319 protein-coding genes, 1 tRNA gene, 3 rRNA genes and 9 pseudogenes (1 of these 332 only partly in view) are annotated in these 381,878 nt (G+C 61.0%); 196 read left to right on the top strand and 136 right to left on the bottom strand.

Going from position 1 to position 381,878, the window contains the following annotated elements; translation table 11 throughout:
• Positions 1-798 precede the first annotated feature (798 nt).
• Genes rpmH through CAURIM_RS12720 form a run of 8 tightly spaced genes read left to right on the top strand, consistent with a single transcriptional unit; the run spans position 799 to position 5,735 of the window.
• A complete protein-coding gene (rpmH, locus tag CAURIM_RS12755) occupies positions 799-942 on the top strand; it encodes a 50S ribosomal protein L34 (protein ID WP_003847033.1) in 144 nt (47 codons plus the stop codon).
• Between the two features lie 3 nt (positions 943-945).
• The gene (rnpA, locus tag CAURIM_RS12750) at positions 946-1,314 is read left to right on the top strand and encodes a ribonuclease P protein component (protein WP_201828906.1); all 369 of its coding nucleotides are present in this window, start codon (positions 946-948) and stop codon (positions 1,312-1,314) included.
• Positions 1,302-1,580, top strand: a complete 279-nt coding sequence (yidD, locus tag CAURIM_RS12745) for a membrane protein insertion efficiency factor YidD (RefSeq protein WP_070444526.1) — start codon at positions 1,302-1,304, stop codon at positions 1,578-1,580. The genes rnpA and yidD overlap by 13 nt, the downstream gene beginning before the upstream one ends.
• A 9-nt stretch (positions 1,581-1,589) precedes the next feature.
• A complete protein-coding gene (gene yidC, locus CAURIM_RS12740) occupies positions 1,590-2,579 on the top strand; it encodes a membrane protein insertase YidC (protein WP_201828907.1) in 990 nt (329 codons plus the stop codon).
• A 23-nt stretch (positions 2,580-2,602) separates the two neighbouring features.
• Positions 2,603-3,232 carry a 16S rRNA (guanine(527)-N(7))-methyltransferase RsmG gene (gene rsmG, locus CAURIM_RS12735; RefSeq protein WP_070444530.1) on the top strand — a complete coding sequence of 210 codons (630 nt, stop codon included), beginning with the start codon at positions 2,603-2,605 and terminating at the stop codon, positions 3,230-3,232.
• Positions 3,233-3,242: 10 nt separating this feature from the next.
• Positions 3,243-4,091 carry a ParA family protein gene (locus CAURIM_RS12730; RefSeq protein ID WP_070711385.1) on the top strand — a complete coding sequence of 283 codons (849 nt, stop codon included), beginning with the start codon at positions 3,243-3,245 and terminating at the stop codon, positions 4,089-4,091.
• A 6-nt stretch (positions 4,092-4,097) separates the two neighbouring features.
• Positions 4,098-5,153, top strand: coding sequence for a ParB/RepB/Spo0J family partition protein (locus CAURIM_RS12725; RefSeq protein ID WP_070444535.1), 1,056 nt, complete (start codon positions 4,098-4,100; stop codon positions 5,151-5,153).
• A 6-nt stretch (positions 5,154-5,159) separates the two neighbouring features.
• A complete protein-coding gene (locus tag CAURIM_RS12720; protein WP_070444537.1) occupies positions 5,160-5,735 on the top strand; it encodes a hypothetical protein in 576 nt (191 codons plus the stop codon).
• Positions 5,736-5,761: 26 nt separating this feature from the next.
• Here CAURIM_RS12720 and CAURIM_RS12715 read toward each other — a convergent pair whose 3' ends face one another.
• From CAURIM_RS12715 to CAURIM_RS12690, 6 genes are all read right to left on the bottom strand, one after another.
• Entirely contained in the window at positions 5,762-6,946 is a 1,185-nt protein-coding gene (locus tag CAURIM_RS12715) for an N-acetylmuramoyl-L-alanine amidase (RefSeq protein ID WP_070444539.1), read from the bottom strand.
• A gap of 65 nt (positions 6,947-7,011) precedes the next feature.
• On the bottom strand, positions 7,012-7,335 hold the full coding sequence (gene trxA / locus CAURIM_RS12710) for a thioredoxin (RefSeq protein WP_070444541.1): 324 nt from the start codon (positions 7,333-7,335) through the stop codon (positions 7,012-7,014).
• A 7-nt stretch (positions 7,336-7,342) separates the two neighbouring features.
• A complete protein-coding gene (gene trxB, locus CAURIM_RS12705) occupies positions 7,343-8,269 on the bottom strand; it encodes a thioredoxin-disulfide reductase (protein ID WP_070444543.1) in 927 nt (308 codons plus the stop codon).
• Between the two features lie 54 nt (positions 8,270-8,323).
• The gene (locus CAURIM_RS12700) at positions 8,324-8,866 is read right to left on the bottom strand and encodes a sigma-70 family RNA polymerase sigma factor (protein ID WP_010188059.1); all 543 of its coding nucleotides are present in this window, start codon (positions 8,864-8,866) and stop codon (positions 8,324-8,326) included.
• Positions 8,867-9,032: 166 nt separating this feature from the next.
• Complete coding sequence (pepN, locus tag CAURIM_RS12695; protein WP_201828908.1) at positions 9,033-11,543, bottom strand: aminopeptidase N; 2,511 nt, start codon at positions 11,541-11,543, stop codon at positions 9,033-9,035.
• 162 nt (positions 11,544-11,705) lie between these two features.
• On the bottom strand, positions 11,706-12,239 hold the full coding sequence (locus CAURIM_RS12690; protein WP_201828909.1) for a YceI family protein: 534 nt from the start codon (positions 12,237-12,239) through the stop codon (positions 11,706-11,708).
• 151 nt (positions 12,240-12,390) lie between these two features.
• Here CAURIM_RS12690 and CAURIM_RS12950 point away from each other — a divergent pair.
• Together CAURIM_RS12950 and CAURIM_RS12680 are read left to right on the top strand one after the other, a co-directional pair.
• A pseudogene (locus CAURIM_RS12950) lies at positions 12,391-12,840 on the top strand (helix-turn-helix domain-containing protein); the annotation flags it as partial.
• Positions 12,841-12,859: 19 nt separating this feature from the next.
• Positions 12,860-14,079, top strand: a pseudogene (locus tag CAURIM_RS12680) (IS30 family transposase).
• A gap of 97 nt (positions 14,080-14,176) precedes the next feature.
• Here CAURIM_RS12680 and murJ read toward each other — a convergent pair.
• The 3 genes and pseudogenes from murJ to CAURIM_RS12665 all read right to left on the bottom strand — a co-directional run.
• Positions 14,177-17,419 (bottom strand): murein biosynthesis integral membrane protein MurJ, encoded by a 3,243-nt coding sequence (gene murJ / locus CAURIM_RS12675; RefSeq protein WP_070645158.1) that lies wholly within the window; start codon positions 17,417-17,419, stop codon positions 14,177-14,179.
• An 8-nt stretch (positions 17,420-17,427) separates the two neighbouring features.
• The gene (locus tag CAURIM_RS12670; protein ID WP_201828910.1) at positions 17,428-19,569 is read right to left on the bottom strand and encodes a hypothetical protein; all 2,142 of its coding nucleotides are present in this window, start codon (positions 19,567-19,569) and stop codon (positions 17,428-17,430) included.
• A pseudogene (locus CAURIM_RS12665) lies at positions 19,566-20,150 on the bottom strand (NUDIX hydrolase); the annotation flags it as partial. The pseudogene CAURIM_RS12665 and the gene CAURIM_RS12670, both read right to left, overlap by 4 nt.
• A 46-nt stretch (positions 20,151-20,196) precedes the next feature.
• Here CAURIM_RS12665 and CAURIM_RS12660 point away from each other — a divergent pair.
• From CAURIM_RS12660 to CAURIM_RS12645, 4 genes are read left to right on the top strand one after another with little or no spacing between them, the layout of a single operon-like run.
• Positions 20,197-21,630 carry a CCA tRNA nucleotidyltransferase gene (locus CAURIM_RS12660; RefSeq protein WP_201828912.1) on the top strand — a complete coding sequence of 478 codons (1,434 nt, stop codon included), beginning with the start codon at positions 20,197-20,199 and terminating at the stop codon, positions 21,628-21,630.
• Positions 21,631-21,632: 2 nt separating this feature from the next.
• Positions 21,633-22,232 (top strand): YqgE/AlgH family protein, encoded by a 600-nt coding sequence (locus CAURIM_RS12655; RefSeq protein ID WP_201828913.1) that lies wholly within the window; start codon positions 21,633-21,635, stop codon positions 22,230-22,232.
• Between the two features lie 35 nt (positions 22,233-22,267).
• Entirely contained in the window at positions 22,268-22,984 is a 717-nt protein-coding gene (locus CAURIM_RS12650; RefSeq protein WP_201828914.1) for an AzlC family ABC transporter permease, read from the top strand.
• Positions 22,969-23,301 (top strand): branched-chain amino acid transporter permease, encoded by a 333-nt coding sequence (locus tag CAURIM_RS12645; protein ID WP_070524917.1) that lies wholly within the window; start codon positions 22,969-22,971, stop codon positions 23,299-23,301. The genes CAURIM_RS12650 and CAURIM_RS12645 overlap by 16 nt, the downstream gene beginning before the upstream one ends.
• Here the strand turns inward: CAURIM_RS12645 and CAURIM_RS12640 are convergent.
• The 5 genes from CAURIM_RS12640 to CAURIM_RS12620 all read right to left on the bottom strand — a co-directional run bounded on the left by CAURIM_RS12640 (position 23,298) and on the right by CAURIM_RS12620 (position 25,981).
• Complete coding sequence (locus CAURIM_RS12640) at positions 23,298-23,606, bottom strand: hypothetical protein (RefSeq protein WP_070524915.1); 309 nt, start codon at positions 23,604-23,606, stop codon at positions 23,298-23,300. The two genes, CAURIM_RS12645 and CAURIM_RS12640, sit on opposite strands and share 4 nt — an antisense overlap.
• A gap of 6 nt (positions 23,607-23,612) precedes the next feature.
• Complete coding sequence (locus CAURIM_RS12635; protein WP_201828915.1) at positions 23,613-24,572, bottom strand: bile acid:sodium symporter family protein; 960 nt, start codon at positions 24,570-24,572, stop codon at positions 23,613-23,615.
• A gap of 75 nt (positions 24,573-24,647) precedes the next feature.
• Positions 24,648-25,019, bottom strand: coding sequence for a Rieske (2Fe-2S) protein (locus CAURIM_RS12630; RefSeq protein WP_144657826.1), 372 nt, complete (start codon positions 25,017-25,019; stop codon positions 24,648-24,650).
• Between the two features lie 51 nt (positions 25,020-25,070).
• The gene (locus tag CAURIM_RS12625; RefSeq protein WP_201828916.1) at positions 25,071-25,295 is read right to left on the bottom strand and encodes a hypothetical protein; all 225 of its coding nucleotides are present in this window, start codon (positions 25,293-25,295) and stop codon (positions 25,071-25,073) included.
• 221 nt (positions 25,296-25,516) lie between these two features.
• Entirely contained in the window at positions 25,517-25,981 is a 465-nt protein-coding gene (locus CAURIM_RS12620) for an SdpI family protein (protein WP_201828917.1), read from the bottom strand.
• A gap of 157 nt (positions 25,982-26,138) precedes the next feature.
• Here CAURIM_RS12620 and CAURIM_RS12615 point away from each other — a divergent pair, with 157 nt between their 5' ends.
• Positions 26,139-27,374, top strand: coding sequence for a dicarboxylate/amino acid:cation symporter (locus tag CAURIM_RS12615; protein ID WP_201828918.1), 1,236 nt, complete (start codon positions 26,139-26,141; stop codon positions 27,372-27,374).
• Between the two features lie 495 nt (positions 27,375-27,869).
• On the top strand, positions 27,870-28,934 hold the full coding sequence (locus CAURIM_RS12610) for an HNH endonuclease signature motif containing protein (protein WP_236659359.1): 1,065 nt from the start codon (positions 27,870-27,872) through the stop codon (positions 28,932-28,934).
• Between the two features lie 279 nt (positions 28,935-29,213).
• Here the strand turns inward: CAURIM_RS12610 and trpA are convergent, their stop codons facing one another.
• Genes trpA through CAURIM_RS12580 form a run of 6 tightly spaced genes read right to left on the bottom strand, consistent with a single transcriptional unit; the run spans position 29,214 to position 35,841 of the window.
• Positions 29,214-30,044 (bottom strand): tryptophan synthase subunit alpha, encoded by an 831-nt coding sequence (trpA, locus tag CAURIM_RS12605; RefSeq protein WP_201828919.1) that lies wholly within the window; start codon positions 30,042-30,044, stop codon positions 29,214-29,216.
• The gene (trpB, locus tag CAURIM_RS12600; RefSeq protein ID WP_201828920.1) at positions 30,044-31,258 is read right to left on the bottom strand and encodes a tryptophan synthase subunit beta; all 1,215 of its coding nucleotides are present in this window, start codon (positions 31,256-31,258) and stop codon (positions 30,044-30,046) included. The genes trpA and trpB overlap by 1 nt, the downstream gene beginning before the upstream one ends.
• 45 nt (positions 31,259-31,303) lie before the next feature.
• Entirely contained in the window at positions 31,304-32,686 is a 1,383-nt protein-coding gene (gene trpCF, locus CAURIM_RS12595; RefSeq protein WP_201828921.1) for a bifunctional indole-3-glycerol-phosphate synthase TrpC/phosphoribosylanthranilate isomerase TrpF, read from the bottom strand.
• Entirely contained in the window at positions 32,664-33,701 is a 1,038-nt protein-coding gene (trpD, locus tag CAURIM_RS12590) for an anthranilate phosphoribosyltransferase (RefSeq protein WP_201828922.1), read from the bottom strand. Before trpD ends, trpCF begins: the two co-directional genes overlap by 23 nt.
• Positions 33,701-34,345 carry an anthranilate synthase component II gene (locus CAURIM_RS12585; RefSeq protein ID WP_201828923.1) on the bottom strand — a complete coding sequence of 215 codons (645 nt, stop codon included), beginning with the start codon at positions 34,343-34,345 and terminating at the stop codon, positions 33,701-33,703. Before CAURIM_RS12585 ends, trpD begins: the two co-directional genes overlap by 1 nt.
• Positions 34,342-35,841 (bottom strand): anthranilate synthase component 1, encoded by a 1,500-nt coding sequence (locus tag CAURIM_RS12580; protein WP_201828924.1) that lies wholly within the window; start codon positions 35,839-35,841, stop codon positions 34,342-34,344. Before CAURIM_RS12580 ends, CAURIM_RS12585 begins: the two co-directional genes overlap by 4 nt.
• A 432-nt stretch (positions 35,842-36,273) precedes the next feature.
• Between CAURIM_RS12580 and CAURIM_RS12575 the strand changes: the two genes are divergently transcribed.
• Genes CAURIM_RS12575 through CAURIM_RS12565 form a run of 3 tightly spaced genes read left to right on the top strand, consistent with a single transcriptional unit; the run spans position 36,274 to position 38,903 of the window.
• Positions 36,274-37,257: an ABC transporter substrate-binding protein gene (locus CAURIM_RS12575; protein ID WP_201828925.1), complete on the top strand. Its 984-nt coding sequence runs from the start codon at positions 36,274-36,276 to the stop codon at positions 37,255-37,257.
• Positions 37,254-38,111, top strand: a complete 858-nt coding sequence (locus CAURIM_RS12570) for an ABC transporter permease (protein WP_201828926.1) — start codon at positions 37,254-37,256, stop codon at positions 38,109-38,111. The genes CAURIM_RS12575 and CAURIM_RS12570 overlap by 4 nt, the downstream gene beginning before the upstream one ends.
• A 3-nt stretch (positions 38,112-38,114) precedes the next feature.
• Positions 38,115-38,903: an ABC transporter ATP-binding protein gene (locus tag CAURIM_RS12565; RefSeq protein WP_201828927.1), complete on the top strand. Its 789-nt coding sequence runs from the start codon at positions 38,115-38,117 to the stop codon at positions 38,901-38,903.
• A gap of 149 nt (positions 38,904-39,052) precedes the next feature.
• Here the strand turns inward: CAURIM_RS12565 and CAURIM_RS12560 are convergent, their stop codons facing one another.
• The 3 genes from CAURIM_RS12560 to CAURIM_RS12550 form a co-directional block, all read right to left on the bottom strand.
• Positions 39,053-40,516 carry an integrase core domain-containing protein gene (locus CAURIM_RS12560; protein WP_201827648.1) on the bottom strand — a complete coding sequence of 488 codons (1,464 nt, stop codon included), beginning with the start codon at positions 40,514-40,516 and terminating at the stop codon, positions 39,053-39,055.
• A 220-nt stretch (positions 40,517-40,736) separates the two neighbouring features.
• The gene (locus CAURIM_RS12555) at positions 40,737-42,587 is read right to left on the bottom strand and encodes an FAD-binding monooxygenase (RefSeq protein WP_201828928.1); all 1,851 of its coding nucleotides are present in this window, start codon (positions 42,585-42,587) and stop codon (positions 40,737-40,739) included.
• 224 nt (positions 42,588-42,811) lie between these two features.
• Positions 42,812-44,176, bottom strand: coding sequence for an MFS transporter (locus CAURIM_RS12550; RefSeq protein ID WP_070524885.1), 1,365 nt, complete (start codon positions 44,174-44,176; stop codon positions 42,812-42,814).
• 124 nt (positions 44,177-44,300) lie between these two features.
• On the opposite strand from CAURIM_RS12550, the gene CAURIM_RS12545 reads away from it, so the two are divergent.
• From CAURIM_RS12545 to CAURIM_RS12505, 9 genes are all read left to right on the top strand, one after another.
• Positions 44,301-45,776 (top strand): fumarylacetoacetate hydrolase family protein, encoded by a 1,476-nt coding sequence (locus CAURIM_RS12545; protein WP_201828929.1) that lies wholly within the window; start codon positions 44,301-44,303, stop codon positions 45,774-45,776.
• Positions 45,773-46,435 carry a GntR family transcriptional regulator gene (locus CAURIM_RS12540; RefSeq protein WP_070524881.1) on the top strand — a complete coding sequence of 221 codons (663 nt, stop codon included), beginning with the start codon at positions 45,773-45,775 and terminating at the stop codon, positions 46,433-46,435. The genes CAURIM_RS12545 and CAURIM_RS12540 overlap by 4 nt, the downstream gene beginning before the upstream one ends.
• A 16-nt stretch (positions 46,436-46,451) precedes the next feature.
• Positions 46,452-47,966: a 5-carboxymethyl-2-hydroxymuconate semialdehyde dehydrogenase gene (gene hpaE, locus CAURIM_RS12535; RefSeq protein WP_070524879.1), complete on the top strand. Its 1,515-nt coding sequence runs from the start codon at positions 46,452-46,454 to the stop codon at positions 47,964-47,966.
• Between the two features lie 49 nt (positions 47,967-48,015).
• Positions 48,016-49,092 carry a 3,4-dihydroxyphenylacetate 2,3-dioxygenase gene (hpaD, locus tag CAURIM_RS12530; protein ID WP_070521828.1) on the top strand — a complete coding sequence of 359 codons (1,077 nt, stop codon included), beginning with the start codon at positions 48,016-48,018 and terminating at the stop codon, positions 49,090-49,092.
• A gap of 158 nt (positions 49,093-49,250) precedes the next feature.
• Positions 49,251-50,036, top strand: coding sequence for a 2-oxo-hept-4-ene-1,7-dioate hydratase (gene hpaH, locus CAURIM_RS12525; RefSeq protein ID WP_070524878.1), 786 nt, complete (start codon positions 49,251-49,253; stop codon positions 50,034-50,036).
• Positions 50,021-50,806: an HpcH/HpaI aldolase family protein gene (locus CAURIM_RS12520; protein ID WP_070524876.1), complete on the top strand. Its 786-nt coding sequence runs from the start codon at positions 50,021-50,023 to the stop codon at positions 50,804-50,806. The genes hpaH and CAURIM_RS12520 overlap by 16 nt, the downstream gene beginning before the upstream one ends.
• A 9-nt stretch (positions 50,807-50,815) precedes the next feature.
• A complete protein-coding gene (locus CAURIM_RS12515) occupies positions 50,816-52,303 on the top strand; it encodes an NAD-dependent succinate-semialdehyde dehydrogenase (protein WP_201828930.1) in 1,488 nt (495 codons plus the stop codon).
• A gap of 239 nt (positions 52,304-52,542) precedes the next feature.
• Positions 52,543-54,054, top strand: a complete 1,512-nt coding sequence (locus CAURIM_RS12510; RefSeq protein ID WP_201828931.1) for an APC family permease — start codon at positions 52,543-52,545, stop codon at positions 54,052-54,054.
• Positions 54,055-54,072: 18 nt separating this feature from the next.
• A complete protein-coding gene (locus tag CAURIM_RS12505; protein WP_201828932.1) occupies positions 54,073-55,404 on the top strand; it encodes an NAD(P)/FAD-dependent oxidoreductase in 1,332 nt (443 codons plus the stop codon).
• Here the strand turns inward: CAURIM_RS12505 and CAURIM_RS12500 are convergent.
• Positions 55,401-56,321, bottom strand: a complete 921-nt coding sequence (locus tag CAURIM_RS12500) for an AraC-like ligand-binding domain-containing protein (RefSeq protein WP_201828933.1) — start codon at positions 56,319-56,321, stop codon at positions 55,401-55,403. The two genes, CAURIM_RS12505 and CAURIM_RS12500, sit on opposite strands and share 4 nt — an antisense overlap.
• A gap of 151 nt (positions 56,322-56,472) precedes the next feature.
• On the opposite strand from CAURIM_RS12500, the gene CAURIM_RS12495 reads away from it, so the two are divergent.
• From CAURIM_RS12495 to CAURIM_RS12485, 3 genes are read left to right on the top strand one after another with little or no spacing between them, the layout of a single operon-like run.
• Positions 56,473-57,882 carry an aldehyde dehydrogenase family protein gene (locus tag CAURIM_RS12495; protein WP_201828934.1) on the top strand — a complete coding sequence of 470 codons (1,410 nt, stop codon included), beginning with the start codon at positions 56,473-56,475 and terminating at the stop codon, positions 57,880-57,882.
• A gap of 30 nt (positions 57,883-57,912) precedes the next feature.
• A complete protein-coding gene (locus tag CAURIM_RS12490) occupies positions 57,913-58,176 on the top strand; it encodes a hypothetical protein (protein ID WP_201828935.1) in 264 nt (87 codons plus the stop codon).
• Positions 58,173-58,955 carry a zeta toxin family protein gene (locus tag CAURIM_RS12485; protein WP_236659360.1) on the top strand — a complete coding sequence of 261 codons (783 nt, stop codon included), beginning with the start codon at positions 58,173-58,175 and terminating at the stop codon, positions 58,953-58,955. Before CAURIM_RS12490 ends, CAURIM_RS12485 begins: the two co-directional genes overlap by 4 nt.
• 152 nt (positions 58,956-59,107) lie before the next feature.
• Here CAURIM_RS12485 and CAURIM_RS12480 read toward each other — a convergent pair whose 3' ends face one another.
• Entirely contained in the window at positions 59,108-61,000 is a 1,893-nt protein-coding gene (locus tag CAURIM_RS12480) for a heavy metal translocating P-type ATPase (RefSeq protein WP_070510049.1), read from the bottom strand.
• Positions 60,997-61,356 (bottom strand): Cd(II)/Pb(II)-sensing metalloregulatory transcriptional regulator CmtR, encoded by a 360-nt coding sequence (gene cmtR, locus CAURIM_RS12475; RefSeq protein WP_070510053.1) that lies wholly within the window; start codon positions 61,354-61,356, stop codon positions 60,997-60,999. Before cmtR ends, CAURIM_RS12480 begins: the two co-directional genes overlap by 4 nt.
• Positions 61,357-61,846: 490 nt before the next feature.
• Here cmtR and CAURIM_RS12470 point away from each other — a divergent pair, with 490 nt between their 5' ends.
• The gene (locus CAURIM_RS12470; RefSeq protein ID WP_029158886.1) at positions 61,847-62,155 is read left to right on the top strand and encodes a HigA family addiction module antitoxin; all 309 of its coding nucleotides are present in this window, start codon (positions 61,847-61,849) and stop codon (positions 62,153-62,155) included.
• 54 nt (positions 62,156-62,209) lie between these two features.
• Here the strand turns inward: CAURIM_RS12470 and arfB are convergent.
• From arfB to CAURIM_RS12450, 4 genes and pseudogenes are all read right to left on the bottom strand, one after another.
• A pseudogene (arfB, locus tag CAURIM_RS12465) lies at positions 62,210-62,654 on the bottom strand (alternative ribosome rescue aminoacyl-tRNA hydrolase ArfB).
• Positions 62,655-62,685: 31 nt separating this feature from the next.
• Entirely contained in the window at positions 62,686-63,276 is a 591-nt protein-coding gene (locus tag CAURIM_RS12460; RefSeq protein WP_201828936.1) for a putative glycolipid-binding domain-containing protein, read from the bottom strand.
• Positions 63,204-63,659, bottom strand: coding sequence for a Fic family protein (locus tag CAURIM_RS12455; protein WP_236659361.1), 456 nt, complete (start codon positions 63,657-63,659; stop codon positions 63,204-63,206). Before CAURIM_RS12455 ends, CAURIM_RS12460 begins: the two co-directional genes overlap by 73 nt.
• Positions 63,659-63,991, bottom strand: coding sequence for a Fic/DOC family N-terminal domain-containing protein (locus CAURIM_RS12450; protein ID WP_005530810.1), 333 nt, complete (start codon positions 63,989-63,991; stop codon positions 63,659-63,661). The genes CAURIM_RS12455 and CAURIM_RS12450 overlap by 1 nt, the downstream gene beginning before the upstream one ends.
• 354 nt (positions 63,992-64,345) lie before the next feature.
• Here CAURIM_RS12450 and CAURIM_RS12445 point away from each other — a divergent pair, with 354 nt between their 5' ends.
• On the top strand, positions 64,346-65,905 hold the full coding sequence (locus tag CAURIM_RS12445; RefSeq protein WP_201828937.1) for an ATP-binding protein: 1,560 nt from the start codon (positions 64,346-64,348) through the stop codon (positions 65,903-65,905).
• Here CAURIM_RS12445 and CAURIM_RS12440 read toward each other — a convergent pair.
• Both CAURIM_RS12440 and CAURIM_RS12435 read right to left on the bottom strand, forming a co-directional pair.
• The gene (locus CAURIM_RS12440; protein ID WP_201828938.1) at positions 65,880-66,530 is read right to left on the bottom strand and encodes an MOSC domain-containing protein; all 651 of its coding nucleotides are present in this window, start codon (positions 66,528-66,530) and stop codon (positions 65,880-65,882) included. The genes CAURIM_RS12445 and CAURIM_RS12440 overlap by 26 nt on opposite strands.
• Before the next feature lie 29 nt (positions 66,531-66,559).
• On the bottom strand, positions 66,560-69,088 hold the full coding sequence (locus tag CAURIM_RS12435) for a hypothetical protein (protein WP_236659363.1): 2,529 nt from the start codon (positions 69,086-69,088) through the stop codon (positions 66,560-66,562).
• Positions 69,089-69,203: 115 nt separating this feature from the next.
• Here CAURIM_RS12435 and CAURIM_RS12940 point away from each other — a divergent pair, with 115 nt between their 5' ends.
• Positions 69,204-69,920 carry a helix-turn-helix domain-containing protein gene (locus CAURIM_RS12940; protein ID WP_201828940.1) on the top strand — a complete coding sequence of 239 codons (717 nt, stop codon included), beginning with the start codon at positions 69,204-69,206 and terminating at the stop codon, positions 69,918-69,920.
• Between the two features lie 57 nt (positions 69,921-69,977).
• Positions 69,978-70,658 (top strand): Fic family protein, encoded by a 681-nt coding sequence (locus tag CAURIM_RS12430; RefSeq protein WP_236659364.1) that lies wholly within the window; start codon positions 69,978-69,980, stop codon positions 70,656-70,658.
• Between the two features lie 432 nt (positions 70,659-71,090).
• On the opposite strand, the gene CAURIM_RS12425 is transcribed toward CAURIM_RS12430, so the two are convergent.
• A complete protein-coding gene (locus CAURIM_RS12425) occupies positions 71,091-71,699 on the bottom strand; it encodes a CueP family metal-binding protein (RefSeq protein WP_201828941.1) in 609 nt (202 codons plus the stop codon).
• A 153-nt stretch (positions 71,700-71,852) separates the two neighbouring features.
• Here CAURIM_RS12425 and CAURIM_RS12420 point away from each other — a divergent pair.
• The 8 genes and pseudogenes from CAURIM_RS12420 to leuS all read left to right on the top strand — a co-directional run.
• Positions 71,853-71,993: pseudogene (locus CAURIM_RS12420) on the top strand (PhnA domain-containing protein); the annotation flags it as partial.
• Between the two features lie 32 nt (positions 71,994-72,025).
• Complete coding sequence (locus CAURIM_RS12415; RefSeq protein WP_201828942.1) at positions 72,026-73,600, top strand: type I restriction-modification system subunit M; 1,575 nt, start codon at positions 72,026-72,028, stop codon at positions 73,598-73,600.
• A gap of 1 nt (position 73,601) precedes the next feature.
• On the top strand, positions 73,602-74,753 hold the full coding sequence (locus CAURIM_RS12410; RefSeq protein WP_201828943.1) for a restriction endonuclease subunit S: 1,152 nt from the start codon (positions 73,602-73,604) through the stop codon (positions 74,751-74,753).
• Positions 74,753-75,694 carry a restriction endonuclease gene (locus CAURIM_RS12405; RefSeq protein WP_201828944.1) on the top strand — a complete coding sequence of 314 codons (942 nt, stop codon included), beginning with the start codon at positions 74,753-74,755 and terminating at the stop codon, positions 75,692-75,694. Before CAURIM_RS12410 ends, CAURIM_RS12405 begins: the two co-directional genes overlap by 1 nt.
• A gap of 14 nt (positions 75,695-75,708) precedes the next feature.
• Entirely contained in the window at positions 75,709-77,148 is a 1,440-nt protein-coding gene (locus CAURIM_RS12400) for an ApeA N-terminal domain 1-containing protein (RefSeq protein WP_201828945.1), read from the top strand.
• 137 nt (positions 77,149-77,285) lie between these two features.
• Positions 77,286-77,762: an excisionase family DNA-binding protein gene (locus tag CAURIM_RS12395; protein WP_236659411.1), complete on the top strand. Its 477-nt coding sequence runs from the start codon at positions 77,286-77,288 to the stop codon at positions 77,760-77,762.
• A 619-nt stretch (positions 77,763-78,381) separates the two neighbouring features.
• Positions 78,382-81,966, top strand: a complete 3,585-nt coding sequence (locus CAURIM_RS12390) for a DEAD/DEAH box helicase family protein (protein WP_201828947.1) — start codon at positions 78,382-78,384, stop codon at positions 81,964-81,966.
• An 83-nt stretch (positions 81,967-82,049) separates the two neighbouring features.
• Positions 82,050-84,899 (top strand): leucine--tRNA ligase, encoded by a 2,850-nt coding sequence (gene leuS / locus CAURIM_RS12385; RefSeq protein ID WP_201828948.1) that lies wholly within the window; start codon positions 82,050-82,052, stop codon positions 84,897-84,899.
• 177 nt (positions 84,900-85,076) lie between these two features.
• Here the strand turns inward: leuS and CAURIM_RS12380 are convergent, their stop codons facing one another.
• The 4 genes from CAURIM_RS12380 to CAURIM_RS12365 all read right to left on the bottom strand — a co-directional run bounded on the left by CAURIM_RS12380 (position 85,077) and on the right by CAURIM_RS12365 (position 90,789).
• Complete coding sequence (locus CAURIM_RS12380; RefSeq protein WP_236659365.1) at positions 85,077-85,265, bottom strand: type I restriction-modification enzyme R subunit C-terminal domain-containing protein; 189 nt, start codon at positions 85,263-85,265, stop codon at positions 85,077-85,079.
• Between the two features lie 538 nt (positions 85,266-85,803).
• Positions 85,804-87,546: an RNA/DNA-binding domain-containing protein gene (locus tag CAURIM_RS12375; RefSeq protein ID WP_236659366.1), complete on the bottom strand. Its 1,743-nt coding sequence runs from the start codon at positions 87,544-87,546 to the stop codon at positions 85,804-85,806.
• Positions 87,547-87,777: 231 nt separating this feature from the next.
• Complete coding sequence (locus tag CAURIM_RS12370) at positions 87,778-89,061, bottom strand: hypothetical protein (protein WP_201828950.1); 1,284 nt, start codon at positions 89,059-89,061, stop codon at positions 87,778-87,780.
• Positions 89,062-89,088: 27 nt separating this feature from the next.
• Positions 89,089-90,789 carry an FAD-binding dehydrogenase gene (locus CAURIM_RS12365; protein ID WP_201828951.1) on the bottom strand — a complete coding sequence of 567 codons (1,701 nt, stop codon included), beginning with the start codon at positions 90,787-90,789 and terminating at the stop codon, positions 89,089-89,091.
• A gap of 344 nt (positions 90,790-91,133) precedes the next feature.
• Between CAURIM_RS12365 and CAURIM_RS12360 the strand changes: the two genes are divergently transcribed.
• Both CAURIM_RS12360 and metS read left to right on the top strand, forming a co-directional pair.
• Complete coding sequence (locus CAURIM_RS12360) at positions 91,134-92,753, top strand: sodium-dependent transporter (RefSeq protein ID WP_201828952.1); 1,620 nt, start codon at positions 91,134-91,136, stop codon at positions 92,751-92,753.
• A gap of 25 nt (positions 92,754-92,778) precedes the next feature.
• The gene (gene metS / locus CAURIM_RS12355; protein ID WP_070525148.1) at positions 92,779-92,943 is read left to right on the top strand and encodes a methionine/alanine import NSS transporter subunit MetS; all 165 of its coding nucleotides are present in this window, start codon (positions 92,779-92,781) and stop codon (positions 92,941-92,943) included.
• A gap of 30 nt (positions 92,944-92,973) precedes the next feature.
• Here the strand turns inward: metS and CAURIM_RS12350 are convergent, their stop codons facing one another.
• Entirely contained in the window at positions 92,974-93,939 is a 966-nt protein-coding gene (locus CAURIM_RS12350) for an MDR family oxidoreductase (protein ID WP_201828953.1), read from the bottom strand.
• 86 nt (positions 93,940-94,025) lie between these two features.
• Here CAURIM_RS12350 and CAURIM_RS12345 point away from each other — a divergent pair, with 86 nt between their 5' ends.
• Positions 94,026-94,598 (top strand): VanZ family protein, encoded by a 573-nt coding sequence (locus CAURIM_RS12345; RefSeq protein WP_201828954.1) that lies wholly within the window; start codon positions 94,026-94,028, stop codon positions 94,596-94,598.
• A 3-nt stretch (positions 94,599-94,601) separates the two neighbouring features.
• Here CAURIM_RS12345 and CAURIM_RS12340 read toward each other — a convergent pair whose 3' ends face one another.
• From CAURIM_RS12340 to CAURIM_RS12330, 3 genes are read right to left on the bottom strand one after another with little or no spacing between them, the layout of a single operon-like run.
• Positions 94,602-95,612 carry an NAD(P)-binding domain-containing protein gene (locus CAURIM_RS12340; RefSeq protein ID WP_201828955.1) on the bottom strand — a complete coding sequence of 337 codons (1,011 nt, stop codon included), beginning with the start codon at positions 95,610-95,612 and terminating at the stop codon, positions 94,602-94,604.
• On the bottom strand, positions 95,613-96,233 hold the full coding sequence (locus CAURIM_RS12335) for a response regulator (RefSeq protein ID WP_201828956.1): 621 nt from the start codon (positions 96,231-96,233) through the stop codon (positions 95,613-95,615). It abuts the gene before it with no gap.
• A complete protein-coding gene (locus CAURIM_RS12330) occupies positions 96,208-97,374 on the bottom strand; it encodes a histidine kinase (RefSeq protein WP_201828957.1) in 1,167 nt (388 codons plus the stop codon). The genes CAURIM_RS12335 and CAURIM_RS12330 overlap by 26 nt, the downstream gene beginning before the upstream one ends.
• Before the next feature lie 115 nt (positions 97,375-97,489).
• Here CAURIM_RS12330 and CAURIM_RS12325 point away from each other — a divergent pair, with 115 nt between their 5' ends.
• From CAURIM_RS12325 to CAURIM_RS12315, 3 genes are read left to right on the top strand one after another with little or no spacing between them, the layout of a single operon-like run.
• Positions 97,490-98,485, top strand: coding sequence for an ABC transporter permease (locus tag CAURIM_RS12325; RefSeq protein ID WP_201828958.1), 996 nt, complete (start codon positions 97,490-97,492; stop codon positions 98,483-98,485).
• On the top strand, positions 98,485-99,132 hold the full coding sequence (locus tag CAURIM_RS12320) for an ABC transporter ATP-binding protein (RefSeq protein WP_201828959.1): 648 nt from the start codon (positions 98,485-98,487) through the stop codon (positions 99,130-99,132). Before CAURIM_RS12325 ends, CAURIM_RS12320 begins: the two co-directional genes overlap by 1 nt.
• A gap of 53 nt (positions 99,133-99,185) precedes the next feature.
• On the top strand, positions 99,186-100,010 hold the full coding sequence (locus CAURIM_RS12315) for a YwaF family protein (protein ID WP_201828960.1): 825 nt from the start codon (positions 99,186-99,188) through the stop codon (positions 100,008-100,010).
• Between the two features lie 161 nt (positions 100,011-100,171).
• Here CAURIM_RS12315 and CAURIM_RS12310 read toward each other — a convergent pair whose 3' ends face one another.
• Both CAURIM_RS12310 and CAURIM_RS12305 read right to left on the bottom strand, forming a co-directional pair.
• Entirely contained in the window at positions 100,172-101,770 is a 1,599-nt protein-coding gene (locus CAURIM_RS12310; protein WP_201828961.1) for a bifunctional ADP-dependent NAD(P)H-hydrate dehydratase/NAD(P)H-hydrate epimerase, read from the bottom strand.
• Positions 101,771-101,780: 10 nt separating this feature from the next.
• Positions 101,781-102,596 (bottom strand): Fpg/Nei family DNA glycosylase, encoded by an 816-nt coding sequence (locus tag CAURIM_RS12305; RefSeq protein WP_201828962.1) that lies wholly within the window; start codon positions 102,594-102,596, stop codon positions 101,781-101,783.
• 77 nt (positions 102,597-102,673) lie between these two features.
• Here CAURIM_RS12305 and CAURIM_RS12300 point away from each other — a divergent pair, with 77 nt between their 5' ends.
• Positions 102,674-104,170 carry a DUF1846 domain-containing protein gene (locus tag CAURIM_RS12300; RefSeq protein ID WP_201828963.1) on the top strand — a complete coding sequence of 499 codons (1,497 nt, stop codon included), beginning with the start codon at positions 102,674-102,676 and terminating at the stop codon, positions 104,168-104,170.
• 53 nt (positions 104,171-104,223) lie between these two features.
• Entirely contained in the window at positions 104,224-105,153 is a 930-nt protein-coding gene (trhO, locus tag CAURIM_RS12295) for an oxygen-dependent tRNA uridine(34) hydroxylase TrhO (protein ID WP_201828964.1), read from the top strand.
• On the opposite strand, the gene CAURIM_RS12290 is transcribed toward trhO, so the two are convergent.
• From CAURIM_RS12290 to CAURIM_RS12280, 3 genes are all read right to left on the bottom strand, one after another.
• Positions 105,150-105,632: a hypothetical protein gene (locus CAURIM_RS12290; RefSeq protein ID WP_070525645.1), complete on the bottom strand. Its 483-nt coding sequence runs from the start codon at positions 105,630-105,632 to the stop codon at positions 105,150-105,152. The genes trhO and CAURIM_RS12290 overlap by 4 nt on opposite strands.
• Positions 105,633-105,643: 11 nt before the next feature.
• Positions 105,644-106,627 carry a universal stress protein gene (locus CAURIM_RS12285; RefSeq protein ID WP_070525643.1) on the bottom strand — a complete coding sequence of 328 codons (984 nt, stop codon included), beginning with the start codon at positions 106,625-106,627 and terminating at the stop codon, positions 105,644-105,646.
• Positions 106,628-106,710: 83 nt separating this feature from the next.
• On the bottom strand, positions 106,711-107,190 hold the full coding sequence (locus CAURIM_RS12280; RefSeq protein WP_201828965.1) for a MarR family winged helix-turn-helix transcriptional regulator: 480 nt from the start codon (positions 107,188-107,190) through the stop codon (positions 106,711-106,713).
• A 169-nt stretch (positions 107,191-107,359) separates the two neighbouring features.
• Between CAURIM_RS12280 and CAURIM_RS12275 the strand changes: the two genes are divergently transcribed.
• The 8 genes from CAURIM_RS12275 to dnaB all read left to right on the top strand — a co-directional run bounded on the left by CAURIM_RS12275 (position 107,360) and on the right by dnaB (position 115,257).
• Entirely contained in the window at positions 107,360-107,719 is a 360-nt protein-coding gene (locus CAURIM_RS12275) for a DUF5318 family protein (RefSeq protein WP_070525641.1), read from the top strand.
• A gap of 76 nt (positions 107,720-107,795) precedes the next feature.
• Positions 107,796-110,012: a transglycosylase domain-containing protein gene (locus CAURIM_RS12270; protein WP_201828966.1), complete on the top strand. Its 2,217-nt coding sequence runs from the start codon at positions 107,796-107,798 to the stop codon at positions 110,010-110,012.
• A gap of 63 nt (positions 110,013-110,075) precedes the next feature.
• Complete coding sequence (locus tag CAURIM_RS12265) at positions 110,076-111,431, top strand: glycosyltransferase family 87 protein (protein WP_201828967.1); 1,356 nt, start codon at positions 110,076-110,078, stop codon at positions 111,429-111,431.
• A complete protein-coding gene (locus tag CAURIM_RS12260) occupies positions 111,428-111,610 on the top strand; it encodes a hypothetical protein (RefSeq protein ID WP_010187901.1) in 183 nt (60 codons plus the stop codon). The genes CAURIM_RS12265 and CAURIM_RS12260 overlap by 4 nt, the downstream gene beginning before the upstream one ends.
• Before the next feature lie 147 nt (positions 111,611-111,757).
• The gene (gene rpsF, locus CAURIM_RS12255; RefSeq protein WP_010187899.1) at positions 111,758-112,048 is read left to right on the top strand and encodes a 30S ribosomal protein S6; all 291 of its coding nucleotides are present in this window, start codon (positions 111,758-111,760) and stop codon (positions 112,046-112,048) included.
• Positions 112,049-112,099: 51 nt separating this feature from the next.
• A complete protein-coding gene (locus CAURIM_RS12250) occupies positions 112,100-112,690 on the top strand; it encodes a single-stranded DNA-binding protein (protein WP_070525637.1) in 591 nt (196 codons plus the stop codon).
• A 46-nt stretch (positions 112,691-112,736) separates the two neighbouring features.
• Entirely contained in the window at positions 112,737-113,189 is a 453-nt protein-coding gene (rplI, locus tag CAURIM_RS12245) for a 50S ribosomal protein L9 (RefSeq protein WP_010187895.1), read from the top strand.
• A gap of 643 nt (positions 113,190-113,832) precedes the next feature.
• Positions 113,833-115,257 (top strand): replicative DNA helicase, encoded by a 1,425-nt coding sequence (gene dnaB / locus CAURIM_RS12240; protein ID WP_010187892.1) that lies wholly within the window; start codon positions 113,833-113,835, stop codon positions 115,255-115,257.
• A gap of 1 nt (position 115,258) precedes the next feature.
• Here the strand turns inward: dnaB and CAURIM_RS12235 are convergent, their stop codons facing one another.
• Genes CAURIM_RS12235 through CAURIM_RS12220 form a run of 4 tightly spaced genes read right to left on the bottom strand, consistent with a single transcriptional unit; the run spans position 115,259 to position 119,475 of the window.
• Positions 115,259-115,762, bottom strand: a complete 504-nt coding sequence (locus CAURIM_RS12235) for a VanZ family protein (protein ID WP_029158879.1) — start codon at positions 115,760-115,762, stop codon at positions 115,259-115,261.
• A complete protein-coding gene (locus CAURIM_RS12230; protein WP_010187889.1) occupies positions 115,752-117,086 on the bottom strand; it encodes an MFS transporter in 1,335 nt (444 codons plus the stop codon). Before CAURIM_RS12230 ends, CAURIM_RS12235 begins: the two co-directional genes overlap by 11 nt.
• Positions 117,087-117,097: 11 nt before the next feature.
• Positions 117,098-119,269: a heavy metal translocating P-type ATPase gene (locus CAURIM_RS12225; RefSeq protein WP_010187888.1), complete on the bottom strand. Its 2,172-nt coding sequence runs from the start codon at positions 119,267-119,269 to the stop codon at positions 117,098-117,100.
• Between the two features lie 5 nt (positions 119,270-119,274).
• Positions 119,275-119,475, bottom strand: coding sequence for a heavy-metal-associated domain-containing protein (locus tag CAURIM_RS12220; protein WP_010187886.1), 201 nt, complete (start codon positions 119,473-119,475; stop codon positions 119,275-119,277).
• A 147-nt stretch (positions 119,476-119,622) separates the two neighbouring features.
• Between CAURIM_RS12220 and trxA (CAURIM_RS12215) the strand changes: the two genes are divergently transcribed.
• Entirely contained in the window at positions 119,623-119,988 is a 366-nt protein-coding gene (trxA, locus tag CAURIM_RS12215; protein WP_070644737.1) for a thioredoxin, read from the top strand.
• A 157-nt stretch (positions 119,989-120,145) separates the two neighbouring features.
• Complete coding sequence (locus CAURIM_RS12210) at positions 120,146-120,961, top strand: PspA/IM30 family protein (protein ID WP_070444720.1); 816 nt, start codon at positions 120,146-120,148, stop codon at positions 120,959-120,961.
• Positions 120,962-121,068: 107 nt separating this feature from the next.
• On the opposite strand, the gene CAURIM_RS12205 is transcribed toward CAURIM_RS12210, so the two are convergent.
• Positions 121,069-122,286, bottom strand: coding sequence for an NYN domain-containing protein (locus tag CAURIM_RS12205; protein WP_070444722.1), 1,218 nt, complete (start codon positions 122,284-122,286; stop codon positions 121,069-121,071).
• A 225-nt stretch (positions 122,287-122,511) separates the two neighbouring features.
• On the opposite strand from CAURIM_RS12205, the gene CAURIM_RS12200 reads away from it, so the two are divergent.
• From CAURIM_RS12200 to rrf, 6 genes are all read left to right on the top strand, one after another.
• On the top strand, positions 122,512-122,886 hold the full coding sequence (locus tag CAURIM_RS12200; protein WP_070444724.1) for a GntR family transcriptional regulator: 375 nt from the start codon (positions 122,512-122,514) through the stop codon (positions 122,884-122,886).
• A complete protein-coding gene (locus CAURIM_RS12195) occupies positions 122,883-123,683 on the top strand; it encodes an ATP-binding cassette domain-containing protein (protein ID WP_070711336.1) in 801 nt (266 codons plus the stop codon). The genes CAURIM_RS12200 and CAURIM_RS12195 overlap by 4 nt, the downstream gene beginning before the upstream one ends.
• On the top strand, positions 123,680-124,669 hold the full coding sequence (locus CAURIM_RS12190) for a hypothetical protein (RefSeq protein ID WP_236659367.1): 990 nt from the start codon (positions 123,680-123,682) through the stop codon (positions 124,667-124,669). The genes CAURIM_RS12195 and CAURIM_RS12190 overlap by 4 nt, the downstream gene beginning before the upstream one ends.
• A gap of 583 nt (positions 124,670-125,252) precedes the next feature.
• Positions 125,253-126,769, top strand: a 16S ribosomal RNA gene (locus CAURIM_RS12185).
• Between the two features lie 445 nt (positions 126,770-127,214).
• Positions 127,215-130,291 (top strand): 23S ribosomal RNA (locus CAURIM_RS12180).
• A gap of 127 nt (positions 130,292-130,418) precedes the next feature.
• Positions 130,419-130,536 (top strand): 5S ribosomal RNA (gene rrf, locus CAURIM_RS12175).
• The 16S, 23S and 5S rRNA genes sit together here, the layout of an rRNA operon.
• 433 nt (positions 130,537-130,969) lie before the next feature.
• On the opposite strand, the gene CAURIM_RS12170 is transcribed toward rrf, so the two are convergent.
• Positions 130,970-132,022: a pseudouridine synthase gene (locus tag CAURIM_RS12170; RefSeq protein ID WP_083311465.1), complete on the bottom strand. Its 1,053-nt coding sequence runs from the start codon at positions 132,020-132,022 to the stop codon at positions 130,970-130,972.
• On the opposite strand from CAURIM_RS12170, the gene CAURIM_RS12165 reads away from it, so the two are divergent.
• From CAURIM_RS12165 to CAURIM_RS12150, 4 genes are all read left to right on the top strand, one after another.
• Complete coding sequence (locus tag CAURIM_RS12165; RefSeq protein WP_168160887.1) at positions 131,958-132,098, top strand: hypothetical protein; 141 nt, start codon at positions 131,958-131,960, stop codon at positions 132,096-132,098. The genes CAURIM_RS12170 and CAURIM_RS12165 overlap by 65 nt on opposite strands.
• A 46-nt stretch (positions 132,099-132,144) precedes the next feature.
• Complete coding sequence (locus CAURIM_RS12160) at positions 132,145-133,041, top strand: universal stress protein (RefSeq protein ID WP_070443215.1); 897 nt, start codon at positions 132,145-132,147, stop codon at positions 133,039-133,041.
• Between the two features lie 139 nt (positions 133,042-133,180).
• Positions 133,181-133,441 (top strand): GlsB/YeaQ/YmgE family stress response membrane protein, encoded by a 261-nt coding sequence (locus CAURIM_RS12155; protein ID WP_201828968.1) that lies wholly within the window; start codon positions 133,181-133,183, stop codon positions 133,439-133,441.
• Positions 133,442-133,509: 68 nt separating this feature from the next.
• Entirely contained in the window at positions 133,510-134,118 is a 609-nt protein-coding gene (locus tag CAURIM_RS12150) for a TetR/AcrR family transcriptional regulator (RefSeq protein ID WP_070443219.1), read from the top strand.
• Here CAURIM_RS12150 and yidC (CAURIM_RS12145) read toward each other — a convergent pair.
• Positions 134,075-135,061: a membrane protein insertase YidC gene (gene yidC, locus CAURIM_RS12145; protein ID WP_201828969.1), complete on the bottom strand. Its 987-nt coding sequence runs from the start codon at positions 135,059-135,061 to the stop codon at positions 134,075-134,077. The two genes, CAURIM_RS12150 and yidC (CAURIM_RS12145), sit on opposite strands and share 44 nt — an antisense overlap.
• A gap of 65 nt (positions 135,062-135,126) precedes the next feature.
• On the opposite strand from yidC (CAURIM_RS12145), the gene CAURIM_RS12140 reads away from it, so the two are divergent.
• Positions 135,127-135,885, top strand: a complete 759-nt coding sequence (locus CAURIM_RS12140; RefSeq protein ID WP_070443223.1) for a class E sortase — start codon at positions 135,127-135,129, stop codon at positions 135,883-135,885.
• On the top strand, positions 135,885-136,037 hold the full coding sequence (locus CAURIM_RS12135; RefSeq protein WP_010188461.1) for a hypothetical protein: 153 nt from the start codon (positions 135,885-135,887) through the stop codon (positions 136,035-136,037). Before CAURIM_RS12140 ends, CAURIM_RS12135 begins: the two co-directional genes overlap by 1 nt.
• A gap of 20 nt (positions 136,038-136,057) precedes the next feature.
• On the opposite strand, the gene CAURIM_RS12130 is transcribed toward CAURIM_RS12135, so the two are convergent.
• Entirely contained in the window at positions 136,058-136,612 is a 555-nt protein-coding gene (locus tag CAURIM_RS12130) for a DUF2020 domain-containing protein (protein ID WP_070443336.1), read from the bottom strand.
• Here CAURIM_RS12130 and CAURIM_RS12125 point away from each other — a divergent pair.
• Together CAURIM_RS12125 and CAURIM_RS12120 are read left to right on the top strand one after the other, a co-directional pair.
• Positions 136,611-137,783 carry a sensor histidine kinase gene (locus tag CAURIM_RS12125; RefSeq protein ID WP_201828970.1) on the top strand — a complete coding sequence of 391 codons (1,173 nt, stop codon included), beginning with the start codon at positions 136,611-136,613 and terminating at the stop codon, positions 137,781-137,783. The genes CAURIM_RS12130 and CAURIM_RS12125 overlap by 2 nt on opposite strands.
• Before the next feature lie 36 nt (positions 137,784-137,819).
• A complete protein-coding gene (locus CAURIM_RS12120) occupies positions 137,820-138,458 on the top strand; it encodes a LuxR C-terminal-related transcriptional regulator (protein ID WP_010188464.1) in 639 nt (212 codons plus the stop codon).
• Here the strand turns inward: CAURIM_RS12120 and CAURIM_RS12115 are convergent.
• Together CAURIM_RS12115 and CAURIM_RS12110 are read right to left on the bottom strand one after the other, a co-directional pair.
• Entirely contained in the window at positions 138,455-138,772 is a 318-nt protein-coding gene (locus CAURIM_RS12115) for a histone-like nucleoid-structuring protein Lsr2 (protein ID WP_070644472.1), read from the bottom strand. The two genes, CAURIM_RS12120 and CAURIM_RS12115, sit on opposite strands and share 4 nt — an antisense overlap.
• Before the next feature lie 102 nt (positions 138,773-138,874).
• Entirely contained in the window at positions 138,875-139,507 is a 633-nt protein-coding gene (locus tag CAURIM_RS12110) for a DUF6474 family protein (protein ID WP_070443229.1), read from the bottom strand.
• Between the two features lie 76 nt (positions 139,508-139,583).
• Here CAURIM_RS12110 and CAURIM_RS12105 point away from each other — a divergent pair, with 76 nt between their 5' ends.
• Complete coding sequence (locus tag CAURIM_RS12105) at positions 139,584-141,020, top strand: TM0106 family RecB-like putative nuclease (protein WP_201828971.1); 1,437 nt, start codon at positions 139,584-139,586, stop codon at positions 141,018-141,020.
• A gap of 125 nt (positions 141,021-141,145) precedes the next feature.
• Here CAURIM_RS12105 and CAURIM_RS12100 read toward each other — a convergent pair whose 3' ends face one another.
• Together CAURIM_RS12100 and CAURIM_RS12095 are read right to left on the bottom strand one after the other, a co-directional pair.
• On the bottom strand, positions 141,146-142,438 hold the full coding sequence (locus tag CAURIM_RS12100) for a copper oxidase (RefSeq protein ID WP_236659368.1): 1,293 nt from the start codon (positions 142,436-142,438) through the stop codon (positions 141,146-141,148).
• Between the two features lie 11 nt (positions 142,439-142,449).
• Complete coding sequence (locus CAURIM_RS12095) at positions 142,450-143,601, bottom strand: MFS transporter (RefSeq protein ID WP_201828972.1); 1,152 nt, start codon at positions 143,599-143,601, stop codon at positions 142,450-142,452.
• A gap of 70 nt (positions 143,602-143,671) precedes the next feature.
• Here CAURIM_RS12095 and CAURIM_RS12090 point away from each other — a divergent pair, with 70 nt between their 5' ends.
• Positions 143,672-144,544 (top strand): LysR substrate-binding domain-containing protein, encoded by an 873-nt coding sequence (locus CAURIM_RS12090; RefSeq protein ID WP_070644475.1) that lies wholly within the window; start codon positions 143,672-143,674, stop codon positions 144,542-144,544.
• Between the two features lie 316 nt (positions 144,545-144,860).
• On the opposite strand, the gene CAURIM_RS12085 is transcribed toward CAURIM_RS12090, so the two are convergent.
• Positions 144,861-145,463: a superoxide dismutase gene (locus tag CAURIM_RS12085; protein WP_046647628.1), complete on the bottom strand. Its 603-nt coding sequence runs from the start codon at positions 145,461-145,463 to the stop codon at positions 144,861-144,863.
• 163 nt (positions 145,464-145,626) lie between these two features.
• Here CAURIM_RS12085 and msrA point away from each other — a divergent pair, with 163 nt between their 5' ends.
• Positions 145,627-146,277, top strand: coding sequence for a peptide-methionine (S)-S-oxide reductase MsrA (gene msrA, locus CAURIM_RS12080; RefSeq protein ID WP_070711717.1), 651 nt, complete (start codon positions 145,627-145,629; stop codon positions 146,275-146,277).
• A gap of 24 nt (positions 146,278-146,301) precedes the next feature.
• On the opposite strand, the gene CAURIM_RS12075 is transcribed toward msrA, so the two are convergent.
• Positions 146,302-148,143 (bottom strand): alpha/beta-hydrolase family protein, encoded by a 1,842-nt coding sequence (locus CAURIM_RS12075; RefSeq protein ID WP_201828973.1) that lies wholly within the window; start codon positions 148,141-148,143, stop codon positions 146,302-146,304.
• A 140-nt stretch (positions 148,144-148,283) separates the two neighbouring features.
• On the opposite strand from CAURIM_RS12075, the gene CAURIM_RS12070 reads away from it, so the two are divergent.
• From CAURIM_RS12070 to CAURIM_RS12060, 3 genes are read left to right on the top strand one after another with little or no spacing between them, the layout of a single operon-like run.
• On the top strand, positions 148,284-149,231 hold the full coding sequence (locus tag CAURIM_RS12070; RefSeq protein WP_070443241.1) for an L-lactate dehydrogenase: 948 nt from the start codon (positions 148,284-148,286) through the stop codon (positions 149,229-149,231).
• A complete protein-coding gene (locus tag CAURIM_RS12065) occupies positions 149,231-149,935 on the top strand; it encodes a glycerophosphodiester phosphodiesterase family protein (protein WP_201828974.1) in 705 nt (234 codons plus the stop codon). The genes CAURIM_RS12070 and CAURIM_RS12065 overlap by 1 nt, the downstream gene beginning before the upstream one ends.
• Before the next feature lie 21 nt (positions 149,936-149,956).
• A complete protein-coding gene (locus CAURIM_RS12060) occupies positions 149,957-150,886 on the top strand; it encodes a DUF5926 family protein (RefSeq protein WP_070644477.1) in 930 nt (309 codons plus the stop codon).
• A 108-nt stretch (positions 150,887-150,994) separates the two neighbouring features.
• Here CAURIM_RS12060 and CAURIM_RS12055 read toward each other — a convergent pair whose 3' ends face one another.
• The 3 genes from CAURIM_RS12055 to CAURIM_RS12045 all read right to left on the bottom strand — a co-directional run bounded on the left by CAURIM_RS12055 (position 150,995) and on the right by CAURIM_RS12045 (position 154,331).
• Positions 150,995-152,398: an LCP family protein gene (locus tag CAURIM_RS12055; protein ID WP_201828975.1), complete on the bottom strand. Its 1,404-nt coding sequence runs from the start codon at positions 152,396-152,398 to the stop codon at positions 150,995-150,997.
• Positions 152,399-152,490: 92 nt separating this feature from the next.
• A complete protein-coding gene (locus CAURIM_RS12050; RefSeq protein WP_201828976.1) occupies positions 152,491-153,189 on the bottom strand; it encodes a CPBP family intramembrane glutamic endopeptidase in 699 nt (232 codons plus the stop codon).
• Entirely contained in the window at positions 153,186-154,331 is a 1,146-nt protein-coding gene (locus CAURIM_RS12045; protein ID WP_201828977.1) for an amidase, read from the bottom strand. Before CAURIM_RS12045 ends, CAURIM_RS12050 begins: the two co-directional genes overlap by 4 nt.
• A gap of 41 nt (positions 154,332-154,372) precedes the next feature.
• On the opposite strand from CAURIM_RS12045, the gene pheA reads away from it, so the two are divergent.
• Both pheA and CAURIM_RS12035 read left to right on the top strand, forming a co-directional pair.
• Complete coding sequence (gene pheA / locus CAURIM_RS12040) at positions 154,373-155,284, top strand: prephenate dehydratase (protein ID WP_070730805.1); 912 nt, start codon at positions 154,373-154,375, stop codon at positions 155,282-155,284.
• Positions 155,285-155,295: 11 nt separating this feature from the next.
• Positions 155,296-155,943: a histidine phosphatase family protein gene (locus tag CAURIM_RS12035; RefSeq protein ID WP_201828978.1), complete on the top strand. Its 648-nt coding sequence runs from the start codon at positions 155,296-155,298 to the stop codon at positions 155,941-155,943.
• Positions 155,944-155,996: 53 nt separating this feature from the next.
• Here the strand turns inward: CAURIM_RS12035 and CAURIM_RS12030 are convergent, their stop codons facing one another.
• From CAURIM_RS12030 to CAURIM_RS12020, 3 genes are all read right to left on the bottom strand, one after another.
• Complete coding sequence (locus CAURIM_RS12030; RefSeq protein WP_070443252.1) at positions 155,997-156,344, bottom strand: metallopeptidase family protein; 348 nt, start codon at positions 156,342-156,344, stop codon at positions 155,997-155,999.
• A 29-nt stretch (positions 156,345-156,373) separates the two neighbouring features.
• On the bottom strand, positions 156,374-157,489 hold the full coding sequence (locus tag CAURIM_RS12025; protein WP_201828979.1) for a septum formation family protein: 1,116 nt from the start codon (positions 157,487-157,489) through the stop codon (positions 156,374-156,376).
• A gap of 73 nt (positions 157,490-157,562) precedes the next feature.
• Positions 157,563-158,294 carry a GntR family transcriptional regulator gene (locus CAURIM_RS12020; protein ID WP_201828980.1) on the bottom strand — a complete coding sequence of 244 codons (732 nt, stop codon included), beginning with the start codon at positions 158,292-158,294 and terminating at the stop codon, positions 157,563-157,565.
• 66 nt (positions 158,295-158,360) lie between these two features.
• On the opposite strand from CAURIM_RS12020, the gene serS reads away from it, so the two are divergent.
• The 7 genes from serS to CAURIM_RS11985 all read left to right on the top strand — a co-directional run bounded on the left by serS (position 158,361) and on the right by CAURIM_RS11985 (position 168,213).
• Positions 158,361-159,623 carry a serine--tRNA ligase gene (serS, locus tag CAURIM_RS12015; protein WP_070644482.1) on the top strand — a complete coding sequence of 421 codons (1,263 nt, stop codon included), beginning with the start codon at positions 158,361-158,363 and terminating at the stop codon, positions 159,621-159,623.
• An 89-nt stretch (positions 159,624-159,712) separates the two neighbouring features.
• Positions 159,713-161,503, top strand: a complete 1,791-nt coding sequence (locus CAURIM_RS12010; RefSeq protein WP_201828981.1) for a lysophospholipid acyltransferase family protein — start codon at positions 159,713-159,715, stop codon at positions 161,501-161,503.
• 330 nt (positions 161,504-161,833) lie between these two features.
• The gene (locus tag CAURIM_RS12005; protein WP_070644484.1) at positions 161,834-163,558 is read left to right on the top strand and encodes a glycerol-3-phosphate dehydrogenase/oxidase; all 1,725 of its coding nucleotides are present in this window, start codon (positions 161,834-161,836) and stop codon (positions 163,556-163,558) included.
• 76 nt (positions 163,559-163,634) lie between these two features.
• Positions 163,635-164,372 carry an MIP/aquaporin family protein gene (locus tag CAURIM_RS12000; protein ID WP_070443264.1) on the top strand — a complete coding sequence of 246 codons (738 nt, stop codon included), beginning with the start codon at positions 163,635-163,637 and terminating at the stop codon, positions 164,370-164,372.
• 24 nt (positions 164,373-164,396) lie between these two features.
• On the top strand, positions 164,397-165,944 hold the full coding sequence (gene glpK, locus CAURIM_RS11995; RefSeq protein ID WP_070443266.1) for a glycerol kinase GlpK: 1,548 nt from the start codon (positions 164,397-164,399) through the stop codon (positions 165,942-165,944).
• 200 nt (positions 165,945-166,144) lie between these two features.
• Positions 166,145-166,990, top strand: coding sequence for a Cof-type HAD-IIB family hydrolase (locus CAURIM_RS11990; RefSeq protein WP_070443268.1), 846 nt, complete (start codon positions 166,145-166,147; stop codon positions 166,988-166,990).
• Positions 166,991-167,112: 122 nt separating this feature from the next.
• Positions 167,113-168,213, top strand: a complete 1,101-nt coding sequence (locus tag CAURIM_RS11985) for an HNH endonuclease signature motif containing protein (protein WP_070443270.1) — start codon at positions 167,113-167,115, stop codon at positions 168,211-168,213.
• A gap of 100 nt (positions 168,214-168,313) precedes the next feature.
• Here the strand turns inward: CAURIM_RS11985 and CAURIM_RS11980 are convergent, their stop codons facing one another.
• Positions 168,314-170,254 (bottom strand): N-acetylmuramoyl-L-alanine amidase, encoded by a 1,941-nt coding sequence (locus CAURIM_RS11980; RefSeq protein ID WP_070717554.1) that lies wholly within the window; start codon positions 170,252-170,254, stop codon positions 168,314-168,316.
• A gap of 170 nt (positions 170,255-170,424) precedes the next feature.
• On the opposite strand from CAURIM_RS11980, the gene glf reads away from it, so the two are divergent.
• The 16 genes and pseudogenes from glf (at position 170,425) to CAURIM_RS11900 (ending at position 193,453) form a co-directional block, all read left to right on the top strand.
• Entirely contained in the window at positions 170,425-171,621 is a 1,197-nt protein-coding gene (gene glf / locus CAURIM_RS11975; protein ID WP_201828982.1) for a UDP-galactopyranose mutase, read from the top strand.
• Between the two features lie 64 nt (positions 171,622-171,685).
• Positions 171,686-171,883 carry a hypothetical protein gene (locus tag CAURIM_RS11970; protein ID WP_070443276.1) on the top strand — a complete coding sequence of 66 codons (198 nt, stop codon included), beginning with the start codon at positions 171,686-171,688 and terminating at the stop codon, positions 171,881-171,883.
• An 89-nt stretch (positions 171,884-171,972) separates the two neighbouring features.
• Positions 171,973-172,581 (top strand): three-helix bundle dimerization domain-containing protein, encoded by a 609-nt coding sequence (locus CAURIM_RS11965; protein WP_201828983.1) that lies wholly within the window; start codon positions 171,973-171,975, stop codon positions 172,579-172,581.
• Between the two features lie 147 nt (positions 172,582-172,728).
• Positions 172,729-173,178: pseudogene (locus tag CAURIM_RS12935) on the top strand (helix-turn-helix domain-containing protein); the annotation flags it as partial.
• Between the two features lie 19 nt (positions 173,179-173,197).
• A pseudogene (locus tag CAURIM_RS11955) lies at positions 173,198-174,417 on the top strand (IS30 family transposase).
• Positions 174,418-174,688: 271 nt separating this feature from the next.
• Positions 174,689-176,641: a glycosyltransferase gene (locus CAURIM_RS11950; protein WP_201828984.1), complete on the top strand. Its 1,953-nt coding sequence runs from the start codon at positions 174,689-174,691 to the stop codon at positions 176,639-176,641.
• On the top strand, positions 176,631-177,158 hold the full coding sequence (locus CAURIM_RS11945) for a phosphatase PAP2 family protein (protein ID WP_070730794.1): 528 nt from the start codon (positions 176,631-176,633) through the stop codon (positions 177,156-177,158). The genes CAURIM_RS11950 and CAURIM_RS11945 overlap by 11 nt, the downstream gene beginning before the upstream one ends.
• Positions 177,155-178,162 (top strand): decaprenyl-phosphate phosphoribosyltransferase, encoded by a 1,008-nt coding sequence (locus CAURIM_RS11940; protein ID WP_201828985.1) that lies wholly within the window; start codon positions 177,155-177,157, stop codon positions 178,160-178,162. Before CAURIM_RS11945 ends, CAURIM_RS11940 begins: the two co-directional genes overlap by 4 nt.
• Before the next feature lie 48 nt (positions 178,163-178,210).
• Positions 178,211-179,956 carry an arabinofuranosyltransferase AftB family protein gene (locus CAURIM_RS11935; RefSeq protein ID WP_201828986.1) on the top strand — a complete coding sequence of 582 codons (1,746 nt, stop codon included), beginning with the start codon at positions 178,211-178,213 and terminating at the stop codon, positions 179,954-179,956.
• A 144-nt stretch (positions 179,957-180,100) separates the two neighbouring features.
• A complete protein-coding gene (locus CAURIM_RS11930; protein ID WP_201828987.1) occupies positions 180,101-181,132 on the top strand; it encodes an alpha/beta hydrolase in 1,032 nt (343 codons plus the stop codon).
• Between the two features lie 301 nt (positions 181,133-181,433).
• Positions 181,434-183,347 (top strand): alpha/beta hydrolase-fold protein, encoded by a 1,914-nt coding sequence (locus CAURIM_RS11925; RefSeq protein ID WP_371325727.1) that lies wholly within the window; start codon positions 181,434-181,436, stop codon positions 183,345-183,347.
• Between the two features lie 8 nt (positions 183,348-183,355).
• Complete coding sequence (locus CAURIM_RS11920; RefSeq protein ID WP_070443293.1) at positions 183,356-183,862, top strand: hypothetical protein; 507 nt, start codon at positions 183,356-183,358, stop codon at positions 183,860-183,862.
• A gap of 54 nt (positions 183,863-183,916) precedes the next feature.
• Positions 183,917-184,849: a cutinase family protein gene (locus tag CAURIM_RS11915; RefSeq protein ID WP_201828988.1), complete on the top strand. Its 933-nt coding sequence runs from the start codon at positions 183,917-183,919 to the stop codon at positions 184,847-184,849.
• Between the two features lie 138 nt (positions 184,850-184,987).
• Positions 184,988-186,847 carry a FadD32-like long-chain-fatty-acid--AMP ligase gene (locus CAURIM_RS11910; RefSeq protein ID WP_201828989.1) on the top strand — a complete coding sequence of 620 codons (1,860 nt, stop codon included), beginning with the start codon at positions 184,988-184,990 and terminating at the stop codon, positions 186,845-186,847.
• Between the two features lie 217 nt (positions 186,848-187,064).
• Positions 187,065-191,909, top strand: a complete 4,845-nt coding sequence (locus CAURIM_RS11905) for a type I polyketide synthase (protein WP_201828990.1) — start codon at positions 187,065-187,067, stop codon at positions 191,907-191,909.
• The gene (locus tag CAURIM_RS11900; RefSeq protein WP_284847604.1) at positions 191,906-193,453 is read left to right on the top strand and encodes an acyl-CoA carboxylase subunit beta; all 1,548 of its coding nucleotides are present in this window, start codon (positions 191,906-191,908) and stop codon (positions 193,451-193,453) included. Before CAURIM_RS11905 ends, CAURIM_RS11900 begins: the two co-directional genes overlap by 4 nt.
• Positions 193,454-193,750: 297 nt before the next feature.
• Here CAURIM_RS11900 and CAURIM_RS11895 read toward each other — a convergent pair whose 3' ends face one another.
• The 6 genes from CAURIM_RS11895 to trmB all read right to left on the bottom strand — a co-directional run bounded on the left by CAURIM_RS11895 (position 193,751) and on the right by trmB (position 200,110).
• A complete protein-coding gene (locus CAURIM_RS11895) occupies positions 193,751-194,656 on the bottom strand; it encodes an HNH endonuclease signature motif containing protein (protein WP_236659369.1) in 906 nt (301 codons plus the stop codon).
• Positions 194,657-194,960: 304 nt separating this feature from the next.
• Entirely contained in the window at positions 194,961-195,308 is a 348-nt protein-coding gene (locus tag CAURIM_RS11890; RefSeq protein WP_070443304.1) for a DUF3054 domain-containing protein, read from the bottom strand.
• On the bottom strand, positions 195,309-196,319 hold the full coding sequence (locus tag CAURIM_RS11885; RefSeq protein ID WP_070443306.1) for a lysylphosphatidylglycerol synthase transmembrane domain-containing protein: 1,011 nt from the start codon (positions 196,317-196,319) through the stop codon (positions 195,309-195,311). It lies immediately after the preceding gene.
• Positions 196,316-198,718, bottom strand: a complete 2,403-nt coding sequence (locus CAURIM_RS11880; RefSeq protein ID WP_201828991.1) for an MMPL family transporter — start codon at positions 198,716-198,718, stop codon at positions 196,316-196,318. Before CAURIM_RS11880 ends, CAURIM_RS11885 begins: the two co-directional genes overlap by 4 nt.
• Positions 198,719-198,725: 7 nt before the next feature.
• Positions 198,726-199,337 (bottom strand): NYN domain-containing protein, encoded by a 612-nt coding sequence (locus CAURIM_RS11875; RefSeq protein ID WP_201828992.1) that lies wholly within the window; start codon positions 199,335-199,337, stop codon positions 198,726-198,728.
• Positions 199,337-200,110: a tRNA (guanosine(46)-N7)-methyltransferase TrmB gene (gene trmB, locus CAURIM_RS11870; protein ID WP_201828993.1), complete on the bottom strand. Its 774-nt coding sequence runs from the start codon at positions 200,108-200,110 to the stop codon at positions 199,337-199,339. The genes CAURIM_RS11875 and trmB overlap by 1 nt, the downstream gene beginning before the upstream one ends.
• 357 nt (positions 200,111-200,467) lie before the next feature.
• Between trmB and CAURIM_RS11865 the strand changes: the two genes are divergently transcribed.
• Positions 200,468-202,288, top strand: a complete 1,821-nt coding sequence (locus CAURIM_RS11865) for a phosphoenolpyruvate carboxykinase (GTP) (RefSeq protein ID WP_201828994.1) — start codon at positions 200,468-200,470, stop codon at positions 202,286-202,288.
• Positions 202,289-202,344: 56 nt separating this feature from the next.
• Here CAURIM_RS11865 and CAURIM_RS11860 read toward each other — a convergent pair whose 3' ends face one another.
• Entirely contained in the window at positions 202,345-203,100 is a 756-nt protein-coding gene (locus CAURIM_RS11860; protein ID WP_201828995.1) for a class I SAM-dependent methyltransferase, read from the bottom strand.
• Between the two features lie 24 nt (positions 203,101-203,124).
• Between CAURIM_RS11860 and CAURIM_RS11855 the strand changes: the two genes are divergently transcribed.
• On the top strand, positions 203,125-204,216 hold the full coding sequence (locus tag CAURIM_RS11855) for a glycosyltransferase family 4 protein (RefSeq protein ID WP_201828996.1): 1,092 nt from the start codon (positions 203,125-203,127) through the stop codon (positions 204,214-204,216).
• Here the strand turns inward: CAURIM_RS11855 and CAURIM_RS11850 are convergent.
• Together CAURIM_RS11850 and CAURIM_RS11845 are read right to left on the bottom strand one after the other, a co-directional pair.
• The gene (locus CAURIM_RS11850; RefSeq protein WP_236659370.1) at positions 204,140-205,633 is read right to left on the bottom strand and encodes an MmpA family trehalose lipid delivery protein; all 1,494 of its coding nucleotides are present in this window, start codon (positions 205,631-205,633) and stop codon (positions 204,140-204,142) included. The two genes, CAURIM_RS11855 and CAURIM_RS11850, sit on opposite strands and share 77 nt — an antisense overlap.
• A 6-nt stretch (positions 205,634-205,639) precedes the next feature.
• On the bottom strand, positions 205,640-206,614 hold the full coding sequence (locus CAURIM_RS11845) for a PorA family protein (RefSeq protein ID WP_201828997.1): 975 nt from the start codon (positions 206,612-206,614) through the stop codon (positions 205,640-205,642).
• A gap of 53 nt (positions 206,615-206,667) precedes the next feature.
• Between CAURIM_RS11845 and CAURIM_RS11840 the strand changes: the two genes are divergently transcribed.
• Positions 206,668-207,849 (top strand): acyltransferase family protein, encoded by a 1,182-nt coding sequence (locus CAURIM_RS11840; RefSeq protein WP_201828998.1) that lies wholly within the window; start codon positions 206,668-206,670, stop codon positions 207,847-207,849.
• Between the two features lie 159 nt (positions 207,850-208,008).
• Here CAURIM_RS11840 and CAURIM_RS11835 read toward each other — a convergent pair whose 3' ends face one another.
• Genes CAURIM_RS11835 through CAURIM_RS11825 form a run of 3 tightly spaced genes read right to left on the bottom strand, consistent with a single transcriptional unit; the run spans position 208,009 to position 212,030 of the window.
• The gene (locus CAURIM_RS11835; RefSeq protein WP_201828999.1) at positions 208,009-211,296 is read right to left on the bottom strand and encodes an alpha-(1->3)-arabinofuranosyltransferase domain-containing protein; all 3,288 of its coding nucleotides are present in this window, start codon (positions 211,294-211,296) and stop codon (positions 208,009-208,011) included.
• Position 211,297: 1 nt separating this feature from the next.
• A complete protein-coding gene (locus CAURIM_RS11830; RefSeq protein ID WP_010188604.1) occupies positions 211,298-211,495 on the bottom strand; it encodes a DUF2613 domain-containing protein in 198 nt (65 codons plus the stop codon).
• Positions 211,496-211,526: 31 nt separating this feature from the next.
• Positions 211,527-212,030 (bottom strand): universal stress protein, encoded by a 504-nt coding sequence (locus CAURIM_RS11825; RefSeq protein ID WP_070517712.1) that lies wholly within the window; start codon positions 212,028-212,030, stop codon positions 211,527-211,529.
• A 58-nt stretch (positions 212,031-212,088) separates the two neighbouring features.
• Here CAURIM_RS11825 and CAURIM_RS11820 point away from each other — a divergent pair, with 58 nt between their 5' ends.
• From CAURIM_RS11820 to CAURIM_RS11810, 3 genes are read left to right on the top strand one after another with little or no spacing between them, the layout of a single operon-like run.
• Positions 212,089-213,150 carry a glycoside hydrolase family 3 protein gene (locus CAURIM_RS11820; RefSeq protein WP_201829000.1) on the top strand — a complete coding sequence of 354 codons (1,062 nt, stop codon included), beginning with the start codon at positions 212,089-212,091 and terminating at the stop codon, positions 213,148-213,150.
• A 34-nt stretch (positions 213,151-213,184) separates the two neighbouring features.
• Entirely contained in the window at positions 213,185-214,876 is a 1,692-nt protein-coding gene (locus CAURIM_RS11815; protein WP_201829001.1) for a VanW family protein, read from the top strand.
• A gap of 3 nt (positions 214,877-214,879) precedes the next feature.
• Entirely contained in the window at positions 214,880-216,664 is a 1,785-nt protein-coding gene (locus CAURIM_RS11810; RefSeq protein WP_201829002.1) for an ABC transporter ATP-binding protein, read from the top strand.
• A gap of 572 nt (positions 216,665-217,236) precedes the next feature.
• Here the strand turns inward: CAURIM_RS11810 and CAURIM_RS11805 are convergent.
• Positions 217,237-218,453, bottom strand: a protein-coding gene (locus CAURIM_RS11805) for an IS3 family transposase (protein ID WP_201827686.1) whose coding sequence is annotated in 2 segments (ribosomal slippage) — positions 217,237-218,192 and positions 218,192-218,453 — 1,218 coding nt in all. Because the reading frame shifts where the segments join, the coding sequence is not laid out codon by codon here.
• 62 nt (positions 218,454-218,515) lie between these two features.
• On the opposite strand from CAURIM_RS11805, the gene CAURIM_RS11800 reads away from it, so the two are divergent.
• The 5 genes from CAURIM_RS11800 to CAURIM_RS11780 all read left to right on the top strand — a co-directional run bounded on the left by CAURIM_RS11800 (position 218,516) and on the right by CAURIM_RS11780 (position 225,439).
• Positions 218,516-219,985, top strand: a complete 1,470-nt coding sequence (locus tag CAURIM_RS11800) for a SpaH/EbpB family LPXTG-anchored major pilin (RefSeq protein WP_201829003.1) — start codon at positions 218,516-218,518, stop codon at positions 219,983-219,985.
• A gap of 164 nt (positions 219,986-220,149) precedes the next feature.
• The gene (locus CAURIM_RS11795; RefSeq protein WP_201829004.1) at positions 220,150-221,088 is read left to right on the top strand and encodes a class C sortase; all 939 of its coding nucleotides are present in this window, start codon (positions 220,150-220,152) and stop codon (positions 221,086-221,088) included.
• A 4-nt stretch (positions 221,089-221,092) separates the two neighbouring features.
• Positions 221,093-221,935 (top strand): prealbumin-like fold domain-containing protein, encoded by an 843-nt coding sequence (locus CAURIM_RS11790; RefSeq protein WP_201829005.1) that lies wholly within the window; start codon positions 221,093-221,095, stop codon positions 221,933-221,935.
• Positions 221,935-224,316 (top strand): DUF6923 family protein, encoded by a 2,382-nt coding sequence (locus tag CAURIM_RS11785; RefSeq protein ID WP_290205439.1) that lies wholly within the window; start codon positions 221,935-221,937, stop codon positions 224,314-224,316. Before CAURIM_RS11790 ends, CAURIM_RS11785 begins: the two co-directional genes overlap by 1 nt.
• Positions 224,255-225,439 (top strand): prealbumin-like fold domain-containing protein, encoded by a 1,185-nt coding sequence (locus tag CAURIM_RS11780; protein ID WP_236659371.1) that lies wholly within the window; start codon positions 224,255-224,257, stop codon positions 225,437-225,439. The genes CAURIM_RS11785 and CAURIM_RS11780 overlap by 62 nt, the downstream gene beginning before the upstream one ends.
• Positions 225,440-225,524: 85 nt before the next feature.
• On the opposite strand, the gene CAURIM_RS11775 is transcribed toward CAURIM_RS11780, so the two are convergent.
• The 3 genes from CAURIM_RS11775 to CAURIM_RS11765 form a co-directional block, all read right to left on the bottom strand.
• Entirely contained in the window at positions 225,525-226,454 is a 930-nt protein-coding gene (locus tag CAURIM_RS11775) for a class C sortase (RefSeq protein ID WP_201829006.1), read from the bottom strand.
• A 107-nt stretch (positions 226,455-226,561) separates the two neighbouring features.
• On the bottom strand, positions 226,562-226,750 hold the full coding sequence (locus CAURIM_RS11770) for a hypothetical protein (RefSeq protein ID WP_070448130.1): 189 nt from the start codon (positions 226,748-226,750) through the stop codon (positions 226,562-226,564).
• A 47-nt stretch (positions 226,751-226,797) separates the two neighbouring features.
• Positions 226,798-226,871, bottom strand: a tRNA-Gly gene (locus CAURIM_RS11765).
• Positions 226,872-226,958: 87 nt separating this feature from the next.
• Between CAURIM_RS11765 and dcd the strand changes: the two genes are divergently transcribed.
• Positions 226,959-227,531: a dCTP deaminase gene (gene dcd / locus CAURIM_RS11760; RefSeq protein ID WP_201829007.1), complete on the top strand. Its 573-nt coding sequence runs from the start codon at positions 226,959-226,961 to the stop codon at positions 227,529-227,531.
• 53 nt (positions 227,532-227,584) lie between these two features.
• Positions 227,585-228,931 (top strand): UDP-glucose dehydrogenase family protein, encoded by a 1,347-nt coding sequence (locus CAURIM_RS11755; RefSeq protein ID WP_201829008.1) that lies wholly within the window; start codon positions 227,585-227,587, stop codon positions 228,929-228,931.
• Here CAURIM_RS11755 and CAURIM_RS11750 read toward each other — a convergent pair.
• On the bottom strand, positions 228,861-230,087 hold the full coding sequence (locus CAURIM_RS11750; protein ID WP_201829009.1) for a YibE/F family protein: 1,227 nt from the start codon (positions 230,085-230,087) through the stop codon (positions 228,861-228,863). The two genes, CAURIM_RS11755 and CAURIM_RS11750, sit on opposite strands and share 71 nt — an antisense overlap.
• Positions 230,088-230,208: 121 nt before the next feature.
• Between CAURIM_RS11750 and CAURIM_RS11745 the strand changes: the two genes are divergently transcribed.
• The gene (locus CAURIM_RS11745) at positions 230,209-231,582 is read left to right on the top strand and encodes an HNH endonuclease signature motif containing protein (RefSeq protein ID WP_201829010.1); all 1,374 of its coding nucleotides are present in this window, start codon (positions 230,209-230,211) and stop codon (positions 231,580-231,582) included.
• Between the two features lie 146 nt (positions 231,583-231,728).
• On the opposite strand, the gene CAURIM_RS11740 is transcribed toward CAURIM_RS11745, so the two are convergent.
• The 4 genes from CAURIM_RS11740 to CAURIM_RS11725 all read right to left on the bottom strand — a co-directional run bounded on the left by CAURIM_RS11740 (position 231,729) and on the right by CAURIM_RS11725 (position 237,742).
• The gene (locus CAURIM_RS11740) at positions 231,729-232,952 is read right to left on the bottom strand and encodes a pyridoxal phosphate-dependent aminotransferase (protein WP_070448124.1); all 1,224 of its coding nucleotides are present in this window, start codon (positions 232,950-232,952) and stop codon (positions 231,729-231,731) included.
• Positions 232,953-232,962: 10 nt separating this feature from the next.
• A complete protein-coding gene (locus tag CAURIM_RS11735; protein ID WP_236659372.1) occupies positions 232,963-233,574 on the bottom strand; it encodes a DUF1707 SHOCT-like domain-containing protein in 612 nt (203 codons plus the stop codon).
• 19 nt (positions 233,575-233,593) lie between these two features.
• Positions 233,594-234,823 (bottom strand): cation:proton antiporter, encoded by a 1,230-nt coding sequence (locus tag CAURIM_RS11730; RefSeq protein ID WP_070711639.1) that lies wholly within the window; start codon positions 234,821-234,823, stop codon positions 233,594-233,596.
• 69 nt (positions 234,824-234,892) lie between these two features.
• On the bottom strand, positions 234,893-237,742 hold the full coding sequence (locus CAURIM_RS11725; RefSeq protein ID WP_201829011.1) for a (Fe-S)-binding protein: 2,850 nt from the start codon (positions 237,740-237,742) through the stop codon (positions 234,893-234,895).
• Here CAURIM_RS11725 and CAURIM_RS11720 point away from each other — a divergent pair.
• From CAURIM_RS11720 to CAURIM_RS11710, 3 genes are read left to right on the top strand one after another with little or no spacing between them, the layout of a single operon-like run.
• On the top strand, positions 237,741-238,427 hold the full coding sequence (locus CAURIM_RS11720; RefSeq protein ID WP_236659373.1) for a DUF6230 family protein: 687 nt from the start codon (positions 237,741-237,743) through the stop codon (positions 238,425-238,427). The genes CAURIM_RS11725 and CAURIM_RS11720 overlap by 2 nt on opposite strands.
• Positions 238,417-238,881 carry a DUF6114 domain-containing protein gene (locus CAURIM_RS11715; protein WP_236659374.1) on the top strand — a complete coding sequence of 155 codons (465 nt, stop codon included), beginning with the start codon at positions 238,417-238,419 and terminating at the stop codon, positions 238,879-238,881. The genes CAURIM_RS11720 and CAURIM_RS11715 overlap by 11 nt, the downstream gene beginning before the upstream one ends.
• The gene (locus CAURIM_RS11710; protein ID WP_201829012.1) at positions 238,874-239,458 is read left to right on the top strand and encodes a hypothetical protein; all 585 of its coding nucleotides are present in this window, start codon (positions 238,874-238,876) and stop codon (positions 239,456-239,458) included. The genes CAURIM_RS11715 and CAURIM_RS11710 overlap by 8 nt, the downstream gene beginning before the upstream one ends.
• On the opposite strand, the gene CAURIM_RS11705 is transcribed toward CAURIM_RS11710, so the two are convergent.
• From CAURIM_RS11705 to CAURIM_RS11695, 3 genes are all read right to left on the bottom strand, one after another.
• A complete protein-coding gene (locus CAURIM_RS11705) occupies positions 239,455-241,404 on the bottom strand; it encodes an ABC transporter ATP-binding protein (protein ID WP_236659375.1) in 1,950 nt (649 codons plus the stop codon). The two genes, CAURIM_RS11710 and CAURIM_RS11705, sit on opposite strands and share 4 nt — an antisense overlap.
• A complete protein-coding gene (locus CAURIM_RS11700; RefSeq protein WP_201829013.1) occupies positions 241,405-243,123 on the bottom strand; it encodes an ABC transporter ATP-binding protein in 1,719 nt (572 codons plus the stop codon).
• 189 nt (positions 243,124-243,312) lie between these two features.
• Positions 243,313-243,729, bottom strand: a complete 417-nt coding sequence (locus CAURIM_RS11695) for a methylenetetrahydrofolate--tRNA-(uracil-5-)-methyltransferase (protein WP_070711632.1) — start codon at positions 243,727-243,729, stop codon at positions 243,313-243,315.
• Positions 243,730-243,891: 162 nt separating this feature from the next.
• Between CAURIM_RS11695 and CAURIM_RS11690 the strand changes: the two genes are divergently transcribed.
• The 3 genes from CAURIM_RS11690 to CAURIM_RS11680 are packed head-to-tail and all read left to right on the top strand — an operon-like array spanning position 243,892 to position 246,865.
• Entirely contained in the window at positions 243,892-244,674 is a 783-nt protein-coding gene (locus CAURIM_RS11690; protein ID WP_201829014.1) for a phosphoadenylyl-sulfate reductase, read from the top strand.
• A complete protein-coding gene (gene cysD / locus CAURIM_RS11685; protein WP_070717669.1) occupies positions 244,674-245,570 on the top strand; it encodes a sulfate adenylyltransferase subunit CysD in 897 nt (298 codons plus the stop codon). The genes CAURIM_RS11690 and cysD overlap by 1 nt, the downstream gene beginning before the upstream one ends.
• Positions 245,570-246,865 (top strand): sulfate adenylyltransferase subunit 1, encoded by a 1,296-nt coding sequence (locus CAURIM_RS11680; RefSeq protein ID WP_201829015.1) that lies wholly within the window; start codon positions 245,570-245,572, stop codon positions 246,863-246,865. The genes cysD and CAURIM_RS11680 overlap by 1 nt, the downstream gene beginning before the upstream one ends.
• A 43-nt stretch (positions 246,866-246,908) precedes the next feature.
• On the opposite strand, the gene CAURIM_RS11675 is transcribed toward CAURIM_RS11680, so the two are convergent.
• The gene (locus tag CAURIM_RS11675; protein ID WP_070448097.1) at positions 246,909-247,532 is read right to left on the bottom strand and encodes a hypothetical protein; all 624 of its coding nucleotides are present in this window, start codon (positions 247,530-247,532) and stop codon (positions 246,909-246,911) included.
• 35 nt (positions 247,533-247,567) lie between these two features.
• A complete protein-coding gene (locus CAURIM_RS11670; protein ID WP_070448094.1) occupies positions 247,568-248,452 on the bottom strand; it encodes a hypothetical protein in 885 nt (294 codons plus the stop codon).
• A 353-nt stretch (positions 248,453-248,805) separates the two neighbouring features.
• On the opposite strand from CAURIM_RS11670, the gene CAURIM_RS11665 reads away from it, so the two are divergent.
• The gene (locus tag CAURIM_RS11665; protein WP_236659376.1) at positions 248,806-249,786 is read left to right on the top strand and encodes a hypothetical protein; all 981 of its coding nucleotides are present in this window, start codon (positions 248,806-248,808) and stop codon (positions 249,784-249,786) included.
• On the opposite strand, the gene CAURIM_RS11660 is transcribed toward CAURIM_RS11665, so the two are convergent.
• Complete coding sequence (locus CAURIM_RS11660) at positions 249,783-250,400, bottom strand: LppP/LprE family lipoprotein (RefSeq protein WP_070596979.1); 618 nt, start codon at positions 250,398-250,400, stop codon at positions 249,783-249,785. The genes CAURIM_RS11665 and CAURIM_RS11660 overlap by 4 nt on opposite strands.
• A gap of 51 nt (positions 250,401-250,451) precedes the next feature.
• Positions 250,452-250,940 (bottom strand): LppP/LprE family lipoprotein, encoded by a 489-nt coding sequence (locus CAURIM_RS11655; protein WP_144657617.1) that lies wholly within the window; start codon positions 250,938-250,940, stop codon positions 250,452-250,454.
• 111 nt (positions 250,941-251,051) lie between these two features.
• On the opposite strand from CAURIM_RS11655, the gene CAURIM_RS11650 reads away from it, so the two are divergent.
• Positions 251,052-251,630 carry a nucleosidase gene (locus tag CAURIM_RS11650; RefSeq protein ID WP_201829017.1) on the top strand — a complete coding sequence of 193 codons (579 nt, stop codon included), beginning with the start codon at positions 251,052-251,054 and terminating at the stop codon, positions 251,628-251,630.
• 126 nt (positions 251,631-251,756) lie between these two features.
• Here CAURIM_RS11650 and CAURIM_RS11645 read toward each other — a convergent pair whose 3' ends face one another.
• The 3 genes from CAURIM_RS11645 to CAURIM_RS11635 all read right to left on the bottom strand — a co-directional run bounded on the left by CAURIM_RS11645 (position 251,757) and on the right by CAURIM_RS11635 (position 258,028).
• The gene (locus tag CAURIM_RS11645; RefSeq protein ID WP_201829018.1) at positions 251,757-253,031 is read right to left on the bottom strand and encodes an AI-2E family transporter; all 1,275 of its coding nucleotides are present in this window, start codon (positions 253,029-253,031) and stop codon (positions 251,757-251,759) included.
• A 35-nt stretch (positions 253,032-253,066) separates the two neighbouring features.
• Complete coding sequence (locus CAURIM_RS11640; protein ID WP_201829019.1) at positions 253,067-256,513, bottom strand: bifunctional proline dehydrogenase/L-glutamate gamma-semialdehyde dehydrogenase; 3,447 nt, start codon at positions 256,511-256,513, stop codon at positions 253,067-253,069.
• A 402-nt stretch (positions 256,514-256,915) separates the two neighbouring features.
• Positions 256,916-258,028, bottom strand: a complete 1,113-nt coding sequence (locus CAURIM_RS11635) for an ABC transporter substrate-binding protein (protein WP_070730722.1) — start codon at positions 258,026-258,028, stop codon at positions 256,916-256,918.
• Between the two features lie 128 nt (positions 258,029-258,156).
• Between CAURIM_RS11635 and CAURIM_RS11630 the strand changes: the two genes are divergently transcribed.
• The 8 genes from CAURIM_RS11630 (at position 258,157) to exaC (ending at position 267,321) form a co-directional block, all read left to right on the top strand.
• Positions 258,157-259,119: a FecCD family ABC transporter permease gene (locus CAURIM_RS11630; RefSeq protein ID WP_253587859.1), complete on the top strand. Its 963-nt coding sequence runs from the start codon at positions 258,157-258,159 to the stop codon at positions 259,117-259,119.
• Positions 259,116-260,123, top strand: a complete 1,008-nt coding sequence (locus CAURIM_RS11625) for a FecCD family ABC transporter permease (RefSeq protein WP_010188671.1) — start codon at positions 259,116-259,118, stop codon at positions 260,121-260,123. Before CAURIM_RS11630 ends, CAURIM_RS11625 begins: the two co-directional genes overlap by 4 nt.
• Before the next feature lie 2 nt (positions 260,124-260,125).
• On the top strand, positions 260,126-260,923 hold the full coding sequence (locus CAURIM_RS11620) for an ABC transporter ATP-binding protein (protein ID WP_070730720.1): 798 nt from the start codon (positions 260,126-260,128) through the stop codon (positions 260,921-260,923).
• Between the two features lie 229 nt (positions 260,924-261,152).
• Positions 261,153-262,997, top strand: coding sequence for a molecular chaperone DnaK (dnaK, locus tag CAURIM_RS11615; protein WP_070448082.1), 1,845 nt, complete (start codon positions 261,153-261,155; stop codon positions 262,995-262,997).
• A 3-nt stretch (positions 262,998-263,000) separates the two neighbouring features.
• Complete coding sequence (grpE, locus tag CAURIM_RS11610) at positions 263,001-263,690, top strand: nucleotide exchange factor GrpE (protein ID WP_201829022.1); 690 nt, start codon at positions 263,001-263,003, stop codon at positions 263,688-263,690.
• A 134-nt stretch (positions 263,691-263,824) separates the two neighbouring features.
• Positions 263,825-265,030 (top strand): molecular chaperone DnaJ, encoded by a 1,206-nt coding sequence (gene dnaJ, locus CAURIM_RS11605; RefSeq protein WP_070711614.1) that lies wholly within the window; start codon positions 263,825-263,827, stop codon positions 265,028-265,030.
• Between the two features lie 12 nt (positions 265,031-265,042).
• Positions 265,043-265,465, top strand: coding sequence for a heat shock protein transcriptional repressor HspR (locus tag CAURIM_RS11600; RefSeq protein ID WP_070448076.1), 423 nt, complete (start codon positions 265,043-265,045; stop codon positions 265,463-265,465).
• Between the two features lie 335 nt (positions 265,466-265,800).
• Complete coding sequence (exaC, locus tag CAURIM_RS11595; protein ID WP_201829024.1) at positions 265,801-267,321, top strand: acetaldehyde dehydrogenase ExaC; 1,521 nt, start codon at positions 265,801-265,803, stop codon at positions 267,319-267,321.
• Here the strand turns inward: exaC and CAURIM_RS11590 are convergent.
• Together CAURIM_RS11590 and CAURIM_RS11585 are read right to left on the bottom strand one after the other, a co-directional pair.
• Complete coding sequence (locus CAURIM_RS11590; protein WP_201829026.1) at positions 267,318-268,469, bottom strand: alpha/beta hydrolase; 1,152 nt, start codon at positions 268,467-268,469, stop codon at positions 267,318-267,320. The genes exaC and CAURIM_RS11590 overlap by 4 nt on opposite strands.
• On the bottom strand, positions 268,466-268,726 hold the full coding sequence (locus tag CAURIM_RS11585; RefSeq protein ID WP_070717696.1) for a hypothetical protein: 261 nt from the start codon (positions 268,724-268,726) through the stop codon (positions 268,466-268,468). Before CAURIM_RS11585 ends, CAURIM_RS11590 begins: the two co-directional genes overlap by 4 nt.
• A 102-nt stretch (positions 268,727-268,828) precedes the next feature.
• Between CAURIM_RS11585 and CAURIM_RS11580 the strand changes: the two genes are divergently transcribed.
• Complete coding sequence (locus tag CAURIM_RS11580) at positions 268,829-269,638, top strand: carbon-nitrogen hydrolase family protein (protein WP_201829028.1); 810 nt, start codon at positions 268,829-268,831, stop codon at positions 269,636-269,638.
• Between the two features lie 70 nt (positions 269,639-269,708).
• On the opposite strand, the gene CAURIM_RS11575 is transcribed toward CAURIM_RS11580, so the two are convergent.
• Entirely contained in the window at positions 269,709-270,908 is a 1,200-nt protein-coding gene (locus CAURIM_RS11575; protein WP_201829030.1) for an FAD-binding oxidoreductase, read from the bottom strand.
• 168 nt (positions 270,909-271,076) lie between these two features.
• Between CAURIM_RS11575 and CAURIM_RS11570 the strand changes: the two genes are divergently transcribed.
• The 14 genes from CAURIM_RS11570 to CAURIM_RS11505 all read left to right on the top strand — a co-directional run bounded on the left by CAURIM_RS11570 (position 271,077) and on the right by CAURIM_RS11505 (position 288,936).
• Positions 271,077-272,447: a sodium/glutamate symporter gene (locus tag CAURIM_RS11570; protein ID WP_010188682.1), complete on the top strand. Its 1,371-nt coding sequence runs from the start codon at positions 271,077-271,079 to the stop codon at positions 272,445-272,447.
• Positions 272,448-272,653: 206 nt separating this feature from the next.
• Positions 272,654-274,057 carry a TetR/AcrR family transcriptional regulator gene (locus CAURIM_RS11565; RefSeq protein WP_010188683.1) on the top strand — a complete coding sequence of 468 codons (1,404 nt, stop codon included), beginning with the start codon at positions 272,654-272,656 and terminating at the stop codon, positions 274,055-274,057.
• Between the two features lie 259 nt (positions 274,058-274,316).
• Positions 274,317-276,878, top strand: coding sequence for an ATP-dependent chaperone ClpB (gene clpB / locus CAURIM_RS11560; protein WP_201829032.1), 2,562 nt, complete (start codon positions 274,317-274,319; stop codon positions 276,876-276,878).
• A gap of 95 nt (positions 276,879-276,973) precedes the next feature.
• Entirely contained in the window at positions 276,974-277,825 is an 852-nt protein-coding gene (locus CAURIM_RS11555; RefSeq protein WP_010188686.1) for a sulfurtransferase, read from the top strand.
• Between the two features lie 64 nt (positions 277,826-277,889).
• Positions 277,890-279,101 (top strand): TtfA family protein, encoded by a 1,212-nt coding sequence (locus tag CAURIM_RS11550; RefSeq protein WP_201829034.1) that lies wholly within the window; start codon positions 277,890-277,892, stop codon positions 279,099-279,101.
• Positions 279,102-279,249: 148 nt separating this feature from the next.
• Complete coding sequence (gene pyrE / locus CAURIM_RS11545; protein ID WP_010188690.1) at positions 279,250-279,795, top strand: orotate phosphoribosyltransferase; 546 nt, start codon at positions 279,250-279,252, stop codon at positions 279,793-279,795.
• Complete coding sequence (locus CAURIM_RS11540) at positions 279,782-280,462, top strand: TrmH family RNA methyltransferase (RefSeq protein ID WP_371325751.1); 681 nt, start codon at positions 279,782-279,784, stop codon at positions 280,460-280,462. The genes pyrE and CAURIM_RS11540 overlap by 14 nt, the downstream gene beginning before the upstream one ends.
• Positions 280,463-280,525: 63 nt before the next feature.
• Positions 280,526-281,725 carry a glycoside hydrolase family 76 protein gene (locus tag CAURIM_RS11535; RefSeq protein ID WP_010188694.1) on the top strand — a complete coding sequence of 400 codons (1,200 nt, stop codon included), beginning with the start codon at positions 280,526-280,528 and terminating at the stop codon, positions 281,723-281,725.
• Between the two features lie 182 nt (positions 281,726-281,907).
• On the top strand, positions 281,908-282,942 hold the full coding sequence (gene fbaA, locus CAURIM_RS11530; protein WP_201829036.1) for a class II fructose-bisphosphate aldolase: 1,035 nt from the start codon (positions 281,908-281,910) through the stop codon (positions 282,940-282,942).
• Positions 282,943-283,231: 289 nt separating this feature from the next.
• On the top strand, positions 283,232-284,305 hold the full coding sequence (locus tag CAURIM_RS11525) for an AraC family transcriptional regulator (protein WP_236659377.1): 1,074 nt from the start codon (positions 283,232-283,234) through the stop codon (positions 284,303-284,305).
• Between the two features lie 169 nt (positions 284,306-284,474).
• A complete protein-coding gene (ttdA, locus tag CAURIM_RS11520) occupies positions 284,475-285,509 on the top strand; it encodes a L(+)-tartrate dehydratase subunit alpha (RefSeq protein ID WP_010188701.1) in 1,035 nt (344 codons plus the stop codon).
• Between the two features lie 30 nt (positions 285,510-285,539).
• Positions 285,540-286,181, top strand: a complete 642-nt coding sequence (ttdB, locus tag CAURIM_RS11515; RefSeq protein ID WP_102233503.1) for a L(+)-tartrate dehydratase subunit beta — start codon at positions 285,540-285,542, stop codon at positions 286,179-286,181.
• Positions 286,178-287,677 (top strand): DASS family sodium-coupled anion symporter, encoded by a 1,500-nt coding sequence (locus tag CAURIM_RS11510; RefSeq protein WP_010188705.1) that lies wholly within the window; start codon positions 286,178-286,180, stop codon positions 287,675-287,677. Before ttdB ends, CAURIM_RS11510 begins: the two co-directional genes overlap by 4 nt.
• 44 nt (positions 287,678-287,721) lie before the next feature.
• Positions 287,722-288,936 carry an FUSC family protein gene (locus CAURIM_RS11505; RefSeq protein ID WP_010188707.1) on the top strand — a complete coding sequence of 405 codons (1,215 nt, stop codon included), beginning with the start codon at positions 287,722-287,724 and terminating at the stop codon, positions 288,934-288,936.
• Positions 288,937-288,978: 42 nt separating this feature from the next.
• On the opposite strand, the gene CAURIM_RS11500 is transcribed toward CAURIM_RS11505, so the two are convergent.
• The 5 genes and pseudogenes from CAURIM_RS11500 to CAURIM_RS11480 all read right to left on the bottom strand — a co-directional run bounded on the left by CAURIM_RS11500 (position 288,979) and on the right by CAURIM_RS11480 (position 292,930).
• Positions 288,979-289,467, bottom strand: coding sequence for a hypothetical protein (locus CAURIM_RS11500; protein WP_236659378.1), 489 nt, complete (start codon positions 289,465-289,467; stop codon positions 288,979-288,981).
• Positions 289,448-290,667: pseudogene (locus tag CAURIM_RS11495) on the bottom strand (IS30 family transposase). Before CAURIM_RS11495 ends, CAURIM_RS11500 begins: the two are co-directional and overlap by 20 nt.
• A 19-nt stretch (positions 290,668-290,686) precedes the next feature.
• Positions 290,687-290,896, bottom strand: a pseudogene (locus CAURIM_RS11490) (helix-turn-helix domain-containing protein); the annotation flags it as partial.
• A gap of 240 nt (positions 290,897-291,136) precedes the next feature.
• The gene (locus CAURIM_RS11485) at positions 291,137-291,787 is read right to left on the bottom strand and encodes an Abi family protein (RefSeq protein ID WP_201829038.1); all 651 of its coding nucleotides are present in this window, start codon (positions 291,785-291,787) and stop codon (positions 291,137-291,139) included.
• Between the two features lie 222 nt (positions 291,788-292,009).
• Positions 292,010-292,930 (bottom strand): hypothetical protein, encoded by a 921-nt coding sequence (locus CAURIM_RS11480; RefSeq protein ID WP_201829040.1) that lies wholly within the window; start codon positions 292,928-292,930, stop codon positions 292,010-292,012.
• Between the two features lie 189 nt (positions 292,931-293,119).
• Between CAURIM_RS11480 and CAURIM_RS11475 the strand changes: the two genes are divergently transcribed.
• From CAURIM_RS11475 to CAURIM_RS11455, 5 genes are all read left to right on the top strand, one after another.
• Entirely contained in the window at positions 293,120-294,211 is a 1,092-nt protein-coding gene (locus tag CAURIM_RS11475; protein ID WP_010188712.1) for a hypothetical protein, read from the top strand.
• A gap of 149 nt (positions 294,212-294,360) precedes the next feature.
• Entirely contained in the window at positions 294,361-295,653 is a 1,293-nt protein-coding gene (locus CAURIM_RS11470) for an adenylosuccinate synthase (protein WP_010188714.1), read from the top strand.
• Between the two features lie 173 nt (positions 295,654-295,826).
• Entirely contained in the window at positions 295,827-297,173 is a 1,347-nt protein-coding gene (gene purT, locus CAURIM_RS11465) for a formate-dependent phosphoribosylglycinamide formyltransferase (RefSeq protein ID WP_010188716.1), read from the top strand.
• Between the two features lie 871 nt (positions 297,174-298,044).
• Positions 298,045-301,341 (top strand): VaFE repeat-containing surface-anchored protein, encoded by a 3,297-nt coding sequence (locus tag CAURIM_RS11460; RefSeq protein ID WP_290205365.1) that lies wholly within the window; start codon positions 298,045-298,047, stop codon positions 301,339-301,341.
• Positions 301,342-301,555: 214 nt separating this feature from the next.
• Positions 301,556-302,467: a class F sortase gene (locus CAURIM_RS11455; protein ID WP_010188735.1), complete on the top strand. Its 912-nt coding sequence runs from the start codon at positions 301,556-301,558 to the stop codon at positions 302,465-302,467.
• 35 nt (positions 302,468-302,502) lie between these two features.
• Here the strand turns inward: CAURIM_RS11455 and CAURIM_RS11450 are convergent, their stop codons facing one another.
• On the bottom strand, positions 302,503-303,330 hold the full coding sequence (locus tag CAURIM_RS11450) for a PRD domain-containing protein (protein ID WP_010188737.1): 828 nt from the start codon (positions 303,328-303,330) through the stop codon (positions 302,503-302,505).
• A 115-nt stretch (positions 303,331-303,445) separates the two neighbouring features.
• On the bottom strand, positions 303,446-305,554 hold the full coding sequence (locus tag CAURIM_RS11445) for a glucose PTS transporter subunit IIA (protein WP_201829042.1): 2,109 nt from the start codon (positions 305,552-305,554) through the stop codon (positions 303,446-303,448).
• 353 nt (positions 305,555-305,907) lie between these two features.
• Between CAURIM_RS11445 and pta the strand changes: the two genes are divergently transcribed.
• The gene (gene pta, locus CAURIM_RS11440; RefSeq protein ID WP_201829044.1) at positions 305,908-307,272 is read left to right on the top strand and encodes a phosphate acetyltransferase; all 1,365 of its coding nucleotides are present in this window, start codon (positions 305,908-305,910) and stop codon (positions 307,270-307,272) included.
• Complete coding sequence (locus CAURIM_RS11435; RefSeq protein ID WP_201829046.1) at positions 307,273-308,493, top strand: acetate kinase; 1,221 nt, start codon at positions 307,273-307,275, stop codon at positions 308,491-308,493. It begins immediately after the preceding gene.
• Here CAURIM_RS11435 and CAURIM_RS11430 read toward each other — a convergent pair.
• From CAURIM_RS11430 to CAURIM_RS11420, 3 genes are read right to left on the bottom strand one after another with little or no spacing between them, the layout of a single operon-like run.
• Positions 308,490-311,078 (bottom strand): tetratricopeptide repeat protein, encoded by a 2,589-nt coding sequence (locus CAURIM_RS11430; RefSeq protein WP_201829048.1) that lies wholly within the window; start codon positions 311,076-311,078, stop codon positions 308,490-308,492. The genes CAURIM_RS11435 and CAURIM_RS11430 overlap by 4 nt on opposite strands.
• Positions 311,078-312,169 (bottom strand): glutamate ABC transporter substrate-binding protein, encoded by a 1,092-nt coding sequence (locus tag CAURIM_RS11425; protein WP_201829050.1) that lies wholly within the window; start codon positions 312,167-312,169, stop codon positions 311,078-311,080. Before CAURIM_RS11425 ends, CAURIM_RS11430 begins: the two co-directional genes overlap by 1 nt.
• A complete protein-coding gene (locus CAURIM_RS11420) occupies positions 312,169-313,605 on the bottom strand; it encodes a GlnX family signal transduction membrane protein (protein ID WP_070645501.1) in 1,437 nt (478 codons plus the stop codon). Before CAURIM_RS11420 ends, CAURIM_RS11425 begins: the two co-directional genes overlap by 1 nt.
• Positions 313,606-313,689: 84 nt before the next feature.
• On the opposite strand from CAURIM_RS11420, the gene CAURIM_RS11415 reads away from it, so the two are divergent.
• From CAURIM_RS11415 to CAURIM_RS11400, 4 genes are read left to right on the top strand one after another with little or no spacing between them, the layout of a single operon-like run.
• On the top strand, positions 313,690-314,178 hold the full coding sequence (locus tag CAURIM_RS11415) for an NUDIX domain-containing protein (protein ID WP_201829052.1): 489 nt from the start codon (positions 313,690-313,692) through the stop codon (positions 314,176-314,178).
• 39 nt (positions 314,179-314,217) lie between these two features.
• A complete protein-coding gene (locus tag CAURIM_RS11410) occupies positions 314,218-315,156 on the top strand; it encodes an ABC transporter ATP-binding protein (protein ID WP_201829054.1) in 939 nt (312 codons plus the stop codon).
• Positions 315,156-315,920 carry an ABC-2 transporter permease family protein gene (locus CAURIM_RS11405; protein WP_201829056.1) on the top strand — a complete coding sequence of 255 codons (765 nt, stop codon included), beginning with the start codon at positions 315,156-315,158 and terminating at the stop codon, positions 315,918-315,920. The genes CAURIM_RS11410 and CAURIM_RS11405 overlap by 1 nt, the downstream gene beginning before the upstream one ends.
• Entirely contained in the window at positions 315,917-317,092 is a 1,176-nt protein-coding gene (locus CAURIM_RS11400) for a multidrug effflux MFS transporter (protein ID WP_201829058.1), read from the top strand. The genes CAURIM_RS11405 and CAURIM_RS11400 overlap by 4 nt, the downstream gene beginning before the upstream one ends.
• Before the next feature lie 342 nt (positions 317,093-317,434).
• Here CAURIM_RS11400 and cls read toward each other — a convergent pair whose 3' ends face one another.
• The 4 genes from cls to CAURIM_RS11380 are packed head-to-tail and all read right to left on the bottom strand — an operon-like array spanning position 317,435 to position 321,332.
• Positions 317,435-318,898 (bottom strand): cardiolipin synthase, encoded by a 1,464-nt coding sequence (gene cls, locus CAURIM_RS11395; RefSeq protein WP_070645508.1) that lies wholly within the window; start codon positions 318,896-318,898, stop codon positions 317,435-317,437.
• Between the two features lie 6 nt (positions 318,899-318,904).
• Positions 318,905-319,714 carry an exodeoxyribonuclease III gene (locus CAURIM_RS11390; RefSeq protein ID WP_201829060.1) on the bottom strand — a complete coding sequence of 270 codons (810 nt, stop codon included), beginning with the start codon at positions 319,712-319,714 and terminating at the stop codon, positions 318,905-318,907.
• Positions 319,715-319,719: 5 nt separating this feature from the next.
• Entirely contained in the window at positions 319,720-320,718 is a 999-nt protein-coding gene (locus CAURIM_RS11385; RefSeq protein WP_201829062.1) for an N-acetylglutamate synthase, CG3035 family, read from the bottom strand.
• Positions 320,718-321,332 carry a peptide deformylase gene (locus CAURIM_RS11380; protein WP_070711593.1) on the bottom strand — a complete coding sequence of 205 codons (615 nt, stop codon included), beginning with the start codon at positions 321,330-321,332 and terminating at the stop codon, positions 320,718-320,720. The genes CAURIM_RS11385 and CAURIM_RS11380 overlap by 1 nt, the downstream gene beginning before the upstream one ends.
• 16 nt (positions 321,333-321,348) lie before the next feature.
• Here CAURIM_RS11380 and CAURIM_RS11375 point away from each other — a divergent pair, with 16 nt between their 5' ends.
• Genes CAURIM_RS11375 through CAURIM_RS11365 form a run of 3 tightly spaced genes read left to right on the top strand, consistent with a single transcriptional unit; the run spans position 321,349 to position 323,588 of the window.
• Positions 321,349-321,603: a DUF3263 domain-containing protein gene (locus CAURIM_RS11375; protein ID WP_236659380.1), complete on the top strand. Its 255-nt coding sequence runs from the start codon at positions 321,349-321,351 to the stop codon at positions 321,601-321,603.
• Between the two features lie 26 nt (positions 321,604-321,629).
• Positions 321,630-322,394: a LytR C-terminal domain-containing protein gene (locus CAURIM_RS11370; protein ID WP_083311451.1), complete on the top strand. Its 765-nt coding sequence runs from the start codon at positions 321,630-321,632 to the stop codon at positions 322,392-322,394.
• 48 nt (positions 322,395-322,442) lie between these two features.
• Positions 322,443-323,588 carry a glutamate--cysteine ligase gene (locus tag CAURIM_RS11365; RefSeq protein WP_201829066.1) on the top strand — a complete coding sequence of 382 codons (1,146 nt, stop codon included), beginning with the start codon at positions 322,443-322,445 and terminating at the stop codon, positions 323,586-323,588.
• A 105-nt stretch (positions 323,589-323,693) separates the two neighbouring features.
• Here the strand turns inward: CAURIM_RS11365 and CAURIM_RS11360 are convergent, their stop codons facing one another.
• The 8 genes from CAURIM_RS11360 to CAURIM_RS11325 all read right to left on the bottom strand — a co-directional run bounded on the left by CAURIM_RS11360 (position 323,694) and on the right by CAURIM_RS11325 (position 332,971).
• On the bottom strand, positions 323,694-324,917 hold the full coding sequence (locus tag CAURIM_RS11360) for a glycosyltransferase 87 family protein (RefSeq protein ID WP_201829068.1): 1,224 nt from the start codon (positions 324,915-324,917) through the stop codon (positions 323,694-323,696).
• A gap of 88 nt (positions 324,918-325,005) precedes the next feature.
• Complete coding sequence (locus tag CAURIM_RS11355; RefSeq protein ID WP_070445814.1) at positions 325,006-325,386, bottom strand: monovalent cation/H(+) antiporter subunit G; 381 nt, start codon at positions 325,384-325,386, stop codon at positions 325,006-325,008.
• Positions 325,383-325,655, bottom strand: coding sequence for a monovalent cation/H+ antiporter complex subunit F (locus CAURIM_RS11350; protein ID WP_010188770.1), 273 nt, complete (start codon positions 325,653-325,655; stop codon positions 325,383-325,385). The genes CAURIM_RS11355 and CAURIM_RS11350 overlap by 4 nt, the downstream gene beginning before the upstream one ends.
• Positions 325,655-326,173 carry a Na+/H+ antiporter subunit E gene (locus CAURIM_RS11345; protein ID WP_070445817.1) on the bottom strand — a complete coding sequence of 173 codons (519 nt, stop codon included), beginning with the start codon at positions 326,171-326,173 and terminating at the stop codon, positions 325,655-325,657. Before CAURIM_RS11345 ends, CAURIM_RS11350 begins: the two co-directional genes overlap by 1 nt.
• A complete protein-coding gene (locus CAURIM_RS11340) occupies positions 326,170-327,966 on the bottom strand; it encodes a Na+/H+ antiporter subunit D (RefSeq protein WP_070730162.1) in 1,797 nt (598 codons plus the stop codon). The genes CAURIM_RS11345 and CAURIM_RS11340 overlap by 4 nt, the downstream gene beginning before the upstream one ends.
• Positions 327,959-328,459, bottom strand: a complete 501-nt coding sequence (locus CAURIM_RS11335; protein WP_070445823.1) for a Na(+)/H(+) antiporter subunit C — start codon at positions 328,457-328,459, stop codon at positions 327,959-327,961. The genes CAURIM_RS11340 and CAURIM_RS11335 overlap by 8 nt, the downstream gene beginning before the upstream one ends.
• Complete coding sequence (locus CAURIM_RS11330; protein WP_201829071.1) at positions 328,459-331,374, bottom strand: Na+/H+ antiporter subunit A; 2,916 nt, start codon at positions 331,372-331,374, stop codon at positions 328,459-328,461. Before CAURIM_RS11330 ends, CAURIM_RS11335 begins: the two co-directional genes overlap by 1 nt.
• 229 nt (positions 331,375-331,603) lie before the next feature.
• A complete protein-coding gene (locus tag CAURIM_RS11325; RefSeq protein WP_201829073.1) occupies positions 331,604-332,971 on the bottom strand; it encodes a dipeptidase in 1,368 nt (455 codons plus the stop codon).
• A gap of 96 nt (positions 332,972-333,067) precedes the next feature.
• Between CAURIM_RS11325 and CAURIM_RS11320 the strand changes: the two genes are divergently transcribed.
• The 4 genes from CAURIM_RS11320 to ppk2 all read left to right on the top strand — a co-directional run bounded on the left by CAURIM_RS11320 (position 333,068) and on the right by ppk2 (position 339,132).
• Positions 333,068-335,041 carry an OPT family oligopeptide transporter gene (locus CAURIM_RS11320; RefSeq protein ID WP_201829076.1) on the top strand — a complete coding sequence of 658 codons (1,974 nt, stop codon included), beginning with the start codon at positions 333,068-333,070 and terminating at the stop codon, positions 335,039-335,041.
• A gap of 307 nt (positions 335,042-335,348) precedes the next feature.
• A complete protein-coding gene (groL, locus tag CAURIM_RS11315) occupies positions 335,349-336,995 on the top strand; it encodes a chaperonin GroEL (RefSeq protein WP_070445838.1) in 1,647 nt (548 codons plus the stop codon).
• 495 nt (positions 336,996-337,490) lie between these two features.
• Complete coding sequence (locus CAURIM_RS11310; protein ID WP_070564148.1) at positions 337,491-337,673, top strand: PorH family porin; 183 nt, start codon at positions 337,491-337,493, stop codon at positions 337,671-337,673.
• Between the two features lie 559 nt (positions 337,674-338,232).
• Positions 338,233-339,132 (top strand): polyphosphate kinase 2, encoded by a 900-nt coding sequence (gene ppk2 / locus CAURIM_RS11305; protein ID WP_070711582.1) that lies wholly within the window; start codon positions 338,233-338,235, stop codon positions 339,130-339,132.
• Between the two features lie 82 nt (positions 339,133-339,214).
• On the opposite strand, the gene CAURIM_RS11300 is transcribed toward ppk2, so the two are convergent.
• The 3 genes from CAURIM_RS11300 to CAURIM_RS11290 are packed head-to-tail and all read right to left on the bottom strand — an operon-like array spanning position 339,215 to position 344,032.
• A complete protein-coding gene (locus tag CAURIM_RS11300) occupies positions 339,215-343,201 on the bottom strand; it encodes a Pls/PosA family non-ribosomal peptide synthetase (protein ID WP_408909953.1) in 3,987 nt (1,328 codons plus the stop codon).
• Positions 343,202-343,678 carry a MarR family winged helix-turn-helix transcriptional regulator gene (locus tag CAURIM_RS11295; RefSeq protein WP_070546251.1) on the bottom strand — a complete coding sequence of 159 codons (477 nt, stop codon included), beginning with the start codon at positions 343,676-343,678 and terminating at the stop codon, positions 343,202-343,204. It abuts the gene before it with no gap.
• Between the two features lie 54 nt (positions 343,679-343,732).
• Positions 343,733-344,032 carry a rhodanese-like domain-containing protein gene (locus CAURIM_RS11290; protein WP_201829078.1) on the bottom strand — a complete coding sequence of 100 codons (300 nt, stop codon included), beginning with the start codon at positions 344,030-344,032 and terminating at the stop codon, positions 343,733-343,735.
• Positions 344,033-344,123: 91 nt separating this feature from the next.
• Between CAURIM_RS11290 and CAURIM_RS11285 the strand changes: the two genes are divergently transcribed.
• Positions 344,124-344,936 carry an endonuclease domain-containing protein gene (locus CAURIM_RS11285; RefSeq protein WP_201829080.1) on the top strand — a complete coding sequence of 271 codons (813 nt, stop codon included), beginning with the start codon at positions 344,124-344,126 and terminating at the stop codon, positions 344,934-344,936.
• Between the two features lie 159 nt (positions 344,937-345,095).
• Here CAURIM_RS11285 and CAURIM_RS11280 read toward each other — a convergent pair whose 3' ends face one another.
• Both CAURIM_RS11280 and CAURIM_RS11275 read right to left on the bottom strand, forming a co-directional pair.
• The gene (locus CAURIM_RS11280; protein ID WP_070645531.1) at positions 345,096-345,752 is read right to left on the bottom strand and encodes a LuxR C-terminal-related transcriptional regulator; all 657 of its coding nucleotides are present in this window, start codon (positions 345,750-345,752) and stop codon (positions 345,096-345,098) included.
• A gap of 3 nt (positions 345,753-345,755) precedes the next feature.
• Positions 345,756-346,460, bottom strand: coding sequence for a sensor histidine kinase (locus CAURIM_RS11275; RefSeq protein WP_070718164.1), 705 nt, complete (start codon positions 346,458-346,460; stop codon positions 345,756-345,758).
• 98 nt (positions 346,461-346,558) lie between these two features.
• Between CAURIM_RS11275 and CAURIM_RS11270 the strand changes: the two genes are divergently transcribed.
• From CAURIM_RS11270 to CAURIM_RS11260, 3 genes are read left to right on the top strand one after another with little or no spacing between them, the layout of a single operon-like run.
• Positions 346,559-347,245 carry an ABC transporter ATP-binding protein gene (locus CAURIM_RS11270; RefSeq protein ID WP_070645535.1) on the top strand — a complete coding sequence of 229 codons (687 nt, stop codon included), beginning with the start codon at positions 346,559-346,561 and terminating at the stop codon, positions 347,243-347,245.
• Positions 347,242-348,642: an FtsX-like permease family protein gene (locus CAURIM_RS11265; protein ID WP_070445866.1), complete on the top strand. Its 1,401-nt coding sequence runs from the start codon at positions 347,242-347,244 to the stop codon at positions 348,640-348,642. Before CAURIM_RS11270 ends, CAURIM_RS11265 begins: the two co-directional genes overlap by 4 nt.
• Complete coding sequence (locus tag CAURIM_RS11260) at positions 348,639-349,568, top strand: S41 family peptidase (protein ID WP_070445869.1); 930 nt, start codon at positions 348,639-348,641, stop codon at positions 349,566-349,568. Before CAURIM_RS11265 ends, CAURIM_RS11260 begins: the two co-directional genes overlap by 4 nt.
• A gap of 78 nt (positions 349,569-349,646) precedes the next feature.
• On the opposite strand, the gene CAURIM_RS11255 is transcribed toward CAURIM_RS11260, so the two are convergent.
• Positions 349,647-350,204: a DUF559 domain-containing protein gene (locus CAURIM_RS11255; RefSeq protein ID WP_236659381.1), complete on the bottom strand. Its 558-nt coding sequence runs from the start codon at positions 350,202-350,204 to the stop codon at positions 349,647-349,649.
• 404 nt (positions 350,205-350,608) lie between these two features.
• On the bottom strand, positions 350,609-351,082 hold the full coding sequence (locus CAURIM_RS11250) for an inorganic diphosphatase (RefSeq protein WP_010188812.1): 474 nt from the start codon (positions 351,080-351,082) through the stop codon (positions 350,609-350,611).
• A 69-nt stretch (positions 351,083-351,151) separates the two neighbouring features.
• On the opposite strand from CAURIM_RS11250, the gene dacB reads away from it, so the two are divergent.
• The 13 genes from dacB to CAURIM_RS11185 are packed head-to-tail and all read left to right on the top strand — an operon-like array spanning position 351,152 to position 362,897.
• Positions 351,152-352,438 (top strand): D-alanyl-D-alanine carboxypeptidase/D-alanyl-D-alanine endopeptidase, encoded by a 1,287-nt coding sequence (gene dacB, locus CAURIM_RS11245; protein WP_201829082.1) that lies wholly within the window; start codon positions 351,152-351,154, stop codon positions 352,436-352,438.
• Positions 352,428-353,387 carry a tRNA lysidine(34) synthetase TilS gene (gene tilS, locus CAURIM_RS11240; protein ID WP_201829084.1) on the top strand — a complete coding sequence of 320 codons (960 nt, stop codon included), beginning with the start codon at positions 352,428-352,430 and terminating at the stop codon, positions 353,385-353,387. Before dacB ends, tilS begins: the two co-directional genes overlap by 11 nt.
• Positions 353,371-353,958, top strand: coding sequence for a hypoxanthine phosphoribosyltransferase (hpt, locus tag CAURIM_RS11235; protein WP_070645541.1), 588 nt, complete (start codon positions 353,371-353,373; stop codon positions 353,956-353,958). The genes tilS and hpt overlap by 17 nt, the downstream gene beginning before the upstream one ends.
• A 48-nt stretch (positions 353,959-354,006) precedes the next feature.
• A complete protein-coding gene (ftsH, locus tag CAURIM_RS11230; RefSeq protein WP_201829086.1) occupies positions 354,007-356,448 on the top strand; it encodes an ATP-dependent zinc metalloprotease FtsH in 2,442 nt (813 codons plus the stop codon).
• On the top strand, positions 356,438-357,028 hold the full coding sequence (gene folE, locus CAURIM_RS11225) for a GTP cyclohydrolase I FolE (protein ID WP_201829088.1): 591 nt from the start codon (positions 356,438-356,440) through the stop codon (positions 357,026-357,028). The genes ftsH and folE overlap by 11 nt, the downstream gene beginning before the upstream one ends.
• Before the next feature lie 5 nt (positions 357,029-357,033).
• Positions 357,034-357,963 (top strand): dihydropteroate synthase, encoded by a 930-nt coding sequence (gene folP / locus CAURIM_RS11220; protein WP_201829090.1) that lies wholly within the window; start codon positions 357,034-357,036, stop codon positions 357,961-357,963.
• 3 nt (positions 357,964-357,966) lie between these two features.
• The gene (gene folB, locus CAURIM_RS11215; RefSeq protein ID WP_070445894.1) at positions 357,967-358,338 is read left to right on the top strand and encodes a dihydroneopterin aldolase; all 372 of its coding nucleotides are present in this window, start codon (positions 357,967-357,969) and stop codon (positions 358,336-358,338) included.
• Positions 358,338-358,811 (top strand): 2-amino-4-hydroxy-6-hydroxymethyldihydropteridine diphosphokinase, encoded by a 474-nt coding sequence (gene folK, locus CAURIM_RS11210; protein WP_070711574.1) that lies wholly within the window; start codon positions 358,338-358,340, stop codon positions 358,809-358,811. The genes folB and folK overlap by 1 nt, the downstream gene beginning before the upstream one ends.
• On the top strand, positions 358,811-359,284 hold the full coding sequence (locus tag CAURIM_RS11205) for a DUF3180 domain-containing protein (protein WP_070445901.1): 474 nt from the start codon (positions 358,811-358,813) through the stop codon (positions 359,282-359,284). Before folK ends, CAURIM_RS11205 begins: the two co-directional genes overlap by 1 nt.
• Before the next feature lie 5 nt (positions 359,285-359,289).
• Positions 359,290-360,477 (top strand): DUF6779 domain-containing protein, encoded by a 1,188-nt coding sequence (locus CAURIM_RS11200; protein ID WP_201829092.1) that lies wholly within the window; start codon positions 359,290-359,292, stop codon positions 360,475-360,477.
• Positions 360,478-361,155, top strand: coding sequence for a 6PGD fold domain-containing protein (locus CAURIM_RS11195; protein ID WP_083276450.1), 678 nt, complete (start codon positions 360,478-360,480; stop codon positions 361,153-361,155).
• Positions 361,156-361,178: 23 nt separating this feature from the next.
• Positions 361,179-361,910: a pantoate--beta-alanine ligase gene (locus tag CAURIM_RS11190; RefSeq protein WP_201829495.1), complete on the top strand. Its 732-nt coding sequence runs from the start codon at positions 361,179-361,181 to the stop codon at positions 361,908-361,910.
• Between the two features lie 39 nt (positions 361,911-361,949).
• Positions 361,950-362,897, top strand: coding sequence for a 2-dehydropantoate 2-reductase (locus CAURIM_RS11185; RefSeq protein WP_201829094.1), 948 nt, complete (start codon positions 361,950-361,952; stop codon positions 362,895-362,897).
• Between the two features lie 48 nt (positions 362,898-362,945).
• On the opposite strand, the gene CAURIM_RS11180 is transcribed toward CAURIM_RS11185, so the two are convergent.
• Positions 362,946-365,045, bottom strand: coding sequence for a PhoX family protein (locus tag CAURIM_RS11180; RefSeq protein WP_070645551.1), 2,100 nt, complete (start codon positions 365,043-365,045; stop codon positions 362,946-362,948).
• Between the two features lie 187 nt (positions 365,046-365,232).
• On the opposite strand from CAURIM_RS11180, the gene lysS reads away from it, so the two are divergent.
• The 4 genes from lysS to CAURIM_RS11160 all read left to right on the top strand — a co-directional run bounded on the left by lysS (position 365,233) and on the right by CAURIM_RS11160 (position 370,480).
• On the top strand, positions 365,233-366,807 hold the full coding sequence (gene lysS, locus CAURIM_RS11175) for a lysine--tRNA ligase (protein ID WP_070730137.1): 1,575 nt from the start codon (positions 365,233-365,235) through the stop codon (positions 366,805-366,807).
• A gap of 99 nt (positions 366,808-366,906) precedes the next feature.
• Positions 366,907-367,941 (top strand): hypothetical protein, encoded by a 1,035-nt coding sequence (locus CAURIM_RS11170; RefSeq protein ID WP_201829096.1) that lies wholly within the window; start codon positions 366,907-366,909, stop codon positions 367,939-367,941.
• Positions 367,942-367,975: 34 nt separating this feature from the next.
• Positions 367,976-368,920, top strand: a complete 945-nt coding sequence (locus tag CAURIM_RS11165) for a hypothetical protein (RefSeq protein ID WP_070446070.1) — start codon at positions 367,976-367,978, stop codon at positions 368,918-368,920.
• A gap of 159 nt (positions 368,921-369,079) precedes the next feature.
• Positions 369,080-370,480, top strand: coding sequence for an MDR family MFS transporter (locus CAURIM_RS11160; protein WP_070445919.1), 1,401 nt, complete (start codon positions 369,080-369,082; stop codon positions 370,478-370,480).
• 35 nt (positions 370,481-370,515) lie between these two features.
• Here CAURIM_RS11160 and CAURIM_RS11155 read toward each other — a convergent pair whose 3' ends face one another.
• Positions 370,516-371,787 (bottom strand): serine/threonine protein kinase, encoded by a 1,272-nt coding sequence (locus CAURIM_RS11155; RefSeq protein ID WP_070445922.1) that lies wholly within the window; start codon positions 371,785-371,787, stop codon positions 370,516-370,518.
• A 256-nt stretch (positions 371,788-372,043) separates the two neighbouring features.
• Between CAURIM_RS11155 and CAURIM_RS11150 the strand changes: the two genes are divergently transcribed.
• The gene (locus CAURIM_RS11150) at positions 372,044-374,821 is read left to right on the top strand and encodes an ATP-dependent Clp protease ATP-binding subunit (protein ID WP_201829098.1); all 2,778 of its coding nucleotides are present in this window, start codon (positions 372,044-372,046) and stop codon (positions 374,819-374,821) included.
• 126 nt (positions 374,822-374,947) lie between these two features.
• Here CAURIM_RS11150 and CAURIM_RS11145 read toward each other — a convergent pair whose 3' ends face one another.
• The 3 genes from CAURIM_RS11145 to CAURIM_RS11135 form a co-directional block, all read right to left on the bottom strand.
• Positions 374,948-375,838, bottom strand: a complete 891-nt coding sequence (locus CAURIM_RS11145) for a cation diffusion facilitator family transporter (RefSeq protein ID WP_070645562.1) — start codon at positions 375,836-375,838, stop codon at positions 374,948-374,950.
• An 80-nt stretch (positions 375,839-375,918) separates the two neighbouring features.
• Positions 375,919-376,782 carry a hypothetical protein gene (locus CAURIM_RS11140; protein WP_201829100.1) on the bottom strand — a complete coding sequence of 288 codons (864 nt, stop codon included), beginning with the start codon at positions 376,780-376,782 and terminating at the stop codon, positions 375,919-375,921.
• On the bottom strand, positions 376,782-377,342 hold the full coding sequence (locus CAURIM_RS11135; protein WP_201829102.1) for a hypothetical protein: 561 nt from the start codon (positions 377,340-377,342) through the stop codon (positions 376,782-376,784). Before CAURIM_RS11135 ends, CAURIM_RS11140 begins: the two co-directional genes overlap by 1 nt.
• Before the next feature lie 133 nt (positions 377,343-377,475).
• Here CAURIM_RS11135 and CAURIM_RS11130 point away from each other — a divergent pair, with 133 nt between their 5' ends.
• The 3 genes from CAURIM_RS11130 (at position 377,476) to CAURIM_RS11120 (ending at position 379,969) form a co-directional block, all read left to right on the top strand.
• Positions 377,476-378,309, top strand: a complete 834-nt coding sequence (locus CAURIM_RS11130) for a DUF1266 domain-containing protein (protein WP_070445939.1) — start codon at positions 377,476-377,478, stop codon at positions 378,307-378,309.
• A gap of 173 nt (positions 378,310-378,482) precedes the next feature.
• Positions 378,483-378,653: a DUF4236 domain-containing protein gene (locus CAURIM_RS11125; RefSeq protein WP_010188861.1), complete on the top strand. Its 171-nt coding sequence runs from the start codon at positions 378,483-378,485 to the stop codon at positions 378,651-378,653.
• A complete protein-coding gene (locus CAURIM_RS11120; RefSeq protein ID WP_236659382.1) occupies positions 378,653-379,969 on the top strand; it encodes a threonine/serine exporter family protein in 1,317 nt (438 codons plus the stop codon). The genes CAURIM_RS11125 and CAURIM_RS11120 overlap by 1 nt, the downstream gene beginning before the upstream one ends.
• Here the strand turns inward: CAURIM_RS11120 and CAURIM_RS11115 are convergent.
• Complete coding sequence (locus CAURIM_RS11115) at positions 379,935-380,795, bottom strand: A/G-specific adenine glycosylase (RefSeq protein WP_201829104.1); 861 nt, start codon at positions 380,793-380,795, stop codon at positions 379,935-379,937. The genes CAURIM_RS11120 and CAURIM_RS11115 overlap by 35 nt on opposite strands.
• Before the next feature lie 41 nt (positions 380,796-380,836).
• Here CAURIM_RS11115 and CAURIM_RS11110 point away from each other — a divergent pair, with 41 nt between their 5' ends.
• The gene (locus CAURIM_RS11110; protein WP_201829106.1) at positions 380,837-381,460 is read left to right on the top strand and encodes a carbonic anhydrase; all 624 of its coding nucleotides are present in this window, start codon (positions 380,837-380,839) and stop codon (positions 381,458-381,460) included.
• Positions 381,461-381,567: 107 nt separating this feature from the next.
• A protein-coding gene (locus CAURIM_RS11105; RefSeq protein WP_070445957.1) for a hypothetical protein crosses the window boundary here: on the top strand, positions 381,568-381,878 show its 5' end (the start). Its footprint extends 430 nt past the window's final position; 311 of the gene's 741 nt are visible here — the first part of the coding sequence; its start codon is at positions 381,568-381,570; the stop codon falls past the right edge of the window.

The raw sequence follows: 381,878 nt of genomic DNA, 5'->3' as shown, positions 1-381,878 counted from the left end.
AACGCCTACCTTCTGTGTAGTTAGAGTTCACGCGGTGCTGCCGAAGAGGCGGCCACACCTATTTGATTCTGGGAAGAAGTGGCCTTGAGAACCAAATATTTACTGCGTGACTCTGGGTGAGAATCGGGGATGGACGGATGGATAAGAAAGAGATACGGAACGAGAAATCACAAGAAGTTTGTGATTTCCACCGGAGATTCCACACGATGTTTTAGCGCGTAACCTCGGTTTCCACAAAGTTATCCACAGGTGTGAATAGGTGGTTTATCCACAGCCTATCTCATGGCTGTGGATAACTATGAATTGGCTCCTTAACGCAGTTGACCTGCGCAAACAGCAAAAGTCTCAAGTTATGATTGAGAGTTATCCACATCCTGTGGGTGACTGTGGAATTAGATTCCTCAGTTGTACCGCGTTATAAGGGCGCTGTCTAACGCGCTTTTATGCGCGCTTGACACAGTGGCGCCTAGCGCGGTGGGTGGACGGCAGGAGGCGGCGCTTGCCGCGCAGCATGTGGGCAAAAAGTGGCGTTCTAGCTGCGGATAAAAACATCTTTGTAATTTCGGGGACACCCAGTGTGTCGATTTGTTTCGCGCACTATCTGTCACGTAACCTGTGATGGTCTATCGCAACAGTGCATGGTGCACATGTTGCATGTGGGAATGCCTCGCCACGCCTCACGGCGCTTAAAGTGCGAAGCCTTATCCCCACGTACACCATTCATCAGTGGATGTTTAAGCCCAGCGCCACCAGTGGCGCGAAGCTGTGCCATCCACCAACAACTTCAAGGAGTTAATCGTGGCAAAGGGTAAGCGTACCTTCCAGCCGAACAACCGTCGTCGTGCTCGCAAGCACGGCTTCCGTACCCGCATGAGCACCCGCGCCGGCCGCGCCATCGTCGCCGCTCGTCGCAAGAAGGGTCGCGCTAAGCTCACCGCTTAATTCATGCTTCCAGCCCAGCACAAGCTCACATCTCCGAGGCAATTTCGGAGGACCATCAAGGGCGGGCGCCGGGCGGGCACGCGCACTGTCGTCGTGCATTTGCGCTTTAATGACGGTGAAGACGCCATCGCGGCCACTGGGCCGCGGTTCGGTCTCATCGTGTCGAAGGCCGTCGGGAATGCCGTGGTTCGCCACCGCACCTCCCGACGGCTTCGTCATGTGTGCATGTCCTTCATGCGCGATGGTGTCAAAGGGACAATGCTGCCCGCCAACGTTGACATCGTTATCCGCGCCTTGCCCGCCAGCGGTGATGCCACCAGTGAGCGCCTTGAGCGTGATATCCGCAAAGCGCTACGCACATGGGATATCTGAACTCCCAAGGTGAGGAGATTCCCGAAGCCCGCGGCTTCGGAAGAGTCCTAGTTCACGGGGTGCGCTTCTACCAAAAGCACTTGTCAGGCCTTAAGATGGTCTCCACCTGTCGTTTTGAACCGACGTGCAGTGCCTATGCCCTCGAAGCCATTTCCATCCATGGAGCCTTCAAGGGGACGGGCATGGCGCTTGCCAGGTTATGCAAGTGCGGTCCCTGGCACCCGGGCGGGTTTGATCCGGTACCGACCAAACAACAACTGAGGTAAACAACTCTCGTGCTTAATTTCATCTATTGGCCAATTTCAGCCGTCTTGTGGTTCTGGCATTGGCTCTTGAGCTTCGTTCTTGATTCCGCATGGGGCGGAACCTGGATCATTGCCATCGTTCTTCTGACGTGGACGCTTAAGGCCATCATGGTCAAGCCGACCATCACGCAGCTGCGCTCCTCCCGCAAGATGCAGGAGATCCAGCCGCAAATCCAGGAACTGCGCACCAAGTACGCCAATGACCAGACCAAGGCGGCGCAGGAGATGCAGCGCATCTACAAGGAATCTGGCGTGCGCCCGGTGGCGGGCTGCTTGCCTATGTTCGCGCAGATCCCGATGTTCATTGGTCTGTTCCACGTGCTGCGCTCCTTCGACCGCACTGTTGCTGTCGCCGGTGGCATTGGCCACCCGGCGGGTGACGCCATGTCGGAGGAAATGAACGCCTCCATCGCCAACTACATCTTCGAACCCGCGCTGGTGAAGGAGTTCGTCGATGCCAAGATCTTCGGTGTGCCGCTGGTGGCCAACCTACGCCTGAACTCCGGTCTGGAGATCATTAAGGAAACCACCACCGCGCAGGCGGCCGTCATCATCGTGCCGCTCATTGCCATCATTGCGACGCTGACGCACTTCAACGCCCGCATGACGCTGAACCGTCAGGAGGCTCGCCGCGCCGCCGGCAAGACCGCTACCCCGCAGGGCCAGAATGCGGAGATGATGCAACAGCAGATGGCCATGATGAACAAGATGATGCTGTGGTTTATGCCGGCAATGCTGGTGTTCTCCGGTTTCATCTGGCCCATCGGCCTTCTCTTCTACATGTTGGCCAACACCGTGTGGACCTTTTTCCAGACCCGCATCGTCTACGCCAAGATGGACCGCGAGGAAGAAGAGGAGGCAGCCGCGAAGGCTGAGCTCAAGCGCACCTCTGCTCCGAAGCCGGGCGCACGCAAGAAGGATAATCGCTCCAAGAAGCAGCGCCGTAAGAACAATAACTAGAACTTAACCCAGGAGTTTTCACAGTGACTGAATCTGTGTCCGACACTGTGCCACTGGACCCGTCTGACGTCTTCGGATCGCGTCTGCCGCTCGCGCAGAAATACCACGATTCGCTGGCTACGGACGGGTCCACCCGTGGTTTTATAGGCCCCCGCGAGGTCCCGCGCCTCTGGGAGCGCCATCTCATCAACTGCGCCGTGGTCGCCGAAGTCATGCCGCAGGGCGCCACGCTTATCGACGTCGGCAGTGGCGCCGGCCTGCCCGGCATCCCGCTCGCGATCGCGCGCCCTGATCTGAAGATCACCCTCATCGAACCGTTGCTCAAACGCTCGACCTACCTCAACGAGGTCGTCGACCTACTGGGGCTGGATAACGTCACCGTCATTCGCGGCCGCGCCGAGGAGGGCCCGGTCAAAAAGGCCGTTAAGGGTGCCGACATCGTCACCTCCCGCGCCGTGGCCCCGCTGGGCAAACTGGCCAAGTGGTCCCTGCCGCTGGTGCGCAAGGGCGGGGAGATGATCGCGTTGAAGGGTTCCTCTGTCTACGAGGAACTGGAGCGCGACGCTGCGGATATCAAGCGCGCCGGTGGCGGAAAAGCCGAGGTCATGACCATCCACGGCACCACGATTATCCGTGTCCCGCGTGTGAACTAAAGTAGACGGCATGACTCATCCTCGTCTTATCACCATCGCGAACCAGAAAGGTGGCGTGGGTAAAACCACCTCCGCCGTCAACCTTGCCGCCGCGCTCGCTGAGGCCGGCAAGAAGGTCCTGGTGATCGACTTGGACCCGCAGGGCAATGCCTCCACCGCAGTAGGAGCGGAGCACACTTCCGGCACTAAATCCAGCTATGAGGTTTTGTTGGGGGACTGCAGCGCGGAGGATGCGATGCAGCACTCCCCCGACGATGAGAGCCTTTACTGCATCCCAGCCACCATCGACCTCGCCGGTGCAGAGATCGAAATGGTCTCCCTGGTTCGCCGCGAGTTCCGCCTCTATGACGCTCTGCACAACGGCTTCCTTGAGGAGCACGGCTTTGAGTACGTCTTTATCGACTGCCCACCTTCCCTAGGCCTGCTCACCATCAATGCGATGACGTGTGCAGAAGAAGTTATTATTCCCATCCAGTGTGAGTACTACGCCTTGGAGGGCGTGGGCCAGCTGCTGGGCAATATTTCCATGATTCGGGAGCACCTCAACGAGGACCTTCACATTTCCGGCGTGCTGCTGACTATGTTCGATGCCCGCACCAAGCTGGCTGAACAGGTGGCCAATGAGGTGCGCGAGCAATTCGGCGCCGTCGTTTTGGGCAACGTTATCCCGCGCTCCGTTCGCGTTTCGGAGGCACCGGGCTATGGTAAGACAGTTATCGCTTATGACCCGTCGTCGACGGGTGCTCGCGCCTACTCCGCCGCCGCGCGCGAGTTGGATAAGCGCGGAGACTACACACCGCACCCCACCACGGGTGCCATTGGCGTGAGCCCAGAGATTTTCGCGGAATTGGAAGGATAGGACACCGTGGCAGATAAGAAGGCAGAGCAGAAGCCGGAGCAGCGCCAGGGCGGCCTAGGCAAGGGCCTGGCCGCGCTCATTCCATCCGGCCCGGGTGCGCCCTCCCGTAAACCGCGCCTGGGGGATTCGGCGGCCGACATTATCCTTGGCGCTTCGACAGGCGGGGCTCACGGATCTGCGCCGAAAAAGGTGCAGGGAGCGCCCACCATCCAGCAGTCTTCTGGCTCGAAGAAGCGGCAGGCCAAGCCTTCGGTGATTGGTGCGACGTACCGCGAGATCTCCGTCGGGGATATCATGCCCAACCCGAAGCAGCCACGTACTGTCTTCGACGAGGATGAGCTGGCGGAGCTGGTCCACTCCATCAAGGAGTTTGGCCTGCTGCAACCGGTCGTTGTGCGCCCCGCTGAGGAGGGTGGCTTCGAGCTCATCATGGGTGAGCGCCGCTGGCGTGCCTCCTCCAAGGCGGGCCTGGCCACCATCCCGGCCATTGTGCGCGATACCAAGGATGATGACCTCCTGCGGGACGCGCTTTTGGAGAATATCCACCGCGTACAGCTCAACCCGCTGGAAGAGGCTCACGCCTACCAGCAGCTGCTGGAAGAATTCGGCGTGACCCAGAACGAGCTGGCTGATCGCATCGGCCGCTCCCGCCCTCAAGTCACCAACATGATCCGCTTGCTCAAGCTGCCGGTCAATGTGCAGAAGCGCGTTGCCGCTGGCACCTTGTCCGGTGGCCATGCCCGCGCGCTACTGGGCCTGCCGGATGCTGAAGCCATGGAGCTCATTGCCAACCGCATTGTGGCCGAGGGCCTGTCCGTGCGCGCTACGGAGGAAGCCGTCACCCTGTATAAGCGGGACGGTAAGCCGGCTGAGCCAACCAAGAAACCTGCCGCCCCGCAGCCGCAATTCTTTACTGATTCCGCTGAGCGCTTGGCCGATCGCTTCGACACCAAGGTCACCGTCACCATGGGCAAGCGCAAAGGCAAGATGGTCGTCGAATTCGGCGACCAGGAAGATTTCGAGCGTATTCTGGCCCTCATTGAGGGTAAGGAAAGCAGCTAGCTGACCATGCTCGTTCAGGCCGTCAAGGAAGGTGTTGCCATCAACCCCTTGGCGGCTCGATCCATCTTCTGGGAGCTGAAGACCACGGTCGCTGATCCTGTTTTCGAGAAGGAAGCATGGATCAGTGCCACGCTGCTGCGCTGTGGTGAGTGCGGTTTTACCGTGGGTGATGAGGCCACAGTGTTCTTTTGCCCGCCCGATCTTGCCCCCGGTGCCGCGAAGCTACCCACCTCCCCCGTCTCGGAGGACGCGGTGCTGGTGTCCTCGCTTTTCGTGAAATCGCACCGCGCGGCGAAGGGCCTGGAGGCGGTGCTTCTCGATGCCACCATCATGCACCTCACCTCCCGCGAAGCTAGCGCCGTTGAGGCCTTTGGTTACCGCGATGCTCGCGCCGCCGAGAATCTCCTGCGGGCTAAGCCCGGCCGTATTGGCCTACTACCGGTGGAAACGCTGGAATCCGCCGGTTTCAGGGTGGAGCGTGATCACCCCATTACCCCGCGCCTGCGACTCGAGCTGCCCCCAGCTTTCGATCTGCTGACGGCTGCCGCCGTGGAGGACCTCCTCGCCCGCGCCCTAGCCTAGATACAGGATGGTTCCCCCTAAGCTCGTTAGGAAGAGCGCTCCGCGCGCAGCAGCTCGTCGAAGCGGTAGGTGCCGGTGACGGCAGTGTCATCGTCAAGAAGGTACAGGCGCTTGACGGAGACGACGATGGCCTCGGCGATGTCATCGCGGCGATCTGGGTTGGCCAGAATAGTCACGTCCTTGGGGCTGGTTAGGTAGCCCAGCACGACCTGCACCACCGGCATCTGGGTCAGGCGCAGCAGTGCCCAGGTGCGGCCGTGGTTGCGGCAATTACCCAGTTCGGTACGGGCGACGATCTCACGTTGGATGAAGCCGGAGAGCGTTTCACCAATGAGCGAGGAGTTACCGGACTCAGAACCGAAGTAGAAGGTGGCTACGCCATTGGCCTTCTCTGTGGGGTACTCGTCGCAGGCGAGCGAAATGACCAAGTCAGCGCCAAAGGCATTGGCAATGTCGGCGCGATCATGAATAGAGGGATCATCGGTACGCGGGCGGGAGATGATGGTCTCCATGCCGGCGGCAATCATGCGGCCAGCAACTCGCTCGGCCAAATCCCAGAGGATCTCTTCCTCAGTGATGTCACCAAAGCGGCCCTTGACCGTACGGCCCTTGTTGAAACCGCCCAGGCTGGGATCGATGACAACGCGCTTGCCGGCCAATTGGGGCCCTGCGTTGCGGACGCGCTCGCGCTCTTGGATGTTGTGCGCTGATCCGCCGGTGATGCGCCGACCCAGTAGGTTGAGCGCGTTGATGGTCTCCGGGCCACAAATTCCGTCACTGCGCAGTCCAGAGTTCAATTGGTATTCCGCCAGCGCTGCATAGGTGCGGGCACCGAAATTGCCGTCGATGCGCTCCTGGTAGAAGCCGAGCTCCTGGAGCTGTTGCTGCAACTGGGAGACATCGTCGCCCACCTGCACGTTGCCAGGCTCATAGGCCAGCACGCGCGCACCCAAGGTGTAGGAGGCTTGGCGCAGTTCACGCAAAGTGAGTTCATCGATATCGCCGCTGGGCACAATGCCGCGTGATTGCTGGAAGGCCTTAAGTACTTCCGCTAGCTCGCTATCAAAGTGCTTATCGGCTTCGGAGTACTTTTGCTTCTTCCAGTCGGACAACGTCCCCTGGTAGTCAGTCATCAGGCCGAGGCGGGCAAGGGTTGCGCGTGCTTCGGCGACCCGAACGCTCTGGTCACCTACACGTAAAACGCGGTTCACACCTACCCCTTTCGTGATCAAGGAGGCGCACTACAGTGCGCCAACAACGAGTTAAAGAATACCAGTTAGAGCTGTTTCTTTACCTGCGCCACGATGTCGGCCTTGGAACGCAAGCCAACGAACTCATCGACCTTCTCGCCGTCCTTGAAAATCAGCACAGATGGGATGGACATGATCTGGAACATGGCACCCAAAGTGCGTTCTTCATCCACGTTGACCTTGACTACGGAGACGTCCTCACCGAGTTCTTCGGCGACCTCCTCAAGGATCGGGGACAGCTTCTTACACGGACCACACCATTCGGCCCAGAAGTCCACGACGACTGGCTTGCCTGCCTCTACGACGTCAGCGCGGAAGGAATCAGTAGTGACGTTTTTAATGTTGCTCATGTGATTACTAACGGTTCTCAGCCAGGAAATGTTCCGCATCAATGGCCGCGCGGCAGCCGGAGCCCGCAGCGGTGATGGCCTGCTGGTAGTGGTCATCCACCAAGTCACCACAGGCAAAGACACCTGGCAGCGAGGTCTTAGTGGAGGGCTGCTGTACCACCACGTAGCCAGCCTCATCGGTCTCTACCTGGCCGTTGAGGAAGCCGGAGCGCGGGTCGTGGCCAATGGCTACGAACATGGCGGTCAAATCCAGCTCGCTGGTCTCACCGGTCAGCACGTTCTTGACTTCGAGGGCACCGACCTTGCCGTCCTTCTCCAGGACGCGCTCGACGGTGGTGTTGGTCAGCCACTTGATCTTTGGGTTCTCCTTGGCGCGCTCCAGCATGATCTTGGAGGCGCGGAAGTTCTCCGAGCGGTGAATAATGGTGACGGTCTCGGCGAACTTGGTGAGGAAGGTGGCCTCTTCCATGGCGGAATCGCCACCGCCGACGACGGCGATGTTGTGGTCCTTGAAGAAGAAGCCATCGCAGGTGGCACACGCCGACACGCCGCGGCCGGTCAGCTCAGATTCGCCCGGAATACCCAGGTAGCGCGGAGCGGCACCGGTAGCGAGGATGACAGCGCGGGCTTCATAAACCTCGTCGCCCACGTGTAGCTTCTTCACCTCGCCTTCGAGCTCGATGGAATCTACAACTTCCATGCGAAGGTCGGCACCGAAGCGGATGGCTTGAGCGCGCATCTCTTCCATAAGCTCAGGGCCCATGATTCCCTTCTGGAAGCCTGGGTAGTTCTCGACCTCGGTGGTGTTCATGAGTTCGCCACCGTATTCAAAGCCCTCGAAGACGATGGGATTGAGTTCGGCGCGTGCTGCGTAGAGCGCTGCGGTGTAGCCGGCGGGGCCGGAGCCGACGATGGCGACATCGTGGATAGTCACTAAAAACTCCCTTGAAACGATTCTTTTTAAGTAAGACTCAGATTCTACTCGCCCTCAGTCTATCGCCGCACGCAACACTTGCCGAGCCCGGGCTCGGCGCGACTTCACCGTGCCCGGCGCAACACCCTGCACCTTGGCCACGGTATCGATGGGATAACCAGCCACGTCGGTGAGGTACAGCGCCTCGCGCTGGTCCTGGCGCAAGGTTTCCATCGCTTGGGCCACCGTGATGCGTTCCGCCAGGTTTTCGCTGGGGTTGTGCGCGAGCGCATAATTGCGGTCATCCTCAATGATCTCTGCATCGAGGGAGGCGTTTTCCCGGTTGGAGCGATGGTTGAGGAAGTCATAGCCGGAGTTCATTACCAGCCGGTGCAGCCACGTGCTCAGGGTGGCATCGTGCCGGTAGGAGGCCATGTTGCAGCTGGCCTTGAGCAGGGCCTCCTGCACAATGTCCTGCGCATCATCATCGTTGCGCGTATAGCGTCGCGCCATGGCGGTCAGGCGCGCGCGGTGCTTTTCGACGATTGCCGAAAAGGCCTTGGTATCTCCACCAATGAAGGCGTCGACGAGTTCACGATCGGTCGGCTGTGCTGACACTAAGAATCCCCCCGGAAACTTGAGCAATGACAAGTGGGTCAACACAGTCCCCGGCCGAAGCCGATGGTTTGTGATTGTCCCCCCGTTGATGTGGTTGCGAGTTTACGGGAAGATTCTGCTATCCGCTACGCGAAGCGTCTCACGTGCCGCGTTTAATGTGCCGTGCTTACTGCACGGCACGGGCACGGTACGCACGACGCAGTGCATCCTGGCATTCCAGCAGCACGCGGCGCAGCGCGCGCGGACGATCTTTGCTCAGGAATTCGCTGGTGGCGGCGTCGGCCATCGCGAGATCTGGGTAAAGACCGCGCACGAGGCGGTTGGCAATCTCGATGGGATGCTCCGTCCAGAGCTTCGCCAGAGAATCGAAATACTCCTGGGCAAAGGCTTCGGTGAGGTGGGCTGAGCGCGGTGCGTTGAACGCTGCGAGCAGGGAATCCACCTCCGCGTTGGAGTACGTGCCCGGCGTGCGCACGAGGTCAAAGACTTCGCGCTTGAGCTCGGCAGATGGGAAGGCGTGGGAGGCGCCTAGGTAGGCGGCGGCACCGGTGAGCGTGTTATCGCGCTCCTTCTCAGCCTCCAGCTCCTCGGTGCTGATGGCATCGCGGGCGGCCAAGGCGCGGAGGATGGCCCAGCGAATATCCGGGTCGAGGGCGAGGCCGTCGAGGGATCCGTCGTAAAGCGCACGCAGGCGCTGCGTGCCGGATTCCTCCGGGGTGGCCGCGAGCGCCTGAATGGCGGCTCGGGCGAAGGTGAGCTGCGCGTCGGAACCAGCCGGGGCGTCTTGCAGCACCTCCCACAGCCGCTCGGCATAATCGGAGCGAATCTCCTCGCCTTCTTCCTGGCTAACGAAGTGGTCGATGGCATAGCGGGCATTGGCAAAGGCCGTGGTCAGAAGCGTCGGGTTGGACTCCGCCGGAGCGTGCTTCAGCACGGTGTCGAGGTAGGAGCGCACCGGCCACTCGCCATCGCGGGTGAGGTTCCACAGGGAGGTCCAGATGACCGCTCGGGAGAGCTCATCCGGAACTTCAGACAAGCGCGCGCGAATGGTCTTCAAGGAGGTCTCATCGAAGCGGACCTTGGCGTAGGTGTGGTCGCCGTCGTTCAGCAGCAACAACGCCGGTGCCTGAAGCCCAGAAGCCTCGTCGAGGATAGTGCGCTCGCCCTCCAGATCGACGTCGAGGGTGGCGTACTTCTTCAGGGAGTTATCGAACAGCGCCACGTTGAGGCGGTGCGGGCGCGTGGTGTCCTCCGCCTCGACAGCGATAGCTAACTCGTGAATCCTATCGCCGTCCGCGTGTAACTCCGGGGTCAGCGTATCCGGGCCCCACGTGCGCAGCCAGGCTGTGGACCAAGCGTCGAGGTCGCGGTCGGTGTGCTTCTTCAGGGCCTTAAGGAGATCCTCGAAGGTGGCGGCAGCAAAGGCGTGCTCCTGGAAGTAGTCACGCGCGCCGGCATAGAAATTCTCCCGGCCCACGTAGTGCACCAGCTGCTTGAGCCCTGCAGCACCCTTGGCATACGTAATGCCGTCGAAGTTCTGACGCGCGGCATCCACGTCCGGGATCTCGGCCTTGATCGGGTGCGTGGTGGGCAGCTGATCCTGCAGGTAGGCCCAGTTCTTGCGCTGGCCGGCAAAGTTGACCCACGCCTCGGTGTACTCGGTGGCGTGCACCGAGGAATCCGCGCCCATGAACTCCGCGAAGGACTCCTTGAGCCACAGGTCATCCCACCACTGCGGGGTGACTAGGTCACCGAACCACATGTGCGACATCTCGTGCAGGATCGTATTCGTGCGCCCGGCATGCTGCGCGCGGGTGGCGGCGGAACGGAAGAGGTAATGCTCCGTAAAGGTTACGAGGCCGGGGTTCTCCATGGCACCCAGGTTGTACTCCGGAACGAAGATGGAATCATACTTGCCCCACGGGTAGGGATAGCCAAAGTTGTTGTGGAAGAAGTCCATGCCTTGTGCGGTGACCTGCAGGATTTCATCATCCAGGTACTCCGCCATGGAGGCGCGGGCGAAGGCGCGCAGTTCCACGCTGAGGGATCCATCGGGTGCGGTCCAGGTGCTGTGCTTTTCGACGTACGGCCCCGCCGAAAACGCCGTCAAGTACGTCGACAGCAGCGGGGTCGGGGCAAAGTGCGCTACTTCCCCACCCTCGGTCTTCTCGCGGCTGACCTCCGGTTGGTTACTGAGCAGCTGCCAGCCTTCCGGGCCGGTGAGGTGCACCTCGTAGCTGGCCTTGAGGTCCGGTTGGTCAAAGCAGGGGAAGATGCGGCGGGCATCAGATGGCTCGAGGTGCGAGTAGAGGTAGGTGGTGTCATCGGCTTGGTCGTGCATGCGGTGCAGGCCTTGGCCAGTGCGGGAGTAATAGGAGGAGCCGGTGATCTCCACGGTGAGCTCCTCCCCCACTGGAAGATTGCTCAGGTAAACCCGGCCGCCGTCGAAGGTGTTTTCCACCTCTTCGCCGTTGACGCGCACTGCGTGCACGGCCTTGCCCAAGTAATCCACGAAGGTCTCGGGCTCGGTGGTGGTGAAGCTCATGCGCGAGGTGACCTCGTAAGAGTCGGCGTCGGTGGGCGCACTCGTGACGTCGAGGTGCAGCTGGTAGGTGCTCAGACGCAGCGCAGCGCTGCGGGCAGAAGCTTCTGCATGGGTGAGGTTTGCGGTAGTCATGCGCTACATCTTAAACTCCGCTGCGGCGTGTATCACAGGCAAGTCGCTCAAAGTTGTTTCAAACAACGCAGTAACAAAAAGTTGTTGCCCGCAGTACCGAAATGGGCACTATGGGCAACAACTTAGAACTACTTCCTACGGCGAGGTTTCGCGCTTGATGGCTCACTCCTTGATGGCAGAAACCTCGAGCTCAATCTTGATGTACTCGGAGACCAGCACGCCGCCGGTCTTCAGCGGGGCGTTGAAGTCAATGCCGAAGTCGGTGCGGTTAATAGAGGTCTTGGCCTCGAAGCCCAGGCGGGTGTTACCGAAGGGATCCTCGGCCACGCCCGTCTCCTCTACCTTGAAGTCAACGGACTTGGTGGTGCCCTTGATGGTGAGGTCACCGGTGACCATGTCCTCGCCTGCCTCGTTCACGTCGAACTTGGTTGCGGTGAAGGTCATCTCCGGGAACTGCTCAACGTCGAAAAAGTCCTCGTTCTTCACGTGCGCATCGCGGTCGGCGTTGTTGGTATCGATGGACGCGGTCTTCACCGTGGCGGTAGCTGCGGACTCGTTAATGTTCTCTCCCACCTTCAGGGTGCCCTCGAACTCGGTGAAGTTGCCACGCACCTTGGTGATCATGGCGTGGCGGGCGACGAAGCCGATGGTGGTGTGTGCTGCGTCCAGTGTGTAGGTTCCTGCGGTGATAGTCATGGGTTCCTCGTTTCTTCTAGGTTTCTCTAGATTGTTGAGGTGACAACAATAATTATACGCTCCGTGTCTTGTCTGTAAAGGGAAGAAATCGCAAGAACAATAAAGCCCCAGACCTGGAACCCGAAACCTGCAGCGTGCTGTCAAGGGGTGAATGCGCCACTTCGACCGGGAGGTAGTTGTGACGCGTTGGACTCCGAAGGATGTTAAGGATGCTGCTGTTGAGCGAGTGGCTGCGGGCGAGGCAGTTAGCCTGGTCGCGCGTGATGTCGGTGTGGGCCCTGAAACTGTTTACGGATGGTTGAGGGTAAGAGGTGTCGAACCTCCTGGCAGGCGTGCGAGTCGTCTGCGTGATCCGTTTGTCCGTGAGGCCGTTGGGTTGGTGTGTGCAGGTATGTCGATCAATCAAGCAGCACAGACTGTTGGATTATCGACTGGCGTGCTTCACAGTAGGTTAAAGAAAGCTGGTGTAATCGAAGTACGGCCTAGACGCGCCCGCTTGTCACCTGATGAACGTGTCCAGGCCGTGGAGCGAGTGCTTGCTGGTGAGAGCTGTCAGACGGTGGCTGATGCGGTCGGTGTGCATCCTTCCACGGTGTATCAGTGGATAAGGAAGCAACGGTATGCGGAATTACGCCGGCAGCGACACCGTCGAACGCCTGATGAGGCGGTGGTGTCTATGCCAGATACCGGCAAGAAGCTGGGTAAAGATACTGTTATGCCAGCACCGATGAAAGCTCAAGCCATTGATGGATTTCCTAGCGGCGTATTCGACAAACACGCCTTAGTAGGGCGTGGTCGCAGGCTTACTGTTGAAGACCGTGTTGCTATTGAAGCGGGATGTCGTGTCGGTGATTCGGCACGTGCTATCGCACAGAAAATAAATAGGCACCACAGTGTCGTCGCCCGTGAAATCACCCGTAATGGTTGGAAGATTATCGATGAGGACGGCACAGAGCAGCTGCGGTATAACGCCCACAACGCTGCTGTTTCTACTGCTGGTCGGATGGTGCGGCCAAAACTACGCAAGCTCGATGAAAGCCCAACGCTTCGGGGTGTAGTGATCGATTGCCTTGCCCGCAGGTGGTCACCTGGGCGCATTAGTGCATGGCTTGAGCATGCTTTCAGCGATGATGAAAGCATGCGTATTTCCCACGAAGCGATCTACAGTGCCTTATACATTCAAGGTAAAGGCAGCCTGCGAGCCGAGCTTGAAGAAGTCATGAAGACTAAAGACGTACTTATCCGCGGCGGCGCAACACGCAAGAGTCGTGCCCGAAACGCTGGCGTGTTAACCGGTCGCCCTTGGATCAAAGGTGCTGAGATCACCCACCGCAACCCGGAAGCTGATGACAGGGCTATCCCCGGGCACTGGGAGGGCGACCTTGTCATTGGTAAAGGCGGCAAAAGCGCACTGATTACCCTAGTAGAGCGCACCAGCCGCTACACCCTGCTTGGACACCTCCCCGATGAGCACAGTTCACAAACCGTGGTCGCAACCTTGCAGGACATGGTCAAAGACCTCAACATCGAGCAGCTAAAAACCATCACATGGGACCAAGGGGCAGAAATGGCTGTCACAGCACAGGTCCAGATCAAAGACGGCTGCCAGGTGTTTTTCTGCGACCCGCACTCACCGTGGCAGAGACCAACCAACGAGAACACCAACGGCGAGATCAGGCGCCGGTTCTACAAAAAAGGCACCGACTTTGCCACCGTCACACCCGAACATGTCGCGTGGGTACAAAATGAGCTCAACGAAACACCCCGACAAATCCTCGGCGGCGCAACCCCACGTGAAATACTTAACGAACTATTCAAGCGTGGCGCATCCACCGCTTGATTCCGCCCAGGTGGGCGTCGTCAAGCGCGTGGTGCGTCTGAGTCAGCGAGCAGGGAGTTTCGGGATCGAGGTCTGGGGGAATGCGTGAGGTGGTGGGTTAGTTAGTCGGGATACCCACCAGGGTGGCCTCCTTCAGTGTGACGGAGCCGGACTTGGGCATGTCGGTGAAAACGATGAGGGCGCCGTCGAAGGCCACGGGCTTCTCCTTGAGCTCGATGTCCTGGCGTGCGCTCGTCAAGGTGCCGTGTGCGAGCTCGGTCAGCTTGCCGGAGTCAGGATCCGTGGGGTCAAAATCCTTGGTATTAACGCCATAGACCTCGTACTTGGCGCCCGTGGACTTGCTCTGCTGAAGCGGTAGCGCGCGGAGTTGCGTGGGCTTGTCAACGCTGAGCAGGAGTCCAGTGTCTGCCTTTTTCGTGGACCATGAACCAGATACTTCCTTGCCCTCCGGAACGGAGGTGGTCTTTACGTCTTTCAGGATCACCGGCGGCACGTTGGGGAAGGTCGTTTCCGTCGTGGATTCGCTCTTCGTCACCACGGGGGAAGTTTTCTCATTACCTACCTGGGAGAGAATCCACACGCTGAGTGCGGCCATCGCCACGACGAAGAGGGTAGCCAGCACACCGAGCACGATGATCCCGGAGCCAGAATAACCGCGGCCGCCGAAGCCCGGTGCAGGGCTCGGGTCCTCCTTGCGCGGGGTCTCCTCCACCGGTACCTGGAGGGTTTCCTCGCCGTCCTCGCCGTCGCCGGCGAAGACCGCCAAGCGGTGGGCGATGTCCTCGAGATCGGAGTCCTGGCCCTCTTCGGCGTCGGCAGCGATCTCCTGTAGCACCTCCGGTGTTGGGCTAGTGGAGTCCACCAGGAGAGAGATTGCGGAGGCCAACGCCGAGCGGTCAGTTTCCTCATCGTTGCTGTGCAGCACCGCGGGGAAGGCCAGCGTGGCAATACCTTCGGTAGAGATGCGGATGCGGTTGCGGTTTTCAATGCCCAGCACGAGGTCCGCCGCATGGGCCGCGGCTGTGGTGCGCACCAGCGGTACCAAGGCGTGGGCCACGGCGCGCGGATCGAGGTCCTCATCCTCCGACACTGTCTTCAACGAGGTGCCCTCTACCCAGTCCGCCACGACGAGGCAGCCCTGGCGGTAGGACAGGATATCGATGTTCTCCGCCACGGCATCCAGTTCCATCTCCGCTAGGCGGCGCGTGGCGCGGGAGACCTCGGCGGAGCGGCGGGCGGCCACGGCCGGGGTCGCCGGCGCCATCGGGGCTTCGCCTGTGGTGTCCACGAAGGTCAGCGACACCACGCGGCCGGTGGCCTGCTCGCGCGCCTTCCAGAAGCGGGTACCCGCGGCAGAGCCATAGTCTTTGAGGAGGCGGAAGCGGCCATCGGAGACCGGCGCACCCGGCACCAGGCGCGGACCACGGACGATACCGGCAGACATCGGCGGCGGCACCGGCGAAGAGTTGAAGGCGTCCACGCTGAAGATGGGCTGGAACTCCAGCTGCTCCGGGGCTTCGACCTCGATAGCTTCTGCATGCTCGATCTTGATGAAGCGGGACATGCCCGGAATGCGCTGCAGCTGGCGGCCCAGGTTGATGACTTCCGGCAGGCCCGAACGCGAGAGCACGATGCCGGTCACGATCACGAAGACCAGGCCCACGACGGCGAGCTTGAGCAGGTACACAAACGGCGGAACCTCGGCCGGGAGCACGAAGTTGATGCCGTAGTTGAAGGCGTAAGCAACGACTAGGCCAACGATGGAGGCCAGCACCGACCACACGGTGGTCGCGATAACCGCGCGGCCGCCCAGGCTACCCAGCTTGCGCTTGAGCAGGAAGCCGCCGATCACCGCGCCGGCCACGAAGCCGAAGCCGTTGGCAGTACCCAGCAGGATGACCACGCGCTCCGGGGAGTCCGCAACGTGTGGGGCCAACAGGGAGAGCACCACCTTGGTCAGCGTGATGCCGGCGATGATGAAGGTGGGTGTCCACGCTTCCTCGCGGGCGTAAAACACGCGCAGGTGCAGCAACACGAGGGCGTAGGGGATGAGGGTAAAGGCGGAGAAGCTCAGTGTGAGGCCGAGCAGCTCGGCCGCGTCGGCGTCGAAGGCTCCGTATTGGAAGAGGCCGCGGGCAATCGGGATACCGAAGCCCGTCATGAAGATGACGATCGGAATCAGGGCGATAAACGTCAGCTTCGTGCCGAGCGTGAGATCCCGAACCACGGCCTTGACGTCACCGTCCGCGGCGTTGCGGGACAGACGCGGCATAATTGCGGTGAGTAGCGTGACGCCGATGACGCCATAGGGCACCTGCAGAAGCAGCCAGGCCTGCTGGTAGGTAAAGGGCGCGCCTTCATCCGCATGCGCCGCCACGCGGGAGGTGATGACGTAACCCAACTGGGAAATCGCCACATAGGCCACAATTGCCATGGCCATCCCACCGAATTGCTTGAGGCGGTCATCCAGGCCCCACAGCGGCTTGAGGTTAATGCCTGCCTTCTTGAGATAAGGGAAGAGGATGAGGCATTGCACGACCACGCCCGCCGTGGTGCCTAGGGCTAGGAGCAGCACGTGCCTGTCCGTGATCGGCGAGGGTGCATCGGGATGCAGACTGCCCGGCACCAGCTGGTAGGCCACGAGCACCGAAATCGAGATGATGTTATTGACCACCGGTGCCCACGCGCCCGGCCCAAAAATATTCTTGGTGTTGAGCACCGCTTGGAAGAGCGCGAAGAGTCCGTAGAAGAAGATCTGTGGCAGCAGCAAGTAGGCAAAGGAGGTCGCCTGCACGGCATTGACCTCGCCGTCTTCCGGCAACATCATGCGCGTTAACTGCGGGGCAAAAATACAGGAAAGCACCGTGATCGTGGCCAACAGGGAGAAGGCCAGTGTGAAGAGGCGCCGGACAAAGTCCTCGCCGCGGTCGGCATCTTCCTTTTCCGCGCGCACCAGCACCGGAACCACGAGTGAGGTCAGCACCGCACCCAGCACAATCTCCGTGATGAGGTTGGGCAGCTGGTTCGCCGTGGTAAAGGCGGAGGAAATCGCCGGGCCAAGCGACGAGCCGATGAGCACGTTGCGAATGAATCCCGTGATGCGGGAAATCAACGTGGCGATAGCCATGGAACCGGTGGCGCGGACGACGGCGCCGTCGGAGTTCTTTTCGCCGCCGGACTCACTCGGGGCCGAGGCAGACTTGCCCTTCAGTCCCGAACGGTCCTCGAGTTCGTCGTCGACAGCAACGACGCCGCTCGGCGCGCGCTTTTCCGGGACCGGTGCCGGCGGCGAGGGCGTGACAATGCGTCGACGGGCACCAGACATAGGTTCATGTGTCATAGAGAAAACTATCCGTGAGACTTCTTTTTCTTCCGCTTACCCAGACGGAACAGGGCAGCTAGGACGAGGGCGAGCGCGGCGATCGCGCCGACTCCATAGACGCTAACGATACCGGCACGCGTCTGCACCGTGATGTCGATGGGATCCGAAATGAGGTGCTCAGATGGTGTTGCAAGCCACAGGCGCAGCGACGTCTGGTCAGCGTTGCTAGGCAGGTCAGCGGTCATGGACACGGTAATGGATCCCTTGGCCGGGATGTGAATCATGTTCTGCGTATTCAACGTGGCGCCGTCGGGGGCGTTATAAGCCAGGTGGGCGTCGACAGGCAGTGGCAGGCCGTTTTCCGCCACGATGAGCAGCGGCGATGACTCTGAGACGCGGGTATACACGTTGCCCGGTGGGATGAGGGATACGGAGGCGCGCAGCTCGCGAAGCATATCCGCGTTCTTCTCTAGGCGGGAGCGGCTTTGCTTCACCGAAGTCGGAAAGCCGTGCAGGCTGGAGCGGCCGGTCGCGCTGAGCGCCGTGAGCAGATCGTGGCGCAAAGGTGCCGTGAAGTCGTAGCGCGTCATGGCAATACCGGGGTCGTTGACCATGATGGACATCAACTCGTCGGTATAGCGCGCCTGCTGTGTTACCTGTGTGATCTCGGCGTCGTGAAAGGCTGAAGGGTCCGGGTAGGGGCTGCCGGGACTCCCACTGCCCTCCTCCACCTCTAGCGCGGTAACGGGGCGGGGTTCGAGGCGCCCAGAATCGAGGAGCCGCTGCGCTGCTTCCATCACCGCACGTGCGGCGGCAGGGTCCTGGTAATTCGGCAGCTTGGCCACGGTCTCCTCTTGTGCAGACGCCACGCTTATCGACGCCCCCGCCGTCAGTGCCCTCGCCTGTTCCGAATCGATCGAAAAGTCGTAGCGCAGCTCCGGGTTGGAGTACCCGGTGGTCTGCGGCTTCGATCCGGTTTGGGCCAAGAGTGCGCCGAGGGAGGCATCAAAGGTGGCGGCCTTGCCTACCCACTCGGAATTATCCGCCACCAACAGCGGAACGGACATCGCATGCTCGCTCGTCCCAGAGGCCGGCGCGGTGAGCTGCGTGCTGAGCGGGACGCCGAGGATGCGCTCGATGGTGTCTGTGCCTTGCTCTACGGCCTCGTGGGTGAGCCACTCATTGCCCACTTTGGCCACGGCATCGGTGTCTGCGTTGGCCCACGGCATGAGCATGCGGCAGTCGACCTGTTTGAGCTTCTGCAGCCATGCGGCGGCGTCCCGGGAACCCGCGCCGGGCGTGCCGCGATCGGAATCGGCGCTGTTAAACCAGGAATCACGCAGGCGAGTGGGGTGTTTGGCGGTAGAGGGGCGCGTCTCGTTGACGGTGTAGCCGGCGGACATGCGGTCGGCGGCGTCGACAAGCGCGGGGTCCAAAGCCATGCAGCCGGAACCGTGCAGATCATGCTGCAGGTAGGCGTCGAGCAGTTGATCGAGCCGCCCGCCCGGGGAGAGCTGTTCAGCCAGCTGCTCGCTTTCTAAGATGAGCTCCTCGCCACCGGTATCTCCCGGCACCACGTCTACCTCGGCGGTGACAGGATAGACCAGCGAAAAGGAATGCTCGCTCTCGTCTTCGGGAGCCGATTCTTCTCCTTGGAAATCCAGGATTGTCCGCTCCTCCGCGAAACTGGCCGCCTGGCCGTCGCGGGTGCCGGTGAGCGTGAACAGGAGCGGGTAGGCGCCAGGTTCCGTGATGGCCAGCGTGGAGTCTTTGCCCAATGCGGTGGGAACCTCCACGGTCAGCTCGCGGCTCTCCCCCGGTTCAAGCTTTCCCGCGCCGAGTGTCGCCCCATAATAAGGAAAGGATCCCGCAGCGAGCTCTTGGCGTGCCTGGGTGGTGGAGTTCACGGCAGTGCTGCGCCGGGAGGTTATCTGCAAATCATCAACGGCGCTCTCGGTTGGGTTATGGATGCGCAATTGTAGCTCGAGCGTCTCCCCTACCCGCGCCTCCGTTGCGCTAAGTAGGCTGAGCTCCAGCTCGTCGGGACCGCGGGAGCCGAGCCAATAGTGGGAGTCAGTAATCCCAGTGTCGGGAGTTTGTGCCTGGGCCACGGGGACGGTGCAGCCCACCGCCAGCGCCGCGATGGCCGCCGCTGCGCGCCACCTCACCGTGGGGTCGCCTTTCCTGCGGCAGCTTCCTTTCGCGCGAGATCCGGGAGGAGGTCGTGGGCAATGCGAGCCAGCTTGCGCTCGTCCGCATAGGCCAAGTGCTCGATGAGCTCGGAGACTGGGATCCAGGACACTTCTGTGACCTCCGGGTCTTCGTCATTCATGATGCCGTCCACAAAACGCAAAAGGTGGTGGTGCACTGTTTTGTGAATGCGCACCCCATCGGAGACGAACCAATAATCAATCATGCCGAGGTCCGCGAAGACCTTACCGTGGATTCCTGTTTCTTCCCAGACCTCGCGCTCAGCGGTGAGCTCTTTGGCTTCGCCATTTTCCACATGCCCCTTCGGCATGGACCACAGCAGGCGCCCGCGGCGGTCCAACCTGCCGATGAGCGCCACATAGATCTGGGACAAGTCCACGTTGCCGTTTTCGTCGACGGCTTCCGCCAATCCGGACACGACAAGTCCGCCGGCGGAGGTCTCATCCCGCGTGGTCATGCGGTTGGTGGACGTACGCTGGGGGCGTCCAGTGCGCTGGTTCCGGTGGCCCGCGCCCCGCCGGCGGCGGCGTTTGGACCCTGGCGTGTTCTTAGTCATCCCTGCTAATCGTAGTAGACTTCGATCCGTGAATTTTCAGGACACTCAGCTAATCGGCGTTCTTGCCCGCGCGGACGCTACCGTCAGCCGGCTCAGTGGCCTCTTAAGCGGCCTGGTGGAGCGCTTTGCGCTTCACGACGCCCCCCTCTACCTCGTCGGCGGCTCCGTCCGCGATGCCTTACTTGGCCGTTTGGGCAACGATCTCGACTTCACCACCCCGGCTCGGCCCGACGTGGTCTATTCCATTCTTGAAGAGTGGGCGGAGACTGTGTGGGATACCGGCATTGACTTCGGTACGGTCTCGGCGGCTTATAAGGGCCAGCAGATTGAGATTACGACTTTCCGTTCCGATAGTTATGACGGGCAGTCCCGCAACCCCGAGGTCATGTACGGCGATACCCTCGAGGGCGATCTCGTGCGCCGCGATTTCAAGGTCAACGCCATGGCCATCGAGCTGCGCCCGGACGGCACCCGTGAATTCCACGATCCGATGGGCGGACTCGCGGACCTAGCGAACCGCATCCTCGATACCCCGGATGCGCCGGAGATTTCTTTCCACGATGATCCCCTGCGCATGCTTCGTGCTGCGCGGTTTGCGGCGCAGTTGGAGTTTGACGTCGCCCAGCGCGTGCGCGGCGCCATGATCGACATGGCTGCTGAAATCCAGCGCATCACCGTAGAGCGCGTACAGGTGGAGCTCAATAAGCTCATCTGCGGTGTCGCGCCGTGGAAGGGCATTGACCTGCTCGTTGACTCCGGTATTGCGGATTATATTTTTCCGGAGATCCCGGCGTTGCGCATGGCCCCCGACGAGCACGCGCAGCACAAGGACGTGTACGCGCACTCGCTGACAGTACTGCGCCAGGCCATGGAGCAGGAAGAGGACGGCCCCGACCTGATTCTGCGGTGGGCGGCGCTGCTCCATGACATTGGCAAGCCGGATACCCGCGACACCACCGACGGCAAGGTCACCTTCCACCATCACGAGGTAGTGGGCGCGAAGCTCACCCGCAAGCGCCTGCGCAAGCTGAAGTTCCCCAAGGCTACGACCGAGGACATCGGCCAGCTGGTCTACCTGCACATGCGCTTCCACGGTTTCGGCGATGGCCAGTGGACCGATTCTGCTGTGCGCCGCTACGTCACCGATGCCGGTGATCTACTCCCGCGTCTGCACAAGCTTGTGCGCGCAGACTGCACTACCCGCAATGAGCGCAAGGCCCGCCGGCTCCAGCGTACCTACGATCAGTTGGAGGAACGCATCGCGGATATCGCCGCCAAGGAGGATCTCGCGCGCGTGCGCCCGGATCTCGACGGCAACGAGATTATGGAGATCCTCGGCCTTGAACCCGGCCCGGAGGTCGGCCAAGCCTGGTCCTACCTCAAGGAGCTGCGCCTGGAGGAAGGCCCCTTGGAGCGCGAGGTTGCTATTGCGAAGCTGCGCGAGTGGTGGAATTCTAGATAGGGATGTACGCAGACAGACTTTTCAACGCCCTCGAGCGCAATGATCCCGCCCCTGGCCAGCTCCTCGTGGCGGCTCCCGACACTCTCGCGCCCCACTACAACCGCTCGGTCATCCTCATCACCGAGCAGCATGCGGGGCGTACGTATGGCGTGGACCTGACTAAGCGCTCCGAGGTTGCTGTCTTCAACGTGATGCCGGAGTGGCTACCCGTTGTGGCTAAGCCGCAGGCTCTTTATATCGGTGGTCCGCACGACCAGCAGGCGGCCATTGGTGTGGCGTTGACCAAGCAGGGCGTCGACATCGAGAAGCAGCCTTCGTTGAGCCGCCTCGCCCCGCGCGTGGCACTCGTCGATCTGCGCGTGGGTCCGGATGCCGTCACCGAATTAGTGGAGGGCATGCGCCTTTTTGCCGGGCATTTCGAGTGGGGACCGGGCGAACTCGATGAGGAAATCGATCGCGGTGAGTGGTACGTGGCCCCCGCTCTGCCCCAAGACGTGGTCTCCTCCGGATCGACAGACACGTGGTCAGACGTCATGCGACGCCAAGCCATGCCTCTGCCGTTGTTTGCCACCTTCCCGCGCTATATCGATGAAGATAATTAGAGTTCCTCTCCACCCTCTGCGCTAACATCTCTGCCATGCGTGCGGAGATCATCAAGGCAATACGGACCTGCATGCCCATCGCCGTGGGGGTGGTGCCGCTGGGCCTCGCCTTCGGCGTGCTCATGGTTCAGACCGGTTTCGACTGGTGGTGGACCCCCATCTTTTCCATCGTTATTTACGCCGGCTCGATGGAATTCCTCGCCATTTCCATGGTGACCGGCGGCGTGACGCCGGCCGTTGCCGCACTGACGGGTTTCATGGTCAACTTCCGCCACATCTTCTATGGGTTGACCTTTCCACGCGATGAGATTCGGAATCGTTTCGGCCGCGCCTATTCCACGTACGCGCTGACCGACGAATCCTATGCCGTCCTCTCCGCCCTTCCCCGCGGTTCGCGCCCGAGCGGTGCATTTGTCTTCACCGTGCAGCTTTTCTGCCAGGTGCTGTGGGTTGTCTCGGGCATCATTGGTGCGCTGGCAGGCCAGGCTATTCCGCCCTCGGTGAAGGGGCTGGATTTCGCCCTCGTCGCCTTGTTCATCGTCCTGGCGATTGACTCCTTCCAGAACAACAAGGACTACTCGCTTCCCCTGTCCGCGGCGGTCCTGGGCGTCCTCGCGGGATTCCTTTTCCCCGATCAGTTACTCATGGTGGCGCTGAGTGCCTACTTCCTGCTCTTGGTGGTGCGCTACCTTTCCCCGCGTATCGATAGCGCGATGATTCTACGGAGGGAGCCGTCTTGCCAGTCGGAGTAACCCTAGGGAGCATCCTCGCAGTTTTGATTCCTGTGGGGGTAGTGACCGTTCTTTTGCGTTGGCTGCCTTTCGGATTCGTCAAAGCGCTTAAAGGAAGCCAGTTCATCAGCATGCTGGGGTTCACTATGCCCGTGGGTGTGATGACTGTTCTGGTGGTCTATACCTTGTTTAGTCAGACTCAAGACACGGGAAGCGTGGTGGCTCCCCTCGTCGGTGCAGCGGCTACTGCCGTGCTGCACCTCTGGCGCCGCAATTCCGGCTTGTCCATCTTTGGTGGAACGGCCGTGTACATGGTGTTGGTGAACTTGGTGCTTTAAAAGTCGCCGTACAGGGCGATGGCCTCTGTCCACAGGGAGTGGAACTGGAAGGCGTCGATAAGCTCAGCGTCGATGTCGGGGAACTTATCGTAGGTATCGGGGTGTGGCACTACTTGCTGGGGGATGTTGGCATCACCCACGGAGGCGGTCGGGGTTGCGGCGCCGACGATGGCGTCATTCGGCGCGAGCGCGATCATGCGCAGCATCGAGCAGGCTTCCCCGTTAATCTCCTCAAGTTCTGCGATATGGATGGCGGTGCCGACCTCTGGGACAGTCATGGTGGTGCGAACATAAAGCTTTTTCATGTGCTCTCACTCTACCCGCGAATAGCGAGCCGCCATAGACGCGCAGATCATCAATTGCACCTGGTGGTAGATCATGAGCGGGAGGATGAGAAGCCCCAAAGACGTGCCACCAGAGGCAAAGATGACCGAGGCCATGGGAAGGCCTGTGGCCAGGGATTTCTTCGAACCACAGAATTGGATAGCGATGATGTCTTCCCTGCTGAATCCCAACTTTTTACTCACGACCTTGGTCAACCACAGCATGAAGAAAACGAATGCGGTGGAGAACACAATCTGAAAAAGAATTTGCCATATGCTAATCGTCGCCCAGATCCCGTCGACCATTCCTTTCGAAAAGGCCGCATACACCACCATGGCAATGGAGCCACGGTCCACCACTTTCGTGGCCTTGCTCGCTGCGAGTTCTCCTACCCATTTTCTGGTGAGCTGGCCGAGCACGAAAGGTAGGAGCAAAAGGACAGAAACCTCAAGGAAAACTGAGCTATCGATATGGATGCCGTCTCCGGCGCCCATGAGTGCCATGACCAGCAATGGCGTAAGCAGAACTCCAGCGAGGTTTGATGCAGACGCAGAGACGATTGCTCCAGGAACATTTCCTCGGGCGATTGAGGTAAAGGCTACCGATGATTGCACCGTGGACGGTACGAGCGTGAGGTAGAGGATTCCCAAGTAAAGATCGTTTGGAATGAACGCGGTGAGTGGGCGGAGTGCGAGGCCGATGATTGGGTAGACCACGAAGGTAAACACCAGGATGGTGAGATGGAGCTTCCAGTGTTTGATACCGTTGATGGCTTCTCGCGTTGAGAGCCGCGCGCCGTAAAGAAAGAAGAGAAGGGCGATCGCGATATTCGTGAGGACATCGAAGCCGTCTGCAAAGCTTCCGCGTGCGGGAAAAACGATAGCGATTGCGACGGCGAAGAGGATGAGGATGATGAGGGGGTCGAGTCTTTTAAGGCGCTCAATCATAGAAGAGAGTCTAGACGCCCCTCACGGTTTCACGTGAAACATCTTTTCAAGCCCCTGCGTCCCTGGGGATAGCGTCTAGGCGGAGACCTTTTTGATTGTTCCACCGTTGTTTTCTACGCCGTACTCTGTAAGCGGTTTGGGACTGGGCCCGCCGGTAACTTCACCACTGCTGAGGTCAAAGCTGGAGTAGTGGCTAGTGCAGGTGGCAGTCATGCCCTCAATCTTCGTAATGAGGGAGCCCTGGTGTGGGCAGGTCTGGGAGTATGCCTTGAACTCCCCTTCAGTGGGTTGAGCGAAAATCACCTTGTCCACAATGATGGCTGAGCCGACGGGGATTTCCGTGGCAGCAATCTCCGCCGAGGGCTCCTTGCCGCAAGCAGCGAGGTAAGCCCCGGCAAAGGTTGTGGCGGTACCAAGCAGGAAGAGGCGGCGCGAACACGTAGTCATGTGGTTTACTCTATCTGATTCCCCGCCTTTGGTGGGGACCGTGTTGAATTGCTAGCTGAGATTGCCATCCCACACGGGCAGCTCTTCTTCCCTACTGCCGCTGAAATCGTAGGCGCCGTAGGTTGTGCCGACATCGCTATAGATGGTTCCAGCTACGTTGCGCACGCCGCGGCTATCGCCGGCGAACGCATAGGTCGCTCCCGCGCCAAGAATGGTGAAACTGAACGCAGCTGCAGCGATGATTTTAAGCGCGCGAATATTCTTCCTTTTGTTCATGGGATCCATGGTGCGCCGTCGATAGTGAACATTCACTGTGCCGCGCCATCCTTCCATTGAGTTGGTGCGTGGTTCCCAGCGCGGACACAGGATAATTAAAAAGGTCACGCCAACAGTAGAGTTTCCCACTGTTGGCGTGACCAAGTATTAATTTAGTTGTTACGAAATGAGGGAAACGTTCATACGCGTACCTATTACGTCACTGTGCCATAATGGCAGTGCTAGTCATTGTTCATGTTGTCGGCACGTTCCGCAGCTGCGCGGGCCGCGGAGACGTCGACTGTCGGCGCCTCTCCCCCGCACCCGCCATCGCCGCAGTTGCAGGAATCACCGCACCCCTCATCCTCCTTGTGTGCCTGGTCCCAGAGGTAGGCTGCGCGGGCACCCATGTTGGAACCGATGGAGAGCGCGAGGATCGCTACGACGAACGTGAGTGCAGGAATCAGCCACATCCATCCCTCGGCGCGCAGTGCGATGATGCCGCCGAATACTAAAGCGACGCCACCCAAGAACCAGAAGGGGCCTGCGATAGCGTGGGCGTTATCCCAGGCTTCTTTGGATTTGCGGATCTCTGCGAGGCGCAATCCGATGACGCTATTTCCAGGGAGCTTACGGAGTGTGGCGAGGCCGCCAACAGCAAGAAGTACCGCGGCCAAGATGAGGAAGATGATTCCGACTACGAGCATGCCCCTTAGTCTATCCCGCCCCCTAGCTAGCGAGAAAGCTGGTTCAAATTATTCGCATCCTGCTGTAATATACATTTCGTGTCGCTTGGTAGATATTAAAGCATTTATCATCGGGCGCGAACATCGACGTGGTATCAACCATAGAAAAGACTCAATCATGACATTCAAGAGTGTTCTCAACTCTCTGCTGTTCAAGATTATCGTTGCGATAGTTTTGGGCATCATCGTTAGCCAGTTTGCCCCAGAGTGGTTTGGCAGGGCTTTCGCCACATATAACGGCCTGTTCTCAAACTTCCTCGGCTTCTTCATCCCCATTCTTATTCTTGCCCTTGTGGCTCCGGCAATTGCCGGCCTCGGGCGGGGTGCCGGCAAGTGGCTGGGCATTACTGCGGGAATTGCCTATGGCTCAACCATCGTGGCGGGCCTTGTTGCGTATGGTCTGACCCAGGCCCTGTACCCCACTTTGCTGGCTGGGCAAACGCTCAATACCGAGGTATCCGACATCGATGCTGGTGCACTCGAGCCCTATTTCACTGTTGAGATGCCAGCACCATTTGAGGTGATGACGGCCCTACTTCTGTCCTTCTGCATTGGCGTGGCCATGACCACTGTGAAATCCGACAATCTCTATGCGATTACCAAGGAATTTGAAAACGTTGTTATCAAGGTGATCTGGGGCTTCGTTATCCCACTTCTGCCGATCTACATTTTCGGTATGTTCCTCTCGCTGGGCATGAACGGAAACATCGGCACGGTTCTGATCGCCTTCACGAAGGTACTTTTGCTCGCAGTTGTGATGACCTTGGTTTACCTTGTACTCCAATACGTCATTGCTGGTGCCATTGCAGGTAAGAATCCGTTCAGCGCTTTGAAGAACATGGCACCGGCCTACTTCACGGCGCTGGGTACATCCTCCTCGGCGGCTACGATTCCGGTTACCTTGGATGCCACTTTGAAGAATGGGATTTCCAAGCCTGTTGCTGGCTTCGTTATCCCCCTTTGCGCGACCATTCACCTCTCCGGTTCGATGATCAAGCTGACTCTATACGCCTTTGCGATTGTGTTCATGACTGACGGTATGGAAGCTGATTTGGGTAAGGCTCTCGGATTCATTCTTCTTCTTGGCATTATGATGATCGCTGCCCCTGGCGTTCCGGGTGGTGCTGTGATGGTCGCTGTGGGCCTGTTGCAGGCCAATATGGGCTTCGATGATTCGATGGTGGCATTGATGATTGCTGCCTACATTGCCATCGACTCTGTTGGTACTGCTGCGAACGTTACTGGCGACGGCGCTATTGCGATGATCGTTGACCGCTTCGCGCGGGACAAGATCGAAGGCTTGGAAGCTGAAGTTGACTCCTCTGCCGCCAACGAGGAGGCCGCCACAGCCTAAGTTTCACGTGAAACTCTGATAGCTTCCCTCTCCCCTAGCCCGCTTCACTTCGGTGGTCTATTTACCTAGACCAACCTTCTGGAACGCGGGCTCTGGGAGGGGGATTTTTGTTTGCCCGAATAGTTCCTTCGCTAGTTGCGCAATCGCCTTCCGCGACTGGGGACACCCTCGGTGGAAAGATTTTAGTTAACCCTTGCGGGCTCTCGTTCGAACAGCTATTCTATAGGTGGGCGTGGGGACGTCAGTGTTCGGCTAGTTTAGGGGGTGCAACTACCCATGGGAACCACAACAAACTCTTCAACGTCAATACCTACCGCGTACTTCTCTCACTCAAACCCGCACGATCCTGATTGCAAGGCGGGCCAACTGATGCGGAGAATAGAGTACGAGTTTTGGTCCAGTGTCCAACCACCGCTCGATGCAGACTCAGATACTGCCTTCATACGCATTGGGCAAAAGACAGGAAAGTCTCTTGCCCATGTGGCGCGGAATGTTATGGGACTCATTCGTCTCAATGAGTTGCCGAAGGTAAAGGCTTTGCAAGACGCTGAGTTCTTGCTTGACATGCAGGCCTTGGTCGCTATCGATCAAGTAATGGCAAAGCTCGGAAACCCTATTTCATCAGTTGTTGCCGAGATTGATAGTCAATTGGCGGCGTGGTTAACGCCGACTAAGCCGAACCAACTTTTCCCAAGCGCAGATAAGATCCGGCGCAAGGTGCGTGACATTGCGAAGGTCTTGGATGATTCAATCGCCTTCCGGGACAGGCGGAAGAAGAATCGCTACTCGCTTCTCACTCGCGGAGAGCGTGCCTCGATTGAACTTGAAGTAGACAGCAACGTCGGCATCGTCATCCACGAAACCATCAAGTTGGCCGCTAAAGAGCACGACGTCTCAATGGCGGATGCCTTGATCCTCCTCATTACGGGCAAAATTAAACCTGAGGTAGGAAAGGTGGTCGTGCATGAATACAAAGCCACGGATGTGGAAGGAGCCCCAGTTTACGTCCAAGGACATGGATGGGCCGGCGAAGGAGTCCCGGCGTCGAAGACAGTGGCGCGCGACTTTAGTGATGCTCCAGAACCGTGCAAGGGTTACCAGCCTTCAGATGTCACACGAAAGTATGTCGAGGGGCGCGACGGGACGTGTCGCGCCCCCGGCTGTAATCGTCCAGCATGGACTTGCCAATTGGACCATCGGATCAACTATTCCGATGGTGGCCAGACGCATGCATCCAATTTGGTTGCTCTTTGCCAGCACCACCACAACATGAAAACTGATGGGCGGGCCTTCTATATCCTAGACCCAGTTACCGGTGACGTTGTGTGGTTGTTTGAGGACGGAACCTGGGCGGTGACCGAGGCAACTGGCCCCCTGGCTCCGGCGTCAAAGGTGTGGGCGCGAACCATTGCGGAGGATGTCATTTCTCACCGTCGGAAGATGCACGAAGAAGCAAAAGCCTTGAAGGTGGAGCTGGACGGCGGTGAAATGGTCGAAATATTCGACAGGACGGACCCAGCAGATCGTTACTCGAGTGGGCACGAGGATATCCCCTTCTAGGGGTTTAGGGTCGGAAGTTGTTAGGAAACCACGGGGAATTGAGGAGGCATCTGGAGGGACATGGATTAGGCTCCACGGGTTGTTGCCTATTTCGACGCCGGTAGTCATCAGGTTAGCGCACGCGGACAGTGCGTAGTTTCACGTGAAACGGCCCCTTCCATCGCGATGCGCGGCGGCGGATGACGTGATGGAAGAGGCCGAGGTGAGTTGACTAGTCTGGGGCGCTCCTAGTCATGGTTGCCCGAAAAAGGCGTCCAGAAGGGTGCCTAGAAAGCTTGTTTAGGATTCCGCATGTTTGGTAGCGGCCTTCATCTTGGAGACAAAGTCGGTGACCGCAGCGGCGAGCCCGTCGGCGGGGCGGCCTTCTTCGTCGAGGTGGGCGTCGACAATCTTCGTTAAAGCGGAACCGGTGATTGCACCAGCTGCGCCGGCGGCGATTGCGTCGGCGACGTGCTGAGGCGTCGAGATACCGAACCCAAGAAGAATCGGCGCTCCACCGAAGCGCTTCACGTTATTCACCACTTCATCGAGCCCGCGGGTTTCCGACTCCTTCTCGGTGCCAGTGACGCCGTCGCGCGAGATAGCGTAGATATAGCCCTTGGAGTACTGAGCCACTCCCTGGAGAGTTTGTTCAGATGCTTGAGCCGGGGCGATAAAGATTGGGTCAATTCCGGCTTTTTCGGCGGCGGCGACGAAAGGTGCGCCTTCGCGAATGGGGACGTCGGGAAGCAAGATGCTATCGGCACCCGCTTCCTGGAACTCGGAGTAGAAGGTCTCTAGCCCGCGAGTGAAGGGAACGTTTCCGTAGATGAGCATGCCGATTGGTAGGTCGGGGAATTCGCTTCGGATGCGGCGGATTTGTTCGATCGCGGAGTCGACCGTCGCGCCGCCTGCAAGTGCGCGGATATGGGAGGCCTGAATGGTGGGGCCGTCGGCGACCGGATCGGAGAAGGGGACGCCGAGCTCGAGCGCGTCGGCACCACCGGCGACAGCGGCGCGAACAATGGCGAGGGCGGTGTCTGGGTTGGGATCGCTCAGCATGATGAAGGGGACAAATGCCCCTTCCTTGCGGGCGGCGAGGCTGGAGAAAAGTTTCTCGTAGCGGCTCATTACTTGTCCTCCGTGATCTTGAATTCGGGGTGCGCGTCGAGGGTGCGGCGAACGTGGTCGATGTCCTTGTCACCGCGGCCAGAAAGGGAAACGAGAATGGTGATGTCCTCATCTTTGCGCTTGAGTGCATAGGCAAGGGCATGCGAGGATTCGAGAGCTGGGATGATGCCCTCCCGGCGGCTGAGAATCTGGAAGGCTTCGAGTGCTTCGGCGTCGGTGATGCCGACATAAGTGGCTCGGCCGGTCTGTGCGAGGTGGGCGTGTTGTGGGCCTACACCCGGGTAATCGAGGCCGGCAGAAATAGAATAGGATTCCTCAACTTGCCCGTCAGCATTGCGCATGAGGTAGGAACGGGCACCGTGGAGGATGCCAATGGTGCCATTGTTGATCGTGGCGCCATGGTGGCCGGAGTCTAGGCCCTCTCCCCCAGGCTCAGCGCCGACGAGTTCGACAGATTCTTCGTCGATGAAGTCCGCGAACATACCAATGGCGTTGGATCCGCCGCCGACGCAGGCGACGACCACGTCCGGTAGTCCGCCCGTGCGCTCCAGCATTTGCGCCTTGGCTTCCTCGGAAATGACTTTGTGGAATTCGCGAACAATTGTCGGGAAGGGGTGGGGGCCGGCAGCGGTGCCGAGGAGGTAATGGGATTCGTGGAAGGTCGCGGTCCAATCACGCAGAGCTTCGTTGACGGCATCCTTGAGAGTTCCAGAACCGGAATCCACAGGAACAACCTTGGCGCCCATGAGTTCCATGCGGTAGACGTTGGGCTGCTGCCTCTCGACGTCCTTGGCGCCCATGTAGATCACGCAGTCGAGGTCAAGCAGAGCACAGGCGAGGGCGGTCGCCGTGCCATGCTGGCCGGCGCCGGTTTCGGCGATGATGCGGGTCTTCCCCATCCGCTTGGCCAGGAGCGCTTGGCCGATGACCTGGTTGGTCTTGTGGGCGCCACCGTGCACGAGGTCCTCACGCTTGAGGAAGATGCGTGCCTTTCCGCCTAGTTTGGTCGCTTCAGTGAGAGGCGTGGGGCGGCCCAAGTAGTCACGAAGGTAGCCGGCAAGCTCCTCGCGGAAGGCCGGATCGTTCTGGGCATCGACGAAAGCTTTCTCAAGTTGGTCGAGTGCCGGGATGAGGGATTCGGGGACAAATTGCCCGCCGAATTCACCGAAGTAGGCGGGAAGGAGGGTCTCCCTGGTGTCCTGAGTAGTAGTCATGATCGTCCTTGTGGGTGGGGTTGGTGGTAGGGCTCGGGTTAGGTATCAATACGTAAAGTGACGAATAGTGTGGAAGGCCCTCGCTATGAGTGCACTGTCTTTTTGACCATTCACTTCGACACCGGAGTTGAGATCCAGCCCGGCGGTACCGATGCGAAGAGCCTCCGCAAGGTTGTCTGGCTTGATTCCTCCGGCGAGAAGCGATTTTGCTTTGACTTCGTCGGGGACTGTTGTCCAGTCGAACGGGGTGCCAGTGCCGCCGGCGCCCGAGTCGAGGATGAGGTAATCGGCGGCGTCGGCAAGCGCAGAGGCAAGGGCGGGGCCGTGGGGCGCCGTCATGTCAATGGCGCGCCAGACCTCCCGCTCCCCTGCCACCGCCCGAACGGAGGAGATGAGTTCGAGCTCTGCCTCAGTGCTCCCCTGGTATGGCGCGTGGATTTGCAGGGCGGCAATACCGTCGAGGGCCAGTTCCTCCCAACCAGTGGTGCGGCGAGAGACCGCGACATAGCTGAGATCGGGTTCGTGAGCGATGATGTCCAGCGCGGTTTCACGTGAAACATTGCGCGGCGAAGCCTCTTCGAAGATGAGACCACCATAGACCGCACCGGCGGCACGAGCGGCCTGAGCAGCGGACCAGGAAGTGAGACCACAGACCTTGTTGTGGCCATAGACAAGCTCGCGGGCGGCGCGATCGATGTCAGGCGTGCCGGTGAGCTGGGAGCCAACGAGAAAGGCATTGGCGTGAGACCCCAGGCGGCGGACGGTCTGGTTGTCGCGGATACCGGACTCCGAGACGATGACCTTGCCGGAGGGTACATGGTGCGAGAGGCGCTCGGAGCGGGTGAGGTCGATGCTGAGGTCGTGGAGGTTGCGGTTGTTAATGCCGATCACGTCGATGCCAAAGGCGGTAGCGCGGGCGACCTCCTCCTCGGTGATCGCCTCGGTGAGGACATCAAGTCCCAGAGAATCCGCAAGCTGCTTGAGCTCTGCATAGGTGTCATCGTCGACGATGGACATCATGAGCAGAATCGCATCGGCGCCAAAATAGCGCGCGGCATAGACCTGAATGGGATCAACGATGAAGTCCTTGCACAAGACGGGCAGGTGCGTGGACAGGGCCACCGTCTGCAGGTGGTCGTAGTCGCCGCCGAAACGGTCCGGCTCGCACAGCACCGAAATGGCCGAAGCGTAGCGCGAATACACGCGCGCGATGGCCCCGGGCTCGTAGTGCTTACGAATGAGCCCCAGCGACGGGGAGGCGGACTTGCACTCCATGATGAAGCGGTTGGTGCCGTTGAGCGCATCATAGAAGGAGCGCTCGGAGCGCGGGAGGGCCGTGAGGTCCACGTGTGCGAGACGCTCACGGATGGCGGGAAGATGGGTGCGGCGCTTGGCGACGATCCCCTCAAGCACGGTCGGCAGAGCCATAGTTCGCCTCCTCGTGCTTCTTCAGCCATGCGGCCACGGTGCCATCCTTGATGAGCTGGTCGGCATGCGCGACGCCTTCATGGATGGAGTCGGTCGTGCCATTGAGGTAGAACATCGCGCCGGCGGTAGCGGCGATCGCGTCATGGTGGGCGGGCTTACCGGTGCCAGCGAAGACAGCGCGCAGCGCTGCGGCGTTCTCCTCACCGTTGCCGCCGACGAGGTCTGACAGTTCGTGGCGGGAAATGCCGAGTTCTTCGGGGGTGAGCTCGTAGTGGTTAATGGTGCCGTCGCGAAGCTCCCAGACCTGGGTTGTGCCGTGAACGGCAATCTCATCGGTGCCAGCGCCGTGGACGACGAGCGCGCGTGTGCGGTCGAGATCCTTGAAGACCTCAGCGATGAGCTGGCCCTGCTTAGGATTAGCGATGCCCATGATCTGGAACTCCGGGCGGCCGGGGCTCAGCAGTGGGCCCATGGTGTTGAAGAGAGTGGAGACGCCGAGACCTTTGCGCACCGGTTGCACGTGGGCAACCGCTGGGTTGTAGGCCGGCGCGAAGAGGAAGGTGAAGTTCGAGGCCTCGAGCTGGCGGACCGCGCGGTCCGGGTCGAGATCAAGCGGGATACCGAGGGCCTCGAGGACGTCGGCTGAGCCAGACTTGGAAGAGACAGAGCGGTTGCCGTGCTTGACCATCTTGACTCCGCCGGCGGAGGCGACGAGGGAGGCGCCGGTGGTGACGTTGATGGTGTTAGCGCCATCGCCGCCGGTTCCCGCGGTGTCCATGAGCCCCTCGCCGGTGACCGGGAAGGGGCGGCCGGCATTGAGGAAGGCGCGGGCCGCGCCGGCGACATCGGCGAAGGTCTCCCCGCGGGTGCGGATGTGGGTAAGGAGGGCGGCGATATGGATGTCGTCGTACTCCCCCACCGTCAGTGGGGTGAAAACCTCGATGGCCTGCTCGAGGGTTGGTTCGGTGATGTCGAGGAATTTCTGCAGCGTCTTCAGTGCTTGATTATTAGTCATTACTTGGCCCCTTCCATGGTGGGTTGAGAAGAAAGTTGTTTAATACAGCGTTCGATCATGATGGGCCCCGTCGGTGTTAGAACCGATTCCGGGTGAAATTGAAGGCCGAGTGCCATGCCGTCGAGAGTCTCTGCCGCCATGGTGACGGGTCCGATAGCGGTCTCGGTCTCGGCGAGGCTGCGCATCTGTGTGGGAATGTTCGCGCAGCCCAAGGAGTGGTAACGCGCAACGGGGACGAGGCGGCCGACGTAGTTCGGATTATCGGGCTCGGAATCGGTGGTCAGTCCCTTAAAGAGTGGGTGTTTCGCACCGGCGTCGGTCAGCGTCATGGGTACGGAAGACCCGTGGACTGGGCCGCAGGGCTCGACGGTGCCGCCGAAGTGATCGAGGAGCGCCTGGAAGCCGAGGCAGATGCCGAGGAGGGGGATGCGGCCGAGGGAGGCGTCGATAAGCTGCATCATCGATCCGGCGTCGCGGGGATGGCCCGGCCCCGGCGAGAGGATGATGATGTCGGGCTCGGCGGCGAGGACCTCCTCCACCGGCACGGTGTTTCGGAAGACGGTGGTGTTATAGCCGGCGAGAGAATCGACGAGGTTATAGACGAAGGAATCGTGGTTATCAATGAGGACGACGTGTGGGTTCATCGGATGACCTCCAGGGAAGCGTTGTGGGCCTGGGCGATGGCGCTGAGCACCGCGTAGGCCTTGTGGACCGTCTCATCGGCCTCGGACTGGGGGATGGAATCGCGGACGACGCCCGCGCCGGCCTGGACGACGGCCGTGCCATCCTTGACGTAGGCGGAGCGGATGACGATGCAGTTGTCCATGGAGCCATCGCCGCGCAGGTAGCCGATAGCGCCACCGAAGGAGCCGCGGCGAGTACCTTCGGTCTCGCGGATGAGCTCCATGGCGCGCAGCTTCGGAGCGCCGGTGAGCGTGCCCATGTTCATGCAGGCGCGGTAGGCGTCGAGGGCGTCGAAGTCCTCGTGCAGCGTGGCGACGACGCGGGAGACCAAGTGCATGACGCGCGAGTAGCGGTCGACTTGGAGCAGGTCAGCGACCTTTCTGGTGCCGGGGACAGCGACGCGGGCGAGGTCATTGCGCGCCAGGTCCACGAGCATGATGTGCTCCGAGACTTCCTTGGAGTCCGTGCGCATTTCCAGTTCATTGCGGATATCCAGCTCGTGGGTCGCACCGCGCGGCCGAGTGCCGGCAACCGGGTAGAGCTGTACCTGCCGGTCGCTGGCCGTGTACTTCAGGTTGGACTCAGGGGAAGCACCGAAAAGCTCGTGCTCTGCGCCGCGGACATAAAACATGTACGGCGAAGGGTTGGTCTCACGCAGCGTGCGGTAGGCGGCAAAAGCATCGGGGCACTCGAGGCTAAAGGCGCGCGAGGGCACGACTTGGTAAATGTCGCCAGCGTGGACGTTGCCCTGGAGGCGCTCGACGTGGCGGCGGAAAGCAGCGTCATCAATCGAGGCGTGGGCGCTGATGGTCTCGCGCGGCGCGGGAGCCTCTGGAGTAATAGGTTCGGTGGCGGCAGCGCGGTCGAGCTCCTCGTTGAGCGTGCGCTTGTCGACGCCCCACCCCTCAATCTTCGCCGTCTGCGTCAGGTGATCCACGGTGAGGACATGCTCGGCGACGAGAAACTCATAATCCGGGTATTCGTTGGGGCCTTCCGGGACCGGCGGGAGCACTTCGAAGGTGTCGACGTAGTCGAAGGCGAATCCCCCACCAAGGAAAGGAAGTGACTCGCCGGAATAGAGCTGGCTAAACTGCAGCGTGCGCAGGATATCGGCCGTGGATGTGGCACGGAGGCGGGCGCGCTCATCATGCTCGTCGGAGAGCCCGAAGCTGAAGGTGGCGCTGTTCTCATTGTTCTTCCCCATCTTGGAGCGGAAGTCCTGGCGGAGTTCGTCTAAGAGCAGGTGACCTGCTGGAGTTAAGGCCGTTGCGGTGACGTCTTGGCCGCGGCACACGACCTTGAGTGCTGCCTTGGTGATGGCGATGCAGGTGAGATTCTTCTTGGACTCGATATCCGCGGACTCTAAGAGCAAGGAATCTTGTGGAGCGGCGAGGGCATAAAAGAGCGCGCTGGCGTCGGGAGTGTACCCGACCTCGCGTTTGGCTGTATACGGCATACTGTGTCTTTCTTTAACGATTTTGTGTGCTGCCGCGAGCTTCGCAAGAGAGCAAAACGCCGAAAAGCCCGCAGCTGCGGGCCTTAAATATGGGAGAACAACGAGGCCCGCGGGTTACGCGCGCCACCACCAAAGGTTAAATGTGTTCTTCACATCACTGACTCTAACACCGATACCTTCTGCCGTACAGATAAAGGGCGTGTGGGTACCCCCGTGCCCGAAAGGTGGTACGCCTTAACCAGCGATAGAGTGAGATATGAAACATGCAGCTAAACGGTGTGATGTAGAACTCTAAAACTGTAGAACTATAGCTTTTGAGGGGCTAAGAATACCCCCGGCCGGGAAAAACATTCATAAAACTGCTGGTTAGAGGGATGGAAAAAGGATTAAATAGCGGTCACTACTGTCACTCTCGAGTAGATAAGGACCGATATGTTCTCTAAAACTTCCGCCGCTCTCTCAGCTATCGCCTTGAGCGCTGCTGCTCTCGTGGGATGCTCTTCGTCGTCGGAAAGCGCCAGCGGGGATTCCGGAGGTGGAGACTCCTACTCCATCGGAATTAATCAGCTGGTTCAGCACCCTTCCCTCGATGCCGCTGCAGAAGGATTCCAAGAAGCCTTCGAAGAGGCGGGCGTGGACGTGGAGTGGGATGTCCAGAACGCCAACGGTGAGCAGGGCACCGCGGTGTCCATCTCCCAGCAGATGGCGAACGCCAACCACGATCTCTACCTGGCCATCGCTACCCCAGCCGGTCAGGCAATGAGTAAGTCCATTAAGGACAAGCCTTTGCTGTTCACTGCAGTGACGGATCCCGTAGAAGCGGAACTCGTAGAGTCCTTGGACAAGCCGGGTAAGAATGTCACGGGTACTTCTGACGCCGCCCCCATTGAGGAACAGGTGGAGCTCGTTTCCCAGTTGGTCCCAGACGCTAAGTCCGTTGGCGTCGTCTACTCCTCCGCAGAGGTCAATTCCAAGGTGCAGGTGGAGCAGCTGACGGAGGCTGCCAAGCCGAAAGGAATTGAGGTGAAGTCGCAGACCGTAACTTCCGTGACGGAGATTCCCCAGGCCGTGGAGGCGCTGGGTGATGTCGATGCCATTTACATCCCGACCGATAACATGGTCGTCTCCGGCATCTCTTCGCTCATCAAGGTTGCGAATGACAAGACCATCCCGGTCATCGCTGCGGACTCCGGTGCCGTCGAAGGTGGTGCTGCAGCCACCATTGGAATCAACTACAAGGAGCTGGGCCGCCAGACTGGTGAGATGGCGCTGCGCATTCTTCAAGACGGCGCTGACCCGGCCGATACCCCGGTGGAAACCGCCTCCGAGTACACGTACGTGATCAATGAAGACGCAGTGAAGGCTCAGGGCGTTGAGGTGCCGCAGGAAATCCTAGACAAGGCTGAGACGCTGTGATTGGAGCACTTGAGCTTGGCCTCATCTATGCGGTGATGGCCGTGGGCGTCTACCTCACGTTCCGTGTGCTTGATTTCCCAGACCTGACGGTCGACGGCTCCTTCACCACCGGGGCGGCAACTGCCGGCGTGCTCATTACGAATGGGGTCAACCCCTTTGTGTCCTCGCTGGCTGGCTTCGCCACCGGATTCGTGGCTGGCTGCATCACCGGGCTTTTGCACACGAAGGGCCGCATCGATGGGCTGCTTGCTGGCATCCTCACGATGATCGGTCTGTGGTCCATCAACCTACGCATCATGGGCAGCGCTAACGTGCCACTGCTGACTCAGGATTCTGTATTCACCCCACTGGATGCCGTAATGGGAACCTGGGCTGGGGTGGGCCTGCTCGCAGTGGGATCGGTGGTGCTCTGCCTGCTCATTGTGTGGTTCCTGTCCACGGATTTGGGTCTCTCTCTGCGCGCCACCGGTGACAACCAACAGATGATCACCTCCTTTGGCGTGTCGACTGATTTCACCAAGATTCTGACCTTGGCCCTGTCCAATGGCCTGGTGGGTCTGTGCGGTGCGCTCATCGCGCAATACCAAGGTTTCGCTGATATCTCGATGGGCATTGGTCTCATTCTGGTGGGTCTGGCCTCCGTCATCCTTGGGCAGGCGGTACTCCCCCAGTCGCGCTTGTGGATGGCCGTCGTAGCGGTGGCAGTGGGATCTGTAATCTACCGACTCATCATCTTCGCCGCGCTGCAGGTGGGCCTCAACCCGAATGACATGAAGCTCATCACTGCGCTGTTGGTTATCGTCGCTCTCCTGGTGCCCCGCATGACGCGGGTACGTGGCAAAAGGAAGGCCTAAATCATGCTTAACGTAGACAAGATCTCAAAGACCTTCTTTCCGGGCACGGTGAATGAACGCCGCGCGCTTCGCGACGTCTCCCTGGAACTCGCCCCCGGCGATTTCGTTACCGTCATCGGGTCCAACGGTGCGGGCAAGTCGACGCTGCTGAACTCGATTGCAGGCCGTCTCATCCCGGATGCTGGAAAAATCACCATTGACGGCAACGATGTGACAAGCCAGCCGGAGCACAAGCGTGCGAGGAAGGTTGGGCGGGTCTTCCAGGACCCCATGGCGGGTACGGCACCGAACCTTACGATTGAGGAAAACCTTTCGCTCGCGTACCTGCGCGGGAAGAAGCGCGGACTCGGCCTGGGCCTCAACTCTGCGCGCCGGGCTGTTTTTGTGGAACAGCTGGAGTCGCTCGAGCTGGGCTTGGAGAAGCGCCTTGGAACGAAGGTGGGCTTGCTCTCCGGCGGTCAGCGCCAGGCGCTCTCGCTACTCATGGCGGGCTTTACCAACCCGAAGGTGATGCTCCTTGATGAGCACACGGCCGCGCTTGACCCGCAGCGTGCGGAGTTGGTGACCAGCTTGACGAAGCGCATCGTGGAGCAAGGTCAGCTCACCACGTTGATGGTGACGCACAATATGGCGCAGGCTCTGCAAGTGGGTAACCGGCTCATAATGATGCACGAGGGGCAGATCATCTACTCAGCCGACGCAGAGGAAAAGGCGAAGCTCACGGTGGAGGATCTCATGGCGGAGTTCGCGAAGATCAAGGGCGCGACTTTCGATAGGACCCTTTTGCAGTAGCGTTCCTTCGTGTTTGTTTCACGTGAAACCTAGGTGCTGCGTTTGGCAGTACCTAGGTTTCTTCTGTTATGTCCATAGGGTTTTTGGACATGGAGTCCGGTGTCTTTTTGGACACGGAGTCCATGGATGTCTTGGACACTTCTAGCGGTTTATGGTTGCGGCCTGCGTTTCGGCCGGGGTTTGGATAGTTTCGGGTTCATCCGCGGTGGTTGGCGGTGTTTCATTCCTTCAACGAGGTTGATGTTGATCTGACCACCTGGTGGTCTGTGGCTCAACGTGATCGGCAGTGGCACGCTGAAGAGGAATTCACCGTCATGGGCCGTGTAGAACTCCGCAACGTTTTCGGCTGTGACCGTGGAGTAGAGTCTGCGGTTTTTAAACCTCAGACCAATGTAGAGCCCGAAACCGCACACGCGTACAACGCCGTCTTTGCTTACGCAGAGCTGGTCTGGGATATCCCAATGGTTTGTTGAATTTGTCGTCGGCGCCGTTAGTGTGGGGGTATCGGTGGGAGGTATGCCTTGCAAAGCTGCCATGTCATCGATGCAGGCCTCGTGTGAAGTTGCCGCTTCCGCGGGGCCGTTTAGCATTTCGGATACAGCTTGTGGATTGTGCGCTTGGTTATAGGCGACTACGCGGGCCCAGACCTGCTCAGGATCGAGTGGATGTGTAGGTGATGGTGCCTTGGGGAAGGTATCGAAGGCCTGGCGTGGTGTGATGTGCATTTTGCCGACGAGCAGTGATTGGTGCCGTCGTCGTTCGTTGTAGACCTGGCGATATTCAGCCAGATATGTGTTGACCTCAGCAAGGCTGACTGGGTGGCGTGCATCGAGGAACTGGGTCAACGTGCGGTGAGAGCGTTCGTCTTTTCCCTGGGTTGTCGGGGCGAAACCAGCAATAGCAAGTACACCTTGGCTAGCGAGCCAAGTTTCAGTAGCAGAGAGAAAACCACGGTGATAGGTGGCGAACGCATCGCCATTGTCGGAAAGGATTTCTTGAGGTTTGCCGTAGGCGGCGAACGCTGCGGCCAGTACGGCGCGCGCATCAGTACCGTTTTCTGGCAGAGCGAACGCTGTGGTTCCGACATCGAATCTGCTGGCATCATCGATAATCTGGTAAATCGTGACATGTGTGTGGGCATGGTCAAAGAGGCGGTAGACCAGTCCATCGATTTGCCAGAGTTCACCGACGAGATCACGGGCGAAGCGCTTATAGGAACTGCGTGGCCGTTTGCGGGCATTGGCATCAACAAATCCCAGCTCATGAAGCCACGAGGCGATTGTAGAACGCGACGGCGTGGAATCTGGGCCCGAAGTGTCAAACAAGAAGTAGTAGATCGACCAAGGCCCATAATCCAAGCCTTGCTCCATCAACTCCTGCCTGGCGTGGACGACTGCGATTTTATCGGCCTCGTCAAATTTCTTAATCGGATTCTTCGGGGCAGTCGAATCAGGCACAATACCTGCGCGACCCTTCTGCGCTATCCGGCTTTTGATGTTGTGGTACGTCTGCCGCGAGATTCCTAATTCTTTGCAAAACTGTGTGACCGTCTTGCCGTCACGAACGGGATCGAAATCTGCGACCTTTCTACGCTTATGCAATGGAATAGCCATCCGGCTATTCCACCGCCGCAAACGTCCAAAAAGCCACTAGACATCCCGTCCAAAAACATCCTGGACTCCGTGTCCAAAAAGCCACTAGACATCACATACCTAGGTTTCTTCTTGCCTGTGGGGCACTAGCATTTCAGTGGGGCTCTAAGGGATGACACTAAAGAGGGCCCAGCGTGTGCTGGGCCCTCTTTAGTGTGAAGCTGCGGAAGCTTGACTGGATCTACTTGAGCTTGATGAGTGCGGAGGAGAAGTAGTCCTCAACCGCTGATGGCTCATCGAGAGGGAGAACAGCGCCTACGTACTGGTCCGGGCGAACGATGACGACGGCTCCCTCACGGGAAATGCCGCGGCCTTCGAAAATGTCTTTGTCCCCGGGGAGAGCGTTGAAGACGTTCTCCCAATTCGGGACATTGAACTTGCCGTTGCGGGGGCGGAAGAGCAGTGGGGCGTCAAGAATCTCGTAGTCGTGATGGTTGGTTTGCTGGTAGATGGCCTTCACGTCGAAGTAGGTATTCTCGTCAGCGCCCTCCGGGGTGAACTTGGCCAGGATGGGGCCAACCTTCTCTGCCCACTGGCTCAGCGTGGAGTCCTCGCCTGCCTTGGGGGCGTCGGCAAAAGCGTAGATACGGTAGCGGCCATCCGCGGTGTGCTGGTGGCCCAGGTGCTGAGGGTAGGCATCGCAGCGGCGCAGGACCTCGTAGGACTTGAAGCGCTTGCCCACTGGGAAGCCGGAAGCCAGTTCTTGGTGCTGGGTGGAGCCGACGATCAGGTTCTCCTCGTACTGAGTCATCATGCCGGCGGCGAACTCTTCCGCAGCAACGTAGTACTTCTCCACTGCCTCCGGATCGTCGAGTTCCTCGGTCGGGGTGGCCATGAGGGTGGACCACTCACGGTCAAAATTGATGAGGTTCTGGGCGGCCGGCTGGCGTTCGCCGTGGTAAGTGCTTAAGAGTTCCTTGGGAGCGCGGCCGTCGAGGACGTGACCCAGCTTCCAGCCGATGTTGAAGCCGTCCTGCATGGAGACGTTCATGCCCTGGCCAGCCTTGGCCGAGTGGGTGTGGCAGGCATCGCCGGTGAGGAAGACGCGCGGATTTTCATCGCTATCGTCGAAGGCGTCGACCAAGCGGTGGCCCACCTCGTAGACGGAGTGCCACGCCACCATCTTGACGTCGATGAAGTAGGGCGAGTAGATCTCATTGGCCTTCTCGATGATCTTCTCAAACGGCGTGTTGCGGACCTTGTGGTTGTCATCCTCCGGAACGACGCCGAGGTCTACGTACACGCGGCAGAGGTAGCCACCTTCACGCGGGATGTGCAGGATTGAGCCGGCCTGTGAGTGGATGGCGCACTTGGTGCGCCAGTCTGGGAAGTCGGTGTCAACGACAACGTCCATGACACCCCATGCGTGGTTGGCCTGGTCGCCCTTGAGCGAGCGGCCAATGGACTTGCGGACGCGCGACTTTGCACCATCGCAGCCGACGACGTACTTAGCGCGCACGTCGCGCGGGTTGCCGTCGACATCCTCGAGGTGCACCGTCACTGGGTACTCGCCCTCCCCTACCTCCAGGGAGACGAAGTTCCAGCCGTAGTCCGGGGTGATGCGGCCGGGGGCGCGGCGGGCATAGCGGGCAAAGTAGTCCAGCACGCGGGCCTGGTTGACGATGAGGTGGGGGAACTCAGAAATGCCCTGCTCGTCGTCTACTGGGCAGGCACCGCGGGCAATCTTGGAACGATCCTGAGGATCGGGGTTCCAGAAGGCCATCTCCGTGATCTCATAAGCTTCTTCCGTAATTTCCTTGGCAAAGCCAAAGGCCTGGAAGGTTTCCACCGAGCGGGACTGAATACCGTCGGCCTGACCCAGCTCAAGGCGGTGCGGACGGCGCTCGATAATCCGCGTATTGACGTCAGGGAACATTGCCAGCTGCGCCGCAGCGATCATGCCGGCCGGACCAGAGCCCACGATGAGAACGTCCATTTCATCTGGAAGTTCAGAAACGCGATCGATGCCGAATCCGGCGGGCTCGAGCACGCGGGGATCTTCCGAAACGTAGCCGTTGTGGTGGAACTGCACTGTGGACTCCTTAGTTAGCGGTTGTAGTGGACGAGAACAAAGGGGGTCGTGGGGGTAATGACCACTCCCCCATTGCTATGTGAGCTTCGCTCTTGGAGGTGGTGACTCAGTTCAAGGTGTCTGGAGGATGTGAGCTGGGTCGTATATGAGAATCATATATGATGCGCTCCCCTTGCACAATGAGTTGTTCGGAAAGGATGCGCATGCGTGGAGGGGGGCGTCGTCTAGCGCTGGCTGAAGATGAAGTGCCCCTGAGATTGCTCGACCTCGTGCTCTGCGCCGAGTGCGATTCCTTTGCGCTCACGCAGGATGAAGGTGCAGATGAAGCCGACAATCGAAGCGGAAACGAGGTAGCCCGATACCGCAAAGGTGGTACCCGTTGCCTCGACGAGCGAGGCGGCGATCATGGGGGCAAAGGCGCCGCCCAGGACCGAGCCGAGGGCATAGGTAATGGAGACGCCGGTGGCGCGAATGGAGGCCGGGAAGAGCTCAGCGTACATCGCAGACTGTGCGCCATAGGTGAGGCCCAGGCCGACAGTGAGGAAGAGGAGCGCACCGTAGAGCATCCCTAGGCTGCCCGTGTTGACCAGCGGGAAGAGAGCGGCGGCGCCAATGCCCTGCAGGATGAATCCGAGAAGATAGGTTTTCCGGCGGCCGATGTAGTCGGAGATGAATCCGGCGAACAATGTGGTCAGGGCCCACGCGAAGGCAGAAACGGTCACCGCGTTGAGGACGTCACCGCGGTCTAGCGCGACGGGGCCGTCGGGGTCCGTAGCGTAGCGCTGGATGTAGCCGCCCGTGGTCATGTAGCCAACTGTGCCGTTACCTGCGAAGACGAGCGCGGCTACCAGGACTAGCGGGGTGAAGTTCTTGAAGAGTTTGCCAATGGGGTTGGTGGCTTCTTCCTCTTCGCGCTCTGCAATCTCTTCGAAGACCGGGGACTCGTCGACGCCCATGCGGATGAGGTAGCCCACCAAGATGAGGACGAAGGAGAGCAGGAAAGGTACGCGCCAGCCCCAGCTCATGAAGGCGTCACCAGGCGCGATGGTGTTCATGATGGAGAGCACACCGGAAGAAAGCAACAGACCGGCAGGAACGCCGATCTGGGGGCCGGCGCCGTAGAGGCCGCGCTTGTCATTCGGTGCGTGTTCCACCGCCATGAGAACTGCGGAACCCCACTCGCCACCTGCGGAGATGCCCTGAATGATGCGCAGGGTGATGAGCAGGATGGGGGCCCAGATTCCGGCGGTTTCGTAGGTGGGCAGCACGCCAATGAGGGTGGTTGCGCCGCCCATGGCGAGGAGCGTGACCATGAGGACCACGCGGCGCCCGAAGCGGTCGGCGAAGTGTCCCGCCAGGAACGCGCCGACTGGGCGGAAGAGGAAGGACAAGCCAACGGTCAGGAAGGAAATGATGGTGGCTAGGCCACCCTCGAGAGGGCCGAACATGAGCTGGTTGAACACGAGTCCAGCCACTGCTGCATAGAGGAAGTAGTCGTACCACTCGATGGCGGTACCGATGGTTGTCGCGGCGACGACGCGGCGGCGTTCGGCCGTCGAAATTGTCGGCGTGACAGTTGTGTGCGACATAGTGAGATTCCTTTCGGCATGGGGTGTGCCATATACGGAAATGCGTGTGAGTTGAACCACTTGCGGTGGTGTTAGGGATAATATACGATCTGGGCAAGGATTTGTTCACAATTAAGGATTCTTCATGGCTGTACCTGAGTTCTTGCCGGTTAAACCGGGCAAAATGATCGCTGTCCATGTGGCCTTTGAGTCCCGCGCAGCGCAGCGCGGTCGCTGGCCCAAGACCCCGAGCTACTTCCTCAAGGCGACCAGCACGCTGGCCGAGTCGGGCGGGATCGTCGAACGCCCCCAAGGGACCGAGCTGCTGGCCTTCGAAGGCGAAATCGCACTCATCATTGGCACTCCGGCCCGCAACGTATCCCTCGAGGACGCGTGGAAGCACGTCGCCTACGTGACGGCTTCGAACGACATTGGCCTGTATGACTACAAGGTGCAGGACAAGGGCTCCAACACCCGTTCCAAGTCCCGCGATGGCTACACCCCCATTGGGCCGGAGCTTATCGACGCCCAGGGGATCGATCCCAAGGGCCTGCGCCTTCGCACGTGGGTCAATGGCGAGGTCGTACAGGAGGGAACCTCTTCCGATGAAGATCTCATCTTCCCGCTCGCCCAGTTCGTCGCGGACCTTTCCCAGCACATGACCCTGGAGACCGGTGACATCATCCTCACCGGTACCCCGGCCGGCTCCTCTGTCATTGAGCCTGGTGACGTCGTCGAGGTCGAGGTCGACGTGCCCGGGGGCGTGAGCTCCGGCAGGCTGAAGACTACCGTGAAGGAAGTCCCCGCCTCCTTTGATCCGCAGCTGGGCAACCTTCCCTACATGGACGATAAGCAGCGCGAGGATGCCTACGGAGACCGCGAATCCGCCGGGCTTCCCCCCAAGGGTGACGGTGGCCTCGACCCAGAGCTCAAGGCGGCCCTGGAGGAGGCCCCGACCGCCGGCTTGTCCGCTCAGCTGCGCAAGCGCGGCATCAACCAATCCGTAATCGAAGGCGTGTACCCGCAGGCCAAAGGAACCAAGATGGTGGGCGTTGCCCGCACGCTGCGCTTCGTGGCTGGCCGCGAGGACCTGTTCAAGTCCCACGGTGGCGGTCTCAACGAGCAGAAGAAGGTCTTCGACACGGTCAAGGAAGGCGAGGTCATCGTCATTGAGGCCCGCCAGGAATCCGGTTCCGGAACACTGGGTGACATTTTGGCTCTGCGCGCCAAGGTGCGCGGTGCCGCAGGCGTTGTCACCGATGGTGGCGTGCGTGACTACGAGGCTGTGAAGGAGATTGGCCTTCCCGTCTTCACCCAGGGCGCCCACCCCTGCGTTCTTGGACGCAAGCATGTCCCGTGGGATAGCGATATCGCAGTTTCTTGCGGCAACGCTACCGTCCTGCCGGGTGACATCATCGTCGGTGACGATGACGGCGTCGTGGTCATTCCACGCGATATTGCAGCCGAGGTCGCTGAAGGTGCGCTGGCCAAGGAACACGAGGACGAATGGGTTGCCTCCCAGGTGGAGACGGGCGCCAGCCTGGATGGCCTCTTCCCGCCCACCGGAGCGAACAAGGAAGCCTATATTGCTTTCCGCGACGGAAAGGCGGGTGGTCAATGACGGAACCCGCACTACCAGCTGGGGAAAGCAAGTCCCAACAGGCCTATAACTGGATAAGTGAAAAGATTCGTACTCGCGAGTATGAACCCGGGTACCGCCTCGTATTGGCAACAATCGCGGATGACTTGGGTGTCAGCGTGGTCCCCGTCCGCGAAGCCATTCGGCAACTAGAAGCGGAAGGCATGGTTACCTACGAACGAAACGTCGGCGCCAGCGTGACCACTCACAATCGCGAGGCCTATTACGAATCGATGGACATCGTGGCCACCGTGGAAGCAAACGCTACCGCCCAATCCGCCCCGCATCTTGACGCGGAGGATCTTGCCCGGGCACGGGAGATCAACCAGCGCATGCGGGAGCTCGATATCCACCACGATCCAGAGGAATTTACCCAGCTCAATAAGGAATTTCATAGCGTTCTCTTCTCCAAATGCCCGAACGAGAGGCTGAAGAACTTGGTGATGGACCAGTGGAAGCAACTGGAATATCACCGTGTCTCCACCTTTCGGTACGTGCCCGAGAGAGCCCAAGAGTCAACGCGCGAGCACGAGCAATTGGTCAGCCTCATCGAGGCTGGCGCGGAACCCGCCTACATAGAAAAAGTGGCCAGGCAACACCGCCTGACCACCCTCAGCACCTATCGCAAGACAAACGACTAAGGAGTCTCAAGCACCCATGGCTATCAACAACGATGCTGCTAAGCCCACCGATCTTCCCGAGAAGATTCTTCACTACATCAACGGCGAGTTTGTTCCGTCGATTGACGGCGATGAATTCGAGGTCCTGGATCCGGTAACGAATAAGACCTACATCAAGGCTGCTTCCGGCAAGCCGGCAGACATTGACAAGGCTGTCGCTGCCGCCAAGGAGGCCTTCGAGAACGGCCCGTGGTCCAAGGCCCTGCCGCGCGAGCGCGCACGCGTCCTCAACAAGATTGCGGACATTGTCGAAACCCGCGCAGACAAGCTTGCCGCGTGGGAGTCCTTCGACTCCGGCCTGCCCATCACCCAGGCCAACGGCCAAGCTAAGCGTGCTGCTGAGAACTTCCGCTTCTTCGCAGACCTGATCGTGGCGCAGGCTGACGACGCCTACAAGGTTCCGGGCCGCCAGATCAACTATGTCAACCGTAAGCCGATTGGTGTCGCGGGCCTGATTACCCCGTGGAACACCCCGTTCATGCTGGAGTCCTGGAAGCTTGCCCCGGCCATCGCCACCGGTAACTCCGTCGTCCTGAAGCCGGCCGAGTTCACTCCCCTCTCCGCACAGCTGTGGGCAGGAATCTTTGAGGAGGCTGGCCTGCCGAAGGGTGTCTTCAACCTGGTTAACGGCTTTGGTGAGGAAGGCTATGCAGGTGACCCGCTGGTCAAGCACCCGGATGTGCCGCTGATCTCCTTCACCGGCGAGTCCCGCACCGGCCAGATCATCTTTGGCAACGCAGCCCCGCACCTCAAGGGTCTGTCGATGGAGCTGGGCGGCAAGTCCCCCGCCATTGTGTTCAGCGATGCCGACCTGGAGACCGCGATTGATGCCTGCATCTTCGGCGTCTTCTCCCTCAACGGTGAGCGTTGCACCGCCGGCTCCCGCATCCTGGTTCAGCGCGATATCTACGACGAGTTCGTGGAGCGCTATGCCGCACAGGCCAAGCGCGTGAAGGTGGGCCTGCCTTCCGACCCCACCACCGAGGTCGGCGCTCTGGTCCACCCAGAGCACTACGAGAAGGTCACTTCCTACATCGAGATCGGCAAGCAGGAGGCCACACTGGCCGCCGGCGGCGAGCGCCCGGAGGGCTTCGAGGAAGGCAACTTTGTTCAGCCGACCGTCTTCGTTGACGTCAAGCCGGACGCCCGTATCTTCCAGGAAGAGATCTTTGGCCCTGTCGTTGCCATCACCCCGTTTGATACCGATGAGGAAGCACTCGAGCTGGCCAACAACACGAAGTACGGCCTTGCCGCCTATGTCTGGACCTCAGATCTGAAGCGCGCCCACAACTTCGCTCAAAACGTTGAGGCCGGCATGGTGTGGCTCAACTCCAACAACGTCCGCGACCTGCGCACCCCGTTCGGCGGCGTCAAGGCTTCCGGCCTGGGCCACGAGGGCGGCTACCGCTCGATCGACTTCTACACCGACCAGCAGGCCGTTCACATCAACCTGGACAAGGTGCATAACCCGGTCTTTGGCAAGCAGGACTAAGACGTCCACTCTCTACTCCCCCACCACTACTTCTATCTAAGGAGCCATCATGGCTGACATTCAGGCCCCCGACATTCTGCGTTGCGCCTACATGGAGATCATCGTTACTGATCTCGCTGCATCCCGAAAGTTCTACGTTGACACCCTCGGTCTCGTCGTCACCGAGGAAAACGAGAACGAAATCTACCTGCGCACCTACGAGGAGTTCATCCACCACAACCTCGTGCTGCGTCAGGGCCCCGTCGCTGCCGTCGCTGCATTCTCCTTCCGCGTCCGTTCCCCGGAGGACCTGGACCTCGCGGAGGAGTTCTACAAGGCACGCGGCTGCGAGGTGCGCCGCAACAAGGATGGCTTTGTCAAGGGCATCGGTGATTCCGTGCGTGTGCAGGATCCGCTGGGCTTCCCGTACGAGTTCTTCTATGAGGTAGAGCACGTCGAGCGTTTGGCCTGGGCATACGACGCCCATATCCCAGGAGCGCTGGTCCGACTCGATCACTTCAACCAGATCACCCCGGATGTTCCTTCCGCTGTGAAATACATGGAGGAGCTCGGCTTCCGCACCACCGAGGACATCCGCGATGAGGAGGGAACTGTTTACGCTGCATGGATGCGCCGCAAGCCGACGGTGCACGACACCGCAATGACCGGTGGTGATGGCCCGCGTATGCACCACATCGCATTTGCTACCCACGAGAAGCACAACATCATTGCGATTTGTGACAAGTTGGGTGCGCTGCGCGAATCCGACCGCATTGAGCGCGGCCCTGGCCGCCACGGTGTCTCCAACGCCTACTACCTCTACCTGCGTGATCCGGATGGACACCGCGTAGAGATCTACACCCAGGACTACTACACCGGCGACCCGGATAACCCGGTCGTGACCTGGGATGTTCACGATAACCAGCGTCGTGACTGGTGGGGAACCCCGGTTGTTCCTTCTTGGTACCGCGATGGCTCCACGGTCCTCGACTTGGATGGAAACCCGGTGCCGCTGGTTGCCCGCGAGGATGAGTCCGAGCTGGAGGCCACCATTGGCGCGGATGGCTTCTCCTACACCCGCAAGGAAGATGCGGAGGAGATGCCGGAGTGGAAGCAAGGTGAGTACAAGCTGGGACACCAGCTCTAAACGACTAAGTACTCAGGTTGATGAACGTGGCCCCGTGGCGTCGAGAAGCGAGCGCACATATCGCGGGGCCGCGTTGTCGTTTCACGTGAAACCTTCAGGTTCAACAAACCTCTTAAACAGAACAAACACGTTCTACAACACCTTAAGGAGCGAAGTACATGCTGGATGAGAAACAGCACATCGCTATCGCAGATGAACTGGCGCAAGCCGAAAAGGACCGCACGATGGTCCCGCTGCTGACTGCCCGTTTCCCAGAGATGAGCATCGAGGATTCCTATGCGGTGCAGCGCGAATGGGTGCGCCGTGGTACCGAAGACGGCCGTCGCCTCGTCGGTCGCAAGATTGGCCTGACCTCGAAGGTCATGCAGGAGGCCACGGGAATCACTGAGCCGGATTACGGCGCAATTTTTGAAGACCAGGTCTACGAGAACGGTTCCACCATCGAGCACGCACAGTTCTCTAACGTCCGCATCGAGGTCGAGCTGGCCTTCGTGCTCAAGGAAGAGCTGAAGGGACCGAATTGCAGCATTTTCGACGTGCTGCGCGCGACGGAGTACGTCGTCCCAGCGCTGGAGATCCTCTCCTCCCGAATCGAGATGGAGGGCCGCACGATCGTCGACACGATTTCGGATAATGCGGCGCTCGGCGCCATGGTTTATGGCGGCAATCCGGTAGACCCTGCGGATGTCGATCTGCGCTGGGTGTCCGCGCTGCTCTACCGCAACGAGTCCATCGAAGATACGGGTGTGGCGGCTGCCGTGCTCAACCACCCGGCCATGGGCGTGGCATGGCTTGCCAATAAGCTCCACGCGCACGGCGATAGCCTGGCCGCCGGTGACATCATCCTGGCCGGTTCCTTCACCAAGCCCATGTGGGTCGAACCGGGCGATACCGTCCACGCAGACTACGGAAAGTTGGGGTCCATCACATGCCGATTCCAGTAAAGTTGCCGCCCACCTTCGCGGACGTCCTCGAGAAGGCTGAGCAGCCGCTCGTTGGCGCATGGATTTGTTCTGGCTCGGAGGCCGCGGCGGAGATCATCGCCTCGGCTGGCTTTAGCTGGACGCTGATCGATGGTGAGCATTCGCCCTATGGCCTGGAAACCATTCTTTCCCTGCTGCGAGCCACCGATGCCTATGGTCTTACACGCGTGGTCCGCGTGCCCGTGAATAACACCGCGTTGATCAAGCAGTACCTAGACCTCGGCGTACAGAACCTGATGGTGCCCATGATTGATACTGCCAAGGAAGCTGAAGCGGCCGTGGCGGCTATGCACTACCCGCCCCGCGGTGTGCGTGGAGTCGGTTCGGCGCTGGCCCGCTCCTCGCGGTGGAACGGCGTGGAGAACTACCTTGCGAACGCTTCGGACACGGTGAGCCTCACGGTGCAGATTGAATCTGCGACCGCAGTGGAGAACGTCGAAGAGATCGTGGCTGTCGAAGGCGTGGACAACATCTTCGTCGGCCCCTCGGACCTAGCAGCCTCAATGGGGCTTTTGGGCCAGCAGGCCCATCCGGATGTACTCGCGGCGGTCAATCACACATTTGAAGTAGTCCGTGCTTCCGGAAAGAAGGTAGGCGTCAACGCTTTCAACCTTGAACAGGCCCAGAAATACATGGCTTCTGGCGCATCATTTGCGCTGGTTGGGGCGGATGTTCAACTTCTTTCGGGTGCGGCACGTCAACTGGCAGACAAATTCCATTTGGGAGGGTAAAAAAGAACCATGAGTGAAAACAACAAGGTCAATATTGACGAGCTGCTGGCCAAGGTTCCGACCGGCTTGCTGATTAACGGTGAGTGGGTAGACGCCTCCGATGGCTCCACCTTCGATGTAGAAAACCCGGCTACCGGTGAGGTTATCGCTACCCTCGCGTCCGCTACCTCTGAGGACGCGAAGAAGGCTATGGACGCTGCCTGTGCAGTACAGGATGAGTGGGCGCGCACGTCCACCCGTGAGCGTTCTAACCTGCTGCGCCGCGCTTTTGACCTGGTGCAGGAACGTAAGGACGAATTCGCTGCGCTGATGACTCTGGAGATGGGCAAGCCGCTGGCGGAATCTTATGGTGAGGTCACCTACGGCGCGGAGTACCTGCGCTGGTTCAGCGAGGAAGCCGTCCGCAACTACGGCCGCACCCTGCCGGCACCGGAGGGCACCCTGCGCATGGTCACCCGCCGCAAGCCGGTGGGCCCGTGCCTGCTTATCACCCCGTGGAACTTCCCGCTGGCTATGGCTACCCGCAAAATTGCCCCGGCCATTGCCGCTGGTTGCACCATGGTAGTGAAGCCGGCCAAGCTGACGCCGCTGACCACCCAGTACTTCGCACAGACCATGATTGATGCCGGCGTTCCGGCAGGCGTGGTTAACGTGGTGTCCGGTAAGTCTGCGTCTGCTATCTCTGAGCCGATCATGGCGGATTCTCGTCTGCGCAAGATCTCCTTCACTGGCTCTACCCCGGTGGGTAAGACCCTGCTCAAGGCTGCTGCTGACAACGTGCTGCGCACCTCGATGGAGCTGGGCGGCAATGCTCCGTTCATCGTCTTTGAGGACGCCGACATTGACCAGGCCGTCGAGGGTGCAATGGGCGCCAAGATGCGCAACATCGGTGAGGCCTGCACCGCCGCTAACCGCTTCATTGTCCACGAGTCCATCGCTGATGAGTTCGCAGAGAAGTTCGCCAAGCGCATCGGTGAGCTCAAGGTGGGTAACGGCCTCGATGAGGGCGTTACCTGCGGCCCGCTCGTGGAGAAGAAGGCGCTGGATAACATCACCGCGCTTGTCGACGATGCCGTGACCAAGGGCGCCAAGGCCATCGTTGGTGGCAAGCCGGGTGAGGGCAAGGGTTACTTCTACGCCCCGACCGTGCTGACGAACGTCTCCCGTGATGCCCGCGTGGCGCAGGAGGAGATCTTCGGCCCGATCGCTCCGATCCTGACCTTCTCCGATGAGAAGGAAGCAATTGAGATTGCTAACGACACGGAGTACGGCCTGGCCTCCTACGTGTTCACCGAGGATTCTGACCGCATGTGGCGCGTTGGTGACGGCCTCGAGTTCGGCCTCATGGGCTTCAACGCTGGTGTTATCTCCAACGCCGCTGCCCCGTTCGGTGGCGTGAAGCAGTCCGGCATGGGCCGCGAGGGCGGCGCCGAGGGCATCGACGAGTACACGTCGTTGCAGTACATCGCGATGCGTGACCCGTACGTGAATGCATAACTAGTGCATTAAATTCGCTGCTAATAATGCTGGCATCTCCTTTGAGGGAGGTGCCAGCATTATTTTTTGCGCATAGTATTCGCTCTGATGTGGTGTGACAGCACTCATAGACAAATCGTGATCACGCACAAACAACAATCACTCTGTGTGGTGCGACACAATTACTAACTACACACCGAGATGCGTTGGGCTCGCTCCAAGACATCTCGGGCCGACATAGTTAGTAAGGAGGAGTTGGCGTGGACACATCGACGCAGTCACCAGTGCTACCCGCTCGAAACGTACAGCCCGGGCACCGGGCTCCCAACGACCAAGAGGGCGGCCTGGGCGCCGGGCGCCTAGGGACAACGTCGCTAGTCTTTATGATTATTGCGGCGTCCGCCCCCCTTACTGTGCTCGCGGGAGGAGTACCGACAAACTTTGCGGTATCTGGATTATTGGGGGTCCCTTGGAGCTACTTAGTGCTCGGGATCATCCTCGTGTTCTTTGCAGTCGGGTACGGAATTATGAGTTCGAAGATTCAGAACTCAGGAGCCTTCTATGCCTATGTGTCTGAGGGGCTGGGCAACCGTCAAGGAATCGCAGCTGCGATTCTAGCGCTGGTTTCTTATAACATGATGCAGGTTGGTCTGTACGGAATCTTCGGTTTCTCCCTCGCCAATCTGATCAATGGTTGGTTCGGCACGAGCATTTCGTGGTGGATGGCGGCTTTGGTTGGCTGGGTCTTGGTAGCAGTCATGGGAGTCAGCAACGTCGACTTCTCGGCCAAGGTCTTGGGAGTTTTGGTAGCGCTTGAATTCCTCGTCGTTGCGGGTGTTTCTTCGTTGGCGCTAGGCGTTGCTCCCGAGGGAATCACCGCGGAGACGATGCGTCCAGGCCAATTCTTCACTAACGGCATTGGCGTGCTTCTCGCTTTCGGAATTGCAGCCTTCATGGGCTTTGAGTCCGGTGCGATCTACTCGGAAGAAGCGCGAGATCCGGAGCGGACAGTTCCGAAGGCCACGTATATCGCTGTTGGAACTATTGCTCTTTTCTACGCCTTTTCTGCGTGGGCGTTCGCTCAGGGCGTGGGGCCGTCCGTGATCATCGACAAGGCAACTGAGCTTGGTCCGGATTTGGTCTTCGTGTGGTTGGGCGACTATTCGGTATTCGCCGCAAACATCGCGAACTGCTTATTTGTAACCTCGCTTATTGCTGCTCTCGTGGCGTTCCATAACGCCGCAGCGCGATACTTTTTCTCCCTAGGGCGCTCACGCGTTCTTCCTAAGAAGTTCGCGACATCATCTGCTAAAGGCGCTCCTATAGCTGGGTCTCTTACACAGACTGCACTTGCAATCGTTGTAGTGGCTGGCTTCGCAGTGGCTGGAAATGGGAGTGAAATGGGCGAGCTGTTCCCAGTTCTTACTCTCTTTACGTGGCTCACTAACGCGGCGGCATTTGGCTTGGTCTTCCTGCTTGCGGTGGTCAGCGTGTCCATCATGGTTTGGCTGAACAAGGAAGAGAAAGGCTACAGCCTCTTTACAAGGGTTATGGCACCGCTCGTCTCGGCCTGCGGGCTGATGGCTGTCTTCGCACTGGTGCTGGTGAACTTCCCGCTCATGATCGGCGACACCGGCCCAGATGCCCTCGTGTGGATAATGCCGGGGATCATCATCGCATCCGGAATCCTTGGCCTTATCTGGGGCGAGTACTTGAAACATAAGAAGCCGCATATCTACGCAGGTCTTCAAGACAATCTTGACCAAATCTAAAACTTAAGGAAGGCAATCATGGAAAAGAAGCATGTAATCGTTGTCGGTGCGGGATTCGCAGGCCTAACGGCAGCGCGCGAGTTGCAAACCGCTGGAATTGACTATCACATCGTGGAAGCGCGTGACCGTATTGGCGGCCGTGCATGGACGGACGACAGGCTCGGACGTCCGTTGGAGATTGGCGCAACCTGGGTGCATTGGCATCAGCCGCATGTCTGGTCTGAAATCACTCGCTATGGTCAGGACATTATCGCTTCGCCCATTGTGGATACTGCTTACTGGTATGCCGGTGGTGAGCTGAAGTCTGGCACGGAGGCAGAAATGGATGCCAAGTTGGCACGACCAATGGAGAAGATCTTCGAGAATTCTCGCGAATTCTTCCCAGAACCGCACAAGCCGCTGCTTGTGCTGGATGAAAAATTCGGTGCATCCCAAGAGTTAAAGGATGCTTTCCTAGCTGCAGATCAGGCTGGAGTTCTCGATGCGTTGGAGGACGGTGACTTTACCCAGGAAGAAAAGGACCTCTGCAATGCGTATTGGTCGGCCGGGTACATCGGGTACCCAGAACAGGGCTCCTCTTTGATGGCCAAGCAGTGGGCAGCCTTGTGCGATCATCGTCTTTCCTTGGTGGATGAGCAAACGCTGCGATACAAGCTCGTCAATGGCATGCGGGGTATCTACGGCAACATTGCAAAAGATCTGACCGGAGAAATTCGTTTAAACACTGCGGTGACGGCGATTGAGCATGGAGAAGATTCAGCCACCGTTACATATGCGGACGGTACTTCCGAAACGGCAGACGCGGTGATTGTCACGGTTCCGGTCGGTGCGTTGGGGAACATTACGTTTACGCCAGGGCTGCCCGAGGGTGCGCAGAAGACTGTCGAGCAGAAGTGGAACTCAACTGGTTTCAAGGCGTGGATCAAGATCAAGGGGCACCACAATATTTTCGGCTACGCGCCTCAGCCGGCCGTTGTGTCTGTGCTGCGTTCGGAGTACTTCGAAGATGACGACACGACCATTTGTGTCGCCTTCGGCTCCGATCACGAGAAGATTGACTTAGAGAGCATTGAGGATGCGCAAAAGGTTGTCGATCAGTGGCGTCCAGACCTCGAAGTTGTTGGCGTTACCGGACATGACTGGGTTGCTGACGAGTACTCCGGCCAGGCCTGGGCCACGCTGCGTCGGGGCCAGTTCACCGAGGGATGGCACCATTTCCGTAGCTCCACTTCCTCGTTGCACTTCGCGGGGGCCGACTGGGCCTCCGGCTGGCGTGGAGTGGTTGTCGATGGAGCCATTGAAACCGGAATTTCCACTGCTCGCGAGGTCATCAACAAGCTGCGTGACTAACCGCTAGCTTCCGCACGGTACGCACTCGGTGACTTGTGGTACTCCGCCTTGAAGATGCGCGAGAGGTGCGAGGGATCGTACAGGCCATAGCGGGCGCTGATGTGGCTGATTGATTCCTCGGAGTGCCGCGGGTCCACGAGCTCCCTGCGGATGTGTTCTAGGCGTCGCGTTCTGATGTAGCTGCCGACGGAGAGGCCCTGTTCGGAGAACTTGGCGTGGAGGTGGCGCACCGACACGAAGAGTGCTTGGGCGATGGTGCTGGGGCCTAGGTCCGGGTCGCCCAGGTGCTTCTCGATGTAGGCGGTGGCCTGGTTGAACAGGAGCGTGCCCGCAGAAGGTTCCTCGGCCACGTCGGAAGCCAGGACTGATACCAGCATGGTCAGCGCCGAGCGGACCAGTGCCGTGGCGTGCGGGCCTTTGAGCAAGTCGAGGTTCTTAGCTAGTTGTTCAAAGAGAGGCACGGCCACCGCGCCGAGGCCATGTGAGCGCGAGATGGGGTTCGCAGTCAGGCGCTGGATCTGTGCGGGTGAAATGTCGAGGAAGCTCTGCGGGAAGTGAACAATGAGGGTGTTCTGCTCCTCCGGATAGCGCAAGGTGTAGGGGCGCTGGGTGACGTATAGCGCTAGGTCCCCTGGGCGGAGCTCGCAGGTTCGCCCGTCCTGGCTCATGGTTGAGGAGCCGGTGATCTGCAGGCTGAGCTTGCAAAACGGGGCCTCGTTAGTGGCTATCTTGGAGCGATTCACGGTGTGCGGGGAGGTGCACATATCGAAGAGGGATATATCCCCCACCTTCGTTGAACGCAGTGTGGCGTGAAAGGAAGCGGGGTCCTCGGTGTCCACGTCGAGTTGGCCAAAAGACTCGGATGACGCGGTGCGCCATGACGCGATATCGAATTGCTCAACGGCGGAAGCAGACATAATTGGAATCATATCGTGAGAGCTGGCACATTTTTGGACAAATTGTGTGCACTCAGAGTCAAGCCTACAGATGTGGTGCAGGTAACATCTTAGGCAAAAGTTTCTTTGGGCTTTGTTCGCGGGGCCCTCGACTGCTTCACAAGGAGATCTCATGACTCAGTTCGCCACCTACGCTGATCTGCTCAACGCCATCACGGACGAGAACGGACGCGACATCCTCAACCCAGCTACCGGAGAGGTCGTTGGCCGCGCCCCAGAGAACCCCGTTGAGGACCTCAACGCTGCAGTTGAGAACGCACGCGCAGCGCAGAAGGACTTTGCCAAGCTCAGCGACGAAGAGCGTTGCGAGCTGCTCACCAAGGCAGCCGCCGCCATCGACGCCAATGCAGAGGCACTCGTTGAGCTTCTCTCCCGTGAGCAGGGCAAGCCGCTCAACGGCCCGAACGCCCGCTTCGAGGTCGGTGCCTGCTCCGGCTGGTTGAATGCCACCGCCTCCTTCGAGCACCCGAACTACACGGCCGTCGATGATGACATCACCGCCACCGTCAACTACCGCCCGCTCGGCGTCGTCGGCGCCATCGGCCCGTGGAACTGGCCGATGATGATCACCATCTGGCAGATTGCGCCGGCGCTGCGTATGGGCAACGCGGTCGTCGTCAAGCCCTCCGAGTACACCCCGCTGTCCGTACTGGGCCTGCTTAAGGTCGTGAACTCCGTGCTGCCGGAGGGTGTTCTCCAGGTCGTCAGCGGTGCCGGTGAGGTTGGCGCGGCGCTGACCACCCACGAGGGCGTCGATAAGATCATGTTCACCGGTTCCACCGCCACCGGCAAGAAGATCGTGGAGGCCAGCGCCGATAACCTCACCCGCCTCACGCTGGAGCTCGGCGGCAATGACGCCGGTATCGTGCTGGATGACGCTGACCCGAAGGAGATCGCCGGCGACCTCTTCTGGGGCGCGTTCATCAACACCGGCCAGACCTGTGCGGCGATGAAGCGCGTGTATGTGCCGGAGTCGCTGTACGACGCCGTCTGCGAAGCCCTCGTCGAGGTAGCCAAGGCCTCCCCGATGGGCGTGGGCCTCGAGGAAGAGAACGTGCTCGGCCCGCTGCAGAATAAGCAGCAGTTCGACATCGTGGACAAGCTCGTCAACGCCGCCAAGGATTCCGGCGCCCGCGTACTGCTGGGTGGTGACCCGGACTACGACGCGCCGGGCTACTTCTACCCCACCACCCTGGTGGCGGACATCGACCCGGATAACCCGCTGGTCGTCGAGGAGCAGTTCGGTCCTGCGCTGCCGATTGTGAAGTACACGGACCTCGATTGGGCCATTGAGCAGGCCAACAAGCTCGACGTGGGTCTGGGCTCTTCCGTGTGGTCCTCCAACCGCGAGCGTGCACTGGAGGTTGCCGCACAGCTGGAGGCTGGCACCACCTGGATCAACAGTCACGGTGCTGTGGATCCGCGCGTGCCTTTCGGTGGCATCAAGTCCTCCGGCTACGGCGTGGAGTTCGGCACCGAGGGCCTCAAAGGCCTGGCCTACCCGCAGATCATCAACGGCTAGCTCCTGCATGGCGCTGCTATTCTTAGCGCCATGAGCACCGCCAAAGTCCCGGAGACCGAGTACGCAGCCTTCGACGCCATGAAGGAGGTTGCGTCCTCGCTGAAAGCCGCCTATTTCCGCCAACAGCTTGCGACCGACAGTGAGCTGGAGATTGAATATTGGACTGCACAAGAAGATTTTGTCCAGCGCACTGTGAGCGGTGTTGATAACACCGACCTTGATGAAATCCGTGCGGCAGCGGAGTTCTTTGCTCGCTTGCTCGATGAACTTGAAACCCGGGCAAAGGTGGCGTGACAGTGCTGAAGGCCGCGGATTTTCCGGTAGATGATGCTTTTAAACGCCGCGTCCTTGAGCGGCGTATTGCTTATCTTTTTCGTCAGCCATCCGCTGAGCCTGAGGTCATCTATGTAGCAGGACAACCAGCATCGGGAAAGTCTTCGGTGATTGAAATGCTCACGGGTGATCACGTCATTCTAGATTCGGATGAACTACGAAAGTATCACCCAGCCCTCGACGAGATCATGGAGCGCGACCCCCTGCGCATGGACGTGCTCACCAATGGGCCGGTGCCCTATTGGATGTCCTCGCTCATTGAATATGGCCGCCAGCATGGGCATTCGCTCATCATTGAGAACACGCTGTCTAACTCGGAATTCATCGCGGGTGAGATAGCCAAGTTTCGCTCCGCGGGTTTCCGCGTGAGGATCGTGGGCTTGGCGGTGGCGCAGGAGGTCTCCAGGCTGGGTGTCGTCCAGCGTTACCTGGAGGCGCAGCGCGTGAGTCGCTATCCGCGCTGGACAAATGAAGTTTCCCACACGTCGGGCTTTAAAGCCATCGTCCCAGGGCTTCAAGCGATTGCCCCGCTTGTCGACGACCTCGAGATCCGCAGCCGCGATGGCCGCACTTTGAGCGGCATCGAGGTTATTGAGGCTGAGCGCGCAACCTGGTTCGACTCCCCCGCTATTCGTGCTGACTGGCTGGCCCGCTTCGACAGCTGTGACATGGCTGGCCTTGAAGCGGAGAAGCTTACGCAGAACCTCGTGGCTGATGCAGAGCGTATCCGCAAACTTTAAGGCTGTGCCCGTGGAACTATTAGGTTCACCCACAGTTCCCGTGCCTGCACGCACCGAGAAGGACCAGGTGGTGAACTCGAATGACTCGCCTGGTCCAACGTGTGTGCGCTCGGCGCTTGGTTTAACCCTTATAAGACTTGCCGGTCACAGCCTCAGCGTTTCGCTCGTGCAGCCCGCAGGCCGTTCAAGATCACGATGACTTCGGCGACTTCGTGTACCAAGACGACGGCGGCCAGGCCCAGTACACCGCTGATCGCCAGTGGCATCAACACGATGATGATGGCCAGAGACAGCACGATGTTTTGGTTGATGATCCTGCTGCCTCGGCGGGCGTGCTGCAGCGCCTGCGGGATCAGCCGGAGGTCGTGGCCAGTGAAGGCGACGTCAGCGGACTCGATCGCGGCGTCAGAGCCGGTTGCTCCCATCGCAATGCCCACCGTTGCGCCCGCCAGTGCCGGCGCGTCGTTGATGCCGTCGCCGATCATCGCCGTCGGCGTCTTGGAGGAGAGTTCGGCGACGATGCTTGCCTTGTCCTCCGGTCGCAGCTCGGCGCGCACGTCGTCGATTCCGGCGATTTCAGCTAGCGCCCGGGCGGTGCGAGTGTTATCGCCGGTGAGCATGCTCACTTCTACGTCGTTGTCGTGCAGGGACTGCACGGCATCGGGCACCTCGGGCCGCAACTCGTCGCGCACCCCGATCGCCCCGGCGAGAGCGTCATCGACGGTGACTAGGACGCAGGTCTGGCCTTCGGACTCCATGCGCTCAACGTCCGCCTTCAGTGGCCCGGCGTCGATCCATCGGGGGCTGCCGACCAGCACCCGTCGGCCTTCGACGGTGCCGCCGATGCCTTGACCGGCTTCCTCGCTGATATCCAAGGCGGTGGGCGCTTCGGGCTCCGTTGCCACGATCGCCGCGGCGAGGGGGTGCGTCGATTGCTGCTCAACCGCCGCCGCGAAGGAAAGCACCTGCGCCCGATCGAATCCGTCTGCCGGGACCACTCCGGTAACCTCGGGCTGGTTGCGGGTAAGGGTTCCGGTTTTGTCTACCGCTAGGTGACGGATGCCGCCGAGTCGCTCGAACGCCGCGCCGGACTTGATGACTACTCCGAACTGGCTGGCCGCGCCGATCGCGGCCACGACCGTCAGCGGCACGGAGATTGCCAGCGCGCACGGCGACGCTGCGACCAGGACCACCAGCGCACGGGTGATCCAAGTCTCGGGGTCGCCCAACAGCGAGCCGATCACGCCGACCAGCACCGCCAGGATCATCACCCCGGGCACGAGAGGTCGGGCAATCCGGTCGGCGATCCGGGCGCGGTCACCCTTCTCCGCCTGCGCCTGCTCGACGAGGTCGACGAGTGTGGTCAGCGAGTTGTCCGTTCCAGCTGCGGTCGTCTCGACCTCCAGCACACCGGCGGAGTTGATCGCTCCCGCGGGTACCTCGTCGCCGGGCGCAACCTCCTCCGGAATGGATTCTCCGGTGATCGCTGAGGTGTCAAGGCTGGAGCGTCCGGACCGAATGATGCCGTCCGTGGCGATCCGCTCCCCGGGGCGTACGACCATTAGCTCGCCAACCTCAAGGTCCTTCGCAGTGATCTCGGCCGTCGTACCGTCGCGCAGCACGGTCGCGGTTTGCGGTACCAGCTTCAATAGTGCCCGCAGTCCGCCTTGGGCCCGGTCCATCGCCTTGTCTTCCAGCGCCTCGGCGATCGAGTACAGGAACGCCAGCGCCGCGGCCTCTCCGACGAAACCAAGGATCACCGCGCCGACCGCGCTGATCGTCATAAGCAAACCAATGCCGAGCTTGCGCTTCGTGACAAGGTTCCGGATCGCTCCAGGTGCGAACGTGTAAGCGCCTAACAGCAGGCCAAGCCAATACAGTACCGTTGCGGGCGTCTCCAAGTCGGACCAGTCCAGCGCCAGTCCTGTAATGAGGGCTACGCCGGAGAAGATCGGTAGCAGTAGCTCGGGGTCCTTCCACCATGGCCGATCGAGCTCTTCGATCTCCGTGGCGGGTTCGTGTTCGCATCCACATGCTGAACTCATGCGTCCGTTCCTTTCTCGCCGCAGCCGGGCACCGAGCACTCATTGTCGATGCAGGGGGCATTCTCGTCGACGGCCAGCGTCGCGTTGACCAGCGCTTCGAGCGCCGCCGCGAGGTGCGGATCGGCAATTTCGTAGCGGGTCTTACGGCCCTCCGGCTCAGCGACGACGATGCCGCAATCGCGTAGGCAGGACAGGTGGTTCGAGACGTTCGAGCGAGTCAGATCCAAGCTTTGCGAAATCTCGGCCGGGTAGCCCGGACCGTCGAGTAGGGTCATCAGGATTCGGGAACGCGTCGGATCAGCCATGGCCCGGCCGAGCCGGTTCATAACGTCGAGGCGTGAAGCAATAGTCAGCATGTGCTGAACAGTACAACGTGTGCTGAACTATTCAAAATGCACTGAACTGACGGTTACGCGAAGGTCCTGCGACCTGCAGGAATTAGTCGATGGGATAGCAGATGACTGGTCCTTTGTGGTTCGGCTGCCACCCAACGCGGGAGCGACGTGCGCGGCGAGGTTCTCCAGAATCTTCACGTTGACGTCCACGCCATCCCGCACAACCTTTACGTGTTTCCATGCGCCCATATGTTCTCTGTGTGCTGACGTAATTACAGTTTTCTGATTGTTGCAGGCTAACGAGAAAGTAACTTTGCAACTACATACCGTGGAGTTCAAATTTAACGCACAGCGTTATTGACGCTTCGCGTTATGGGGGATAAGGTGAAGCATGATCCAGTCGTTCGCTGACAAGGACACTGAGCGTCTGTGGAATCGAGAGCGGATTCCCCCGGGAAACCGGCTCGAGGCGTTGAAAGGTGATCGGCGGGGCCAGAGGAGGTTGAGATCGTTGACTACCACTGACAAGCTCCCTCCGGTTCACCCCGGTGAGATCCTCATGGAGGACTTCCTCAAAGGAATGGGGATCACCCAGCACAAGCTCGCCGTCTCCATCGGCGTTCCGCCCCGCCGGATCAACGAAATTGTTCACGGTAAGCGCGCTGTAACCGCTGACACGGCCCTTCGTCTAGCGAAGTTTTTCGAGATGAGCCCCCAGTTCTGGCTCGGGTTACAGGCTCAATATGACTTGGACGTGGCGGAAGACAAGATCCTCTCGGAAATCGAGCGGATTCAACCGGTCCAAGCTGTCTCAGCGTAGCGGTTACCCGAACCAGGTCCGTCAGCGTGAGGATATGCATGCGGATGGTTCGAACTAGGGAATTTGGGGCCGCCGTCGCGTGGACTTGAGTTCCGAGCGCCGCTTTTTCGCTTCGAGACGGCGTCGCACCGAGCTCCGCGTCGGCTTGGTCCTGCGCCGCGGGGGGAGGAGGCGGAGCGAGCGCCTCGCGCAAGAGGGCGGCCATGCGTTCGCGTGCCTCGGCGCGGTTGCGTACCTGCAATTGCTGGGTCGATGCGGTAACGGTAAGGACGGTGCCGTCTAGGCGGTGCTCGTGGTTGTGGAGGACGCGGCGACGCTGGGCGTCGGAAAGCGATGAGCACGTAGCGATATCGACGGAAAGCTGCACATTGCTGTCCGTAGTATTGACGCCTTGGCCGCCTGGTCCCGACGACTTCGCGAACCGCTCCGTCAGGTCGGCGGCGACGATGACCAGACCCCCGGGGATCCCTGGGCCAGGCGCGATGGTCAGGTCGTTCATACCGCCCAGCTTAGTTAGAGTTGTTTCCGGATCAGACCCGCCGTGCGAGATCAGGGTAGTGTACGACCACGCCGTCACCGTCGACCTCCAACTCGACGTCGACTCCCCGTGTTCCGCTTTTGTATCGGACAGTTTCAGCATCGACGGAGCTGTAGTACTGGTCTGATGCGATCACCTGGAGGGACGGTATATCAATCCAAGCCATGATCAGCTGCGTTTTCGGGACCTGAGTCTCAAGCAGCGTCAAGCGACGAATAGGCATTGTGTTGGTGAGAGGGCACAGACCGAGATCGCAATCGAGTGCGGCTTTCAGGTCGGCTGACTGGATGATACCGGGGGAGGGCAGATCTTCAGGCTGGGCGCCCTCTTCATTGGTTTCCGCCGACCACACGCCTTGCTCGGACCTAAACAGCTCGAGGCTTCGCCCCCATCCGTCGCCTTCAACGTTCACCGACACACGTTCGGTCACCCAGTTCTCCGCGGCGCGCAGCTCCCACGTGGCCTTGTATCCATCGCCGTATTGCACTCCGGAAGCGGTCAAACCGGCTCCTAAAAAATGAACTGCGGCCTCGTTCCGGATGAGGGGAGTCTCGACATGCTCCCACTTATACGTGCGCTCCATGGTGAGGATTTTACCACGCTTGATGGTGCGAAAAGGCAGGTAGCTTTCGATTTGGACCACGTATCGAGGACGAGGCTTACCGGCAGAATGGTGTATTCAGTAGGTCCGCGACGCAGAAGAATCCCATGAATGAGAGCACGGTCCACACGGCCGTTGCCATCTGCAAATGGGTGAATCGTTTTGAATTGAGCGTGAGCAATCGCGGCTTGGATAAGAGCACCGTGCGAAGCGCCATCGAGGTAAAGACATAAGTCGTCTACGAGGTCATGGACTAGACGTGGGGGCGCTGGGATGAACTCGGCCCCAAAGAGTGTGTGGTTACTTCCACCAATCCAGTTTTGAATAGTGCGGAGACCAGTGGGGATAGAGCCCTTCTCCCCCATCAACTCTCTTTGGAGCTTTTCAAGAAGGCCGATGGAGATGTTGGTTCGGTGGCAAAGCTCTTCTCAATGGAACACAGAACGGTGAGGTTACGCGCAACCTCTTCCGCGCTTTCCTTAAAGCCGCGGACTTCCTCCTTTTGGGCGAGTTCCGCGAGGACAACCTTGTCGACGTTGGGCGCAATACCTTCAATGCGTGAGGAAGAAATCGCCTCAGAACGCATGAGTAAGCGGGCCACAGATTCCAACTGGCCAGAAGCAGCATGACGGTTGAGATCCAAGATCTCTCGCTCGATACGTGCTGCCCGGCTGGTGAGCTCTGGGGAAAACTCCATGCCTTACTTACAAGATGGTCAGGGACATAGACCTAAAAAGGGCCTCCGGCCTTATTGCGCCGGGGAATGCCGGAGCCTGATTCGGGGATCCAGCTCTCGGTAACGTAGTGAGGCTTGTAGAGGCTATCCATTCGTCAGACAGCAAATGAGTGGTTGGATAACTCTTATCCAACCACTCATTGCGGTTTATGCGCTAGATAAAGCTTAAACATACGGGGTTTCAGGGCCATAATTTGGCCTCAATGAGAATGTCAATGACACCTCAATGGGAAGATCAATGAGAACTCTTGTCATTGAAGAGGAATGAAGTTAGCATTGAGCCGTCATTGTTAACATTGAGGGCGGGTATTCATCGTGAACAATTGGTCCGAGAATCAGCTGAGAGAGCTATTGGCTGAGCTTGAGTTGCGCGGCGGTGATTCAACAACAGTCGAGGTCAAAACCGCTCAAGGGGGCATTCCGGACTCTCTACCGCAGACATTGTGCGCGTTCGCAAACATGCCGAGTGGCGGCCTTATCATTCTCGGTGTCAATGAGAAGGAAGGATTCATTGTCACTGGCATTGAGAATCCTTCGGAGATGGAGGCTGCTCTGGCCTCGCAGGCGCGTCATGCCATCACCCCTCCAGTCACAGTGCATACCGACAGTGTGGCAATAGATGGCACGCATGTCGTGATTGCGGAGGTTACGGGTCTTCCGATTATTGATAAGCCTGCTATCTACAGGGGAGAAGCGTATCTTCGAATGGCTGATGGGGACTACCGTATGAGTGCCTCGGAGCTGCGCATGATGGACGTGGCAAAGCTGCATGCCGAAGAGGCAGTGTCCTATGACACGACGATTGTGGAAGGCACGAGCCTTGCAGACCTAGATAGCGACGTGGTGCAAGATTTCTTGGTTCAGGCGCGGAAAAAGAATCGGCGACTATCGGGACTTACTCAAGATGAGGACGTCTTACGGGCGCTAGCGGTGACGACCGCGACTGGAGAGCTGACGCTTGCTGGCCTGTATGCGCTGGGTTTCTATCCCCAAGGGCATTTTCCCTCCTTAGCAGTAACGGTGGCGCAAAGGCTACCAAATGGTTCGAAGCACGGGCGAGTGTTGGGGTTGGAGACCTTTGAGGGGCCCGTTCCGGTGCTGTTGAACTCGGTAATGGGATGGGTAAGGCAACGTTTAGCCGCCGTACGGCGATATCGAGAGGACGGATCAATGGTGGAAGTTCCTGAACTTCCCCTTCCGGCCATTCGAGAGGCCGTGGCTAATGCATTGGTGCACCGTGATCTTGGGCCAAATACGTTGGGTGCGGGTAAATTGATTGATGTCCGCCTATTACCGGACAAGATGGTTATCTCCAGTCCAGGAGGCCTACGGGATCTGACGGTTGAACAGCTCAAGTCGAGAGATCTGGCGCGCCAGGAGATTAACCAGCGGCTCTATAGACTGTGCCGATATCTCAAAGCAGACGATGGCTCTTTTGTTATTGAGGGCGAAGGCGGCGGCGTGCAGCTCATGCTGGATGCCGCGCGAGAGCAAGGACTACCGGAGCCTGACCTGATAGATTCTGGCGTGCAATTTACGGTGAAAATGTGGCGGCCGGACACTCGTGGAGAGGCCCGTATCTGGGAGCCACTACGCAAGGAGGAATCAGGCACCGGCCCGGAACGACGAGTGGATGCACCAGTGACCTTGGAACGCCTGGGTGTTAACGCCCCGCGCGTAGCGGAGGCGCTGCGTACGGCGGCACAACCGCTGTCTATCGGCGAAATAGAAACAGCCACAAACCTTACTCGAGCGCAGGTCCGATATGCGCTGAAGTCACTGGTGAAGGCACGATTCGTGCGTATGGATGGCACGCGCGGTTCACAAGCGACAACCTATGAATGGCTAGCTAACCGCGGGGCTGCAGACGCTTAACCAGCTGATCGTGGTGGACTGGGGCGAGGCAGCCGGCGTCGACGACGCGCCGGGCTAGCTCCTTGTCCCCCATCTTGGCGGCAAAGGCCATGCCCATGGTGATGTCATGGTCGGGGCGCCCAATAAGCGTGATCTCATCGCCAGGAGTGATGCGGCCAGGCTCGATGATGCGCAGGTAGGAACCGCAATCGCCGCGCTCCGTGAAGGACTTGAGCCAACCGGGCTCGTCCATCCAGCCGGAGAAGGTGGCACAGGGCGTGCGCGGGATAGACACTTCAAGCACGCACTCCCCCACCTGAATCTGCTGGTTGATCAGCATATTCGGCCAGGAAATCCCTTCGGTGGTGAGGTTCTCCCCGAAGTAGCCATCACGCAGCACGCGGTTGAGCGTGCCCTCCCAGTAATCGAGCTCCTCACGGGCCACGGCATACACGGCCTTCTCGGCGCCGCCGTGGTGGGCGTGATCCCCAATGGAATCCCCCACCACACCGGAGCCGTCACCATAATTGGGCCCGGGGATCTCCAGATCCAGGAAGGGGCGCGGCTGCTTATCGATGCCCGTGTACTCGTGCCGCCCATGCGGCTCGGGGCGGCGGACAGCGACGTTCGTGGAGATAACCTTCATGCTCACCTATTGTGGCACACCTCACGCGGTTATAGGTCGCGATTGTGGAAGAGCGCCTCCGCGGTCACGAGGTCGTAGAAGAAGAGGCGGGGGGCGAGGGGGAGGACGTCGGCAAGCATGGGCATGTCCTCCTTGAGCAACGGGCTTTCCATGATGATGTCGTTCGCCGCGGCGCGAGAGGCCAAGGCGAAGGCATAGGAGATGTAGGGCATCCACGCAGCGGCATTGAGCTCATCCGCCGTATTTCCGCTGGCAAAGGCGCCTAACGCGATAAGGGTGTGGCTGACGGACATGTCAACGCCCGCGTTCTGCACCAGCGAGGCCAGTGCCGTGGCGTCCTTGCGCAGGTGCTCGATGGTGCCCAGCGCATCGAGTGCGCCGTTGTTGGCAAAGCACTCGCGCAGCGCGGCGACGCGGCCGGCCTCCCCCATCAGATCATCGACGGGCGGCGTGGGGCTGTGAATGGTCGCAGCATTCAGCAGCATCGGGCGGGTTAGGCCATCGGCGCCGGATTCACGCACGGCGTTCAGCTCCGCGTTCTCGCTGGCGGAAGGATCGAGCAGGAGATCCAGGTAGCTATCGGCGCTCGACTCGGCGGTGGGCTCCAGCGGCGAGTGGAACAAGCGCGTGCGCGCGAGCGAGCGGGCCTGCTGGTTCACGCTAACGCCAGTGCGCGCCAGGGCGTGGAGCGCGTCCTCCGGTTGGGCGCGGAGGCGATCAATCGTGCTGTCGAACATCGCCTGCAGCTTTGGGTTCGGGCTGCGCTGCGAGAGCACGTGAAGCGCGCGGAAGGTGCCCCAGAGCTGCTCCGGGGTCCAGTCCTTCGAGGCGAGCGCCGCCGGCGAGCCTTCCGGTGTGACCACGATGGAGGCGCTGGAGGGGCGAGCGGGGGCGGCGAGGTTGGAGTCGGCGCGGAGCTCGCGGACATCGACAAGCAGCGAGCCCTGCTCAGCAAGGTCGCCGGGCAGCTCAAACCCCTCTTCGGTGGGCGTGAGTTGGGTAGGAGCCACCGTGGGCTCGGCCAATGGCCAGGCCCAGCCCACTAAATCTGCCTGCGGTTCTGCATTCTGCTCGATGATAATCTCATCACCGTTGAGCAGGCCGCGGCTGACGAAGGGGGACTTGCGGACGGTGGCTAGTGCTGCATAAATCAGGCTGGTGGACGCGGAAGCCTCGTACTCGACGATGCGCCGCTCCAAGCTACGGGCCTGGTGGGCCGCGCGCTCCTCCGCCGGAAGGGAGTCCAGGTAGTCCTCATAGGACAGCGTGGACCACATGAGGAAAAGCTCTGCCGTTGGCTGCTTGCGCACGGCGTTGGCCAGCGCGGCATTGGGGACGGCGAGGCTGGTGACCGCCTGTGTCGTCTTCGAGGTACGCGCCAGCTCCTTGATCTTCTGGCGGCCGTCGATGGTGACGAACTTCGCCAGCGGCAGCGGGCGGGGTGAGTGGACGGTGAACATGTCATCCTGATCGAGCTGCCCGGCAAAAATCACCGGCTTATCGGAGTGCTCAGTGGGTTCTAAGCCGATGCGCTTGACGCGGCTGAACAGGGCCTCGGGCCAGACATCGAATTCCAGCTCATAGCCAGCCTCACTGGCCACCACCTCGCGGCGTGAGACCTCGGTGTCCTCGAAGGTGCGCAGGCCCTTCTCCAACGCGATGGGCTTCTTCGGCGGGGAAGCCAACGTGTAGCTGAAGGCCGAGTGCGCGCCGAGAGCATCGATGATGCGGAAATCCATGCCTCGCGGACCGTCGTTGGTCGCGCGCATGTGAAGGCCCTCGGCGAGGGAGATGAAGCGGACGTCGACAAGCTCTTCGTTGTGCCAGAGAGACACCTTGTAGCGGCCCACCCATGGGTCTTCGTAGAGGTCACCCGGGAAAGGTTCGGCGATGCCCGCGTCGAAGGTCTGCTCCGAAATCTCCTCCTGCTCGCCGCCAAGGGGCGCGTAGGTGAGATCGATGCGCCACTCCCCTTCCGCGATGAGATGCACGCGCGGGGACTTGGTGAACACCGGCTCGTTGTCGAGGCCCCGGGCGTTGGGCAGGATGGCGACGTCAAAGTCCCACTCGAAATCGCCGTGCTTGGCGACGTCCACCGGTTCCCTCTGCGGCACCTCAACCCGATCCGGCAGCGGGCCTACTTCCCAGCCGGCCCAGATTCCGAGCGGCTTAGCGCCCTTGAGGGTGCCCTGCGGCGCGATGAGAGTCGTGCGGTCATAGACGATGAACGGTGCTTCATCAGTGATGCCGGTGAAGGTGAAGGTTTCGATGAGATCTTCTTCGTCATCGCGCAGGGTGACCTCGATACGGGTAAAAGGCCCAGGGATGCCGACTTCCAGCGGTTCTTCGGTGGCGAATTCGCGCACCGAATGGGGACGATCGATGAAATGGGACTTGACCACCCATCGTGGGTCCGTCAGGTCTGCTTCAGGGTAGGTAGCGGGCAGCTGAAGCATGAGGATGTTGCTTCCCCGGCGCAGTGAAATCCGGGGGCCCTGTTCGATGAAATCAGTGGTGACCAACGGCGTTGTGGGAAGTGAATAGATCTCCGCGCTCATTTTTTTCATCATAGGACACCGTGGGGTGCTGTTGCCATGTCGCTGGTAGAAGTATCGCCTGTCCTATACGTAGGACACCTGTCCTATCTATAGGACAGCTAGCTATAGTAGGGCCATGGACCCAGTACAACTCCTCAAGAAAAGCCCACTGAGCCTTAGTGAAGTGTCGCGGCGTTCGGGGGTCTCGCGAAATACGCTCAATCTGTGGTTGCGTGGGACAGCTCAACCGAGTTTGGCTGGCTTGGAGAAGGTAATGCGGGTGCTCGGATACGAGGTTTCCATATCTGTACAGCGCAGCAGTGATGCCGCGGCCGCGACAGCCGCCCGAGTGCTTTGTGGGGACGTCAAAAGCGAGGAACCGGACGTGAAAGCCTGGATTGACCGCTTCGTGCAGTGGGGTGATGCCCCGGCCGCCGGCGGCAGTTACCAGGCTCTCATGGAACGGGCCGCGTGGGCCTCTAATCCTTATGGCCGCCACGGGGCTTTCCACTTCTTGCCGTCGAATCCCATAACGATTGCTTCAGCGGTTGATGCGAGTGGGCAAACTTGGGCGATGTCGGGTGCTTTTGCAGCGCAACGAGTCGCGGGGCAGATCGCTGATGCAGGAGAACCTCAGTCAACGTTGATCTGGTGCACAAATCCAGCAAAGATAGTGCCTTCGTTGCCCACGCGGATTCGTGCGAGTGATGAGCCCGTAACCGGAGGGATCACCCTCGTGCCAGTGGCTGACGAAGAGCTAACGGGCGCAACAAAAGAGTCAGGGATACACTACGTGACACCGCACCAGCTTGCTATCGATGCGTGCGCAGAAAACTATGTGGGAGGGGCATAAGTGATGAGAAGAGCGACGAGCCGAGTGAGCTGGGAACACCATGAATGACCTCACATTGTGGAGTTGGGGACCGAGCGCGCGTTATTTCGACTAACCAAGCAACTTCCTGACTTGGTATGGAATGCCGCCGCGCTGGAAGGAAACACGTTTACCCTCCCGGAAGTCCGCACGTTGCTCGATGGCGTCACTGTGGGCGGAAAGGCACTTGCTGAACAGCAACAGATCTTGGATTTGTCAGAAGCGTTCAACCTGCTCCACGAGCTGGTCATCAACGAGAAGTATGCGGTGGATAAAGCCACCAGTGACGCGCTCCATGCTGTCCTAGCAAGGAACGAGGCTCTCGATGCCGGCCTTTTCCGTGGTGAAGGCCACGTGGAGGGAGATGGCGGTGGCGTGCGGCTCATGGACGGCGGGTTCATCTCCTTTGACCCTGCTGAAGAGTTGGGTGAAGCCCATGCTGATTTGCTGGCCTCCCTTCAAGGATGTGGAGACCCCGTCGAGCAAGCGTTGGCTTATTTCTGCTCTGCAACACGCAGCCAGTTCTATTTCGATGGAAATAAGCGGACCGCCAGGCTAGTGGCGTCCGGCCTCTTGCTGCGTCATGGATACAGCGCATTGAATATCCCCCACGCGCGGCGGCTGGAGTTCAACCTTGCCCTCGATGAGCTCTTCCGCGCGGACGACGCCACAACACTGATGGATTTCCTGTACGACTGTCTAGCGGAGTCCCCCCAGTAAGCGGAGAATACTCGAAGTGCGTGAACGGCAAAGGCCCTCCGCTTCGAAAGCGGAGGGCCTGCTTGGGCGCTGATTGTTCAGCGCGTCGCTTAGCGCGTGGCGCTTAGCGGAACATCCTCTGCAGAGCGGAGAAGTCAGCCTTGACCACGCCGACAGACTGCAGGAATGCGGCGATGGCGCCGAGCAGGGCAGCCACAACGCCTGCGCCCAAGAAGCCGGCGCCGACGGGGTGGCGTGGCTAAAAGGAACAGAGTTGACGACACCAGCGGACTTGTTGTGGTCAATTGCCTGCTCGGAGATTTCTTCAGGGAGTGGCCGTATGGGGACTTGCCCAGAACACTGTTGACGTCGGCAAGCACTGCGTGGACACCATAAAACGACAAACGGTGAACCCCAGGAGGTGGGATTCACCGTGGTGAGTGAATGGGCAGATTATGCCATCTGCAGCGTGGTCACGCAGGTACCGCCTTCGTCAGAGGTATCCAGGGGAACCTCGCCGGTCTTGCCGTCCTGCTCGATGGTGATGGTGCCCTTCTTGTCGGCCGGCAGCCAGTAGCCAATGAAGCCGTTGTCGAACGTCGTGGTGTCTTCGTTGACTAGCTCATTTCCTTCGTCATCCGTGATGGTGACGTGGATGTCTTCCTGGCTGAGCTCACCGGTGCAGGTGGTCAGGGAGTGGTTGAAGCAGTCGTGCGTACGGGAGAGGTACGGCGCAATAGAGAGGTAGAACTTGTCCTCCGGCAGCGGCAGGGAGGCCTGACCCTGTTCAGTAGCGAGGATGAGCTCGTTCGGGCGCACGGATGCGAGGAGATCGCTATTGCGCTCGTCCTTGGACTGGCGGTCCAGCTTGTCCACGATTTCCTGGCCATCCAACCCTTCGAGATCGAACTCGGCGAGGATCTCCTCGGCAGGCACCTGTTGGATGTCGGTGCCGGAAGCGGCGCTTTTCGAGGCTTCACTCGGTACGGGGCTGTCAGTAGAGCAAGAGGACAGGGTGATGGCTGCGGCGCAGGCGGCAGCAAGAGAAATGAGGCGTTTCATAAGTCTTCCGAATGGGTCCGATTGTGTTGACCCAAGCCTATACCCCACCGGGGTATCAATCAAAGAAGTGAGAGAAGGATCATCTTTTTGCGGCACGCGGGATAGACTGTTCCTTATGACTGATACTGCAGGCACAACGCTGCTGCCCTGACCATCGTGGACTCGGTGGGCAACGCGCTTGCCGACGGCGACACGGTCACCATCACCAAAACCCTCAAGGTCAAGGGCGCGCAGCAGCCGCTAAAGGCCGGCACGAAGGTGTGCGGCATCCGTCCCACCGCGGCCTCATCGCCAGCATGTCGGACTCAGCAGTTACGCTGAATTACATGATTACCGGCGCACTCAAAAATAATGTCGACCGCATCTGGGACACCTTCTGGTCTGGCGGCATTTCCAACCCTGTTTCCGTCATCGAGCAGTTCACCTACCTGCTCTTTATCAAGGACCTTGACGAGCGCCAGGTCCAGATTGATAAGCGCCGGGCGCTAGGAGATCCCACCGCGACGGAAGACATCTTTGACGCCAGCCAACAGGATCTGCGGTGGCGCAACCTCATTGAGGACCGTGACATCGCCCGCCGCAAGGCCACCATCATCAACAAAGTCTTCCCCTTCATCAAAGAGATGGGCGGCACGGGCTTCCAAGAACACATGGCCAACGCCTCCTTTGAGATCGAATCTGAGGCCACGCTCTCGCGTGTCATGGAGCTCATTGACCAGCTGCACTTCTCCAACAAGGACATGAAGGGCGACTTGTATGAGTACATGCTGGACAAGCTGTCCACCTCGGGTACGAACGGCCAGTTCCGCACGACCAGCCACATTATCGAGCTCCTCGTCGCGCTCATGGAGCCCACACCACAGCAGCGCATCATCGACCCAGCGTGTGGCACTGCCGGGTTCCTGGTGGCTGCCAATGATTGGATTGCCCACCATCACCGCGCAGACCTGTTTAACAAGGACACGCGCACAACGTTTACCAATGAGGGCCTGACAGGCTTCGACTTTGACAAAACCATGGTGCGCATCGCGGCGATGAACATGTTCATGCACGGCTTTGAAGAACCCAACATTTCTTACCGCGATTCGCTGCAACAGCTGCCCACAACGTTCGATGAGGCCTTTGACCTTGTCCTGGCCAACCCGCCTTTTGCGGGCAGCCTGGATAAGGATGCCGTCGATCCCAAGCTCAAGTCGGTGACGACGGCCAAGAAGACGGAGATTCTTTTTGTCCACCGCTTCCTGCAGCTACTCAAGCCGGGCGGTCGCGCTGCGGTGATTGTCCCTGAAGGTGTCCTCTTCGGCTCTACCAAGGCGCACAAAGCCCTTCGCAAAACCTTGGTTGAGGATCAGCGCCTTGATGCGGTCATCAAACTGCCCTCCGGCGCATTCAAGCCCTACTCGGGCGTGTCCACCGCCGTCCTGTGCTTTACCCGCACGGACTCCGGCGGCACTGATGAGGTGTGGTTCTATGACGTCACCGCGGATGGCTACTCACTGGATGACAAGCGCATTCCGCTTCTTGACGCCCCTCTGCTCGGCCCCTCCCCTGCCTCACACATCCAGGACCTTAGCGATCCCGCGCTTGCCGAAGACCCCACTCCCGTCACCCTCACTGAAGAACAGTTGAAGCACAACAACCTTCCGGACGTGGTGGCCCGCTGGCATTCCCGCACCACCGACGAGCGCGAGCGCGCCCGCACCGACTACTCCTTCACCGTGCCCAAAGAGGAGATCGCCCAAGCCGACTACGACCTCTCCATGAACCGCTACAAGGAGATCGTCCTCGAAGCACAAGAAACCCGCGACCCCATGGACATCATCGCCGAAATCGAAAAACTCGACCGCGACATCACCCAAGGCCTTGCCAACTTGAAGGCCATGCTCAGCGAAGGGAAATAAAATGGCTAGCACTGCAAAGCATGACTGGCCGATGGTGCGGTTGGGGGATGTGTGTCACATAGAGATGGGGCAGGCCCCAAAATCAGAGTTTACAAATGAAAGAGGAGAAGGGCTTCCCTTAATCGCTGGGGCTGGTGACTTCACTAGTACTGGTTTGTCAGCTAAGAAGTACACGAGTCGACCAACAAAAATCGCAGAGCCAGGGGACTTAGTTCTTTCGATTCGCGCCACTATTGGGCCTTTTAGGACTACTAATGCCCAGTGCGTACTTGGGCGTGGTGTAGCGGGATTGCGTGCTGAAAATGGGTTTGAAGCCAACTTCCTTCCTCATCTCCTCACCTTTTTGACGCCTGCTCTACAAGAGAAAGGTAAAGGCGCAACTTTTCTCCAGGTTTCCAAGAGAGACATATCAGAACTTGAATTTCGTCTCCCTCCCCTCGACGAGCAGCGCCGTATTGCGGCGATTTTGGGTCAAGTGGATAGCGCACTGGTTAGAGTTGATCAGTCCTTAGCAGGCTTGCTTCAACTCAAACAGGAATTGTTTACGGCCTCCTTTCTGGAAGATCAGCGCGAATCGATAACAGTTGGTGAGTATCTTGAATCCACTCAGTATGGAATAAGCGACAAGGCTAACGAGAACTTCGGCATTCCGATACTGAGAATGGGGAATGTTTCCTACAACGGTGAAATTGATCTTTCAGATTTAAAATACGTTGAGCTCGACATCAAAGATCGAGAGAAGTACTCGCTGAAGGCCGGTGATTTACTCTTCAACAGGACGAATAGCAAGGACTTGGTGGGGAAAACCGCTGTCGTCCCAGCGTTGGAGGAGGAATATACGTATGCAGGCTATCTAATCAGATGTCGAGTAAACGATAAAGCAGTTCCAGAATATATCTCCGGGTTCCTCAATTCGGTTCTTGGTAAGAAGATTCTGCGAAACACCGCAAAAGCAATTGTGGGAATGGCGAATATCAACGCCAACGAGTTGAAGAGGTTGCCAATTCCTAAAGCATCATTGGACGAACAACAAGAGTTCGCATCCTCAACTTCGAGAATCGACGACGTTGAATCTCAAATGAAGCGCCAGAGAAAGCTTCTGCAAGAACTACAAGAGTCCCTATCCATCCGCGCATTTCAAGGAGAACTCTAATGGCTGTCGAAAGATGGGAAGCCTACATGATCTCGGTGTTGGAAGCCCTTAATGCCAATGGTGATGAGCTCCGGCGTAGGGAGCTTATCGAGATAACTGCGTCTTATGCGGGCATTACTGATGAAGAGCGGCTTGAGACCATTGCGTCGGGCCAGTCGCGTTTTGAAAACCGAGTTGGGTGGGCGTTGACATTCCTTAAGAAAGCGAATGCCATTACTTCGCCGGCGCGTGCGCGCTTTCAAATTACAGACTTTGGCCGTGACTTGCTAGCGCGCTACCCGGAAGGGATGACGGAGAAGCAGCTGTTGGGAGAGATTGCGGGCACGGAAGCGGCACTAACGTGGCGGGGCCGGAATCCTCGGCGTAGGGCTGGGGACGAGGTGGGCATCGATCAGCAAAGTGTCCTTCCAGAGGCCGAAAGTGAGCTCGACCCGGTAGAACAGGTGGAAACTGGTGTATCTCGTAACAACGAATTCGTGGCTGGTGAGCTGCTTACTCGGTTACACGACAATGAGCCGGCGTTCTTTGAACAGGCAGTATTGGACCTGCTCATGGCCATGGGCTACGGCGGAACGCAGGGCAAGGCCACGCGTACGCAGCTATCCAATGACGGCGGCATCGACGGGATCATTGACCAGGATGCGCTGGGTCTTTCCCGGATTTACGTGCAGGCCAAGCGGTATGGACTGGACAAGAGCATTGGCCGTCCGGATATTCAGGCTTTTGTGGGCGCGCTGCAGGGCGCGCAGGCAGACCGTGGGGTGTTCCTGACTACGGCGAAGTTCTCAGCGAATGCGCAGGAGTATGCGGATGCGGTGTCGTCACGCGTCGTTTTAATCGACGGGGACAGGTTGGCGGAACTTATGATCCGCTACGGCGTGGGCGTACAGGTCAAGAGGACTGTGGCACTGGTCGAGGTGGATGAGGACTATTTTGAGTAGGTAGGGAAATAGACATGACTGAACCGAACAGTGAGGAAGCCGATATTTGGTCGGGTGTGTGGACGATTGGGCCTGACGCTGAGGAAATTCCAGGGGTGCTGAAATACGCCCCGCTTGAGGGGTTTGAGCTGCTTTTGCCTGGGGGTGCATTTCGGGAAATGTACGAACACAAAGGTTTCGGTGAATCCAAATTCACGCCAGGAGTTGAGGTAGCCATGATCGGTCCTGCTGACGGTCATTTCCCGGCAATTTGGGGCGTAGTTGAGGGACGCAAGGTGACCCTCTTTGATTTTGAGCTCAGCAGACAGGAAAATTTCGGATTCGAGTATCAAACGGCCTCCTATAAAGGCGACCTTCTGGCTTGGGGTGCTCATATACAAAGCAAGGAAGAGCTTTGTATCTGTGAAGCATCCCTCTCAGCGGACTACTTTCATCTGCTGGTTGAAGATGGTCTTCGTATTGAGGTGGATAGTGGGTATGGTGCCGAGGAAAAGCGTTATTTTACCGTAGAGGGTGAGTGGGACCCCAAGTCAACCGTTTTGGGAAAAGTTCAACTTAATGGCTCCGAGGCCTCGTTCAATGCAGTAATAAACGCCCCGAGACTCAAACAGTCAAGAAAGGAATACTTTGTAACCGCCACTAACTCGGTAGCTCTTCGTCACTCCTTCGCCCCCAAAACGAGCCTTCAGCGGGTGCTTGATATTAGTCGAGATCTGTCTAGGATTTTGACTTTAGCTCGAGGAAAAAATACCGAAATTTACACAATATCTTGCGATCTGGAAGGCGAAGGTAAGACAAGAGAGTCGGTCGAACTTATTCAATCGAGGAAGACGGAGGCGGAAGTTCAGTCGAGTGGACGGCTGAGCGCGGAATTCGCTTTTCGCCTCGGAGTAGACGAATTCTTAGCGGCTTGGAGCAAGTGGCTGGAGTTCTCCGCAGAAGGCTCACGTTTGATCGGTTTGCTTATCGAGCTGAAGACCGGCCAGTCGTTTTTAGAATCGAAAATCCTGCTTAGTGGTGTTCTTGCGGAGGCTTTCCATACGCAAGTTTTTGGTTCGTGCTTATCAGAAACCGAATCTAAATTTGAGACATTATTTCCTCAAGGCCAAGCTTATGAACTTAGGAAGGATAAAACCAAGCGGCCTACTTTCAAGCTTCGATTGCTCGACCTTTACATGCGGCTGCCAAAAGCGCTGAGAAATCACCTATTACCGGAAGGGCTCAGGCAGTGGCTGCGTTACCAAACAACAATGCGAAACAGTGTCGCGCACGATGCAGAAATAAAGGATGATGAATGGCAAGTTGCGTACGACGCACATACGTTGACTGTCGCCGTCGTTGAAGCACATGTGTGGCTTAAGTCAGAAGTCTCTCTATCGCGCCTGCTTAAGTATTCGAACGAAAAAGTGCGAAGCGCTGCGGCCAGGATGTCACGCTTGAAGCTTTCCAAATAATTCTGTTTTGAGGTCCCAGTGTAAAGATTAAGAAGAAGATTCCTTTCGAATATTTCGAATTGCTCTAAAATGGCCTTATGAATGAGGCACGGAATTACCGCCCCCACACGACCCTCCCACCGCAAGACCTAGGGGCCATGCTCGATGTGAGTAGGTTTCTGGAGACGTTGGAGGGGCCCGCTGCGCTCGTGGACTCCGACGGGCAGGCGGTGAATCTGCCCGAAGAGGCACTTGGAGTGTTGTCAGAAGCCGTTCGCGCGATGCAGCAGGGAAAGGCCGTTACTGTTGCGCCTGTGGATCAGTTGCTCACGACGCAGCAAGCAGCAGTTTTTCTGGGCATTAGTAGGCCGACTTTGGTGAAAAAGCTCGAAGATGGATCGATAGAGTTTGAGCGCACTACCGGTGGAAGGCATAGGAGAGTTCGGCTCGTTGACGTGCTGCAGTACCGGGATGAGCAGCGGGCTGAACGTCGTAAAGCGCTGCGAGAGCTCGTGTCTGGGGCGCAGCGGGCGGGCGCCTATGGTGCGGGTGCTGATGATGTAGATGCTGAAGATATTGCCTTGGCCCTCAAGCACGCACGCAAGGAGGCGGCAGAGAAAGCACGGCGTGGCTAGGATTTAGGCGCTTTTGGCTGCGTGCACGCTGATCCCGAGGGGCCGGGCAAGCCGTCATACGCGGTCTTCCCTATCCAGAAGCGAAACAACGTCGGTCTTAGAAGGTAGATAGTTTGTGGTGTCCGGCTGTGGAGTCGTAGTGGTTAGCGGGGAGTAAGGCTTTGGTGCGTGGCTCAAGATTCCGGCAGCTACTAGTTGCTGAACGCGGCTATCTGGGGATGAAATGGGAACTTTCCGAGCAATGGGTTGAGTCCGGTCAGTGTTGGCCACAGTCTCTCCGGTTATTGGTGAGCTTTGGAACAGCTCGCAATTGAACAACGGGATAGTGGTGATCTTAGTGGCGTGTGGGGAAAGAACAAGGGGGGAATCGGAGCGTTTGGCCAGGGAACGCAGTGATGGTGGTAGCTAGGCCTAGAGCGGTGACTTAGAATTACTGGAATCAAGACGTCCCCGATGTGAAATCTTGTCCCTGGAGAATTCTATGGTGACCACTACTCCCCCGACTCCCCCGACTGCCGGGCGCAACGGTGTGCCAGGTGGGCCTGCACGCAGCAACTTCAGCTTTGTACGTTACGTCTGGCCCACGGCGTATGAGGAGTGCCTGAAGGTAGAGCGGTTCGTGGACGCGGACCCCGTGATTTCCTGCTTCTATGCGCGCAAGGTGCTGGAGCGAGTGGTCAGCCATATCTGGGCGCTCCGGAAGTTGGGTGATACTCAGTACCGCAGCTTGGCGGAGATGACCCGAGACCGCGCCTTCACTAAGTGTGTAGACAATGAGACCATGCTGCGCAAGATGACTCTCTTGCGCAAGAGCGGCAACGACGCCGCGCACGCAGACGATATGGAAGGCAAACAAGCGCCGACCTCCCCGCAGAGGGCGCGGAACGCGGCGGCGCACCTCTATGACCTCATGGCCTGGGCGGTACGGCACCACTCGGCCAACCCGCAGGCCGCGCCGGGGCCGCAGGCGGCTTTTGACTACCGCCTGCTGGGCCAGACCGCAGATGATTCCTCGGGTATCCACGTTGCCGGCCGCTCCCAAGCGCAGACCGCCGCGTACCTCAAAAAGCTGGAGCAGAAAGATGAGGAGCTCCAGGAAAACCGGCTGCTGCTCAACGAAGCCCAAGAAGCAGCACGTCAAGCGGAGGAGAAGCGCCTTCGTGAGGCTGCCCAGTTCGAGCTCAAGCGGCGGAGCACGGAGATTAAGGCGAAGGCGGAGATCGCTGATGCCCAGGAGCAAGCCGAAACGGAGCGCGAAGCTGCACGGCAGGTGAAAGACGAACTTGCTGCCAAGATTGAGGCCCTCCAGGAGCAGTTGGCTGAGCAGCAAGCAGCCGCGGCAGAGCGCGCCGGGGTGGCAGCACCGTCGACTGCGCCATTGGCGATCAGCGAGGCCGAGACGCGCCGACAGCTCATTGACCCTATGCTCGAAGCAGCAGGGTTTAGTGATGATTCAATCACTCGAGAGCTCGAGTTACACGGTATGCCCAATCCCTCCGGCGTTGGCTACGCAGATTATGTCTTGTGGGATGATGACCGCACACCGTTGGCCGTCATCGAGGCGAAGAAGTCCATGGAATCCATGAGCGTGGGCTCCCAACAGGTGAAGCTGTACGCGGACTGCATCGAGCGCGAATACGGAATACGGCCTGTCATGTTGTGCACTAATGGTTATCACATCGACCTGATCGATGATGCGGCCAACCTTCCTGGTTCTGGTGCGGGCTATCCCGCCCGCGAGGTGGAGGGCTTCCCCACCGCGCAGCAATTGCGCCGCATGATTGGCCGGCGCACCATGCGCACCCTGTTGAGCGAGACGCCGGTAGACACGGACATTGCTGGCGGCGGCGCCCGTGCGTACCAACTCGAGGCCATCCGTGCGGTGACGGAGACGTTGGAGGCGCGGAGGCGTCGCCAAGCATTGTTGGTCATGGCGACGGGAACTGGTAAGACCCGCGTGGCCGTAGCCACCGCCAAGCTGCTGCGCCAGGCCGGCTGGGTGGGCAAGGTGCTGTTCTTGGCAGACCGCACTGCTTTGGTCAATCAGGCACATAAAGCCTTTGTGAGCATGTACGCGGAGTCCACACCCGTAAACCTCATCAAGAATCCTGAGCAGGTGGGTGATGTGTATGTCACCACCTACAACACGATGATGAATCTCATCGGGGATGACGGTGACAAGCCGGCGAGGTACGGGCCTTTCGACTTTGACCTCATCATCGTGGACGAGGCCCACCGCTCCGTGTACAACCGCTTCAAGCGGATCTTGGAGTACTTCGATGCCTACGTAGTGGGGCTGACGGCGACGCCGAAGAGCGAGATTGACCATGACACGTATGCACTCTTTGAGATGGAGGATAAGACTCCGTCCTTTGAGTACGGACTTGATGCGGCCGTGGCAGACGGTAACCTCGTGCCCTTCAAGACGGCTCGGCAGGACTCGCTGTTCCTGCGGCGGGGCATGGCCTATGACGAACTTTCCCCGGAGGAACAGCTGGCATGGGACACGTCCGACTGGGGTACCGACGAGGACGGCGGGCGCTTGGATCCGCCTGGTCAGGTTTCTTCGGCGGAGATTAACCGTTACCTGTTCAACAAGGACACCATACGCAAGGTGCTGAAAACCGTGGTGGAGAACGGGATCCGCGTGGGCGGTGACCAACTGGGCAAAACCATCATCTTCGCCCGGACTCAACGTCACGCGGAGCTCATCAAGCAAGTCTTTGACGCTACGTTCCCGGAGTATTCGCGTACTGGAGCCTCCGTGATTACCACGCACACGAAGTATGCGCAGTCGGCATTGGACGACTTCGCAGATCCGGACGGGGACGTCAACATCGCGATTTCGGTGGACATGCTTGACACCGGCGTCGATGTGCCCGAGGTGGTCAACCTTGTGTTCTTCAAACCCGTCTACTCCCCCACCAAGTTCTGGCAGATGGTGGGCCGAGGGACGCGATTGCGCCCGGACCTCTTCGGCCCGGGGATGGACAAGACGCACTTCCTCATCTTCGACTTCTGCGGCAACGTGGACGAGTTCTTTAAGGGTGAAGCCCGTGAATCGGTTATTGGCCGCCCACGGTCGCTGTCGGAAAAGCTCTTTGATGCCCGCGTGGGGTTGCTTGCTCAGTTGGATAAGCACGCTAAGGCCCCAGAGATGCGCGCCGAACTTGCTGACTCCCTTCACGCCTCGGCGGCGTCTATACCGCTAGGCCACATCATGGTCCGCCCCAGCGACAAGGAAACCTTGCTGCGATACCGCGAACGCTCTGCGTGGGATGAGCTAAGTGAGGAGAAAGCTGAGCAGCTGCGCCGCCACATTGCGCACTTGCCGCTGGACACGATGAAGGACTCTGAGACAGCTAAGCGCTTTGACCTAGTGATTTTAAAGCTCCAGGTGGGGCTGCTCGACCACAGCCCGGAGTTCGCGGCACTGCGCGAACGAGTCGAGAGGATGGCGAATGACCTCATGGTCGTGAGTTCCACCATCCCCATGGTGGCCGAACGGCGGTCCTTCCTCGAGCGCGCGCTCGATCCGGAGTGGTGGAATAACGTGACGGTCGAGGACCTCGAGACCATCCGCATCGGCATGCGTTCGCTCATTCAGTTCGTGCCCAAGGGAAAGCGCAACGCCGTCACCCTCGACATCCAAGATGAGATGGGTGAGCTCACGATTGATGACGAGATGCCGGCGCGGCTGCCCGGCACCGGTTCCTACCCCACCCAACTGGAGCAACGCCTGCGCGAATTGCTGCAGGAGCATGCCAACGACCTGGCGATGATCAAATTGCGCAGTGCACGGACGCTTAACGCAGAGGACGTCGCAGCGCTGGAGGCGATGGTAGCCCAGGCAGGCGGGGGAAGTGGGGGTTCCACGGAAAGCGTCGACAAGCTGCGTGAGCGCATGGGTGGGGACAGCATTCCTGCCTTCATCCGCCGCTTGGTGGGCCTTGACGAGGCGGCAGTCCGGGAGCAGTTTGCAGACCTGCTCAGTAATACGTCTTTCAATGCTGCCCAAATACGCTTTATTAAGATGCTGGTAGATGTGCTGGTTCACAACGGTGGTGTGGCCTACGAGGAGATCTTCCAGCCTCCCTTTGATGAAGAGGGTTCCGTCATCGACATTTTTCACAACAAAACCGACGTCATTGTGGATCTACGCAAGCGCCTTGAACGGATTGAAGCGACGGCGCAGGCTACCTAGTTACTACCATGCCTCAGAACAGGAATACGGTCCGGCTGGGTCTAACTGGGGAGATGTCCGTGCGGTGACTACACTGTCTAACCATGACTAACCCGAGCGATAACACCACCCACCGCTACACGCCGGAGCTCGCCGCGCAGATTGAAAGCGCCTGGCAGCAGTACTGGAAGGATAACGGCACGTTCAACGCGCCGAACCCAGTTGGCCCGCTCGCGGAGGACGGTAAGGAACTTCCCGCGGAGAAGATGAACATTCAGGACATGTTCCCCTACCCGTCTGGCGCGGGTCTGCACGTGGGCCACCCGCTGGGTTATATCGCCACGGATACTTATGCCCGCTTTAACCGCATGCTGGGCAAGAACGTCCTGCACACGCTGGGTTATGACGCCTTTGGCCTGCCAGCGGAGCAGTACGCCATCCAGACTGGTACGCACCCGCGCACCACCACGGAGGCGAATATCAACAATATGCGCCGCCAGCTGGGCATGCTGGGTCTGGGCCACGATCCGCGCCGCTCGGTGGCTTCGACTGACCCGGAGTTTTATAAGTGGACGCAGTGGATCTTCCTGCAGATTTATAACTCCTGGTTTGATGAGGAGCAGCAGAAGGCACGCCCGATTTCTGAGCTCATCAAGGAACTTGAGGTGGGCAAGCGCACCACCAAGGACGGCCGCTACTACGCGGATCTCAGCAAGGAAGAGCAGCGCCACGCGCTCGACGAGTTCCGCCTGGTGTACCTGTCCAACTCCACCGTGAACTGGTGCCCGGGCCTGGGCACGGTGCTGGCCAACGAGGAGGTCACCGCGGAGGGCAAGTCCGAGCGCGGTAACTTCCCGGTCTTCCGCAAGAACCTGCGCCAGTGGATGATGCGCATTACCGCTTACTCGGACCGCCTGCTCGATGACCTGGAGCTTCTGGATTGGCCGGAGAAGGTCAAGTCCATGCAGCGTAACTGGATTGGCCGCTCCCGTGGTGCAGAGGTCAGCTTCCACGCCGAGGGTTACAACATCGACGTCTTCACCACCCGCCCGGATACTCTCTTCGGTGCGGAGTACGTGGTGCTGGCCCCGGAGCACGAGCTTGTCGATGCCCTCCTCTCCCCCATCCCTTATGACGATGATGTGGATGAGCGCTGGACCTTCGGTCATGATGATCCGAAGGAGGCCGTGGAGGCCTACCGCGCGTCCATCGCCGCGAAGTCCGACCTGGAGCGCCAGGAGAACAAGGAAAAGACCGGTGTCTTCCTGGGTACCTATGCCACCAACCCGGTCAACGGCAAGCAGGTGCCGATCTTCATCGCAGACTACGTCCTGACCGGCTACGGCACCGGCGCCATCATGGCGGTCCCGGCGCACGATACGCGTGACTATGAGTTCGCCACGGTCTTTGGGCTGCCGATTACTGAAGTGGTTGCTGGCGGCGACATCACCAAGGAGGCGTACACGGAGTCCGGCAAGGCCGTAAACTCCGCCAACGATTCCCTGGACATCAACGGTATGTCCAAGGACGAGGCCATCGCCGCCATCATCCCGTGGCTGGAGGAACAAGGAGTAGGCCGCGAGAAGATCCAGTACAAGCTGCGTGACTGGCTGTTTGCCCGCCAGCGCTACTGGGGCGAGCCCTTCCCCATCGTCTACGACGAGGCCGGCCAGGCCTACCCGCTGCCGGAGTCGATGCTGCCCATTGAGCTGCCGGAGGTAGAAGACTACAAGCCGGTCTCCTTCGACCCGGATGATGCCGAGTCCTCCCCGCAGCCGCCGCTGGCCAAGGCCCGCGAATGGGTTGAGGTGGAGCTGGACCTGGGTCTTGGGGATGGCCCCAAGACGTACTACCGCGATACCAACGTCATGCCGCAGTGGGCAGGTTCTTCCTGGTACCAGCTGCGCTACATCGATCCGACGAACGATGAGATCTTCTGCGACTTGGAGAACGAGCGCTACTGGACGGGCCCGCGCCCAGAAGAGCACGGCGCCAACGACCCGGGTGGCGTTGACCTCTACGTCGGTGGCGTTGAGCACGCCGTGCTGCACCTGCTCTACGCTCGCTTCTGGCACAAGGTCCTTTTTGACCTAGGCTACGTGAGCTCCAAGGAGCCCTACCGCCGCCTGTACAACCAGGGCTACATCCAGGCCTATGCTTATACCGATTCCCGCGGCGTCTACGTCCCGGCCGCCGAGGTAGTAGAACGCGATGGCGCGTTCTACTACGGGGATGAAAAGGTCAACCAGGAGTACGGCAAGATGGGCAAGTCCCTGAAGAACGCCGTGGCCCCGGATGACATTTGCAACGAGTACGGCGCCGATACCCTGCGTGTGTACGAGATGTCAATGGGCCCGCTGGATACCTCCCGTCCATGGGCAACCAAGGACGTCGTCGGTGCGCAGCGCTTCCTGCAGCGCCTGTGGCGCTTGGCTATCGACGAGAACTCTGGTGAGCTGTCGACGACGGACGCGGAGCTTTCCGAGGATGACCTGAAGCACCTCAACCGCACCATCGCCGGCGTGCGCGATGACTACGAGAACCTGCGCCTGAACACCGTGGTGGCCAAGCTCATCGAGTACGTGAACTACCTGACCAAGGCCTACCCGAAGGGCGCTCCGCGCGCTGCCGTGGAGCCCTTGGCCCAGCTGGTCTCCCCTGTCGCCCCGCACATCGCGGAGGAGCTGTGGAAGCGCTTCGGCCACGAAGAGACCATCACCTACGAGTCCTTCCCGGAGTTCGAAGAAAAGTACCTCGTCGACGACGAGATTGAGGTTCCGGTGCAGATCAACGGCAAGGTCAAGGCACGCGTGATGGTGCCTGCCGACGCTGACCAAGCCACCGTCGTGGGTATTGCCAAGGAAGATGAGCGCATCGCTGAGCTGACGGCGGGCAAGAACGTGGTCAAGGAGATCTACGTGCCGGGCCGCATGGTCAACCTCGTTGTGAAGTAACTCGCCCCAAGAAAGCGCCGTTCCTGCAGTTACTCCGGCACCGCCTCTGAGGTGCCTCAGGAACGGCCTTAGGGGCACCTCATCCACGCTGTGTTCAATGCGCGCTCTAGGCGCTCCTTGATGTCATGGATGGTGGCCACGTTGCCGTCAAAGGCGTCGAAGGGGGAACTATAGTTGTCATAAGGTGCTCTCAAAGAGCTCCGCGACAGTGACGATTCCGTTGTGGACTAACCCGCCGATGATCTGGTTCATGAAGGCCAGCTGCACCGAGTTCAGGCGTGCGCCGTCCATCATGTCCGCAAACGCGGAACGCGCCGCGGATTCGTCCAACCCGATGATGGTGCGGACTAAGCGGGGAAGGCCCACGCCGAGCTGTTCCTCCAGGGGCGGGGGAGACCGCGACTAAATTCCCCAGCTCATCGGCTAAATCCATGACCGCGGCCTTGCGCGTGTCACGGTCCATGCCATTAGTAAAAGCTATCTTCTATTAAATAGCCATATGTAATTTTCGGGGCGGCGCGACTTTTAGGGTTTAAGGCGCAAATGACGGTACGTCCAATTCTGCAGGTGGAATTCATACTCATTCCTTCTTTCAAAATTGCTGGTTGTATACGGTTGGCGCTCCTTCTTTGAGTCCAAAACATGGACGTGCGCATTCCCTCGAGCGTGAATTTTCAAAAAACCCCTTGCCTGGTTCACCTTTCTTCGGTATCCATTTCCCAGGAAGTTGTTTTTCTGAGGCTTGAGTGTCGTGAAAAACAACTCTGAAACAACTTTGCCAACAACTGTGTCTAGTTTAGAGCTCCCCTTTGTTGTGAAAAAGCAGGTCAGACAGGTTGTTGCTGGTTGTTTGCAGTTGTTTCGAGGTTGTTGTGGGTTGTTTGTCGTTGTCTAAGGTTTTCGCCTACGGGGCGATCCAGCGGGTGTTTGGGCCGCGCTGTGGTCCGGCGGGGTCGATGATGGCGCGGCCGAGAGTGCGCAGGTGGCGCAGGATATTGGTGACTTCAGTTCGGCTGAGTCCAGTGTCTTCAGCAAGTTCGGAAGAACGTAAAGACTCACCGGACTTCAGGCGTTCCTCTATCCACTCCTGGACGCTGACAGTAGATAGATCCCCCGGGGATTCCTTGCCCATTGCCTTACGCGCGAAGTCGCTCAGCACCCATTCTTTGGCATCCCTTACCTTTGTCAACAGGTCCTTTTCCTCGAGGACCGCCACGAGTTCCTCCATTTCGATGTCGGAAGTTTGAGTCTTTTTCTTTATCTGGTCGGCGGTGATAAGCGGAGCTTCCCACAAGTGCTTCAGTGTGAGGAGGGTATTAAGGTTGCCGATGAGTTGGGATCCCTTGACGTCCGCCAGGCGCTGTAGGCATCGAACGAAATCGACATCTGGCTTTCCTGCGGACATGATGACCTCCACATCAGTGTCGGTGGCATCAACCTGTGGAATCTCACGACCAGTGGACAACATCGCGGCCCACATGCGGTCAAAACCGCGAGAAGACTCCTCCGCGAGGCCAAGCATGCGCATGCTTGCCATCAGACGCGGATTGCGAGGAATGGACTGGGTAGTGAGGAGACGATGGGGTTCCACGCCCACGGGCAGCGGCCCGGGTGAGAATATCTTCAGGGTCCGGGGTGATTGCTCAATGACGATGGGGCGGGAGAGCTGCCAATCGCGGTGAATAACCGCATTGGTGACGGCTTCATCCACGGCCTGCGACGGGAAGCGAGGAATGGCGAATTCTTGACCGTTATCCAGCTGGACGCGTTCGACCTCTTGGTCGCCGCGCTCAGCGATGAGGCGGCGGACTTGGGGGAGTGCCTGGATAAGCGGTGCAGAAATCTCAGTAACTTGCGGGTCGGCGCCCACCATCGGGCGCCACAGGTGGCGGATTATCACCTGGGGAACCTCTGGTGGGAGCAGGAGAATTTCGCCGGCACGCTTGAGCCGGCCAGCCTCGTCGATAAGTCCCAACTCGCGGAGGAGGCCCGTGGTCGTCTCGGGTGCGTGTACGCTTTCGCCCGAGCGGCTGCGCTTTACCTGGAGGAGTCGTCGCGCTTCGTTGAGTGACGCAAGATCGATGTCTTGTGTGGCCTTCTGGGACAGGGAGTTGGAAAAATCGGGGTTGGCGCGGACACGTGAAATAGCGCGACGTAGCTCTTCAGGAACGGGGGTGCAATCTGTTCCCACGCGGCGGGAAGCCTGCCCCTTCTTGCGTCGATAGAAGGACAGGGCTTCCGGGATGCGAACAAGAACAAGGCGGCAGCCGCGGTAGTCGAATTCGGTCGCTTCAACCCGCAGATTGGGCTCTGTTCCGTGGAAAACTTTCTTCTCGATCCTTCCCGGATCCATTGCCGTTCCCGAAAAACCTGCGGGACCGGGTGTTTTATCGGCGACACCGAGGACAATGTGCCCAGAACCGGTGTCGCCGTTAGCAAAGCACACGGACTCGTCGATAAGTTTTTCAATGATGTCGCCGTCCGGATTCCCGCTGCGGCGAGCGCCCACCTGGCGGGCGGCGGGGTCCTCTTTGAATTCGAGGACCTCTGATTCCACCGCGTCGGCCTTCGCCCCGGCCCAGATTGCATCCAGGGCATCGCGGACGTGGGCGGGGAGAAAATCAAGCTCGGGAACTGTTGAGTCCATGTTCTTATTGTACATTTCCCCAGGAAGTTGTTTTTCTGAGGCTTGAGTGTCGCGAAAAACAACTCTTAAACAACTTTGCCAACAACTGTGTCTGGTTTAGCGCTCCCATCGGTTGGAAAAGGGCAGTTCAAAAGGGTTGTTGCTGGTTTTTGTAGTTGTTTCGAGGTTGTTGTGAGTTGTTCGCGGTAGTTGTAGGCAGCGGCATGCGGCCTGGAGGGGGCTGAACCAGGGCTAATCCAGCTCTTGGTTCAGCTCCTGGCGGACGTTAGTGATGATCGCGCCGAGGAAGCCCTCGCACCCATCGGTGATGATGGGGAATGTGGAGTCATCTTCGATGACACCCAGCGTGAACAGCAGATCGCGGGTGATGGCGTGCGTGTAGTCGTATTCCGGATTGAACTCCCACTCACCGCGCAATAGGTGGACTAGTTCGAAGGAGAGCTGAGGAATGCCCTCCGGTTCGGCGTAGGCATAAGGGATGTTGTTCATGATGACCTGCGTTGCCCAGAGCGGATCGCTCATGGCCTTGCGGCCATATTTGGTGAGCTTGATCTGCGTCGTTGTGGTCTTGAGCCAATCCAGGTCCGTGAGGAATCCGCGCAGGTTCAGCAGCGGCTGGTGGTAGTCCTCGCGCTTGACCTCATCAAAGTCATTGGGGCTATTCAGTCCCTCCTTAAGGCGCGCGACAGCCGCCTGCTTGAGGTAGCCGGCCCCGGTCAGGCGTGGATATTCCTCGATGACCTCGAGGTATTCGCGTATACGCTGGCCTACGTGGTGAGCGGTGGCGTCGTCAAGCGCCGGCAGCTCATAGTCGGGGCGCAGCTCCGGGTAGGCCTCGTGGATATCCGCGCGCCATTGCTCCAGGATCTCCAGGGATGGCACCGGGATGTCCTCGAAGGGTGTGGAGCGGAAAGGATCGAGGGGGAGATCCCCAGGCAGCGCGGGCTTGGTGCCGCCCTCCAGGTTGGCGGCCTCCGTGCCCATGGTGGCCAGGCGCTGCGCCACGGCCGGCGGGAAGAACGTGGTGAGGCGTTGGTGTATTTGGTCCAGTGTGTAGTTGGGGAAGAGCTCGAAAATGCGCTCCATACTCTCCGTGGGCACGGCCATGTAGGCCATAGTCGCTTGGACATCGAGGACCACCTTGAACATCGCTTCGGCGCTGCCCAGCTCGCTCATCAGATCGGGGCCCTCACCGGCGATGAGGGCCGGAAGGCCCATGACGACGCGCGAGCTATCGGCCACGCTGATGCTGATATTCCATGCGCCGTCTGAGGGGTGGTAGTGCGCTACTTCCCGGAAAGTCTCGAAAAAGTCCTGGTCGATGATGCTGAGGACGTCGATTGGCGTGCCTTCCTCACCCACGAGGATTCCCGGATGAGAGGGCTCGAGGCCGAGTGCGGCGTGGACGATGATCATCATCTCGCCCACGGTGAGTTCCGTAGGGGCGGCGACGAAGCGGGACGTGGTGAAGAAGGGATTCTCCACGTCGATGCGAACGTTCCTAGCGAGGTTCATAGTGCCCGACAGTATTAGAAAACCGTGCTAATCGCGCGCTAAAGCTTCGCCCACGCGCTTACCGGAGTGGATGCAACCGCCCAGGAAGGTGCCTTCCAGCGCATTCTTGCCGTGCATGCCGCCGCCACCGAAACCGGAGGCCTCACCGCAGGCATAGAGGCCGGGGAGTACCGTGCCATCGGGATTGAGGCACTGGCCGTCCAGGTTGGTCTCCAATCCACCCAGCGTCTTGCGGGTCAGGAACTTCAGGCGCACTGCGATGAGCGGGCCCTTGGATTCATCGAGGATGCGGTGCGGGGGAGCCACGCGAATGAGCTTGTCGCCGAGGAAGCCGCGGGCCACGCGCAGGTAGTTGACTTGGGCGTCCTTGCTGAAGGGATTATCTAGTTGAGAATCGCGGTCTTCCAGGACTTTTCGAAGCTGGGCTACCTCAATGGTGGGGGAGCCCTCCGGCGAAATCTGGTTCATTCCGGCGACAAGATCCTCTAGGTTGTCTTCTACGACCCAGTCGATACCGTTGTCCATGAAGGCCTTGACGGCCACGTGCGTGCCGGGGCCTAGCTTGCCGGCGAGTTTCTTGAATTCCTTATCCGTCAGATCCGGATTCTGCTCCGAGCCGGAGAAGATGAATTCCTTGTCCACGATGGCCTTGTTGAGCACGAACCAGGAATAGCCGTGCCCGGTCTGGCCAATGTGGGCGAGCGCGGCCAGATTATCGGTGCCGGGGAAGAGGTTGGTGGGCAGGTGGTTGCCTTCGGCGTCGAGCCACAGTGCTGATGGGCCGGGGATGATACGAATGCCGTGGCCGGGCCAGATGGAGTTCCAGTTGGTCATGCCCTCGGTATAGGCCCACATGCGGTCGGTGTTGACTACTGAGGCACCGGCCTGCTGGGCGATGTCGATGCCGCGGCCGTCGACATGCGCGGGAACACCCGTGACCAGTTCCTTCGGGCATTCTCCCCAACGCTCAGTGGGCCACATCTTGCGTACCTTCTCCAGATTGCCGCCGATGCCGCCGGTGGCGATGACGACGGCGGAGCCGCGCAGCTCGAAGTGCTTGACCACGTCCCTCGAGCTCGCCTCACCGCGCGGCTGGCTGGTGGGGGAGAGGACGCTGCCGCGCACGCCGACGACGCGCGGGCTGCCAGCGTCGTCGTTCTCAACGACGAGCTCGTCCACGCGGTGGCGGAAATGGAACTCTACCTGGCTTTTTTCTTCTGCTTTAAGGAGTGGTTCGCGGAAGACGCGCACGACCTCTGGGCCCGTGCCCCAGGTGAGGTGGAAGCGCGGCACGGAGTTGCCGTGGCCGGAGGCATCCCCGGAGCCGCGCTCGGCCCAGCCGATGGTGGGGAGGACGTTGAGGCCCAAGGACTTGAGGTAGCCGCGCTTTTCATTGGCGGCGAAGCGCACGTATTCGCGGCCCCATTTCTCGCCCCAGTAGTCGTGCCGGTCATCCTCGGTCACCGGGTCATAGTCTGCGGAGTTGGCCCAGTCCCGCCAGGCCAACTCTTCGGAGTCCTTGACGCGCATCATGGATTGCTCGGGGGAGTCGACATAGAACAGCCCGCCGAGTGACCAGAAGGCCTGGCCACCGAGGTTATTGCGGTTTTCCTGTTCCAGGAAGATGACGTGCTTGCCGCCTTTGAGGGCCTCGTATCCGGCAACCATGCCGGCGAGGCCGCTGCCGACGATGATGACGGAGCCAGTGACCGAGTTAGTTTCTTTCATGACAGTAATGATAAAAGAAACTCGCCCCGATTGTGTGACTTGGCTCGCAATTCAGTGGCGCAACCTAGCCGCGGGCTCCCGCATGATTTCAGCTTTCATCGCTTAGCTTCCTCCCGGACCCCATCATCTCGGACAAGAGCTAGGCGTTGAGGGGTAGTGGTGGTTTTGGGGCCCTGGCCATGGGGTTTAGGCAGGGATAAAGATCTAGAAATAAAAACTCAAAACGGTACCTATAGGTCGGCAGGTAGGCTAAGATTCTGGCTAATACTCGTCGTACGCGGCCCGTATAAACAATTCTTACGGTCTTGCCGTGCGCGATATTTGCTCAAGAAGAAAGTTCTCTCATGACCACATCAACCCCGCACAAGACTCGCTCAACGCGCGATACCTTCAATACGCGCTTTGTCTTCCTCATGGCCGCCATCGGCTCCGCCGTTGGCCTGGGTAACATCTGGCGCTTCCCGTATGTTGCCTATGAGAACGGTGGCGGTGCCTTCCTCATCCCGTACATGGTTGCCCTGCTCACTGCCGGTATTCCCATCCTGTGGTTCGACCTGGCTATTGGTCACCGCTTCCGCGGTTCCGCGCCGCTGGCCTTCCGACGCATCAGCAGCCGCTGGGAGGGAATCGGCTGGTTCAAGGTCGGCGTGAACTTCTTCATCGCCATCTACTACGCCGCCATCATTGCCTGGGCGGCGCTCTACACCATCAAGTCTGTGACCCAGGCATGGGGCGATGATCCCGCGGAGTACTTCATGGGTGACTTCCTCCAAGCAGAGCCGGAGGCGACCTACTCAGGGCACATCGTCCCGTCCATCCTTGGCGTCATGATCCTCGTGTGGATCGTCTGCATCGCCACGTTGGCCACGAGCATCAATGAAGGCATCGGCAAACTGACGTCCATCTTCCTGCCTGTCCTGGCCGTCATGTTCATCATCTTGGTCATCCGTGCCTTCTTCCTCGACGGCGCCGCCGAGGGCCTCAACGCCTTCTTTACCCCGGACTGGTCCGTGCTGAGCAACCCGTCGGTGTGGATTGCCGCCTACGGACAAATCTTCTTCTCCCTGTCCATTGGCTTCGGCATCATGATTACCTACGCCTCTTATCTCAAGCCGCGCACCAACCTCACCAACACCGGCCTGGTTACGGCCTTTGCTAACTCTTCCTTCGAGGTGCTGGGCGGTATCGGCGTCTTCGCCACCCTGGGCTACATGGCCGCCCAACAGGGCGTGGCGGTGGATGAGGTGGCATCTTCCGGCATCGGCCTGGCCTTCATCGCTTTCCCGACGATCATCAACCTCATGCCGCTCGGCGGACTGTTCGGCGTCCTCTTCTTCGGCTCTCTCTTCCTGGCCGGCGTGACCTCTCTGATTTCCATCATGGAAGTCGTCGTCTCCGCCGTGGCAGATAAGTTCAACATTTCCCGCCGCGTTTCCGCCATCACCGTGGGCGGCACCATGGCTGTGGTGTCGTGTGTTCTCTTCTCCACGTCCTCGGGCTTGGTCACGCTGGACATCATGGATAAGTTCACCAACAACCTGGGTATCGTCTTCGGCTCCATCTGCGCCCTGGTGGTCGTCGGCTGGGTCACCGGCCGCCGCCGTGAGATTCAGCAGCACCTCAATGCGGTATCGCAGTTCAAGGTCGGTGGCTTCTGGCAGTTCCTGACCTTCATCGCCACCCCGCTGCTGCTGGTCTACTTCCTAGTCAACGAAATTCTCACCATCGCCCGCGAGGGCTATGAGGGCTACTCCTCCACCCAGATTGGCCTCTTTGGCTGGGCGGTGTTGGGAATCATCCTGCTTGCCAGCTTCCTCATGCCGCTGGTGGCCTTCCGCGGGAACAAGTACCTGGATGGCATGGAGACCTCGGACTACGGCGTCCCCGTAGGTGGGCGTCCAGCCGGCACCCCGAACCCGCTTGCCACGGGTACTACAGCCGCACCGAACACTGACGACAAGTAACGAGTATTAGGAAAGGTCAACGACAATGACTACAAGCGCAATCCTGCTCTTCATCCTCTTCGTCGTCGTCATCTGGGGCGGACTGGTGCTCTCCTCCATCTGGCTGGCCCGCAGCGACGATGACACCACGGGCGAGCTGGGCAACGCGCCCGGCACTGACGACGAATCCCTCTCCCACCGCGTGCACTAAACAGCGGGACGCGGTGCGCTCTGTGCCCGCTTAAATCTCAACCACCGTGCGCCCGTGGCGCGAGCCGGCGCGCAGCTCGGTGGCCGCGGTGGCGACGTCGGAAAGCGGCACCGTTGCCGTGATCGAGTTCAGCATGTTGAGGTCGAGGTGTTCGTCGAGAAGCTGCCAGGCAGCCTCGCGCACCGCGCGGGGCGCGTCGACCGAATTGCCGCCGGCCAGGACGATGCCGCGCAAAATGAACGGCAGCACCGAAGCGGGAAGATCCGGACCGGCTGCCATACCGGTGGCCGCGACCACACCACCCCAGCGCACCTGTGCCAACACGTTGGCCAGGACGGTGGAACCGGCGGTGTCAATGGCGCCGTCGTACAGCGCCTTCTGCAGCGGGCGGCCGGTCTCCGACAACGCCGCGCGATCCAGAACGTGATCCGCGCCGAGTGCGGTGAGATATTCAGACTGGGAATCCACGCGGCCGGTCACGGCGGTGACCTCGTAGCCAGCGGACTTGAGCAGCTGGACCGCGACGGAGCCCACGCCGCCAGTGGCGCCGGTGACCAAGATATGGCCCTGCGTGGTGCCGTGCGCGCGCAGCTGGTTCACGCAGATAGCGGCGGTGTAGCCGGCCGTGCCGATCGCGGCGGCATCGTGCGCGCTGAAGCGCTGGGGCACGGGGATGGTGGCCTCTGCATTGACGCGTTGGCGTGTGGTGTAGCCGCCGTGGCGGAATTCGCCCAAGCCATCGCCACAGGCGACCACAAGTTGGCCAGGGCTCAAGCGAGAATCGGAAGTCTCCGCCACGGTGCCCACCACGTCGATGCCGGGGACGAGGGGATCGATGCGCATGACACCCTTATCTCCCTCCAAGGCCATGGCGTCCTTGTAATTAAGGGAAGAAAACTGCACATCTACGACCGTGTCACCTTCCCCGAGCAGGGGCTGCTCTTGGAAGGAATGGGTTACTCCGGAATCCGCGCGGGTGACAATGAGTGTGCTCATGGGCACTATCGTACAGAGGATATGAAGCAGCGTTTTCTGGCTTTTGCTTCAGCCGGCTTCCAGAGAACATCGTTAGGGTGAAGCGCATGACTGGGATAAAAGCTCAACACCCGCGCAATAGGCTGCGGCCCGCGCCGGATCCGTATCGGCACCTGCGGCGTGATTCCTTCCTGGTCACGGCCCTGTCCTTGGTCGTCGTGATGTTGGCGACGGTGGGCAAGCCCTTCATGGATATCCCTGGCGTGGTTGATGGATCCGCGCATGCGGTGCGTCAGGTAAATACACAGCTCTTTGGCGGTTTTGAGAACGCCTCCGTGTGGTACGGTGCGTGGACAGATCTGATAGGAAACATCGCTCTCTTCATGCCTCTGGGGGCGGCGCTCTACGTAGTTGGACGCAACCTGTCGGGTATTAAATGGGGCCTGGGCGGGGCGATGCTCATCGGCCTCATGGTCAGCCTGTGCATAGAAAGCGCCCAATACATCTTTGCCCTGGGCTTTAGCGATGTCGATGACCTTCTCTACAACGCCGTGGGTTCGGTCCTCGGCGCCGTACTCATGGCGCGCTTGGGGCGCGAAGAGCAGACAAAGATCCTGCGCCGCCTGGGATTCCTCCTTGCGCTGGCAGCGGTGGTGCTCCTCGCTTTGGTGGTGCTGTAGTACTTAGCTGGGCGTACGCACGAGCTTGGCGACGTCCCCCGCCACCCGCCGCGCATAGGGTGAGACACCAGTAATCGTGGCCGAGCCCGGGCCCGTCCACGAGCCATAGCCCACGGGGAAGAAACCTTCCACCGTGGGCTTTCCTTCTGCCAGCAGCCCGGGGAAGGGGCGCAAGGCCGGCCGGAAGCCGGTGGCCCAGATGAGATCGCTAAAGCCTGCGCGGCCTAGCTCATCGAGCGAGGAGAACATGCTGGTGGCGCTCAGAATCCCACTATCGCGGGCCTTGAGCACGGGCGGGACCATGACGATATCCCCTAGTTCTGTTTCGGGTCCCGGGTCCGGCTCGCCCCGAAGCTTGGCCAGCATGCGCTGACGGTTGCGGCTAAAGAGCACGCGCCCGTCCACGTCATCCGGCATCCAGCGCGGCGGGTGCGCGGTAAACCACGTGGTGTCCACTCCGGCGAGGGCGAGCTCGGCGGCGATCTGCGCGCCGGAATTACCAGCACCGACAACGGCTACAGGATTGTTGTGGCCGCGCTCTACGAAAGGACCGCACCCCGGGTAGCTCGCCGTGTGCCATTGGCGCCCCTGAAATTCACCGGGGTAGAAGGGGATAAAGGGCGCGGACCATGTGCCCGTCGCGGCCACGACGGTGCGGGCACGGAACTCACCGTGGGTGGTGAGGAGGCGGAAGCGGGAGGCGTCGTCAAGCACGCGCTCCACCGCCACCCCGTGCCGGACCGGCAGGTCATAGCGCTGCTCATAGCGGGTGAGGTAGTCCACCACGTGGGACGCCGGCGGGAAACCCGGGTAGGTGGGCATGGGCCAGCCGGGCAGGGTGGAGGACTGGGCATCGCTAAAAAGAGTGAGTGAATCCCACACGTGCTGCCAAGCTCCGCCGGGGGAGGGGTTGGCGTCGAGGATGAGGAAGTCGAGCTTCTGGCGGCGCAGGTAGTAGCCGGTGGCCAGGCCGGATTGGCCGCCACCCACCACGATGCAATCGTAGGTATGCATCTATTGGATGAGCTTTCGCTCGCGGGCGGCGGAGACGGCTGCGGTGCGGGTTTCCACGCCGAGCTTCTGATAGACGTGGATGAGGTGGGTTTTGACCGTGGCCTCGGAGATGAAGAGCCGCTGGGCAATCTGCTTGTTGGAGGCCCCCGTGGACAACGCTTGCAGGATCTCCAGCTCGCGGGGAGACAGCGCGGTTTCCGGCTGCGCCAAGCGCTCCGCCAGGAGGTTCGTGACTTCAGGCGCCAAGGTCCGCTTGCCCGCGGCGGTGTCGAGCACCGCGGTGTGCAGCGTTTCTTCGGGGGCGTCCTTGAGCAGGTAGCCCAACGCGCCCGCCTCCACGGCGGCCAGAATATCCGCCTGCGTGTCATAGGTGGTCAGGATGAGCACCGGTGGCCCATCGAGCTCGCGAACGCGCCGGGTGGCGGCAATACCATCGACGTCCGGCATTTGGATATCGCAGACGACGACATCGATATGGGGGCCATCAGCATCCGCTAGCTTGTCGACGGCCGAGCCATCGGAGCCTTCCAACACCACCTCAATATCGGGGAAGGCGTTAAGAATCGCGCGCAGCCCGGCGCGGACCACGGGGTGATCATCGATGAGCATCACGTTGACCATTGCTGCTGCCTCCTGTTGGGATTCGCACCGCGAGCGCGGTGCCGGCGGGTGAAGATTCTACCTGGACGCTGCCACCGACGCTGCGAACACGCTGCTCCAGGCCGGTTAACCCGAAGCCGCGCGGGCCCTCGATGCCACGGCCGTCATCGACCACATCGAGGATGATTCCATCCTCGAAAGAGCCCAGAGTGACCACGGCCTTGTCGGCATCGGCGTGTTTCATGACATTGGTCAGCCCTTCCCGCGCGGCGCGCAAGATAACGTGGAAAAACTCGGCGGGGACGTCCGCACTGCCAGTGAGCTTGAGCCCGAAGCGGGTGCGCAGCCCCAGGCCCTTGGCTTGGGCTTGGAGCTCATCCACGAGGGAGCGCAGTTCCGCGTCGATGGAGGAGGCAGGGGCCGCGAGCTCCTTGACGAAGCGCCGGGCCTCAGCAAGGTTGTCCTGGGCCACCTTCTCAATGAGCGCGAGCTGCTCGGTCACGTCCTGTTGCGCGGAGGTGTTCTTGGCGGCGCGGCTGAGCAGGACGATGGAGGACAGCCCCTGCGCCACGGTGTCGTGGATTTCGCGGGAGAGCCGCTCCCGCTCCTCGAGGCGCCCGGCTTGGTGCTCGCTGGCGGCTAGTTCTTCCTGTGTCTCACGCAGCTGCTTGGCGACGGCCTCGTGGTGCGCCGCCTCCGCCTGCACTCGGCGGGCAGCGTGGTAGACGGCCACGGCGAAACAGGTGCCGATGAACGGGCCGATGGCCGCGGCCGCGGTCCAGAATTGCGGATGGATCCATGCGGGGACGAAGGCCGCGACGGCCCACAACACCACGCTGGCGACGATTCCCGGCCAGAAGGGAAGGGCATGGATAAAGACGAAGACCAGCGGAAACTCAAGCCACATGAAGTCTTGGGCGTGCACCATGAGCCCGATCCACAACAGACACAGGGCGGCGAGCCATAGCGTGGTGGGGACGGGGCGGGCGATAGTGCGGGAACCGAAGATGGCAAATCCCGTGTAGACCACTGCGAGTGCGATGGAGAGGCCGAGGGCGCGGGCGTCGAGACGGTCATCGGCCCACGCGCGGAGCACTCCGAAGACGAGGAGAAAGCCGAACATGGCGTGCAGTCCCACGGTCCACAGTTTGTTGCTCATCATCACGGCAATCCACCTTATCCTCTGGCTGGAGGAGGGCGAATCAACCAACTGGTTGAGTGGAGGTTCAACTGGCTACCCGATTACTTTCGGCGCCCGCACACGCAGGATAAATAGTATGTTCCTGGCATTGAGAGAGATAGTCACAGCCCGCGGTCGGTTCTTCCTGATCGGCGGCGTCGTGGCTCTGATTACGTTGTTGCTCGTTATGTTGTCCGGCCTGACCCAAGGCCTGTCCAAGCAAAACACCTCCGCGCTTGAGGCACTCGGGGAGCAGAATCCTTATGTGACCTTCTCGACGGAAGATCCCTCCTTCACCGAGTCGGAGATCTTCGCCGAGGACGTTCCCGCTTCTGGTATTCCGCTGGGCACCTCCCAAACCAAGCTGGAGGGCCACGGCGGCGTGGCGGTTATCGGTTTGCCCGCCGGCACCCAGATTCCTGGCTCCAGCACCGTGATTCCGGAGGAAGGCATGGTCTTGAGCCAATCCATCGATGAAGACATGAACGCGCCCTCCCGGGGCACCCTCGGCGGAGTGGACCTGGACGTGAACGCAGTGGTCGAGGATGAGTATTACTCTCACTCCCCGGTGGTGTGGGTCTCTACCGAAACCTGGCAGAAGGTCTCCCATTCCCCCGAAGACATGGTGGGTGTGGCCGTGCTGTCCCAGGAGCCGACCGACACTTCCGTGTCCATGAGCAAGGCCCTGTCCGGTCTTCCGGCTTATAGCTCGGAGCGCGGTTCCCTGCTGACCATGCAGGCCTTCCTCTATGGTATTTCCGCGCTGGTCACCATCGCTTTCCTGAGCATCTGGACCATCCAGCGCACTCGTGACCTGTCCATCCTGCGTGCCCTTGGGGCCAGCGTGAAGTACCTGCTCAAGGATGCTATTGCGCAGGCAGCCATCATCTTGGCGATTGGCGTTGGGACAGGCGCGCTCGTCGGCTGGCTGCTGGGCCTTGCCGCCCAGGGCACTGTGCCCTTCGAGGTCTCCGCTATGACCGTTATCGTCCCCGCATTGGGAATCTGGCTGCTCGGCATCGCCGGTGCCTTCCTGGCCACCCGCCGCGTTTCCAAGATCAATCCGCTCGACGCCCTAGGAGGCAACGCCTAATGACTACCACTGCTACTCCCGCCCTGTCCCTTCGCGACATCGTGGTGACCTACCCCGACGGCGACTCCCGCGTCACGGCATTGGATAATGTCAGCCTCGACGTCAAGCCGGGCGAGCTCACCGCCGTCATCGGCGAATCCGGCTCCGGCAAGTCCACCTTGCTCTCCGTAGCCGCCGGTCTCATCGAGCCGGACTCAGGATCCGTCGAGATGCACGGCACCCGCGGGCTCATCTTCCAGCAGGCCAACCTGCTAGCTGCCCTGACGGCGCGCGAGCAGCTGCTCATTATTGATCACATGGAAGGCCGCAAGCCGCGCCAGGATCGTGCCGATGAGCTGCTCAGCTTCGTGGGTTTGGAGGGCTTTGGCAACCGCCGCATGAACCAGCTCTCCGGTGGTCAGCGCCAGCGCGTCAACATTGCGCGTGCGCTCATGGGCCAGCCTTCCGTGCTGCTTGCGGATGAGCCGACCTCAGCTTTGGACTCCAAGCTCTCCCGCGAGATTGCTAAGCTGCTACGTGGTGTCACCGATGACTTCGATACTGCAACTCTGTTCATCACGCACGATCGCAGCCTGCTCGACTATGCCGACAACGTGGTCGAGGTCAAAGACGGCAAGCTCTCCGAATACTCCGGGCTAGCAGCATAGAAACACTCTCATCTCTCACGTGTTCATACAAAGGGGTAAATTAATACCCCGTTATGATTCGACCCCGCAAGCCCCGAGTAAGCCCAACTGACTACCCGCGCATGCAGCAGTGGACCGCGCTACATGCGCTCATGTTGAGCATCACCGTGGTGGCCTGCGGGGTCTTTATCGTCGCTGCCCGCAGAATCAAGGGAACCTCCCGCGAGACCTTCATCCGCCGGATGGTGGGCTGGGCCTTGCTGGTGGCGGGCACTGCGTGGACGGTCATCTCCCTGGACCCGAAGCAATTCGATATCCGCGAGTCTTTGCCTTTGCACCTGTGCGATGTGCTGCGCCCCATTTTGGCGCTGGGCCTTATCACCGGCAACGAGCACGCCCTGATCTTGACCTACTTCTGGGGCATCATCCTCAACCCGCAGGCCATTATCACCCCGGACGTCATCTACTACTTCTCCCCGCGTTGGCTGCGGTTTGGTACCTATTGGTTCTTCCACATCGTGGCCCTTGCTGTTCCGCTAGCGCTGACCTTTGGTTTGGGCTACCGGCCGACGTGGAAGGGCTATCGCTTCGCCGTGAAGGTCACCCCTGTATGGATGGCCACCGCCATGGCGGTCAATGCGAAGACCGACGGCAATTATGGCTTCCTTAACCACGCGCCGGGAAGCCCCTCTATCATCAACCTGCTGGGACCCTGGCCCGGCTACATCGCGGCAGAGACTCTCGCCGTCGCAGCAGCATGGGCCGGGATGACGTGGCCCTGGGAAAACACTTCGCTGCGCCGCGGCACGGTGGCGGTGGGGCCACGCGGGCTCATGCGCAAGTCCGTCGGTACCGCGTCCGGGATCCTGCGCCGCGCCACGGTACGTTTTCGTAAATAGTGGTCCGAGAATCGCGAAATTCGAAGGCTTCGTTGCGAAAACGTACCCACACAGTGGTGGCTAGGTACGGATCGATCAAATAAGGTCCCAGATCTTCGAATTTCTGGGGTGCTATTTGATCGAAACGTACCTTGCTGCGTAGCTAGCGCCGGGCCACGGAGCTAGCGCTTCGCGTTGAGGAGCCGCGCGATGGCTTGCGGGATGGCCGCAGCGATCTGGGACGCAGAACAGGGCGCGAAGCCCTCGGGGGTCTCGGCCGCGATGGCCGACGCATGCGCGTGGATGGCGCCGGCGTGGAGGACCTCGGTGATGGTTTGGGCGGCGGTAGCGGCCGCGGTTTCGGTGGAGGATTCGGCGAAGAGCTGGGCCATGACCGCGCCCAGAATGCCGGAGAGCACGTCCCCGGAGCCCGGGGTCGCGGCAAAAGAGTGACCGGCGTTGAAGGAATAGAGCGGCTGGCCCGGAGCGGTAACGCGAGTTAGGCGGCCCTTGAGCAGGATGATGCTGTCCAGCTCTTCGGCTAGCTCGTGGAGGGCGCGGCTCCAGCCGGTAGCCGCATCGGGCGCAGAGCCGAAGGCGGCCTCGTAGAGGCGGCTGAACTCGCCTTCATGCGGGGTGAGGATGGTCATCGGGTGCTCGGTGACTTTCTGGCGCAGGGAGGTATTGCGTGCCAGAAGGGTAAGGGCGTCGGCATCGATAACGGTAGGAAGCCCTTGCGCCAGGACCTTGCGCAGTTCGGTGGCGGCCGCTGCATCGGTTCCACGGCCGGGGCCCACGACCCAGGCCTGGGCCTGACCGGATGAGGCCACATTGGGATGGCAGACCAGCTCGGGCAGCAAAGAGGTGATTGAGTTATCGCCGATGAAGCGCACCATCGAGGGCGTGGCGCGCACCGCTGCGGTGGCACAGAGGATCCCCGCACCCGGGTAGGTATCGCTTCCGGCGGCCAGGGCAACGACGCCGCCGGAATACTTATCCGAGCGCGCGGCTGGCGTGGGATCAACGATGGGTCCGGTGCAGCCAACCGGCCAGGGGCGGGAAGCGCGCCCGCCAGGAAGATCGAGTTCGCCCGGCTGCCACGCAAAGGGCGTCGGAACGGTGGGCTCGTGGGCGATGAATGCCGCTGGTTCGTCCAGTTCAGCGAGGGTCTCGGCAAAGGAAGGCGCGTCGGGCAGGAAGAGATCGGAGACCACCACCTGCCCGCATTCGGGGGCGAGCGGGTGGCCGAGGCGCGGCGAGCCGAAGGTGACGGTGACATCGGCGTGGACGGCATCCGCGGCGCAGACTCCCGTGTCGGCATCGACGCCGGTGGGCATGTCGACGGCCAAGACTGCAGCCCCGGCAGACGTGGCGTGGCGGTAGAGCGAGAGCGCGGTGCCGCTCAAGCCCCGGGCGGAGCCGAGGCCGGCGATGGCGTCAATAACCAGCGCGCTGCCTGACGGCAGCGCGTCGGCAGAAAGGACCGCGCCACCGGCGGAACGGAACGCAGCGAGAGCCTCCTCGTGACAGCGCTCTGGAACCAGGGCATGGACCGTAACCCCGCGCGAGGCCAGCTCCGCCCCGGCAAAGAGCCCGTCTCCGCCGTTGCCGCCGGAACCGGCAAGAACGAGCACCGCGCCGGGGCGTGCCTCCAGCATCACCGACGCGGTTTCTGCCACCGCGGCTGCCGCCAGTTTCATGAGCTGATCCTCATGAGACTGCTGTCCCAGCAGTCGTTTCTCAGCGGCACGAACAGTAGCAACGGTATAAGCAGGGCGCATACCCCACACCCTAGCGCGCGGGTTGGCAGGTGGGGCACCAAAAGAGGTTACGGCCCTGCATGACCTGCTCCCGGATCTCGGTGCCGCACACGTGGCAGGGTTGCCCGGCGCGGCGGTAGACATAGACCTCGCCGCCGTGGTCATCCTTGCGCGGCTCGCGGCCCATGGCCTCCGGCGTATGGGCGGGGCGGACCGTATCGATGCGGCCGTGCTCGACGCCGTAGTCCATGAGATCGACCAGGTCAGACCAGATGGCATCGAACTCCGCTCGGTCGAGCTGGTTGCCGGGGATGAAGGGGGAAAGCTCTTGTCGGAAAAGAGCTTCTGCGCGGTAGATGTTGCCCACCCCGGCGAATAGGGCCTGGTCCATGAGCATCGCGCCGATGCTGCGCCGCGAGGCATGCACGCGGGCCCATAGGGCATCCGGGTCGGCATCCTCCCGGAGAGGATCCTGACCCACCTTCGCCACCTTGGCCTGGTATTCCTCCTCTGTGATGAGCGTGCAGAACTGCGGGCCGCGCAGGTTGGCGGCTGTTGTGCCGTTATCAATGCGCAGCCGGATCTGGCCCCACACATCAGCGGAAGGCTCAAAGCGCAGGGAACCGATGAGGCCCAAATGGATGTAAATCACGTGGCGCGGGCTGTCCGCATCGAAGTGGAGGAAGAGGTGCTTGCCAAAGGCTTCGGCGAGGGAGAGGGAAGAGGCGTCGACAAGCGCGGCCTCCGCAGCAAACCTGCCCTGGGGGCTGCTCACAGCCAGCGGCGCGCCGCGAAAGTCCGCATTGAGTGTCCGAGCAAGGCGGTGAATAACGTGTCCCTCAGGCATGTCAGGAAGTCTACGCGGGGGTTGTGCTGCTGTAGACTTTCCGGGTACTACCCGTTGAACGGAAGGGCCTAAATACTATGGGGCGCGCAATCGGTTTTGACCGTGAAAAATACATTGAACTGCAGTCGGAGCACATCAACGCTCGGCGCAAAGAAATTGGCGGGAAGCTTTATCTCGAAATGGGCGGGAAGCTTTTCGATGACATGCATGCCTCCCGCGTTCTGCCCGGTTTCACCCCGGATAACAAGATTGCGATGCTCGAGCGCATCAAGGATGACGTAGAAATCCTCGTCTGCATTAATGCCAAGGACATTGAGCGCCAAAAGATGCGCGGTGACTTAGGGATCCTCTATGAAGATGATGTGCTGCGGCTTGTCGACGTCTTCCGGGACCGCGGTTTCTTGGTCAATAACATTGTCATGACCCAGCTCGAGGACGGCAATAGCCAGGCCGAGGCTTTCATCGAGCGCCTCGAGCGCCTGGGGCTCACTGTGGCGCGCCACCGTGTCATCCCGGGTTACCCCGCCAACATCGACCTCATTGTCTCCGAGGATGGCCTGGGCAAGAACGACTATGTTCAGACCACCCGTGACCTCGTGGTGGTTACCGCGCCGGGGCCGGGCTCCGGCAAGCTGGCTACCGCGCTCTCACAGGTCTACCACGAGAATTTGCGCGGCGTACCAGCAGGCTATGCCAAGTTTGAGACCTTCCCCATCTGGAACCTGCCGCTCGATCACCCGGTGAACCTGGCCTATGAGGCCGCCACCGTGGACCTCAACGACGCCAACGTCATCGACCACTTCCACCTTTCCGCGCATGGCGAATCGACGGTGAACTACAACCGCGACGTCGAGGCCTTCCCGCTGCTGAAGTCTCTGCTGGAGCGCCTGACCGGCACCGTGCCCTACCAGTCCCCGACGGACATGGGTGTGAACATGGTGGGCTTCTGCATCACCGACGATGAGGTCTGCCGCGAGGCCTCCCAGCAGGAGATCATTCGCCGCTACTTCAAGACTTTGGTGGAAGAAGCCCGCAACGGTCTTGATTCCACGCAATCCGAGCGCGCCGCCGTAGTCATGGCGAAGGCCGGCATTAAGTCCACCGACCGTCCGGTTGTGCTCCCGGCACGTCAGAAGGCGGAGGAGACGCAAGGCCCGGCAGCCGCGCTGCAGCTTCACGACGCCACCATCATCACCGGCCGCACCTCCCCGTTGCTGGGTTGCTCAGCAGCCGCGCTGCTCAATGCGCTCAAGCACCTCGCTGGCATCGATGATGACCTGCATTTGTTGTCCCCGGAATCCATCGAGCCGATCCAGACGTTGAAGACCAAGCACTTGGGCTCGCAGAACCCGCGCCTGCACACCGACGAGGTGCTCATTGCGCTCTCTGTCTCCGCGGCTAAGGATGAGAACGCCCGCCGCGCGCTCGACGCACTGAAGGAACTCGAGGGCTGCGATGTCCACACCACCACCATCTTGGGTTCGGTGGATGAGGGCATCTTCCGCAACCTGGGCGTCCTGGTGACCTCCGATCCGGTCTTTGCCCGCAAGAGCGCGCTGTACCAGAAGCGCTAAGACTCCACCGAAAGATTGGGGATCTTGCCACTAGCAGGCCTAGACTTGCGGGCGTGACTATTGGCAAGATTCTCCTCTACTACTGCTTTACTCCCATCGAGGACCCCACCGCGATCATGCTGTGGCAGCGTAACCTCTGCGAGAAGCTCGGGCTGACAGGCCGCATCCTTATCTCGGAGCACGGAATCAACGGCACCGTGGGCGGTGACATGGATGCGTGTAAGCGCTACGTGCGCGAGACCCGCGAGTACCCAGGCTTCAAGAAGATGGAGTTCAAGTGGTCCGAGGGCAGCGCGGAGGACTTTCCGCGCCTGTCGGTCAAGGTCCGCGATGAAATCGTGGCCTTCGGCGCGCCGGGAGAGCTCAAGGTGGATGAGAACGGCGTCATCGGCGGCGGTCTCCACCTCAAGCCCGAAGAGGTCAACAAGCTGGTAGAAGAACGCGGCGAGGAGGTCGTCTTCTTCGACGGGCGCAATGCCATGGAGGCCGAAATCGGCAAATTCAAGAATGCCGTGGTGCCGGACGTGCGCACGACTCACGACTTCATCGCCGAACTCGAGTCCGGCAAGTATGACTGGATGAAGGATAAGCCCGTGGTCTCCTATTGCACGGGCGGCATCCGCTGCGAAATCCTCTCCGCGCTGATGAAGAACCGGGGCTTTAACGAGGTCTATCAGATTGACGGCGGCATTGTCCGCTACGGCGAAAAGTACGGCAACGATGGCCTGTGGGAAGGCTCGATGTATGTCTTTGACAAGCGCATGCACCACGAGTTTGGCCAGGGCCTAGAGGATCCAGGCTTTATTCAGCTCGGCCACTGCGTGCATTGTGGGAAGGGGACGAATACCTTCCACAATTGCATTAATGAGGACACCTGCCGCAAGCAGGTGCTCATCTGTGATGATTGCATCCAGCACGTAGAGACACAGCACTGTGGGCGCCCAGATTGCGCCGAGGTGGCTGCGTCCCAGGCACAGGCCTAGTTTTCGAGAACCGGGGCCAGCAGGATCTGGATATCGTTGATGCACCAGATCATGAAGTTGCCGGCCATGACCCAGAAGATGGCCATCCAGCCGCGCCAGCGCACGTAAGCCTTGAGTTTGCGCACCATAATGACTGCGCAGCCGATCATGCCAATGAAGGGGATGATCAGCGTCGTCGTGGCGAACACGGCGCGCTGGGTCCTCGTGCAGAGCCAAGCGGCGTATTCGGCTTGCAGGCAGTTGGTTGTGGTTCCAGCGACCTTGAAGATGCCCGCGAGGAGAAGCGCATAGAGCGCCGAACCGACGAGGATGAAAATCATAAACCACAGCGCTTGGCGCGAGGAACGGCGATTAGCCTCGGCGACGGTGAGGGGATCGGGTTCGTCGGCAAGCTCGTCAAAGCTGCGAGGCTCAGGGCGAGGCAGGTTGGTATAGTCCGCGTCGGACGTGAGATCGTTTTCGGGGTGCTCTGCTGCCATGGTTTGTCAGTCTAACGTGCTTCTTTATCGTAGGTGCTGGGGCAGACCAGTACTGGAACGCCCAGGTGGGGAAGCAGCTCGGTGGCGGTGCTGCCGATGAAGACGCGTTCGATGGGCCCCATGGGAGAGGAACCCAAGCAGAGCAGATCGCCCTTCTTCCACTTCAGTGAATCCACCGCGCCGGACCAACCATGGCCGCTGCCGATGGCCGTCGTGACCGAAAGCTCGGGGTAGGCATCCGCGATGAAATCGTGCGCCCGGTCCAACAGTGAGAGTGAGTGCTCGCGCCAATTGGGGGCATCGGAGGGAAAGGTCGGAGAGTATTCGAGGGGGACGTCGACAAGCCCCTTGGGGGAAAACGCCAGGATACGCAGGGGGATTCCGCCGCGCTGTGCAATGCATGCGGCATGCAGGAGGGCGGGGTCGTCGGCACTGCCCAAGTCGGTGAAGGCGAAATTGATGCGGGTGACGCCGTGCTTGGACAGCTTGATACCACGCGGGATGAGACCGACAGGGAGGGGCGAATAGTGCAGAAGCGCGTCAGCAGTAGAACCAGAGAAGAAACGGCCCTTCGGCGCGGATTGATTGGCCCCAAGGAGGATGACGCTCGCTTTGAAATCCTCAGCCGCCTGCTCCAAGAGCTGTGGGCGAGAAGGCCCTGCCAAGAGAACGGAGACGTTTTTATCGAGCTGGTCCTTATCCACCCCGGCTGCGTGCAAGGCCTGCTTGACGGCGCGTTCGCAGGTGGCGTGCTCCTTCTTGAACCACTTCTTGTAGGAACCGCTGAGCTTGCTGAGCGACGTCACGGTGAGGGGCTGCGAAATCGTTGAAACCACGCGAATCCGAACGGAGGTGGAACGCGCGAGCCACGCTGCAAACTCGATGGCCTCCGTGCCGGTGGAGCTAGGGCTCCACGACACGAGGACGCGGAGCGGAGGGAGCTGGTCGTCCGGGGAGCATGGCCCTTCCGCAGGGTGTGAAGAATTCTTAGCCATTCAATAAAAAGTTCGGGGTCGTTTTCTTCATTATCGACCCTTCATGCCGGAAAATAAAATCCGCTCTACCGGCACTTTTTGGTCTATTTCCCTTCCATGATTGGACGGTAGACATCAGCAAGCTTGGAGATGAGATTGACCAAAGTGTCTGCGTCCTTGATGTCCTCTGGGTCGAGCCAGCGCAGGATCTCAGCCAAAGCCGCCGCGCGTTGGCGGGAGACAATGGTCAGCTCCGATTCCCCAAGCTGGGTAAGGGCGACAAGTACGCCGCGGCGGTCTTTTTCATCGCGGTGCCGTTCCACGAATCCGTGGCGCTCCAATTGGTATAGCGCATTGGAGGCGGTAGGCATGCGGATGAGTTCTGCTTGCGCGATGGTGCTCACACGGGAGGGACCACGCATGCGCAGCTGGTTCATGATGGAGACCTGCGACGTTGTCAGGGACGTGCCCTCCGTGGTGCGCTGGAAGATGAGCATGAGCTTGTTGAGCGCCGGCTGGATCTGGCGGGCGACTTCCAGGGCATCCTCGTAGGGGACCGGGGATTCGATAGTTTCTTCACTCATGGAAAATAAGTGTAGCTAGAGATCGTGCGCTTCGGTAGTTAGTTATTTGAAAAATTAGGTTTTCTATCACGAAGTGCTTAGGAGCGCTCTAGATTGTTGGAGTCGCCGGCACTACACTGTCCGGCGTGAATTCTCCGTCTAAGCAGAGTCGGCAAAATCAAAGCCAACCGTGGCCTACCGTAATGAGGTCTCCTATGAATGGGAGCGCGCGCAACATCTGCGTGAACTTCGTGCGGGGAAGCTCGGGCGCGAAGAGGTCTGTGATGCCGATTTTCTCCTTCGTGCTGCGGCGAAGCATCACGGCGTCGACATGCACAAGCCGTGCCCGGTCTGCGGTGAGGACATGCGGCTGACTCGGTGGGTGTACGGAGATGCCTTGAAACGCCGAGCAGGCAGCGCGCGCAGCGAAGCAGAAATCGCAGAGATAGCCGCTGAGGGCATCGAATTCACCGTGCATTTCGTGGAAGTGTGTCCGGCGTGCCGCTGGAACCATCTGCTTCGAGCCGCCACGGTCTATGCTTTAGGGTAGTTTTGGCTTCCCAGTTCGCGCCGGTAAGCTGCATATATTTACAGTTTCTGTACAGGATTGATGAGGACACGGATCAGTGACCGAGAAGGAAACCTCTGGGCGAAAGTCCGGTAAAAGTAGGAAGAGCCCCTCGCGCAGCGCACGGCATTCGTCGAGCTCTAAACGCCGCTGGCCGTGGATCGTGCTCACTGTCTTATTTGTTTTGGTGGGCATCCCCGCCCTTCTCTTCGGCTTCGCGTATACGCAGTACGACGTCCCCGAGCCCGAGGAGCTGCAGCCGAGTCAGATTTCCACCATCGTCGCCGGCGATGGGGAAACGCAGTTGGCCAAACTGGTGCCGCCCGAGGGCAACCGGCGGCAGGTGACCCTAGACGAGATCCCGGATTATGTAGAGGGCTCCGTGCTGGCTGCCGAGGACCGCGAGTTCTGGACCAACTCCGGCTTTTCCTTCACTGGATTGGGCCGTGCTGTCTTGGGCAAGCTCACGGGCGATAGCACCGCCGGCGGTGGTTCCACGATCACCCAGCAGTACGTAAAGAACACGCTGGTGGGTGACGAATACTCCTACGTCCGCAAGATTCGTGAGCTCATCTACTCGGTGAAGATGACCAACGAGTGGTCCAAGGAAGAAATCCTCAACGCCTACCTCAATACGGTCTACTTCGGCCGTAATGCTTATGGCATCGAGGCTGCATCTAACGCCTACTTCAACAAGGACGCTAAGGATCTCACCGTGGAGGAAGGCGCTATGCTCGCCGGCCTCATCCAGTCCCCATCCGTGTTGGATCCGTGGGTGGATGAGGAACGCTCGCAGGCCCGTTGGAACTACGTCATGGATGGTCTCGTCGAGATGGGCGATCTGGATGCGACTGAGCGTTCCCAGATGGCCTTCCCGGAGACGCGCGACCCAAGCGAGTACTCTGCCTACACCGAGGCACCTGGTGCCTACGGGCACATCAAGAACCAAGTCACCGGCGAGTTGGCACGCGTGGGAATCACCGAGGACCAGCTAGCCACCGGTGGCCTCAAGGTGACCACCACCATTGACATGACCGTGCAAAACGCGTCAACCGACGCCGCCCACGAGCAGCTTGCCGTGCTGCAGGAGGACGCCCGTGCTGCAGCCGTGACCATCGACCCAGCTACGGGTGCTGTGCGCGGTTACTTTGGCGGCGATGACTCGAATGGTTGGGACTACGCCAACTCTCCGCTGCAGACCGGCTCGGTCTTTAAGATTATGGCGCTGGCTGCGGCCCTCCAGCAGGGCATTGATCTCAATACCTATTACTCCTCCGCTCCCTACCAACTGCCTGGTTCCCAGACCGTGACCAACGTTGGCGGCGGCTGCGGAAGCTGTTCCATCGCTGAGGCGCTGAAGAATTCTTATAACACCTCCTTCCTGCGCCTCCAGGATGACCTGGAAAACAAGATGCAAGACACCGCGGACATGGCGCACGCGTTGGGCGTCGCCCGCAGCCTGCCGGGGATTGAGAAGACCCTAACGGAGAACGGTGGCACGCCGTACGAAGGCGTGGTGTTGGGCCAGTACCAGTCCCGCCCGCTCGATATGGCAACCGCCATGGCTACCTTGACCAACCAAGGCGTGTGGCACCAGCCGCACTTCGTGCAAAAGGTAGAAAACGCCGCCGGCGAGGTCCTTTACGAGAATCCGACCGATGGCGGTGAGCGCCGTGTCTCCGCCAACGTGGCTAATAACGTTATTTCTGCGATGCAGCCGATTGCCGCATGGTCGAATGGCGCACTGGCTGGTGGACGCCCGTCGGCCTCCAAGACTGGTACCACCCAGCTGGGTGATACGGGCACCAACAAAGATGCCTGGATGGTTGGTTCCACGCCGCAGCTGGCTACAGCAGTGTGGGTAGGCACGGCTGATAACACCTCCGCAATCTTTAATCAGTGGGGCGGAATCATGTACGGCTCGGACGCACCGACGAAGATTTGGAAGTCCATTTTGGACACCTCTCTGGCTAACGTCGAGCAGCAGTCCTTCCCGCAGGCTTATCCGATTCACTATGGCGTCGGCAGCTGGGGCTCCGGGTATGTCTATGACCCGAGCCAGAGCACCACGTGGAACCAGGCGCCGGCAAGCCCGGAGAACGAGGGCGACGAGGAAGCGCCAGCCGAAGACGGCGAGCACCACGATGAGGGACAGGGGGAGACCCCAGACCAGCCAGCACAGCCTGAGCAACCGGCCCAACCCGCAGAGCCCGAGGTCCCTTCGCTCGATGACATTCTCAATGGAGATAGACTCGACCAATTACTTGGTCAATAGGAGTTTGATCGCCCGGTGAGCCATCACACTACTTCGCAGATCGTGTCTCTCTCATCCGAGTCTATGACCCACAACGCGGTCGACGCCCTGGGTGGGCCGACGGGACGCTTTGCTCGTTCGGCTTATTCCGGGTGGTGGACGCCCTTGCGCGTGGTTATCACGCTGGCGTGGACGTTTTTGGCGTTTGGGTTTTTAAGTAAGGCAACCTGTGCAGGTAGTCGCCGAGGCGAGGATGGCCTCATCAGCCTGAACTGGGATGGCAACCGCCAATATACGGCTTTTTGCTACAACGACATCGTCCCGCTCTATGGTGGGCGCGGACTCGATCAGCCGGGCTTCCCCTATGCCTATTCCTGGGTTGAGGGCGATCTCACCCGCTACATGGAGTACCCGGTACTGGCTGGCCTCTTTCAGGGCGCCGTCGGATGGCTGGCGCGCACCACCTATCCGGCCGTCGAGTGGCTTGGGATGGCAGATGTCAGCTGGTACTTCGGATTGACCGCGTTCATCATGTCCCTCGTGTGGGTCGGCACCGTGGTGATGGTCTTCCAGCTCACGGGCAACCGGGCATGGGACACCATCCTCATGGCGGCCAGCCCGCTCGTGGCTATTCACGCTTTTACGAACTGGGACATCCCGTCGGTGGCTTTCATGGTCGGCGCGCTTCTTGCAGTGACAAAGCGTAAGAACTGGCTCGCCGGCATCCTCATTGGCCTCGGCACGGCGTTTAAGCTGTGGCCCCTGTTTATCCTGGGCGCGTTTCTGGTGCTGGCCATCCGTCACAAGCGCTGGGCGCCTTTCTCCAAGATGGTCGTGGCAACCGCTGTGACGTGGCTCGTGGTGAACCTTCCCGTGGCGCTGGCCTACCCCGAAGCGTGGGGCGAGTTCTTCAGGCTCAATCAGGAACGTGGTGCGGAGTGGACCACGATCTATGCGCTGTTGAGCCGCGTGACGGGCGTGGGCTTTGAGGCGGAATTCCTCAACACCTTCTCCTTCGTGGCTTTCCTGGCGTGCTGCGCTGCCATCGCCATTATGGGACTCAAGACGCCGCGTGCGCCGCGGGTGGCTGAGATGATCTATCTCATCATCATGGCCTTCCTGATCTTCAACAAGGTGTGGTCACCGCAGTACTCACTGTGGCTCGTCGTACCGGCGCTCTTGGCCCTGCCACGTTGGCGCCTCATCTTTAGCTGGGCGCTTGCCGACGCCCTCCTCTGGCCCATCCTTACCTGGCACATGCTCGGGGCTGAGAACAAGGGCCTGCCGCACGAGATGCTGGATATCGCGGTGATTACCCGTGATGGCTTCATCATCGCCATCGGCGTGTTGATTATCCGTCAGATGTGGGGCAAGTCGGAAGATAAGGTCCGTGCTGCGCACGGCGGTAGAGACCCGTTGGCCGGTGATTTTGCGCGATGACTATGACGATCCTGGGCATCATCTCCATCACGCTGGGTTTTATCTGCGTGTTGAGCGCCTATTACCTGTTTCAACGCTCTCAAGACCGCACCTGGCCCATTGTGCTGGGGCTGCTGGCCCTCCTGTTTCTCACCGTGATTCCTGCTGGTTCGGCGATATTTGTCGCGGCGACCCACTAGATGCGGCCGAGGAGATAGGGGATTTCCTTTTCCGCCGGTCAGTGCGGTACTGTGTGAGGGTTGCTTGACGCAACAGACCCTCCTGCCATATCCGCAAAGGTGATATGGCCGATACCAATTACTAGACCATAGGAGGTGATGAGGTCCGTGCGTCACTACGAAGTCATGATCATTCTGGATCCTAATCAGGATGAGCGCACCGTAACCCCGTCCCTAGACAAGTTCCTCGAGGCAATCCGCAAGGATGGCGGCAAAGTCGAAAAGGTTGACGTGTGGGGCAAGCGCCGTCTTGCATACCCGATCAACAAGAAGGAAGAGGGCATCTACGCAGTCGTGGAGCTGGAGTGTGAATCCCACTCCGTTCTCGAGCTCGATCGCCGTCTGAACCTGAACGACTCCATTCTGCGTACCAAGGTTCTGCGCACCGACAGCAAATAGCGGATACTGGGTTTCGAGCAATCCACGTAACCGATATTAAGGAGTAAAGACATGGCTCAGGGAGATACCAACATCACGGTTGTCGGCAACATCGTTGCTGACCCGGAACTGCGCTTCACCCCGGCGGGTGCCGCAGTGGCGAATTTCCGTGTTGCCTCCACCCCGCGTCGCTATAATCAGCAGACTTCCCAGTGGGAGGATGGCGAGGCCATGTTCCTCACCTGCAACGTGTGGCGCCAAGCCGCAGAAAACGTTGCGGAGACCCTGACCAAGGGCATGCGCGTTATCGTTACTGGCCGTTTGCGCCAGCGCTCTTACCAGACTCGTGAGGGCGAGAACCGCACTGTTTTTGAGATTGAGGTCGATGAGGTCGGCCCGTCCCTGCGTTATGCATCCGCACAGGTTAACCGCAAGTCCGGCAACGGCGGCGGCAACTATGGCGGCGGCCAGCAGCAGGGTGGTGCTAACTACGGCGGTGGCAACCAAGGCGGTTTCTCCGGAAACCAGGGTGGTTTCTCCGGAAACCAGTCCCAGTCCTCTGCCCCGCAGCAGTCCCAGCAGTCGGCTCCGAGCAACGATCCGTGGAATTCGGCACCCCAAGCAGGAAGCTTTGGTGGTGCGGATGCAGAACCCCCGTTCTAAGACTGTCATGCAAGTATTCATTTAACTCAATTGAAAGGCAGGGATCATGAAGCTGATCCTCACCGCTGCCGTTGAGAACCTCGGCGCCCCCGGCGAAATTGTAGAGGTTAAGGACGGCTACGGACGTAACTACCTGCTTCCGCGCGGCCTGGCTATCGTTGCCACCCGCGGTGCTGAGAAGCAGATCGAGGGCATCAAGCGCGCCCAGGAAGCTCGCGCAATCCGCGACCTGGACCATGCACGCGAGATCCGTACCCAGCTGGAGGAGCTCAAGGACGTTAACGTCCCGGTGAAGACCTCCGAGTCCGGCAAGCTCTTCGGCTCCGTGTCCGCAGAGGACATCGTGAACGCCGTTGCCGCCGCTGGCGGCCCGAAGCTGGACAAGCGCATTGTTGTGCTTCCCAAGGGCCTGGTCAAGAAGACCGGCAACTACCAAGTCGAGCTGAAGCTGCACGCTGACGTTATCGGCAAGGTGAACTTCTCGGTCGTCGCTGCCTAAGAACTAAGGCGCACGACGGTCACCCTCCGTCCGCCCGCGTGTGAGGCGCGGCGCCGGTACGCAGGACGTGACCTTAAGACAACAGCAAGGCTTGAGGCCGTGCTCCTCCCACTATGTGAGGTGGTGAGAGGAAGCACGGCCTCAGGCCGTTTTGTGGGCTTTTGGGGATAGAGATTTGGGGAAAGACTCAAACTGTGGATAACTCGCACTATCTGTGGATAACTCGGTGGTGAGTTAACGGTGAATTTACTCACGGCGCACGGTGTTAACCCGCTGGTAGGGGCGATATTCAGTTGGGGGCCTACTTTTCCACCGGTTTTGTGCGGATTTTCACACTAGGAAAAACCTATCCTGACCAGTGGAAATAATCATCGCAGGTCACAGCGCTGCAAAGTTATCCACAGCCCTGACCTCTGTCTTTGCACACCGTGTCTTTGCTGACCTGGGAATTCCACAGGTCTCTGTGGATAACTATGGGAGTTATGCCCAAGGGGTAGTGTCTTGACCCTCAGCTAGACTGTTGTGTACAACGCGCGGTTGCCGCTCGGCACTGCATCGAAGCCTGGCCGTCCGGCGCGGAGAAGAGTGAGGATTTCAGGCACACGGCCAGGGTGGGATTAATGAACGGTGGGATTAATGAGCAATGACTAATGCCAGTTTTGATGATGACCAGGTTCCACCACCACCGGAGCCGGTAGAGGAGGAACCCCGCCGCTCCTACCGGCAGGAGGAGCCTAAGCGTTACGGCGAATTCCGTCAGCCGCCCGCGGACCGTGAGGCAGAACAAGGCGTCCTTGGTGCTATGCTCCTGAGCCCGAACACGGTCATGGAGGTCATTGAAGAGCTGGAGCCGGAGGATTTTTACTATCCTGCGCACACGCTCATCTACCAGGCCATGATTGACCTTTATGCCGCAGGCACCGACATTGATGCGGTGATTGTGGCGGCCCGACTCGATCGATATAACAACCTCGAGCGCGTTGGCGGTGCGCCCTACCTGCATACCCTGTTGGCCACGGTGCCAACCGCTGCCAACGCCCGCTATTACGCGGAGATTGTCGCGGAGAAGGCGGTGCTGCGCAAGCTGGTGGACGCTGGAACAAGAGTCGTCCAACTCGGCTTCCAAGGCTCCGAAGACATGGAGATTGAGTCCGTGCTGGACCGCGCCCAGCAGGAAGTTTTCGCTGTCGCGCAGAAGAAAACGACCGAGGATTACCGTGCGCTGAGTGATCTCATCGATCCCACCATTGATGAACTCGCCGCCCTGCAACAAAACGGCGTGGAGTCCGGCGTGCCCACCGGTTTCATCGACCTCGATAACCTGACCAATGGTCTGCGTGCCGGCCAGATGATCATCGTCGCCGCCCGCCCTGGCGTTGGTAAGTCCACGCTGGCCATGGACTTCATGCGCTCGGCATCACTGCAGCATAACAAGACCTCCGTGGTCTTCTCCCTGGAGATGTCTGCCTCAGAGATCGTCATGCGCCTGTTGTCTGCGGAGGCGGAAGTGAAGCTGTCGGATATGCGCGGTGGCCGCGTGTCCACGGAGGATTGGGCCAAGATCGATGACACCCTCAACCGCATCCAGGATGCGCCTCTGTTCATCGATGATTCCCCGAACCTCACCATGATGGAAATTCGCTCCAAGGCCCGCCGCCTCAAGCAGCAGCACGGTCTAGACCTCATTGTGCTGGACTATATGCAGCTGATGTCTTCAGGCAAAAAGGTGGAGTCCCGCCAGCAAGAGGTTTCGGAGTTCTCGCGCCAGCTCAAGCTGTTGGCCAAGGAGCTGGAAGTTCCGCTCATCGCGATTTCGCAGCTGAACCGTGGTCCAGAATCCCGTACCGATAAGAAGCCGCAGCTGGCGGATCTGCGTGAATCCGGCTCGCTTGAGCAGGACGCCGATATGGTTATGCTGCTCTACCGCCCAGACTCACAAGACCGCGATGATCCCCGCGCCGGTGAGGCGGATATCATCCTGGCCAAGCACCGTGGCGGCCCGATCGACACGGTGAAGGTGGCGCACCAGCTGCACTACTCCAAGTTCGTCAACATGGCGCACGGTTAAATTACAGGTCCACGACAGCGTTGGGGTCACCCAACCGTGGGCCGAGGATGACCAAGACCAAGAAGACCGCAGCCGCGGCGAGCGCCAGCCATCGCCACACCGGGAAGAAGCGCTCGCCACAAAGCCGGGCGAATGCCGCGCCGATGAGCACGCCGATCGTATTGAAGATGAGGTCATCAATATCAGTGCGTCCTAGCGTGAAGGCATACTGGACTGTTTCCAGTGCCAAACTCAGCGCGAATCCCCACGCGGCCGTTGCCTTGATTGATCGGCACATGCTGAAGACGAGCATGCCGAAAGGAATGAAAAAGGCGGTATTGCCCGCATACTCAAAAAGCGGGCCAAACCAGGTGCCTCCGGAGAACTCATCAAGTGGCACCAAACGCAGGTCACGAACTCGCTGGTTCTCCGGCTTCCAGAGGTAGCCAATCTGATAGAAGGGCTTAAGCGTGGTGAGCGCGGCCATGACCGCGATCCACGCGCCAAGGGCGACCCTATTGAGCAAGGGTCCTGCCCTTGAACTCTGGCAGTGTCAGTGCTGCTACAGCTGCGAGGCCGAAGGCTGCTGCGAACAGCGCGAAGAGCGAGCCCGTTCCTGCCACCGCGATGAGCGGCGGAACGATGAGCGGTGCCAGGATTGATGCGAGTCGGCCGAAGCCAGCTGCCGCACCGGTACCGCGCCCGCGCAGGGCGGTGGGGTAGAGCTCCGGGCCGATGGCGTACAGCGCACCCCACGCGCCAAGGTTGAAGAAGGAGAGCAGGCAACCGGCCAGGATGATCATGGCTTCAGTGTTAGCGAAACCAAAGAACCCGGCCGACAGGGCGGAACCCACGAGGAATATCGCTAGGGTCGAGCGGCGGCCCCAGACCTCGATGAGCCAGCCGGCTGCGGCGTAGCCGGGTAGCTGGGCGAGAGTGATAATCAGCGTGAAGCTGAAGGACTTCACCAGGGAGAAGCCATCCGCGACAAGCAGTGACGGAATCCAAATGAAGGCGCCGTAGTAGGAGAGGTTGACGCAGAACCAGATGGTCCACAGCGCCAGCGTGCGCCCGCGCAAGGACTTTGACCAAATGCTGGTGGCGGTGACATCTTCCTCGGAGTAGGTCGGTGCCGGGGTCGTGCGGTCAATGTCCGCCTCGTCTACCTCGGCCTCAAAGGAAGCGACGATTTCTTCTGCTTCCTCGTGGCGGCCCTTCGACTCTAGGAAGCGCACTGATTCAGGCAAGTGAAGGCGTACATAGAGAGCGTAGAGCGCGGGCACCATGCCGAGCGCTAGGGCCCAGCGCCAGCCGCTTTCCGACGCCCCCACCACGAACGTTCCAATTACCGCAGCGAGGATCCACCCCACCGCCCAGAAGGCCTCCAGCAGAACGACCATGCGCCCGCGCACCTTGAGCGGTGCGAACTCGGAAATCAGCGTGGAGGCCACCGGCAGCTCAGCGCCGAGGCCAAGTCCGATGAAGAAGCGCAGGATGATGAGGAGCGTGAGGCCCGTTGCCAGGGCAGAAGCGCCCGTGGCAAGGCCATAGACCAGCAGGGTCAGAGCAAAAATGTGGCGGCGGCCGAACTTATCGGCCAAGAGGCCGCCGAAGGTGGCGCCCAAGGCCATGCCGATGAAGCCCACGGACGCCAGCCAGGAGGATTGGGTCGGTGTGATCCCCCAGTGCACGGCCAAAGCGGCCATGATGAAGGAGATGAGGCCCACGTCCATGGCGTCGAGCGCCCAGCCGATGCCGGAGCCGAAGAGGAGACGTTTGTGTTTTCCAGTGACGGGAAGGCGGTCGAGCCTCTCCGTGCGTGAGATAGAGCGATGATCAAGACGATTCATGCAGGCTAAGCTTACTCCTCGGGGGTAAAGCTTTTCAGCCGCAGAGAATTGGTCACCACAAAGACTGAGCTCAGGGCCATTGCCAACCCCGCCAGTAGGGGGTTGAGCAGGCCAAACGCTGCCACAGGAAGAAGAATAATATTATAGGCGAAGGCCCAAAATAGGTTGCCCTTGATGATGCGCAGGGTGCTGCGCGCGAGTCGCACTGCCTCGGCAACGGAGCGCAGGTCGTTGTTCATCACCGTGATATCGGAAGCTTCGATGGCCACGTCTGCTCCCGCGCCCATCGCGATTCCGAGGTCCGCCTGCGCGAGCGCTGCGGCGTCGTTGACGCCATCGCCCACCATGGCCACAGTGCGCCCCTGCTCCTGCAGACGAGCAATAGTATCCACTTTGTCTGCGGGCATGACCTCCGCTGTCACGTTGGCATCATCAATGCCAACGGCTCGCGCCACTGCACGCGCCGCGCCGGCGTTATCCCCGGTGAGTAGGTGGGGTGTAAGTCCTAGCTTGTGCATTGCTGCGATGGCGGCGGCGGAGGATTCCTTGATGCGATCCTGCAGCTCGATGGAGCCTGCCAGGGTGTCATCGACGTAGACGCCGACTTGGGTCCCGGTGCCCTCATAGCCCGCAGGCGGCCGGCCGACTCGCACGTGCGCGCCCTCAATCGTTGCCTCGATGCCTTGGCCGGGAAGCTCGTGGAAGTCTTCGGCTGTGGGGAGCTCGCCGTCGTAAGCCGTGCGGATGGCGCGTGCGATGGGGTGCTCGGAGCCCTGCTCTGCGGCCGCGGCGAGACGAAGAACGTCCTGCTGCGTGTGCCCTGCCGTAGATTGGATTGCTCCCACCGACATCTGGCCTTCCGTGATGGTGCCCGTTTTATCTAGAACGATGGTGTCGATCTGGCGCGTCGATTCCAAAATCTCCGGGCCCTTGATGAGGATTCCCAGTTCGGCGCCGCGCCCGGTGCCCACGAGGATTGCGGTGGGCGTCGCCAAGCCCATGGCGCACGGACACGCGATGATGAGGACGGAGACGGCGGCCACGAAGGCTGGGGCGATACCACCGAACAACAGGTGTGCCACGAGGGCGAGGAGAGCGATGCCGATGACGATCGGGACAAAGACGGCGGCGATGCGGTCCGCGAGACGTTGTACAGGGGCCTTCGAGGTCTGGGCCGCAGTGACCAGCGCGCCCATCTGGGCCAAAACGGTGTCGGAGCCAACGCGGGTGGCGCGCACCTCAAGGCGCCCAGAGGCGTTGATGGTAGCGCCCGTCACCGTGCTGCCGGGTGAAACCTCAACCGGCATTGACTCGCCGGTGAGCAGGGATTCATCCACGGCGGAATGACCGCTGAGAACCACGCCATCGGTGGCGATCTTCTCGCCGGGACGGACCACAAAAACATCGCCTACGTGGAGCTCGCTGGCGGGAATGCGGGTTTCGGTGCCGTCGCGAAGCACGGTGGCTTCTTTAGCCCCCATAGTCAGCAGCGTGGTGAGCGCCTCGGAGGAGCGCCCCTTAGCTTTGAGCTCAAACCACCGTCCAAGCAGCAGGAAGGTGATAACCATGCCGACGGATTCGAGGTAGATGTGGTCCATCTGCGCGTCATTGGAGCGTAGCGTCATGTGCATGGTCATACCGGGCATTCCGGCATCGCCGAAAAAGAGCGCGTAGAGGGACCAACCGAAAGCGGCGGTAGTGCCCAGTGTGATGAGAGTATCCATCGTGGCAGCGCCATGCTTCAGATTGGCCCAGGTAGCGCGGTGGAAGGGTGCTCCGCCGATGACGTAGACGAGTGTCGTGAGCATCAAGCAGGCCCACTGCCAGTGCTGAAACTGCAGGGCCGGGACCATGGAAAGCAGCATCACTGGTAGGGAGAGTGCCGCAGAGAGCAGGGTGCGCTGAAGGATGTCGGAGGCTTCGCTCTCGCGAGCATCCTCCGCCGTGCTTGCTGGTTCCTCCCCCTCACCGTCCATGGTGAAGGCTCCGTAGCCCGCGCCTTCGACGACGTCGATGAGATCGGCGGGCGTCGTCGTTGCAGGGTCATAACTCACGGAGGCAGACTCCGTGGCGAAGTTGACCGTGGCTTCAACGTTGTCGAGTTTGTTGAGTTTGCGCTCGACGCGGGAGGAGCACGACGTACAGGTCATCCCAGTGATGCCGAGGGTGAGGCTGGTAGTCATGGTGTTTAGGCCAATTCGTAGCCGGCTTCGGCGACGGCAGCAGCAACTTGCTCATCGCTAAAACCCTCCCCGGTGACGGTGACTGCGCCGGTGGTGTGGTCGGCAGTAACGTCGGTTACGCCACTGATCTCTGAGATCTCTTCCTTGACGGAAAGCTCGCAGTGGCCACAGGTCATGCCGGTAACGGTGTAGGTTGTGGTGCTCATGGTGATGAATCCTTCTCTCTTCTTAACGGTTAATGCTACTGCCAAGAATATACCCCCCTGGGGTATACGCGCAAGGAATAATCGAGTCTTGTGTACCGTTGAGGGTTGATAGAACCGACAAAAATCCCCGAGACTGATAGGAACAACATGGCAACGATTGACATTACTGAGGACACGTTCCAGGAGACCATCTCTGCCGACGGCATCACGCTCGTCGATGCCTGGGCGGAATGGTGTGGCCCGTGCAAGCGCTTCGGCCCGGTCTTTGAGAAGGCATCTGAAGAGCACCCTGATGCTACGTTTGCCAAGCTGGATACTGAGGCCAACCAGGAGCTATCTGCGAAGCTGCAGATTCAGTCCATCCCTACCTTGATGGTTTTCCGCGATGGCATCCTGGTCTTCCGTGAGGCTGGCGCCCTGCCGCCGGCAGCCCTGGAGGATCTCATCGGCCAGGTTAAGGCCCTCGACATGGACGAAGTCCGCGCCCAGGTGGAGAGCCAGAAGGCGGAATAGTCCCGAAGACTTCTCCTTGGTGCGGAGGGCCAAGTACGCCCGCCGCGCGCGCTTTCCTGTGAGTATCGCTACACTCGCAGGAAAGCGTCTTTTTATATAGGCCACTAATAAGAGCTGCATTAAATACTGTTGCAGGAACCACTAAGGAGTGAGTGCGATGGCAAATCCATTTAGCAAAGGCTGGAAGTATGTGATGGCTTCTTTCGATCAGAAGATCGACGAGAACGCTGACCCCAAGGTCCAGATCCAGCAGGCCGTGGAAGGTGCGAAAGAGCAACATCGCCAGATTTCCGAACATGCGGCGGAGATTATTGGACGCAAAACCCAGCTGGAAATGCAGCTCAACCGCCTGGTGAAGTCCCAGAAGGACTACCAAGACCAGACCCGCCGGGCGCTGGAGCTGGCGGATGCTTCCGAGGATCCGCAGAAGGCCGCCGAGTACAACCAAGCGGCAGAGGTCGTGGCGAGCCAGCTGGTCGCCGTAGAGAATGAGTTGGCCAATCTGAAGTCCCAGCACGAGGCCGCCGCCCAAGCTGCCGAGCAGGCGAAGGCCCAGCAGCAGCAGTCGGAGGCCCGCCTTAAGGAGCAGCTCGCGCAGGTGGACCAGTTGCTGTCCCAGGCTGATCAGGCAGCGATGCAGGAGAAGAACGCTGAGGCCTTGGACTCTATGAACGAGCTCAAGCCCGATGATTCCACGCCAACGTTGGATTCGGTACGCGCCAAGATTGAGAAGCGCTACGCCGATGCCCTCGGCGCTCAGGAGCTGCACCAGGCAACTGGTGGCAGCCGGATTCAGGAGATTTCGGCCGCGGGTCACGATACGGCCGCCGCGTCCCGCTTGGACGAGATTCGCGCCGAGATGGCCAAGAATAAGGAGATCGAAGGTTCCCCCTTCGCTAGCGACCAAGCGCTTGAGACTGGCACCGAAGCTGGTGTTGGTTCCGAATCGGAGACCACCGAGGGCAAGCAGTAGCCACCGCGGACCACATCACCGCATAGAAAAGGGACCTTTGAGAGCGGGCCGCGTAGCGCGGCCTGGGAGTTTCAGCGCCTTATGCTCTCAAAGGTCTCTGTGGTGTTTTAGCTATCTTGCCGGCGGATATTGATGAGCACGCCGCGGATGCCCGAGTGGAAGCCATCGCGCAGGTTGACGCGCTGGGTTTCGGTGAGCGTGTACTCGTGCAGCGTTTCACAGGCGAACTGCAGCAGCGGGCGGTCGATTTCCGGTGGCAGCCCGCCGCCCGATAGCAGGTGAGCCTGGTCGCGTTGATCAGCGCTCGCAGCGTTGTCGAACCACCACGAGGCATATTGCTGTCCCACATCAAAGGGAGACTGGAACCCGGCGGAGCTCCACACTTCTTCAGGGAGCGGAACGTACTTCGAACGTAGCTTGCGGCGCGGTGCCATCATCGACGGCTTTGGCGCGGCCGGCTTGGGAGCAGGCTTCGAGGCTTCGGTGCCTGCTTCCGACTCTTTGTCGGCAGGCTCCTGAGCAGCGGTTCCAGGCTGGGAGGGCTCCTCGTCCTCGGCGGGGACGCTGGGTGCTGCTGACTCGGGGTGAGCGGCCGTGGCCGCCACATCTTGTGCCGCGGCAGAAGGAGTGGCCGGCCCGGGTTTCGGTGCGGAGGGGAAAGCAGCTTGTGCCTCGGTAGGTTCTTCGCATTCCGGAGCGAGCTCGCTAGCGGCATCGCTCACGTCCTCGCTGCCGTCCTCGGAATTCTGGGGTTCGCGGATGGTTGGCGGTAGCGGGCCTTCGAGAACCTCGAGCTCCATTGCATCGGCGAAGTCCTCGCGCGGATCAAGGATTGTGGTGGAATCACACGCATGGCGCAGAGCGGAGGACATTGAATCCCAGCCGAAGCCGTAGAGGTGCACGCGCACGCCGTTATTGACGGCTTCCTGCACTCCGGGGATCATGTCGGCGTCGCCGGAGACCAAAACAAAGTCCGTGACTTGGCCCTTCATAGCGGAGACGATCATGTCGGCGACAAGGCGGGTATCCACCGCTTTTTGGGTGCGGCGCTCGCCCCATTCGATGAGTTGGCCGGTACGCAGCTGCACGCCATCGCAGACGCGCAACGCTCGCTGGTAGCGGTGGGGCCCAGTATCCGGGATTCCGTCATACCAGTATTGGCGGTGAATACGGTTTCCAACCTGGTTCTCAATCATGGAACCAAGGGAGCTGACTACTTCGGGTAAATCAATCTCTAGCTGGGCTCGGGCACCCGTTTCCCATGAGTTATAGAAACTGGCGAGTAGATATGACGTGTCGACGAAGACAAGTGTTCGTTCAAGCATGGCTCCTAAATTCCGTTCTATTTCTTCTAAATAATTTTCTTAGGTCACTTCTGTGAGGTCTTCCAGCCTAAGGCCGGTGTGTTCCAGTGTGCCCCATTAGTCACAAAACGTCGATAACCTTGAGGGAATTCCCAGGTCAAAGTCAGGGCTCGATGCAGTCTTGCCAGGACTAAAGGATGGTTATATGGTTAGTTACATGAGTAACCAACCAGCTAAGGAGTCGGCATGGATAACTCCGCGCAGCCGCTCTTCCGTCAGATAGCTGTGCTCATTGAGGACGCCATTATCGAAGGCACCCTCACCGAAGGGGCACAGGCGCCGTCCACGAACGAGCTGGCCGCCTTCCATAGCATCAATCCCGCCACCGCCCGTAAAGGCCTTTCTCTTCTCGTGGATCTGGGGATCCTCGAAAAGCGCCGGGGCATCGGGATGTTTGTCACCTCAGGTGCAGCCGAAATGATTCGCGCGCGGCGTCGCCAAGAATTTGCAGCCGAGTACGCCGCGCCGCTGATCGACGAAGCCGTGCACCTGGGCTATACCCGCCAGCAGCTCCATGACCTCATTGATCTTGTCGCAGAAAGCCGAGGACTCTACTCATGATTTCCACCCCACACTTCACCTTCGGCGACGGCCTCACACATGGCCTCGTCGGCCCCAACGGTATTGGTAAGACCACGTTGCTACGCAAGATTGCCGGACAGCTGAATGCTTCCGGCATCAAGGTCGATGGCGACAAGCCCTATGACAATGAAAAGGTGCTCAACAAGGTTGTGCTTATGGGTATCGACAACCCCTTGCCCGAAGGCTGGAACGTGAAGAAAGTCTTCACCGTAGCCAGCCTGCGCTGGCCCACCTGGAACAAGGAGCGCGCCGAGGAATTGGTGGAGCGTTTCGAGCTCCCGATGAAGAACTACTCGGGGCTTTCCCGCGGGCAGAAGTCGGCGGCGAGCTTCATTGTCGCGGTGGCTTCGGGGGTGCCGTACATGCTTCTCGACGAACCCTATCTCGGCCTCGACGCTTCCAAGCGGGAAGTATTCTACGAAGTCTTACGCGAGGAGCATGGCCGCACCATCATTGTCTCCACCCACCACCTCAACGAGTTATCCGGTTTGCTCGATACCGTGGCTTTGATGGGGGAGAGCCCGATCTCCGGACCCATCGATGAGTTCATTGAGGGCGTCGTCCAACTCACCGGCTCTGCCGAAGCCCTCGATCGCGCGCTGGGGCGCCTGCAGCTTCCGGTCCTTGAGCGCGAAACCTCAGCCGTGGCAGACCGCGCGCTTGTCGACGCCCGCCCCAGCCACACCACCAACGTCTTCGACATGGCCCAGGAAATGGGTTTGCGTGCCAGCGAGGTATCCCTCGAACAGGCAGTGTTGGCATTGGGGGAGGCATGATGAAGATCTATAGACATATGGCGCTGAGCTGGAACAGCTTCTTTTTTGCCTTGTGGATTGTTGTCCTTCCGGTGCTGGGAATGGATCGCGGGCAAGGGTGGGCCATTGGTTACTCACTCTTTATGGTCCTTATGGTTTACCTTTCGCAGCCTGATTTCACGCGTTATCTGACCTTTGGGTTGAGCACCCGGGTGTGGAATGGGCACCGGCGAATCAATGCTTCCCTGACGCTTGTGCTCATTCTTGTTAGCGCGCCCTTCGCCTTTCCGTGGTGGACTCTCATCGCGCCAACGGCAGCGTGGATATTCTGCGTGGCCAAGCGCGTCGAGCCATCGCGCATGACCGCGAGCTCCCTCATCGTAGGCAGCGATGGTGATTCTTCGACGGGCTGGTTCTCAGCGTCCCCGGTCTCCCAAATTGTGTTGCGTCCCCAGGTTCGCGCGTGGATGTGGACTGCGATCGGTGTAGCCATCGCAATAGCGATAACCATCGTGGTGAGCAAGCTGTGGGATGCCGCCGTGGGCATCGTGGGTGTCATTGTTACGTTGATTGTCCTGCCGCTAGTTGCTGATTCAATCCGCAGCTCACTCAAAGATGCAGTGGCCTTTGGGCTGCCGCGCGGTGCCTGGGCTAAGGCCACTGTGCTGTGCACGGCAATCCCCGTGGTCCTATCGCTCGTGGCCGATCTGGTAGCGATGATGTGGACCGGCAATCCAGCGGGGTTCACCATCGTGTGTCTTGCTACAACGTCACTACTTTTAAGTTTCGCCATTACCGACAAACCGACGTGGCTTTACACAACTGCGCTAGCGGGAGCAATCGCCATACTGTTCATAGCGTGGCTTATCAATCCCAGCGTTGCGATGGGGTGGACGTTCACAGGGATGGCAATCATCTACGTTGTGTGGGTTGCCGCGTATCCCCGGATGGCTAAAAAGACCAACGTGTTTAGCCCGGGCCTCATGGGCTGGTTTGGGTCACGCTGAGCGCCAACCAATGTCGGCGTTAAACGGTTGTCTTTGTGCACTTCAAGAAGGGATAAAAACCTTCTTTGAAGTGCATATTTGTGTTTTTTCAAGGCCGTATGTAACTTTATATGAGTCAGCGCGACCGACAGCGCCCCACAGGAACAGAGGTTCTTGGAGAGAGGCGGTAGGAAAACAGGCCCTGACAACAAATATTTTCTTTACTCGCAGTACTGCGTTTCGCTTAAAGCGGGCCGTATGGCTGTGTGGTGACGATGTCTGAGAACTCAATAGTGTGCCAATGTACTTTTTTGTTGGTTGATTTTATTTGTTCTGGCCGTGTTGTGCCGTATGTGTGGCACGGTTGGTGTATGCCGGATGGCGCTTTTCCTTTTAGCGGCGTCATTGTAAATAACATAAGTTGTTTGGGCGTATTGTTTAAAATCTTCTGACTGGGCCAGCCTCCTTGTATATCCCCGTCGGGTTGGGGGTTGGTTTTTGGATTTTTTCTTTATGTAATTTTTGGATAGCCAGTCCGTGTGGTGTGTTTGCATCATGCGGTGTGGTTTGTCTGTTTGTCTAGGTTTGGGCTTTTCACGGCCTTTTTGTGGAGAGTTTGATCCTGGCTCAGGACGAACGCTGGCGGCGTGCTTAACACATGCAAGTCGAACGGAAAGGCCAGTGCTTGCACTGGTACTCGAGTGGCGAACGGGTGAGTAACACGTGGGTGATCTGCCTTGCACTCTGGGATAAGCTTGGGAAACTGGGTCTAATACCGGATATGAACTGCCTTTAGTGTGGTGGTTGGAAAGTTTTTTCGGTGCAAGATGAGCTCGCGGCCTATCAGCTTGTTGGTGGGGTAATGGCCTACCAAGGCGTCGACGGGTAGCCGGCCTGAGAGGGTGTACGGCCACATTGGGACTGAGATACGGCCCAGACTCCTACGGGAGGCAGCAGTGGGGAATATTGCACAATGGGCGGAAGCCTGATGCAGCGACGCCGCGTGGGGGATGACGGCCTTCGGGTTGTAAACTCCTTTCGACAGGGACGAAGCGCAAGTGACGGTACCTGTATAAGAAGCACCGGCTAACTACGTGCCAGCAGCCGCGGTAATACGTAGGGTGCGAGCGTTGTCCGGAATTACTGGGCGTAAAGAGCTCGTAGGTGGTTTGTCGCGTCGTCTGTGAAATTCCGGGGCTTAACTTCGGGCGTGCAGGCGATACGGGCATAACTTGAGTGCTGTAGGGGAGACTGGAATTCCTGGTGTAGCGGTGAAATGCGCAGATATCAGGAGGAACACCGATGGCGAAGGCAGGTCTCTGGGCAGTTACTGACGCTGAGGAGCGAAAGCATGGGTAGCAAACAGGATTAGATACCCTGGTAGTCCATGCCGTAAACGGTGGGCGCTAGGTGTAGGGGGCTTCCACGTCTTCTGTGCCGTAGCTAACGCATTAAGCGCCCCGCCTGGGGAGTACGGCCGCAAGGCTAAAACTCAAAGGAATTGACGGGGGCCCGCACAAGCGGCGGAGCATGTGGATTAATTCGATGCAACGCGAAGAACCTTACCTGGGCTTGACATACACCAGATTGCTGCAGAGATGTAGTGTCCCTTGTGGTTGGTGTACAGGTGGTGCATGGTTGTCGTCAGCTCGTGTCGTGAGATGTTGGGTTAAGTCCCGCAACGAGCGCAACCCTTGTCTTATGTTGCCAGCATTTGGTTGGGGACTCATGAGAGACTGCCGGGGTTAACTCGGAGGAAGGTGGGGATGACGTCAAATCATCATGCCCCTTATGTCCAGGGCTTCACACATGCTACAATGGTCGGTACAACGCGCAGCGACACTGTGAGGTGGAGCGAATCGCTGAAAGCCGGCCTTAGTTCGGATTGGGGTCTGCAACTCGACCCCATGAAGTCGGAGTCGCTAGTAATCGCAGATCAGCAATGCTGCGGTGAATACGTTCCCGGGCCTTGTACACACCGCCCGTCACGTCATGAAAGTTGGTAACACCCGAAGCCAGTGGCCTAAACTTGTTAGGGAGCTGTCGAAGGTGGGATCGGCGATTGGGACGAAGTCGTAACAAGGTACCCGTACCGGAAGGTGCGGGTGGATCACCTCCTTTCTAAGGAGCTTTATTTGTGGCACCAGTTGGTGTCTTTAAGCATGTGAGTGTTTTCATGTGCGTGGTGGTTGAGTGAACGATTGTTTTGCTGCCACCGTTTGTTTAATCGGGTGGAGATACATCTTAACCAGAATGGTTGACTAACATTTTTTAAAAGTACGTGGTGCATTGTTGGGTGTCTGGGGCATTGTTCCCTGGTTGTTTAACCCACATGAGCTTGATGGTCAGAGTGCTTAATGTTCTGGTTGTTGGGCTGGTGTGGGGTGTTGTGTGAGAACTGTATAGTGGACGCGAGCATTAAACCATATGCTTGCTGCTGATACGTGCTTTGTGCGTGTGTTGGTGGTGGGTTGTGGTTTGTGTGATTTCTTTGTTCTTTTGTGTTTTGTGTGTTCACACCAACACTGTCTTCTGCTGCTTTTGTGGTGGTTGCCTTGTTGGTTGTGTGTTCGTTATTTAGGGCGCATGGTGGATGCCTTGGCATGCTGAGCCGATGAAGGACGTGTAAGGCTGCGTTAAGCCTCGGGGAGTTGTCAATAAAGCGTTGATCCGAGGATGTCCGAATGGGGAAACCTGGCACCTGTTATGGGGTGTTACCCTTCAGTGAATTCATAGCTGTTGTGGGGGTTTACGCGGGGAAGTGAAACATCTCAGTACCCGTAGGAGAAGAAAATAAAATATGATTCTGCTAGTAGTGGCGAACGAACGTGGATGAGGCTAAACCGTGTGCATGTGATACTTGGTAGGGGTTGTGTGTGCGGTGTTGTGGGCCCCAATGGAAGCCAGCTACCACTGGTTTGCTTGTGTGTTGTTGTTAGGTGAAGTGGTGTGGAAACGCCTACCGTAGAGGGTGATAGTCCCGTAGTTGAAGGCTGCAATGCATGGGTTGTTGGGTTGCCCGAGTAGCAGCGGGCTCGTGGAATCTGCTGTGAATCTGCCGGGACCACCCGGTAAGCCTAAATACTCAGTGTGACCGATAGTGTATGAGTACCGTGAGGGAATGGTGAAAAGTACCCCGGGAGGGGAGTGAAATAGTTCCTGAAACCATGTGCTTACAATCCGTCAGAGCACTTTTTGTTGTGTGATGGCGTGCCTTTTGAAGAATGAGCCTGCGAGTCAGCGGCATGTCGCGAGGTTAACCCGTGTGGGGTAGCCGTAGGGAAACCGAATCCTAATGGGGTGTTTTGAGTGGCGTGTCCTGGACCCGAAGCGGGGTGATCTACCCATGGCCAGTGTGAAGCAGTAGTAAGATGCTGTGGAGGCGCGAACCCACGTAGGTTGAAAACTGCGGGGATGAGCTGTGGGTAGGGGTGAAAGGCCAATCAAACTCCGTGATAGCTGGTTCTCCCCGAAATGCATTTAGGTGCAGCGTCGCATGTAGCTTGGTGGAGGTAGAGCTACTGGTTGGTTGAGCGGGACTACAATCTTAGCAATGTCAGCCAAACTCCGAATGCCATCAATTGTGTTGTGCGGCAGTGAGACTGTGGGGGATAAGCTTCATAGTCGAGAGGGAAACAGCCCAGATCGCCGGTTAAGGCCCCTAAGGGTGTGCTAAGTGGAAAAGGATGTGGGATCGCGAAGACAGCCAGGAGGTTGGCTTAGAAGCAGCCATCCTTGAAAGAGTGCGTAATAGCTCACTGGTCGAGTGGTCCTGCGCCGACAATGTAGTGGGGCTCAAGCACACCGCCGAAGCCGCGGCAAACTTTTTTGTTTGGGTAGGGGAGCGTCGTGCATGTGTTGAAGCGTTACCGTAAGGAGGCGTGGAGTGTGTGCGAGTGAGAATGCAGGCATGAGTAACGAATTGGAAGGTGAGAATCCTTCCCGCCGGATGACTAAGGGTTCCTGGGTCAAGTTCGTCTTCCCAGGGTGAGTCGGGACCTAAGGCGAGGCCGACAGGCGTAGTCGATGGATAACCAGTTGATATTCTGGTACCCGTATATCCGCGCCCATGATAAAGCACTGATACTAACCACCGCGGATACGGATTGTGCACTCTTTGAGTGTGTGGTTTGTTGATGTCGTGGGGCCTGATGTGTGGTTCAAGTGATGGGGTGACACAGTGTAGTAGCCATGCCGCTTAGTGGATTGTTGGTGTAAGCGTGTGAGGTGGTGTGTAGGTAAATCCGCGCACCGTTAAACCTGAGGCGTGATGCGTAGCCCAAGTGTGGGTGAAGTTGGTGATCTAGTACTGTCGAGAAAAGCCTCTAGCGATGTGGATGTATGGCCCGTACCCTAAACCGACACAGGTGGTCAGGTTGAAAATACTAAGGCGTTCGGGTGAACTGTGGTTAAGGAACTCGGCAAAATGCCCCCGTAACTTCGGGAGAAGGGGGACCACACGACTTAAGCACTCTTTGCGAGTGTGGTGGGTTGTGGGGTCGCAGAGAATAGAGGGAAGCGACTGTTTATCAAAAACACAGGTCCATGCGAAGACGTGAAGTTGATGTATATGGACTGACGCCTGCCCGGTGCTGGAAGGTTAAGAGGACCGGTTAGTAGTCTTTTGGCTGCGAAGCTGAGAATTTAAGCCCCAGTAAACGGCGGTGGTAACTATAACCATCCTAAGGTAGCGAAATTCCTTGTCGGGTAAGTTCCGACCTGCACGAATGGCGTAACGACTTCTCTGCTGTCTCAACCACAGGCCCGGTGAAATTGCACTACGAGTAAAGATGCTCGTTACGCGCGGCAGGACGAAAAGACCCCGGGACCTTCACTATAGCTTGGTATTGGTGTTCGGTTCGGTTTGTGTAGGATAGGTGGGAGACTATGAAGCGGCCACGCTAGTGGTTGTGGAGTCGTTGTTGAAATACCACTCTGATCGGATTGGATGTCTAACCTTGGCCCATGATCTGGGTTGGGGACAGTGCCTGGTGGGTAGTTTAACTGGGGCGGTTGCCTCCCAAAATGTAACGGAGGCGCCCAAAGGTTCCCTCAGCCTGGTTGGCAATCAGGTGGTGAGTGTAAGTGCACAAGGGAGCTTGACTGTGAGACAGACATGTCGAACAGGGACGAAAGTCGGGACTAGTGATCCGGCACCTACTTGTGGATGTGGTGTCGCTCAACGGATAAAAGGTACCCCGGGGATAACAGGCTGATCTTCCCCAAGAGTCCATATCGACGGGATGGTTTGGCACCTCGATGTCGGCTCGTCGCATCCTGGGGCTGGAGTAGGTCCCAAGGGTTGGGCTGTTCGCCCATTAAAGCGGCACGCGAGCTGGGTTCAGAACGTCGTGAGACAGTTCGGTCTCTATCCGCCGCGCGCGTTGAAACTTGAAGAAGGCTGTCCCTAGTACGAGAGGACCGGGACGGACGTACCTCTAGTGTGCCAGTTGTTCCGCCAGGAGCATCGCTGGTTGGCTACGTACGGAAGGGATAACCGCTGAAAGCATCTAAGCGGGAAGCCTGTTTTAAGATGAGGTTTCGTATTTGAGGTCCCCCACAGACGATGGGGTTGATAGGCCAGACCTGGACGCACCGCAAGGTGTGAAGGCTACTGGTACTAATAGACCAAAACAAACACACACACTCCTTTTCGAGTGTGGAAACAACAAACACAACAAAGACACAATTATTCACACTGTCGCTTGCGTCCACTACACAGTATCTGACACAACACACCCAACCAGGCACAAAGATGCCTCGAGTGTTTGTCGGTGGCCTATAGCAGCAGGGAAACGCCCGGACCCATTCCGAACCCGGAAGCTAAGCCTGCTAACGCTGATGGTACTGCAACCGGGAGGTTGTGGGAGAGTAAGAAACCGCCGACACCAAACAAAACAACAACTCAATACACAACAAAGAGAGACCGTTGAAACACTACTGTTTCAACGGTCTCTCTCTTTTCGTTTTGCGGTGTTCACCGTCCCCCACAACCCGAAAGTGCAGACCCGAAAGTGCAGACCCGCTGGTCGCAGCCAAGTACAGGCCCGCGTCTGCTGATCAGTCACGCTGCAGGTATGTACTTCCACGTCTGCACTTGTAAAACACGCAACAACCAAGCCCAAGTAGCCAAGCACAGGCCCGGGCTCTTCCACCAAAACCCCGCCGAAAGCGGCCGAGCCGTCCTCAACAACAACGCTTACCCTGCCATCTAAGACACAACCCCACAACCCCGAAGTTGAGAACATCAAGCACCAAACTGCTTTCCAGGGTTCAGGCCATAGCCACTGTTCAGAGGCGATGTTATTTTCGTTTATCTATTTATGGATTTAATAGATGATAGGTCTGTAATGGTAATTGTGATGAGAATTCACGGTCGGCACCAGTTAAGGGGTCAACAAATGAAATGTGCGTTGCCGTCAAATGCATTGGTATCCGCATGTCTTCGGCCTCGGCAGGGTAAATGACCGGGTATATGGGGTCGCCAATAATGGGTGCTCCGGCTTGGAGCATATGGAGCCGTAATTGATGAGTCTTCCCGGTCTGTGGTTTGAGTGTGTACTTCGCTAGCTCAGGTAGTGCTCCGTGGATAGCTTCGTACGGGGCCTTATCTACTGGCTCCACGCCGGCGACTTCGGTGATGGCGTTGACTTCACCTTCGACGATGCGTCCTTGTAGTTCCCCCGGGGTCTTCTCCATGCGGGAGCGCCAGACGGTGCCGGGGGAGACGTCGGCAAGCGGCGCGATGGCTGCGTAGGTCTTGGTGACGCGGCGCTCGGCAAACAGCGTTTGGTAGGCGCCCCGTATGGAGCGGTCCTTGGTAAAGACGAGGATGCCGGAAGTGAGACGGTCGAGGCGGTGCGCGGGGGATAACTCGTTGTTTCCGGTTTTCCGACGCAGGCGCACGGTGGCAGTCTCCGTGATGTGGCGGGCGCGGGGCATGGTGGCCATGAAGGGTGGTTTGTCGACGACCAAAAGGCGTTCGTCTTCAAAGAGAATCGGTATTTCGTATGGGACGGGCGTTTCTGGTGCCGGCATGCGGTAGAAGTACACCACGGCGTTGGAAGCCAGGATGCTGTCGGGGCGTAGGGGTGAAGCGTCTTGGCGTACAACTTCGTTGGCATCGAAGCGTGCCTGTAGCGCGGCCTCGTTGTCTTCGGGGTGCCGGTGGCGCTGCGTGGTGATGAGGTTGTGTACGAAGTCCCACGCAGTGATTGGCCCGTCGGATACGCGAGCGTGAGTGGGGTTTAGTCCATCGCGGATAGGAAGTGGTGTTGCGCCACGCCTTTTTTGCGATATTCTTTGTCCCATGGATTTCAACTCTATTCTCGCACCCGTCATCGATTTCTTCTCTAATGGTATCGGTGCCGTCATTCGTGACATTGTCGTGGCCGCCTACAACATTCTCTTCCCTGCCAACGCAGATGCTGCGACCACCCCACAGGTCTAATAATAGGTATTAGACTGGAAGTGTAAGCACTTCGAAAGGAAAGGTCATGGCAAAGGAAGACATTGTCGTCGTAGCCGTCGATGGTTCGGAAGCGTCGAAGAACGCCGTCCGCTGGGCTGCCAACACTGCGGTGAAGCGGGGTATCCCACTGCGTATCGCATCGAGTTATACGATGCCGCAGTTCCTCTACGCCGAAGGCATGGTCCCGCCGAAGGAGCTTTTCGATGACCTCCAGGCGGAAACCTTGCAAAAGATTGAGGAGGCCCGCGCCGAGGCCCACAAGGTTGCCCCGGATCTGAAGATTGGCCACACCGTGGCTGAAGGTTCCCCGATCGATATGCTGTTGGAGATGTCTAAGGACGTCACCATGATTGTGATGGGCTCCCGCGGCATGGGCGGTCTTTCCGGAATGGTCATGGGTTCGGTTTCTGCCTCCGTGGTCTCCCATGCCTCCTGCCCGGTGGTCGTAGTCCGTGAGGATAACCACGTCACTGAGTCCACCAAGTACGGTCCTGTCGTCATCGGTGTCGATGGCTCCGAGGTCTCCCAGAAGGCAACTGATTACGCCTTCAAGGAAGCGGATGCCCGTGGCGCAGAGCTGATTGCTGTTCACACGTGGATGGATATGCAGGTTCAAGCTTCCCTGGCTGGCCTCTCGGCAGCCCAGGCGGAGTGGGCTGAGGTGGAGAAGGAGCAGGCAGAACTGCTGACCGAGCGCCTTGCAGAGTTCCAAGAGAAGTACCCGGATGTACAGGTGAAGAAGGTTATCGCTCGTGACCGTCCTGTCCGTGCGCTGACGGAAGCTTCCGAGGGCGCTCAGCTGCTCGTCGTGGGTTCCCACGGTCGAGGTGGCTTCAAGGGTATGCTGCTTGGTTCTACCTCCCGCGCGTTGCTGCAGTCCGCTCCCTGCCCGATGATGGTGGTACGTCCGGACTCCGAGTAACCTTCGCATAACTCCGCTATAACGATTCGGGCCCATTTATTGGATAAATGGTGGGCCCGGGTCGTTTTGATGTTTTAACGCGTACGGTGGGAAGTGCGTAAATAAAAGCTATTTACTGTTGAGAGAAGGAGTGAGTGACATGGGACTTGGTCTCGGTTTCTTTGGATCGATTGTTGTTGGCATCATTGCGGGTTGGCTCGCAGAGAAGATTATGAAGCGTGACCAGGGGCTGGTCACCAACCTCATCGTTGGTGTTATCGGCGGCCTCATTGGTGGCGGTTTGCTGGCGCTGTTTAATAAGGATGTCGGCGATAGCTGGTTCCTGATGATTATTACTGCGACCGTCGGTGCTTGCATCCTGCTGTGGATCGTGGGGGCCATTACGGGCCGCAAGAAATAATAATTCGCATACATACCGGTTTGTCTATATTGTATAGATGAACCGGTTTTGTCATGTGAGGAGAAGAAATGGCCGAAAAGAAGTCGCGCCGTAATCGCCCGAGCCCGCGTAGCCGACTACTCGAATCCGCCACGCGGCTCTTTACCACCGAAGGTATCCGCGTCATCGGAATTGACCGCATCTTGCGCGAGGCAGATGTGGCAAAGGCTTCGCTCTATTCTCTTTTCGGCTCCAAGGATGCCCTCGTTATCGCCTATGTCGAGGCCCTCGATGAGGAATACCGCGCAGATTGGCAAAAGCGCACCGAAGATGCCACTGACCCGGAGAACAAGATCCTGGCTTTCTTCGACAAGGCCATCGAAGAGCAGCCAGCCATGGAGTTTCGCGGCTCGCACTTCCTTAACGCAGCTGGCGAATACCCACGCCCAGAGACAGACGCCGAGCGGGGCATCGTGGCCGCCTGCGTGGAGCACCGAACGTGGATTCATTCCACCATCACGGCACTCCTTAACGCCAAGAATGGCTATCCCTCAGAGGAGCAGGCGAGCCAGATTCTTATCTTCCTTGATGGTGGTCTCGCCGGCGCCCGCCTGACCCGTGACGTCGCCCCGCTCGTCACCGCGAAGCAGTTGGCTATTCAGCTTCTGTCGGCGCCTCCGGCCGATTATTCGATTTAAGAATTTTGCGTGCCTCCGCCACAATCGCAGAGTGGCGTTTGCGGGCAGCAGCCAACTCCTCCTCGTACGCAGGGTTGTCCTTGAGGCGCTGTTTGGCGGCTTTCTTCTCTTTCTTCTTTTCCTTAGCCCGCCAGCGTCGAATGCTCTCCCGCCGCTGTTCGTGGACAGCTTCCGGTAAGGGATAGCGCTTGTGCAGGATGAATTCGTACGCCAAAGTCTGTAGCAAGGTGAAGAGGTAGGAGCAGCCCCAGTAGAAAATGATGGTCACGGGGATGGGACCGTTCCACGCTACCGCCCACAGCATCCAGGGAATGAGAAAGACCGTGAGCGCCATGAACCACAACAAGCGGCGCGGAATCTTCTGATCGAAAAGAGTGGTGAGGTAGCCGCGGTAGAGCGTGATAAGGGTGTTCAGCGAGGTGAACGCGAGTGCCGCCACGAGCATCGGCAGGATCAAGTCGTGATGCTCGCGGGCGAAGTCGGTGAGGGGGACGCCGAAGACGGTGGAGGCGCGGAAGGAGGAGACGTCGTCAAGCGTGAGCATTCCCACCGGTTCATTCGCCGAGCCCGAGACTCTAAGGACCACCTGGTAGAGACCGATGAAGGCTGGGAAGATGAGGAAAACCGGGAAACAACCCACCATGGGGTTGTGCTGGAAGCGTTCCTTAAGATCGCGCTGCTTGGTCAGGATAGTGACGGCATCATCGACAGAATCGGCCTGCTTGAGTCGTTCGTTGAGCTCGGTCATCTCCGGGCGCATGAGTGCGCCGATGCGGCCCTGCTTCACGGAAAGCCAATTCAGCGGAGCGATGATTCCCCGGACTGTGAGTACCAGGAAGACGATGGTGAGGATCCACGCCATCGAACCGTCCAGGAAAGAAGCAAATAGCAGGTGCCAGAGTTTCATGATTCCGGAGACCGGGTACATGAAGATGCTGATCATCGCCTACTCCTCTTCCTGCAGGGTGGTGGGGCACTTACACGTTACAGGGAGTCTAAGATGCTGGTATGCCTCACCCCACTGCACGCACTCGACCGACCGTAGGTACCGTCATCGGTGAGCTCATGCTGACGGCCGGCGTGCTGCTGCTGCTTTTCGCTTTCTATGAGTCCTATTGGACCAACATCAAGTCTGGCCAGATGCAGAACCAAGCCAATGAGACGCTGCAGGAAGAATGGCACAACCCGCGAGGAGGGGGCCACGCCCCGAAACTTGGTGAGGCCTTTGCGCGCCTCTACATACCGGCCTTTGGATCGGATTTCGCTTTTGCGGTTCTGGAAGGCACCAACGAGGATGATCTGTTGCGCGGACCAGGGCGCTACACGGAGACACAGATGCCCGGTGAGCCGGGAAATTTTGCCGTCGCCGGGCACCGCGTGGGCAAGGGCGCTCCCTTTAATGATCTGGGAAACCTGGATACCTGTGATGCCATCGTCATCGAAACCGAAACGGAGTGGATCACCTACCGTGTTTTGCCCATTGATGGTGTCCCGGGCGGCTGTTTCAGCCCAGAGCAGCAAGCCAAACCGGAGTACCATTCGGTGCAGGGCCGCCATATCACGCTGCCGGGCGATGTCAGTGTGCTCCACCCCGTCCCCGGTGCGGAGGGGGTTGAGCCCAGCGAATCCCTACTCACCCTCACCACGTGCCACCCGCAGTTTTCCAATGCGGAGCGCATGATCATTCACGCGATGGAGACTGACCGGGAGGCCAAAGCGCCCGGCACGGATGACAATGACCGCCCCGCCGTCTTGGAGGAGAACTAATGTATCGCGCACTCTGGAACTTGTTGCCCGGCCCCACCGCGGTGAAGGCGGTGCTGGCGCTGGCGCTGGCTGTGGGTGTTTTCTTCCTGCTCATGGAGGTTATTTTCCCTTGGGTGGCAGCGCAGATGCCCTATAACGACGTCGCCGTTTAGGCTTTTACACGCTTAGGTCTTTATAGACCTAAGCTCTTGATGGCTTCCTGGGCTATGAGCTGGGGCTTGAGGGTCTGCAGCTGGTTCGACCACACCACCACGGCGTGGTTGTCCTTCTGCACGGCAAAGACCGTGTGGTCCTCAAAGACGCCGCGCCCACCCGACCAGCCATCGAACTCGGCCAGCTCCGTGTCCTCTACCGGTGCGGCCCAATCCACGACGGCCCGGGCCTCCTCCACGCTGGGCATCTGCCGAACCAGGACGGTGGCCTGTGGATCCTCGGGGTAGGACCAGAACACGCAGGCGGGGGTGCTAAAGCGCTTGTCGACGCCCCACCGGGTCATCCTCTGCCCGTTGGTATCGGCCACCCATTGGGTATCCAGATAGGGGCAGTCTTCCCAGTCGCTGACTTCAGCTGTGGCGTCGATAGGTAGGCCATCGCCTGCGTCGGTGTGTGGCACCGAACTTGCGGCCGGGGTGCTGGGCGTGGGGTTGGATGCATCCGAGCATCCTGCGACGGCGAAGCCGATGCCGATCAGGCAGGCAGTAAGCGAGGGAAGTAGGCTGTGGCGCATGACGTCCACACTAGACCAGCGCTCGGTTGAATCGGATGCCCTGCGCAACGGTATCCACGTCCTGACGGCGACGCTGCTGGTGGTGGCAATTTTTACCACGGTACGCCTTCCCCTGTGGCAAGGTGTGTTGAACCTTTTGCTCTTGGTTTCTTTTGCCGTGGTGTACTTCGGGGGGTCGGCCTACTTAGAGACCCTGCCGCGCATCGCGCGTTATGGCTGGATAGTCATTCTCACGGTGTTGTGGCTAGCGGATATGGCGGTGGCGCCCGCGGCCATCTATCTCGTGTTTTCCCTGTATTTTGTGTACCTCTACGTACTGGAGATGATCCCCGGCATCATCTGCGTTATCGCGGCCACGGTGATGACCGTGCTGGTGCAGATACCGGGTGGGTTGTCCTTCGGCGGCATCATGGGCCCCGCGGTATCGGCCCTGGTGACAATCGCGATTACCTACGCCTTCCGGGCGCTGAGCCGTATGAACCAGGAATTGGTGAAGACCCGTTCGCAACTTGTGGAGTCTGAGCGCACGGCAGGCATGACGGCTGAGCGTCAGCGCATCGCCCACGAGATCCACGACACCCTGGCGCAGGGCCTGTCCTCCATCCAGATGCTGCTGCATGCCGCTGACCGAGACCTCGACCAAGAGGATATTCCCAAAGCACAAGAGCGCATTGAGCTCGCGCGGCGCACCGCAGCGGATAACCTCCATGAAGCGCGCGCCATGATTGCGGCACTTCAGCCGGCGGCACTCTCGGAAACTTCCCTGGGAGCTGCCATGACGCGGATGGCGGATAATTTCGTGGCAACCGGTGGGGTCGACGTGTCTGTGGACGTTGAGGGCGATACGCAGCAGTTGCCCATGAAGGTGGAAGCAGCACTGTTGCGGATTGCGCAGGGAGCGATGGGGAACGTCGTCAAGCACGCTCACGCCAGCAAGGCGCGGGTCACCGTGACCTATGCGCCGGATGAGGTGCGCGTGGACGTCGTGGACAATGGAGAGGGCTTTGATGTCGCGGCGGTGGAGAATAAGCCGGCGGGTTTGGGCCATATTGGTCTATCGGCGATGCGCAGGCGCGCAGAGGAGCTCGGCGGAGAAGTCGTGATTGAATCCACGCCAGGCAGCGGCACGGCGGTCTCAGTTAGTGTGCCCTTAGATAACGATGTAGATTAGGAAATTGTCCACACTGTACCAATGAGGAGGAAGCCCGTGATTAGGGTCTTGCTTGCCGACGACCACGAGATCGTACGCTTAGGTCTACGCTCGGTGCTCGAGGGAGCAGAGGATATCGAGGTCGTGGGCGAGGTAGCTACGGCCGAGGCCGCTGTTTCCGCGGCACAGGCGGGTGGCATCGACGTCCTCCTCATGGATTTGCGTTTCGGCGCGGGCATCGAAGGCACGCGCGTCATGGGTGGCGCGGAAGCAACCGCTGCTATCCGCTACTCCATGGAGAATCCCCCCAAGGTGCTCGTGGTGACCAACTATGACACCGATGCGGATATCCTCGGAGCCATCGAGGCCGGAGCGGTGGGCTACCTGCTGAAGGATGCGCCACCGGTGGAGTTGCTCGCGGCGGTACGTTCGGCGGCGGAAGGAGATTCCGCGCTCTCGCCCGTGGTGGCCGATAAGCTGATGACCCGCGTGCGTACCCCGCGCACCTCCCTTACCCCGCGTGAGCTTGAAGTATTGAAGCTGGTGGCGGCGGGTTCCTCCAACCGTGAGATCGGTGTGGAACTGATGCTGTCAGAGGCGACGGTGAAGTCTCACCTAGTCCACATCTACGACAAACTAGGCGTGCGCTCCCGCACCTCCGCCGTGGCTGCTGCCCGCGAGCAGGGCGTTCTTTAAAGATTGTTGGCGTTGCGGTACGCCAAAATCACCTCGTTGGGGATCTTGCCGCGCTCAGCTACCTGGTAGCCGTGCTTGGCGGCCCACGCGCGGACATCGGCTGGCTTATAGCGGCGGGTGTCCTTTTTAACGGGGTGGCGGGCCGCCTTGATGAAGGGGTCCAGCGCAGCGTGGAATTTGTCGGCGTTTTCTTGGGATACGTCGAGAAGATAGTCCTTACCGTCAACGCTGAAGCGGATGACGATCAGTTCTTCCTCACTGAGGGGCTTGTTATCGATATCATCAAAAAACTGAGTGATTTCGCGGCGGGCCATGAATCTCCATTCCGGCTGAACGATGTGGATACGCGACGAGTGTCCTCCCCGCTTGGGGGAGGGTAGTGCGGCTTGAAGGGTAGACGTCTGCGCGCTGAGAGGCTAAGCCCCCAGCTTGGCTTGGATTTCGTCGTTCAGCGAGTCGATCTCGCCGGAAATAGAGCGGTGCGCGCGCTGACGCTGCTGATCGGTCATGTACTCCGCATTGTCAATCGCGGAGTCAAGCTCGTTGAGGCGCTCCTTGACGTCGCGCTTGAAACCAGCGGGAAGCTGCGCGTCCTTGAGAGAGTTGCGGATACCCGCGGTGCGGGCCTTGAGCGGCGCGCCGTGGCCGGAGAAGGACGCCAGCTGTTCGGCGCTGACACCGGCTTTCTGCGCGCGCTTCTTTTCCACCTCGCGCTGGGCGGCAGTGATGCCGCGGTAGATCAAGGGCAAAAGAAGCGGTGCTGCGGTGCGCAGGGCACCGGCATAGCGCTTGACATTGTCCTTATTAAAACGGCCCTGCTTGATGCGTTCGAGTTCTTTCTTGGCCATTTTGTACTCGTGCTGGCGGCGCTTCTTTAAGCCCTTTTCCTCAGACTTAATAAGTGCCTTTTCTTGCTTGGCCAGCAGCTTCTGCTGGCGGTGCTTGGCCTTATCTGCAGCCTTGACCTCTGCCTTTGCACGGGTCTTAGCGGCCTTGATCTCAGCGCGGGCCTCACGGCGGGCCTTGCGGATTTTCTTCATAATGCCCATTGAAACGTCCTTTTATTAATCTATCTTTAGGGTCTCGCTACAACTCTAGCAAGGTGGTCTACTAAGCTCACCTGCTGTGAAGGATGTGCTCGTTGCCACGGATCTTGTGGGCTGCCGTTATCGCTTAGTGCAGCGCCGCGCGCATCCCGAGATCCCACGCACCGCAGTGAGCCAAGCCCGCGCGGAGCGCCACGCGGCCGCCATCGATGCTGCGCTCAGCCGCCTTCCCAAGAAGGGACCGGGGCGTTTCCGCCGGATTGACCTGGAGGGGGATGATTTCGAGCGGGCGCTTGCCACACTGGAAGCACTTGTTCATGGCTATACGCACATTACGAACGCTGTGTTTTCTACTTCCGAGTGGATGGTGCGCGTGGAGCTCCTAGTGCGGGATGGGGACAAATACAGTCCTGTCATCGTTTCTGATCACCGCGTGGCCCGCCCGCACGAGAGCTCGCGTACGCTGGTTGTGCCTACCCATCGTTTGGGGTTGAGTGAGCCGCTACCGGCAAAGTACAAGATTCGGCACCATGCCGTCGATGGCTACCGGTTGGCCTTGGCCGCGCGGGGCTTGGAAGAAGTAGGCCTGAATTCCGGCAGGGGCGCTGCGATTGGCCAGGATCGCAGCCAAGCTTTTGTTACGGATACCTCGCGTTTTGCCATCGATGAGGCGTTGGCGCAGCCACTACCAGCGGGCCCACGCCGCGTTAAAGAGTGCGCCTCCTGCCGCTTTTGGCCTTTGTGCCGGGAGGAGCTGGAAGCCCGCGATGACATCTCGCTCTTCCTGCCGGGCGACCGCGCGAAGCCCTATCGTGAGCGCGGTATCACGACAGTGCAGGGGCTTATCGACGCCTCCCTCGGCGCCCCTTCCGCCCTTGCCGCTGCCTGGCGTGAAGGCGTCCCACTGTTGCGCCGTGACCGGGTCAGCGCTCCCCGCGCGGATGTCGAGGTTGATGTGGATATGGAGGCCTACCTGGATCAGGGAGCCTACCTGTGGGGTGCGCTTCTGGACGGTGAATACCATTCCTTCGTGACGTGGGAACTGCTCGGTGGCCGCGCGGAAGCGGAGAATTTCGCTGAGTTCTGGGACTGGCTCATGCGGGTGCGCGCTGAGGCACATGAGGCAGGAAAGACCTTCGCAGCCTACTGCTACTCCGCCCATGGTGAGAACCATTGGATGCGCAGATCCGCCCAACGTTTTTCTAAGCCCAGTCTCCAGGAGGTGGAAGAGTTCATCTCCTCGGAAGAATGGGTGGATATGTTCGCCCACGTCAAGCGCAGTTTCGCTGGCACTGCGGGGCTGGGCCTGAAGACCGTGGCCCCCGTTGCGGGTTTCGAATGGCCGGAAGAGTTTGATGGTGAGGAATCCGTCAATGCCCGCCGCGCCGCCGTTGCCGGGGATGCCGCCGCGCGGGCGCAGATTCTGCGCTACAACGCGGGCGATGTGCGCGCTACCCACGCCGTCCGCGAGTGGATGACCGATGGCGCGCCGGGAGTGTCCCCCCTCGAGCCCTAGCTTCTCTCTGCCTTCCTGTTTGCAAGGCCCCAGACCTGAAACCCGCAACCTGCAGGTGGGCGTCGCCAAGCGCTTGCCGACGTCCCACCCCTCACCAGGAGGTTGCGGGATCGAGGTCTGGGGATCTACAGGATGAGGCTGAGTCCGCCGAGGATGATGAGCACTGCAAGGGCCACCCAGGCCTGGTCCCAATCCGTGGTGCTCGTCGGGGCTGGGCCTTCGGCCTTCTTGAACAGCACGGCTTTCTGGGCCTTGACCGCGCGGGCGGTGAGGATGGGGAAGACTGCCATGGAACCAAGGCAGAGCAGGGAGGCGGCAACCATGGTGAGGGAACTATCGGTGGCCAGCCACAGGGCGAGTCCGCCGTTAATGAAGACGGATCGCCCGAGCCCCCAGCGGTTGTATTCGCGCAGGCCAGCCCGCACCGCTGAGGGACCGCCGCCCATAGTGGTCGGCAGCATATAGCCCATGACGCCGATGAGCAGTTGGGCGCCAAAGCCCACGACGAGCGCGAGCATGGGAATCTTTGGCTCGCTGGAGAAGAAGTGCTGGGTGGTGTAATAGATCAGACCGCCGAGCAGCCAGAAAGAGGAAAAGAGCACGGAAAGTGCCGGGAAGCTAATGCGTCCACGCGGATCACGCACCACGGTGAGGGCGTTGACGAGCCAGCCCTGCAGGCTGAGCACCCAGCCCAGGCAGTAGAGGATGAGGCCTACCTGCGGAACATTCCAGATGCTGCCCACCACAGTGGCGGTGACGCCCAGGCCCAGCAGGGTGAAGCTTAAGCTCATGCGCGGATTGATTCCTTTGGTGCGCCAGATGGAGGGGAACAAGATGGTCAGTGAGCCGGCTGCCGCAAGGCCCACGAAGCCGCCAATATTGGCGGCCACGTGGGCGATGAGTAGGCGCGGATGGGAGGGATGCGTCGCGAGGAAAGCGCCCAGGGTGGCGCCCACGGCAAGAAAGAAGGCGGAGGCCACATAAGCAGCAACGACAGGGCGGAATCGTTTGGATTCCGCGCGGCGCCATAAGGCAAAGAGGGCCGCGCCGTGCCAAGCCACGGCAGTCGCAACAAGTGTGGCACCCACCTGCGTAAGTAGCCAGTGCCGTTCCCAGGCTTCGACGAGCATCTGACCTACGAGGGTGAAAACGACGCCTGAGTTCAGCAGATAAATGCGTGCGAGCTGCCGGGGGCGGGCAGAAAGAGGTACTTTGAGCTGCACGAACTTCTCGGTGAGATGTTGGGACCACACCACGATGCTGTTGCTGAGGATGCCGAGCGTGAAGAGGTGGATGAGGACCCAGCGGTAGTTCGGAATAAAGGTATGGGTCGCGCCCGCGATGAGGAAGACCATCATCCACAGGCTGACTGGGCGGGATGCCTTCCGGTGCCATGTACGCGGTGACCACTTATCCATAAAACACGATTTTATCCGGTTTTTCTCACGGCCCAACTCAGCGCCGCGATACCCGCTGCGAGGGCTGCGTAGACGGTGATGAAGCCGGTCCACGACAGGGAGTCAAAGAGCACGCCGGCCAGCGCGCCCAGGATAGAACTGCCCAGGTAGTAGAAGAAGACATAGAGGCTGGAGGCCTCCGCGCGGTCGTGGGTGGCAATGTGTCCGACCCAGCCCGAGGCAGTGGAGTGCGCCGCGAAGAAGCCGATGGTGAAGAGCACGATGCCCAGCAGGGTGGGGATCAGCGAACCCATGCACAGTGCGATGCCCACGGCAAAGAGCGCGCAGGAGAGCAGAAGCGTGTTGGCGTGGCCCACTTGGGTAACCAGCCGGCCAGCGCGCGCCGAGGACCAGGTTCCGGTGAGGTAGAAGAGGAAGACCAAGCCGGCCAAGCCCGGCGAGAGGTGGAAATGGTCGATGAGCCGAAAAGCCAAGAAGTTATAGAGGGACACGAAGGTGCCCATCGCCACGAAGGCCACGATGAATAAGGGGATCAGGCGGGTGTCCCGGGCGTGGCGGAAGATGGCGCGCAGCTCCGAGCGGAAGTGGATCTCCTTCGGGGTGAAATTCTGTTGGTAGGGCAGCAAGATCGCTGCGATGATGGCCAGGATGAGTGTGACCAGGCTGGAGCCTGCCAGGGCCCAGCGCCAGGACGTGAGCTCGAGAAGCCCAGTCGGGATGAGACGGCCGGTCAGCCCGCCGATGGTGGTGCCGGCGATGTACAAACCCATGGCGCGGGCAACGTAGGAACTTTCTAGCTCCTCCGAAATCCAGGCCATGGCGGTAGCAGGTGCGCCGGCGATGACGGCTCCCTGGAGCGCGCGGGTGGCGATGAGGATTTCCGGGTTGGGCGCTAGCGGAACAAGCATGCCGATGAGCGTGGCCGCGATGGTGGAGACGAGCAGTAGTTTTCCGCGTCCGATGTGCTCGGAGATGATGGACACGGGGATCACGCAGATAGCCAGTGCGCCGGTGGCTGCCGAAATGGTCATGGCGGCTTCCGTGGGGGACATGCCCATGTCCTCCACCAGGGTGGGCAGCATGGCTTGTGTGGGGTAGAGGCAAGAAAAAATTGCCAGGCCCACGAAGAGCATGGCAATGGTGGCGCGCCGCGTTCTGGTCATGCATCAAGCATGACCTAGCGTGGGTTATGTGTAAAATGTCTAAAAGTTACATAAAGCATGCGAGGTGTGCATGAATCTGGAGGATGTGCGCGGCGTCGTCGCCGTGGCCGACCATGGCCTCGTCGGCGCGGCTGCCGACGCCCTCGGGCTCTCCCAATCCGCGCTGACCCGCCGCGTGCAGCGCATCGAAGCCGAAGTGGGGGCCAGCCTGTTTGAGCGCAGCGGCCGGCGCCTGCGGCTTAATGCCCGCGGCCGGGCCTTCGTGGAACACGCGCGGCGGATGCTTTTGTCGGAAGCCGCTGCGCGCGATGCCGTGTCCCGACTTATGGATCCGGAGCGCGGTACCGTGCGCCTCGATTTCATGCATTCCCTGGGCACGTGGATGGTCCCGGAGCTACTCAAGGCTTATCGCGCTCAACACCCGCACGTGGATATTCGCCTGCACCAGGGGGCGGCCCGGGAGTTGGTGGACAGAGTAGCGGCCGGCGAGTCCGACTTAGCGCTGGTTGGTCCCCGACCTATAAACCCAGGCCCGCTGGGTTGGCACCAGCTCAAGCTGCAACGACTGGGGCTGGCGGTCCCGGAAGGGCATTGGGCGGCAGGAAAAGGCAATGTGCGCATGGAAGATTTTCGCGACGAGCCCTTCATCGGCATGCTGCCGGGTTATGGAACGCGCATGCTTCTGGATTCCCTGGCAGGCGAAGCCGGTTTTAGCCCCCGCCTGGTCTTCGAGTCGATGGAGCTGACCACCGTGGCCGGCCTCGTGGCCGCCGGACTGGGATCAGCGTTGCTGCCGCTTGATGACCCGTACCTGAAAGCCCGCAACCTCATTCCCTTAGAGCCGGAGGCCTACCGTGAGCTGGGTTTGGTGTGGCGCGAGGGCGATGATGCCCCGCCGGTGGAGCACTTCAAGGATTTCGTTGTGGCACGCACCGCTGACTAGCTATCGAACGGCAGCGCGGCCGCCAACGCGCGGAGCGCTTCAGGGCTGGAGACCTCGTGTGGCAGCCTGGCACTGGTGCTCCCAGGCGGCAGAGTGTCTTAACGGATAGGCCAACTGCCCAACATGACGAAGATCCCTCTCGGATCTGCAATGACGGCGCATAACTTTGGCGGATCGGGCAGTTGTGGTCTGGATATCGGGGTTGGGTGGTCCTCCGCAAAGCCTGTAGAGGGAGCCAAAACGCGAAACCGCGCTGAGCCTCAATGAAGAGGACCCAGCGCGGTCAGCTATGTGGCCTTAAATGAGGCCAGAGTGCTTACTTGGTGGCAGCAGCGTAACGCTCAGCAACGTCATCCCAGTTGAAGACGTTCCAGACAGCCTTGACGTAATCAGCCTTCACGTTCTTGTACTGGAGGTAGAAGGCGTGCTCCCACATATCCAGCATCAGCAGCGGGGTGAAGTTCACGGAGATGTTGCCCTGCTGATCGGTCAGCTGCTCAATAATCAGGCGGCCAGCAACATGGTCATAGCCCAGAACTGCCCAACCGGAGCCCTGCAGGCCGGTAGCAACAGCGGAGAAGTGAGCCTTGAACTTCTCGAAGGAACCGAAGTCGCGGTTAATAGCCTCAGCCAGCTCGCCGGTGGGCTCGCCGCCACCGTTCGGGGAGAGGTTCTTCCAGAAGATGGAGTGGTTGGTGTGGCCACCCAGGTTGAAGGCAAGGTTCTTGGACAGAGCGCGGATAGCGTCAGCGTTAGCCTCGCCGTTGCGCTGCTCCTCCAAGGCCTCGAGCGCAGCGTTAGCACCAGCAACGTAGCCAGCGTGGTGTTTGGAGTGGTGCAGCTCCATGATCTCGGCGGAGATGTGCGGCTCTAGAGCATCGTATGCGTAGTCGAGTTCCGGAAGTTCGTAAACAGCCATTTGTGTCATCCTTTCTTTGGGGTACGAGGCCCCATGGTAGGGATCAAATGAGAATTTGGCCACAATATTTTTTCTATGGTAGAGGCCATGAACAAAAACCTGGATTGTGGGCAGCGCAGCGGAGTATAAGGGGAGGACAGCACTAAGTGAAGGAGATCCCAGCATGTTTCTTTTCAAACCAGAACCCAAGCTGGTGGCAGCGGAGGACGCCCTTCCCGGGCGCGCCGAGCCCGTCTTGGATAACCCGCAGCCCCATGCGGTGCTAGGCACTCCGATTACTGGACCGTGGAAGGAAGGGCAGAAGTCCCTCATCATCGCCATCGGTTGTTTCTGGGGCGCGGAGAAGATGTTCTGGGAAACTGAGGGCGTGGAGTCCACGTCCGTGGGCTATGCGGGCGGCACCACGCCTAACCCGACCTACTACGAGGTCTGCCGCGGGCTGACCAACCACGCGGAGGCGGTGCAGATTACCTATGACCCGCAGCGCGTGAGCCTGCGAGACTTAGTGGTCAAGGCTCTGGAGGCCCACGATCCGACTCAGGGCTTCCGCCAGGGCAACGATGTCGGCACGCAGTACCGCTCGGCGTTCTACCCGGAGACCGAGGAGGAGCGCCAAGAGATCCAGCAGCTCGTGGATTCCTACGCAGGCAAGCTTGCCGACGCCGGCTTCGGCGCCACCACCACCGAAGTCACCCTCCTCAGTGAGACAGACTCGGGAGAGTATTACCTGGCCGAGGACGAACACCAGCAGTACCTGCACAAGGTGCCCAACGGCTACTGCCCGCACCACAGCACCGGCGTGAAGTGCGGCTAGTGAAGTGAGCGCACTGGCCGGCGGCTAGAGCTGTTTGCGCACATGCGTGCGGAAGTCGGAAGGTTTGTTGAGCTGGTCGCGCTCCACAAAGGCCCGCATGCGCTCAGCTAGCTCCGGAGTGAGCTGGGTGCGGGTTTGGGATCCGAGGACGGAATCCCAGTACCAGAAGGTTTCCTCGAAGTAGTTGTGCCCGTGGCCGCCCGGCACGTTGAGCGAGTTGATCTGGTCCAGTGCTACCTGCCAGAAGGTGATGAACGGATGCCAGCGCAGGTTGTTAAAAGTATCTGCGTACAAGGTCTGCGGGGTCGGCTCGTGGATCCAGTTGGGGCGGGCATAAATGAGCTTGCTATCCCACCACACGATGGCATCGGAGGCGTGTTGCCCCACCGCTACCCGCGGGCGCTCCCAGGGGCCATAGGGCTCGCCGAAGGCATCGTGCTCCATGTGGGCGGGGACTGCGGCGAAGCGGAGGTGCCGGCCGCCGTCGATAAGCGGCAAGCGCTCCAAGGAGCCGCGTTCGCGGTGCAGGCGGCGCATGAAACTGGTCATCCGGGGCGGCCCAGTGAATACCGCGCCATCGCACGCCGCGAGCAAATCTTCGACCGTCTCATAGTTTTCCACGATGGCATAGCAGCCCAGGGATTCGCCGCTTAAGTACAGCTTGGGGCGGTTATCCTCGGGCAAGAGCTCGAGGCGGGCGTGAACAGCGGCGATGAGCTCGCGCGCAAAAGTGCGGGAGAGGTTCTTATCCACCAGGTAGGAAAACATGGAAGGCAGGTAGTCGAATTGCAAGGCCACGGTGGCGCAATTGCCGCGCGTGAGGAATTCATAGCCACTGACCGAATAATTATTGATCCAGCCTGAGCCGGAGGGCATCTGCAGCACGATGGTGTCGCGGTGGAAGGCCCCCGTGCGGTCCATCTCCGCCACCGCGTGGCGGGCGGCGGCGTGCGGACCACGGCCGCGGATGAGGCCGATGTAAATGCGTATTGGTTCGCGCGCCCGGTCGAAGTGCATGACCTCTTTGATGTCTTGGGCGCGGGGGCCGCGGTCGAGAAAAACGCGGCCTTGTGAGCCGACAGCCGTCCACTGCTCGTGGGACCATGGGCTGCCCGAGCGTTCCGGCTCCCATGGCATGACAGATCCCGGATAGACGAGCTTGTTGAGGGCAAGGCCCTGGACAGTGGCTTTGCGGAGCAGCCGGCGCCAGACCATGCGGTCGCTGGCCACGGCCGCGGCGAAGCCCACCGCGCCGCCGGCTAGGGGCCAGGCAATCCACCGGGGCAGCCAACGCTGCACCTGGAGAGAAAGCTGAGTGACAGTAAGCTGAGCCGCCTCCCCTACGATGAGCAAGGCGCCGTAGCCTGCGGTGCCCACCATCATGCCTAGTGCGGCGGATTGCGGGCCGCGGTCATTGAGTTTGCCCACGAGGCGGGCCTGCTCTGTTTGGTTGCGCAGGGAGCGTATGCCCGCGATGAAGGTTCCGAGCCCCAGCAAGTAGTAGGAATAGCGCCGAGTGGTGGGGCCGACCCGATCCTGGGGGCGCCGGCCCGCGTGGCGTAGAGCGCGCTTCGCTGCGAAAGCCGCGGTGGTGGCGGCGAGATGTCCCGCGCCTTGGCCGATGGCCACGTTGGCAGCGGTAACCCACCACGGGCGTGGCAATAGCGACGGGGAGACGGCTGCCCAGGTCGCTACTTCGGCGCCGAAGAGCCCGGGCCACATATTTTGCGGCAGGCGCCGCCTGCCGGTCATGCGCATTCCAGGGGTGAGATCACTGATGAGCTCCAAGGAAAAGATGGCAGCCTGAAGTCCTGTGCGGGCGGTTTTGAGGGCGATGCGGCGCGCGAGTTGACGCATGCTGGCCATTGAACCAGCTTTGGGGCGAACGTGCAGTGATGCCACTAATCAGACCTAATCGGGCATAAAAATGTGAGATCGGACTACTTAACCTGTGAATTCGGGCGCATAACGAGCAAAACTCGGACATTAGGGGCACAATAGGAGTCATGGGAAATCATGTTGGAAACAAAGTAGTACTCATCGGCGCTGGCGACGTTGGAGTTGCTTACGCCTACGCTCTGGTCAACCAGGGCACTGTTGATCACCTGGCCATCATCGACATCGACGAAAAGAAGCTCGAGGGCAACGTCATGGACCTCAACCATGGCGTCGTCTGGGCCCCGTCCCGCACCCGCGTGACCAAGGGTACCTACGAAGACTGCAAGGACGCCTCCATGGTCGTCATCTGCGCCGGTGCCGCACAGAAGCCCGGCGAGACCCGCCTGCAGCTCGTGGACAAGAACGTCAAGATCATGAACTCCATCGTGGCGGACGTCATGAAGAATGACTTCGACGGCATCTTCCTGGTCGCCTCCAACCCGGTGGACCTGCTGACCTACGCAGTGTGGAAGGCCTCCGGCTTCCCGCACCAGCGCGTCATCGGCTCCGGCACCGTCCTGGACTCGGCCCGCTACCGCTACATGCTCTCTGAAATGGATGACGTGGCACCGACCTCCGTCCACGCCTACATCATCGGTGAGCACGGCGATTCCGAGCTGCCGGTCGTCTCCTCCGCCAACATCGCAGGTGTCTCCCTGTCCCACCGTTCTGAAAAGGACCCGGGCTACAACGAGCGCATCGAGAAGATCTTCGAGGACACCCGCGACGCTGCCTACCACATCATCGACGCTAAGGGCTCCACCTCCTACGGCATCGGCATGGCCCTGGCCCGCATCACCCGCGCGGTCATCCAGAACCAGGCCGTCGCTCTCCCGGTCTCTGCCTACCTGCAGGGCGAGTACGGCCACGAGGATGTCTTCATCGGCACCCCGGCCATCGTTGACCGCTCCGGCGTCAACCGCGTTATCGAGCTGGCCCTCGATGATCACGAGAAGGAGCGCTTTGAGAACTCCTTCAACACGCTCAACACCATCAAGGAAGAAATCTTCGGCTAGTGAAGATTGTCGCCCACAGGGGATACTCCGGGAAATATCCGGAGCTATCCCCTCTTGCCTTTGAGAAAGCGCTCGAGCTACCCATTCACGGTATCGAGTGCGATATCCGCCTGAGCAGCGACGGCAAGGTGGTGGTTCATCACGATCCCACACTGGACCGCACCACGAATGGCTCAGGCCGAGTGTCTCGGATGACCTGGGAGGAGCTGCGCCGCCTCAAGATTGGCGGCGGCCAGCGCATGCTGCTTCTCGACGAACTCCTCGACATGCTCGGGGATAAGAAGCACCACCTCTACATTGAGACCAAGCATCCCTCGGGGCAAGGCGACATCCTCGAAGAACAGATGGTGCTGCGGCTGCGCTACGCAGGGCTTCTCGACGACCCCCGGATCCACATGATTTCCTTTTCCCACCGGGCCATTCGTCGAATGGCAGCGCTTGCCCCGCACGTCGACCGCATCTACCTGCGCCGCGATTGGGAGCGCCATTTTAACCGCTCGGATATCCTGTTATCCCAGCCCACTGGCTTAGGCATGTCCCTGTTGCGCGGCAAGCTGCAGCCTGACGCGATCGGCGCGCACGGCTTGCCCACGTACATGTGGACCATCGATAAACCCGCGGACATGAAGTGGGCGTGGGCCAACGGGGTAGATATTCTCGCCACGAACCAGCCGGAAGTGGCCCTGCATGCCATTGAGCTGTAATGAACAGGTAAGTTGTTCAGTATGGCCAAGAAGAAAAAGAAGAACGAACAGCTGCCGGAGGGCATGTCCCGCCGCCAAGCTAAGCTCGCTGCCCGCGCCGCCGAGCGCGCTGCCCTGGAAAAGGACCCTCGCCCCTTTGGTGGGCTGGCCGCTGAGGCTAGCCTCGTCGCCCTGCAGGAATTTGTTCCTTCCGCAACGGCGAAGCTGTCCGTCAAGGGCTTCGACAAGGATGTCTACGTCGCCACCGTGCTGCCCGGTGCTACCGCGGCGCTCATCCGTGATGAGGAATCCGGTGGTGAGGCCTTCGTGGGCCTGCAGGTGCAGTCCCACACCCACAACCCGGGCCGCGACTTGGCTTTTGCTCTGAACTGGGTGAAGAACAACGCGCCGGGCTCCACCCTCGAGTCCACTGCTGCTGATGGTTCCCAGCCGGAGCTCAAGGAGCTGCTGGAGGAGGACGCCGAGCTGGAGATCAACGTCTACCAGGACTTCGCGTGGTGGATGCCGGAGGGCGCGCAGGTTCCTCCACAGATGGCGCAGGCTCTGCAGCGCGCCAATGATTCCGTCATCGAGTCCTACCAGGTGGGCCAGGAGGCCGAAGGCTTCGTCGGCACCGCTTTCTGGGCTAATGCCGGTGGCGGCAAGGCGCATATCCGATGGGTCCGCCCGTGCGATGACGAGAATGCTTTCCTCAATGCGCTTGCGCGCATTGCCGCTCGCGGTGAGCTCAACCTGGGCGAGAACACCAAGTTCGCCGGTGTCTTCCGCACGCATGGTCTCATCGCCCCGGTCTTTGACCTCGACCCTGAGGTTGCGCACGATTCTTACGAGTCCGAGCTGTCTCGTGTGAATAAGGCGCTGGAAGAGGAGATTTCCAACGACGCCAACCTCGATGCCGATGAGCGCAAGCAGCTGCAGAACATCAAGTCCCGTCAGGTGACGCTGCGCTAGTTCCTGGGTGCTTTAGCCCCAAAGCTTAGGTACATATCGATCAATTAAGGCTCCAAAACCTCAAGGCGGTTTTGGAGCCTTAATTGATCGAAACGACCGGTCGAAGCCTTAGCGCATGGAGTCCCAGAGCGCTTGGGCCTCAGCGTCATCCCAGAGGACGACATTGCCCACGACCGTGTCCTGGAAACCGCCGATGGGCACCGTCGTTGTCTCCACGCCTGAGGCCATCGACAGCGCCACGCGGGCAAGATGCCACACGTGGTCCTTCTCGTTGACGATGAAGGAATCCGTGGTGTGGTTGACCAGGGAGACGGCCTTGAAGGGGTTGCCAATGGTGGAGAAGGACGTTGCCTTATCCAGCAGCGCGGCGAAGAACTCGCGCTGGCGCTCGACGCGGTCCAAGTCACCCATCGCGGTAGCGCGGGTGCGCACGTAGCCAAGGGCATCTGGGCCGCGGAGCTTCTGGCAGCCCGCTTGAAGGTCGATGCCCGCGAGCGGATCGTTGATGGGCTCCTTGACGCAAATCTCCACGCCGCCCACGGAATCCACGACGTTTGCCAAGCCGCCCATGCCGATCTCCGCATAGTGATCGATGTGGAGGCCGGTGGCTTGTTCCACGGTGTGGGTCAGCAGCTGGGGCCCACCGTAGGTGAAGGCAGCATTGACCTTGTCCATGCCGAAGCCGGGCACGTCGACGTAGCTATCGCGTGGAATGGAGACCAGCTGGGCCTTTCCGGAGCTGGGGATGTGCAGAAGCATGATGGTATCGGTGCGGCCGACGCCTACATCGCCACCGGTACCTAGCTCCGCTTGTTGTTCCTCGGTGAGGCCCTGGCGGGAGTCCGAGCCCACCAACAGCCAGTTCGTCCCAGAGGTCGGCGCCACCTGTTCGGTGGGCAGGGCATCGATGCGGGTGAGGCGTGAATCCGTCCACAAGGTGAAGGCCACCATGAAGACGAGGGCGATGACGATGAGCCAGCCCAGGCAACCGAAAGCTTGCTTGACCGGGTTGACCTTCTTGCGGCGGCTATGTGGGCGTCCTGCGGCACGCCCGCGGGAGGGAGCCTGTGGGGAATAGCTGCGTGGCGGTGCGTCGGGACTTCGCCGGTATGCGCCGGCGGCAGGTTCCCGGGTGGCCGCGCTCTGGCGGGGCGCTGGGCGCGCGGGGGAGTGCTGGGCCATGTAGGCATCGACGTCGAAGCGGGTTTCCTCCGGCCGTGAGCGACGCGGGGTGGGACGCTGGGTGCGTGGGGAATTTTGAGACGGCGTGCTGCGCTGTGTGGATGGACGGCGGCGCACCGGACGGCCGTAGCGATCACGCAAGGGCTGCCCATCGGCACCAAGGACAAATTCGCCCGCGTCCTGGCCGGAGGCATGTGAGGCGTGCGGGCCAGCCGGGTCGTAGGGGCGGGAAGGCCTCGCAGAATCAGCGGAGCCCGCGCGGCGGGGAGTGCCGTGGGGCTCGCCAGCACGGCGAGCTTCGCGCTCGGGATCGCGTCCTTGGTAGGTCATGGGGAACACTGTACCGCGAAATCACTTGCGCCCCACCTATCCCACAGGGCGCGGTGGTGGTCTTTTCGGCGCGACGCTGTTCCGGGCACCGCTTAAGCGCCGAAGAGCAGTACGTAGCCCACGAAAGCGACGGCGTCGATCAGAAAGTGCGCGATGACCAGAGGCCATACCTTCCCGGTGCGGTGGAAATACCAGCCATAAAGCAGGCCCATCATGATATTGCCAAAGCCGGCGGAGACTCCCTGGTAGAGGTGGTAAGAACCGCGCAAGATAGAGGAGGCGGCCAGCGTTGCGGGTAAGGCCCACCCAGACTGCTTGAGCCTGGTCATGAACCAGTACACCACCACCAGTTCCTCCGCCCAGGCGTTGGCGAAGGATTTAATCAGCAGCACCGGGATCTCAATCCAGCTATCGAAGGCCCCCGGCACCACCTCCTTGGTCCAGCCGAAGTGCAACGCCACGTAATACAGCACCAACCCGGGAAGCCCAATAACCGCCGCCAACGCCGCGCCGTGCAGGCCGTCCCGCCACTGTGGGCGGGGCGGAAAAGAAATCAAATAAAGGGCAAGCGCTCCCCAGGCACACAGCACGGCGGCACTGCAGAGCTGGAAGGCAAAGTCCAGCAGCGAAGTCGCCGACTGCGAAGCGTTGATGGTGACCGACTGCTCGTTGAGCGGGGCCGGGTTGAGCAGAGAATCGGTCAGGCGTAGCACGGCGCGAACACCAGAGATTCCAAAAGTGATGGTGAGGACGATGAGGATTTCCGCGCGCAGGCGTGAGCGCGCGGTCATGGGTGAAGCACCTGGGCGAGGCCGAGAAGGGAGGACTCGTCAAGCGTGAGTGAGCCTAACTGCACGCCTACCGGCGGGTGATCGCGCACCGGCCAGGGCACAGAAATAGCGGGCAGCTGCGCCACGTTGAACAACGATCCCCACGGCGACCACCGCGTTTGCTCATCGAAGTTGGCCTGGTGCTCCCGTGCCAGGAAGTGCCCGCGCCGGGGTGGATCGAAGGCCAGCATGGGGCTCAAGATGGCGTCGACGTCCCACTCTTGTGCCAGCATTTCCGGTAGTTGGGCGGCGTGGGCGCGGGCCGCGGCGAATTCGGAGTCCGTGACGCGCCGGCCCTTCGCACGGATCCACTCCGCGTAACCCTCCGCGAAGTCAAGGCCAGCCAGCCGGCGACTAAAGATGTGCTGGAAGGCCTCAAAGGTGCGGGCGGCCTGGGGATAGGGGGAGATAGCCACGGTTTCGAAACCCGCGCCTTCAAAGGTAGCGGTGGCCTCTGCGACCGCGCGCAGCATGTGCGGGGCCACCTCAGCTTGAGCGAAGAGGGGATCCGTCAGCACGCCGATGCGGGCGCGCCGGGCACGCGGGTTAAGGCCATGCAGAGTTGCGGTATCGGCGATGCTGCGCGTGATGAACCCCTGCACCGAGAGATCCTCGCCGGCGGGTTTAAACCCGACGACACCGCAGGCGGCAGCCGGCACGCGAATGGAACCGCCACCGTCGGAGGCATGCGCAGCGCGCATGAGGCCCCGGGCCACCTGGACCGCCGCCCCGCCGGAGGAGCCGCCCGGGGTATGGCCCGGGTAGAGCGGATTATCCGGGTGCGGCAGGCCTACAGGTTCGGTGTCCACACGCAGGCCCAGCTCGGGTGCGGCGGATTTGCCGATGACGAGCGCGCCGGCGTCGATAAGCTCTTGCACGAAAGGAACGGTCTCCTCCGCCACGTAGGCGCGCTCGGCATGCCCGAGTGTGGTGGGCATGCCGGCGACGTCATTAAGGTCCTTGACCGAGAGAATCCAGCCGCTCAAGCGCCCGTGCGCCTGCGGCCGGCGCTCGAGGTCGAGGTACGTGAAGCCGTGCTCCGCAGGGCTCAGGCCAGATAGGTCTTCGCGCAGCTTGTCCAGAGTGAACTCGGTGCTCTCCATGGCGGCTCAGTTTAGTAGTTGTGTGAGATAAAGTTGCTGTCATGAGCACCACGATCGCATTCCTCGGGCCCGCTGGAACCTTTACGGAAGCGGCGATGCAGCATTTCGCCGCAGACTTTGCTTCCCCCGAGGGGATGCCGGTGAGCTCCCCGGCCGAGGCGCTGTCGGCGGTGCGTTCCGGTGCGGCGGATTATGCCTGCGTGGCTATCGAAAACTCCGTGGACGGGCCGGTTACTGCCACCTTTGACGCGCTTGCCGACGGCTCCCGGGTCCAGATCTACCGCGAGGTAGACCTGCCGGTGTCCTTCTCCATTCTGGTGCGCCCCGGCACTACCGCAGAGAATCTTCGCACCTTCTCTACGCATCCCGTGGCCTACCAGCAGGTGCGCGGTTGGTTGAAGCAGAACTTGCCGGACGTGGAGTATGTTCCGGCGGCGTCGAATGGTGCGGCGGCGCAGGCCGTGGCGCGCGGGGAGGTGGATGTCGCTGCCGCCCCTGCCCGCGCAGCGGAGGTCTTCGGACTGGATTCTATTGCGGAGAATGTGGCAGATGTCGCGGGGGCCACGACTCGTTTCGTCCTCGTGGGACCGGCCGGAAAGCCGACCGAGCGGACCGGCAACGACAGGACGTCCGTCATCTTCACCCTGCCCAACGAGCCGGGCTCCCTGGTAGGGGCCCTACAGGAATTCGCGCACCGCGGGGTGGACCTCTCCCGCATCGAATCCCGCCCGCTGCGCACCGTCTTCGGTAACTATCGCTTCCACGCCGATCTCATCGGACACATTGAGGACCAGCCGGTGGCGGAGGCTCTGCGGGCACTGTGGCTGCGGGCGGAGGACGTCGTGTTCGTTGGTTCCTGGCCTTCCGCCACGGCACTCGGGGAGGGCCCGCGGGATCTGGCGCGGCTGCAAGAAGCCGATGAATGGGTAGCGCAGGCGCGCACCGGCCAATAGTGTGGTGAAGCATGACCGGAAGAATCATCCTGCTGCGCCACGGCCAGACCTTTTCCAATATTGACCGCGTTATGGATACCCGGCCCCCAGGTGCCGAGCTCACCGAGCGCGGCCGCGGCCAAGCGGAAGATGTCGGCCGCGAGTTAGCTGAACTGTGCGCAGGGCGCCGTGTGCGCTTTGTGTGTTCCATTGCCTTGCGCGCTCAGCAGACCGCGATGCTGGCCGCCCGTACCTTCGGCGAGACCGCCGATGAGCGCAATGTTCCGGTGGACGTGCGTGTAGGCCTGCATGAGGTCTTTGCCGGTGATCATGAAATGAGCGGTAGTGAGGATACCCACCGCGAATACATGGTGGCACTGCGCGGCTGGCTCGACGGTGATGAGTCCGCCCGGATGCCTGGCGGTGAGAGCTACGTGGATGTGCTCGAGCGCTACCAACCGGTGTTGGAGGATCTCGCTGCGGAGCTGGAGGATGATGAAGACATCGTCGTCGTCAGCCACGGCGCCGCCATTCGCGTAGTGACGAGGCATGCCTGCGGCGTGGACCCCGATTTTGCTTATACTGGCTACATGCCGAACTGCCGCTTTACCCTCATGGAGCCGCAGGGCCAGCCTTTTGGCCAGTGGACGCTCAAGCGCTGGGCGGATACCGAAGTCTAACCCGCTGCGGCCGCGGTAGGTTTCGTTGTGGTCACGGTAGGTGCCTTGGGCGCCTACCCCCAGCCGAGCTCGTGGAGGCGCTCCTCCTCGAATCCGAAATAGTGCCCGACCTCGTGGAAGACGGTCACCATGACTTCGTGGGCGAGCTCTTCTTCCGAGTTGCTGATGGCCTGCAGAGGCTGCCGGTAAATGGAAATGGTATCCGGCAGGTAGCCGGTGTGTGAGGCGGTGCGCTGCGTGAGCATGACGCCCTCATAAAGCCCCAACAGTTCAGGGTTCTCCGGGTGCTCTTCCTCGACGAGGATGACCAGGTTGCGCATCTGATCAACGAAGCGATCCGGAATTTTATCGAGGGCCTCGCCGACCAGTTCCTCGAAGCGTTCCTCGCTGACCTCGTACATGTGATTTCTTCCTGTTTGATGACCGGAGCCTAGAGGGCCGGAGCCGCAGCTTCGGGGGTGGCGGGCGCGTCGTTCGCACCAGCTGGCTCGGCGTTCTCGCCGCCCGGCTGAGCATTCGGGTCACGCAATGGGTTGCGCTTCGGCTGCTCGGTCGGCGGGGCGCCGTTAATGCTCAGGGCCTCGCGTCCCCCTGTGGCAGAGCCGGTGATCTCGGAGAAGTGACCGTCCTTGATGTGGATCAGCGAGCAATTCACCGAACGGGATCCGCTCTCCCAGGTCTCGCGGCTCATCGCGCCCCAGAAAGGTTGCAGCGTGGACTGGTAGAGGTTCTCCTCGCCGCCCAGGTAATCCATGGCATTTTGGGTGCAGGTTTCGGAGAGGAACTTATCCATGTCCTCATCGCTGCGGTAGCCATTGGGGAACTTTTCGGCCAGGTTGATGACGGACACGGTCTCCATCTGGTGCGGTTCCTGGCAGGGCACAGTGCTGAGAGCCTGGTTCTCATCCACCTTGCGGCACTCGCCGGGCTTGGCGACGACCGCCTGGTCCACCTCGCTGACCTTGCCGGTGGATTCCTGCGGTACGCCGTTGGCGTCGGTAGTCTGCAGGCCACACAGCAAGGTACGGTCACCCTGATCCCAGGATGCGGCCGGGGGCAGGATGGAAGCAATGTCATAGCGCCCGTTGGGATCCCACTTGCCGTTGAGGTAGCTCACCGTGGGTGCTTCGCACAGCTCATCGCGCAGGGCGTTTTGGCGTGTGATATCGGGGCGCGTGGCGTTGGGGCCGAACTCGCTGGTGGGGTAGGCGCTGAGATCCTCGCGAGCCGAGACTTCGAAGCGGTGTGGTTTCTCGCAGCTGATCTGCTCAAAACCGGTGGCGGTGCCATCCGGGGCGATGTCCCAGGTCACGCATGCCCCAGCGGAGGCGGTGGTGAAGGGAGCAGCTTCACCGTCGGCGGTAGAAGGATCGGCGGCCTGACTGCCGTCGGCGCTGGAGCTAGCGGAGTCATTCCCGGCCGAATCGGTGCCGGTTGGCTCGCCGCTAAAGAGGCCGTAGGAGGCCATGAAGACGGCCGCGGCCACGGCTGCAACGAGGACGACGCGGATGGCGGAGGCGGAGCGCCATGCAGATGAAGTGCTCATAGAACTCCTCATACTACTCCCTTAGCGGCCCTGGCTTCTAGCCCGCCCAGCGCTGTTCGCCACCATGGAGCCGCTAAGTATGCGAGCGGGAGACGTGGGTCGTAAGGCGGTAGCGGTCAGTGCGGTAGACCGAGGAGCACCATTCAACCGGTCGGTCCCCCGAGCGGGCGAGGCGGGTGATGTGGAGAAGCGGGGTGTTCGGGGGGACGTCGAGAAGCTCGGCGATGTCGTCCTCCGCCGCCACCGCGGTGACTGTCTGCTCGGCTTCGGTGATGGGGACCTTGAAGGTGCTATCCAGAATCGCGTAGACGGAGTTATAGATGTCATTTTCTAGCAGCGTCGGCGCGAAGGCGGAGTTATACCAGCCATCGTCAATGGAATAAGGCTCGCCATCGCCCAAGCGCAGGCGCCGCAGGTGGGTGTGGGCCACGGTGGTTTCTGTGCCGAAAAACTCGCAGACCTCACTGGGGGCGGTGCTGCGCTCACCCAGCAGGATTCTCGAGGAAGCCTGTACTTTTTGGTAGCCCATCTCATCGGAAAAGGATGCCAAATGGAGCCGGGAGACGAGTGGGTTCGGAGCCACGAAGGTGCCCTTGCCTCGCACCCGCCGCAGGCGGCCTTCGGCCACTAAATCACCGATGGCGCGGCGTACGGTGATGCGGGAAACACCGTAGGTTTCTTCGAGAATGCGCTCGCCTGGGAGGATGTCACCGGGTTTGAGGGTGGTTCGGCAGAGCTCGGAGAGAATATCCCGCAGCTGAGCGTGCTTGGGCACGGGGCCGTCGGTAATAATGTGAGGTGCCATGTTATTCATGATAATGCGCTGGTTATGACCAGCGCAAAGGTATGGCCGTGCGCTAGACTATCCGGCGTGATTGATCTCAAGTTTCTTCGCGAAAATCCCGATGTCGTCCGCGCCTCCCAGGTAAACCGTGGGGAGGACCCCGCTTTGGTGGACCAGCTGCTTGCCGCCGATGAACAGCGCCGCGCGGCCATTGTGAAGGCAGACCAGCTGCGCTCGGAGCAGAAGGCCTTTGGCAAGAAGATTGGCCAGGCCTCCCCCGAGGAGCGCCCAGCGCTGCTGGAGGGCTCCAACGAGCTGAAGGAGAAGGTCAAGGCGGCCGGCGAGGAAGCGGCCGCGGCCGAGGCCAAGGTAACGGAGCTGCAGTATCAGCTTTCCAACGTGGTGGAGGGTGCTCCGGCGGGTGGCGAAGATGACTTCATCGTCCTCGAGGAGGTCGGTGAAAAGCCGCAGTTCGACTTCGAACCGAAGGATCACCTGGAGCTGGGTGAGACGCTGGGGCTTATCGACGTCAAGCGGGGCGCCAAAGTAGGCGGCGCACGTTTCTACTACCTCACTGGTGACGGCGCCTTCCTGCAACTGGGTATGTTGATGTTGGCTGCGCAGAAGGCGCGTGAGGCAGGCTTTAAGCTGATGATTCCGCCGGTGCTCGTGCGCCCGGACGTTATGCAGGGAACTGGCTTCTTGGGTCAGCACTCGGATGAGGTTTACTACCTGCCGGCAGATGACCTGTATCTGGTCGGCACTTCAGAGGTGGCTCTGGCCGGCTACCACAAGGAAGAGATCATCGACCTGTCCAAGGGGCCGCTGCAGTATGCAGGCTGGTCTTCCTGCTTCCGCCGCGAGGCAGGTTCGCACGGCAAGGACACCCGCGGCATCCTGCGCGTGCACCAGTTCGACAAGCTGGAGATGTTTGTCTACTGCAAGCCGGAAGACGCCGAGGAGATGCACCAGAAGCTCCTGAACATGGAAAAGGACATGCTGGCGGCGATGGAACTGCCCTACCGCACCATCGATATCGCGGGCGGAGACTTGGGCTCCTCTGCGGCGCGCAAGTTCGATAACGAGGCGTGGGTACCCACCCAGGGCACGTACCGCGAGCTCACCTCGACCTCGAATTGCACCACCTTCCAGGCGCGCCGCCTGTCCACGCGCTACCGCGATGAGAACGGCAAGACCCAGTACGCCGCCACGCTCAATGGCACCCTGGCTACCACCCGCTGGCTCGTGGCCATCCTGGAGAACCACCAGCAGGCAGATGGCTCCGTGGTGGTTCCGGAGGCCCTGCGCCCATTCGTGGGCAAGGACGTGCTGTACCCCGTAAACTCCTAGAAGAACGCGGTGCGCGGGGCTTCGCGCGCCGCCCTCTCTTGTCCCTCCTCGCTGCTCTCGACGGCGGGGTCTTAGCTGTTTGGAGCACCATGAGCGCTGTGACTAACTTCCTCTACCGGCAGATCACACACATCGGCCGCGGGGTGACTCTGGCCCAGGGGCTCAAGATGCGCTTGTCCGGGGAGGAGAATATCCCGGATAAGGGTGGGGCCGTCATCGTGTGCAACCACACGGGTTACATGGATTTCCTTTTCGGGGCCTTCTTGGCTTACCGCAAGCGCCGTTTGGTGCGCTACTTGGCTAAGGCCTCCATCTTCCAAGCGCCGGTGGCCGGGCAGCTTTTTCAGGTCATGGGGCATGTCCCGGTGGACCGTATCGATGGCGGGGCGTCGATTGTCAAAGGCATCGAACTAGCCAAGAGTGGGGAACTCGTGGGGATCTTCGCGGAGGGAACGATTTCCCGCAGCTTTGAAATTCGCAGCATGCGTAACGGTGCGGCGCGTATTGCGCATGGTGCGGGCGTTCCGATTATTCCGCAGGTTATCTTTGGCTCCCAGCGTATTTGGACGAAGGGGCAGAAGAAGCACTTGGGCCGCACGAAGACGCCGGTGCTGATTAAGGCTTTGGAGCCTTATTACACGACGGGCGATTTCGACGCGGATATCGCGGAGGTGCGCCGTCGGATGCAGGAGGCCCTGGAGGGCCTGTGGGCGGAGTATGAGACGGAGTTCGGACCGATGCCAGCCGGGGAGTTCTGGGTGCCCGCCCGCAAGGGTGGTGGGGCACCAACGCTGGAGGAGGCTGAGGCCCAGGACTCCGAGGTGGAGTCTGAGCGCTACCGCGTGCGCCGGCTGCGTGATGACCTGACTAACCTCAAGGACCGCGTCTCCGAGGCCACCGTGGAGCTCATGCGGGACCGGATGGCGCTGATGAAGCGGGATAACTCGGAAGAGGCAGAGGCAGTGCTTGGCGACGGCCCAAGCACCAACACCAATGGCAAGGAGAGCGCCGACGGCGCGGAACACATTGCTGATGCGGAAGGAAGCCCTGGCGTAGAGGCCGAAAGCTCAGCTACTGACAAAGGCAAAGAGCGCCCGCGTACTGCTCCAGAGACCCTGGAATGGATCAAGGAAAACCTTAACTCGGTGGTCGAGGAAGCGATGCGCGGCGTCGGGGAAGGCCGCGACAAGGTCACGGAAGTCATGGCGCAACTAAAGTCTGACGTCATGGAGGCTCAGGCCTCCATGACCGCGAGCAGCAAGGAAATTTTCGCCGGTTCCGTGGTGGAGCAGGGTCTACTTTCTGCGGCGACGCAATCGCGCATTATTGTCTCCCGCCTGCCGCACCGCGTGAAGGCTCAATACTCTGAGGTGCCGCGCGTGGTTGTGGCTGATCAGAGTGCGCTCAGCATGGAGAACGGGGAAATCTCGAGGCGGCTTCAGGAAGCGCTGACGCACTTGCACCCACAAGTGGAGGAGTTGGTGGTGCTCTCGCCGCAGGGAGAGGTGCTCGACGCTGCAGCCTTTGGCGACCTCCCCCAATCCTGTTGGCGGATCGCCTGTTCAGAAGGTGCTGACGGGGCACAGTTCAACGATGCTCCTGGGGGCGTAGTAGTCACGGCGTCCTCGCCCGCCGAGGGGCTGGCGGCTGTGGCGAAAAGGATCGGAGTCGAGCCTGCGGACCTTCTATTCTTTGCGAATGAGCCTGGTGATGAAACGTTTGCGGAGGGCGGGGAGGGCGTCGCCGTGCGCATGGTGGCGCTTGAGACTGCGCCCATTGAGGTGATTAAGGCTGCGCAGGCGGTGACGTATTCCACTGAGCGCTACGGAATGGCCGAGGTGCTGGAGGCCATGGCGCGCTTGCAGCAGGAGAAGAAATAAGTCTTGACACCCTGGACTTAAGAAGCATTCGCAACGCCCGTTAACACCCCCGGAAGGGGGTGTTATTTTATTTTGTCCACCTATGGAATGCCTTAAAAGATCCAGCTTACGGAAGCGGAACTTACGTGTGAGTAGCGTCTCCAGAGAGAAAATTGGGTGATCTATAGCATTGGCAGTGGGAGAAAACTTCTTCTTCATCCGCTATCCGAGCAATTAGCCGAGGAATCGGCACACTGGGTGCGTGGTGGATGAGCACAATATGCTGCGCATACCGTCAACGAGGGCAGGGCTTTCTGACGCCGTGCAGCGAGAGAGGAGACTCGGTCAACAATGACCACGACGAGTATTAACAGCTTCAACCCTGAGTATTTTGAAAAGACATGGAACGACTACTCCACCGAGGATTATGACGTCGTCATCATCGGCGGCGGCTCAGTAGGCGCTGGTGCTGCGGTGGATGCGGCCACCCGTGGCCTGAAGACAGCCGTGCTGGAGTCCCAAGACTTTGCGGCAGGAACGTCCTCGCGTTCCTCCAAGATGTTCCACGGTGGCCTGCGCTACCTGGCGATGTTTGACTTCCGCCTCGTTGCGGAGTCCCTCAAGGAGCGCGAGCTCAACATGTCTACCCTGGCCCCGCACCTGGTCAAGCCGCTGAAGTTCATCTTCCCCCTGACTCACCGCGGTTGGGAGCGCGTCATGATGTTCGGCGGCTTTACCCTCTATGACCTCATGGGTGGTGCCAAGAGCGTCCCGATGCAGAAGCACCTCACCCGCAAGGGCGTGCTCAAGGTCACCCCGGGCCTCAAGGAGGATGCCGTCGTCGGTGGCGTGCGCTACTACGACACGCTTGTCGACGACGCCCGCCACACCATGACCGTCCTGCGTACCGCCGCTGAGTATGGCGCAAGCGTGCGCACCGGCACTGAGGTTATCGGTTTCGAGAAGGACAACCGCGGCCGCATCACCGCCGCAAAGGTCCGTGACCTCGAGACCGGCCGCGAGACCACCGTGAAGGGCAAGGTCTTCATCAACGCCACGGGTGTCTGGAACGACAAGATTCAGGACATGGCCGGCGCGGAGGGTAAGTTCACCGTTCACGCCTCCAAGGGTGTGCACATCGTGGTTCCGAAGGATGCCCTCGATGCGGATGCCGCGCTGTGCTTCGTCACCGAAAAGTCCGTGCTCTTCGTCATCCCGTGGGGCGAGTACTGGATCATCGGTACCACCGACACCGATTGGGAGAAGGGCCTGTCCCTGCCGGACCCGGCTCCGACGAAGGCGGATATCGACTACATTCTGGACCAGGTCAACCAGCGCGTGCGCAACAAGATCACGCGCGAGGACATCGTTGGTGTCTACTCCGGTCTGCGCCCGCTGCTGTCCGGTAAGTCCGACTCCACCACCAACCTCTCCCGCAACCACGCCGTTGCCCGAGTAGCCCCGGGCCTCGTCTCCGTTGCTGGTGGTAAGTACACGACTTACCGCGTCATCGGTAAGGACGCGGTGGACCTGGCCGCTAAGGAACTGGGCTTCAAGGTGGCAGAATCCGTCACCGAGCGCACCCCGATCTTGGGCGCGGACGGCTACCATGCTCTGGCCAACCAGGTTCCGGCGCTTGCTCGCCGCTACAACCTCGACGAGAAGCGCATCGAGCACCTGCTTGGCCGCTACGGTTCGCTCATCAGCGAGGTGCTGGCTCCGGCCGCCGAAGATGCCTCCCTCCTTGAGCCGATTCCGGGCGCTGAGAGCTACATCTGGGCTGAGGCCCGCTACGCCGTCACCCACGAGGGTGCACTGCACATCGACGACATCGTGTCTCGCCGCCTGCGCGTAGCCATCGAATTCGCCGACCGAGGCGTTGCCGCTGCTCAGCCTATTGCTGAGTTCGTCGCGCCACTGCTGGGCTGGGACCAGAGCGACATTGAGCGCGAGGTTAGCCACTTCAAGCAGCACACCGAGGCGGAGCTTGCCGCCGAGGCTGCCCTCACCGACCGTGAGGCAAATGACATTCTCGAGCGCGCTGGCAGCGCACGAGCCACTAAGGAAGAAGCCTAAGCGTCACGGGGCCCAGCGAGGACGTTTGCTGTCTCTCGCTGGGCCTTTGTCCTAGGCAAAAGAGAAAGGACAAGTTATGACCGGAACTGATGCATTCCTGTGGGAGTTCCTTGGCACGGCAGTGCTGCTCCTGTTGGGTAACGGCGTCTGCGCCACTGTAAACCTCCGCACCTCCGCGGCGCGCGGTTCAGACTGGATCGTTATCGCAATGGGCTGGGGCCTCGGCGTCTACTTGGGTGCTAGCATCGCGGACCCCACTGGCGGTCACCTTAACCCGGCGGTGACCATCATGCTCGCTGTCAACGGCTCTCTTGAGTGGAGCCTTGTGCCTTATTACCTCCTGGGTCAGATCTTGGGCGCCATGCTCGGTGCTTTCCTGGCGTGGGCAACGTTTAAGCAGCTTTTCGATGCCAACAATGTCGACGAAGCCGGCAACGTCACCGGAGCCAACAAGAATACCGGCGGTATTTTCTTTACGAACCCGGCGCACCCGAATAACGGCTGGAACGCAGTGACAGAGTTCATCGCTACCACCGTGCTGCTTATGTTTATCGCCTTCGGTCCTGCCGGCGGCGAGCTCGGTCCGCTGAGCTACTTCGGCGTGGCCTTCGTCATCGTGTCTATCGGTCTGTCCCTCGGCACCCCCACCGGATATGCCATCAACCCGGTTCGTGACCTCGGCCCCCGCATCATGTACGCCTTTGTCCTCCCCATCAAAGACAAGGGCACTGGAAACTGGAGCTATGCCTGGGTTCCGGTCGTCGCGCCGACTCTCTCGGCCGTCGCCGTTGGCCTGCTATCCATAGCCCTTTAAAACACCCCCGACAAGGAGAAAGTTATGTCCACCAAGAGCTACGTTGCAGCGATTGACCAGGGTACGACCTCCACGCGTTGCATCATTTTCAACCACGACGGAGAGCAGGTGTCCGTCGGCCAGCTCGAGCACGAGCAGATTTTCCCAGAGAAGGGCTGGGTCGAGCATGACCCAGAGGAAATCTGGAGCAATACCCGCCGCGCGGTGGGTGAGGCCTTGGCCAACGGCGACATCAACGTTGAAGACATCGCCGCTTTGGGTATCACCAACCAGCGTGAGACCACCGTTGTGTGGGACAAGAACACCGGCAAGCCGGTCTACAACGCCATCGTGTGGCAGGACACCCGAACCACCGACATTTGTAAGGAACTCGCCGGCGACGACGGTGCGGACAAGTGGCGTCGTCGCACCGGCCTCATCATCAATTCCTACCCTGCCGGCCCGAAGGTGAAGTGGATCCTCGATAACGTGGAGGGCGCCCGCGAGCGCGCTGAGGCTGGCGAGCTGCTCTTCGGCACCATCGATACCTGGTTGCTGTGGAACCTCACCGGTGGCGCCGACGGCGACAACGGCCAAGAGGCCCTGCACGCGACCGATGTCACCAATGCCTCCCGTACCCTCCTCATGGACATCGAGAAGCTCGAGTGGGATGAGGAACTGTGCAAGGAGATGGGTATCCCGACCTCCATGCTCCCGGAGATCCGTCCGTCCCTGGGCGACTTCCGCACTGTCCGCGAGCGTGGCTCGCTGTCCGGTGTGCCGATTCGCGCCATCCTGGGTGACCAGCAGGCCGCCATGTTTGGCCAGGGCTGCTTCCGCCCGGGTTCTGCCAAGAACACTTACGGCACCGGTCTGTTCCTCCTGCTCAACACCGGTACCACGCCGAAGTTCTCCGATAACGGCCTGCTCACCACCGTGTGCTTCCAGCGCGAGGGCGAGCGCCCAGTCTATGCGCTCGAGGGTTCCGTCTCCATGGGTGGTTCCCTGGTGCAGTGGCTGCGCGATAACCTGCAACTTATCCCGAACTCCGCGTCCATTGAGAACCTGGCCCGCGAGGTCAAGGACAACGGCGGCGTCTACATCGTGCCGGCCTTCTCCGGCCTCTTCGCTCCGTACTGGCGCCCGGACGCTCGTGGTGTCATCGTGGGCTTGACCCGCTACGCCAACCGCAAGCACTTGGCCCGCGCGGTCCTGGAATCCACCGCGTACCAGACCCGTGACGTCGCTGACGCCATGGTTGCTGATTCCGGCGTGGAGATCACCGAGCTGCGCGTCGACGGCGGCATGACCATGAACGAGCTGCTCATGCAGTTCCAGGCGGACATGCTCGGCGTGGAGGTGCACCGCCCGAAGAACGTGGAGACTACCGCCACCGGTGCGGCCTTTGCCGCCGGCTTGGACTCGGGCTTCTGGGATGACCTCAGCGTGCTGGGCTCCCAGCAGGGAGACTTCAAGGTCTGGAAGCCACAGCGCGAGAAGGACGAGGTAGACGCTCTCTACCGCGACTGGAAGCGCGCCATCAAGCGTTCCCTGAACTGGGAAGACGTCGACGATGACGACGTTATCGCCTAAGAGCTAACCAGGAGTCGTTGCACGAAGACGCGGCCGTCACGAGCATTCTCGTTGCGGCCGCTTTCGTCGTTTTAGAAGTCGCCGAGTGCGGCTGGACGCAACGCGGTGGTGGAGCTCCTGCGTGACAGTCGGACGGTGTGGTGGCTGACCACGTTGCGGGCACGCCATTGAGCGTGTCGCCCTGACGTAGACTCGGGGCTATGGCCAGTGACGTATTTTCGGACCGCGCTCCGCGCCTCATCATTAGTGATATCGACGGCACCTTATTGGACCGGAACCACCGGGTGCCCAGGCGAAACCGCGAAGCAGTGGCCCGCGCGGTTGCAGCGGGCAGCGAGTTCGCGCTGGCAACTGGCCGGCCCTTCCGCTGGATCATGCCTGTGCTGGACCAGCTGACCGTGCGCCCAGTGTGCGTGACATCAAATGGCGCGGTGATTTATGACTCAGCGGAAGACCGCGTGCTCTCCGCCCACGGACTCTCGCCGGAGGCCCTCGCGGAAACCGTAGAGGTAGCCACCAAGGTACTCGAGCCCCATGGCGGCGTTGGCTTTGGTGCGGAACGTGCGGGCGGCTCGGTTTTGGATCCGGTTGAGGAACTCTTCGTGGTTGAGTCGCACTATTCGGAAAACGCGCTCTTCGAAGGCTTTGGGCTGGTTAGCGTGGGGGAGTTGGTGTCCCGGCCGGCGGTGAAGCTGTTGATTCGCAACACCGCATTCTCCGCGCCGGAGCTCTACAGCCTCATCGCTCCCCACATCGATTCCGAGCTTGCCCACGTGACTTACTCAATGTCCGAGGGCATCCTCGAGGTGGCGGCCCCCAACGTGACGAAGCAGCGCGGAATTAAGTGGTTGGCTGAGCACCACGGTATCGCCCGCGAAGACATCATCGCCTTTGGCGATATGCCCAACGATATCGAGATGCTCGAGTGGGCTGGGTGCGGTGTTGCCATGGAGAACGCACACCCGGATGTCGTGGCGGCCGCAGATACTGTGACGTTAGCGCACCACCAAGCAGGTGTGGCAAAGGTCCTTGAGCGTTGGTTCTAGCGCTGCTGTACCCCGCCGCGCTGTAGCCGTGAAACCCCGCGCTACCTGCTCTATTTGTGGCGGAACCTGAGAGTTTTTGCCTCCGGTTGCGGGGTGGGTGGTGGTGTTTTAGTCTTTGTCGCATGGGGGATTTGGAGACTTATTTCTCCTACCGCAGTTCGGGGTTGGAGCTTGTGGGGCTTGCGGTGGGCAGTGTGGATGATTTACGCGCGCGTGGTGCATCAAAGGCTGATGCTGCGGAGTTGGCTGGGTTGCATGGGGTGTATTTCGGGCCGACGCGTTTTACGGGCAAGCAGCGCCAAGCGCGTGCGGCTGCTGCTTCTCACAGGCATGATGTGGCGACGTTGAGTTTGATCGAGTCCTATACCGCCAAGGTGAAAAAAGAGTTGGATGCGTGGAATCTGCGTGTCCGCTTGGCGGGGACCCCAGCACACCGTATCCCGAAGGTGGCAAACGAACGGTTGAAGCAGTTGCGGCCGCGGCGGGTGCCGGAGGTCGGGGTGCGTCTGACGTATCGGAAGGTGGGGCCGCATTCGTTGACGATTACTGATTCAGCCTTGCGCATTAGTGAGATGCGCGGGACTTTGGAGTCGATTAATCGGGCTGATTTGTTGGATGCGGTAGGCCAGGTGTTCTTTGATAAGGCACACGGGGGCACTAAGCCTGCGGTGGCTACCAATGTGGTGGTGACCTTGGATGAGTTTGATCGGATTGTGCGAGGTGAGGGTGATGATATTGAGCTTGAACTCACCAATGGCGGGCGGATGACTGGCCGGGAGTTTGTCACTTATAAGTTTGCTGAGGTTGGGTATGTCACGTTGGTGCATCCGACGATTGGGCCGGTGTGGTTGCACAGGGTGCGGCGTTTGGCGGGGTTTGAGCAGCGGATTATGGCCAGTGCGGAGCATCCGACGTGTGCGCGTGAAGGGTGCAATAAGCCGGCTGACTATTGCCAGGTGCATCATTTGGTGCCGTGGAAAGCTGGTGGGACCACGGATCCACCGAATTTGACGATGTTGTGTGCCTATCACAATGGCATCAATGATGATGATCCGGATAAGCCGACTGGTGCTGGCTATGTCTTCCGGTTGCGGGGTGGGGTGGATTATGTGCCACCCTGGGCGGATCCGATTACGTCCCAGCCAGCGTACAAGGCAGCGCAAGCAGCATTGAAGCAGCAGGCTAACGGGGACTTATTCGACGCAGTACCGCCGGATACCTAAACCCCAATCCCAAACACACGCTGAAGCGGAAGCCACCAGGTGGCTCCCGCGACATCGGCGACCCCCCACAGAGCTGCACGCGCACACGGTGCGGCTGGGATTAGTCCGTGAAGACCTGAATCTGCTCAGTCTCCGGGTTGTAGACAATGGATCCGCCCTGGAACTGAACGCGGACTTCCTTGCCGAGGCCGGTGGGGACTTCGTCGGACGTCGGCAAGCCGAGCGTTGCCGAGTTGTTGCCGGAGGCCCATTCCTTTGCGATACGTCCCACCAGCGCGTGCGTACCGGTGTCTTCGGAACTGAGCACGATGCCGTTTTGGAAGAGCTGGTAGATGATGCCTGCCGACTCATCCGGACCGCCAACTGCCAGACCAAGTGCTGGGCCGAAGGTATTGAGAACTGCCGTCCACGTTTGCTTCAGGCCTTCGTTCTTGCTCAGGGCCAACACCTTGGTCACGATGCCCGGGATCTGCTCCAGCGGCAGCCCATTGACCGTCTTATCCGTGTCAATCTGCTGGTCCGAGCGGGCATACATGATGGCGAAGAGCGTGCCAGCCAGGCCGACTAGTGCGGTGATGGTGCTCATCGGGATTTCAGTATCGCCCAGCGAGGACGTTGCCTCCTGTGCCGGGGCAGCCGGTGCGGGAGCAGACGGCGCGTTTCCGTTCGGCGTGGAGCCAGAGGAGTCTGGGGTAGAGGTATTTCCGCTGCCCCAGTCTGTCGACGTCGAACCAGATGCGCCCGACTTAATGGCGAGGTACTTCTTGTGCGCTGCCTGGCGGATAGTCGGCCACTGGGCAATGGTGTATTTACCCGGGCAGGCAGTGAAATGAACGTCGCTGTGACCGAAAAGGCCATAAACCGGGGCAGAGGCGCCTGCTGGGTAGCGCGAACCACCGAAGCCTTCCGAGCGAAGGGAGACGCGGGAGGTCGGATCGACACCGGAAATGGCGCCCTTCCAGCCGGCGAGGTCGGTGACAGATTCCAAGAGGGCTTCCGTCGGCTGCGCAGTCTCGTAGTTGCCGATCATGGAGATACCCCACGTGTTCTTGTTAAAACCGCCGATGTGCGCACCCTGCACAGCTTTAGCGAGACCGCCGTAGCGGCCCTCGTAGATGGTGCCGTACTTATCCACCAGCGCGTTGTATCCGATATCGCACCATCCCAGGTTCTGCGCATGGTACTTGTACGCGGCGCGCACCTGCGCGGCTGCCTGCGCGCGGGTGTAGTTATTGGAGCCCGCGGTGTGGTGCAGCGCAATGGCCTCCACACCATCATCATAGGTGGGACTCGAGCAGCGGATGCTCTCATCCGCGCCCCAGCCGGCGCGCGAAACCACGCGCGGCATGCCATCGGTCTCAGCGGTTGGCTCGATGACCTCGCCCTCCTGGGCGTTGCCGTCCATGAAGACCGCCTCGAGGCCTTCCACGTCGCTATTGGCGGGAAGCTCTTCGGCCTCAGCGACGGGGGCGATGTCGCCGACGTTGAAGGAGGCGTCGTCAAGCGCGGCGTCCTCAACGGGGGTCTCGGTGAACTCTTCGTCCAGATTCGACCCGGTTACCAGATCCACATTGTTGATGGAGACCTGCACGTCGTTGGTATCGCCCACGAAGATGAGCTCGGTGCCGTTCGTGGCGTTCGGATCATCGTTGTTGTAGGACATTGAGTCCATGTCGTACCACTCGGACCAGGACCCGTCTGGCTGCTTGGCGCGGACGAAGGCAGCGACATCGCGCGCGCCCTTCCAAGTCACGGCAAAAGAGGAGAAGGTCTCATCGCGGTGGAATTGCTTGACCGCGCGCGGGCCTTCGCCCTCGCCCTGGCCGGCGATGGCCGGGTCATCCACCACGACCGTTTCGCCAGAACCGAAGGACTCGGAGGCCGAACTTACTTCGATGGGCCCGCTGCCCGCTTCCTGGGTGTGGATAAGGGTTTGGCCGCCCACGGCTGCGGCGGCGACCACAGCGATCGAGGTGACCGTGGCGATAATCGGCGTGGACCACGTCGATTTCGCGGGAACAAGACGACGTTTGAGGTGCACTGTTACTCCCTAGGATGGTGTGCGCCACAAGGTTAAAAGGAGCGCAAAAAGTTAACTAACGGGACAGATGTTACGTCAGGTGTTGGAGTGAAAGGGGGTGTGACACGCGAGTTTTCTCGCTTGGGTGTCACCCGCCGTTCTATGCGCGTTACTGCTTTAAGCTGATGCCCATGACTGCATATGACCTCATTGTTGTTGGATCTGGATTCTTTGGCCTCACCGTGGCCGAGCGCGCAGCCTCCCAGCTGGGCAAGAAGGTGCTCATCGTCGAGCGCCGCGAGCACCTGGGCGGCAACGCCTACTCGGAGGCCGAGCCGGAGACCGGCATCGAGGTCCACAAGTACGGCGCGCACCTTTTCCACACCTCGAACAAGCGCGTGTGGGACTACTGCAACCAGTTCACCGATTTCACCGACTACCAGCACCGCGTCTTTGCTATGCATGACGGCACGGCCTACCAGTTCCCGATGGGCCTGGGCCTGATTAACCAGTTCTTTGGCCGCTACTACTCCCCGGATGAGGCGCGCCAGCTCATCAAGGAGCAGGCCGGCGAGTTCGCCGTGGATGAGGCGAAGAACCTGGAGGAGAAAGCCATCGCGCTCATTGGCCGCCCGCTCTACGAGGCCTTCATCCGCGATTACACCGCCAAGCAGTGGCAGACCGACCCGAAGGAACTGCCCGCCGGCAACATCACCCGCCTGCCGGTGCGCTATACCTTCAACAACCGCTACTTCAACGACACCTACGAGGGCCTGCCCGTCGATGGCTACGCAGCCTGGCTGGAGAAGATGGCGGAGCATGAGCTTATCGACGTTCAGCTCAACACCGACTGGTTCGACGTCCGCGAGGAGGTGCGAGAGGCGTCGCCAAACGCGCCGGTGGTCTACACCGGCCCGCTGGACCGCTACTTCGACTTCGCTGAGGGCGAGCTGGGCTGGCGCACGCTGGACTTCGACATGGAGGTGCTGGAGACCGGTGACTTCCAGGGCACCCCGGTGATGAACTACAACGACGCGGACGTGGACTACACCCGTATCCACGAGTTCCGCCACTTCCACCCGGAGCGCGCCGATAAGTACCCCAAGGACAAGACAGTCATTATGAAGGAGTACTCGCGCTTCGCGGAGAAGGGCGATGAGCCGTACTACCCGATCAACACCCCGGAGGACCGCTCCAAGCTGGAGGCCTACCGCAAGCTCGCCGCCGCTGAGGCCCGCGAGAACCAGGTCCTCTTCGGCGGCCGCCTGGGTACCTACCAGTACCTGGATATGCACATGGCCATCGCGTCTGCGCTGAGCCTGTTCGATAACAAGCTGGCCCCGTTCTGGAACGAGGGCAAGGTGCTGGAGCAGGAACGCGGCCACTAGGCTGCTCCCGGTAGTGCAGTGTGGCGCGCTATGCTGAAACACCTCGATGGAAGGAGGTGACGGCATGGCGCAGCGCAAGAAGAAGCGCGCAGACCGCAGCATGTGGAAGATGTCCCCGGAGCGGCTCGAGGAACACCTCAAGCTGCGCAGTCGCGCAACGCGCATTCCCGATAAGAAGAAGGAACAATCCAAGAAGGCCTGCCGGAACACCCGGCGGGCCTTTGGCCGTTTATGGGGAGGTTTTGCCAGCGTGCGGAACTAGACCAAAGAAAATAAAACTTGTGGACTGGCCAACAATCACTTAAGGTTAACAGTAGGTTAACAATAGGCGAACAGAAAGTGGGTTTAGAGATGACTTCCCCGAACGCCCGCCGTTTCGATACCTTGCGCCACGACTTGCACGCAGATTATGGACACGAGTACACCGCGCAGGAGATTGACTCCTTCCTCGATGCCACCATTGAGCGTCACGAAGCTGGTGCGACTTTAGAAGAATTCATTCCCGTGATGGTGGAGCGTGAGGTGCGCGAGCACTTCGGCACCCACCGCATCCACGTGCGTTTCTCCGCGGGCACCGACCACGCCCTGGCACAGGCCGCCGTGGCGCTGACGAAGAAGTACGCTGGCGAGGCCCTGCTGGTCGACGCCGCCGTAGCCCACCCCGAAAACGACCCGGACTCCCACATGGCCCACGTGCTCCAAGAGCGCGGCATGGCGGAGCACCCGGACCGCTACGTCGAGGACCTGCGTCTGGTGACCATCCCGGATTACATCGTCTACTTGGGCCGCGAGATCCCGCGCGATGAAGCCGGCAAGGACGTCAAGATCTGGGACATCGCCACCGCAGAAACCGTGGAAGAGACCCGTGAGCTGGCCGATGACCTCGGCGCCCGTGTGCTCTACATGCTCAACCGCCTGGGGATCGAGCCCATCTCGGAGGATGCGCCGGTGACGGCCTAAACCCTGAGAGCTGTGATTTGCCACTTGTCGGGTCGAGCATTCCAGTGCCATAACCATTTCCCCAGACCTAGAACCCGAAACACGCAGGTCGGCGTCGTCAAGCACTGTGGCCTAGTTGACAGCACGCTGCGTGCTGTCAAGGGGTGAATGCGCCACTTCGACCGGGAGGTAGTTGTGACGCGTTGGACTCCGAAGGATGTTAAGGATGCTGCTGTTGAGCGAGTGGCTGCGGGCGAGGCAGTTAGCCTGGTCGCGCGTGATGTCGGTGTGGGCCCTGAAACTGTTTACGGATGGTTGAGGGTAAGAGGTGTCGAACCTCCTGGCAGGCGTGCGAGTCGTCTGCGTGATCCGTTTGTCCGTGAGGCCGTTGGGTTGGTGTGTGCAGGTATGTCGATCAATCAAGCAGCACAGACTGTTGGATTATCGACTGGCGTGCTTCACAGTAGGTTAAAGAAAGCTGGTGTAATCGAAGTACGGCCTAGACGCGCCCGCTTGTCACCTGATGAACGTGTCCAGGCCGTGGAGCGAGTGCTTGCTGGTGAGAGCTGTCAGACGGTGGCTGATGCGGTCGGTGTGCATCCTTCCACGGTGTATCAGTGGATAAGGAAGCAACGGTATGCGGAATTACGCCGGCAGCGACACCGTCGAACGCCTGATGAGGCGGTGGTGTCTATGCCAGATACCGGCAAGAAGCTGGGTAAAGATACTGTTATGCCAGCACCGATGAAAGCTCAAGCCATTGATGGATTTCCTAGCGGCGTATTCGACAAACACGCCTTAGTAGGGCGTGGTCGCAGGCTTACTGTTGAAGACCGTGTTGCTATTGAAGCGGGATGTCGTGTCGGTGATTCGGCACGTGCTATCGCACAGAAAATAAATAGGCACCACAGTGTCGTCGCCCGTGAAATCACCCGTAATGGTTGGAAGATTATCGATGAGGACGGCACAGAGCAGCTGCGGTATAACGCCCACAACGCTGCTGTTTCTACTGCTGGTCGGATGGTGCGGCCAAAACTACGCAAGCTCGATGAAAGCCCAACGCTTCGGGGTGTAGTGATCGATTGCCTTGCCCGCAGGTGGTCACCTGGGCGCATTAGTGCATGGCTTGAGCATGCTTTCAGCGATGATGAAAGCATGCGTATTTCCCACGAAGCGATCTACAGTGCCTTATACATTCAAGGTAAAGGCAGCCTGCGAGCCGAGCTTGAAGAAGTCATGAAGACTAAAGACGTACTTATCCGCGGCGGCGCAACACGCAAGAGTCGTGCCCGAAACGCTGGCGTGTTAACCGGTCGCCCTTGGATCAAAGGTGCTGAGATCACCCACCGCAACCCGGAAGCTGATGACAGGGCTATCCCCGGGCACTGGGAGGGCGACCTTGTCATTGGTAAAGGCGGCAAAAGCGCACTGATTACCCTAGTAGAGCGCACCAGCCGCTACACCCTGCTTGGACACCTCCCCGATGAGCACAGTTCACAAACCGTGGTCGCAACCTTGCAGGACATGGTCAAAGACCTCAACATCGAGCAGCTAAAAACCATCACATGGGACCAAGGGGCAGAAATGGCTGTCACAGCACAGGTCCAGATCAAAGACGGCTGCCAGGTGTTTTTCTGCGACCCGCACTCACCGTGGCAGAGACCAACCAACGAGAACACCAACGGCGAGATCAGGCGCCGGTTCTACAAAAAAGGCACCGACTTTGCCACCGTCACACCCGAACATGTCGCGTGGGTACAAAATGAGCTCAACGAAACACCCCGACAAATCCTCGGCGGCGCAACCCCACGTGAAATACTTAACGAACTATTCAAGCGTGGCGCATCCACCGCTTGATTCCGCCCTGGAGGTTTCGGGTTCCAAATCTGGGGATCTGGCGCACCAGGACGTAAAGGGTTCCACCAGCCTCTGGTGTGAAACCTTTCGCCAAGGCGCATCTTTCTTGCGCAAAGCTCGGCTGAAGTGGACGTTGCAGTAGATTAAGGCGCGCGGATGTGGACAAGGAGTCATATAAGAGCAGCCGCGTGGGAACTCAGCGCAGCAGCGCTTAAGCACTAATCTTGGTTTCTGAATACTGTCGAAATCTGTGTGGAGAACCGAAGATATCGTGACTGCCAACAATTCTGCTGCGTACGAACCCGTACAGCGCATCCTGCTGCCCAAGCGTGGCGAGCCGGTCGACGTCCGCATGCTCTACCTCATCGAGTCCGAGCAAAACCGCGAGCGCCTCAGCTGGAGTGGCCGCACTTCCGTGACCATCCCGGCCGGCGAAGAGGCCTCCTTCGAGACCTACTTCAATGCGTTCCCGGCCGCCTACTGGCGCCGTTGGTCCCAGCTGAAGTCCATCGTGCTCGTGATGGACGTCGAGGGCGAAGCCAACATCTCCCTGTACCGCTCTAAGCAGGATGGCCAGCGCATCGCCGTCGCCAACCACGTGGTGACCACCGGGCACCACGAGTTCGAGCTGCCCCTGAAGAACTTCGAGGACGGCGGCCTGCTGTGGTTCGATGCCTCCGCCGTTGAGGACACCGTGCTTGCCGACGCCTCCTGGTGCGCCCCGCACGCCCCGAACCCGCAGCTCCTGCCGGACGGCAGCGAGTACCCGGCGCAGGAGAAGCGTGTTGCCGTGGGCATTCCGACCTTCAACCGCCCCACCGACGCCGTCGCGGCGCTGCAGGCGCTGGCGGAGGACCCGGTGGTGGACGGCATCATCGACTACGTCCTTATGCCGGACCAGGGCAACCAGCACCCGGCGGACGAGCCGGGCTACGACGAAGCCGTTGCGCACTTCGGTGAGCGCTTCCGCGAGTTCCGCCAGGGCAACCTGGGCGGCTCGGGTGGCTACTCCCGCATCATGTTCGAGGCGCTGGAAAACACAGACTCGCCGTACATCCTCTACATGGATGATGACATTGCCATCGAGCCGGATTCCATCCTCCGCGCAGTCCAGGCGGCGCGTTATGCCGCCAAGCCCTTCATCGTGGGCGGGCAGATGCTCAACCTGCAGGAGCGCTCCCAGCTGCGTACCACCGGTGAGCGCGTGAACCGCGCCGACTTCATGTGGGGCGCGGCCGAGCACGCCGTCTACGACCACGACTTTGCCAAGTACCCGCTGCGCGCCATCGGTGATGCCCAGTCCCACCTCGACCCGAAGAAATATGACTCCCGCGCGCTGCACCGCCGCGTCGACGTGGAATATAACGGTTGGTGGATGTGCCTCTTCCCGCGTGTGGTCGCGGAGAGCATCGGGCAGCCGCTGCCGCTGTTCATCAAGTGGGATGACACCGAGTACTCCCTGCGCGCCGCCGCCCACGGTTTCCCCACGGTGACCTGGCCGGGCGCGGCCATCTGGCATATGGCATGGGCGGATAAGGACGATGCCATCGACTGGCAGGCCTACTTCCACCTGCGCAACCGCCTCATCGTGGCGGCCCTCTACCACGAGGGTGATGCGCGCGGGATTACCAAGTCCATCTTCAAGTCCACCCTCAAGCACACCATGTGCATGGAGTACTCCACCATGGCCATCCAGCTGGAGGCCATGAAGGACTTCCTGGCCGGCCCGGATCAGCTCTTCGACATCCTGGAGTCCTCGCTGCCGCGCATCGCCGCAATCCGTAAGGAATTCCCGGACGCCGTCATTATCGATTCGGCGGACCAACTACCCGCGCCCACCGGCGCGCCGGGCGTGCCGACCCGCAATGTCGGCGGCCGCCTGGGCAAGATCAAGAAGATCCCGTGGCTCATCAAGTCCGCCAAGCACCTGGTCACCAAGGAAGACCCGGCACACCATGAAGCGCCGCAGCTCAACCTCACCCCGGAGGAGGCCCGCTGGTTCACGCTCTCCCGCGTCGATTCCGCCACCGTCTCTACCGCGGGTGGCACCGGCGTGGCCTTCCGCAAGCGCGACCGCGAGCTGGCCCTCGAGCTGGTGAAGTCCACCCGCGGGCTGCTCAAGGAAATCGAGGATAACTTCGATGACCTGCGCGCCGAGTACCGCGCGGCCCTGCCGGCGCTGACCTCCCGCGAGTCCTGGCGAAAGGTCTTCGATGCCCAATAAGCTTTCTGTCGCCGAATCCCACGTCCTCGAAAAGATTCAGGACGCGGCCTTTGATGCGCCCGGTGTTCTGCCCACCGCGCGGGGTTTAAGCCACTTCGGCGAGCACGCCCTGGGCTGGCTGGCGCTCTCCGGCTTAGGTGTCGCCGTGAATTACCAGAATCCGGCGCGTCGCCGCCAGTGGCTAGCCGTCGGCGTGGGCGCTTTCACGGCGCACGCAGCCAGCGTTGTGATCAAGCGCATTGTGCGCCGCAAGCGCCCGGACTATGACTACGTCAAAGTCGGCGTGAAAACCCCGTCTAAGCTGTCTTTTCCGTCGTCCCACGCGACGTCGACAAGCGCGTTCCTCGTGGGTGCAGCGCACGTTCTAGGAACCCCGGCACCGCTCGTTGGTGTGCCGGTCATGATGGCCTCGCGTATGGTGCTCGGGGTACATTACCCATCCGATACGGCGATCGGTGCCCTGCTGGGAGCCGCCACCGCGGAAGCATGTCACCGCTATGAAAGGAAGACCGCATGAGCGAACGACCCAACCGCGTCGACGACGGCGAACAGAGAGTCTTCCACTCTGAGCCGCACACCTCCGGCATCGATACCGGCCGCAAGCGCAAGCCGCCGAAGAACCTCGCCGATGGCATGGTGAAGGCCCTGCGCCCCAAGCAGTGGGTCAAGAACGTTTTGGTCTTGGCGGCTCCTGCGGCTGCGGGCGCGGAGTCGCTGTTTCACACGCGCGTGCTTCTCGACGTCCTCCTCGCCTTCATCGTCTTCTGCATGGGCGCGTCCTCCATCTACCTCATCAACGATGCCCGCGATGTAGAGGCTGACCGCGCGCACCCGACGAAACGCTTCCGCCCAATCGCGGCCGGCGTGCTTCCGGTGGGCCTGGCCTATGTCATGGCGGCAGTGCTCATCATCGGTTCGATTGGCCTGTCCTTCCTGGCCACGGCGGGCCTGGAGCTCGCCATCGTCATGGCCATTTACATTGGCCTGCAGCTGGGCTACTGCTTCGGGTGGAAGCACATGCCGGTGATCGATATCGCCTTGGTGTCCTCCGGCTTCATGTTGCGTACCATGGCCGGCGGTGTGGCCGCGGGCATCGTGCTGTCGCAATGGTTCCTGCTGGTTGCCGCGTTCGGCTCCCTATTCATGGCCTCGGGCAAGCGCTACTCGGAGATCCTTCTAGCGCAGCGCACGGGCGCCAAGATCCGCAAATCCCTGGAGGGCTATACGCCTACCTACCTGCGCTTCGTGTGGACCCTAGCGGCCACCGCAGTTGTCATGTCCTACTCCCTGTGGGGATTCCAGCTCTCCAACGAGTCTGATGGCCCGGCCAGCGTGTGGTACCAAATCTCCATGGTGCCGTTTACCATCGCGATTCTGCGCTATGCCGCCGACGTGGACCGCGGCAACGGCGGTGCCCCGGACGAGATTGCCTTGGAGGACCGCGTCCTCCAGATCCTGGCCCTGCTGTGGCTGGCCTGCATCGCCATGGCTGTTTACATCATGCCGGTAATGGTGGGCTAGCCAGCGCCGATCGGGAACAGGGCAAGGCAAGTGCTAAACTCTCTCCTCATGCGAAAATCCGATACACGTACCGTGGCCGCGCTCAGCGCGTTGGCCTCGGTCATCGTGATCGGAGTTTTCTCGTTTTGGGGTGGCTTCGCCCGCCGCTGGATTTCCGACGACGGCCTGATCGTCCTGCGCACGGTGCGCAACCTTGAGGAAGGAAACGGCCCCGTCTTCAACATCGGCGAGCGCGTGGAGGCCAATACCTCCACGCTGTGGCAGTACCTCATCCTGCTCGTGCGCTGGCTGACGAACGCCCCGTTGGAATCCATCGCCGTCAACCTGGGCCTCCTACTGGCAGTCGCGGCGATGGTGCTGGGGGCGTGGGCCACGGCGCGGGCCTTCTACCGATCGGGCCAGTTTTCTGCACCACTCGTGGCTCCCGCCGGCGCGCTGGTCTACCTCGCACTGCCTCCGGCCCGTGATTTCTTCACCTCCGGGCTGGAATGGGGACTGTCCATCTTCTACCTCGCCGCCCTCTGGGCGCTGCTGCAGCACTGGGCGCAATCCCGCACGAATACTAGTGCTTATTGGCTCGCGCTGTGGGCTGGTTTGGCCTGGCTCGTGCGCCCGGAGTTCGCGCTTTACGGCGGCCTTGCCGGCCTCCTGCTTTTGGCAGCGCACCGCAACTGGAAAGCCTGGCTCTGCATCCTCGGCGCGGCCCTGCCCATCCCCGCGGGTTACCAGTTCTTCCGCATGGGCTATTACGGCCTATTGACGCCGCACACGGCGGTGGCAAAGTCGGCGTCGTCAAGCGCGTGGGACAGCGGCCTGAACTACCTGCAGGATTTTATAGGGCCTTATGCCCTGTACCTGCCCGTTCTCGTGCTGGCGGGTGCGGCGCTGTGGACCTTCCGCGCCCAGCTGCGCCCGGCAGCCCTGCGCAGTTCCACCACCGTGACCTACCTGATGGTCGGGGCCGCGGCGGTGCACGTGCTGTACGTGCTGCGCGTCGGCGGTGACTTCATGCATGGCCGCATGCTGCTGCTGCCGCTCTTCGCTGCGCTCCTCCCGGTTTTCGTGATGCCGCTAAAGGAGCTGGTGTCCGCGCTTGCAGCAGTCTTCTGTGCGGTGTGGGCTGTCGTCATCGTGCTGCGCGGGCACCCGATGGACTGGGAGGCTTATGAGCAACCGCTGTCTATCGTGGACGAACGTGATTTCTGGACTTATGCCACCAACCGTGAGGCGGGCTACCCGCCGCGCTCGGCCAAAGACTACCTGGGGATGAAGTTCATGCGCGGCTACGAAGAGGCCGGCGAGAAACTGGTGGACGGAGATGCCCTGGCCACGATCTATGTGGAAGATGAGGAGAAGGACCTTCTCAATTGGCTCACCGTTCCGCGCGAGCCGGGTATGGATGAGCCGCCGACGGTGTATCTGGTGAACTTGGGCATGACGTCGATGAACGCGCCGCTCAATGTCCGTGTTCTCGACACTATCGGCTTGGCCACCCCGCTGGCGGCGCGCATGCCCCGTGAGGAAGGCGGGCGCGTGGGCCACGACAAGCACCTCGACGTGGAGTGGCAGGCTGCGCAGACGGGCGCGGACATCGAGTACCTCCCGCCGTGGTATGACAAGGACAAGACCCGCCAGGCGCGCGCCGCCCTGGCAAGTCCAGAGGTGCAAGAGCTCATCGCTTCCTACAGCGAGCCCCTAACGCGGGAGCGCTTCCTCAAAAACCTGACCTTCTCACTGACCTCGGGCCGCACCCTCATGCTCTCCGATGAGCCCAGCGATTATCCTGTCCATTAGCTTGGTGTGAGCTGGGGAGCACCCCCATGGGTAGGCGAAAATTGTCAGCGTGCGTTACGCTACGAAAGATTCCTGTTATTGATCTGTAACTATCGCTGGCGTGTTGGCGATGTACTAGTGGCAGTAAAAACGTTAAGGAGAAACATGAGTTCACTAAGCTCCGGCCTGCGGACTCGGGTCCTCTCAGTGGTGGCAGCCATCGCTGTGGCTCTGGGCCTGGTCGTGACCGCGGGTACGCAAGAAGCATCCGCCGCTCACCGTGACTGGCTGCGTGGCGACGCCACCGGCGCCTGCGAATGGGATCGCGTCGGTTACTGGGTACAGCGCTGCGACGTGTGGTCCCAGGCCATGGGCCGCAACATCCCAGTGCAGATCCAGCCCGCTAAGAACGGCGGCAACGCGGGTCTCTACCTGCTCGATGGCTTGCGCGCCACCGATTTCACCAATGCGTGGATCCATGACGTCAACGCCGCGCGCACCTACGTGGACCACAACATCACCCTGGTGATGCCGGTGGGTGGCGCTGGCTCCTTCTACGCGGACTGGAACGGTCCGGCTACCTACGATCTGGTCAAGCCGGTTAACTACCAGTGGGAGACCTTCCTGACGCAGGAGCTTCCGGCCTACCTTGAGGGCAACTTCGGCGTGGCCCGCAACAATAACTCCGTTGCCGGCCTGTCCATGGGCGCTACCGCTGCTATTACCCTCGCGGGCAAGCACCCGGAGCAGTTCCGTCAGGCGCTGTCCTACTCCGGTTACCTCACCACGACCTTGCCGGGTGCCCAGACCTTCATGCGCCTGGCGCTTCTCGACGCCGGCGGTTTTAACATCAACGCCATGTACGGGTCCATCATCAACCCGAAGCGTTTCAGCAATGACCCCTTCAACCTGATCCCGGATTTGGCTGCGAACGGAACGGATGTCTACGTCTCCGCCGCCTCCGGCATCCCGGGGCCGCTGGATCAGCAGCGCTACCGTCCGGAACACATCGCGGCCGGCGTGGCGCTGGAGGGCTTTGCCAACGGCACCACCCGCCTGTGGGAGTTGAAGGCTCGTGCCATGGGTGTTCGCTTGCAGACGAATTACCCGGCCCAGGGCCTGCACAACTGGGAGCAGTTCGGCTACCAACTCGAGCGCTCCAAGCCGCAGGTGCTTAACGTTATGAACGCCTGGTAAGTACTTACTGTCTCGCCGCCGTGCTTAAGAGCACGGCGGCTTTTTCATTGGTTTGCTGGGCGTGTCCCCCTACCGAAAGTCTCAAGTTAAACTTAAACTTGAGAACACATTAGACCGCTCACCACGCGTGCGGCGGCGAGTTCCGCAGGAGGGGAACCTGCGGAGCCCGCTCGCGGCACCGCGTGCCCTCATCTCGATTTACCCCTACAAGGACTCTTCAATGCCGAACACTGCGTCAACTCAGCCCCGCCGGTCCGCCAAGGCGTCCGGCCTGCGTTCCCCGTCCGCAGCCCGCAAGGGCCTGACCATCGCCGCACTGCCCACCGCCGTGGCAGTGGGCTTTGCGCTGCTGCCAATCGCCAACGCGCAGTCGTCCAGCTCCTCCACCGAGGGCATTACTGATCTCCTAGGCAGCTCCAACCTTTCCGATTCCTTCGCTCCCTCTAATCCGCCGCAGCGCACCCCGGTAGATACCGAATACCCGGAGATTGAGGGCCTGCCGGAGGGCGTATCTGTTTCCCGCGTTGAGTACCTGACCAACCGCCACCTCATGGTCTACATCAAGTCCGCCGCCATGCCGGACAAGGAGCAGGTCGTACAGATTCAGCTCGCGCGTGACTGGTACTCCAGCCCGGACAAGACCTTCCCGGAGGTCTGGGCGCTGGACGGCCTGCGTGCCCGCGATGACGAGTCCGGCTGGACTATCGAGACCAACATCCTGTCCCAGTACGCCGACCGCAACGTCAACCTCATCATGCCGGTGGGCGGCGAGTCCTCCTTCTACTCTGACTGGCAGAAGGAGGACAACGGCACGCACTACATGTGGGAGACCTTCCTGATGCGGGAGCTTATCCCGATTCTGGAGAAGGGCTACCGTTCCAACGGCAAGCGCGCCGTCACCGGTATCTCCATGGGTGGTACCGCCGCCATGAACCTGGCCGAGCGGAACCCGTGGGCCTTCAAGTACGTTGGCTCCTTCTCGGGCTACCTCGATACCACCACCACGGGTATGCCGGAGGCTATTACCGCTGCCCAGGCTGATGCTGGCGGATTCACCTCCACCAACATGTGGGGTGACCTCTACTCCCAGGATTGGATTGACCACGATCCGAAGCTGGGCATCGAGAACCTCAAGGACATGAAGGTCTATGTCTCCGCTGGCAACGGCAAGGATGACTACGGCCAGCTTGGTTCGGTGGCCAAGGGCAAGGCCAACATGGCCGGCGTGGGTCTAGAGGCAATCTCCCGCATGTCCACCCAGACCTTCGTTGACTACGCCAAGCGCGCCGGTGTCGAGCCGGTCGTGAAGTTCCGCCCGACCGGCGTTCACAGCTGGGAGTACTGGCAGTTCGAGATGACCGAGGCCTGGCCTTACATCGCTGATTCCCTCGGCCTGGACAAGAGTGACCGCGGCGCTGACTGCACCCCGATCGGCGCTATTGCAGAGGCCACCAAGTCCGGCATTATCGGTGACTGCGTGAACAACGAGTATGACGTTGCCGATCGCGGCAAGGCCCAGGACTTCCAGGCCGGTACCGCTTACTGGTCCCCGGAGACCGGTGCCCACGCCGTCATTGGCCGCATTGGTGCGCGCTACTCCGAGCTCGGTGGCCCGACCTCTTGGCTGGGCTTCCCGAAGACCGGCGAGGAAAAGACCCCGGACGGCCGCGGCCGTTACGTCCACTTCGAGCACGGTTCCATCTACTGGACCCCGGAGACCGGCGCTTGGCCCATCTCGAAGGACCTCTTCGATGCCTGGGGCAAGAACGGCTTCGAGGGCGGCGACCTCAAGTACCCGGTGTCCGAGCCGCGCAAGGTTGGCGAGGGCGAGGTCCAGGACTTCGAGAACGGCGTGCTGACCCGCAACCCAGATGGCTCCACCCACATCGTGCACGGTGCCATCGGCGCGAAATACAAGGAGCTGAAGGCTGCCGAGTCCGAGCTGGGCTACCCGGTGGGCGAGGAGACGGCCGTCAACGGCGGCTTCTTCCAGGAATTCGAACACGGCAACATCTACTGGTCCATGGATTCCGGCGCGCACTACATCCTCAAGGGCAAGATCTTTGATGAGTGGGGCAAGCACGGCTGGGAGCAGGGTGAGTTTGGCTGGCCCACCAAGGACTACGCCTCCATTCCGGCAGGCGGACTGACTCAGTCCTTCCAGCACGGCGTCATCCGTGAGGTCATGGGCCAGGTCCAGGCGGATAAGAAGTAGGGACTGTCATGCGTCTTTTCTCTGCCCGACCCACCGCAGCAGCTGGTGCGGCGGTGCTGCTTGCGGCCGGCACCTTGCTGAGCGCTTGCGGTTCCGCCACCGTCGACGAGGGTGATGCCACCGAAACCTCCGTGGCTCCGCTGGAGCGCTCCTCGGTGGCGAGTGGTGAATCGTCGGCAAGCAAGGCATCCGAAAGCTCTGCATCCGCCTCGGCCGAGCGAACGCCAGGCGAGGAGCCGGAAGACCGTGGTGCGCGCGAGATCTCCGAAATCCCAACGCCCGCGCCCGCGCAAGGCCCGGACCAGGACTTCCTGGCTGCAGTGGCTGAGAAAGGTGTGAACATCGACGGCGTAGAAGACCAACTGGTGGGGGCTGCGCAAGCTTCCTGCCAGGGCGATGCCGTCACCGTGCCGGCTGTGGCCGGGCAGCTCATCGAGCAGGGTCGCACGGAACTCAGCCACGAGGACGTCGTCCAGCTCATCACCGAGCAGGGCAACAAGCTCTGCGCTCAGTAATGTGGCAGGGATTTTCCAGCCAATCCCGCGCCTTGTCAAGGTAGAAATTTCTTCATGCGTAAAACACTCACCGTCCTTGCCGTCGTTGTTCTCCTAGCCGTGATTGGCGGGGGAGCGGTCCACTTTCTCAATAGCAATGAGGAAGGAGAGCAAGGGAACCTGGCGGAGCCCGCCCCCTCCCAGGAGGAGGGGGACGCGAGCCCCGAGCAACCGGACTGGTGCCCGCGCGTGGAGTTTATCTCCGCTCCGGGAACGTGGGAATCCGCTGCGGACGATGATCCCATTAACCCAGGCGCGAACCCGAACTCCTTCATGCTGTCGATTACGAATCCTCTGAAGGAGGCCTACGTCCCCGAGGACGTCAAGGTGTGGACGCTGCCGTACACCGCGCAGTTTAAGAACATCAACGCGCAGCACGAGATGAGCTACGACGATTCCCGCAACGAGGGAACCTCGCGCCTCGAGGGCGAGTTGACCTACATGTACGAGACCTGCCCGAACACGAAATTCATCCTGAGCGGCTTTTCGCAGGGTGCGGTCATCGCGGGTGATGTGGCGGACCGGATTGGCGGCGGTAACGGTCCCGTGCCCGCAGAAAGCGTGGCGGGCGTAGCTCTCATTGCGGATGGGCGGCGCCAGGATGGCGTGGGCATTAACCCGGGCGCGCACGTCGGCGGTGTGGGCGCGGAGATTGCCCTGCAGCCGGTCTCGACGTTGATTCAGGGTATCGTCCCGGGTGCCACGATGCGCGGTGAGCGCGCCAATGGCTTCGGGGCGCTGGCGGACCGCACCTTCCAAATCTGTGCGCCGAATGACTCGATTTGTGATGCCCCGCTGGATGTCAGCAACGGGCTCGAACGCGCGCGTGATCTCATCGACGCCAACGGTGTTCATGCACTGTATGCCTACAATCCGGACGTCATCGAAGGCACCACGGCCAATCAGTGGGTCACGCAGTGGGCGAAGGACACCATCGACGCGCAGTAGTGCTTGGCGACGCCCCCGCACCCCACCTCCACCGCGTGCCATGTAACGCTCGGCACATCTCTTCTGATATTTTCAATGTCAAAAGTACGTGAAGTAGGGGTGCGTGCCCCTCTCAACCCTACGAAGGAGCTTTCCCACATGGACCTGAAAGCCTTGATCGGCCAGTTCTTCGACGAGAAGGGCAACATTGCCCTGCCGCCTCACCTGACGTTGGCGGGGCTCGCTGAACACGTCTATGCCGCGGAGCAGCAGGCGGGAATCCCGGATCGCCCGGTCATGCGCCAGTGGGTCTATACCGATAACCCGGAGGGCACCCCGCGCGATATCACCCGCTCCCAGGTCAATACCCGCATCAAGGCGGTAGCAGCACGCCTGCAGCAGGTAGGCAAGATGGGGGATCGTGTGGCGATCCTGGCGGGCAACTCTCCCGAGTACATCTTCGGTTTCCTCGGCGCGATGTACGCGGGCATGACGCCGCTTCCGCTCTACGATCCGAACGAGCCCGGCCACACCGATCACCTGCGGGCAGTCTTCGGCGATGCCAACCCGTCGATCGTGCTGACCAACAACATTTCAGCTGCGGCTAACCGAGCTTATTTCGCGGACCGCCCGGCGTCTGAGCGCCCGCGCATCATCTCCATCGACTCCCTGCCGGATTCCTTGGCGCAGAGCTGGGTGAACCCGCTGGAGACCGAGGAGGGCAAGGTGGCCCTGGCCGCGCTGCAGACCGCGCCGGTGGACCACCCGGCCTTCCTGCAGTACACCTCCGGCTCCACCCGCACCCCAGCGGGTGTGCTGCTGACCAATCGCAACATCATGACCAATGTGTTGCAGATCTTCACCGCGGTGCAGATCAAGATGCCGGCGCGCGTGGTGTCCTGGCTACCGATGCACCACGATATGGGCATCATCCTGGCAACCTTCGTGACCATCCTGGGCTTCAACTTGGAAATCATGACGCCGCGGGACTTCGTACAGCAGCCCAAGCGCTGGATTGACCAGCTCAAGCGCCAGCCCATCGATGAGCAGCTGCAGGGAACCTATGCCGTGGTTCCCAACTTCGCCCTCGAGCTCGCCGCGCGCTACGGCGCCCCGGCGGAAGGTGAGACGCTGGACTTCAGCAACGTCGATGGCATCGTGATCGGCTCGGAGCCGGTCACGGAGTCCGCGGTGAATTCCTTCTGGGAGACCTTCGGCAAGGAAGAGTACGGCTTGCGCCGCGATGCCCTGCGCCCCTCCTATGGCATGGCGGAGGCTTCGCTGATTGTGACCACCCCGCAGACATTGGAGCGCCCGATTATTTCCCACTTCGACCGCGAGCGTTTGGCCGACGGCGAGGCGGTCATCGTGGAGAAGTCCGCGGACTCCGTGGCTTATGCCTCCTGTGGTCAGAGCGTCGTAGCTCAGCACCTGACCATCGTGGACCCAGAGACCAAGGCCGAGTTGCCGGATGGCCGAGTGGGCGAAATCTGGCTCCACGGTGATAACCGCGCGGCCGGTTACCTGGACCGCGCGGAGGAAACCACCTCGACCTTCCACAACACGCTGGGGGAGCGCCTGAAAGAGGGCTCCCGCGTGCCGAACGCGCCGGAGGATAACAACTGGTTGGCCACCGGTGACCTGGCGGCAATCGTGGATAACCAGCTCTACATCACCGGTCGCCTCAAGGACCTCATCGTGGTGGCTGGTCGCAACCACTACCCGCAGGACATCGAAGGCACCGTGCAGGAGGCCTCGGGCCACGTGCGTGCGGATTCCATCGCGGCCTTCTCCGTGGAGGGTGGTAGCACCGAGGAACTCGTGCTGCTCATTGAGCGCGCCGACGGTGCCAACCCAACCGATGATGCCGCCGCGTCCGAAGCCATCCGCTCCGCAGTCTCCGCGCACCACGGCGTGACGCCGGCCGTCATCCAGTGGTTCAACGCTAATGAGATCAAGCGCACCTCCTCGGGCAAGATTGCCCGCCGCGTGGCGAAGAAGAGCTACCTCGCTTCCTAGGCCTTCCGAAACCACGCCTTTTCAACCCCCGTTTCCGCGCAACCGCGGAGCGGGGGTTGTCGCTGCCTGTGGGTATGTCGGTTATGAAACCCAAGTTAACAAAGTGGGATAATTGTCCGATAACCCCTATATACGCATCGATGTGCGCGCTTTTGTGCTGCGCAAAATCGACCGCACATTTAGTTAGTTTTAGTCCGCGTAAGAAAGCTAGAGATTTATGACCGTTGAAGAGCTTCGTGGCTGGCTGCGCACCTGGGTTGCGCAGACCACCGGCCTATCAGCTGAGGAAATCACGGACACCAAACCGTTGGAGAATTTCGGGCTGTCCTCGCGTGACGCAGTCGTCCTCTCCGGCGAGTTAGAAAACCTCCTCGGGATTAAGCTCGAGCCCACCGTGGCCTACGAGTACCCCACCATTGCGCAGCTGGCCGAGCGCCTTGTCAACGGCGCGGCCGGCACCTCGGCAGAAAGCGCGCCGCGTGAGGCTTCGCCGCGTTCTGCTTCCCTCGCGGGCGGGGATATCGCCGTCATCGGCTATGCCGGCCGTTTCCCGGGAGCCAAGAACGTCGACGAGTTCTGGACCATGCTCGTCGAGGGCCGCGCGGGCACCGGCCCGTTGCCCGTCGGGCGCTGGTCGGAGTACTCCTCCGACCCAATTACCAGCGAGAAGATGGAGCAGCAAAACACCGACGGCGGCTACATCGAGGACATCGCCTCCTTCGACGCCGAGTTCTTTGGCCTTTCCCCGCTGGAGGCAGCCAACATGGACCCGCAGCAGCGCATTCTCCTAGAGGTGGCGTGGGAAGCTCTCGAGGATGCCGGGGTGCCCGCCAACCAGCTGCGCGGCACCGCCACCGGTGTCTACATGGGCTCCACCAACAATGACTACGGCATGCTGATTACCGCCGACCCGGCGGAGATGCACCCTTATGCCATGACGGGTACGTCCTCAGCGATCGTGGCTAACCGCCTTTCCTACGCCTTCGATTTGCGCGGCCCTTCCCTCAACGTGGATACCGCGTGCTCGGCTTCCCTCGTCGCGGTCAACCAGGCGGTGAAGGATCTGCGCGTGGGTGCGGCCGATACGGCCCTCGCCGGCGGCGTGAACATCCTGGCCTCGCCGCACGCCTCCATCGGCTTTAGTGAGCTGGGGGTTACCTCCCCCACCAGCGCCATCCACGCCTTTTCCGATGATGCCGATGGCATCGTCCGCGCGGATGCGGCGGGCGTGCTCGTGCTCAAGCGCTTGGAGGACGCCGAGCGCGACGGCGACACCATACACGCCGTCATCAAGGGCTCCGCGGTCAACTCTGACGGCCACTCCAACGGCCTGACCGCCCCCAACCCAGACGCGCAGGTCGACGTCCTCGAGCGCGCCTACGCCGACGCCGGCATCCGCCCGCAGGACGTGGACTACGTCGAGGCCCACGGCACCGGCACCATTCTCGGTGACCCCATTGAAGCCACCGCGCTCGGCCGCGTGTTGGGCCCGGGCCGCCAGGCCGCCAACCCGACCCTGCTGGGCTCCGCCAAGACCAACATCGGCCACTCCGAGTCCGCCGCTGGCGTCGTGGGCCTCATCAAGGTCATCGAAGGCATGCGCCACGGCGTCATCCCACCAAACATCAATTACGTGGGCCCCAACCGCTATATCGATTTTGACGCCGAGCACCTCGAAGTGGTCGAGGATCCACGCGAGTGGCCTGAATACTCCGGCCAGAAAATCGCCGGTGTTTCCGGCTTTGGTTTCGGCGGCACCAATGCGCACGTCGTCCTTACGGATTACCGCGGGCTGACCCACCAGGATGCCCCGCAGGTCGCCATCGGCGAGGGCCAGCCAGTAGCCCTGCCGGTCTCCGGTTTGCTGCCATCCCGCCGCGCCGCGGCAGCGGCTCACCTGGCGGACTACATCGAAGCGGAGAACCCGAACCTGCTCTCCCTGGCCCGCACCCTCGCGCGCCGCAACCATGGGCGTTCGCGTGCGGTAGTAACGGCGTCGTCAAGCGAGGAAGCTGTCAAGCGCCTGCGTCAGGTCTCCGAGGGGACCGTCTCCGTCGGGATCGCCGCGGCGGATTCCCCGACGGTGCACGGACCTGTCTTCATGTACTCCGGTTTCGGCTCCCAGCATCGCAAGATGGCCAAGGACATGATTGAGGTCTCGTCGCTGTTCGCCGAGCGCTTGGAGGAGCTCGATGCCATCGTGCAGCGCGAATCCGGCTGGTCCATCCTGGAGCTGGTGCACGACGACGCCCAGACCTACAACACCGAAACCGCGCAGGTGGCCATCACCGCCATTCAGATTGCGCTGACGGACCTGCTCGCCACCTTCGGGGTGCACCCAGCTGGCGTTATCGGCATGTCCATGGGGGAAATCGGCGCGGCCTACGCTGCGGGCGGAATCACGGCGGCCGACGCCATGCTCATCGCCTGCCACCGCGCGCGCCTCATGGGCGAGGGCGAGGCTTCGCTGCCGGAGGACCAGCAGGGTGCCATGGCCGTCGTCGAGCTTTCCGCCGAGGAGATTGACGCCCTGCCGGGTTCCATCGAGCCTGCCGTGTACACCGGCCCGGGCATGACCACCGTGGGCGGCCCGCGTGAGGAGGTCCTCGCGCTGGTGGAGCGCCTCGAGGGCGAGGGCAAGTTCGCCCGCGCGCTCAATGTCAAGGGTGCTGGCCACACCTCCGCCGTTGACCCGCTCCTGGGTGAGCTCTATGCAGAAATCGCTGGCATCGAGACCCGCCCGCTGCACACGACGCTCTTCTCCTCCGTGGACCGCGGCAAGGTCTACCGCCCCGGTGCGGTGCTGCACGATGAGGACTACTGGATCCGCATGACCCGCAAGCCCGTCTACCTGCAGGAGGCGGCGGAAGCGGCGTTCGCGGCCGGCCACATGCAGATCGTGGAGATTTCCCCGAACCCGATTGCGCTGATGGGCCTGATGTCCACCGCTTTTGCCGCGGGCAAGGCGGATGCGCAGCTGCTCTACAGCCTGAAGCGCAAGGTGGAGCCCACCGAGTCACTTCTGGACCTGCTGGGCAAGCTCTACGTTGCTGGAACGCCGGTGGATTACACTAAGGTCTTTGGCTCCGGCGCGCTTGTCGACGCCCCCCATACCCACTTCCGCCGCCAACGTTTTTGGACCAATGCTCGTCCGTCTTCTGGTGTGTCCGGTCTGCCGGGTGCGCGCGTGAGCTTGCCGGAGGGCGCGGTGGCTTTCTCCACGAACGCCGACCAGGCGCCGAGCGCGCTGGCCATCCTGGAGGCTGCCGCCGAGGCCGTGACCCCGGGCGCCCATATCGCGGCGAGCGAGGAGCACCTCGACCTGCCCGCGAAGGGCGAGGTCACCACGATTGTCCGCCGCACGCTGGGTGGACTGTCGCTGGCGGTGCACTACGTGGACGGAGCAAGCACCAAGCTTGTTGCGGAGGGCTTTGCCTCGACTCTCAACCTTGCCGAACCCGCTGCGGCCCCGGAGCCGAGCCTGCCGCAGGCTGTGACCGCGCCGCAGTTCGCGGACCCCGACGTGGGCGCCGATGCCGTGCGCTGGGACCCGGCGACGGAGAGCGTGGAGGAGCGCTTGGCACTCATCGTGTCGGAGTCCATGGGCTACGACGTCTCCGATCTCCCGCGCGAGCTGCCGCTCATTGACCTGGGCCTGGATTCGCTCATGGGCATGCGCATCAAGAACCGCGTGGAGAATGACTTCCAGATTCCGCCGCTGCAGGTGCAGGCGCTTCGCGACGCCTCCCTCGCCGACGTCATCACCATGGTTGAAGAGGCCGTGTCCGAGCAGCCCGGTTCTGCCGCACAGGCACCGGCCGACGCGGCTGCTGAAGCTGGAACCGCGAGTACTGACGCACCTTCCGCGCTCACCGAGGCTGACCGCACCGGCGCGAACGACACCACCGTGAGCGCGAAGGGCGGCGCAGATAAGCCGAACGGCGAAAGCGGTGGCATGGACGAGAACCGCGAAGGCGTAGGCGTCGCACCGCGCGATGCCTCCGAGCGCATGGTCTTTGGTACCTGGGCCACCTTCACGGGCAAGGCCGCGGCCGGCGTGACCTCTGCGCTGCCGCAGGTCAGCGATGAGGTCGCCGCAAAGATTGCCGAGCGCCTCACCGAGCGCGCCGGCATCGAGGTCACCGCACAGCAGGTCCAGGAAGCCGAAGCCCTGGAGAATTTGGCAGACCTGGTCCGCGAGGGCCTGGAGACCGAGGTCGAAGGCAATATCCGCGTGCTGCGCGAGGCCGATGGCCCGGCCGTCTTCATGTTCCACCCGGCCGGCGGCACCACCGTGGTCTACCAGCCGCTGACCCGCCGCTTGCCTGCCGACGTCGCCGTCTACGGCGTGGAGCGCATCGAGGGCAGCCTGGAGGATCGCGCCGCCGCCTATATCGAGGACATCCTGCACTACGCGCGCGGGCGCAAGGTCGTGCTCGGCGGCTGGTCCTTCGGCGGAGCGCTAGCCTACGAGGTGGCCTACCAGCTGCAGGAGCGTCAAGCTCGCGGCGAGGATACTGCTGAGGTTGCCTTTATCGCTCTGCTGGATACCACCCAGCCGGCTAACCCAGCGCCGAAGACACTGGAGGAAACCAAGGCCCGCTGGGGGCGCTACGCCGCCTTCGCCAAGAAGACCTATGGCCTCGACTTCGAGCCGCCCTACGAGATGCTGGAGACCGTGGGCGAGGATGCACTCATGGCCATGCTCGCGGAATTCCTTAGCTCCACCGACGCCTCTGAGCACGGCCTGTCCGCCGGCGTGCTAGAGCACCAGCGCGCATCCTTCGTGGATAACCAGATTCTGGGCTCGCTGGATATGGGACGGTGGGCGTCGGTAAGCGCGCCCGTCATCCTCTTCCGCTCCGAGCGCATGCATGACGGCGCCATCGAGCTCGAGCCTGCCTATGCGGAGATTAACCCGGACGGTGGCTGGGGCGTTATCGTGAAGGATCTGGAGATTGTGCAGCTGCCGGGCGACCACCTGGCGGTTCCCGACGAGCCCGCAATCGGTATCGTGGGCAAGCACATGGAGGAATGGATCGAGGAGAAGATTCGGAAGTGACTAGCACCGCTGACAAGCTAGCGGACCTACGCGAGCGCCTCGAACGCGCCCAGGATCCCGGCAGTGAACGCTCCCGGGCGCGCCGCGACGAGGCTGGGCGTTCGACTCCGCGCCAACGCATCGCCGCGCTTCTCGACGAAGGCTCCTTCGTCGAAACCGGCGCCCTGGGCAAGACCCCCGGTGACCCGGATGCGATTTACTCCGACGGCGTGGTCACTGGTCACGGCCGCATCAATGGCCGCCCGGTGTGTATCTACGCGCACGATAAGACCGTGTATGGCGGTTCCGTGGGCGTGACCTTTGGTAAGAAGGTCACCGACATCATGGATTTGGCCATCAAGATTGGCTGCCCGGTTATCGGTATCCAGGATTCCGGTGGTGCGCGCATCCAGGACGCGGTGACGTCTCTGGCCATGTACTCCGAGATTGCCCGCCGCCAGCTGCCGCTATCTGGCCGTAGCCCGCAGATTTCCATCATGATGGGTAAGTCCGCTGGTGGTGCGGTGTATGCGCCGGTGACCACGGACTTCATCATCGCCGTCGATGGTGAGGCGGAAATGTACGTGACGGGCCCGAACGTGATCAAGGAGGTCACGGGCGAGGAAATTTCCTCCCACGACTTGGGCTCCGCGCGCCAGCAGGAGCTCAACGGCAACGTGTCTGTCGTGGTGCCCTCGGAGGATGAGGCCTTCGACCTAGTTCGTGACTTGCTGGATCATTTGCCTCTGACCTGCTTCGACGAATCCCCGGTCTTCGATGCGCCTTCTGATGAGGAGGTAGCCCAGGACACCGAGCTGGATTCCTTCATGCCGGATGATACGAACGCCGGCTACGACATGATGGACCTGCTCACGCAGCTTGGCGACGATGACGATCTCATCGAAATTCAGGAAAACTACGCCCCCAACGTCATCACTGCCTTTGGTCGCATTGATGGCAAGGCCGTGGGTTTTGTGGCCAATAACCCGATGCATTCAGCGGGTTGTATCGATGCGGATGCCGCCGATAAGGGCGCGCGCTTTATCCGTATTTGCGATGCCTACAACATCCCGCTGGTCTTTGTGGTGGATACGCCGGGTTACCTGCCGGGCGTGGACCAAGAGAAGGCGGGCTTGATTCACCGCGGCGCGAAGTTTGCGTTTGCCGTGGTGGAGGCCACCGTGCCGAAGGTCTCGCTCATCGTGCGCAAGGCTTATGGCGGCGCGTATGCCGTGATGGGCTCGAAGAACCTGACCGGTGATATCAACCTGGCGTGGCCGACGGCCCAGATTGCCGTGATGGGCTCGGCCGCCGCCGTGGTCATGATTGCGGGCAAGCAGCTCGAGGCCGCCGAGACCCCAGAGCAACGCGCGATGACGAAGAAGATGTTCATGGACTTCTACGACGAGACCATGACCGCACCCTATGTCGCCGCGGAGCGCGGATACCTCGATGGCATGATTAAGCCCTCCGAGTCGCGCTTGGCCCTGCGCCGCGCGCTGCGCCAGCTTGCCGATAAGCAAGAGAAGGACCTGCCCAAGAAGCACACCATCTCCCCGCTCTAGCGTCCTGGGGGTTAACTGCCTCGTGTTAGCTGCTCCCGGGATGCATGCTCACTGGGCGACCTAAGCCTCCGCCGCGCGCCCCAGGCACGGGGCGTAACGTTTGGGACCGTTTCGTACGATAGGCATAAAGTCTAGGAATTCAATCAAAGGAGAACCCCAATGCTTTCTAGCGCCCTTGACCTCGGTGGCGACATCATCAATCTCGTCATCATGCTGCTCAACCAGGCTGGCGTGAACGTTGGCGCCCTGAGCTCGAAGTAAGCCAGCGCTTCTAGCCCCTCCTTGTGGAGGGGCTTTTTAATCCCAGACCGGGCTGGGGATGGGGATTGGTGGAGCGCCGTCGGGAGGCAGCCATGCCATACGGCCCTCAACTCGGTCGATGCGCCCGCGATATGTGGGTCGGGCGGGGTCATCGTCATTGATGGCGTTGTGATATTTACATAGCGGCACGAGGTTGTCGAGGTTGGTCGGTCCGCCATCCTGCCAGCGCCTTATATGGTGCATCTGGCACTCCGCGGCTGGTCGTGTGCAGCCGAGCCAGGCGCACGTCGGATGCTCTGCACTGAGCAAAAGTCGCTGTTTATCGTTGGCAAAACGGCTCCCGTAATACAGATTCACCGGCCCCTCGACCGGGTGGAAGAGCGAGACAAAGCCTCGCTCGGCAAACTGCGTGCGGAGAAATTCAGCGCCGGTCATGGTGCCGCCGTCAGTTGCTTGCAGAATAATATCGTCGCCCTCACCGCGCACAATCTTGTCCAGCTGCTCTAGTCGCACAATCACGTGCGCATGCAAGGCTGGCTTCGGTGCGCCGCCGCCGGAAAAGACTTCGTGGACGGCCTTCAGCAGGTCGTCGGAGGTGGCCTTAAGTGTGCCCACCAGATTGGCAATCGCGCGCGGACGGTCCGTGATGATGAGTTTGTGCATGCCTCCCGCACTGCGTCGCACGCGGACGCCGGGGCTAGGCTCGGGTTTAAGTTCCGAGAGTCTTAGCTTCGCCACGCGCGCAATCTCGCCCTCGGGGGTCGAGCACAATTCCACTCGCAGATCCCAAGCTTGGCGTGAGTTTTTGACGCGTGCCACATGACGCTCAATCTGCAGCAGCGTATCCAGCGCATGGTCCGTCTCCCGCGCACGGCGCTGCTTGGCAGTGAAAGCAGTCTGGCCAAAATAAACGCGGTGAAGTCCTTCGAGCTGCCGCGCCATGCGTGGCGTCGCCCCCCAGCGCGAGCATCTCCTCGCGCGTGTGGCCTGCGCACAAGGACACGACGTGCATGCCGCGAGCGAGTGCCCCGAGTAAGTCCCCCAACTTCATGGCTCACACCCTAAACCGGCCTGAAGTGCCCCGCAACCGGAGCGCTAAACACCCAGTTCAAACGCCCAACCGTAAGGCGTGAATGCGCCACTTCGACCGGAAAGTAGTCGTGACGCGTTGGACTCCAGCGGATGCTCAAAATGAAAGCAGGTCCCCGGAGTCGTGTAGGGCGAATTGGCAGTTGAAGCACAAACCTTAGGCGCGGGAGCGGGACGCAAAGGCCGCGATGGCTCGCCAGCCAAAGAAGAATAGCGCGGACATCACGGTGGCCACGATGAGGAAGGACCAGTGCGGCAGGCGCCCGTTGACCAGCATCCACAAAGCCATGCCGCCGATGACGGCGCTCAGCCACACGACGGCGCCCTCCTTCCACAGGCCGCTTAACTTCGTGGCCATGATGATGACCCAGCCCACGAGCGCGCCCACGGTCCACGGCCAGAAGGCATCAACCCAGGAGCTAAAACTCAGGCCACCATGCGCCAGGCGGGCGAGGATGGCGAAGAGTACGAGAGCGAGGACGTCGATAAGCGGGGCAACGCGCATTTAGGATTCCTTCCGGTTCAACGCCGCGTAAGAAAAGCCATCGCGGGCGTAGTGGGCGAAGTAGATGACCCATCCAATGATAGTGATGAGCGCAAAGGAAATAAGCCGGTAGATGATGGCCGCAGAGGTGGCGTGCACCACGGTCAGGCCTGTCGCCACCAGAGGGGTGATGAGCGCGGCCTCCACCGTGCCCACACCACCCGGGGTGACCTGCGCGGACCCAGCCAGCTTCGCAGCCAGGAAGGCCAGGGCCACACCGGCTAGTGTGGTGTCGTCAGCACCGGCGCGCAGCCACGGGATCTCCCCGGTTACCGCCCACACGGAAGCCCATAGCGCGGCCATATCGGCCAGGCGGTGAACCAGCGACGCCCCGGCAACTACAACAAAGGGGCCGCGCGAAAGGTGGACCTCGCCCAGGTTGCGGACTTCTTGGATCGCGCGGTCCCGCTTCGGGCCGGGCCGCAGCTTGCGCAGCCAGCGCTCAAGGGTCACCGGGTGCGAGGTCAGCCAGAAGATGCCGCCGAGTGCCGCGAGCATGAGGGCGATGGTCGTGATCAGCGAACCCAAAGCCATATCTGCGTTGAGGAAAAACACCCCGCCCAGGCCAATGAGCGCGAGGAACATCGAGCTAATGATCGAGGACAAAAACAGGAAGTAGCTGCACAGCGCCACCGACGCGCCCCAGCGGCGCTGCACCTGGAAGGTGAGCAAAGCCGAAAAGGCAGGGCCCGCAGGCAGAGTCGTGGACCAGGCATTGGAGGCCAGCGTGATGGCGTAGGTCTCGCGCAGCGGCACCTCAACGCCGCCGGCACCGATGAGCCGCTTCATTACCTCCGCCATACCCGCGATGGACAGCAGCGCGAAGAACACCACCAGCACGACGGGGAAAGGTTCGGCGTGGCGCAGGCGGCGCAATCCCTCGGAGATGAAGTCCAGCTGGTCGCGGAAGAACCACGCCAGCGCGGCCAGAATCAGCAGGGAGATTATCCAGGTCAGCCAGTTCTTCTTCATCGACCATCCGTGGAATTGAGGCGCTTGACCAGCTCAGAGAAGGGGATGAGCTCCTCGTCAGTATCGGCACTGCGGTTCCCGCGTACGGCGGCTTCGTTCGCGGCGCTTGCCGACGCCCCCTCCACCTCGACCTGTTCAGCCGGAGTCACGGGGGAGTAGTGCGGTTCTGCCTGCTCGGTGGACCCAGTCGAAGAACGCGGATCGTCCCGCTCGCTAGTAACGGCGGGGGACGGCGCAGCCTGTTCAGTCGGTGTGGCCTCTTCGTTGTTCAGTACTGGGGCGGTGGGCGCCGGCTCGGCAGCCGGGGAGTTCTCGCCGCCGAGGCGATGGGTCAGGCGGGTGAGGAAGCGCGGGGCCCACCAGTTGTCCTCGCGTAGAAGGTGCATGACGGCGGGGACGAGGAGCATGCGGACGATGGTGGCGTCGATAAGCAGTGCAAAAATCATGCCGAAGGCGATGTATTTCATCATGACGATGTCGGAGAAGCCAAAGGCTCCCGCGACCACAATCATGATGAGCGCGGCCGCCGTGATGATGCCGCCGGTGTGCGCGGTACCCGCCGCGATGGCCTCGTCCGTGGAAGCGCCCCGGCGGCGGGCTTCTACCATGCGCGAGACCAGGAAGACCTCGTAGTCCGTGGACAAGCCAAAGACGATGGCGATGATGAGTACCAGAATCGGGCTCATGAGCGGGCCGGCGGTGAAGTTGAGCAGGCCGGAGCCGAGGCCATCGACGAACATGAGCGTCAGGATGCCCAGCGTGGCACCCAGGGAGAGCAGCGTCATGATGATGGCCTTCAGCGGCAGGATGAAGGAGCCGAAGACCAGCGCCATGAGGAGGAAGGTGGCCAGCACCACGTAGAGGGCCATCCAAGGGAGGGTCTCAAAGAGCGCGTCGAGGGACTCGACCTCCATGGCCGGGGTGCCGCCAACATAAAGCTCCACGCCTTCTGGTGCCTCGATGCTTTCGAGCTCGTGGACGATGCGCGCGTAGTCCTCGCGGTCTTGGATGCCGGCGCCGAGGACGGTGGTGCCGTCGACGGTCGCGGTCTTCGGGCCCATCGGCTCGGTAAGGCCCTGGATGGAGCGGGCTTGCATGACGACGTCGACAAGCTGCTCATTGGTCGCGTTCTTCACCACGAGCTTGACCGGCTCGGTGCGGAAGGAGGGAAATTGCTCGTTGAACTGGTCCTGCGCTACGCGCGCGTCCTGGTTGGGCGGCAGGTAGGTCTCATTGATGCCGCCGAATTTCACGCCCAGCACCGGCAAGGTCAGCGCGATGAGCAGCGCGCAGATGGCGGTGGTCATCACACCCGCGCGGCCCATGGCCCAGCGCGGCATCCGGTACCACCACGTGTCCTCGATGCGGCGCCCGCGCCGCGAGGTCTTGCGCACGGTCCACTTATCGATGTTGGGGCCCAGCATGCCAAATAGCGATGGCAGCACCGTCACCGACAGCAGAGCGGCCAGGCCGACGGCGGAGATGGAGCCGTAGGCCACGGATTTGAGGAAGGCCTGCGGGAAGAGGAAAAGCCCGGAGAGGGATACGGCCACCATGGCGGCGGAGAAGACCACGGTTTGGCCGGCAGTAGCGGTGGTGATCGCCACGGCCTCCTTGGTATCGCGTCCCTTGTCCAGCTCCTCACGGAAGCGGGAGACCATGAACAGGCCATAGTCGATGGCCAGGCCCAGTCCCAGCAGCGTGACGACGGCCTGCGCGAACACGTTGACCTGCTGGAAGCCAGCCAGGATGGAAAGAATGCCTAGTGAGCCCAGGATGGACAGCCCGCCCACGACGAGCGGCATGAACGCCGCCACGACGGAGCCGAAGACCACGAGGAGCAGCAGGCCGACGAGCGGCAGGGCGGCCTTCTCCGCGCGGGAGATGTCCTCGGCCATGCCCTCATCCAGCGCGTCGGCCACGGCGGTGGCACCCGCTACCTGCACAGGGACGTCGGCAGCGTGCAACGAATCCTCGATGGCGCGGAAGTCCTTGAGGGTCTGCTCGCCGTCGCCCTTCAGGCCGATGGCGGCGAAGGCCGTGGAGTGGTCCTGCGTGATGAGGTTCGGGTTGCGCTTATCAAAGTAGCTGGTGACAGAGTCAATCTGTTCCGGATGCTGAGCCTTGAGGTCATCCAGAAAGGCCTTGGCCTCGGTGGCGTGGGCATCGGGATCGTCGAAAAGCAGGATGACGTCGCCGGAATTATCGCGGCCGAAGGTCTCCAGCTCGATCTGTGCCGCGCTTGTCGACGCCGCCCCCGGGTCCTCCCAGCCCTCCTGACTCATGCGCTCTTCGAGGCGGGTGCCGAAGCCGAAGAAGAGGCCAAGGATGAGACCCACGATGATGAGCGGGATGACCTTGCGGTGGGCATAGGAAAAACGGCCCCAGGAATAAAACATGCGGCTCCTAACTGTGCTCGGGCGCGCGTTCCGGAAGCAGCGCGGACAGCGGGCGGAAAGGCTGCAGCCAGGCGCCATCTGGAGGCAGATTATCTAGGTTAACGCGCGGCAGCGGCTCGCGGAAGACGCCCTCGATGTCTTCGAGGTCGACGAATTCGATGTCGGGGTGGGTCAGCGCCCAGGAGGCGTGCTCATGGAAACCGAGCACGCAGGTGGGCAGACCGGAAGCAGAGAGCTGCTCCAGCAGGTGCTGGAAGTTCTGGCCATCAGCCGAGGCCACGATGACGCCGGAGAGGTTCTCGCGGTTGGCCTTGATGTATTCGACCATGTCGGGGTCGACATCATCGTCGTCGTGAAGCTTTGGCTTGGCGAAGACGGCGAAGCCGACGTTGCGGATAGCCTCGACCCAGGGGCGGATGACGTCGGCGCCGCCGGGAGTGACGTTGGTGAAGACGGCGGCTTCGGGGGTGGCGTCGTTGTCAAAGGCCAGCTCCACCAGCCAGCGGCCGATGGCATCAAAACGCGGGCGGTAGGCGGCGGTGGGGCGCCCGCCGAGGATGGCGCCGAGCCCCATATCCATGTTGGGCGCATCCCACACCAGAAGGTAGGTGCCGGCCATTACTTCTTCTCCCAGAGGTACTCGGTGATGACGTGTTCCTTATCCAGGCCCTTGCCCTCAAACTTGGTGATGACCTGGCGGTCCGTCAGGATGGGGCATTCCGGCCAGGGCCAGCCCTTGTAATCGAGGGAGGGCTCGACCTCTACGAGCTCGTCGATCCACTCGGCGTAGCCGGCGTGGTCGGTGGCCACATGAAGCACGCCGCCCTTCTTTAAGCGGGAGGCAAACAGGTTGAGCGTGCCGGATTGGATGATGCGGCGCTTGTGGTGGCGGGCCTTGGGCCACGGATCCGGGAAGAAGATACGGATGCCGTCGAGGGACTCGGGCGCGAACATGCGCATGAGAACCTCAATGCCATCGCCGCGGACCATGCGGATGTTCTCAATATCGTTGCGGACAATGGAGCCCAGCAGCTTGGCTAGGCCTGGCTTGTAAAGCTCGACGGCAACAATGTTGGTGTCCTTTTCCAACGGGGCCATCGCAGCAGTGGAGGTTCCGGTGCCGGAGCCGATTTCCACGATGGTCCTGGCGCCCTCGCGGTTGAACCAGGCGGGGATGTCGAGGGGTTCGTCGGCAAGCAGGCGTCCCAACTGAGGCCAGTGCTCCTCGAAGAGGGCATTCTGGTTGTCGGTGAGGGTGCCGCGACGGAAGGTCACGTTGCCGAGGCGTGGGTAGTCCAAATCATTGTTGAACTCGGCGTTGAAATCCGTCTGGAGGCCGCGGCCATGAGGCATCTGCGCGGCGGGATTCTGGGAGGAGTCTGCACTATTCATCAGTTGACATTGTTCCCTTAAGCAGGGGTGAGGGGCAACGTGCCGCGCCGTGGAGGGTGGAGGGTGCCTAGGCGGAGACAGATCAGGGCTCCGCGGGGGTAATAGGACGGGCGTACTGGATGAGTGATGCTTAGAAACAGAGCCCCCGTATGGGGGCGATTGGGGGCGGTGGGTGCCATATTTCACACTTCGCTGTCCTCGACATAGTCGGCATGAGCTGGGTGGATATAACCGGGGTGGCGGGCATTACACGTTCTGTTATCACCAGTATCCGTACTCTGGTTGGTGAAACGTCGATAGGGGAAACCTTCGGCGATATAAAGCACCCTGGCCACACCGACCACAGGAGAATGTGAGATGACCGCAACTATTAAGGGCCTTGTAGGTGAACTGCCCACGAAGAACGAGAAGCTTATTTCGTGGATCAGTGAGAGCGTCGAGCTCTTCCAGCCGGAAGAGGTCGTCTTCGTAGATGGCTCTCAGGAGGAGGCTGACCGTCTCGCCGCTGAGCTCGTGGAGAAGGGCACCCTGATTAAGCTCAACGAGGAGAAGCGCCCGAACTCCTACCTGGCGCGCTCGAACCCGTCGGATGTCGCGCGCGTGGAGTCCCGCACCTTCATCTGCACTGAGACTGAGGAGGACGCAGGCCCGACCAATAACTGGGCCCCGCCGGCAGCCATGAAGGAAGAGATGACCGAGGCCTTCCGCGGTTCCATGAAGGGCCGCACCATGTACGTGGTGCCTTTCTGCATGGGCCCCATCAGCGACCCGGACCCCAAGCTCGGCGTGCAGCTTACTGATTCCGCTTATGTTGTGCTCTCCATGCGCATCATGACCCGCATGGGTCAGCAGGCTCTGGATAAGATTGGTGAGAACGGCGATTTTGTCCACGCCCTGCACTCCGTTGGTGCTCCGCTGGAGCCGGGCCAAGAGGATGTCGCGTGGCCGTGCAATGACAAGAAGTACATCACGCAGTTCCCGGCAACCAAGGAAATTTGGTCCTACGGCTCCGGCTACGGCGGAAACGCCATCCTGGCTAAGAAGTGCTACGCGCTGCGCATCGCTTCCGTTATGGCGAAGGAAGAGGGCTGGATGGCAGAGCACATGCTCATCCTCAAGCTCACCAACCCGGAGGGCAAGAAGTACCACATCGCGGCCGCCTTCCCGTCTGCCTGCGGTAAGACCAACCTGGCCATGATCACCCCGACCATCCCGGGCTGGAAGGCTGAGGTCGTGGGCGATGACATCGCCTGGATGAAGCTGCGCGAGGACGGCCTGTACGCCGTCAACCCGGAGAACGGCTTCTTCGGTGTGGCGCCGGGCACCAACTACGACTCCAACCCGATTGCCATGAAGACGATGGAGCCGGGCAACACCCTGTTCACCAACGTCGCGCTGACCGACGACGGCGATGTCTGGTGGGAGGAAATGGGCGAGGCCCCGGAGCACCTCATCGATTGGCACGGCAACGATTGGACCCCGGCTTCCACCACCAAGGCGGCGCACCCGAACTCCCGCTACTGCGTGCCGATCACGCAGTGCCCGTCTGCCGCTCCGGAGTTTGATGACTGGAAGGGCGTCAAGATTGACGCCATCCTCTTCGGCGGCCGCCGCGCAGATACCGTTCCGCTGGTGACCCAGGCCTTCGACTGGAACCACGGCACCATGATCGGCGCCCTGCTCTCCTCTGGCCAGACCGCTGCCGCTGAGGGCAAGGTCGGCGCCCTGCGCCACGACCCGATGGCCATGCTGCCCTTCATGGGCTACAACGCCGGTGACTACCTGCAGCACTGGATCGATATGGGTGAAAAGGGCGGCGACCGCATGCCGGCCATCTTCCTGGTGAACTGGTTCCGCCGCGGTGAGGACCGCCGCTTCCTGTGGCCGGGCTTCGGCGAGAACTCCCGCGTTCTCAAGTGGATTGTGGACCGCATCGAGGGCAACGTCGACGCTGTTGAGACCGTCGTGGGCCACACCGCTCGCCCGGAGGATATCGACCTCACCGGCCTGGACTTCGACATCGAAGACGTCCGCGAGGCACTTGCCGTGAACCCGGCCGATTGGGCTGGCGACATGGAAGACAACAAGGAGTACCTGACCTTCCTGGGCTCCCGCGTTCCGTCTGAGGTGTGGGACCAGTTCAAGGCGCTCAAGCAGCGTGTTGAGTCTGCCAGCTAGTTTTGGCATCTAAAGAATGCTCCCCTGCGGGGGAGCATTCGGCGTTTTACGGGGGATTAAGCGCGTAGGACGAGGACCAGGTTGGAGGTGAGGAACTCGCGAAGCACCGGCACCTTGGTCACCCACCAGGCCCAGGCAGGGTGGTAGCGCGGAAAGGCTGCGAGGAGCTGCGAGCCTTGCGACGTCACGCCCCGCGCCCAGTCCAGACCTTCGCGTGCGGAAAGCGCGAAGAGCGAGGTGCCGAAGACGTTCTTCGGCGGGTGGCCGTGGCGGCGGATATAGCGGTCGCGGGCGAACTCGCCGCCCACGTAGTGCTCCCACAGGCCGGTCTCGTGCCCGCCGAAAGGTCCCAGCCACACCGTGTAGCTCAAGACCACCAGACCGCCGGGTTTGGTCACGCGCAGCATCTCCTCGCCCATGGCCCACGGGTGCGGGATGTGCTCGGCCACGTTGGAGGAATACGTGATGTCGAAAGTGTTATCCGCAAAAGGCAGGCACGTGCCATCGCCGCGCACTGCTTGGGCCACTGAGATGCCGGCGGCGGCTATCTCACCCACGTCCGGCTCCAGCCCCACATAACTGGCACCGCGCTGGGCAAAGGCGGAAGCGAAATAACCGGGGCCGCCCCCGACGTCGAGCACGCGCGCGCCGGTGAGGGACAAAGAATGATCGCGGGAGAGGGCGTCGACAAGCGCGGCGGTGTCCTCAGCCAGACCGCCATAAAAGATCGCGGGTGCTGTCTGCTCGAAGCGGAAGGAGCGCAGCAGCCGCCAGGAGCGGCGCAGGGTGGCCAAGGCGCGGGTGCGTTTCATAACCCACTAGGCTAAAGCATCGTCATGAAAATCCTTCTTTTATGTTGGCGCGATTCCACCCACCCGCAGGGTGGCGGTTCCGAGCGCTACCTTGAGCGCGTCGGCGAGTACCTCGCTGCCCAAGGCCACGAGGTGGTCTTCCGCACCGCGCGCCACATGAACGCCGCCAAGCGCGAGCGCCGCAACGGCGTGCTCTATTCGCGCGCTGGGGCCAAGTTCAGCGTGTACCCGCGCGCGTTGGTGGCGATGTTGTTCGGGCGCCGCGCTTTGCGCGGCGCTGACGTGGTGGTGGATACCCACAACGGCATTCCCTTCTTCGCGCGCCTGGCCACCCGGGCTCCCGTGGTGATCCTGACGCACCACTGCCACCGCGAGCAGTGGCCGGTGGCCGGGCCCGTCCTGGCGCGGCTGGGCTGGTTCCTGGAATCTCGCGTGGTCCCCGCGCTGTATCGCGAGAACACGTGGGTGACGGTCTCGGAAGCCTCGAAGCGCGATTTAGAGAAACTGGGGATTCACGGTGCGCGCATCATTGAGAACGGCCTTGATCCCCTGCCGCAGCACGTGCCCACCTTGGAGCGTGAGGCCGATATCCACCTGGTGACACTGTCGCGCCTAGTTCCGCACAAGCAGATCGAGCACGCCATGGACACCGTGGCGCGGATTCCGGGGGCGATTCTCGACGTCATCGGTTCCGGCTGGTGGGAATCCCAGCTGCGCGAGTACGCCCGGGCCCACGGGGTGGAAGACCGCGTGCGCTTCCGCGGTCAGGTCACTGAGGACTATAAACATGCGCTCCTCGCGCGCGCCGACGTGCACCTTATGCCCTCCCGCAAAGAAGGCTGGGGTTTGGCAGTCATGGAGGCGGCCCAACATGGGGTTCCCACGGTAGGTTATGCCTTCGGCCTGCAAGACAGCGTTATCGCCGGTGAGACTGGTGTGCTGGTGCAGCGCGAGGAGGAGTTCGCGCAGGCGGTGCGCACGCTTGTCGACGACCCCTCCCTCCGCCACCGTTTAGGCAACGCGGCGCGCGAGTTGGCGGCTACTTTTTCGTGGGAGAAAACCGGCGCGCGCTTCGAAGAGTTGCTAGAAGCGGAAGTGCGCACCAAGCGGCGCTAAGAACCCACGGGGCGGGTGTCGGTTGGGCGTTCGTGGTGACAACGATGCGGCCATCATCGACGACTGCGCCCACGCCGAGTTCCTCCAGCCGGTTGAGGTCGCGGTTGGTCCAGGCCCCGGCGGCCGCGAGGTAGCGCGGCGATGGCTCATCCACTGTCACACCGTCGACGGTGAGCTCGCCGGAGTCGAGCTTGTTCGCGGCCTTGGAGTAGGGGTCGAGGGCGATGCCGCCGTCGACTACGACCATGGCGGGGCGGTCGGCGAAGAAGGTCAGGCGGCCATCGAGCTCTTCGATGAGCTGGCGGTCGATGCCCGTCTCACGTGGCTTCAGCACGGCGAGCTCCCGCGGGGCATCGGGGGCTTGGAGTAGACAAGCGCACAGGGCGAGCGCGGCCGGAAGCTGGCACAGAGACGCGATGCCCGCCACGGCCAGCGGCAGGGCGAGCAGGGTGAGCTTGGAGGAATCGCGCAACAGGCCCGCGCCGGGAATGTGTTCTACGGCGAAGGCAGTAAGCCCGGGTGCTAGCGCGCCGAGGATAGCCAGGCCCATCCCAACCACCGCCAGGGTCGCTAGCGGGCGCAGCTCGCGCCGGGACAGGCGGGCAGCGCCCAAGACGGCGAGGGCGGCAACAGCAAGCCCCGCCACGGCGAAGCCATGTTCGCGGGACGCCGGCACCGCGGCGGCGTTCCAGATGCCACCGAAACCGAGCAGTGAGCCGACCATTCCCGCATAGGCCTCTGCGCGCGGGGCAAAGGCCGCGGCCTGGGCGGCGGGGTCGCCGTGGACCATGGACACGCCGGCCGCGAGGCTTGGAACCAACCACGGCAACCACAACAAGACTGAGCCGCCCGCGAAGAGCCACTTTCTTCGCCCTTCGCGCTCACAGGCAACCCCGATGAGGCCCCCGAAGAGCCCGCCGGTGGGCGTCAAGGACGCGGCCCACAGCGCCAGCCACGCCACGCGCGGGTGGCAGTTTAAGCACCCCCACGCGATCACGGGCGCCAGCCAGGCCGCGACCGCCAGCGACCACTGGCCCTGCAAGAGGCGCTCGATGACGAAAGGATTGGCCACCGCGCACGCCATCGCCGCAGCTGCTGCCCACGGGCTGAATTGTGGGCGCTGGCACGCCCATAGACCCGCCACCCACGCCGAAGCACTCGCCGCGCCGAGGATAAAAACCCTGGCCAGCCACGCCCCGCCGACCATCGCCAGCACCCCGTCCTGCGGAGCATTGCGTGCGGGCAGATCGCCGGCGCCGAAGGCAGAGGCGGTCAACGCCGGGTGCTCAAGCAGCACCATGTCACGCCACAGGAACTCGCCGGGCAGCACAAAGGGCCAGCACACGGCGATCACGAGTACTAAACCCCATGCGCCGAGGGCGGCGCGCATCGCAAGGGAGGCCCGGGACGTAGTCACGGGTGCCTATGCGCTCTGCGCCGAATGACGGCGCATAAACATCGCGGCCGCCACCGCCAACAACGCCACGCCGATGGCCTTGCCCAACCAGCCCACGAGGCTCAAGATCTTGACCGTGTCGATGACCCCGCGAACCGAGTCGAGGCGTTCGGTGCGGGTGGAGTCGGACCAGGAGAGGGGGACGTCGAGAAGCGCGCGTTCTTGTGTGTCATCGGCGTCGACCATGGCCTGGGCCTGGCGCACGTCGGTGGCCCAGAAGATGCGCGGGTGTTCCTCCTCGTTGACGATGGTGCCGGTCGTGGGCTCAACCCACACCGTGCGGCTCACCGCGTAGAAAGGCTCGAGGATGACGTGCGAATTCGGCTTGAGGTTGTAGCGCTCCAGGGACTCCGCGGAGTAAAAATCGCCCGCGGGGCCGGAGCGGTGGGCGTCGAAGGCGAAGACCTCCCCGAGCGAGACCGGCGCGACATCCTGGTGAAAGACGTAGGTGGGGATGCTGTCGAGTTTTTCATCGCGCAGGAAGTCGATGGGCTCCGTGTCCTGTGTCAGCGGATCGAAGAAAGGATAGGAGCGCTGCTCCGCGCCGGAAGGGAAGAAATAGCTGATGCCGTCGCGCTCCACTCGGTCTTCCACCTGCACGTCGAAGGCGGGCAGCTCGATGTGCTGAGTCGTATTCGGCCCCGCCACCGGGTAGGCGGATTCGCGGTTGAGCTGGGATTCCTCGGTGATGTGCGCGATGGTCTCGCCGTTTAAGGTGAGGTCAGTGGTGGACTGCGCGCGGGCCACGGAATCCTTCATCGCGGGGGCGGTGGTGGTGTGGCGGGTAAACGTGACTCCGTCGTGCTCCGCGTGGATCTCTAGGTTGAGGTCCCTGGGCAGGGGGCGGGACTGGTTGTTATACAGCGGCGGAAGGATGGACCCGAGTAGGAGGAACACCGCGGCGGCAATCGTCACCTGCGCTAGGCGGGAGCGAAGGAACACGTCAGCTCCGATCGGTCGAGGGATTCACTGCAGAAATAGTATCGTAGTGGGCCATGCGCTTTCTCCCTGAGCTCGAAGGCGTGCGTGCGCTGGCCGCGCTGGCGGTCGTGATCACGCACGTGTCCTTCCAGACGGCCACCGGCTGGGCCTGGGCTGAGCGCTTGGATTACGGGGTAGCGGTCTTCTTCGTGCTCAGCGGATTCTTGCTGTGGCGCCGGCGGCATGCGCACACGGCGGGGCAGTATCTTCTTTCCCGCGTGGCGCGTTTGGCACCGCTGTATGTCGTGTGCGTGGTGGCGGTACTCGCCTTGCTTCCCGACGCCTCCCCCCTAACCCTCCCGCAAGTCATCACTAACGTGACGGGCACGCAGCTCTATATTGCTGACGGCCTGGTTCCTGGGTTAACGCAATTGTGGTCGCTGTGCGTGGAGTTCGCTTTCTACGCGGTGTTGCCGTTGTTGGCGTGGGGGTTGGATAGGTTTTCTGCGCGTTTAAGGGTTGTGCTTCTTGCGGTTGCTGGCGTACTGAGTTTGTTCTGGGGCTTCCTGCCATTCGTAGCCGGTTATGAATCCGGGGATGTCAATACTCAGATTTGGCCGCCGGCGTATTTCTCGTGGTTCGCGGTGGGGATGCTGGCCGCGGAGGCGGAGGCCGCGCGGGTACGCCTGCGCGCCGGGCGGATTGTGCGTCCGGTCTGCTGGGTGGTGGCCGTGGGCTGCGTGTGGCTGGCGAGCCGCGAGTGGTTCGGACCGCAGGGGTTGGTGCATCCTGAGCCTGGCGAGTTTGCGCGCCGCATCGCGGTGGGTGCTGTGTGCGGGGCCTGCATCGTGGTGCCGGTAGCGCTGTCGCCGCGGGAAAGCTGGCTGGCCTCCGAGTGGATGCGGGCGCTGGGCCGCTGGTCTTATGGGGTTTTCATGTGGCATGTGGCGGTGCTGGCCATTGCCTTCCCGCTGTTGGGTGTGTCTGCCTTCTCCGGCTCAGTGTGGGATTTCGTGGTGGTGCTGGCTTTTACGGTGGTGGTCAGCTGTGTGCTGTCTGCCGCGACCTACGCGCTAGTCGAGGTCCCCGGCCGCGACCTCATCCGCTCTCTCGCCTTTACTCGCGGCCGCATCGCCGTCCCGCGTTCCCTGCCGCGCCGCGCCGCCGATTCTGCGAGCGCTTCCGGTTCCGGATCCCCTGCCAACGTCGCTGGTTCTACTAGTTCTACTGGTTCTACCGGTTCGGTGGGGCCGTAGACTGCACGTCACACATGGCATTTTCCAGAAGGCATTAGTCAAACGGTTTACTTGACCCCAAACAAACCTTTTGCTCCTTCACAGATGGTTCTCTTGCCCCCAAAGACGCCTTTTGACTAGTGCCTTCTGAGGGAAACCATCTGGGGCGGGGCTGGGTACCTAGGGCGTGCGGCGGGGTGGGAGGCAGGCGCACGTGAGAGCCGCGACGCACAGCAGTTGCACGAGCAGCGAATCGCCGGCGTAGCCCTCTGCGGGCCAGGGTGCGCGGGCGAGCATCGCGCCCGCGGCCAAGGTGAGCGCGCCCGCCAGGTAGTCGGGGCGCAGCGTGGTCCAGCGAGTGATGGCCCACGCCGCGGCAGCGGCGGCAACACCGGGAAGACCCGCGACGAGCGCCATCGTTGCCGCGATGAGTAGTGCCAGAAGGACACGCGCTGAGAGAGACGAGTGGGCAACATGGGCGGGGAAGGCCGTTTGGGAATCCGTGGAGGATGCCGGGAGGGCGGCATCGGCGACTGGGCCGGTTGCGGCTGAATCGTGTGCTGCGTAAGTCGCGGATGGGGCAGTGGCTTGGGAACGGGGACCGCGGGCCATGACGAGCAGGCACAGCGCGGTGGTCAGCGCGGCGAGCGCGCCGCCGAGGCCCAAGCCGACGCGATAGGCGCGGTCGGCAGCAAAAGACATGTGGAAGGTGCCACTGGCACCGGCGGGGACGAGGAAGGCCTGCGTGTCCGCATCGATGGAACGCGGTTCGAGGGCCAGCGGTTCCGAGCTAGTGGCCGGCGCTGAGTTTGGTGCTGAACCTGGTGTCGAGACCGCGGCTGTGTTGGGGGAGCGCAGCTCGCCGCGCAAGCCCTCGTTGAAAGCACGCCCGGTGATGAGAAGGCGGTCGTGGTCGGCAGGCTCGATGGGCTCGCCGGAGGCGAGCGGAGTATAGCCGGAGTTGGATGGGTCGGCTGCGACGGCTTCCTGGTTAGAAGAAGCGGCTGAGTCCGCAGAAGATGCGTGAGAGGAGGCGGGGAGGGGATCGGGCAGGGAAGACGCGGTATCGGTCAACGCTGCCCAGTCGCCGGTGGTGCGCAGGAGGTGCTGCCCGGCGGTCAGATCGAGGGTGGAGCCAGGCGGGAAAGCGTGGCCGTCGACAAGCACGGTCTTCTCGCCGGAGACCCGCACCGTCATATCGCGCGGGGCGGTGAAGGAGCGGATGAGGATGTGCTCGTTGTCCTGCTGGAAGAGGAACTGCTCGGCCTCCGGCGAGGTATCAGGCACGGTGACGAGGCGCCGCGGGGTGGGCTGGTCCACGATGGACGCCTCCGCAATTCCGGTGCGGCGCTGTGGCTCGATGCGGATGTTGGAGGCCTGCGCGCCGGGCACACGAATATCGCGGGCGCGGTAGGCCTCCATGGTGACCATGACCTTGGAATCGCCGTTGTGGATGGTCACCTCAGTCGTGCCGGTGGTCATCAACCGCAGCGTCGGCGAGGACCACGGAGACGTAGAATGCAGCTCCAACCAGCCAGAATCACCAGGCGCTGGCCACCAGGCGGAGGAGTTTTCGTCGTCGACGGCCGCCGTGAGAGAGCGCGCCGGGTTCGCGCCGCCGAAGGCGGAGGCATCTGCGGCAGACGATGACGCGGTGACGCGGCCATCGTGTTCCACCACTTGGGTCAGCGGGCCGGCAGAGGGGTAGTCGCGCAGGCGATTGTGCACCGTCGATGGGTCGCTCGAGGCCAGCGGCGCGGACACTGGGCCGGAAAGCGTGCCGTAGTTGCGGTCACGCAAGGTGGGCGTATCGGTGACGATATCGGCGTTGGCGGAGACGAGCTCGTGGGGGCCTTCCAGGAGCGCGAGCGATTCCCCACCGCCCGCCACACGCGGCGGATCCGCAGGTGTCACGTTCATGGAGAGGTCGCGGTCGAAGACGACGACATCGACCTCCCCGAAGGTGTGGACCTCGCCTGGAATATGGGCCGAAGAACCGGAAATCAGGTCGTGGCGCACCGCGACGGCCCCGATACCCAGGCGCTGCAAAACCACAGGTGCTGTAGCGGGATCGCGCTCAATCTGCGCCATGGCACCGTCCATGCCACGGATGGCCTCGGGCGGGATGAGGGGAACGGCGTCGCGGACGGCCCAGGGGACGTCGAGAAGCGGCTGTGCCGGCTCATCGCGCGTCCACCCCCAGTCCTGCCGCGCAAAGGACGCCGGCGGGTAGATGAGCACGCGGGTATCCAGCGAGTTCAAGAAATCGGTGGCCTCGTGCCAGTAGGCAGGGACCTCCTCGTAGGCGCCCTTCGGTAGCAGACGGCTCGCCCAGGCGGGGGCGGTCGCGCCTACCACCACGAGGCACACCAGAAGGCCCGCTGCTTCACGACGCCCCGGGGCCAACGTCCGCGGCAACCTCACCCGGGCAGCAATCGCGGCCACGCCGAGTACCAGTGGGATGCGCACCAGCGGGTCGAATTTATGCACGTTGCGCAGCGCGGCCAGCGGGCCATCGAGCGCGTCGAGGTACCACGCGGCATGCGTGCCTAATATGGCCACGCCCACGAGCAACATCGCAGGCCACAGGCGCGGCAGGCGGGCCAGGCCCATAAGACCCAGGGCGGCCACGGCCACGGTGACAAGCACGAAGACCGGCTCGGTGGCCAACTCATTGCCAGCGACGCGTTCGGTATCCACGAACGGCGCCCAACTGGTGGTGCCGCGCAGGATTTCCGCCAGGTTGAGCCAGCGCGTGGTCACGCCAGCAGATTCGATGAATTCCGTAAAGGGCGGGGCATAGCGGCCCAGGATGAGCAGCGGGGTAATCCACCACGCGGACACCGCAGCGCATCCGGCTAACCACACCAGGCCGGTCTTGCCCGCGCGCCGCCACAGCAGAATCACACCCGCCGGCAGGCAGGCCGCTAGCGTGGCCGTGGCGTTGACCGCGCCCATGCAGGCCACCGCCACCACCGAGGGCGCGGCGTCCCGCCAGCCCAACCGGCCCTGTCGCAGGAAGGGAAGCAGCACCCAGGGGGCGAGCATGACCGGCCAGGTCTCCGAGGAAATCGCGCCCAGCGTAGTCAGCGTGCGCGGGGAGAGCGCATAGAGCAGACTGCCCATCAGCGCGGCAAAGCTAGGGGCAGCGGGAAGCACCGTGCGGGCTAAGCGGAAGAAGCCCAGAAAGCCCACCGCCAGGACCAGGAACCACCAGGCACGCTGCGCTATCCAATCCGGAAGTGGATCCGCCAGCAGGAAAAACAAGCCCTGGGGGAAGAGGTAGCCATAGGCCTGGTTTTGCAGCTGTCCCAGCGTGAAGGTGTCGGTATAAGCATGCAGTGCGCCGGCCAGGAAACGCGCCGGGTTGGCCGCCAGATCGTGCTTGGTATCAGCGGCGGTCAGCCCCCACGGCTGCACCAGAACCACGAGGGCTAAAAAGAAAAGCCCCCCGATGCGTGCGCGCACGCTACTCGCGGGAGCCGTACTCCGGCCCGCCCATCACGGCATCAGAGGCCTTGACGGAATTATCGTTCGGCACGGCATCTGCCTGCGAGAATTGGGCAATGCCCAGGATGGTCACGACCCCCAACGCCACGCCGACGACAGCGCTGCCCAGGGCCGGGCCCAGGGTACGCTTGTTGAGGGAATCGCTGTCGAATGCCATGGCGCCAGATTCTAGCAGCTAAAAGCTGCCTTTAGGAGTCGCTTTCTTCCGCGTCGTCCTCATCATCGTTCTCCGGTGGCACGATGAAGACCGGCAGGCCCGCATTGCGCACGATGTACTCCGCCGTGGAATTAGTCCACAAGGAGCGGAAGCCGGTGAGCGCGCGGGTGCCGGTGACGATGACGTCGATGTCGAGTTCTTGGGCGGCGTCGACAATCGCGCTCTGAATCGTCGTCACGGATTCCACCAGGTGGGCATGGCCCCGCAGCCCCAAGGTCTCCGCCTTGGCGATTCCCTGGCGGCAGATGGCGAGGGCCTCCTCGTAGGCCGGATCATCTTCCACGCTCTCCGGCGAGACCGTGGACTGGTGCAGCCCGGTGCGGCTGACGGCGCGGGCGGCCTGGCGTGCGGACGGCTCCCACGCGGTGAGGATTTCGACGTCGGTGGGGCGCAGCAGCCGCGCGGCGTACTCGAGGGCGCGGTCGGCGCGGTCGGAGCCGTCATAGGCAATGAGCATGGTCTCTCCGTTATTCATGTGGCCATCCTAACAACCAGATGTTGCCCGCGTGGGTGCTTCAGGCACACTGGTGGGCATGAGAAAAGCAATGCCCGCCCTCCTGTTGAGTGCTAGCTGTGCGCTGAGCGCGTGCAGCGAGGAATCCGTGCTTTCCGACGCCCCGCCCAGCGAAACCAGCGCCGCGCCCACTAGTGCCGTATCGGAAGGCGCGGCACCGCAGGATGCCGCTCCGGAAGACGTCCGCGCCCGCGCCGCCGCCACACTCATGCCGCCGGCGCTGAACTACGAGGATGCCCGGGCGAAGCTCGAAGCCGGCGTGGGCGGGCTCTTTATCCCGAGCTGGGCAGATCCTGAGCTACTCAGCGATGGCCCGCGAGGAGTAAACGCTTTGCGCGAGGAGATGGGCCGTGACTTTGAAGTTTCCATCGATTTCGAGGGTGGGCGCGTGCAGCGTTTCTCCGAAATCTTGGGCGACTACCCCTCCCCGCAGGCCATGGCGGAGGGGCATAGCCCAGAAGAGGTCGAGGCCTTGGCCACAGAAATCGGGCACAGCCTGCGCGCACACGGCGTGACGGTGGACTTTGCACCAGTGCTCGACGTGGATGGGGGAGACCTCGAGGTCGTCGGTGATCGCGCCTTCTCCACCGATCCGGAGGCCGCCGGCGAGTATGGCGCGGCCTTTGCCCGCGGGCTGCAGGCCGCCGGTGTGAAGGCCGTGTTCAAGCACTTTCCTGGCCACGGGCGCGCCTCCGGGGACACGCACCTGGGTGAGGCCGTGACCCCGCCCCTGGAAGAACTATATGGCCATGAGTTCGTGCCCTTCCATACCGCCCTCCCACAAGCCCCGGAAGCAGCCCTCATGATCGGCCACCTCGTGGTGCCTGGGTTGGGGGACGAACCCGCCTCCCTCAACCCGCGGGCCTACCAGCTGGCCCGCGAGGAGCTGGGCTTCGAAGGCACGATTTACACCGATGACCTGGGTGGAATGGCCTCCATCTCGGAGAATTTCAGCGTGCCGGAGGCCGTGGCCGCGGCGCTGGCCGCCGGGGCCGATATGCCGCTGTGGTCCACCGACGAAGACATCAACGCGGTCATTGATGCGGCCGCGGAAGTCGTGGCCCAGCAGGAGGGCGACTAGTAAAAACTAGCTGGCAGACGTTAATCTCGTACACGTGAAAAAGGCAATCGGACACAGGCAGCAGCGGCGCAAAGGGCTTCACGTCACCCTTGGCGTGCTCGTCGGCCTGATACTCATCGCCGGCATCGCCTATGCGTGGGATGTGATGGCCAACCAGCACAAGGTTCCGCGCGCGACGTCGGTCGGCGGCGTGGACATCTCCCGCATGGAGCGCACCGCTGCGGTGGAGAAGCTGGAGCAGGAACTCGGGGACGTCGCGGCCCAGCCCGTGGATATCCGCGCCGGGGAGAAAAGCTCGCAGCTTATCCCTCAAGACTCCGGCCTAAGCCTGAATTATCAGAAGGCCGTCGATGGCATTCCCGACGCCTCCCTGAACCCCTTCTCGCGCTTGTACAGCTTTATCAAGCCCACCCAGGAAATCCCTGTCGCCGTGGACGTCGATGAAACGCAGCTCTCCGGAGAGCTTGAGCGCGTTGGCAACGATCTGAAGGTCGAACCGGAGGATGGAAACCTGGAGCTTATCGACGGCTCCCTCAAAGAGACCAAACCCAAGCTCGGCCAGGCGGTGGAAGAGGGAGAGTTGCACGAGGGCGTCGTTAAGCACTGGCTCGACCCCGAGGGCGTAGACGTCGAGCCGATGGTGGTGGAGCCACAGATTAATGATGCGGCGATTGAGGCCATGCGCACCGGGGATGCCGCCCGCGCGCTGGATAACCCACTCACCCTGAAAGGCGAGAACAACACCGCCGGTACGCTGCGCAAGCCGGAGATTTCCCAATTTGTCTCCATCGCTGCCGAAGACGGCGAGCTGCGCCTCAAGGTGGATAAAGACCGCGCGCGCGAGCTCTTCCAAGAGCGCATGCAAGGCTCCGAGGTGCCCGGCACCAACGCCAAGATTTCCTTCAGCGGAAATGACAAGCAGATCACGCCCTCGGTGGATGGCTCCATCATCGACTGGGAGAAAACCCTCGAGGGCTTCGAGGATCGCGTGAGCAGCGAGGATGACCGCGAGTGGGACGCCGATTATAAGCCGGACCCCGCGGACTTCACCACGGAGATGGCGGAGAAAGCCACCTTCGATGAGACCGTGTCCGAGTTCTCCACCGGCGGTTTCTCTGGGGCCTCCGGCACCAATATCCGGCTGGTGGCCCAGCAGGTCAACGGTGCTGTGGTCAACCCGGGTGAGACCTTCTCCCTTAACGGCTACACCGGCCCGCGCGGAACCGCGCAGGGCTATGTGGAATCCGGCATCATCATCGACGGCCACGCGGGTAAGGCCGTGGGCGGCGGCATCTCTCAGTTTGCCACCACCTTGTACAACGCCGCGTACTTCGCAGGCATGGAGGATACCGCGCACACCCCGCACTCCTATTACATTTCGCGCTACCCGGCTGGCCGCGAGGCCACCGTCTATGAAGGTGCGATTGACCTGCAGTTCAAGAACACTTCGAACCACCCGGTGCGCATTGAGACCGACTTTGGCAGTGAGATCACCGTGCGCTTCAAGGGCGTGAAGACAGTCGAGGTCGAGTCCATCAACAACGGCCGCTGGGCCAAGACCGAGCCACATCGGAAGTCCGTGAGCGAGGATTGTTCGCCCTCCTCCGGCGCGCCGGGCTTTACCACCTCCGATACCCGCGTGATTAAGGACCTGTCCGGCAAGGAAATCTCCCGGGAGACCACCACCACGGTGTATGACCCGCAGCCCATCGTTACTTGCGGCTAAGCCATGACCCGGCCGATGCACACCGCGGTGAAGGACCCGGCGGACGTCGATCAGCTGGCCCAGCACCCAGTGAAATTTGGCCGCGTCGCCGGCCTGTTTGCCCCGCACCGCGGCACGCTGCTGCTGGTGGTTGCGCTGATTATTGCCACCTCGGGGCTGACGGTGGTGCAGCCTTTCCTCGTGCGCCGCACCGTGGACGAGGCGATTCCTGAGCACGACACCACGCTGCTGTTGTGGCTCGTCGGCGGCATGCTGGCCATTACCGTGGTCTCCCAGGCCATTGGCGTCATCCAGTCCTTTTTATCCGCGCGGGTGGGGCACACCATCATGCACGATCTGCGCACGCAGGTCTTTGCCAACCTGCAGCGCCAATCGCTGCAGTTCTTTACCAATAACCGGGGCGGTGAGATTCAGTCGCGCCTGACCAATGACATCGCAGCGATGCGCGGCATGGTCACCACCACGGCGACGTCCGTGGCCAGCAACCTCACCATGACGGTGGCCACGCTGGTGGCGATGGTGGCGCTTTCGCCCACCCTCTCGCTGTTGTCCCTGGTGGTGCTGCCTCCCGCCGTGTGGCTCACCCGCCGCGCCGCCGTTCTGCGCCGCAGCCTCATGGAGAAAAACAGCCGCGCGCAGGCGACGTTGCAGCAGACCATTTCGGAGAATCTGTCCGTTTCCGGCATGCGTCTGGCGGCCACGTTGGGAGCGCAGGAACGCGTCTATGACGGGTTTGAGAAGACCTCCCGCTCCCTCATCCGCTTAGAGTTGGAGTCACAGCTGGCCGGGCGCTGGCGCATGGCGCTCACCCAAATCATTTTCGGGGTCATGCCGGCGCTGATTTACCTGGTTGCCGGCCTGCGCCCGGGGATTACGATTGGCACGCTCATCGCCTTTTCTACCCTGCAGACCCAGATATTCCGCCCCATTACTGGCCTGCTCAACGTGGGCGCGCAGTGGGTGGCGTCCATGGCGCTGTTTAGTCGCATCTTTGAGTACCTGGACCTGGAACCCAAACTGAAGGAAGCCACTGAGCCCGCCCAGCTTGCCGACGCCTCCCTCACCCTTAGCCACGTCTCCTACCGCTACCCCGGCACCGACACCGACGCGCTTTCCGACGTCTCCCTTTCCATCCCGGCCCACACCACCACGGCCCTGGTGGGGCATACCGGCTCCGGTAAATCCACGGTGGCCTCCCTTCTAGCGCGCTTGGCGGATCCGACCGAAGGCACCGTGCTCTTAGGCGGAGTCAACCTGCGTGACATTCCTGCCGAGCAACGCTCGGCGGTCATCGGCGTGGTCTCCCAGGAGACCTACCTGATTCACGGCACGGTGCGGGAGAACCTCCTCTTCGCGCAGCCGGATGCGAGGGAGGAAGAGATGTGGGCGGCCTTGCATGCCGCCCGCGTGGATGAGGTCATCGCCGCGCTTCCCGAGGGACTCGATACTCTCGTAGGCTCGCGTGGTTACCGCTTCTCCGGCGGTGAACAGCAGCGCCTCTCGCTCGCGCGCACGCTGCTGCGCCGGCCACAAGTGCTCATTCTGGATGAGGCTACCTCGGCCCTCGATAACGAAACCGAGCGCGCCATCCAGGAAGCAGTCCTTGGAGCGGACGCCACCCGCCTGGTCATTGCGCACCGCCTGTCCACCATCCGCGATGCAGAGCAGATCGTCGTCCTCGATGCCGGCCGCGTGGCCGAGCGCGGCACCCACACTGAGCTGCTGGCCCGCGACGGGGCTTACGCCGCGCTCCTTCGTGCCGTGTCCGCTTTGGGTGAAGATTCTTAATTGTTCGGGGCTTCCTGCCGTTATTTGGCGAATTTATGGTTTTCGGACGTCGCCGTGACAGGTGTGACACTCGACCTTCGCTCTAAGGGATGGCTGTTTCCTGTGTGACGGGTGTAAAGATTGGCTTAAAATACCCCGCGCTGGACGGTGTGGCGCGTTTCATAGAAGTGCACCTAAGCCTGGCAGGTTACTCGCAAAACTCATGTGACCTGCTATATTGACAGCTTCTCCAAGGTGAGGATGGCCGGATTCTGGGAATTTCTCGCAGACTGGTGTGAGAGGTTGTGGCGGCGATGCTTTCTTTATGCTTTCAGTATAGAATTCAGTTATGCAATCCACAGACTATCGTTAGCTGAGTCTTGGGCCCTGTGCAGCTACTTTTTTCGATAGAACGTTGGCCTAGGCGGGGTGAAAGACTCTAAATACTGAGTCGGATCATGGTGCGTGAACCGTGGGGAATGGATTGCACACAGCCAATGGGGCGCGGTGCCTCATTTCATAACTCGTGTAAAGGACCAGTTTCCGTTGGGGTTGCCCGCAAATCGTGGACACGTAGTGGAGCTACCTAGTGGTTAGGCAGCTATTTCTTTTCTGCTGTTGATTGCGCCGGTGTGGTTCTCGAAGTCGACGGGGCTGACCATTCCGAGTGCAGAGTGCCGGCGCCGACGGTTGTAGACGACTTCAATCCAGTAGGCAACGGCCTTGCGTGCAGCATCACGGGTAGGCCATCGCTTACGGTCGTAGAATTCAGTCTTTAGCGTCGACCAGAACGACTCAGCCATCGCGTTATCGAAGCACACACCAGTACGCCCCACAGACTGAGCAATGCCCAGTCTGCTGCAGACCTCCCAGAGCTTCTCACTGGTAAATTGCGTTCCGCGGTCAGCGTGAAACACCAGCCCATCAGGAACATCACCGCGCAGTGTATGCGCCATCCGCAGGGCCCGTTCGACCAGGTGTGTGTCTTGCACGCTATCCATAGCCCAGCCCAGCACTCTGCGGGAATGACCATCGCGGACCGCGCACAAGTACAACCAGCCCTCACCGGTGCGAAGGTAGGTAATATCTGACATCCACACTCGGTTGAGCTCACCAGTATCAAACATGCGCTTGACCAGGTCAGGAAGACTCGACTTACGCTTGGCTTGGATTGTAGTCACCGGGACAAAGGCACGCGGTGAAATCCCTTCAATGCCCATCATGCGCATCCGCTTCGCCACAGTCTTACGGTTAAGCGAAATGTGGTAGCGCTCGGCAAGCTCTGCGGTGATCCGCGGAGCACCATAAACCTCATCGGAGTCTTTCCAAATCTGATGAATCTTACGGTCAACATCATCGTAAAATGCTGCCCGATCATCCTTTCCGGATAGTCGTTTCTGCTGCACATGGGCCCATTTGTAGTATCCAGACCGAGATACTTTTAATAGTCGTGCCATGCGCTTGATGCTGTAGTTCGCCTTCTCCTGCTGCATTAGTTCGAACTTTTCTGCTCGCGTTGCCTCAAAGCGAAGAAGGCTGTCGCTTTTGACAAAAACTCGTTATCCATCTTGGCTTCCGCCAACTCACGGCGCAGACGAGCATTCTCAGCACGAAGATCAGCCTCACTCATCCCATCCGAGGCTCCTCGGCGTTCACGCTCGAGTTTGACCCACCGGCCTAAAAGCCCGGCGGAAACACCGATTTCCTTAGCCACATGGGCAATTGGGCGCTCTGACTCGATTACCAGGTTCGCGGCCTCACGCCGGTACTCCGGCGTGTACTTCTTGCGCTGTTGACTCACAATGAACATCCTCTCTTACGGACACAAGATCCGTACAAATAGGGTGTCCACTAAACGAGGGTAACCTCACCGTGAACAAGATCTCTCGTACCGCTCGTTCGGTTACCTTCGCTGCAATCGTTGGCCTCTCCCTGGGTATCTCCGCTCCGGGTGCACTGGCCCAGGAGAACGCTGGCACTGAGCAGGGTGCCGTGAACAAGGCAAACATCGACTTTGCCAAGAAGGGCTCCATCACCCTCTACAAGAAGAAGGGTGCTGAGTCGACGACGCCTGCTACCGGTAAGGAAATGCAAGATGTTCCGGGCGAGGCGCTTCAGGATGTGACCTACAAGATCACCAAGCTGGATTATGACCTGCAGAAGGGTGATTGGACCAAGTTCCCGCAGAACGCTGCCGATGCCAAGGGCCACGAGACCGATACAACTTTCGAGCAGACCACCGGTCCCGACGGCAAGGTGGCTTTCGAGAACTTGGATTTGGGCATCTACTTGGTTGAGGAGACCAAAGCCCCCGCCGGCATCGTTTCTGGTGCTCCGTTCATCGTGTCGGTGCCGATGGTCAATGAGGCTTCCGATGCGTGGAACTACGACGTCATCGCATACCCGAAGAACACGGAAACCAAGACCGAGAAGACTGTCAAGGATGCAGATAAGAACATCCAGGACGCGTACTCCTACACCATCAATGCGGATGCCCCGACTTGGGGCGAAGGTAAGAGCCTGACTGCTTTCCGTTTCGAGGATCAGCTGGATCAGCGCCTTGACTTCCAGAAAGTCACTGAGGTTAAGGCTGGTGAGACGGTTCTCACTGCGGGTGACTACACGGTCAATGACCCGAAGGCTAACGGCAACAAGCTTGTTGTAACCCTCACCGAGCAGGGCCTTGCCAAGGTCAAGTCCGGTGACAAGTTGTCTCTGACCTTCGAGGTTAAGCGCAATAAGGTTGGCGACACCACCGAGCTGAAGAACCAGGCTGACGTCATCTTCAACAACCCGAACACCGGCAACGAGGTTAAGAACAAGACCAACGAGGTCGTCACCTATCACGGCAAGCTGAAGGTCGTGAAGAAGGACGGTAAGGAAGCCGGTAAAGTCCTGGAAGGTGCTGAGTTCGAGCTCTACCGATGTGTTTCCGCGCAGGATAAGCTCGAGAACCCGCTGACGGTAAACGGCGCGAACAAGTGGACCACTGGTGAGGACGGCACCATCACTATCGATGGCTTGCATGTCACCGATTTTGCGGACAACGCACAGGTCACCGACGTGAAGAAGTTCTGTCTGAAGGAGACCAAGGCCCCGGCCGGCTATGCGCTGCCGGAGAAAAACGTTACTGAGATTGACTTCACCCGCGACAACATCGCGAAGACTGGTGAACTGAACGGTGACGACAAGATTACCCTCGTGTCTGAGATCGACAACATTAAGCAGGACACCCCGAATCTGCCGATGACCGGTGGCGCCGGTGTGGGCATCCTGGCCGCCATTGGCGCAGCGATTGTTGCTGCTGGTGCCTGGTTTGCTCGTCGTACCGCGCGTAACTAATAGCCGGGCGTAGTTCCGGTGGTGCAGACTGTCCATGATGGTCTGCACTGCGGGTCGGGTAACCAAAAGTAGGGCGCTCGATCCAGTAAGGGGACTGGACTAGATATAGACTTTGGTCCCCTTCTTTTTCTTTCGTTGTAATCCCGGTCGCGCTGTGCTAGCGCGTGGGGCATTATTTTGGGTGGTGCGGGTCGTTGACTTCGGTGGTAGGTCAAGAAACTGGCCGACGACACAGGCGCCGTGGAGGCCTCGTTCTTCCGGCGGTGGTAGTTGTCGTCGGGTTATTGGTGATGCTGTACCCAGTGGTCTCGACTGCATGGAACAACTGGAATGCCTCAAGAGTGGCGCAGGAATATGCGCGACTGGATAAAGAGACACCGGTGCAGGTTCAGGACTCCGTATGGGATGCTGCGCATGCGTACAACGAGGAACAGACCTCGGGTCCGATCTTGGATCCGTGGTTGAACCGTATCGGGGAAGACAATCCTGACTATGAGGCTTATCTGAAGCAGTTGGGCGAGAACGAAGCGATGGCTCGCCTCGTGTTTCCAGCGGTAGACGTTGATTTACCGGTGTTTCACGGCACCGCGGATAAGACGCTGCAGCGTGGACTAGGACATTTATATGGCTCTGACTTGCCGGTCGGCGGACCAGGAACTCATTCCGTCATTACGGGCCATACGGGTCTGGCAAATTCGACGATGTTTGATCACCTTGATTCGGCTTCCAAGGGAGATGTTTTCTACATCCAGGTTGCTGGCCACAAATTGAAATACGTCGTAGACGACATTCAAGTTGTGCTGCCGAGCGAGGTGGATGGTCTGCGACCAGTCGCTGATCAGGATTACGTCACGCTGATTACGTGTACCCCGTACGGGATCAACACACATCGCTTGTTGGTACGTGGCCATCAAGTTCCAATGGAGCCGGGGGAGGAGTCGGTATTTGATGACTCCCACGGCCCGGGTTGGCAATGGTGGATGTACGCGCTTTTGGCCGCGGTGATTGTCATTGCTTGTTGGTTGGTGTGGTGGCTGCGACGCCAGAAGTCGGCTACCGGAGCGCAAGAAATTATTAATAAGGAAAGTAGCGTGCGGGAGTAAGGCGATGAAGAGGTTGACAAATGCATGGTCGGCCCGAGTGGTTGCCGTCGGAGTAGCGTGTGCGGTTGCGTTCGCGGGGCCGGGCATGGTTGCTGCGCAAGCGGTGCAGGTTGTCGGGCAGCAGTCTACTGGCGCGGAACGCGCCGTAGATACGGATACGGTGACTGTGCGGCTTACGCAGGGCAATCCCGACGACGATGGGCAGGCACCTTCGGGAAAGATTCAGGGAGTCACGATACATCTGGCCCGGCTCGCCGGCCTAGATCCAAACAACGCTGACGATGCAGCGCGTGTGCAAAATGCGAATCTGGACGGGGTTCGTGAATGGCGTACCGACGTGCACGTGGATCAGGTCACCGATGCCAATGGAGAGGTGACCTTTGATGGTCTAGCGGATGGCTTCTACGTAGTGACGTCGTCGGCGCCGGATAACTCCTACCGAGAGATTAACCCATTTGTGGTAGTGGTTCCGTTCCACACTGTGGTGGACAATCCGAACCCAGTACCAGGAGTAATTGTGGCCAAGACTCACAAACCGGGTGAAACACCAACGCCGCCCACGACGCCGACTACTCCGCCGTCGCATCCGAATACGCCGCAAACAACTCCAAACTATCCACCAACTAAGCCGGGGAAGCCGCCACACCAACCCGAGACAACACCGCCGAGTACTCCAGGTGCCGGTAAAGCCTCCACTCCGGCAGCTCCGTCGAAGAACAGTGGCTCATTGGCGATGACCGGCGCACAGGTAATCGGTGTAGTAGCCGCAGCGTTGGCATTGATTGCCACTGGTTTCGTGATGATTGCCGTTAGCCGCAGGAAGAATTCAGAAAGCGAGGGACGCTAATGTCCTGGACAGATACTCACCCGGCCGAGCCGGTAGTGTACCGCTGGCGCGTCTTAGCGGCGTTCATTGCGGCGCTGGCCCTCATTTTTAGCGTTGCTGCACCGGCTGCTCTGCCCGGCATCATTGGTGCTGTCGCTGAAGCACAAACCACGGCCCTGCGCACCAAGCTCGATTCCGCAGACCAGCTGAGCCTGACTGCTGGCGACTCCGCAACGTTTGAAGGCCACGTTATTGATGCCGGAACCGTGGAGGACTTGGAGTTCACTGTTGAGACTGCAGGACTGGAGTTCGACGGCTCGGCCTACACACTGACTATCGACGGCGAAGAGATCCCCGTCCGCGAAGGAGACAACCTCGTTGTAAAATCAACCAGCTCTTCAGTAACTTTCCGAATCGCTGGCCTTTCTACTGACGTGCCAGCAGGAGCAGCTTTCTCATTGAAGACCCCGGCGGTCGCAGAGGATTCCGAAATGAGTGGGATGTCCGTCGATGCGCGTGGAGTAGCCGAGGAGACTACCAGCACGTCTTCAACGGAATCCAGCGAAACCTCAGAAGCTCCTTCGGAAGTGACTGAGCCGCTGGAAATTGCTGACGTAGACGAGGCTCCAGCTCGCCTGATGGCGGCACCGAACATTACCCCGTACGCTGCAGGCGACCGCACCATCACGATGCAAAACGATGGTTACGTGCTTAAGGGAAGCCGATATATCCCGAACTTTAAGATTCCGTCCGGTGAGCTTTTTGGTGGCCAGCTGTCCATTCCGCAAGGCACGGTGGTTACCCTCAAATCCAGCGTTAACAGTTATTTATCGACTAACCCTGAGGACCTGACGATCTATTACACCGGTGCCAACGGAGGTTGGTATGAGGCGAAGGTGACCTACAAAAAGATTAGCGCCAAGGAATACCAAGTCACCCTGCCGCAGATTACTATTGGTGGCACCGCACAGATTCAGTTTAAGGGTGTTCACCGCGGGCCAGACAATACAGTGTTTACAGCTTCCTTCACTGTTCCTGCGAAAGAAGAGTGCCAAGATCCGGTTACAAGCAGGCAGCCAAAGCGCGAGCTCACCCCAGCTGAATTTGCTGACGGTAGCCCTGTCTACGTTGTGACCAGTGAGCCAAAGGATCTTCGCCGAGATACTTCTATCCTGAGCCGGCAAGTAAATCAAGGCCAAGACTTCCGGTCGGTGGGGGAAAAGTCGCGGTGGGTTTACAACGCCCTCGCCTTCAACTCGAGTGATAACTGGCTTTATGCGGTAAGCCAGATTCGCGGTCAAAATGGTGATCCCTGCTACCCTGCAGGAAATCTCCTGCAGATTAATCCGGCGACCGGTGTGGTACATAACCTTGGGCCTATCCTTACGTCCGGAAGCACCGGTACCCCTTTCGAAACGAACGGCGATCGGGATGTGCTTAACGCGGGCGTGTATACCAGCGAGGGTTTCTTCGTGGGCAATACGTCTACCTCTGGTACTCGGCACCTTTATAAGGTTGACGTCGACAAAGTCACTGCTGAACGTGTGTTCGGAAACCAGCGGTCTTTTTCGGAGGACTGGGCGGTGCTCCCGCAAGCCCAGAAGTATATGTGGGGTTTCCAGAGTAGGGCCAGGGCAGGTGATAAGCTTATCCTCGAACGCATTGACACACAGACCGGCGCAATCACGACCTGGGATCTCACCGGCATCAAGACTTTGGATGGGCGCACGATCTCGAACCCCTCTGCTTCTTGGGGCAAGGCGTGGACCTACTCCAATGGAAACCTGGGTTTTGGCTCGGGTAGTGCGAATGCGAATCAGCTGGGCTTTGAGTTGAAAATCAGTAATCCGGATTCCGGTAGTCCGACGTTCGAGTTGGTCAACATAATGAACAACCTGCCTGCTTCATTTAACACGGACGCGGCCTCCGACCTAGTTCCGCCGCCGCCAGCGCTGCGATCAAACATTGCGGTGAAGAAGCAACGCTCTGAAACCAAAGTAGTAGACGGAGAGGTGCGTACTTTCTGGACAATCTCCGTGGAAAACACCACGGATAACACCAGTTCGGGCGGCACATTCTGGGAGTACCTACCAACGGATACTCACTATGGTGTGAAGGCTTCCGGCCCCACTGCTAAATTCGAGGGATTTGGACCGGGATCAACTGTGATCAACGGGAAAATGCCGGGACCTGATCAGTATGGTTCTGGAAGTGGTATTTATGCGGGCATGACGGTGCCGTCAGGAGCGGACGGTGAGTCCCGGTACATGATGGGCTATGTTGGTACTCTTCCTGGACACGCGAAGGTAGAGTATGTCGTCTCTGCGCCGGTGCGAAAAGATGAGAACGGCAACCTCAAGACGGTGTGTAGTCCGAATAAAGTGGCTTTTCCAGGCTACTGACGGTGAATCCACCCCGGCTGAAGAAGACAACGTCGCTACTGAAGCCTGCTTCAATAAGGTTGCCGTCGACAGCACACCGCAACCTGTTCCTGGTGCAGCGAATGAATACACTGCGAAGTACAACGTCGTAGTTGAGGCACCCGACGCGCCTGGCTTCGACACCAATGAAGTGATCTATGGAAAGTTGACGGACACCCCGAAGTTCGTTGGCGCAGCCTCGGTTACTGGAGCCACTGTGGTCTTCAAGGACGAGTTCAACAAGACCAGTCAGTCGCAGTCGTACCAGGGCACCGGTCCGTACGAACTCAACAAGAATGACACTCCGAAGATCATTAAACCCAAGGGCGTTGGCGGAAGCACTGGGCAGCATGTCTACGAGGTGACGGTGCGCTTCAAGCTGGATCGTTCAAAACTGGACAGCACCTCTGTACCCGCCGGGTACCCGAGCCAACCTGCAGGTAACTCGCGCTGCTACACCAAGGGTGGCCTGCACGAGCCTAAATTTGGCCTCATGAATGAGGCAGAAATGGGCGGCTGGAAGGATACTGACTGTATCCCGCTGGAGACCAAGGAAACGATGGACGTCCTGCTCGAAAAGGCGAGCTATAACCCGGACAACCCGGACGAGATCCAAACCGACGGGTTGCTCGGTGGCGCGCAGTTCACCGTCCATCGCGGTGATGCTGACGGAAAGCTGAAGCTAAACGCGGATGGCAGCGTCAACACTGATGCTAACCCTGTGGTGAAGCAGTCCACGACCACCACCACGGGCCGTGTGAAGCTCGAAGGTTTGGACGCCCCTGGCGTTTATTACCTCATCGAGACCAAGGCGCCGAACGGCTATAACCTGCTGCCCGCGCCGATCAAGTTCTCCACGGACTGGGATAAGGATGGCAATGCAGTCATCAAGGTGCTCTCTGGAGGGACCGCGATCACCAGTAATAGGTGCGCTGAGTCTGACACCGCTGACAATTGCGTGAAGAAGATCGGCGTCCTTCAGGTCGCTGACATCACCAAGGGTGCGCTGCCCAAGACCGGTGGTGAAGGCGTAGGCCTGTGGGCTCTCGCTGGTGCCGCTATTGTCGCGGCAGGGTGCCTTGCCTTGCGACGTCGCCCGGCATAGAACCAGCGCTTGCAGCTACTTTTAGAAAAGGCCCGCTCTTCCAACAACCAGGGAAGGGCGGGCCTTATTGCATATTCATTGTCGGTTAGGAGTCCTGCGGGTCGTCGTCAAGCACGGCGTCCTTAGCGTTGCTGACATATTTGCGCCACCAGTAGATGAGTAGAAGCATGATGATGGCTGCGGCAGCCAGAATGGCCCACATCCACCACTGCCAGTGCACACCCGAGCTGTTGAATGCGGCCTCGTCTTTCGGATCCATCGGCACTCGGTGGCCGGTGACGAGCAAGCGGTGGGTATTTACGCCGTAGGGAGTACAGGTGATGAGCGTAACGAGGTCTTGGCCCGGTACGCGGTGGAGCGAGCTGGTGTCCGCAGGCTCGACGACCCGAATATCGTGTACCTCGTATTTGAGCTTCTCACCGCCGGCAGCGATGTAGAAAGCATCGCCTTTCTTGACCTTGGTGAGGTTGTCCCACAGCGTGGCATTTTGTAGGCCCGTGTGGGCGGAAAGTGCTGCGTGCCGACCCTCGCCCTCACCTACGCCGCCGACAGGTAGGTCTGTGCCATAGAGGTGGCCAGCGCCGCGGGAGAGCGCCTTTTCTGAAGTGCCGTGATAAATGGGCAAGTCGGAATCGATCGAAGGGATAACGATGCGGCCCATCGCATCGGTCTCGGACAACACAGACAGGTATTGGCGGTAGCGTTGGTACTCGGGAGAGTCTTCGTCATCGGTGGTGGTCCAAGCGTCTTCCACACTGATTTGGCCCAGCTGGGCGTTGTAGGCCTGTGCCTCCTCCCAGGCGGTGTGCAGTACTTCTGGCGGGGCTTGCTTCTCCAGCTTGGCGTATTCCTCGGCGGCGCGGGATTGGGTGTGGTTGTTCCACTGCGTGGCCACGACGGGGTAGAGCAAGACACCGAGACCGACGAGGATCAGAATTAACGCAATGATGGCGTTGGGGTTGACGCCCTTCTTCTTGGGTGCGTCGCTGATTTCCGCTGGTTCGTGCTTGCCCATTGTGTCCTGCCTGTGGGGTTTGCTACCGCACGCCCTGGTATTGACGTGGGGGTAATTTTTGAATCTCAGGCTAGGGACGATGTAGCTCTGAGAGAAAACGTGTCTGTCTAGTCGCCGATAACGAAGCACAGGGCTTCATACCGATTCAGAGTGGCCTCGTCGATGGCTAAAATTTGATCAACCGCGCGCTGTTCGCGGAGCTCATCGATTGTGCGGGGCGCAAGATCTTGAAGTACATGCTCACGTTCAGCGCGAAGCTCCGCTGTGGTTTTGGGCGTGAAGATAGGGGCTGTCATGGTCCATCCTGTAGGTATGAAATTAGTCCATGAACTGGGAAAATACGTGGAGCCGACGACGGGAATCGAACCCGCACTCTCAGCTTGGGAAGCTGATGTTCTACCACTAAACTACGTCGGCGCAATGCAGATTGTGCATCGTTGTAAAGCTTAGCACCGCCGCCGCCCGAGGCCATAAACACCCCAGTGAGGAGGTAGACTATGAGCCGTGCTTCTTTCTGATCGTGATATCCGTGCCGCCATTTCCGCCGATGATTCAGAGCGTTTGAGCGTTGAGCCTTATGACGCCGAGATGATTCAGCCTTCCTCAATCGATGTGCGCCTAGACAAGTTCTTCCGCGTGTTTAATAACTCGCGCTACACGCACATCGACCCTAAGCAGGAAATGCCGGACCTCACCAGCGAGGTGGAGGTGGCCGAAGGCGACGCCTTCGTGCTGCACCCCGGTGAGTTCGTGCTGGGCGCCACTCTGGAGAAGTTCACCCTGCCGGCTAACCTGGCGGGGCGTTTGGAAGGCAAGTCCTCCCTGGGTCGCCTGGGCTTGCTGACGCACTCCACGGCAGGCTTCATCGATCCGGGTTTCTCCGGGCACATCACGCTCGAGCTGTCCAACACCGCGAACCTGCCCATTTCACTGTGGCCGGGGATGAAGGTGGGTCAGTTGGCCATCTTTAAGATGTCCTCCCCAGCAGAAGCTCCGTATGGTTCCGGCGCGCTGGGCTCGAAGTACCAGGGCCAGCGTGGACCGACGCCGTCGAAGTCCTATCTGAACTTCCGCTAAACTTTTCGTTCTCGCCGCGCGCTTCAGGTCAACCACGCCTAAAATTCCCGGTTATGCGTATGACTGTGATTGGTACCGGCTACCTAGGCGCGACGCACGCCGCTTGCATGGCGGAGCTCGACCACGAGGTGCTCGGCGTAGATGTTGATGAACACAAGATTGAAGCTCTCAAGAACGGCCGCGTGCCGTTCTACGAGCCTGGCCTGCCGGAGGTACTCGAGCGCAACATCGTGGCCGGCCGCCTAGACTTTTCCACCAGCTATGACGACGCCGCGGAGTTCGCCAACGTGCACTTCCTCGGCGTTGGCACCCCGCAGGCCCACGGCTCCTACGCCGCGGATCTCACCTACGTGAAGTCTGTCATCACGGAGCTCGTACCGCGCCTCAAAGGCGAGCACATCATCTTTGGCAAGTCCACCGTCCCGGTAGGTACCGCGGCAGAGCTGCAGCAGATGGCCGATGAACTTGCTCCAGAGGGCACCAGCGTGGAGATTGCCTGGAACCCGGAGTTCCTGCGTGAGGGCTACGCCGTCAAGGACACCATCACCCCGGACCGCATCGTCCTCGGCGTCGGCGAGGCAGGGCGAGCCGACGGTGAAAGCAGTGCCGAAGAGGTCGCCCGTGAGGTCTATGCCCAGCCACTGGCGCAGAACACCCCGTTCATCGTGACGGACCTGCAGACCGCCGAGCTGGTCAAGGTCTCCGCCAACGCCTTCCTGGCCACCAAGATCTCCTTCATCAACGCCGTGTCTGAAATCTGCGAGATTGCCGGTGCGGACGTGGTGAAGCTTGCCGACGCCATCGGCTACGACGAGCGCATCGGTCGCAAATTCCTCGGAGCTGGCCTGGGTTTCGGCGGCGGCTGCCTGCCCAAGGATATCCGTGCCTTCATGGCGCGTGCCGGCGAGCTGGGTGCGGACCAGGCCCTGACCTTCCTGCGCGAGGTCGACGCCATCAATATGCGCCGCCGCGATCGCGTCGTCGACCTGGCCAAGCAGGCTTTCGATGGTTCCCTTTTGGGCCACCGCGTTACCGTGTTGGGCTGCGCTTTCAAGCCCAACTCGGACGACGTCCGCGATTCGCCAGCACTCTCCGTGGCCGGTTCGCTTTCCCTAGCAGGAGCCGCCGTGACGGTCTATGACCCGCAAGGTATGGAGAACGCTAAGAAGGTGTTCCCGACGTTGAACTACGTGGCGTCGGCAAGCGAGGCGCTCAAGGACACCGAGCTGGTCATCCTCGCTACTGAGTGGCAGGAATTCCGCGACCTCGACCCGGCTGAGGCCGGCGAGCTCGTGGCCCGCCGCCACATCATCGATGGGCGCAACGTGCTCAGCGTCGATGCTTGGCGCGAGGCTGGCTGGACCGTCGAGGCGCTTGGTCGCGTCCTTCCGGCACAGTAAACGCCGCAATCACGGTGGTCAGCGGTACCGCAAGTGTCAAGGCCATCGCGCCCAGCAGGGAGCGCAGAACCTCCGTGGCGACGAGGTCACTGGAGAGGATCTGCAGGGCTGGGCGCTGCGCCGCCGTGATGAGCATGAGCAGGGGCAGGGCCGCGCCGGTATAGGTCAGCACGATGGTATACACCATGGAAGCGATATGGTCGCGGCCCACCTTCATGGCTGACAGGAAAAGCGCGCCGGGCCCGGCTGCGGGGTCGGCGGCGTGGAGCTCGCGCACGGTGGAGGCCTGCGCCACCGCGATGTCGTTGAGGCTGCCGAGCGCACCGATGATGAACCCGCACAGCAGCACGCCCACCACGGAAACCCCAGGCATGTAGAGCAGCAACTTGAGGTTATCCTCCGAGCTCGAGCCTGTTAACGCGGTGCTGCTTATCGACGCCCACCCCAACGCCCCCGACAACGCTAGCGCCACCAATGCGCCTCCCAGGGCGGAGGCTGATTTCCAGTTCACGCCGTGCACGAGAGGAACGGCGAGGAAAAGGATGGCCGCGCAGGTCACGAGGGCTAGTGGCAGCGCCGAATGGCCCTCAATGAGAGAGGGGATGAGGTAGAAGAAGACGATTGCCAAGCTGATTACAAGGCCCACCAATGCGCGCAGTCCGTGCCAAGCGGCGAAGCCGACGATGACAAGGGCCGCGATGATAGCCCACAACGCAAGGTTTCCATTGCGCTGGAAATCAGCGAAGGCATAGGTGCCGTCGCTGGAAACTGTCAGAATTACCTCGTCACCGGGGTGGAGGGTCGGGTCACTGGCCACGCCATAGAATACGAGCTGCGTCTTGCGGCCTGCGTCTGCGCCGGAGGTCAGGTCAATGAGGGCGCGGGAGCAGGAGGTGTCGTCGCCCTCGGTGGGGATGAGCGGGGCCTCATCGAAGGCGCGGCCCGTGTGGGGATCGGAGCACAGGTGGTTATCCACGGTCTCGACGGTGCCTTCGACTTGTGGATGATTGAGGGCGTAGGTGGTGGAAAAGTCCGGGCTGGTGTGCTCAGTGAGCGCGCTGGTGGGGCGGAGGATGAATAGTCCCGCGAGGGTTGCGAGGGCCGTGATGGCAAGAAATCCTAGGAGCCCCGTGCGCCACGGGCTGAGGTTAGTCATGCCTACTATTGTGAATGAGATTCATAATAAAGAAAAGTATTGCTGATACGGTCAACAAGTTATCCACAGGCTGGCGGCGGTGCCGTTGTGCGGTGCGGGTGGGGCATTTAGCGTTTGTGGCATGAACCTTGTAGAAGCGCATCTTCGCAGCCAGGCGGCGGGCATCGAGCTCGTCGCCGGCGTTGCGGGGCTCAGCTTCGAGCAGCTGCGGGCGTGGGGTCCGGAGTCTGTGGCACGCTCCTTGCTCGCGCTTTTCGACGTCTACTTTGCCCCCACCTCCTTCACCCGCAAACAAGCGCGCGCCATTGCAGCGGCGCGCGCTAATGGGCACGACCTGCCCACGCTGCTGCTCATTGAACGCTTCGCAGGACAGCTGAAGAAGCAGCGTGAGGCGTGGGATTTGCGCGTTGAGTTGTGCGGCATTGCTGGTGATGAAAAGGCCGTGGCCCGCTATGCGCGCAAGCGCATTGCTGAGCTCAACCCGCCGCCCGCGCCGAAGCCGGGCGTGACAATTCGCCGCGGCAAGGAACTGTCGAAGCTCACGCTCACGGCCCCGGCCGCGCTCATCGAGGACCTGCGTCCCAACATCGACGAAGACGATCCCGTCGGCTCGTTTACGGCTGCGTTTCGAGAAGGCCGCCTCGCCCGCCCCGCACCCCAGACCCTCGCCGTCATGGAGCTTCCCGAGTACGCCACAATCTTGGGCCGCTTGGGCGACCCGTCCACCCCGCGCCCCGACTCCGCAGAATCGAATGCGCCTTCCTCGGCACCTCTTTCCTGCACAACAGCGTCTTCTGCAGCCACAACTCCTGCTTCCAGCCAGCCCGCCGACGCATCACCGTCTAATGATTCTGACGAGCCTGCCATTGGAGAGACATCCGGCCACGACACCACAGCGTCCGGTGAGCGCACAGCGCCGGACCTTGGGGATATCGTGATTCAGCTATCCAACGGTGCCAAGATCACGGGCAAAGAGCTCATCGAGCGGGAGCTCGCGGAAGAAGGCCTCGTCATGCTCGTCGACCGCGTCAAAGGCCCCGTCGAACTCCACCGCACCCAGCGCGTTGCTTCGGAGAAGCAGCGCATCATGGCCAGCGGCGAGCAACCCACCTGTGCCTGGGGCCGTTGCCTGTGCGGCGCCGACTATTGCCAGATACACCACATCCAAGAATGGAGACACGGCGGCGAAACGAATCCTGAAAACCTCACCCCGCTGTGCAAATACCACAACGCTATTAACGGACTGCCGGGTCGTGGCCGCATCGTGCGGGAAAACGGCAAGGTTAAGTGGGTGCCGGCTGCTCCCCGCGATCCGCGGGAACCGGTACATCCGCACCGCGCACCACGCGCCCAGCGGATTCACGAAAACCGTCAAGACACAGTAAGCACCGTTGCGGTGCCTAGCACAAGCCGTCGCGCCCAGACCGCAAAGCCGGCCGAACCACCGACATCCACACGTTCTGAGCCGGGAAGCCCCGCCCCGCCGGAGCGCTAACGCTTGAGGCAAAGGGGGGCGCATCCTGCGCGCACTCTTTTGTGCTGAGTGCGGCTCTTTGCGCCTGCCCGATCGCGCGAAGTCCCGTCCCGCTGGACCTGCGCGCCGTAGATACTGCACAACAAGGCAGGGATGTCGGTGGCGCGCTACTGGCGGTAGCTCACCAGGAAGTTGCCGAGCCGCTCAATCGCGTTCTCCAGCTGCGATGCCCACGGCAGCGTAACCACGCGGAAGTGATCCGGCGTAGGCCAATTGAAGCCGGTGCCTTGCACCATGAGGATCTTCTCGGCGCGCAGAATGTCGAGCATGAGCTTCGAGTCATCGTGGATCTCATAGACCTCTGGATCCAAGCGCGGGAAGCAGTACAGCGCGCCCATCGGCTTTACCACGGACACGCCGGGAATCTCATTGAGCTTCTCGTAGGCAATATTCCGCTGCTTGAGCAAGCGCCCGCCCTCACCGGTGAGCTCATAAATGGACTGCCGCCCACCCAGCGCCACCTGGATCGCGTGCTGTGCCGGCACATTTGGGCATAGGCGCGTGCCCGCCAGCAAGTCCAAGCCCTCGATGAAGCCACGCGCATGGGACTTCGGGCCCGTGAGCACCATCCAGCCAGCGCGGTAGCCGGCCACGCGGTAGGCCTTGGACAAGCCATTAAACGTGATCGTCAGCAAATCTGGGGCCAGGGAGGCGATGGAAATGTGCTTCGCACCGTCATACAGAATCCGGTCATAAATCTCATCCGCCAGAATCAGCAGGTTATATTCGCGCGCTACATCCACGATTTTCTGCAGCGTTTCACGCGAGTACACGGCACCCGTCGGGTTATTCGGATTAATGACCACAATGGCCTTGGTCTTCTCCGTTACTTTCGCGCGAATATCTTCAATGGAGGGATTCCAATCGTCCTCCTCATCGCACAAATAGTGCACGGGCGTGCCGCCCGCCAGCGACGTCGCCGCCGTCCACAGGGGGTAGTCAGGGGCGGGGATGAGAACCTCATCGCCGTCGTCAAGCAGCGCCTGCGTCACCATCGAAATCAGCTCGGACACGCCGTTGCCCAAGTACACGTCATTGACGTCGAAGCTGGGGAAATCCTCCAGCTCATAGCGGGTTACAATCGCGCGCCGTGCCGGGATAATACCCTTCGACGTGGAGTAGCCCTGCGAGGTCGGTAGCGCCGCAATCATGTCGCGCATGATGACATCCGGCGCATCGAAACCAAACACCGCCGGGTTGCCGGTGTTGAGCTTCAGAATGCTGTGCCCGTCGAGCTCCATGCGCTCGGCCTCCGTAGAAACCTCGCCGCGAATATCGTAGGCAACGCCCTGTAGTTTGGTGGATTGATCAAAAATCCGGTTCTGAGTCATGCCGGATATGTTACTTCTGGTTCCACTGTTCCAGCTTGCGTTTGGCCAGATTCATCGCATCCCCAGTAATTTCACTTGCTTGGCGACGCCTCTCCGCCCACTGCGCCTGCTCCAACGCCCGCATCTGCGCGCGTTCTTCAGCGCCGGCGGCTTTCAGCTCGCGCATGCGCTGGCGCTCGATCTGTCGCGGCGACGGACGGTGCCAGGACTCCGGCCCCACCTTGGCCACGTAGAGCATGATCCACAACGCGGGGATGAGGAAGAGCAATCCGGTGCCGGTGAGTGCGGCGGTGACGCCGGACAGAGCAGCGAAGGATGCAATCGAGCCGAAAAAGAGCCCTAGCGAGCCAACCAACGCGGTGGCCAAGCGGGGTTTCCGGGTTGATTGGTAGGCGCGGGCGACCTCACCTTGGGAGTAGATCTTGAGCTCGCTGCTGGCCTTGGTGGGGATATCCATGAAGACATCTGCCAGTTCGCGGCGGGTCGTTGCCTGCATCACCGCGTCGGTGCGCTCCTCAAACTCATCCATGGTGAGGCGACCTTCACCCAACGCCTGGGCGAGGTCATTGACGGCGTCGGTCCGTTCGGCGTCGGAAAGCCGCATGCTGAAAGGATTAGTCACATTGGCTATTTTAACAGCCTTAATCCTCTGCCTTTGCGGGTTCCTTTTCGCGCACAAGGCCGGAGAGGAACGGGAAGATTGCAACGGTGAGCGCGCCGCCGGCGATGAAGATCGAGGCGATCTCAGAATCGACGATGCCCGAATCCACCGCTAGCGTCATCACCGCCACGATAATGGGCAGGCCGGTCGCCGCGTAGAGGGCAACCTGGATGCGTTCGCGGGTGGTTTCGACGTTGGAGCCGGTTTGGTGAAGGTTTTCGCGTAGGAACACCGGCAGGCCGCGGGTCACCAGGATGAGCAGCGGGATGCCGAGGACCTTGATGGGCTCGTCCATGATGACGTTCCAGTCAATCGCCATGCCGGAGACCACGAAGAAGACGGGAATGAGCATGGAATAAAAAACCACGTCGAGGCGGTTTTCCAAGCCTTTATGGAACTCATCGGGAATGATGCGGTTGAGGATGATGCCCGTTGCAAAGGCGCCCAGGACGATGTCGAGTTCGAATACCGCCGTCACTGCCATGAGGATGGCCAACATCAGGATGATGAGACGCATGATGGTTTGGTTGGTGGAGCCCGCCCCGGAGATGAAGGCGTCCTTGAACCACGGCATGAGGGTGGTAATGGCGAAGGGCATGACGGCCACGGTGACCGCGATTGCGATGAAGGCGAGAAGAATCAGCATCGTTGTCCACGTGGAGCGCGTTCCCAACAGGAGCGCCATTGCAGTAATTGGCGCGACCTCACCGATCGCGCCGTGGATGACCACGGAATCGCCCACTCGAGTGCCCAGGAGTTTGTCCTGTTTGAGCATCGGGGTGATGGTGCCCAGAGCAGTCGACGTCAAAGCGATGGCCATGACGATGGCGCTGGGGATGTCATCCATGAGGAAGTAGGCGCCGACGCCACACGCCACCACGCAGATGAGCCACGTGGATAGCCCTGTGGCGGCTTCCTTCGATTTCAGGGCGGCGAGGTCAATTTCGAAACCCGCAAGGAGGAACAGCGCGCCCACGCCGAGCTCCTTGAGCATGCCAATGCCGGGGTCTTCGTGCGCCAAGCCCAACATCGAAGGGCCGATGAGCATGCCGAAGAAAATAAGCAGCGCCACGGCCGGCATCTTCTTGCCTAGGGCATGGGATACCAACGGTGCTAGCAGCGCTACCGCCATGATCCATGCGAAGGACACCAGCGAGTCGGTGTAATTGCTTTCGCCCGAGGCGAGGACGTAGGTCACGTCAGTGTGCATGGAGTAGAGCGTACCTGTGGGGTATCAGGCACGCCTACCTTGCGCGGCGTTGATGTGGCCGACGTCGCACTAGTCCTTGCTTTCCGACGCCCCTTCCTCCGGAGCCTGCGGCGCAGCCGGAGCCTTCGGCGGGGTAATCGGCGCGGACGGAGCGGCGGGTGCTGCTGGCGCAGTCGGAGCTTTCGGCACCGAAGGAGTATCCGCGGGTGCTTGCGGTGCCGCGGGCGCCGCCGGAGCTGCGGGTGCTTGCGGTGTGTTTGGTGCCGCAGGAGCGCTGGGCGTAGGCGGTGCTGAAGGGGCGGCTGGTGCCTGAGGCGTCGTTGGCGTGCTCGTCGCCGCCGGAGCTACGGGTGCTTGCAGTGTGTTTGGTGTTGTCGTAGCTTTGGGCGCCGCCGGGGCAGTCGGTACAGCGGCCGCGTTTGGCGTCGATGGTGCACCGGGTGCCTGGGGTGCGGCAGGTGCTGCGGGGGCGTTCGCTGGTGCCTGGGGCGCGGCGGGTGTGTTCGCTGGTGCCTGCGGTACAGCGGTTGCGTTCGGTGCCGGAGTGTTTGCAGATGGAGCCCCGGGCGCGTTCGGTGCGGGCGGTGCTGTAGGTGCTTTGGTAGCACTTGGTGCCGTAGGAGCAGTTGGAGCTCCTGCCACCTGAGGCGTAGTTGGGGCCTGCGGGGCACTGGGAGCCGTTGGCGAAGCCGCGCTGGGTGCAGTCGGCGTTGATGGCGCCTGCGGTGCGCTCGGCGCGGCGGGTGCTTGCGGTGCGCTCGGCGTGCTGGGGGCAGATGGCGCTGCGGGCGTGCTCGGCGCTGCGGGTGCTTGCGGCGCGGTGGACGGGATGTTGGAAGCCTCCTCCGGGGCGGGCTTTTCTGGGACGGGTTCGCGGCGGGGCGTATCGAGGAAGGCCTTCTCGCGCGCGGCGGGAAGTTCGCCAGTGGGGGCAATGGCGTCGCGCAGCATGAGCGCCACATCGCTGACCTGAGTCTGCGGCGCGATGGACTTCACGCCACCCGTCAGCATGACATTGCAGAACGGGCAGCCCGTCGCAATCTGCTCCGCTCCGGTCGCCACGGCCTGCTCTGAGCGGAATTCATTAACTCGCTTGCCCTGGTTTTCTTCCATGAACATGCGCGCGCCACCGGCACCGCAGCAGAAGGCCGCATCGCGGTTATGGTCCATCTCCGCCAGCGTTGCACCAGTCGCCTCCACGAGCTCACGCGGCGGGTCGAAGACCTTGTTGTGGCGGCCCAGGAAGCACGGGTCGTGATACGTAACGGGTCGGCGATTCTCCGGGGAACGTGGCACGGGCACGAGCAGCTTCTCCCGCACCAAACGGTTGAGCAGCTGCGTGTGGTGCAGCACATCGAAATGGCCGTCGAAGTCCGGGTACTCGTTGCGAATCGTGTTGAAGCAGTGCGGGCACGTCGTGATGATTTTGCGCTGGCCTTTGGGGACGCCGGCGAAGGCGTCGTTAAGCGTGGCAACATTCTGCTCCGCCATCACCTGGAACAGGAACTCATTGCCAGCACGGCGCGCCGGGTCACCGGTACAGGTCTCGCCCGTGGCCAGCACACCGAACTTCACGCCCGCAGTGTGCAGCATGTCCACCACCGCGCGCGTCGTGGCGCGGCCCTTGTCGTCGTAAGCACCCGCGCAACCGACCCAGAACAGGTACTCCAGGTCCGAAAAGTCGGCGGCGTCCTCGCCGATGATCGGCACCTCGATGCCGTCGGCACGCGCCTCATCAATCCACGCGCGCCGCTCCGAAGCATTGCGCCCCCACGGGTTGCCCTTCGTCTCCATGTTCTTAAACAGCCCGGTCAGCTCCGACGGGAAGTCGGATTCCGCCAGCACCTTGAAGCGACGCAGGTCCGCCACGTGGTCGATGTGCTCGATATCCACCGGGCACTGGTCCACGCACGCACCGCAGTTGGTACAGGACCACAGGACGTCATCATCAATCGTGCCCGCCATCGCCAGCACGTTGAGCCCCTCGTGTGGGTTGTAGTTATCCAGCGCACTCTGGCGCAGGTCCATCATGAGCTTCTTCGGGCTCAGCGGTTTGTCGGTGTTCCATGCGGGGCACAGGTCCTGGCAGCGGCCGCATTCGGTGCAGGAGGAGGCGTCGAGAAGCATCTTCCAGCTCCCTGGCTCGAGGTCCTCCAAGTCCGGCGTGGGGAGAGCGCCCAGCGCCTTCTCGCCGTCGGCGTTGCGTTGGAAGAAGATGTTGAAGAACGCCATGAAGCGGTGCCACATCACGCCCCATTGGAAGTAGTGGGCGATGCACGCGATGAACACCAGGCCCGTCAGCAGCTTCACCAGGGCAAAGAATTGCACCATGCTTGGCGACGCCTGCATAACCCCCGCCACACGCATCGTCAAGAAATCAGCCCACGGGGAGCCACCGCCGTACGTGGCGATGGCGGCGGCCTTGACGGCGAGCATGCCGAGGCCTTCGAAGAAGACGATGGCCTCCACCAGGCGTGCGGGGAAGACTTGCGAGTTGTAGAAGCGGCTGCCGCGATCGGTGTGGCCGAGCTTTAGGCGCACGCCGATGAGGAAACAGATACCGAGCACGGTGCCGATGGCGAGGACCTCTTCGATGAAGTGGTACACCGGCCAGTCGCCGAGCCACGGCCAGCCTTTATCGGGCGCGAAGGTTTGGATATAGGCCTCGAACCACACGATGGCGCCGAAGAGGAAGCCCACCATGACGAGCCAGTGCGCGGCGTTGACCAGCGGCCGGCCTTTGAAGTGGGTATGGCCGAAGACTTCGATGAGCACGCGGCCGAGGCGCGCCATGGGGCGGTCGGTACGGTTCAGCTGTGTGGGCCCGCCGGAGCGGATGAACCGAAACAGCACCGTGAGGCGGTAGAAAAAGTACAGCCACACCGGGACCGATGCGGCGATGGCAATCCAGCCGAACATGAGCGCTCCTTTGATTGCTGCTGTGCGTGCCTCCTACCTTAAATCCTCGCCGTCTAAATCAGTGAGTCAGGATTCAGCTATCATCTTGAGGGCTAAGAATTCAGGAGGCGTTGTGGGCAGAATCAATGTTCCGAAGGCCGCAGTGGGCCTCGTTGCGGGCTTCGCAGCATTCGGAGTGGCCGGAGTTGCGGTTGCGCAGGGCGGTCTGACGGCGAATTTGGCGCTCTCGGGTACGTTCTTCAACGTCAACATTCGTCACTTGGAAGGCGATGGCTTTTCCTTGTTTGTGGATAGCGACAAGAAGGGCGAGGAGGATGTTCCCACCGCGCGGCTAAAGATGGAACACGCCGTGGCCTCGGATTTGTGTCTTTATGTCACCACTGACCTGCCTGCGGTGGGGGAGTCCACGCTCGCGCTCAAGGCGAAGGGCGATAACAGTGTGGAGGCCACTGGTCTCCTCGTTGGTGCGTCGAATATCGAGGGCTCGCTGGTCATGCAGGACGCGAACGTGGGCATCGACGCCAGTCAGCTGTCCCAGTCCGCCGACCCGGGAACGTGGGGCCTCTATGCCAAGCAGGTTTCGCTGACTGCCGACGACGTCCGTGCCACCTCCCTCGGCGCGAAGACCTTGTCAGCGAAGAACGTGGGCGTATCTGTGGAGCGGGGCCGCGGCAATGTCTGCTGATCACGCTAGGGATTCCGACGCAGCACTGCATGGAGCAGAAGCGCCGGATTCTCTCGATGTCGACCAGGCTGTAGCTCCCGCGGCAGCCACAGGTGGGGTGTGGGCGCGGTTTAAGGCGTGGCGTGGCCGGCGGCCGTTCTTTCCGGGGTTGCTGCTCATACTTTCGGGAATCGTCATCGCTATGCCCGCCTATTTCACGGTGCAGATTTCGGATCTGCTCGTCATGATCTCCACGGTGTCGGGTGTGTCCACGCTGCTCATCGGGGCGCTGTTGGTCATGTTTGGCCTCGGCGCGTGGTTCCGTCCCACCACGGCGACGTACCTGGGCGTGCTGGGCATCATCGTGGCGGTCATCGCTATTCCGACCTCCAACCTGGGAGGCTTCCTCATCGGCTCAGTGCTCGGGATCATCGGTGGCGCGCTGACCTTGGCCTGGGAGCCTAGCGATGGTTAAGCACCGGCTCCGCCCTTCGCGCTCACGGAAAGTAGTCATCGCTACCGTGGCGGCCCTCGCAGTGAGCGCGACGGGCGTGAGCGCGCAGGTCGCCCCGGCGCAGCCCTACTTTTCCACCGTGACGGCTGATGAGGTGACGCTGACGGGGAACGTGAAAGCCTCGCTGTGCACGATGCCCACCCGCGACGGGGAGGTGCGCGTCCTCGAGCTCACCGGGGACCGCCTCGTCGTGCGCGATTTGGCTATCACGCTGCCGGGCAACGCCGGCGATGGCCTGCTCACCACCGACGACGCCTTGACCGAAGTGGAGGGTTCAGTGCGTATCGTGGCGACCTCGCTGACCGTCACCCCCACCGTCGAAGGCGTGCGCACCGTGCCCGTCACGGCGGATCTCACCAGCGACGATATCAATGCCGTCCTCGATCAGCTCGGTATACCCCAGCCGAATCCTGTCCCAGACGCCGAGCTTCCCGACGCCCTCATGGATCACCTTTCCTTAAGCGACGTCACCCTTGAGCTGGCGAACCTCACGGGTGACACGTTCTCGGCCCCGATAATGTCCGTGACGGTCGACTAGCTCTCGTCCTCGCGGAACTGGGACTGGTGGAGGCGCCAGTAGGCGCCGTGGGCGTCGAGAAGCTCGGCGTGGGTGCCCTGTTCGACGATGCGGCCTTCTTCCATGACGATGATGAGGTCGGCGTCGCGAATCGTGGAGAGGCGGTGCGCGATGATGAAGGACGTGCGGTCCGCGCGCAGCGCATTCATGGCTTGCTGAACGAGCACCTCGGTGCGGGTATCCACGGATGAGGTGGCCTCATCGAGGATGAGCAGCGCCGGCTGCGCCAGGAAGGCGCGGGCGATGGTGATGAGCTGACGTTCGCCGGCGGAAATCGCGCCGCCATCCTGGTCAATCTTGGTGTCATAGCCGTCGGGGAGGGAGTGGACGAAGCGGTCCACGTAGGTGGCCTTCGCGGCGGCAATGACCTCCTCGTCGGTGGCGTCGAGGCGGCCGTAGCGGATGTTGTCCATGATGGTGCCCTCGAAAACCACGGCGTCCTGCAGCACCATGCCCACCTGGGAGCGCAGCTCGTGGCGGGACATCTGCGCGGTGTCGACGCCATCGAGGCGGATGGTGCCCGAATCGATGTCGTAGAAACGCATGATGAGGTTGACCAGCGTGGTCTTGCCAGCCCCCGTGGGGCCGACGATCGCCGCGGTCTGCCCCGGCTCCACGCGCAGGCTGAGGTCCTGGATCAGCGGCTTGTCGGGGTCATAAGCGAAGTCGACGTCTTCGAATGCCACGAGCCCCTTCGCACGCCCACCCAAGCGGGAGGTGGGCTCCTCGGCGGGCTCTTCTTCGGCGTCGAGGAACTCGAAGACGCGCTCCGCCGATGCCACGCCCGACTGCACCTGCTGCATCATGCCGCCGAGCTGGCCCAGCGGCTGGTTGAACTCGCGGGAATACTGGATGAAGGCCTGCGCGCCGCCCAACGTCAGCGAGCCGGAGGCCACCTTGAGCGCGCCCAGCACCGCGATGACCACGTACGACAGGTAGGAGATGAACTGCATGATCGGCATCATCATTCCGGCCAGGAACTGCGCCAGCGACGCGGAGCGGAACAGCTCCTCGTTGCGCTTATCAAACTCCTCCGTCATGGAATCGATGCGCCCGAAGACAGTCGCTAGGTCGTGGCCGGAGAAGGCTTCCTCGACCTGTCCGTTGAGGTCACCGGTGGCTTTCCACTGCGCCTTGAACTGCTTCTGCGCGCGCGAGCCAACCACCGCGATGACCACCGCAGTCAGCGGCAGCGCCAGCAGCGCCACGAGCGCTAGCTGCCAGGACACGGTGAACATCATGACCGTGATGCCCACGACCATGAGCAGGTTATAAAACAGCTGCGAAATGGCCTGCTGCAAGGCGGACTGGATGTTATCGGCGTCGTTGGTGGTGCGCGAGAGAAGGTCACCGCGGGATTGCGTGTCGAAGTAATTGAGCGGCAAGCGGTTGAGCTTGGCCTCGATGTTCTCGCGTAGGTCGAAAACCACCTTCATCACCAGAGAGTTGAGCAAAAAGCCCTGCCACCACTGGAAGAGAGAGGACACCACGTACATCGCAATCACGATGCCAATAATCGTGCCCAGCTTGGAAAAATCAATGCCGAAGCCGGGGTGCAAGTCCATTGCTGAGGCCATGTCGGCGAACTTTTCCTGCCCACCCGCGCGCAGCGCCGCGATCGCCTGGTCCTTGGTTACACCAGCGGGCAGCTGGCGGGAGATGACGCCGGAAAAAATAACGTCGGTGGCCATGCCCATGACCTTCGGCGCGGCCACGGCGAGGAACACGCAGATGATATTCATCGCCGCAATTGCCCAAAGCTGCGCCTTGAACGGCGCGAGGAGACCAAAGAGGCGCTTGGCGGAGGGCCAGAAGTTCTTGGCTTTGCGCGGGGCGTTCTCGCCGGTCTTCTCCTCGATCTCGGCAGTGGTGTCTTCACTCAACGTAGCGTTGTCCTGCTCAGTCATTTATGCCACCTCCGAGGTCTTCTGGGATTCCACAATTTCGCGGTACGTCTCGGAGGACTCGAGCAACTCCCCGTGCGTGCCGCGGGCGACGACGCGCCCGGCGTCCATGACCAGAATCTGGTCGGCATCCACGATCGAGCTCACGCGCTGCGCCACGATGATGGTTGTGGCTTCGGCGGTGTACTCGCGCATTCCGGAACGCACGGCGGCATCCGTGAGCACGTCCAGCGCGGAGAAGGAATCATCAAAGAGATACACCAACGGGCGGGCGACCAGCATGCGCGCGATGGACAAGCGCTGGCGCTGCCCACCGGAGACGTTGGTGCCGCCCTGGGAGATGTGCATGTCGAGGTCCTCAACAAAGTCCGCCTGGGCCACGCGCAGCGCGTTCCACAGCTCCTCATCGGTGGCCTCCGGCGCACCCAGGCGCAGGTTGGAGGCCACGGTGCCGCTGAACAGGTAAGGCTTCTGCGGCACGAGGCCCACACGCTTGACGACGTCCTTCCGAGCCATCTCGGCGATATCGGTGCCGTCGAGAAGCACGCGGCCCTTCGTCGGGAGATAGAGGCGCGGGATGAGGGAGAGCGCGGTGGTCTTGCCGGAACCGGTTGCGCCGATGAGCGCGGTGGTGGTGCCGGGGGTGGCGGTGAAGGAGACGTCGTGAAGCACGGGCGCTTCGGCGCCGGCGTATTGGAAGGACACGTTGTCGAATTCGACGACGCCCTCGGAGTGCTCCGGGGTACGGGGTTGAGCCGGCTCGGTGATGGAGGGTTCGTGTTCGAGGACATCGGTGATGCGGCGCGCGCAAATGATGGCGCGGGGGAGGATCATCGCCATGAAGGTGCCCATCATGACCGCGGCGAGGATCTGCAGCAGGTACTGCAGGAAAGCGGTCAGCGAGCCGACCTCCACGAGGCCTTCGTCCACGCGGTGGCCACCGAACCAGAGGACCGCGCCGGTGGCCACGTTGAGAATGACGGTGATGATGGGGAACATGAGGATGAACAGCTGGCCGACCTTGAGGGAGAGGTTGGTCAGGTCGCGGTTGGCGGTGCGGAAGCGCTCGGCTTCGTGCTCCTCGCGAGTGAAGGCGCGGACGACGCGGATGCCGGCGATTTGTTCGCGCAGGGTGCCGTTCATGACGTCGAGCTTGCCTTGCCAAGCGCGAAAGAGCGGCATGAGCCGGACGATGATGAGGGAGATGGCGGCCAGCAGCACGATGACGGACACCGCGACGAGCCAGGACATGCCGGCGTCTTCGCGGATGGCCATGATGATGCCGCCGATGGACATGATGGGGGCAGTGACCATGAAGTTGAGGATCATCATGTAGACCATCTGGATCTGCTGGACGTCGTTGGTGCCGCGGGTGATGAGGGTAGCGGTGCCGAAGTTGCTCATGTCTTCGGCGGAGTAGCGGGTGACGCGGCGGAAGATATCGGAGCGCAGGTCGCGGCCGAGGCCCATGGCGGTGCGGGAGCCGAACCAGATGGCGGCGATGGCGGCGATGACTTGGGCGAAGGCCACGATGAGCATGATGCCGCCGGTGTGCCAGATGTAGTCGATGTCTACTTGGGCCACGCCCCTGTCGATGATCTTCGCGTTGAGCGAAGGCAGGTAGAGCGTTGCCGCGGTGGATAGTGCCTGGAGGAGCAGTACCGCGATGACGTAGCCGGTATAGGGCTTGGAGCGGGATAAAAGGATGCGAGCGAGTTCCATGTGCCAGCGTTTCGTGCATGTTGGCGGCCGCGCGGTTGCTGCGCTGGGCCGCTGAAGGGCATTGACCGCAAAAGTCTATCCGTTATGGTTGCGCGGGCGCTAGCCCGCGCGTCTAGCGAGTGCGGTGGTGCGAGGACTGGCAGCAGGCTTCCCTTTTAACGCGCGGGCGCTAGTCCGCGCGCTCGCGCGCTAGAAGCACACCGGTGCGCGCTGGGCCTGTTCCGTGACGGTGGCCCAATCTTCTACGTCGGCGGTGGGGTGGCAGAGGCCCTCCCATGTCGTGATGGCCACGCCGCGGGCCATGAGTTCCAGTAAAACCAAGTGGCGGTCGCCGGAGGCGGAAAGCTGGTTGAGATCCGAATGGTTGATGTCCGCGTCCGGGCCATTACCCACGCGCACGTTGCCGATAAGCCGCAGGCGCGGCGTGGTCCCCTTCGGGCATGGCGCGGCGATAGATTCTGCGCCGGAGAGCCCAGCGAAGCGTCGCAGCAAACCGAAGGGCGCAGGGCGCTGGCAGTACAGGTCCACGCACAGCCCGGCCCCGATGAGTCGCTCGGCGGTGGAGAGCGCTGCGGGGCCGTCCCCGACGATGGCTACACGCTGCATAAGAACCCCTTCAGTTCGGTAAAAATAGACTGTCTAGTCTGTAAATCTAGTCCGCTCGGTTCAGTCTGGCTAATTTTTATTCTCCCTACTACCCAAGCTCACAGCCCTCGCGCCCCTTAGTGGGGCTGCACACAAGCACAGCTGCCTTTAATGTGAGGAGTCATGACCGAACCGATTAACCTGCTGGACCGCGGCGACTACCGCGACCCCAGCATTAGCCCCGAAGGCACCCGCGACACCGCGCCGCTCGAGCCTGCCGTGGCCCAGCGCAACCAGGAACTCGTCGACAAGTGGGCCGATAAGCTCCACGATGCCTCCGCCGAAACGATTACCGCGTGGGCCGCCGAACACGCGCCGGGCCGGCTCGCCGTCACGATGTCCATGGAAAACACCGTGTTAGCCGAGCTCGCGCACCGCGCCCACTTAGACGCCGACCTGCTCTTCATCGACACCGGCTGGCACTTTCCGGAGACGCTTCAGGTAGCGGGGGACGTCGCCAAGCGCTATGCGGACCTGCCGCTGGTGACCGTGCGCCCACTGTTGAGCCCTGAGGAACAGGACAAGATTTACGGCCCGCGCCTCTATGCACGCGACGTTGCGGCCTATAACCGCATGCGCAAGGTGGAGCCGCTAAACATGGCCATGGACCCCTACGTCGGGTGGGTCACCGGCCTGCGCCGCGCCGATTCCGAGCACCGCGCCACCGCTCCGGCGCTGAGCCTGGACCGCACGGGACGGCTGAAGATTTCCCCGATTATTACCTGGGACCTCGATGACACCGACGCCTACATCAAGGAACACGATCTCATCATTCACCCCCTCACCCTGCAGGGCTACCGTTCCATCGGCTGCGCGCCGTTGACCTTCCCGGTAGGCGAGGGCGAGGATGCACGCTCCGGGCGTATTTTCGCTGACGGCAAGACAGAATGCGGGTTACACGAATAATGACTCTTTCACCACACCTTAAAGATTTAGAGAACGAATCCCTCCACATCCTGCGCGAAGTCGCCGGGCAATTCGACAAGGTAGGCCTGCTCTTTTCCGGCGGCAAGGACTCCGTCGTCGTCTTCGAGCTCGCCCGCCGCGCCTTTGCGCCGGCCACAGTGCCCTTCGAGCTCATCCACGTGGATACCGGCCACAACTTCCCGGAGGTCATCGACTTCCGCGATCAGCTCGTCGAGGAAACCGGCGCGCGCCTGCACGTGGCGCTGGTCCAAGACTGGATCGACCGCGGCGACATCCAGGAGCGCCCCGACGGAACCCGCAACCCGCTGCAGTCCGTGCCGCTGGTGGAGACCATCGCGGAGCGCGGATACGACGCCGTGCTGGGTGGCGCGCGCCGCGACGAGGAACGCGCCCGCGCCAAAGAGCGCATCTTTTCCATCCGCGATTCCTTCGGCGGTTGGGATCCGCGCCGCCAGCGCCCGGAGCTCTGGGACCTGTACAACGGCGGCAAGATGGCCGGCGAAAACGTTCGCGTCTTCCCCATTTCTAACTGGACTGAGTCCGATATCTGGGAATACATCGGCGCGCGCAACCTGCAGCTTCCCTCCATCTATTACTCCCACCAGCGCGAGGTATTTAACCGCAACGGCATGTGGCTGACACCAGGTGAATGGGGCGGACCGCGCGAGGATGAACCGTTGGAGACCCGCACCGTGCGCTACCGCACCGTGGGGGATATGTCCTGCACCGGTGCCGTGGAATCCACCGCCGCCTCGCCGGATGAAGTGCTCGCGGAAATCTCCATTTCCACCCTGTCCGAGCGCGGAGCCACCCGCGCCGATGACAAATTGTCCGAGTCCGCCATGGAGGACCGCAAGAAGGAAGGCTACTTCTGATGACGACCACCACCCTTGCGCCGAATGTCGGCGCCCTCAAACAGCGCGATACTCTGCGTCTGTGCACCGCCGGCTCCGTCGATGACGGCAAGTCCACCTTCGTGGGCCGTCTGCTTTATGACACCAAGTCCGTGCTCGCGGACCAGGTGGAGTCCATGGAGCGTTCCTCCGCCGACCGCGGTTTTGACGGCATGGATCTCTCTTTGCTGGTGGACGGCCTGCGTGCCGAGCGCGAGCAGGGCATCACCATCGACGTGGCCTACCGCTACTTCGCCACCGATAAGCGCACCTTCATTCTCGCCGATACCCCAGGACATGTGCAGTACATGCGCAATACGGTGACCGGCATGTCCACGTCCCAGGTGGTGGTGCTGCTTGTCGACGCCCGCAATGGCGTCGTCGAACAAACCCGCCGCCACCTCAACGTCGCAGCACTCTTGGGCGTGCGCCACGTCATCCTGGGCGTGAACAAGATCGATCTGGTGGACTATGACGAAGCAACCTTCCGCGCGATTGAGACGGAGTTCAACGACATTGCGGCGCGCTTGGGCATTACGGACTCTGTTGCCATCCCGATTTCTGCGCTCAAGGGCGATAACGTGGTGGAGCGCTCCACCACCATGGATTGGTACGAGGGGCCGACGGTCCTTGAAACGCTAGAGACCGTCCCCGTGGCCACCGGCCGCGCCGATGACTTGGACTTCCGTTTCCCTATCCAGTACGTCATTCGCGAACACGCCTCTGACTACCGCGGATATGCCGGCCGCGTGAAGGCCGGGCACGTGGCGGTGGGGGATGAGGTAACGCTCCCGGGCGGGCGCACCTCGACCGTCACCGCGATTGACACCACCGATGGCTCGCTTGCTGAAGACGAGGCGGCGCGCGCCGGCGACTCCGTGGTTCTGCGGCTGGCCGATGACATCGATTTGGCTCGCGGCGACCTCATCGCCGGCACGCAGCGCCCGGAGGAGGTGCGCGAATTCGCCGCCACCGCGGTGGTCCTCACGGACAAGGAGCTGCGCGCGGGACAGATGGTGAAGCTGCGGTATGGTGCGGCGCTGGTCAAGGCCCGCGTGGCGTCGGTGGAGCGCATCCTCGACCTCGATGGCGTGGCCGATGTTGAGGCGCCGGAATCAGCAGCCCTCAATGACATTGCGTTCATCACCGTCCAAACCCAGGCGGAGCTTCCCGTGGAGGATTATGCCGCTCGCGGCGCGGTGGGCAATTTCTTGCTCATTGATCAGTCCAGCGGCAACACCCTTGCCGCCGGCTTTGTAGGCCAGCGCCTGCGCTAGTCCCCCCTTAACCCGCGGCTTTATGGCCGCGGGTTTCGGCGTTTTAGGCGGTCTTTTCGGCCTGCTTGCGGCCCAAGGTCTTGCGCAGGGACCAGATGAATTCCGCAATCATCAGGTAGACCGGGGTACCGCCGGCGACCATAAAGAAGAAGGCGCCGGCGGAGCTAGCCTCGTCGACGTAGTCATCAGCGCCGTACAGAAGCTCGATACTGCTGGCGTTGCCGACCTCCGCGAGGGCGCCGAGGCCGCGAATGGTGGAAATGATCCACATGAAGGCCAGCAGACCCCACACGATGCACCACTGAATCGACTGGGCACGCTGACGGGAGGGCTCCACGGGGAAGGAGAAATCAACGTTGAAGCTGGAGGAGCCGGAAGCCTGGGCGCTCGAAGGCTGCGGCATGAGCTGCACGCCCGAGCCGGAGTTGGCGATCTCACGGATGCGGGCGACGTCCACCTCGGGGCCGAAGGGATCCGCGAGTGCTCGGTCATACTGCTCGCGGCGGTCCTGGCGGGAGAAGATGCTGTGGGCGGTGGAGAGTTCGTCGTAAAGCGCGGCGTTGGACGGGTCCGTCGCGGAAAGGCGGCGTTCGATCTCCGAGGCCAAAGTCGCAGAATCAGCGGAAGGGTCAAGGTTGAGGGAGCTATAGAGGTTGTAGTGTGCCACGAGGCGAAAAATCCTTTCCAAACTAAGTTGTTGCCCTAGCAGGGGTCGCTGAAGTCTGCATCGTTATTGAGCGAACGGGCGTTGCCACCGTACCGCGCCTTGAGTTTACAGACCTCATCCACGCTGTGGCCGGCGTCGTAGTAAATGGCAAAGACCTCCTTACCATCGACTTCAGAGCGCAAGGAATTGCAGGCCAGTCCCGGCATCGACTTAGCACCAGGATGCTGGGCGAGTGCCTGGTCGACGTATGGTGTTCTGAGTTCGCCGTAGGGCACAAGCACACTGTCAACAATGAGGATGTAGCTTCCGTCACAGAGGTCGCCCAAGTAGCCTGGTTTTAGCTCTTTCTCTTGGTCAGCTGCGGCCAACTCTTCAGAGGAGCAGAGGGGAACGTCATCGACATATTGCTCTGGAAGGCCATCCTCAATCAATTCCTTTCGGTCATAGCAGTCCATGTGTGAGTCTGAAAATTCGCCGTCGGCCTCGTGCGGGATCCATGAGTTGCCTGCCCAGGAATGGAGGTAATACAGCGAGCTGTTTTCTTGGGCGAGGAGCAGCCAGTCATCGTCGCAGAAGACGGTCATTGGGTTATCAATCTTGTCCCGGAAAGCGTCAGCCATTTCGCCACATTTTTGTTCTCGGGTGTATTCGGGGTCGTCGACGAACGTGTAATTCTTTTTGGTGGTTTCAGTAGTTTCCTCCGAACTCGGTATCTGTTCGCTTGGGGCAGCTTCGGGTGAAGACGCCGCGGCCGAGTCGGAGGAAGGGGTCGAGTTGGTGTTTGCGGCTATAGCCCACGTGATGCCCGCAGTCAGCGCAATGATGCCGACAATTGCGGCGATGATGACAGCGATGCGCTTCGGGGCGGTCGCCGGTGAGGGCGAGGAAGGGGGAGCGCCCCAGCTGTTGTTGTCAGTCATGTGATGGACTCCTTTGCATCTGGAAGAGAGAAAGCCTTGAGAGGAAACTGCAAGGTTACATTGAGAAACTGTGTCATACTATATCCGTACGGCTGTCAGAAATAGCTGCAGAAAGCAGGTAAGACAGGGTAGGGGTAGGGATCAATTGTCATGCTTAATCCAAACGCGGTATATAAGTTGCTACTATTTGAAGTAATTCACTGTGGATGGACCTCACGTGAGGGGTCGTGGAGGTATCGATTAGTCTTTCGGCGCCCCGCAGGCAACCAATGCAGAACCGGCTGTGCCTGGCTTAGTCCCACGCGTGACTCAGTGCGATTCCCCTGAACGGGGGAGAAAGGATAGAAGACTTGGTGCTTGATCGCCCCCTCAATGCAGCGGAACTGTATGCCACGCACAACCGAGTGAGCGTCTCACCAGATGTGGTGAGGAGGTTAGGCACTGCGTTGGGTTATGAGGCCATCGAGGCGTTTGGTGAGAACACCACCAAACGGCTCGCCACTGTCTTCGACCTCGGGGACATCATTGATCTGCTGCTATTGGGTCAGCTTCCCGATCTAGAGGTAGCCCCGGCTATGGAACAACAAGTGGAGGCGGACGTAGCCCGGAAGTTGGTGCGCCGCATCAGCGCGGGTGACTACCTCACCCGGCAACAGGTGCATGACCTTCTCCCGCGCGAGACTGTGACGCTTTTTCGCATGGGGCATCCCCGGCTATGGGCTTTTGCAGTGCGCCAGCGCCTGCCGAGAAACGCCGAGAAAGCCATTCCAGAGTCCTTCCACCGCGACATCACAGGCCCCTACACCACTCCGGAGGAGGCCTGGTTGGGCATGTACGTGGCCGATGCCACGCACTTAGGAGAGCTGGACGCGCGAGTGGAGGGGGCAGGGCTTGACGAAGACAGGCAGCAGCGCCTCCGCCTAGGCATGAGCCTGGCTGATACCTACCGTCAAGTGTGGAGCTCCGCCCGCGGGCATTGGCGGGTCAGCCCCAACACCACCTACATCGTGCCCTCCCGCCTGGGCTATTGCCCCTTTGTCTTCCGCGTGGCTGAGGGCGGGTGGCGCTGCGATTCTTTCGACGGCGGGCAGGACAGGTACATGGCCACCGAGGGCTATTGGATCGACGCGGAGCGCGAGCGCCTTATCCACTTGGGAGCGCCGGATCCGAACGATAGTTGGCTACCCACGGTGAGCGTTGCCGCAGAGCCGCCCAGTGAGACCGACCTGCAAGTAGCCCGGGCGTTGTCCGGGAAGCTGATCGCCCTCGGGGCGGCGCAAAAGAACATTACGATCCGGCTGCGGCAGAAGAACCGGACGCTGAGTTTTGACTAGTAAGTGCTGGGAGGGACATCACCGCTCATGATCACCTTCTGCTGGCCTTCATCCCAGCGGAAGCCTGCGTGCGTCTCGCCGGTGCGCCCGGCGGTGGTTTCGCCCTCGCGCGCCCAGTGGTAGGTTACGGCGATCTCGGCGTCATTTACGCGTTCGATGGTGGGGAAGAAACCATAAGGCTCGGCGGTCGCGGTGCCGAGATATTCGCCCTTGTGGAACAGCATGATGTGGTGCGGTGAGGAGGCCGTAGCCCCCTCGATGGCAATGATTAGCCAGCTCAAATCCGCGCAAGGGTCGAACTCTGAGGAGGAAGGCCGCCCCCAACCGAAGCCATTCCACGGTGCGATGGTGCCAATGCCTGATTGATAGGCCTCTTCAGCGTCAATATCCTCGCAGGACTCTGGTTCTTCGGTCTTCGGGGCAGGTGCCTGGTTGCTCGTTGGCTCCGGGCTTGCGGCCTCTTCCGTGGGGCTTGCGGCAGCAACGCTCGTTGGGTTGTTGCGGACCGCGCTAAACATTGGGGTGTCCACCTCGCCCTGCTCGCCCTGAGAACAGGCGGCGAGGGGGAGGCACATGAGTGCAGCGCCCACGAAGGCAGAAGCAGACCGGAGCATGGGTGTTCCTTCCATAGAATGTGCGCCTCATCTTGAGGCGCACGGTTTATCTTAGCTAGGCGGAACGTCGCCGCTCATGATGACTTTGTTCTGGACTTCATCCCAGCGGAAGCTGGCCTTTGACGTACCCGTCGGTGCGGCATTGGCGTCGCCATCTTGTGGCCAGTGGTAGGTCACGGAAATCTCGTTGTGATTGACCTGCTCGACGTCGGGGAAGAAACCATAAGGCTCAGCAGTGGCGGTGCCGAGGTACTCGCCATAGTGGAAGAGCATGATGTGGTGCGGCGAGGAGGCCGTGGCTCCCTTGATAGAGATGGTCTGCCAGCTTAAGGCCGCGCAAGGATCGAAGTGGGAAGAATCAACCAGCGCCCACTCGTGGCCATGCCATTGAGGAACGTGGGCAACGTTGTCATCGAAAGCCGCCTGGGGGTTGCCGGCCTCGCAGACTACGGGGCTGGCCTGGGCTTCTTCAGGGATGGCGCAGGCGATGAGCGGCATGCACAGGAGTGCCGCTCCGGCGAAATCTCGTGGTGTGAACATGGTGTTCTCCTTTCTGAGGTCTCGGTGTGGTTCCGAACCCTACAAGCGGCCGCTCCGCTCAGAACAGAGTTGTGGAGAGCATTCCTCGAGACAGCGGGTAGTCTCGCAGGCATGGAGAATCTGTCTGGTCGTACACTGTTCATCGCCGCCGTGGATGCTGAAGCCACACACGTTCCCGAAGGAGCGCCGCTGCTCATCACCGGTATTGGTACGGTTCCCGCCGCCATCGAGCTGACCACGGTGCTGGCCTCGGCACAGCAACTGCCGGAGCGGGTTATCAACATCGGTACTGCGGGCGCGCTTCGCGACGATCTCTCAGGCGTCTTCGAGGTCTCCCACGTGCGCAAGCATGACTTCCACCTAGAGGTGCTCAGCGATGTTTCCCGCTATCTCCTTCCCGAGGTGATCGAGCTTGAAACCTCCGGTAAGCTGCCGACCGCAACGCTTGCCACGGGTGACGCCTTTATTTCGGATACCCCGACCCGCACGCGCCTTGCCCAGGATTCCGAGCTGTGCGATATGGAGGGCTACGCCATCGCCGCGGTGTGTCGAAAGTTCGGCGTGCCGTGCACGCTGCTCAAGCAGGTTTCGGACACCGCTAATGAGGAATCCTATGGCTCGTGGGCCTCGGTGCTCGACCGCGCGGCGGAGGAACTGGCCGCCGCCTTCGGCACGGTGTCCGCGGACTAGGCCCTCCATACGGAAAGTGCCCTAGTTGCCAAAACCATCGCTCCCGCCGCGGGTGGTGGGGGAGAAGTTTGGCAACTAGGGCAGTTGCACGGCCGAGAAAGCTCGAACCATGCACCGGTTGTGTGGCTAGCGGGCGCCGCTGGCCTCTAGGTTCTCGTAGAGCTCCATGACGTCCTCATGGCCCTCCGCCGTGGAAATCTTAATGTTTTTAGCTTCGATTTCGCCGGCACGCAGGCTGGCCATCTCCTGGTGGTAGCGGAAGACCACGGCAATGGTGGCAGCCACCGGCACAGCCAGGAAGGCGCCGATGATGCCGGCCAAGGCGGAGCCGACCGTGACGGAGAGCAGCACCATCGCCGCGTGCAGGCCCATGGCCTTGGATTGCAGCATCGGCTGGAGGACGTTGCCCTCCACCTGCTGGACGATGATGATGAGAGCCAAGGCGAGCAAGGCCTTCGTCAGCCCATCGGAGACCAGCGCGATGATGACGGCCAAAGCGCCCGCAGTGACAGCGCCAATGACCGGGATGAAGCTGGCGAAGAACGTAACTACGCCGATGACAAGGGCCAGCGGTACCTGGAGAACCCAGAGGCCGAGGCCGATGAGGATGCCATCGACGGCCGCGACGGCTGCTTGCGCCTGAATGAAGCCAGATAACGTGTTCCACACGCGAGTCAGCAGCTCGGTGGCGTGCCAGCCGGCGGAGTAGCCGGTGTAGGTGCGCAGCCACGGCAGGAACTTATCGCCGTCCTTGAGGATGAAGAAGGCCACGAAGAGCATGATGGCGAGCGCCATGGCGATGGAGCTGGCCATCGATACACCGGAAATCACCCCGGTGGCGATGTTGGAAGCTTGGCCCTTGATGAAGGTCATGGCGTCATCGAGGACTTCCTGGACTTTCGCGGCATCAATATCGAAAGGTAGGTCCTTGGCCATATCGACGAGCTTGTTCAAGCCGCCTTCAGCCTGATTGACCAAGGACGCGCCCTGAGAGGAGACGACCGGGGCCATCGCCGCGAAGACGCCGCCGATGATGGCCAAAAAGCCCAGCAGCGTGGTGATGGAGGCCAGCGCGCGGGGGAATTTGTGCGCGCGCAACCAGTTGGTCACGGGGAAGAGCACCGTGCACACCAAAATGGCCAGGATGACCGGCAGCAGGCCCACCCAGATGAACTTCAGCAGGTAGCCGGCCAGGCCGACGCCCGCCACCACGATGATGAAGATCAAGCACACCTTGGCCAAGGAGATGGCATCGCGCCCGAGGACGCGAGACTTGTCATCGGTCTTCGACACCGGGAGGGTAGCTTCTTCATTAATGGGCTCCGCGGCGGCAGAAGCCGCCGCATCAGAGGCCGTGGAGGACGTGCCCGAGCGGGCACCGTCATCATTGTTGTTTGTCATGCGCTCCATCTTCTCATATGAGCGCAGAAAACGAACTATGCGCGGATGCTGCTTACCTGGCGGATGATGCCGAAGCGGTGCATCGTTACCGAGACTGCCTGCTCGAGGAGGAAGGGCAGAAGCTCGCGGCGGCCATCAGCCAGCACTGGCTGATCCAAGACCACGGAGTTGGATTCCACCGCCGCCTCAAAGACGCCCGGCTCGACAGAGCCCACTGCACGCACGCGGCCGGACTCTAGACGAGCGACCTCCCGGGCGAAGGCATCCGCCGACACGCTGTCAACCTTAAAGCCCAGACCACGCAGCTCCGCGGCCTTTTCCGGGGCGGCACTGAAGCGCACCGGGGAGTCGGTGCGGGTGGCGGCGAGGGCGAGACGGGAGACGTCGCGAAGCTCGGCATCGGAACCAATGCGTACCTGCAGCGGCGTGAGCACTGGGCGGTAGCGGAAGACGTTGGCCTCGCTGACCAGACCTGCGCGGTCGTGCTGGCGGCCAAACTCCTGCTGCCAAGCCAACTCGTCGAGCTCTGCTGCGCGCCACAGCCAAGCGGTATCCTCCTCCGAGAAGCCCAGCTCGCCGAAGGCACGCAGCTGGGCCGCCACCGGCTGGGAGATATCCACGTCGAAGGGGCGCAGCGGCCCCTCGGACCAGGTGCCGAACTGGGCCACGTAGTTCGGGCCACCGGCCTTGGCGCCCGGGCCCATGACGGACTGCTTCCAGCCGCCGAAGGACTGCCGCTGCACAATCGCGCCGGTAATGCCGCGGTTGACGTAGGCGTTGCCCACTTCGACGCGCTCGAGCCAGTAGTCGATCTCCTCATTATCCAGCGTGTGGATGCCGCCGGTCAGGCCATAACCGGTGGAGTTCTGCCACTCGATGGCCTCCTCCAGGGTCTCCGCATGCATGATGCCGAGCACTGGGCCGAAGCACTCGTTGACGTGGAACCAGGAACCGGGGCGCACGTTATCGCGGATACCCGGCGACCACAGGGTGCCTTCCTCGTTGAGCTTCTCCGGCTTCACCAGCCACTTTTCACCCGGCTCCAGCTGGGTCAGGCCGCGCAGCAGCTTCTCGCTGGGGGCTTCGGCGAGACCGTTCATCGTTGTGGTGATTTCGTAGCCGGGGCCAGGGATGAGGGTCTTGACGGCGTCGACAAGCTGGGAGCGCAGGCGCTGCGACTCGCCGGCCGCACCGACGAAGATAACTAGGGAGGACGCCGAGCACTTCTGTCCAGAGTGGCCGAAGGCGGAGAGGTAGAGGTCCTGGATGGCCAGGTCCGGGTCCGCGGACGGGGTGATGATGAGCGCGTTCTTGCCGGAGGTCTCCGCCATGATGTTGAGCTCCGGCTTCCAGGAGCGGAAGAGCTTGCCGGTATCGGAAGCACCCGTGAGGATGACGGCGTCGACATCGGCGTGGGAGACCAGCGCGCGGCCGGCGTCACCCTCGTCGGTGAAGACGAGCTGGACCAGATCCGGGTCGAGGCCCTGTGCCTCCAAGCCGGCGCGGAAAGCCTCCACGACGAGCTTCGCGCAGTGCACGACCTGCGGCGCGGGCTTGATGATGACGGCGGAACCCGCAGCGAGAGCCGCCGCAATGCCGCCGGTGGGGATGGCCACCGGGAAGTTCCACGGCGGGGTCACTACGGTCACGCGGTAGGGCGTGAACTCGGCGGAGTAGCGCTCCAGCAGGCGCGCGGACTGCGCGTAGTAGGTGCAGAAGTCGATGGCCTCGGAGATTTCCGGGTCTGTCTGCGTGACGGTCTTGTTGGCCTCGTAGGCGGCGACGGAAATGAACTCGCCGCGGCGGTTGGCCAGCTCATCGGCCACGGCCTCGAGCGCGCGGGCGCGGTCCTCGGCAGCGCGGGCACCCCACTCGGCACCGAGCTCGGCGGCGCGGGCCACGTGCTTGTCGACGACCCCAGTCTCCGTCACTTCCTCCACCCCGTGCTCACCCGGGTCGGTGGCCAGAGCCTTAAGCGCCCACTCGCGGTTGGCTTCCAGAGCTGGGTCGGTGTCCGGCTCGTTAGCGAAGCGCCCGGTGCGCGGTGCCTGGCGGCCGGCTGCCTGCTCGGCCTCCTCCAAGCGGTTCTGGGTGCGGCGCGGGCCGGCGAAGGTATCCCAGCGCTGCTCGACGGCCTCGCGGAAGACCTCCTCTTGGTCCTTCAGCGCCTGCTCCTCCGGGGCGAAGAGAGCGTAGAGGAAGTTTTGCGGCGCAGAGTTCTCCTCCAAACGGCGCACCAGGTAGGAGACCGCGACATCGAAGTCCTCCATGTGCACCACCGGGGTGTAGAGGATTTGGCGGCCCTCGAAGGCCTTGCGTACCGCGGTCTGCTGGGCCGGGGACATGCCCTGGAGCATCTCGGAATCCATCATGCGCATGACGCCGCGCTTGGTGCCCAGCTTGTAGGCAAAGGCCGCGGTGTAGAGGTTGTGTGTGGCCACGCCGATGCGCACGCAGTCAGCGAACTCGGGGCGCAGGATGTAATCGAGCAGGCGGTAGTAGTTGGCGTCCACCTCATCCTTGGTGGCATAGGGCGCTGCCGGCCAGCCGTGGATTTCACCCTGGACGTGCTCCATGGACAGGTTCGCGCCTTTGACGATGCGAATCTTGATGTGGGAGCCGCCCTCGGCCACGCGCTGTTTGGCGAACTCGGCGAGGTGGGCCAGGGCGTCGAAGGTATCCGGCAGGTAGGCCTGCAGGACGATGCCGGCCTCGAGGTTGGTGAACTCCGGCTCGCTGAGAAGCTCGGTGAACAGGCGCACCGTGAGGTGGAGGTCGTGGTATTCCTCCATGTCGAGGTTGATGAAGACCTTATCGGGGCGGCGCGCGGCGGCATCATAGAGCGGGCGCAGGCGCTCCTTGAGGCGGACCAGGGAGCCCTCGATATCCCACGGGTTGAGCTGGGCCACCATGGAGGAGGCCTTAACGGAGACGTAGGTCACGCGCGGGTTCTTGATGAGCTTGAGGGTGCGCTCGGCGCGGGAGCGCGCTTCGTCGTCGCCCAGCACGGCCTCACCGAGGAGGTTGAGGTTGAGCTGCTCGCCGGACTCCGCCGCCTTGTCCAAGGTCTTGTCAAGGGCATCGCTTTCGGCGTCGAGGACCAGGTGGCCCACCATCTGGCGCATGCGCATGCGTGCCAGTGGCATGACCAGGTTGGGCAGGATGGGCCCGAAGAACCCACCCAGGCCTACGAGGGAACCGTTGATGAGGCCGAGGAAGGAGGCGTCATAGGTGGTGGTAACGGACTTCAGTGCGTGGGCGGCTACCTTGTCATCTTCGGGGCGCATGACGCGGTCGACGAAGTCCATGGTGAAGGCTACTCCGTCCGGGTTGCGCAATAAGTCGGCGAGTTGTTCGGTGGCTGGGTCCTGCTCGTCGGCGGTGGAGGCGAGCCAGGAGTGGGCCTGGGCCGCGGCGGCGTCGATCAGCGCGGCGTCGATGTCGGTGGATTCGGGCACGGGGGTGTGAGCATCGTTAGTCATGGATTACAACCTTTATGGGTCTTAAGGCGCACTGATGCGGCCTTGCGGAAAGCAGAAATTGCAGACTTTCTAGTCCAACACGAGCGCACACTCTGCGCCGTGCCGGTCAGTCTGTGTGAAAAAGAGGTGCTTATTTAACGCTGGCGTACACAACCGGTGGCCGGTCGGAAGAACGACGCTGCCTAATGAAGTGAGCATTCATGTGCGACCACCCTTCTTGTATGTGGGGAGCAGCCAGGCAGCGGCCTGGCCTGATTAGCGAGAAATCGGTGACCGTGATATGGCCCGCCGCACAAAAATCGTAGACGTGTAACCCATCTCGCTTACATGAAAGCTAGCCCCTTAAGTTGGGGTGAGTCAATCCCACAGGTGTTGTTTTGAGGGGAGGTCGCTACCCCCGTGTTAGTGGCTGAGATACTCCGCGAGATCAGCAGCGATCTTCTGTGCGCCCAGAGGTCCTAAGCCGAGAGCCCACGTGTCATCACTGACCTCGATGGCATGGCCATCTTTGACCGCTGGAAGCTGCTGGAAAGCTTCAGTGGCAATGGCAGTGTCTTGGCCGGTGGCGGAAGGATCGCCGTAGCTGCAGTAGAAGATGTAGTCAGCGTCCGCTTGGTCAATGTTCTCCGGTGAGATTTCCGTAGCGAGCTCTTCGATGTCTTGGTTGGCGGGGCGGGCGAGGCCGGCGTCATCAAGCACCGTTCCAATGAGCGAAAGGCGCCCGTAAAGGCGTACCTTGCCTGGCATGAAGCGCAGAATGGTGACGGTGGTGTCTTCGCTAGCCGGCCCGTCCTTAATGGCCTTCTTTACTTCTTCGATTTTCTTGTCATAGTCGGCCATGACTTGTTCGGTGCGCACTTCTTCTCCGAGGGCTTCGCCGATGAGTCGGAAGTTTTCTTTCCAGGTGTATCCAGGGCGAATCGAGAAAACGGTAGGTGCGATGGAATTGAACTGGTCATAATACTTATCCATGCGCAGCTGCGAGCCGATGATGAGGTCGGGGTTGAGTGAAGCAATCTTTTCCATATTGACTTCGTTGATCGTGCCTACCGTTTCGATGTCACTTGCTTTGTCGGCCATGTAATCGGGGACGGGGTTCTGACCCTTGGACGTGGTCATGCCGACTGGCTTCATGCCGAGTGCTAGGACGGAATCGAGTTCACCGCTTTCGAGAACGACCACCCGCTGCGGCTTTTCTTTGAGTTCGGTCGTTCCACGTGCATGCGTGACCGTGCGTGGGAATTGACCAGGGGCTGCATCGCTGCCAAAGGTTTGGCTTTTCTGTCCTGCTCCAGCAAAACCTTCGCCTCCGGTGGCCACGGAGTCATTTCCCGAGGCTGAATTGGAGTTTCCTGATTTTTTCTCTGACGGTGAGGATGCAGAGTTGGAAGCGTCAGCGTTTGAGTTGGTGTTTTCGAGGCTGGCGCAGCCGGTGAGAGCTATCGCTGCGGTAAGACCAACAGCGGTGAGTCGGAGAAGTGGGGTGCGCGGTACGATTTTCTTTCGAATATACATAAAAGGTAGCCTAACCTAAATTGGGTCGAGCTAAGGAAACGTGAGCATATGAAGGTATTTGGGTGGTGTTGGTGATTGAGCAGGGGGTGTACGCCGGCAAAGGAAGTGCCCGGCGTCTTGGTTGGCTAGTGGTTGCTGGCATTGCCATTCTCGGTATCGGTGTTGCGCTGTCGCTCGCGTTGGGGGCGCGTAGCATTCCTTTAAGTGACGTGTTGGCTGCCCTTCGAGGGCAGCCTGGTATCGCTTCCTCGATCGTGTGGGAGAGGCGGCTTCCCCGTACTCTCGTTGCCGTGTGTGCGGGCTGTGCTTTGGCTCTCGCTGGCGCAGTCCTGCAGATTATGACTCGCAATCCGTTGGCAGATACCGGAGTCTTCGGCATCAACGTTGGCGCTAGCTTGGCCGCGGCCATTGCTCTGGGCTGGTGGGGGTGGCAATCACCTTTTGCTTTTTCGCTCGCAGCCATCATCGGTGCGGCAGTGACCATGTTGGTGGTCACCGCGGTAGGGCGTGGCAGAGCGGGCGATGTTGATCCGCTGAGACTGATTCTTGCAGGTGTAGCCATCGGGGCGGTATGTGAGGGCCTGTCCTCCGCGCTGATCCTGATAGATCCTCACTCTTTCGCACGTATCCGCGCTTGGGTGACGGGCTCTGTTGACGTGGCCTCGTGGACACCGGTGGCGATTACGTCCGGTGGGTTAGCAGTTGGTGTGGTGCTGCTGATTGTCTTTGCGCGTCACTTGCCGCCCCTTGCTTTGGGGGATGAAGCCGCGGCGAGTCTTGGGATCAACCTCAAGATGACGCGCTTGGGACTTATCGCAGCGGTAACGGTCTTGGCGGCTACGGCCACAGCGGCAGCGGGGGTGATTGTATTTGTTGGCTTGGTTATTCCGCATGTGGTCAGGCTGTGCGGAATTTATGAAGAGCGGGCGCAACTCGCTGCCTCTGCCGTGGTCGGGCCTCTGTTCTTGTTGGGTGCTGACATTGTTGGTCGCTTTCTTATCGCGGCCGAGTTGCCGGCTGGCGTCGCGGTATCGCTCATTGGTGCCCCAGTATTGATTGCGTTGTCCCATCGCGCTGGAAGGAGGTTGTGATTGTGAGCGTGAGAAGTGTTTTGTCCTTTGCAGGTATTGTGATCGTCGCGCTAGCTATTGCTGCCTATTCGCTCTTCTCGCCTGGTGCCGGGCAGGATAGCGCAGCGTTGTGGTCCGTGGCTACGAATCCCAATAGCACTGACTTTGCGGCCACCGTCGTGTGGCAATGGCGTGCTCCGCGGGTGGTTGCCGCGATTGTCGTAGGAATGTGTTTGGGCATAGCGGGCGCCATCTTTCAGATCCTCACCCACAATCCTCTGGGCTCGCCCGACATCATCGGGTTTAATACCGGTGCCTATACCGGTGTCATCGCGGTATCCTTGGCGGGCTTTAGTTCCGCATTTAATATTGCGCTAGGCGCGTTGGTGGGTGGGACTGTTACTGCGTTACTCATCATGGGGCTTTCATTTGCCGGAAGGCTCACGGGAGCAAGGCTGATTGTGGTGGGGATTGGAGTGACGTTCTTTCTTTCAGCAATAAACAAGTGGCTGATTCTAAGTGGCGAGTTGGAGCAATCCTTAGGTGCGGCGACTTGGGCGGCTGGAACATTGAATGCTGTGTCCTGGGGCTACGTTATCCCCTTGGGGGTGCTGGGAGGCGTGGCGTGCGTCGCTGGGTTGCTGCTGCGTGGCTGGTGCGACGCGCTTGCCCTGGGGGATAGCACGGCGAGTTCGTTGGGGCTGAACGTGAATCGTGCACGTGTGGTGATGGTTCTGGTTGGCACAGTTCTTGTCGCTGTATCGACGGCGATAGCGGGCCCAATCTCATTTATCGCCCTCGCGGCCCCTCATATGGCTCGCCTGCTCTCGCGTCCAGGCAGGACACCGGTGTTGGCTTCAGGAGTGCTCGGCGCTCTTTTCTTGCTCGCTGCTGACTTAGCGGGGCAGCGCCTATTTTTCCCTATTACTTTGCCCGCCGGCCTTGTAACTGTCTGTGCTGGTGGCATCTACCTTGCGGGTCTGCTGTTGTGGCAATCCCGATTTGCGCGCGTGAAAGGCCGGTAAAAATGAACGAACAAAAAGTGTGTGACGGTGCGCCGGGCGTGAGGGCTGAAAGGCTGAGCATGTCCTATGGCAGAACTGCCCCGTTAATTCTCGACTCGGTGGATGTGTCTTTCCCCGCGGGCAAATTCTCAGCCATCATCGGCCCGAATGGTTGTGGAAAGTCCACCCTGGTGAAGGTGCTTGCGCGGTTAGAAACACCGAGCGCAGGTGCGGTGCATATTGGCCAAGAAGACGCAGCTTTACTCTCGCGGCGAAAATATGCCCAGCGCGTTGCTGTGATGTCGCAGCAATCCGTAGCCCCTGAGGGGATTAATGTCCGAGAATTGGTTGCGCGAGGGCGCTTCGCTCACCAAGGATTTATGGGGTGGAGGAGCCAGGAAGACGAGCGTGCTGTTAGTCGTGCGCTAGCGGAGGTAGGCCTTGAGGAATTGGAAGAGGCCGAGGTGGCGGCGTTGTCAGGTGGTCAGCGTCAACGTGCTTGGCTGGCCATGGCTCTCGCACAGGAAACGCCTGTACTTTTCTTGGATGAGCCAACGAGTGCCTTGGATATTGGGTATCAGCATTCCTTCATGAAGTTGATGAAAGAGCTGGCGGGTAGCAAGACCCTCGTTGCGGTAATTCATGACTTGGCGCATGTGTTGCGTTATGCCGATTATGTCGTGGCGATGAAAGATGGAACGGTGTGGGATGCGGGCGCGCCGCGCGATGTCATTAACCCTGCCCTGATCGAGGATCTTTACGGCTTGGCAGTCCGCGTTGTGAATGCGGACGGAGAGCCAGCAATCGTCCCAGTGGGGTGAGCCGCCAATTGAGCAGCTTCATTTCCCCAGCGTGCTGGCAATAAATAAAAAGTTGAGTCGATCGGGAACAACTTTGAGTTTGTCCGCGTTGTGTAGGTTGAGTGACCGGCGCTCAGGTTTGGATGACTTTGAGTGTTGCTTCTGTTAGAGTCGCTGACTGGACGCGGCAGAAGTTGAGTCGCGCATTATCAACTTAAGAACAAACCCAACCAAGCAAGGAGAAAAGATCATGGGACGCGCAGTAGGAATTGACCTCGGTACCACCAACTCGGTCGTATCCGTACTGGAAGGTGGCGAAGCCACCGTTATCGCTAACTCCGAGGGCTCTCGCACCACCCCGTCCGTCGTGGCTTTCGCTAAGAACGGCGAAATCCTCGTCGGCCAGTCCGCGAAGAACCAGGCGGTCACCAACGTTGACCGCACCATCCGCTCCGTCAAGCGCCACATCGGCACCGACTGGACCATCGATATCGATGACAAGAAGTACACCCCGCAGGAGATTTCGGCCCGCACGCTCATGAAGCTGAAGCGCGACGCCGAGGCTTACCTGGGTGAGGACGTTACCGACGCCGTTATTACCGTCCCGGCTTACTTCGAGGACTCCCAGCGTCAGGCCACCAAGGAGGCCGGCCAGATTGCAGGCCTCAACGTCCTGCGTATCGTGAACGAGCCGACTGCCGCCGCGCTTGCTTACGGCCTGGAAAAGGGTGAGCAGGAGCAGACCATCCTGGTCTTCGACCTGGGTGGTGGTACCTTCGACGTCTCCCTGCTGGAGATCGGTGACGGCGTGGTCGAGGTTATGGCTACCGCTGGTGATAACGCGCTGGGCGGCGATGACTGGGACCAGCGCATCGTCGACTGGCTCGTAGATAAGTTCAAGGCTTCCCAGGGCGTTGACCTGACCAAGGACAAGCGCGCTGTCCAGCGTCTGCGTGAGGCTGCTGAGAAGGCCAAGATTGAGCTGTCCTCCTCCCAGTCCGCCAACATCAACCTGCCGTACATCACGGTGGACTCTGAGAAGAACCCGCTCTTCCTGGATGAGACCCTGTCTCGCACCGAGTTCCAGAAGATCACCCAGGATCTGCTGGACCGCACCAAGACCCCGTTCAACCAGGTCATCAAGGATGCTGGTCTGTCCCTGTCCGAGGTTGACCACGTGGTGCTCGTCGGCGGTTCCACCCGTATGCCGGCCGTGTCCGACCTGGTCAAGGAAATGACCGGCAAGGACCCGAACAAGGGCGTTAACCCGGATGAGGTCGTGGCAGTCGGCGCTGCTCTGCAGGCAGGTGTGCTGCGCGGTGAGGTCAAGGACGTGCTGCTTCTCGACGTCACCCCGCTCTCCCTCGGCATCGAGACCAAGGGTGGCGTGATGACCAAGCTCATCGAGCGCAACACCACCATCCCGACCAAGAAGTCGGAGACCTTCACCACGGCTGATGACAACCAGCCTTCCGTGCAGATTCAGGTCTACCAGGGCGAGCGCGAGATGGCTTCCGCCAACAAGCTGCTCGGTTCCTTCGAGCTCGGTGGTATTGCTCCGGCACCGCGCGGTGTACCGCAGATTGAGGTCACCTTCGACATTGACGCCAACGGCATCGTCTCCGTCTCCGCTAAGGACAAGGCCACCGGCAAGGAGAACACCATCAAGATTCAGGATGGTTCCGGCCTCTCCCAGGAGGAGATCGACCGCATGGTCAAGGACGCCGAGGCACACGCCGAAGAGGACAAGAAGCGCCGCGAGGAGCAGGAGACCCGCAACCAGGCGGAATCCACCTCCTACCAGACCCGCAAGTTCATGGACGAGAACTCCGACAAGCTACCGGAGGACCTCAAGACCCGCGTGACTGAGGCCGCCGATGCCGTCGACGAGGCGCTGAAGGGCGATGACATTGAGGCAATTAAGTCGGCCGTCGAAAAGCTTGGCACCGAGTCCCAGGAGCTGGGCAAGGCCCTGTACGAGGCCCAGGCTGCTGAGGCAGGCGCCGAGGGTGCCGCTGCTGGCGAGACCGCTGGTGACCCCAACGTCGTCGACGCCGAGGTTGTCGACGAGGACGACGAGAACAAGGAGAAGTAAACCATGACCTCCCCTCAGGACCCGGGCAACCCGGCCAACACCGACCCCGAGGCAACCTCCGCTGAGGCTGCGGAGGCTGCCGCCGCAGAGGCTGCTTCGGCCGACGGCGCCGTGGATGAGGCTGCTGAGGCACAGGCTGATGCTGCCACCGCGGGCACCGCTGAGGCAGAGGCTGCGGTTGAGGATGCCGCTCGCGACATCGCTGATGACGACGCCAGCGCTGAGAACTCCCTGGAGGCTCAGCTGGCTGAGCGCACCGAGGATCTGCAGCGTCTCAACGCGGAGTACACCAACTACCGCCGTCGCACTGAGCGTGACCGTCAGGCCGTGATCGAGACCACCAAGGCCAAGGTCCTGGCAGATTTCCTGCCTATCCTTGATGACCTGGAGCTCGCACGCCAACACGGAGACCTCAACGAGGGGCCGCTCAAGGCCATTGCGGACAAGCTCACGGGCGTGCTGACTACTAACCAGCTGACCCCGTTCGGCGCTGAGGGCGATGCCTTCGACCCCGAGGTGCACGAAGCAGTCCAGGACCTCTCGACTGGTGACGAGCAGGTCATCGGCACGGTCTTGCGCCGTGGCTACACAGTGGGCGAGCGCGTTGTGCGCACCGCCATGGTGATTATCGCCGACCCTGCCGAGTCAGCCGATACCGCTGATAGTCCGGATAGCTCGGATAGCGCAGAATAGGTATCGCAGGTGGCGTCAGGGCTCAGTGTTCCTTGGCGCCACTCTTCTTTTCACTACTTAATTAGCATTTTTACTTAGCAAAAAATCTTAAAACCTAACCGTTTATCGACTCTCCTGAAAGGAGGAGATGCCCAGTGAACGCTAAGCCAGAATGGGCAGACAAGGATTATTACGCGGATCTGGGGGTCTCCTCGTCCGCAACCGCCGAAGAGATTAAGCAGGCTTATCGCAAGCTGGCCCGCCAGAACCACCCCGACGCCAACCCGGATAACCCCGCGGCGGCGGAAAAATTCAAGCAGGTGGCGGAGGCCTATGATGTGCTCTCTGATAAAGCTACCCGCAAGGACTATGACGAGTTCAAGGCCATGATGCGCGGCGGTGGCTTTGGACGGAGAGGAGGCGCCGGGTTTCCCGGCGGGTTTCGATCCACGCACATGGGTGGACCGGGTGCGCAAGAATTCGACCTCTCGGACATCTTCGGAGGATCCGCTCGAGGAGCGTCTCAAGGCGGCGGTCTTGGGGATATCTTCGGTAGCGTTTTCAACCGCGGCGGTGGTGCTGGCCACACAGCTCGGCCGTCGCGGGGGGCCGACGTCGAAACGCAAATAACCCTCGACTTCCGCGAGGCAGCGAAGGGAACCACCATTCCCTTGCAGCTCAGTGGCGAAGCTCCCTGCACCACGTGCCACGGTTCCGGCTCGAAGAGCGGAAAGCTGACGACGTGCTCGACGTGCGACGGCACCGGTTTTACCTCTGAGCAGCGCGGTACCTTCGGCTTCTCGGCGCCGTGCGCTGACTGCGATGGCACTGGCCAGCGGGCCGAGGACCCGTGCCCGGATTGCTCTGGTTCCGGAACGGTGCATCGCACCCGCTCCATCACGGTGCGTATCCCTGCTGGAGTGATTGATGGCCAGAAGGTGCGCCTCGCTGGTCAGGGTGAAGCTGGTCCGAATGGCACGCCTTCCGGTGACCTCTTTGTGGCGGTCACGGTAAAGCCTGACAAGGTATTCACCAGGGAAGGCGATGATCTGCACGTCACCGTCCCGGTGTCCTTTGCGGAGCTGGCCTTGGGAGACACCATTACGGTGCCGACCCTCGATTCGCCCGTGCGCGTGAAGGTGCCGGCGGGCACACCCGATGGCCGCACGTTGCGCGTGAAGGGCCGCGGCGTGGCCAAGCGCGGCGGCAAAGCCGGTGACCTCATGGTGACCGTGCAGGTCACCGTGCCCTCCACGCTGGATGCGGCGGCTTCCTCGGCGCTGCGCAGCTACGCGCAAGCGGAGAAGGACTCCGGCTTCGATCCGCGTGCCGGTTGGGCCGGTAATACGGTAGCGCGCTAAAGGAGGTGTGAGATGAGCAAGGACAGAACAAGCCGAAGTGATGCGGCGCAGCCCAAGGCGATGTATGTCATCTCCGTGGCTGCAGAACTGTCCGGCATGCATGCTCAAACCCTGCGCACGTATGACCGGATGGGGCTGGTTTCCCCGGCCCGCACCTCCGGGGGCGGGCGCCGTTATTCCGAAAGCGACATCGAGCTCTTGCGCAAGATTCAGGCGCTCTCGCAGGACGATGGCGTGAACCTGGCCGGTATTAAATCCATCATCGAGCTGACTGCGGAGCGTGACCGCCTCGCCGCCGAGCGCGATGAACTGCAGGCAGAAGTTGAACGCCTGCGCAGCCAGGCCCGCCCATCGCGCGGTGAGCTGGTCCACGTACCGCGTTCGACCTCCGTGGTGATGTGGACGCCGCGTCGTAATCGACGCCGCGACAGCTAGAAGTTTCCCCCTCCTTCGCGGAGGGGTTCTTCTGTTTTATGCCCATCTACAGCCTGCTCAGCCGGAAGCTCTGTGCTCTTTGCTTAGCACGTGCCCTTGTTGCCAAAGTTCTTGTTCAAAATTGCTCTGGACCGTGAAACTTTGGCAACGAGGGCAGTTTGGGTAGCAACTGTCCTGGGGAGGATAGCTTTCGAAAACGTGAGTTTTGCAAAACTTAACACTACACTCGCACTCAACGTTGTGCGACCTATCACATTCCTAGGTGAATGTGTCTGGGACACCTTAGGTGAAGGCCCAACGGAGACCTATAAGACAACAAGAAAGGTGCGATGACCATGACTTTCTATGCGAACCCCGGAACCCCTGATGCCATCGTTAACTTCCGTGAGCGCTATGACAACTACATCGGCGGCGAGTGGGTACCACCGGTTGATGGTGAGTACATGGACAACATCACCCCGGTTACCGGAGAGGTTTTCTGCCAGGTCGCACGCGGCAAGGCAGCAGACATTAATCTGGCCATCGACGCCGCAGAGAAGGCCTTCGAAACCTTCGGTAAGAGCACCCCGGCCGAGCGTGCGCTCCTGTTGCACCGCATTGCGGACCGCATCGAGGAGAACCTGGAAAAGATCGCCGTCGCGGAAACCTGGGAGAACGGTAAGGCCGTGCGTGAGACCCTCGCTGCTGATATCCCGCTGGCAGTCGATCACTTCCGCTACTTCGCCGGCGCGATTCGTGCTCAGGAGGGCCGCCTTTCCCAGATTGACCAGGACACCGTGGCTTACCACTTCCACGAGCCGCTGGGTGTGGTGGGGCAGATCATCCCGTGGAACTTCCCGCTGCTCATGGCGGCGTGGAAGATTGCCCCAGCGCTGGCCGCGGGCAACACCATTGTGATGAAGCCGGCTGAGCAAACACCGGCCTCCATCCTGCTGCTCATTGAAATTATTGAGGACCTCCTGCCGAAGGGCGTGCTCAACATCGTCAACGGTGTCGGTGAGGAAGCGGGCGTGGCTCTGTCTACCTCGGATCGCATTGCCAAGATTGCCTTCACTGGCTCCACCCCGGTGGGCAAGATCATCAACAAGGCCGCTGCAGACAAGGTCATTCCTGTCACGCTGGAGCTCGGCGGCAAGTCACCGTCCATCTTCTTCGCGGACATCATGGACAAGAATGATGCCTACCTGGAGAAGTGCGTCGAAGGCTTCGTCATGTTCGCGCTCAACCAGGGTGAGGTCTGCACCTGCCCATCGCGCGCGCTCATCCACGAGGACATCGCGGACAAGTTCCTGGAGCTGGCCGTAGAGCGCGTGAAGAAGATCAAGATCGGCCACCCGCTCGATACCGAAACAATGATGGGCGCGCAGGCTTCCCAGGAGCAGATGGACAAGATCGCCGAATACCTCGAGATCGGCCCGAAGGAAGGTGCGGAGACCCTCATCGGTGGACATGTGAACAAGGTGGAGGGCCTAGAGAACGGCTACTACATTGAGCCGACCGTCTTCCGTGGCACCAATGACATGCGCATCTTCCGCGAGGAAATCTTCGGCCCGGTGCTCTCCGTGGCCACGTTCAAGGACTTCGAGGAAGCCATCCAGATTGCTAACGACACCAACTTCGGCCTGGGTGCCGGCGTGTGGTCGCGCCACCAGAACATCTGTTACCGCGCCGGGCGTGAAATCCAGGCCGGCCGCGTGTGGGTCAACCACTATCACGTGTACCCCGCGCACAGCGCCTTCGGCGGCTACAAGGAGTCCGGCATCGGCCGTGAGAACCACCTCATGATGCTCGCTCACTACCAGGAGACGAAGAACATGCTGGTGTCCTACTCCGAGGAGCAGGCTGGTCTCTTCTAAAAGCGTTGCGCGATGATGCCCAGGCCCCGCAGAAATGCGGGGTCTTTCCAATAGGAACCATGATCCCCCGGCAGGCCGTTCGCGTCGGGCAGAGGGGCGGCGCCAAAAGCAGGGGAGGAGGGATCAGGGCCGTGGATTCCGCCGCGCGGTCCGGTGGCAATCGCGATGGGGTCCTCGGTATTCCGCGCGCTCCACACCCGGCCGTGCAGCTGCGAGGCACTAGCCACGGAAGCGCCCGGGCTGCCGACGAGCACGATGTCATCCGCAACATAGTCTTGCTGCGCCGCCTTGCCCACCACCACAGAGCCATAGGAGTAGCCCAGGAGGATATGCTGCGCGTGCGGAAAGCGCTGCCGCAAAGCGCGCTGGAAGCGGCCCAGCTCAGCAGCCCCGCGGCGCGCCGGGTCCTCGTGTGCAGCGCGGGGCAGCGAGGCCGGGGCGGAATAACCAATCCACGCCACCGTGGGCCCATTGGTGGCGCGCGCGATGGCGCGGGCGCGCTCCACGGCGGTGGGCCAGCTCGCTGTCTCGGAAGAACCTACCCCACCCACAAAGGTGCTTACCTGGGCGGCGTGGGTCCCGATGCCTTCGGGGTCCACGAGTGCCACCAACCGCCCGGGGCCGGCCTCCAGCACGGTGATATCCGGGTTAGCCGCGGCCAGGGAACGAACCTCCTCGCTAGCCATGGTCAGCTGGACCTGGTGCAGCTCAGTGAGAGTCAGGTCGCTGAAATCCTCCAAGCGGCTCGGTGGCTGGGCCATCTCCGGGGTGCATAAGGCGTTTAATTGGCGGGCGCAGGCCCAATCGAGGACGTCGGCCAACGCATCTAACTGCCCAAGCGCCACGCTGGCGGGCTCGGCAAATACAGGGATCGCAGCGAGCTGCAGTGCGCGTGAGCGCAGTTGTTCAATTCTCTCCAGCAGTGGCGCATAGAGGCTCAGGATCCGCGCGGCCAGGCGCATCTGTTGCGCGGGTTCTAATAGCGTGTCGGTGGCGCGCTGCAATGCGTGCCGTGCGGCATCGGAAGCAGCTCCGGATAGCGCTAGGCCCGCCCAATGATGGTGTGAGTCAGTGACATAAAGTTCGAGTTCAGAAGCAGAATTTACCATCCAGTCAGCCTCCGTGCGTAGTTCTTCCGCCGCGCTCATTCGCTTCCCTCCAGGCGTGCGGAAAGGTTTACATCAAGACTCTGGGTCACACCCACGAAGCGCTCCAGCTCTCCTAGGCGCGCCCGTCGATCCCCTTCGCTGGCTCTTCGCACCTCCTCCCACCGCGCGCCGAGAAGAGCTAGTGCGCGAGCCGTACGGGGAGGCTCTTTCAAAGAAGGCGTGGCGGCGGGCGAGACGTGCCCGAAGAGGGAACGGATCTGCTGAAGGGCAGCATGGTCGATGTCGAGGTGGTTCATAGCATCGAGACTGCGCTAACTGTCCAATCGCCGTAAAGAGCAGCAACCGCGAATCCACGAAATCTGTGGATAACTAGTCCGGGCTCGTCTACCGTGGGCCGCATGAAGGTAGCAGCAGTTCAATTGACCAGTACCGGAAACGTCGAGGAGAACCTCGTAGTAGCGCTCGACAAGATCCGGGAAGCCGCGGCCAACGGCGCGCAGCTCATCGTCCTGCCGGAAGCTACCACCCAGAGCTTCGACTCCGGGCGCCTCGATACACACGCAGAAGGGCTTGATGGCCCCACCGCCACTGCCGTGCGCGCGCTGGCAGAAGAACTCGGCGTGTATGTGGTGCTGGGAATGTTTGCCCCAGCGGATACCGTCCAGCGTGGGGAGAAGACCATTAATCGTGTGGCCAACGTTGCGCTCATCGCCGGGCCTGGTGTTCTCGGCGGCTACGAAAAAATCCACACTTACGATGCTTTCAAGTACAAGGAATCCGATACCGTCCGGCCGGGCGAGTCACTCGTTGCCTTCGATGCCGGTGACCTCACCGTGGGTGTCGCCACCTGCTATGACATCCGCTTCCCTGAACAATTCAAGGAGCTCGCCCGCCAGGGTGCTCAGCTCATCGTCGTGCCCACCAGCTGGGCAGATGGCCCGGGCAAGCTGGAGCAATGGCGCCTGCTCAGCGCGGCGCGCGCGCTTGATTCCACGGCTTATATTCTGGCCGCAGGCCAGGCCCGCCCCGGTGGGGAGGCGAAGGCGGGGCAGACTTCCGGCCCCACCGGCATTGGGCACTCCGTCCTCGTGGCGCCGGATGGCACACGTCTTGCCGAAGCCAGCTATGAGCCGGAAATCCTCTACGGCGAGGTGGAGCCAGACTCCGTGGCGAAGGTCCGCGAATCCCTCCCCGTCCTAGACGCCTAAGCCCCGATTGCACGCCTAGGCTCCGATTGCACGCCTAAGCTCCGTTTGTACGCCTAGGCGCTCATAGCGCTTAGGCCCATTGGGATTTCTTCCATGCCGCCCAAGCCTCCCAGTCATCGCCCCAGCCGTCGAGCTCCGCGGCGGAGGCCGCCCACTCGTGGCCACGCTGCCAGCTATCCATGGTGATAGCCTCCTCCGCGACGCCACCCGCGAGCAAGGCCGCACGCGCTAGTTCCACGCGGTCGGCCGGACCGATGAGTACAAAGCGGCGGTCAGTCCCTTCAGCGAGCACCGGTTCTATCGGTTCCTTGGCCACCACAGGCTTAAACCCGTGGGCAGCCGGCTGCGCCCCCAGCAACCACGGGTCCTGTCCCTCCCGCACGATGTGGCGCAGCTTCAGCTCCGGAACCAAGGCCTGCAGGTTAGCCTGAAATTCCGTGTCATAGTGCTCGCCCGGCGAAGGTGCTACGGCATAGACCTGGAGACCGGAGGGGAGGGTGTTCTCCAGGGCGTCGAGAAGCAGCGCCCGGGCGCCCGCCCACCCGGTGCCGAAGGAAATGAGGGTGGTTCCGGAATCGAGTTGCGGCGGCTCACCGGCGGGCATGCCCAACGTCCACCAATCACCCGGCTGCGCCTTTGCCAGCATGGAGGAAGCTTCACCGGCCAGCGCGAGGTGGAATATCAGTTGCCCGGAATCGCCAGCAGGCGCAGCCGGGGTCAACGGACGCCAGGTTCCCGGCGTGAGCTGCGAGGTCACCGGCACGTGCTGGCCCGCGCGGTAGTCCAGCGCCATACCGGACTCCAACCGGACCACAGCGGTGTTCCGGTTGGGCTTTTCCACCGCCACCACCTGGGCGCTATGAGCGGGAGGAAGACCGGCGACATCCGCCTCCTGTGCGGCGGTACGCATGATGGAGCACACCTGGGAAATGGTGCGCGTGGCGACGTCATGCTGGTACGGCGTGAGCCCCAGAACCCCCAGCCCGTGAACAAGTGATGCCTCAAATTTCGGATAGACCTCAGGCGGGAAACCGAGGCGGCGATGATCACGGCCCATGCGTACCAGGCGCTGGGCCACGTCCCCCTGTACCTCATCGCCCTCCACATTCTCCAGCACCCACGCCAGCGCCGGGGCCATGGAGGGGTGCGTGTCTTTCATCGACAGAGCAAAGACCTGGCGGGACTCGGCCACGGTGGCGAAAAAGTGCCCGTGTACTGCGTCGCGATAGTCTTCCGCGTGCTTGCGTAGGTGCTCACCCAGTTCCCTCATGCCCGCCCATCCTAGCCCTTGGGGGTAGAGCCACATCACCCTCGGGTTATATGCCAGGGGTGGAAAAGCGGGAAGGGGGTTATAGTGTAATCAACGGTTCATTTCCCGAAAGAGGGTGAGTCTCGTCTCAAGGACGCCGCCGAGTGCGGCATGGAAGGAAGTTTTCGCATGGAAGAATTCTCTGCGTTCACAATCATGACCGACGTGGGCTGGATTTCTTTGCTCATGGTTATCGGCAACGTTCTGCGCCACCAGATCAAGTTCGTGTTCCAGGACTTGCTCTTGCCTGCCCCCATCACGGCAGGCCTACTCGGCTTGCTCTTAGGCCCTAATGTCTTGGGTTGGATCGGTTTCTCCGACAACCTCGGCGATTACACCTCACTGCTCATCGCTGTGGTCTTCGCCTCCATGGCCTTCTCCATGGAGATGGGCGGCAATATGGGCAAAGGCGCCCGCAACATGTGGGGCTATTCCACCATGATGTTCACCGGCCAGTGGGGCCTGTTCATCGTTTTGGGTCTTCTCCTGTTCAAGCCAACCTTTGATACCCCGGACTGGTTCGGCATGATGCTGCCCGTTGGCTTCACGGGTGGCTTCGGTACCGCGGCGGCTGTCGGCAGTGCCTTGGAAGGTGTGGGTGCTGAGGCGGCGTCCTCCTTGGGCTTTACCTCCGCCACCGTGGGTACGCTGGCCGCCATCATTGGCGGTATCGTCGCCGGTAACTGGGGCATCCGTAAGGGCAAGGTTTCGCATGTGCCGAAGCAGCTTCCGGAGGAACTGCGCCGCGGCTACATCTCGCGCCTGGAGGATCGTCCTTCCCTGGGCCGTGCCACGACGAACCCCTCTGCCATCGAGCCCATCACCCTGCACGTTGGCTTTATCGCTTTGACCGTGATGACCGCTTATGGCATCAACAAGGGAATCTCCTCTGTGTGGGAGAACGTGTCCATCCCGCTGTTCGCTATGTCTATGGTCGTGGGTCTGCTCTTCCGTGCGGTGATGAACATGGTGGGCGCCAAGGATTACCTGGACAAGGACACGGTGAGCTCGGTGTCCGGTGCGGCCACCGACTACCTCATTGCCTTCGGTGTGGCGGCCATCGTGCCGGCTGCCGTCGCGGCCTACTGGCAGGCTCTTCTCCTGCTCTTTGTCCTGGGTACCATCTACTGCATCTTCTTCCTCATGTGGTTCCCTGCCGAGTTCTTCGGCGAGCGCTGGATTGAGCGCGGCATCTTTGGCTGGGGCTGGGCGACGGCTACCGTGGCCACCGGTATTGCGATCCTCAAGATCGTCGATCCGAAGCTCAAGTCCGGCACCCTGTCGGAGTACGGCATGGCCTACATTGGCTTCGGACCCTTTGAGATTTCTTGGACCATCATCGCGCCGCTGGCCGTCATGTACGGCTTCACCGCTGGCTTCGGCTGGATCTCCCTGGGCATCGCGGTGGTTATCTACCTCGTCTTCAAGTTCACGGGAATGATGCCGCCGCGCGGCACCATCTTCAAGGAAGGCATCGGACACGTCGGCTCAGAGAAGTAGACGCTGACCTTTCCCGCGTGAAACCCCCAGGCCGTGGCCTGGGGGTTTCTTCGTTCACAGGGTGGCCCGCATTACGGGAGTCAGTGCCTAGTAAACACATTGCTCTTTAACCAAGAATGGGGATAAAATTCAGGAAGTTGTTAGCGTGGCGCTCTCCCATTCTTTCTTTTTATTCTTTCGTCGGCAGCGCAATCTTAGGAATCCATATGCATATTCTTTATGAAGGCTCACCTCGTGAGGTCATCCTCGAGTCTGCGCTTCATATCGGAGCAGCCGAGGGCGATGAGGCTATTACCATGGAATCCGTGGCCAAGCTGGCGGAGCTTCCCGTCGCTGAGGTACGCGCGGAATTTCCTGATCGCGAGGCAATCGTGCACGCGCTTCCTGATTACGTAACTGACCGGAAAGTTAAGTTCCTCGAGGAAACGCTCGACGCTGCTCTTGGTTACGCCGATCTTTTTACTAAGCTGACCACTTTTACTGAGGCCTACTACGAGTACGCCGAACGTGAGCCGGAGCTGTTCCGCTACCTCTTTGAGAAGAAGGCCTATGTCTCCGAGGATGAATGGCGTGCTCTTTTGCAGGGAAACTTATCCCACAATCGCACCTTGGACCTGATCTATGAAAACATCTCGCTCATCGCGGCCGAGGAGAAGCTTAAGGTAGGAAGCGATGTGTGCTTTCAAACGGTGGCGCGGCTGAGCGCGGCCACCTTGGCTACCGTCCACGGTATGGCGCACCTGAGTGTTTTGGGTGTGCTGCGGCACCAGCACTCGGTGGTGCGACGCTTTAACCTCCGTGAGGTATGTAAAGCACTCATTGGAACCCTGTTCAAGGCTGCGGAGTTCTTGGAGATTCCGGATGTGCGTAGCCCGATGCAGGAGTACCGCGCGTTGCTCGCCGGGTTTGTTCCGGACCGCGATATTTCGTTGGACATCTCTGCGATTGAGGACGTGCAGGAACTTTCCACAGAGCGGGCACGCATGGCTGTTAAGGAACGTGCCATCCAGCTGGCAGCGCGGGAAGGGCTGCAGTGCGTGACCATTGAGAACGTGGCCGAGTATTTCGGTGTCTCCGATGTTTTCGTTGCTTCGCTGGTGGACAATGACTTCGTGTTGCGTGAATCCGTTGAGTGGGAAACCGACCGCGAGCTTGAAGCCCACAGTCTCTACCTGCTGGAGCGGCTGCCGGAGGGTGCATCGGCCGTCGACAAGCTCCTGTGCGTTGCGGTGGCCTATTTCCACTATGCGGTGACCTTCCCCGAACGCTATAGCGCCTGCATTGCTGCTGCCTCCGGCTCCGTGGTGCCGTTGAGTGAGGACGGTGAGGAGCAAACCCAGATGGGTGAGTCCTTCGCGCTGCTGATGCGGTTTGCCCGTGAGGCGCTGCGAGAGGCCGGCTATGCGCCGGAGGACCGCTTGGTCTACATCAAGAACCTCACCCTGTGGGCTGGCGCTGACGGCATGTGCCACCTGGCGTCGATGGGTGAGTTTCGAGATATCGACCTCGAACAGAAGTGGTCCCTCTATTGCTTTGTCACGGCCGTGGTTCTCGCTTCCTTTTCCTACGACCTTCCAGAGGAGCAACCACAAGCCTCTCAGTCGGCTTAAGCATTTAAGGCACCGGCCCCTCCGCACCGTTGCACCCAGCAGGGCGGTGGGGCTGGTTTTCTTATGCCTATGGCCTGCCAAGCGGGCAGAAGAAAAAGTTGAGTGAAGCCCTATCAACCCGGTCGGGGGTGGTTGGTTTAAAAACTTCTAGTTGAGTGGAACAGACTCAAGTTCTGTAGCGTTATAGACAGTGAAGCTACCTTCCCTGCTGTAGCCGCAGGGAGGTTTGGATAAATAGTAGAAACGGAGAAACACAACAATGAGTTCTTTTAACCCCACCACTAAAACTCAGGAGGCCCTGCAGCAAGCACTGCAGACGGCCTCCGCCAACGGTAACCCGGACATCCGCCCGGCACACCTCTTAGCAGCCATCCTCGAGCAGCAGGACGGCATTGCCGCCCCGGTGCTCAAGGCCACCGGCGTGGACCCAGATACGGTGCTGAAGGAGGCGCGCCAGCTTATCGACGCCCTCCCCAAGGCCGAGGGTGCCAACATGGCGAACCCGAACTTTAACCGCGACGCCCTCAACGTCCTCACCCGCGCCCAGGAGCTGGCCGGCGAGCTTGGTGATGAGTACGTCTCCACCGAGGTTTTGCTTGCAGCTATTGCGGGCTCGAAGACGGATGCCGCGGAGCTGCTGACCTCCCGGGGTGCCACTTACGACGCGCTCAAGGGCGCTTTCCCCTCCGTGCGTGGTGCAGCCAGGGTGACCTCGGAGAACCCCGAGGAGCAGTTCCAGGCTCTGGAGAAGTACGCCACGGACCTCACCGCCCGTGCCCGCGAGGGCAAGATTGACCCGGTAATCGGCCGCGATCAGGAGATCCGCCGCGTGGTCCAGGTTCTTAGCCGCCGCACGAAGAATAACCCGGTGCTCATCGGTGAGCCCGGCGTGGGTAAGACCGCCATCGTGGAGGGCTTGGCCCGCCGCATCGTGGCGGGTGACGTACCGGAATCCCTCAAGGGCAAGACGCTGCTGAGCCTGGATCTCGGTTCCATGGTCGCCGGCGCGAAGTACCGCGGCGAGTTCGAGGAGCGCCTCAAGGCCGTGCTCGATGAGATTAAGGCTTCCGATGGACAGATCATCACCTTCATCGATGAGCTGCACACCATCGTCGGCGCTGGCGCCACCGGTGAAGGTTCCATGGATGCCGGCAACATGATTAAGCCCATGCTGGCCCGCGGCGAGCTCCGCCTGGTCGGTGCTACCACCCTCGATGAATACCGCAAGTACATCGAGAAGGACGCCGCCCTGGAGCGCCGCTTCCAGCAGGTCTACGCCGCTGAGCCCTCCGTGGAGGACACCATCGGTATCCTCCGTGGCCTCAAGGAGCGCTACGAGGTGCACCACGGTGTGCGTATCCAGGACTCGGCCTTGGTCTCTGCCGCTGAGCTCTCGCACCGTTACATCACCAACCGCTTCCTGCCGGATAAGGCCATCGACTTGGTCGATGAGGCAGGCTCTCGCCTGCGCATGGAGATTGACTCCTCCCCGCAGGAGATTGATGAGCTGGAGCGCATCGTGCGCCGCCTCGAGATTGAGGAGTTGGCTCTGAAGAAGGAATCGGACGCCGCCTCGAAGGACCGCTTGACTGCCCTTCAGCAGGAGCTGGCTGATGAGCGCGAGAAGCTCGGTGAACTCAAGGCCCGCTGGGCCAATGAGAAGAAGGCCATCGATGATGTGCAGACCATCAAGGAACAACTGGAGGACCTGCGCCGCCAGGCAGAGATTGCGGAGCGCGATGGTGACCTAGCACTGGCCTCCGAGATCAACTACGGCAAGATGCCGCCGCTGGAGAAGGACCTGGCTGCCGCCGAGGAGAAGGCTCAGCAGCAGCACAACACCATGCTCAGCGAGGAGGTCACTCCGGATACCATCGCGGAGGTTGTCTCCGCTTGGACCGGCATCCCAGCCGGCAAGATGCTGCAGGGAGAGACCGAGAAGCTGCTCAACATGGAGTCCGTGCTGGGGCAGCGCGTGGTGGGCCAGAAGGAGGCCGTCACCGCGGTCTCCGACGCTGTGCGCCGCGCCCGCGCCGGTGTGGCTGACCCGAACCGCCCAACCGGCTCCTTCCTCTTCCTCGGCCCGACGGGCGTGGGTAAGACGGAGCTGGCGAAGGCTTTGGCGGACTTCCTCTTTGACGATGAATCCGCCATGGTTCGCATCGATATGTCCGAGTTCGGTGAGAAACACTCCGTCGCTCGCCTCGTCGGTGCCCCTCCGGGATACGTGGGCTATGACGCCGGTGGCCAGCTCACGGAGGCGGTGCGTCGCCGTCCGTACACGCTGGTGCTTTTCGACGAAGTCGAGAAGGCCCACCCGGATGTCTTCGACGTGCTGCTCCAGGTGCTCGATGAAGGCCGCCTGACCGATGGCCAGGGCCGCACCGTGGACTTCCGCAACACGGTCATCATCCTGACCTCGAACCTGGGTGCCGGCGGCACCAAGGAGGAGGTCATGGAGGCAGTCAAGCGCAGCTTCAAACCGGAGTTCATCAACCGTCTTGATGATGTGGTGATGTTTGAGCCGCTGACCTCGGATCTGCTCTCCGGCATCGTGGACATCCAGCTCAAGGGCTTGGCCGAGCGCCTGTCCGGCCGCCGCCTGACGCTGCAGGTCTCCGACGCGGCCAAGCTGTGGTTGGCCGAGCGCGGTTATGACCCGGCCTATGGTGCCCGCCCGTTGCGCCGCCTGATCCAGCAGGCCATCGGTGACCAGCTGGCCAAGAAGCTCCTGGCCGGTGACATCGTGGACGGCGATACCGTGCACGTTGACGTCGCCGACGGTGGCGAGCGCCTGGAGCTAGCTGCCCGCACCGCCTAAGGCACCGACTAAACCGGTGAGCGCGATTAGCGCTCACCGCGCTCACCGCGTTCATCGGTCGCCACTCTTCGCTCATGCCCCTATGATCTAGGGACATGAGCATTTTGATCTCCCCTCACGAGTTGAGTGAGAAGATTTACCGCGGTGATAAGACGACCATCCTCGCTTCCCTCTGGGCACCAGGGGAAGGCGAGGCCTTCAATCAGTTTTCCTCCCTCCACATTCCGACTGCCCAGTACGCCGACGCCGCTTCAGCCTTCGTGGGCCTGCCCGGCTCCAAGGTAGGGCGCAACCCACTCCCGCAGACCGAGAAGATTCAAGAGTGGATCGACCTCTGGGGTCTAGAGGAGGACAGCGAAGTCGTTGTCTACGACGAAGGCCGCGGACTCTTCGCTGGCCGTGCGTGGTGGACCCTGCGCTGGGCCGGCATCCGCAACGTCCGCATCCTCGACGGCGGCCTGTCCAACTGGCGTGCCCAGTCCCTGCCCACCCTTACCGGCCCGGGTAACTTGGGCATGCCCTCGGACTTTGAAGTGACCACGGGGTCGATGCCCACGGCCACCATCGATGAGGTCAAGGAGCATAAGGGCCTGCTTCTCGACGTTCGCACGCGCAACCGCTTCGCCGGCCGCCGCGAGAACCTCGACCTGAAGGCCGGCCACATCCCGGGTGCAGTCAACCTTCCGGAGCGCCTCTTCCACACACAGGACGTCACCGTGTGGAAGTCCAAAGAAGAAATCCTCGAAATCCTTGAGCAGCACGGTGTGACCAAGGAGAACGTGGACGGCGCCATCATCTACTCCGGATCCGGTAACCACTCCGCGCTTACCATCGCCGTGCTGGAACACGTGGGCTTTACCGGCTTGCGCCACTTCGTGGGCGGATGGTCGCAGTGGTCAGCCAACCCGAAGAATCCGGTGGAGCGTGGCGACCGCGAGCACGTCTAGAATCCGCGCGTGACCAGCGCGTCAGCGCAGATCGAGCGCGCCGGGCGATTAGAGTCAGGCAGTGATGCCTTTTGTACTCTTATCCCTCGCCGCCGTCGCGCTCGCGGCTGGTCTCATCGTGCTCTGGCTGGACCAGCGCCAGCGCGCCGCGCTCTCCGCCGACGAAACCACCACAGCGGCCGATACCGCTGCGCCTGAACTCACCCCTGACTCCCCCTCAGAGCCCGCGCTCGCCGAGGAACCTGAGCCTGCTCCAGAGCCCGACATCATTACCGAGCCGGAGCCAGACCCCGTGGCTGAGCCGGCAACCGAGCCAACTGCGGATGCCGCTGAAGAACCGGCCGCCGCTGAGCCCAGTGAGGAACCGGCCGCCGAACCGCAGGCTGCCGCACCCAGCTTTGCGGAGCGCGCAGAGCGCGCCAAGTACCTCGTGCCGGGCAGTGCCCGCCGTGAGCGCAAGGCCTTTGGCCAGCAGCGCGGCTGGGAATACCTCAAGCATGATTCCTACCTGGCGGATGAGTGGACCCGCGGCGCTGCCGCCCGCGGCCACGAACCCCGCGACATCGTCGCCGGAACTGTCCGGGGGCACGAGACGCTGCTCTTCGATATGGGTGCTATCCCCGTTATGGCTATGCGCACCGGCGCGGCCTCCGATATCGTGGTGGATTTCCGCCGAGCAGGCGAGGAGATCGAAAACCTCTCCGAGGATCTGTTGTACGTGCGTGAGGAGGAAGGTTTCGAGGTTTTCTCCTCCGATGCTGGCGTGGGCCAGCGCTTCATCGATACCCGAGTGAGTACGGCGTTGAATCATCTACCCGCCGCGGTGACTGCCGTGTGGCTGGAAGGGGAGTGGGTGCTGGCCCAAACTACCCGGCAGGCCCGCAGCGCTGAGTGGGAAGAGCTGCTCGAACCGCTGTCGCTGCTCGCCGATGCTGCTCGCGTTCTTCCACCGCGCTCCGAAGCCGCTCAGGTCCTGCGCGTCGATGAGCTGGACCCCAGCCGCGACATCCCGGAACCTCCGCAGCCGGAACCCACCGGGCCCACGGCGGTTCCGGACCGCGATGATTCCCTCGACGCCCCCACCATCCAGCGCCCCACCGAGCCGGTGGTCATGCCGAGCCGCACCACCAGCGAGGCCCGCGGCACCATTGACCACTCCAGCCTGGGTGCGGATGAAGTCGACGCGATTGCCGATGGCCATGAGCGCCCCACCCACGAAAACAATCAGGCCCGCCTGCCGCGCCGCTTCGATGGCGGCTCCTCCATCTTCGACTAGACCCGCCAGCCTGCCGCCGCGGCGAGGCGCCGCAGCCAGGTGTCACAGCCGAGCACCAGCACTAGTCGCGGGCAACCGTGCGGGAAGAGGGTAAACTACAGAGCGGATTTTTCACGGCCGAACAGCCACAGACTTTAAGGAGCGAGCGATGAGCCTGGATCAGCAGAAGAAGCAACGCCTAGCAGAACTGGTGAAGGAGCTGGCCGTCGTCCACGGCAAGGTCACGCTGTCCTCTGGCAAGGAGGCTGACTACTACGTGGACTTGCGCCGCGCCACCCTGCAGCACGAGGCCTCGCGTCTTATCGGCTCGCTGCTGCGTGAGCTCACCGCTGACTGGGATTATGCTGCCGCCGGTGGCCTGACCATGGGCGCGGACCCGGTCGCGCTGTCCATCATGCATGCCGATGGCCGCGATATCGACGCCTTCGTTGTTCGCAAGGAAGCCAAGAAGCACGGCATGCAGCGTCAGATTGAGGGCTTCAACGTCGAGGGCCAGAAGGTGCTCGTTGTCGAGGACACCACCACGACCGGCAACTCGCCGCTGACCGCCGTGAAGGCTCTTCGTAAGGCAGGCGCCGAGGTCGTCGGAGTGGCCACCGTGGTGGACCGCAACACCGATGCCGGCGCAGCCATTGCCGCCGAGGGCCTGGAATACCGCTACCTGCTGGGCCTTGAGGATCTTGACCTTGCCTAAGCCCGAGGAAGAGGCGGCAGCCAAAGGCCCCACCGAGTGGAACGAGGGCCGCCACGGTGTTGGCCCGTGGGAAGGCCCGCTGCCCGAAGGCCCCGAAGCGGAGAAATACGATCCCGAACTGCTCGCGGAGGGGGATCGCCGCAATGTCGTCGATGCCTACCGTTACTGGACACGCGAGGCGATCCGGGAGGATATCGATAAGCGCCGGCATGCGCTGCACATCGCCATCGAGAACTTCGAAAACGATTCCAACATCGGCACCGTGGTGCGCACTGCCAACGCCTTTGCCGTCGACACCGTCCACATTGTGGGACGCCGCCGCTGGAACCGGCGCGGCGCCATGGTCACCGACAGGTACCAGCACCTCATGCACCACGCGGATGTTACTGAGCTGATGGCCTGGGCGGCGGACCAGGAACTGACCGTCGTGGCCATCGATAACACCCCCGGGTGTGTCCCCCTAGAAACCGCTGAGCTGCCTGAGCGCTGTCTGCTCCTCTTCGGACAGGAAGGCCCAGGCGTCAGCCCGGAAGCCCAGGACGCAGCAGTAATGACCTGCTCAATCGCGCAATTTGGTTCTACTCGCTCCATCAACGCGGGCGTGGCCGCAGGCATTGCCATGCATGCATGGATTCGGCAGCACGCCGATTTATCAAAAGCTTGGTGAGATCCCGCGCACTGTGTTTACATCTAGGTAACGAATTCACATTGTGAGAATGATGAGACAAAAGTGTTAGAGAAATGGTCCCACCGCGCCGACCTTGCGGAAACAGCCATCAATGAGCGCCACGCGCAGGCCGTGTGGGGCTTGCCCCGTACCAACCTTGCCGTGGTGAGTTGGCCACCCACCACCAAGGAATCACTCTTTGTGCATTGGCATTATTGGTGGCAGGCGCATTATCTGGACTGTCTCGTTGATGCGGCCCTGCGCAAAAACACCAAAGCCCGCCGCGCGCGCATCGCTGACACCATCCGCGGCATCCATGTGCGCAATCTCCGTGCGCTGACGAAGAACCGCTACTACGACGACAAAGCATGGCTCGCCCTAGCCATCGCCCGGGCCGGTGAGCTCAAGAAGCAGCGCCCCTACAAGAAGTTGGGCACCCTGCAGCACAACATCCGCGATGGCATCGACACCCAGGTCGGCGTGCTGCCCTGGCGCGAAGGCGAGACCTTCCTCAACGTCCCCTCGAACGGGCCGGGCGCCATCATGCTGGCCCGCATGGGGCGCGTGGACGAGGCCCGCCACATCGTGGACTGGATCTACGATCACTTGATTGACGACGATGGCTTCGTCATGGACGGCATCCGCATGCGTATGGATGGGCAGGAGATCGTCCGCAACATCCACCCCTACTGCCAAGGCGTGGTGCTCGGTGCCTGCTTGGAAATCGTGCTGGCGCTGCGGGAGAAGACCGGCCTGCGCTCCGTGGAGGATATCGACTCTGTCCACGAGGCCGAACTCGCCGCAGACATGATGGACTACACCACCCGCATCCGCGGCCTGGTCCAAGCGGTGGCCACGGGCATGGCGACGTACACGGGCGTCATCGATTGGCAGACTGGCGACGGCGACGGCGGCCTCTTCAAGGGCATCCTTGCTCGCTACCTGGCGGACGTAGCGGTGCGCCTGCCGGGCGATTCCCCGGCCAACCGCGCAACCAAGAAGCTGGCCGCTCGCCTCGTGACGGCCTCGGCGGAATCCGTGTGGGAACACCGCCTAGAGGTAGACGGCTTGCCCATCTTCGGTTCCGATTGGACCGCGGATGCGAAGCTTCCCCATAACTACGGTTTCGGCCCCTCGTCATTGAGCCAGAAGATGGGCATTATCCGCGTGGCTGAGCGCGATTTGTCCGTTCAGTTGTCCGGTTGGATGTTGTTGGAGGCCTGTACCCGGATTGTGAAGTACAAGTCAGAATCCAAGAAATAGCAGCGTTTCCCCAGGTGGTCGGGGGATTCCTGCCCATGCGGAGCGGTGTTTAAGTGAGGTCACATCGCATCTCGCGGCGGAAAACCACAATAACAGGCATACTTGGGTGTTGGAACGTGTTGTTTCGCTGGTTTGTGAGACGGCACGGCTTACTGCACAGCAACTCCAAAGGATGGAATTTCATGCCTATTGCAACCCCTGAGGTTTATAACCAGATGCTGGATACCGCCAAGAAGGGCGGCTTCGCATTCCCGGCAATCAACTGCACCTCCTCCGAAACCATCAACGCCGCTCTCCGCGGCTTCGCCGAGGCTGAGTCCGACGGCATCATCCAGTTCTCCACCGGCGGCGCGGAGTTCGGTTCCGGCCTGTCCGTGAAGAACAAGGTTGCCGGCGCCAAGGCACTGGCTGCCTTCGCTCACGAGGCTGCACAGCACTACGGCATTAACGTTGCGCTGCACACTGACCACTGCCAGAAGGAAGTTCTGGATGAGTACGTGCGCCCGCTGATCGCCTTCTCCCAGGAGCGCGTTGACCGCGGCGAGCTGCCGCTCTTCCAGTCCCACATGTGGGATGGCTCCGCTATCCCGATCGATGAGAACCTCGTGATCGCTCAGGAGCTCCTCGAGAAGGCCCACAACGCCAACATCATCCTTGAGGTTGAGATCGGCGTCGTCGGCGGCGAAGAGGACGGCATTGAGGCCAAGGCCGGCGCTAACCTCTACACCTCCCCGGAGGACTTTGAGAAGACCGTCGACGCCCTCGGTACCGGTGAGAAGGGTCGCTACCTGCTGGCCGCTACCTTCGGTAACGTCCACGGCGTGTACAAGCCGGGCAACGTGAAGCTGCGCCCGGAGGTCCTCGACGAGGGCCAGAAGGTTGCTGTCAAGAAGCTCGGCCTGGAGGAAGGCTCCCAGCCCTTCGACTTCGTCTTCCACGGCGGCTCCGGCTCCGAGAAGGAGAAGATCGAGGAGGCCCTGCGCTACGGCGTCATCAAGATGAACGTTGACACCGATACCCAGTACGCCTTCACCAACCCGGTTGCACGCCACATGTTCGCTAACTACGACGGCGTCTTCAAGATCGACGGCGAGGTAGGCAACAAGAAGGTCTACGACCCGCGCTCCTACCTCAAGAAGGCTGAGCAGGGCATGGCTGACCGCGTGGTTGAGGCCTGCCAGGACCTGCACTCCGTGGGCAAGACCGTTTCTAAGTAGCGGTTCCACGCTGCGGTTGACGGTGCCGTTCTTGTAGCGGTACCTCGCCGTTCTAGCACTGAGGCACGATAAATTCTTCCATTCTTTAAAATGGGGAAGCCATCGTGCCTTTTGTGTTCTCTAGCCGTACCTGTGGGTTGTTCCTGGCTGCGACACTTACCGCCGATGCTTGTCGCCGCTCACTGGTCCTAGCGTAGAAAAATTCTTCCGTTTGTGTGGGGGCGTTTCGAAGGGGCAATCAATTCGAAACACTGTCGTTGCACAATTCCCAACGGTTACCATAAAAGTCATGTCCGAGTTCTATGCTGAACATACCCCACCTGCTCGCTCTGCAGCTTGGCGTCAGTACGTCTACGACATCGGTTCATACCACTACAATTGGCATTCGCCCATCGAGCTTCTCACTATCCTTGGCGGAAGCGTTGAAATTAACCGAGCCTCGGGAACCCGGGTACTCTCTCGCGGAGATGTCGTCCTATTCAATTCCAACGAAGGACACGCCACGATGTCTCTGGAGCCTCGCGAAGGAACAGCCAGCGCGCAGGCGCTTTTAATTCATCTCGACACCTCCTACGTAGCCAGCTTCAATCGCGGCTTCATCCCCCAATTTTCTTGTTGTTCCACTGATTTTTCGGGCACTCACCTGGGGATTAGTGAACTACGGAAGCTGTCGTCGCAGATGATGTTAGAGGCGCAGAAGGTCGATTCTCTAAGCAAAGAGGTTGCGCAAGAATCGCGTTTAGCAGCCATATGTGCAGTTCTTTATCGGGACTTTTTTGAAGGTGACGCGCCAGCAGCACGATCGGCTGATGCAGAGCGACTCCAGGAAATGCGGCGAGTGATTGAATACGTGGATGAGCATTATCAACAGAAGATAACGCTGCGAAACCTTGCTGACTTCGCCGGCTATTCACCGGCCTATTTCTCAGATCTCTTTAGCTCCGTTGTAGGGATTCCAGTTAGTGAGTACATCACGAGGGTGCGGTTAGCCGAAGCCGTACAGCTTTTACGCCGGACCGATTGGCCCATTACTGACGTTGCTTTGGCCGCAGGATTTCCAGATAACAAGGCACTCAGCTTGGCTTTTAGAAGAGCGTTTAGCAAAACGGCGAGCCAGTACCGAAAGCAGCTGCGTTCGGTAGAAAAGACTGGTGTCAATGTGGCAGCGGTGGATGAACGATTTCACGAATATTTTGTGAGCACCACCGATTCCTTTGTTCGCGATACTCTTTCCGAGTTCGCGGGTGAAAGCGCAGAAGGGCGTGTGGCAGCTGAACGCGAGCAGCTCCAGTCTCTGCTTGCAGAAGTGTCACAACAGGCCGAAAATCTGGCAGACACGGTGCGGAACGGGATGACGCGGTAGATCCGGTAAAAGCGGTAATTCTTTCGGAGCGCTACTGGAATTGGGGGTAAATATAACGTTTGTACTGCATAAACGCAGCGTAGAGTCCCAAAGTTTTGGGATGCCGGGTGCGTAGGTATTGGGAGATTCTGGAGTTGTTCAGTCCCCTGGATAGCAAAGGAAACTCACCATGACGACCACTGAATCTGAAGTACTGCGCGGTGTTCCACAGCGCGCTACCCGGCGTGCAGAGACTCCGAGCACGTCGACAGTGCCGGTAGAGATTGAGTTCGCTCCGTCCACCAAGAAACCTTCCGAGCTCGGGCACCAGTTCAGCCCTGAAGTTCAGCTTCTGATCGATCGTGTTGCCAAATTCACCGACTTGGTATCGAAGCGTCTTCCAGACGACGTCACTGAGCGTCTTCGCCAGCTGGCAGAGGAAGAAGACCAGCCCATGGCAAAGATGATCTACAAGACCATGCAGCGCAACCAGAAGCTTGCGCTCGACCTGGACCGCCCGTCATGCCAGGACACCGGACAGATCCAAATTTTCGCACGTGTAGGTACCGAGTTCCCGTACCTTTCGGAGCTCGAGCCCGCGATGAAGGAGGCGATTGGTATCGCCTCAGAGACGGCGCCTTTGCGTCGCAACTCTGTTGAAACATTCAACGAGTACAACCCTGGTACCAACATCGGCACCAAGTCCCCGTGGCTCTATACCGAGCTGATATCTGGTTCGGATGAACTTGAGCTCGACGTCTACCTCGCCGGTGGCGGATGTTCTCTACCTGGCCAGGGAAAGACTCTGATGCCAGGCGAGGGCTATGAGGCGGCGATGAAGTTCATTCTGGATGTCATGACGTCCTACGGCGTCAACGCCTGCCCACCAATGCTGATTGGTGTTGGTATTGGAACGTCCATCGATACGGCTGGTTTCATGTCCAAGCTCGCGCTGATGCGCCCGGTGCAGTCCCACAATCAGAACGAGGTTGTCGCCGAGTTGGAGAAGAACCTGGAGACCGCCATTAACGACTTGGGGCTCGGACCACAGGGTCTGGGAGGTAAGCGTTCTGTCATGGGCGTCAACATCGAGAACTCTGCTCGTCACCCGTCCGTCCTTTCGGTCGCCGTCAATACCGGTTGCTGGTCTCACCGCCGTGGCACCATCCATTTGGACCGTGATCTCAACTACCGCCTGCTGACGCACTCCGGCTTCGAGCTTTAAACACCGTATTCTCTGAAAGAAGGATTCATCATGAGCGAGAACACTACTGCCAAGACTCTCACTACTCCCATCTCGCAAGAGGACCTCCAAGACATCAAAGCTGGCGATGTCATCTTCCTCGATGGCTACATCGTGACATGCCGCGACGTAGGCCACCGTCGTGTCGTCGAGCTGGGCCGCGAATTGCCTATTGATTTGAAGGGCGGCGCAATTCTTCACGCTGGGCCCATCATGCAGAAGGTGGAAGGCACTGACCGCAACGGTGACGAGAAGTATGAAGTGGTTTCCGTGGGCCCCACGACCTCCATGCGCATGGAAATGTTTGAGTATGACTTCATCGAGCAGACCGGTGTGCGCCTAATCGTCGGCAAGGGCTCTATGGGGCCTAATACTGAGGCAGGCTGCAAGGAATTTGGTGCGTTGCACTGCGTGTTCCCCGCGGGAAACGCGGTCATCGCGGCAACTGAAGTTGAGGAAGTCGAAGAGTCTTACTGGCGTGAGCTCGGGATGCCTGAGGCCCTGTGGGTAATGCGGGTGAAGCAATTTGGGCCACTCATTGTGTCCATCGATGCCAACGGCAACAACTTGTATACCCAGAAAAAGGAAGAGTACAACGCACGCAAGGAGACGATCCTCGAGGATCTGTACGAAAAGGTTAGGTACATCAAATGAGTGCCGTGCTTCCTACGGACACACCTCCGGAGGATCATCATGCGGTAGCGGAGCGCCCACCTTCTGCTGAGGTTCACCCCATCGGTCTTGCCATAGCGGTGGGGGTAGGCGTTGCCGTATGGCTTGTGCCCACTCCTGAAGGACTTCAGCCGAATGCATGGCACCTTTTGGCAATATTTCTCGCGACCATCGTGGGAATCATCATCAAGGCAGCTCCCATGGGTGCGTTGTCTGTTGTCGCTATCGCGTTATGCGCGGGCACTCAAGTCCTCGCACCAGGGGAGCCTGGCGAGTCAATGTCGTTGGCGTTGTCTGGATTTTCCAATTCCACAATTTGGCTCATTGTATCCGCGTTCTTCGTCTCCCGGGCAGTGATTACCTCGGGTTTAGGCACACGCATGGCCCTGTGCTTCGTGCGGTTGTTTGGTAAATCGACGTTAGGCTTGGCCTATGGGCTCGGGTTAACGGATCTTGCTCTCAGCCCATTCATCCCTTCAAACACTGCCCGCGCCGGCGGAATTGTATATCCCATTACCAAGTCCATTTGCTTGAGTTCAGGCTCAGACCCAAACGATCCGAGTACGTTCCGCCGCATCGGCAGCTATCTCGCATTGACCGGCTACAACATGAATCTCGCGGTGTCCGTTGTCTTTTTCACCGGTGCTGCTCCCAACGCAATGGCAGCGAAATTTGCAGCAAATGACAACGTGTCGATTACGTGGGGCGGCTGGTTCCTCGCGGCTGCAGTACCGGCAATGGTAGGCGTGTTGCTCGTACCGCTTGTGGTCTATGCCATGAACAAACCTGAGCTGACCAAGACCCCGGAGGCCCCGGCAGCAGCCGCACGGGACCTGGCGGCGCTTGGGCCTATGCGGCGTTCAGAGTGGGTCACGCTGGGAGTTTTCCTCCTCATGATTGTCCTGTGGATCTTTGGCGGGCGTCTTGTCTCTGCTACGGCAGTAGCTTTCTTAGGGCTCGGCATCTTGCTCTTGACCAGTGCCCTGACCTGGAAGGACATGAAATCTGAGAAAGCAGCGTGGGACACGCTCGTATGGTTCTCTGCCTTAGTCATGATGGGCACGCAGCTGAACGAGCTTGGCTTTGTTGGCTGGTTTGGAGACAACGTCGGTTCGTGGGTAGAGGGGCTTAACATGGGGACGCTGGGCACGTTTGCTCTGCTCACAATTCTGTACGCACTGGCGCATTATATGTTTGCCTCTGGTACAGCGCATACCGCAGCCATGTTCACAGTCTTCTTCAGCGTCGGCTTAGCCCTGGGCCTTCCTGGGGTGCCATTGGCCGTCTTCCTCGGAGCGATTCCAACGATTTTCGGTTGTCTTACTCACTACGGAAATGGCCCTGCACCGATTTATTACGGCTCCGGTTATGTGGATCTGGGCCTGTGGTGGAAGGTCGGCGGCGTCCTCGGAGCCTTGTACGTTCTAATCTGGCTCTGTATCGGTATTCCTTGGTGGATGCTTTTAGGCCTGTGGTAGTTCGCACAGCCATGGTTTTCAGTTATGAGTAAAATACGGAAACCATGGCTGAGGAAACGTCGAGTTCGTCAAGTACCGTCAAGCGCGTTCGCAAAACTACCCGCGAGCAGCTGCGGTTGGTGGATAAGTCACTCAAAGCGCGCCTCACGCGTATCCGCAACCGGCTCGTGTTTATGCTTCAGTGCACCCTCGGTGCGGGCTTGGCCTTCTACGTGGCACACGACTTCTTCGGCCACGATCAGCCTTTCTTCGCACCGATGGCCGTGATCATCATCCTGGGCCTATCTGGCAACGATCGCCTCAAGCGCGCCATCGACATGTCCATTGGCGGCATCGTGGGCGTGCTGGTGGGCACGCTGCTTGTCGATGCCCTCGGGACCGGGCCTATCCATATGACCATCATCATCGGGTTGGCCCTGATTATCGGCTCCTTTGTCACCAGCTCGCAGCTGGTGAGCAACCAGATCGTCATCGCGGCCATCCTCATCGCCACGATTCTTCCACCGGAAGAAATGGGTGGGCTCTCCCGCGCCATTGACGCCATCATCGGCGCGGTCATTGGCCTCACAATGATCGTGTTGATCCCCTCCTCGCCCCTGCGCGCAGGGCGCTCGGAAGTCTCGAAAGTCTTGGGCATTACCTCACTGGTCCTGTCTGATGTGGCCAAGGGACTAGAGGAGAATGACCCCGAAACCATCACTGAGGCCCGCGATGCCGTGCGCGGCACGCAGGATGACATCAACAACATGCTCAACGCCACCAAAGGTGGTGCGGAGACTGCACGGCTATCACCCTTCCTGTGGAGCACGCAGCGCACCGTGCGCTCCCTGGAGCGCATCCTCACTCCTGTTGACAACATGGTCCGTGGCACCCGCGTGCTCTCCCGCCGTGCGCTTGTTCTCGCCGAGGACGGCGACCAAGCCACCGCCGAGCAAGTTGAGATCATCGACGAACTTGCTGAAATCACGATGGAGCTCTCCGACCTCTATACCCACCAAACAGCGCATGAGCGCCGCGTGGATGAAGCGCAAGCCATTCCGGAAATAGTCAACCGCCTGCGCCAGCTAGGTGCCCGCTGCTCGATGGACATCGCCGGCGAGGAAGCAGTGCTCTCCGCCTATGCCGTACTGGCCCAGACTCGCTCCATCATCGTGGACCTGCTCATGGTGTGCGGCATGTCCCGCGAGTCAGCCGTGGCGCAGCTCGTGCCCACCTCCAAGCACCCGGCCTATCCGCCGGAGGTCTGGGAAGAGGATTAGGGTTTGAGACTCGGGCAGTGAGAATTTTGGAGGAAATTCGAGCTATTTGCTCGGTGAGGGCAAATCAGAAGTGACTCTGGCGGCCAATAGCGAACTGCTTTGGAAGTACCGAGGTCTCTTCACAAATGCGGATCCACGACCGCTAGCTTCGTGCACGATGTCTTGCTTTTCAGCGGTAGTGAGAGTTGAGGGATGCTTGGACCCACTGAGATGATAAACCTTGTACGTATTCTCTGGAGGGTAGCTTTTAACGAATGGATCAGAGAGCGCGTGGCTCATAATTTTCCCGAGGCGTTTTTCCTCGGGGTCGGATGATTTCTTAAGCGCATCTGAAGTCTTTTTATTCCAGCTGGAAGCGATTTCAATGTCTAAGACCTTTGGAAAGATTCCGACGATTTTCTGGCTGAAATAGAAGCCAATGTAATCCACTTTCGCAAGAGGCGTGGAGGCTTCCAGGATGACGGCACCTACCCTTTGATAAAAGGTGAAAAGAGAATCGTCGGCGGCGGAATCAAGCGGTGGATGCGCCACGCTTGAATAGTTCGTTAAGTATTTCACGTGGGGTTGCGCCGCCGAGGATTTGTCGGGGTGTTTCGTTGAGCTCATTTTGTACCCACGCGACATGTTCGGGTGTGACGGTGGCAAAGTCGGTGCCTTTTTTGTAGAACCGGCGCCTGATCTCGCCGTTGGTGTTCTCGTTGGTTGGTCTCTGCCACGGTGAGTGCGGGTCGCAGAAAAACACCTGGCAGCCGTCTTTGATCTGGACCTGTGCTGTGACAGCCATTTCTGCCCCTTGGTCCCATGTGATGGTTTTTAGCTGCTCGATGTTGAGGTCTTTGACCATGTCCTGCAAGGTTGCGACCACGGTTTGTGAACTGTGCTCATCGGGGAGGTGTCCAAGCAGGGTGTAGCGGCTGGTGCGCTCTACTAGGGTAATCAGTGCGCTTTTGCCGCCTTTACCAATGACAAGGTCGCCCTCCCAGTGCCCGGGGATAGCCCTGTCATCAGCTTCCGGGTTGCGGTGGGTGATCTCAGCACCTTTGATCCAAGGGCGACCGGTTAACACGCCAGCGTTTCGGGCACGACTCTTGCGTGTTGCGCCGCCGCGGATAAGTACGTCTTTAGTCTTCATGACTTCTTCAAGCTCGGCTCGCAGGCTGCCTTTACCTTGAATGTATAAGGCACTGTAGATCGCTTCGTGGGAAATACGCATGCTTTCATCATCGCTGAAAGCATGCTCAAGCCATGCACTAATGCGCCCAGGTGACCACCTGCGGGCAAGGCAATCGATCACTACACCCCGAAGCGTTGGGCTTTCATCGAGCTTGCGTAGTTTTGGCCGCACCATCCGACCAGCAGTAGAAACAGCAGCGTTGTGGGCGTTATACCGCAGCTGCTCTGTGCCGTCCTCATCGATAATCTTCCAACCATTACGGGTGATTTCACGGGCGACGACACTGTGGTGCCTATTTATTTTCTGTGCGATAGCACGTGCCGAATCACCGACACGACATCCCGCTTCAATAGCAACACGGTCTTCAACAGTAAGCCTGCGACCACGCCCTACTAAGGCGTGTTTGTCGAATACGCCGCTAGGAAATCCATCAATGGCTTGAGCTTTCATCGGTGCTGGCATAACAGTATCTTTACCCAGCTTCTTGCCGGTATCTGGCATAGACACCACCGCCTCATCAGGCGTTCGACGGTGTCGCTGCCGGCGTAATTCCGCATACCGTTGCTTCCTTATCCACTGATACACCGTGGAAGGATGCACACCGACCGCATCAGCCACCGTCTGACAGCTCTCACCAGCAAGCACTCGCTCCACGGCCTGGACACGTTCATCAGGTGACAAGCGGGCGCGTCTAGGCCGTACTTCGATTACACCAGCTTTCTTTAACCTACTGTGAAGCACGCCAGTCGATAATCCAACAGTCTGTGCTGCTTGATTGATCGACATACCTGCACACACCAACCCAACGGCCTCACGGACAAACGGATCACGCAGACGACTCGCACGCCTGCCAGGAGGTTCGACACCTCTTACCCTCAACCATCCGTAAACAGTTTCAGGGCCCACACCGACATCACGCGCGACCAGGCTAACTGCCTCGCCCGCAGCCACTCGCTCAACAGCAGCATCCTTAACATCCTTCGGAGTCCAACGCGTCACAACTACCTCCCGGTCGAAGTGGCGCATTCACCCCTTGACAGCACGGGCATGTCCCAAGATGGCGGTGTTGAGTTTTGGTGTGCGTTGAGCAGCCAGCTTGGTAACACGTTCGAGGTTTTCTAGCCATAGCCTTGCATCTTGGTCTATCCAACTGGCGAGTCTAAGAATTTTCTTTAATTCTACGGTTGGATCCACGTTGAGAAGTGAGTCCTGATGCGCACACCGGTTTCGAAGGACATTGAGGTCTGTCAACAGGGCTGCAACTATCTTTCTGCTGCCTTGGCCTGGAAATGCGTTGCGAAGGTATTTTCTCCAGATTTCCTCATTGGCATCGGATTTCGTGGAAAGAAGTGAAGCCCAGTACCCCATGTTCAGATGCGCGATGATGTCGTCTTTGGTGACAGGGCGCTTGTATTTCTTAGCTAGCTTCGTTGATAGTGCTGAAATATCGAAAGAATCTTGGTTCCAGCCGAAGTCAAATGGGTGAGCGTTGGCAAGTGAATCGCTCATAGCGTTTCGAAGCAAGACTTCTGTGTGATGAATTACTTCAGACAGCGCAGCTGCGATTTGTGCGTTCAGTTCATAGAGCTTCCATGCCTCTTCCACCGTTCCGCATTCTTCGAGGTATGGGGCGAATCTGGCATCAGATACCCAAGAAATTTTGTGCGTTAGTGGCATGGGTTTGTTCTTTCGGGAGTTGAGAGTGGTAGAGTCTTCCGCAGACCGCCTAGGTGCATTGCACAATGCGCATGCGGTGAGGATTCGGTTTCGAGCCTAGTGCCGAAAAGGTAATGCTGGCCGAATCCTCCTTTCGTTTTACATTCAACCCGAGAATCGTGCCCGCTTTCCCAGATAGTGGCGCTGCAGTTGAGGGCAGTTGTTCGAAGGCTGGGAAGTGAATTAGGGCCGCACTATCTGTAGGTCCCGCAGGTGACGGTAGAACGTCACGCGCTTGACCGGCCGCTTGGCGCGGACTCCATCGACGCTCACGCTTAGTGACGGCCCCCCGGCCTGCACCGCTCGGCCCTGTATGACGCTGGCGGGGTCGAGCTGGCCCGGTTGGGCAGGCTTGCGCAGGCGGGCGAAGAGTCCACGGCGCGGTGCTGCGTCCGCCTCAAAACTGGTAACCGCCTTCGCCGCCACGATGCCCGGCGCATCTGTCATTGGTACGAGCTTTGCGCCGAAGACATTTTTCTTGCGGTCAGCACGCAGTAGTATGGCATCGTCGACGATAATTTCCCCGGTTATTTCCTCATTCGACCATTCCGCAATCGTTGCCGAACCCGTCACGGCAAGGCCCGCATCGTTGCGGATAAGCGGCACCGGCTTGACCGGTGCGGTCAGGGCAAAGGAGAGCGCCTCCTCGACAACCGCGACCTGGTCGGCAAGACCCTGGCCGGTTTCGTGTGTTTTCAGGCCCCAATTCATCGCCGCGGTGGAGTACTCGCCGGTGGGGACGAAGCCCACCTCGGCCCACAGGTAATCCGCTCGCATCATGCGGGTCAGTACGGCGCTAAGAGCGGCATCGTTGCCGATCACCACGATGCGCAGCGACTCGTTCAGGAATGGGGCTTGCGGTGCTGGCCCCGGTGCGCCGAGGTGGCTCACGTCCGGTTGCGCGGCAATCTCATCCAGCGATGGGGTGGGGTCCTCCGGCAGGATTTCCTTGGCCAGTGCATCAATAGTCTTCAGCTCTTGCCGGCTGGGAACCTCCGCGACGCGGAAGTACTCGATACGTACTCCGTGCCGGGCAGTCTCAGTGAGTGCAGTGGTATGAGCGTCGGTGAGGTGGCCGCCGCAGTCTAAAAGTGCACAGATCATACAAGAAGCATAGAAGCGTTGGAAGGGCTTGGCTAAAAAGCTCCTTCAGTGACGCACAAACAGCGGAGCTTTCCCCAGAAAAGTAGTGCGCGTCACATTCTGCCAGTAGGCTCCAAGGCAACGCCAAACTTCTTAATACTCAACTCTTCCACTCAATTCTTCTTTGTCTAACAGCTGGAGGTAATCACCATGTCCGCCCGTATGACAACCCTTGCGCTTGTATCCACCGCTGGTCTCTTGATGAGCTCGTGCAGCTTCATGGGAGGTTCGCTAATTGAAACCGAGGAGCCGGCATTCACTGAGGCCGCCGCTGAGTCGACGACGAGTTCTGCGACGACTACTTCTTCTAAGGCCACCTCGACGTCCAGCAGTGCATCCTCCTCAAGCGTCAACGCTGACTGCGACGAGAAGCAAGAACTCGAGGACACCAAACTCAGTAAGGTCCTAGAGAATGAAGAAGCCTACGTGAAGGGATCCACTGAGAAATTTGAAGACGTGAGCGTCGGTGAGGATGAATATGATCCCTGTAAGTTCCTCAGCTATGTGGTGTTGGAAGGCAAGTTTGATGGGAAGGATGTCAAGGTTCCCGTCTTCTTTTCCAAGGGTGCTCTCAGGGACGAGGATGCCCTCTACATCACGTCCTCTTCCTTAGAGGTGGAAGAGGATGGTGAAGGCTATACCTATGAGTCCGAGACCGATGGCGACATCGTCGGTGTCGAGGGCAAAGTAAACAAGCGTCCGGGCACCGAAGCCACGTCGATGGAAAATTCCTTCGACGGCGTGAACTCGGACATCTTCTTCATTGACGTCAAGTCAGAGACCACCGACTCGGCGGATCTAGCCCAGGATGAGGAGGATCTCCGCGGCGAAACGCTCTTCGATATTTCCGCTGATGGCTGGAACTTGGTGTGCGGTATTGATGCGTCTGAAAAATCCATTGACTGTGCACATGGCGATGACGGAGCCTGGGTCGTCAAAAGCGATAAGACTAACCTGCCGGAAGATATGGAATTCGATGTGGTGAGCCTCCGTCCGCTGGAGGGAGAAACCAGTTTCAACCAGGGCGGTGTCGACAACCTCCCAACTGATGGCAAGAAGATCGAAAGCAACGGTCTCTACCGAATTGGCGTCGATGACATCGAAGCCCAAATTGCCGTTGTTGACGATGGCGTCATTATCAGCACCCCAAACAATTCGAGGCTGATGTTCACCAATGACGCTATCTTCATCGAAGAGAAAGACAAGGGCGACGGTGCTAATTCAAACACCGAAACCGCTTAGGAGGGCTTAAAGGAGATTCGAGACGAACCTCTCCCCGGTGTGACGGCGCATCATTTCCTGACGAGCTTGTCACAAACTCAACACTGCACCAATATGGCGGGTAAAGTAGGTGCGTATTTGACTTCAATAAATAGGAAGTGACACCAAACATGGCAGCGATCGTCATCGTCGGCGCCCAATGGGGCGATGAAGGCAAGGGCAAGGCTACTGACATTCTCGGCGGCAAAGTCGATTACGTAGTGAAGCCCAACGGCGGTAACAATGCCGGCCACACCGTCGTGGTCGGCGGCGAGAAGTATGAGCTGAAGCTCCTTCCCGCCGGCATTCTTTCTGAAAACGCCACCCCGGTCCTGGGCAACGGCGTGGTGATTAATCTGGAGGCCCTCTTCGACGAGATCGATGGCCTCGAAGCCCGCGGCGCTAACGCGTCGCGCCTGAAGATTTCCGCCAACGCGCACCTCGTGGCGCCCTACCACCAGACCTTGGACCGCGTGCAGGAGCGCTTCCTGGGCAAGCGTGCCATCGGCACCACCGGCCGTGGTATTGGCCCGGCCTATGCCGATAAGGTCGCGCGCATCGGTATCCGCGTGCAGGACATCTTTGATGAGTCCATCCTGCGCCAGAAGGTCGAGTCCGCCTTGGACATTAAGAACCAGATGCTGGTGAAGATGTACAACCGCAAGGCCATCGAGCCGGAGCAGGTTGTGGAATACTTCCTGAGCTACCGTGACCGCCTGCGCCCAATGGTTATTGAGGCCGAGCTGGAACTGAACCAGGCCCTGGATGAAGGCAAGCACGTTCTCATGGAGGGCGGCCAGGCCACCATGCTGGATGTTGACCACGGCACCTACCCGTTCGTTACCTCCTCGAACCCGACTGCTGGCGGCGCCGCTGTGGGCTCTGGTATTGGCCCGACGCGCATTACTACCTCCCTGGGCATCATCAAGGCTTACACCACCCGCGTCGGCGCGGGTCCTTTCCCCACGGAGCTTTTCGATAAGTGGGGCGAGTACCTACAGACCACCGGTGGTGAAATCGGTGTCAATACTGGCCGCAAGCGCCGCTGCGGCTGGTACGACTCTGTGATCGCCCGCTACGCCACCCGCGTCAACGGCTTCACGGATTACTTCCTGACCAAGCTGGACGTGCTCACCGGCATCGGTGAGATCCCCATCTGCGTGGCCTATGACGTTGACGGCAAGCGTTACGACGAGATGCCGCTGACCCAGTCTGAGTTCCACCACGCCGAGCCCATCTTTGAGACCATGCCGGCCTGGGATGAGGACATCACGGGCTGCCAGACCTTTGAGGAGCTCCCGCAGAAGGCTCAGGATTACGTTCTGCGCCTGGAAGAGCTCTCCGGCTGCCGCATCTCCTACATCGGTGTCGGCCCCGGACGTGACCAGACCATCGTGCGCCACGACGTCATGCAAGATCAGTAAGGCGCCGCCTAGTCCAGGGCGCTCATCGTCCCACCCCTTCCAAAACCATCGCATGGAGAGGGATGGGACGATTTTACTGTTTTGTTGTTGCTAAAGACTCTAGAACCGGATGATGGGAACGAGACGGGACGTCGCCAAGCAATGCAGTGCTAAAAGTATGCGATAATTCGAGAATGACTACCGTAGGCGACATCGCAGGCCAGATCGGAACCCCTCTAACAGGAAACGCCACCAAGGTGCTGCTCCTAGGAGCAGGTGAGCTGGGCAAGCAGTTGGTAATTGCCTTTCAGAACTTAGGGCTTGAGGTTCACGCCGTGGACCGCTACGCAGGAGCACCCGCGCAGCAGCTTGCGCACTTTAGCTACATCGCAGACATTAGGGACCCGTACAAGGTGTGGGAGCTGACCGAGCGCATCAAGCCGGACTACGTGGTCCCAGAGGTGGAGACTGTCGCGGTGGAGGCGCTGAAGCGCATTGAGGAATTCGGCACCACCGTCGTGCCCTCGGCGCGGGCGTGTGAGCTGACACAGTGTCGGGAGAGCGTGCGTGAGGTAGCTGAAAGCATCGGCCTGCCCGTCACTGCCTATCGCTTTGCTGAGTCCGCTGAGGAGCTGCAAGAGGCAGTGGGGGAGTTGGGACTGCCGTGCATCGTGAAGCCGGATATTACGACCTCCGGGAAGGGGCACGTTCTTCTAAAGGATGAGGAGGACGTGGAGGAGACCTGGTCCATGGTGCGACACGTGTCCTCGGAATATAAGCGCGTCGTGGTGGAGCGCTTCGTTGACTTTGATTATGAGGTCACGCTGCTTGCTGTGCGCTCCATTGACCCGGCTACGGGCAAGATGGCTACGTGGTTCAGTGAGCCCATTGGCCACCGCCACGAGAAGGGGGATCTGGTGGAGTCCTGGCAGCCTATGGCGATGAGTGAGGATGCCCTGGCGAACGCACGCTCCGTTGCGGCGCGTATCTCCAATGAATTGGGCGGGCGTGGCGTCTACGGCGTTGAGCTTTTTGTTGCGGGTGATGAGGTGTATTTCTCCTCCGTCTCTCCGCGTCCTTTGGACACCGCCATGCTGACTGGATATACCCAGCGCTTCTCTGAATTTGAGCTACATGTCCGCGCGATTCTGGGCTTCCCCATCGACGTGACGTTGGTCAGCCCCGGTGCTGCGGTTATTCTGCACGCAGACGCGGAGCTTGATGACGTTACCTTTACCGGCCTCGACACCGCCCTCTCCTACGAGGAGACGGATGTGCGCCTGTTTGGTAAGCCGTGGGCCTATGCCGGCCGCCGCATGGGCATGGTGGCCACGACTGCCGAGGACGTTGAGACCGCCCGTGACAGGGCGGCGCTGGCGGCGGGAAAGATTACTGTCGGGCCGAATGCTGATAGAACCGTTCACGGTGACTCGCAGCCCGTGGAGCCGACCGCCACGGTCGTCTCCGACATTGAGGTCATTGAAGTGCCAGAGCCGGTTATCGACGTCGACCCTAAACTCATGCGTTCCACCGATGATTAAAGAAACAGTGACGTTATAAGTTAAGGGGAATGTTACCCCACGCCTTGACTGCGAGTGGGGTGCTGAATGTGATTGGAGTGGCCGTGCGATACGTGCGGCCACTTCTGCGTATTTTTGGGGGCTATTTACCGGCGGGCCGGGGTGATGCGTGTGGGGTATCTTCCGTGCGGGAAGTTAGTCGGCGCAGCACCGCCTTAAGAAAATGCTTATGCAAAAATTAAGAAAGCTTAAATGAGCTAGCCTAAGAAAATCTAAGCTATGTGTCGTGTCAACATTAAGGGGAGCATAGTGGCGAAAAACGGACCAAAGGCGGTGTGCATAGCACGTTTTCCTGCTAAATTATTGCCCGATGGGGGTATAGGGAAAGCTTATGCAGAAATCAACTATCTTGCAGCTAGCTGTGAGCGATGATAGTATCCTGAGCGGGCTATAAGATTATGTGAGATTCTTAAGGAGAATCGCCCGTAAGGGCATAAAACCCTACGTCCAGATTTCAGATTGTCTCAGCGGAAACTTGCTGCTGTGCAGAACAGCTTGTAGACATTCACATCATTCTAAGGGGAAACAATGGGTAAATTAAGCAATATTTCCAGAGAGGGGTGGATGGTCCTTACTGCTGTTTTCACAGCAATAGCAGTGATTGCGGCCATGGTCACCGTTCCCTGGGCTAAGGCCAATGCGGCTGAGCCAACTGACTTCGTACCGAATATGACGCTGGGAGCGCAAGCAGAGAATCCTTATGTTGACCACTCGTGGGGGGAATTGGTCTGGGCGGGAAAGCCGCCGCGTGTAGCCGGTAATGCCGAACGGGGGGAACGAGGCTAACGATGTTGGATGGGCATGGTGTATCGATACGACTATTTATGGGCCCATGAATACCTACAGCGCCTACAAAGCTGAAACTGCCGGTAAGGCTCCCATTCCTGAAGGCTTCCGTGATGCTGCGATCAACTTAGCCGTGAAATTGCGGGATGCCACCGAGCGTGAAGACAAGGGCGCGGCCAGTCGGTACTCGGTGTATTTGGCTGCTGTTCTTGGTGCAGACCAAAAAAGCCAAACTGCCGCAGTGTTAACAATCACTGGTGAGGACCGTGCCTACAAGGCGCCCGGAGGTTTTGAATGGTATCCGTATTTCAATGGGTCTCCCGAGGAGTTTAAACAGCTTACAGGCTATGGGATCGAGACTTTCAGAATCACTGATGATTACGGATTTGAAACTGATGATTACGGATTTGAATTTGTAGCTGACCCTACAGTCGATATCCCGGCAGCTCCTGCCGATTCATTTATTACGATTGTTGGCCCGGACGGAAACCTCGAAAGGGGCGATCTCGATGCACAGCGTGTCATGCCGCCGGATCAGCCGGGACTGCCGGATGACGAGGGGGAGTCTGTTGAGCCGAAGATTTCGACGAATGCTGACTTTGCGAATGGTGCAACTGAGGTTGTTGCTGGTGCGCAGGTTAACGATACGGTGAAGTATGAGGGTCTGGTTCCGGGTAAGGAGTACACCCTTAATGCTGAGCTGATTTCTAAGAAGGACGGCAAGACCGTTCTGGGTGAGGGTGAAGAGACCTTTACTCCGGATGCTGCTAACGGCGAAGTTGTCGTTGAGATTGTTGTTGATGAGTCTGTGACGGAGCCGGTTGAGGCTGCGGTTGCTTTCGAGGAGTTGACTTCTGTTGAGGTCGACAAGGATGGCGAGGAGACCCCGGATGCTACTCCGGAGAACCCGAACCCCATCGCTGAGCACAAGGACATCAACGATGAGGCTCAGACTGTGACCTCTGAGAAGAAGCCTGTTGAGCCGAAGATTTCGACGAATGCTGACTTTGCGAATGGTGCAACTGAGGTTGTTGCTGGTGCGCAGGTTAACGATACGGTGAAGTATGAGGGTCTGGTTCCGGGTAAGGAGTACACCCTTAATGCTGAGCTGATTTCTAAGAAGGACGGCAAGACCGTTCTGGGTGAGGGTGAAGAGACCTTTACTCCGGATGCTGCTAACGGCGAAGTTGTCGTTGAGATTGTTGTTGATGAGTCTGTGACGGAGCCGGTTGAGGCTGCGGTTGCTTTCGAGGAGTTGACTTCTGTTGAGGTCGACAAGGATGGCGAGGAGACCCCGGATGCTACTCCGGAGAACCCGAACCCCATCGCTGAGCACAAGGACATCAACGATGAGGCTCAGACTGTGACCTCTGAGAAGAAGCCTGTTGAGCCGAAGATTTCGACGAATGCTGACTTTGCGAATGGTGCAACTGAGGTTGTTGCTGGTGCGCAGGTTAACGATACGGTGAAGTATGAGGGTCTGGTTCCGGGTAAGGAGTACACCCTTAATGCTGAGCTGATTTCTAAGAAGGACGGCAAGACCGTTCTGGGTGAGGGTGAAGAGACCTTTACTCCGGATGCTGCTAACGGCGAAGTTGTCGTTGAGATTGTTGTTGATGAGTCTGTGACGGAGCCGGTTGAGGCTGCGGTTGCTTTCGAGGAGTTGACTTCTGTTGAGGTCGACAAGGATGGCGAGGAGACCCCGGATGCTACTCCGGAGAACCCGAACCCCATCGCTGAGCACAAGGACATCAACGATGAGGCTCAGACTGTGACCTCTGAGAAGAAGCCTGTTGAGCCGAAGATTTCGACGAATGCTGACTTTGCGAATGGTGCAACTGAGGTTGTTGCTGGTGCGCAGGTTAACGATACGGTGAAGTATGAGGGTCTGGTTCCGGGTAAGGAGTACACCCTTAATGCTGAGCTGATTTCTAAGAAGGACGGCAAGACCGTTCTGGGTGAGGGTGAAGAGACCTTTACTCCGGATGCTGCTAACGGCGAAGTTGTCGTTGAGATTGTTGTTGATGAGTCTGTGACGGAGCCGGTTGAGGCTGCGGTTGCTTTCGAGGAGTTGACTTCTGTTGAGGTCGACAAGGATGGCGAGGAGACCCCGGATGCTACTCCGGAGAACCCGAACCCCATCGCTGAGCACAAGGACATCAACGATGAGGCTCAGACTGTGACCTCTGAGAAGAAGCCTGTTGAGCCGAAGATTTCGACGAATGCTGACTTTGCGAATGGTGCAACTGAGGTTGTTGCTGGTGCGCAGGTTAACGATACGGTGAAGTATGAGGGTCTGGTTCCGGGTAAGGAGTACACCCTTAATGCTGAGCTGATTTCTAAGAAGGACGGCAAGACCGTTCTGGGTGAGGGTGAAGAGACCTTTACTCCGGATGCTGCTAACGGCGAAGTTGTCGTTGAGATTGTTGTTGATGAGTCTGTGACGGAGCCGGTTGAGGCTGCGGTTGCTTTCGAGGAGTTGACTTCTGTTGAGGTCGACAAGGATGGCGAGGAGACCCCGGATGCTACTCCGGAGAACCCGAACCCCATCGCTGAGCACAAGGACATCAACGATCAGAACCAGACGGTTCCGAAGCCGACCGAGGAAACGACCCCGAACAACCCGGGTGAGGAGACCACCCCGAACGAGCCGGATGAGGAGACCACCCCGAACCAGCCGGGCGAGGAAACCACTCCGAACAACCCGGGCGAGGAGACCACCCCGAACCAGCCGGGTGAGGAGACCACCCCGAACCAGCCGGGCGAGGAAACCACTCCGAACAACCCGGGTGAGGAAACGACCCCGAACCAGCCGGGTGAGGAAACCACTCCGAACAACCCGGGTGAGGAGACCACCCCGAACCAGCCGGGTGAGGAGACGACCCCGAACGAGCCGGGTGACGAGCCGTCGGAGTCCACGACCGAGACCCCGGATAAGGGCGACGGCAATGACAAGGACGACAACGATGGCAGCTCGAAGAAGTCTGACCTGCCGTGGTGGCTGCTGCTCATCCCAGGTCTGGGCCTCATCAAGCTCATCATCGATGGTGGCAACGGTGGCAACGGTGGTGACCACGATGGTGGTAAGGGCACCTCTGAGGTCGTCGAGGAGAACGGCCGTGGCGGTGACCATGGTGAGTCCACCGGTGACAACGCTGGTGAGCCGTCCGAGCAGACTGGTGACAACACCGGTCGTGATGACCGTGAGGTCACGGTCCTGGACGCTACCCCGCCGGAGGACGCTGGCATGCCGCTGCCGTCCAATGCTGAGCGTGTCGAGATCAAGCACGTACCGTCCGGTGCGACCAAGCTTGAGCCTGGCATGAAGGACTTCATCAAGTAGTCCGCCTCATCTGCCGGCCCCTAGCCCCACAGGGCAGGGGTTGGTAAGGGCAGAACTTGTGTAGGGCAGTCCCCTCCAGGGTTCATCGTGAACGCTGAAGGGGATTTGTCATCTATTGTTTAATTAGAAAAATTATTACTGAAGTGTGTTAGAAGCGCGCTGTCAGCTGTTTGGTGCTGTTGACTGCAGGTGTGATTTAAGGAGTTAGGAAGTTATGGCTGATTCGGAAGAGCCAAACGGTATCCCGGAGTACCCCGCGCAGGGCTCTGGTTCAGAATCGGAAACCGAGCCGACATCGTCGTCCGCGGCGGTGCCATCTGGTGGTGCGCACAGAAAGCCGGAAGACGGTGAGAAGAAGGGCGGTAAGAAAGCACTCTGGGCCATTCTGGCGTTGATTGCTATTGTTCTGGTGATCGTCCAGTTGGTGGTGTACTTCGGCCGTGGTGGCGACGATGACGATGCTGGCGATTCGGCGGCATCGTCCACGGTGGCTGAGCAGTCGGAGGAAGCCGCACCGACGACGAACAATGATCCCTTCGTGGATGACTCCGGTGAGCAGGATAAGGAGATTGATGCGGCACCGGGTGAGTTCCGTGGCTTCGGTGCCATGTCCTTGGGCATCAACGATGAGTTCGCCGCCGTGGACCCGATTCAGGTTACGGATACCGGCATGCTGATTCCGCCGCGCGATGTGCAGCGCTTGGGTTGGTACTCCGCCTCCGCAGTACCGGGCGAGGCTGGCCCGGTGGGGTCCAGCGTTATCACCGGGCACATCAACTACCAGGGTCAGGGAACGGGCTTTGCGGAGAAGTTCACCACCCTGGAGCAGGGCCAGGAATTCACCGTCTTCATCGACGGTGAGGAGCGCAAGTTCCGTGTGACGGAGGCGCCATACCGTCTGCCGAAGGGCTCAGGCTTCCCCGACGTGGTGAACGATACGCAGGGAGATAACCGCTTGGTCCTCATCACCTGTGGCGGCAAGTTTGTCGGCGGCGAGCTGGGCTACGAGGATAACATCATCACCGTGGCAGAGCCGGTGGCGCCCGTGGAAGGCGGTGCTGAGGCGCCGACCGATGGTGCTGTTGACGCGCCCGCTGAGGGCGCTGTCGAGGCGCCGGCGGCTTAGCCTGGTTGGTGAATCGCCTAAGCGGGGGTGATGGCTTAGGCGGAGGCCTCCTCCAGGCGCGCTATGTGCAGCGTCAGGTAGGAGACCTCATCGGGGGTAAGGGTGTCATCGAGGCGCAGCTCAATCAGGTTAGCCACCATCTGGGCGGTCTCGACGGCGTCGGGGTAGCGGGCGGAGATTGCCGTGGCCACTTGGCGGTCGTCAGAGTCGAGTTGTTGGTGCTCCGCCATGCGCACGAAGAGGTAGCGCAGGTGCGTGATGAAGCGGGCGACGGAGATGTCCTCGCTGTTGAGTTCCGTATCGTTGTGAGAGCCGATAACGGCCAGGATTTGCTGAATCAGACCTGTCATGCGGTAAGTGCCGGAGAGATCCCCGACCGCGAAGCCGGCGTTGACCAGATGCAGGGTGATGGCCACGGCTTCATCTGGAGCCAGCGGCTTGTGCAGGCCACTGTTGATGGCAGTGAGCAGTTGCTGCGCGAGGGCAAAGTCATCGGCGTAGAGGTGGCGCACCTCAGCTTCCAATGGATAAGTCACAGGCTTGCCGCGGCTGACCGCACCGTGGATGTGATCCGCAATCGCTACGACGAGCGTGAGTTTGCCGCGCAGAGCCTCAGACATGTCGACGGAATGCATGGCATCGATGACCAGCTGCACGTACTCGCCGGGGATACCGGCAATCATGGCGGCGAGGTGGTCCGGATCGCGGCCGGAATCGGGAACAAAGACCTTAACCACCTTGGCCGGGTCAACCTCAGTGCCAGGCTTTGCCTGGAAGCCAATGCCGCGGCCGGTGACAATGACGTCCTCCGCGCCGCGCCGTGCGAGCACGACGTTGTTATTGAACACGCGCAACAGTTGCACAGAGCACCTTTCTGGTTGAGGTTAAAACGACTAAAGCCGGCCACGATGGTGATTACATCGAGCCAGCTTAGTCAGGGTTCGTTAAAGGCGTGCTAAAGGTTCCCTAGTGGGTCCTTTAGCGGGTCGTGGTGATGACCGTATCGCCAGCGGAGGCATGGTTGAGGCCAGCCGGGGTGACGGCAGACAGTGCCTTGGTGTTGGTCACGGCCAGGACAATGGTGGTGTCGTAGCCGGCTTCGGTGACCTTGGCAAAGTCAACGGTGGCAAGCAGCTCGCCCTGCTTGACGGTGTCACCCTTCTTGACGGCCGGGGCGAAACCTTCGCCCTTCATCTTGACGGTGTTGATGCCGATGTGGACCAGGACCTCCACGCCGTCCTCGGTCTTGATGCCGTAGGCGTGGCCGGACTTCATGGCGCTGACAATCGTGCCGCTCACCGGGGAGTAAACGTCGTTGCCCTCAGGGACGATGCCCACGCCATCGCCCAGCGTTCCAGCTGAGAAGACCGGGTCATCGATCTCAGCCATCGGGACAACCTTGCCGTTGGCAGGGGAGGCGATGTCGGTGGTGGTGCCAGCGGCAGGCTCAGCAGCCTTGGCCGGGGCGTCTGCCTTGGTAGCGGTTGCGGTGGCAGCACCAGCACCGGCGCCGGCAGTCGCGGTGGCTGCGGGGGCGTCGGCAAGCGCGGCGTTGTCAGCGTTGTCGGCGTTGTTGAGCTCGGCCTTCTCAGCTGCCTCGCGGGCGGCCTTGGCCTCAGCGCGCTCCTCCGGGGTGCGGTAGTCGGTGAAGAGGATGAGCAGGAAGGCCACGAAGAAGGCCACAGCAATGGAGATGGCGTACTTGGCCATCGGGGTGAAGACCGGGATGGTCAAAAGGGAGGTGAAGACGAAGGCGTCGGTCGTAATGCCGTTCGTGCCCAGGGTCAGCAGAGCCACGGTCAGACCACCAGCGAAGCAGCCCACCAGCATGCGCGGGTAAATGCGCTTGTAGCGCAGGTGGATACCGTAGAGGGAAGGCTCAGACACACCACCGAGCAGGCCAGCCAGGAGAGCAGAACCGGAGGTCTGGCGCATCACGTTGTCGTGGTCACGGATGGACAGAGCCAGCACACCAGCGGTGGCACCGAAGCAGGCGAAGTTCCATGCACCCATCGGGCCTTGGATGAAGTCATAGCCCAAAGTCTGAATGTTGACCAGCATGAGGGCGTTAAGCGGCCAGTGCAGGCCCAGCGGAACCAGGAACGGGTAGAGCATCGGGATGGCCAGGGCGAAGACGAACGGAACGTTGTCATTCATCCAGGACAGTCCGGCGCCAATGCCGTTACCGGCCCACACGCCGAAGGGGCCAATGAGGAAGGCCGTCAGCGGGATGAGGACGATCATGGTGAGGAAGGGAACGAAGACCATGTGCACCGCGGACGGAATGATCTTCTGGAAACCCTTGTAGAAGAGTGCGGCAACAGCAGCCATGATGAGCGGGACGAAGACGTTTCCACCGTAGTCCTGCAGCTGCATGGTCATACCGAAGATCTCAATGGAGCACTGCTCCGCACCGAGGGTGTCGTTGGTAACACACTGGACCGCGGGGTTCTCCGAGAGATCGAGGAACTCCGGGGTGAATAGTGCGAGCATGACTGCCGCGGGAACCCAGGGGTCGATGCGCAGCTTCTTACCAGCGTTATAGGCCACCATCACCGGCAGGAAGAAGAAGACGGAACGCCACATGGCATCCACGAAGAACCAGGAAGCCGGCTTGTCTGGGGAGCGGAAGTCCACGACGCCGAAAGCATCCAGCACCGAGGCGAAGGCGATGACCAGGGAGGCACCCAGCAGCACGCCCAGGATGGGGCGGAAGGAATCCGAGAGATACTCGAAGAAGGTATCCATCCACGGCACCTTGCCCTTGGACTTGGCGCGGGCCGCGGCCTTGACATCGTCGTTGGATTGGCCGGCGGAGGCGCCGGCGTTCTTCATCTGTGGGAGAGCGTTGATCTCGTCATAGACCGTGGCCACGTCACCGCCGATGACGACTTGGTAGTTGCGGCCACCCTGGGGCACAGCGCCCATTACCTTGGGGATAGATTCGAGTGCTTCCTTATCGGCTTTGGAGGCATCAGCCAGCTCAAAGCGCAGGCGCGTAGCGCAGTGCGTGAAAGAGGTGATGTTCTCCGCTCCGCCGATGCCATCCAAGATGGCCTCGGCTGCCGAGCGAGTCTCTGTCGACATGAGAATCCTTTCGAGAGTAGGCAGGCACTGTGGCTAAAAACCACGAAAGACCTAGGCCACAATGGTTCATAGCGAACCATCCCCACACGGCTAAGAGTGGGGAGCCTAGGTCTTGCCCGAAGTAACAATCCTGGTTAGGAGCCTACTCCGGGGGTTTAATGGAGACAAGTTTCTGTGGGATAACGCACTTTGTCTTCGGGTGGGGCGCCAGTGGCCTGGGGAGTTGCTGAGGGAAGGCGATGGATTGGCGGCGAGAAGAGGTGCGTTGCCGTACTGTGAAAGTGTCGTAGTGTCACTGTGTGCCCCACTATGTGAGCCCGGGTACACGCTTTCTAAGCAGAGAAAGGTTTCTTATGACCGCCAAGTCCTCACGGAATTCCGCCTTTATCAGCGTCATCGGGCGCGGCTTTGACGGTTTGGACGTTGCTGCTGTGGCTCAGGAACTGGGGGCCACCTTCGCCCAGGTAGATGACTTGGGAACCACGCTTAGCGAAGTCCTGGAGAATGCTCCTACGGGCAACCTGGTCCTCCAGGGCACCGGCGTTATGGACTTTGATGCCAAGGCCGCCGCCGCCCTAGGTCTGCCCTTCGTGTTGATTTCCGCTGCACCCGCACGCGCCGCGGAGTTGGCGCTGAACCACGCGCGTTCGGTGGGTGCCACGGTGGTGGGCGCGTTGACCGAAGTCTCCTCGGTTCCTGGTGCGATTTCCTCCCTGGAGGAGATCGAACCTTATATGAGCGCTGAGCTTTTCCAGAAGCAGCTTTTGGATCAGGCCCGCGAGATTGGCGCGCACATCGTGCTGCCGGAGGGCGAAGATGATCGCATCTTGGAGGCTGCCGGTGAGCTCATCAAGGGCAAGGTGGCTAAGCTGACGATTTTGGGTGATGGGAACGTTGAGAAGCGCGCCCAGGAACTCGGGATTGACTTGTCCAGCGTGGACATCATCAACCACCTGGAATCCCCGCTGGCAGAAGAGTTTGCAGCGGACTTCGCGGAGCTGCGCAAGAAGAAGGGCGTGACGCTGGAGCAAGCGCGCGAGACGATGAAAGACGTGTCCTACTTCGCCACGATGATGGTGCACAAGGGCTTGGCCGATGGCATGGTCTCCGGCGCAGCGCACACCACGGCGCACACCATTAAGCCTTCCTTCCAGATCATTAAGACCAAGCCGGAGGCCTCCGTGGTCTCCTCCATCTTCCTCATGGTGATGCCGGGCCGCCTGTGGGCCTTCGGTGACTGCGCGGTCAACCCGAACCCGACCCCGGAGCAGCTCGGCGAGATCGCCATCGTCTCTGCGCAGACCGCAGCGCAGTTCGGCTTGGACCCGCGCGTGGCGTTGCTGTCCTATTCCACGGGTACTTCGGGCGCTGGCCCGGATGTGGAGAAGGTGGGGCAGGCCGTCGAAGTGGCTCGCGGCATCGATTCCTCCGTGGCGGTGGATGGTCCGCTGCAGTTTGACGCTGCCTGCGACCCTGGCGTGGCCGCCAAGAAGGCGCCGGAATCCGACGTTGCGGGTAAGGCCACGGTCTTCGTCTTCCCAGACCTGGAGGCCGGCAATATCGGTTATAAGACGGCACAGCGCACCGGTGGTGCACTGGCGGTGGGTCCGATTCTGCAGGGGCTGAACAAGCCGGTCAATGACCTTTCGCGCGGCGCGACCGTTCCGGACATCATCAACACGGTGGCTATTACCGCAATTCAGGCAGGGGTGAAGTAGATGGCGTACGTACTCGTTCTCAACTCGGGTTCCTCCTCGGTTAAATTCCAGCTGGTGGACCCGGAAAGCTCGGCCACGGATACCCCGTTGGTCTCGGGTTTGGTGGAGCAGGTCGGTGAGCCGCAGGGCGCGGTGACCGTCAAGACGGGAGGTGAGGAATTCAAGGAAGAACTGGAGATTCCCACCCACTCCTTCGGCTTGGACCGCGCATTCGGCATCATGCACGAGCACGGCGTGGGCCCGACGGATGTCGAGGTCATCGCCGTGGGTCACCGCGTGGTGCACGGCGGGCGCCTGTTCAGCGAGCCGCAGCTCATCGTGGACCAGATCGAGTCCATGATCGAGGACCTCATCCCGCTCGCACCGCTGCACAACCCGGCGAACCTGGACGGTATCCGCGTGGCGCGTAAGCTGCTGCCGGAGATCCCGCACGTGGCGGTCTTCGATACGGCCTTCTTCAATCACATGCCGCCGGCGGCAGCGCTCTACGCCATCAACAATGATGTGGCCTCGCAGTACGATATCCGCCGCTACGGCTTCCACGGAACCTCCCACGAGTTTGTCTCGCAGCAGGTGCCGAAGCTTCTTGACCGCGACCCTGGGCATGTTCACCAGATCACGCTGCACCTGGGCAACGGTGCCTCCGCCGCGGCGATTCGCAACGGCCGCCCGATCGATACCTCGATGGGCCTGACCCCGCTGGCAGGTTTGGCCATGGGCACGCGCTCGGGCGATATTGACCCGGGTATTATCTTCCACCTCTCGCGCGAGGCGGGTATGTCGATCGATGAGATCGACAACCTTCTGAACAAGCGCTCCGGTGTGAAGGGTATTGCGGGTGTCAACGATTTCCGGGTGCTGCGCGAGCGCATCAACAACGAGGACCAGGATGCCTGGCTGGCCTATAACATCTACATCCACCAGCTGCGCCGCTTCATTGGTGCATACATGATTGCGTTGGGCCGCGTGGACGCGATTACGTTTACCGCCGGCGTGGGTGAGAACGATACCGAGGTCCGCCAGGATTCGTTGTACAACCTGGACATGTACGGCATTGACTTCGATAAGGAAGCCAACCTGGTGCGCTCGAAGGAGCCGCGCATGATTTCGACCGCGGATTCCCAGGTCAAGGTCTTCGTGGTGCCGACGAACGAGGAGCTGGCTATTGCACAGAAGTCCGCGGGTATCGCGGCCATGGCCCGGGAGGCGGGCCTGTACTAGAACATCGTGACTGGGCGGACCTTGTTGGCCAGGTCCACCAGCGCGTAGCGGTGGCGAGCGAACGGCGCCTGGCGAGCTAGTGCCCGCAGGGTATCCGCCAGGCCATAGCGCAGGCCGCGCTGGGTAAAGGGGAACTCGAAAAGATCGTTGGGGGAGGCCGCGGCCTTGAGGTCTGATTCACGCAGGAAGGTCAGCCCGGCGGAGATGACCGCAATCTTGATCTGTAGAAAGCGCGGCTCGTTCTGCGGAATCTCCTCCAGGCGGCGGGCGGCGCGGCGGATGCGGGACTCGGAAAGGTCGTGCACGATGAGCTGCAGAACCGTGGTCAAGCGGGCCATGCGGTGGTGACGCGAGGCATTGGGGACCTTATCCAAGGTGGCCACGGCGAGCTCCACCTGGTACTCGGCGCGCAGCTGGCGGGCCAAGCCGAAGGCGGAGGAGACCGTCGTCGGGTTCGTGGCCCACACGATGCCGTAGAGACGCAGCGAATTGAAACGCAGGTGGGCCGGATCATCGGTGATGTGGTCCCAGATGCCCGGCTGGTCCTCAAAAGCATCATTGGGCAAATCCGCCAGCGAGGTGGTCAGGTTGGCGCAGGCGCGGGCAACGGCAGCGTCTATAAGCGCGGCCTCCGAAAAACCCAGCTGCTGCAGGATGAGCTCGTTGACCGCGCCGATGGCCAGCTTCGGTGCGGCCTCACCGGGTAGCACGTCGAGGACGTGCGCGAAGTGGGCCTGGGCCTCACGGTATTTGTCCAAGAGCAGTTCGGTCACGCCCGAGTACCAGTGGAAGCGCCAGTCCTTGCCCAAGCGCTCCTCGATGGAGGTCAACCACTCGCGGGCCTGGCCGATATAGCCCAAGTCGATCATGGCGCGCACCACACCGAGGGGAATCTCGGCGGACTCTTCGTACTCCGGGGCCTGCATGGCCTGGCGCAGGGTTTCTAGCGCTTCCTGCGGCTCGGTATAGGAGGAGCCCTGCAGCAGCGGGGCTCCGATATCGGAGCGGACAACCAGCGGGATGGGCAGCGCGGATACCACCTCGGGGGCAGTGATGCGGACGGTGCGGTCGATGCCATCGATGAGCTGGTCGGTGCGGAAGACCAGGTGCTTCGTGCCGAAGGTCGTACGCTGCGGGGAAAAGACGGAGTGCTGGGCCGGGTGCTGGATGCCATCACGGAGCGCGATGACCTCACGCAGCACACCGAAGAGCTGGTCACGCAGCTCGGAGACCGATGCGAAGCGCTGCTCCGGGTCAGGGTCAGTCGCGCGCAAGAGCAGGCGGTAGAAAGAAAGGTAGCGGCGCAGCAGCGGCTCCTCCGTGGGGGAGGGCAGGCCGGGCTTATAGACGCCATCCTCCACCGGCAGCTTCAACGTCAGGCAGGCCAGGGTGCGCCCGATGGTATAAATATCGCTGGCCACCGAGGGGCCCTGGGTGGAGATCTCCGGCGCCTGAAAACCCTGCGTGCCGTAGATATGCCCGAAGGCACCGATGCCGGAGACCGCGCCCAGATCGATGAGTTTGACCTGGTCCTCGGTGACGATGATGTTGGAGGGCTTTAAGTCGTTGTAGACCACGCCGCGGGCGTGCAGGTAATCCAGGGCGGGCAGGATTTCCAAAATATAGGCAATGGCCGTATCGACCGGGAAGCGGTCATTGGCCTGGTCGTTGCGGCGCTGCTTGAGCGAAGGTCCGCCGACGTATTCCATGACGATGAAGCCGCCGGGCACGCGGGGATCATCGATGAAGTTGAAAATCTTCACGATATTCGGGTGCGTGATATCCGCGAGGAACTCACGCTCCGCCTCCGCAGTCGCCGTTTCCTCGGCGGAGTTGGTGGATTGCATGCCCTTGAGCACCACGATGCGCCCGGAGACGAAATGGTCATTGGCCAGGTAGATCCAGCCCAGCCCGCCATGCGCCAGCACGCCGAGGATTTCGTATTGGCCCGCCACCATGTCACCCGGCTTAAGCTGCGGCGGGGCGGCGCGGGGCGCATCCTGCGGATCGATGAGTGCTTGAGTGGGATCATCCGGGACGACGAAGGGCAAGGTGGCCATGCCATCGGCCACTTCGCGGTCGGTGCGCTTGGTGCTGCGGCGCTGGCGGAAGGTATCGAGCGCGCGGCGGCGGGAGGCCTGCGAAGGGTCCTCTGCTTTGCGACGATCTCGCAGCTGCCCCAGCTCCTCGATCAGTGCCGCGATATTGTCTGAATCGACGTATTCGCCATCGCCAGGCTTGTTCGTCGCGCTGCCGTGCGTGCCGGGGCGACCGGCGGGGGAGAGGACGGCGCCAGTGGCGGCGGGGTCATCCTCCCCGAAGTCATCGGCGAAAGGATCGAAAGGTACCGCCGCGGTGCGGTCGGAGGCTTCCGTGTTGTCGGCGCCGGAGGCTGCTGTTCCCGGATCGCCTGGTTTCGCAGGCGAGGTGCCGAGAAGATGATCCTCCGAATAATCGTCATCGTCATCCGCGAAAGGATCGAAGCGGACGGCTTGCGTGGCGTCGGCAGGAGCTTCGGGCTCCGCGGTCTCGTGCTCTTCGGGCGTGAGGTGATCGAGCTCATCCTCGCTGAAGCGGTGCGACATTAGTGTCCCTCCTTCTTCTCGCCGGGTGGGTTGCTGGTTGGGGAAGTCGGCTGGGATTCCGTCGCGGGTGGGGTCTCATCGAGGTACTTAGGTGCCGGGAGCACCGGCTGTTCCATATAATCCCCCAGCCACGTTGTGAAGAGCCTCTGCCAGGTCCCGTCCTTGCGAATGCGCTCCAGCGTGGAGTTCACCTGACGGATAAGCGGGCGCGAATCATACGAGCCATCGGGTTTGCGCACGGCCACGCCATAGCTTTGGCTTTCGAGGGGACCACCGACAATCTCGGTGTAGCGATCCTGGGCCAGCATGCCGGAGAGCAGCGCATCATCCACCACGATGCCATCCGCTTGCCCCAGTTGCAGGGCCATGAGGCAATCGCCCCAGGCGCGGGTTTCTAGGATGTCGGAAGCAGGCGCGTGCGTGCGTATCGCGTCCACCATGGTGGAACCCTTTGTCGCACACAAGGTCATCCCAGCGGTATCCGCGATGGACTCAACGCCGGAGTTCTTCAGCACCAGCAAACGCGCGTCGGTTTGCATATAGGGAATGGAGAAGGAGACTTCGCGCTGGCGGCTGGGGCTAATCGTCATGGTGCGGATGACGATATCCACCGTGCGATCATTGAGCGCACGCGCGCGTTCGGAAGCCTCCACGAAGCGGAAGTCCACCTTGTTGGGATCCCCGAAGATATCGCGGGCGATTTCGCGAGCAATATCGACCTCGAAGCCGCGGACCTCGCCGCTGGCGGTATCGCGGTAGCTGAGCAGGTTATTGGAGCGATCCACACCCACGATAAGCCGGCCGCGCGCCAGGATATCGGGCACGCGCTCCTCCGGCTTCTTATCGTCCGGGCGGTAGGAGCCATAGGCCTCTTCGGTGCTTTGCTTGGACGCCTCGCCGGCGCCAGCGGGCTCGATGATGGCATCCTCCGGCAGTGGTGGTCCCGGCGTGGAATCGAGGTTCGCGGTGGAGGGCAGGATGGGGTCCTGCGTGCTGGGCGGCTCCGGCTCACAGCCGCTGAGCGCCACGGCGCTGCTGAGCAGGAGCAGGGCCGCGGTCCAGGCCGGGCGGTTCTTGGTAGGGCGGCGCATCACAGGTACTCCTGCAGACGGGGACGAATACCTAGCCACACGGCAATAATCGCACCAAAGGTGGCCAGGAGCACGCCGGTCGAGACCATCGTCATGGCATTGAGCCCCTGGACCAGATAGGTGCGCATGGCATCGCGGGCTTGATCGATGAGTGCTGCCAAGGAGCTATCCACGGCGTTGAAAGCACTGGCGGCGGTCGGGTCACCATCCGGATCGATGGCGGTGGCCTGGTACAGCGCGCCATCGTAGTCGCCCATGGCAAGGTCCTCGGTGAACTTCTCGTGCGTGGATGTCCAGTCTTCTACTGCCTGCTTGGCGCGGGGAATCAGGGAAGGATCGGAGGAGGGGAAGTCGTCGTCGTTAAGCGCCTGCTCATAATCCCGCAGGGCCTGGTTAACGGAGTACACCGTGGAGCTAAAGTGCACGGACATGTCCTGCTCGGAGGAGCGCAAGACTAGCGCGAGAGTCTCCGAGGTGCGCATCTGCTGGGCCTCAATGCGCGAGGCAGTCAGTGAATCCCAGGGGCGCGACACCGTCTCGAAACCCTGGTGGCCCGAGGCCCACGTGGCGAAGTTGGAGGCGGAGGCCCACACCAGCGCGAGGAACAGCAACCCCGTGGCCGCCACAAAGCCACGGTTGAAGCGGCGGCGGGTCAGCCGCCACAGCCACCACTGCGCCAAGCCGAGGAAAATGAGTGCGGCAACCAGCCCGGACAGCGGAACCCACTGCGGGCGGGTCAGACGCTGCTGCTGTTGGCTCACCTTCTCCGAGGTCAGGGTGAACAGCTCCGCGGCGGCGGGGAGAATCTGGGTCCGCATGAGCGCCGAGGCGTTGGACATATAGGAATTCGCCACGGCGTGGCCCGCGCGGTGATTGACACGCGCCTTTTCCACGAGGGCGGTGTACACCGGCAGCTCGCGCTGGATAAAGGTGACGAGCTCGCGCACGCGCTCATCCTCGGCGGAGGTGCCCACGATGGCCTGCGTGGCGGCGACCGACGCGGCATCGATGGCCTCGTTATAGCGGTTGCGGTTATGCTCCGGTTCGACGCCCGCCTGCACGAAGCCGGTGGTGGCCACGGTATCGGCCAGAGACAGGTTGGTGTAGAGGTGATGCGCCGCATTCGACATCGGCTCCGTGGAGGTCAGCAGAGTATCCAGGTCATCGTGGCGCGCGGCCGAGGAAGAAGACATAGAAAACCCGGCTGCCGCGAGCGCGGCGGTCAGGATGACGGTGACCGTAAACAGCTTGCCGGGCGTGGTGGAAGCAAAGCTATAAAAGCGCCGGAGGACGCGCGCTGGGCCGGAGAAGGAACTCATGGCCAGCTGCGTGGGGCGGCTAAAAGCCGGGGCAGCAGGCTCGGTGACCTCATCGAGCCAATGATCGCCCCATGATTCGGGGGAGTGCTCGCGCAGTTCGGTGGCCGGGCCGGTCATTCCCTTAGGATAGCGCCCTTGAGCGCGTCGCGCGATGATTTGGGGCAGGGTGGCGCGGGCTGCTTCTGACGTATCGTGGAAGGCATGTGTACACGCGTAAACCCAGAACTTTCCGGAGATGGCTGGTCTAAGGGGCCGGGCGGGGTGCCGGTGTGGGGCAAGTTCGGAGCTGCTGGCCTTTTCTTGGTGGCGGGGGATGAGGTGTTGCTCCAGCACCGCGCCACGTGGACGAATAATGGCGGGACCTGGGGAATCCCGGGCGGGGCGCGGGATAAGCCGGAGTCCCCGGAGCAGGCCGCCTTGCGGGAGACGGCGGAGGAAACCGGAATCGCGGCCTCAGACGTCGAGGTGCTGGATGCGCTGGTCACCTCCGGGCCCTTCGAGGAAGGCTGGACCTATACCACGGTGTTGGCGCGGACGCTTTCTGGCCGGCGCTTGGCGGTGACCGCCAATGAGGAATCCGCCGAGCTGCGCTGGGTGCCGTTTAACCAGGTAGAAGAGCTAGAGCTCTTGGCTCCCTTCCGGGAAGCGCTGCCGCGGCTGCTGGAGCGCTGGGAGGAAATCAGCAGCTGATACAGGCGCGCGGCGGGAACCTGTGGCACGCTGTAGGACATGATTGAAGTAGCCGGACTGACCAAACAGTACAAGTCTGTCCGCGCCGTCGATGACCTCACCTTTCAGGTGGAGCCGGGACAAGTGACCGGCTTTCTGGGGCCAAACGGCGCCGGAAAATCAACGACGATGCGCATGATCCTGGGTTTGGACAAGCCCACCGCTGGTACCGCCTTGGTGCACGGTAAGCCCTACCGCGAGCTGAAGAACCCGCTGCGTGAGGTGGGCGCGCTTCTCGACGCCAAAGCGGTCCACGCCAACCGCACCGCCGCCAATCACCTGACGTGGATGGCGCAGGCTAATGGCATTCCTACTTCCCGCGTCGATGAGGTGCTGGGGCTTGTGGGCTTGGCTGATGTGGCCGGCAAGAAGGCCGGCGGATTCTCCCTCGGTATGGGCCAGCGCCTTGGTCTAGCGGCCGCGCTGTTGGGGGATCCGGGCGTGCTGATCCTGGATGAGCCGGTCAACGGCCTGGACCCGGAAGGCATTCGCTGGGTGCGCTCGCTCGTGCGGGCGCTGGCGGCGGAGGGCCGCACGGTGCTCATCTCCTCGCACCTGCTGGCGGAGATGGCGCAAACCGCGGACCACCTCGTGGTGATTGGCCGCGGCAGGCTCTTGGCTAATCAGCGCACCTATGACTTTGTCAAGGAAAACTCCAGTGCCTCGGTTATCGTGCGCTCGGAGCATCTGCGCGAGTTCGGCTCGGCGCTGAAGGAGGCCGGCATCACGTATAGCGAGTCGGTCGATGAGGAGCAGCGCCCGACGCTGGTGATCCCTCACCAGACCACGGATTACGTGGGTCAGCTGGCTTACTCCACGGGTGTGCCGCTGACGGAATTGACGCTCCACCGCGCCTCGCTGGAAGAGGCCTACGTGGCTATGACGGATCGCGCGGTGCAGTACCAGGCGGCGGCACCGCAGGAAGGGGTACAGCGCTAATGTTTCTCAACACTGTTCACGCGGAGTGGACGAAGCTGCGCACGACGAAGTCCTTCTGGTGGACCACCGCGCTCATCTTTCTCATCGTGACCGGCTGGACGCTGCTGAACTCGCTCAACGCGGGCGAAGCCGTGCTGGGCATTAGCCCGCTGCAGGAGCGGGCCTTGAGCTCCATCATCCTGCTCATGGGCATGCCGATCATGATGATCCAGGGCGCGATGGTGGTGACCACGGAGTACCGCTATAAGACACAATCCTTGACCTTCATGGCCAACCCGAAGCGCTGGACCGTAGCCTGTGCCAAGCTGCTGCTCTACGGCGTGATTGCGGCTATCATTGCTTTCTTGAGCCTGGTGTACATCTTCGTGTTAGCGGATATGACGACGAACGAATCGGCGGCGGAGGCTTTCCAACCCTTTGCCAGCGAGGATGGCAAGTACATGCTGTGGTCCTTCCCGCTCGCAGCCTTCGGCGTGGTTGCCTTCGTGCAGGGCCTGGGCATGCTGTTGCGGCAGACCGCCGGCACGGTGGCGATTTCCCTCATCTTGTACTTGGGCTTGGAAAACATCGTGCGTGTGCTGCCGATGGTGGGCGATAAGGCCATTCACTTCATGCCCTTTACCGCCTTCCAGAACTGGGCGGTGAACTATGTCGATGAGAACGCGCCGTGGTCATCGGTAGGATTTGAGGCCCTCGTCTTCTTCGGCTGGGCCGCGGTGCTGTGGATTTTCGGCGTCATCGTGCTGGAGCAGCGCGACGCGTGATTCCTTTTTCGCTCCTGGCTACATTGGCGCTGTTGTCCGCAACAGCGCCTTTTGCCACTGATATGTACCTGCCGGTGATGCCGGAGATCCTCTCCGATTTGGGCACCACCCGGGCCATGGTGCAGCTGACCATCTCGGGCTTCTTCATCGGCATGGGTATCGGCCAGCTCGTGATGGGCCCGCTATCCGACGCCATCGGGCGCAAACGCCTCCTCATCGCCGGCGCCTCCCTTGCACTGGTGGCCTCCGTGCTGGCGGCGCTGGCTCCGACCGCCACCGTGCTCGTGGCCGCCCGTGTGCTGCAGGGCCTCGGCGGCGGCGCGTGCGTGGTGCTCGCCCGCGCGGTGGTACCTGACCTCGTGCACGGCGCGGCGGCCGCGAAGGCGTATTCGCTGCTCATGGCGCTGCAGGGAATCGCGCCGGCAGTGGCCCCGGTGCTCGGCGGTGTCCTGGCGGAGCCGCTGGGCTGGCGCGGCATCTTTTGGGTTCTTGCCGGGCTGCATGCGGTGCAGTTGGTGCTGGCGATTGCCATCGTCCCGGAGACCGCGGGCGGGCGCTCCCGCGCTGGGCTGTTTCGCACGGTGGCGGGCAACTACTGGGCGGTGTTGACCAATGCCCGGGTCTGGGGCTACTTGGTGACCATGGCCTTCGGCTTCTGCTCGATGTTCTGCTACATCGCGGCTTCGGCCTTCGTGGTGCAAAACCAGTGGGGCTTTTCGCCGTTGGGCTATTCGCTGATTTTCGGCATCAACGCGGTGGGCCTCTTTATGGCCACGCTGGTGAATTCGCGGGCCATGGATTCAGTCTCCCCGGCGGTCATGCTGCGCATTGGCGTGACTGGCGTCTTTGTCTGCGGGGTGATCTTGTTGCTGTCGGTGTTGTTCGGCGCTCCGGTATGGGTCTGCCTCATCGTCCTTTTCTCCTGCGTGGCGCCGACCGGCTTCATCATGGGTAACGCCACCGCTTTGGCGACGGGCCTCATGCGCCCGCGAGCGGGTAGCGTCTCCGCGATCATGGGCTTCGGCCAGTCTATGTTGGCCAGCGCCATCAGCCCGCTCATGGGCTGGGGCTCGAACGCAGCGCTGACCATGGCCATCGGAATGGTGTGCTGCAGCTTCATCTCGCTGTGCGGCCTTGTGGTATCCACGCGGCTGGCCCGCGGCGCCTCGTAGCGCGCAGCGCCGCCCAACGCGGCGCTGCGCACCAGGACGTTGCACAAGGTCCCGAGTACAAGCCGCTGAGCAAACGGGTACCGTCACAAGACACCGAGCACCGCGTGCTACGCAGTTGGAGCCTTGCAAACGGCATCTCACAAAAGGCATCTTGCAAACGGCGCACTGCAGAAGGCATCAGTCAAAGGGCGTCTTTGCCTCTGAAAACGCCTTTTGCAGGCGCTAGATGGCGTTTTTAGGACCAAAAGCGCCTTGTGGTAGACGCCTTCTAGGAGATGCCTTCTGCGTGCTGTTCGGCTCCCTTGGCAATAAGGGAACCACGTGCGGGTCCCCATGCATCCCCTACTGCAGGGCGGAGGTCAGACGCATGACGTTGTCCACGTAGCGGCGCAGCAGGCCGCGCTCGTTCCACTCCTCGAGGGTGAGCTCGTGGCAGACCTTCTTGTAGTTGCTGGCCAACTGGGTGAAGTCATCGATGAGGTCGCCCTTGGCCACCAACATGGTCGATTCATAGTTGAGGCCGAAGGACCGCATATCCATGTTGGAGGAACCAAACATGCACAAGGAGTCGCGCTCCGGCAGGTTCGGGTCCGCAAGAATGAACTTGGAGTGCAGCACGAAGGGCTCGGGGAATTGGAAGATCCGCACGCCAGCCTCCAACAGTGCTTGGTAGTAGGAGGACTGCGCGTGGTTGACCATGAACTGGTCCGCCTTCGCGGACACCAACAACTCCACCTCAACGTCGCGGTAGCACGCGGTGGTGACCGCCTCCAAGAGGGACTCGTCCGGGATGAAGTAGGGCGAGCAAAGGATGAGCTTTTCCTTGGCGTGGTGTACCACCGAATTGAACATGCGCAGGTTGGGTTCCGTGGTGTAACCGGGGCCGGAGGGGACCAACTGGAGGTGGTTGGAGTCGGCCGTCATGGCGTCGTCATAGGGCTGCATATCCAAGGACAGCTGCTCTTCGGATTCCAGGTACCAATCCACCGCGAACACCGAGGCCAAGGACGTCACCACAGGGCCGGTCATCTCGACCATGTAGTCGATCCATGCGCGGTCCTTGGTCTTGTATTCACGCTTGATCATGTTCATCGAGCCCAAGAAGCCCGTGTGGCCGTCAATGACCACGATCTTGCGGTGGTTGCGCAAATCCGGGCGGCGGAAGCGGCCTTTGTGCAGCTGCAGCGGAAGCATGAGCCGCCAGTCGACGTCAATCTCGGTGAGGCGCTTGCCCAGGGTGAAATAGCCCTTGTACTTCAAACTGCCGATCTGGTCTAGCAGCAGCTTGACCTCCACGCCGCGCTTTCGGGCGCGCGCGAGGGACTGGAAGAAGACATCGGTCACCTCATCCCAGGACTGGATGTAGATCTCAATGAGCACGTATTTCTCAGCGCGGTCGACGGCCTGAGCCATGGCCAGGATGGCTTCCTCATAGGAGGCGTGCAGGCCTTTGTTGTGGCCAATGAGAGCTGGGTGGCCGGTGAGGTTGCGATTGAGCTGGATGAGGGATTCCACCTCCGGGGAGAGGCGGCCCGAGGGGTGGTTGGGGGTGGAGGCGGTGACGTCGTTAAGCAGGGCGTTGGCTTCCTGCTGGATGCGGTGGCGCCGGCGGTTGATATAGGGCGAGCCCATGAGCAAGAACAACGGCAGCCCCACGATGGGCAGCACAAGAATGGCCAACAGCCAGGCAGTGGAGCTGGAGGGGCGGCGGCCTTCGGGAACGACGCCGATGGCGATGATTTTGATGCCGTAATCAATAAGCAGCAGTACAAACTGCCAGACGGAGAGATCGATGTTGAGGTTCATGGCAGGCTAGCACACCGATGCGAAATCGGGGACATCGAAATCCGCGATTAGTGGCACGTGGTCGGAGGTCTTGTCGCCGGCGCGTTCAACCATGTCCACCTGTGCTCCTTGGACGAGGCGTGCGAGGGGTTCGCTGGCCAGCTGGAAATCGATGCGCATGCCCTCGTTCTTCTGGAAGCGCAGGGACTTGTAATCAAAGTAGGTCCAGCGCTCCTCCTTAGTGAAGCGGCGGGTGACTTCCACCAGCCCGGACTCCTCCAGCATCTGGAAGGCGGCGCGCTCCGGTTCGGTGACGTGCGTCTTGCCGCGGAAGAGCGACATATCCCAGACATCCTCATCTCGCGGCGCGATGTTGAAGTCACCCGTGAGCAAGAGTTTCGACTGCGCCCGAGTCTCCGCATAGCGCGCCAAAGAGTAGAGGAAGTCCAGTTTGTAGTCGAAGTGCCGGTCCGTGATGTCGCGCCCGTTGGGAACGTAGAGGGACCACATCTCAATCCCGCGGATGCGGGCCGATAGCGCCCGGGCCTCGCGCGCCTGCTCCTTAGTGGGGTCTTTGTGGAACCCAGGCTGGCCGGGGAAGAAGGTCTGGACCTCTTCCGGTTCTTCCTTGGACAGGATGGCCACGCCATTCCACTGGTTCAGCCCGTGGCAGGTCACGTGGTAGCCGGCTTCCTCGAAAGGCTCGCGGGGGAACTTCGCATCCGCCACCTTGGTTTCTTGCAGGCAGAGCACGTCGATGTCGTGCTTGGCCAGCAGATCCACCGCGCGCTGAGCGCGGGTGCGAACGGAGTTGATGTTCCAGGTAGCGATGCGCATGTGGTTTAGGGTACTTGAGGTAGACGGTGGGCGTAACGGTGACGGTGCTGCTCGAGGAAGCCGAGCTTCTCATAGAGCCGGATCCCAGCCGTATTATGGGCTACGACCTGCAGGTAGGCCTTCTCCGCACCCTGGGCCTTGCCCCAGGCCAGCATGTGCGCGCCCAAGGCGGTGCCCAATCCTTTGCGGCGCCAACCTTCGGCCACTTCCACGGCGGAGTAACCCAGCCACACGGTGCCGTCCCCGGATTCCGTTAGGGTGCCGCGCGTAATAGCGATGGTTTCGCCCGTAGGGGAGAGGAGGCGCCCGAAGCCCATCGTTCCCTCGATGTGGCTTCGCAGGTATTCCAAGGCTAAAGGCGGTAGAGCTTGGCCGCGGAAGTGGTAGAGATCGAGCCATTCGGAATCGGGCTGCGCATCGATGCGGAAGGTGACCTCTTCCGGTTCTGGGAGATCCGCCACATCACGCACCATCACTAGGATTTCCGGCTCGAGCTCCCAGGCTTCGGGTTCGGCCGCCACGAGCTTTTCTGCGGAGGCGCCGATGCGCTCCGGGATGGCCAAGCGCACAGGAAGATCGTGGCGCGCATAAAACGCGTCGATCTCCTCCATCGGTACCGGCAGAAATCCCGCGGAAGGGCCCAGCGGAATCGCGGAGTTTGAGCGGCCCGTCACGCCATCACCCGCGCGCAGGAGCCACTGGCCATCAGACGTCCACGTGTGCTCCTTGCCGGGGAAGGCGGCCGCGGTGGCCACCTCGACGGCGCGGATATCGGAATTGCGGACGGTACGTGGGGAGAGGCGCTTAATGATCTTGAGCTGCTCCGGCGGAATCTCCACTGCGTCGAGCGAAGAGGGGTAGCCGCCGACTTCCTGGGGGCGGATGACCAGCGGCTCCAGGCTGAGCACGTGGCCGATGACATCACTGTGCACGCCGCCGAAATCGCGCCGGGCCACCACGCGCTCGCCCACCTGGACGGAATCGGAGCGGAAGATGCGGGACATTAGTCGTCGTGCCCGAAGGGATCTTCGTCCTCGCCTGGCAGCCAGGTAAGCCCGGCCTCGGTCCAGCCGTTGCGCTTAATAGCCTTCTTGGCCTGGCGCTTGTAGCGGCCGGTGAGCACGTCGGTGTAGACGAAGCCGTCGAGGTGGCCGGTTTCGTGCTGCAGCATGCGCGCGAAGAAACCATAGCCCTCGATGGAGATGTCCTCGCCCTTTTCATTCTTGCCGGTCACACGCGCCCAGTCAGCGCGGCCGGTGGGGAAGCCCTCGCCCGGAACGGAGAGGCAGCCTTCGTCCTCGGAGCCGTCGTCGGCCGGCATGGTTTCCGGAATCTCGGAGGTTTCCAGCACCGGGTTGATCACGCAGCCGCGCCGCATGCCGCCTTCGGGAAGCTCGGTGCCATCTGGCCCGTCGGTGTCGGGGCAGTGGTAGACAAAGAGGCGCTTGTTCACGCCGATCTGGTTGGCGGCTAGGCCTACTCCGTGCGCGGCATCCATGGTCTCGTGCATGTCCGCGATGAGCTCCTGTAGCTCGGGGGAGTCGATGGCTTCAGTGACCGGCTCGGTGGGATTGTGGAGGACCGGGTCGCCGTGGATAACGATGGGACGAATAGTCATGGCATACAGTCTAAGCATGCACTCCCTGTCAGACCTAGACGCCGCGATTTTGGACTTCGAGTCCCACGCCCCGCGCGATATCGGCGCCAAGGAGGAGGCCATCCGTGCGCAGCTGGACATTACTCCGGTGCGCTACCACCAACGCCTTAACGTGCTCCTTGATAACCCCGCCGCGCATGCTTCCTACCCGTTGTTGGTGACGCGTTTGCGCCGGCTTCGCGACGCCCGCGAGGGCGTCCGGCGCGCCGCACACGACAATGCACCGGACTGAGGCCCATAGATACTAGAGTTGCCAGTGTGACTAATGTGAATCCGGAAAACTCTGCCTCGTCCGCTGACCGCGCGCGCCACGCCGCCGATTCCGATTCGGCTGCCGCCGCCCCGGCCTCCGCTAGCAAGCTCCCGCTGCGTGGTGTTGCCATGGTGCTCATCGCCGTGGCCGTCATGCTCGGCATGTGGGCTCTTTACGCCATGACCTCGGATGGTTCCGAGGACACCGCGCAGGATGCGCCCGCCAACGACGCCGCCGTCTCCGGTCCCGCCACCGGTGGCGTTGAAGGTGATGCTGCTACCGGCGGTGCGGAGGGCGAAGCCGACAAGAACAAGGACGCCGCCGAGCACGAGCGCCCGGCTGATGCCGACGCCGACTCGGAGAACGCTGACCAGGCCGGCGCGGAGCGCAAGGAGAACCGCGAAGAGAACGCTGAGGCGGGCGCCGCCGTAGGCAACTCTGACCGCCCGCAGGCGGAGATCCCCGTCAACGTTTTCAACAACTCCGGCCGCGCCAACTACGCCGCTGACGAGGCAGAGCGCCTCAAGACCGAAAAATTCAAGGTGGCCGAGGTAGGCAACATCAGCGGCGACGTCCTCGTCGCACCGCAGACCACCATCTTCTTCCCGCAGGGTGATGCGGCGGCCGAGAACCTGGCCAAGGAAGTCGCCGCCCAGTACTACGGCGGCAATGTTCCGGCGGAAGCCATTGCGCCTTACCCGGCCGAGCTGACCGGGGATTACACTAAGGGCGATGCCGTCGTCGTGGTCCTCGCCGTTCCCCAGGCCTAAGGAATAAAAACTTATTAAATTCACCCTGTTGGTGGATAGGATGAATGGGTGAATATTCCGGAAGAGAACTTCGCCCGCTCGCCTGAGCCCACCCTGGGCGTGGAGTGGGAAGTCGCCCTCGTTGACCCAGTGACTTGGGACCTCGTGCCGCGTGGTGCGGAGCTCATTGACCACGTACACGCCGCTCACCCCGACATCCACTTGGAAAAGGAATTCCTCCAGAACACGGTGGAGCTGGTGACCGGGGTATGCCGGACGGTGCCGGAGGCGATGGGGGACCTGCAGACGTCGCTAAGCGCAGTGCGTGAAGCGGCTAATTCTATGGACGTGCGCCTCTGGGCCTCGGGCGGACACCCTTTTACGGACTTCCGCAAGAACCCGGTTTCCTCCAAGGAGAGCTACTCCGAAATCATTAACCGCACCCAGTACTGGGGCCAGCAGATGCTGCTGTGGGGCACGCACGTGCACGTCGGCATCAGCCATGAGGAACGCGTGTGGCCCATCATCAATGCGCTGATGACGAAGTACCCCCACCTGCTGGCCATTTCCGCCTGCTCGCCGGGGTGGGAGGGGCTCGATACCGGTTACGCCTCCAACCGCACGATGCTCTACCAACAGCTGCCTACCGCGGGCATGCCCTACCAATTTGAAAACTGGGAGCAGTGGAAGTCCTACATGCGGGACCAGGCCATTTCGGGGGTCATCAACCACACCGGCTCGATGCACTTCGACGTCCGCCCGGCCTCGAAGTGGGGAACGGTGGAGGTGCGCATTTCCGATGCCGCCTCCAACCTCCGCGAGCTCTCCGCCATCGTGGCGCTCACGCACTGCCTGGTGGTGCACTATGACCGCATGATCGATGCGGGCGAAAAGCTGCCAACCCTCCAGCCGTGGCACGTGGCGGAGAACAAGTGGCGCGGTGCGCGCTATGGCATGGACGCGCTGGTCATCACCTCGCGCGAGACCGATGAGCGCTGGATCAAAGATGAGCTGGCGGATCTGTTGGTGGAGCTGGCCCCGCTCTCAGAAGAACTAGGCTGTGCCCGGGAGCTGCAGCTGGTGCAGGAGATCATCGATTCTGGTGCGGGCTATGAGCGCCAACGCCGCTTGTATGAGGAGACCGGCAGCTGGCAGAAGGTGGTCAAGGCCACCGCGGATGAGATGGAGCAGCTCTTGCCGCTCGCTGAGGGCTAAGCCCTAGGGGGCGAAGGTACAGATTGGTAAATAAGCCTTGTAGAACACGAGTTTTCGAGCCACTATTTACGAAAACGTACCTTGTCAAGACCTGGCGAACCGCCCCTAGCTCTTCTCCACGGCACGCTTGCGCGGCGCGACGAAGCCCCACACGGCGTAGACGGCGATAAAGGCGATACAAGACAGCGTCCACAGCGAGGTCGCCCACGGCTGGAAGGATTCGATCGCGTCGAGGTTGGCCGTGGACATGGTGAACCACACCGGGACCGACATGAAGGGCAGCGACACCACGAACAGGGCCGCCACGGAGGCAAGGCCGGCGAGCTGCTCGCCGAACTTCCCGGATAGCCGTGCAGTTAGCGCCTGGTTGACTGATACGAAGACCATGACCACGAAGGGGATGGTCCACACGAAGTGGTGGTACCACGAGAAGGGGGAGACCAAGCAGGTGCTCAGGCCCGTTAGCGCGAAGGCCGCGGTACGGTTGCCGCGCAGGTATGCGGTGCGCAGCGCCAGGCAGGTAAGCGCGAAGACCACGATGACCGCCAACAGCCACCAGATGCCGCCATCGATGCCGAGCTCGCGGAACATAAGCGAGCGCAGCGACTTTGCTCCGGGGTTGGCATGCTCGCCCACGCGGGAAGAATTGAACATGGCATCGGTCCAGAAATCCATCGCATCGGGTACGAAGAGGAAGCCGAGCACCACGGTCACCAAGAAGGTGATGACCGCCCCCGCGGCGGCCCACCAGCGCTTCTCAAAAAGCAAGGCCAGCCCCATATAGGCCGGGGTCAGCTTGATGCCCGCGGCCAGTCCAATTCCCACGCCCGGCAGGCGGTGCTTAAGCGGCAGGAAATCCAAGGCCACGAGCAGCATCAAGAAGACGTTGACCTGCCCGTAGTACAGCGACCCGTGCATCGCCTCATTCGCCGGGGTGAGCGCGGTGAGCAGCACGGCGACGAGTACCGCGGCCGGGGTCATCTTCACGCCCCGCTCGCGGAAGATCATGACGACGATCGCCAGCACCGCTAGGAACATGAGCGAGGGCCAGATAATGGTCAGCGCACCCTTGCTGAAGAAGGGCAAAACCTTGAACAGCAGGCCCGCGAACGGCGGGTAGGTGAAGGGGAATTGGAAGATATAGGGGGCGTCGTAAAGCAGGCCGCCCGCGTTGAGGTCCTCGCCCGCCATGCGGTAGATGGAGAGGTCGAAGGGGAGGATGTAGGTGAAGGAGTGGGGTCCATCGTATTGGCTGAACTTGTACACCATCACAGCGATGCCCAGTGCAAGGACAGCGCATATCGTTGGTACGCCTTGCAGCTTTTTCACGTCGACTCTCCTCGAATGAGCACCTATTATTGCCTTTTGCAGCCTATATTAATGCTCCCTCTTTTCCTGGGAGAAGGGGCCCGTGTCCTTACTTTCGGCGCAGGGAACGCGCGGCGGGGGCCTCGTTGCGCAGCATCGAATCCGGCGTGCCGTACAGGCCCTCGCGGCGAGCGATACGCGTGGTTCTTTGTGCGGTCACCGGGCTGGTGATCATGGCGAAAAGGACAAGCAGCACCAGGATGCCCAAGTCGCCGCGCTCAGCCACGCTGAAGCTCTCCGAACCCGTCACCTTGATGATGGCGCCCAGAATGGTGAAGATGAGCCCCGTGGTCTGTGGTTTAGCGATGGCATGCACGCGCGCCATCGTGTCCCCAAACCGTGCCACTCCAATCGCGGCCGCCAAAATGAGTATCGAGCCGACGAGGATGAGGATGATGGAGAGGACATCGGCAATCAGTGCGTAACTCATGAATCCCTCTTCCTGAAGCGAGTAACGGAGACCGTCGAAATGAATCCGAGGAGCGCCACGACCAGCATCGCGTTGGAGACTGTGGTGTCCAATGTCCAACAGATATAGGTGGCCAGGGCGCATTGGAACATGGCCACGAGCCCGTCCATGGCGATGAGCCGGTCGAGCGAGTTGGGGCCGATGACGATGCGCCACGTGGTGATGAGGAAGGCCACCACGAGGAAGCCCGCGGCCACAGTGAGCAGGATGTTATACACGTCAGTATCCATCAGGGGTGGCTCCTTTCGAAGATGGCAATCATATCGGCTTCCAGCTTGCGCACCGCCGCGATCTCCCGCTCCAAGTGTTCCTCAGAGTCAGCGTTGAGGAGATGGATGGTGAGCATGCGGTTGGCAATATCGATATCGGACACCGTGCCGCCCGGCTGCAGGTTATACAAGCTCACCGCCAGCGCGAGAACGAACTCGTTCTCCACGCGCATCGGCAACTTCACAATTGCGGTCTTCGGCACTTCCTGCGGGCGCACCGCCAGCCAGCCAACCTTGAGGGAAGCTTCCATTAGCTCCACAAACCACTGCGCCATGAAGATGAAAAGCTTGCCCCAGCTCACCGAAATTCCTGCCACGGGCATGGCCGGCAGCGGTAGCGCGAAGACGATGAACAGGCTGGCAAGCAGCCCGCCTGCCAGGTTCGCCACGGTGACTTCGCCCATGAGCATGCACCACATGACGATGATCCACACCATGAACCAGGGCCGGAAGCGGTGCTTAATCCCGGCAAATCTCATCGCGATACCTCCTTTTCATCCTTGCGCACGGTGGTGGGCAGAGCGGGCGTGGCGCTTGGCGACGTCCTCGTTGTCGGCGCCACCGGCTCCGGATCCGGGATGGGCTCGCTCCGGTTCTTGCGGGAATCCGCGCCCTCCTCGTAGCGCTCGGCGGGGTCTAGGTGGCGCGTCGGGGCCTCGGCGGAATCACCCAGCACGGCATAACGGTAGATGGAATCATCCTGCGCCGAGGTGGCCGCGCGGGTGGTGACACCGGAGATGGGGCCCGCCAGGAAGGACATCGACACCGAAGCGATGACGAGTAGGGACGTGGAGGCCAGCATGCCGAAGGGCACGCGGCCGACGTCGTCGCGCTCTTCCAACTCGACGTACTCAGTGACCTCGCCCAGCGGGGAAGGACGCACCATGGCGAGGTTGCCCTCGGGGGCGTCGCCGCGGTCACGCAGGAAGCCCTTGGCCCAGACGAGCACCATGACATACAAGGTGAGCAGGGAGGTGACCACCGCGCCGCCGATGAGGACCCAGGACATCCACGAGCCCTCGTTCGCGCCGGCTTGGAGCAGCATGATTTTGCCCAGGAAGCCGGAGAAGGGAGGGATGCCACCCAGGTTCATGGCCGGGATGAAGTACAAAATAGCGATGAGGGGCGCGGTATAAATCAGCGAGCCCAAGCGCCGCAGCGAAGAAGTGCCGGCCTGGCGTTCGATGAGGCCTACCACCAAGAAGAGCGCGGTCTGGACCAGAATGTGGTGCACGGCGTAGAAAATGGCGCCCGACAAACCTTGCGCGGTTCCGAGGGCAACGCCGAAGATCATATAGCCGATATGGCTGACCAGCGTGAAGGACAGCAATCGCTTGATATCCGATTGGGCGATAGCACCCAAAATGCCCACGAGCATCGTGGCCAGCGCGACCCACATGAGCAGGCCGTCCAGCCCTCCATCGGTGAAGATTGAGGTACGCGCGCGAATGATGGCGTAGACACCAACCTTGGTGAGCAGGCCCGCGAAGACCGCGGTGACGAGGGAGGGTGCGGTGGGGTAGGAGTCCGGCAGCCAGGCATCCAACGGGAAGACGGCCGCCTTAATACCAAAGGCAATGAGCAGCACGGCGAACACTGCGGAGCGGGTGCCCGCCGGGATATCCTCCATCCGGATGCCAATCTGGGCCATGTTCATCGTGCCCACCGTGGCGTAGATATAAGCCAAGGCCAGTACGAAGATGAGCGAGGAGGCCATGGAGACCATGACGTAGCCCACGCCGGCCCGCACGCGCGCGGGCGAGGCGCCGAGGGTCAGCAGCACATAGGAGGCCACGAGGAAGATTTCGAAGCCCACGTAGAGGTTGAACAAGTCACCGGCCAGGAAGGACACGTTCACGCCCATGGTTAGCAACATGTAGGTGGGCAGGAAGGTCGCCACCGGCTCGTCCTTAGTGCCGTCGCGTACGCCCTGTGAAATGGCGTACCACATGACGGAGAACAGGACGACGGAGGAGGTAAAGAGCATGACCGTGGACAAACGGTCCGCCACCAGCGTGATGCCCACTGGGGCGTCCCAGCCGCCCACCTGCAGGGTTTGAATGCCGGTGGTATCCGCGATGAAAATCAGAGCGGCATTCACGGTGGCGAGCGTGAGCAGGGAGAAGAAAGCGATGCGGCGCTGCGCATTGGCATTGCGTGCACAAAGCATCGCTAGCGCGGCAGCCAAGGCCGGGATGATGATCGGCAGGGGGATCAGGTAGCTGATATAGGGCAGCAGCAGATCCACCAGGGGTGAGATGGTCTCACTCATCGGTGGCCTCCTTCACGGGAGCCTCGAAGAATTCGGGGCCAAATTTATCGCCTTCCTTGGTGTTGCGGCCGGTGGTCGGGTCATTGGAGGCGTCATGGTCGGGGGCAGCCGAGGCGTTGCCCGGACGTGAGGCAATCGCGGCGATGGCGGCGTCCTCGGTGTCATCCTCAATCACGTCCGCGGTGCGGTAGCGATATTGGCGGTAGGCCAAGGTGAGGATAAAGCCAGTCAGTGCCATCGAAATGACGATGGCCGTGAGGATCATCGCCTGGGCCAGTGGATCGGCGATGTCCTCGCCATAGGGCAAGGAGGTCCGGCCGTCGATTGGCGGTGAGCCCGCCTTGCCGCCAGCCATGAGCATGAAGAGGTTCGCGCCATTGCCCAGCAGCAAGATGCCGAGCAGCATCTTGGTCATGGCGCGGTCTAGCAATAAGTACACCCCGGCGCCGCAGAGCACGCCCGCAGCGAGCAGGAGCATGAGGTTGGCATCCATTAGGCGTGTCCTTTCTCTGCGGTGGCAGTGGTTTCTTTCTCTTTCGCCCGGCGTGACAGGGAACGGGCGCGGTCGCGGGCGCGCTGCTTACGCATCTCTTCTTCCTCATCGAGCTTGGCACCCAAGGAAGACAAGACATAGAGCGTGAGACCGACGACGATGAGGTAGACACCGGCGTCGAAAATGAGCGCCGACGGCAAGGAAACATCACCGATGAGCGGTACGCCGATCTTCGTGTACCCAGAGGTCAGTGGTGGATAGCCCAGGAGCATCGGGGTGATGACGGCGCTGAGGGAGAACAGCAGGCCTACCGCCATGGTGCGGCCGCCGTCGAGTGGCAGCGCCTCTTCGAGCTCCTCGCGGCCGCCAGCTAGGTAGCGCAGAATCAGCGCCAAGGCTGCCACGAGGCCGCCAGCAAAACCGCCGCCAGGGGCGTTGTGGCCGCCGAAGAAGAAGTACAGGGACAGCACCATCATCGAGGGGAAGAGAATACGGGTGCTCACGTCCACCATGAGCGAGCGGTTGAGCGCCTTCTCCGATTCCACGCCTGCAGCCAGCCAGCGGCGCCCAGTGACCTGCAAGGTCGGGCGGCGGGAGGCACGGGTAAAGCTTTGCGTGCGGAAAATCAACGAGGCAATACCCGTTGCGGCAATGACGAGCACCGTGATCTCGCCAAAGGTATCCCACGCACGCAGGTCCACGAGCAGGACGTTGACCGTGTTGGCACCGTGGCCAATCTCCTTGGCCAACTCCGGCATGTAGTGCGAGATGGGCTCCTCGCGCCGGGCGTTGATAGCGAACATACCGATCACGGTGACGGCCAGGCCCACGCCGACTGCCAGCCAGGCGCGCAAGCGACCGGTTTTGGGCTCCTGCTTCCACTCGGTATTGGCCGGCATGCGGCGCAGTACCAGCATGAAGAGCACCATGATGATGGTCTCCACAAGCAGCTGCGTCAGTGCCAAATCCGGCGCGCCCTGTAGCGCGAAGATGAAAGACAAGGCGTAGCCGGTCACGCCGACGAGGATGACGCCCGAGAGGCGGTTATCCAGCACGGTGGCTGCGACAGCAGCGATGATGATGATCACCGCAGCGATGGCCTGCCAAGGGTTCTCAGCCACGATCATGTGCACGTTGGTGATATCACCGTTGATGAGCATGACGATGGGCAGCACCATGAGCGTAGCGAAAATGACCGTGAGGTTGAACTGCAGCGAACCGCGCTGGGTGGAGGCGGTGATGCGCAGGGAAAGCTGGCGTAGGGCGTTGATCACGGCGTCGTAGGAATCATCTGCCGAGCCCAGGGCCGGGTAGGTGAACTGGGCCTTCGTGAGCGCCTGGCGCTGCCAGTGCAGGAGGAAACCGGCGGCGACAATGACCACGGAAAGCAGCAGCGCGATGGTGAAGCCATGCCATAGGGCTAGTTCGGAAGCCTGCTCCGTCCCAAAAGTGTTGTCCAGGTGCTGCGTGATGCCGTGGGATAGCGGCAGCGGCCGCAGGCCAAAGAAGATGGTGAGCAAGGTCAGCACCGTCGGCGGGATCCACAGGAAGGGGCCGATGTGGTGCATGTGTGCCACTGCCTCCGAAGGCTCTTCCTGCCCCTTGGAGGAGAACGCGCCCCACAAGAAGCGCAGGGCATAGGCCATCGTCAGCGCGGAGCCGACGACGACGGCAACGAGTAGCATGTTGCGCGGCATGCCGACGAGCAGCTCCTCGCCCATGATGGCTTCCAGCGTGGCTTCCTTGGACACGAAGCCCAGCAGCGGTGGAATGCCCGCCATGGACATCGCGGGGAGGATAGCTAGGACATACAGCGCGGGGCTCTTCCTGCCCAGGCCCGCAAGCTTGTCGATGTCCCTCGTTCCCGTCGAATGGTCGATAGCACCGACGATCATGAAGAGCGCAGCCTTGAAGAGGGAATGCGCGAACGTTAGCGCCAGTCCTGCCTGCATGGCCTCGCGGGATCCGATGGCGATGATGGCGGTGATAAAACCCAGCTGTGAGACGGTGCCATAAGCCAAAACCAGCTTCAGGTCACGCTGCTTGAGCGCCATCCAGCCGCCGAGCAGCATGGTGAAGGCGCCCAGGGGGATGACCACGAGGTGCCAGGTAGGAATGTCATGCACCGAGGGAGCAAGGCGCGCGACGAGGTAGATACCGGCCTTCACCATCGCTGCGGAGTGCAGGTAAGCCGAGACTGGGGTCGGCGCGGCCATGGCGCCGGGCAGCCAGAAGTGGGCCGGGGCGATGGCGGACTTGGAGAGCGCACCGCAGAGAATCAGCACGATCGCCACGGTGAGGTAGGGGGTGTTGGCGAGGTCTTCGGTGGCGGCGATACCGCTGAAAGACCACGCGCCGGTCTGGCGGCCGAGGAGGGTGATACCGACCAGCATGGCGAGGCCGCCTAGAACGGTCACCATGAGCGCCTGCTGCGCTGATCGACGCGACGAGGCGCGCTCGCCGTAATAGCTCACCAAGAGAAAAGACAGCAGGGAGGTGATTTCCCAGAAGACGTAGAGCAGCAGGAAATTATCGGAAATGACCAGGCCATACATGGCCGTGGCAAAGCCCACCATCTGGCCACCGAAGAGGGCAAGGCGGCGCCGAGGATGGTCGAAATAGCCCCAGCAATAAAGCAAGACCAGCGCGCCTACTCCCAAGATGATGAGGCTGAATAACGCGGAAAGCGCGTCCATGCGGAAGCTGATATTGAGGTGCGCGGCTGGCATCCAGTTGAGGTCATAAGCCAGCTGGTTGCCGTTGCGTAGCGTGCCAGTAGTGAGCTGCTGGAGTACCCAGAAGAAGCCGACCGCAGGGGCGATTGCCAAGAGCCCGAAGGCGCGGCGGCCAAGGTAGAAAATGAGGAATGGAGCGGCGATGGATGCTACGACCAAGGCGCAAAAGAGAGTGAGCACGAGGTTGCGGTGGCGTCCTTTCCTTGTCGGGGGACTGGGTTAAACCCACCGCGCTGGCGGGCGTTCACTAATGCTCACGATACAGTCTGAAATCCCAGTTTTCACATTTTCGTTTCATACAGTTATATATGCGTCTCCTGTTGGCGTTCCGCCACCTCGCCAACCGCCTAGCTCAGGAGAAGGGAGACCAACGCCCGGCGGATCTTGTGGCTGGGCGTTGGGCTGGTGCCTAGGCGAAGCGCTGGAGGAAGAGTGCTTCAGCGATGGCGATCTTTTCAATTTCGCTCGGGTCGACCGACTCATTGGCGGAGTGGATGGTGCACTGCGGCTCCTCGACGCCAAAGAGCGCGATCTCGGCATTCGGGTGCTTCTCCTGCAGCTCCACGGTCAGCGGGATGGATCCGCCCATGCCCTGGGTGATGGTCTCGGCCCCGAAAGCCTCGCCGAGGCACTCGCCGAGCAGAGCCACGGCGGGCTTTGCCGGATCGGTTTCGAATCCCAGGTTGGCCTCCAGGATGGTGACCTCGATGTGTGCGCCCCACGGGACGTGCTTCTTCAGGTGCTCGGCCACGGCCTCCGCGGTGGCGCGGGGATCCATGGTGGCGGGGGTGCGCAGGTTGATATTGGCCTCAGCGGTAGCGGGCACGGCGTTGACGGCCTCGGCCACCGGGGTGGAGGTAAAGCCGGTGACGGTAATCGCCGGGCGGGCCCAAATCATATCCGCGATGGCGGTGGCACCGGCCGGGTCCTTCGCGCCCATGACCTCGGTGCCCTCAAGCATCTGCGCGTCGGCGCGGAAGTTCTCCTCGCTGTAAGCGGTGTCCTGGCCCTCGGCCAGCGGCCAGGTGCCCTCGCAATCGACGCCGTCGATAGTCGTGCGGCCATACTCATCCGTCAGGGAATCCAGCGCGCGCATGAGCGCCTTGACAGCGTCGGGAGCCGCGCCGCCGAACTGGCCGGAGTGCACAGCCGAGTGGAGGGTGGAGACCTTGACGTTGATCTGCGAGCCACCGCGCAGGGAGGTCGTCAGCGTCGGCACACCCACCTTGGCGTTGCCGGCGTCGGCGATGAGGATGGCGTCGGCAGCAAAGAGCTCCGGGCGCTCTTCGATGAGTGCGGACAGGCCCTCGCCGCCGCGTTCCTCAGAACCCTCAATAAGCACGGTGAGGTTGAGGTCGGTTCCACCGTGAGCGTCGAGTGCGCGCAGGGCCGCTAGGTGCATAGCGACGTTGCCCTTGCAGTCCGCGGCGCCGCGGCCGTACCAGCGGCCATCGCGCTCGGTCAGCGTGAAGGGATCGGAGCCCCAGGCCTCCGGGTTGCCGGCGGGCACGACATCATAGTGCGAGTAGAGCAGCACCGTCTTCGCGCCTTCCTTGCCGGGGCGCTTGGCGACGATCGCCGTGGAACCATCAGCGGTGGTGATGGCTTCGGGGGTGAAGCCGACGTCGACAAGCGCGGCGTGAACCCACTCCGCTGCCTTCGCGGTCTCCTCCTCTAGACCCGGCTCGTTGTGGACGGAATTGAAGGAGACGAGCTCCTTGAGCTGCTGGAAAATGGTATCTCGGTCGTTGCTGACAAACTCAGAAATCTTGGTCATGCCCTCCAACCTACTCGTATCCCCGAATCGGTCTATCGACAAGTAGGGAGTAATATATCCCGGGTTCTAGTAACTATTCCTTAGAAAGGACCTGACATGGCGACGACGACCGCCGAAGGTTCCCAGTCCACGCTCCGCGAGCTCACGCTGCGCGGCATTATTATCGGTGGACTTATCACTCTGATCTTTACTGCCGCCAACGTGTATCTCGGCCTTAAAGTAGGCCTGACATTTGCCACGTCCATTCCTGCCGCCGTGATTTCCATGGCGGTGCTGCGCCGCTTTGCCGGGCACAACGTCAAAGAGAACAACATTGTGCAGACCATCGCGTCGGCAGCCGGTACCTTGTCCGCCATCATCTTCGTGCTCCCAGGCCTGGTGATGGTGGGCTACTGGCAGGGCTTTTCCTTCATCGATACCGCCGCGGTGTGCGCCATCGGTGGTGTGCTCGGCGTGATGTACTCCATCCCGCTCCGCCGCGCGCTGGTGACGGGCTCGGACCTGCCCTACCCGGAGGGTGTGGCCGCGGCCGAGGTCCTCAAGGTGGGCGATAGCTCCGGTGAGGACGGCGAAGCCGCCCACGAGGAAAACGCGAAGGGCCTGCGCGTCATCGTCTTTGGCGGCATCCTCTCCGCGTTTATGGCTTTACTGGCAGCAATGAAAGCGGCTGCCTCCGAGGTGGCCACCTACTTCAAATTCGGCTCAGGTGCGACGACGCTAGGCACCTCCCTGTCGCTGGCGCTGGTCGGCGTGGGCCACCTTGTCGGACTGGCCGTCGGTATCGCCATGCTCGTCGGCGTGGTTATTTCCTACCTCATCCTGCTGCCCATCCTCACCGGTGGTGAGGGTCTGGGAGATCCGGCCGCCATCATGGAGACCGTCGATACGGTCTTCTCCGATAGGATCCGCTTCATCGGCGTGGGCACCATGGCCATCGCTGCCGTGTGGACGCTGATTAAGATTACGGGTCCGATTGCCAAGGGCATGGCTGAGTCCTTCGCCTCCTCCCGCAACCGCAAGGATGGCCAGCAAGTGGCAGTGGAGGAGCGCGATATTCCAGCGCCCTATGTCATTGGCACCATCTTGGTCCTGATGATTCCGATTGGACTTTTGCTGTGGAACTTCGTGCGCGGTACCGATATTCACGATCACATGGCCGTCCTGATCACGGTCTCCGTGCTCTTCACCTTGCTGGTGGGCCTCGTTATCGCGTCGGTGTGCGGCTACATGGCTGGCCTGATTGGTGCCTCTAACTCGCCGATTTCCTCTATTGGCATCATCGCGGTCATCGCCGCGGCGCTGCTGATTGCCACCGTGACCCGCGGTACGGATGCGGAACCGCTCTCGCTGGTGGCTTACACGCTGTTTACCGCGGCCATTGTCTTCGGCATTGCGACTATTTCCAATGACAACCTGCAGGACCTCAAGACTGGTCAGCTGGTTGGGGCAACGCCATGGAAGCAGCAGGTAGCACTCATCATCGGTGTCCTTTTCGGTTCCCTGGTGATTCCGCCGATTCTGCAGGTCATGCTCACCGGCTTTGGCTTCCAGGGCATGGAGGGCGCTGGCGAGGATGCGCTGGCTGCACCGCAGGCCGCACTGATGTCCTCGGTGGCCTCCGGTATTTTCGATAACTCCCTGCCATGGGATCTCATCGGTCTGGGCGCGGCAATTGGTGCCGTCATCATCATCGTGGACGAGTGCCTGCGCTACTTCACCGACAAGTACTCTCTGTCGCCGCTGGCCGTGGGCATGGGCATGTACCTGCCGGCAGCCATCACCGTTGTGGTGCCGATTGGTGCCTTCTTGGGTTACTTCTACAATCGTTGGGCAGCCCGCCAGTCCAAGCCGGATTTTGTCAAGCGCATGGGTACGCTGCTGGCTACTGGCCTCATCGTGGGCGAGTCCCTCTTTGGCGTGGTCAACGCGGGTATCATCGCGGCCTCGGCCGGCGAGTCCCCGCTGGAGATCTTCGAGGGCGGGACGGCAGCCAAGTTCGTCGGCGTCATCCTCTTTGTTGGCGGTATTGCTGCGGCCTACAAGTGGACGGCGAAGAAGGCTGCGTCTTAAACGCGATAAAGGTTTCGTGTTGATGAGCGGTTCGGTTTAACGGGCGGTTCGATTTAGCGGGCAGTTTACTTTGATGGGCGGTGCTTATGCACCGCCCGTTCGCTTATAGCGTTCGTGTTGAACCTTGCAGTCGCGGGGGCTGAGTGTCAGAATGGTCGCTAGCACTTCCACATGGCAAGTGCCAGAAATAAACAGAATCATCTATGTGGTTGGGGCTGGAGAACACTCGCCAGCCGTGCCGTCGCGGGCGTCCGTCATAGATCAGACGTGAGTGTCGTCCTCAACAAAGCTTAAGGAGCACAAACACATGGCAAAGATTATTGCCTTCGATGAAGAGGCACGTCGCGGCCTCGAGCGTGGTCTCAACACGCTTGCTGACGCCGTCAAGGTCACCCTCGGCCCCAAGGGTCGCAACGTCGTCCTGGAGAAGTCCTGGGGCGCTCCGACCATTACTAACGACGGTGTCTCCATCGCGCGCGAGATCGAGCTCGAGGACCCGTACGAGAAGATCGGCGCTGAGCTGGTCAAGGAAGTAGCCAAGAAGACCGATGACGTCGCCGGTGACGGCACCACCACCGCTACCGTTCTGGCACAAGCTCTCGTGCGTGAGGGCCTGCGCAACGTAGCTGCTGGTTCCAACCCAATGGGCATCAAGCGCGGCATCGAGGCCGCTACCAAGAAGGTTGTTGACTCCCTGCTTTCCTCCGCAAAGGAAGTAGAGACCCAGGAAGAGATTGCCACCACCGCAGGCATCTCCGCCGCTGACCCGGCAATCGGCGAGAAGATCGCCGAGGCTATGTACACCGTGGGTAACGGCTCCGTGAACAAGGATTCCGTTATTACCGTTGAGGAGTCCAACACCTTCGGCGTTGACCTTGAGGTCACTGAAGGTATGCGCTTCGACAAGGGCTACATCTCTGGCTACTTCGCTACCGATATGGAGCGCCAGGAGGCAGTCCTTGAGGATCCGTACATCCTGCTGGTCTCCTCCAAGATCTCCAACATCAAGGACCTCGTCCCGCTGTTGGAGAAGGTCATGCAGACCGGCAAGCCGCTGCTGATTATCGCTGAGGATGTCGAGGGCGAGGCCCTGTCCACCCTCGTGGTCAACAAGATCCGCGGCACCTTCAAGTCCGTTGCTGTGAAGGCTCCGGGCTTCGGCGACCGCCGCAAGGCCACCCTGCAGGACATGGCTATCCTCACCGGCGGTCAGGTCATCTCCGAAGAGGTTGGCCTCTCCCTGGAGACCGCTGAGATCGAGTACCTCGGCCAGGCACGCAAGGTCGTCGTGACCAAGGATGAGACCACCATCGTTCAGGGCGCTGGCTCCCAGGAGCAGATCGACGGCCGCATCAAGCAGATCCGCGCCGAGATCGAGAACTCCGACTCCGACTACGACCGCGAGAAGCTGCAGGAGCGCCTGGCCAAGCTGGCCGGCGGCGTGGCAGTCCTCAAGGTTGGTGCCGCTACCGAGGTTGAGCTCAAGGAGCGTAAGCACCGCATCGAGGATGCCGTGCGCAACGCTAAGGCTGCCGTAGAGGAGGGCATCGTCGCCGGTGGTGGCGTGGCTCTGCTGCAGGCAGCCGAGGTTCTGGATTCCCTCTCGGACCTCACCGGTGACGAGGCTACTGGCGTCAAGATCGTGCGCGAGGCACTCTCTGCTCCGCTGAAGCAGATTGCTCAGAACGCTGGTCTGGAGCCGGGTGTTGTCGCTGACAAGGTTGCCTCCCTGCCGGCTGGCCAGGGACTCAACGCCGCTTCTGGCGAGTACGTGGACCTGATGGCTGCGGGCATCAACGACCCGGTGAAGGTCACCCGCTCCGCGCTGCAGAACGCTGCGTCCATCGCAGCCCTGTTCCTGACCACCGAGGCGGTTGTGGCTGATAAGCCGGAGCCGGCCGGTGCAGGCGCTGGCATGCCGGACGCTGACGCAATGGGCGGTATGGGCTTCTAGTCCTTAGCTTCCCGGCCTGAAGTGCATTGCGGCTTCAGGCCTTAGCAAATTACGAGCTCCCCACGGTTGACCGTGGGGAGCTTTCTTCCTCTTGAGACACTTTTGTGTCCTTATAGCACCCCGAATAGGGGTAATTCGGGGTGCTTCGGCGAAAAATATTTCGCGAGTTTACTCTGTAAAGCAAGCCTATGAATCGTGGTTCAGGGAGCTAACGTTACGTTCTGAGGAAGATTTCTTAAGCCTTCATTTCGAGCGCTCCCTATTTCTGCAGATAGGCGCGTTGTTGCAGGCTGGGTTAATAGAAGATGAATTAATAACCTGAAAAGTGATTCTGATTTTCGGAGCGCTTTGCGCGAAAAATCACCCACGAATTCACTTGCAATGTGTCAGTGGTGTGCCAAAATAGTTCCTTGTGACGCCCGCTGAGGGTGTCTGCAAAACCGCAAACCCCCTCCGGGCAATCTCTTTACCCGGACTTCACAAGAGGAGACCACAATGGATCTTTCTTTCATCGGTGACCAGCTCGGTAACTTCGCTACCTTCGCTGACGGCATCAAGAAGCTCTTCACCGGCTTCGCTGGCGTCTTCGACGCTATCTCCGGCGCTGCTCAGCAGGGTGACTCCTTCGTTGTTAAGCCGAACACCTCCGCTCTCGAGGCTCTGTCCTCCAAGAAGTAAACTAGCTTCCCTTTAGGGCAGCACTAAACACACACTTTCAATCCCAAGGAGATTTCAAATGGGTACCCTTTCTTCCTCCGGCATCATCGGCCTCCTGCTCAACATTTTCTACAACCTGGGCGACATGGCTTCCGGCGCTTCCAAGCTGATCGGCCTGCTCTAAAAAGCACGCTGCTCACGCAGTACTAAGCGCTAACCCCGCTGACCCATTTGGGCAGCGGGGTTTCCCATTTCCGAAATTCGCCGTCGGACGGATGCCTAGGACTGGGCCGCCGGACTGAGTTCGGCCAGCGCGGTGGCGTGGTACGTTTTCGCAAATAAGCCCCCGAAACCAGGCGGTTTCATGAGCTTGCGTGCGAAAACGTACCAACGTGTACGCGCGGCGGGTACGGAACGATCATTTAAGCCCCCAGATCTCGCCCGACTTTTGGGGGCACTAATTGTTAGAAACGTACATTCTGGGCGGATGCTGCCGCCCATCGGGCATACGGGGGTAAATCACGCGGCTACAACTTCTTTTATCACGCCAGATGTCTGCTTCCTAGATAGAATTAAAGGTATGGCTGACATTAAAGACGACGAACTCCCCGAGATCGACCTTGCGCAGACCGACGGCTACGTCGTCGATGACTCTGATGAAGATGATCCCTCGCTGATCATGCCGGATGGCTCGCCTGTCGAGACTTGGCGCGAGAACTACCCGTACGAGGAGCGCATGACGCGCGATGAGTACGAATCCATCAAGCGCGCCCTGCAGATTGAGCTGCTGAAATGGCAGAACTGGACGAAGGAAACCGGCCAGCGCCACATTATCCTCTTCGAGGGCCGCGATGCCGCGGGTAAGGGCGGCACCATTAAGCGTTTCAACGAGCACCTCAACCCGCGTGGTGCGCGCACCGTGGCGCTGGAGAAGCCTTCCCCGCGCGAGTCCACGTCGTGGTACTTCCAGCGCTATATTCAGCACTTCCCGTCCGGTGGTGAAATCGTTTTCTTCGACCGCTCCTGGTACAACCGCTCCGGTGTGGAGCGCGTCATGGGCTTCTGCACAGAGTCCCAGCACGCAGAGTTCCTGCGCGAGGTGCCGATGCTGGAGAACATGATTCTCGGCTCTGGCATTTCGCTGACTAAGCTATGGTTCTCCGTGACTCGCAAGGAACAGCGCACTCGCTTCGCTATTCGCCAGATTGACCCCGTCCGTCAGTGGAAGCTTTCGCCCATGGACCTAGCGTCCTTGGATAAGTGGGATGATTACACCCGCGCCAAGGAGGAGCAGTTCCGCTACACCGATACGGAAGAGTCTCCGTGGATCACCATTAAATCCAACGACAAGAAGCGTGCCCGCATCAACGCGATGCGCTACGTGCTCTCCAAGTTTGAGTACACCAACAAGGACCACGAGCTCGTTGACCAGGTGGATGACAAGATTGTCAAGCGCGGTCGCGACCAGATCGGTGACTAATCACGGCACCCCGACCGCTCATTAGCGAGTCAGGCATAAAAGGAGGCGGCAGGTAAACCTGCCGCCTCCTTTATTTTTTTATCTATTTCTTCCAGGGCTCGATAGGGTTTCCCTGCCACTCGGAGTTGCTCGGAACCTGGTCGCCACGCATCACCAAGGAGCCGGGGCCAACCGTTGCCACGCTGCCGATGACCGAGGCCGGCAGCGCCACCGAATGCGAGCCCAGGGTAGCGCCGGCCTTGATGGTGACGGTATCTAGGCTCATGACGCGGTCCTGGAAGAGGTGCGTTTGCACCACGGTGCCCGGGCCGACGGACGCGCCTTCGCCCACAAAGCACAGGTCCGTCTCCGGGAACCAGTAGGAATCGATCCAGGCGCCGCGGCCAATCGTCACGCCCAGCGCGCGCAGGCCCTGGTTGATTTCGCCCATGCCATAGGTGTGAGTAAAGAACCACGGGGCGGCCACCGCCTCCACGAAGGTGTCCTGCAGCTCGTTGAGCCACACGAAGGCGGACCACAGAGGGTGGTCGCCAGCGGTCTGCGTGCCCACGCAGATCCACTTGACCGCCACGGTGATCGCCATCGCGATGGCGCCCGCCACCATGAGGATGAGGCCGCCGAGGGCCCAGGCGGTGGCGATGCCGAGGGCGTCGGCAAGAGCGTAGAGCGATGCCAACGTGCCCGCCAGCAACATGGCCGAGGTCATCGGAGCCAGCAGGCGCATGGTTTCAATCGCACCACGCGCGGCCTTGACCCCAAAGCCCGGGTTATAGGTGAGGGATTCGCCCTCCACACCGTCCACGTGGGCCTCCACGCGGCGCATGCGCTCCGGCGGGGAACCCCACCAGTTAGCACCGGACTTGGTCTTCTTCGGCGTCGAGGAGAGTACGGCAACTAGTGAGTTCTTCGATAGTTTGCGTCCGGGTCCGGTGATGCCGGAGTTGCCCACGAAGGAACGCTTGCCCACCTTGGTCTCACCCGTGAGCATCCACCCGCCACCGAGCTCATAGCCGCCGATCATGGTGTCATCCGCCAGGAACGCACCGTCCTTGACCTCGGTGAGCTTGGGCACCATGACGGCCGTGGAAATCTCCACGTCCTTGCCAATCGTCGCGCCCAAGGAACGCAGCCACGCTGGGGTGAGCTGCGAGGCATAGATGGGAAAGAGCTGCGTGCGGGCCTCGTCCATGAGGCGTTCGATGGCCCACAGGCGCCAGCCCTTGGCGGAGCGCACCGGTGCCACACCGGGCTTGATGCCCAGTGAGAGGATGCGCACGCCTAGCCAGGTTTGCAGCATGAAGGTGGCGAATGCCGCAAGCGCGCCCAGCGGGGCGAAGAAGATGGAGCCGACGAAGGCAGAGCCCTCGGTCACCGCGATGAGGGCAACGACCACGGCAGCACCCACGGCCAGCGCCACGATGGGCTGGAGGGCCAGCAGGATAGAAGTAGCGCCGTAGATGGCTACCCACCACGGGCGGCGCTTCGGGGCATGCGACGGGAAGCGATGCTTGGAGCGGCCCACCTTCTTGGCGGGCGAGCCGGACCAACGCTGACCGTCCTTGATCTTCTTGCGCCCAGTGACGGTGGAGCCGGCCTCGACGTGGGCATCCTTGCCCACGACGGTGCCTGGAAGCAGCGTCGAGCGCGCGCCCACGCGAGCACCTTCCTTGACCTCAATGGCGCCGACGCGCAGGATATCGCCGTCGAGCCAGTAGCCGGAGAGATCGACCTCGGGCTCAATCGCGGCGTGCTTGCCCAGGGTTAGCAGACCCGTTACAGGAGGCAGCGAGTGCAGGTCCACTCCGCGGCCCATCTTCACTCCCAGCGCGCGGGCATAGTTATTGACCCACGTCGCGCCCGCAATCGAGCGCGAGCCAGAAGCATCGGCCCAGCGCTCCGCTGCCCAAATGCGCAGGTGCGTGGAGCCGCCGCGCGGGTATTCGCCGGGCGTAATGCCGGCGGTGATCAGCCGCGCGCCGAAACCACCGATGGGGATGCGGCCGATGGGGGTGACAAAGATGACGATAAGGAGGATGACCAGCCACCATGGCGTGGTCATGGCCCACTCCACGCCCAGCAGGTTCGCCAGGTTGGAGCCCAGCAGCAGCCAGGCCAGCCACGTCGTGGCGGCCAGCGTCATCACGGGGATCTGGATGAGTGTTTGCGCGAGGCGCGTGCCGACGCCGACGGGCTTCACCTCGCGCGCGGGCCCGGCGTCCTCGACGGACTCGGCACCGGCAAGCTGCTCCGCCAGGGAGCCCAGGCGCGGGTGGTCGTAGAGATCGCGCACGGCCACGGTGGGGAAGCGCTCGCGGATGCGGCCGACCAAAGTCGCCGCGGCCAGCGAGGTGCCGCCGAGGGAGAAGAAGTCAGCGTTGACGTCCTCCACGGAAACACCCAGGGTGTCCACCCACAGCTCCGCCAGCCACTGCTCGGTGGGGTTGAGGCCGTCTGCCTCCACGCCCACTCCCGGCAGCGGCCACGGCAGGGCTTTCTTATCCACCTTGCCGGAGGTGCGAATCGGTAGCTCCTCCATGACGCAGATGCGCGGGACGAGCGCTGCCGGCATGGACTCCGCCAGGCGGGCGTGCGCGGCCTCGTGGTCGAAGCCGGCATCCGGGTCATCCAGGGAGACGTAGCCGACGAGCACGGACTCGCCGCCCGGTGTCTTCTGCACGGCCACGGCGGAGTTGTACACGTTCGGCAACGCGGCGACGTTAGCTTCGACCTCACCGAGTTCGATGCGGCGGCCACCAATCTTGACCTGGTCATCGACGCGGCCCACAAAGTACAGGCCGTCCTCTTCCAGGCGCACGTGGTCACCGGTGCGGTAGGCGCGCTCCCAGCCCAGGGACTCCAGCGGCGCGTACTTCTCCGCATCCTTCACCGGGTCTAGGTAGGCAGCCAGGCCCACACCACCGATGACGAGTTCGCCTACCTCACCGATGTTTACGGGAACGCCGTGCTTGTCGACGACCACCAGATCCCAACCCTTCAGCGGCAACCCAATCGAGACAGGTCGTCCAGGCAACATGCGCTGCGCGCAGGCCACGACCGTGGCCTCGGTGGGGCCGTAGGTATTCCACATCTCGCGGTCCTCGGTGGCCAGGCGGTCCGTGAGCTCTTGGGAGCAGGCTTCGCCGCCGACGATGAGGAGGCGGATGTTGTCCAGGGCCTCGGCGGGCCAGAGGCCGGCCAAGGTTGGGACGGTGGAGACCACCGTGATGTCACGGCGAATCAGCCAGGGACCTAAGTCCATGCCGGAGCGCACCAGCGAGCGCGGGGCCGGAACCAAGCAGGCACCGTGGCCCCAGGCCAGCCACATTTCCTCGCAGGAGGCATCGAAGGCTACAGAAAGGCCAGCCAGGACGCGGTCCTCCGGACCGAGCGGACCGTGCGGGCTATCCACCAAAAAGAGGGCAGCCTCGGCATCAACGAAGGCGGCCGCGGAGCGGTGGCTTACGGCCACGCCCTTGGGCTTACCCGTTGAGCCGGAGGTGAAGATGATCCACGCGGTGTCTTCGGGTCGCGGTTCCTCGAAGGGGACGCCATCTCCACCGCCATCCTTTTCGTCGAACGCGGGGCGCGCCATCCGCGCCCCGCCCTCCCGCAACATGCGGAAACCTTCGTCGGTGAACACACCATCGATGTCGGCCTCGCCGAAGACCATCTCGGCGCGCTCGTCGGGGTCGTCGGCATCGACGGGCACGTAGGCCGCGCCGGCGGCGAGCGTGGCCAGGATGGCCAGGTAGAGCTCGCGCTTGCCCGAGGTCATGCGGATGCCGATGCGGTCGCCACGGCGCACACCGCTGGCGTAGAGTTCGGTGGCCCACGCGGAGACGTCGGCAAGCAGCTCGGCGTAGGTGAGGATTTCACCGTCGTCGAGGGCAGCAGCCTCGGGGAAGTGCTCTGCTGTGGTCTTAACGATGTCCCAGAGGGTGCGCGCCGGTGCGGCCTCATCACCAAGGAGATAGTGCTCGGGGACCTCGGGCATTACTGGGATCTCGGGCTCGTCTGTGCGCAGGGCGTGGCGGCCCCCTGTACTAGGAAGATTATCGGGTTCCGTCATTTAAGCATCACTGCTTTCTGTATCGGCAGGTGTGTCCGCCGCGATGATGGCGGTGGCCAGTTTGCGCAGGTGCTTGAGCTGCTTGTTGGTGGACGCGTCGAGGGCTTCGTCCTCGGCCTTCGCTACCAAAACGGTGAGCTCTTTGTGCGCCTTCACGCCTTTCTTGGTGGAGGCAATGATTTGGCGGCGGCGGTCCTTGGAGTCACGCTCACGCTTAACCCAATTGCGAGACTCCAGTGAATCCAGCAGGCGCACCATGTCGGAAGCGTCAATGGCCAAGGTTTCCGATAGTGCGGACTGGGAGGACGCGGCTTCCGCAACCAGGCAGGTGAGAACCCAGTACTCGCGCAGGGTGGTCTTCTGCGTTTGTAGTGCGGCCTCGACGCCCTCGCGGGTGCGGCGGCGGAGGCGCTCCAGCTGGAAGGAGGGGGACTCTAGGAGCGAGGTGGGAATCGATACGGAGTTAAAGGTAGGCATGCCGACGATACTACGCGCCTACCGTAGCAAACTTAAATCATGGGTTATGGCCCATTAGTTTGGGTAAACCATGGGGCGGCTTTGGGCCTTCCATGCGTCCGTGCCGCCGTCGACGTTGATGACGTCCCAGCCTTTCGCGTGCTCGAGGTACTGGCAGACCTGCATGCTGCGCCCGCCTGCATGGCAGATGACGTAGATATCGCGGTCTGGGTCAATCTCGTCGAGGCGCTCTACGAGGTCTCCCATCGGGATGTGCGTGGCGCCTTGGGCATGCTCGGTGTTCCACTCGTGGTCCTCGCGGACGTCGATGAGCTGGGCGCTTTCAGGTACTTCAGTGGGTTGTACGTTCTGCATGCGCACCAGCTTACGGGGTTTTCTTGCGGGACTGGTTGGGGCACTTTACTGTGAGGAGTACGGGGTGGGGTAATCAATCGGAGGGGGCTAAATGGAGGAGATTGTCGGCCGCGCAGGCGCAGCGGCAGCGGCCAAAGGTGAGGCGATCAAAATTACGCGGGGGCTGTACCTACCGCGTGAACCAACGGCATACGAGCTAGCGCAGGTGCTCAGCCGGCATTGGCCAGACAGTGCGTTGGACGGATATTCCGCAGCGATGGTGCTTCTTGAGCGGAAACCTGGCTTTCCACTGCAGCTCATTCGCGAAAAAGGCTTAGAGGATACGCGCTTTTATGCCGGTCGCCGTGCCCGCCCAAAGGGGGTATTCCCCTATGACGGGATAAACGTCTGCAATCCACTGCAGGCGGTGGAGGCCATAGAAGAAACGCATGCGGTGAAGTTCTTAGAAACGTTTTTGTCTGGCAGGGACGCGGAAAAGCGGCTGAAGTTGCTCTCCATGGACTTTCGGCGGTTCCCGCAACACACTCGGCGGGTGTTAGAGAAAGCAGTCATCGGTGCGGATAGTGTGCCCGAGCGAGCTCTTACTCGTGCATTGGAGCCCTTCTTTAAAGTGCTCAACAACGCGAAAATCGGTCCCTATCGGTGGGATCTCCTTTTGGAAGAGCACAAGATTGCCATCGAGGTCGACGGCTACGCTTATCACCACGGGGAAAACCGCCGGCAGTTCGAGCTTGACCGCCAAAAGCTAAATGATGTGGTGCATCGCGGCTATACGCCCCTCCACTTCACCGCGACCACGATTGAGCATCATCTAGACAAGGTGGTGGAGCAGGTGCGCGGGGTGGCACAAGGGACGAAACGGTATCTGGACCCGCCGTGGATGTGGCACCGGTTCTTTGTGTGAGTGTGCGAGGGGTGCTTGATGTCGTTCACGGTAAATAAGGCCGGAAAATCGCGAAAATTTGGGCCTTATTTACCGTGAGCGTAGCGCGGGCATCCCGCAGCGGTTTCTGTGGGCGCAAGAGGACAAAGTTGCCTTTGGCGGCGTGGGCAGACACAGGCCTCAGCGGTGCGCGGAGAGGTACTCCAAGATTGCCTTGACGCGGCGGTTGTCTTCACTGGGATCTAAACGCAGCTTGGTGAAGATATTGGAGACGTGCTTGGCCACCGCGGCGGAAGACAGGACGAGCTCGGCGGCGATGTCCTTGTTGGACTTGCCGCGCGACATCAATTCGAGCACCTCGCGCTCGCGCGGGGTGAGTTCGCCCAGTCCGCTGCGCCCTGAGCTCATTAAAGCCTGCGCCACGGTGGGATCGATGACGGTACCGCCCTGGGCCACCACGTCCAGGCTGGAGAGGAAGTCCCGCACCTCGGAGACGCGGTCTTTCAAAAGGTAGCCGGTGCCAGCATCAGGGGAGTCGAAGAGCTCCACCGCGTATGCGGGGGCTACATACTGGGAGAGCACCATGACGGGTAAGCCCGGGTAGGCATTTCTCAAGTTCACGGCGGCTTTCAAACCGTCATCGCCCATGGCCGGTGGCATGCGCACGTCCGTGATGACGATATCCGGGAGCTCATCGCGCAGCTTGTCCACCACCGCCTCGAGCGCCGGCGCAGAATCCGCCTGGCCCACAATCGAATGCCCGCGGCGCTCCAGAAGGCCGGCGAGACCCTCACGCAGAATGGCGGAATCATCCGCCACCACGATTCTCAAACTCATTTCTTACACTCCTGACTGTCCGCGATCGAGAAGAAGAGGAATCGAGCACGCCAGTCTCGTGGGCCCGCCCGGGGGAGACGATAAAGTCATCTCTCCGCCGAAAGCGGCGAGGCGCTCGGCCATCCCCGCTAGGCCGTGGCCTTGTACAACCTGCGCGCCGCCCGGCCCCTCATCCACCACGGTGATTTTTAAAGAGGCATCTGCGGTCACTAAAACGGAGACCGGCGCGCCGGGCGCGTGCTTGGCCGCATTCGTCAGAGCTTCCGTGCCGAAGAAGTAGCCGCAGGCCAGAACGGAAGCGGAGAGTTTTGGCAAAGGATGCGGGGCGAAGACGCTGACGTGGGGGCCGTGGGAAGAAGCAGCGTCGGCAAGCGCGGCCACCAAACCATGATCCTGCAGGACCTGCGGGTGGATGCCGTGCACCGTGGCACGCAGGGAGTGCAGGCCGCGGTCCACGTCCTGCTTGGCGGCGGTGAGCAGCTCGGCGAGGTCTGCGGGGGCGTCGAGAAGTGCCTCTCCCAACTTCATGCTCGCGGCCACGAGGTATTGCTGCGCGCCGTCGTGCAGGTCGCGCTCGATGCGTGCGCGCTCCACCTCATAGGCATCCGCGATGGCGCGGCGCGAGGCCGTGAGCTGCGCAATCTTCTGTGCTTGCTGTTGCTCATGGTTGGCGGGCTGGGGCTTTCTTCGGAACACGGCTTTCAGCATAACGGGCGCCACCGACTACAGGGGTAGTGCTGGCACTACCGTAAAGAGCAACGCTAGGGCTGTTCTTTCTGCGGGCCCTTCACGGTGGAATGAGAGACATGGCACAGACACTTTCCCTGACAGACATCACCAAGGATTTTGGCGGCGGCCCGGTGCTCGCCGGAATCTCCCTCGACATCGCGCCGGGCGAGCTCGTGGCCGTCATGGGGCCGTCCGGCTCCGGCAAGTCCACGCTGCTGCACTGCATGTCCGGCGTGCTCACCCCCACGCACGGCAGCGTGCGCTACGGAGATGAGGAGCTCTCCGCGCTTGGCGACGGCCCCCGCTCCCGCCTCCGCCTGCGCAACTTCGGCTTCGTCTTCCAGGATGGTCAATTGCTGCCGGAGCTGAGCAACGTGGATAACGTGGCGCTGCCAGCCATGCTTAACGGTATGGGTCGGAGTGCTGCCCGCAAGCGCGCGATGGAGCTGCTGGACCAGCTGGGCCTGGGCGGCCTGGCGGATCGCCGCCCGGCGCAGGTGTCCGGTGGCCAGGCGCAGCGCGTGACTATCGCGCGTGCGCTGGTGGCCAATCCGGGCGTCGTCTTCGCCGACGAGCCCACCGGTGCGCTGGACCAATCCACGGGTCACGAGGTCATGCAGATGCTGACCACCATCGTGCGCCAGTCCGGGGCGAGCCTGGTCATGGTCACGCACGACCCGAAGGTGGCCGACTGGATGCAGCGCCGCGTGGAGATTCGCGATGGCATCATCCACGATGACCGCCGCCTCGAGGTGATCCGATGAACACCGCGACTTTAGTCTTTGACCTGCAGCGCGAATCCATTCGTGCGCGCTCCGGAACAGGAATTGTTTCCTTGCTGGCCATTGTGAGCCTGACCATTGGTTCCGCCATTGCCTTCCTCGTCGCGGGCGGTACGTGGATGTTTTGGCAACGCGCCCAGCACGTCGAGGAAGCCGCGCCCGCGCTCAAGGAGGCCTTCGGCAACGAGATGGAGGCCTTTCTTTATCCTTGGTTTGCCCTGGCCCTGCTGGCCTGCGCCTTCATTCTTCCGGCGCTGTTTAACCTCACAGCCCAAGCCGCCGTCCTCGGCGCCTCCGGCCGGGAGCAGCGCCTGGCCACCCTGCGTCTTCTGGGGTTGAGCTCCCGCCAGGTGGAGCGCATGGCCATCGTGGAGACGGGCCTGCAAGCCATCATCGGCATCGTGCTCGGTGGGCTGATCAGCCTGCTCATCGCGCCGGTCTTTACGCAGGTGGACTTCCAGATGCGTTCTATTGCTGTATCCGAGATTCTTCTCCCGTGGTGGGGTTATCTAGCCGTGGCCGGTGTGCTCTTTGTGTTGGCTATCGGTGCGGCACTCGTCGGCATGCAGCGCGTGCGCGTGAGCCCCCTGGGGGTGGCCAAGCGCCAGATGCCCGCGGCCTATCGCTGGTGGCGCGTCATCGTCTTCCTCATCATCGCGGGTATCGGTGGTGTGTTGCTCTCCGGAAAGGCGGGCCCGCCGACCGCCATGGTCATCGTGGTCATGTTTGGCATGGTGATGAGCATCAACCTCATTTCCCCTTTTATCTTGCAGCTCGGCGCACACATCATGTCTCTCTTTCCTGGCACCGCGCACTTCGTGGCCTGCCAGCGAGTGGCGGGCAATGCGCGCCCGGCATGGAAGCGGAGTGCGGCCATCGCGTTCTTCGGCTATTTGGCGGGCTTTCTCGTTGCCGCCCCCTTGGGCTCCGACGCCTTGGCTCTCGTGCTCAAGGAAGATCCCGGAATGAACGTGGTATTCAAAGACATCTCCACCGGTGTCTTATTAACCCTCATCTTCGGCTTCACGCTGACCACCATGTCCATCATTCTGGGGCAGGTCTCCGGCATCTTCGAAGACAAGGAACTCATCCGCTCCCTGGATCTCATGGGCGTGCCGCGCGGCTTCCAGTTCCGCTCCGGTGTCCTGACCATCATGGGGCCTGTGGTGGGATTGAGCTTCTTCGGCTTCCTTTTCGGCGGCGGGATCGCCTCGCTGATGTTCTTCTCCAGCGTCGAACAAAGCAATGTCGACGTTCTTGGCCGTCTGCTCATGGCCTTCGGATTCCTAGCCGTGGGCTGGCTGGTCACGCTGCTTGCCATTATCCTTGTTGAGCCCCTGCGCGGCTACGTGCTGCGAACCGGAGGGAGAAAAGAATGAAAACTGTACTGAAAATCTTCGGCGGACTTTTTCTCGTTGCCCTCATCGCCGTGGCTGCGGCCGTGTATTTCTTCGGCCCCTCTTACGGTGGGGCATTCTTCGGAAAACCCGTGTTTCTTTTTAATGCCAGCGAGAAGCGCATCAATACCGCGATGGTGGATACCGCAGCGCTCTCCGGAATCTATGGCGAAAGTGAGGAATTCCAGCGCGCACGCGAGGCCTTCAAGGAGGACCCCACGAACACCGAGCTCCTCGATGCTGCCATCAACGCCGCCGGCGGCAAGCACTCCAAGGTCTTTAGCACCGAAAAGGAAAAGGCCGCCGAAAGCACCGAGCCTTCGGTCGACTTCGAGGACGGCGTCCTGCGCGCGACCGTGCCCTCCATCGGCCGCCACGATGACGGCCAGGCCTACGCCGATACGCTCGCTCAAGGTCTGGCCGCGCACCCGGAGGCCTGCGCTGCCGTGGTGGATCTGCGGAGCAATGACGGCGGCGACATGGGGCCGATGTATGCGGGCTTAAGCCCCCTGCTACCGGATGGCACCGCGCTCTCCTTCGTCAGCCGTATGGGCACAACTGACGTGGTCATCGACGGAAACTCCGTGACCGGCGGAGGTACTGCAACCACCACAGCGGGCGGCAAGCTCGACGTTCCCGTCGCCGTGCTGACCGACGGTGAGACCGCCTCCTCCGCCGAAGCCACCCTCTTGGCCTTCCGCGGGCTGGACAACGTGCGGACCTTCGGTGAGCCGACTGCCGGCTACGCCTCTGCCAACGTGGTCCTGGATTATCCGGACGGCCGCTCGCTCATGCTCACCACGGCCAAGGACAAGGCGCGCACGGGCGAGGAATTCGCCGAGGACCCCATCGCTCCCGATGCCCCGGAATCCGAGCTCGACGGCTGGCTCGCGTCCCACTGTAGTTAGTTAGCTGCAGTGTTAGTAAGCCGCAGCGTTAGTCAGCCCAGTTCGTTGTCGGCACGTTGCGACTGAACAGCTGCAATGCTAGCCTGCCCAACGCTCGCCTTCCCACCGCCAGTAGTGGTGCCACTTCCACGGCGGAGGCACGAACTCACCCCGCCCTTGTATGACCGCGAGAACCTGGTACACAGCGACGTCGAGGTGGTGCTCAATCGTGGCGGCGGTGAAGTGGAGGGGCCGGTAGCCGCGCTGGATGGCGTCGTTAAGCTTCTGGCGGTCGATTTCGAAACGCTGCCGGTTCTCGCCTTTGTGATAGGCATAGCCGTCCACCTCGATGGCCACCTTGTACTCCTCTAGCACCAAGTCCCAGCGGTAGGACCCAACCCGCACGTTGTTGCGGACCTTGACGTGCGGCTCGAGGCCTCGGGTGAGGTCGCGCTCCGGCTTGCTATCCGCCCCAACGATGGCTTTCTCTAGGATTTCACGCGTGTGCTTGGGCAGGCGGCGAAAGTCTAGCTGTTCGGTCTCGATGCGCGAGCGTCCGTGCGGCCCGGCGAAGAAGGCTTCGATGAAGGCTACGGCATCCTCCTGCGCCATCGTCTCAATGCATTGCAGGGGACTACATACATTGACTCCGTTCATGCTGCCCAGCGCCTTGGGGCGCGCCCGCCGACTGCGAAAGTACGTGCTCGATGGGAGAGTGGAGTCGCGAATAAACTCGAGCGGGAATTGAAGGGGCTGTTCTAAGTACCGGCGAGCGGCGGAATAGCCGTCAAGCGCTAAGTCAGGCCATTCACGCGACATGATTTGTGCTAGCTGAAGCGGTGTTGGCTCCTTTGAGAGGTAAAAGCCATTCGCAATCTTGATGGCTCCCTTGCGCCGAGCCCCGCGGGAGACATCGCGTCCCCGATAAATCTCAATCAATGTTCCCCCCGGAACGAAAAAGGTACGTTTTCGCAAATAGTGGCGAAAAACTGGTAGGTTTTCAGCCCTTATTTACCAAAACGTACCTGACAGTGCTCTAGCTGGCACGCGGAAGCAGCGGCTTACTTGAAGCGAGCCTTCGCTTCCTCGAGGATCTTCTCTGCCTCAGCCTTGTCGCCCCAGCCGGAGCCAGTAACTTCCTTGTTCGGCTCCAGGTCCTTGTAGCGGGTGAAGAAGTGCTCGATCTCATCCTTGATGTGCTGTTCCACATCGTTGATGTCCTGGTAGCGCTCCCAGCGCGGGTCATCGACGACGGCGAGCAGCTTGTCGTCGCCACCGGCCTCGTCGGTCATCTTGAACACGCCGAGGACACGAGCCTCTACGACAACGCCGGGGAAGACCGGCTCCGGGAGGATGACCAGTGCGTCCAGCGGGTCGCCATCCTCACCCAGGGTGTGGTCGATGAAGCCGTAGTCAGCCGGGTAGGCCATCGGGGTGAACAGGTAGCGGTCGAGGTGGACCTTGCCGGTCTCGTGGTCGATCTCGTACTTGTTGCGGGAGCCCTTAGGGATCTCGATGGTTACTTCAACGCTCACGGCTGAATCCTCCATAACTATTAGGTTGGTATGTGCTCCGCTTAGTCTACCGCGCTAGTCTAAAGGGCGATGAAAGCTAAGCATGTCTGGTGGAGTACTGCGGCCCTCGTCACGGCTGGTGCCGTGGCGGCGACGGCCGCCGTGGGCGTAGAAATCCAGCGCACCTACGATCACCTGGACCACGGCCAGCCCTATAAGCAGGAAGAACCCACAACACTTGTCCAGCCCGTCGAGCCCGGCGATATCGACGCCGTTGCGCTCAAAGCCAGGTTGGATGAGCTGGGCAAAGACAAGGCTCTAGCTACTTTCGGCGGGCAGGTCATCGACACCACCACCCACGAGGTGCTGTGGGAGCGCGAGCCCGCGAAGCCGCTGACCCCGGCCTCCGCTACTAAGGTCCTCACCCTCGCCGCAGCAACACTCGCTCTCGATGAGGAAGAGCGCCTCACCACCGAGGTGGTCGCAGGTGCGCACGAGGGCGAAGTTGTTATCAAGGCCGCCGGCGATGTCTGGCTGACGGACGAGCGCCTCGATGAGCTGGCGGAACAGATCCAGCAGAAGATGGATACCGTCACGCGAGTCTCCATCGACACCTCCATCTGGGCCGGTCCCGACCAGGCACCAGGCTGGGACGATGACAATATCGATGGCGGCTATGTCGCTCCCATCCAGCCTGCCATGCTCTATGGCGGGCGCATTGGGGAAAAGACCGGCGACGTTCCGCGCTCCCACGAGCCTGCCCTCGATGTAGCCCGCGCGCTGGCCGCCCGCCTGGGCGCCGACAAAGCCGACTTAAGCTCAGCCCCCGAGAATTCCGAGGTCCTCGGCACCAGCGAGTCCGAGCCACTGGCCCTGCGCGCCCAGGAAGCAATAAAGTATTCAGACAACGTCATGGCGGAGGCCATCGCCCGCGAGCTGGCCGTCGGCCAGGGCACGGAAGCAAGCTTCGACGGCGCCACGATGGCCATCCTCGACGAGCTGCGCGGCGCCGGCATCGACGTCAACGGCGTCACCCTCAAGGACGGCTCCGGCCTCTCCCGCGATAACCGCATTCCCGCTGGGCTCCTCGCCCACATCGCGGACCAAGCCGTAGCCACCGACGAGCTTCGCCCGCTCTTGGGCTACCTCCCTCTTGCCGGTGGCGAAGGAACCCTCTATGAGCGCTATCACGATTCTTCTGCGCGCGGATTTGTTCGCGCCAAGACCGGCACCCTCACGGGAACTTCCGCGCTGACCGGTACCGCCCAGGGCCAGTCGGGCCGCGTCTACGCCTTCGCCTTCCTGGTCAACGACGGCGAAGTCACCTCCGCCCGTCAGGCCCAAGACGCCCTCGCCGCCGCACTTCATGACTTCTAAGAAACCTTTTTGGCCACGTAAAAGCCCCAACTTCTTGGCCTGCCGCGTCGCCGCCCGCGCTGTGGTGGGTGAGCAACCCCGCGCCATAGCAGTGGGTCTATCCGGCGGTGCCGATTCCTTGGCGCTGACCGCAGCACTCCTCGCGGAGGGGCACGAGGTGACAGCGCTGTGCGTCGACCACGGTCTGCAGGAAGGCTCGGCCGCGCAGGCGCGCCGGGCTGCTGAGCAGGCCCGCGCCTTGGGGGCGGGAGCGGAGGTGTTGCGGGTGGACGTCGCCAAGCAAGGCTCCGTCGAGGCCGAAGCCCGCGCCGCCCGGTACCGTGCCTTCGCGCCTTGGGCTGAGGTGGCGGTGGCGCATACCGCAGATGACCAGGCTGAAACCCTGCTGCTCAGCGCCCTCCGCGGGAGGGTGGCGGGCATGCGCGAGCGCTCCGCGGTTGAAGGTGTACGCATCCTGCGGCCCCTACTGAGCGTGCGCCGCGCCCAGACCGAGGCCGCTTGCGCGGAGCTGGGGCTGGAGGTCTGGCAGGACCCCCAGAACCAGGACCTGGCCTTCCGCCGCGTAGCACTGCGCCGCGAGATCCTCCCGCGACTGCAGGAGATCGTGGGTGGAGACCCCGTCCCGGCCCTAGCCCAGGCAGCCCACGACGCCGCGCTTGACGACGCCCTCCTCAGCACCCACCCCACCACCGACTGCACCGAGCTGGCCGTTCTTCCAGAACCGAAGCGCCGCCGGGCGATCGCCGCGTGGCTGCGGGAGGAAGGAGTGGAGGTTACTCGCGAGGCAGTGCGCGGCATCGATGCCCTGTGCGCGCAATGGCATGGACAAGGCCCCGTCGCCGTCCGCGGAGAAAAGAAAGGTACAAGGTTGGAAGTAGCACGCGTTGGTGGCAAACTGTCACTATTGCCTCGGTCAGCAAAGGAGCGCTCACGTGCACGACACCCATGAATCAGCCGTCCCCGCCCACCCCTACGGAGAGGACATCAAAAACGTTCTCATCGCCGAAGACGATCTTCAGGCGCGCATCCAGGAGATGGCGGACCGCGTTGCCGAGAAATACCGCAACACCGACGAGGACCTCATCTTGGTCTGCGTGCTCAAAGGCGCGGTCTTCTTCCTGACGGACTTCGCCCGCAAGCTCAGCATCCCCTCCCAGCTGGAGTTCATGGCGGTCTCGTCCTACGGTAACTCGGCTTCCTCCTCGGGAGTGGTGCGGATTCTAAAAGATCTGGACCGCGATATCGAGGGCCGCGATGTGCTCATCGTGGAGGACATCATCGACTCCGGCCTGACCTTGTCCTGGCTCATCCGCAACCTGCAGGGCCGGCAGCCGCGTTCCCTGGAAGTGGTCACGCTGCTGCGCAAGCCCGAAGTAGTCAAGGCGGAGCTGGATCTTTTTGACGTGGGCTTTGACATCCCTAACGAGTTCGTCGTGGGTTATGGCCTGGATTTCGCGGAGCGCTATCGCGATCTTCCTTTCGTGGGCACGCTGGACCCCGCGGTCTACAGCAACGACTAGTCTTTTCTTGTCCTCTCACCATGAGGCCTCGAATTCGCAAGGTAATTAATGAAAAATAAGAACATCATTCGCTATGGCTCGATCGCGGGCCTCGTTCTCATTCTGCTGTACGCCTTTACGTTCTTTAGCAATGATGCCCGCAGCTTCAAGCAGGTTGACACCTCGGTGGCCATGCAGCAGCTGGCGGATCAGAACGTCGAGGAAGCGCAGATCGATGACCGCGAGCAGCAGGTGCGCCTCAAGCTCAGGGAACCGGTGACGGTAGAAGAGCAGGAGGGCATCGAAGAGGTCATTGCCAAGTACCCGGCACGCGCCTCCGAGCAGGTCTTCAACGCGGTGAAGGATTCCGGTGCGGATAAGTACCAGACCAAGGTCACACAGGATTCCTTCATTGGCTCCGTGATCAGCTTCCTGCTGCCGATGCTGATTCTCTTCGCACTGCTGTTCTGGATGATGACCCGCATGCAGCAGGGCGCGGGCGGCATGTTCGGCATTGGTGGTTCTAAGGCGAAGGAGCTGACCAAGGACATGCCTACCAACACCTTCGCGGATGTGGCCGGCGCGGATGAAGCTGTGGATGAGCTGCAGGAAATCAAGGACTTCCTGGATGATCCGGAGCGCTACCATGAGCTGGGCGCAAAGATCCCGCGCGGCGTGCTGCTTTATGGCCCGCCGGGTACCGGTAAGACCCTTCTGGCCCGCGCGGTCGCGGGCGAGGCCGGCGTGCCTTTCTATTCCATTTCTGGTTCCGACTTCGTGGAGATGTTCGTCGGCGTGGGTGCCTCCCGCGTGCGTGACCTGTTCAAGCAGGCCAAGCAGAACAGCCCGTGCATCATCTTCGTCGATGAGATTGACGCTGTGGGTCGCCAGCGTGGTTCCGGCACCGGCGGTGGCCATGATGAGCGCGAGCAGACGCTGAACCAGCTGCTCGTGGAGATGGATGGTTTCGGTGACCGCGAAGGCGTCATCCTCATCGCCGCGACCAACCGCCCCGACATTCTGGACCCGGCGCTTCTGCGCCCGGGACGCTTCGACCGCCAGATCCCGGTGACCAACCCGGACCTGGCCGGCCGCGAGCAAATCCTGCGCGTGCACGCCAAGGACAAGCCGCTGGCTAAGGAAGTGGATGTGGCGCAGCTGGCCAAGCGCACCGCCGGTATGTCCGGCGCGGACCTAGCCAACGTGCTCAACGAGGCCGCCCTGCTCACCGCCCGCATCGGCGGCAACGTCATTACCTATGACGCGCTGGAGGAGGCCACCGACCGCGTCGTCGGCGGCCCGCGCCGCCAGGGCAAGATCATCTCCGAACATGAGAAGAAGGTCACCTCCTACCACGAGGGCGGCCACACCCTGTCCGCGTGGGCGCTGAAGGATATCGAGCGCGTCTACAAGGTGACCATCTTGGCCCGCGGCCGCACCGGCGGCCATGCCATGACCGCGCAGGAAGACGATAAGGGCATGTACACCCGCGATGAGTTGTTCTCACGCCTCGTCTTTGCCATGGGCGGGCGCGCCGCGGAAGAGCTCGTGTTCGGAGCACCCACCACCGGCGCTTCTTCGGATATTGAGCACGCCACCAAGATCGCGCGCTCCATGATTACCGAGTATGGCTTCAGCCCGGATTTGGGAACCGTCAAGTACGGCAAGGAACAGGGCGATCCCTTCGCCTATGCCGCCGGCGGCGGTGGCTCCATCGACTATTCGGATGCCGTGGCCGCCAAGATTGATGAGCAGATGGCCTACCTGCTGGACCGCGCGCACCAGCAGGCCTATGACATCCTGTCCGAGCACCGCGACTACCTGGATAAGCTCGCCGAGATGCTCTTGGAGAAGGAAACCCTGCGCCGCCCGGACCTCGAGGGCATCTTCGAAGGCATTGAGCCGCGCGAGGCTTTCGACGTCTTCCCGAACGAGGACGCCCGCTTCCCGCGCCAGGCTGGCCGCGAGCCGGTGAAGACCCCGGTCGAGCTGGCCCAGGAGCGCGGCGAGGAGTTGCCGAAGCGCATGACGCTTCTCGACGCCTCCCGTGCCGCCCGCGAGCGCCGCCACGCGGAGCTCGAGCGCGCGAAGAAGAACGGCGACGAGACTGCCGCCGCGACATCGGCGGCGCCGGTCGAGGAGATCGGCTTCAGCTTTGGCCAGCACGCAGGCGACTTTGTGGATCCGGAGAAGGGCAATACCTTCTTCGGCGAGTCCGATATCACCGAGCCCACCGGCCGCGAGCTCAGCGCAGACGAGGCCGCCAGCGATGGGGCGCAAGGGGAGACCGTGGCCCCAGAACAGGCCGGCCCTAGCCACGAGGACACCCAAGAGATTCCGCGTGTGCCGAATGCCGCTGCACCGCAGCCGGAAGCCCAGCCGCAACCGCGCGAACCGGAACGCCGCGGCCGCCATGCCAAGCCGGAGGATCACTCCTGGGGAGCACCCGGCTGGGGAGAGAACGAATACCGCAACAACCCATACAAGGACGGCCAGAACAATGAGCGATAACATCCCGGCGCAGCGCGAGTTCGATCACGAACGCGCCGAAGCCGCCGTCCGTGAGCTGCTCATCGCCGTGGGCGAGGACCCCGACCGCGAGGGCCTGCGCGAGACCCCGGCCCGCGTGGCCCGCGCCTATGCCGAGGTCTTCGCAGGACTCCACCAGGATCCGACTGAGGTCCTGCACAAGACCTTTGCCGAGGAGCACCAAGAGCTTGTCCTGGTGCGTGATATTCCCATCTACTCCACGTGCGAGCATCACCTCGTGCCCTTCTACGGCACGGCGCACATCGGCTACATCCCCGGTCCCGACGGCCACGTCACTGGACTGTCCAAGCTGGCTCGCCTGGCGGACATGTACGCCAAGCGCCCGCAGGTGCAGGAGCGCCTCACGAGCCAGATCGCCGATGCACTGGTGGAGGTCCTCCACGCGCAGTCCGTCATCGTCGTCATCGAGTGCGAGCACCTGTGCATGGCCATGCGCGGCATCCGCAAGCCGGGGGCGACCACGACAACCTCCGCGGTGCGCGGCGGATTTAAGAAGAATGCGGCCTCCCGCGCGGAGGTCATGAGCCTGATTAGGAGCTAGCAGCAATGGCAGTCAGCGATCTCACTGTTCCCGGCCGCACGCTGGTCATGGGCATCGTCAACGTCACGGAGGATTCCTTCTCCGATGGCGGGCGCTGGATCAACATCGACGATGCGCTCAACCACGCCCGCCACCTCGTGGAATCCGGCGCGGACATGATCGATGTCGGCGGCGAGTCCACCCGCCCGGGCGCGGTGCGCGTGGCTGCCGAGGAGGAAGAGAGCCGCGTCGTGCCCGTCATCAAGGCGCTGCACGAGGAGGGGATTAAGACCTCCGTGGATACGATGCGGGCCTCGGTTGCCAAAGCCGCTGCGGAGGCCGGCGTCGACATGATCAATGACGTCTCCGGTGGTGCCGCCGACCCGGACATGTACCGCGCCATGGCGGAAACCGGCCTACCGGTGTGCCTCATGCACTGGCGCACCGTCCAATTCGGCAGCGCGGCCGGAGTGGCCGACCACGGCGGGGATGTTGTGCGCGATGTCCACGAATCCTTGGCGAAGCTGGCCGATAGCGCCCTGCAAGCAGGTGTCAGCCACGACAATATCGTCGTGGATCCGGGCCTGGGCTTTGCCAAGTCCCCACAAGATAACTGGGCTTTGCTCAAGGCCTTGCCGGAGTTCCTCCAGGGCGAATTCCCGCTGTTGGTGGGAGCCTCCCGCAAGCGCTTCCTCGCCGCCATCCGGGGGGATCGCGGTGCCGAGTCCAGCCCGCTGCTCGCGGACCCGGCCACCGCGGCCGTGACCGCCATCTCCGCGCAGATGGGCGCCTGGGGCGTGCGCGTGCACGAGGTGGATGTCTCGCGCGATGCCGTGGACGTTGCCGCGGCGTGGAACGCGGGCGCATCCTACACCGGTGGCGCGCATGCCTCCGGCAGCTACGCCAACGGCGCGGACGGCGGAACAGTGGTGTCCACTTCTTTGGGAAAGGCATAAAACATGGCGGATCGCATCGAGCTCACCGGCCTGGAGTGCTTTGGCTACCACGGAGTCTTCGAGGAAGAGAAGAAGACAGGACAGCCCTTCATCGTGGATGTCACCTGCTGGTTGGACACCGCGGGCATCGAGGATGACCTGTCCCGCACGGTGAATTACGCCGAGCTTGCTGACGTCACCGCAGACATCGTCGAAGGCCCCTCCCGGGACCTCATCGAGACGGTGGCTGAAGAAGTCGCCGAGACCGCCATGCGGCGCTTCGAGATTCTCCACGCCATCGAGGTGACCATCCACAAGCCGAAGGCACCCATCCCGCGCACCTTCGCGGACGTGGCCGTCGTAGCACGCCGCTCCCGGAAGAGGATGGCAGGCTAATGCGCGCCGTGCTGTCCATCGGCTCCAACATGGAGGATCGCCGCGCGCTGCTACAGACCGTCTTCGACGAGTTTGCCGATGAGACCATCGCCGCCTCTCCGGTCTATGCCACCCCGCCGTGGGGCGTGACTGACCAGGATGAGTTTCTCAACGCGGTGCTCATCGTGGACGTGGACTGCACCCCGCTGGAGCTGCTGCGCCGCGGCCAGAAGTTGGAGGAGGCCGCTGAGCGTGTGCGCGTGCGGCACTGGGGCCCGCGCACCTTGGACGTGGACATCGTACAGATAGACGGCGTGACCTCCGAAGACCCGGAACTTACTCTGCCGCACCCTTATGCCCACGAGCGCGCCTTTGTGCTCGTGCCGTGGCTGGCCGCGGATGAGCACGCGCAGCTTAACGGCACCCTGGTGCGCGAACTCATCGCCGACCTCGACGAGGACGAGGTCGCGGCGGTGAAGGAACTGGGGGAGTAATGACGAGGACGTCGATCGGCGCGCTCATCGGCACAGCCCTCTTCGTGGCCGCAGCGGCCGCCATCCTCACCACCCGCTTTTATGGCTCCATGCTGGCCATCCCGGCAACGGTGTCGATTTCCCTGTGGGCCATGGCGCTGGTGTGCGTGCTGTTGACCCTTAAAGTCCGCGGCGCCAAGGAGGACGAGCACGGCATCGGCCTGGACAACTCGCAGCTCAATCCCATGACCATCGCGCAATTCTTGCTGGTCGGCAAAGCCTCGGCGTGGACGGGTGCCATCGTGGGCGGGGCCTATGCAGGCATGGCAGTTTACGTGGTGCCTCGTGCGGGTGAGCTCGTCGCGGCGGCTGGTGACCTGGCTGGGGTGGTGACCTCTGCGCTGGGTGGTGCTGCGATGTGTGTCGCCGGAGTGGTGCTGGAGCGACACTGCGAGGTGCCACCTCCAACTGATGGGGCACAAGCGGTAAGTTAGTGGGCATGACGAGCCCGCATCACGCCTCTGAGCCCCAGCACGAGTCGGCCCCGGACGATTATCCGACGGCCCAATTTTCTGCGCAGCCGGACTCTCAGCCACCAACGCCGGCGGAGTCTTCTGAGACCGGTTCGAAGACGGATGCGGGTTCCATCGGGCTTATCGTCTTGGTCATCCTCGCGGTGATTGCCAGCCTGGTCATGCTGATTTCGGGTTCGGCGAATGCGCTGAAGATCGCCTTGCTCGCCTCCCTGTGGGCTGCGGTGCTGGGCTTCTTCCTGGTTGTGCGCTACCGCCGCCAGGCCCATGAGGCCAAGGAGCTTCTGGCAGTAGAGCGCGCCCATGCTGCATCCACTTTGACCGCTTCCGGCGCTTCCACTACGGACAACAGTCAGGTCCTGGCGGAGATCCGCTCTGAGCTAGAAGCCATCCGCGCCCAAATCGAGGAGATCTCCGGGCGCGAGTGGGTCTACGAGCCCGCCGCCCTGTATGCGGAGGCTCGCCGCATCCAGGAGCTGGAGCGCAAGGCCGGCGGCGCGAGCGTGGATGAGCGTGGCGATGCCCCCAACGTGAACTTCACCCAGAAGTCCGGTGGAGCGCCGTCTGTCGACGCCGTGGCAGGCCGCCTCGGCTCGCAGCCGACCCACCCGGTGAGCAATCCGCTGGATAACCTGCTGGCGGATAACGCCCGTTCCAACACCCAGCAGCCTGCTGCGAAACCCGCCGGGAAACCCGCAGATCAGCAGGGCACCCGCCCAGCACCATCCCCGTTCGGCGCACCGCAGCCGTCGCAGAGCCGTCCTCCGGCGTTTCGCCCTATGGGCGCACCGCAGCCCCAGCCGAAGGCCGAGAAGCCGCAGGTAAAGGCAGAGAAGCAGCAGGCGCGCACCGAGCAGAATCCGCAGCAGCAGAAGCCTCAGGCTCAGTCGCAGCCGAAGGCGCCGGAGTTCAAGACCGATAGCTTCCAGGCCGTGCAGTGGAACCAGGGTGCTGCGGGCGCGCAGCACGTCAAGGAGGATACTGGCCCCGCACAGCCGCACCACCGCCATCGCAAGCCGGAGTCAGACAGCGCACAGCCCAGCACCCGTGGCCGTCGCCGCAGCGATGAACACCGTGAGGGTGCGGTGTCCGTCGCGGAGCTTTTGGCGCGCCGTAAGCAACAGCAGGAGCCGGACAAGGACGTGAAGAAGTAGATGTCTGCTCCGCGCATGCGTGTGGCGGTGTGGGGTAATTCCCGAGCCGGCATTAACTTCGCCCTCCGTCTGGAGATGGCTGGCCACACCATTGAGAAGCTTGAGGACCCCGCCCAGCTGGACCGCTTCGATGCGCTGATTCTCGCCGCGACGGCGAGGGAGCTGGAGGGGGCGGTGGGGGACGTCGAAAAGCACGTGCGCCCCAAGCAAATCGTCATCCACACCTCATTGCTGGCTGGGGTGGAAGCCCTTGATGAGCTGGAAACGCGCGGGTGTCTGACGATTGCCGCAGCTCCCCTGGGCGACTCCTACGCGGTGGGCGCTCTCGATGAGGTGGCGGATACCGTCATTAGATTGTTGCTCTCAGAGATTCACCAGACCGCAGAAACGGTGCCTGAGGCACAACGTGCCGAGCGAGCCGCGCGGCTGTTCTACGCGGAAATGCTCGGTGCACTCACCGTGTGGGCGTCGATAAAAGCGGAGATTATCGAACATTTTATGGGCAGCTCCTTCGACCTCGACGCCGATGACATTATCGATGCCTACCCCGCCGCGGTGGAGCTCGGCATGGCGCGCAACTACCGCGACGTTGCCCGGATTGTGGGCGAGCAGGAAAAGATTGAAGAATTGGAACTGTGGGCAGTAAGAAAGGAAGCGCCGTGGCCGAACAACTCCTAGTGGAGGACATTGAGCGCATCCGCATGGTGGGCAGCGCCTACCGCAAGACGGGCAAGCGCGTGGTGCTCGTACCGCTGGGCCGCGATATTCACGCCGGGCACCTTGCCTTAGTGCAGGCAGCACAGGGCGTGCGCGGAAGCGTGGTTGTCGTCGCCGTTGACGACGACACTGACATCACCGCCCTCGACAGCGTTGATGTGGTGTGGCGCTATGGCACGCAGAGCCAGCGCACGCGGGTCCTTGCACCCGATCACGGCATGGAAGACGTCTGTGCGGAGTTGACCCGCATAGTGGCGCTGACCTGTGCGCTTGGCCCCAGTGATGTGTTCATGGGGGAGAAAGACTACGAGCTGCTCGTGGCTACCCAACAAGCTTTTACGGACCTTCACATCGGGGCGCGTGTGCAGGGTGTGCCCTCGGTGCGCATGCCCGATGGTGTGGTGATGAGCCTGCGCAATGCCGACGTGGCACCTGAAGCACGCGAGCAAGCCAGCGCATTGTCAGCGGCACTTACCGCCGGCGCGTACGCGGCGGAGTCCGGGGCCGAGGAAGTCGTCCGTGTGGCACGTGAGGTGCTCACTGCCGCGGGCGTCGAGCCGGAATACGTGGAGCTGCGCGGGCGCGACCTTGGGGAGCCACCCGCAGAGGGCGATGCCCGCCTCTTTATCGCGGCCACCATTGGTGGGGTGCGGCTCATCGATAACGCGGGCGTGCCGTTGGGAATTGGCTTCCGAAACTTAGAACAGTGCGGATAAAAGTCTGTGGCGCAGGTCTCCACCAGTTAGGTTGGAGACATGAAGATTGGAATTCTGGGAGCAGGCGCCATCGGCGGATACTTTGGCGGAAAACTGAAAGCAGCGGGTCACGACGTCGCCTTCGTCGCCCGTGGTGAGACCTTGCGGGTGCTGGGGGAGACGGGCGTGACGCTGATCGACGCCCACGCGGAACCCACCACCACCGAGGTTATTAAGGTCCCGGCTGCGCAATCCTTTGCTGAGGTCAAGGAGCTCTTGGGTGGGCTGGACGTGGCGATTATCGCGTCGAAGGCGCTGCCGGGCAATGAGACCTTTGGCAGCGCGGAGGACCGCGAGGTCCTGCAGGGTATCCCGGTGGTGACCACGCACAACTCGGTCGAGATTCCGTACCTTGCGGCCGAGGAATTCGGGGAGGAAAACATCCTTGCTGGGGTTGCCCGTGTTTATGCCACCCGTCTGGGCCCGGCGCAGATCAAGCGCAATCCGGGGCCTTTGGCTTTGGCTTTTGGTCCGTTGAGTGCTGATGCGCCGGAGTCACTGCGCCGTACAGGTGAGGATCTGGCGGCCGCGCTGAAAGAGGCGGGTGCCTCCAGCAAGTTCCACGACGCAGCGCTTGTCGACGTCTGGTCGAAAGCCATGTTCGTTACCCCTACCGGCACTCTGGGCGCCTTGGTGGATAAACCGATTGGCTACCTTTGCCAGGAAATCCCCGGCCAGCTTGAGGCCTTCATGCGGGAAGTCGAGTCTGTTGGACGTGCACTTGGCGTGGACCTGCCTGACAATGTGGTCGAGCAAACCATGGAGTTTGCCCGCCAGCAGCACCCGGATAACACGTCCTCCATGCAGCGCGACATCAAAGAAGGTCTACCAAACGAACTTGACGCCCAGGTCGGAGCTATCCGACGCATGGGCGCCAAAGCTGGGGTAAAGACCCCGTTGTGGGACTTCGCGCAGGATGTGCTCGAAGCCCAGCTGCGCTCGTCCTAAGACGAGCAGGTGAGTAGCGTGGGTGGCGTTACTCACCGAGGAGGTTCTTTACTTAGAACCGATCTTGCCGTCCTTCTTCCACACCACAACCACGGCCGGACGCGGGGTGGACTTGCCGCCGTCAGGCCAGTGGGAGGTGGCGTTCTCAAAGGTGGCGTCGTCAGCCTCGCCCGGGTGCTGGACGTTGACCATGACGCGGTCATCGTCGACGATAGGGCCACAGGTCTCCGCACCCGCCGGAACGGTAAGGAAGCACTTGAGCTCACCGCGGGTTTCGCCCTCGGTGGTCACGGCGTAAAGGCCGTCGTTGGAGTCCAGTGCGTTGCCGTCAGTGGAGATCCACAGGTTGCCGTGGTTGTCGAAGGCCAGGTTATCCGGGCAGGAAATCGGGGAGACCTTCTCCTTGTCGAAGCCGCCGAAGTAGGTGCTGGCCTCACGCGGGTCACCGCAGACCAGGAACAGGTTCCAGGTGAACTTCTCGCCAGCGTGGTCATCCTCGAGCTCCATGACCAGGCCGTTCTTGTTCTCCTTGACCGGAGCCCATTCCTTGGCGTCTTCCTTGTTCTTCTTAGCGTTCTCACCGGTGGCGCCGCGGTACTTGTTGTTGGTCAGCGCGATGTATATCTTCTCGGTCTCCGGGTGAACCTCAACGTCCTCTGGGCGGTCCATCTTGGTGGCGCCCACCTTATCGGCGGCCTCACGGGTGAAGATGGCTACCTCTTCGGCGGACATACCGTCTACGTGGGACTCGAACTTGTTGTTCTCCGTATCGGAGGTCAGCAGCTTGACCCACTCGCCGCTGCCGTCGAAAGCACCGTCCTCCGGCAGGACACCGGAGCCGTCGATCTCCTTCTCCGGGGAGTTTCCTTCCATCTTGGCCACGTACAGGGTGCCGTGGTCCAGGATGGTCATGTTGTGCTCCAGGTCGCCTTCCTTGTACTTCTTGGAGGAGACGAACTTGTAGACGTACTCGAAGCGGGAGTCATCGCCGGAGTAGCAGACCACGGTGCCATCCTTGGTGATGTGGATGTTGCCGGCCTCGTGCTTGTAGCGGCCCACAGCGGTGTGCTTGACCGGGGTGGAGTTCGGATCTAGCGGGTTGATCTCCACGAGCCAGCCAAAGCGGCTCGGCTCGTTCGGCTCCTTGGTTACATCGAAGCGGTCATCGTACTTCTCCCACTTACGGTCGGACGGGCCCTCCTTGATGCCGAAGCGCTTGAGAGACTCAGCGGCCTTGTCGTCCTTGACGTCACCGCCTGCGAAGTACTGGTCGAAGTTCTCTTCGCCGGAGAGCATGGTGTTCCACGGGGTCACGCCACCGGAGCAGTTGTTGAGGGTACCCAGGACCTTCTCACCCTTCGGGTCGGCGGAGGTCTTCACCAGGTCGGTGCCCTTAGCGGGGCCCACCAGAGTGAACGGGGTGGTGGCGGTAATGCGGCGGTTGAGCGGGCCGAATTCGCGCTTGAGTTCGCCGGAGCCCTTCACCTTGGAGACCTCGAGGATGGTGTGGCCGTGGCCGGCCCAGCCGATCTTTACCTGCTCCTCGGTGGGGTTCTCCGGGTCGTAGTCCGGGAACATCATCGGCTCGGTGGTGTACTCATGCGAGCACATGTAGATCATGCGGTTCTTGTCATCCGGGTGCTCGATGAGGCCGGCGAAGTCATTGTTGAAGCCGAACTGCTTCTCCGCATCCGCGGCGGTCTGGTTGTTGACGTCGAATTCCGGTGCGCCCTCGATGACCGGGTCACCCCAGGCAATCAGAACGGACTGCTCATAGCCCTTCGGGATGACGACCTCATCCTTGGTATTGGCCTCTACGGCTTCAAAGTGCATGCCCTCGGCGGAGGTGAGCTCGATGTCAGAGCCCTTGACCTCGCTGGTCTTGTCGGAGGAGCCGCCGCCAGCTGCAGCATCCTTTTCGTCTGGTGCGGCACACGCAGCCAGGGCGGAGGAACCACCAACGGCGACGACGGCCAAGCCACCGGCACGCAAGGCGGTACGGCGGGAGAACTGGTCGCCGAAGTAAGGGTTATCGGAGGTGTTCTCGCATTCGCCGAAACAGGCATTACCGCACTTGTAGGTGCAGGTAAGAGAAGAACGAGACGAGGTGAACATGTTAGCCAAGAGATTACGGCCGTTGAGTGCCATGAAAGTTATGCTCCAAAAATCGAAAATCGTTGGTTGCGCAAGGGGATGTCGCAACGAAGTGTCGCAACGGACGTCATGAGTTAATACGGTTGAGATGACCGCGCGGTTGATCCTGTCTAACCGCTAGATGAACACTCTGTGAACCGGGATCGCGCCAGCGTATAGGGATCGACTACCCTAGACAACCGTGAGCGAGAAGAAGAATACTGAAGTTACTGACGTCCCCGAGCAGCTGCGCATTCGCCGCGAGAAGCGCGCCCGACTGTTGGAGTCCGGCACCGAGCCCTATCCGGTGACCGTAGACCGCACGATCTCCTTGCGGGATCTCCGCCAGCAGTTCCAGGTCGTTGCCGAGGGCGAAGAGCCGGCCGCGGAAGAGGGCGTCACCTACCTCAGCGCGGGTGAGGAGACTGACGTCGAGGTAGCCATCGCCGGCCGCCTTATCTTCATGCGCAATACCGGCAAGCTTTGCTTTGCCACCTTGCAAGATGGCGATGGCACCCAAGTGCAGGCCATGCTGTCGCTGGCAGAGGTAGGGGAGGAGCGCCTCGCCGCGTGGAAGTCTGACGTTGACCTGGGTGATTTCATCTCCGTGCGGGGTCGCGTCATTTCCTCGCGCCGTGGCGAGCTCTCCGTTATGGCCTCCACGTGGACCATGGCGGCGAAGTCCCTGCGCCCGCTTCCGGTTTCCTTCGCGGACATGAACGAGGAAACTCGCGTGCGCCAGCGCTACAACGACCTCATCGTGCGCGAGGAGGCCCGCAAGAATGCCATGACCCGCGTGAAGGTCATGCGTGCGCTGCGCAACTACCTGGAAGATGAGGGCTTCGTGGAGATCGAAACCCCGATGTTGCAGACCCTCCACGGTGGTGCGGCGGCCCGCCCGTTCGTGACCCACTCCAATGCCCTGGACATTGACCTCTACCTGCGCATCGCTCCGGAGCTCTTCCTGAAGCGCGCTGTGGTCGGCGGCATCGACCGCGTCTTTGAGATCAACCGCAACTTCCGTAACGAGGGCGTTGACCGCTCCCACTCCCCGGAGTTTGCCATGCTGGAGACCTACGAGGCGTGGGGTGACTACAACGACTGTGCCCGCACTATCCGCGAGTCCATCCAGTCTGTGGCCCGCGCGGTCTTCGGTTCCACCACCGTCACCTTGGCTGATGGTACTGAGTATGACTTCGGTGGCGAAGAGTGGCCGGAGATTGAAATGTACCCCTCCCTCAACGAGGCTCTGCAGCGCAAGTTCCCCGGCCAGCCGGAGGTCACCATCGACTCCACCGTCGAGGAGCTCAAGGCGATTGCTGACGTCATCGGGCTCGACGTCCCGAAGAACGGCGGCTGGGGCCACGGCAAACTGGTGGAGGAGATCTGGGAGGTGCTCTGCGAGGACCAGCTTGAGGGCCCAATCTTTGTGAAGAACTTCCCGGTTGAGACCTCCCCGCTGACCCGTCAGCACCGCTCGCAGCCAGGCGTGACGGAGAAGTGGGACCTTTACGTGCGCGGCTTCGAGCTGGCCACCGGCTACTCGGAGCTGGTGGATCCCGTAATCCAGCGTGAGCGCTTCGAGGACCAGGCCCGCTTGGCTGCTGGCGGCGATGAAGAAGCCATGGTTTTGGATGAGGACTTCCTCGCCGCCATGGAGCAGGGCATGCCGCCGACAGCGGGCGCTGGTATGGGCATGGACCGCCTGCTTATGGCTCTGACCGGCCTAGGAATCCGTGAGACCGTGCTCTTCCCAATCGTGAAGCCGGAGAAGTAGGCCCTAAGCCAACTCGAGCACAGTTCATCCCGCGGCACATTCCGCGCGCAACGCACAAGCCACCGGCCCCGCAGCCGAAGGCTTGTGCGTTGCCGTGTTTTGGCGGTGCTTTCAGTTTGTCGCCGCAGCACACATCACTCAGCGAGAGGCCTGCCTGCGTGGAACAATACAAAGCATGAAAAAGCTACTCTCTCTCTTCTCACACTGCCGCTTGTAACGGCTGGCTTGGTTGCGTGTTCTTCTGATGAAGGAACCCAGGAAACTCATCGATTCGAAGTTGTGGAGTCCTCGGGTTCTCAAAGCAGTGCGCAAAGCTCTGATAGCGCCGAAGAAAGCGATTCCACAGATCGCGAGCCGGGGTTTGGCTCTCAACCTTCGGGCCTCAAAGAACGCGATGCCGAGGACTTCCGCGCCACTGGGTTCAGGTATGAGACCACGGTGGCCTGGGGAGTGAGGAGCCCGGACGGCAGGGTGTCGTGTTCTCTGCATGAGGGCTCTCAAGGGCCGTGGTGCTTCGTTGGCTTTGAAAACCCGCCCATCCTGCCTGACCCCGAGAACCCGCAATGGGAAGCAAACATGGTCAGCTATATAGAAGGTGCCGGTTTCTTCCCCAAGGGCGTGGTGGATGCCGGGGACCAGGTTCCTTCACAGCAGCTGGAGGAAGGCGAGAAAGTCGATATCAACGGCGTGATTTTTGAAGCCCCCAGTGCGGATGAATTCACGGTTCAGGTCCAAGACCACCATTTCACAGTGAAGGACGGCGGCCAGTTTTCGGCGGATACTTATCCGCTGAAGCCGGACACCAATGGCTATGCGCCCGTGGGTACTGTCTGCGGCGAGACCGACACCAATTTTGGACGCCAGAAAGTCTTTGTGCAGACAGACGGTACGAATTGCACGACTGCAATGGAGATCGTGGACAAGTACGTCAACTACGAGTGGGACATAAAAGAAGTGAACACCCGGGGAATCCTGGAGCTTGACGGCTGGAAGTGCTCTCACAGAGAACCGGAATTCGTTGAGACACCTAATCCGTATGCACGTCGGATTCATTGCGAAGATTTATCCGGTATCGGTCGCGTTATTCTTCTTGACGCTGCACACCCCGAAGACCCGAAACACTCGGAAAACTAGTGGCATAACACTATTTCGTGGGACGATGATTGTTATGAAGAAGCTTCTCTCTATCCTTTCTGCCTCCCTCATGGCCTGCGCCGCGGCTTCGTGTTCTTCGACGAGCGAGCCGGCGGGCGATGAGCCACAGTTTCAACAGAACTCAGCCAGCTCCGCCAGTTCTGAATCTGCCTCCAGTAGCTCTACCGAGGCCGCGGCGTCGAGCAGCGCCAAGCCCGATAAAGACAAACCCGGCGGCCTGAAGGAACGCGATCCGCAGGACTTTATGGCGGGTGGCAACCTAGCGACGATTCCGAACCCCATCCCAGCGGTCAAGAGCCCGGATGGGCGCGTCCTCTGCCTCATCCACGAAGAGGCCGATGCCCCGAACTGCAAGGTCGAATTTGCCGATCCGCCAATTTATCCGGGGCCGGTCATGCAGAGCTGGAGGTCAAACGCGGTGAGCTACCTCGGCGACCGCGGCTTCTTCCCGGTGTGGGCCATTGAGTTCTATACACCGACCGAAGTTGCAACGCTCAACGAGGGCGAGACCGTGAGCTTTGACGGTGGAACCTTTGAAGCACTCAGTGGCAACGAGTTTGTGGTCAAGGCGAACGGGCACCACTTCACCGTCAAGGACGATGGCCAGTACTACTCCGATACCTTCCCAGCGAAGCCAGATGCGAATGGCATCGCCAACACCGGAACGGTGTGCGGTGAAAGCGGTACGCGTGGTGAAGACACCGGTTTGGTCTACGTGCAAGAGGACGGCACGAATTGCAATGACGCCATGGAATTGCTGGATGAATACGCTAACCATGACTGGCAGGCTGGCGAGGGCGGAAACCGTGGCCACCTCACCACGGACCTGGGGCACTGTGCTTACGGTGCGCCGAAACTGTGGGAGGATACCCCAGAAAACCGTTTGTTGGGCTGCAGCTTGGACAGCGGTGGCAGCGTCGTGGTCATCACGTCCCGCAACATGGAAACGATCCCTTAAAGCCCCACCAACTGCCGGGGAGCGAGGAAACTTCGCTGCCCCGGCTCATGTGGCATCCCCGGCTACCTTGCGAGTACTCTAAACTCCTTGCGCGCAGACTGCGGAAGCGTTGGCGCGAATATCCCCAGAGCAGAGAAACAGAAAGGTGTGGCTGGCCGCATGTCCGCTGAGATTCCCTCGAAGGTGATAATTAACCTCAGCATCCTGGTGCTGGGGGCGATGGTCATGATTCTCAATGAGACCTCGCTCTCCGTTGCGCTACCAGCCATTATGGCGGACTTCTCCATTCCTGCTACGAGCGCCCAATGGCTGTTGACGGGATTCATGCTCACCATGGCCGTCGTCATTCCGACCACCGGCTTCTTGCTGGAGAGGCTTAGCACGCGGCAGATTTTCACCGCCTCCGCAGGACTCTTCCTGGTTGGCACCGTGGTGGCGGCCCTCGCCCCGAGCTTCGTCATTCTGCTCCTGGGCCGCATCTTGCAAGCCGGCGGAACCGCGCTGATGATTCCTACGCTGATGACCGTGGCCATGACGCTGGTCCCAGCGCAGCGCCGCGGCACGGTAATGGGCATCATCTCTGTGGTTATCTCCGTTGCCCCGGCGCTTGGCCCCACAGTCGGCGGGGCGATTCTGAACCGCTTCACCTGGCACGTCATCTTCTGGGCCATGGCGCCGCTCGTCGCCCTTATTCTCACCTTTGGGCTCTGGCGATTGAGCAATGTGGGTGAGAACCGCGATACTCCGCTCGATGGCCTCTCCGTCGTCCTTTCCGCCTTCGCGTTTGGCGGGCTGATTTATGGTCTGTCCTCGATGGAAAAGATGCTGGAGGGCGGCGCCTGGGTGGATATCGCCGTTACCGTGGTCGGCGTCATCGCGCTCATTGTATTTATCCGTCGCCAGCAGCGCTTGGCACTGGAGGACCGCGCACTGATGGACCTGCGTCCTTTCCGCGTCCGCAATTTCACTCTCGCGGTGATCATCCTCCTCCTGTCCTTTGGGCTCATGCTGGGAATGGTCACGGTCTTGCCCATCTACCTGCAAACGACCTTGGGCGTCACCGCCTTTGCCACGGGATTGGCGGTGATGCCCGGCGGCATCCTCCAGGCTTTCCTTTCCCCGATCGTGGGCCGGCTCTTCGATTCCTATGGCCCGCGTCCACTCATGATTCCGGGCTCACTGTTCATGGTGGCCAGCCTGTGGCTTATGGTCATCTTGGGTGAGAACTCAGCCCTGTGGATGGTCGTGGGCATGCACGTGATCTTCTCCCTCGGCATGTGCTTGATGATGACGCCGCTGATGACCACAGCGCTGTCCTCGCTTCCGGAGAAGCTTTACTCGCACGGTTCGGCCATCATGAACACCTTCCAGCAGTTGGCTGGCGCGACGGGAACGGCTTTGCTCGTAGTCTTCCTCACACGCGGCACCCAGGCTGGCGCCGCCGCGGGGATGGGGCCCGCCGCAGCGACGGCACAGGGAACGCATTGGGCTTTCCTCTTTGCCGGCGTGGCCGGTATCGCCATTGCGGTGATTGCACCGCTGCTTAAGCGTGTGGACTAACGGCGCAGACTAGCTGCGCCGAGTGAGCGTGCGGCTTAGCACAGCGGCATGTTCAGGCGAAGTTCTTCGGCGTCCTCACCCCACACGAGGACGGCGTCCGCGGAGTCCTCGGTGCTCATGTAGAAGACTGGCTCGGAATCAGAAACGTCATAGCTGCGTACGGTGCACTGGCCGTTGGACAGTTCCTGCGCATCCTGTGTTGGGGCAGCTGCGTCGCGCTTGGCGACGTCCCCGTACCTCGCCACCGAGTAGCCCACACCGTCGCCAACGCAGGTAATCTTCGCGTCCTGACCATCCTCCGGCTCGCGGGACTCGCAGGTGGCACCGTCGAAGCCCTCCCCACCGGGACGGGAGCTGATGAGTCCTGGGTGGTCGTCGACCAGCGCTTGCTCCTCCTCAGACCACGCCGGACGGCCCAAGAAGAACCACAGCAGGCCGCCGATGAGGGCTAAAAGGACAAGGCCCACACCAAGGCCAGCAAAGACCTTGCTCTTCGAGGTCGACCCGCGCTGAGCGGAGTCTTCTGCAGGGGTGGAAGCGGGAACCGGCGCTTGCGGCTGCGTTCCCCATTCTCCTTGCTGGGCAGCAGCGTAATGCTGTTCCGGTTGCCACTGTGGCGTACCCGCGGCGGCGTCGGCGCTAGGCGTGGTGGTGGCACCTGCGCTTGCCGCGCTGGCGCTGGCCATCCCTGCTCCAGCATTTCGGAGAGAATCAACAACGGCGGCCGCCGAGGTATAAGCGCCTGCTGCGCGGAAGGAAGGATAGGCGGCGGCGAGGAGTTGTGCCAGGCGGTCGATTGCCTCCTTCGCTGTTGCAGTGGGGGCCTCGGAGCCCGTAGCTGGGCCGACTGCTGCGAAGAAGGCGTTCGAGCGGTTATTGGTCAGGATGATGCGGCGCGGATTGAGCGCGCGGAGAGCGAAATTATTGCGGCCCTTCTGGAGCAGGAAATCGGTGGCGTCAGCCAAAGGGGCGAAGACAGCGATGGCCTCCTCCCGGGAAAGGTGCTGCGCGCCGATGCCAGAGGAAGTGAAATTCGACAGCTGCTCACCTGGCAGGCTGCGGCGCACGAAGAATTCTTGACCGTTGTTCATCGTTCCCGTGCCTACGATGGGGGCGATGGCGCTGTGCTGTAGTTGCCCCACGACGCCGGACTGGCGGAGCACACCACGGTCCTCTGGGTTGTATATCTCCACGAGCAGCTCGTCATGTGAAGGATCTTCCACGAGGAAGAGCGTGGAGTCCGCTCCTTGGTCCAAGACTGCCTTTTGGCGCAGCTGGTGCTGGGTGGTGAAAAATTCTGGGAGCATAGTCACGATGAGAGGAAATCCTTCGTGGAGGGGTCGATGATGAGATATATAGAATCCTCTTCATTCTAAGGTGGCGAAGCCTCTGTGGCAGGTTAGTGCGAAAAGCGGCTTCATCATGACCTGTTCGCTACCGGCGTACAGTGCCTTTACCTGCGGAAATGTAGGTTTAGTGGAAGAGGGGGAGAGAAATCGTGGATGGAGTGTCCTCCCCGCGCGTTAGAGTGGATGACACATTTAGAGCGAAAGGTAAGAGGTAATGTTCGAGAGGTTTACTGACCGTGCTCGCCGCGTCATCGTTTTGGCGCAGGAGGAAGCACGCATGCTCAACCACAATTACATCGGCACCGAGCACATCCTCCTGGGACTTATCCACGAAGGTGAAGGTGTAGCAGCCAAGGCCTTGGAGTCCATGGGCATCTCGCTGGAGGATGTCCGCCGTGAGGTGGAAGAGATTATTGGTCAAGGTTCTCAGCCGCACACCGGCCACATCCCCTTCACCCCGCGCGCCAAGAAGGTCCTCGAGCTCTCCCTGCGTGAGGGCCTTCAGATGGGCCACAAGTACATCGGCACCGAATTCCTACTGCTTGGCCTCATCCGCGAGGGCGATGGCGTAGCAGCCCAGGTGCTGACGAAGTTGGGCGCTGACTTGCCGCGTGTTCGCCAGCAGGTTATCCAGCTGCTCTCCGGCTATGAGGGCAACGAGGGAGAGGGCAACCAGTCCCAGGGTGGTGCAGGTCCGGTGGGCGCCGGTGCCGGCGCTGGCCAGGGTGGACGTGGCGGCCCAGGCGGCTCCGGTGAGCGTTCCAACTCCCTGGTGCTGGACCAGTTCGGCCGCAACCTCACCCAGGCGGCGCGTGATGGCAAGCTGGACCCGGTAGTGGGCCGCGATTCTGAGATCGAGCGCATTATGCAGGTGCTGTCCCGCCGCACGAAGAATAACCCGGTGCTCATCGGTGAGCCCGGCGTGGGTAAGACCGCCGTGGTCGAAGGTCTGGCCCTCGATATCGTTAACGGCAAGGTCCCGGAGACCCTTAAGGATAAGCAGCTCTACTCGCTGGACCTGGGCTCCCTGGTGGCCGGTTCGCGCTACCGCGGTGACTTCGAGGAACGCCTGAAGAAGGTGCTCAAGGAGATTAACCAGCGCGGTGACATCATCCTCTTCATCGATGAGATCCACACCCTGGTCGGCGCCGGTGCCGCCGAGGGCGCTATCGATGCCGCTTCGCTGTTGAAGCCGAAGCTGGCTCGCGGCGAACTGCAAACCATCGGTGCCACCACCCTGGATGAGTACCGCAAGCACATTGAGAAGGATGCCGCTCTCGAGCGCCGCTTCCAGCCGGTCAAGGTGGAAGAGCCTTCCCTCGATGACACCATCCTCATCCTCAAGGGTCTGCGCGATAAGTACGAGGCACATCACCGTGTCTCCTACACCGATGAGGCGCTGAAGGCAGCGGCCTCCCTGTCTGACCGCTACATCAATGACCGCTTCCTGCCGGATAAGGCTGTCGACCTCCTCGATGAGGCCGGTGCCCGCATGCGTATTAAGCGTATGACCGCTCCGGAAGGTCTGCGTGAAGTCGATGACCGCATCGCCGAGGTCCGCAAGGAAAAGGAAGCGGCGATTGACGCGCAGGACTTTGAAAAGGCCGCTGGTTTGCGCGATAAGGAGCGCAAGCTCGGTGAAGAGCGTGCGGAGAAGGAGAAGCAGTGGCGCTCCGGTGACTTGGAGGAAATCGCCGAGGTTGGTGAGGAGCAGATCGCAGAGGTCCTCGCTCACTGGACCGGTATTCCGGTTCTCAAGCTTACTGAGAAGGAATCCAACCGCCTCCTCAACATGGAAGAGGAGCTGCACAAGCGCATCATTGGCCAGGACGATGCCGTCAAGGCCGTCTCCCGCGCCATCCGCCGCACCCGTGCTGGCCTGAAGGACCCGCGTCGTCCTTCTGGTTCCTTCATCTTCGCTGGCCCGTCCGGTGTGGGTAAGACGGAGCTGTCGAAGTCCTTGGCTAACTTCCTCTTCGGTTCGGATGATGACCTCATCCAGATCGATATGGGTGAGTTCCACGATCGCTTCACCGCGTCCCGCCTCTTCGGTGCCCCTCCGGGTTACGTTGGTTACGAAGAGGGCGGCCAGCTGACCGAGAAGGTTCGCCGTAAGCCTTTCTCCGTGGTGCTCTTCGATGAGATCGAGAAGGCCCACAAGGAGATCTACAACACCCTTCTGCAGGTGTTGGAGGATGGCCGCCTGACCGATGGTCAGGGCCGCGTGGTGGACTTCAAGAACACGGTGCTCATTTTCACCTCCAACCTGGGTACCCAGGACATCTCGAAGGCCGTGGGACTGGGCTTTACCGGCTCTTCGGAGAATGACGCCGATGCGCAGTACGAGCGCATGAAGAACAAGGTCAACGACGAGCTGAAGAAGCACTTCCGCCCTGAGTTCCTGAACCGTATTGATGAGATTGTGGTCTTCCACCAGCTCACGCAGGAGCAGATCGTCGAGATGGTGGAGCTGCTCATCGCCCGCGTGGAGAAGCAGCTTTCCGAGCGTGACATGGGCATTGAGCTCACCCAGAAGGCCAAGGATCTGCTGGCTCAGCGCGGCTTCGACCCGGTCTTGGGTGCTCGTCCGCTGCGCCGCACCATCCAGCGCGAGATTGAGGATCAGCTCTCCGAGAAGATCCTCTTCGGCGAAATCGGTGCGGGCGAAATCATCACCGTGGACGTTGAAGGCTGGGACGGCGAGTCCAAGGACAACTCTTCTGCCACCTTCACCTTCACCCCGCGTCCGCGCCCACTGCCGGAGGACACCTTCGACAAGGATCTCGAGGAGACCGCCGTGCGTGAGGCCGATGAGGAACTGGCCACCGAAATCGACGCCGAAACTCACGGCCCAGACTCCGATGGCCCCGACACTGTCACCCCGGACGTCCTCGACGAGTCAGGTAGCGACTCCGCTGAGGAATCCCACAACGATGATGGTGATGACGGCAACCCGCCGCCGGCAGGTGCCGGTGCTGGCCAGCCGCTCTAAGCACTGACTCGGGACCCACACTGGGTCCATAAGGAATAGCCCCGAACCGCATGTGAACTTCGTGCGGATCGGGGCTTTCTTTGTGTGACCGGTGGGTGGGCTATCCCACCGACTAATAAAAAGGAATCAGCACACGGTCTCGTGGGATTCGTGCTCCGGGTGTTCGATCTGGATGGTGGAGTGCTCGATGCCGTGTTCACGCAGAGCCTGCTGGGCGGCATCCAACAGTGGGCCGGTGTCGACGGTGCCGTCGCGCACGATGTGCACGGTCGTGAGCACGTTTACACCATCCAGGCTCCACAGGTGCAGGTCATGGATATCGGCAACGCCCTCGACCTGCCGCAGCGCGGGCTCGATCACGCTGGCGTCGAAGCCCGCCGGAACCTGCTCGAGCAGCACGCTCGCCGACAACCGCATGAGCTGCCAGGCGCGCGGCAGCACCATCGCCGCGATCACGAGGGAGGCGATCACGTCCGCCGCCACAAACCCCGTGGTCAGCACCACGATGCCCGCCACAATCACGGCGACCGAGCCGAGCAAATCCACCAGCACGTGCAAGAACGCGCCCTCCACGTTAATTGAGGATTCGCGGTGCCGGTGGAGCACCCACGCCGACAGTGCATTCGCCACGAGACCGATGCCCGCGATGATCAGCATTGCCTCGCCCTGCACCTCGGCCGGGTTCTGTAGGCGGCGCACCGCTTCGACGACAATCCACACCGAGATCGCCAGCACCATCACCGCATTTGCCAGCGCCGCAAGCACCTCCACTCGCCGGTAGCCGTATGTGGCCTGGGCTGATGCTTGTCGACGCCCAATCAACACCGCAATCACCGCAATGATGAGCCCGGCGGCGTCGGAAAGCATGTGCATCGCATCGGCCATCAGCGCCATTGAGCCCGCCAACCAGCCGCCGATCAGCTCCGCGAAGAAGACGGTGCCGGTAATGCTCAGCGCTATGAGGAGTGCGCGTAGCGGTGTGCCGGAGTGATCGTGGTCGTGGTGCTCGTGTGCCATGCACTCAGCTTATCACCACCGACTCTTATTGACAATAAAATGAAAACAGAAGGCGGCGGGTAGAAGTGCGCGTTCTAGCTCTACTTGGCCACGCCGAGGTCTACCAGAGCTTTCTTTGCCACCTCAGGGTCATTATTTTTGATCATGTACTCAACGATTCCCTTATCATCTGGGAGGATTTCCTGAACAGTGATGAGGGACTCGACTCGCTGTGCTTTGAATGTGGAGCCACGCGTTGATTCTGCCGGAATCTCAATGCCGTCTAGGACGGGCTTGCCGTCACGAACGGCGGCGGTGGCGGCAGGGTCATCGGTGAAGACCACGTAACCAACCTCAGGTGCTTTCGTCGTATCCACGGAGCAGTTGGTGCCCATTGCTTCTGGGGCAGGGGAGTTATCCGCGCCGTAGTAGCTGAACACCACTTCATAATCCGTGCAAGCCTCCACGAAGTCAGTAATCGGCTCGGGTGCTTGGTCAGCAGGGGTGAGGCCACTTTGAGTGTCGCCAGTGGTTGCTCCACCGGTCGCGCCGGTAGCGCCACCGTTGGAAGCCCCAGAATCGGCAGGTGCCTCAGCGGCCGGTTGTTCGGGAGCAGCCGAATCCTCTGATTTATCACCAAAGAGCGCGTCTTTAAGTGCAACGTAGCCAATCGCTACCACCACGATGACCGCGATCACGAGCGGGAGGAGCAACAGCTGCTTCTTAACGCTGAGACCCTGCTTTGAGTCATTGGAGTGGGTGCCTGTGGTTCCCGCGGTGGGGTTCGACGAGGGTGAGGCGGTGCCCGAGGCGCTCTTCGGAGACGTGCCGGCGTCTAGTGGTGAGCCGTGCTTGATGAAATGGCGATAGCCATTATCCGCAATTATCTGGCCTTCTTCGATGTGTGAGGTGTCTTCTGCCCCGTTAAAGTGGTCGGGCGAACCCGGGTATGCAAGTCTGCTCATTATTCAGTCCACCACCGTGAATCAATGTCGGAATACAGGGAGTGCATCGACGCAACGCGCTCTTCCACGCTGTTGCGATTGAGACGGTGCTTGTTTTCTTTCCATCGCTTAAAAAGTTCTTCCGAAGACACCGCGCGCGAGGCCTCCGTTCGTGCCTCCCGGCCTGCGGTCAGGGCCCACTGGGCGGCAAACTGCACGCGACGCGCGGCCTTCTCCGTGAACCCGCTCCACACTTTGTAGGTGCTGTAGAGCTGAGCCACGACGGTCCAGCCACCCTTGTAGGGCAGAACTGTGACGTTGCCGAGGCTGTCCAGTTCAAGGAACTCAAAATGAGATGGATCCTTCTTATCGGCGGTCACGAGGATCCTACGGTTGGTGACAAACGCGGCACCATCCACCCCGCTTGCTTTCGTGGGGGCGGCTTCCAAGACAATCTCGTCGACACCAAGGCCTTCCACAACGGCTGCGGCGGCAGTGTGCACAATCTCGGAATCACCAGCACGTTTAAGCGCGGCGCCGAGATCTGGCCGGTCTGTCAATGCAATTTGGGGTCCTGTCATGCACACGAGACTAACAACACATCAAAAATGATGACTGTGTGTGCTGCGATATGGCGTCCGTCACTCCCCAACATAGGGGTGACGGAGGGGGCGCCACGGATCCACGTTGGGAACCTCGGTACTTTGTGAAGATATGAGCTCAACGTTCACGCCAGCAAAGTTTGATGATACTTGGATCTACCGCCTTACAAAGTTCCCGTGGCCGGAACCGGCGCCGAGCAAAGATGAAGTGCGCCGCCACTCTTGGGGAATGATATACAAGAGCAATAAGGCGTTTGCGACTCCGCTAGGGGTTGAGGACATCAATGCAAGGACGGCCAAGTACTACAAAGCATCTCTCGAGCAAAACTGGGGGGTCACTGGTGCACAGGAAGCGCACCAGGCTATTGACGTGTTGCTCGAAGGCAGTCAGCACGTGGAAAATGACTTTATTTTACCGCTCGCATACGCCGTGAAGGACGTCCCCGAGCGCGAGCTAGATGCGGAAGTGGAGGAAAAGGTCGAGTTCCTTAAAGACTTCTTTGTTGCCCAAGGCGCGGATCCGCGTCGTGGAGAACATAAGTTCCGCTACCTCGTAAGGATGTTGCGTTCGGAGGGCTTTGCCAAAGCAGCAGCTCCGGCATTGCCCGCCACGACTCGCGCATGGGACATAATCCGAATTCACAACGTTGGTGGTCCGGCAACGGAGCTGGGTTGGATCTCTCCAGAAGAGTTCCTTCAGATTTCAGATAAGGCCGTGGCGGCCCTGCAGCGCTACTTCGTGTCGTGGGCTGACGTAGCCGCAAGCTTCTGGTGGGGTCGAATGATCTGGGCAAGTGACGGTGAGCCCGACGTCGCCGCTGCGATGAAGGATCAATCGCAACGGCTCACCGAGTTGCTCGCACACAGTGATTCGCCTTGGGTACGCGTGCCCCTGCATGACATCGAGGCAGAGGAGCCATTTTCATCCCTGGACGGTCTGCACTAGGGCTTAGGGAGCCTGGCAGTTGGTGGGCGCCGCCGATGCCACTGCGGGTGCCAGTGCGGTAGCCGCGAGCGCGAGGGCCGCCACGAGTGCGCGAGGAGAGATCAGATTCGTGCCGTAAGGGTAATCGCTCTGTCGCCGGTGCGCAGCGGCTTCGCTGCGCTAAGCTAGCGCGCATGGGAATCTATTTTCGCAAGCGCAAGAAGACCGGAAAGAATAGCTGGATTAACGTTTCCGGTTCCGGTGCGTCGATGTCGACGAAGGTCGGCCCCGTGACCTTTAACTCCCGCGGCGGCATGTGGGTCAACCTGCCCGGCGGACTGAATTTCCGGGGACGCTGGCGCTAATGACTTCTCACCCCAACAGCGACTATGTCCGCATGGGGTACGAGGCGGACGTCGTCCTGCGCCTAGGCATGATGCTCATGGGCGCGGGAACGTCCGGCTACCGCGTGCTGCGCGGCATGAAACGTGCCGCCCGCGCGCTCGGCTTTGATCGGCTCGACGCCAACGTTGGCGTCACCCAGATAACGTGCACGTTTCACCGCGGCCGCGAGTTTCGCACCGTGGTGGCCCAGCAGCATTCGCCGGCAGTTGACGCCTCCCGCATTGAGGCGCTGGAGGACCTTACCCACCACAAGCTGTACGCGGGCATTACGGCCGAAGATCTTACAGAGATGCTTGATTCCATCGAGTCGACGGTGGTCAAGCGGTGGAACCGCTGGCTCCTAGCCGCGGCGGCGTCCATTGCGTGCGCCTCTTTTGCGGTCCTGAACTTCTTCACACCGCTTGCGATTCTGCTGGTGGCCCTCGCCGCTTTTTGTGGTCAGCTCACCCGCGCGGTCCTACACGGCAAGCACGTTCATCAGCTGGGCTGCATCGTGGCGGCCGGAACGGTGGCTAGCCTCGTGTACTTCTTCACCACCGAGGCCGTAGCCGCCGCCGGGGTGGCGGACCCGTCAGAGTTTTCCTCGGGCTATGTGGCCGCCGTACTTTTCCTCATTCCCGGCTTCCCGTTGTTCTCCGCGCTCATTGACCTCGCGCGCTTCGACTTCGAGGCTGGGCTATCCCGACTAACCTACGCACTGACAGTGATCACCGCCGCCACCTTTACCGTGGCGTTGATCAGCTGGACCACGGAGCTGACCCCGGAACCGGGAATCCCGGACTATGCGCCCGTGTGGTACCTCGCCGCCGCGGCGGCCAGCTTCCTGGGCATTTCCGGATTCGCGTTCCTTTTTAACTCCTCGCGCCGGATGGTGCTCGTGGCGGCCGCGGTGGGAACGGTGGCCAACCTCGTACGCCTGCTCCTCATCGCGGTCGGGGCCACGGTCTACGTCGGCGCTTTCGCCGGCGGTCTCATCGTCGGGCTCTTGGGCGCGGTGGCCTCCACACGCGCACACCTGCCGCGCATCACCACGACGGTGCCGGCGTCCGTCATCATGATCCCGGGCACCTCCATGTTCCGCACCGTCTATCACCTCAACGTGGGCAACATGGACCAAGCGTTGAGCAACTTCGCCACCGCCTCGATGGCCGTGGCGGCCATCGGTTGCGGGCTTATCCTCGCCCGCTTGTTGACCGACCGCGATTGGACCTTCGGCCACCTCATCGACTTCTCACACGTGCCTAGTGCGGCAGATGGAACAAACCCTCGTCGTTGACATCCATCAACCCGTCCTCGAGCAGTGAGGCTTGTGCGCGCGAGCGCTGTGCCGCGTCTGGCCATACCGCATCCAGGTCGGCTTGGGCAACTGGGTGGGGCGAGCCTCGGAGGACGTCGAGAAGCAGCCCCCGCACCTGCCGGTCCGTGCCGGTGAACTTTTGCACGCGTTTCCTAGCCCGCGCGGTCTCCTCCGCACTAGGTTCTGGGCAGCCCGCGAGCTGCCAGGCGCACGAGGCCTTAATGGGGCAGGCGGCACAGTCCGGGTTCTTGGCCGTGCACACCAAGGCACCGAGTTCCATGAGTGCGGCCGAAAAACGCGGGCCGTTCTCTTCCGGAAGCAAAGCTTCTACCTGTGCTAATTCGCGTTTCGCGGGCGTCGGGGCGAAGAAGCGCCCCTCCTCGGCGCGGGCATACACGCGGCGGACGTTGGTATCCACCACCGGAACGTTGTGGCCAAAATGGAAACAGGCCACAGCACGGGCGGTGTACTCACCAATCCCCGGTAACGCCAAAAGCTTGTCGACGTCCCCCGGGACCTCCCCCTCACCAATCTTCTTCGCGCACTCCCATAAGCGCAGTGCGCGGCGCGGGTAGCCCAGCTTGCCCCACGCGCGCAGGACATCCGCCTTGGAGGCCGCCGCAAGGTCCTGTGGGGTAGGCCAGCGGCGCATCCACTCCTTCCACTGCGGGGCGACGCGCGCGACGGGTGTTTGCTGGCTCATGACCTCGCTTAAGAGCACACCCCACGCCGAGGTCCCTGGCTCGCGCCACGGTAGGGGGCGCTCATGGGCATCGAACCATTCCACGACAGCTTGGGTATCCATAGGCACCTCAGTGTAGGGCGGCGGGGTCTAGACTAAGAAACATGCCTTTAGTAGATGTCCCTCAAGACCCGCAGAAGGTGTGGGAAGCCCTCCAGGAAGGTAACCACCGACTGGTGACGGGTAACCTCATCGACGTAAATCAAGACGCGAAGCTGCGCGCTGGCCTGACCCAAGGCCAGGACCCGCGCGTGATCGTGCTGGCCTGTTCCGATTCCCGCGCGCCCATTGAGCACGTGTTCAACATTGGTTTCGGCGATGCCTTCGTCATCCGCACCGCCGGTCACATCCTGGACAGCGCGGTGATGGCCTCGCTGGACTACGCCCTGGAAAACCTCAAGGCCAACCTGCTCGTGGTCATGGGCCATCAGTCCTGCGGCGCGGTGGGTGCAGCCTCAGACTTCCTGGCGGGCGGCGATCTGCCGACGGGCCTGCAACGCCCGATCATCGAGCAAGTTGCCGCGGCCTCGATGGTGGCCAAGCGCGATGGCCGTGAGGAGCGGGCCGATTTCGAACGCGAGAATACCGCACAGACGGTGTCCCAGATCATTTCTGACGTGCCGGCTGCGCGCCAGCTTCTCGACGCCGGAACGCTCGGCATCGTCGGCCTGCGCTATCTCCTAGAGGATTCCAGCGTGGAGACCGTCGTCCTACACGGCGTTGAATAACCCGTGTGCTCAGCCGGTTCCTCGGGTGAGCACATAGAAGCCGCTGCTCAAGACACGCGGCTCCGGGCTGGCCCGGGTTGGGCTCTAGTCCCCTTAAACTAAGAGCTGTGACTGAGCCATCCCGTACCCCGAAGCAGCTGCCGCGAGAGATCTATGTTCGCCGTCGCGTTGCTGCGCTCGTGGCGATCTTGGTACTCGTGATTGTTCTTATTTGGGCTGCCACCGCGCTCTTTAGCGGTTCGGAGGAACCGGGAGCGGAATCACAGCAAGCAGCGGCTTCGGATACCTTGGCCCCGTCGGAGGAAGCAACCTCGGCGGTGGAGACAACCGAGTCCACTGCGGCCGAGGGCTCCGCTGAAGCCTCGGAATCGGCTGAGCCGAAGGAAGGTGAGCAGGACAAGGAAGCGCCATCCTCTGA

The sequence above is a fragment of the Corynebacterium aurimucosum genome, from assembly GCF_030408555.1.
GTDB lineage: Bacteria > Actinomycetota > Actinomycetes > Mycobacteriales > Mycobacteriaceae > Corynebacterium > Corynebacterium aurimucosum.
The sequence above is the reverse complement of the archived record's forward strand: the minus strand, read 5'-3'. Positions and strand labels throughout refer to the sequence as shown.

Coding starts and splice junctions, on each gene's coding strand:
- CAURIM_RS12490 (WP_201828935.1), top strand. CDS start 57,913: ATGAGCACCGCCAAAGTCCCGGAGACCGAGTACGCAGCCTTCGACGCC.
- CAURIM_RS11790 (WP_201829005.1), top strand. CDS start 221,093: ATGAAGAGGTTGACAAATGCATGGTCGGCCCGAGTGGTTGCCGTCGGA.
- CAURIM_RS11990 (WP_070443268.1), top strand. CDS start 166,145: ATGGCCAGTGACGTATTTTCGGACCGCGCTCCGCGCCTCATCATTAGT.
- CAURIM_RS11340 (WP_070730162.1), bottom strand. CDS start 327,966: ATGAGTGAGACCATCTCACCCCTGGTGGATCTGCTGCTGCCCTATATC.
- CAURIM_RS11380 (WP_070711593.1), bottom strand. CDS start 321,332: ATGACTATTCGTCCCATCGTTATCCACGGCGACCCGGTCCTCCACAAT.
- CAURIM_RS11275 (WP_070718164.1), bottom strand. CDS start 346,460: ATGCTGAAAGCCGTGTTCCGAAGAAAGCCCCAGCCCGCCAACCATGAG.
- CAURIM_RS12000 (WP_070443264.1), top strand. CDS start 163,635: ATGACCGGAACTGATGCATTCCTGTGGGAGTTCCTTGGCACGGCAGTG.
- CAURIM_RS11915 (WP_201828988.1), top strand. CDS start 183,917: ATGCGTAAAACACTCACCGTCCTTGCCGTCGTTGTTCTCCTAGCCGTG.
- CAURIM_RS12070 (WP_070443241.1), top strand. CDS start 148,284: ATGGGAAATCATGTTGGAAACAAAGTAGTACTCATCGGCGCTGGCGAC.
- CAURIM_RS12565 (WP_201828927.1), top strand. CDS start 38,115: ATGCTTAACGTAGACAAGATCTCAAAGACCTTCTTTCCGGGCACGGTG.
- folB (WP_070445894.1), top strand. CDS start 357,967: ATGGCGGATCGCATCGAGCTCACCGGCCTGGAGTGCTTTGGCTACCAC.
- CAURIM_RS12230 (WP_010187889.1), bottom strand. CDS start 117,086: ATGAATCGTCTTGATCATCGCTCTATCTCACGCACGGAGAGGCTCGAC.
- ftsH (WP_201829086.1), top strand. CDS start 354,007: ATGAAAAATAAGAACATCATTCGCTATGGCTCGATCGCGGGCCTCGTT.
- CAURIM_RS11150 (WP_201829098.1), top strand. CDS start 372,044: ATGTTCGAGAGGTTTACTGACCGTGCTCGCCGCGTCATCGTTTTGGCG.
- CAURIM_RS12280 (WP_201828965.1), bottom strand. CDS start 107,190: ATGAGTGAAGAAACTATCGAATCCCCGGTCCCCTACGAGGATGCCCTG.
- CAURIM_RS12365 (WP_201828951.1), bottom strand. CDS start 90,789: ATGAAAGAAACTAACTCGGTCACTGGCTCCGTCATCATCGTCGGCAGC.
- CAURIM_RS12415 (WP_201828942.1), top strand. CDS start 72,026: ATGATTACCGGCGCACTCAAAAATAATGTCGACCGCATCTGGGACACC.
- CAURIM_RS11970 (WP_070443276.1), top strand. CDS start 171,686: ATGGCGCAGCGCAAGAAGAAGCGCGCAGACCGCAGCATGTGGAAGATG.
- CAURIM_RS11930 (WP_201828987.1), top strand. CDS start 180,101: ATGAGTTCACTAAGCTCCGGCCTGCGGACTCGGGTCCTCTCAGTGGTG.
- CAURIM_RS11325 (WP_201829073.1), bottom strand. CDS start 332,971: ATGACCAAGATTTCTGAGTTTGTCAGCAACGACCGAGATACCATTTTC.
- CAURIM_RS11160 (WP_070445919.1), top strand. CDS start 369,080: ATGTCCGCTGAGATTCCCTCGAAGGTGATAATTAACCTCAGCATCCTG.
- CAURIM_RS12030 (WP_070443252.1), bottom strand. CDS start 156,344: ATGTACGAGGTCAGCGAGGAACGCTTCGAGGAACTGGTCGGCGAGGCC.
- CAURIM_RS12370 (WP_201828950.1), bottom strand. CDS start 89,061: ATGAACCTCGCTAGGAACGTTCGCATCGACGTGGAGAATCCCTTCTTC.
- CAURIM_RS11350 (WP_010188770.1), bottom strand. CDS start 325,655: ATGGATACTGACGTGTATAACATCCTGCTCACTGTGGCCGCGGGCTTC.
- CAURIM_RS12560 (WP_201827648.1), bottom strand. CDS start 40,516: ATGGCTATTCCATTGCATAAGCGTAGAAAGGTCGCAGATTTCGATCCC.
- CAURIM_RS11115 (WP_201829104.1), bottom strand. CDS start 380,795: ATGGATACCCAAGCTGTCGTGGAATGGTTCGATGCCCATGAGCGCCCC.
- CAURIM_RS11415 (WP_201829052.1), top strand. CDS start 313,690: ATGTGTACACGCGTAAACCCAGAACTTTCCGGAGATGGCTGGTCTAAG.
- CAURIM_RS12170 (WP_083311465.1), bottom strand. CDS start 132,022: ATGACGGCACCGATACCATTAGAGAAGAAATCGATGACGGGTGCGAGA.
- CAURIM_RS11720 (WP_236659373.1), top strand. CDS start 237,741: ATGAGCGCTCCTTTGATTGCTGCTGTGCGTGCCTCCTACCTTAAATCC.
- CAURIM_RS11940 (WP_201828985.1), top strand. CDS start 177,155: ATGAGCGAACGACCCAACCGCGTCGACGACGGCGAACAGAGAGTCTTC.
- yidC (WP_201828969.1), bottom strand. CDS start 135,061: ATGATCAGCATCTTCATGTACCCGGTCTCCGGAATCATGAAACTCTGG.
- ppk2 (WP_070711582.1), top strand. CDS start 338,233: ATGGCTGACATTAAAGACGACGAACTCCCCGAGATCGACCTTGCGCAG.
- CAURIM_RS12130 (WP_070443336.1), bottom strand. CDS start 136,612: ATGCGCCACAGCCTACTTCCCTCGCTTACTGCCTGCCTGATCGGCATC.
- CAURIM_RS11770 (WP_070448130.1), bottom strand. CDS start 226,750: ATGACAGCCCCTATCTTCACGCCCAAAACCACAGCGGAGCTTCGCGCT.
- CAURIM_RS12055 (WP_201828975.1), bottom strand. CDS start 152,398: ATGACCTACCAAGGACGCGATCCCGAGCGCGAAGCTCGCCGTGCTGGC.
- rnpA (WP_201828906.1), top strand. CDS start 946: ATGCTTCCAGCCCAGCACAAGCTCACATCTCCGAGGCAATTTCGGAGG.
- CAURIM_RS11855 (WP_201828996.1), top strand. CDS start 203,125: ATGAAAATCCTTCTTTTATGTTGGCGCGATTCCACCCACCCGCAGGGT.
- CAURIM_RS12345 (WP_201828954.1), top strand. CDS start 94,026: ATGACTGGGATAAAAGCTCAACACCCGCGCAATAGGCTGCGGCCCGCG.
- CAURIM_RS11460 (WP_290205365.1), top strand. CDS start 298,045: ATGAATACCTACAGCGCCTACAAAGCTGAAACTGCCGGTAAGGCTCCC.
- CAURIM_RS12440 (WP_201828938.1), bottom strand. CDS start 66,530: ATGAAGGTTATCTCCACGAACGTCGCTGTCCGCCGCCCCGAGCCGCAT.
- trmB (WP_201828993.1), bottom strand. CDS start 200,110: ATGAATAGTGCAGACTCCTCCCAGAATCCCGCCGCGCAGATGCCTCAT.
- hpaE (WP_070524879.1), top strand. CDS start 46,452: ATGGCTATCAACAACGATGCTGCTAAGCCCACCGATCTTCCCGAGAAG.
- CAURIM_RS11715 (WP_236659374.1), top strand. CDS start 238,417: ATGTCTGCTGATCACGCTAGGGATTCCGACGCAGCACTGCATGGAGCA.
- CAURIM_RS11830 (WP_010188604.1), bottom strand. CDS start 211,495: ATGGCATTCGACAGCGATTCCCTCAACAAGCGTACCCTGGGCCCGGCC.
- CAURIM_RS12400 (WP_201828945.1), top strand. CDS start 75,709: ATGACTGAACCGAACAGTGAGGAAGCCGATATTTGGTCGGGTGTGTGG.
- CAURIM_RS12515 (WP_201828930.1), top strand. CDS start 50,816: ATGAGTGAAAACAACAAGGTCAATATTGACGAGCTGCTGGCCAAGGTT.
- hpaD (WP_070521828.1), top strand. CDS start 48,016: ATGGCTGACATTCAGGCCCCCGACATTCTGCGTTGCGCCTACATGGAG.
- CAURIM_RS11125 (WP_010188861.1), top strand. CDS start 378,483: ATGGGAATCTATTTTCGCAAGCGCAAGAAGACCGGAAAGAATAGCTGG.
- CAURIM_RS12730 (WP_070711385.1), top strand. CDS start 3,243: ATGACTCATCCTCGTCTTATCACCATCGCGAACCAGAAAGGTGGCGTG.
- CAURIM_RS11260 (WP_070445869.1), top strand. CDS start 348,639: ATGAAAACTGTACTGAAAATCTTCGGCGGACTTTTTCTCGTTGCCCTC.
- CAURIM_RS11905 (WP_201828990.1), top strand. CDS start 187,065: ATGACCGTTGAAGAGCTTCGTGGCTGGCTGCGCACCTGGGTTGCGCAG.
- CAURIM_RS11385 (WP_201829062.1), bottom strand. CDS start 320,718: ATGTCCCGCATCTTCCGCTCCGATTCCGTCCAGGTGGGCGAGCGCGTG.
- CAURIM_RS11725 (WP_201829011.1), bottom strand. CDS start 237,742: ATGTTCGGCTGGATTGCCATCGCCGCATCGGTCCCGGTGTGGCTGTAC.
- CAURIM_RS12205 (WP_070444722.1), bottom strand. CDS start 122,286: ATGCTTGAACGAACACTTGTCTTCGTCGACACGTCATATCTACTCGCC.
- CAURIM_RS12200 (WP_070444724.1), top strand. CDS start 122,512: ATGGATAACTCCGCGCAGCCGCTCTTCCGTCAGATAGCTGTGCTCATT.
- pyrE (WP_010188690.1), top strand. CDS start 279,250: ATGAGCCTGGATCAGCAGAAGAAGCAACGCCTAGCAGAACTGGTGAAG.
- CAURIM_RS12165 (WP_168160887.1), top strand. CDS start 131,958: ATGGATTTCAACTCTATTCTCGCACCCGTCATCGATTTCTTCTCTAAT.
- clpB (WP_201829032.1), top strand. CDS start 274,317: ATGAGTTCTTTTAACCCCACCACTAAAACTCAGGAGGCCCTGCAGCAA.
- CAURIM_RS12435 (WP_236659363.1), bottom strand. CDS start 69,088: ATGAGCGCGGAGATCTATTCACTTCCCACAACGCCGTTGGTCACCACT.
- CAURIM_RS11885 (WP_070443306.1), bottom strand. CDS start 196,319: ATGAAGAAGAACTGGCTGACCTGGATAATCTCCCTGCTGATTCTGGCC.
- CAURIM_RS12630 (WP_144657826.1), bottom strand. CDS start 25,019: ATGACTACGTGTTCGCGCCGCCTCTTCCTGCTTGGTACCGCCACAACC.
- leuS (WP_201828948.1), top strand. CDS start 82,050: ATGACTAACCCGAGCGATAACACCACCCACCGCTACACGCCGGAGCTC.
- CAURIM_RS11195 (WP_083276450.1), top strand. CDS start 360,478: ATGTCTGCTCCGCGCATGCGTGTGGCGGTGTGGGGTAATTCCCGAGCC.
- CAURIM_RS12425 (WP_201828941.1), bottom strand. CDS start 71,699: ATGAAACGCCTCATTTCTCTTGCTGCCGCCTGCGCCGCAGCCATCACC.
- CAURIM_RS11200 (WP_201829092.1), top strand. CDS start 359,290: ATGACGAGCCCGCATCACGCCTCTGAGCCCCAGCACGAGTCGGCCCCG.
- trxA (WP_070444541.1), bottom strand. CDS start 7,335: ATGAGCAACATTAAAAACGTCACTACTGATTCCTTCCGCGCTGACGTC.
- cls (WP_070645508.1), bottom strand. CDS start 318,898: ATGAACCTCAACATCGATCTCTCCGTCTGGCAGTTTGTACTGCTGCTT.
- purT (WP_010188716.1), top strand. CDS start 295,827: ATGACTACCGTAGGCGACATCGCAGGCCAGATCGGAACCCCTCTAACA.
- pepN (WP_201828908.1), bottom strand. CDS start 11,543: ATGACTACCGCAAACCTCACCCATGCAGAAGCTTCTGCCCGCAGCGCT.
- dacB (WP_201829082.1), top strand. CDS start 351,152: ATGAAAGCTAAGCATGTCTGGTGGAGTACTGCGGCCCTCGTCACGGCT.
- CAURIM_RS11840 (WP_201828998.1), top strand. CDS start 206,668: ATGCGCTTTCTCCCTGAGCTCGAAGGCGTGCGTGCGCTGGCCGCGCTG.
- CAURIM_RS12050 (WP_201828976.1), bottom strand. CDS start 153,189: ATGACCGCGCGCTCACGCCTGCGCGCGGAAATCCTCATCGTCCTCACC.
- CAURIM_RS12260 (WP_010187901.1), top strand. CDS start 111,428: ATGACTATGACGATCCTGGGCATCATCTCCATCACGCTGGGTTTTATC.
- CAURIM_RS11525 (WP_236659377.1), top strand. CDS start 283,232: ATGTCCGAGTTCTATGCTGAACATACCCCACCTGCTCGCTCTGCAGCT.
- CAURIM_RS12005 (WP_070644484.1), top strand. CDS start 161,834: ATGACCACGACGAGTATTAACAGCTTCAACCCTGAGTATTTTGAAAAG.
- CAURIM_RS12575 (WP_201828925.1), top strand. CDS start 36,274: ATGTTCTCTAAAACTTCCGCCGCTCTCTCAGCTATCGCCTTGAGCGCT.
- dnaK (WP_070448082.1), top strand. CDS start 261,153: ATGGGACGCGCAGTAGGAATTGACCTCGGTACCACCAACTCGGTCGTA.
- CAURIM_RS11155 (WP_070445922.1), bottom strand. CDS start 371,787: ATGCTCCCAGAATTTTTCACCACCCAGCACCAGCTGCGCCAAAAGGCA.
- CAURIM_RS12035 (WP_201828978.1), top strand. CDS start 155,296: ATGACCGGAAGAATCATCCTGCTGCGCCACGGCCAGACCTTTTCCAAT.
- CAURIM_RS11510 (WP_010188705.1), top strand. CDS start 286,178: ATGAGTGCCGTGCTTCCTACGGACACACCTCCGGAGGATCATCATGCG.
- cysD (WP_070717669.1), top strand. CDS start 244,674: ATGACTCTTTCACCACACCTTAAAGATTTAGAGAACGAATCCCTCCAC.
- folP (WP_201829090.1), top strand. CDS start 357,034: ATGGCAGTCAGCGATCTCACTGTTCCCGGCCGCACGCTGGTCATGGGC.
- CAURIM_RS11405 (WP_201829056.1), top strand. CDS start 315,156: ATGTTTCTCAACACTGTTCACGCGGAGTGGACGAAGCTGCGCACGACG.
- CAURIM_RS12150 (WP_070443219.1), top strand. CDS start 133,510: ATGGCCGAAAAGAAGTCGCGCCGTAATCGCCCGAGCCCGCGTAGCCGA.
- CAURIM_RS11710 (WP_201829012.1), top strand. CDS start 238,874: ATGGTTAAGCACCGGCTCCGCCCTTCGCGCTCACGGAAAGTAGTCATC.
- CAURIM_RS11910 (WP_201828989.1), top strand. CDS start 184,988: ATGGACCTGAAAGCCTTGATCGGCCAGTTCTTCGACGAGAAGGGCAAC.
- CAURIM_RS11785 (WP_290205439.1), top strand. CDS start 221,935: ATGTCCTGGACAGATACTCACCCGGCCGAGCCGGTAGTGTACCGCTGG.
- CAURIM_RS11550 (WP_201829034.1), top strand. CDS start 277,890: ATGCCTTTTGTACTCTTATCCCTCGCCGCCGTCGCGCTCGCGGCTGGT.
- CAURIM_RS12060 (WP_070644477.1), top strand. CDS start 149,957: ATGGCCAAGAAGAAAAAGAAGAACGAACAGCTGCCGGAGGGCATGTCC.
- CAURIM_RS11730 (WP_070711639.1), bottom strand. CDS start 234,823: ATGCACACTGACGTGACCTACGTCCTCGCCTCGGGCGAAAGCAATTAC.
- CAURIM_RS11740 (WP_070448124.1), bottom strand. CDS start 232,952: ATGACTCAGAACCGGATTTTTGATCAATCCACCAAACTACAGGGCGTT.
- CAURIM_RS11430 (WP_201829048.1), bottom strand. CDS start 311,078: ATGTCGCACCGCTTCAGCGAGGATGAGCTCGATCACCTCACGCCCGAA.
- CAURIM_RS12455 (WP_236659361.1), bottom strand. CDS start 63,659: ATGGGGGAGAAGGGCTCTATCCCCACTGGTCTCCGCACTATTCAAAAC.
- CAURIM_RS11485 (WP_201829038.1), bottom strand. CDS start 291,787: ATGCCACTAACGCACAAAATTTCTTGGGTATCTGATGCCAGATTCGCC.
- CAURIM_RS11780 (WP_236659371.1), top strand. CDS start 224,255: ATGAGAACGGCAACCTCAAGACGGTGTGTAGTCCGAATAAAGTGGCTT.
- CAURIM_RS12520 (WP_070524876.1), top strand. CDS start 50,021: ATGCCGATTCCAGTAAAGTTGCCGCCCACCTTCGCGGACGTCCTCGAG.
- CAURIM_RS12125 (WP_201828970.1), top strand. CDS start 136,611: ATGACGTCCACACTAGACCAGCGCTCGGTTGAATCGGATGCCCTGCGC.
- CAURIM_RS11285 (WP_201829080.1), top strand. CDS start 344,124: ATGGAGGAGATTGTCGGCCGCGCAGGCGCAGCGGCAGCGGCCAAAGGT.
- CAURIM_RS11355 (WP_070445814.1), bottom strand. CDS start 325,386: ATGAGTTACGCACTGATTGCCGATGTCCTCTCCATCATCCTCATCCTC.
- CAURIM_RS12195 (WP_070711336.1), top strand. CDS start 122,883: ATGATTTCCACCCCACACTTCACCTTCGGCGACGGCCTCACACATGGC.
- CAURIM_RS11555 (WP_010188686.1), top strand. CDS start 276,974: ATGAGCATTTTGATCTCCCCTCACGAGTTGAGTGAGAAGATTTACCGC.
- CAURIM_RS11190 (WP_201829495.1), top strand. CDS start 361,179: ATGGTGGGCAGCGCCTACCGCAAGACGGGCAAGCGCGTGGTGCTCGTA.
- CAURIM_RS12635 (WP_201828915.1), bottom strand. CDS start 24,572: ATGATTGAGCGCCTTAAAAGACTCGACCCCCTCATCATCCTCATCCTC.
- CAURIM_RS11335 (WP_070445823.1), bottom strand. CDS start 328,459: ATGGATGCCAACCTCATGCTCCTGCTCGCTGCGGGCGTGCTCTGCGGC.
- CAURIM_RS12110 (WP_070443229.1), bottom strand. CDS start 139,507: ATGGGCATTATGAAGAAAATCCGCAAGGCCCGCCGTGAGGCCCGCGCT.
- CAURIM_RS11265 (WP_070445866.1), top strand. CDS start 347,242: ATGAACACCGCGACTTTAGTCTTTGACCTGCAGCGCGAATCCATTCGT.
- CAURIM_RS11745 (WP_201829010.1), top strand. CDS start 230,209: ATGAACCTTGTAGAAGCGCATCTTCGCAGCCAGGCGGCGGGCATCGAG.
- cmtR (WP_070510053.1), bottom strand. CDS start 61,356: ATGCTGACTATTGCTTCACGCCTCGACGTTATGAACCGGCTCGGCCGG.
- CAURIM_RS11640 (WP_201829019.1), bottom strand. CDS start 256,513: ATGACTAACGATGCTCACACCCCCGTGCCCGAATCCACCGACATCGAC.
- CAURIM_RS11110 (WP_201829106.1), top strand. CDS start 380,837: ATGCCTTTAGTAGATGTCCCTCAAGACCCGCAGAAGGTGTGGGAAGCC.
- CAURIM_RS12460 (WP_201828936.1), bottom strand. CDS start 63,276: ATGGAGCGCACGTATAAGTGGGAGCATGTCGAGACTCCCCTCATCCGG.
- CAURIM_RS11700 (WP_201829013.1), bottom strand. CDS start 243,123: ATGGAACTCGCTCGCATCCTTTTATCCCGCTCCAAGCCCTATACCGGC.
- CAURIM_RS11695 (WP_070711632.1), bottom strand. CDS start 243,729: ATGCAGCGTGTAGCCATCGTCGGGGACGGCCCCGCAGCGCTCTCCACC.
- CAURIM_RS11120 (WP_236659382.1), top strand. CDS start 378,653: ATGACTTCTCACCCCAACAGCGACTATGTCCGCATGGGGTACGAGGCG.
- CAURIM_RS11650 (WP_201829017.1), top strand. CDS start 251,052: ATGGAGAATCTGTCTGGTCGTACACTGTTCATCGCCGCCGTGGATGCT.
- CAURIM_RS12480 (WP_070510049.1), bottom strand. CDS start 61,000: ATGAGTTCAGCATGTGGATGCGAACACGAACCCGCCACGGAGATCGAA.
- CAURIM_RS11585 (WP_070717696.1), bottom strand. CDS start 268,726: ATGAACCACCTCGACATCGACCATGCTGCCCTTCAGCAGATCCGTTCC.
- CAURIM_RS11320 (WP_201829076.1), top strand. CDS start 333,068: ATGGCGACGACGACCGCCGAAGGTTCCCAGTCCACGCTCCGCGAGCTC.
- CAURIM_RS12290 (WP_070525645.1), bottom strand. CDS start 105,632: ATGGCAGCAGAGCACCCCGAAAACGATCTCACGTCCGACGCGGACTAT.
- CAURIM_RS11505 (WP_010188707.1), top strand. CDS start 287,722: ATGGCTGAGGAAACGTCGAGTTCGTCAAGTACCGTCAAGCGCGTTCGC.
- CAURIM_RS11965 (WP_201828983.1), top strand. CDS start 171,973: ATGACTTCCCCGAACGCCCGCCGTTTCGATACCTTGCGCCACGACTTG.
- CAURIM_RS11820 (WP_201829000.1), top strand. CDS start 212,089: ATGAGAAAAGCAATGCCCGCCCTCCTGTTGAGTGCTAGCTGTGCGCTG.
- CAURIM_RS12340 (WP_201828955.1), bottom strand. CDS start 95,612: ATGCATACCTACGATTGCATCGTGGTGGGTGGCGGCCAATCCGGCCTG.
- CAURIM_RS12010 (WP_201828981.1), top strand. CDS start 159,713: ATGAGCGCTGTGACTAACTTCCTCTACCGGCAGATCACACACATCGGC.
- CAURIM_RS11140 (WP_201829100.1), bottom strand. CDS start 376,782: ATGAGCAGACTTGCATACCCGGGTTCGCCCGACCACTTTAACGGGGCA.
- CAURIM_RS11135 (WP_201829102.1), bottom strand. CDS start 377,342: ATGACAGGACCCCAAATTGCATTGACAGACCGGCCAGATCTCGGCGCC.
- murJ (WP_070645158.1), bottom strand. CDS start 17,419: ATGACACATGAACCTATGTCTGGTGCCCGTCGACGCATTGTCACGCCC.
- msrA (WP_070711717.1), top strand. CDS start 145,627: ATGTTTCTTTTCAAACCAGAACCCAAGCTGGTGGCAGCGGAGGACGCC.
- CAURIM_RS11205 (WP_070445901.1), top strand. CDS start 358,811: ATGACGAGGACGTCGATCGGCGCGCTCATCGGCACAGCCCTCTTCGTG.
- CAURIM_RS12135 (WP_010188461.1), top strand. CDS start 135,885: ATGTATCGCGCACTCTGGAACTTGTTGCCCGGCCCCACCGCGGTGAAG.
- CAURIM_RS11825 (WP_070517712.1), bottom strand. CDS start 212,030: ATGAATAACGGAGAGACCATGCTCATTGCCTATGACGGCTCCGACCGC.
- CAURIM_RS12155 (WP_201828968.1), top strand. CDS start 133,181: ATGGGACTTGGTCTCGGTTTCTTTGGATCGATTGTTGTTGGCATCATT.
- CAURIM_RS11920 (WP_070443293.1), top strand. CDS start 183,356: ATGCGTCTTTTCTCTGCCCGACCCACCGCAGCAGCTGGTGCGGCGGTG.
- CAURIM_RS11945 (WP_070730794.1), top strand. CDS start 176,631: ATGCCCAATAAGCTTTCTGTCGCCGAATCCCACGTCCTCGAAAAGATT.
- CAURIM_RS12350 (WP_201828953.1), bottom strand. CDS start 93,939: ATGAGCACACTCATTGTCACCCGCGCGGATTCCGGAGTAACCCATTCC.
- CAURIM_RS11255 (WP_236659381.1), bottom strand. CDS start 350,204: ATGAACGGAGTCAATGTATGTAGTCCCCTGCAATGCATTGAGACGATG.
- dnaB (WP_010187892.1), top strand. CDS start 113,833: ATGACTAATGCCAGTTTTGATGATGACCAGGTTCCACCACCACCGGAG.
- ttdA (WP_010188701.1), top strand. CDS start 284,475: ATGACGACCACTGAATCTGAAGTACTGCGCGGTGTTCCACAGCGCGCT.
- CAURIM_RS11475 (WP_010188712.1), top strand. CDS start 293,120: ATGTCCGCCCGTATGACAACCCTTGCGCTTGTATCCACCGCTGGTCTC.
- CAURIM_RS12265 (WP_201828967.1), top strand. CDS start 110,076: ATGACCCACAACGCGGTCGACGCCCTGGGTGGGCCGACGGGACGCTTT.
- CAURIM_RS11145 (WP_070645562.1), bottom strand. CDS start 375,838: ATGGCACACGAGCACCACGACCACGATCACTCCGGCACACCGCTACGC.
- CAURIM_RS12140 (WP_070443223.1), top strand. CDS start 135,127: ATGCCTCACCCCACTGCACGCACTCGACCGACCGTAGGTACCGTCATC.
- CAURIM_RS12305 (WP_201828962.1), bottom strand. CDS start 102,596: ATGCCTGAGGGACACGTTATTCACCGCCTTGCTCGGACACTCAATGCG.
- CAURIM_RS12315 (WP_201828960.1), top strand. CDS start 99,186: ATGATTCGACCCCGCAAGCCCCGAGTAAGCCCAACTGACTACCCGCGC.
- CAURIM_RS11410 (WP_201829054.1), top strand. CDS start 314,218: ATGATTGAAGTAGCCGGACTGACCAAACAGTACAAGTCTGTCCGCGCC.
- CAURIM_RS11775 (WP_201829006.1), bottom strand. CDS start 226,454: ATGGGCAAGCACGAACCAGCGGAAATCAGCGACGCACCCAAGAAGAAG.
- CAURIM_RS12300 (WP_201828963.1), top strand. CDS start 102,674: ATGGGGCGCGCAATCGGTTTTGACCGTGAAAAATACATTGAACTGCAG.
- CAURIM_RS11295 (WP_070546251.1), bottom strand. CDS start 343,678: ATGCCTACCTTTAACTCCGTATCGATTCCCACCTCGCTCCTAGAGTCC.
- CAURIM_RS12325 (WP_201828958.1), top strand. CDS start 97,490: ATGTTCCTGGCATTGAGAGAGATAGTCACAGCCCGCGGTCGGTTCTTC.
- CAURIM_RS12025 (WP_201828979.1), bottom strand. CDS start 157,489: ATGAGCACTTCATCTGCATGGCGCTCCGCCTCCGCCATCCGCGTCGTC.
- CAURIM_RS12690 (WP_201828909.1), bottom strand. CDS start 12,239: ATGACTATCACCGCAGGAACCTACACACTGGACGCAGCACACACCACC.
- trxA (WP_070644737.1), top strand. CDS start 119,623: ATGGCAACGATTGACATTACTGAGGACACGTTCCAGGAGACCATCTCT.
- CAURIM_RS11875 (WP_201828992.1), bottom strand. CDS start 199,337: ATGGCCGGCACCTACCTTCTGGTGTGGGATGCGCCCAACATGGATATG.
- CAURIM_RS12620 (WP_201828917.1), bottom strand. CDS start 25,981: ATGCTCGTAGTCGGAATCATCTTCCTCATCTTGGCCGCGGTACTTCTT.
- CAURIM_RS12090 (WP_070644475.1), top strand. CDS start 143,672: ATGAATCTGGAGGATGTGCGCGGCGTCGTCGCCGTGGCCGACCATGGC.
- CAURIM_RS12085 (WP_046647628.1), bottom strand. CDS start 145,463: ATGGCTGTTTACGAACTTCCGGAACTCGACTACGCATACGATGCTCTA.
- folK (WP_070711574.1), top strand. CDS start 358,338: ATGCGCGCCGTGCTGTCCATCGGCTCCAACATGGAGGATCGCCGCGCG.
- CAURIM_RS11600 (WP_070448076.1), top strand. CDS start 265,043: ATGAGCAAGGACAGAACAAGCCGAAGTGATGCGGCGCAGCCCAAGGCG.
- CAURIM_RS11705 (WP_236659375.1), bottom strand. CDS start 241,404: ATGACTGAGCAGGACAACGCTACGTTGAGTGAAGACACCACTGCCGAG.
- CAURIM_RS11590 (WP_201829026.1), bottom strand. CDS start 268,469: ATGAGCGCGGCGGAAGAACTACGCACGGAGGCTGACTGGATGGTAAAT.
- CAURIM_RS12220 (WP_010187886.1), bottom strand. CDS start 119,475: ATGAGCACCACAACCTACACCGTTACCGGCATGACCTGTGGCCACTGC.
- CAURIM_RS12075 (WP_201828973.1), bottom strand. CDS start 148,143: ATGGCCAGCATGCGTCAACTCGCGCGCCGCATCGCCCTCAAAACCGCC.
- CAURIM_RS11660 (WP_070596979.1), bottom strand. CDS start 250,400: ATGCTCCGGTCTGCTTCTGCCTTCGTGGGCGCTGCACTCATGTGCCTC.
- CAURIM_RS12585 (WP_201828923.1), bottom strand. CDS start 34,345: ATGAACCCACACGTCGTCCTCATTGATAACCACGATTCCTTCGTCTAT.
- trpA (WP_201828919.1), bottom strand. CDS start 30,044: ATGAGCCGCTACGAGAAACTTTTCTCCAGCCTCGCCGCCCGCAAGGAA.
- CAURIM_RS12625 (WP_201828916.1), bottom strand. CDS start 25,295: ATGAACAAAAGGAAGAATATTCGCGCGCTTAAAATCATCGCTGCAGCT.
- CAURIM_RS12310 (WP_201828961.1), bottom strand. CDS start 101,770: ATGCGCCCTGCTTATACCGTTGCTACTGTTCGTGCCGCTGAGAAACGA.
- CAURIM_RS11470 (WP_010188714.1), top strand. CDS start 294,361: ATGGCAGCGATCGTCATCGTCGGCGCCCAATGGGGCGATGAAGGCAAG.
- CAURIM_RS11270 (WP_070645535.1), top strand. CDS start 346,559: ATGGCACAGACACTTTCCCTGACAGACATCACCAAGGATTTTGGCGGC.
- CAURIM_RS11935 (WP_201828986.1), top strand. CDS start 178,211: ATGCGAAAATCCGATACACGTACCGTGGCCGCGCTCAGCGCGTTGGCC.
- CAURIM_RS11290 (WP_201829078.1), bottom strand. CDS start 344,032: ATGCAGAACGTACAACCCACTGAAGTACCTGAAAGCGCCCAGCTCATC.
- CAURIM_RS11895 (WP_236659369.1), bottom strand. CDS start 194,656: ATGGCGCGGCAGCTCGAAGGACTTCACCGCGTTTATTTTGGCCAGACT.
- hpaH (WP_070524878.1), top strand. CDS start 49,251: ATGCTGGATGAGAAACAGCACATCGCTATCGCAGATGAACTGGCGCAA.
- CAURIM_RS11575 (WP_201829030.1), bottom strand. CDS start 270,908: ATGAGGGAACTGGGTGAGCACCTACGCAAGCACGCGGAAGACTATCGC.
- CAURIM_RS12640 (WP_070524915.1), bottom strand. CDS start 23,606: ATGAAAAAGCTTTATGTTCGCACCACCATGACTGTCCCAGAGGTCGGC.
- CAURIM_RS11860 (WP_201828995.1), bottom strand. CDS start 203,100: ATGAAACGCACCCGCGCCTTGGCCACCCTGCGCCGCTCCTGGCGGCTG.
- CAURIM_RS12550 (WP_070524885.1), bottom strand. CDS start 44,176: ATGTCGCACACAACTGTCACGCCGACAATTTCGACGGCCGAACGCCGC.
- CAURIM_RS12210 (WP_070444720.1), top strand. CDS start 120,146: ATGGCAAATCCATTTAGCAAAGGCTGGAAGTATGTGATGGCTTCTTTC.
- CAURIM_RS11420 (WP_070645501.1), bottom strand. CDS start 313,605: ATGACCGGCCCGGCCACCGAACTGCGCGAGCACTCCCCCGAATCATGG.
- CAURIM_RS11375 (WP_236659380.1), top strand. CDS start 321,349: ATGCACTCCCTGTCAGACCTAGACGCCGCGATTTTGGACTTCGAGTCC.
- CAURIM_RS11890 (WP_070443304.1), bottom strand. CDS start 195,308: ATGCGCGTTGCCCCGCTTATCGACGTCCTCGCTCTCGTACTCTTCGCC.
- CAURIM_RS11865 (WP_201828994.1), top strand. CDS start 200,468: ATGACCGCAACTATTAAGGGCCTTGTAGGTGAACTGCCCACGAAGAAC.
- CAURIM_RS12160 (WP_070443215.1), top strand. CDS start 132,145: ATGGCAAAGGAAGACATTGTCGTCGTAGCCGTCGATGGTTCGGAAGCG.
- CAURIM_RS12330 (WP_201828957.1), bottom strand. CDS start 97,374: ATGATGAGCAACAAACTGTGGACCGTGGGACTGCACGCCATGTTCGGC.
- folE (WP_201829088.1), top strand. CDS start 356,438: ATGAGCGATAACATCCCGGCGCAGCGCGAGTTCGATCACGAACGCGCC.
- CAURIM_RS12320 (WP_201828959.1), top strand. CDS start 98,485: ATGACTACCACTGCTACTCCCGCCCTGTCCCTTCGCGACATCGTGGTG.
- fbaA (WP_201829036.1), top strand. CDS start 281,908: ATGCCTATTGCAACCCCTGAGGTTTATAACCAGATGCTGGATACCGCC.
- CAURIM_RS11180 (WP_070645551.1), bottom strand. CDS start 365,045: ATGGCACTCAACGGCCGTAATCTCTTGGCTAACATGTTCACCTCGTCT.
- CAURIM_RS11670 (WP_070448094.1), bottom strand. CDS start 248,452: ATGACTGACAACAACAGCTGGGGCGCTCCCCCTTCCTCGCCCTCACCG.
- CAURIM_RS12580 (WP_201828924.1), bottom strand. CDS start 35,841: ATGCCGTATACAGCCAAACGCGAGGTCGGGTACACTCCCGACGCCAGC.
- trpCF (WP_201828921.1), bottom strand. CDS start 32,686: ATGGCTCTGCCGACCGTGCTTGAGGGGATCGTCGCCAAGCGCCGCACC.
- CAURIM_RS12375 (WP_236659366.1), bottom strand. CDS start 87,546: ATGGACTCAACAGTTCCCGAGCTTGATTTTCTCCCCGCCCACGTCCGC.
- CAURIM_RS12360 (WP_201828952.1), top strand. CDS start 91,134: ATGACCACATCAACCCCGCACAAGACTCGCTCAACGCGCGATACCTTC.
- CAURIM_RS12500 (WP_201828933.1), bottom strand. CDS start 56,321: ATGTCTGCTTCCGCCGTTGAGCAATTCGATATCGCGTCATGGCGCACC.
- CAURIM_RS11480 (WP_201829040.1), bottom strand. CDS start 292,930: ATGATCTGTGCACTTTTAGACTGCGGCGGCCACCTCACCGACGCTCAT.
- pheA (WP_070730805.1), top strand. CDS start 154,373: ATGAGCACCACGATCGCATTCCTCGGGCCCGCTGGAACCTTTACGGAA.
- CAURIM_RS11645 (WP_201829018.1), bottom strand. CDS start 253,031: ATGACAAACAACAATGATGACGGTGCCCGCTCGGGCACGTCCTCCACG.
- CAURIM_RS12335 (WP_201828956.1), bottom strand. CDS start 96,233: ATGGTCAACGTGATGCTCATCGATGATCACCCCGTGGTCCGCGCCGGG.
- CAURIM_RS11570 (WP_010188682.1), top strand. CDS start 271,077: ATGGAAGAATTCTCTGCGTTCACAATCATGACCGACGTGGGCTGGATT.
- CAURIM_RS12095 (WP_201828972.1), bottom strand. CDS start 143,601: ATGACCAGAACGCGGCGCGCCACCATTGCCATGCTCTTCGTGGGCCTG.
- exaC (WP_201829024.1), top strand. CDS start 265,801: ATGACTTTCTATGCGAACCCCGGAACCCCTGATGCCATCGTTAACTTC.
- CAURIM_RS11425 (WP_201829050.1), bottom strand. CDS start 312,169: ATGCGCCGCCCTACCAAGAACCGCCCGGCCTGGACCGCGGCCCTGCTC.
- CAURIM_RS11620 (WP_070730720.1), top strand. CDS start 260,126: ATGAACGAACAAAAAGTGTGTGACGGTGCGCCGGGCGTGAGGGCTGAA.
- CAURIM_RS12115 (WP_070644472.1), bottom strand. CDS start 138,772: ATGGCCCGCCGCGAAATCACTCAGTTTTTTGATGATATCGATAACAAG.
- CAURIM_RS12450 (WP_005530810.1), bottom strand. CDS start 63,991: ATGGAGTTTTCCCCAGAGCTCACCAGCCGGGCAGCACGTATCGAGCGA.
- CAURIM_RS11455 (WP_010188735.1), top strand. CDS start 301,556: ATGGCTGATTCGGAAGAGCCAAACGGTATCCCGGAGTACCCCGCGCAG.
- grpE (WP_201829022.1), top strand. CDS start 263,001: ATGACCTCCCCTCAGGACCCGGGCAACCCGGCCAACACCGACCCCGAG.
- CAURIM_RS11185 (WP_201829094.1), top strand. CDS start 361,950: ATGAAGATTGGAATTCTGGGAGCAGGCGCCATCGGCGGATACTTTGGC.
- CAURIM_RS12395 (WP_236659411.1), top strand. CDS start 77,286: ATGCTCGATGTGAGTAGGTTTCTGGAGACGTTGGAGGGGCCCGCTGCG.
- CAURIM_RS11390 (WP_201829060.1), bottom strand. CDS start 319,714: ATGCGCATCGCTACCTGGAACATCAACTCCGTTCGCACCCGCGCTCAG.
- CAURIM_RS12495 (WP_201828934.1), top strand. CDS start 56,473: ATGACTCAGTTCGCCACCTACGCTGATCTGCTCAACGCCATCACGGAC.
- CAURIM_RS12610 (WP_236659359.1), top strand. CDS start 27,870: ATGGGACTCATTCGTCTCAATGAGTTGCCGAAGGTAAAGGCTTTGCAA.
- CAURIM_RS12720 (WP_070444537.1), top strand. CDS start 5,160: ATGCTCGTTCAGGCCGTCAAGGAAGGTGTTGCCATCAACCCCTTGGCG.
- ttdB (WP_102233503.1), top strand. CDS start 285,540: ATGAGCGAGAACACTACTGCCAAGACTCTCACTACTCCCATCTCGCAA.
- metS (WP_070525148.1), top strand. CDS start 92,779: ATGACTACAAGCGCAATCCTGCTCTTCATCCTCTTCGTCGTCGTCATC.
- CAURIM_RS12190 (WP_236659367.1), top strand. CDS start 123,680: ATGATGAAGATCTATAGACATATGGCGCTGAGCTGGAACAGCTTCTTT.
- CAURIM_RS12250 (WP_070525637.1), top strand. CDS start 112,100: ATGGCTCAGGGAGATACCAACATCACGGTTGTCGGCAACATCGTTGCT.
- CAURIM_RS11165 (WP_070446070.1), top strand. CDS start 367,976: ATGAAGAAGCTTCTCTCTATCCTTTCTGCCTCCCTCATGGCCTGCGCC.
- CAURIM_RS12405 (WP_201828944.1), top strand. CDS start 74,753: ATGGCTGTCGAAAGATGGGAAGCCTACATGATCTCGGTGTTGGAAGCC.
- CAURIM_RS11445 (WP_201829042.1), bottom strand. CDS start 305,554: ATGTCGACAGAGACTCGCTCGGCAGCCGAGGCCATCTTGGATGGCATC.
- yidD (WP_070444526.1), top strand. CDS start 1,302: ATGGGATATCTGAACTCCCAAGGTGAGGAGATTCCCGAAGCCCGCGGC.
- CAURIM_RS12410 (WP_201828943.1), top strand. CDS start 73,602: ATGGCTAGCACTGCAAAGCATGACTGGCCGATGGTGCGGTTGGGGGAT.
- CAURIM_RS12225 (WP_010187888.1), bottom strand. CDS start 119,269: ATGACTACCAGCCTCACCCTCGGCATCACTGGGATGACCTGTACGTCG.
- tilS (WP_201829084.1), top strand. CDS start 352,428: ATGACTTCTAAGAAACCTTTTTGGCCACGTAAAAGCCCCAACTTCTTG.
- CAURIM_RS11635 (WP_070730722.1), bottom strand. CDS start 258,028: ATGTATATTCGAAAGAAAATCGTACCGCGCACCCCACTTCTCCGACTC.
- CAURIM_RS11985 (WP_070443270.1), top strand. CDS start 167,113: ATGGGGGATTTGGAGACTTATTTCTCCTACCGCAGTTCGGGGTTGGAG.
- CAURIM_RS12285 (WP_070525643.1), bottom strand. CDS start 106,627: ATGGCTAAGAATTCTTCACACCCTGCGGAAGGGCCATGCTCCCCGGAC.
- trpB (WP_201828920.1), bottom strand. CDS start 31,258: ATGACTACTACTCAGGACACCAGGGAGACCCTCCTTCCCGCCTACTTC.
- glf (WP_201828982.1), top strand. CDS start 170,425: ATGACTGCATATGACCTCATTGTTGTTGGATCTGGATTCTTTGGCCTC.
- CAURIM_RS11810 (WP_201829002.1), top strand. CDS start 214,880: ATGACCCGGCCGATGCACACCGCGGTGAAGGACCCGGCGGACGTCGAT.
- CAURIM_RS11690 (WP_201829014.1), top strand. CDS start 243,892: ATGACCGAACCGATTAACCTGCTGGACCGCGGCGACTACCGCGACCCC.
- pta (WP_201829044.1), top strand. CDS start 305,908: ATGACCGCCAAGTCCTCACGGAATTCCGCCTTTATCAGCGTCATCGGG.
- CAURIM_RS12045 (WP_201828977.1), bottom strand. CDS start 154,331: ATGGAGAGCACCGAGTTCACTCTGGACAAGCTGCGCGAAGACCTATCT.
- CAURIM_RS12615 (WP_201828918.1), top strand. CDS start 26,139: ATGACATTCAAGAGTGTTCTCAACTCTCTGCTGTTCAAGATTATCGTT.
- CAURIM_RS11310 (WP_070564148.1), top strand. CDS start 337,491: ATGGATCTTTCTTTCATCGGTGACCAGCTCGGTAACTTCGCTACCTTC.
- CAURIM_RS11680 (WP_201829015.1), top strand. CDS start 245,570: ATGACGACCACCACCCTTGCGCCGAATGTCGGCGCCCTCAAACAGCGC.
- rplI (WP_010187895.1), top strand. CDS start 112,737: ATGAAGCTGATCCTCACCGCTGCCGTTGAGAACCTCGGCGCCCCCGGC.
- trpD (WP_201828922.1), bottom strand. CDS start 33,701: ATGACTAATAATCAAGCACTGAAGACGCTGCAGAAATTCCTCGACATC.
- CAURIM_RS11655 (WP_144657617.1), bottom strand. CDS start 250,940: ATGTTCACACCACGAGATTTCGCCGGAGCGGCACTCCTGTGCATGCCG.
- CAURIM_RS12545 (WP_201828929.1), top strand. CDS start 44,301: ATGGCTGTACCTGAGTTCTTGCCGGTTAAACCGGGCAAAATGATCGCT.
- CAURIM_RS12020 (WP_201828980.1), bottom strand. CDS start 158,294: ATGGCACCTCACATTATTACCGACGGCCCCGTGCCCAAGCACGCTCAG.
- CAURIM_RS11435 (WP_201829046.1), top strand. CDS start 307,273: ATGGCGTACGTACTCGTTCTCAACTCGGGTTCCTCCTCGGTTAAATTC.
- CAURIM_RS11580 (WP_201829028.1), top strand. CDS start 268,829: ATGAAGGTAGCAGCAGTTCAATTGACCAGTACCGGAAACGTCGAGGAG.
- CAURIM_RS11750 (WP_201829009.1), bottom strand. CDS start 230,087: ATGACTAACCTCAGCCCGTGGCGCACGGGGCTCCTAGGATTTCTTGCC.
- CAURIM_RS12655 (WP_201828913.1), top strand. CDS start 21,633: ATGTACGCAGACAGACTTTTCAACGCCCTCGAGCGCAATGATCCCGCC.
- CAURIM_RS12940 (WP_201828940.1), top strand. CDS start 69,204: ATGGACCCAGTACAACTCCTCAAGAAAAGCCCACTGAGCCTTAGTGAA.
- CAURIM_RS11755 (WP_201829008.1), top strand. CDS start 227,585: ATGCGTATGACTGTGATTGGTACCGGCTACCTAGGCGCGACGCACGCC.
- CAURIM_RS12505 (WP_201828932.1), top strand. CDS start 54,073: ATGGAAAAGAAGCATGTAATCGTTGTCGGTGCGGGATTCGCAGGCCTA.
- glpK (WP_070443266.1), top strand. CDS start 164,397: ATGTCCACCAAGAGCTACGTTGCAGCGATTGACCAGGGTACGACCTCC.
- CAURIM_RS12650 (WP_201828914.1), top strand. CDS start 22,268: ATGCGTGCGGAGATCATCAAGGCAATACGGACCTGCATGCCCATCGCC.
- groL (WP_070445838.1), top strand. CDS start 335,349: ATGGCAAAGATTATTGCCTTCGATGAAGAGGCACGTCGCGGCCTCGAG.
- CAURIM_RS11300 (WP_408909953.1), bottom strand. CDS start 343,201: ATGACGGAACCCGATAATCTTCCTAGTACAGGGGGCCGCCACGCCCTG.
- CAURIM_RS11345 (WP_070445817.1), bottom strand. CDS start 326,173: ATGAGATTTGCCGGGATTAAGCACCGCTTCCGGCCCTGGTTCATGGTG.
- CAURIM_RS11130 (WP_070445939.1), top strand. CDS start 377,476: ATGAGCTCAACGTTCACGCCAGCAAAGTTTGATGATACTTGGATCTAC.
- CAURIM_RS11280 (WP_070645531.1), bottom strand. CDS start 345,752: ATGAGTTTGAGAATCGTGGTGGCGGATGATTCCGCCATTCTGCGTGAG.
- CAURIM_RS12540 (WP_070524881.1), top strand. CDS start 45,773: ATGACGGAACCCGCACTACCAGCTGGGGAAAGCAAGTCCCAACAGGCC.
- CAURIM_RS11880 (WP_201828991.1), bottom strand. CDS start 198,718: ATGTTTTATTCCTGGGGCCGTTTTTCCTATGCCCACCGCAAGGTCATC.
- CAURIM_RS11565 (WP_010188683.1), top strand. CDS start 272,654: ATGCATATTCTTTATGAAGGCTCACCTCGTGAGGTCATCCTCGAGTCT.
- CAURIM_RS12100 (WP_236659368.1), bottom strand. CDS start 142,438: ATGGATAAGTGGTCACCGCGTACATGGCACCGGAAGGCATCCCGCCCA.